Here is a 461,373-nt window from a genome sequence, read left to right on the forward strand (position 1 = left end):
CAATTCAATGCTGGCTCTATTAGAAATGTGATTTCTGGATCAGCTCATTTAAAAGGTACGATTCGAGGTCTGACACAGAAAATGATTGAACATATTGATGAACGTCTTCAATCAGTTGCCAAAGGAATTGAAACCAGTTATGACTGCCAAGTTGATTTGAAATTGAACCAAGGTGGTTACCTACCGGTGGAAAATAATGACAAATTAACAGCTGACTTTATTAATTATATGGAAGAAAATCCAAAAGTTGATTATGTAGAAACTGAACCAGCCATGACAGGAGAAGATTTTGGCTATCTATTAGCTAAATTTCCTGGAACCATGTTTTGGCTAGGGATTGGCGATCCCAAGAATCAGTTGCATTCTAGCAAGCTGGTGCCTGATACTAATGCGATTCAACCTGGAATTGACGCGATTACCGGATTCTTGCAACATCGGATGTTAGAAAAAAATTAGGAGAAAATATGTTTGAAAATACAGATATTATTACAGCCTTAGTCACCCCGTTTGATTGCCATAATCAGATTAACTACGATGCCTTACAAAAATTAGTTGATCGCTTGTTAAGTGAAGGCGGTAACGGATTTTTGATTGGTGGAACAACTGGTGAAACACCAACTTTAACTCATGATGAAAAGATTGATCTTTATCAACACTTTGTCAAGATTGTAGCTGGAAGAGCACCAATTATCGCTGGAACTGGTAGTAACAGTACAGCTGCTACCATTGAGTTTACCCAAGAAGTTAGCAAGATTGACGGGATTGATGCTGCTTTGGTCGTAGTTCCTTACTATAACAAGCCGGATCAAATTGGAATGAAGGCACACTTTAAAGCAGTTGCTGATGCGTCTGATTTACCAATCATTATGTATAATATTCCTGGACGAACTGGAGTAACGATGGATGTTAAAACAATTGTTGAATTGAGTCAATATCCTAATATTGTCGGAGTTAAACAATGTGGCACTTTACCAGAATTTGAAGAATTAGTGGAAAAAACTCCGACTGATTTTCTTGTTTACACAGGTGAAGATCCACAGGCATTATTTACGCGAACAATTGGCGGAAGTGGAGTTATTTCAGTTGCTTCTCACTTATATATGCCAGAAATGCGAGAAATGTTTGATGCAATGGATCATGATTTAACTCGTGCCGGACAATTACAACGTTATTTAACTCCAAAAATGCAGGCTTTGTTTATGTATCCATCTCCATCCCCAGTTAAGTTTATGCTGTCACGGAATGGTCTGAATGTAGGTGGGTGCCGTTTACCCATCACTAATTTAGAAGAAGCAGAACAACAAAAGTTATTGCAAGCACTTGGAGAAAAGGAGTCAACCAATGGTTAAAGTATTAGTTTCTGGGTTTCGCGGGGCAATGGGCACAAAAGCCGTCAAAATGATTACCGCTGATTCCGATTTAAAGTTAGTTGGTGTTTATAGTCCAAATGTTAATCCCAAGGATGCTGTTAAATATGATTTACCTAATGACTGTAAAATTTTCAATCATTTAGATGAAATTGAAACGGATGCACAAGTCTGGGTTGATTTTTCAACACCGGACGGGGCATTTGAAAATGCTAAATTTGCCTTAGAACACCACATGATTCCTATTATTGGAACCAGTGGTTTAGGCGATCAAGCGGTGAATGAATTACAAAAAATAGCCCAACAAAATCATGTTAATGGATTAATTGTCCCAAACTTTGGTTTGTCAGCAGTCTTGTTGATGCAATTTGCTAAACAAGCTGCCAAGTATTTCCCAGATGCAGAAATTATCGAAATGCATCATGCTGATAAAGCTGATTCACCTTCTGGGACAGCAATTAATACTGCTAAACTGATTGTTGAAGGACGTGAGGCAGATGGTCAAAAAAACGAAAAAGAAATTGAAACAATGCCGGGTACCCGTGGAGCTGATTATCAAGGGGTTCATATTCATGCCGTTCGACTGCCAGGATACGTTGCCCATGAGCAAGTATTGTTCGGTGGAACAGGCGAAGCGTTAACCATTCGTCAAGATTCGTTTGATCGAGAATCATTCATGCATGGATTAAACATTGCCATTAAAAATGTTGATAAATTAAATGGATTTGCAGTTGGTCTTGAAAATGTTTTATAAAAGAGGATAGTAATGAAAAAATATAATGTAGCAATTTTAGGTGCCACCGGTGCAGTTGGAACAAGAATGATTGAACAATTGGAACAATCGTCAATTCCAGTCAATCAAGTGAAATTATTGGCTTCAAAACGTTCAAGTGGTAAAGTTTTACAATATGATGGTAAAGATATTGTCGTTGAAGAAACCACTCCGGAATCTTTTGATGATGTTGATATCGTACTCGCATCTGCTGGTGGAGCTGTTTCGAAGAAATTTTTGCCCGAAGCAGTTAAACGTGGAGCTGTGGCAGTTGATAATACTAGTGCCTTTCGTATGGATCCTGAAGTTCCATTGGTTGTGCCTGAAGTTAACGAACAAGCAGTTTACGATCATAAAGGAATTATCGCTAATCCTAACTGTTCTACCATTCAGATGGTAGTTGCGTTGCAACCAATCAAGAAAGCAGCTGGTTTAAAACAAGTTATTGTATCTACATATCAAGCTGGTTCTGGTGCTGGTCAAACTGCTATTCAAGAATTAGATGATGAAGCACAACAACATCTAGACGGTGAAAAAATGACTGCAAATATTTTCCCTGTCAAAGGGGAAAAACATCATTATCCTTTAGCTTTTAATTTGTTACCCCAAATTGACGTGTTTGAAGAAGATGGTTCAACTCATGAAGAATGGAAAATGGTTCATGAAACCAAGAAGATTATGGCAGGCGATATGAACTCGGATGCTATCAAAGTTAATGCAACTTGTGTGCGAGTTCCAGTTGTGATTGGTCATGGTGAATCAGTTTTCTTTGAAGTGGAAGATAATAGCAAATTAGACACTGCTAAAGTACAAGAATTAATCAAGAATGGAGACGGATTAGTCTTACAAGATGATCCAGCCCAGCAATTATATCCACAACCAATTAATGCTGAAGGTCATACTGAGACTTTTGTGGGTCGAGTTCGTGAGGATCCAGAAAATCGTGGCAGTTATAACATGTGGGTTGTTGCAGATAACTTGCTAAAAGGTGCGGCTGCTAATACTGTGCAAATTGCAGAAAAATTAGTAGAACATGATTTAGTTCGTGTGCCTGAAAATTATTATGGCAAAGAATAAATATAATTAAAAACAGCTTCTGTCTGAAAAATTTCAGACGGGAGCTGTTTTTTAAAACTTATTTTTAGTAGCTAAAATTGTTGAAAACACAGATTCAGAAGATTTAATGAAAATACATTCAATAAAATTGATAGCGACAAGCAAGAGTTATTAATATAAAGAGTGTGTAGTTTAAAAATTATTGTTTCATAAAAGATTTATATCAAATTTTCTAACTCCTTAAGCATTAATTTACGTTGCTTAATCCCTAAATCTAATGTAAACAGTTGATATTTCGTGATTTCAGATAGATTTAAATTTTTTCGTAAAGTCTGTAATTCTTTAATTCCATTTAATTGTTCGTTGATTTCCGTTTTAATTAGATTTTCTCGTTCAGTTTTAGATAAATCACCACTGTAAAAAAGGTGCACCATGAAATCAGATTTAATTTTCCTTGGCTCTACTGGAGTGTGTAAATATTCAGCAAAATCTTTTCTCCCGCTATCAGTAATTGAATAAATTTTTTTGTCAGGCTTTCCATTTTGTTCAACAATTTTAAATACTACTTTCCCAGCGTTAGTTAGTTTATGCAAAATAGGGTAAATACTACCAAAAGAAGCGTTATAAAAATTACTAAAAATTGATGAAAATTTTTCTTTGATTTCATATCCAGTCGCTGGTTTTTCATTTAAAATTCCAAGAATAATATCGTCACTTTTCATGGTTCTTTCTCCTTAAATTAAGTGGTTTAATTGGTAAAAAGAATACTAAAATTGCAAGAATAAAAGCAAATGGGGCAACATATAAATATAGATGAGTAAATGCTTTAACATAATATTGCTTAATATTCTTTTGGAGGCTTTTAACGATTGTAACAATTATTAGTAAACGATTAATAACTAATTTAGAAATTTGTTGTTTTATTTTAGTTTGAATCGAAATTGGTAGATTAGTTGGTAAATGATTAGTAACTAAATAATGTTGATATTTTTGCTTAATTATTTTCGTTTTATTATTCATAATTATAGCAGATTGATCTTTTGCAGTTTGAGTTTTTGGTTGTTCATTAAGTCGATTTTGGTTTTTTTGGATGATATCATTTTTAATTGAATTTGAAGCATGAATTTTATTAATTTGATTATGCATATCTTTCATTGATTGCTTTTTGGCAGATTCTAAATTGAAGTTTAGGCAACTAATAAAAATTGCAACAGCTAGAACCGTCCCAAGTTGACGAAGAACCCCAATTACACTTTGCGAAGTCGTTAGTTGATTACCCTTGAATTCAGCAGTTGATAATACACTAATTGGTCCTACTAACAAACCATATCCAGCACCAACTAAACAACAGGAGCATAAATATAAAGGATAATTTATTGAATTATTCAGCATTGAGAATCCTAAATATCCTAATCCTAAGCTAATAAAGCCTAATGACAATAAATACTTTGAATTTATTTTGCTGATTAGAAGACCAGCCATTGGAGATAAAATAAAAATCATTATACTAGCTGGAGTGATTAATAATGCTGATTCAAAAGCTGTTTTGTTAAACAAATTTGTAAAAAAAGTTGGCATGATAACCATAAAACCAACTAATAAAAATTGTCCAACTAAGGTTGAAATAGCTGACAAATTAAAATTACTATTTCTAAATAATTTGAAATCAATCATAGGAACATTGGTATTCTTTTCCCATAGGTAGAAAAGAAATGCTGAGATCACAAAAATAATGGTTAACAACAAAATTCGATAATCAAATCCCCAAAAACGAATTTGAATTAACGCCATAGTTAAGGAAAACAGACCAATTATAGTTAATGAAGATCCAATCCAATCAATTTTATTATTTTCTTTTTCAATATGTTTAGGTAGATAAATCCAGCAAATCAAAAGAGAAACTAAGCCAATTGGAATGTTAATTAGAAAAATAGAGCGCCAACCAAGATATTCAGTAATAAAACCACCAATGGTTGGCCCTAATGCTGCAGCAGCACCTTGAGTAATTCCCATAAAAAGAGTTGCTTGATTTTTATTTTCATCTACCTGAGTTGAGATGCCTAAATCCATACTAAGTGGAAACAGAATGGCAGCTCCTAGACTTTGTAAAATTCTCCCAAATATTAAAATTTCGATATTTTGACTCATTCCACTAATAAGCGATCCGATTACAAAAATTAATAAAGCAGTAAGATAAAATATTTTTTTACCATAAATGTTAGCTAATCTACCTAATGGAATACAAGTTGCTGCAAAAATGATTGTATACGCGTTCAAAGCCCAGGAAATATTAGTCAGGTTAGTATGTAAACTAATCTGAATTTCAGGTAATGCAATATTCATAATAGTTGTATCTAACATTACGATGAAAATTCCAATACACATTGCAAATAATATAATACTTGATTTTTTGATTCTCATTTTAGCCTCCATTTTATATAAATAAGATTAATATAAATTATATTTATATAAAATGAAAAAGTCAATGTTATTTTTGGATTAAAAATCAAATAAAAAAGTATCATCATAAAAACTGAAAAAATAATAGTTTTTATGATGATACTTTTTAAATAGTAAATTGATTTAATATTCAATTATTTAGCTAAAATTGGGTCAACAAACTAACTTTAATTTGTTGTTTAAGATTATTTAATTCAGCAGCTTGATATTCAATAGCAGATACAAAATAAAATGAACGCTGAAAGCCGGCATCTAATTTAACGCTGGGAACATGATTCGGAAGTACTAACTTTGAGATAATCGACTGACCAATACCAGCTTGTAAAAACTGTAAAATCAATTCATTGTTGGCTAATGTCATTGAATGTTGTGGTTTTAAATTATTTTGCTTAAGGTATTGATCCGTAAAGTGACGAACTCCTGAACCTGATTCCCGAAGTAGCCATAAATCACTTTTGAGATTACCAGCACGAACTAGTTGGTCCTGAAAAAATGCCTGACGTTCTAAACCAGGAGTCACTAGCGGTTTTTCAATAAATCCAAATTGATATTCATGAGATTGAATTTTTTTGACAATTTGAGTCGAATTATCCATTTGCAGCGTAATTGACACATTCTTAGGAATTTTTAATTTTTTGAAAATATCGGCAATCAGACTTTCAGCAATTGTATTAGAGACTCCAATTTGGCACTTGATTTGCGCCTGATCATGATTTCTTAAATTATCAGCTAATTGTTGCTCTGCTTCAAAAAGCGGTAGACCTTGTTTATATAATTCTACTGCTGCCCGAGTGGGCTGAATCTCACGTTTACCTTTTCGTTCAAAGAGTTTCACACCTAAACTAGTTTCTAACTGTTTAATCTGTTGAGAAACAGTTGATTGTGATATAAATAATTGCTGGGATGATTTGGTAAAGTTGCCGGTTTCATATACACTTTTAAAAACTGAAAAATATTTGATCATTTTGACCACCTATCGATATATCCAATAATAACTATCTTTTTTATCTATTTCTCTAATCAAAAATATGTTGTTATCATTAATTATGTCATAAAGATATCACAAAAAGGAGAAAATCGATGACCAAAATTAAAGTTATTATTCCTGGATTGTTAGTTTCATTTGTAATTGCAATTGTTAGTCAGTTATTAACCAATATAATTCCTAACTTAGGTGGAGCGACAATTGCTATTATTTTAGGGATTATCCTTGGCAATACTTTTATTAAACAGCCTGTTTTACAAAAAGGGACTCATTATGCGGAAAAAGCTCTGTTGGAATATTCGGTTGTTTTGCTAGGTTTAACTATTAGTTTTCAAACGATTACTAAAGTCGGATGGCAAGGATTTGTACTGATTGTTATTCAAATGGCAATTACTATTATTGGAGCAATCATGATTGGGAAAGCCTTACATTTTAAAGAAGGAATTTATTTGTTAATGGCAGGTGGAAATGCTGTGTGTGGTTCATCAGCAATTGCTTCCATTTCACCAGTAATTGATGCCGACGACAAAGATAAAGAAATGGTAATTACATTGGTTAACCTGTTAGGAACAATTTTGATGTTGTCTCTTCCAATCATTGGTAGTTTAGTTTTTGGCACCAACAACGTTGAAAAAGGAGCATTAATTGGCGGAACCGTTCAATCAGTTGGACAAGTTATTGCAAGTGCTAGTATGGTTAATCAGTCCACGATTGATTTTGCTACCATCTTTAAAATTATGCGAATTATTTTGTTAGTGGTTGTAGTATTGATTTTTGGCTGGATGCACAAAAGGAAGATTGCAAATGAACTAGAAGCAGATGCCCAGATTAGTGGCAACGGTCATGGAAACATGGTTCCATGGTATGTAATTGGTTTCTTTGTTTTCTGTATTTTGAATAGTTGTTTACACTTACCCACTTTAATTGGAACTTCTGCTCATACACTTAGTAGCTGGTGTGAAATTACTGCGTTAGCTGCAATTGGACTCCGACTTGATTTAAAACAATTCTTCACTTCAGGAAAGAAGTTTATGGTTTATTGTTTAGGAGTGGGGACTATCCAGGTTGTGACTGTCATTATTTTGATTTTGATTTTCTTATAACTTTTGGATAAAGACGTATTATGTAAATTATGGATAGATTTATGTTCGTGAATAATTGCATTAAATATTTTTAATATTGGTCTTTATTCATCACGTTACGAACGATTTGTCAAAAAAATCAATTTAATGGTTGACAAAATTCTGATTTCAATTTAGTATACAAATCAAAGATATGAACGAAAGAGTAACCAAATGCTGAATGTACAGAAAGTCACAGGAGTTGAAAAGTGACCATTCACTGAGGCGAACCACACTCGTGATGATCCAGTATATTCTAGAAATTACTCGGTTTGCTCCGTTAAGAGCTGTGCCTTATTTACTAGTAAGGTGCCTGAGTAGATGGTAGTAATGCTATCTAAAATAGAGGTGGAATCACGAACAAATCGTCCTCAAGTTGTCATTTAATTGATAACTTGGGGACTTTTTTGTTTGATTCCAAAATTGAATTAAATGGAGCTAATTATGAATTATATTTATCAAGTTTTACCGAGTCTGTTAGATGGGCTCAAGATGACACTAGGTGTGTTTATTTTAACTTTGCTTTTTGCGTTGCCATTAGGAATAGTAGTTGCAATTTTACAAAAGTCTTCATTACGCATTATTCGGTGGATTGTTGATGTTTACATCACAATTATGCGAGGGACACCTTTGTTACTACAAATTGTGTTTGTGTACTATGGCTTGAGTTTGGCGAACATTGTGACCCTGCCCCGCTTTGAAGCAGCTGTATTTACTTTCGTGTTAAATTATGCGGCTTACTTTGCCGAAATCTTTCGTGGCGGGATGCAGTCGGTTGCACAAGGACAATATGCTGGTGCTAAAGTTTTAGGATTTAATCGGTTGCAGACCTTGCGTTATATTACCCTTCCCCAAGTAGTCAAAACAGTTATGCCATCCGTTGGAAACGAAGTAATTAATTTGGTAAAAGATACCTCTTTAGTTTATGTAATTGGACTTGGTGATATGATGCGTGCTGGAAACATTGCAGTGGCACGAGATGTTACTTTGATTCCATATCTGTTAGTTGGAGCAATGTATTTATTATTGACGATTATGTTAACCGTTGGAATGCGGTCCATCGAAAAACGACTCAATTATTATCGTTAGGAAGGAAAAATTATGCTAACAATTAAAAATTTAAAGAAAACATATAATCAGAAAACTATCTTTCAAAATTTGAATTTAACGGTTCCCAATGGGGGGATTTTAACTGTAGTCGGGCCTTCTGGAATTGGAAAAACGACTTTTTTAAATATTTTAGCTGGTTTGACAGCGGCCGATGCTGGAGAAATAATTTTAGATGGCAAGCAGTTAGAATTAGATCCGCGACGGAAAAGTACCGACGTGGGTGTTATTTTTCAGGATTTTAATCTTTTTCCCCAATATACAGTGACAGAAAATATCACTTTAGCTCCTAAAGTTGTTAAAAAAGAGCAACCAGCTCAATATCAAAAACAGAGTAATCAGTTACTTGCTGAATTGGACTTGAGTGATAAAAAAGATTCCTATCTATTTCAGCTTTCTGGGGGACAAAAACAACGAGTAGCCATTGCTAGAGCATTAGCTATGAATCCAGGTATATTAGCTTATGACGAACCTACTTCCGGATTAGATGAAAAGGCGACTGAACGAGTAACCGAAGTCATTCAAAAACTCCAACAGCGCGGCGTAACTCAGATTGTAGTTACTCATGATTTACCCTTTGCCAAAAGTTTGGCTGGAGAAGTTTTAGATTTTGGGAAAGACGTGGAGCGTTAGAAAGGAAACATTAATGACTTCGAAACGAAAAAAATTGCTTGGTAATCTTTTGGTTCTTGTTTTACTAATATTAGTGGCTGGAACAATTTGGTATCGTTTTAACCATCGTATTGATAGTTGGAGCAGTCTGAAACATGAAAAGACACTTAAGATTGGGATTGACGATACTTTTGTGCCAATGGGATTTCGAGATAAACACAACAAGTTGGTTGGCTATGATGTTGAAATGGCACAGGCAGCCTGTAAAAAGCTGGGATTAAAACCAGAATTTCAAGTCATTGATTGGTCAATGAAAGAAACTGAATTAAATACGCATCATATTGATGCGATTTGGAATGGCTACACCGTTACGCCCGAGAGAAAGCAACACGTTGCTTTTACAAATGGGTATCATCGTACAGGACAAGTTTTATTGACTCGAGCGGATTCTGGAGTAAATGAATCAAAAGATATGCGTGGCAAACAACTAGGAGTACAATCCGGATCATCTGGTTTCACTTTATTTCAACAAGATCCCAGGGCTTTGAAACAATATTTAACCAGTAAGCCAATTCAGTATGATACTTTTGACAAGGCAATTAATGATGTCAAAGTTAAACGATTGGATGCAGTTCTAATTGACGAAGATTATGCTCGGTATTATTTATCACACAATCAGCAAACCATTCCGTTAAGAATTGTGAAAACAACTTTCCCACCTGATGAAATGGCAGTAGGAGTTCGAAAAGAAGATAAGACTCTACGCCACAAATTAAATTGGGCAATCGCAGAACTTCGTCGGGATGGAACCGAACAACGATTGGCACGGAAATATTTTGGAAAAACTGATTAATTAACTATTAGAACATTTAAGTAAAGAAAATCCACCATTTTTAGGCTTATTTTATTTAAAGATGCTGCACTAGAAATTTAGAATGATTGGTTGGAATTTTACCTCAATAAAATAAATAATCCGTATTATATTTCAAAAATGAAATATTTTACTATGATAATTAAGCCTTATATGATATATTTAATTGTACGCAATAATGTTTTACAAAATACATGTATTTTGGTTATTATCTATTAATTTATGAAAGAGGTATCTTTATGTTTAAACACACAAGAAAACTACAATACAATGCCAAACCTGATCGTCCAGATCCAATTATGGCAAGACGTTTGCAAGAAGCTCTTGGTGGACAATGGGGCGAAACAACCGGTATGCTATCTTATCTTTCTCAAGGTTGGGCATCAACTGGTGACGAAAAGTATAAAGATTTATTGTTAGACACTGGAACTGAAGAACTTGCTCACATTGAAATGATATCAACTATGATTGGTTATCTATTAGAAGATGCTCCATTTTATAAAAATAAAGAAACATTGAAACAAGATCCTTCCCTAGCTGCAACGATGGCTGGAATGGATCCGGAACATGCATTAGTTCACGGACTAAATGCTAGTTTAAATAATCCTAATGGAGTTGCTTGGAATGCCGGTTATACTACTTCAAGTGGGAACTTGGTTGCTGATATGAGATTTAATGTAGTTCGAGAATCAGAAGCAAGATTACAAGTAAGCCGCCTTTACTCAATGACTGAAGACGAAGGCGTTCGTGATATGCTTAAATTTTTACTTGCTCGTGAAACCCAACATCAATTACAATTTATGAAAGCACAGGAAGAACTTGAAGAAAAATATGGTGTAGTTGTTCCTGGTGACATGAAAGATATCGAACATAGTGAGTTTAGCCACGTTCTAATGAATTTCTCTGATGGTGAAGGATCACGTGCCTTTGAAGGTCAAGTTGCTAAAGATGGAGAAAAGTTCACTTATCAAGAAAATCCAGAAGCTATGGGTGGAATTCCTAAAGTTAAACCTGCTGATCCACAATTACACAATGATCAAGGATAATTAAAAAAAAATTATTTATTGTGATTTTATTATAATAAAACACCTTCTTAGAAATTTTCTAAGAAGGTGTTTTGTATAGTAACGTCTTTTTTAAGGTAAATTATTTGTATGGATTTATTAGATGGTAAACTGGTGTAATTTTTATTTATTTTAAAGCAGCTTTTCGCTTATTTCTACGAATCTGAACAAAGTATAATGATCCAATCCAAATTAGCGAACCAATCAGGGCGATCAAGGAACTGGTTTTAAATAACAATACAATTGCTACAAAAACTAGAAATACTAATACTAAATAACTTGAGAAAGGATATAGTGGCATTTTGAAAATCAATTTATCAGCTGTGCCATCTTTATCAACTTGTTTGCGATATTTCATTTGCGCTAAAATAATGAGCGCCCACATAAACAAAAAGAGGGTAGTTGAGATACTAGCGATAAACACGAAGACACCTTTTGGAATAATCACATTTAATAATGTAGCAATTCCAACTACCAAGATAGAAAAAGTAATTGCGTTTTGTGGAATTCGACGTTTGGAAAGAGTTCCTAATTTGTTAGCGAATTTATTATCACTTCCGTTAGTTAAGGAAAACAACATTCGTCCTGTTGTATAAATTGATGAGTTACAAGCAGATGTAGCGGCGGTTAAAACTACGAAGTTAACTATACCGGCTGCACCAGTAATACCAATATTTTTAAAGACTGCTACGAAAGGACTAGCATCTGGAGAAATAGATTGCCAAGGAATTACACACATGATGGCAGCTAAAGCCCCAATATAGAATAAAATGATTCTGAAAGGAACTGCATCAATAGCCTTAGGAATGACATGAACGGGATCTTTGGTTTCTCCCGCAGTCATTCCAATCATTTCAACACCAGTCAGTGAGAAAACAACCATTTGGAATGAAAGAGCAAACCCTTGCCAACCATGTCCAAAGAACTTGTGGCTGTATAAATTGCTGACTGAGGCATGTCCAGTTGGAGTTTTATAGTTGATTAATACTAAAACTACCCCAATTGCAATAATAGCTACGATGGCCACCACTTTAATTAAAGCAAACCAGAATTCGGTTTCACCATACGCTGCCACGTTAATCGTATTTAGAGCATAAATCAAACATAAGATTACTAGACCGGTTAGCCAAGACGGAATGTTTGGAAACCAAAAATTAATATAGATTCCCGCTGCCGTAACCTCGGCAATTGCCCCAATAATCCAACACATCCAATACGTCCAACCAGCAACAAAACCAGTAGTGGTTCCTAAAAAGTGAGCAATTGGTTCAATAAACGAGTTAGCTTCTAAATCAGATAATAATAAAGTACCTAAGGCTCGCATGATTAAGAAACAAATTACTCCAGTGATGGTATATGCTAATAAAATAGAAGGTCCGGTTAAACTAATAGATTCACCAGATCCTAAGAACAATCCAGTTCCAATGGTTCCACCGAGAGCAATCAACTGAATATGTCGATTTTTTAATCCCCGTACCATTTTACGATCATTTTTTTGTGCCATACTTGTTCCCCTTTAAATATTCATAAATTATATTTGAATTTTTATTATACTTTTAATTTTATCATGCACCGATATTTTATGTTAGATATTCTAAAACTAAAGCAAAAAAAGTTGCTCTCAACCTTGATTGAGAACAACTTTAATAATTAATTTATTAACACATATCCATGCCCATTTTTTTGTATGATTCCATACTTTTAATGACAAGTTGGTCTGGAAGACAATGACGTTCTTCAGCAAGAGCATCCAATAAAGTCTTCATATCCATTAATTTATATTTTTTATGTGGATCATCTTTAGTCCAAACTTGCAGCTGAGCCATCATCCCGCCATCTTCGTGTTCAATGATATGACAATGATACATAAAGATTCCAGGATAGTTAAACCGCATTTTAACTCGAACCGTTTCACCGGCATTTACGCCGATGGTATCTTTGTAGCCATGTTCATTTGGATAAGGAGCTTTTCCATTACGAGAGACTACCTTAAATTGACCACCGTGAGTATGATAAGGGTGAATCATTCCTCCACAACAATCATTAGTATTGGTAATATCCCAATATTCTGTCTTGCCAAGTTCCTGTCGATCATCAATTCGCATCATACCGAATTTTTTACCATTAATTTCTACTTCTTCATCCGTTCCAGACATTACTACTTGGTGAACTGGAGCATCTGGATCAACTTCAGGATAATCAATCTTGGTAAGTTGATTTGGAATTTCGGTGTTGTCAGGAGCAAATTCATGAATTTTGAATTTTAAAATTGGGGTGTCATCTGAATAAAGAGTAACTTCGTCGCCAGGTTTATATTTACCAAAGTCTAAGACTACTTCAGCACGTTCAGCACAAGTAATCATGAGTTTAGTCATGTAAACTGGTTCTGGCAAAATACCACCATCAGATGCTACTTGAATCATTACCATGTCATCACTTAAATGTAAACGCCATTCACGACGATTAGAACCATCTAAGAAACGAAGCCGAACTTTTTGAGTTGTAACATCAAAATAAGGGTTAACTGTTCCGTTGATCAAGGCAGTTTTTCCTTCAGTTCCATCGGGATCGTAATCTTTGTCATAATTCCATTGATTATTTTCATCAAATGTTCGATCTTGTAAAATAACAGGAATATCATCTACCCCATAGTTACGTGGTAATGGTAATTTGGCTTCTTCCTGGTCTTTAACAATTACGGGAGCAGCTAAACCGTGCCAAACATCCCATCCAGTTAATGGACATGGATGAGCGTGTAGCCATAACGTGGCAGCGGGCTGGTCGACTTTAAAGTTGATTTCACTAGGTTTGCCAGGAAAGACTGGGGCATGACATCCACCATCAACATAAGGACCGGGAACATCAAGACCATGCCAGTGAAAAGTAGTTAATTCTGGCAAAGTGTTTTTTAAAGTAACGTGGTAGTTTTTACCACTTTCATAAATAATTGTTTTACCTAGGAGACTTTGATTATAGCCCCAAGTTTTAGTTTTTTTGCCAGGTAGAATTTGAGTTTCACCTGGTTGTGCTTCAACTGTGTACCAAGTATCAGTTTCAGTTTCCTTATCGGGTTTCAGCACTTCGGGAATATTTAATTTGCTTTCGGGCGCGTCGGATACTTCTAATGGAATATAGCCGCCATCGTGATAATCATAAGCGGATTCATTAAAGAAATAGTTATTGTAAACTTTATGTTCTTTGTCAGTCATTGGTTTGACTTCCCTTCTTATTTACTACTTTTAGTTTACTACAATTATAATGTACGCGGAAAAGTTTAGTTTGTAAATAGGGAATACTTAAAGTGGTAGAATTACTATGGTTATTAACCATTGCAACTTTGATTTTAATGATACGAGGTGTAAAAATGTTTACTGATTCTGATTTTTTAGTTTTTAATGATCCCACGTTAGCGGGACGGATGGATAAAATTAGAGCAATCATTGATCCAAAATTTGAAAAAATGGCAGTTCCAATGATAAAAATTTTGGAGACAGCAACGGGTGAAAAGTGGTTTGCCCACATTGCCAAACATCGGATGCGGACTACTAATGCTCCTGATACTACTTGGGTTGCTTTTTCGATTAATAAACGAGGATATAAAATGCTTCCTCATTTTGAGCTTGGATTTTGGCGTGACAATCTCTATTTATATTTAGCGGTTGAAAGTAACATGAAACCTAAGCAAACGGATGTAATTTATCCTAAATTGAAAGCTCTAAGAAGAATAGTTGATCAATTACCAAACTACTTTGTCCTTAGCCAGAATCATATGATTAACCAAACAATGCCTATAACTAAATATGCTGAAGTTGTGGAACAATTTAAAAAAGTTAAAGCATTAGATGTGTTAATCGGCATCAAAATCAAACGTGGTGATAAGCGTTTTGAGACAAGAGAACTTGATGTTGATTTGCAAGAAGCGTTGAAGATTTTACTTCCATTATATGAAAAATTAGTATGATAATTATCCCAAATAAAAAAGAATCGACATATGTCGATTCTTTTTTATATTCTTGATAGAATAATTTTTATTGTTCTTCGTACCATGGGTAATGGAAGTTACCTGGACGGTCAGTACGTTCATAAGTATGAGCACCGAAGTAATCACGTTGAGCTTGTAATAAGTTAGCGGGAAGAACTTCTGAACGGTATGAATCAAAGTATGAAACAGCAGCTGCCAATGAAGGAACTGGAATACCATATTCAGTAGCAAAAGCTACAACTCGACGAGCTGAGTCTTGGTACTTGTTAGCAATGTCACCAAAGAATGGGTCCATTAACAAGTTCTTAAGATCAGGGTTCTTTTCAAAGGCTTTAGTAATTTCGTCTAAGAATTGAGCACGGATGATACATCCTTCACGCCAGATTTGAGCTAATTCGCCATACTTAAGGTTCCAGTCATGGTTATCTGAAGCCATACGCATTTGTTCGAAACCTTGAGCGTAACTCATGATTTTACCGAAGTATAATGCTTGACGTACATCTTCAACAATATCATCGCTACCAAACTTAGGTTCTTTAGATGGGCCATGAAGTACTTTAGATGCAGCAACACGTTCGTCTTTTAACATTGAAACGAAACGTGCGTAAACTGATTCAGTAATAACTGATTGAGGAGCACCTTCATCAAGAGCATCTTCTGAAGACCATTTACCAGTACCTTTGTTAGCACCACGGTCAAGAATTGCATCAACGATAGGTTTGTTCTTGTCGTCGCCAAGATCATCTTTTCTAGTTAAGATGTCAGCAGTAATTTCGATTAAGTAACTGTTAAGTTCGCCTTTGTTCCAATCTTTGAAGATTTTAGCAAGGTCGTCAACTGAGTAGCCAGCAGCATTTCTAAGAATGTTGTAACTTTCGTCAATTAACTCTTCGTCACCATATTCGATACCATTATGAACCATTTTTACATAGTGACCAGCACCGTTAGGGCCGATGTAAACAACACATGGTTTGCCATCTTCAGCTTTTGCAGCAATCTTTTCTAAGATAGGTGCTACACGGTCATAAGCTTCTTTTTGACCACCAGGCATAAGTGAAGGACCTTGTAAGGCACCAAGTTCACCACCAGATACACCCATTCCGATGAAGTTAACACCAGACTTAGCAAGTTCTTCGTTTCTTGCCATTGTGTCATGGAAGTTAGTGTTACCACCATCAATAAGAGTATCACCCTTATCAAGAAGTGGAAGAATTTCATTAATAACTGCGTCAGTTGGTTTACCAGCTTTAACCATCATTAAGATAGTACGTGGTTTTTCAATTGATTCAACAAAATCTTTAAGATTATATGCAGGGATCAAATGTTTGTCAGCATGATCCTTCATTACTTGTTCGGTCTTTGATGCGCTACGGTTGTAGATAGCTACGGTGTAACCGCGGCTTTCAATGTTAAGGGCAAGGTTTTTACCCATAACAGCCATACCAACAACTCCGATGTTTGCTTTTTTGTCAGCCATAATATACCTTCCTTTTTGTATACATGTTTTGTATTTCTAATACATACATAGTTTATCATTACATTTTAAAATTGTGAAATAGATTCACCCATTTTTTGAAAACGCTTTATTATCTAACGTTAGGGTAATACCAAGAGTTTCCATCACGAGCCAAGAGTTCATCAGCCGCCTTAGGACCCATCGAACCTGGTTTGTAGTTAGGGAAATCTGGTTGAGTAGTATCCCAAAGATGTTGAATAGGATCAACGAATTTCCAAGCAGCAGCTACTTCTGGCCAGCTAGCAAAGTAAGTTCCATCACCATTTAAGATGTCATGGAAAAGACGTTCATATGGAAGAGGCACTTCAGCAGCTCGTTCTGGTGATTGAACGTAATCCAAATCAACAGTTTCAGTATGGAAACCTTGTTCAGAATTTTTGGTATTGATATTTAAGACAATTCCCACTTTGGGATCAATCAATAATGATAGGACATTTGATTGTAATTCTTGAGGTTGTTTAGTTCCCTTAGCAAAAATATCAACTAGTGGCTTCTTGAATTCAATGTCAATTCGACCTTGTTTAGCAGCTAATTTTTTACCAGAGCGAACATAGAAAGGTGTTTGTCCCCAACGTGGATTATTGAAAACAATCTTTCCAGCAGCATAAGTGTCATTATTAGAATCCTTTGGAACTCCTGGTTCGTCACGATAGGCTGGAGAGCCATCGCCTGCGCCGTATTGCCCACGAACGAAGTTTTGCTTTACACCTTCAGCATCGTAAATTTCCATACTTTCCAATGCTTTAACTTTTTCTTTTCGAATCTCTGTATCAACAAAAGTATTGGGTTCTTCCATTGCTAAATAGCTAACAATTTGGAGAGCATGGTTTTGTATCATGTCACGAAGAGCACCAGCTGTATCATAATATCCAGCTCGATCTTCAACACCTAAGCTTTCAGCAAGAGTTACCTGCACATTTTTAATGAAGTTTTGATTCCATACTGATTCGATGATTGGATTGCCAAAACGAATAACAGGAATTGCCTGAGTTGTTTCTTTACCTAAATAATGATCAATTCGGTAAATTTGATTTTCATTAAAAGCACTCGTTAATTCATCGTTTAATTTTTTAGCTGACTCGTAGTCGCGGCCAAATGGTTTTTCAATTACTAAACGGTTGAAACCACCATTTTCAGATAAAACACGTTGATCTTTTAAGTTTTGGGCAACAATGCCAAAAAATTGAGGGGCCATAGAAACGTAGAAAATACGGTTACCTTCTAGTTCGTATTTTTTATCAAGGTCATCAGCAATTTTACGTAATTCTGCATAATGATCAAGGTTATTTACATTATGTGACTTCCAGTAGAAGTGGCTTGCAAATTCTTCAGCTTGTGCCTGGTCATCTGTTTCTGATGCAATAGAATCAATAATTTTTGCTCTAAATTCGTCATCAGTTAGTTCTTTTCGAGAGAGACCTACTAAGGCAAAATGTTTACTCAAACTACCTTTTTTGTAAAGATTAAAGATAGCTGGGTACAACTTCCGCAATGCAAGGTCGCCAGTACCGCCGAAAAGCATAAATAATGCTCGTGTTGGTGTTTCAGTTGCCATAACGTTCACTCCTTTTATAAAATTCTATACATACTAAAGAGTATACCAAATTCTAACATAATAAAAGGGGTTTGTTCCCTTGAATCGTCTAAATGTAACCGCTATCTTATAACGTGTTAAGATGGGGGCAAAAAACAACTGTTTAATTTTAATTGATGGCTATTTTTCATTAAAATTGCAGTTGTTTTTTGTTAGAATGATAATCTAACTAAATTATCACAAATAAAGGAGGTCAACATGTCAAAGCAAAATGAGACAACGGTTCAAGCTATACCACAGGATAATAAGTATTGGTGGAAGGATGAAGTGATTTATCAAATTTATCCACGTTCATTTCAGGATTCAAATGGCGATGGAATTGGTGATATCCAAGGAATCATTTCGCGTTTGGATTATATCCAGGGATTAGGAATAACAGCGATTTGGATTTCACCAATCTATAAATCACCGATGGTTGACATGGGTTACGATATTACTGATTATCAACAAATCGACCCTGTTTTTGGGACTATGGATGATGTTGATGAATTAATTAGCAAGGCTCGTGACCGAGGAATTAAGATTATTATGGATTTGGTTGCCAACCATACTTCTGATCAAAATGCCTGGTTTCAAGCTGCTTTACATGATCCTCAAAGTAAATATCGTGATTATTACATTTTTAAACATACAAATGACGGAAAAGCTCCAAATAATTGGCGAGGGACATTTGGTGGGTCAACATGGACTCCAGTTCCAGGCGAACCAGGAACATATTATTTCCATACTTTTGCAGCTGAACAACCAGATTTAAATTGGGAAAATCCCGAATTGCGTCAGGCTATGTATAAAATTATCAACTGGTGGCTAGAAAAAGGTATCGCCGGATTCCGACTGGATGCCATTACACAATTGAAAAAAGATTTAGATTGGTCTAGTCTGCCTGCTGATGGACGTGATGGTTTGGTTAATGTAGAACGAAAAGGACTTAATCGTCCAGGTCTTGGTAAGTTTTTACGTGAATTACGTGACGAAACTTTTGCAAAGTATAATGCAGTTACAATTGGAGAAGCCTATGGAGTTAAACCCGAAAATTTGTCTGAATTTGTCGGACCAAATGGCTATTTCTCGATGATTTTTGATTTTAGTTATTTGAATATTGATGTGGCTGATCCGAATGAATGGTATCGGAAAAATGATTGGCAAGTAGCTGACCTAGCCCACACAATGTTTTCAAGTCAACAATCAATTCAAGAAGCAAATGGTAATTTTGCAAATGTGATTGAAAATCATGACCAAAATCGGGCATTGACGAAATTCATTCAAGATCCAAACAGTAGAACACCAACAGCTGCCAAAGCATTGGCGACAATGTATTTCTTTTTACCAGGTGTTCCAATCATTTATCAAGGTCAAGAACTAGGAATGAAGAACTTTGAACGGACTAGTATTGATCAATTTAATGATGTTTCTTCATTAAATAACTATCAACGTGCATTAAACAATGGGTACTCTGATAAAGAGGCACTAAAATTTGTTAATTGGCGCTCACGAGATAACGCCAGAGTTCCAATGCAATGGGATGACAGTGAGACTGCTGGCTTTTCAACCCATGCACCTTGGCTTGCTCCTGGAAATCATCGTGCTGGAATCAATGTATATAATGAAGAAACTGATCCAAATTCTATTTTGAATTTTTACAAGAGAATTTTGCAAATTAGACAAAATCCACAATATAAGTCTTTATTTGTAGAAGGAAATTTACAACCACTTTCGTTGGCGGATAAAGATATCATTGGTTATGAGCGTAATTATCAAGCACAAAAAATAACCATTTTAGTTAATTTAAACAATCAAGTAGTTGATTTAGGACAGCAATTCATGGGTAAAGTGATTGTTGATTCACTGTCAAATCCTGCTGATTATCCGACAAACGTTGAGAAATTAGCACCATTTCAAGCAATAGCATTAAAATCGGAATAATATGAATTGCGTGTTTAGGTTCTTAAATTGAACTTAAACACGTTTTTTGTTGCAAAATGCAGCTTAATTCTGAGTTAAGTTACAAAATGTGTACTCTGTATTACATAATTACAAAAACGCGTTTTTTTTTAAACTGTCTGTAATCTGTTTGTAATGTAGAGCCTTTAACATGGGTATTGTTGATTGATTGACGAAATCAACATCAAATTAAAAATTAAATAAATAAGAAGAATTCAAAAAGGAGAGTAATATATATATGAAGTCAAAAGGTCTTAAGTCTATCGTTGCATTAAGTGCTGTATCATTGGGTGTTTTATTTGCCGGAGCAAACAGTGCTAACGCTTCAACTAAAGTAACTGTTCAATCAGGTGATACACTTTCAAAGATTGCTAAAACTTACAATGTTTCAATCCAAAGCTTACAAGAAGCTAACAAAATTCAAGATATTAACAGAATTTATGCTGGTGAAACATTTATCATTGGTAATGATGGTGATGTTCAAGTAGCTGCATCAAGTGCTCAAACTGCACCTGCTACTGTTAAAGCTCCAGTACAACAAGCACAACCAGTTCAAACTCAACAAGCTGCAAAGCCAGCAACAACAACTCCTGCAGCACAACCAGCTGAACAAGCTAAGCCAGCCCAAGCTGCTGCTCCAGTACAACAAGCACAACCAGCTGCTCAACCAGTTCAAACTCAACAAGCTGCAAAACCAGCAACAACAACTCCTGCAGCACAACCAGCTCAAACTGTAAAACCAGCTGCTCAACCAGTACAAAAACAACAAACAACTCAGGCAGTTGCAAAACCAGCCCAAGCTGCTGCTCCTGCAAAAACAGCTACTACTAATAATTCAGCTGCTGCAAACAATGATGGTTCATTAGATTCAATTGCTGCTGTTGAATCAGGTAACAACTACAACGCTCGTAATGGTCAATACATTGGTAAATACCAATTATCTTCATCATACTTAAATGGTGATTACTCACCAGCTAACCAAGAAGCAGTTGCACGTCAATACGCAATTAGTCGTTATGGTTCAGTTGCTAATGCTGTAGCTTACCGTAACTCACATAACTACTGGTAGGATTAAGTTTTAAACAATAAATTTTAATATTAAAAGGCCGAGATGAATCTGATTCATCTCGGCCTTTTTGTATGTAATAATTTTTTAATCTTATTCTAATTATTTTTGCTGAAATTAACAATATAAATCTGATTTTTAGAAATAATGATACTGAATCTTTAATAGTGAAAATAAAATTCACTACAAAATGTATAAATTAGTCAAACGTTGGTTATTTGGTGTTATCGTCATATCCACATTTACAAATGGAATTATTGGATTCTTTGGTAGTAATTAATTCAGAAAAAGAAGATATAAAATATCTGAATGAATTATATTTACATTAAGAGACTTGAAAAAATAATCTATAAATAAAAAAGCAGTTAGTAATGTGAAATCTTAATGTTGGACACGTTATTAAATTTTCTAGGAAGCAAGTTTTCGATATTGAATCGGAGATTTGCCTCCTAGTTTTGTTTTTATTCGAAATTATATTTAATTTTGGACATAGTAAAAAACCTTTAAGTCAGATTTATCATCCAATACTTAAGGTTTTTTATACAAATTATAATTTTGAGAATATATGAATATCGTGATGATGCTAAATTAGACAATTAATTTCGTGCTTAATGCAAAAAAATAATTGTCTAATTAAAAGTGTTGAATACAATTTCAGTGGTTAAAGTAATTAATTACAAGTTCATTTTATTATTTTGTATAAAAAATATTTATAATTTTATTCTATAAAATTGATGATTATGACTGCTGTGACAGCAGTTTGGTGGGTCATAAGAGAGGAATAATATTTATTTACATCACAAATATTGATGATACAATAATATAAAGGGCTTGATTATAATTTTTTTAATCACTATTAATTGTTAATTATCGCGGGGAGGAGCATTATTCCAATTAAAATAATTGCAATTAAACCAATAGTAATTTTTAAAATTATATCTCTAATGTTTGTTTCTTCAGGTTTTGGATGTTGTTTATCTAATTTGTTGAAGCGTTTTTCTAAATCGTTATCAAGTAATTTTTTGTTTTTTTTCATAATAATTTTATTATATATCTTATAAAAATAATAATCAATTAATAGTATTGACTTAAAAAGGTGGTGATTTTTATCAGCTTATTGCAAAAACAAAAATATCGACGAACAGTTAAAAAGATTCAATCGTTGGCTCCCAAGTATCATCAAATGAATGACGAGGAATTACAACAACAAACTCAACAATTGCGTAAAGAAGTTCGTTGTAAGTCCAAAAAATTAAAAAGTATTATGCCTCAAGCATATGCAGTTGTATGTGAAGCTTGTGAGCGTGTTTTAGGGATGCGTCCCTTTCCGGTTCAGATACTAGGAGCTGTTGCCATGGAAGATGGTAATATTGTTGAAATGAAGACTGGTGAAGGGAAAACGTTGACTGCTACGATGCCAATGTATCTTCATGGATTATTAGGCTCTGGGAATTTTTTGATTACTGCCAATGAGTATTTAGCTTCTCGAGATGCTAAAGATATGGGGAAGGTATATCGTTGGCTGGGTCTAACGGTTGCCAGTGCAGTACCAGAACTTGGCAGCAAGCCAGAAGATCGTGATTTAGATGAAATTTATGGTTCTGATATTGTTTATACCACTAATAGTACTTTGGGATTTGACTATTTATTCGATAACCTTGCCAAGTCGATTAGCGATCAGCATTTACGTGATTTGAATTTTGCATTGATTGATGAAGCAGATTCTGTGCTGTTAGATACTGCCCAGACACCACTAATTATTTCTGGAGTGCCACGTGTTCAGTCAAATTATTACCAAACTGCTGATCAGGTGGTGAGATTATTAAAAAAAGACACTGATTATGAAACCAGTGACGACTTAAAAAATGCTTGGTTTACTCCAAGTGGAATTGTAAAGATGGAACAATATTTGGATGTTGATAATTTACTTTCTAAAGAGTGGAAAGATCTTTATCGACATTTGGTTTTAGCTTTAAGGGCTAATTATATTCAAAATCGAGACCAAAATTATATTGTGAAAGATGATGAAATAGTTTTAATTGACGCAGAAAACGGACGTGAGCTCCCAGGAATGAAAATGCAGGCGGGAATGCACCAAGCTTTAGAAGCTAAGGAACAACTGCCAACTTCAGTTGAGCAACGAACCATGGCAACTATTACTTATCAAAATTTATTTCGCATGTTTCACCAATTAGCTGGAATGACAGGAACGGCTGCTACTGATAAAAAGGAATTTTTGGAAGTTTATAATTTATCAGTTTTTAAAGTTCCAACTAACAAACCTAATATTCGAAAAGATTTACCCGATCACCTATTTATTGGGAATCGAGCCAAATTAATGGCAACTTTAGATGTTGTTAAAAAAGCTCATGAACAGGGACGTCCTGTTTTGGTTGAAACTGGATCATTAGAACTATCAGTTCTTTATTCTAATTTATTATTAAAAGAACGAATTCCTCATAGTTTGTTGAATGCCAGAAGCGAGGTTAAAGAAGCTGACATTATTAAACATGCTGGGGAACTTGGTGCTGTAACTGTAGCAACTTCAATGGCTGGTCGAGGAACAGATATTCAAATTGATAAGGAAGTCGAAAATTTGGGTGGACTTTTAGTTTTAGGAACCGAACGAATGCAGAACCGCAGAATTGATAATCAATTACGAGGAAGGGCTGGGCGACAAGGATCTCCTGGTGAGAGTGTTTTCTATGTTTCACTAGAAGATAAAGTCGTCACAGAAAATGCTTCTAAACACGTTCGTAAGTTTGCATATCGAAACGCTGACAATGAAAAGCAGGAATTAAATAATAAGGGACGTTTTCGTAATGCCATTGATGCTTCTCAAAAGAATCTGACTAACCAAGAACGTAACGCTAGATTTGATACGTTGCAATATGGAGAAATTTCTCGTTTACAGCGTGATAGTGTTTATCGAGAGCGAAACTTAATTATGCAATCTCAAAATTTAGCTCCAGTGGTTGAGCTTTGTTTTAAAAAGGTAGCACATCAGTTTGTTTATGAAAAAGAGGAATTGCCTAATCCTGATAGTTCTCTTTTAGAGTTTATTTATCAAAATATTGATTCTGAATTTCATGCAGATCAAGATTTAAACAGTTTGTCTGATAAAGAAAAAGAAAGATTATTACTTCAGGTAATGCATGATCGTTTAAAAATAATGCATAAAAAATTACCACATGCAGATCAATGGTTATATTTTGAAAGACTTGCAATTTTACGGTCTGTTGATCAGGGATGGGTTGATCAAGTTGATCAACTTGATATGTTAATGCGGGTTACTAAGAGTCGTTCAATTGCACAGGTTAATCCTATTTTTGAGTTTCAAAAAGAAGCACAAAAGTCGTATCAAAAAATGCGTGATGCAATTAATCTGCAAGTAGTGAAAAATATCACTAATTCTGATGTAATTCCCCAAGATGATGGAACTGTTGATATTGAATTTCCATAAAGAAAAGGAAGTTACTAATTAAAATGAAATTTTTGCGAACACATACATTACTATCACGAACACTTTGGATGTTATTTTTCTTAACCATTCTTTTGTTAGGACAAGCAGTTACATTGCCTGGAATTGATCCAACGGTTGCTCATGTAGCTTTAGAGAAACAAACCTATTTACAATTTTTAGGAGTAGCAGTAGGTGGACAATTAAGTGTTCCGACCCTTTTCTCTCTTGGATTGGGCCCATATATGACTGGGTTAATCGTTTGGCAGGCGTTGACATCATTAGATTTAGAGTCAATTAATCGTATGTCAATAAATCAGGCAGGGTATATTCAAAAATTCATTACTTTGATTATTGCGTTTTTGCAAGGATATCCAGTGTTGCAGTATGTTCAGCCAGCTCTCAAACCGATTTATATTGGGAACACTCAGGTACCAACTTCAATAATTAGTTTTGGTGCTGTTTTAATATTAGTCGCAGGATCCATGTTTACAGTCTTTTTAGGTAATCTAAACAATGACAAAGGGTTGGGCGGTATTTCGATGATGATCTTGCCAGGAGTACTAATGGGCTTGCCAAAAACTTTACAAGTTGGGTGGGGTTCATTTAATTACAAGCTAACCCCAATTAATTTAATAGTTGCTGGGATTGTGACACTTCTAGTTATTATAATTTTAGTTATGTTGTTGCAAATCGAACTTCGCATTCCATTACAGAAGCCATTAATGGAAGGAAGTGGTAGTAAATCTTATCTTCCGTTAAAACTATTGATTGCTGGGGCAATGCCATTTATGTTTTCATCTACTTTATTCATGTTACCTAGAAACTTAGTTCAAGGTAACTATGATTTTAGTCAAACAGGATTAGGAAAGTTTATTTTGCTTATGACAAATCAGCAAACAGGGTTAGGAATTGTTAATTATGGAATTATTATCATGTTGTTAACCTATGCATTCGGCTTTATTACCGTACAGCCATTACGACTGACTAAGCAAATGAAAGAAAACAATGAATACATTTTTGGGATTTTCTCAGGTTCAGATACTAGTAAATATCTGTTGGATCGTTTTTTCATAATGGCAACTTTTGGAGGATTATGTTTTGTAATTATGGCAGCGATTCCTTTAATAATTGGATTGAAATATCCAGGGATTGCTAATTACACTCTTTACATCGGGAGTATAGCTATTCTGGTTACTTTAATTCAAGTTTTGTGGGATCAGATTCGTGCTCTTTACAGTAAGAATCATTATCGTATTTTTTAAGGAGGGAAGTAATTGAGCTTAATCATTCCAAACTTTAAAGATTGCCAGAATAAAGCACTGGTTGATTTACCAGAAGTGGTTTTGGCACACATGTTACAAAGTGATAATGAACAAAATGTTCAATTAGTTTTTTTACAACAGTCTTATACCTTGAATCGGGATTTGCAGGCGACAGGATTACAAAATGTTCCTTATTGGAATGCGTTTGATGATATACAACAAGTAAAGGATCGAAACGGATTACCACTTACTATTTATGACTTTTCGCTTTCAAATGGTATGGAGCCGATTTTCAACAATAGTAATAATAAATTATGGTTATATCAAAATAACAAGTTAAAAATGGAAGTACAACTTCATAATCAAATTGAAATTGAACAAGTGATTCACTTTTTAGATGATGGTTATATACGAATTGATAACTATGATGATCGTGGTTTTCTTAGTACATCCAAATGGTGTACGCATGAAAAAAAACTTATCAAAATGAAATGGTTTACTCCATTTCATGAAGCAGTAGCAGAAATAAATGCTAAAAATAAGGTAACAATTAATCCTGATTTTCGAAAATTTTTCAAAAAAGACAGCTATGTTGACGTTAATCAATTAGTAGCAGAAATTTATAGCAGACGCTTCAAACGTCCCTCAGTGGCAATTGCGGCATTTCGTTCGGGAGCTGATCTGCAAAATCAATTTTACTTAAAGCTCCCTGCTGTTCGTAAAATTGCTTTATTAGATCAAGATGTTTCATTAGCTAAAGTTAGAGATAGAGTTTCATCTAATCAAAAAGTAAAATGGGTTTTTCCTAGTCAAATTTTGGAGAAACAATTTACAAAAAATGAAACTAATCAGCATAAAAAACTTGATACTACTGCAATCGAACCTTATCCGACTGATTTTAATTTGGGTGCTAGCAATGAATTTGAAGCTCAAATTGTTTATTGGCAGTTTAAGCAGCAGTCTAACGAAACGATTGAAAAAAGTTTGATGAATATCCTTCCTATGGTTTTAAAAAATGAAAAAACAATTTTATTGATGGATGCACCAACAGTGCAACAAGATTTAATTAAATCTTTAGCAAAACAGTGGATTAAAAGTATCACAACCGTTGATCCTGATGGTAGTGATTATCAAAGATATTTTGAGATTGGGAAGCCACAATTATTTAGTACAGAAGCTGAATGGATAGATTATCTAGATGAACATTTAGAAGATGAGCCAGAAGTGCTGGATAATGAACAAATTCATCAATTTTATCGTGTTGGTAATTTTCTTTCTAGGATTAAGTTTGTAACTGAGAAGGACGACATCAATGAAATTTTCAGTAAAATTCGACTTTTTATTGATCAGAGTGTTCAAGCAGATTTGCGTAAACAAATTTTAGCAATTTCAACAGGAGTTCCAATTATCAGTTTTGCTGTAACTGATTTAGTTAAACAAGGTGGTAATGGATTTCAAGAAACCACTAGTACTCAACTGCTTGAACAGGTTAATTATTTTTTACAGAATTTACATCATTGGAATCAAGGATTGGTTGATAGCGTTAGTTTAATAGAAGAATATGAACCAGATAAACTATTAAAGCGCTGGAAGGTGGTGATGATGGATGGCTAAACCAAAGATTATAACCCCAGTAATTCAGTTTGGTGATCGGGATTGGACGACTTATTCTGACTATTTAAGTGATGATTTTCAATACTATCAATCAGATCAGCCAGATCTTCATCAACAATTTGTGACGGATAAACCGTTATTTAAAACGAACGGAAAGTTAAATCCGGCATATCGAAATGCTGTGTTTATTCTAGACGAAGGATTTCCTTGGTTCGACGATTTAGATATTTTAAAAAAATTACCAGCTAATGAGTTATTAGTTAATTCAACTGTAAAGTTAAGCGATGAAAGTAAACATATTTTAGAGCTTAAAGGAGCATTTTTCTTTGATTCCAACATCAAACCACAACAATTGATGAGTGACATTCAACATTATTTTTACTATGACCCAGATGGTTATCGATTAGATGCACGTGGATGGCACATTAATAAAAAGTCAGTTAAATCAATATCGCAGCGTGGAGATATCTACCACGAATTAGAGCTAAATCCAAGTGATGATTGGGAACTATTGATGACTCCTAATGATTCTACTTATATTCCTGAAAAGATGGGCGATAAGATATCCCTTGATTATCAAGAAGGCTCACAAAGTAGAATTGGAATAAAAATCAATCAAATTGATGCTCAGACTCATGAATTAATTCAATCCGTTTTTTTACAAGGTAAACAACTCCAAAAAAGTTTTGCAATTTCTAGCGATGAAAAATCAACTTTTTTTCAAGTTTTAATTTATGGAAAAGGTCGCGGAACTGTTAAAGTTGGAAATCTTCACATTCGTCGTTCTCGTGGACCATATGGTGAAATGATGCCAAATGATCAAGTGATTTCAGATGAAAAGCTACAGGGTAATGTTGGTATTTATTTTGACGCTGGCGACTTAAAGCCACCACTTAATGTTTACTTTGCTGGATATAGAACTAAAGAGGGTTATGAAGGTCGACGGATGATGCAGAATTTTGGGGCACCATTTCTATTAATTTCTGATTGGCGTTTGGAAGGTGGAGCTTTTTATCTTGGCGATGAAGCATTTGAAAAGCAAATTGTTCAGGCTATCAAAGACACTTTAAAAAAATTACATTTTAAAGATAATGATTTAATCTTATCTGGGATGTCAATGGGAACATTTGGTGCTTTGTATTATGGTGCCAAACTAAATCCTAGTGGAATCGTAGTTGGAAAGCCATTAACAGAAGTAGGGACAATTGCTCAAAATGGACGAGTTAAACGTCCAAATGATTTTCGCACTAGTGAAGATATGCAGCTTTATTTTGAAAACGATTTGTCTGAAAATTCGAGTCAAAAATTAGATCAGCGATTTTGGAAGAATTTAGAAAATGGTTCATTAAGTCAGACTACGTTAGCAATCGCCTATATGTTTCAAGATGACTATAATCGTGATGCTTATCAAGGAATCCGTAAACGTTTTGAGATTTTAAATCCAACTGGAAAGCTGTTAGCAAAAGGATTTGAGGGTCGACATAATGATCAAACTGGCCAGGTTGTTGCGTGGTTTCAGCGTCACTATTGGCATCTGCTGGAACAATATGGTCGAAAACGCCCTCCCAAGAAAAAGAAGAGGAAGAAAAAATAAATGGAAACAATGTACATTTTGCATTGGGACTCAGATGATACCAATACTGATACTTATGGTGCACAGGTTAATTATCAAAATAATGGCACGGTTCAGTATCAAAATGAACTTCAGCCAGCTGGGAAAAAAATTCATTGGTGGGAAACACATTATTATGGTGATCCTGATCCACTTAATGAAACTCGTTATGGAAGCAAAAGACTACCACAGTTACCTAGGAATCAAGTGTTTTCGCTAGTTTTTAGTGGGTCAGCAGCGCCTGAAAATTCAGTTGGTCTAACTGTAATGAGTTTTGATGAAAGTGGACAGCTGTTAAACCAAAAGATGACTTTGGAATCGAAACTTGATTTTCGGTTGGATGATGAAGAAAAAGAATATGAAGTATCGCTGGTAAAATTCAATAACACTAAACTCCTTTTTCGAGGATTATTAATGATTCCCGAATCTATGTTGAAAAATTATCAGATTCAGTCCCATTTAGAGCAGGGGTTTATTGATTTTATTCCACGAGCCACATCTAAAGCAGGAACTGGTGAAATCATGGTGCGTAATTTTCATCGAGTAATAGATGCCATTGAACTCCCAGAGACAAATTTAGATGTTCCTGTTCGATTAGTTTTGATTAATGACAGTTGGGATTCAAAACAGCTGCAATATGTTGGTAATGATTTTCAAAAACAATTTCAACAGAAACGAGTTAATTGGAAGGCCAATGATTTAAAGGCTCAAAATCTAATTAATTCTGTAGATATGAAGTTGAAAGGAAAGTAGAGGTTTTTATGAATTTTTTCGTTAATCAGGCAATGGGCATCGGTAATTCCGGTGTGGAGCATGCCGAATTTTATCGAGCTCGACGTTTTAAACAAGAAAGTATCCCGTATAGATTTTTATTTTTAAATTTAGTTCCCGAATTACATCGGGCAATGGATCGCTGGGGATTGAAAGATAATGAGGTTTTAAATCTCTGGGAATATCTCGTTTTGGGCGGAGATTATTTAAAGACCGGACTTGCTAAACGGATTAAACCTAGCAGCGGGACCACAGTGGTTGATTCTACGAATACTAACCGGAAACGTGAATTTGTCACTGATTCCGGCATGAGAGTTGTCCAGCATTTTTATAAAGGACCAGACAAACAGCATCCTGATAATAAGGTTTTACAAGTTGGTATTTCTCGAGTTGAATTATTTAGGTCATCAACCGGAGAACGAAAAGTGATGTATGAAATTGAAAATGATGCTCATCGCGGTGCAAATGTCGTTAACATTCATCTTTTTGATGAAAATGGACAACATATGTTTTTCCGTAACTTGCATGGATTACATCGTTATTTCTTTGAACAAGTTGATAAAGCATACGGTGGTAACAGTAATTTTATTATTGATCGAGGCGAGTTTGCAGATGATGTTTTGATGCGGGATCGAATTCCTAACTCAAAGATTATTTACATAGTGCATGCTGATCAATTGTCCAATCGGGATGATAAAAAGTATCCATTATGGAACGACCATTATGAATTCTTATTGGAAGATTTACATAAGGCCGATAAAGTCATTACTGCAACTAAATTACAACGTCAGGATATGCTGGTTGATGATCCAACTGCCGATGATATTGTAACTGCTATCCCTGTTGGCGGTGTACGAGATGGTATTGCTAAGCAGAAGAATCGTAATCCACACAAACCATTCCGCTTTATTACGGCATCACGTCTAGCAGCTGAAAAACATATTGATATTGCAATTAAAGCCATTGCAAATCTTCATGATCAAGGTATTGAAGTTATGTTTGATATTTATGGTCAAGGAGAAGAACAAAACAAGTTGGAACAAACCATTAAAAATGTTCATGCAGGGAATTATATTCATCTCAAGGGACTTTCCAATGATTTAGAGCATGTTTACCCTGAATATGATGCATTTGTTTCAACTTCATTTTCAGAAGGATTTGGGCTGACTTATATTGAAGCTTTGAATTCTGGATTGCCAGTTATTACCTTTAATGCTCGTTTTGGAGCCCAAGAATTAGTTCATGATGGTGTAAATGGTTATCTTGCAGATTTACATCGTGGTGATGATAAATATAATGTAAAACAAATTGAATCTGCCATGAACAAATTGTTGTCTGGTAATTATCATAGGATACAGAGCTCTACTGCTAAATCAGTAGCTGATTTCCAGGATCATATTATCGCTAAGAAATGGAGGATGCTGTTGGATGGATTACGTACTAGTAAATAACGTTGTTTCCGATAATCAATGGAAAAAAATCAAGTCTGAGTTTAAAGACGATAAAACCCCAAATGTTATTTCATTGGTTTCCGCACCAAAAATTGGGGCATATTTTGGTGAAGCCAATATCAATGGTTATAACGTTTTGGATCATTTGACTCATCGGAAATATCATTTTGGAAAATATCGGTTTTTTAACGATGTCCCAGTTCCATCTTGGGCAAAGATTTTTGTAAATCGGGATGGTAGTATTTCAATCTTAGACCGTGGAGAAGAGATTGGGAAAGAATATTTGTATCCGAATACTAGACGAGCAGTCCAAGATGTTCGTTATACCAATGAAGATGGCAGTTTGGATTATATTGAAGAATATGCTTTCGATGGAACATTATTTAGTAATCTTTTCTATGCTGAAAACGAGATGTTGGAAATGGTTTTTTATGATCAAAAACAACGACCCGTTGTTCGCTATTACCTTTATGAGGGGGTGATTAATTACATTACGGTTGAGGATCCAAAAACACAAGAAGTTATCGAACATTACGATAATTTGCCAGACTTTTACAATGATCAGGTTAAGCGTATCGTAACTGATCAAGATACAGTGATTATTTATTATATGGGAGTTGAGCTTACTGCTTTGCGTGGAACAAAATCTCATAATATTTTACGTTTAAGTGAAAGCCCATTAGATGATAATCAAAAAGTAAGAGCTAATCTTGTAAATATATTGTATGACCGTATATCTACTATTCAAACGGTACAAGTTACACAGGCTTATTATGATATTTTGAAAAGGAAGCATATGCCCCTTGAAAAAGTAGAATTAATTAGTATTTAAGTTATTTTGCTTGTTGAGGGAGATAACTGACAGTAGATGATATATATAACAAAGGAGGGATTCCATGAGTAGATTTAATGAAAAAAGGCGTGAAACACTTTTTGAAAACAATAAAAAAGTTCGTTTTCGAATGTATAAAGCCGGTAAGCAATGGCTTGTTTCTGGAACAGCAACTGTAACAGGTATTGTAGCCAGTTTATTTTTAGGTGCTCCAACTACCTTAGCTGATGCCACGCAACAAATTGCAAAACAAGCAGAGAATCAAAATGACTTATTGGTGAACAAACAACAAGAAACGATTCCTGCCACCTCTGAATCAACTAGTTCCCAATCTACTAGTAATCAATCTAATAGCATTGATTCACATTCATCTTCTGATGAAGATAATGGTGCTACATCTAAGAGCACTTCAACCTCACAATCAGAAAATGATAATACACAAAGTACTAGTAAATCAGATAACGGTTCACAAAAAGATAATAACGCTAAAGTAAATAACTTTGCCAAAGCAAACCAGGACAGTCAGTCACTTAGCAACACTGACAAGAATGCATCAAACAGTAAATCAGTTACTGACAATGCAGCAAGTCAAAGCGACGATAAATCTACCAAGGTAAGCCAAGACAGTCAGTCACTTAGCAATTCCAAAGCTACTGACAAAGATAATGTAACTAGCAATAAGAATATTGAAAACTTTGCAGTTGCAAGTAATAGTCAATCAGACTCAGTAAGTGCAAACCGCTTCTTTGCTGCTGGCAACGAGTCAGGCACACAAAGTGGTTCTGATTCTGACAGTAATGCTTCAACTAGCGAAAGCAGTAGTCAATTAGCAGACAGCCAATTGCAAGCATCACAACAATCGTCAATGTCTGAACAAGTACAACAAAGTCTTTCAGCACAACAATCAACTTCAATTAGTGAAGATTCACAAAACCAATTGAGAAATGCTGTTACAAACTTTGCAGCACAACCTCAACAGTTTGCTGATTCTAATGTTGATCCTAAAACCGGAGAAGCAAAAGTTAATAAGGATAATTTTTTAGATTATTTTAATCTTAACGGTGATGCTAAATATGATCCTGCTACTGGTACAATTACTATTACTAATGATGATTTTCATCAAGTTGGAAGCTTTTCATTAAAAACCGCCATCAATGTTAATCAAAGTTTTACATTAGATGGTAAAGTTTATTTTGGTGAAGGAGCAGATGGAATGGGATTTACATTCCATCCTGGGAATGTTGATGAACTTGGAGATGGTGGTAGCTCACTTGGAATTGGTGGGCTTTTAGATGCTTTTGGGTTTAAGTTGGATGGATATTACAATGGTGCAGATAAACCTGATGAACCACCTCTTGGTCCGGATGGTCAGTCAATACCATATGGAAGTATTTATGATCCATATGGTGGATTTGTAAGTACTAATTCCAAAGGGGACCCTATTCTTGATCAAAGTAGTGTTCAGTTCTTAGATAATCCATGGACTACTTTGCCATTTCGTCTTGCTTACAATGTAACAAATCGAGAAATGACGATTAAGTATAATGGTCTTACATGGAGTAAAATAGTTGATACTTCTTATAAGTCTTTAGCATTTTCAGTAAGTGCTTCTACAGGAGGCGACCTTCCTGCTGCACATAAATTTATAATTAATAGTTTTGATTATTATGAATCTGCGACTGTAAATGTTAAATATGTTGATACTCAAGGTAACAAAATTGCTGATGGGGAAGTTAGTTATCCACAAGGTGCATATAAAGGCGATCCTTATTCAACCAGTCAATTAAATATTGATGGATATACTTATGTTGGTATGGGTCAAGGGAGTTTGCCTGCTTCAGGAACATTAACTAACTGGGGTGATAATGGTGATGTTACTTACGTTTATGTAACAAACAAACATGGATCAATTTCAAACAGTACTTCAATTAGTCAATCAAGTAGTACTAGTGATTCCGAATCCACAAGTACTTCTGTAAGTGACTCAAGTAGTACTAGTGATTCCGAATCAACGAGCACTTCAATTAGTGACTCAGGTAGTAAGAGTGATTCTGAATCAACGAGCACTTCTGTAAGTGACTCAAGTAGTAAGAGCGATTCTGAATCAACGAGTACTTCAATCAGTGACTCAAGCAGTACTAGTGATTCCGAATCAACGAGCACTTCAATCAGTGACTCAAGTAGCAAGAGCGACTCTGAATCAACGAGTACTTCAATTAGTGACTCAAGTAGTAAGAGTGATTCTGAATCAACGAGCACTTCAATTAGTGACTCAAGTAGTAGGAGCGATTCCGAATCCACAAGTGCTTCAATCAGTGACTCAAGTAGCAAGAGTGATTCTGAATCAGCAAGTATTTCAATCAGTGACTCAAGCAGTAGGAGCGATTCCGAATCCGCAAGTGTTTCAATTAGTGATTCAAGCAGTAGGAGCGATTCCGAATCTACAAGTACTTCAATCAGTGACTCAAGTAGCAAGAGCGATTCTGAATCAGCAAGTATTTCAATCAGTGATTCAAGCAGTAGGAGCGATTCAGATTCTGAAAGTATTTCAATCAGTGATTCAATCAGTAAGAGCGACTCTGAATCAACGAGTACTTCCGTAAGTGGCTCAAGTAGTAAGAGTGATTCAGATTCTGAAAGTGCATCAGTTTCTGATAGTATGAGTGCTTCAAAAGAAAGATCAGAAAGTACCTCAGTATCAACTGATAGTAACTCCGCAAGCAAGTCCACATCTGCTGAATCAGATAGTGCAAGCACAAGTATCTCAGACAGTGCTTCAACTAGCGGATCGAAGTCAACATCTTCATCAAATGCAAGTGATAGTGCTTCAGCAAGTGACAGTGACAGCACTTCAACTGCGCATAGTGAAAGTGACTCAGCATCTAAGAGTGGTTCAGGAACTGACTCAGAAAGTACAAGCAAGTCAGCTTCCACGAGTGCCAGTGATTCAGATTCTGCAGCAAAGAGTACTTCCGAATCCGCAAGTACTTCCACTTCAGACCAAAGCAATACTGGTTCAGCAAGTACTTCAGCAAGTGCTTCAAGCTCAGACAGTGCTTCAATTAGTACAAGTATCAGTACCTCAACTGAAAAGAGTACCAGTGATTCTGCAAGTAAATCAGCATCAGAATCAGACAGTGCTTCCATGAGTAAGTCAAGCTCAGACCCACGGTCTGAATCAGACTCTGATAGTGAAAGTGTTTCCACGAGTGCTTCCGAGAGTAGCTCAGATAGTGAAAGTACTTCGGAAAGCTTGAGTAAATCAGCTTCAACTAGTACCAGTGATTCAGCTTCCGTAAGTAAATCAGTAAGTGATAGTGCTTCATCAGTAAGTACTTCCACTTCAACGAGTACTAGCGACTCGGAATCAACGAGTACTTCGGTAAGTGACTCAAGTAGCAAGAGCGACTCGGAATCAACGAGTACTTCGGTAAGTGGCTCAAGTAGTAAGAGTGATTCAGATTCTGAAAGTTCATCAGTTTCTGATAGTATAAGCGCTTCAAAAGAAAGATCAGAAAGTACCTCAGTATCAACTGATAGTAACTCCGCAAGTAAGTCCACATCTGCTGAATCAAATAGTGCAAGCACAAGTATCTCAGACAGTGCTTCAACTAGCGGATCGAAGTCAACATCTTCATCAAATGCAAGTGATAGTGCTTCAGCAAGTGACAGTGACAGTACTTCAACTGTGCATAGTGAGAGTGACTCAGCATCTAAGAGTGGTTCAGGAACTGACTCAGAAAGTACAAGCAAGTCAGCTTCCACGAGTGCCAGTGATTCAGATTCTGCAGCAAAGAGTACTTCCGAATCCGCAAGTACTTCCACTTCAAACCAAAGCAATACCGGTTCAGAAAGTACTTCAGCAAGTGCTTCAAGCTCAGACAGTGCTTCAATTAGTACAAGTATCAGTACCTCAACTGAAAAGAGTACCAGTGATTCTGCAAGTAAATCAGCATCAGAATCAGACAGTGCTTCCATGAGTAAGTCAAGCTCAGACCCACGGTCTGAATCAGACTCTGATAGTGAAAGTGTTTCCACGAGTGCTTCCGAGAGTACTTCAGATAGTGCAAGTACTTCGGCAAGCTTGAGTAAGTCAGCTTCCACGAGTGCCAGTGATTCAGATTCTGCAGCAAAGAGTACTTCCGAATCTGCAAGTACTTCCACTTCAACGAGTACTAGCGACTCTGAATCAACGAGTACTTCCGTAAGTGGCTCAAGTAGTAAGAGTGATTCAGATTCTGAAAGTGCATCAGTTTCTGATAGTATGAGTGCTTCAAAAGAAAGATCAGAAAGTACCTCAGTATCAACTGATAGTAACTCCACAAGTAAGTCCACATCTGCTGAATCAGATAGTGCAAGCACAAGTATTTCAGACAGTGCTTCAACTAGTGGATCGAAGTCAACATCTTCATCAAATGCAAGTGATAGTGCTTCAGCAAGTGCCAGTGACAGTACTTCAACTGTGCATAGTGAAAGTGACTCAGCATCTAAGAGTGGTTCAGGAACTGACTCAGAAAGTACAAGCAAGTCAGCTTCCACGAGTGCCAGTGATTCAGATTCTGCAGCAAAGAGTACTTCCGAATCCGCAAGTACTTCCACTTCAAACCAAAGCAATACCGGTTCAGAAAGTACTTCAGCAAGTGCTTCAAGCTCAGACAGTGCTTCAATTAGTACAAGTATCAGTACCTCAACTGAAAAGAGTACCAGTGATTCTGCAAGTAAATCAGCATCAGAATCAGACAGTGCTTCCATGAGTAAGTCAAGCTCAGACCCACGGTCTGAATCAGGCTCTGATAGTGAAAGTGCTTCCGAGAGTACTTCAGATAGTGCAAGTACTTCGGCAAGCTTGAGTAAATCAGCTTCAACTAGTACCAGTGATTCGGCTTCCGTAAGTAAATCAGTAAGTGATAGTGCTTCATCAGTAAGTACTTCCACTTCAACGAGTACTAGCGACTCGGAATCAACGAGTACTTCGGTAAGTGACTCAAGTAGCAAGAGCAACTCGGAATCAACGAGTACTTCAAGTAGTAAGAGTTATTCAGATTCTGAAAGTGCATCAGTTTCTGATAGTATAAGTGCTTCAAAAGAAAGATCAGAAAGTACCTCAGTATCAACTGATAGTGACTCCGCAAGCAAGTCCACATCTGCTGAATCAAATAGTGCAAGCACAAGTATTTCAGACAGTGCTTCAACTAGTGAATCGAAGTCAACATCTTCATCAAATGCAAGTGATAGTGCTTCAGCAAGCGATAGTGACAGTACTTCAACTGTGCATAGTGAAAGTGACTCAGCATCTAAGAGTGGTTCAGGAACTGACTCAGAAAGTACAAGCAAGTCAGCTTCCACGAGTGCCAGTGATTCAGATTCTGCAGCAAATAGTACTTCCGAATCCGCAAGTACTTCCACTTCAAACCAAAGCAATACCGGTTCAGAAAGTACTTCAGCAAGTGCTTCAAGCTCAGACAGTGCTTCAATTAGTACAAGTATCAGTACCTCAACTGAAAAGAGTACCAGTGATTCTGCAAGTAAATCAGCATCAGAATCAGACAGTGCTTCCATGAGTAAGTCAAGCTCAGACCCACGGTCTGAATCAGACTCTGATAGTGAAAGTGTTTCCACGAGTGCTTCCGAGAGTAGCTCAGATAGTGAAAGTACTTCGGCAAGCTTGAGTAAATCAGCTTCAACTAGTACCAGTGATTCAGCTTCCGTAAGTAAATCAGTAAGTGATAGTGCTTCATCAGTAAGTACTTCCACTTCAACGAGTACTAGCGACTCGGAATCAACGAGTACTTCGGTAAGTGACTCAAGTAGCAAGAGCGACTCGGAATCAACGAGTACTTCCGTAAGTGGCTCAAGTAGTAAGAGTGATTCAGATTCTGAAAGTGCATCAGTTTCTGATAGTATAAGCGCTTCAAAAGAAAGATCAGAAAGTACCTCAGTATCAACTGATAGTAACTCCGCAAGCAAGTCCACATCTGCTGAATCAAATAGTGCAAGCACAAGTATTTCAGACAGTGCTTCAACTAGTGGATCGAAGTCAACATCTTCATCAAATGCAAGTGATAGTGCTTCAGCAAGCGATAGTGACAGTACTTCAACTGTGCATAGTGAAAGTGACTCAGCATCTAAGAGTGGTTCAGGAACTGACTCAGAAAGTACAAGCAAGTCAGCTTCCACGAGTGCCAGTGATTCAGATTCTGCAGCAAAGAGTACTTCCGAATCCGCAAGTACTTCCACTTCAAACCAAAGCAATACCGGTTCAGAAAGTACTTCAGCAAGTGCTTCAAGCTCAGACAGTGCTTCAATTAGCACAAGTATCAGTACCTCAACTGAAAAGAGTACCAGTGATTCTGCAAGTAAATCAGCATCAGAATCAGACAGTGCTTCCATGAGTAAGTCAAGCTCAGACCCACGGTCTGAATCAGACTCTGATAGTGAAAGTGTTTCCACGAGTGCTTCTGAGAGTACTTCAGATAGTGAAAGTACTTCGGCAAGCTTGAGTAAATCAGCTTCAACTAGTACCAGTAATTCAGCTTCCGTAAGTAAATCAGTAAGTGATAGTGCTTCATCAGTAAGTACTTCCACTTCAACGAGTACTAGCGACTCGGAATCAACGAGTACTTCGATAAGTGACTCAAGTAGCAAGAGTGATTCTGAATCAACGAGTACTTCGGTAAGTGGTTCAAGTAGTAAGAGTGATTCAGATTCTGAAAGTGCATCAGTTTCTGATAGTATAAGTGCTTCAAAAGCTAGATCTGAAAGTAATTCGGCAGCAAGTGATAGTGCCTCAACCAGTACTTCAAGTTCCAATGCCTCAACAAGTGCTAGTGATAGTACTTCCATGAGTGAATCAGTAAGTACTTCAGGTTCGAACGCTTCTACAAGTGCCAGTGACAGTGCTTCCATGAGTACATCTATCAGTGATTCCACAAGAAAGAGTGAAAGCGAATCAGCTTCCATGAGTGGATCAGGGACAGATTCAGAAAGTGCAAGCAAGTCAGCTTCCACGAGTGCCAGTGCTAGTGATTCTGCAGCAAAGAGTACCAGTGAATCAGTAAGTACTTCAGCATCTGGAAAAGACAGTAATGGTTCAAATAGTACTTCAGCTTCAGCCTCAACGAGTTCATCGGACGCAAAGAGTACCAGTGATAGTGAATCCACTGTAAATAGCGGATCAGAATCAGCAAGTACTTCAGCATCAAGCTCGGACAGTGCTTCAAGCAGTAAGTCAGCTTCAGACCATGGGTCTGAATCAACGACTGAATCAGCAAGTGCGTCAACCAGTATTTCAGATAGCGAAAGTACTTCGAAGAGTGAATCAGCAAGTGCCTCAACTAGTAGAGCATCACAGTCGGATAGTGAATCACAAGCTAGTGACAGCAATTCTAGTGCTAGTGAATCAAGCTCTGTTAGTGATAGTGCATCAGCTTCCACAAGTGTTTCTGATAGTGCATCAGCATCAGATAGCACTAGTAACTCAGCAGCAAAATCAGCAAGCAACTCGGCAGCAAGTGATAGTGCCTCAACCAGTACTTCAAGTTCCAATGCCTCAACAAGTGCTAGTGATAGTACTTCCATGAGTGAATCAGTAAGTACTTCAGGTTCGAATGCTTCCACAAGTGCCAGTGACAGTGCTTCCATGAGTACATCTATCAGTGATTCCACAAGAAAGAGTGAAAGCGAATCAGCTTCCATGAGTGGATCAGGGACAGATTCAGAAAGTGCAAGCAAGTCAGCTTCCACGAGTGCCAGTGCTAGTGATTCTGCAGCAAAGAGTACCAGTGAATCAGTAAGTACTTCAGCATCTGGAAAAGACAGTAATGGTTCAAATAGTACTTCAGCTTCAGCCTCAACGAGTTCATCGGACGCAAAGAGTACCAGTGATAGTGAATCCACTGTAAATAGCGGATCAGAATCAGCAAGTACTTCAGCATCAAGCTCGGACAGTGCTTCAAGCAGTAAGTCAGCTTCAGACCATGGGTCTGAATCAACGACTGAATCAGCAAGTGCGTCAACCAGTATTTCAGATAGCGAAAGTACTTCGAAGAGTGAATCAGCAAGTGCCTCAACTAGTAGAGCATCACAGTCGGATAGTGAATCACAAGCTAGTGACAGCAATTCCAGTGCCAGTGAATCAAGCTCTGTTAGTGATAGTGCATCAGCTTCCACGAGTTTCTCTGATAGTGTGTCAGCAAGTGCATCAACTTCAGATAGTGAGAGTGCTTCAAAAGCTAGATCTGAAAGTACTTCAACTGCTAGTGATAGTGCCTCAACCAGTACTTCAAGTTCTAATGCCTCAACAAGTGCTAGTGATAGTACTTCTATGAGTGAATCAGTAAGTACTTCAGGTTCGAACGCTTCCACAAGTGCCAGTGACAGTGCTTCCATGAGTACATCTATCAGTGATTCCACAAGAAAGAGTGAAAGCGAATCAGCTTCCATGAGTGGATCAGGGACAGATTCAGAAAGTGCAAGCAAGTCAGCTTCCACAAGTGCCAGTGCTAGTGATTCTGCAGCAAAGAGTACCAGTGAATCAGTAAGTACTTCAGCATCTGGAAAAGACAGTAATGGTTCAAATAGTACTTCAGCTTCAGCCTCAACGAGTTCATCGGACGCAAAGAGTACCAGTGATAGTGAATCCACTGTAAATAGCGGATCAGAATCAGCAAGTACTTCAGCATCAAGCTCGGACAGTGCTTCAAGCAGTAAGTCAGCTTCAGACCATGGGTCTGAATCAACGACTGAATCAACGACTGAATCAGCAAGTGCGTCAACCAGTATTTCAGATAGCGAAAGTACTTCGAAGAGTGAATCAGCAAGTGCCTCAACTAGTAGAGCATCACAGTCGGATAGTGAATCACAAGCTAGTGACAGCAATTCCAGTGCTAGTGAATCAAGCTCTGTTAGTGATAGTGCATCAGCTTCCACAAGTGTTTCTGATAGTGCATCAGCATCAGATAGCACTAGTAACTCAGCAGCAAAATCAGCAAGCAACTCGGCAGCAAGTGATAGTGCCTCAACCAGTACTTCAAGTTCAAACGACTCAACAAGTGCTAGTGATAGTACTTCCATGAGTGAATCAGTAAGTACTTCAGGTTCGAACGCTTCCACAAGTGCCAGTGACAGTGCTTCCATGAGTACATCTATCAGTGATTCCACAAGAAAGAGTGAAAGCGAATCAGCTTCCATGAGTGGATCAGGGACAGATTCAGAAAGTGCAAGCAAGTCAGCTTCCACGAGTGCCAGTGCTAGTGATTCTGCAGCAAAGAGTACCAGTGAATCAGTAAGTACTTCAGCATCTGGAAAAGACAGTAATGGTTCAAATAGTACTTCAGCTTCAGCCTCAACGAGTTCATCGGACGCAAAGAGTACCAGTGATAGTGAATCCACTGTAAATAGCGGATCAGAATCAGCAAGTACTTCAGCATCAAGCTCGGACAGTGCTTCAAGCAGTAAGTCAGCTTCAGACCATGGGTCTGAATCAACGACTGAATCAACGACTGAATCAGCAAGTGCGTCAACCAGTATTTCAGATAGCGAAAGTACTTCGAAGAGTGAATCAGCAAGTGCCTCAACTAGTAGAGCATCACAGTCGGATAGTGAATCACAAGCTAGTGACAGCAATTCCAGTGCTAGTGAATCAAGCTCTGTTAGTGATAGTGCATCAGCTTCCACAAGTGTTTCTGATAGTGCATCAGCATCAGATAGCACTAGTAACTCAGCAGCAAAATCAGCAAGCAACTCGGCAGCAAGTGATAGTGCCTCAACCAGTACTTCAAGTTCCAATGCCTCAACAAGTGCTAGTGATAGTACTTCCATGAGTGAATCAGTAAGTACTTCAGGTTCGAATGCTTCCACAAGTGCCAGTGACAGTGCTTCCATGAGTACATCTATCAGTGATTCCACAAGAAAGAGTGAAAGCGAATCAGCTTCCATGAGTGGATCAGGGACAGATTCAGAAAGTGCAAGCAAGTCAGCTTCCACGAGTGCCAGTGCTAGTGATTCTGCAGCAAAGAGTACCAGTGAATCAGTAAGTACTTCAGCATCTGGAAAAGACAGTAATGGTTCAAATAGTACTTCAGCTTCAGCCTCAACGAGTTCATCGGACGCAAAGAGTACCAGTGATAGTGAATCCACTGTAAATAGCGGATCAGAATCAGCAAGTACTTCAGCATCAAGCTCGGACAGTGCTTCAAGCAGTAAGTCAGCTTCAGACCATGGGTCTGAATCAACGACTGAATCAGCAAGTGCGTCAACCAGTATTTCAGATAGCGAAAGTACTTCGAAGAGTGAATCAGCAAGTGCCTCAACTAGTAGAGCATCACAGTCGGATAGTGAATCACAAGCTAGTGACAGCAATTCCAGTGCTAGTGAATCAAGCTCTGTTAGTGATAGTGCATCAGCTTCCACTAGTGTCTCTGATAGTGTGTCAGCAAGTGCATCAACTTCAGATAGTGAGAGTGCTTCAAAAGCTAGATCTGAAAGTACTTCAACTGCTAGTGATAGTGCCTCAACCAGTACTTCAAGTTCTAATGCCTCAACAAGTGCTAGTGATAGTACTTCTATGAGTGAATCAGTAAGTACTTCAGGTTCGAACGCTTCCACAAGTGCCAGTGACAGTGCTTCCATGAGTACATCTATCAGTGATTCCACAAGAAAGAGTGAAAGCGAATCAGCTTCCATGAGTGGATCAGGGACAGATTCAGAAAGTGCAAGCAAGTCAGCTTCCACAAGTGCCAGTGCTAGTGATTCTGCAGCAAAGAGTACCAGTGAATCAGTAAGTACTTCAGCATCTGGAAAAGACAGTAATGGTTCAAATAGTACTTCAGCTTCAGCCTCAACGAGTTCATCGGACGCAAAGAGTACCAGTGATAGTGAATCCACTGTAAATAGCGGATCAGAATCAGCAAGTACTTCAGCATCAAGCTCGGACAGTGCTTCAAGCAGTAAGTCAGCTTCAGACCATGGGTCTGAATCAACGACTGAATCAGCAAGTGCGTCAACCAGTATTTCAGATAGCGAAAGTACTTCGAAGAGTGAATCAGCGAGTGCCTCAACTAGTAGAGCATCACAGTCGGATAGTGAATCACAAGCTAGTGAAAGCAATTCCAGTGCTAGTGAATCAAGCTCTGTTAGTGATAGTGCATCAGCTTCCACAAGTGTTTCTGATAGTGCATCAGCATCAGATAGCACTAGTAACTCAGCAGCAAAATCAGCAAGCAACTCGGCAGCAAGTGATAGTGCCTCAACCAGTACTTCAAGTTCCAATGCCTCAACAAGTGCTAGTGATAGTACTTCCATGAGTGAATCAGTAAGTACTTCAGGTTCGAATGCTTCCACAAGTGCCAGTGACAGTGCTTCCATGAGTACATCTATCAGTGATTCCACAAGAAAGAGTGAAAGCGAATCAGCTTCCATGAGTGGATCAGGGACAGATTCAGAAAGTGCAAGCAAGTCAGCTTCCACGAGTGCCAGTGCTAGTGATTCTGCAGCAAAGAGTACCAGTGAATCAGTAAGTACTTCAGCATCTGGAAAAGACAGTAATGGTTCAAATAGTACTTCAGCTTCAGCCTCAACGAGTTCATCGGACGCAAAGAGTACCAGTGATAGTGAATCCACTGTAAATAGCGGATCAGAATCAGCAAGTACTTCAGCATCAAGCTCGGACAGTGCTTCAAGCAGTAAGTCAGCTTCAGACCATGGGTCTGAATCAACGACTGAATCAGCAAGTGCGTCAACCAGTATTTCAGATAGCGAAAGTACTTCGAAGAGTGAATCAGCAAGTGCCTCAACTAGTAGAGCATCACAGTCGGATAGTGAATCACAAGCTAGTGACAGCAATTCCAGTGCCAGTGAATCAAGCTCTGTTAGTGATAGTGCATCAGCTTCCACGAGTGTCTCTGATAGTGTGTCAGCAAGTGCATCAACTTCAGATAGTGAGAGTGCTTCAAAAGCTAGATCTGAAAGTACTTCAACTGCTAGTGATAGTGCCTCAACCAGTACTTCAAGTTCTAATGCCTCAACAAGTGCTAGTGATAGTACTTCTATGAGTGAATCAGTAAGTACTTCAGGTTCGAACGCTTCCACAAGTGCCAGTGACAGTGCTTCCATGAGTACATCTATCAGTGATTCCACAAGAAAGAGTGAAAGCGAATCAGCTTCCATGAGTGGATCAGGGACAGATTCAGAAAGTGCAAGCAAGTCAGCTTCCACAAGTGCCAGTGCTAGTGATTCTGCAGCAAAGAGTACCAGTGAATCAGTAAGTACTTCAGCATCTGGAAAAGACAGTAATGGTTCAAATAGTACTTCAGCTTCAGCCTCAACGAGTTCATCGGACGCAAAGAGTACCAGTGATAGTGAATCCACTGTAAATAGCGGATCAGAATCAGCAAGTACTTCAGCATCAAGCTCGGACAGTGCTTCAAGCAGTAAGTCAGCTTCAGACCATGGGTCTGAATCAACGACTGAATCAACGACTGAATCAGCAAGTGCGTCAACCAGTATTTCAGATAGCGAAAGTACTTCGAAGAGTGAATCAGCAAGTGCCTCAACTAGTAGAGCATCACAGTCGGATAGTGAATCACAAGCTAGTGACAGCAATTCCAGTGCTAGTGAATCAAGCTCTGTTAGTGATAGTGCATCAGCTTCCACAAGTGTTTCTGATAGTGCATCAGCATCAGATAGCACTAGTAACTCAGCAGCAAAATCAGCAAGCAACTCGGCAGCAAGTGATAGTGCCTCAACCAGTACTTCAAGTTCAAACGACTCAACAAGTGCTAGTGATAGTACTTCCATGAGTGAATCAGTAAGTACTTCAGGTTCGAACGCTTCCACAAGTGCCAGTGACAGTGCTTCCATGAGTACATCTATCAGTGATTCCACAAGAAAGAGTGAAAGCGAATCAGCTTCCATGAGTGGATCAGGGACAGATTCAGAAAGTGCAAGCAAGTCAGCTTCCACGAGTGCCAGTGCTAGTGATTCTGCAGCAAAGAGTACCAGTGAATCAGTAAGTACTTCAGCATCTGGAAAAGACAGTAATGGTTCAAATAGTACTTCAGCTTCAGCCTCAACGAGTTCATCGGACGCAAAGAGTACCAGTGATAGTGAATCCACTGTAAATAGCGGATCAGAATCAGCAAGTACTTCAGCATCAAGCTCGGACAGTGCTTCAAGCAGTAAGTCAGCTTCAGACCATGGGTCTGAATCAACGACTGAATCAACGACTGAATCAGCAAGTGCGTCAACCAGTATTTCAGATAGCGAAAGTACTTCGAAGAGTGAATCAGCAAGTGCCTCAACTAGTAGAGCATCACAGTCGGATAGTGAATCACAAGCTAGTGACAGCAATTCCAGTGCTAGTGAATCAAGCTCTGTTAGTGATAGTGCATCAGCTTCCACAAGTGTTTCTGATAGTGCATCAGCATCAGATAGCACTAGTAACTCAGCAGCAAAATCAGCAAGCAACTCGGCAGCAAGTGATAGTGCCTCAACCAGTACTTCAAGTTCCAATGCCTCAACAAGTGCTAGTGATAGTACTTCCATGAGTGAATCAGTAAGTACTTCAGGTTCGAATGCTTCCACAAGTGCCAGTGACAGTGCTTCCATGAGTACATCTATCAGTGATTCCACAAGAAAGAGTGAAAGCGAATCAGCTTCCATGAGTGGATCAGGGACAGATTCAGAAAGTGCAAGCAAGTCAGCTTCCACGAGTGCCAGTGCTAGTGATTCTGCAGCAAAGAGTACCAGTGAATCAGTAAGTACTTCAGCATCTGGAAAAGACAGTAATGGTTCAAATAGTACTTCAGCTTCAGCCTCAACGAGTTCATCGGACGCAAAGAGTACCAGTGATAGTGAATCCACTGTAAATAGCGGATCAGAATCAGCAAGTACTTCAGCATCAAGCTCGGACAGTGCTTCAAGCAGTAAGTCAGCTTCAGACCATGGGTCTGAATCAACGACTGAATCAGCAAGTGCGTCAACCAGTATTTCAGATAGCGAAAGTACTTCGAAGAGTGAATCAGCAAGTGCCTCAACTAGTAGAGCATCACAGTCGGATAGTGAATCACAAGCTAGTGACAGCAATTCCAGTGCCAGTGAATCAAGCTCTGTTAGTGATAGTGCATCAGCTTCCACGAGTGTCTCTGATAGTGTGTCAGCAAGTGCATCAACTTCAGATAGTGAGAGTGCTTCAAAAGCTAGATCTGAAAGTACTTCAACTGCTAGTGATAGTGCCTCAACCAGTACTTCAAGTTCTAATGCCTCAACAAGTGCTAGTGATAGTACTTCTATGAGTGAATCAGTAAGTACTTCAGGTTCGAACGCTTCCACAAGTGCCAGTGACAGTGCTTCCATGAGTACATCTATCAGTGATTCCACAAGAAAGAGTGAAAGCGAATCAGCTTCCATGAGTGGATCAGGGACAGATTCAGAAAGTGCAAGCAAGTCAGCTTCCACAAGTGCCAGTGCTAGTGATTCTGCAGCAAAGAGTACCAGTGAATCAGTAAGTACTTCAGCATCTGGAAAAGACAGTAATGGTTCAAATAGTACTTCAGCTTCAGCCTCAACGAGTTCATCGGACGCAAAGAGTACCAGTGATAGTGAATCCACTGTAAATAGCGGATCAGAATCAGCAAGTACTTCAGCATCAAGCTCGGACAGTGCTTCAAGCAGTAAGTCAGCTTCAGACCATGGGTCTGAATCAACGACTGAATCAGCAAGTGCGTCAACCAGTATTTCAGATAGCGAAAGTACTTCGAAGAGTGAATCAGCGAGTGCCTCAACTAGTAGAGCATCACAGTCGGATAGTGAATCACAAGCTAGTGAAAGCAATTCCAGTGCTAGTGAATCAAGCTCTGTTAGTGATAGTGCATCAGCTTCCACAAGTGTTTCTGATAGTGCATCAGCATCAGATAGCACTAGTAACTCAGCAGCAAAATCAGCAAGCAACTCGGCAGCAAGTGATAGTGCCTCAACCAGTACTTCAAGTTCCAATGCCTCAACAAGTGCTAGTGATAGTACTTCCATGAGTGAATCAGTAAGTACTTCAGGTTCGAATGCTTCCACAAGTGCCAGTGACAGTGCTTCCATGAGTACATCTATCAGTGATTCCACAAGAAAGAGTGAAAGCGAATCAGCTTCCATGAGTGGATCAGGGACAGATTCAGAAAGTGCAAGCAAGTCAGCTTCCACGAGTGCCAGTGCTAGTGATTCTGCAGCAAAGAGTACCAGTGAATCAGTAAGTACTTCAGCATCTGGAAAAGACAGTAATGGTTCAAATAGTACTTCAGCTTCAGCCTCAACGAGTTCATCGGACGCAAAGAGTACCAGTGATAGTGAATCCACTGTAAATAGCGGATCAGAATCAGCAAGTACTTCAGCATCAAGCTCGGACAGTGCTTCAAGCAGTAAGTCAGCTTCAGACCATGGGTCTGAATCAACGACTGAATCAGCAAGTGCGTCAACCAGTATTTCAGATAGCGAAAGTACTTCGAAGAGTGAATCAGCAAGTGCCTCAACTAGTAGAGCATCACAGTCGGATAGTGAATCACAAGCTAGTGACAGCAATTCCAGTGCTAGTGAATCAAGCTCTGTTAGTGATAGTGCATCAGCTTCCACAAGTGTTTCTGATAGTGCATCAGCATCAGATAGTACTAGTAACTCAGCAGCAAAATCAGCAAGCAACTCGGCAGCAAGTGATAGTGCCTCAACCAGTACTTCAAGTTCAAACGACTCAACAAGTGCTAGTGATAGTACTTCCATGAGTGAATCAGTAAGTACTTCAGGTTCGAACGCTTCCACAAGTGCCAGTGACAGTGCTTCCATGAGTACATCTATCAGTGATTCCACAAGAAAGAGTGAAAGCAAATCAGCTTCCATGAGTGGATCAGGGACAGATTCAGAAAGTGCAAGCAAGTCAGCTTCCACAAGTGCCAGTGCTAGTGATTCTGCAGCAAAGAGTACCAGTGAATCAGTAAGTACTTCAGCATCTGGAAAAGACAGTAATGGTTCAAATAGTACTTCAGCTTCAGCCTCAACGAGTTCATCGGACGCAAAGAGTACCAGTGATAGTGAATCCACTGTAAATAGCGGATCAGAATCAGCAAGTACTTCAGCATCAAGCTCAGACAGTGCTTCAAGCAGTAAGTCAGCTTCAGACCATGGGTCTGAATCAACGACTGAATCAGCAAGTGCGTCAACCAGTATTTCAGATAGCGAAAGTACTTCGAAGAGTGAATCAGCAAGTGCCTCAACTAGTAGAGCATCACAGTCGGATAGTGAATCACAAGCTAGTGACAGCAATTCCAGTGCTAGTGAATCAAGCTCTGTTAGTGATAGTGCATCAGCTTCCACAAGTGTTTCTGATAGTGCATCAGCATCAGATAGTACTAGTAACTCAGCAGCAAAATCAGCAAGCAACTCGGCAGCAAGTGATAGTGCCTCAACCAGTACTTCAAGTTCAAACGACTCAACAAGTGCTAGTGATAGTACTTCCATGAGTGAATCAGTAAGTACTTCAGGTTCGAACGCTTCCACAAGTGCCAGTGACAGTGCTTCCATGAGTACATCTATCAGTGATTCCACAAGAAAGAGTGAAAGCAAATCAGCTTCCATGAGTGGATCAGGGACAGATTCAGAAAGTGCAAGCAAGTCAGCTTCCACAAGTGCCAGTGCTAGTGATTCTGCAGCAAAGAGTACCAGTGAATCAGTAAGTACTTCAGCATCTGGAAAAGACAGTAATGGTTCAAATAGTACTTCAGCTTCAGCCTCAACGAGTTCATCGGACGCAAAGAGTACCAGTGATAGTGAATCCACTGTAAATAGCGGATCAGAATCAGCAAGTACTTCAGCATCAAGCTCAGACAGTGCTTCAAGCAGTAAGTCAGCTTCAGACCATGGGTCTGAATCAACGACTGAATCAGCAAGTGCGTCAACCAGTATTTCAGATAGCGAAAGTACTTCGAAGAGTGAATCAGCAAGTGCCTCAACTAGTAGAGCATCACAGTCGGATAGTGAATCACAAGCTAGTGACAGCAATTCCAGTGCTAGTGAATCAAGCTCTGTTAGTGATAGTGCATCAGCTTCCACAAGTGTTTCTGATAGTGCATCAGCATCAGATAGCACTAGTAACTCAGCAGCAAAATCAGCAAGCAACTCGGCAGCAAGTGATAGTACCTCAACCAGTACTTCAAGTTCAGAAAGTGCTAGTTCATCAGCTTCCATGAGTACATCTACTAGTGTCTCAGTAAGTACTTCAAGTTCAAAGGCATCTAAGAGTACAAGTACCAGTGCCTCAGCTTCAACGAGTACATCTACTAGTGTCTCAACAAGTACTTCAAGTTCAAAGGCATCTAAGAGCACAAGTGCCAGTGTCTCGATTTCAACAAGTGTCTCAGCAAGTGCTTCCCAAAGTACTTTAAGCTCAGAATCTTCTGCATCTACTGATAAGAGTGGAGTATCAAATGCTTCTGAAACTCAATCAGATCAAAATGCATCAGTAAATGGTAATGAATTGAATTCAGCAAGTGTTAACAAGTCTGCTAAGAATAAAAAGACTAACTTACCACAAACTGGACAAGACTCATCAACCGGATTCATGAGTTCTGTTGGTACTACGATTCTTGCTATCATGGCTCTCTTAGGCCTTGGTAAACGAAGAAAGAAAAAAGAAGACAAATAATAAAGCGTGAATTAATTAAGTTTGATTATTTGTTAAATACTATTAATAAATAAGTAACATTTTAATAGATTACAAAAGCGTCTGAATCCTTTATGAATTCAGGCGCTTTTTGTTTTATATTTTTACAATTACGTTGCTATAAATTTAAAATAGTAATAATTGAATTATGTTTTAATTGAAAGAGATCGAATTCAGAAATGAATTCGATCTCTTTATTTGTTATTAACTTATTAAACTAAAATACGAAAATAAAATTTAATTCTATTTTTATTCGTAAATGATTGCAAATCCGCCGGGACCTACGTGGGTCATAATAATTGGACTGGTTAGACGAACTAGAACTTGAATATCAGGACGTTCTTTATTAATTTTAGCAGCAATTTCTTTCACATCTTTATCTGAATCAACATATGACAAACCAACCCGTTTTACAGATTTGTCAGCAATTAATTGATCAGTAATCTCATCTCTAAACTTGGTTAGTTTTTTTGAACCACGACATTTAGCTGCGAAAACTAATTTATCATCTTTCATTTGTAGAACTGGTTTTAGTTTGATCAAAGATGAAATAAAGCCCACTGCACGATTGGCACGACCACCTTTTACTAAGTAATCTAAACTGTTAACAAAGACATAGAGGGTAATTTGTGGAATAAAGGCTTTTACACCTGCTTCGACTTCATCTAAGGTTTTTCCAGCTCTAATTAATTCCCCAGCTTTTAAAATTTCAAAACCCAATCCACGGTCAGTTGATTGACTATCAATAACTCGAATATCTCCATCGACTTGTTGGGCAGCAGTATTAGCAGTTTCAACGGTTCCGCTCAATACATGAGAAAGATGGATTGAAATGATTGAACCATCTGGATCGTCTTTTAAAATATCTTCATAGACTTTGATGAATTGACCTAATGACGGCTGGCTTGTTTGAGGAAATTCTGTTTCATCATCACTCAGCATTTCAGAAAATTGTTTTCTAGTGATATCAACGTTATCCTCATAAGTTTTTCCCTCAAAATTAATTTGAAGTGGAACAACGTGAACATCATTTTCTTTGATTTCTTCTGGAGTTAATTGAGCGGTTGAATCTGTAACAATATGAATCATAATTTGCTTCCTTTCAGTTAATGAAATTAGTCGATTATATATACATTGATTATAGTAGAAACCGATTGAGATTAATACTAATCATTGACACAATTATCTTTTTAAAAGTACTTAATTGTGCGAAAATGAAAGTATTGGAGTATTACTTAAGGAGATGATTGATTGAAACTAAAAAAACGTTCAGAAATCAGTTTAACTGCGGTTTTAGTATACTCACTACTACTAAATTCCGGGGCATCGCTGATGTGGCCGTTAACAACTGTCTACATGCATGATACTTTGCACGAATCACTAACAGTTGCAGGAATTGTACTGTTTATCATGTCGTGCTTTATGGTTTTGGGGAATTATCTCGGCGGGATTTTATTTGATCGCTGGTCTCCGTATAAAACAGCATTGATTAGTATTTTTATTTCGCTAATCGCCTTAGTAGTTCTAATATTTTCACATGGTTGGCCAATTTTTGCTATCATGCTCTTTGTTTATGGATTAGGAGAAGGATCTAGTCTGACTTTATTGAATTCATATGCTGCTAAAGTTCAATCTACCAGCACTCGTCATGTATTTAATTCTCTTTATATTGGTATTAATTTGGGAGTTGTGATTGGAACAGCAGCAGTTGGATATTTGTTAAAATTTGGAATTGCCACGGTTTTCACAGTAGCCACCTCATTTTACGTTATTCTATTAATCATGACTATTTTTGAGTTTAATGTAGATTTTCAAAAATCACAATCTACGATTAATCAAGATAGTGAGAGCGATGTAGATATGGGACCACAAAAGACTGCCAATCCAAAGCTAATCTGGTTAATTTGTACCATGGTATTTTTTATTTATATGAGTTACACATTGTGGGAAAGTGTAATGCCAGTTCACATGGGACAGCTTCATATTTCTTTTGAAAAATATAGTATGATTTGGCCTATCAACGGTTTGTTAATTGTCTTTGGACAGCCGATTATTAATCGAATCGGGACTAATTTTAAAATGGTGCGGCAAATTAGTTTTGGAGTTATTGTGTTTGCCCTGACATTTTTTATGTTGATTTGGGCGAAGCAATATGTATCATTTATTATTATTATGGTGATTTTAACTTTTGGCGAGATGAACGGTTTGCCAGCTATTCCTGCTTGGATTGATAGTTTGGCTGATGCCAAGCAAAAAGGTAAATATCAAGGAATGTTCAATATTTTTATGTCGTTTGGACGAGCAGTTGGGCCTTTATTTGGCGGTATTATGGTCGAATGGTTTAATTACCCGATTTTATTTGCAGTTTCCGGTTCTTTAATCATTATTTCTATGGCAGCAGTTATGATTGAGAACCGTAAGAAACTTTTAGCACAGGACTAGCAAGGAGTTTTTAAAATGGAAGATAATTATTATCGCAATCAAATTGAAGTTGCAGATGCACACCAGAATAACTTAAAACACGTTGACATCAAATTACCTAAGCATGAAATTACTGTCTTTTTGGGTGAATCAGGATCTGGTAAATCATCGCTGGTATTTGATACAATTGCGGCTATGTCGCGACGGGAACTAAATGAAACTTTTCCTAGTTTTAGTCAGCAATACTTGCCTAAATACGGTCAGCCGGATGTAGGTGATATCAAAAATCTCCCAGTTGCCATCGCGATTGAACAAAAGCAGCTGACGGGAAATTCCCGCTCAACGCTTGCTACGTATACGGGGGTTTATTCGCTATTACGATTGCTTTTTTCTCGAATTGGGGATCGTTTTGTTGGATATTCCGAAGTTTTTTCATTTAATTTACCTCAAGGAATGTGTCCGCATTGTCAAGGTCTAGGCTACGTAGATGACATTGATGAGAGTAAATTGATTGATCCCAATAAGTCATTGAATAATGGGGCCTTAACCTTTGTTAGTTTTAAACCTAAAAGCTGGCGTTGGCGAAGATATGGAGATTCTGGGTTATTTGATAATGACAAGTTAATTAAAGATTACACTCCAGAAGAATATGAATTATTGATGCATGCGCCTAAACAACCATTTCCACATTCTCCTAAAGAATTTAAGAGTTCGGATTATGAAGGAGTGGTTCCACGAATTGTCCGTTCAATTTTGCATAGTTCTGAAGGAAAGCATCATAAAGCAGCTATTGAAGAAGTTTTTTCACAGCGCGAATGTCCAGTTTGTCACGGTTCCCGTCTTAACCAACGTGCTTTAAGTGTCAAAATTAAGGATGTTAATATTGATCAAGCTTCGAAGATGAATCTAGTTCAATTCTTGGATTTCTTGGATTCTATTACTGACAAATTAGGTGATGAAATTGTTCGAAGCTTGGAAACTAAAATTCAGCCATTAGTTGATATTGGGTTAGGCTATTTGACTTTGGATCGAACGACTAGCACTTTATCCGGGGGAGAAGTACAACGAATTAAGATTGCTAAGCATTTAACGAATGCATTGTCAGATATCTTGTATGTCTTTGACGAACCCAGTGTGGGACTCCATCCACATGATATTCAATTAATCAAAAAAGCTTTAATTAGTTTGAAAGAAAAAGGAAATACTATTTTCGTGGTTGATCATAATCCTGAAATCTTTTCAATTGCCGATCATGTAGTAGAGGTTGGACCTAAATCTGGGTCTGATGGTGGTAAAATAACTTTTCAAGGTACTTTCCCAGAACTAAAGGATTCTGATACGTTAACTGGTGAATGGCTGCGTAAAAAGCATTTCTTTGCTAAACCTAAAAAGCCTAAGAAATTTATTTCGCTGGAACACGTTAAACTGCATAATATTCAAGATGTGAGTGTAAAAGTTCCAATGGGTATTATGACTGTCTTTTCTGGAGTCGCTGGGTCTGGTAAAAGTTCATTAGCTACAGCTTTGAAAAACAAGATGAATGGTAACTATGTTGATTTGACGCAGAAACAGGCAGGTATTAGTATTCGGTCCACTCCAGTCACATATTTGGGGATTTTAAATCCTATCCGTCGTTTATTTGCAAAACAAAACGATGTTTCAACGCAGCTATTTAGTTATAATGGAAAAGGTGCTTGTCCCCGTTGTAAAGGGAAGGGTGTCACGATCACTGATATGGCTTTCATGGATCCAGTTGAACAAGTTTGTGAGCTGTGTGGTGGTAAACGTTATAGTCAAGAAGCTTTGCAGTATAAATATAATGGCAAGGATATTGCTGATGTGTTGGCACTTTCAGTTGATGACGCTCAAAAATTCTTCTCAGACGAACCTGATATTGCACAACCATTAGAACGGATGCGCGAAGTTGGACTAGGTTATTTAGGCCTAGACCAAGCATTGACTACGGTTTCCGGTGGTGAATTACAACGATTGCGGTTAGCACAAACTTTAGGTGAAAAGTCACAGACTTACTTTTTAGATGAACCAACAGCCGGTTTGCATATGAAAGATACGCAGCGGTTGGTTGATTTGTTTCACCGAATGGTTAAGAACGGTGATAGTTTGATTTTAGTTGAGCATAATCTTGAGGTCATTAGTCAATCGGACTGGTTAATTGATATGGGACCTGGTGCCGGAATTTATGGTGGAAATGTTTTGTATAGCGGCGTTCCTGAGGGATCTGAAAAAGAACTTGATTCCTTTACTGGCCGTGCTTTAATTGATTACATGAAAGAAAATCGTTAAAAATAATTAATAAATGTCGTTTTCTACGGGAAACGGCATTTTTATTTTTTAAACAATTAATATTTACAAAATATGTGAATAATAGTATCATTCCTTATATACGAACACACGTTTGGTAATGGAGATGATATACATGGATTATTCAGATGAGCCGCACGGAGTTTATTTTTTTATTGATAATAAGTCGTTCTATGCTAGTTGTGAGAGTGTTGAACGCAAATTAAATCCACTGAAGTCGATTTTAGTGGTGATGTCGCAACAGGCTAATACAGGTGGAGGATTAGTTTTAGCATCTTCACCGCGTGCTAAAAAGTTATTTGGAATTAGTAATGTTACTCGTCAATATGATTTACCAAATGATAAACGGTTGCTGATTGTTCCACCTCGGATGAATTTATACATAAAACGCAATTTACAGATTAATCAAATTTTCGCTGAATTTGCAGCTGAAACAGATATTTTGCCATATTCGATTGATGAATCGCTAATTGATATGACCCATTCTTGGAAGTTATTTGGAAAATCGGTTCGAGAAGTTGCTCGCAAAATCCAGCTAGCAGTCCGCAACCGTCTTGGTTTATATACTACCGTTGGGATTGGCGATAATCCGATGCAGGCTAAGTTAGCATTAGATATTTATGCAAAACATGATCACGAGCTGATGGGTGAGATTCATTACGATTCGGTGCCGCAAAAAATTTGGTCGATTGAACACCTAACGGACATTTGTGGAATTGGCAAACATATGGAACAACGATTAAACTCGTTAGGAATTTATACAGTTAATGACCTAGCGCATGCTAATCCATATTTGCTTAAGGAAAAATTAGGTGTGATTGGCACCCAAATTTTTGCAACTGCTTGGGGAATTGATCGTAGTAACATGAAACAGCAGTTAAAGCCGCAAGAGCGCAGTTACAGTAATGGTCAGGTGCTACCACGCGATTATGTTAAGCAGGAAGAGATTGAAGTTGTGATTAAAGAGATGGCTGAACAAGTTGCATCACGGATTCGTTTCCATGGGTTGCAAATATCGCGGATTAGTTTGTCCATTGGGTTTTCTTTTGCCCAAAAAGAGAAAAGCGAAGCCCGTGGATTTGCTCATTCCATGAAGATTGAAGCCACGGATGATGGATTATTAATTGCTAAACAATTGGTGAAAATGTTTCGTGAATATTGGCATGGGGAAACGATTCGAAATGTGATGATTGACTATGGAAAGTTGCGACCCAAGTGTGGTAATCAGCTGAACTTATTTGTGGATAATCAGACTATTATCAAACGGAATCAACTGAATCAGGTTAAAGATCAGATTATCCAAAAGTTCGGGACAACATCGTTAGTTTATGCTGATAGTTTAGAAAGTGGTGCAACAGCTATCCAAAGAGCTGGCTTAGTAGGCGGTCATCAAGGCGGGAATAGTTATGAATAACGATTAATAAAGAAGGGTGTTTGTTGGAAGAGAAAGATGTAGCAGCATTTTTTAAACATGATTATCATGATCGAGGATTAAAGAAATGGCAGGGATATTTTTTATCGGATCATACGCAACACATCAATACAATTAAAAAAAGATATCACGAAAATAAAACTCGGCATTTGCATGAACAAATGAGTGCAGCAACAATTAGCGAGGTAATTAAAATCGCAATGATTAAAGAACGAAAAGTTTCCGTTCAAATTTGTGCATATCGCGATGGTGAGTTGAAAATTAATGATTTAGTGGGCAAAATTACTGGACTGGATGGTAATTTTTTGCGACTTGACGACCATTTACTATTAACTTCTATGGTTGTTAGTGTAGCATTGGTTGAATAAAAAAATCGTCACATTTGAACAGTTACTGTCCGAATGTGACGACTTAATTGATAGATTTAGAATCCTTGAAAGAAAGCTTGAATACGTGCAGCAATCATATTAAAACCATCTTGAATGGCAGTAGTGATTTGTTGCAGCATGTTGTTATTATTTTGGTCAATATGTTGTTCGATTTGTTGTTTAGCATTGTCAATGGCATGTTGTGCTTGTTGATTGTCCGAATTATTACTATTGTCATCGTTATTACCATTACTAGAATTACTATTGCCATTGTTATTACTAGGTTTAGTATTATAGTTTTTTACAACAACTGGATTTTGTTTAACTTGTTGTTGAGCATTTTTACCAGCATTATATAATCCCCAAACACTCAAGATGATGATGATTAAAAGAATGATGACAATCCAACGAAACCAGTGATGTTTTTGTTTACGAGGAGCAGCAGCCTGGGATTGAGTTTGTTGTTGGACGGGAGTGGGATTAACTGGCTGTGCTTGGACATAAGGAGCATAAACTAAATTATAGGTTAAAGTTCCTCTGCCAAAGGTCCCAGCTGCTGTACCATTAGGAGATACTGCAACTACATTTCCTAAATTGGCGGGATAACTGACATTTCTTTTAAAAGATGCATCAGTTAGATAACTAAGTGTGGTTGAATCACCACTTAATCCTTGAACTATGTATCCATTTAAATCAGGAATATCAATGTAAAAAGCAGTTCCTGGCATTCCTTGATATTCTTCTGGTGGAGTTAATATTTGACCGTTTTTATCAACTACGTTAACGATTACTTTACCGACATTATTTCCAGTTCGGCTTCCAACTGTTTCGTTGTTCATTTATTAGTGCTCCTTTAATTTAATTATGGGTTAGATATATATAGTAACATTATCTCCTACATGTTGAAAACTTTCAGTAAATGACGAACATAAATCGATAATCTTTCCATTATTATAACCTTAATTTGCTTTTTTGAGAGCAGTGAGAACTTTTCGAGTTATTTTTAAATCTTGATTAGTAAAATCAGCTAAACGTTTCATTTCACTAATAGTTTCAGTTTTATGCACTGAATCATGAACTCTGGCAACTACTCGTCCTAAGTTACTTACTTTTAGAAAAACTTCTTTATGATTGTTAGAATGGTAAGATTTTTTTAGTAATTCATTATCAGTGAGTTTTTTTACATGACGTGATAGCATTCCTTGTGAAAAATCTACTTGTTGTAATAATTTTTTATAAGCTAGAGTTCCATTGTTTCCTTGACTAACATAACTTAAAACTTGAATGGCAGAATGAGAGAGATGCAACTGCTTTAATTTTTCATATGCTGTTGGTGAACATTGCAACTGTAATTCTTTCCAAAAATTTTTTTTAAATTGGCTTTGATTACTGTGAAAATCACGGATTAAACTTTTAATTTGTTTTAATTCTGTTTCTCTCATAATTTCTCCAAAATTCATTACTTGTAATATATTTTTTGATAGTTATACTTAATTATATATTACAAGTAATGAATTAACCAAAAGAAGTGGAGATATTTTTTATGACAGATATTAAAGCAGCCGTTGTGACTGATTTTAATCATTATCCCAAATTAGCTAATTTTACAGCGCCAACAGCATCCGCCGATGAAAAACTAATTAATGTTGAGGCTGCAGCTGTTTATAATTTAGTGCGAGGACGAGCAAACGGATCACACTATTCTAGTACAACTAAGTTTCCTTTTGTACCAGGTGTCGATGGGGTTGGCCGTTTGACTAATGGAAAGCCAGTCTATTTTTTTGATTTTGATGGGAACCATGGATCGATTGCCGAACAAACTGTTGCACCTACTAAGCAAATTGTTGCGTTACCAAGTGATATTACCCAACAGCAAATGGGTCAAGTAGCTGCTGGGATGAATCCAGCAATGTCGTCATGGATGGCATTAGTTTTACGAGTTGGTGATTTAACTGGAAAAGATATTTTAATTATGGGTGTAACTGGTGAAGCAGGTAAAATGGCAGTACAGATTGCTAAATATTTAGGCGCTCGTCAGATTATTGGAGTAGGACGGAATCGTGAAAAATTAGCAGATGTTAAGAAACTTGGTGCTACTGAAGTTATCTCTCTATTGGACGACCCCGACATTTTAAAGAATGAATTATTAAAAACCGCTAACGTTGATGTAGTTTTAGATTATTTGTGGGGTGATGTTACCCAAAATTATTTGCAAAATATTTTGCCAGCTCGATCGGATCATAGTAAAGAGTTAAATTGGATTGAGATTGGAAACATGGCAGGACGCAGTTCAGAGTTGTTCGGATCAGTTTTACGTTCGATTAATCTTTCGTTAGTGGGAAGTGGTTTAGGCAGTTTTTCAAACGCGGCTTACGCAAATCAATTTAAAAAATTGGCTGAGTTGATTGCCACTGGTAAATTAACTATCAAGCCTCAAGAAATTCCATTAAGTGAATTGAACGATAAGAACTGGTTAGACAATTCGCAAAGAACCGTTTATATGATGAGAAAATAAGCCAATAAATTGCTTCCGACTTTCATAAAGAGCTATAATTATGTACTAACTTTAAATAAGTATATAGAAAGTGTGGAATTATGATTAAAATTGATATTTGGTCGGATGTGATTTGTCCTTTTTGTTACCTTGGGGCAGCTCGTTTAGAAAATGCGATTAAAAAGACGCATCATGAAAAGGATGTAGAGTTGCGTCTACATTCCTTTGAACTAGACCCTAATGCACCTAAGTATCAACCTGGAGATGATACCCTTGTACAGATGGTAGCGCATAAGTATCATGTTCCAGAAGAACAAGCAGCAGCCAGTCAAGAGAAGTTGGCAGCTAGTTTAAAACAAGTCGGTTTGGATTTTGACTGGAAACAGGCTAAGCCTACTAATACCTTTATGGCACATCGTTTGCTTCATTATGCTCAGAGATTTAATCTTGACTTGACATTGGATAAGAGTTTAAAGACTGCTTATTTAAGCGAAGGTGAAGATGTCTCCGACACTGATGTTTTAAAACGTCATGCTCAAGCGGTCGGTCTTACTAATACAGATGAGATTGATAAGGTATTGAGTTCTGATGAATTTGGTGATGCAGTTCGAGCAGACGAAGCCAGAGCCCACCAACTTGGTATTACTGGAGTCCCATTTTACTTAATTAATGATAAATACACGATTTCAGGTGCTCAGCCAGTTGAATTGTTTGAACAAGCCCTTAACCAAGTTTTTGCTGAACAGCAAAATATTAAGCCAAAACCTTTAGATCAAGCTGGTAAAGGTAAAAGTTGTGACGGTGATGGCTGCTCAATTTAATTAATAAATTGTTTTTGAGATTAAAATTTTTAATAAAGATGAATGTAACACAAAATCCTTAACTACTGGTGATAGTTAAGGATTTTTTTAGGTTCATTATTTATTACTTACTGTTACTTTCCCAATCATATGACCATCTTCGACTAATGCAGTAGCTTTCCGTAAGTTTTCAGCATTTATAGGTGTGAATGATTTGGTTAATGTATTTTTTAATTTTCCTTCATCAAGTAAATTGCTGATTTTATCAAGAATTTCGTGTTGTGTAATCATATTAGGTGTTTCAAAATATGATTTAGCAAACATCCATTCCCAAGCAAATGTGACTGCTTTTTGTTTCAAAGGAGCAAAATTCATATCCTTACCACTACCTGTGATAGATGCGATGTGGCCAAAAGGAGCAATTAATTTTGTGATAATTGACCAGTAAGCATCCAGATTTTTAAGATCTAAGATATAATCAACATATTCAAAACCAAGCTGATGAATTTGTTTGATTAAATCATGATGATAATCAACTACGTATTTGGCACCATGTTGTACTTCCCATTTCTTTGATTTTTCATTTCCAGCGGTAGCAATGACTTGTAAACCAGCTAAATTAGCCAGCTGAGTAGCAACTGAACCGACACCACCAGAGCCGTTAATAATTAAAATACTTTTAGCTTGATTATTTTTGTAAGCATTAAAATCAATCTCAAGTTGTTCAAAAAGGCATTCCCAGGCAGTTAAACTAGTGAGAGGCATGGCTGCACTTTCTTTAGGAGTGAGACTTTTTGGAGCATGTCCAACAATTCGTTCGTCGACCAATTGGTATTCACTATCGCTGCCAGGACGAATATACGATCCAGCATAAAAAACATGATCTCCCTTTTGAAATAGGCTAGTTTCTGTACCGACTGTTTCAACGGTTCCATAAGCATCATAACCGATTATCTTTGGCTCAGGTAAAGCTGTTTTTTGACCACGACGAGTAAAAATATCAACAGGATTTACTGAAACTGCCTCGACTTTTACAACTAAATCATGTGGTTGCGGAGTTTTTAATTCTGTTTCGAAACTAAATAAACTTTTTGCGTCTGAGATAGGTAAATATTTTGTGTAACCAATAGCATTCATTTTTTGTGACATAATCGATCTCCTTTGTTATTTGATTAACTAAACTATAAGCTGTTTTGACAATCATAAATGCGTCTATTATTCATTTTGATATTCTCTTACATAAAGTAATTAGATTAACTCTAGTATAGTAGAAGTTTACTTTGATGGATAGAAAACCGTTTATGTGATTGGTATAATGATGAAATGAATTAGGGGGATTGTGATGTTATATTTAACCGCTAGTATTTTCGGATTTATTATCGGTGTTTTTATCATGTGGTTTTTGTATCGAAAAAAAGCAACTGGAGTTTTTCCAGTCACATTTGTGATTACCTTTGCTATTTTTTTAGCTGTCATTTTATTAGTTACATTATTCTTATGGTTTGAGTTGCCTAATGAGTCGGATTGGATTGATTATGCGGGCGAAATTATTGGAGCAGTTACAGGATCTTTGATTGCCGCTTCAATTTCGTATTATGTAACGGTTGGCACGCAAACTAATCTGGATCGACAAAAGGCTATTAATCATTATATTTTGGATTGGCAATTGAACAATAAAAAAGATCTTTATAATGACTTTAAAAATTCGGCCACAACTGTGAGTGCGATTACGGATGCTGGTAATCAGTTAGAGATTTTATTTAGTGAAAAAAATAGTGATACGCGGATTGCAGCTGCAAAAATTAAAGCCATTAATTTAGATTTAAAAACTAATCTTACTAACTTTAAGGATCAGTTAAATTATATTGATGATAAGTACAAGCCAACTTTCGATTTTGTCACAAAGATGAGCTATAAAGGAACGTCAATGCAGGATTGTTTGAATGTTATTAATCAAGATTTAGATAATTTAGAGTCATTTGAAGCATTGATGACAAATTTATTACAGACTTATCAAAACGATGACCCAAGTCAAACAGCTAACTTGTACCATCAAGCACAAACTGATTTTTCAAACTTAAAGAATAGTTTTCAGCTAGAAAAACCATTTACTGAGATGCTGAATATCTTAATCGAATTTCCAAACTAAACAGGCCAGTTCTCAATGTTTGAGAGCTGACTTGTTTTTGTTTCATTTCAGTTTTTTCTAATCAAATTTTAGATTGTAACAATTTCCGACGTATCTTTCCGTTATGCGTTTTGGGTAATTCATCTATTAAAATAAACTGTTTTGGAACTTTATACTTAGCCATTTTAGAGATTAAATAATCGTAAAGTTGTTGCTGATTAATACCACCGTTTGTAATTATAAACGCCACTGGGACAGAACCCCACGTTGAATTTGTTTTTCCAACGACCGCTGACTCAACTATTCCTGGGAATTGGTTAATGACGGTTTCTACTTCACGGGGATAAATATTTTCTCCGCCAGAAATGATTAATTCAGATAAACGACTTTTAAGGTAAAGAAAGCCAGCTGAATCTAAGTAACCCAAATCACCAGTTTTAAACCAACCATCAGAAGTAAATTGATTGTTCTTAGTTTCATTGAGATAACCAGGTGAGATATTATCGGCTTTTAATAAGACTTGTCCAACTTGCTTTGGGACGGTACTATCATCAATTTTTAAACTAACTGGAAATAAGGGCTTTCCAACCGAACCAATTTTACGAATAGCGTCGGTTGGATTTAACGCTACCACTTGTGAGGCGGTTTCCGTCATCCCATATGATTGAATCACATTGATTTGTTCATCGCGACAAGTCTGTAAAGTTGCAAGGTCAATCTCACCACCACCAAGCAACATATAAGAAAAGTGAGAACTATATGGTTCGCTTTTTTGTGATAACAATTTTTTGAGCATATAAGGAACCACTGAGATAATGGTCCCAGTTCCTATAATTAGATCATGATTAATTGATTCTTCATCAAAATGATCATAAAGTCGAACACTCATACCATAAATTAAACTTCGCATCATAATTGAAAAACCACTAATGTGAAATAACGGAACGGTACAAATCCAAATATCTTTCTCAGTGACTGGTAAATTCAAATCAGCACCAATTGCACTAGACCAATGATTACGATAAGTTTGTAAAACTCCCTTAGGTTTTCCAGTTGTTCCAGACGTGTACATAATGCTAGTAACTTGGTTTAAATCAAATTCCGATTTAATAAAGTCAGCTGCATCACTGGGTTTTGCTGTCATTAAATTATTTAATGACATTAAAGTTACTGAGTCTAATTTTTGTAGTTTGTTTTGAAACTCATCTGCATAAATTAATAAACTAATTTGAGCGTCTTGAAGCTGATAATTAATTTCAGGCAGTGCCAAATTCTTATTAATAAAAACAATCTCGATGCTCAGTTGTTGCAGAGCTAGAATGGTGAAATAAAGTTGGGGAGTGTTGTTTCCTAAAATAGCTACCCGTTGTAATTTTTGGATGTTAGTTCCTACTAAATGATTACAAACTTCAATCACTTGTTGATTTAATTCTCTAAAAGTCCAGCTTTGTTGTTTAAAAGAAAGTGCCATTCGCTTTGGGGTTAATAAAGCTCGTTTTTTCAGCCAATTATCCATTGAACAAACCTTCTTTAAGGGAATTTAGGGAACTGGTCGAAGTTTGGATCGCGCTTTTCCATAAAAGCATCTCGACCTTCTTTGGCTTCGTCACTGGTATAGTAAAGCAAAGTAGAGTCACCAGCTAATTGTTGAATCCCAGCTAAACCATCGGTAGCGGCGTTCATGGAAGCTTTAATTAGACGAAGCGACATTGGCGAACGTTTCAACATCGTATCACACCATTCTAAAGTTTCTTTTTCAACATCAGCTAAGGGGACAACTTTATTAATCCAGCCCATATCATAAGCCTCTTTGGCAGTATAAGTTTTACACATAAACCAGACTTCTTTAGCTCGTTTCATTCCAATAGTATCCGCTAATAAACCAGCCCCGTAACCACCATCGAAACTACCAACTTTAGGACCTGACTGCGCAAATTTACCGTTGTCAGCTGAAATGGTGATGTCACAAACTAGTTGTAATACATTTCCGCCACCGACTGACCAACCCCGAACCATCGCAATTACTGGTTTAGGAATGATACGAATTAAGTGTTGTAAATCAAGCACGTTTAAGCGGGGAATGCGATCTTTACCAACGTAACCACCATTGCCACGGACACCTTGATCGCCACCGGAACAAAAGGCGAGATCTCCTTGTCCGGTTAAAATAATAGCACCAATGGTTGAATCATCTCGACAACGTGCAAATGCGTCAATCATTTCTTCTACTGTCACAGGTGTAAAAGCATTTCGAACTTCTGGACGATTGATGGTGATTTTGGCAATTTTTCCAGTTCTTTCAAATAAAATATCTTGGTAATCGTTTTCGATTGTTTCCCATTTTCTAGTCATAATGACCTCCAAATTGATTGTGATAATATGCTTAGTATAAGATTAATTAAAAAAGATTGTTAGCGGAAGGGATTAACTCGTGAATTTAATTGATTTATTTAACATAAAAACGGAATTATTAACTCCGGCAAAAGTGATTTTAACGATGGAAATCAAATCAGAACATCAACAACCATATGGTTTAATGCATGGCGGGATTAGTTGTGTTTTAGCTGAAACTGCAGCTAGCTTAGGTGCTAATCAGAATCTTGATTCTAGTAAGCAAGTAGCAGTTGGACTGGATATTCAGACCACACATTTAAGACCAATGAAACTTGGTCAACTTCAAGTTGCAGCTACTCCAGTAAAAATCGGTCGACAAATCCAAACGTGGCAAGTTAAAATCTTTCATCATGAGCAACAGATTAGTGAATCAAATGTAAATCTTTTTAATCAAACAATTTAAACTAAGGATGCATTAACCATTATAACGATATATTTAGTTGGAATATGCTAAAAAAGTCTTAACTTCTTTAATAAGTTAAGACTAAAAATTTAATAATTTTTGATGTGTCTCATTTAAAGTTAAAATCTTCTAATTTTTAAGAAAATTCAACCAATATTCTTCCAGTTTTTCCGTGATCAGTTAAATGTTTTTGTGCTGTTTTGGTATTTTTAAAATTATAAATAGAATCAATATATGAAACAAGTTGGCCTTTAGAAAGCATTTCAATAATTTTTTGGTAGCTATGCGGCGAGATGGGATTATTTTTAAAGATTGCATGAAGATCTTTTCTAATCGGGATAAAGTTAGGTAAAGCAGCAGAGAAAATTGTTCCATTAGTAATTAATGTGGGCTCTAACTGATTAATTAACGCTGAATTTCCAGTGGTATCTAGCAAATAGTCATAGCTATTTATCTTTAGTTTGTTAGGGTTAGTAATAATTTTATTATCAAAGTTTTCTGTCAAAAAAGATTGACTAGTATTTGATGAAAAGACAGTGGTAGAAACCCCTGCTAAGTTTAATAATTGCAACAAGTAACTACCAACTCCTCCAGCTGCTCCGATTAGTAAGACATTTGTTTTTGAAGTTGGTTTGATGGTTTTTAACATCATCATTGCCGTGTCAGCACCGCCAAAAATTGTAGTTCCTGTTTTTAAAGAAACGGTTTCTGGCAATGTGAAGGTATATAGTGGAATTTCTGGAGTTACGTATTCTGAAAAACTTCCTTTTTGCGAAATACCAATAACTTTTTGATTAATATGTTTTTTATTTCTCAAACGTCCAGTACTTTTAACAATTCCAGCGAAACCATATCCAATGATACTTGGAAGGTGTTGGGGACGAAATTTTCTAAGTTCGCCGTTTTCACTTTTAACATCCCAGGGCAAAACTGGAACATATTTTACTTCGATTAACTCCGAAAATGATGAAACACTTGGAATTTTCACATTTTCAATTTTTAAACCATTAATTCCTGAATAATCGGGTTGCACAATTGCTTTCATAACTAATCTCCTTTTATTCTAATGTTTCAATTAACACAACAAGCTGTTTTAAATTTTGATAAAAAGCATGTTTAGCAATTGGTGCCAAAAGTTTTAAAGGTAGTTTAGTTTTATTAGAGATTAAAAAGGATTCTTTAATCAGAGTCAGATTATTTTCGCTCTGGATTGTAAAAATTAGGTCATACGTTACTCTTCCTTGAGTACTGTGGTAGATGATTTGATCATGGTTAGTTTCAATCTGGATTAATTCATGAGGATTTAATGAACCTTTACCTCGCTCAATGGTAAAAGTATGTTGTGATTCAGTTACAGAATGAATTTCAGTTACCCATTTGAGTAAAAATTTAGGATTAGCCAAGATTTCTGTGACTGTTTCTGGACTTCCAGTGGTTGTAATAAGATTTGAAAATAAAGTTTGCATAAGCTGACACACCTTTCTGATTGATTGGTGTTAGCTTAACGAAAAGACTGATTTATAAAAAATCATAATCCTGATATTTTATAAATTTTTGAAGACTTTTTCAGAAAATAAGTTGCTGAAAATATTTTCTCGTTGTTGAGATTCGCTCTCTAGGAGTTCATTATTTGTTTTTTGACTAATTACAGCAAGCAAATGATAATCATTAGCCAGTAAATAATGAGAATCATGTGTGGTAGTAAATTCGATACCTTTATTGATTAAATTAGCGGCTTTTTCGTATTTATTTAGTAACAACATGCTAAAAGCGGCCAAATAAAAGATAATATTTTGATTTTCTGTATATGATAAGTCATTTAAGCCGTTAAAAGCTTCTTTAAGGTGTTTTTTTACTTGAGTTGGTAATTGTAGTTTGGCAGCCATTAAAGCTAGCGAAGCATGAGTTAAACAAGTTAGATTTTGTGACGCAAGTAATTTTGATTTGTTGGCAAGGGACATTTTTAATATTTTTTGTGTTTTGCTGAGATTATTTTTAAACTGAGCTTCAGCAATTCCTAGATAATAATAGTATGCCTGTGCTTGAAAATCAGTGTTAATTTTTTCAATTGTTGCTGATTGATTTAACAAAATATACATCTCTTGATATTGATGTTGATTGCATAATTTATCTAATCTTTGATTTAGTTTTTGATTATTACCAATTGCATAATTTTCAGATAGACTAATTTCTTCTAAATTAATTTTAAGTTTATGACACAATTTAATTAATAATTCAGCGTTTGGCGTATATTGATTGTGTTCAATAGCAGAAAGCATTGATTGGGAACAAATTCCAGCAGCAGTATCTTTTTGTGAAAGATGTTGTTTGATTCTAGCATTATGTAAAATGGTTCCTAAGGTTTCTTTCATATGTTAATCCTTCTTTTTATAAACAAATTATTTATTGTAATTATTATACAAATTGCCCCAAGTAAAAATCATTTTTACTTGGGGCACTACACTATTTCTTATTTACTTTCAAAATGATTAACCAAATAATCTGAATTATAAACGGAATAAAGAAGAATACAGCTAAAATACCCAAAGTAATCCACCTAATTTCCATTGTTTGTACAACGCCAGCACCATCAGTTTTACGGACTAAAATCAAAATAGCCATTAAAGCAAAGATAATAAATTCAAACAGAGTTATAATTGACCAAATTTTCATAATAGTTCTCCTTAATTATTTTTTTTATTATATCTTAATGATTATAATCTTGCAAAATGAATTTAAAGTAAATTGTGATTAAAAGTTATTGACTAATATTTTATAACATGGTTTAATATTCTTAACATTTAATTAAGAGAGGAGGAAGAATTAATGACTACTTTTACGAACGTTTACCAGTCAAACTGCTGCTGTACTTGTTGCATGATATAGGTAGTGTTCGTAAACCTGTTTGGATACGGATGTTACCACATCTGTATCTAAGTGGAGTAGTTGTCATATCCGGTTAGATACAACTTGATTGTTAGTCTAACTGGGATTGGATGTTAAAACTTTTTTAACATACTTTAATTCTTTTTCTGAATTACGTTTAGAAAATAAAAGCCGGTTAGACTAATGATGATTAGTTTAACCGGCTTTTATTTTCTTGAATTTTATAATTAGATTGGAGTAGAAAAAATGAAGAAAAAATTACCGTTAATTTTAATGTTGGGCTTAATAACATTGGTGTTGGCAGCTTGTGGCAATCAAAGTTCAGAGACGAAGGAAAAAGGAACTTTAACGATTGGATTGGAAGGAACGTATCCTCCATATGCTTACCGACAAAATGGAAAACTTACCGGTTTTGAAGTTGAATTAGCTAAAGATACTGCTAAAAAAATGGGGTTAAAACCCAAATTTGTAACGACAGGTTGGGATTCTTTAATTCAAGGAATTAATTCACAAAGTTATGATGTAGTTTTTAATAATTTAGCAGAAAATCCTAAACGGAAGAAGCAATTTAGATTTTCAAAACCATATGCTTATTCCAAAGCAATTATCATTACTAAAAAAGATTCACCAATTAAAAATTATAAAGATTTAAAAGGTAAAAAGGTAGCCGAAGGAACCGGAACCGATAATTGGAATAATGCTGTTAAACTAGGTGCTAAGCCAGTTGCATCTCCAGAATTTCAAACTTCAATGGACATGATTGACGATGGACGAGTTCAAGCAGCAGTTAATTCTAAAGAGGCTTTTGTTTATTGGCAAAAAAATCATCCTAAAACCGATTTAACTTATCAAGTAGTTCCTAGTAATGTGATTACTCCTGCTTCCATTGCTCCAATGATGAATAAAAATTCGAAAGAATTAAATCACAAAATGAATAAAGCATTAGACGAAGAACGACGCGACGGTACTATGAAGCGTTTGTCAATCAAGTACTTTGGAACTGATATTACGAACAAGTAGGATTTAAAGGAGATAAAAAATGAAAAAATTTTGGAAATGGACTGCTGGAATTGTAGTGGTTTTAGCAATTGGATTCGGATTTTATCATACATTTATTGGAAATCATCAAGAAAATAGTCCTAAAACCATTACGATTGGTTCTTATGGTCCAGATACTGAAGTTTGGGAACACATCGCTAAATTACCAGAAACGAAAAAAGCGGGTCTTAATTTAAAAGTGCAAGATTTTTCTGATGGTGTTTCATTAAATAAAGCTACATTGAATGGGGAAGTTGACGTAAATGCCTTTCAAATGTACGGATATTTGAAATACTTTAACAATGAGAGTAAAAATGGCAAGCTTGCTCCCTTAGGAACCACTTATCTAGAACCGATGGGAATTTATTCTAAACGTTACAAATCGGTAAAAGATCTACCTAAAGATGCCACGGTTGCGATTTCTAGTAATCCTGCCAATACTTCGCGAAGTTTGAAATTATTACAAAGTGCCGGTTTAATTAAATTAAAGGGTAACCCAAGCGGTGGTTTGTATAAACCAGAAAACGTTGCAGATAATCATAAAGATTTGAAATTCCAAGAAGTTGATGATCATACTGGACCACGTTTGTTAAATGATAAAAATGTAGCCGCTGTGGTGATTGGTAATACAATGGCTTTACAAAGTCATTTGAACGTTAAACACGACTCGATTTATCATGAAAAGATGGATCAATCTACTAAGAATAATATCAATGTCTTAGCAACCAACGAGAAAAACAAGAATAATCCACAATACAAGAAATTAGTTAAGCTCTACCATAGCAAACCCGCACAGGATTACATCAATAAGAAATTTAAGGGAACTAAGATTGATGTTGATAAACCAGTTAGTTATTTAGAAAATTAGACAATAAGGGATGATAAAAATGAAGATTGGGATTACTGCTAATGTGAATCTAAAAAATCCAGATGATATTAATCTGAACTTTTCTAATTACACTGCACGTGTTTTTTTACAACTATTAACAGCACATGAAATAATGCCGATTATTATTCCAGTTGTTCCGTCATCTTTAATAAAGAATTATGTTGATTTGGTTGATGGAATTTTAATTCCAGGCGGGCAAGATGTTGATCCAGAATTATTTCATGAAAAGCCAATTTCAGAATTAGGAAAAACTTATCAACCTCATGATCAACTTGAAATGCAGGTTTTACAAGAAGCAATCAGACAGCACAAACCAGTTTTAGGAATTTGTCGTGGTTATCAAGTGATTAATGTTGCTTTGGGAGGTACTTTATATCAGGATTTAGCCACCCAAATAACTAACAAAACTTTAAAACACAATCAGCCAGAAGAGATTGCGACAGCAACTCATACAGTTCAAGTCTCTGAAAATAGTCATTTATCCCAAGCGATTGGGATGCATCCCATTGTTAATTCTAAGCATCACCAAGGAATTAGGCAGGTTGCTTCAGGATTACGAGCAGTTGCACAAGCAGATGACGGAGTGATTGAAGCAATTGAAAATGAAGATGCCAGTATAACAGGAGTGCAATGGCATCCGGAATATTTATGGCAACAGGATAGTGTTCAAGAACAGTTATTTCTAGATTTCTTTCAACGAGTAAAAAATAGGTAAAATAAAATCAGTAGTGAATCTCTCAATTCACTACTGATTTTTTGTTTAATTATTTCTAGTTTGGACTTTATCTAAAATCATTCTTGCAATTGGTCCAACAATAATTAATTGCAGTGGTAATGCTAAAATAAAGTTTCTAATCCAGGTAATTCCAAAATTACCTAATGTTAGATTGGCAAATCCATTTTCAATTACGATTCCAAATACAGACATACAAGTTACCATACCTAATACCATTAACGTTGAAATCCCAAATGCAATCAAATAGGGTTTTTCTTCCATTTTAGGATTAAATATCAATTTAAAAAATATTCCTTTAGCAATTGGACCAACCAGTAGTAAATCAAACAAGGCTGCGACTAAGAGAGCTAATGGATATCCCATAATCACTTTTAGAAAAAGTGATCCATTGACCCCAGTATTGATTGCAATATTATATGTTTCCATTACTAGAACCATCATTCCAGCCATTAAACCAGTAAATAATAATTCTTCTTTAAAATTATTAGGCAAATTTACATCTCCTTTTCATAAGTATTGATTAATTTAACACAAAAAAATTTTTCTCGTAAGTTTTATTTTTAAACTTTTTACTAGTTTTTTAAAGAAAAAATACCAAGCTATTGTAATTGCAGATAGTTTGGTATTTTTGTATCTAATTATTTTCTAAGCTTGAATAGGATTATTTGTTTTCCATTTTTCATTAATATCCATTGTGATTAATTTATCTGATTGAGAGTTTAAGGTTGCTTTAGTTAACGTTAAACAAGTAGGGATTTGCAAATACAAAGTTCGATTTTTAACATCATAGCCAGACCAATATTGAGTATGGTCTGTTAGGTTAGGTTTATCGGGATATCTATTCATTCCCTTTGGAATCATAACTGGTTTAAAGATATTATATAAAGTTGGGATGGCTTCTTCATCTGAGAAATCATTAATATTATTGGAAATGTACATTGAGCGAACAAATCTAGATGGTGATGTATAATCGCCGGGCAATCCAAATAATCCATATCCAGTTCCCTTTTCAATTGGTTCTAAGGGAAATTTTCCACCAATGTTACCGTTCGTAATGTTCATATCATTTAAAGAAATATAATTACGAATGTTAGTCGTATGATATGAATATTCTGGACTATTTGTCATAACGCCAATACTGTCATAAATTTTAAAAGCACCATTGTCAGTTGGTTCTAAAACCACAGCTGCTCCAGACTCTTCCATAAAGGTATAATGGGGACTTAATGATAGTTCATGATTTTTTAAATGATATTTTTGATCTAAAAGGCCTAGTTTACTTGTTAGTGCTTTTACGTCAGCAATATCTTTGCACTGCGATAAAATATATGTGAAAAATTCTTCTCCTAAAACAGGCTTTAAATCACGAGATTCTAAAGAGTCCAGGGAAGCATGAGTTGCTTCCATTAGGATTTGAATATCGCCTACCAATCCCTTTTCGTTAATGCCATCGTATAAAATTTCAGAGTTTTTAAGACCCACTCCCATAATTGCATACTTGCTTTTCCAATTTTTTAATTCAGAGTGAATTTCATAATTAGCAGGAATGTTGATAATTTGCGATGGAATTATAGCAGGTTCATTAGGGGTATCAAAAAATTGTGGAACAAAATCCATTGTTCTTCCCCAATAGGGATTGCCTGATTTTGATTTAATAATAATTGAAGTACACATAAAAAGTCTCCTTAAATTAAGATAGCTGTTGTGGTATTTGTCAGTTATAATGGTTACGTAAAATTTACTATAATTATATACCTTGTTTATTGATCTTAAAAAAATTGATTAACTAACTTAATGTAAGCAACATATTAGACTTAATACAATTGTACCTGCTATGATTGTTACATCTTTGATAATGTAAATTAAAAAGATATTTAAAGGAGTGTTTTTAATGGATAAAATGAAAGCAGCAGAATTTATTAAACCTGGGAAAGTTCAAACGGTTGAGGTACCTAAACCAAAGATTGAACAACCAGGAGACGTAATTATTAAAATTGTACGTGCTAGTGTTTGTGGTTCTGATTTATGGTGGTTCAGAGGTTTATCAGAACGACCTGCACATTCACGAATTGGCCATGAAGCAATCGGGATTGTTGAAGAAGTAGGTTCGGATGTTACTGAAGTAAAACCAGGTGATTTTGTAATTGCTCCATTTACTCATGGTTGTGGCCATTGTGCTGCATGTCTAGCTGGGTTTGATGGTAATTGTTTTAACAAAGAAAAGGGTGGTAACACTGGTTATCAAGCTGAATATCTTCGTTTTTACAATGCTAACTGGGCTTTAGTAAAAATCCCCGGCAAGCCAGCAGATTATTCAGATGAAATGTTGAATTCTTTTGTTACTTTATCTGATGTTATGGCAACTGGGTATCATGCGGCTGCTAGTGCTGAAGTAAAACCAGGCGATACTGTTGTAGTAATGGGTGACGGTGCTGTAGGACTTAGTGGAGTAATTGCGGCAAAATTACGTGGTGCTAAACGAATTATTGCGATGAGTCGTCATGAAGATCGGCAAAAATTAGCAAAAGAGTTTGGTGCTACTGATATTGTGCCGGAACGTGGTGATGAAGCAGTTAAACACGTGATGGAATTAACTGATAATGCTGGAGCTGACGCTATTCTTGAATGCGTAGGAACGGAACAATCAGTTGATACAGCTACTAAAGTTGCTCGTCCTGGAGCTATTATTGGTCGAGTTGGGATTCCTCAAAAAGCAGAAATGAATACAAACCAGCTTTTCTTTAATAATACTGGTTTGCGTGGTGGAATTGCTTCAGTTACTACTTATGACAAAAAAGAATTACTTCAAGCTGTCTTAGATGGTAAGATTAATCCTGGTAAAGTATTTACAAAACAATTTGATCTTGATCATATTCAAAATGCATATGAAGCAATGGATAAACGTGAAGCAATTAAATCACTTTTGATTATGGACAAATAAAAATATAGCTAACAAAAAAGGAGACTGAATAACAGCCTCTTTTTTTCATAAATTATTTCATGAATTTTTCTAAATTGTCACTATCGGTGTTGGTCTTAATACCATTAACAACCAATTCAATAAATCCTAGAATCAGTCCACTTGGCGGGAAGAAAAAGATACTTACTGCCATTATGACGGTTACTGCAATGAACCACGGACTTTCAATAAAACGATAAATAAACATTTGTTCGATTTTTTTTGCAGTAGTTTCATTTTCTTTTTTTAATTGGTTGATAATTGATTTACTTAGGTATAAATAGGCAAAGCTCCATGATACGAAAATTATTAGATAAAACCATTCAGGACCAGTACTATTAATGTATTTTCCGACCCATCCGGCTGCTACGGGAATTAAAGACATCGTGAAAAGCCACAAATTATTAACCCAGTATATTTTTTTAGTGATTCTTTTTACCAATGCAAACATATAATGCTGGTTATACCATGCAACTCCGATGAATACTAAACTTACTATGTAAGCAAATAAGTAAGGCATTTCTGCAAGAATTGCAGACAATTTTGGGCTATCGGGAACCTTGAATTCTAATACCATGACAGTCATGATGATTGCTACAATGGCATCTGTTAATGCTTCTACACGAGATTTATTCATTAAATGATTTTTCTCCTTGTTTAAATTATTAATTAGGCAATTATATTCAAATAAATAATGATATTGATTTCTTGAATTTTATTATAAATCTAAATTATAGTTTAGGGAAATGATTTTTAATTATCAAAAAACAATGTTTATCTTAAAGTAAAAATAAATTTATAGAATGGTTTTTTAGTTATAAACATAAAATATGTTATATTATTAATCATTTGAAATTATCTAAATTAGAGATTATTGTTTGTGTTTTATGAATTTGATGATAAAATACCAAATCTAAACTAAAGCGTAACTAAGACGAATTAATAATAAGGCAGGATGGTCAAATGAAATTACAAAATTTACAGTACTTTGAAAAACTAATTGAACTTAAAAACTATAGTAATGTTGCTGATTACTTCAATGTTGGACAACCAACAGTTTCCATGGGAATCAAACGATTAGAAGAAGATATTGGTTATAACTTAATTGTTCATACGTCAAAGTATAACGAGTTGATATTGACACCGGCTGGAAAAGAATTTCATAAATATTCAAAAGAAATAGTTGAACAAGTTGCTTTGCTTGATAATGAAATTGAAAGACAGTTACATCAACCTAAAATTAATTTGGGAATGCCACCAATGATTAATCACACTTATTTTTCTAAATTAGCACCTAAATTAAATAAAAATACTTTGGTAAACTTAAGTATTATTGAAAATAATTCGACTGAATTAATTAAATTACTAAATCAAGGGATAATTGAAATGGCATTAGTTGCCTCAATCGAACCACTTGAAATTAAAGATATTCATTCCGAAGTTTTGAATAAAGATGAATTCAACGTAGTAGTGAGCAAAGAAAATCCGTTATCCCAAAAGGAAAAGGTTACTTTTTTTGATTTAGACAATGAAAAAGTGATTCAAATGAATGATGGTTATATCCAATCAAATCTTTTGGATAAGATTAAAAAGTATAGTCTTGCTTCTCCTGATGTGGTTTATCGAACTAGTGATTATAAAATGATTAAACAATTAATTAAAGAAAATGTGGGGATTTCTTTTTTACTTAAGAAATCTATTAATCCAGAAGATGGACTTGTAACGATTGAGCCCGATAGTGATAAGATTCCAGAGATTTATATTTCCTTGATTTGGCGTAAATCATACAAGTTAAACAAGTTAGAACAAAATTTAATTGATTCAATTCGAAAATTAGTAAAAAACAAATAAATAATGTCTAGCAAAATTTCCTAGAGTCGAATTTTTATTCGAATTTAGGAAATTTTTTGTTTATAGATAATAATAATCACGATAATTAAATTAATTATTTTGGACGATATTGTATTACATGAAACATATTATTTTTAAAATCCAAGACGAATATATAACAGATTTTATATCAACACTATTGATATAAAGTGTTCGGTTTGACGATACAGCTTGTTGCCAAGTATAGTTAAATCCGCGATGTTTGATTATGTACTATTAAATTATGCACATTCATTATCGCATAGTTGTTTTTAATGGAAATATGGAAAAGAAAGGTAGGTTTTTACATGTTTAATAGTGAAAATAAAACCCACTATAAAATGTACAAAGCAGGAAAGCGCTGGATGTTTGGTGCCATTACGGTTACCATGTTTACCGCTGGAATTGCTGGTGGGTCATTCCTATCAAATGGAAAGAGCGTACACGCTGATACAGCAGTAAGTACCACTCAAAATCAAAACAATACTAGTTCAACTACTACTGATGGGGATGGGTCAGATAAATCTCAAGATAATAATGAACAAACAAAAGATGCTCCTGTAAACTCACAATCAAGTGACGTTACTCAGCAATCAGCAAGTAATGATAATGATCAAAAATCAATTGCGCAAACTACTGATACGACTGATCAAAGTAAAACCAACATTGTTGCTAACCAATCAGAAAATACTACTTCAACTGATCAAAAAGCTGACAATAGTACAGAAAGTCAAAATACAACCGACAGTAATGAGCAAAATCATGATGCAAAAACTGCCGATCAAACTAAACAACAAGTGGATACATCATCACAAAAAGCTGACGGTAATGTTGTAGATCAAAATAAATCAACTGGTGTTGACCAGACTAAGGAAACTGACAGTGAGAAAAAAGATACTGTTAGTTCAACTAATCAAAACCAATCAGAAGATGTTAAACAAACAGATTCTACTTCATCTAACCAAAATGATGAAAATTCTGTAGAGCAAAACGAAAAGGTTGCCGATGATTCTACCGCCCAAAATGTTGATGGTAAAGCAACGGACCAAAGTAAGATTGATAATCATAATCAAGTAGATGAATCAGACAATCATGCTAAGATTGATCAAAATGCTGATACTGAACAAAGCATACAAGATAAGAACGATGCTAACTCGGAAAATCAATCATCCATTAATTTGAATGCTCAATCTGATAACTCAATACAAGCAGATACAATAAATGTAAACGGGATAAAAATTGATTTAAATGATCCTGACTATCAAGGACGATGGGTTGATCCAGATCAAAACCATTATACATTCGGATATAACAGTATTACTGCTGGATTTGATAGTACAAATGGCGTTGCTACAATAGTTTATTCTACTGATCGTAGTGGTGATGGAAATTATTACGTTCATGAATTAGATACAAATGGTAACGTAATTAATTCCTATGAAATCTCAAGTAAAGGCGCTACTGACCAAAATCCTAACGTTGTCGCTTCTAAAAGTATAAATGATTTTTCTTACTATAATTTTGGAAATTATTCAGGAGAATTTGCAGTTCCTTACGGCGATAGTTCCGATGTTAGATTTGATGTTCCATGGTTTATGGGAAATCCAACTGGTGGGATTACTGGCGTAGGTGGAGCATCATTCTTTATTCCTCAAGTTGTTACACAACATATTAAATATGTTGACAAACAGACCAAAAATGTAGTTGCTGAAAGTACTTTTGATGGATTAACAGGACAAAAATATGATGTTACTGGCGTTCCTGAGCAGGTTAAAGATGGATATTATTATATTAGTTTGGTTCCAGATAATGCTAAAGGAACTATTTCTCAGTTTGGTGAAGTTGGTCATGAATGGTCTCGATATTTTAATGATGGAACTCGTGTAGTTTATACTGAAACTGATAATCATGGTGGAATGGATGTTAGTCTTTACAGTCCTGACGGAACTAAATATGGTGACACATACCACATTGATGATAAGTACACGTATAATTCAGCAACTAAACAATATTCATGGGATATTCCAAGTCATAATAACGACGATAAATCCATACCTCGATCAGGTACAATCATTGTATCGCCAATTTACGTTAAACAATCACGAGAAATCACCTTTGAAATTAATAAATTAGGTAAGTTAGTTCCAGTTGATAAAGATGGGAACCCAATTGATAATGGGTCACATGATGAACCATATCAAATCAATCCTAATGATCCAACTAAAGCACAACAACCAACAATTCCAGATATTCCTGGTTATGTTCCAGTTGATCCTAATGATCCTTCTAAAGTGTTAACTCCTGGTGACCCTTCTCCTGTACCAGTGGATGATCCAGGAAAAGATACTACCATTCCATATGTAGTTGATAAACAAACAGCTACAATCACTTATGTAGATCAAGATGGAAACAAGGTTCTTCATACAGATGATGTAGATGGCAAGATTGGTGAACATAAAGACTACTCCACTAAAGATGAGTTAGCTGCTTTGGAAAAAGATGGTTATTCATTAGTAAGTAGTGATGTTCCTGATAATGGAATCACTTTAGATTACAATAGTGGGAAACCATTAGCTTATACAGTGGTTGTTAAACGAGTTTCTGAACCAGTTAGTGAACAAGGAACCGGTTCTTTAACCATTCATTATCAATATGCTGACGGACAACCAGTATTAAAAGATGCTAATGGTAATGCAGTTACTGATGTAACTAAACAAGTTACGTTCCATCGTGATGGAACCAAGAATGATGAAACTGGTGAAACCACTTGGGGAGACTGGATTCCTGACGATGGTCAAGATGTTAATGTTAGTGCAAATTCTCCAGTAGTAACTGGATATTATGCAAATCAGAAAACAGCTAGTGGACAAGTCACTGAAGGTAAAAATCAAACTAAGTTAGTTATTTATAACAAGTTAGGTAATTTGATTCCAGAAGTTCCTGGTGGAACACCAGTACCATATCCAAATGATCCAGATGATCCTACCAAGGCTGGAGAACCAATTACTCCTAATTATCCTGGTTATACACCATTAGATCCAAACGGTAATCCAATTAAACCCGGAACTCCTTACCCAATTGATCCAAATAATCCAGGAAAAGATACTCCAGTTCCTTATGTGGCTGACAATGAAAAAGCAACAGTTAACTACGTTGATCAAGATGATAACAATGCTGTATTACACAGTGATGCTTTAAATGGTAAGTTTGGTGATAAGGCAGACTACAGTACTAAAGATGAAATTGCTGCTTTGGAAGCTCAAGGTTACGAATTAGTAACCGACGGTTACCCAGTTGATGGTTACACTTACACTACTGAAGATCCAACCTTTACAGTTGTCTTGAAACACAAACACAAAACAGTTAACCCTGATAATCCTGGTACACCAGGACAACCAGTAGATCCTAACAATCCAGATGGACCTAAATATCCAGATGGAACTGGCAAACAAGACTTGACTAAGAACATTACTAGAACAATTCATTATCAATATGCTGATGGAACTCAAGCTTCTAAAGATGTTACTGAACAAGTTAAGTACACTAGAGAAATTACTTTTGATGAAGTAACTGGTAAGATCATTGAAACTGGTAAGTGGACGTCAACTGATCCAGATTACGCTGCAGTTGATTCACCAGCTATTGCTGGCTTTACTCCTGATCAAGCAGTTGTTGGCCAAGCTGCCACAACTGCTGATGATAGTGATAGCGATGTAACGGTTATTTACAACGCCAATGCTGAACAAGCCCACGTTAACTATGTTGACCAAGATAATAACGACAGTGTTATCAAGAGTGATACTTTAGATGGTAAGTTTGGAACTAAGTCAGATTACAGTACTAAAGATGAAATTGCTGCTTTGGAAGCTCAAGGTTACGAATTAGTAACCGACGGTTACCCAGGTGACTACACCTTTACTACTGACGATCCAACCTTTACAGTTGTCTTGAAACACAAACACAAGACAGTAGATCCAGATAACCCAGGAACTCCAGGACAACCAGTAGATCCAGATAATCCAGATGGACCTAAATATCCAGATGGAACTGGCAAACAAGACTTGACTAAGAACATTACTAGAACAATTCATTATCAATATGCTGATGGAACTCAAGCTTCTAAAGATGTTACTGAACAAGTTAAGTACACTAGAGAAATTACTTTTGATGAAGTAACTGGTAAGATCATTGAAACTGGTAAGTGGACGTCAACTGATCCAGATTACGCTGCAGTTGATTCACCAGCTATTGCTGGCTTTACTCCTGATCAAGCAGTTGTTGGCCAAGCTGCCACAACTGCTGATGATAGTGATAGCGATGTAACGGTTATTTACAACGCCAATGCTGAACAAGCCCACGTTAACTATGTTGACCAAGATAATAACGACAGTGTTATCAAGAGTGATACTTTAGATGGTAAGTTTGGAACTAAGTCAGATTACAGTACTAAAGATGAAATTGCTGCTTTGGAAGCTCAAGGTTACGAATTAGTAACCGACGGTTACCCAGGTGACTACACCTTTACTACTGACGATCCAACCTTTACAGTTGTCTTGAAACACAAACACAAGACAGTAGATCCAGATAACCCAGGAACTCCAGGACAACCAGTAGATCCAGATAATCCAACTGGACCTAAGTACCCAGATGGAACTGGCGAACAAGACTTGACTAAGAACATTACTAGAACAATTCATTATCAATATGCTGATGGAACTCAAGCTTCTAAAGATGTTACTGAACAAGTTAAGTACACTAGAGAAATTACTTTTGATGAAGTAACCGGTAAGATCATTGAAACTGGTAAGTGGACATCAACTAATCCAGATTACGCTGCAGTTGATTCACCAGCTATTGCTGGCTTTACTCCTGATCAAGCAGTTGTTGGCCAAGCTGCCACAACTGCTGATGATAGTGATAGCGATGTAACGGTTATTTACAACGCCAATGCTGAACAAGCCCACGTTAACTATGTTGACCAAGATAATAACGACAGTGTTATCAAGAGTGATACTTTAGATGGTAAGTTTGGAACTAAGTCAGATTACAGTACTAAAGATGAAATTGCTGCTTTGGAAGCTCAAGGTTACGAATTAGTAACCGACGGTTACCCAGGTGACTACACCTTTACTACTGACGATCCAACCTTTACAGTTGTCTTGAAACACAAACACAAGACAGTAGATCCAGATAACCCAGGAACTCCAGGACAACCAGTAGATCCAGATAATCCAACTGGACCTAAGTACCCAGATGGAACTGGCGAACAAGACTTGACTAAGAACATTACTAGAACAATTCATTATCAATATGCTGATGGAACTCAAGCTTCTAAAGATGTTACTGAACAAGTTAAGTACACTAGAGAAATTACTTTTGATGAAGTAACCGGTAAGATCATTGAAACTGGTAAGTGGACATCAACTAATCCAGATTACGCTGCAGTTGATTCACCAGCTATTGCTGGCTTTACTCCTGATCAAGCAGTTGTTGGCCAAGCTGCCACAACTGCTGATGATAGTGATAGCGATGTAACGGTTATTTACAACGCCAATGCTGAACAAGCCCACGTTAACTATGTTGACCAAGATAATAACGACAGTGTTATCAAGAGTGATACTTTAGATGGTAAGTTTGGAACTAAGTCAGATTACAGTACTAAAGATGAAATTGCTGCCTTGGAAGCTCAAGGTTATGAATTAGTAACCGACGGTTACCCAGGTGACTACACCTTTACTACTGACGATCCAACCTTTACAGTTGTCTTGAAACACAAACACAAGACAGTAGATCCAGATAACCCAGGAACTCCAGGACAACCAGTAGATCCAGATAATCCAACTGGACCTAAGTACCCAGATGGAACTGGCGAACAAGACTTGACTAAGAACATTACTAGAACAATTCATTATCAATATGCTGATGGAACTCAAGCTTCTAAAGATGTTACTGAACAAGTTAAGTACACTAGAGAAATTACTTTTGATGAAGTAACCGGTAAGATCATTGAAACTGGTAAGTGGACATCAACTAATCCAGATTACGCTGCAGTTGATTCACCAGCTATTGCTGGCTTTACTCCTGATCAAGCAGTTGTTGGCCAAGCTGCCACAACTGCTGATGATAGTGATAGCGATGTAACGGTTATTTACAACGCCAATGCTGAACAAGCCCACGTTAACTATGTTGACCAAGATAATAACGACAGTGTTATCAAGAGTGATACTTTAGATGGTAAGTTTGGAACTAAGTCAGATTACAGTACTAAAGATGAAATTGCTGCCTTGGAAGCTCAAGGTTATGAATTAGTAACCGACGGTTACCCAGGTGACTACACCTTTACTACTGACGATCCAACCTTTACAGTTGTCTTGAAACACAAACACAAGACAGTAGATCCAGATAACCCAGGAACTCCAGGACAACCAGTAGATCCAGATAATCCAACTGGACCTAAGTACCCAGATGGAACTGGCGAACAAGACTTGACTAAGAACATTACTAGAACAATTCATTATCAATATGCTGATGGAACTCAAGCTTCTAAAGATGTTACTGAACAAGTTAAGTACACTAGAGAAATTACTTTTGATGAAGTAACCGGTAAGATCATTGAAACTGGTAAGTGGACATCAACTAATCCAGATTACGCTGCAGTTGATTCACCAGCTATTGCTGGCTTTACTCCTGATCAAGCAGTTGTTGGCCAAGCTGCCACAACTGCTGATGATAGTGATAGTAATGTAACGGTTATTTACAACGCCAATGCTGAACAAGCCCACGTTAACTATGTTGACCAAGATAATAACGACAGTGTTATCAAGAGTGATACTTTAAATGGTAAGTTTGGAACTAAGTCAGATTACAGTACTAAAGATGAAATTGCTGCTTTGGAAGCTCAAGGTTACGAATTAGTAACCGACGGTTACCCAGGTGACTACACCTTTACTACTGACGATCCAACCTTTACAGTTGTCTTGAAACACAAACACAAGACAGTAGATCCAGATAACCCAGGAACTCCAGGACAACCAGTAGATCCAGATAATCCAACTGGACCTAAGTACCCAGATGGAACTGGCGAACAAGACTTGACTAAGAACATTACTAGAACAATTCATTATCAATATGCTGATGGAACTCAAGCTTCTAAAGATGTTATTGAACAAGTTAAGTACACTAGAGAAATTACTTTTGATGAAGTAACCGGTAAGATCATTGAAACTGGTAAGTGGACATCAACTAATCCAGATTACGCTGCAGTTGATTCACCAGCTATTGCTGGCTTTACTCCTGATCAAGCAGTTGTTGGCCAAGCTGCCACAACTGCTGATGATAGTGATATCGATGTAACGGTTATTTACAACGCCAATGCTGAACAAGCCCACGTTAACTATGTTGACCAAGATAATAACGACAGTGTTATCAAGAGTGATACTTTAGATGGTAAGTTTGGAACTAAGTCAGATTACAGTACTAAAGATGAAATTGCTGCCTTAGAAGCTCAAGGTTATGAATTAGTAACCGACGGTTACCCAGGTGACTACACTTTCACTACTGATGATCCAACCTTTACAGTTGTCTTGAAACACAAGACTGGTTCAGTAACTCCTGATAACCCAGGAACTCCAGGACAACCAGTTGATCCAAATAATCCAGATGGACCTAAGTATCCTGATGGAATTGGTGAAAAAGACCTAGTTAAAGACGTTACTAGAACAATCCACTACAAAGATGATCAAGGTAATACGGTTGCTAAAGATGTAGTTGAATCAACTAAGTTTGGTCGTAATGCTACTTTTGATGAAGTAACTGGCAAGATTATTTCATATGGTAACTGGACTCCAGTTAACGATACCTTCGGTGCCGTTAACTCTCCAGTAATCAATGGTTACTATACTGACACTCCTGAAGTTAGTGCTGAAACAGTTAATGCTGATGCATCTAACTCTGAAGTAACAGTTCTCTACCATGCATTAGGTCATTTGGTACCAGATGTTCCTGGATCAACTCCAATCATCTATCCAAATAACCCAGATAACCCTAGTGAAGCTGGTAATCCACTTATTCCTGATATCCCTGGTTACACACCAGTTGATAAGAACGGTAATAAGTTGACTCCAGGAACTCCTTACCCAATTGATCATGATCATTTAGGTGAAGATACTCCAATTCACTACGTGAAAAATGAAGAACCAGCAACTCCTGTAACTCCAAGTACACCTGAAACTCCTGCACAGCCTGCAGAACAACCAAGTGCACCAGTTACTCCAGCTACACCTGTTCAACCTGAAACCCCAGCACAACCAGCAGCACCTGCTCCAGAAGCACCTAAGGCTGAAGCACCAGCTCAAGCAGAAACTCCAGCCCCAGCTGCTAAGCCAGCTGAAGCACCTAAAAAGGCTGCTTTACCACAAACTGGACAAGATGCTACTGGTAGTTTGATGAGTATCATTGGTGCAATCTTACTTTCAATTCTTGGATTCTTCGGACTAGACGGATTCAGAAAGAGAAAAGAAGAAAAATAATAAATTATAGTAATATAATTTATGAAATAGAAAAGAGGACTTACAAATATGTAAGTCCTCTTTTTGCATATAATCTTAAATTTTGTTAATAATTATTTCTGAATTCAATTATTTAATGAATTTAAGATATAAACAGACAGTTATTTATTATTGAAAATCATTTTTTGTAATTCATTAATATAATTAATAGCATTTTCAACTTGTTTTTGGTTATTATTGTTAATACTTTCTTCTATTAATGAAAAAGCGACTGATACAAACAAGTTACTGGAAAACTCTTTAGAAATATTCAACTCTTGTATCATTTGATGACTAACTTTATTTTTAAGAAAACTTTTTTTCATAATATCTTTTAAGGTTTGAGTTAAAGTAAAATGGTCATCTTTAATTTTAAGAAGAATGATTAATTCAGGATCATTAAAATCTGCTAAAAATTCATTTAAAAATTTTTTTATATCTTTCAAGCGAAACCTCTGATCCATACGTTTTTCCATAATTTTTTCCCATTTGTAGTTCATTTTTTCAATTACTTCATATTTATCAAAAAAATGATTATAAAACGTTGATCTCCCGACTTTGGCTTTATTACAAATATTTTCAATAGTAATGTTTGCAAAGTCTTTTTCTTTTAATAATTCAATTATTGCATGATTAATCTGTACTTCTGAATTAGTCATTAATGATCTCCTTTTTAGTATATTTGGACAATTTAAGCTTAATTGTTTCTATGATTTGATTTTAAGTCAAGATAAGATGATTTATGTAAGATAAATTGATCACGGAGAAATTTTATAATGTATAAAAAATATATTGATAATGAACAAATGAATTTTCAAATGAATCGTTTCTTAGAACCATATTATGATGATGAAAATGTTCAAAAGGAAGCTTTTGCAGCTGGGAATAAGATTAATTCACTTAGTGAATGGTATAGTGTTTGGCTGAAATTGGGAGATGAGAAAAACGAGGAGAAGCAATATGGAGTAGCATCTGCCTACTATCAATTAGCCAACTTTTTTGTTTCAGAAGATGATCCCCAAAACCTAAAAACATATAAATTATTTAAAGAAACTTTTTATAAAAGTATAGATAATCATAACTTAAAACATTATCAAGTGCCTTATGAAGATAATTATTTGCCTGTTGTTACCATTGAAAAACCTAATGCTAGTAATTGGCTCGTTTTTCATGGAGGATTTGATTCTTACTTAGAAGAGTTAATTAGAGTTTCCCAAACTTATTTAAAAGATTTAAATAACTATAATATTTTATTGTTTGAAGGTCCAGGTCAAGGACAACCAATGGCAAATGGGATTTATTTAACTTATCAATGGGAAAAACCAGTTGGAGTCATCTTGGATTTCTTCAGTTTGAAAGATGTTAGTTTAATGGGCATGTCTTTAGGAGGTTATTTAGCTGTTAGAGCGGCTGCTTTTGAGCCCAGAATTAAGAACGTAATTGCATTTGATACCTTTTATAGTATGCTTGACGCTTTAATTGGGAAGCAAAACCAAGCAACTATTCCTGAAGAAATCAAAGATTTTTTTGAGCATGTATTAGATGGAGATAGTTCAGAAAGTGATAAAAAGTTTGATCAGTTACTTGAAAATATGAGTAAAAATAACATTGATCTTAGTTTCAAGCTAACTAAGGCTCAAGGAGTTTATGGTGTAAAGAGTTATAGTGAAATTGTTCGAAAAATGTCACAATTTACTTTGAAAGGTATTGAAGATAAAGTGCAACAAAATACATTATTATTGGCAGGTAATGAAGATATGTATGTTCCTACTTATCGCACTGGTTATTTACAAGAAAGATTGATTAATGCAGCTCAAATTGAAACTCACATTTTCACTAAAGAACAAGGTGGACAATATCATTGTCAGGTAGGGAATAAGTTAGTTGCTTTTCAACAAATTGTTCCATTTTTGCAATCAAATGATTAATTAGATATTTTATACCAAAACATCCGAAATATCAGATTACTTATTCGGTGAAATAACGTTAATAAGTCGTTTGCAATATACTATTATTTATAGTAAATAAACCTTTTTTAGATAATAATAAAAAATCCCATCATATGATGGGATTTTTTGTTCATTTTATTATTACTAGTGATAAAAATGTATCAGCATTTCTATTGATGTAAATTAACTAAAATTTATTACTAATAGCCTTGTATTCTGTATTAGTTCATAGTCCAAAAGTAGTAGTAACTACTTTTGATTTTCCAATTTTTACTTGTTCCATAATAAAGCTCCTTTAGTATTTTTTCTTTTGAAGTAACTCAATCATAGTTCTGCCACCTTATTCCAACAATAGTGAAATTTTTGTTACTTTAGTTTTATAGATAAAGTAACAAAAATTTCACTATTGTTGAAAGATAAATTAGGACTTACGATAGTTTCAAGTTAAAAAATATAACTTGATGAATTGTTCTTTAAGAATAGATGGAGGAAATATTTATGAAAGCAATTGGATACAATAAACCAGTTTCAGATACTGGTGAAAACTTTTTTGAATTTGAAACTAGCACTCCTAAACCCAGTAATCATGACTTATTGGTAAAAGTGAACGCTACTTCAGTTAACCCAGTAGATGTTGGAGTTAGAAATGGTTTGAATCATGCATTAAAGGAACCTAAAGTAATTGGTTGGGACGCAGTTGGAACGGTAGAGTCTGTTGGTGCTAGTGTTACTATGTTCAAACCTGGTGATCGAGTATTCTATGCAGGTTCATTTATTCGTCCCGGAAGTGATAGCGAATATCAGTTAGTAGATGAAAGAATTGTTGGTAATGCTCCACAAAAACTAACAGATGCAGAAGCAGCAGCAATGCCTTTAACCTCTTTAGCAGCCTGGGAAGCTATGTTTGAACAGTTAGAAATAAATCCAAAAAGAAATTGGTAGTTGTTCCAGAAGAATGCTAGCACTTCAATTAAGTGAACTAGAAACAGATGGAATTATTAATAAAAAAAGTTTATTCTGTAAAACCTGCAATTACGGAGTATAGTTTAACTGATTTTGGGAAAAGTTTAGAACCCGTCATTATGGCTATGAATAGTTGGGGTTCTGCATTCAATCAAGCTAGTGCTTAGTTTTAATTTGTTTAAATTTTTTAATTGATAAACTTATAAAAAACAAATAGGCCTTAATCAATAGAGACATTAAGTTCATCTATGATTAAGGCCTATTTGTTCTAAAAAATGCATGCAAGCACTTGCATTCGTAAAATGAATCATGTTTTTTCATGTTACTCAACCCCAGAAGCACAAGATTCATTGAAAAAAATTACAGACTTAATCTCATGATTTAATATTTTTGGATGCTGAGCATTTTTTGATGGTCTGAATAATTTCTTTTTCTCTATTGCTAAGATTGTGTTCTTTAGGATAAGCAACTGAAAGTACAAAATTAGGTAATTCATTGTCTTTAAGTTTTAAAGCAACTAATTCATCTTGATGATCTTGTGGCAACCATTGATTTAATGAAAATGAAAAACCAATATCTTTTTTAACTAATTGGTTAATAAGTGTGGGATCTCGAACACAAGAAACTACCGGGATAGAAGTATCATATTTTCTTTCAAAATACTTGAATAATTGTGCTTGTAAAAATTTGTTGGGCATCGTGATAAAGGGAATATTTTTTAGTTCTCGAAAATCAATAAAACGTTTATTTGCCAGCTGATTATTTTTACTTACGATAATGTTAATTTGGTCAGTTTCAATAATTTCAGCTGTAATACCTTTTTTATTTATTGAATTGATTGATTCAACTAACACTAAATCTAAGTCGCCAAATTCTAAATCTTTCAAGAGGTTATTGGTATCATTTTCTATTATATTAATTTTATGATTCTTATCATCAGTCAATTGATTTAATAGATTAGGAAAATATCCATCACTAATTAGTGGGGAAATTCCTAAATTGATATCCTTTAAATTTTTCTCTTTAATTTCAGCTTCAATATCTTCCCACTGATGCAAAATTTTCTTGGCATGTTGGTGAAGATTCTTTCCAGATTTAGTTAAATTTATAGATCCGGTAGATTGGTTGAAGATAATTAAATTATCGTTTAATTCTGTTCTTAATTGTTTAATATTCATTGAAACTGCAGGCTGAGTGACTTTATAATACTCAGCAACTTTGCTATAGCTTTTTGTCTCTATTAGTTTTTCAAAATATTTTAGACTGCTCAATTTCAATGTTATTACCTACCTAGTTCTAGAATATTGTTTAAATATTAATCATTGAATTTATTCTAATTGTTACAGATTTTATTATTAGTAACGGTTATAACAGAAATAAGTAAAACTTATAAAATTTCAATAATAATTGTAATTTATAAGGAGATGATGTTAATACTTTATGTGATTCTGTCCAATTAATATTAGCTAATATACCTTTAAAATAGCCGTTATCTTGGTATTTATCGTTATGAGTCTGTGTGCGATTATACTATCTTTATTATAAACTTTTTTCATTAACTTATTCAATATATTCTAAGCATACTAGTTATTAATTTAACAATATTAATGATACCTATAACAAAAAATTATATTGTGTATAAGAAAATATGATATAGTCATTTTATAATATATTTTTATTTTTTTACCCCAAGGAGGTATAAACTTTGAAAAATAATTCAAAAGTACATTATAAAATGTATAAAGCTGGTAAACATTGGTTGTTTGCAGCAATTGCAACTACCATTGTTACCACCGGTGGTTTTGCTTTAAATGAAGCTCATGCAGATACAGTTAGTGCATCTAATGACGCAACAACAGCTGTAAAATCGCAGACAGACACAGAAGCAAAAGCCAATGATGAACCACAATCTCAAAATACAGCTGTGACAACTGATAGTACTAAAACAAGTACAGATGTTGACACACAGAACACTAATAAAGAAACAGCAGCCCCACAACAAGAAACGGTTTCAACTTCAGCAAATAATCAAAAAGACGTTGTTACTGATAATTCTGACAGCGTGAAAGCAGATACTACTAAGCAAAGTGATAGTAAAACAGATGTAATACCACAACAGGAGACCACTTCAACACCTGTTGTTGACCAAAAAGATGTTACAACTAACCCACAAAATAATAGTAGTAATGAAGAAACAAAAATTGTAAGTCCACAACAAAATACAGATGCAACACCTGTTGACACAGCAAGTGAAGCAAAAACGCCTGTACAGGCTAGTACCACAGATGACGTAACTGCAGATAAAACTGTTACAGCTACTAATAATCAAAACATGCAGCTTAATACTGCAAATGTTAACTTGGCTGCAGATCAACCTGCACCAGCCAGTGATGTTTCGGTTGATATTACAGCTAATTCTCCTTCATCACTGACAGATCCATATAAGCCTAGTCAAAATGTTTCATACAATGTAGGTATTCATAATACATCCAATGGCGATGTTGTCCCAGTTGACACAAGTATAACGTTTAAGATTGGTACACCAACTAACAATGACATGAACAAGTTTTTGAAACCCTCTTTATTTACTAATGATGAAGATAATGACTTTAATTTTACAGATAATGGAGATTATACTTATAAAGTTACAGTGCTAAAGCCATTGCCAAAGGGTGATTTTTATTTCACAGTAAACTTTACTACCATGGATCCGGGAAATAATTGGGATAATTCAGGTAATGTTACTGATCCTGCAGTAGTTAGTGCGCCAGTATCTGCAACATTTACGTATAACGGTAATACACAAAATTTGCCAATTACTGATGGTAATACTATTTATGTTAAACCAATCGCATTTACCCCTAATAATGATCCACTTCCTGGTTATTCAACTGGATATTACAATGGAATGAGTTATCAAACCAGTGACCCAGAATATCCGGAAGGTGATAAAGGATATTTAGGGGGAACTAAAGATGGTACAAACCTATATTCTCCAGCAGTAAAAGATTCTAATGGTAATTCTTATGTAATTGGTCAAGTTAACTTTAATCCCGGGGCCTCACCATCTGATGGTAAGTCTATTGCTGCGATTGTTACAGGAGCTCAATTAGATCAGAACAGTGTTAAGTTATATGCAACTGTTGACCAAAAATGGGTTGACGTTACTGATGTCCCTAATTTAGTTTGGACAAGAACTTCTAATGGTGTGACTGTTGACTTTTCAGATCCCAATGCTAAATATGATGGGACGGCAATCAAACAATATAATATAAATTTGGTATTTGCTATGAAAGTGGCTAATACTACCACAGACAATCCCTGGTTTGGTGGGACAATTACTTGGTATAAGTGGACCGATGGAGTTTTAAATGATAAGCCTAATAGTTTTATGTTCGGTAATAGTTATACATTCCAACCAATTGGAGTTAGTTCATTAACCCCATGGTTTGTTGGTGGAGACCAGACGATTTATCAAAACAAGCAGGGCGATGTAACTTATGCTCCTATGACAGGAATTTCTGCTTATGATGGAACTACTGGTAATTTAACGGATAAAGTTACTATTACTGATTTAGGTGGTTATCCAGCTGGCGGAGTTAATCCGGCAGTTGGCTCTTATACGATTGCTTATAGTGTAACTAATGATGAAAATGTAACTTCAACTTTTAGTCGGGTTATTACAGTTAAGGCTAGTGAAGCTAGTGTAAGTGGTCATGATGTTACTATTTATGCCGGTGATCCAATGCCAGCTGCTTCAGCTTTTGGTGCTACTGCAACAGCTGATGATGGTTCTGCTGTTCCAGCTGATCAAATCTCAATTGATACTTCTAAGGTAAATCCTAATGTTGCAGGAGATTATCCAGTAACAATTTCAGCTGATAATGGTGAAGTTACTAGGGAAGTTAATGTTCATGTCTTAGCCAATCAAGCAAAGGTAACGGCACATGATGTCACGATTCATACTGGCGATGCAGTTCCAACCGATGCCAGCGCCTACGGTGCAACCGCAGTTGGCAAAGATGGAACTACTCCAGTAGCTATTAGTTCAGTAGATACAAGTAAAGTTGACAACCAGAAGGTTGGTACTTACCCAGTTGTAATTACCGATGCTGATGGTGTATCAACAACTGTCAATGTTAACGTAGTAGCTAACCAAGCAAGTATTAGTGGACAAGACGTAACCATTTATGCCGGAGATCAAATGCCAGCAGATAGTGCGTTTAAAGCTTCAGCAACTGATGAAGATGGTAAAACAATCGATGTTACTATTGATACTAGTAAAGTAAACAACCAGGTAGCTGGTACTTATCCAGTAACAATTACTGCCGCTGATGGTCAAACTAAAGAAGTTAGTGTAATCGTGTTAGCTAATCAAGCAAAGGTAACGGCACATGATGTCACGATTCATACTGGCGATGCAGTTCCAACCGATGCCAGCGCCTACGGTGCAACCGCAGTTGGCAAAGATGGAACTACTCCAGTAGCTATTAGTTCAGTAGATACTAGTAAAGTTGACAACCAAAAGGTTGGTACTTACCCAGTTGTAATTACCGATGCTGATGGTGTATCAACAACTGTCAATGTTAACGTAGTAGCTAACCAAGCAAGCATTAGCGGACAAGACGTAACCATTTATGCTGGAGATCCAATGCCGGCAGATAGTGCGTTTAAAGCTTCAGCAACTGATGAAGATGGTAAAACAATCGATGTTACTATTGATACTAGTAAAGTAAACAACCAGGTAGCTGGTACTTATCCAGTAACAATTACTGCCGCTGATGGTCAAACTAAAGAAGTTAGTGTAATCGTGTTAGCTAATCAAGCAAAGGTAACGGCACATGATGTCACGATTCATACTGGCGATGCAGTTCCAACCGATGCCAGCGCCTACGGTGCAACCGCAGTTGGCAAAGATGGAACTACTCCAGTAGCTATTAGTTCAGTAGATACTAGTAAAGTTGACAATCAAAAGGTTGGTACTTACCCAGTTGTAATTACCGATACTGATGGTGTATCAACAACTGTCAATGTTAACGTAGTAGCTAACCAAGCAAGCATTAGCGGACAAGACGTAACCATTTATGCTGGAGATCCAATGCCGGCAGATAGTGCGTTTAAAGCTTCAGCAACTGATGAAGATGGTAAAACAATCGATGTTACTATTGATACTAGTAAAGTAAACAACCAGGTAGCTGGTACTTATCCAGTAACAATTACTGCCGCTGATGGTCAAACTAAAGAAGTTAGTGTAATCGTGTTAGCTAATCAAGCAAAGGTAACGGCACATGATGTCACGATTCATACTGGCGATGCAGTTCCAACCGATGCCAGCGCCTACGGTGCAACCGCAGTTGGCAAAGATGGAACTACTCCAGTAGCTATTAGTTCAGTAGATACTAGTAAAGTTGACAACCAAAAGGTTGGTACTTACCCAGTTGTAATTACCGATGCTGATGGTGTATCAACAACTGTCAATGTTAACGTAGTAGCTAACCAAGCAAGCATTAGCGGACAAGACGTAACCATTTATGCTGGAGATCCAATGCCGGCAGATAGTGCGTTTAAAGCTTCAGCAACTGATGAAGATGGTAAAACAATCGATGTTACTATTGATACTAGTAAAGTAAACAACCAGGTAGCTGGTACTTATCCAGTAACAATTACTGCCGCTGATGGTCAAACTAAAGAAGTTAGTGTAATCGTGTTAGCTGATCAAGCCAAAGTAACGGCACATGATGTCACGATTCATACTGGTGATGCAGTACCAACTGATGCCAGCGCCTACGGTGCAACCGCAGTTGGCAAAGATGGAACAACTCCGGTAGCCATTAGTTCAGTAGATATTAGTAAAGTTGACAACCAAAAGGTTGGTACTTACCCAGTTGTAATTACCGATGCTGATGGTGTATCAACTACTGTCAATGTTAATGTAGTAGCTAACGAAGCAAGTATTAGTGGACAAGACGTAACCATTTATGCCGGAGATCCAATGCCGGCAGATAGTGCGTTTAAAGCTTCAGCAACTGATGAAGATGGTAAAACAATCGATGTTACTATTGATACTAGTAAAGTAAACAACCAGGTAGCTGGTACTTATCCAGTAACAATTACTGCCGCTGATGGTCAAACTAAAGAAGTTAGTGTAATTGTGTTAGCTAATCAAGCCAAAGTAACGGCACATGATGTTACGATTCACACTGGTGATGTAGTACCAACTGACCCAAGCGCCTACGATGCAACTGCAGTTGGTAAAGATGGAACAACTCCAGTAGCTATTAGTTCAGTAGATACTAGTAAAGTTGACAACCAAAAGGTTGGTACTTACCCAGTTGTAATTACCGATGCCGATGGAGTTACCACAACTGTAAGTGTTGATGTAAAAGCAGCATCTGTTGTTCCTTCAACTCCAGATAAAACTGTACCATCCGTTGAGCCAACACAGCCAACTCCAAGCACAACGGAGACGACTCCGATTCAAACAAAAAAGGTTTTAACTCATTCAGTTGAAACTACTCCTGTAGCAAACGTTGTTAAAGAAGGACAACCAGTTACTGGCTCTGTATCATCTGTAACAACTAAAGCTGATAATCAAACTCCAGTTTCAAAGACTAAGAAAAATACTTTACCACAAACTGGTCAAGATGCTTCAACTAGTTTGCTTAGTATCATTGGAATCATTTTACTTTCAATTCTAGGATTCTTTGGATTGGACAGATTTAGAAAGAAAAAGGAAGATAAATAGTAAATGATAATCAACTATTATTTTTAGTGCAAAAAAGGACTTGCAGATTAGATTGTAAGCCCTTTTTTGTGTAATTATTATTTTTATAAATATATAGTAATATGATAATAATAGTTTATATATTGATGATATACGAACAAGTTAAAATAGGAGATTTAGAATGAACCTACAAAGTTTGCAATATTTTGAAAAGTTAATTGAGTTAAAAAATTATAGTAGTGTGGCAGATTATTTTAATGTTTATCAATCTACCATTTCAATGGGGATTAAACGATTAGAAAAAGACACTGGATGTCGTTTGCTTGTGCATAATTATAAACATAATGAAATAATACTAACACCTGCAGGGAAGACATTGCACAAATATTCCAAAGTAATTGTGGATCAGTTACCATTATTTAATGATGAAATTAGAAAATACCAGCAACAATTAAATCTTGAATTAGGAATGCCACCAATGGTTAATAATACTTATTTCCCTAAAGTAGCCATGAACTTAAGTGATAACATGTTGTTAAACTTAAATATTATTGATAGAACTTCAAAAGAATTAATTAAAATGTTGAAAAAGGATGAAACTGACATTGCAATTGTTGCTTCAGTAGAACCAATTAAATTAAAAAATTTCCATTCTGAAATTTTAGCTAAAGATAAATTTAAGTTGATTGTAAGCAAACAAAATTCTTTGGCAAATAAAAAGAAGATTGAGTTAAAAGATTTGGATTCAGAAAAAATAATTCAAATGGGCGATGGCTTTATTCAAGCAACTGTAATTAATGAGATTAAGAAAAAATATCCCAATTCACTTAATGTGATTTATCGAACTAAAGATCCTGAATTAATTAAGGAATTAGTGAAAGCAAATGTTGGTATATCTATGTTACTTAGTGAAGAGATTGATAAAAAAGATGACTTAGTATCCATTAACCTTGATTGCAACAATATTCCTGATGTTTATATTTCGTTGGTTTGGCGTAAAACTTATGATACAAACGAGCGAGGGAAAATGTTAGTAAATACGATTGTGAAATCAATTAAAGGAAGTTAATTAATAATTAGCATCTTTTTTAAGAAAGAGACCGATTAGATTAATTAATCTAGTCAGTCTCTTTTTGTTACTATTCTTTTGGATCATGTTCCTGATGCCAAGCATTAATTTGATCTAAACGTTTAGCAAAAACACTTTCTTTTCCTTGATTAGAAGGGTAATAGTACCGATGTCCCTTTAAATTTTCAGGCATTGTGGTCATCGTGGTAAGTTTATCCTTTTCCCTTTGTGCAAATTTATAGCCTTTTCCATAATGCAAATCTTTCATTAGTTTAGTTGGGGCATTTCGAATCTGCATGGGAACTGGTTCATTGCGAGAATGTTTAACATCATGACTAGCCATTTGTTCTGCCTTATCAATCGCGTTGGATTTAGGTGCAAGAGCAAGATAAGCAGTAGCTTCAATCACTGCATCAGCACAGTCAGGCATTCCAACAAATTTACATGCTTCAGTAGCATTGATAGTTACGTTTAAAGCGTTTGGATCTGCCAATCCCACATCTTCACTGGCAAACCGTACTAAACGCCGCATGATATATAAAGGATCTTCCCCGCTATCAAGCATTCTTGATACCCAATAAATTGCAGCATCAACGTCACTATTTCGCATTGATTTATGGACAGCTGAGATTAAATTGTAATGTTCTTCACCATTTTTATCATATAAAAGTGATTTACGTGTTACGAGTTGTTTTAAATCATTTAAAGGAATTTCAACCGTATCGTCTTTCTTTTTTCCGTTAGCTACAGCACTTTCTAAAATATTAAGTGCTACTCTTGCGTCGCCGTTAGCAAATTCAGCAATAGAATGTAAATTTTCAGTGGTTATTTTTACTTTTAACTTACCAAAACCATTGGGATTTTTGATTGCATTTTCTAGTAATTTAACAATATCATCCGTTCCTAAAGCTTTTAAAACAAAGACTTTACTTCTAGACAATAATGCTGAATTGATTTCAAATGAGGGATTTTCTGTGGTTGCTCCAATCAAAATAATGCTACCATCTTCGACATAGGGTAAAAAAGCATCTTGTTGAGCTTTATTAAATCGATGAATTTCATCGACAAAGACAATGGTTTTTAAACCCATTTTATGATTAGCAGAAGCATTTTCCATAATTTTTCGTACTTTAGTGATACTGGTATTAACGGCACTAACCGTGATGAATTCTGCTTGGGTCATTTGAGCAATGATTCTTGCTAAAGTGGTTTTGCCAGTGCCAGGTGGTCCCCAAAGAATCAAAGATGAAATTTGATCATTTTCAATTAAGCCACGCAAGATTTTTCCTTGGCCGATTAATTGTTTTTGTCCCACAAATTCTTCTAAAGTTTGGAGACGGACACGTTCTGCTAAAGGAGTGTTAGTGTCACTGCTCTTTGCATTAAATAACGATTCTTGTTTCATAGTTAACCTCCTTGTTAAATATTTAGCTAAATTTTTTTATAAAATCGTGCGTTTCTATACGTTAGTGATTTTACCACAATTAGTTATTTTACTGATATTTAGCGTTTTTAAAAGAAAATGGAACAAACTCATTTTTGAGTTTGTTCCATAAAAGTATTTAATTATTTAATTTTTTTCTTTTTGAAACCATTTAAACCAAAGATTCCTAAAACTGAAAGTAAGAGTGCACCAAGCATCTCTAACAAACCATTATCCTTGCCTTGACCAGTTTGTGGCAAAGCAGTTGCTTTATTAAATGTAGAAGTGGTTGGAGCTGTTTCAGTCGTAGTAGTTTGAGCATCATCGCTTGCTGAATTAACCTGATGTGTATTTTCATTGTTTTCTGAAATTTCAGGTGTTACTTCATTAGATTGATTGTTAGTTTTAGTTGCAGGAAGATTGCTTCCATCATTAGGCGAAGTCGTTGGTTCAGCAGGAACTTGAGAACCATTATCACTCTTATTGGTAGGAATGTTAGGCTCAACCGGCGTCTGTGAACCATTGTTATCATTATCATCAATAGGTGTAGTTGGTTCAGCTGGATTTTGAGAACCATTTCCGTTGTTATCAGTTGGAGGGACTACCGGGTTATCCAGTTGATGGTAAACGACTTGAATATTCTGGTTAACTGGCATAAATTCACCACTGACCATAATCTGTTTGGTAGCATAACCTGCAATTATTGGGCTAGCAACGTTATATTTACTAGCAACTTTACCTTGAATCGTTTTTTCAGGAGCTACTTGGTTCCCATTTTGATCGACATAAGTGATGGTAACAGTTGAAACTACATCTTTTTTGTAAATCAAAGTTATTATTTGTTCATCTTTAGTATATTGACCAGTAAGGTTTCCAGTAGTTTTTTCATAGGTGTAACCAGTAATCTCAACTGGATTAAGATGGTAATAACTGCCAATTTTACCAGTTAAGGTTTGCATCGTCTTAATTTCATTACCTTGTTCATCAACATATTTAACCGTTACAGTTCCATCGGTCACTGGGGTAGTTTTTGCTTGATAAACCAAGGTAATATTTTGCGCTGTATCAGTATATTGGCCTGTTAAATTACCTTCTGCTTTTACATAAGTATATCCGTCAAGCTGTTTGGGAGTGACTTGATAAGCAGTACCGATGGTTCCAGTTAGACTGGTGGAGTTGGCAATCAGATTTCCGTTCTCATCAACATAATTAATGTTAACGATCCCATTAGTTACCGGAGTATTTTTTTGATAAACAAACGTTACTGTTTGAGCATCTTGTCCATAAATCCCGGTCGCACTCCCTTCTGTTTTTACGTAAGTATAACCAGTAATGTTAATGGGACTTTCTTTAAATTTACTACCAAAAGAGCCACTGTTAGTTATCGGTTCGGCAATTTGATTGCCATTTTCATCAACGTAGTTTACGTTTACTACGCCAGTACCAACCGGTGCGTCTTTCTTGTAAACCAAAGTGACGTTTTGAGCCACTGGGGTAAATTGGCCAGTTAAATTACCTTCATTTTTCTCAAAGGTATATCCAGGAATATCAGGAGGGGTAATTTCATAACTAGAGCCAATCTTTCCACTCATGGAAGTGTTACTTTGAATCGGATTACCATTTTCATCTACATAATGAACATTAACTACTCCTTTAGTATAAGGATTTACATATTGATAGAATAATGTCGCCCACTGTGGATTGTATCCATAAATTCCGGTTAGATTATTAGATGCTCTGAGATAGTTATAGTTCTTCACTTGTTGAACCAAAATATCATAGTTAGCACCAATATAGCCGCTCATGGTTGCTGGAGGTAATATAAAAATCCCCATTGGATTTCCCTGATTGTCTACTTGTTCATACTGTACATTGACCACTCCAGTTGGAGTTTGATAGTAAGGCAAGTTGATGATTCCATTTTGCGTAAAAGTTCCAGAAACGGGTGATTCTCCACCATAGGTGTATTTGTGATTTTCAATTTGATATTCAGGATTTAAACTATAATCTGAACCATAAACACCAGTAATTGTGGTTGTTTTCAGGATTTGATTATCATGATGTTCATCAACGTAATTAATAGTCATAGTAACTTCGTCGGGAGCATATACATATGTTACATCAGGAGTTTCGGTAGTATATCTACCAGCGACATTACCTTCTGTTTTAATAACGTGATAACCAGTAATTACTTTAGGGTTAGTTTGATAAGCATCGCCATATTTTCCCGTTAAATTATCGCTAGCAGCTAATTGATGACCTTGTTCATCTACGTAATTAACCTGTACTGATTCGCTATCAGCAGTATAAATGATAGTCAAATTATCATTAGTATTAGGGACAAGGGTGCTGATTACCTGATTTTGATTAGGAGTATAACCTGTGATTGTAGGAACAGTAAAGTCAATTTTAGTATTATCAGTTGACGTCCAGTCGTTCCAGTTAATTTCATTGGTTACATCATCTTTAGTTCCAGTTCGAGTAAACTTAGCTGTTATAACTTGGTTATCATGGGCCTGGGTTTTATCAGCATATTGATAATGGACAGTTAGTGACCCAGTTGTTGAATCAGTTACTTGTCCAGTAGCATGATTAAAGTGAACTGAATAAGTTGGCACTTCGCCATCAAAGTCAAAGGTAGCAGGGATATTTGCATTTACATAATGATAACCTTGATTTTCTAATTTTTGGATTTCAGCATCAACTGCTGATTTATCAATTGCTTGGCCATAGTTACCAGTTAGAAGAGTATCAGTTACACCATCAATCGTTTTTCCAGTTGTATCATCGATATATTGAACTTTGGCTGTTTCTTTATTAGCAGTGTAGGTTACGATAATGGTTTGCTTTTGATTCGCTGTTAAAGAAGCGGAAATAGTTTGTTGATTAGGTTTATACCCTTTAATGGTAGGTGAATTAACACTGACGCTTGTTGTTGCTGGAGACCATTCACCATAACTAATTACAGCTCCAGTTGTATCATCAACAATATTAGTGCGTTGGAAAGTTGCATCTTTGGTTGCAGTAGGTGCTGCAGTTTTACCATCGGCATATTGATATTTAACATTAACTGAACCAGTGCCAATTTCGGTAACAGTTTTAGTTCCTTTGACGGTTATTACACATGTAAAAGTTTTATAGTACCATCTCTTACCTTGATAGGAAAAATTGGGACTACCATACCAGTTATAAATAACATTGTATTTACCTGGAGTAGTTCTTAAGCTGTCTTCAGTAACTTGTTTGCCATCATCAGTTTCATATTGTACGGTTAATATTCCATCTGAAATGGCTTGTTTGATTTGTTCTTTATTTATCGTCTTAGAACCATCTGGATTGGTTAATGAGTTAATTTCATCCTCAGGAGTCCAATTCTTAGATTTTTCAGAATTGGCATACCAAGTATTAGTAGATTCACCATCAATCTTACTTAAATCAACTGCCCAAACCCAAGTTCCTGCATGGGAATTCCCGTCCATTAAAGTATAAGCGGTTAAACGTTGACCATTAGGAGAATAATTATTGCTATAAGTGTTATAAGGAGCATCAGGCAAATCACCTGTCCCAAGTTCTTGCCATAAACCAGAGGCAGGTAAATCAATTGTTGGTGGGATAAGTGTGCCAGTCACCATGTTAGTTAAACCAACAGTATTATTTAATACTGTATCTTTACCTAAAATTAGTTGCCATAATCCAAAGCTAACAAAAGTTTGGTTGTCATCATCATAAGTTAATACAACTGTATTCTCTAACATATTGGTCATATCAGTTACATTACGAGTATTAAAACTACTTAAATCGAGAGAATTTAACAAATTATCGGTAGAAAACATCTCTTTCATATTAGTAACTTTATCAGTATTAAAATTGTTCAGATTTAAGGCACTAACATACACAAATTTAAACATAGCTTCCATATTAGTAACATTTTCTGTATTGAAATTACTTACATTTAAATTATTTAATAGTTGGTCTCCATTGAACATAAATGACATATCAGTAACATTATGAGTATCAAGTTGTTCAATTCCTGTAATTTCTGTAAGTCCTATACGTGGGATAGTAGGACCATCAAATGGACTTCCAGATGTAAATAAACCACAGAACATGTAACTCATATTAGTAACATTACCAGTATTTTGAGCAAACTTTCCACCCACATTTAAATATTTCAAACTACCACAACCCTGAAAAATGCTCCTCATACTTGTGACATTACTCGTATCCCAATTGCTAACGTCTAAATCCGTAAGTTTATTATCATTAAAGAACATAAAATCCATGTTTTTTACATTGCTTGAATCGATTTTATTTAAACCGTTAATGGTAGTTAAGTTCTGTAACATCGTAAATAAATTAGAACTATCGACAGGAAGTTTTATTGGTGCATTAATGGTAATTTCTTTAACATTTTGCGTAATTTGTTGATCATTAAAAGGACTACCAGTTTCATTTCTTGTTCCAAGAGTACCAGAATTATCAAGACTTAGGATTTTATTATTTTGATCATATGCCCAATTGACTGTTCCCCAAGTTCCAGTTAAATCATCGGTATTATTTGTGTTTTCAGCTGCCAAATTTACATTTTTATTTCTTTGGTCATCGGCACTTAGATTTGTATTAGCAATGTTAATGTTTGTTGGAGTAGTAATCTTTAAAGCATCTTTAGGGAGATTATTGTTATTTTCAGCCGCAATTGAATCAATTTCTGGTTGATCATTAGTTGTATTTTGAGCACTCTGATCATTGTTGTCATTTTGTTTGATCTCAGTCGTTGTAGTAATTGGAGTATTGGGAATGATACTTTCTTGTGCATTATTAGTTACAACTGGATTTGAATTATCAGAGACTTGCTTATCGGTCTCACTTTTTTTGTCAGGAATAGTTATATCAGCTTCTGCTTTGGCAGATTGGCTGCTTGCTGTTTGAACTTTGTCTTTTTGATTTTCATTTATGACAGAAGTATTTAAATCATCTGTTTGTTTTGGATTATTTTGATTCGACTCATTATCTTTAACTTGTTGATTATTTGAAAGTTTATTATTTTCGGTAACATTTTTATTTTCAGTATCAGACTTCTTAGTAGTAATATCTATGTCTGTATTGGTTACCTTATTATTTTTAGAATTATCAGGTGTAGTTGTAGAAGTATCTAGTTGATTTGATTCAGTTGTCTTATTATTGTTTGAATTTTGTGTTTGTTGTTTTTCATTATTTTCAACGTTATTAGTTTTGTCTTGTTGCTCATTACTATTAGTAGAAGTGTTGGCTGCGGGAGTATTATTCACATCTGGCTTATTATCAGCAGTTTGACTATTGGCATTTACTTTATCAATATCATTAGTTTTGATATTATTGGTGTCTTGATTTTCAGATTCTTGTTCACTATTTTTTTCATTAGTAGTAATTGTATCGCTAGCATGAATATTGATATCGTTTCCGACAAGTAACCCAGTTCCAAGCGAAAAGGTTGCAATGGCGGAAAAAAGCCAAATCTTACCAGATTTGTACATTTTGTAATGTAATCTAATTTCATCATTCTTTTGTTTTTTTAACATAATTCCTCCTTTTTAAATATTACATTGTTATATCAACTTTGAAATCTAATTATAGATGGTATTTTGTGATAGTCAAGATTAATAGCCCAAAAAAAGAAACTGGAGATTTACTCAACAGTTTCCTTTTTATTATTCATTTTCATTCTTATAATCATTCAGAAGAATCGTTTCTTCATAGTTTACATTTTGGCGTAAACGTAATCCCATACTTTTAGGAATATGATGATTATCGATTAAAGTATCAATTGCTTTTCGTTCTGCTTCAAGTGCCTGAGTTTTTAATTCCAAGACTTGAGCTTCATATTGCTGTTCTTCAATTTCTGAGTCACCGAATGATTTAGCTTCTTGGATTTGATTTTGATAATAAACAATCAAGAAGTGGACAGTTTGAGCAGAAAAGTCTTTTTTATTGATGTCATCACGGTTAAGGAATTTTTTGATAGCATCAATTGCAGCTTGTGATCCAACTTTTTGAACCAAACGTAAATCAGATTTAGTCTTTTTACTTTCAGATTCATTCCACTGCCAGACTTTGATTAAGCGAACCAAACGATCGAGTAAATTCAAATGAGGCATGTTTCTTTGGGTTTGCTTATCGCCATTAATCTGCGAAATTTTGTATTCAGTATGATTTAAACGGCGACTGGCAATCCAAAAGGCATCCTTATTGATCAATTTTTGTTTGTACAAGTTGTTGATAGCATCACGTTTACCGTTTAAAGCAACTCGTTGTAAGGCTAGTGTTTCATTCATTTTTTTATTGAAAGCAGCTTTATCATGAAACCGACGCTGATATTTACGAATCGCCACTTCATAATCCATAATAATATCAAAAACCGCTCGTTGATTAGCTTCTGTCCGATTGGATTCAAGATAAGCAATAGCAGAATTCATCATATAAAGTCTGGCAACGTCAAAACTAACATAATGATGTTCTTCGTCAGGCTCGTCATCGTCATCATCAGATTCTTCGTCCTGAATTAAAGTAGCTCGGGTTTGCACAGTCCCTTGACCAGGGGCAATCAGCGGTAGTGTAATTGAAGCTGCTAATAAACTGATGATAATAACACAAGCAGCAATAAACAGCATCAATGAACGATCAGGGAAGGGTGATCCATTGCCCACAAATGCTGGAACTGATAGGACTCCAGCCATTGTAATGGCACCACGAACTCCAGATAATCCGGCTAGCAAAGCCACACTAAATTTTGGCTTTTTAGTTTCCTTCTTACTAATATAGTAGGAAAAAGATTGATAACCTAAAATCCAGATAATCCGAATCATTAGAATCATGAACCAAATCACGAATGCGTACCAGATGGATTTAATGGTTCCGTAGCGCGTACTCTTAAAGACAGCAGTCATCGCCACTGGTAGTTCGATTCCTAAAATCAAGAAAACAACTCCATTTAGACAGTAGACGATGACATCCCAAGTTCGGTTAGTTAACAGAGTAATCTCGGGAGTTTGTCCGGCAACTCGTTTAGTTTGCACATGATCTAAAATTCCAGCCGTTACCACAGCAATTACACCCGAGGCATGCAGGAAGTCTTCAGCGACAACGTACACTAAAAATGGTGTCAAAATTTGGAGTACCACGTTGAAAATTGCGTCGTGAAAATGCACGTTATACAACTGATTTCGGACCCAAATTAAGAGATACATAATTGCAGCCCCAACTAAGAAACCAACAATCGACATGTATACAAAATCACCAGCTGCTTTTGAAATTGAAAAGTAACCAGTCACAACCGCGGCAATCGCATATTTAAAGGCAATCAATCCACTGGCATCGTTAATCAAACTTTCACCACTAACCAAGTGCAGGATGCTTTTTGGCAGGTTAACTCGTTTAGAAATTGACTGTACGGCCACAGGATCAGTAGGCGACAGAATGGCAATTAAGGCGAAACTAACAGCCAACGGCATCGTAGGAACTAGCCAGTTAACAAAGAATCCGCCAATAATAGTGGTAATAAAGACCAACAGAATCGCATTTTCAAAAATTGGTCCACGTAACTCCCACAATTCTTTTTTCGGGAAATCTCGTCCGTCATTGAATAACAGCGGGGCAATGAATAGTAATAAGAACCATGTTGTATCTAGTTCGATTTTAAACTTAAAAAAGACGGCAATTAAGACACCCAGGGCGACCTGAATTAAACTTACCGGCACAATCTTAATATAATGACTTGCCACATTTGAAACTAAAACCAGGCCAAGCAAGACTAATACAGCTTCTAAAATGGTCATCGATGAGTTCCTCCTAATTATTGTTTACCTTAATTATACCGAAAAAAACTGGTTTTATAAAATTTTGTTTGAAATAAAAAAGAGAGACCTAAAAGTCTCTCTTAATTTTTATTATTTTAAAGGTTTTCTTCAATTTCATCATCACTAGGAGAAGGAATATCAGAGTTAGCATGTTTCATTCCGTAAGCAAAGTAGATGATAACACCAATCAAGAACCAAACTGCCGAGTAAATCTTAGCTTGAACGTCAAGTCCCATGAAGATGGTAAAGGAACCGATGAAACCAAGAGCAGGCAAGATTGGATAAAATGGCTCTTTGTAAGCAGCCTTAGGCAATGATTTACCTTCACGTTTTCGCAATGGGTACATTGCTAGTGAAACTGCCATAAAAGCAATCAAAGTTCCGGCAGAGATTAGTTGTGCCAAGAAAGTGAAAGGGAAAACAGCTCCCAAAATAACTCCAACAATGGTGATCATCCAGAGTGCATTGCTAGGAATTTTCTTTTTGTTCAATTTACCAACAGCTTTTGGCAACATTTTGTCACGTCCAAACGAATAAATCAAACGAGAACCGGCCATCATCATTCCAATCAAGGCAACCAACATCCCGGCAACGGCAACTGCTTGAACTACACTGGCAATGATAACGTGACCACCTTGACGCAATGCCCAGCCAACTGGTTCAGCGTTGTTAGCGTACATCGTGTATTTGAACATTCCAACCATTACAAGAGAAACACAAATGAAGAAGATGGTTGCGATAACTAGCGAGCCAATGATTCCACGAGGCATAGTTTTTTGTGGATTTTTAGCTTCGGCAGAGTTAGAAGCGATTGAATCAAATCCGATATATGAAAGGAAAATCGTTGAGATACCGGCATAGATTCCTTGCCAGCCACCGAAAGTTGTTCCATCGGCATTAGGATGACTCTTAGGGAAAAATGGTACATAGTTTTGCATTTTGATGGCTGTTGCACCAACCACAATAAAGGTAATGATAGCAAGTAGTTTCAAAACAACCAAAATATTTGAAATTTTAGTGGTCTGACGATCACCGCGCAAGAGAATGTATGTAACTAAGGCAACCACAATCACAGCGATAATATCAATCACCCCACCGTTAGTTCCTAATGGGGAAGCAATTGCTTTTGGTAATGCAATTCCTAATGGTGAGATCAGTCCCTGCACATTCGAGGAAAGACCAGCTGCCACGAATGCTACGGCAATCAGATACTCAGCTAAGAGGGCCCAACCGACAATCCAGCCCCAGAACTTACCGAAAAGAACGGAAATCCAAGAATAAGCTGATCCGGCAAAGGGAAGTACGGATGCCATTTCAGCATAGTTCATGGCAACTAGTCCAGCCACCACTGCCGCCAAAATAAATGAAATAACAACAGCAGGACCAGTGTAGTTTGCAGCTACAATCCCAGGTAGGGTAAAAATGGATGTTGATAAAATTGTTCCAAGGCCAAGAGCCAAGAAATCTTTAACAGTCATGGTTTTTTCCAAGCTTTTATCCTTAGACATGTAAAAATGAAAATCGACTTTTTCATTCATTTTTTTGAAAATATTTTTCATTGTTTTAAAACTCCTTTAAGTTACCAACCCATGTTGGTAGGGGATTTAGTTAATTTTCCTTCATTTAATTCTTGCATTGCTTGTTCAATTATTGCAAATGCTTTTTTTAAATCAGATTCATTGATAACGAGCGGGGGTTGAAATCGTAGAATGTTGCCACGAACTGTAATCATTAGAGCACCAAGTTCAAAGATGCGACAAATCAGTTTGGTAGCAGCTTCACTATCCGGTTTGCCAGTTACTGGATCCACGATGTCAATTCCCCCGTTTAAACCATAAATACGGACGTCACCAACAAAAGAAAACTTATTTTTCATTTTATCAAAAAATTGGTGTGCCTGCTTGCCTAATTTTGCACTTCGCTGGACTAAATGTTCATTTTCAATGACATCAAGAGTTGCGTTGGCAGCAGCAGTTGTTACTGGATTACCAGCTGTGGTGTATACATTTCCAGGTGCATCAAGAGCATCCATGACTTCTTTGCGACCTAAAACGGAACTAAGCGGCAAACCAGAAGCAATCGATTTGCCAACAGCAACCAGGTCGGGATGGACATCTGGAAAATAATCAATTGACCACATTTTTCCACATCGGCCCAAACCTTGGTTAACTTCATCAACCGCAAACAAAATCCCATGTTCTTGGGCAAATTGATAAACTTGGTTTAAAAATCTTTCAGGTGCTTTGACAAATCCACCATCACCTTGGATGGCTTCAATCTCAATCACTGCCGTTTCGTCGGCAGGGAGATAAGTTTCAAATGGTAATTTAAATGCAGCAAACATCCGATCACTAAAATCGTCATCGCTTTCATTGGGAAGTTTGTACCAAGGACTAGGGAAAGGAACTTTAACTACTCCAGGCAGTAAAGGTCCAATCTTGCGAGTCATATTGAGACTGACGCCCGAAGTACTAATGGATCCATAAGTCGAACCGTGGTAGGCTCCGGTAAAACTCACAATGTACTGACGACCAGTGTAAGCTCTAGCAAACTTGATGATTGCGTCGTTAGCATCAGAACCAGAGTTGCCAAATGCCACTTTGACTGGTCCATCAATCGGAGCTAATTTTGCTAAACGCGGTGTTAACTTTGCTTCAGGACTCGTGGCAAAGTAGGCGGGAGTATATTGAATCAGCTGACTTGCTTGATCTTGAATCGCTTTAACCACGTGGGGATGAGAATGACCAGTATTAGTTGAGGAAGCACTTGATAATAAATCAATGTACTTGTTATCATCTTCATCTGTTAAGATGGCATCTTTTCCTGATTTGATAACGATATCAAAATATTTAATTCGATCGGCTTTGGCATAATGCTGCTGTTCTTTATCCAGGACTTCTTGATTAGACATTTGAAACACTCCTTTAATTTATTAAAACTAATTGCTGGCAATCACTCCTTTAGGTAATAAAAAAGTCCTCCAGTTTATTTAAACTGCAGGACTGATATTTTCCCCACAGCTTAAGTTGAGAAAACTGCGAGGATTCTAAGAAGAAATTAGCTTTGACGAAAAAGCATCTTATTATCCACACAATTTTTAATAATTAATGCGACTAACACGACTAATAAAATGCTAATAATGTAAAATACTACATTTGTCATTGCTAAAAACTTCCTTTCTTTAATATTTTTTTAAATTATAAATTGAAAAAAGTGGTTTGTCAACGCTTTTTTTAACAAAATCTTAATGAAATGTAAAATAAAAGCTGTAATCGTGGTTTAATAACGAAGTTACAGCTTTTATTTTTAGTTTATTTGAATGATTTACGAACTATTGGTAAGTTGATGTAATATAAACCGTATAATTATCTAATTTTAATTTAATTATGCTTTGTAACGGTGGGTTAGACACCACAAGACAACTAGAAGTAATGCGGTATAAATTGCTCCGCCAATTCCAAGAAAAGGAAGTCCCACGGAATTAACAATGATTCCACCCGTAGCTGACCCTAACGCAATCCCAACATTACTAAAAATGGGATTAAATGAGGATGCTAAAACTAGTGATTGTGGATACTTCTTTTCCGCAATTTGCATATAAAATAGCTGACAAGTTGCCCCGGCTAAATAAATAGTGAAGCCTAGTAAAATGATCAAGCATAAATCAATAACAGGAACTTTAAAGAATATCGATACCCCTAGTAAAGCGATGGTTTGAATCACATAATATTTAAAAACACGTTGAAAACCATTTTTAGAAGCTAGACGTCCCCCGGTTTGGTTACTAAATAAGCAGGCGATTCCATAAATTACTAAATAAATAGTTACAAAGTTGATACTATAACCAAAAGAATCAGTTAGAATGGGCGTTACGTAGGTATAAAGGACATAAACCGCTCCTAATGAAAGGACTGGAACTAAAAGACCCAGTAAAATTCTTTTGTCAGTTAAAATTTTAAATTGATCGGTAAAGTGTTCAACCTTTTTCTGTTTCAAGTTATGAGGAAGAGAGATTTGAAAAGCGATTAAAACTAATGTTGACAGAATGGCAATTAGCCAAAAAGTTAGTCGCCAGCCGACTTGACTACTTAACCATGTTCCAGTTGGAACACCAAATACAGAAGCAATACTAAAACCTGAGAAAACCCAAGAAACAATCCATGCTCTTTTTTCAACCGGTGCAATATATGTTGCAAAAGTAATTGCAATTGAGATGGTGATTCCAGCAACCAACGCAGTGATAATTCTTGATACTGTAAGAATCAAAAAGGTTGGGGAAACTGCAGACAATACATTGCCGAAAATAAAGATTGCCATAGTTAAGCCAATTACTTTATTGAGCCGATGTTCACCAACTAATAAAGATAAGATTGGAGTCGAAATAGCATAAACGACCGCAAAAATGGTTGTTAATAAACCAACACTGGCAATGCTGACGTGAAATGAACCTGCAATATCACCTAAAATTCCTACAATAATAAATTCACTCAGTCCCAACATAAAGGCAATTGAAATTAAGATGAGGGTTTGCATTTTAAAACTTTTCATAAATAAAACTCCTTAAACACACAAAAAAAGATTCTAGGGCAGGGGACGCCCTGGAATCATTAAGTACAGTAGTTGTATTATATCATCAAACATTGGGTTGTAGACCTAATTTATGGATTGAAATTTGGTTACTTTCATGTGTAATTTATATTTATCTCGTAATTTAGCAATTTCTGACATCATTGGAGATTTATGGTGGGTATCAAGTGCAGCTTGATCATTCCAAACATCAATTAATAAGATACTTTCGTGATCTTCAAAAGGAGTGAAGTATTCATAATGTTGATTTCCGGTTTGTGCTCTAATACGTTCAACGATACCAGTTTTGATCATTTCTTCCGCAAATTTGTGAGCATTATTTCCAGTTCCTGAATAAAGTATGTTAATTGTAATTTTCATATTAATGACCTCATTTAATTAATTTCAACTGCTTTAATTTATTATTATCTTGGTTAGTAATAGCTGTAATTGCAATCTTAAACTTTTCCATATCAAAATGTTTTCTTTTGATTTTCTTTAAGTCTCTTTCAAATTATTTTGTAACTTATTACATACAAAGTATAATACGATTTCATGATATTAACATAAATATTTATAGTACAAAAAAACAGTTGAAATATAAAAAGTTTCAACTGTTTTTGGGCCTTATAAAGGGACACTTAATCCTAATTTACCTGATTTAATGGAGTTTAATGCCTGCGTAAATGCTTTGAAAACGCTGTAATTTAGGTAATGTGTTTATTAGTTACTATTCGTATTCAATCGTTGCCGGTGGCTTACCAGTAATATCGTATAATACTCGGTTAACTCCAGCGACTTCGTCAACAATTCGTTTGGAAACTTTACCTAATACTTCCCAAGGAACTTCTGCATATTCAGCAGTCATTCCATCGACAGAGGTTACGGCACGAATCGTGATAGCCTCGTCATAAGTTCGTTCGTCACCCATGACACCAACGCTGCGAATCCCGGGAAGGGCAGTGAAGTATTGCCAAATTGTCTTATTTAGGCCAGCTTTGGCAAATTCATCACGTAAGATAGCATCCGAATCACGTACCATGCGTAATCTTTCAGGAGTTACTTCTCCAATAATTCTAATCGCTAATCCAGGACCAGGGAAGGGCTGACGCCAAACGAGTTCTTTAGGCATGCCTAATTTTTCGCCCAGTTCTCTAACTTCGTCTTTAAAGAGTTTGTTTAAAGGTTCGATTAGTTTAAATTGTAAGTCGTCGGGCAAACCACCCACGTTATGATGTGATTTGATTGTTTGGGCAGTGTCGGTTCCAGATTCAATTACATCAGTATAGAGCGTTCCTTGCGCAAGAAAATCAACGTCATCAAATTTACGAGCTTCTTCTGAGAAAGTATCAATAAATTCTTTACCAATGATTTTTCGTTTCTTTTCAGGATCGGTTACCCCTTTTAACTTTCCTAAGAACAACTTGCTGGCATCGACAAAATCGATATTTAAGCCAAAGTCATCTCCTAGCGAATGTAAGACTTGTTGTGCTTCATTTTTTCGCAACAAACCATGGTCTACAAAGACTGAGACTAATTGGTCGCCAATCGCACGATGGAGTAAAACAGCAACAACTGATGAATCAACTCCACCAGATAATCCTAATAAGACACGTTTGTCGCCTACTTCTTCACGAATAGTTTCAATCGCATCATTAATAAAGTCTTCCATGGACCAGTTGGCTTCAGCACCCGCAATGTCAAAGACAAAATGGCGAAGCATTTCGCGACCTTCGTCAGTTAAGTTAACTTCGGGATGGAATTGAACGGCATAAAAACCGCGTTTCGGATCAGCCATTGCTGAAATTGGGCATGAACCACTGGTTGCAGTGATTTCAAAGCCATCTGGAACTTTGGTAACAAAATCACCATGACTCATTAAAACAGTTTGATCGGGTTTCAAATCCTGAAAAATTTTAGAGTTTTTATCGGTAATTTCAATTTTAGCTTGACCATATTCACTATTGTCGGCAGTAGTGGTTTCTCCACCTGGCAAATCATGAGCCATTAATTGCATTCCATAACAAATTCCCAAAATAGGAATTCCAAGTTTGAAAATTTCTGGATCAATATCTAATGCATTTTTTCCATTAACACTATTGGGACCGCCAGAAAAGATAATGGCTTTTGGTTTCATTTCTTTAATTTGAGCTGCCGTTATAGTATGTGGTTTTAATTCTGAATAAACACCCATTTCACGAATACGGCGGGTGATTAGTTGATTATATTGACTTCCAAAGTCTAAAACGACTACGGAATCATAATCACGAATGGTTTTTGCCATCGGTATTCCTCCTATTTTTGGTAATTAGGTGCGCTCTTGGTGATAAGAACATCATGAGGATGAGATTCGCGTAATCCAGCATTGGAAATGCGGGCAAATTGAGCTTTGTGCAAGTCATCAATGGTACGTGAACCAGTGTATCCCATTCCAGCTCGCAAACCACCCATCATCTGATAGATAATATCGGCAACGTCGCCTTTGTAAGCTGTTTTTCCTTCGATACCTTCAGGAACGAGTTTCTTTTCAGCTTTTACTTTTCCTTGGAAGTAACGATCGGATGATCCATTTTCCATGGCAGGAATTGAACCCATCCCACGATATACTTTAAATTGTTTTCCGTCGGCACTTTCTAAAATCTTACCAGGAGCTTCAGTAGTTCCAGCAAGCATACTACCAAGCATTACGGCGTTTCCACCAGCAGCGAGGGCTTTGGCGATATCACCTGAATATTGCAAACCACCATCAACGATAATCTGTTTGCCGTATTGTTCGGCAACTGCTGCACAGTCAAAAGCAGCCGTGATTTGTGGAACTCCAACACCGGCAACTACTCGAGTGGTACAAATTGAACCAGGACCAATTCCGACTTTTACAACGTCGGCACCAGCTTCAAAAAGAGCTTTGGTAGCAGCTGCAGTAGCAACATTTCCAGCAATTAAAGTCTTATCTGGAAATTGTGCTCTAATTTCGGTGATTTTATCAAGTACGCCTTTAGAATGACCGTGAGCTGAATCAAGCACGATGGCATCTGCACCAGCGTCGAATAGACTCTTAGCACGGATGAAAGTTTCTTCATTGATTCCCACTGCAGCAGCCACAAGGTAGCGACCATTTTCGTCAACAGCTGCTAAGTCACCTTCAACGGCGGCATTTTTAACGGTTTCTACTTCTGCGGCTTGTTTTTCCGGCGACATGTTTTTATGTATCACGCCGAGTCCACCACCTTTAGCCATTTCGATAGCCATTGGTGCTTCTGTAACAGTATCCATTGCAGCACTTAAGACCGGAATGTTTAAGAGAAGATTATTGCCTAATTTTGTTTTTAAGCTGACTTGGTAGGGGAGCACGTCACTTGCTGCTGGAACCAAAAGTACATCATCATAGGTTAATGCCTGATGTTTGCCAAACTTGTTTTCCCAATTATCCATTATAATTCTCCTATTATTAAGTTGTAGTTGTTAATATAATAGATTAGCAGATATTTTTGTTAAAATCAACGCTAATAACGAACACTAACGAAAGAAAAAGAAAATAACGTACGTAACCGAATTATTGCTGAATAAATTAAATTAATGGTCGGAAATCAGTGATAATTTCAAAAAAATTTAACTTAATTTAAGTGAATTTACTAACTTAATTTAAGTGAATTTACTAACTTGATTTAATTGGTACAATGTCTGCTAATAATGGTAAAATTTAAGTAAATTGAGTAATAAGAAAGTTGGGTTTAAAAAATGGACGAAAAATTTAAAAGTGTACGAGGAATGGAAGATATTCTTCCTGGAACAACTAGCGTTTGGCAACGCATTGAAGGAACTGCTCGCGAAGTGTTTGCTCGTTATAACTATGCTGAAATGAGAACGCCAATGGTTGAAAAAACGGACGTTTTTAGTCGGACTTCGGGAGATTCCTCAGATATTGTGACGAAACAAATGTATACCTTCGAAGATAAAGGCGAGCGCAGTATTACGCTGCGCCCAGAAGGAACAGCTGGAATTGTACGTTCTTTTGTAGAAAATAAATTATTTGGACCAGAACATCCAAAGCCAGTCAAAGTTTACTACATGGGACCCATGTTCCGGTATGAACGTCCTGGTGCTACACATAATCGTCAATTTTATCAAATTGGTTGTGAATCAATTGGGGCAGTTAGTCCGCAAATTGATGCCGAAGTTATCAAATTAGCTCTCGATATTTTCCATGGCTTAGATATTAACGATTTACGCGTTGAATTAAATACTCTTGGTGATGACGAGAGTCGAAATGCATATCGAGAAACATTAGTAGAATACTTTGCACAATTTAAAGATGAGTTAAGCTCTGATTCTCAACGTCGGTTGGAACAAAATCCTTTACGAATTTTAGATAGTAAAGATCGCAATGATCAAAAAATTGTGGCTAATGCACCTAAATTGGAAGATAGTCTCAATGATCGTTCGAAAAAGTATTTCCATGATTTGTTACAAGCCCTTGATATTTTAGGCGTTGATTATGTAATTGATGATCGTTTAGTTCGTGGACTAGATTATTACACCGACACTGTTTTTGAAATTCAAGCCAAAGCGCCTGAATTTGGCGATGACTATACCACTATTTGTGCCGGTGGTCGTTACAATAACATGGTACAAGAATTTGGTGGCCCTGAAATGGGTGGAGTTGGATTTGCCTTTGGGGAAGACCGATTAGCAACGGTGGTTAAATCCGAAGCAACTGAAGATGGACTTGATTACTTCATTTGTACTGATACCAAAGGAAAGTCAGAAGACGAAATCAACACTATCTTTGACCAGGCTCTGAAGAAAGCGGAGGAACTCCGTAATCAAGGTAATTCAGTGGAAGTTAATTTCCAACCACGCAGTATGAAGAGTCAAAAGAAAGAAGCCTTTAAACTTAACAGTCAAAATACAATCGTAATTGAATAATAATTTCTAGATAAAAACCGTTCATCGAGATGATGAACGGTTTTTTATTCATGAGTAGTTAAATCTTTTAACTGTTGATAAATATAACCAAAATTATTTTTATGAACCAGCACAATCAGAGTATCGCCAGGATGAATTTTAGTTGTTGGTTGCGGAATGATAGTTAAATTTCCGCGTTTAATCGTAATTAAAAGGGAATGTCCCGGCCAATCAACGTCTTTGACAAATTCATGTGCAATCGGACTGAATTCAAACACAGGGACTTTAACTAAATCGGTGGCCTCTCTTGAATCAAGATAACGTTTGACCTTCGTTAAGCGTTCGGCAAGGGCTTGGTAAATCGGCTGACTGCCTAATGAATCAGCCACTAGGTATGAAACTAGTACGACAATCGCTAACGACATAAAATTATGCGTATTTCCCACTAATTCAGTAATTAAAATCATTGAAGTAAATGGTGCTTTGCTGACTGCTGTAAAGTATCCAGCCATTCCAAAAATCAGGAAATTATTTAGTAGTCCGTTATTAACCAAACCTAATTTAGTTGAGACATCGCCATAGACCGCTCCAATCAACGCTCCAACTGCCAAAATTGGCATGAAAAATCCACCGGGAATTCCAGCACCATACGAGATTAGTCCAAATACCATTCTCAATACTAAAAAGAGTATCAACAATTGCAACGGAAAACTTTTCGTAGAAACCAACATGATGATTTTACTTCCGCCGCCAATGGTATCGGGAAAGAAAATCCCAATTGGAATTACGAGCATGATGGGAATGATACACATAAAATACCAAGGAATGAATTTGATTTTAGCAAACCAAAGCGGCAAATCCAGTAATCCAGCATTATAAACGTATCCGAGCACCCCTAAAATGATACCAAAGGGAATTAATTGCCAATAACTAGACGGCTGTAAATCATGACTGTAAAAAATTGGTAAAACGGGCTGGAGTCCAAAGACATTGACAGAAACAAAATTTGCGGTAATTGCTCCCGTTAAAGATGAAAGCCAGATTAATGGCTGAAAGTTACGATAAATTCCTTCCATTACAAAGAAAGTTCCAGCTAATGGGGCACTAAAAGTAGCGGATAAACCAGCAGCGGCACCCGTTGCAATCAAGAGTCGGCGTTTTGAGCCATACATGTTTAATCCATAAGCAACTCCTTGACCAACGGCACCACCAAGCTGAATCGATGGCCCTTCACGTCCCATGTAAACTCCTGTACCATCGGTTAAGACGCCGGCAATAAACTTCCGCCATAGTACAGAAAACCAGTTCATTTCCAAGTTTCCAGCTAATTGAGCTTCGACTTGAGGAATTCCCGAGCCGCGGATGCTGGGATTACCTTTCATTAACAATCCTACAATGATTGCAATCAAAATAAATACCGGAATAATGAGCCACAAAACGTTGATATTATGCCAAACTGCTTGATAGGCAGTTAAGCTGTAATGAATCCCATTTTCAATCAGAATTCGAAACGCTGAAATGACAATTCCTGTTAGAGTTCCAATAATAGCGCTGATTCCCACAAATTTTAAATTAGTAAAATCAAATGGAAGTTTTTTACTCACAATCTTCATCTCCAAATTAATGATTTAATTATATCATTTTCCAAAAAAATGCACATTTTATGTTAGAATGGTACAAATATAACAACGAAAAAGGAGTAATGTATGAATTCAAACGCTTTATTATCGAAGGTTAACACGTTATACTTAATTACGTTGATTGCAGCTATTATTGAATCAGTATTGATTATTCCGGTTATTGGCGGAGTGATTGTAGTATCAACGTTATGGTTTCCCTTAATTGCTTTGATTGGGTTGTATATTGCCGGTTTGGTGATAGTTAGTCAGGCAGAAACCACTGGTGGATCTGATCGTTATGCAGCAGAATTATCAACTGCAAAAACCAAGTATATCGTTGGGATTGCCTGTGCTGCGCTTGCTTTTATTCCATTTATAGGATGGATTTTGCACATTGTGATGGCTGTGATGATGTGGTTACAGTTTGTAACCTGGACCAATATCAAAGAAAAATTAAGCAAAGACAACATCATTGCCGATGTAAAAGCAGAAGACATAAACTCCAATGATGACAATGAAGCTAAATAATTTATAATTTCTGAGATGTCCATAGCAATTGGGCATCTTTTTATTCGATTTGAGATGATGATAATGAAAAAAAAGCGAACGGAACAACAAACAAAACAGAAAAAGCAAAAAGAAAAACGAGTCTGGACGAGAGTGATTCTGAGCCTGCTGGTGATTTTGATTATCGTCGGTGGCTTTGTCATGTATTTATTGTTTAACTATGCCTTTGAACGTGGCGGCTTCAGTACGCAGCTGGGAACGAATGTTAATACAGAATGGTATGATAATACTCCATCACAGACTTGGACGCAGAAAACTAAGGATGGGTTGACGCTAAAAGCTCATTATATTCCGGCTAAAGAGCCAACCAACAAAACGGTTTTGGTAGTGCATGGCTATGGAGGATCGGCGCAACGGATGAGTACCTATATTCATATGTTCCATAAAGATGGATATAACGTGCTGGCTCCAGATAATCGGGCCTTTGGTCAAAGTGGCGGTAAATACATTGGATATGGCTGGAAAGATCGAACTGATCTGACTAACTGGATGCATCAGATTAATGAATACAATCCGCATTCTGAAATTGGAATGTATGGGATTAGTATGGGCGCTTCTGCCGTCATGTTTACACTGCCGAAAGCACCACATAATGTAAAGTGGGCAATTGCTGATTGTGGTTATTCAAGTATTTATGAGGAATTAAAATACGAATTGAAAAACTTATTCCATCTGCCTGCTAATCCAATCTTGCCAATTGCGACGGTTTATTCCAAAGTGTTAGCTGGGTATAATTTTGAAGATGGTGATACAAAACATACTTTGAAACATAATGAGATTCCACTGTTTATTATTCATGGTGATAATGATACCTTCGTTCCAACGAAATTTGCTTATGAAAACTATCGAAATGATCATGGAAAAGAAAAACAGTTATGGATTGTCAAAGGGGCTTCGCATGCCCATTCTAAACATGTTGAACCTGAACAATACCAAGAAAAAACGGCTGCTTTTGCTAGTAAATATTTCAATTAAAGTAAAATCCATCACTTTACGTGATGGATTTTTTAGTTTACATTAAAAATAATATTGTAAAAATTAGTCAAAAATGGCTTAATAGAATAAGCATTATTTTACAAAAGGTTTAATCTAAGATTGGAGCAATTGCTATGAAGCACAATGACGCAACATTTCTGAATAAATGGTTTAATAAGACGATTGTCGTAATTTTCACTTGTTGGATGGCATTAATACTATTGGGTGCTTTAAATGATCAAAATTTGAATCCATGGGGTTTGACTCCACTGGTTTTGAAGCTGGTTATCGCAGGAGTTATTACATATTTAGTGATTTTTAAGACACTTTTGAAACACTGGATGGGACGTTATCGCTTCTGGTTAGTAGGTTTATTAACCATTACAGCCATTATTTGGCAACTTATGTTGGTATTTAACATATCCGCGCCGATTGGTTTTGATGTTGGAACAATCCACCAGTCATTGGTGAATCATAAAGTTGCCAACGAATATTTGTCGCTTAATCCTAATAATTTTTTCTTATTCTATTTTCAACATACGATTTTAAATTTATTTAATTTAAGTCCGAGTTGGATTAACGTTAATTTGATTAACCTAGTGTGTTTAGATTTGTCTTTGGGGTTAAATGCAGTGAGTGTTTATGTGCTTAATCATCGAGCTTTACTGCCATTGTTAGTTTTACAAGATATTTTGATGTTGTTACTAGTTCAAGTAATTGTGCCATATTCGGATGTAATGGTACTGCCGTTTGTTTCACTGATGATTTTGGGATTTGTGATTGCTGAAAAAGGTAAAAACACTTTTTTGAAATATTACGGAGTGGTAGTTTGCGCAATTGGAGCATTATCAACGTATCTCATGAAGCCGTCTTCCATCATTTTTATGCTAGCCGTGCTGATATGGATGGTGTTTAACTTTTCTCCTGCTACAATGACACGAAAAAGATTAATAAAATACATCATAGCGGTGGGATTGTTTGGAATAATTTTATTCGGTGGTATTAATAGTTTTAAGCATTTTGAGTATCATGACAAATTAGTTCATGTGAATAAAGGTCGAGGTGAACCTGCAACACATTTTATGGCGATGGGGGTTTCTGATCGAGGCGGCTGGAATGCTGAACAAGTTGCTAAAACACAGGCTATGAAAACTGATAAAGAACGGTCCGACTATTCGCAAAAAATTATTCAGCAACGGTTTAAAGAATATGGAATAATAGGTTTTATACAGTTTTTTATTAATAAAAATTATGCTAATACTTCCGATGGAACGTTTGGTTGGTATCATGGTGATGGTCCGTACATTGTTAATCCTGTTAAAAATAAAATTCAAAGTATTTTTTATGAGCAAGGAACTCATTTTCACGATTATCAATTTTTAGCACAGATTTTTTGGATTATGAACATTTTACTGTTAGCACTCGGTTTTGCATCGGTCAATAAATATACGCAAATTTTTCGGTTAGCAATCATGGGTGGATTATTATTTTTGTTATTATTTGAAGGTGGAAGAAGTCGATATTTGATTCAATTCTTACCCTTAATCTTAATGTTGAATGCTTTAACCTTTAATTCGGCTAAGGTAAAATTAAAGAAGCTGAAGATGGCGTTTAGTTCGAAATAAAAACAAAAAAGACTTCAACCAGCTAATTAAACTGATTGAAGTCTTTTTTATTATAATTTTTAAGTTTAACCATTACCATTTTGGAATGAAGGGTAAAGAGTCATACCACCATCAATGTAAAGTGAGATTCCAGTAACATAACTTGCTTGGTCAGATGCTAACCAAGCAGCTCCGGCAGCTACTTCAGAAGGTTTACCAATCCGACCCATTGGAACCATTGAAACAGTTTCTTCATAGGTTTTTGGATCAGAAAATTTCTTAGCATTGATAGGAGTGTTAATGGCACCAGGACAAATTTGGTTAATCCGGATGTTCTGCTTAGCGTATTCCATTGCAGTAGTTTCAGAGAATAACTTAACACCACCCTTACTTGATGCGTAACTTGCGAAAGTAGGCCATGGAATTTGTTGATGCACGGAAGATGTATTAATAATTGCACCTTTTTTCTTGTTTGCAAGCCAGTAATCTAAGGCAGCTTTAGTACCTAAGAAAGTTCCAGTTAAGTTAACTGAAATAACGGCATTCCATTGATCTAAAGTAACTTGATCAGTAGGACATTTCTTTTCTAAACCAGCATTGTTGTAGAAAACATCTAATCCACCAAAAGCATCAACAGCAGTTTGAACTAATTTATTAGCACTTTCTTCATCACTAATATCACCTTGTTCAATAACAGCTTTTCCACCATTTTTTTCAACAATAGCTTTTGTTTCATTAGCAGAATCGACATTTTTGTGATAATTAATAACAACGTTCATGTGTTCTTCACCTAAACGTGCTGCGATAGCAGCTCCAATACCAGAATCACCACCAGTGATTACGGCAGTTTTTCCCTCAAGATCTTTGTACATAACCATAAATATTACCTCTTTCTTATCATTTACATTGCACTATAAGAATAACATAACTGTAAATTATACAATAGGATAATGTCTGTTTAAGTTGTGTACAATATTATTGCATTATAAAAAAGGGCATGTTATGATAAGTTTGTAAGTTATATATGAGGAGGAATAAATCATGGAACTAACAATTACAGACCCAGCAATGGACTATATTAAAAAGAGATTACCAAACGCTAAATATTATTTATTAGCTACTGATGATGGTTCAAACCAATACTCTAAAGGTGGCGGATCATGTACCGTTGGCGATACTTTCCAAGTAGTAGGGGTTAACAAATTAGCTGCACCTTACGACATTAAAATGGAAAATAATCAGGATGTTCCTTTCTATACGAGTAAAAATGATGAATCATTCTTTGATAAGGGAATGAAGATTGATTTTAAGAATAACTGGTTACAATTGAAAAATGATGGTGAACTAATGGATGGTCAAATGACTACCAACGATGCTACTAAAGGCGTTGAAGATAATGGTATGGATGGCGTTATTGGTTGCTAATTAGATATTAATGAAAAGAGTACGTAAACATTTCGTTTACGTACTCTTTTTGAGTTAAATTTTTATTTATTTTACAAAAAAAGAACCCACCATAGTGAGTTCTTTTTTAAATTACCATCTTAAGATAGCAGCAACTTTTTTATCAGTTGGCATGTCAGAAGCAGGGAGCATAGTAACGTCGCCATCAAGACCTAATACAGTAAGAGCTAAAGTATTAAGTTCGTTAGCAGGACGTGAACCTTCGGTGTTAACTTCAACAGTTTCACCGTTGTCTTTGCTTTCAACATAAGCGTCGTCTTGAATAATCAAGTTAGCAATCCGATCTTCTTCGGCAGCTTTCATGATAGTATCGAAGTCGTCAGTAGCTTTCTTAGCACCATCGGCTTTATCATATTCACCTTTGATAGCTTTTTTACCATCAGCAACGAATTGATCGTGAATGGTTTGAGCGATATCTTGGGCATTTTCACCAGCGTTTTTAACAGCACCGTCAATTTCAACAGATTTGTCAGTAACGAGGTAAGGGTTATGTGAAGCCTTTTTGAAACGACCTTCATCTTCAGCGTTAGCAACAAGTACTAATGGGTTATGGTCTTTGTCTGAGTAACGTTTTTGTACGTACTTATCAACCATTTCGAAGTACTTGTGGGTATCCCATTCGGCATCGTTAGTCTTAGGGTTTTTGATAGTTTCAGTTTCAGTCTTGTCGCTATCAAATGGATCTGGAGTATCGTTGTCAGGTTGAGTAACGTCAAGATCTTTAACGTTATCCAACTTGTATGAATCACGTTGCAAGAACAACATGTCAAAGTCGGGAACAAACTCTAATTGTTTTACGATTGGGAAAATTTGGAGTTTGTCGCTGAATGAGAATGCTGGTTCTGGAGCGTAATTTAATTTAACGGCTTTTAATGAGTCGTTAGTTACATAAAGAACTACCCCTTTAGCGATTGAAGCGTTAGGTTTTAAAGTCTTCAAGTAGTTCTTAATGTGAAATTCGTAAGCGTTCCAAAGATCTGGTTTGTAGATTTTTTGGAATGCATCCTTAGCTGAATCAATTAAACTGTCAGTTTGGATTTTATCTAATCTAGTATCATCTAGTTTAGGATTCAATGGAATAGTAATAGTTACGACTGGGCCGTTTTCGGCTTCCAAGTCAAGTAAGTCTTTAATTTGACCTTTTTGATCATGTTTAGACATGTAAAAAAACCTCCGTTTTATTGAGTACTACTTATATTTTAACATTTTACGAGTAAATTAACACGTTATATTTTATCCGTAACCAGCATTTTTAGCAACCAATTTGCGGCGAATAAAAATAAAACGATGATGATTAACAAAATCATCACTTGTAATAAACTACCTTTCAAAATGGTATTTCCACCTAAGGCATAGATTAAAGCCACTGGGAAAGTACCTAAGACGGCAGTTAGCATTACAATTTTGGGACTGTACTTCTTTTCTTCAGCAGCAGCTTCTAGACTGACTAAGTAAGAAGGAATCATTGGGATTGAATAACCAATGAGTAACTGGGTCAGGGGATTCTTAATTCTTTTAAGATGTCTGCTGTATTTATTGTTTTTATATTTCTTTTCAGCATCTTTTTTAAAGAAAGAGATGAGTTTAATTGAAGCAATGTTTCCTGTTCCGATGGAGATCATGTTAATTAAAGTTCCCCAGAAAACGCCAAAACAAAGTCCTGACAGTACAGCAATCGGCATAACTGGGATTCCAGGAACTGATGTACCAATGTACAGTAATAACATCAAAAGCACAACATCGACTAAGCCATGGCTTCTAATGGCGTGGATAGCAGCAGGACGTTCTTTAGGATTAAACAACATTTCAATTTGTGGCTGGTAATCCTTAAAAAGAATGTAAAGCAATAAAATACCGATTAAGGCAGCTGCGATTTTGAAAATAGTAATGCGATGAGTTTTAATAAAATTCATGAATACAATCCTTAATTATTTATTAGCGTTCTTTAAAACATTTTGCGCAATAAATGAAGCATATTTTGGTGCGCCCTCAGTATTAGGGTGGGCTTGATCAGAGTAAAGCCATTCAGGATGCTTTTCAATATAGTTATTCCAGTCAATTATGTGGAGATTTTTGTATTTACCGGCAGCTTTATTGAGAGTTTCGTTAACCTGATTTTGCCATGGCTGAGTAGGTACATGGGCATTAATCCAAAACACCTGACGTTTGGAGCCAATGGTACTCATAATCTGCTTAACTGTTTCAGGAGAAACATTTCCGTTGGTACCTAATCCAATAATGACATTTTTGCCAAGGAGTCCTTTTTTATTAAGACTTTGGATTTCTGGGATAGCTGATGTTGGTTGACGAGAAACTTGGGCATCAATGTAAAGACGAGGGAAAATCTTTTGTAAATCATCACGTCCAGCTAGCATGACCGAATCACCCACTGCGCTTCCAGAAAGGTTTTGCGCTTCTTTTAGTTGGGTAGCTGACAAACCATCTTTTTTAATTTGGGCTTCATCTTTGGCGGACCGTTTGACTTTTTTGCCACTTTTGATGTTTTTAGCTAAGTTTTTGTTATAACTTTTAGCTTCTTTGGCATTTTCCTGAATATGATTAGCTAATTTAGTATGGTTAGCCTGTTTGGGGTTAATAATAGTGGATTGAAAAATTCCTAAAGTTCCAAGTAACATAATCAAGCCAAAGATGATACCGCGAAGTCGAATCTTTGAAAGAAGAGATAATATCTTTGAAAAAATTGCTTTGTAATTGTACTTGGCAAAAGGATTACCGACAAAGCGATAAGAAAGTTCTGAAATAACTACAATCAAAACAATTTCAATAATCCCGTATAAAAGCTGATGGTCAGCAACATCTTTGAATTTATCACCGAAAAAGACGAACACAGGTAATTGATAAACATAGATTTCATAACTACGCGAACCAATCCAATCAAATACTGGATTGGTCATAAGTTTATTCCAATGACTAGCATTAGAAACGATGGCCCACATGGCTAAGACTGTAAAACAGGAAAATAAGAACATGCCGCCATGGTAAAGAAAGGTTGATTGGGCGCCAACAGTGAAAACAATCACCAGCATTCCTAACATTCCTAATAAACCAGTGATATCAAAAAAGCGTGTCTGGTTTTGGTTGGGACGTTTGATAACTCGACTGCTGGGCCAAAAAACCGCTAAAGCAGCTCCAAGTAAAATTGAAAACATCCGAGTATCTGTTCCATAGTAAACTCGACTAGGATCGACACCTGGTTTAAAAAGAACTGCCATCAAAATCACTGAAAGAAGTGAAAGACCAATAGCAACGTAAAAAATACTGCTTTTGTTCAAGGAACCATGTTTTCGTTTGTTAAAGATACTCAGTAACAATACTGTAAGTAATGGCCAAATGAGGTAAAACTGACCTTCAATTGCCAATGTCCATAAATGTGTAAAGGGTGACATTGAACCAGCAAAGTTTTGAAAATATGATTGACCGTTGGCAATTTCATACCAGTTATAAACATATGTAAGGTTGGTAATGACACTTTGCCATAAATTAGCCAATAAATTGCGTTGAAATAACGTGATATAGGCTGCAGTTACAAATAACATCACAATCAGTGTTGGGTAAAGACGTTTTAAACGTTTATACCAAAAATGACCATAGGAAAAATTCCCCGTAGCACTATATTCACTAATTAAATGATCGGTAACTAAATATCCTGAAAGAGTCAGGAAAACTGGAACCCCTAAATATCCTCCACTAAAAAGATTGGGGTTAAAGTGATAGAGAATTACACAAATAACTGCTAAGGCTCTAAGACCAGTAAAACCGGTAATGAAACGATGCTTTGTTGGCTGACTAACCATGTTATTTCCTTCTTAATTTTTAAATTTTATACCAGTCTTAATAGTACAACTGAAACGGGTTTTGACACAACCAAAAACAATAAAAGAATTGCAAAATTAATTTTAATCCTAAAAATAAAAAAATTAATAAACAAAAAATAGAACCCATCCAATCTGGATGAGTTCTATTAATTTAAATCAAATTATTTAGCAGCTTTTTTATCGGCACCCTTATCTTTGTTTTCTTCGATTACAGTTGTACCGTCCTTAAGAATAGCCTTAAGATTTTTAACATCTTGGTGATCTAAGTAGTACATAGCAATCTTGTCACGTAATTGTTGTTCAATTACACGACGGAGTGGACGAGCACCCATTGCTTCATCATAACCTTGTTCCATTAACCAGTCTTTAACATCCTGGGAAATAGTAATAGTCATGTCTTTTCTAGCTAAGGTATCGTTCAAGTTTTGAATCATCAAATCAACAATCTTGCTTAAGTCTTCCTTAGTCAAGTGAGTAAATTCAACAATTGCATTAAAACGGTTCAAAAATTCAGGTCTGAAGAATGGTGCCAAACGGTCCATAATCTTCATATCTTCTTTTTGGTTCTTAGTCATTTGGTTGTCACCAAATCCGGCATTTGAAGTTGCAATGATAACAGTGTTCTTAAAGTTAACCACGTTACCTTGACCATCAGTCAAACGACCGTCATCCATAACTTGAAGTAATAAAGTAATTACTTGTGGGTTAGCTTTTTCAATTTCATCAAGTAACACGATTGAGTAAGGATTTCTTCTTACACGTTCAGTTAAGGTGTTACCGTTATCGTTGTAACCAACGTATCCGGCAGTAGCACCAATCATTTTAGAAACAGCAGTTTCATCTTGGTATTCTGACATATCAAGTCTAATGATTGAGTCTTCATCGTTAAACATGTCTTTAGCTAATTGTTTAACTAATTCGGTTTTACCAACACCAGTAGGTCCAACGAATAAGAATGAACCAATAGGACGGTTACCTTCGTCAAATCCGGCACGGTTACGACGAATAGCATCAACAACAGAGTCAACAGCTTCGTCTTGGCCAATGATATGTGATTTAAGACGTGAATCCATGCCTTTCAATCTTTCCATATCGTTAGTGCTCATCTTAGCAACTGGAATACCAGTTAAACGTTCAACTGATTCTGCGATGTCTTCAGGCTTAGCAACTGGTTCTTCAGAGTTGTCTGATTGGTTGTTAAGTTTCTTTTCGATTTCAGCAATTTTTGCTTTATCTTTAGCAGCATCTTCGAATTTTTCAGCTTTAGCATTTGCTTCTTTTTGAGCTTTAGCAGCTTTAAGGTCTTTTTCAAGACTAACCTTGTCAGTAACAGGGTGTTTAGCAGCTAAATGAGCAGCAGTCATATCTACAAGGTCAATGGCCTTATCAGGTAATGATCTCTGTGGAATATATTGATCTGAATATTCAACAGCAGCTTTTAAAACATCGTCAGGTAATTTAACTTGGTGATGTTTTTCGTAAGCGCCACGAATACCTTGTAAAATCTTCAAAGTAGTTTCTTTACTTGGAGCATTTACAGTAACATCATTGAAACGACGTGCTAAAGCAGCGTCTTTCATAATAGTGTTACGGTATTCGTCTTGAGTAGTAGCACCAATGATTGAGATTTCACCACGTGAAAGAGCAGGCTTCAAGATATCTGATAAACCTTTTCCACCAGTTTCGTCACCAGAAGCACCGGCACCAACGATTTGATGAATTTCATCAAAGAAGATAATAACGTTCTTACGTTCTTCAACTTCTTTAACTAATTTTTGAATATTCTTTTCATATGAACCACGGTATTGTGTACCGGCTTCAAGAGAAGATAAATCAATTGAAATAATTTGTTTGTCTTTAATAGTTGCAGGAACATCACCATTAACAATCTTTTGTGCTAAGCCTTCAACGATGGCAGTTTTACCAACACCAGCGTCACCAACTAAGATAGGATTGTTTTTGATACGGCGACTTAAGATTTCTGCTGTTTCTTGGATTTCTTTATCACGACCGATAACTGGATCAAGCAAACCTTGCTTAGCTTCATCAGTTAAGTTACGACCGACTTTATCTAAGTAACTTTCAGCCTGTTGCTGTTGTTGACCATTTTGTGCGCCGCCAGCAGCATTATGACTGCCTTGTTGGCCAGGAATTTGTCCTGTTCTTCTCATTTCAGCAACTTGTTCAGGAGTTAACTCATGTCCGTTAACCATGTAACGAGCATTTGCGTCTCCGTTTCCCATGTTGCCAAATAAACTACCGAAAATGTCATCCATTCCGCTTCCGCCGAATGGGTCGTTTCCAAAACCATTGTCTGCCATAAAATAATCCTTCTTTCTATAAAATAGAGGCAAAGTTGTTCCCAACTTTTGCTTATATTATAAACATTTATTGAGAAATATTACAGTAGTTTGCTCAAAAAATATAAAAAAGGTTAAAAATAGTCAAAATTAATTTTTTTGATTTAATTTTGACTATTTTTTATTACATTTATTATGTCTTTCTTAAAAAAAGTTTAAAAATGACTTTTCTTTTGATAAACTGGTATTATTGTGGTTGATTGAATTATAAACAAAATAAAAAGGGGAATAAAAATGGACGAAAGTCGTATGCAAAAAGACGAACCTGAAAAAAAGTCACATAAAACCCGTAATAGTATTATTGTGGTAATTTTACTTATTTTGCTGGCTGCTGTTGGTTTTGGGGCATATAAATATATGTCTGTAAAAAATGCTGTTAACAAATCATACAAAAGTGCCGGTATACATAAAGAAAGAAACACTTCGAATTTGCTTAAAAACAATAAGCCAATTTCAATTTTACTCATGGGGACTGACACTGGAGAGTTAGGACGTGATTTTAAAGGAAGAACTGACACAATGATGGTTGCTACCATTAATCCAAGAACTAAAAAAACATTAGTTACTAGTATTCCCCGAGATACAGCGGTTAATATTCCCGGATATGCTAATGAATCTCCAGCAAAAATTAATGCTGCATACTCATATGGTAGTGCTAAAACATCAATAGAAACGGTTCAACAAATGTTGAATATTCCAATTGATTATTATGCCATGATTAATATGCATGGATTAGAACAAATTGTTAATCAAGTTGGTGGAGTTACAATTTCGCCTGAGTTAAGTTTTAATTATGAGGGATATCATTTCAAAAAAGGCCAATCAACGGAAATGAATGGCAAGAAAGCTTTAGCATATTCACGAATGAGATATGATGATCCTCGTGGTGACTTTGGTCGTGAACAGCGCCAACGTCAGCTGTTAGAAGCAGTTGTGCAAAAGAGTGGATCAGTTTCTTCATTATTGAATGAAGGCTTTATTAATTCAATTTCAAAATCAACTCAAACAGACATGACTTTTTCTGATTTAACATCAATTGCTGAACATTACCTAGGTGCTCGTAAAAACATGGAAAATACTTACTTGCAAGGTCAACAAGGTGAAATGATTGATGGACAAAGCATGGAAGTTACCCCAAGATCAGAATTACAAAAGACAACTAATAATATTAGAACTAGTCTAGATCTTCCTTATAAGGAAACAGGAAATATTGCATTACATTGATGTTCATGAGTTTTGAGATATCTTAATCTTATTGAGAAAGAGGTTTTAAGAAGTTGGAATATACTAAATTACAGTATCTTTTATTTAAATTAGGCGGATTCACTAATAGCAAGTTATATATGATTTTAATTGCCTTAGTGATTATTATTGGAGTTACTTTATTTTTTGTTTATGATTATAAGACTGACGGTCCAGTATTATCTAGGCCTAATGAAGTAAAAAAAGATGAAGGGAAACATTCTAAAAAAACAAATAATAAAAAAACAGAATTTTGGTTCGCTGTGGTTCCAGTTGTTATTGTCTTATTACTTTTTACAGGCAAGAAAGTTCTTTCTAGCGTTTCAGCTCCAGATGAAATTATCCCTAGTAAGCAAAGTAAGACTGTAACGACAGGTAAGGTAATCTGGATACACAATAATACTGGAAAAGTTGGAATTGTAACTAAGGATCGTAAAGATGATAATCCAATTGTTGCAAGGGTTAATAATATTGAGTTAGACCCTAAATCCCCATTAATTCCATCGTATGGTGGTACATCACTCAGTAACAAAGAATTTTTAAGTTTGTCAGTTGGAAATGAAGTTAAGATCAAAGTTAATCCATATACATGGAAGTACAAAAATCACAGTGACTTTGGCAATGATGAAAAGATGTCTAGGACAATGGATTTAATGAATAAGGGTTATGTAAACGGTAAGGTCTTTAAAATAGAATCAAAACCTAAAAAGGATACTAAGAAAAAAGTTAATAATAAATTAAAAAATACAAACTATTTAAATAATTCACAATATCAATATTAATAGTTTGTTTTAATACTTAATAATTGAATTTTAATCAATATCGAAAAAGGAAGTTAGTTAATGTTTAATAATTATATAAAAATGTATAAAGATAATAGCTTGCTTAAGATAAGAAGTAAATTAGTCTGTACATTTTTTGGGATTTATACATTTTTAATGTTTTTCAGTATTGTATATGCTGGGTCTTTAGGGGATATTTTTAGTATGCTTCCTAAAATTGCTTCTTTAGTTCTGATAGTTGGTGTAATTGAAAGTGTAGCATTAAGGAAACCCGATTCTTCTTATTTTATATATGGATTATTGATTTTATTAGGATTTATAATAAAACATATCTCTGGCCTTTCTTTCCCACTTTGGTTTTTTTTGATTTTGCTTATGGTAAGTAAAGTTGATTTTTATAAAATTGTAAAAGTTTTTTTTATAGTTACTGGGATATTGACATTCCTTACAGTTTTTTTATCAGTTTTAAAGTTATTTCCAACATTTGCTTCACTTCGTATGTCTTCAAGTGGTGTTATTATAAGAAGACAGGCATTAGGGTTTGACTGGGTTACAGATGGATCTCAAATCTTTTTATATTTGGTGCTTTGTTTTGTTTTTCTAAAAAAAGGTAATCTTAATTTTAAAGAGCTAATCGTTATCTTATTAACTAGTATGTTTTTTTATTTTGAAACAAATACTAGAAATCCATTTATTCTAGAAATTATTTTGATTTTTATTTTAGCGCTTATGAATACAGGAATAGGTATGAGATTATCAAAAATAATTAAAGGAAGATTTTTGGGTATTTTAGCGATAATTATTTTTCCAATATGTTTCTTCTTGTCATTGATAACTGCTGTAATAGGGATTAGTGGACCGATTACGGCTAACCTTAACATTCTTCTTTCAAACAGAGTTTGGTTATCTTATATGGGGTTGCAAAGATACGGAATTCATTTACTCGGGTCGCATGTTAAATACAATAATTCATTACATGGTGTCACGAAGGGGATTTATTTTTATCTCGATAGTTCATATATTCAATATTTGATTAATTTTGGATTGTTATTTTCTCTAATCATAATTGTTTTACTTACTTTAACCATGATTCTTGAATATAAGAAAAAAAATTGGTATGTTTCTTTAATTTTTATAATTATTGCTATTCATAGTTTGCAAGATCCCCAATTAATATATTTACAGTTTTCTCCTTTTGCTTTAATTATAATCGAGGTTATCGATAGGTTTAAATTTAAAATTAGGTAGTGTTGGTCCCTAGATTACGAGAAAGAGGTTTTAAGAAGTTGGAATATACTAAATTACAGTATCTTTTATTTAAATTAGGCGGATTCACTAATAGCAAGTTATATATGATTTTAATTGCCTTAGTGATTATTATTGGAGTTACTTTATTTTTTGTTTATGATTATAAGACTGACGGTCCAGTATTATCTAGGCCTAATGAAGTAAAAAAAGATGAAGGGAAACATTCTAAAAAAACAAATAATAAAAAAACAGAATTTTGGTTCGCTGTGGTTCCAGTTGTTATTGTCTTATTACTTTTTACAGGCAAGAAAGTTCTTTCTAGCGTTTCAGCTCCAGATGAAATTATCCCTAGTAAGCAAAGTAAGACTGTAACGACAGGTAAGGTAATCTGGATACACAATAATACTGGAAAAGTTGGAATTGTAACTAAGGATCGTAAAGATGATAATCCAATTGTTGCAAGGGTTAATAATATTGAGTTAGACCCTAAATCCCCATTAATTCCATCGTATGGTGGTACATCACTCAGTAACAAAGAATTTTTAAGTTTGTCAGTTGGAAATGAAGTTAAGATCAAAGTTAATCCATATACATGGAAGTACAAAAATCACAGTGACTTTGGCAATGATGAAAAGATGTCTAGGACAATGGATTTAATGAATAAGGGTTATGTAAACGGTAAGGTCTTTAAAATAGAATCAAAACCTAAAAAGGATACTAAGAAAAAAGTTAATAATAAATTAAAAAATACAAACTATTTAAATAATTCACAATATCAATATTAATAGTTTGTTTTAATATTTAATAATTGAGGAGTATTTTGTCTTGAAAAACGAAAAAATTGGCGTAGTTTTGGTTACTTATAACCGTCTTGATTTGTTAAAAGGATCAATACAAAGTATTCTTAACCAATCTTTGGCTGTCGATAAAGTATTTGTAATAAATAATAATAGTACTGACGGCACTAAGAAATATTTGGAAGATCTATCTAAAGATAGAGAAAATATTATTGTAGAAAATCTTTCCGAAAATGTTGGTGGAGCGGGTGGCTTTAATGCTGGACTGAAATTAGCACATAAATTGGGTACATTTGATTATTATTGGTTGATGGATGACGATACATTTCCTACTTCCGATGCATTAGAAAAATTAATGGAAAAATCAAATGAGATAAATGATTCAATTGGTTTTTTATCTAGTAATGTTGTGTGGAAAGATGATACACCATCTGTTATGAATGTTCCGACAGTTAGTGATGTATGGAATGATAGAATTAGTGAAAATATTGTAAGACTACAATCTGGATCATTCGTTTCTATGCTTATTAGCAATGAAGCAGTTGAAAAATGTGGGTTGCCAATTAGTCAGTTTTTCATATGGGGTGATGATGTTGAATATTCGAGTAGAATTTCAAAATATTTCCCTTCTTATTTTGTTATTGATAGTAAAGTTATTCACAAAACTAAAAGCAATAATGGAATTAATATCTTTAATGAAAGTAAAGATAGAGTTGGACGATACTTTTATGATACTAGAAATAACATGTACAGATTTCGAAAACAAAGTAAAAAAAAGGCATTAAAATTTGCATTTGGTCGTTTATTTTTAATTGCAAAAATAATGTCAAATTCTGAATGTAAATATAAAATTAAGAAATCAAGTGTTATTGCAAAAGGGATTTTTAGCGGTATGTTTTTCAATCCGACTATTGAGTACGTATAATTAAAATATTAAAAGCGTTCTTGCAATATTATGAAATTTTAATATTGCAAGAACGCTTTTAATATAAACTTAGTGAATCTTTTAAAATAGGACCTATTTTGGTATTATTAAGATTAGATGGTGTGTCTATTCGGAGAAATAATAGTGAATTTTTTTATTTATTAAATTTTGAAATGGAGAAAAGTAATGATTGAAAAGAATGTTTTTATTATTGGTTCTAAAGGAATTCCTGCTAAATATGGTGGATTTGAAACATTTGTTGATGAATTGACTTCTCGTTCCTCCAACAGTCAAATTAATTATTTTGTTGCGTGTAGAAAAGATCTTTCAGACAATAAAAATAATACATATAGTTATAATGATGCTACTTGTTTTAATGTGGATGTTCCTAATGTCGGACCAGCTACTGCAATTTTATATGATGTAATGGCATTTAAATGGGTTTTAAATTATATAAAAAAAAATAATATTAAGAATCCTATTGTATATGTTCTTGCTTGTCGTATGGGACCTTTTATCGGTCACTATAAAAAAGAGTTAAAGAAATATAATGGTAAATTATTAGTGAACCCAGATGGTCACGAATGGAAAAGAGCTAAATGGAGTTATCCTGTAAAAAAATATTGGAAGTATTCTGAAAAATTAATGATAAAGCATGCTGATCTAGTAGTTTGTGACAGTAAAAGTATCGAAAACTATATTAAAAATGATTATTCTAAGTATCATCCCAATACTACTTATATTTCTTATGGTTCCGATATTTCCAAATCTGATTTAACTAATGACGATGATAAAGTTGTTAATTGGTATAAAAAACATAAGGTTCGTCCTAATGATTATTATTTAATTGTAGGAAGATTTGTTCCTGAAAATAATTATGAAACAATGATTAAAGAATTCATGAGTTCTGACACACAAAAAGATTTGGTTATCATCACAAATGTTAAGAAAAACGATTTTTATAAGAAATTGTTAAAGGAAACATCTTTTGATAAAGATAAAAGGATTAAATTTGTTGGGACAGTTTATGATAAAAAACTTCTTAAATATATTAGAGAACACGCATATGGTTATATTCATGGTCATGAAGTAGGCGGAACTAATCCTTCTTTATTAGAAGCATTGAGTAGCACAAAATTGAATTTACTTTTAAACGTTGGTTTTAATAAAGAAGTTGGTCAAAAAAGTTCTTTATATTGGGGAAAATCAAAAGGATCTCTTGCTAAACTTATAGGAAAAAGTGACAAAATGAGTCCTACTGATATAAAAGAATATGACAAGGCATCAACTAATAGAATTTCTGAAAATTTTTCTTGGGAAAAAATAGTTCAAGAATATACAAATTTATTTAAGGAGTATTAATTAATTGGAAAAATCAAAGAAAAATATTTTGTATCTTCATGCGGGTGCAGAAATGTATGGCGCTGATAAGATTCTTTTAGAAGTAGTTGACGGCATAGATAAAGACGAATTTAATCCAATAGTAGTTTTGCCAACCAATGGAATTCTAGTAGACAAACTTAAAGATAAGGGAATTGAAACTCATGTTGTTAATTATCCAATTTTAAGACGTAAATATTTTAATCCTATTGGAATATTTAATTATTTGTCTAGTTATAAAAGCGCTTGCAATGAAATAGTTAATAAAATAATAGGAGATAGAAATATCTCACTTATACATGTCAATACATCTGCGGTTTTAGAAGGAGTATTTTTAAAGAAAAAACTCAAAACAAAACTTTTATGGCATGTACATGAAATTATTACTCATCCTAAAGCTGTTAACTTGTTTTTAGCATTTATTATGGAGCGATATAGTGATGAGATTATTTGTGTTTCTGGGCCTGTAAAGCAACATTTGTTGAATACTCATTTAATTAATCCTAATAAATTATCTGTTATGCATAATGGAATCACTCCTGAAAATGCAACAAGTGAAGATGTTGATAAATTAAATAAAGAATTCAATACTAATTCTAAAAATATTAAAATTGGAATGATTGGAAGAATAAATGCTTGGAAAGGTCAAGAAGATTTTTTAAAATCTATTATTCCAGTACTTGAGAAAAATAAGAATGTCGAAGCATTTATAGTTGGAGATGTTTTTAAAGGTGAAGAATGGAGAAAACAAGATTTAGAAAGAAAAGTTTCTAAATTAATTAATAAAAATAGAATTCATATTACTGGATATAGAACAGATACAAATGCATTTTATAGATATTTTGATATTTTTGTTTTACCAAGTACTAATCCTGATCCACTACCAACAGTTGTATTGGAATCTATGTCTGCAGGAGATCCAATAATTGCTTATAACCATGGCGGAGTAACTGAGATGGTAAAAAATAACGTTAATGGTTATTTAGTTCCTGTAAGAGATGAAAATGCACTTAGTAAATCTATTTTTGATTTGGTTAATAATAAGCCATTGAGATTGAAAATGGGACAGGCTTCAAAAAAAATTTTTGAAAATAATTTTGAATTAACTGTTTTTAATGAGAAAATAAATAAATTATATGGAGATTTGATAGATGCCTAATATTAATAGTGATATTTCTACTTCTGACAAATTTAGAATTGCCTCAAGTGCCTTTGTCAAACTTTTAAGGGGTTACTTTAGTATATTCAAATTAGGTTTTCATACCAACCCAGTTTTTCTTGGCAATCATGTTTCAGTCATGATGCATAATTCCATTGATATTGGGGAAAATGTTAAGTTTGAACCTTATTCTGAAATTCAAGGTCTTTCGAAAAAAGGATTGAAATTTGCTAATAATACTACTATTGGACGGTATACGATGATTCGTCCTTCAAGTTATTATGGAACCGGTAATTTAGGACAAGGAATGAGTATTGGGGAAAATTCATCAATTGGTCCTTTAGGTTATATTGGATGTGCCGGTTTTATAAACATTGGTAAGAATGTCATGATTGGCCCTAAAGTAAGCATGTTTGCAGAAAATCATAATTTTGATGACTTAAAAAGTAGTATAAAAGAACAAGGAGTTACTAATAAAGGAATTATTATTGAAGACAATTGTTGGATAGGCAGTAATGTTACGATTTTAGATGGAGTTAAAATTGGGAATGGTTCAGTTATTGGTGCCAATACATTGATTACTAAAGATGTTCCTAAAAACTCAGTTGTTTATGATATTAGAAATGAAAAAATAAATGAACGATGATTCTTAATCATAGAGGTGCTTATTTGAAAAAAAATGTTGCTATTGTTGCTTATCCATCAGGGCATGGTGGAATTGAAACAGTTTTAGAATACGTTTTAAAAAACAAACAAATTAATGATGCTTTTGATTTATCATTATTTTGTTTTAGTAAATTGGAATTTCCAGAATGGAAGGATAAACTTTCTGATTTAAATGTTAATTTCACTAATTTCAAATCTATGATTTTTAATATGACTAGATATATAAAATTTTTGATTGGTTTTTCTGGTTCTGCGTTAATAATTCTTAATCCAGTTCAAATATATATTGCTGCTATGATAAAAAAAATATTTAAAAAAAAATATATAATAATATCATGGGTGCATTCTTCAATTGCTGAACCAGGGGTTGGGGAAAAAGTTGGAATGATAAAAAAAGCTGATTATTATTTGGCAATTTCAACAGGAATTAAAAAAGAATATGAAAATAATGGTTTTGAAAAGAGTAAAATAAAAACTATTTTTAATCCAATTCATCGTGAGAAACAAACTATTTTACCGAATAAAAATCATTGTGTGTTTATATATGTAGGTAGAATAGTACTGGATGGGCAAAAAAATTTCAGAGGAATTTTGAATGCATTAAAAGACAATAATGGTGATTGGGAATTGCATGTTTATGGAAGTGGCAACGACGAATATGAAGCAAAAAAAATAGTTGAATCAAATTCAAACTTAAAATCTAAAATTAAGTTTATGGGATGGTCAACTAGTCCATGGGATAAAATAGTAAATGCTGATGCCTTATTAATGAATTCAAATTATGAAGGATTTCCAATGGTATTAGCTGAAGCAATTAGTAGGGGATTGCCATGTATTTCCACTAATTGTCCAACTGGGCCTGACGATTTAATTAAACCAAAAGTAAATGGATTTTTATATGATGTAGGGAATTATTCTGATTTAAAGAAATATTTGAATTTATTAGTTACTAATTCTATTAATTTTGATGAAAATAAAGTAAAAAAAACTTTGGACACATATTATGATCCTATGTATACAAAGCGATTTATAAAATCTATTGGATTATTTATTAATTAAGGAGAAACAATGAAAGGAATTATTTTGGCTGGAGGATCTGGAACCCGATTATATCCAATTACTCTAGCAACTTCAAAGCAATTGATACCAGTATATGATAAACCAATGATTTATTACCCATTGTCAACTTTGATGTTGGCAGGAATTAAAGACATTTTGATTATATCAACACCTGAGAATACTCCACAATTTAAACAGCTCTTGGGTGATGGTTCTGATTTAGGAATTAATATTTCATATGCAGTTCAAGACAAACCAAATGGACTAGCTGAAGCATTCATAGTAGGAGAAGAATTTATTGGTAATGATTCTGTTTGTTTGATTTTAGGAGATAATATTTTTTATGGGAGTGGAATCTCTGAAACACTACAGAATGTTGTAAAAGATAACGACGGAGCAACTGTATTTGGATATCATGTTAAAGATCCAGAACGTTTTGGAGTTGTGGATTTTGATGAAAATATGCATGCTTTATCGATTGAAGAAAAGCCTCAAAAACCCAAGAGTGAGTTTGCAATTACAGGTTTATATTTTTATGATAATGATGTTGTTGATATTGCAAAAAACATTGAACCTTCAGATCGTGGAGAACTTGAAATAACAGATGTTAATAAAGAATATCTAAAACGTCATAAGCTTGATGTTAAATTATTAGACCGCGGGTATGCATGGCTTGATACAGGGACTCATGATTCATTACTTCAAGCAGCAAACTTTATAGCTAATGTTGAAGATAATCAAAATTTAAAAGTAGCTTGTTTAGAAGAAATTGCATATCGTATGGGATATATTGATGAAAACAAAGTATATGAATTAGCCCAATCTTTAAAGAAAAATGATTATGGGAAATACTTATTAAGACTTATTAAAAAAGATAAATAGGAGAAAACATGTCACAAATTAAAGTTTTAGATACTACATTAACAGACGCAAAAATTATTGAAACAGCAATCCATGGTGATAACCGTGGCTTCTTTACTGAAACCTACTCACAAAAAGATTTTAATGATGCGGGAATTAATATTGATTTTATTCAAGATAACCAATCACTTTCTTCACAAGCTGGTGTCTTGCGTGGATTGCATTTTCAAAGAGGAAAATATGCTCAAACAAAATTAATTCGAGTTGTTACTGGTGCAGTACTTGATGTAATCGTGGATGTTAGAAAAGATTCACCAACCTTTGGAAAACATGAAGGATTTATTATCTCTGAGAGTAATCATCGTCAATTACTTGTACCAAAAGGTTTTGCACATGGGTTTGTAACTTTAACTAATGATGTTAATTTTTGTTATAAGTGTGATAACTATTACGCACCAGATGCTGATGATGGAATTACATTTAAAGATTCGACTTTAAACATTAACTGGCCAATTGATTTTGATCAGGCTATTACTTCTGAAAAGGATGCTAAACAACAAACATTTAAAGAATTTGAAAAGAACAATCCATTTGTTTACGGAGAAATTTAATTATGACTAAAAATGAAAAAGAGTTAAAAGAAATTGTTGTTACTGGTGGGGCAGGATTTATTGGTTCTAACTTCGTTCATTATGTTGTTAATAACCATCCTGAAGTTCACGTGACAGTTTTAGATAAATTAACATATGCTGGTAACAAAGAAAACTTAGCTGATCTTCCCTCAGATAGGGTTGATTTTGTTTTAGGTGACATTTGTGACGCTTGGATTGATGAAAAAGTTGTGAAAAATGCCGATGCTGTTGTAAACTATGCTGCTGAAAGCCATAATGACAACTCATTAATTAATTCTGATCCATTTATTCAATCAAATATTATTGGAACTTATCATTTAATTCAAGCTTGTAAAAAATATGATGTTAGATTCCATCAAATTTCAACAGATGAAGTTTATGGTGATTTGCCACTTCGAGAAGACTTGCCTGGTCATGGTGAAGGAAAGGGTGAGAAATTCACACCTGATTCAAGATACAACCCTAGTAGTCCATATTCATCCTCAAAAGCTAGTGCTGATCTGATTGTAAGAGCATGGGTTAGATCATTTGGATTAAGAGCTACTATTTCAAATTGTTCTAATAATTATGGACCATATCAATACATTGAAAAGTTCATTCCTCGTCAGATTACTAATATTTTAAGCGGAATTAAGCCTAAATTATACGGTAATGGTAAGAATGTTAGAGACTGGATTTACACCGGAGATCACTCACGTGCTGTTTGGGATATTTTAACCAAAGGTAAAATTGGTGAAACATACTTAATTGGTGCAGATGGTGAAATGAATAACAAAGATGTACTAGAAATGATTCTAGAAATGATGGATCAACCTAGTGACGCTTATGATATAGTTAAGGATCGTCCGGGACATGATTTAAGATATGCAATTGATTCATCTAAACTGCGTAAAGATTTAGGCTGGGAGCCTAAATACACTGATTTCCGTGAAGGGCTTCAAGAAACCATTGATTGGTATAAAAATCATGAATCATGGTGGAAATCTAATAAAGAAAAAGTTGAAAATAAATATGCAAAAAATGGACAATAGTATTGTTAATACTTAATTAGGAATAATAAACATGAAAAATTTAATTATAGGGCGTAATGGGCAACTAGGACAGGAACTTTGTGAAGAACTTAAAATAAAAAACATTGATTTTGAAAGTTTATCATCTAAAGATTTGAATATCACTGATAAGGAAACAGTTAACAATTATTTTGAAACTAATACACCAAAAGTTATATTTGATTGTGCTGCTTATACTAATGTTGAAGGTGCAGAAGATGAGCCTGGTAAAACATTAAATCATCAAGTTAATTATTTAGGTACCAAAAATGTAGCAGAAGCTGCAGAAAAGGTTAATGCTACTTTAGTATATGTAAGTACTGATTATGTATTTGATGGTAAAGGTAAGCAAGAATATTCTGATTCTAGTACAACTCACCCAATGAATGAATATGGTAAAGAAAAATTAAAAGGTGAGAAAGCTATTGAAGAAATTTGTTCCAAATATTACATAATTAGAACCTCATGGCTTTATGGGAAGTATGGTAATAACTTTGTTTATACGATGTTGAAATTGTCAGATACCCATGATGAATTAAGCGTAGTTAATGATCAAGTTGGTAGACCAACTTGGAGTAAGACACTAGCTGAGTTTATGCTTTTTGCAGTTTCTAAAAAGATTCCTTATGGGATTTACCAATTGTCAAATGATGGTAAAGCAACTTGGTATGATTTTGCTAAGTATATTTTAAAAAATAAAAATGTTAAAATAAATCCTGTTGATTCTAATGCTTTTCCACAAAAGGCATATCGACCAAAATATAGTGTTATGAGTTTGGATAGGGTTAAACAGTCTGGTTTTAAAGTTCCAGATTGGAAAACTGCATTAGATGATTTTTTGAATAGTTTATAAAATTTTAGGAGTGTATGTTAATGACTGATTATTTAGTGGTTGGTTCAGGTTTATTTGGATCAACATTTGCGCACGAAGCAGCAAAGAGAGGTAACCACGTAGAAGTTATTGAAAAACGTGACCACGTTGCTGGTAACATATACACCAAAGAAGTTGAAGGAATTCAAGTTCATGAGTTTGGTGCTCACATTTTTCATACAAAAATGAAAAATATTTGGGATTATGTTCAACAATTTGCTGAATTTAATAATTACATAAATAGCCCAATTGCTAATTATAATGGTGAGATTTATAATTTACCATTTAATATGAACACATTTAACAAACTTTGGGGTGTTGTAACTCCTGAAGAAGCTAAGGCAAAGATTGAGGAACAGAAGGAAACTGCTGACGTTCTTGAAAATCCAACTAATCTTGAGGAACAGGCTATTTCATTAGTTGGTCCAGATATTTATCAAAAATTAATTAAAGGTTATACCGAAAAACAATGGGGAAGAAAAGCAACTGATCTTCCTGCATTTATTATTAGAAGAATCCCAGTTCGTTTTATTTACGATAATAATTACTTTAGTGATCCATACCAAGGTATTCCAATTGGTGGATATACTCAAATTATTGAAAAAATGTTAGACAGTGATTTAATTGATGTCAAACTTAATACAGATTTCTTTGACCACAAAGATGAGTATTTGAATTCCGGGAAAAGAATTATCTTTACTGGCATGATTGATCAGTTCTTTGATTACAAACTTGGAGAATTAGAATATCGTAGTCTTCGTTTTGAAAACGAAATTAAAGATGTGGATAACTATCAAGGTAATGCGGTCGTTAACTATACAGATGACAAAACACCTTATACTCGTGTAATTGAGCATAAACATTTTGAATTTGGTAAAGGTAATAAAAACAAAACTGTTATTACACATGAATATCCTAAAAATTGGAGTCGTGGTGATGAACCTTACTATCCAATTGATGACAAGAAGAACCGTTCATTATACAAAGAATATACAGAATTAGCCGATAAGGATGCTAAAAACGTAGTGTTTGGTGGTCGTTTAGGACAATATCGTTATTACAATATGGATCAAACAATCATGTCAGCATTACGTTTGGTAAAAAGCGAATTCGGTGAATAATAAATGAAAGTTGTTAAAAATTATTTATATAATGCGTCATATCAGATTTTTATACTTTTAGTTCCTCTTATTACTACTCCTTACTTATCGAGAGTACTTGGACCAAAAGGAATAGGTATTAATGGTTTTACTAATGCCAATATGCAGTATTTCATTATTTTTGGAAGTATCGGTGTGGCATTATATGGAAATAGGCAAATTGCTTATGTAAGAAATAATAGAGAAAAATTAACTGATACTTTTTATGAAATATTTTTTATGCGTATTATAACGATTGGTATTGCATATATAGCCTTTTTTATTTTTTTGGCTATGATACATCGCTATCAAACATATTATCTGGCACAATCATTTTCCTTATTGGCTGCTGCTTTTGATATTTCGTGGTTTTTTCAAGGCGTTGAGAATTTTGGAGTAACAGTTCTTAGAAATTTTGTCGTCAAGATTATTACTTTAGTTAGTATTTTTACACTTGTTAAGTCTTATGATGATTTAGGTCTTTATATTTTGATTCTTTCTCTATCACTTTTGTTTGGAAACTTGACTCTTTTTCCTAGTCTAAAAAGATATATTGGTAAACCAAATTGGAAAGACTTCCATTTGTTTCAGCACTTTTTGCCGTCCATGGTTTTATTTATTCCTGAAATTGCAACTCAAATATATCTTTATGTAAATAAAACCATGTTAGGTTTAATGACAAATATGAATCAATCAGGTTATTTTGATCAATCTGATAAAATAATTAAAATGTCATTAGCTGTAGTTACAGCTACAGGGATGGTAATGCTACCCCACGTTGCTAACGCTTTTAAAAATGGCGAAAATGAAAAAGTTAAAAAGTATTTATATACTACTTTTGAATTTGTTACAGCAATTGCAATACCATTAATGTTTGGAATTGCTGGAGTTGCTCATACTTTTGTTCCATTATTTTTCTCTCCAAAATTTACTCCAGTAATACCGTTGATGATGCTTGAATCAGTCGTGGTTCTTCTAATTGCTTGGAGTAATGCAATTGGAGTTCAATACTTGGTTCCAACTGGACAAAATAAATCTTATAATTATTCAGTAATTATTGGAGCTATAGTTAATATTCTTGCAAATATACCTTTAATTTTACTTTGGGGAGCTGTCGGTACTGCACTTGCAACTGTTTTATCAGAAGTATTTGTAACGATATATCAAATTTATTCGATTAGAAAACAAATTAGTTTAAAACAAATGTTTTCAGGGTACTATAAGTATTTGTTTGCTGGTTTAGTAATGTTTTGTGTAGTATTTGGATTAAATTTATATCTTCATATTTCATGGTCAATGTTAATCATTGAAGTTTTTGCTGGAATGATTTCTTATGCATTTATGTTATTAATTTTACGTCCAAATTTAATTAAAGAAGTATTTAAAAGAATAAAAGCAAGCCATTAAAAATAAATTAATCATCTAATACAAAAAATCATTTTGAGTTGTACTCAATAGACTAAAGTTTGAACTTTATACTATTGGGTATTTTTATTTAGATTATTAAATTGTTTTTAAAAATAATATATTCAATCAATTTTTGAAATTGATGTTTTCTTTGGTATAATACATATAGTTTGTTTTCTAAGTCCTATAAAAAATAATTATTTTATAAAGAATAGGTGATTAAAATTGACAAGTACTACTTCTGAAAAAGAGGTGTGGCTTAACCCTAAAAGTGTTCAAAATAGACCAGTTTATTTTAAAGTGAAAAGATTTACTGATATTCTTTTCAGTTCTTTAGGTTTAATTGTGCTTAGTCCACTTTTTTTAACATTAAGTTTATTAGTAAAATTTGATGGTTCACATGGCAATATATTTTATGTACAGGAACGCGTTGGTAAAAATGGGAAACATTTTAATATGTTTAAGTTTAGATCAATGATTCCTGATGCGGATTTAGAACTTGAAAAATTAAAAAGTTATAATGAAGTTGATGGAGCTATGTTTAAAATGAAAGATGATCCACGAATTACTAAGATTGGTAAATTCATTAGGAAATACAGTCTTGATGAATTACCACAATTAATTAATGTAATTTCGGGGCAAATGTCTTTAGTTGGGCCTCGTCCTCCGCTTCCAAGTGAAGTTGCTGAATATACCAAATATGATATGCAAAGATTATTAGTGGTTCCTGGCTGTACCGGTTTATGGCAAGTTACAGATCGTAATAATACTGATTTTAATGGGGCTGTTAAATTAGATATTGAATATATTCAAAATAGTTGTTTTACTTATGATATGAAAATAATGTTTGAAACAGTGTTAGTAATGATAAAGCCCAATGCTGCATATTAATAATTCAATTCTCTTTTTTAAAAAGTAAGTTATGATTATTATTTTAGTTGGATATTAGTAAATTATGGATAAGTATTAGTTACATTTTATTTTTCATCCATTTTTCTTGAAAATATTTATGAAGATGACTGGAACTGAATTTTCAAGTTGGCTTGATATTTTAGTAATGCCAATTTTTGTTTATATTACTTGTGGGTTAACTGTCTATATCCTGAAAAGAATTCCATTTGTAAAAAAAATATTGCCATAAAACCTTCCGAAGACCACGCAGCCTATAAACTGTGTGGTCTTTTCTAATTTCTTGCCAATTTCTCGGAAAATCATTTATAATTAAAGTATCGAGCTAAATAGGAGAATGAATATGTTTAAAATAACGATTTACAATGTACGCGAAGTGGAACGTCCGCTTTTTGAAAAATTAAATAAATATGATTTTGATTTAAACTTAGTTTCAGAACGACTTACGATTGATAATGTTGACAAAGCTGATGGATCAGATGCAGTTTTAATTAGTGGTTTTGATGATTGTGATAGTGAAATTATCAAAAAACTACATGAATTTGGGATTAAATACGTTTATACCAGAGTTGTGGGAGTTGATAATATCGACTTTACTGCGATTGATGGTTACGGTATGCAGGTTGCCAATGCTCCAGGTTATTCACCACGAGCAGTTGCTGAATTAGCTTTCATTTTAGGTATGACGCTATTCCGTCACGTTTCTCCAGCTACTTACAACACTCACATGGCTAACTTCTCATTATTACCATCTTACTTTGCTAATGAGATTCACAATGCCACTATTGGGATTGTGGGAGCAGGAACATTGGGAACTGCGGAAGCCAAGTTATATGGCGCTCTTGGTGCCAAAGTTCTAGCTTATCAGCGTCATCCTGATCCAGAAAATAAAGCGGTTGAATTTACTGATATGGATACTTTATTAAAGGAATCGGACATTGTTTCCATGCACATTCCTTACATTCCTGGTAAGACCGGCAACTTCATCGGTAAAGAAGAAATCGATAAGATGAAAGACGGGGCTATTTTAGTTAATACTGCTCGGGGACCAGTTGTTGATAATCAAGCTGTTTCTTATGCCGTTCGTAACTTTAAACTTGGCGGTTACGGAACTGATGTGTTGCTTGACGAAGACAAAATCATGGGAAAACAATTTGATTCGCTCGATGACTTGCCAAACGATATTGATAAAGATTTGATGTTAAATTATCCCAATGTGATTGTGACACCGCACATGGGATTTTACACTGAAAAAGCTGTCGAAGACATGATTAGTATCAGTTTTGAAAACTTTGATAGCATGTTAAAAACTGGCAAACCAACACACTTAGTAAATAAATAAGAGGTATTATTGTGGCTAAAATTACAATTTATGATGTAAAAGATTATGAGAAACCTTTTTACGAAGATTTAAATAAATATAACTTTGATTTGAATTTTGTAACCGGACCTTTAACATCTGAAAACACTAAAATGGCTGAAGGTTCAGTTGGAGTTTTGATTGATGGATCTACCAATGCAGACGCTGATATTTTTGCTGCTATGAAGAATTTAGGGGTTAAATATGTTTTCACGCGTTTTGTTGGTTATAACAACATCGATTTAAAGGCTGCTAGTGCTCGTGATATTATGGTTGCTCGCGTTCCTAGTTATTCACCTTATTCAGTTGCTGAACTAGCATTGACGATGGGGGTAGATTTAACCCGTCATGTTGCTCAAGCAACCACTAACACTCATTTAGGTAACTTCATGATTTTGCCAAGTTACTTTGCAAAGGAAATTGACCAGTTAACTGTCGGTATCATTGGAGTTGGCCGAATGGGATCAGCTGAAGCAAAACTTTATCATAATCTGGGAGCAAAAGTTCTTGGATACCAACGTCATCCAAATGATAATCCTGATGTTTCTTTTGTTGATGAAACCGAGTTGTTAGCTAGTTCCGACATTGTTTCCATTCATGTGCCTTATTTCCCTGGTGAAAACGACATGATGATTGGAGCAACTGAGATTGGTTCTATGAAAGATGACGCTATTCTGGTTAATACTGCCCGTGGTGAACTAGTTGATACTAGTGCGGTTACGGCTGCTTTAGATGATGGAGCTTTGGGTGGTTATGCTGCGGATGTAGTTCCTGATGAAAATCAAATTTTTGGCAAACAATTCGATAGCTTGGATGATTTACCTGACCAGGAACTTTTAGATTTGATGAAGAAATATCCCAATGTTATTATTACACCACATATGGGTTATGATACTGAACCAGCTCTCGAGGATATGATTAAGGTTAGTTACGAAAACTTCCATGATGTCTTGACCAATGGTGAAACAAAAAATCAGATTAAGTAAGAGGTTGTTATGGATACACAATTATTAGATTTAATGAAAAAACGTCGCACAATTTATGGATTGGGTAAGAATGTTTCCATTCCCCAAGACGAATTATACAAATACATTAAAGAAGTCGTTAAATACACGCCATCGGCTTTTAACAGCCAGCCTGTTCGTGCAGTCGTTTTGTTTAACGAGCAACACGACAAGTTATGGGACATGGTTTCAGACGCCTTACAAGACAATATTGCACCTGATGCTTTCTTAAGAACAAAAGCCAAAATTAGTACTTTTAAAAATGGTTTTGGTTCAGTTCTATTCTATACTGATATGGATGTAGTTAAGGCTTATGCTGACAATCCTAAGCTGGCTACTTACCAGTATCAAGAATACAATTGGTCTGAAGAAGCTCAGGGAAATGCTCAATTTGCTGTGTGGACTGGATTAGAAGAAAATGGATTAGGAGTTAATATCCAACATTATGATCCGTTGATTGATCCTTTGGTAAATTCTGAATTTAAGATTCCCGCTAGCTGGCAGTTACGAGCTGAAATGAACTTTGGTTCAATCGAAAACCCGGCTGGGGATAAAGACTTTATGGATGATGAAAAACGATTTAAGCTATATAAATAAGCTGTTGAAGGGGAGGTTGCTTAATGAATGAAAAAGAAATGATTGATAAGAAATTGCTAAAACTACGACGTTTCGCTAATTTCATTATTACACCGTTGTGTGTGGCATTGATTTGTGCTTATTTTATTCAGAAAAGTGTAACCCCATTGGTTATTATCTTAGCTTTGTTAGTAGTTTTTACTTATCTTCCTTACGGTTGCGTCGTACTGTATTACGCAGTTAAGCGACGTAAATTAACCAAAAATAATCAATAAAAAATCTTAGCGCTTACTCTAAATTGATGGAGTTAAGCGCTATTTTATTGTACAATGGTTAATGTTGCTTAATAATGAACAAAGGGGAAGTTTGAATTGAAACAGGCTTTAAAAGACAAACGTAATCTAGTATCTTTAGCGGTGATTTTTGCTGCTATTTTAACGATGCTATCGCTCCAGTTTTTTTCTAAAAATGTGATTATTGGATACGATACCTTTTTTCATTTTAATCGGATTTATGATGCAGCAATGCAAATTCAGCATCATAAGTTTAGTTATTTTATGTCTAACTATGGGTATCATCAGTCAGGTCAGATTGTTAGTGCGGTTTACGGCCCATATATGGCTTATGCATTAGGCTTTATTTTATTTCTGACTCATAGCTGGTTCTGGTTTGAAATGATTGTTGATTTTATCATTTTAACGGTATCCGCTCTTGGTGCCTATATGTTATTTCGGCGACTTAAAATTAATCACACTTTAGCAGTTTCTGGTGCGATTATTTATATGTCGCAAAATTTCATTACATATTGGATTACCAGTTCCGCCTTTTTGGACTGGGGAGCCATGATTCTGCCATACTCTGTAATGGTAGCGCTTGATTTGTTATATGGTTCACCCAAAAAAGTTCATTACACATTAGCGATTGTAGTTGCTTTACTGCTAGAAATGCATGTTTTAAGTGCTGTGATTACGATTGTAATGTTTTTACCATTCTTCTTGATTGGATTTTTCCGTTCGCACGAAAAACTGAAATATTTTATTAAGGTGTTTTTAAATGCATTATTAGCTACGATTCTAAGTGCAAATTATTTTGCTGCATTTTACGATGTCTTTTTACATAATAAATTAATCCCGCCATTTAGTATTGAAAACTTGAGTCGGGGAGCAATGAAATTTATTAGACCTAACCTGACTCAAAGTGAAGTTGGGGTTGTCTTTATGATTATTATCGTTGCTCAAGTGGCGTTTATCATCTTTAACTTTAAACGATCCCGTTTAAATCTTGGGATTACAATAATCGGATTATTGTTCTTTATTTTATCTTCCCAGTATTTCCCTTGGGATCAAGCTGGTCATGTTTTTCCTTTCTTTCAAGATTTCTTGCAGTTTCCATCACGGTTCTTCTCGTTTGCGGCCATGCTAATGCTGACTGGTTTCTTAATGTCTCTAAATCAGTTTGTTAACTCTACTAATTATCAACCGTTAAAATATTCATATTATGCATTTGTCGTTCTTTTAGCGATTATGGCTTTGATGCTCGGGATGAAAAACATTAAGATTCAGATGGTTAACGATTGGGAATTAAATAATCAGCCGCCCCAAGTTGGAGTATATGCCGGACATCTGCGTCCTTATGGTTATTATCCAGAAGGAGTAACTCAGACGAAACTGAAGGATGATTTCAAGAGTCGTGATTTATCGAAGCCGTTGAATGATGTCATTCGTTCTGTTACAGATTATTTACCAAATGAAAGCGGCGGACCAACTCCAGGTCATTTACAACATAAATATCGTCACCAGATTACTTATAATAATCATCGTTATCATAAACAAGTCTTGGATAACGGTAGTGTTGATATTACTTGGAACAGTCGTCAGGCTTTGACAGCTCGGATTCCCATGTTTGCTTATAATGACACTGTTTTAAAATTAAATGGTAAAAATTTACAAAAATCAGATGACTCCACGATCAAAAAACATGATCTTCATCATGGAAAATATCAAGTGTCAGATATTGGTGGAATTTACGTTCCCGCTAAGCAGGGGGCAAATAAATTAAATGTCAGTTATCAAGCACCATGGTACTTCACGCTATCACTACTTTGCTCTGTGATTGCATGGATTGCAGTACTTGGCTACGAACTGGTTCGAAAAGTCAGAAAAACATTTTTTTCATAGGATTTAACCAAAAACGAACGTAGGTGTTAATTTACGTTCGTTTTAGTTTTTAAGCTAAATTATATGGTAAAATACTGACAATGGTTTAACGAAACGAGGATAATTGTATGGAACGACTATATTGGGATGCGATCAATGTAGATGATCGTAAAATATTTTATACCGTAACAGAAAAAGGATTAAATTTTGTGGGATCGCCTGAACATGGAGTCTCACAGGTTTTGAATTTTTATGATGATCATCAGTTTGAATATGTACATGCCCACAGTGAAACCGATCACTATCGGAAATCACTAAAACGTTATCTCAAAGGCAAAAGAGATCATTTGGAGTTTAATGTTGATTATTTAGTTGATGGAACCCCACAACAAGAAACGGTCTGGCAAAAAATTACAACGATTCCTTATGGAGAAACTCGAAGTTTAAATGATTTAGCAGCTGAATTGGATTTAGATTCTGACGTGGTCCGTGATGCTATGAAAAAATGTCCAGTTTGGATTGCAATTCCATTGCATCGAGTAGTTGATCGCGGTGAAACTAAAGGATTTCGGACGGATGCTAGTATGCAGCAATATTTACGCGAGATTGAACAAAATCCTAAATCTGATTTAAAAGAATTATTGTAATTTTAATTAAGAAATACTTGAAGGGAACCTTAATCTATGAAAAAACGTCAACTAACGCTATTATCATTGGTGCTGATGGTTTTTACCTCCATCTTTAACTTTGTTAATATTCCACGTGCTTTTTATTTAATGGGATATGCAGCGATTCCCTGGTATATTTTAGCAGCGGTTTGTTTCTTTTTACCGTTTGCTTTTATGGTTGCGGAATTCGGTTCGGCTTATCCGGATGCTCAGGGTGGTATTTATACGTGGATGGCTGAGTCAGTCAGTCCACGCTTTGCTTTTATTGGAATTATCATGTGGTATTCATCTTTTATCACTTGGATGTTAAATACGAGTTCGATTATTTGGATTCCCATTTCAACGGCAATTTTTGGAGTTGATAAAACTCAATCATGGCATTTGTTTGGGTTAAGTGATGTGCAAACCCTTGGGATTTTGGCAGCTATTTTAGTAATTGTGATTACCTTCGTAGCCAGTCGAGGATTGGGTCGGTTTAAACTGATTACTTCGATTGGTGGGTCTGCCATGTTATTGGCTAGCTTTATTTTGATTGTTGGCGGATCAATTATTTTGCTGTTAAATGGACATCCATTGCAACCACTCAGTTTTTTAAGTTTAGTTAAATCACCTAATCCGCAATATGCCACTGGGATTTCAGTTTTGAGTTTCTCGGTTTATGCAATCTTTGCCTTTGGCGGGATTGAGATTATTAGTGGATTAGTGGATCAAACGAAGAATCCGAAGAAAACTTTTCCGCGTGGAGTAGCGATTAGTGCCATCTTGATTACGCTGGTTTATGCATTAGGAATCTTCGTAACCGGGATGTTTACAAACTGGGATAAAGTCTTTAATGTGGCTGATGGTTCTAAAGTTAACTTGGGAAATGAAGCATTTATTGCCATGAATAACTTTGGTTATCAACTAGGTTTGGCATTGCATTTTTCTCACGGGGTTGCGACTCAGATGGGACTTTGGACGGGACGCTACATTGGAATTTCAATGTTTTTAGCTTTGATCGGTGCTTTTACAACTGTGGTCTTTTCACCAGTAAAACAATTGGTAGAAGGAACCCCCAAAGAAATTTGGCCTAAATACCTGCGTAAGATTAAAAATGACTTACCTGTCAATGCGATGAAAATACAAGCCTTGCTAGTAATTTTGTTTATTTTATTAGTTGCGTTTGGTGGTCAAAATGCCAAGATTTTCTTTCAAGTTGTGATTTCAATGACCAATGTGGCAATGTCATTACCATACTTGTTTATTGCCTATGCATTCTGGCAATTCCGCAAAAAAGGTAAGATTAAACAATCATTTACGTTCTATAAAAGTTATAATTCAGCTCGCTTATCTGCCATAGTGGTGTTATTGACAGTTGGTCTAGCCAATATCTTTACTTTAATTGCACCTGTTTTGCAGGGGCAATGGATGACAACGGTTTGGATGATTGTTGGTCCAATTGTATTTGCTGTGATTGGTTTAATATTATATAGAAGATATGAGAAAAAAGCTTAAAACAAAAGTAGGCAGCAATTTAATTGCTACCTACTTTTTTAATATTTAATTTTAAAACTTAATTACTTCTGGCTCTCCTTGAAATGATTCAATTAAAGCCGATTTCAAAGTAATAGTTAAGACACATTGACCTTCCAAAGTAGGATTATATTGTGTCATTGCTGGATAAGGTTTGGTAATTTCCTGCATGGTTTTTAAATCAGTTGTGATGGTTGCAAAAGCTTCATTGGAAGTTAAGCGGTCACCATTTTTATGATCATACCAAGTTGCGATTGCGACTTGAGGATGATTGGCAATATCCAAAGCTCGCTTGGAATCAGGATCAGTCACCACGTAAAATACATTTGGCTGATCTTTATCTTGATTAGCTGTGATGATTGAACCAGCGATTTCTCGTTCTTCATTACAAGTAGCTAAGAAAATATTATTCTCGTTTTCATTTAACACTGTCTGATATCTTTTTAAACTTGCTTCATCTACCATAATAGTCTCTCCTTTGTTATCTATACCGTTATCTTACACCATATATATGATAGTTTCTTGTACTTGGTACTTAAAAAGATTTTTGTGGTTCAATTTTGGTTGCTTCAAATAAATGGTTAGTTGTCATTTTATCCTAAAAATTAATTAACAAAAAGACGTTAACCAAGCAGAAATTGTAAAGATATTCTGACTGATAGCGTCTTTTTATTTATATTTTAAAATCTTGGCAGACTTAGTAAATTGTCATCTAAAGTTCCGTCATGCATGGTACGGATGTAAGGCATTTTTCCTTCTGGACGAACGACTTCAACATCAGCAATTGCCTTTGAAGCAGTTGTGTAGAAAAATTTGGTACCAGAATCAATGTAAGAAATGATTAACTCAATCGAAACAACTCCGCCATTAAGCAATTGAACCGATGTGATATCACTTTCCTTGTCTGAATCCGGATTGTCTAAATGAACTTTAATAATTTCATCATTCATGGTAATCACCACCTTTACGGTCAGTATAACAACATGTGGTTAATAAAAGTATGATTTAGTAGTAATCATGGTGTTAATTAAATTATATATTATCATATACTTTGTTATTTATATTAAACATTTAAAGAATAATATCAATTGAAGTACTTAGTCAAGTACGTTATACTAACGTTAATGAATATTAAATTAGTCGATTAATGGCGAAGGAGAATGTACTATGGAAGCATTTACACCAACTCGTGCTAGAAAAAATTTTTATCAAATTATTAAATCAGTGAATGTTGATAGTAAACCAGTAGAAATAATTCCTACTAATGGTGAAAAAGATAAATCAGCTGTCATGATTTCTAAAAAAGATTGGGATGCTATAGAAGAAACTTTAGGTTTAGTTCAAGGGGGAATTTTAAAAACAATTCAAGAACGTAAAGATGATGATGAAATTGATATTACTGACGGAATTGATTGGGATAAAATTTAATGTATCAAATCACGTTAAAAAAACAAGCCAGAAAAGATTTAAAAAAAATAAAATCATCAAATTTAATTAACAGATTTGATGATATTTTGAATTCTTTGAAAGAGAATCCATATCAACCCAATCAGAGTATGGAAAAACTAACCCCTCCAGTTAAGGGGTTTTATTCACGTCGTTTAAACATTCAGCATCGTTTGGTTTATCAAGTTGATCAAGAACATAAAAAAGTTATAATCTGGTCAGCTTGGGCTCATTAAGGGTAATTATTTTACGTAAAAATTAATATTTAACCAATAAAATGGGCAATCGTACCATTTTGCACTAAATCAGAAATTCCTAAATAAAGATAAATCACTGCAGCTAAATAATGCCCGTAGCGGTTAAGTAATAGTTCCACTTTTTTATTATGGCCAATTGCAATTGAACCTGCAAAAAAGCTGAGTGCCATCAACATCATTACTAGATAGCTAACTATCAGTTCAGGATTCGTTTTATGAATGAAAATGGGGATATAAACGGCAATATTATCAGCACCACAGCCTGTGATAGTCAGAAGAGTGGTACTGAAAATGATTTTTAGATTTGAATTTGAGTTAGTTTTGGTTTCACTCACAGCAGGTGTTTTATTGGGAAATAAAGCTTTAATTCCAAAGAAAATCGGGAAGATTCCTAGTAATCCAATCAGCCACATTTGTGGCACTTCACCTAGGAGCTGGGCAATTATCATAGGTAAAATGATTAAAACAGAGGTACCGATTAAATCTCCAATTAAAATTAGCGAGGGACGACGATAAGTTCCTAATAATAAAACTAGTAGGAGAATATAATCTAAATTAGTTGAAAAGTAGGCGATGATTGAAGTGATTACAATTTCAATCATTGAGTTGCTCCTCCTTACGGTTTTATTTAAAAAATAAGTTTCAAAAAAGCGCCTGAATTAGATAAAATTTCTAATTCAAGCGTTTTTATAATTGATTAAATCAGGTATTCAGGTTTCTTAGTCAGTAAGTCTTTAACTTGATCTGACAAACTTGGTAACGGCTGACCTAACACATTTTCTAAAGCATTTTCATTTTCGGTATTATTTTTTAGAATTTCTTCATGAGACATTCCAAATTTAACTGCACTTTTTCCAATTCGTTCGTTTAAAGCACCAGAACGAATCAATTTTTGAATTGCAACTTTAAAAGCAATTACATCAGCAGGGAGCTTTTCCTGGTTTAAAGCAGTTTGATATTCAGCTAAGTCAACTGATTTAACTGGGAAATCTTTACCTGTTACTTCATGGATTGCTTTAGCAAGTTCGTGGTAAGTATGTTGTGCACCGTGAAATTCATAAACTTCTAAGGGAGTGGTTTCAATCATTGAAAGAACACGGGCAGCACCTTCAGCATAATAAATTTCTTCTGCCCAACCGACCGTTTCGTCTCCGGAAGCATCAATCAGGGGATTACCATTAACAACTTGCTTGATTAAATCCAGTTCATTTTCCAAATACCAGTTATTGCGTAAAAAAGCATGAGGCAAGCGTGCATCAATAATCATTTTTTCAGTTTTTCGATGATCTTGAGCAAGTGGTGCCTCGCTAACATTGGCATGTGGGAAGCTTGTATAAGCTATGAACTTAACACCAGCTTTAGCCGCAGCTGTAACAACCTTTTGGTGTTGATCAAGTCGCGGATGGTTAGGATCTGGTTGGGAAGAAACGAATAAAACTCGATCAATATCTTTAAAGGCCTTTTCCATTGATTTTTCGTCATTATAATCTCCTTGACGAATCTCCAAACCAGCAGGAAACATTTTTTTGGCTTTTTCAGTGTCGCGAGCAATCACGACAATATCATAAAATGGAACTAAGGTCACTAATTTCAAAATGGCTCGTTCGCCAAAGCGACCTGTTCCAGCAGTAACTGCATATTTCATAATTTTAGGACTCCTTTGCTAATATTTTAGCATAAAAAAAGAACATGGAAAGATTCCATGTTCTGAATTGTATTACTTAGAATGAACGAACGATTAATAAAATACCGAAGAACATGAAGTAGAAGGCTACTAAGAATAGGCCAACACTAACTGCCATGCCAGGACTGAATAAAAGAATGAATCCTAAGATAACTCCTAAGACACCAAGAATTACGTCAAACCAGAAGTAACCTTTGTGTTGTTTACTAATGAAACGACTTGCCCAGAGTTCAAAGAATGAATCAAAGATGAACCAAAGTGCAAGAACAATCCAAATGTAAACTGTTCCAAGTTCGGGTTTGATGAAAATCATCACACCTAAAATCAAATCGATTACGGCACTGAAAATTAACCAGCCAGAACTCATTCCTAAAGTTTTATCAATCATTGAAGTATCAGCAAGTTTGATAATTCCTTCAACAACTAATGCAATTGCAATTACATAAATCAATACTTTTAATGAACCAAGCGGATTTCTTAAGATTACCAGTGACATAATTGCAAATAAGACTCCAAGTACTAATGTAAATGGATCAAATTTTCTTTCTGAACTAAACATAAAATTATCCTCCCTCGTTTTCTTTATACAATCTTAATTATATCACAGATTCGGTTTTTATTATCGCTTGCTAGTGAAATCAAGCATTTTATAGTAAACTTAAAAAGAAAATGTCGGGTGTTAACTTACGAAAAGAGTTGTTGATTCAACATGAAAAAATTTTTACATGGAGCTAAATATTATTTAGCGGCTTTTATCATTCCAATAGTTGTGATTTTGGTGGCGTTTGCTTTTCGCGGCATTGAGCCATTTGGGAGTCATAATTTATTGGTGAGTGATTTGGCGACGCAATATCTGCCTTTTTTTGATTTTTTGCGCAGTCAGTTAGTGCATCATACTTTTAGTACATACTCATTTATGTTATCGCTTGGGGATAACGCCATTCCTATCTATACCTATTATTTGATGAGTCCATTGAATCTGTTAGTAGTATTTGTAAAGGCTGCTAATGTGCCTTTATTAATGGAAGCCATTATTGTGATTAAGATTGGTTTGATTAGCCTATCGATGGAATTTTTCTTGAATGTTAAGTATCATCGGCAAGATATCCAACAAGTGTTAGCTGCCATTGCCTATGGATTATGTGGTTTTGTGGCAATGTATTTTTATGATTTTATGTGGCTGGAAGCTTTAATGCTGCTTCCTTTGTTAACCTTGAGTCTAGAACGTTTATTTACTAAAGGTAAATGGGGCTGTTACGTTGCTGCTTTGACGATTGCTATCATTTTGAATTATTACATGGGTTACATGATGTGTATTTATTCTGTCATTTACTTCGTTTACCTAGTATTACTTCATCGACCTGCTGGAACTAAGTTTTGGTATTATTTGCGTGAACATGGAGCAATGACCTGTAAATATGTAATTAGTTCGATTTTAGCGGCGATGCTATCATGTTTCATGTTGATTCCCACGATTGTTGGAATGCTATCAACAGGAAAGGGAAGTCTTAGTTTAGTTAGTTTCTTACCTACCTTGCGGTTTTTACCTTCAGCATTTGTGAGTTTAGGCGTTGGGGCAACTAACTTTGTGGGAAGATTAAATCACGAACCGTCTTTCTTTATTGGATCGTTATTTGAAATTGGCCTTTTTGTTTTCTGGTTATCAAAACGAGTTAGTAAAAAAGAAAAACATGCTTCTTACTGGCTAGTAGGAGCAATCTTTTTTGGAATGCTGATTTCAACCTTTGATACAATTTGGCATATGTTCCAAATGCCAGCTGGATTTCCTTTCCGAGAAGTTTATATGCTGAGTTTTGTTGTAATTATGCTTGGGTATGAAGCTTATCTAAAGGGAGCGTTTCAAAATAATCAAATAGTTGTTAAAGCTGGAGCAATTATAGCTGGACTTGTAACGTTGGGTTATGTTTCAGCTGCCATCGAATATTTCATAGCGGGCAAGTTTGGCTGGTCAACTCCATTTTACGTTGCGAGTTACTGGCATTTGCCTTGGGCTTTATTGTTTATTTTGGCAACGGTCTTATTCCTACTCGCCATTAATCATTATGGTAATAGAGTCTGGTGGTTAATGTTGGTATTAGTAGCTTTAGAAATGGGTACAAATGCTTGGATGTCATTAGGCGGAACGCATGAGTATGGTAGCCAGAAACGGTTTGCTCATGCCTTTGATCAATCTGCCAAAATTATTAAGACAGAACAAACCGGCAAACACCAATTTGGGCGTTCTAATATAAATAACCAGCTTTATGGCAAAAGTTTTAACATTAACTACAATCAATATAATGATTCGCTTTTGTATAATTTCTTTGGCGTTAATAGTTATACATCTTCCCTAAATGTTCATACGCACGATTCGTTGTCTAAACTAGGATTATACAGTCGTAATGAACGACGAATTAGTGTTAATGGCTCGATGCCGGTGACTAATCAGTTATTAAATATTGATAATCACGTTCAGATTAACCGTAATGGGCAATATTATACTCGTCGTGATAATCGCTTTAACGGGCTTGGTTATGCTGTTTCCGATAAGATTAACGGATTGCACTTTGAACAGAATAATGTATTTAAAAACTTGAACTCATTAGTCCAAAAAGAAGCGGGAAGTCAGAAAAATTATTTTGTGGCGAACCAAATCAACCACGTTCAAGTTGAAAAACAGCGTCATGGATATCAATATACGGTTAAAACTACCCCGCAAATGAATGGTATTCAATACTTTGATTCACCAACAACCAGTCCTAATCAATTTTTACGGATTAAGGTTGATGGAAAACCCTTAAAAACTGCTTATCATCAGCTTGGAGCAGAGATTATCAGAGTGGGACGTTATCAAAAAGGTCAGTCATACACGATTACCTTTAATTCAAATCAGAAGGTTAAGCATTTAGATCGTGATTTAGCAGGGTTTGATGAAAATAAATTCAATCAATTTGTAAAAGATACTCAGCCATACAAACTCCAAGTTAAAGATCCACAAAAATTGAAATTTAAGGGTCATCATTTTGTTGGATTTGTCCGAACCACTAAACAACGTCTACAATTATTGATTAGTATTCCTTATGATAAGGGATGGCAGGTTACTGATAACGGAAAACCTGTTAGACTTAAGAAAGTAGTTAACGGTTTAACTGGAATTAAGTTAAAACCTGGAAAACACAAATTAGAATTCACATACCATACTCCTGGATTGTTAGTAGGCATTATTTTAACAGTGCTTGGTATTCTTGGAGTTGTTGGGGAATTAATCTACTTTAGAAGAAAAAACAAAAATAAGGAGAAATAAAATGGGAGTTACAGCTTATTTAGTTCGTCACGGACAAACATATTTAAACCTTTATAACAAAGTTCAAGGTTGGATTGATTCACCTTTGACTGAAAAAGGAATAAATGATGCCAAAGAAGCTGGTCGTCGTTTATCTGTTCTGCCTTTTGACGCCGCTTTTACCAGTGATTCTGGTCGAGCAGTTGAAACTGGACGTCAAATTTTAAAAGAAAATCCGAATGGGATTAATATTATTACCTATCAATACCCAGAATTACGAGAACAATTCCACGGTTATTTTGAAGGCGACAACTTGGAACAAATGTGGCAGTTTGTTGGAGAACAAGTTAAAATCACCAATGAAAAGGGTGTTTTGGAACACTTTGGACTAGAACGAGCTCGTGATCTAATTGCCAAAGCTGATTTATACCATAATGCCGAAGACAATCAACAGTTTTGGACGCGAATCGATCGGGGATTTGACCGTATCCGCGAAAATACTAAAGATGGTGAAATAATTTTGATTGTATCTCATGGAATGACGATTCGTTCGATTGTGGATCGTTATGCTCCTGAACTTGATCAAGGTCAGCCGGCCCAAAATGGAAGTATTACAAAATTAAATATTCTTCCTGATACGATTAAGGTCGAATATTATAATAAATTGGATGATAACATCTAATTTAAACCTAAATTAATGAATCTATGCTAAAATGAAAGCAATCAAATAAGAAGTTGGGGTGCCTTGAGCTGAGATTATACCCATTGAACCTGATATAGTTCGGACTATCGCAGGAAACTTATCTTAATTTATGCATGACAATTTGTCTTTTAAATTAAACAACTTTTTCGAGTTCTCAGCTCAATGCTGAGGACTTTTTATTTTGAATTAAATTAGGAAACAAGGAGTGTGATTGACATGAAAAAACAATTTCCAGAAGCATTAACGATTGCTGGAACTGATTCTGGCGGTGGAGCAGGGATTGAAGCTGACATAAAAACCATGCAGGCTTGTCAAACTTTTAGTACCAATGTAGTGGTAGGAGTAACAGCTCAAAATACATTAGGAGTGCAAGGACAATACCCGTTACCACGAGGAATTGTGAATGAACAGTTTAAATCAATTTTGGCTGATTTTTCGATTAAGGCGGCTAAAACAGGAGCGTTGTTTGATGCAGAACACGTTGCCATGGTGGCAGATAACTTAGCGCAGTATCATTTACAAAATGTAGTAGTTGACCCGGTAATGGTAGCCAAAGGCGGGGCTCATTTATTAACCGAGCAGGGGATCAAAACGCTCAAAGAAAAATTGTTACCACAAGCTGATGTAGTAACGCCTAATTTGCCGGAAGCAGAGATTTTAGCTGATCAAAAAATTAATAACGAGACAGATGTAAAACAGGCTGCTACAAAGATTCAGCAGCTTGGAGTTTTGAATGTGATTATTAAAGGCGGGCATGCACAGGATGCAACCGTTTCTGATTACGTTAAATTAGCAGATGGAACTGATTATTGGCTGACGAGTCCTCGAATTAACACAGAAAGAACTCATGGAACCGGCGATACTTTATCAGCAGCTATGGTAGCTTATTTAGCTCAAGGCGATGATCTTAAAACGGCCATTAATAAAGCACATCATTATTTAGCTGGTATCATTCAACAACCTTTGTATATTGGTCATGGACATGGTCCGTTGAATCATGGTAATTGGAAGGATGAGAATGATGAAATTTAAATCACAGATGCTGCAAGTTTATTTAGTGATTGGAACGCAAAATACTAATAATGATCCCCAACAATTGTTAAAAATTGTCAAAGAAGCACTTGCTGCAGGAGTGACAGCTGTACAGTATCGCGAAAAAGATGGAACAACTTTAACGAAAGCGGAAAAAATTGCTCTAGGACAGCAGTTGCATCACATTACGCAAACAAAGCAAGTTCCGTTATTTGTCGATGATGATTATGAATTAGCTCGTGCAATTGGTGCTGAAGGAATTCATGTTGGTCAAAGTGATAAACGTGCCGACGTGATTCACCAGTTAGCCCCTGATTTGATGATGGGGTTGTCAGTTCATAACTTAGAAGAATTAGAACACAGTCGGTCGTTCTTACCAGTTGTTGATTATCTTGGAGTTGGACCGATTTTTGCAACTTCTAGCAAAATTAATGTGAAAGCGCCAATTGGAATTCAGGGTTTAAACGAAGTAGTGGCACAAACTAACAAACCAGTCGTTGCGATTGGTGGAATTCATGAAAATAATGCAACTGATTTTAAAACTGAAAAAGTTGCAGGGGTTGCTGTGATATCAGCGATTACTAAAAGTTCAGATATTAAAAAGACCGTCCAAATTTTAAAACAGCGAGGAAATTAACATGAAGCAAGATTTTATTCAGCAAATTAGAGCTACAAGTCCGATTGTCTTAAATATTGCTAACTTTATTACTCCTCAACATGTTGCTGATGGAATTAACTATGTGGGAGGTTCTCCGATGATGGTAGCCGATCCGCTTGAAGTTAAAGACTTGGTAAAGCTAGCTAACGCCGTAACTATTAACATTGGATCAACTAATCCAGCTGCACAGCTCTGTGCTTTAAGAGCAGGAGAACAGGCTAATGCTATGCAGATTCCTGTGATCTTAGATCCGGTAGCGGTTGGTGCAACAGCTTTGCGAGAAGAACGAGTGAAACAAATTTTGCAAAATGTACAGATTGATACTATTCGCGGAAATGTTGGTGAGATTGCAGCATTAGCAGGTATAAATTGGCAAAGTCATGGGATTGATGCTGGAAGTGGAGCTGGTGATCCAATTCAAATTTCTAAAACGGCTGCGAAAATATTGCAGACTAAGATTGTGATTTCTGGACCTACTGATATTGTGACAGATGGTATGACTGTTTATCTGATAAAAAACGATGCTCCCATGTTAAAAACAAACGTGGGAATGGGTGATGTTTTAGATGGTATTTTAGGAACCGGTTTGAGCCTTGATAACTCATTAGAAACACTTGCTTATACCACCGGAATTTTACCAGTGGTAGCAGAATTGGCTACTTCGGAGCATAAAAAGCCTGCTACATTTTTGCAACACACATATGATAATTTAGCTAGTTTAGATGATAAAACCTTTTTTAAGCAACTAAAAATTGAAAAAAGATAAAAAAATCCATCTCATTGAGATGGATTTTTTGTAACTTTAAAGTTATTTTTAACTGTTGAATTTAGGCTTAAAAGGGTTAACATATATTTTAGTTGTTTTAAATTTTAAAGAGTTAGAATGATTTTAAAGATGAGGTGAACTATGATGGATCATAAAATGACAGATGATGATTACGCCCAGCTCCCAGTTGCCGAACTAGTGAAGGATTTAGGATCATCAGTTACTGATGGACTAACCAACACCGAAGTTCAGCAAAAGCTGAAAACCGTGGGAAAGAATGTCATTGAAAAGGGACAAAAAGAAAATGGATTCTTGAATTTTATTAAGAATTTCACTTCGTTGATGGCTTGTCTCTTGTGGGTTTCAGGTGTGATTGCGATTTTAGCAGGGACTCCAGAACTTGGGATTGCGATTTGGGCGGTTAACATTATCAACGGGTTGTTTTCTTATTGGGAAGAACATGCCGCCAAAAAAGCCACGGATGCTTTAAGTAAAATGTTACCTACATATGTAAGTGTGATTCGGGATGGGAAAAAGATTCAGGTTGTAGCTGAAGATTTAGTTCCTGGAGATTTAGTCGTTTTGCAAGCAGGAGATGCAATACCAGCTGATGCGCGAGTTTTAAATTCATCATCGTTGCAAGTTGATGAATCAGCTTTAACCGGTGAATCTGTCCCTGTCGATAAATTTGCCAATTATAAACATGGCGATGGCAAATTTGCAATTGATAATATTGTTTTTGCTGGAACGGTGGTTACTAGCGGAACAGCTACGGTTATGGTAGTTGAAACGGGTATGAATACTGAATTTGGTCAAATTGCCAAGTTGACACAAAATCAAAAAGGGACGGTATCTCCTTTAACTAAAGAATTAAATCGACTTACACGTCAGCTTTCTGTACTTGCTTTAGTAATTGGACTTGGATTCTTTGTTTTAGCTATTTTCTTTGTGCATTATCCAATTGCCAAATCATTTATTTTTGCATTAGGAATGATTGTGGCATTTATTCCTGAAGGTCTATTGCCAACAGTAACCTTGTCATTGGCACACGGAACCCAAGTTATGGCTAAAAAACATGCGCTATTGAAAAACTTGGATAGTGTGGAAACTTTGGGTGAAACCAATGTGATTTGTTCTGATAAAACTGGAACATTAACGCAAAATCAGATGACTGTTAATCACATTTGGCTTCCTGATAAGGAATACACGGTTACCGGAATAGGTTATTTTAACAACGGAAAAATTCAATTTAATCAGCAAAATGTTAATTTAAAAGATGAAAAAGATTTGTCACTGTTATTAGACATTGCCCTTTTAAATAATGATACGAAAGTGCAAGGCGGCGAAGAAGGGAAAACCGCACCTAAAATTTTAGGAACACCAACTGAAGCCGGATTAAACATTTTAACGGCAAAAGGCGGGTTGGATTTAGATCAACGCATGCAAGCCACTCCTCGTTTGAAAGAATTACCTTTTGACTCAACCAGAAGACGGATGACTACTTTGCAACAGGAACCTGATGGCAAAGTTGCTGTGTATGTCAAAGGGGCTCTATCGAACATGATGCAGGTCTGTGACCGAATTTTAATTAATGGCGAAGTCCGCCCCATGACCAATGCTGATAAAACTAAAATCGATCAAGCTAATCAAGATTATGCAGCCCAAGGATTACGATCATTGGCTTTTGCTTATAATACAATTACTGCTGATGATGTTTCTGGTGCTACGATTGAAAATACAGAACAGCATCTAATCTTTGTCGGATTAGCTGTTATGCAGGATCCGCCTCGAGAAGAAATTTATGATGCTGTGAAGAAATGTCACACCGCTGATATTAAAATCATTATGGTAACCGGGGATAGTTCTTTAACTGCTAAAAGTATTGCAGTTAAAATCGGAATTGTTTCTGACAAGGCTCGCGTAATTACTGGTGCTGAATTAAATCAGATGAGTGATGATGAACTACGTCAAGCAGTCAAAGGCGAAGTGATTTTTGCACGAGTTGCTCCTGAAGATAAATATCGAATCGTGTCAATGTGTCAGGCTAATGGTGAGATTGTCGCAGCCACTGGTGACGGTGTGAATGATGCACCGGCTTTGAAAAAAGCTAACATTGGAATTGCCATGGGAGTAACTGGTACCGATGTTGCTAAAGAAGCTGCCGATATGATTTTAACTGATGATAATTTTGCTTCAATCGTATCCGCAATTGAAGAAGGGCGAACGGTTTACAGTAATATCCAGAAATTTTTGGTATATATTTTTAATAGTAATTTGTCGGAAGCGTTTCCATCCTTACTGTTTATTATTTCAGGCGGTTTAATTCCTTTGGCATTAACGGTAATGCAGATTTTAACCGTTGATTTAGGAACTGATATGTTGCCAGCTCTAGGTTTAGGAGCTGAAAAAAGCGAGCCGGGAATCATGGAGCGACCACCGCGAAAACGGGATGCTCATTTGTTAAATAAAGGGATTCTATTAAAGAGTTTTTGTTATTATGGTTTGATTGGGTCTCTGGTTTCAGCTGCTGCATACTTCTTTGTCAATTGGCAGTATGGCTGGCCAAGTGTACCTCTAGCTCATGGAGGTTATGTATATGCAGCAGCAACTACGATGACTCTGGCAGCGATTGTCTTTTGTCAAGTAGCAACTGTGTTGAACTGTCGAACGGAAACCACATCATTGTTTAAGATTGGGATTTTTTCTAACCACCGAATTATGTGGGGAATCGTCTTTGAAATTTGTTTGTTGGCATTTTTGATCTACATGCCTTTTGTTCATGGACTCTTTGGAACTGCACCAATTAATTTGCTAGATTGGATTTATTTATTATGTATCCCAGTTCCGCTAATTTTAATTGATGAAGCACGTAAATGGTTTATTAGAAAATATCTGAATAAGAAGAAAACAGCATAATAATACAAAAAAGTCCAAGTAATTAAATTTTTTAATTACTTGGACTTTTTGCATGTAATATTTTAATTATTATGAACCATTGGCTTTATTAACTGCTTGGTTAACAGCATTTCTAAAACCGTTTTGATCTAAAGCAACTACACCTTTAATCGTTGAACCACCTGGAGAAGTTACCTGATCTTTTAAGATAGCTGGATTGGTTTTGGTATCAAGAGCTAATTTAGCACTTCCAAAAACCATGCTAGAAGCTACTTCATATGAAGTTTCACGATCTAAACCATTTTGCACGGCTGCATCTGAGAGAGCGCTTAAAAAGACATCCACAAAGGCGGGACCACAACCTGCTACGGTTCCTACAATACCAAGATCTTTTTCAGCGACTGGAACTAATGTACCAAGTGATTTTAAGATAGTGTCAGCAGTTTTTTTATCTTTTTCAGTTGCAGTGTCAGATTTAGCCATGGCAATACATCCAGCATTAACTGCAACCGGAATATTAGGAACGATAGCAACTACTGAATTGTCTGGAAAGACTTCTTTAAGTGAATCAGGAGAAACACCTTGTGCAGCTGAAATAATGATTGTAGAAGGTTTTAATTTTACACCATCTAAGATGTTGATGGTAATAGCAGCTGGAGTGGTAATGAATAACACATCCAAATTACTTAAGTCATCGTTTTTTGAAATTTGAAAACCAATTTCTTTTTGGAAATTTAAGAGACGTTCGTTAACATGATGACCTTTTACAAAAATATTATTCACATCATATTTGTTGGCTAAGCCGCGGATGATGGCACTACCCATGTGTCCAGCACCTAAAATACCGATATTCATAAATAAAACTCCTTTTGATTAATATTATTTTCCCAAGTATAACATGCACAATGTAAATTTTTGAAGGATTTGCGAATTGAATAAATTGGATTAGTTAGTAGGGGTGGTTTCTAAAGCCTGATCAAGGTCGGCATTAGTAATCTTAGTTAAATCTTCAGTACTGGGTTCATCTTTTTGAAAGGCAACTCGACGAGCTTGCGCTTGCAACATCGCTTGATAGACATTTCTTGCCCAGCGCGCATTTCCAGTTGGCTGATGTTTTTCAATGAAATTAGTAATCGTTTCTTGAAAGTATTTTTCGTCGCTTAGTTTGACAATTTCGTCATGAGTAATCATTTTAAATAGAATTTGGACTAATTCATCAGTAGAGTAATCGGCAAAGAAAATACGGTTAGGGATTCGGGATCTTAATCCTGGATTATCGTTTAGAAACTCTTCCATTTCGTTGGTATAACCAGCGAGAATCACAATCAAATCTTTGCGATGATTTTCCATCCCAATGATTAGTTGATCGATAGCTTCATGACCAAAATCAGTAGGACTGTCGGGATGGGAAAGCTGATAGGCTTCATCGATGAAAAGAACACCGCCAAGTGAGCTTTGGATAACCTTTTTGGTCCGATCAGCAGTAGTCCCTGTATAGTGACCGACTAGATCAGAACGATCGGTATTAACAAATTTGCTATCTTTGATGATGCCATTTTGATAGAGAATGGTTGCAAACAGTTTTGCAACAGTTGTTTTTCCCGTTCCAGGATCTCCTACAAAAACCATATGTTTACTAATTCCAGCTGGAATTTTAAGACCATGTTTTTCTCGAAGGTTATTCATTTTAGCAATGGCAATCATATCTGTGATTTGTTTTTTAGCACTGTCTAAGCCGGTTAAATTCTCTAATTCCTTTAAGGCATCGATGGAAGTATCTAGTTTTTCGATGTTAAGGTTTAAGTCATCACTGGATTGTTCTTTATTATTATCATCAGAATCAGTGGTTTTGTTTTTAATATCAGTTAAGTTGGATAAATCTAAATCAGCTAGTGGCTGGTTGTCATAAAGTCCAGCAGCATATTCGTAGCGATCGTTAAATTTTGAGATATCGATTGTGGCAATGTTTGAACTATCGTCTTGTTCTAAATTGATTAAATTAACGAGTGGTAAAGCTTGATTTAGTTCTTCAGCAGTAGTTTTCTGTTTTAAAGGAAAGTACAAATACATTTCGCGTTTTTTAAAGTTGAAATTGTAACCGAAAGTATCCCCAATCACTGGACTAAGTAAGTTGTATAAAGTGACCATATTGTCAGTCCAGTCGGTAAAACCGCCTTCATCATTTTGCACGTGCTGATTGGACTTGATGTTTTTTATTTTAAAGGTTTTGGTTTCTAAATTACTGTCTAACTTATAGTTAGAGCGATAAAATAACTGACCATATTCTTTTAATTCTTCAAAAGTCATAAATACACTCCCTTACTTATATGTCTAACCTATTTATTTTATAAGTAAGCTGGCAAAAAGTAAACAAAAATAAAAGACGATTGCTCGTCTTTTTTGGAAACTTATTTATTTTTGTAATAATTCGTCGTCAATTGCTTTGACATAACTTTGTAAACGTTGTTTGGCAGCTTCAGCCGTATCAGCCTTTACTCCGACATAAAACTTAATTTTAGGTTCGGTTCCAGAAGGTCTGATTGCCAACCAAGTTCCATCTGCTAACCAATATTTCAAAACGTTGGATTGAGGTAAATTAATTTTGGTTTGGTGACCGTCTGCATCCGTTTTTTCAGAAGTTTGGAAATCTTCTAAGGCGGTTACTTTCACCCCATTAAATGAATCTAATGGATGATTTCTGAAGTTTTTCATCAAATCAGCCATCTTTTTCTGACCGTCAACCCCATCAAACTCTTCTGAGATGGTTTTTTCTTCAAAGTAACCATATTCTTTATATAATTCTTGTAAACCGTCATACAGAGTCATACCACGCTTTTTGTAATAAGCAGCAACTTCTGCCAATAACATAGTAGATTGAACGGCATCTTTATCACGAACGAATGGTTTAATTAAATACCCAAAACTTTCTTCAAAACCAAAGAGGAAAGTATGATCATGATTTTCTTCGAAGTTTTTAATTTGTTCGGCAATAAATTTAAAACCAGTCAGCACGTTTCGCATTTCAATCCCATAACTTTTAGCAATGTCAGTCGCTAATTCGGTCGAAACAATTGATTTAACTACCATTCCATCGGCAGGAAGTGTACCAGCATCTTTTTTAGCTTGTAAAATGTAATGTAATAATACACTGGCGATTTGGTTACCGCTCATTAAGGTATATTCACCATCAGGCTGACGCACAGCAGCACCAAGACGATCAGCATCCGGGTCAGTGGCGATTAAAACATCCGCATTTTCTTTTTTCCCTAATTTGATGGCTAAATCAAATGTTTGCGGAAACTCTGGATTAGGGAAGGGAGTAGTTGGAAATTCAGGGTCAGCAATAGTTTGTTCAATTACGGCATCGTAATTTTTGAAACCAGCATCTGATAATGCTCGTCTAGCAATAATCTTTCCCGTTCCGTGGAGGGGCGTGTAAATGAATTTTAAGTCTTTTCCAACTTCTTTGATTAAATCATGATTGACATTGACAGTTCGAGCCTCTTTTAAGTAATCAACATCCACATTTTCACCGATAATACTCATTAATTTTTCGTGACGCAATTCTTTTTCATCTGCGACCGGGATGGCAAAAAGATCATCAACTTTACGAACATATGAAGTCATCAGGTCTGATTCCTTAGGTGGCATTTGACCACCATCAGCTCCATAGATTTTGTAACCATTGTATTGTTTAGGGTTATGGCTGGCGGTAATCATAATACCAGCATAGGTATGTAAATTGCGGACAGCAAACGAAAGCTCAGGGGTGGGACGGATGTCATCAAAAACAAAAGTTTTGATACCATGAGCACCTAATACTCGAGCTGCTTCATGTGCAAATAATTGTGAATTATAACGGGGATCAAAACTAATGGCAACGCCGCGATCTCTTTCGGCTGGATCAAGTGTTTCCATTAATTTAGCCAGACCCTCAGTTGCTTGACGAACCGTATAAATGTTCATCCGATTGGTCCCAGCGCCTAACAGACCACGCATTCCGGCTGTTCCAAATGACAATGAAGTACTGAAAGCATCTTCCTTAGCAGCATCGTCGTCTTTAATTTTTTCTAAATCTTGTTTTAGTTCAGCAGGCATGTCTGGTGCGTTAATCCACGAGTTATATTTTTGATCAATTTCTGTTTTATTCATTAAATAGTCTCCTATAAAATTGTTTCATAAGTATTAATGCTATGCCAAATTATAGTTATTAATCTTAGTTACGTCAATTAAACTCGGATTTATTGTGACGATTTGGTACCTAATCTAGTTATGTTACAATATACATAAATTGAGTGGGGTGTTTAAAGATGAAATTTGATTTTGAACCCGGACGTTTTTATGCAAATGACGAACAAGGGAATTTGGTTGCAGAAGTTAGTTTTACGGTTGAGGATGAGACTATTTTCATTAATCATACTTTTGTAAATCCTGATTACCGTGGTCGAGGACTTGCTGGTAAATTAATGTTGGTGATGATTGATTATGCTGAAAAGCAACATCAGCAGATTGTGCCGGTTTGTTCTTTTGCACAGACGTTTTTTGCACGCAATACCAAATATAATCATTTATTAAGGAGAAATTAAAATGGCAGTTTTAGTTGCTGGAGGGGCTGGATATATCGGCTCACATATGGTCGATCGATTAGTTAATGAAGGTTATGACGTTGTTGTAGCTGACAATCTTTCGACCGGACATAAAAAAGCTATCAATCCCAAAGCTAAGTTTTATGAAGGCGATACCAGAGATGGTGAATTTTTAGATAATTTATTTACAAATGAAGATATTGATACAGTGATTCATATGGATGCTTTTTCATTAGTATCCGAATCAATGAAAAATCCATTAAAATACTTTGATAATAACGTAGTTGGTATGATTGTACTTTTGGAAGCAATGAAAAAAGCAGGGGTTAAAAACATTGTCTTTTCTTCAACAGCTGCTACTTACGGTAATCCGGAACGGATCCCCATTCACGAAAAAGATCATAAAGAGCCAATCAACCCCTATGGCGAAAGTAAATTAATCATGGAACACATCATGAAATGGGTTGATAAAGCTGATGGAATTCATTCTGTTGCTTTACGTTACTTTAATGCTGCTGGTGCTAAACAAGATGGATCAATTGGAGAAGATCATCATCCAGAAACCCATTTGATTCCAATTGTGTTAAAAGTGGCTGCTGGTCAGCAGGACAAACTGAAAATTTTTGGTGATGATTATGACACTCCAGATGGGACCAATGTTCGTGATTACGTTCATATCTTAGACTTGGCAGATGCCCATATTTTAGCAATGGAATACCTTAAAAAAGGTAATCCTAGCAATGTCTTTAACCTAGGGTCATCAACTGGATTCTCAAACAAGGAAATTGTGGAAGCTGCTAGAAAAGTTACTGGTAAAAAAATTCCGGCTGAAGTTGCTCCTCGTCGTGGCGGTGATCCAGATACCCTAGTTGCTGATAGTGCTAAGGCACGTGAGGTCTTAGGCTGGAAGCCAAAATTTGATAATATTGAAGATATCATTAGTACCGCTTGGACTTGGAAACAAAAACATCCAAATGGTTACGAAGATCAACAAGGATAGTCAATGAAGAAAAATAAAACTTATCTAGGAGTTGTTTTAGCAATCTCTGGAGCACTCATGTGGGGAATTCAAGGACCAGTTTCTCAATTTCTGTTTCAAGATAAGAGTTTTTCAACTGAATGGTTAATGGGAATTAAGATGTCGATAGCCGGCATCTTAATTTTGCTTTTTACCAAGTTTGTACAAAAAAACTCTTTAACCACGATTTGGAAACAGAAAGCTGCCTGGCCACGATTGCTTTGTTATGCTGTTTTTGGTTTATCAGGCGTCCAGTATTTTTTCCTGCTAACGGTTCGTGCTAGTAATTCGGCAACTGCCACGATTATGCAAAGTCTTGGAACGGTGATGATTGTGATTCTAACTGCGATTATTTATCATCAATTACCTTCTAAACCACAAGGAATAGCGGTGTTGGTTGCTTTAGTTGGAACGTGGTTGTTAGTTACCAAAGGTGATTTAACCACGATTGCCATTGGCCCTAAGGCGTTTGGATTGGGTTTGACAGTTGCTCTTGCTGGAGCTTTGCAAACAATGCTTCCTGTAAAACTGATTGAAAAGTTTAGTACGTTTGTTGTTGTTGGCTGGGCAATGGTCATTGGCGGATTAATATTTACTTGTATTCATCCTTTTTGGGTAAATGCTCCCGATTTATCACTGGCTGGAATATTGGGAGTGGCTTTTATTGTGATTTTTGGAACAATGTTGTCATTTCTTTGTTTTACTTCCAGTTTGCATTACATTTCTCCCACTACCGCTGGCTTATTAGATACTTTTGAGCCTCTATCGGCAACCATCGGAACAGTTGTCTTTTTTAATACCAGCTTTAATATATATGAAATAATTGGTGGGATCTTAGTTCTCAGTACAGTTTTCATCTTAGCAATTAAGCCGAAAAAACAATCTTAAAAGATTGTTTTTTTTATTAAACTAATTGAACACCGTGTTGACTTAATAACAAAAAAGATTAAAATAAAATTAAGAAAAAGAGGTGGGGAGATTGGTAAAGCAGTTTCGAAAAACAAATACAGTTGCAGAGATAAAAAATGCCTTTGTGGATTTGATTTATGACAAAGGCTTTCGGTCTATGAATGTAATCGACATTACGCGTGCCGCTGGGATTGGCAGAGGAACTTTTTACACTCATTACACTGACAAGTATGATCTTTTAGAAAAAATTGAAAATGAATTGCTTGACCAATTACAATCCGATTTGAAAAATGTGATGCCAAATGCGATGCAATGGCTGATTGTGGATAAAAATGCTGAAACACCAGCACCTTTCATCCTTGAAACACTAAATAATTTTTATCAAAATCGTCGTTTAATTGCAGCATTATTGAGTGAAAAGGGTGATCCCCATTTTATTAGCAAAGTAAAAAAAGTTATTTTTGCTGATTTGGATAGTTCATTAACGAAGCTTGATAAGCAAATTACCGTTGCCAATCAAATTCCCGAAGATTATGCCCGTGAGTTCACGATTGATGAAGTTATGGGGGTAATTGTATATTGGATTTCTAAAGATCGACCGGAAGCACCAGCTAAAGTCGCTCAAATTATTACTAAGTTACAAAATGAAGCACCAATGCAATTATTTGCCATGAAAAAGGATGGAGAGAGGAAGGCCGAGAATGAATAAATTTGTGAAGAAATATACAGTGGTGGCTGTTTTATGGATAGTAGCAGTGATAGCCGCTGTTTTGTTCCTACCAAATATTAATAATTTAGAAGCACAAAAGGGTCAAACTAAAATCCCTAGTAATATGCAGAGTCAAGTGGCAGAAAACATGCAAAAACACTGGGGTCATCATATTAGCAACACTCGTCAGGTAGTGTTGGTTTATCATAATGACAAAAAGATTAATGATAACGACCAAGCCAAAATTAATCATCAGTTGAAACAATTGACTAAAAAATCTGATTATTATGGCATTAAAGGAGTTACTTCTGTTCAAAATACTCCAGTTGCTAAAAAACAATTGATTTCAAAAGACAAGACGACTGAATTAGTGCAGTTAAATGTTTCTAAGCAGGATTCAGTTGAAACGGTTAATAATAAATTACAAAAAGGTGCGCGGATTAACGGACTTCAATCGTATGTCACTGGTTCAGACATTTTAAATGATGATATGCGGGTATCAATGGTAAATGGGATTAAAAAGACAGAAATTATTGCGACTGTCTTTATCCTGATTGTTTTGATCATTGTTTTCAAATCGCCAATTGTGCCGTTGATTTCCATACTGACGGTCGGAGTTTCCTTTATTACCTCGCTGAGTTTAGTTATGAATTTGGTAAAATACTTTAATTTTCCACTTTCAAACTTTACCCAGGTTTTTATGGTAGTAGTTCTTTTTGGAATTGGGACCGATTACAACATTCTACTGTATGATCAGTTTAAGGATGATTTGGCGGATGGAATGGATAAAGTAGCAGCCACTATGCATGCTCGTAAGTTAGCTGGGAAAACCATTCTTGATAGTGGAATTTCAGTTTTAATCGGGTTTGCTGCTTTAGGGTTAGCTAATTTCTCGATTTATCGTTCTGGGGTTGCAGTAGCTATCGGGGTAATTTTATTACTACTGGTATTGTTAACGTTAAATCCATTTTTTATGTTGACTTTAGGTGGAAAGATGTTTTGGCCGGTTAAACGGTTGGAAACGCAAAAGCAACGTAGCAGATTATGGGGCTTTCTTTCATCAAAAGCAGTTCAATTCTCAGTGCCAGCTATTTTACTAGTTCTAGTAGTTGTGCTGCCATTAGTAGTGATGGGTCATGGAAAATTGAATTATGATGATGCTGTTGAATTAAATAATAAAATCCCGTCTAAACAAGGTTTAAATATTGTACAAAAACACTTTTCTAAAGGAACTGCTGAGCCGGCTACCATTTACATTAAAGCAAATCATAGCTTAAATAATGAAAAGAGTTTGATGACAATTGATCGGATTACGCGACAGTTAGCTAAACGAAACGATGTGAAAACTGTTGCATCAGTTACGGAACCAAGCGGACAGCCAATCAAACAATTATATTTAAATGATCAGTTAAAAACACTGACTGGTAAAATGAGTCAAGCTAATAGCGGATTGAATAAAATTCAAGCTGGGGCTGCTAACCAGTCGTTTAATGGCAGCCAGTTAAAGGCAATTGGTGAATCTGCTCAATCAATCGGGCAACATTTGCAAAGTATTCAGAATACTGCTGGCGGTAATAATGCAACCGCTGGACAACAAGTAGTAGCTTTGATTCAACAAAAGGCCACCGCGATGGGTTCGCCGTTGAATCAAGCTCAATTACAAGTTGTAACTGGTGCATTACAACAAGCCGGTGCTCAAGCTCAGGCTAAACAAAGTGGTATGAGTAATGATTTAAACGGGATAGCTAGTGATACGCAAAATATTGGAAGTAATACACAGTCCATGGCTAATCAATTACAAGCCTTGCAAGGCCAACTAACTGCTGCTAACGAAGGATTGGGAAAAATTTCCCAAGGAAGTGCTGCAGCTAATGATTATCTCAGCACCCTGCAAAATTCTGCTGTTTCCAACGATACTTTCTATATTCCTAATCAAGTGTTGCAAAGCAAGGAATTTAAACAAGCATTAAATAATTATCTTTCAGAAAACCAAAAAATTACTAAGCTTACAGTAGTATTGAAAGATAATCCTTCAAGTTCTCAAGCAATGAAGTCGATTAATAACATTCAATCTCAAGTAAAACAAAACATTGGCGGAACCAGCTTAAATGGAGCCACTGTTGCCATAAGTGGTCAAACGGCTACCATGTCTGATACACATGAGATTGCTACTAAAGATTTCTTACGAACGGCTATCATTATGTTAATTGGGATTTTGCTGGCTTTGATGTTTGTGACAAAATCAATTTTACAACCACTTTATATCGAAGGAACCTTACTGTTGGCTTATCTTTCTTCATTAACGATTACTAAATTAATTAGTACCGTTGTTTTGGGGCAAAAAATGTTGACTTGGAATACGCCGTTCTTTGCTTTTATTATGATTATCGCTTTGGGAGTCGATTACAGCATTTTCTTGATGCGTAAATATCAGACGATTGATCCGGAAGCGGAACCAGCCGAGCGAATTGTAGCGGCATCGAAGTTCATAGGGGTGGTTGTTTTATCAGCTGCCTTGATTTTAGGTGGAACTTTTGCTGCCTTGATTCCATCTGGTGTCTTAACGCTGATTCAAGTTGCAATTGCGGTGGTAGTTGGATTATTGATTTTGATTATCATCCTGCCAATTTTACTTTCAGCTGCTATTAATTTAACGTATAGTAATCAGCAAAGTTTAGAACACAAACGAAGAATTAAATAAATGAGTAAAAAGTCTAGAATTTTTCTAGGCTTTTTTGATTAGTTAAAATATTTTAAGTTTAAGATTATTTACGCTATCGTTTGTATAAGAGTATTATTAAACTGTTGAGAAAAATTTAAAATTATTTTTGAGGTGAATGGTATGGGTGCCACGAAAAAGGGAATACACGGAAATATTATGAAAGGAATTTTGTGGGCAGCATTGGCTTCTGCCTTTTGGGGTGTTTCTGGGACAATTCTCCAATTTGTTTCCCAGAACGCTAAAATTCCAGCTGGCTGGTTTTTATCAGTTCGGACTTTATTTTCTGGGATTATTTTGTTAGTGATTAGTGCGATTATCTATAAAGGGAACATTTTTAATGTTTTCAAAACTTGGAAATCAATTTTGTTAATTTTTGGGTATGCAATTTTAGGATTAGGGGCTAATTTACTATCATTTTTCTTAAGTGTACAGACTGGTAATGCAGCTTCTGCAACTATTTTGCAATATTTGGCTCCTTTATTTATTTTATTGGGTAGTTTTATCTTTATGCATAAGAAACCAAATAAAATCGACCTGATTGTTTTTTTGATTGCCCTTGTCGGAGTTGTTCTCTCTATTACAAAAGGTGATATTAGTCAGCTTTCAATTCCACCAGTTTCGTTATTTTGGGGGATTATTTCCGGGATTACGGCTGCATTTTATGTAGTCATTCCGAGACCTTTAATGCAGGATAATTCTCCGCTTACAGTCTTAGGCTGGGGAACTTTGATTGCTGGATTCTTCTTTAATTTGCATCAACCAGTCTGGGTTGGAGTACCACAACTGACATCTGGTGGAACAATTGGAATTGGCGCCATTATTATTTTTGGGACAGTACTTCCCTTTGCTTGTTTATTACATAGTATGCATTTTGCGAGTTCAGAGGATGTTAGTTTGGTAGATGCAGTGCAGCCAGTAATGACATTTATTTTAAGTGTGATATTTTTACACACGCAAATTAGTTTTATGGAGATTGTGGGTTCAGCTCTAGTAATTTTAGCAATTTATATTTTGCAAAATTACAAACGAAAAGTGGTTGAAACTGAAATTGACAAAATGAAACTTTGATGGTGAACTATGACAGAAAAATATGAAGTATTGCGGTTTATTGGTGTGCCAGTTGACCAAGATGATTCTGGCAACTATCAAATCAAGTTGGATGCCAACGGTGATTTCAAATTGCATGAATGGAGAATCGGTAAACATACCAAAGGTAAATTTCGAAATATTGGACAAGTTTTTTTAACCGAGAATCAGATGCGGGTTGCAATTATTGCTTCTTTTAAGGTATCCTTTAAAAAACGCCATCACTTTACCCCAATGGCACGATTCTTGAGCGATGATGTCGACTCAGAGATTGTGAAACGAGCTAGGGTTAAGCTAACAGGCGATAAATAAGGGGTTAAAAGAATGTTTGAAAGAATCAAAAATATGAGTAATACCGCTAAAGGAATTATTCTTGCGGGATCAGCTTCTGTTTCTTGGGGAATTGCTGGGGTTATTACTCAATTTGTTTCACAAAATGAGTCAATTCCAGCTTCCTGGTTTTTATCTGCTAGAACTTCTGGAGCAGGATTAATCTTGTTAGCAGTTAGTGCTTTAGTTTATCGTGGTCGAATTTTTAATATTTTCAAAAGTTGGAAATCAATTATGATTTTGATTGCTTATGGATTATTTGGATTAGCTGCAAATATGGGTAGTTTCTATGTAAGTATTCAGAATGGTAATGCAGCTGCGACTACGATTTTGCAATATTTAGCACCGCTATTCATTGTGTTAGGAAGTTTTATTTTTCAACATAAAAAGCCAGTTAAAATGGATTTGGTAGTTTTCGTAATTGCCATTGTGGGAGTTTTCTTATCGATTACGAAGGGCGATATTAGTCAGTTGTCAATTCCAATGGACTCATTTATTTGGGGGTTGATTTCAGGGGTAACCGCTGCTTTGTACGTTGTTCTCCCTCGTTCTTTAGGAAAAGATAATCCACCAATTGTGGTTATGGGTTGGGGAACTTTGATTGCAAGTATTGCCTTTAACCTTAATCATCCAGTTTGGACCAATGTTCCTCATCTTACTAGCGGAGCAATTTTAGGTGTTTTAGGAATTATTTTCTTTGGAACATTATTAACTTTCTCAACTTTAATTTACGCTTCCCGCTTTACTTCTTCAGAAGTTATTAGTCTGATGGATGCATTGCAGCCAGTTTCAACCTTTATCTTAAGTGTCATTTTCTTCCATGCAGCTTTGAGTCTTGCAGAAGTAGTTGGAGCAATCTTAGTTATTCTGGCGATTTATCTCTTACAGTATTCACAACGAAATGATCCAACTGAATTAAATTTATAAAAACAAACTAAAGTAAAGACCTTCACGACTTAGTGAAGGTCTTTATTATCGTTTTTAAATAGTAGTTTAAAACTAACGATGGAAAGGATGAATTGAAAATAATGAATAATAACAAAGGAGTATCGTTGTTAGGGCTGACGATGCTGGTGATTAGTGCATCAATCGGAGCTGGAATTTATAATGCTAGCGAACAATTAGCGGCGGTCTCGACTCCTGGTCCCGCCCTTTTATCGTGGTTAATTACAGGGATTGGAATTTTTGGACTAGCACTGAGTTTAAAATCACTGAGTGAAACCAACCCAGATTTAAATGGAATGGCTGAATATGCCCAAGCAGGTTTTGGAAATTTTGTTGGTTTTATATCAGGATGGGGTTATTGGTTATCATCATGGGTTGGCAGTGTAGCATTTGCAACGATGATGATGTCAGCCGTTGGTTATTTTTTGCCAGCCTTTCGATCTGGAAACTCAATTCCCGCGATTATAGTGGCATCAGTTATTTCATGGTTATTAACGTTTTTGGTAATTAATGGAGTCGAAAATGCAGCGTTTATCAATGTTTTTATTACTGTAATTAAATTAATCCCTTTGGCAGCCTTTGTATTACTAGGGATTGTGATGTTTAAAGCTCACGTTTTTACAGCTCATTTTTGGCAAAATTTTACAACTAACTTTACATATACCAAAGCAACTCCAAAAGGAATTTTTGATCAAATTAAGGGATGTTTAATCACCATGATGTGGGTTTTTGTTGGGATTGAAGGAGCCACGATGATGGCTGGCAGAGCACGTAAAAGATCAGATGCGAGTCGCGCTACCATCATTAGTTTTATTTCATTGTTGATTATTAATGTTGTCATTTCAATGTTGCCATATGGATATTTGAATCAAGCACAACTAGCGCATGTTAGCAATCCTGCTTTGACTTATGTAGTTGAGGATATGATTGGACCACTAGGTGGAATATTAGTCAGTCTTTCATTAATTATTACTATTTTTGGATCATGGTTATCATGGACGATGCCGCCTGTAATTGCGACGTCACAAATGGCAGAAAAAGGGATGTTGCCGCATTGGTTCGGTCATTTAAACCACAAAAATTCACCTTCACATTCACTTTTTTTAACTCAAATCTTGTTGCAGTTGTTTTTAATTTCGTTAGCATTTTCCGATCAGGCGTATAATTTTGCAATTTCATTGTGTACAGCCGCCATGGTAATCTGTTATTCGCTAGTAGCGGCTTATCAAATCAAGGTTGGTCACCAACATCGTTCTTTTAAAATGATGTTACCAGGAATAATTGCCCTTGTCTTTGAGGTAGTAGGAATTACATTTGCGGGACTTCAATATCTCTGGTTGTGCTCAATTGCTTACGTTTTAGGGTTTGTTTTTTACATTAAGGCAGCCAAAGAAAATCAGCGTCCCATTAACAAAAAAGAATGGCTATTGATGATTTTAGTAACCGTGATTGCAATTCTGGCAGTGGTTGAGTTAGCACTAGGAAAAATTAGTTTATCTTAATAAGTTTTTAGCTCTAAATGAAAAAAGTGCTGTATACTGGATAACAATAAATTGTTAAGGATGTTTTTACCATGCAAACAAACAAGAAATATTTGAAATGGATTATTGCTGTACTTATAAATTTGTTGTTGATAGGTTTATTAATCTTACTTGGTTTTAATTTGTATAATTTAAATAAAAATCAGCAAAAATTGAGTAATGCACAAACTAAATATAGTATGTTAAAAGATTCGTACGATGGGATGAACACTAATGATGTGACTTACCAAGAAAACTTAACTTATCAAAATATGAAAACAATTGCTAAAACCAACAATGATTCATTGACTGATAGTATGAAAATTATTTTTGGTAATTATCCGACGGTTCCTAAAAATGAAGCGGCCGTTACTAAACTAACCAAAAATTATATGACAAAAGCTGATGCTCAAGCCTTGCTCGGTTCAGTAAATCACTATACACGGTTAAATGATATTAAAATTTATAATTATAGTGATGAAATGTCAAAAAAAGAACACTATTATTATTCCAATGTCACAGTTACTTATTATGGAAGACGAGGAAATCATCTTCATACTAACCACTACTTGTTTAAGGTTACTTTGAACCATCAAGATTTGAATTCTGATAAGATTCGGTTCCACTTAATCAGAAGTTTTAGAGGTGATCGACGTGCTAGATAAAATTAAAAACATATTTAAAAAAGCTAATTTAATTATTACTATACCAATTATTTTGGTTGTTCTTTTAGCAATTGGAAATGGTTATTTAATTTACCAAAACCATCAGGTTACCCAAAAAATTGCGATACAAAACAAGGCGATTGCTAAAACAAGTAAAGATTTTACTAAAAAGTATAAAAAAGTTGCTAAAAATGCAAAACAAGAATTTAAAGCAAAGCACACTAACCCGTTAAATCAATAAAATTTGAACAAGTTATAAATTTATATTATAATCATAACAATTAATTGGTTCAGAGAAGCCAAATTGAATTAAATATGAATTTAATTGAAATGGATCATTCTCTATACCAGGGATGGTCCATTTTTTAATAAGTAATTAATAATTATGGAGGTAATAATGGAAAAGCCGCTGATGATTGCATTAGATTTTTCTGATTTAGATCAAGTACGCCAATTTTTAGCTCAATTCGAGCGGACAGACCAATTAACCGTAAAAATTGGAATGGAATTATTTTATCATTATGGACCAGCCGTGGTAACTACCATTAAACAAGCTGGGTGTGATATTTTTTTGGATTTAAAGTTATTTGACATCCCTCATACCGTTGAAAAATCAATGGAACAATTAGGCGCATTAGGAGTTGATTATGTAACTGTACATACTTTAGGTGGTTTGCAAATGTTGCAGGCAGCCCAAAAAGGGTTATCTAATGGAGCTGCACATGCTGGTTTAACTAAACCACATTTGTTAGGCGTCACTGAATTAACTTCAATTTCAGAACAAGTTTTAAAAGAACAGCAAAATTGTCGTTTAGATATGGACGATCAGGTTGTTTCCTTAGCCAATTTGGCAAAAGAAGCTGGCTGCGATGGAGTAATTACTTCAGCTTTAGAGTTATCAGCTTTAGTGCAAAAAGTAGGTACTAATTTTGAATATGTGGTTCCAGGAATTAGAATGCACCAAGATGCAACTGGAGACCAAAGTAGGGTGGCTACCCCAGAAACTGCTCGAAAAGATGGCGCTTCAGCCATTGTAGTAGGGCGTCCAATCACTCAGAGTAATAATCCTGAGCAAACTTATCAACGCTACTTAAATAATTGGACATTAAAATAAAATCAAGGAGAAAAAATGACTAATTTAGAAAATCAAATTTTGAACCAACTAGTTGAGAATCAAATTGTGCAGTTAAATTCTGAACAAAACTTTCAATTTGCTAGTGGAATTAAATCACCTATTTATACTGATTTACGTTTGACGGTTTCATATCCAAAATTACGCACCATGATTGCTAAAGCACTTACAGAATTAATTAAGCAAAAGTATCCTGATGCAACAGTGATTGGGGGAGTTGCTACTGCCGGGATACCCCACGCAGCGTTAGTTGCTAATAATTTGAATCTTCCAATGATCTATGTGAGATCAAAACCAAAGGACCATGGAACTGGAAAGCAGATTGAAGGAATTATCAAATCGACTGACAAAATCGTTTTAATTGATGATTTAATTTCAACTGGAGGAAGCGTGATTCAAGCAGCTCAAGCAGTTCAAAAAGAGGGATTTAAGGTTTCTGGCATTGTTTCAATTTTTTCTTACGGATTTAAAGATGCAGATGACAATTTTAAACAAGCCGGCTTGAATTTTGCACCGTTATTAACTTATGTTAAATTAATCAAAGAATTATTAGATTCAAACGTAATTAATCAAGAAAAGTATGATTATTTAAGTAAATGGCATCAAGACCCATGGGCTTGGAAATAAATTGTTACAACAAAAAGAAAAATTATCAAGATGTTGCTATTTTGTAAACTAGATGTAACAATCTTGTGCTATCATGAAGGTGTTTAAAACTTAAAAAATGATTAAATTTTTAATTTCTATAAAGAGGGGATTTTAATATATGAACAAGTTTACTAAAGCACATAATAAAATGGCTCTAGCAACTGGCGAGACTAAAACCAGAACCAAATTGACAAAGTCAAAACATGGCTGGCTTAAAATCGCAATGGGTATTACCTTTGCTTCAACTTCATTATTTGCAGTTGGACATACTACTCATGCCGAGACACAACCAAGTGTTCAAGCTAATGTTGTTAGTGCAACCACTAATAATGATAATAATAAAACTTTAGATGCAACAAAGACTGATGCAACCCAAAATACAGCAGACCAGACAACTGATGCTACAGCTACCAAAGGGGATGTAGCAAAAACTACTGACACTACTAAAGTTGATGATAGCCAAGCAACTCCTGCTAAGACTGATAATGATCAAGTAAATTCAGATACAGCAAAATCTGCTGCTAATGAAAGCACAGCAGATAAAACTACTGAAGCAACTAAATCATCAGATAGCAACCAGTCAGCTGCTTCAGTTCAAACTAACCAACCAAGCCAAGCAGTTGACACTCCTGCTAAAGCAGATACGCCAGTTAAAACTACTGACGATAATCAAAATGCTGCCCCAGCATCACAAACAACTGCTCCGGTTTCTAAAGCAGCCGTTCAAACTACAGATGCAAAGGCTGACGATAGTAACAAAGTTTCATCAGACAAACAAACAGATGAAACTAAAGCAGCCAAAACTGACGATGTAGCAACTGATAAGACTGCAGACGCTACTAAAGCAGATGACAGTCAAAAATCAGATGTTAAAACTACAGATGCAAAGGCTGACGATAGTAACAAAGTTTCATCAGACAAACAAACAGATGAAACTAAAGCAGCCAAAGCAGATGATGTAGCAACTGATAAGACTGCAGACGCTACTAAAGCAGATGACAGTCAAAAATCAGATGTTAAAACTACGGATGCAAAGACTGACGGTAGCAACCAAGTTTCATCAGACAAACAAACAGATGAAACTAAAGCAGCCAAAACTGACGATGTAGCAACTGATAAGACTACTGATACTGCTAAAGCAGACGACAGTCAAGAATCAGATGCTAAAAATAATGACGATGTAAATGATAATGATGAATATCAAATTACTGATCGTCTTGGTGATGAGTCGGACGAAGATAATTCTGCTGCAATGGCATCAGCTCAAGCTGCACTTGCAAGCTTAAAGAGCCAAAGTCCATTTATGGTATTGGCTGCAAACAATAGTAATACTGCTGGCATGACTCCTGCTTCCGGTACATATACGCTTTCAGGAACTCAAAATGTTCGTGACGGTGCAGGAACTAACTACAATATTACTGGACAATTAAATGCTGGGGATTCTGTCAATTATGATGGAACAAAAAATGCTGATGGTTATACATGGGTTCATTACCAAAACTACGAAGGATTAGATCGTTGGGTAGCTCAAATTGCTAGTGCAAATACTAGTCACCAAGCATTTATTAGTTCACTTTCTGCTGGAGCAATTGAAACTTGGAAAAAGTATGGTGTACTTCCAAGTGTTTCAATTGCACAAGCTATCGTTGAAAGTGCGTGGGGTCAATCTGCTCCTGGTAATAACTTGTTCGGTATCAAAGGAAGTTATCAAGGACAATCAACTACACAAAAAACACAAGAGTATCTTAATGGACATTATGTAACTATTTATGATCAATTTAGAGCATATCCTAGCTATACAGAAAGTATTCTTGATCATGGTAGTTTCTTAGCTGTCAATTCACGTTATGCTAACTTACTTGGTAACCGTGATTATGCACAAGTATGTTCAATGCTTCAAAGTGATGGATACGCAACTTCACCAACTTATGCTAGTACGTTAATTAGTGTTATTAGATCAAACAATTTGAGTCAATATGACCAAAATCTTGATAATCCAACTCAGGGTGCAAACAATCCTGATAACGGAAGTACTAACGTTGTTCCTGCTAATGGAACCTGGACATTTAGTACTGATACTAACGTAAGAACTGCTCCAAGTCTTTCTGGATCCGTCGTTGGTATGGAAAATACTGGTACACAAATTACTTATGATGGTTTAGCAGATAATAGTGGCTATACTTGGATGCGCTTTAAAGATGCTTCTGGTGCAGAACGTTATGCAGCTCAAATTGGTGCAAATGCTGATGTTCCTGCAACCCCAGCTCCAGAAACACCAACTGCACCTACAGCAAACAACAATGGTGGCGCAACAACTAACAATAGCGGTTCATATACCCTTTCAGGTACTCAAAATGTTCGTGATGATGCTAGTTTAAATGCAGCAATCACTGGTCAATTAGAACCAGGCTACACAGTTAACTACGATGGTACTAAGGATGCTGATGGTTACACATGGTTACACTATACTAACTATGCTGGTGCAACTCGCTGGGTAGCTAATATGGGTTCTACTACTCCTGCACCAACTGCACCTGCAGCAAATAATAATGGTGGCGCAACAACTAACAATAGCGGTTCGTACACTCTTGCAGGTACTCAAAACGTTCGTGACGGTGCAAGTTTAAATGCTGGTGTTACTGGTCAATTAGAACCAGGTTACACTGTTAACTATGATGGCACCAAAGATGCTGATGGCTACACATGGTTACACTACACCAACTACGCTGGTGCAACACGTTGGGTAGCTCAAATTGGAGCTTCAACTGCAACACCCGCAGCACCTGTAGCCACAACTAATAATAGTGGTTCATATACTCTTGCAGGTACCCAAAACGTTCGGGATGGTGCAAGTTTAAATGCTGGTGTTACTGGTCAATTAGAACCAGGTTACACAGTAAATTATGATGGCACTAAAGAAGCTGACGGCTATACATGGTTACATTACACAAACTACGCTGGTGCAACTCGCTGGGTAGCACAAATTAATGCTGCTACGCCTGCTACAGCTCCTGCATCATCTGCAACCATGACTAACAACAGTGGTTCATATACTCTTAGTGGCGACCAAAATGTTCGCGATGGTGCTAATTTAAACGCTGGTGTTACCGGCCAATTACATGCTGGTGACACAATTAACTACGATGGTACTAAAGAAGCTGATGGTTACACATGGTTACACTACACTAACTATGCTGGTGCAACTCGCTGGGTAGCTCAAATTAATGCTGCTCCTGTTGCAGCTCAGACTTCCACATCTACAGTTAATACTCAAGGTGGAAATTATACCCTTAGTGGTAATCAAAATGTTCGTAGTAGTGCCAACGTTGGTAATAATGTAACCGGCCAATTACATGCTGGTGACACAATTGCTTACGATAAGACACAACAATCCGATGGTTATACATGGTTACATTACAATAATTATGCTGGACAAGATCGTTGGATTGCTCAAATGGACAGTATTCCTGCCACAACTGAATTAGCAGTTTCAAATAGTTCTGTTTCACAACAAGCTCTTAAGATTGCTACTTCATTGGCTGGTACTAAGTATGTTTACGGTGGAAGTAATCCACAAACTGGTTTTGACTGTTCTGGATTGATTTACTATGCTTATCAACAAGCTGGTAAAACTTTGCCTAGACATGCTGCTGGTCAATATGGTGCCACTACTCGTATTAGCAAAGCCCAAGCTCAACCTGGTGATTTAGTATTTTTCCAAGATGGTTCAGGAATCTATCATGATGGATTCTACCTTGGAAATGATAAAATGTTAGACGCTCAAAACAGGGGTGTTGTCTATAACGACTTACTTTCGTACTTCAGTGGTAGTGTTTACTTCGGTCGTGTAAACTAAAATTAAATTTTAATTGAAAATTGAAAAAGGGAGAACCCACTTAAATTGGAAACAATTTGAGTGGGTTCTTTTTTTGAAAATAATTTTAACAAGCAATAAAACATCGGTATAATGGAAATATAAACTTTTTCGATGGAAGGATCTAGAATGAAAGAATCCGATTATCATATTGATATACCAACTAAAGTAGTTGAATATTTGAACTTAAAACCCAATGAGCCAATGAATTTAATTGTAGAAAAAGATGGAATATCCTTGGAAAAAGCGGATACTGCTCAATCAATGAGTTGGGACTTTTCCAGTTTATGGAGTATTATTCCAACAATTTTAACTAGTATCATCTTTTTTATTTATTTTTCATTGGAAAAAAGAAGTTCAATAAAACTAACGGGAAATTATTCAATTGCTACTGCTACAATTGTCTTAGGTCTCATTTCCGGAACTATTTTATTTACAATCTTTTTAATTAAAGCTCGCAAAAGTTCTGTAAATCTTACCTATCGAAATATCTATTGGCGTAATTTTCCAACAATTATTATTTCTTTTGCAGCGATTCTGCTAATTTTCCTACTAGGTATTTTTTGGGTCTTTGCAAGAGTATTTATGGGAGTTACTTTTGGAATTTATACTTCTACAATGATTTTTTTGATTTTTGATTTAATTATTAATACTTTCATGATTAATATTGCGGATAATATTACACCAACAGTATTGGTAGATTTGTTGGCAGTAACAATTATTGGCGGCTTGATTATCTCAATGCTTGCTAATAGTAATCGACATTGGTGGCGTCACAATATTAGCTTTTTGGGAACTGCTAAGGCAACTGATAGTTGGCAGTTTAACTTAACCTTTATTTTTGCAGCGTTGTTAATGGTAGCGTTGGTTGATTATCTTTTTGTATCAATTAAACCTCTCCATCGCCCTAAAATACCAACTTTTATTTTAAGAGTTCTATTAACCCTAATGGCGCTTGATGCACTTGGAGTGGGATTAATTTCCAATAATCGTAAAATTCCCTGGATGCATGTATGGCATGATCGTTTTGCTTGGGCAATGGCCTTTGATATTATTATTTTAATCGTTAGTATTAAATGGCTTTGGCCTGGAATTTCTCATCGATTTTTACGGGCTTCCAATTTAATGGGAGTAATGATTATTATAGCGAGCGTGTTATTTAAAAACATTCATTACTTCTCTTTGACTGCTTACGAAATTTTTGCTTCGGCTTTAGCTTTTTCATGGATTATGATGTTATTTCAGTATATTTTAAAAGCGATTAATCAAGGAACACATCAATTTATTGTAAAAGTAAAAATTAATAAACCAATCAAATGAAATTAAATGGTACAAGATTTATAATACAATTGGAGGTGTTAATATGAGTCTTAATGTAAAATCAACTGTAAAATTAAATAATGGTGTAGATATGCCACGTTTTGGACTTGGCGTTTGGAAGAGTGATAACGCTACTGCTACTCAATCTGTTCGCTGGGCTTTAGCACATGGATATAAAGCAATTGATACAGCTAAACAGTATGGGAATGAAGCAGGTGTTGGCGAAGGACTTACCAAAGGTTTAGCTGAAAATGGACTAAAACGTGAGGATGTCTTTTTAACTACTAAAATTTTTAATGGTGATGAGGGTTATCAATCAACGCTGGATGCTTTTGAAGGACAACTAAAACGACTCCAAACAGACTATGTTGACTTAGTGTTAATTCACTGGCCTGTTACTGATAAATATAATGAAACTTGGCATGCATTAGAAAAAATTTATCGTGAAGGTAAAGCTCGTGCTATTGGGGTTTCAAACTTTGATATTAACCGTTTACGTGATTTGATGAAACATGCTTCAATTAAGCCGGTATTAAATCAAATGGAATTTAATCCATTAGAACAAGAAACTGATATTCGGGCCTTTTGTTCTAAGCATAATATTGAATTAGAGGCTTGGTCTCCACTTGGTCATGGTGAAGCTTTAACTAATCCTCAAATTGAAAATTTAGCCAAGAAATATAACAAATCAACTGCTCAAGTTATTATTCGTTGGGAATTACAAAGTGGTATTATTACGATTCCTAAATCAACGCATGAACAATATATTATTGAAAATGCCGATGTTTATGATTTTGAATTATCTGATGATGATATTGCCTTAATTAATGGATTGAATCTTGATAAACGTTCAATCTGGTATGGGGACTTTCAATGGAATGGTAATCCTGATGGTAATGTTGATGCTGTTGACCAATGGGATAACTAATTTTTATGAAATGAAGAGTGCTTCAATTATGAAGTGCTTTTTCTTTTAGTTTAATAGTGATTAAATTTTTGTTAAAATTGAAAAGAATGGTTTATATCACAGATGGAGGAATGTTTTATGATAATAAAAGCTTTAAAAGACGGTTACGAAACCGTTAAAAAGCATTTTGGTGTAATTTTAGGAATGTGGTTACCAGTTTTAATTGTTTCGTTGTTTGGTGAAGGGTTATTAAATTCGGCTGGTAGTGGATTTCTCTCTATGACTAATCCTGGTTTTTATCTCTTTTTAACTTGTGTTACTTTGATTTTGGGCACTTTGTTCACCGTTTCATTTCAATATGGATTGCTTAAGAGTGATCAAGACGGAAAGTTTGAATTTAAGCGTGCTTTTGTAGCATTTGACGGTTTAACTTGGATTGGAATTATTGTGATTTCATTCTTAGTGGGTCTGATTGGCTTTTTATTTATCTTTTTCTTTGGATTACTGGCTGGGGGATTTCTTTTCTCGGCAGTTACTGAAATGAATTATGCAATGATTGCTGTTGCAGCTGTAATTGCAATCATTGGAGGTTTAGCATATCTTTTCATTGCTTTAAGTTTATACTTCGTTTTCTTTACGTATTTTACTGATACTAAAGGAACTGACGATGGGATTTTCAAAGCTTTTCCAAAGACTTGGAAGCTAATGAAAGGACACAGATGGCAATTACTTGGTTTATTAGTAATTGAATGGTTAATTGAACTAGTAGTTGCGATTGTTTTAGGTATGTTATCAGCAATTGTCATTTGGCTTGTATTAATGATTACTTCCTTTGGAGTGAAAGTAGCAGTTGGAACGATTTTAGGATTATTAGTAGCTATAATCGGAATTGCTGCTTTTGTTTCTTTGACTTTATGGTTTAGTATGACAAGTGTTAAATTTTTCGAATCATTGAATAAATAAAACAAAAACTTACCTAATGGGTAAGTTTTTGTTTTTAGTAGTAAGATTATAATGTTAAGATTATTGATAATGTGATAAAATTGACTGGTATTGTATTGATAATTAAATTATGGAGTGATAAAAATGGCTGAAAAAGCAAATAAAGAACAAATTTTAGCAGAAATCAAAGAAATTGTTGAAGATCAAACAGATATTGATCCTAACAAAATAACTTTAGATGCTAGTTTTAAGGATAACTTAGAATTAGATAGTTTAGATATTTTTGAAATTGTAGATGCTCTTGAAGACAAATACGATATCGAAATTGATGGCGACGAAAATATGCAAACTGTTCAAGATTTAGTTGATTTTGTTGCTCAAAAAATTGATGAAAACTAGTTTTATTTGATTGGGGGAGTCGCACTTGCTTAAATTTAAAAGTGGAAGACTCACTGATTTACAGTATCAACCATACTACAGAACACGCGGAATTGAAAAGCAGCCTAAAAAGCAGCAGACAGTTGTTGGAAAGTTATTACTTGCTAAGTTATTAGGTTTACCAGCTGAACAAGTGCTTGAAAATGACGGGATTGATTTTGGTCAGCATGGGAAACCATATTTTAAAGATCAGAATGTTTATTTTAATATTTCTCATTCTGATAACTTAGTCCTTGTTGCTATTTCCAATCAACCTTTAGGGATTGATTTGGAAAAGATTAAGCCATGTTCTTTAGAACGATTGGGTAACGCATTTACAGTTGGTGAACTTGCTTATCTTAATAAATTCAAAGAACCACGAAAATCAGAACAAATTTTGCGACTTTGGACGATAAAGGAAGCAGTTTTAAAAGATTTAGGAATTGGTTTGTCTGGTAAACCTAAATCAGTTAATGTTGCTGTTCCGCGAATGGATATAGCAGATCGTGATGGACAACAGTTTAGAATTGATTTCTTAGGTGTTGATCCACAATATATTGGTACGATGGCTAGTAAAATTTAATCAAATTAAAAGAAACTTCTAAAATGAGAATTTAGAAGTTTCTTTTTGTATAATTATCTTTTGTGGGTCTGTTCACGATCAGGTCCCACAGAATACCAGTCGATTGGAACATTAACTAATTTTTCGACCGTTTTAATATAGTTTTGAGCATTCTGAGGAAGTTGTTCAAAAGTTGTACAGTCTGTGGTATTTACTTTCCAACCAGGTAATTCTTGGTAAACTGGCTGACATTGATCTAAGACATCTAGATTGGCAGGATAATAATCAATAATTTTGCCGTTTAATTCATAACCGGTACAAACTTTGATGGTCTCAAGTTCATCTAACACATCAACACAATTCATAGCTAAACTGGTTAATCCTGAAACACGTGCAGCATGACGTAAAGCTACGGTATCAAGCCATCCGATTCGACGAGGACGTTTAGTAACAGTTCCGTATTCATGAGCAGTATCACGGATATGATTTCCAATTTCATTTAATAATTCTGTAGGAAAAGGACCTTCCCCAACACGAGAAGTATAGGCTTTGCAGACCCCAATTACATCTGTGATTTTAGTCGGACCGATTCCAGCCCCAACTGCAGCACCACCAGCAACGGGATTTGAAGAGGTAACGTATGGATAAGTTCCGTGATCAATGTCCAACATAATGCCTTGGGCACCTTCAAATAAGACATTTTTGTCATTGGCCATTTCATTAATAATCATTGAAGTGTCAGTGACATATTTCTTCATTTGCTGACCGTATTCTTTATATTCTTCGTACATTGTTTCAAAATCAAGTGGGGCAACTCCATATAATTTGGTTAATAGTTGGTTTTTTTGTCTTAAGGTTTCTGATAAGATTTTTTTCAAACTTTCAGGATGAATTAAATCTGCGACTCGAATACCAACTCGAGCAATTTTATCCATATAGGCAGGACCGATACCTTTTTTAGTAGTTCCAATTTTATTAGCTCGATCTTTTTCACTCAATTCATCTAATAAAATATGATATGGCATAATTACTTGAGCTCGAGAAGAAATCCGAAGATTATCAGTTGTGACCCCGTTGTCGTTTAAATATTTCATTTCTTTAAATAAAGACTTGGGATTTAAAACGACTCCATTTCCAATTATTGCTAATTTATCAGAGTAGAAAATACCAGAAGGTAAAAGCTGCAGACTAAATTTGTGGTCATTGAAAACAATGGTATGACCAGCATTGTCACCACCTTGGTATCTTGCAATTACATCTGAATCTTTACTGAGGTAATCAACAATCTTGCCTTTGCCTTCATCACCCCATTGACTACCAACTACAACTGTTACTGACATATATGCACCTCGTTAATTTTTTTTACCACATGCAAGTTTAACAATCTTATGCACTTAAATCAAGAACTTAAGTAATTTTATTTTAAACAAAGTTCGTGTTTTGAGATTAGGTATTTTAAGTCGTTTTCAATGTTAGTTTTATTGACAAAAAAACCGAACGGTCGGTAAAATAAGAGTTAATTGATTAGTAAAATCAAAAAATAGGTGGATAAAATGTTGTTAATTAAACAAGTATATATCGAAAATGATGCAACCAAAAAGGATATTTTAGTTGCAGACGGTAAAATCAAAGCAATTTCTGAACATATTGATGAAAAACAAGCTAATGATGTCTTGGATTTAGATGGGAAACTGGTTATTCCGCCATTTGTTGATTCACATGTACATTTAGATTCTACATTGACGGCTGGAGAACCAGAATGGAATGAAACTGGTACTTTATTTGATGGGATTAACATTTGGTCTAAACGAAAACAAATGCTGACACAAGCAGATGTGAAGAAACGTGCTATTAAAACTTTGAAAAATCAAGCGAGTCATGGAATTCAGTTTGTGAGAAGCCATGTAGATGTGACTGATCTGTCTTTTACAGCCCTAAAAGCTTTACTGGAAGTACGAGCAGAAGTTGCTGATTTTATTGATTTACAGTTAGTTGCTTTTCCTCAAGAAGGAATTTTATCGTTTCCAAATGGAAAAGAGTTAATGGAAGAAGCAGCTAAAATGGGTGTAGATGCAATTGGTGGAATTCCTCATTATGAATTTAACCAATATTATGGTCGTGATTCGTTAATATTTTTAATGAAATTGGCGGAAAAATATAATAAATTAGTTGATGTTCATTGTGATGAAATTGATGATCCAAATTCACGTAATCTAGAAGTTTTAGCCACCTTGGCATACGAATCAGGAATGAAAGATAAAGTAACTGCTAGTCATACTGTTTCGTTAGCTAGTGTGAATGATGCTTATGCATACAAATTAATGCGACTGTTAGAGATGTCGCAAATTAACATGGTGGCTAATCCGTTAGTTAACATGCACTTGGGTGGTCGCTTTGATACCTATCCGAAACGACGTGGTTTAACTCGAGTAAAGGAATTACTAGAAAATCACATTAATGTTTCGTTTGGTGAAGATGATGTGAAAGATCCCTGGTATCCGATGGGAAACGGCAATATGTTAGATGTGTTATACGTTGGTATTCTAGCAAGCGGATTAATGGGATATCATCAAATTTTAGACTCTTATCGATTGATTGGAGCAAATGGGGCTAAAACGTTGCATGTGAATGATAGGTATGGAATTGAAGTAGGGAAGCCAGCCAGTTTTTTGGTGTTTGATACTGACAATTTCTATAATGAATTAAATGAACGTAAGACAATGTTATATTCCATAAAAAATGGGAAAGTACTAGTGAAAAATCATCCAGCAACAACTGAAACTCATTTAAAATTAAAATAATAATTTAAGTTTCTTATTTAAAAGGAGACAGACTGTGACAAAAGATTATCGAATTGAAAGTGACACGCTTGGAAAAGTGAAAGTTCCTAAAAATGCTTTGTGGGGTCCACAAACGGAGCGTAGCCGTCATAATTTTCCGACTGGCCCATTAATTCCAGAACTGTTAATCAGAGCGCTTATTAGTATTAAAAGCTGTGCAGCACGTGTAAATGCTAAAGAGGGAATACTTGATCCAGCAAAAGCAAAATTGATTGAAACAGCAGCTCAACATTTATTAGATTTACCGACTAAAAAACTAATGCAAGATTTTCCTTTGCATGTTTATCAAACTGGATCTGGTACTCAAACGAATATGAACGTCAATGAAGTAATTTCTCATGTTGCTTATCAAATAAATGATGAGATTACGGTTGTGCCGAATGATGATGTCAATGAATCGCAAAGCTCAAACGATACGTTTCCAACGGCGATGAACATTGCTGGAATTGAAGCCATTAAACAGTTAATTCCAGAGTTAGAATATTTGATTCAGGTATTGGAAAAATTAGAAAAGCAGTATTGGGATGTGGTTAAAATTGGAAGAACACACCTTCAAGATGCCACTCCAATTACTTTTGGACAAGAAATTTCGGGATGGATTAGTACTATTAAACATGATTTAGAATTTATTCAGTTAAATGCTAAAGGACTTTTAGAACTTCCAATTGGTGGTACAGCAGTTGGAACAGGTTTGAATACTCATCCTGGGTTTGATCAAGCAATGGTAACTGCTTTAAGTGAAAAATATGATTGCAATTTTAAAGTAGAAAATAAGTTTTATGGATTAGCATCACATTCAGCCCTAGTAGTCACGCACGGAGCGATTCGGACGTTAGCAACCGATTTAATGAAGATTTCAAATGATATTCGCTTTTTAGCTAGTGGTCCGCGAGCAGGTTACGGTGAAATTACGATTCCGGCTAATGAACCTGGATCTTCAATTATGCCCGGAAAAGTTAATCCAACACAAACCGAGGCAATGACAATGGCAGCTGCTAAAATTATGGGAAATGACACAATCATTGAGATTGCGAATAGTCAAGGTAATTTTGAGATGAATGTTTATAAGCCACTGATTATTAGTACCTTTTTAGAATCAGTTGAATTATTGACAGGATTATTGCCGAATTATACTGACAAGATGATCAGTGGAATCAAAGTAAACCAGCAGAAAATGAAGCAACTAGTTGATGAATCATTGATGACAGTGACTGCTTTATCGCCCCACATTGGTTATCATAATTCAGCTAAAATAGCACAACAGGCTTTGAAAAATGACACTGATTTACGAACTGCAGCAATCAAATCTGGGTACTTAAATGGGAATCAATTTGATGAGTGGGTAAATCCGTTGAAAATGACTAATAATAAAAGAAAATAAAAAAATAAACTGCCGAATTAATTAATTCGGCAGTTTATTTTTTGGTTACTATTTAGTTGTCGTTTTTATTAATATCATCTGATGATTGGTCGAGTTGTCCACGTTTATCACGTTTAACCATTTCGGCAACCAACATTCGGTAACGAGTACGATACATGTTATATTCTTTTTGTGATCTTTGCATGTTATGTTCAGTATCTTGAATTTGTTTAATTAATTCTTTGTTAGTATAACCAGCCAAATGCATTTGGAAATCCAAAGTTGAATTATAAGCATTGGATAGCGATTGGTAACCGTGCCTAGTAGCTTTGGTAACTCCACTAGCAAGATTTTTGAATGATGGGTGGTCACTAAGATCACTAATATAATCCATTAATGGATTACTAATGGTACGATTCCAGTAAGAGATTAGTGGGCCGGCAAAGAAAGCTACCACAATAGAGGCAATTCCAACAGGACCGTGAACAATTACAGCTAGAATTAAGAAGCACATATCCTGAGCAACCCGGGCTGTTTTATACTTACAGTGTAAACGAGTGGAAGCAATTGGAGCAATTGCATCATAAGGTGCAACTCCTAAATCTGGTGCCATGTATAGCGAGCTCCCAGCTGTAAATAAAAGTAATCCAATAATTAAGTTGGCAATTAAAACAATCACAGTTGCTTTTCCAGGGAAAAGTTGATGGTAGATTGCAGAAAACCATTGAATTTCAAATCCGACCAGTACCATGTTCATGATAGTTCCAATACCAATCTTTTTTCGATCTAAAAAGAAAATAAAAACAAAAATTACAAAGTTAGCCGCTAATTGGTAAAGACCAAGAGAAGTATGTAAAATGGCAGCCATTCCTACGTTAACGGCAGTAAAGGGATCAAGTCCCAAAATAGGAGAAGTTTTTAAAGCAGCTGCTCCCATTGACAAAATAGCAATCCCCAAGAACGACATCAGAGTTCGTAACGAAATGTTAACCGTCTTACCTAAGAATGAGAGGTTTTTGGGCTGTTGCGGTCCTTGGTTATCAGTATTGGTTTGTTGTTTATCCATAATTAATAATTCCTTTCGATAAAGTTACATCAATACTTTATATTATATCATAATGTAAGCAAAAATTAATTTTAGTCCAATGACAGTTTTTAATTATTTTATGCATAATAAAAGCATCTCCGAGTTTAATTTATTTCTTTAGGAAAAATTATCGAAGATGCTTTTGCATTGTAATTAAATTTTAAAAGTAAATTATTTCCAATCTTTTTTTGTAGAAGTCATTCCAATTCCAGGATTAAAAGTATTGGTAGGATCGTTTTCTTTGTAATGATTAACGAGACTAGCAGGAGCATGATATAAATGTCCAACATTATGTTCTGCTGGATAAAGAGCTCCTCTCTCATCAAAAATTTCAAGCATTTCTGTTTTTAATTTATGGGCATCAACGCCTTTTTTTAAAATATAGTCTTGATGCATTACATGGTCTAAAAAGTGTCCATAATATAATTTATATTGAATTTGATCATCAATTGATTTAGGGAGTTTTTCAAACCAGTTGGTTTCATTTCTTGGTAGGGCAATGTCCAATGGTAGAATCTGAATATTATCTTTAGGATGTGTTTTTTGATAACGGATTGGAACGGCAGCTGCAACATAACGATGAGTGGCTGCAACTTTAGCTTCTTTAGGGGTACATTCAAAATAATCACCCTCATTTTTGGGGTCTTGGAAAAACTTTTTGAGATATTGGCGTGTTTCTGCAATCCCTTGATCTGCAACTTTTAGCTGTAAATAATGATCATATCGATTACGAAATTCTTCCATTCGCTTTGGTAGTTGATCTGGGAAAATTTTGCTGATGTCTTGTAGCATTCGATCAGTAAAATTAGGTTTGAAAGTAGGAATATGATGTAAAATGCGTTCGGTAACAGCTTGAGTATGAAATAAAAATGGTAATGGTTTAGTCCCAAGTGTATCAATTACCATGAGCGAATCTTTACCATATTTTTTAGCTAAATCATAAGCTTCCCGGTGCATGTATTCACCAGAAATTGGTAAATATTTAAAGTCAGTTAAAATATGTCTTCTTAAACGTTCTAATACAGCAGGATCGTTAGTTCCAATGTAAAAGACTTTTTCATCTTTTGGTTTTGGATAGGTATCTAAACGGACCGCAAAAGCTACTAATTTGCCCGCTGAGCCTGAAACTTCGTAAAGTTCTTGAGGGTCAGCATTATATCGAGTTGGTGAAGCAGCTTCTACGTCTCTAACTCGTTTTTCATAATCACGGTTATGGCCAACACGATTGTTATCATATTTAATATCTTTATCTGAGTAATTATGGTTTTCCAAATTGGTCAGTATTTCTTCGGGGGTTGTACCTAAATCAATGCCTAAATGATTAACTAGATGTAACTCATTATTTTTATCGATTTGGGCATAGAGTGACAATTCTGTATAAGCTGGTCCTCTTTGAATTAGAGCACCACCTGAATTATTGTTAATGCCTCCAATAACAGTTGCCCCAATATTAGAAGATCCAATTACGGAATGTGGATCACGATCAACTTTGTCTAACCGACCTTCTAATTCATGAAGGGTAGTTCCCGGAAATGCAATAACCTGTTGATTATTATCAATTAATTGGATTCCTTTAATTCGCATGGTATTAATTACAATTACGTCACGGTCATAACCGCTGTCAGTTGGAACTGATCCCTCAGTTAAACCAGTATTAGCTGCTTGCATAATTACAATTAAATTATTTTTATGAATAATTTTTAATGTCTGCCATAGTTCCAACAATGTTTTAGGTCTAACAACTGCTAAAGCATTTCCATGTCCAGATCGATAACCTTCACGATATGGCTCAGATCTTTCTTTTGAGGTAATGACATTGTTGGAGCCAACGATAGTTTTTAAATCTCTTACAACTGACATAAAGTTAACCTTCTTTTCCGATATTATTAGAAGTTTTAGATTAATAATCATGGTCATTATAACACTATTGAAAACGTTTTCAATGAGAAAGGTAGCATCTATTTATTCAAAAAAATATAATGAAAAATCAAGAAATTAAGTAGTGAATAATTTTAGCTTTTATATTATAATTTTAATTAGCTGAGTAGTTGCTATTAAAATGTTAGTTAAATGGAGGCTCTTTGTGGAATTAAATAAATTAACTCAAAAAGATATTTTAGCTCTTAAAAAGTGGCGTTCTCATGAAAAGAAAATGAGTTATGTTCACGAGTTGATTCGTCTTGGCAAAATCAGTACTTTAAAATTAACCGAAAAACAAATTTTTGCCTTTATGCAGACCAAATTGAAATATTAATTTGAAGAAGCGAAGCGGTTCTTTAACCGACTTCGTTTTTTCTATTTATATATAATGGTGTTACTCATTATCTTATTTGTAACTACTAGATTAATTACTGCTAAAAGTTGTCAACTAGGCATTTGAACTACATAATTAGTGCTTTGTTTCATACCACAAATTGAAAATAATCATTTTTTTTATGAGAATGAAATGGTGAAGAAAAATAAACTAATATTTGTTTATAGGAGTGAATACTATGGCTGTAATGAATGCAAAAGAAATTATGGAGTTAATTCCAAATCGTTACCCAATTTTGTTTATTGACCGAGTTGACGAAATGGAACCAGGCAAGTCAATTGTGGCCACTAAGAATGTCACAATCAATGAAGAATATTTTCAAGGACATTTTCCTGGGAATCCAGTTATGCCTGGTGTTTTGATTATTGAGTCAATGGCACAAGTAGCATCTATTTTAATTTTAAGTTCACCAGAATTTGAAAACAAAACAGCTTACTTAGGCAGTATTAAAAATGCCAAGTTTAGAAAAATGGTTGAACCAGGCGATGTTTTAACATTTAAGGTTACCATGGATAAAATTAGAGATCACGCTGGCTTGGTTTCGTGTGTGGCTTATGTTGGCGATGAAAAAGCTTGTGAAACTAAATTAACGTTTATCGTTGATGAAAAAGAAAGAAAATAGAAAATGAGTAGCTTTGCGATTAAAGCGGTTGCTAAATCCGTTCCGCAAAAAGTTGTTACAAATGATGATTTAACTAAAGTACTTGACACTTCTGACGAGTGGATTAAAAGGCGAACGGGAATTTCACAGCGACATATTGCTGTAAATGAAAGTAATACCGAAATGGGAGCCAAAGTTGCCAATCAATTGCTAAAAAAAGCTGGAGTGGCTGCTGATGAATTAGATTTTATTATTGTGGCCACCATGTCTTCTGATTATCAAACACCGTCCACGGCTGCTAGTATTCAAGGAATAGTTGGCGCACAAAATGCGATGGCGTTTGATATTAATGCTGCTTGTTCTGGGTTTGTTTATGGATCAACGGTGTTAAATGCTTTGCTAACTGGGAAACCCGGTAGCAAAGGAATTATTATTGGTGAGGAAAAGCTGAGCAAGTTAGTTGATTGGCATGATCGTTCAACGGCGGTTCTTTTTGGCGATGGAGCTGCAGGAATGTTGGTTGAAAATGACGGGAGTTCCTCACAGATTTTGGCAGAAGATTTAAAAACTTATGGTCAATTAGGTTCATCATTAACAGCGGGACATTTCCCAGAAGAAACGCCCTTTGGTAGCAACGAAAAACAAGTGTCTCCATACTTTAAGATGGATGGACATTTAGTTTATAATTTTGCGACGACTAAAGCACCAGATTCAATTCAACGGGCGCTTGATCAAGCAGGATTACAAGCCGATCAGATCAAATTTTTTGTAATGCATCAAGCTAACGAAAGAATTGTGAAACGAGTAGCAAAAAAGTTATCATTATCAATGGATAAGTTTCCATTGAATATTAGCGAGTATGGAAACACTGCTGCGGCTAGTGAGCCTTTATTATTAAGCGACCTAGTGGACAAAGGAAAAATTAAACGCGGGGATTATCTTGCTTTAACTGGTTTTGGCGGAGGATTAACCGTTGGAACTCTGATTATTAGATATTAAATTACACTACATTTATAGGAGATATTATTATGACTGAAAATAACCAAACTGAAATTTTAAACAAAATTAAAGAAATTGTTGCTGATCAAACTGACGATGTTAATGTTGATGATATTAAGATGGATACTAACCTTAAAGATGGATTGGATCTTGATAGTTTAGACATCTTTGAAATTGTTGATGCACTTGAAGATGAATATGATATTGAGGTTGATAGTGACGAAGGTATCGAAACTGTTCAACAATTAGTTGACTATGTTCAAAACAAAGTTAACGAAAAATAATCTGGTTAGAGGTGGATAAGTGGCAAAAATAGGTTATTTATTTAGCGGCCAGGGAAGTCAGTTTCCAGGAATGGGATCTGACTTATATCAAGCAGAGCCTAAATATCAGCAAGTAATTGACACTGCTTCAGAAGTTTTAAATATTGATTTAAGTGATTTATCTGTATTAGATAATCCGGCTAACGTACAAGTTGCCATTTTAGCGATGAGTTATGGAATTTATCAAACAGTTATCGATGATTTACCTAGCGCACAGGGAATGATTGGGCTTAGCCTAGGCGAGTATAGTGCTTTAGCTGCTAGTCAATCCTTAGATTTTGCTCAAGGACTTTCGTTAGTACGAGATCGCTCGCATTATATGGATGAAGCAGGACAACAAAATCCAGGTGCGATGGCTGCAGTATTAAAAATTAATCCAAAGACAGTGATTGAGGTTTGCAATGAGGTAGAAGGAGCTTATCCAGCCAATTTTAATACAAATGCTCAAACTGTTATTGGCGGTACCAAAGCAGGTGTAAAAGCCGCTAGCGAACAATTAAAAGCTGCTGGTGCTAAACGAGTTGTTCCATTAAAAGTGGCAGTTGCTTCACATACACCCTTGATGCAGTCGGCTAGTAATCAGCTTGCTAAAAGATTACAAACAGTTGAGTTTAGTGATCCGATTGTTCCAGTGATTAGTAATACTACAACTAAACAATTTACGGCTGCCAATGTTAAAGCAACTTTACGTGACCAATTAATTAAACCAACTCATTTTAGTGCTGACTTAGAAGAATTAAGAAAATTAAAAGATTTTGACACTTTGATTGAGATTGGGCCGGGTGAAACATTGAGTCGGTTTGCTAAAAAGACACTCAAAGGAATTAAAACTTATCATATTGATAGCGTTACGTCTTTACAGCAGGTTCGTGAAGAGTTGAAAGCGGAGGATTAATGAATGACAGAAGACAAAAAAATTGTATTAGTAACCGGTGGGACCAAAGGAATTGGACTAGCAACTGCACAACGACTTTCCAAAGATCCTACTAATCAAATTGTAATTAATTCACATCGTGAGCTAGCGGATGACGAAAAGGAAGCTTTATTAACGTCATTTTCAAATCCAGTCCAAGTTGTAACTGGTGATGTTTCAAAAGAAGAAGATGCCAAACGTATGATTGATGATTTGGTATCTGAATATGGTCATATCGATGTATTGGTTAACAATGCTGGTATGACACAAGACAAGTTAATGACAAGGATGACTGAAACATCCTTCAAAGACGTTTTAAATACTAATTTAGTAGGAACGTTTAACATGTCTAAATATGCGTTGAAAGCAATGCAAAAAAAACGGGCCGGAGTCATTATTAATATGTCAAGTATTGCTGGAATTCATGGAAATATGGGACAGGCAAATTATTCTGCTAGTAAAGCCGGGATTATTGGTTTGACTAAAACAACAGCTCAAGAAGGATCATTACGTGGAGTTCGTTGTAATGCTGTTGCTCCTGGAATGATTAAAACCGCAATGACTGACAAATTGAGTGATAAAATTATCAAACAATGGACGGAACAAATTCCGTTACATCGGTTTGGTAATCCCGACAATATTGCTGAAACAGTTGAATTTTTGATTAAAAATGATTACATCACAGGACAAGTAATTACAGTAGATGGCGGTCTTACAATGTAAGACTCCGTTTTCTGAAGGAGGAAGCAATAATTGAGTAATAGAGTTGTAGTAACAGGTATGGGAGCAGTATCTCCAGTTGGAAATGACGCTGATGAATTTGTAAGAAACATTTTAGATTCTAAGGTAGGGGTTGCTCCTATCACCGATTTTGATGCTTCAGATACAGGGATTACAGTTGCAGCTGAAGTTAAAGATTTTGATCCAGGTAAACGTTTAACTAAACGTGATTATAAACGGTTAGATAAATACGCACAGTATGCTTTGTATACGGCTAAAGAAGCTATGGAACAAGCTGGCTTAAAAGATGGTGAAAATTATCAGCCAGAAGATTTAGGTGTGATCTACGGTACAGGAATTGGTGGTATTCAAACTATTCAGGAACAAACTGAAAAAGCTTATACCAAAGGTCCTAAGCGAGTTTCACCTTTATTTGTACCTAAATCAATTTCTAATATGGCAGCTGGGAATGTTTCGATGTATTTTGATGCAAGAAATACCTCACAAACAATTGTTAATGCTTGTGCTTCTGGTACCAATGCAATTGGAAATGCTTATGAGTATATCAAAGCTGGCAAAGCCAAAGTGATGATTACCGGGGGTACAGAAGCTGCTGTAACCAAAATGGGAATTGCTGGATTTGCTTCATTGACAGCTCTTTCAACTGCTACAGATCCTAAAGATGCTTCATTGCCATTTGATAAAGATCGTAATGGTTTTGTAATGGGTGACGGTGCTGGAACCTTAATCCTTGAAGATTACGATCATGCTAAAGCTCGTGGAGCTAAAATCTTAGCAGAAGTAGTAGGTTATGGAACTACCAGTGATGCTTATCATTTAACTGCCCCAGATCCAGAAGGAAAAGGTGCTATTGCAGCGATGAAGCAGGCGATTGATGAAGGCGGAATCAAGCCGGAAGAATTAGATTATGTAAATGCTCACGGAACTGCTACTCATGCCAATGATGTGTCAGAAGCAGGAGCAATTGGAAAATTATTTAAAGATAATGACCACCTTAAAACGAGTTCAATTAAAGGAATGATTGGTCATTCACTTGGAGCTGCTGGTGGATTAGAAGCAGTTGCTGTAGTTGGAGCACTTGAAAATGATCAAATGCCTGTTAACGTTGGGATGAAAAATAAAGATCCAGAAATCAAAATTGATTTAGTTAATGATCAAAATAAAAATGCTCCAATTAAGACGGCCATTAGTAATTCATTTGGATTTGGTGGTCATAATGCAGTAATTGCATTGAGAAAGTGGGAAGAAAACTAATGAATGAAGCAGACATTGAACGTTTACTGAGTAAATTCGATAATTCTGGTTTACAGGAATTAAAAATTAATGGTAATGGCGTTGACGTCTATTTCAGTAAATTAGAAAAAAACCAGACTACCACTGTCACACAAAATAATAATGAATCGACTACCAATAATGAAGCTCAGCTAGCTGCTAAAACCGGCAATTATAAATTAAAGGCCCCAATGGTAGGTCTGATTTATTTTGCCCCCAGTCCTGACAAACCAGCTTATAAAGAAGTTGGAAGTCACGTTAAAAAGGGTGAAGTAATTTGTGCAGTTGAAGCAATGAAATTAATTAATGAAGTCAAAAGTCCTGTTAGTGGCACCATTGAAAAACGATTAGTTGATGATGGTGACATGATTGAATATGATCAGCCATTATTTGAAATCAAGGAGGATTAAGATGAGCTTTGATGTTAGCAAATATATTCCTCAGCGTTATCCTTTTGAAATGATTGATAAGATTGTAGCGGTCAAACCAGCTGAATCAGCCGAATCCATCAAAAACATTTCTATTAACGAATGGTTTTTTGCAAATGGAAATCAATTAACATTACCGCACCCAATCATTATTGAATCATTGGCACAAACAGGAGTGGTAGCGATTTTGTCAATGCCTGAAAATGCTAATAAAAATGTTTTTTTTGGTGGGATTAAGCGGGCTGAATTTCAAGATGAGATGCGTCCGGGAGACGTATTGCATTTAAAAGTTGAACTTACTAAATTAAAAAAGAATATCGGTGTTGGACATGGTGAAGTCGTTCGTGATGGTAAAGTGATTGTAGATGCCGATTTGATGTTTGCAATTGAATCATAAGGTGGGGAAAAGATGAAAAAAGTATTGATTGCGAATCGTGGTGAAATTGCGGTTCAGACAATCAGGGCTCTTCATGAATTAAACATGGAGGCAGTGGCTGTTTATTCTACTGCCGATGCAGATGGTTTATTTGTCAAAATGGCGGATGAAGCAATTTGTATTGGAAGCGGGCTGCCAACTGACTCATATTTGAATATGGGTGCGGTACTTGATGCGGCAGTTCTGACTGGTTCAGATGCTATTTTTCCAGGTTATGGATTTCTTTCGGAAAATAGTGATTTTGCTGAATTATGTAAAGAATATGGTCTTAAATTTATTGGTCCAAGTGCTGAAGTAATTGATTTAATGGGAAACAAATCTAATGCTAAAGCTGCTATGAAAAAACTTGGGGTTCCCACAATTCCTGGTTCTGATGGTTTTGTTTCAGACGTTGCTAGTGCAGTAAAAATAGCTGAAAAAATCGGATATCCAGTAATGTTAAAAGCAGCTGCTGGCGGCGGTGGTAAAGGAATTCGAAAAGTTAGTAACCAGTCCGAATTAAAAAAGGCTTTTGTTGACACGAAAAGGGAAAGTAAACTTTCATATGGTGATGATCGTCTTTATCTTGAAAAAGATCTTTCAGATGCTAAACACATTGAAATGCAAGCAATCGCAGATCAGCAGGGGAATGTAGTTTATTTCCCAGAACGGGATTGTTCTTTGCAAAGGAACCATCAAAAAATCATTGAAGAATCGCCCTGTTCTGTGATTTCTCCAGTTGAGCGTGCTCACATGGGCGAAGTGGTAGTGAAAGCCATGAAAGGGATTCATTATGAAAATACTGGAACGTTTGAATTTTTAATGGATACCAAACATCAGTTTTATTTCATGGAAATGAATACTAGACTTCAGGTTGAGCATACGATTACTGAAGAAGTTGCTGGAGTAGAATTAATTAAAACTATGATTACGGTAGCTGCCGGCAAAAAATTACCTTTTACACAAACAGATTGTGGTGTAAAAGGTTATGCATTAGAATGCCGAATTAATGCTGAAGACCCCGCAAATAATTTTCAGCCAACTCCAGGAACGATTCAAGCAGTTCATTTTCCCTTTGGCACTAAAGGAGTTCGAATTGATTCAGGTGTTGAAACTGGTAGCAAGATTTCACCATTTTATGATTCAATGATTGCTAAAATCATTGTTCACATGCCAACTAAAAAAACAGCAGTACAAAAGATGCTGCGTGCTTTAAAAGAATTTGAGATTAGTGGAGTAAAAACTAATCGTGAATTTTTAGTTGATCTTTTACAAGATAAACATTTTTTGGCAGGAGATTTTAATAATCGATATATCGAAGATGTTTTTTTAAAAGATTGGATGAGTCAGCATGGAGAAAAATAAAAAACAAAAATTAAGTTCACAAGAGTTACATAAACGGATGGATAAAGTTCCGGATGTGTGGGTTAAGTGTCCTTTCTGTGGGAAAACAATTTATAAAAAGCAATTAGGTAAGTATCTTGAATGTCCAGATTGTCACTATGCATTCCGAATTGGAGCAAAACAGCGAGTTGAATTACTATGTGATGATTTTGAACCATTTAATTTAGATTTGAAAGCCGATTCTAAATATCAAGATCCTAAATACCTTGCTAAATTAGAAAAAGCTCGAAAAATTACCGGATTAAATGAAGGAGTTTTGACTGGAATTGGTACTATTAACGGTCATCGAACTGCGATTGGCGTAATGGACTGGCGCTTCATTATGGGTAGTTTAGGAACGGCAACTGGAGAATTGTTAGCAAAACTCTTTGAGCGAGCAACCCAAGAAAAATTACCAGTGATTGTGTTTACTGCTTCAGGTGGAGCACGAATGCAGGAGGGGATTGAGTCTCTAATGCAAATGGCCAAAGTTTCAGAAGCAGTTTCTGAGCATAGTAGGGCTGGATTAGTTTATATTAGTTATCTGTGTGATCCAACGACTGGCGGTGTCACTGCTAGTTTTGCGATGCAAGGAGATTTATTGTTATCTGAACCGCATGCTTTGATTGGATTTGCTGGAAGACGGGTTATTGAACGAACCATTCAACAAATTCCCCCTAAAGATTTTCAACGTGCTGAGACATTGCTACATAATGGATTTTTGGATGCAATTGTTAGACGAAACGAAATGAAAACGACTTTAAGTCATATTTTAGCGATTCATGAAGGCGGTGATAAAAGTGAGTAAAGATACTGCCTTTGATCGTGTCTTAAAGGCTCGCTCAAAAGATAAGATTAGTGTTAAAGATTTGATAGCTGGTATTACTGATGATTTTATTGAATTACATGGTGATCGGGCTTATGGCGACGATCCAGCGGTGTATGCTGGGATTGGTTCAATGAATGAGAAACCAGTTACGATTGTAGGAATTCGAAAGGGAGACGACGATCAGACAGATGCTGAAGTACACTTTGGTTCTGCTGAGCCTGACGGTTATCGCAAAGCTTTGCGTTTAATGAAACAGGCAGAAAAATTCAATCGTCCAATTATTACTTTAATTAATACCCCTGGGGCCTATCCAGATGTGGAAGCAGAATATCATGGACAAGGTTATATGATTTCACAGTTAATTATGCAGGGGATGCAGTTAAAAGTTCCATATATTGCTGTGATTGTAGGAGAAGGCGGCAGTGGTGGTGCTTTAGCTTTGGCAGTCGGAGATTGTGTCTGGGCATTTGAAGAAAGCATCTATTCAATTTTATCTCCTGAAGGTTATGCTACAATTCTTTGGAAAGATTCAAGTCGAGTTCGTGAAGCGGCTGAAGTAATGAAATTGACTCCGGAAGATTTAATTAAACAAGGAATTATTGATCGAATCATTCCTGAAATTAGAAATAATAATGAAATGAAGCAGTTTAAAGCCGATTTATTTGGTAAAATAGAAGAGTTAAGTGCGATACCGACTGCAGAAATGTTAAAGAAACGTTTTGCACGTTATCGTAATTTTTAATTATAAGCTAACTAATGAATGTTCTATTTGTTGGTTAGTTTTGTGTTACTTAGACATTTTAAATTGAGAGGATGAGTAGTATGACTACTAATTTATTAAATGGGAAAAAGATTGTTGTCATGGGAGTTGCCAATAAAAAAAGTATTGCTTGGGGAGTTACCCGTGCGATTAATGAGCTTGGCGGTGAAGTGATTTTAACTTATCAAAACGAACGAATGAAAAAGAGTATTGAACGGTTCGTACCAGAAGATACCCCGATGTTCGAATGTGATGTTGCAGAAGATAGTAATGTTGAAAAAACTTTTACAGAAATCCATGATAAATTTGGTAATATTGATGGAGTAGTTCATGCAATTGCTTATGCTGATCCCAAGACTTTAAAAGGTGGAGTAATCAACACCACTAAAGCAGGTTATAATTTAGCCGAAGATGTTAGTGCCTATTCATTAATTTCAGTAACTCGTTATGCTAGTAAAATTATGAATCAACCAGGAAGTATCGTGACTCTCACATATATGGGATCTACATATGCAATTCCAAATTACAACATGATGGGAATTGCTAAAGCTTCGCTTGAATCAGCAATGCGCTATTTGGCAGTTGAATTAGGTGATATGGGGATTCGGATGAATGCTGTATCAGCAGGAGCCGTTAGAACACTTGCTGTTACTGGAGTTAAAGGACATGGTAATTTGTTAAAGACTTCAGAATCTCTTACTACCGATGGTAAAAGTGTAACTAAATTAGAAATTGGAAACGCAGTAAGCTTCTTATTGAGTGATTTAGCAAGCGGAATTACTGGCGATGTAGTTTATGTTGATAAAGGAGTTCATTTATTCTAGGAAAATTACTAGTTTGGATGAGGTTTTGTAGTGAAATTAGATCAGCAAAAAATATTAGAATTAACTAATTTAACTGATAATCACATTTTTATTTTTAAACAAATTGATTCAACTATGATATATGCCCAACGACATTCCTTTGATGGAATTAATTTGGTACTAGCTGGTCAACAAACAGCTGGCAAAGGACAACGTGGACATTCTTTTAATTCACCGACTACTGGGATTTATGCGACTATTATCGTTCCAGCCAAAACTGAATTTTTAAAAAATCCAGGGATGTTGACAGTTGGTGTTGGAGTAGCAGTGCAACAAGCAATTAAGCAAGTCCTTGGTATTGAAACTCAGTTAAAATGGGTAAATGATATCTATATTCGACGACAAAAATGCGGCGGTGTTTTAGTTGAAATAAAAAGTAATGATCAAAATACTGCTGAAAGCTTTATTATTGGCATTGGAATCAATTTAACGTATCATGAATCATTGAAGCAGGTAAATGCGACCGGTTTAACTGACACGGATTTAAAAAAGAATGAATTGATTGCTACCATCTATAATTTGGTGGTTGAAATGTATCAGCATCCGCAACCAAATCAAATTGTGAAAGATTATCAGAATCATTTAATCTGGAAACATCAATTAGTATCAGTTAATTATCGTGGCTTAAAAATGATTGGAAAAATTGACGGGATAACATCTGATTTTAAATTAAGGTTGGTAGATAAGTTTGGTAAGCACCATTTGTTAACTGCTGTTGAATCAGAACATATTCGAGAAATTTAAGCGGTTGGTTGGAGTTAAATTGTATGCAGAAAAAGTTTGATGATAAAAAAATTACAACTAAACAACAAATTATCTTTGGACTCTTTGAAATGATGATGGAAAAACCATATGCAGATATTACAGTTAAAAGTATTTGTGAAAAAGCCGAAGTATCGCGGATGACTTTCTATCGTAATTTTCATACTAAAGAAGATGTGATTTCTGGTCAGATTGAGATGGTTTATTCAACTTTTATTCAACGGTTGATTATTCAAAATCGTTTTACTTTTTATGATGTGGCAACAACTTTTTTTACTATCATTAAAGAAAATCAATTGATGATGGAAGCAATTGTCAAAAATGATTTATCTAATATTTTATTGAGTGTCTTGAGTGAATATATCAAGCAGTTAATTGATGATGAAATTTTAAAAACAAGGGAAAATTCTTCAGAGATGTTAGTAGCCTTGATTTCTGGGGGATTAACCGAAGTGATTATTACATGGACTAAAAACGGAATGAAACAGCCTGTTGATGAATTAGTTATTTTTGCTTCAAAATATATGCATTTTAAAATTAATTAAAAAAAGACTGGAAAATAAAATTCCAGTCTCTTTTTGAATATATATGTATAAAAAAAGATCCCAACCGAAGTTGAGATCTTTTTTAAAAGTTGATTATTCTTCAACTGGAGTAACGTTAGCAGCTTGTGGGCCACGATCGCCATCTTCAACATCCAAAGTAACTTTTTCGCCTTCATCAAGAGTCTTGAATCCGTCTTTGTTAATAGCTGAGAAGTGAACGAATACGTCACCATCGTCAGTTGTAATAAAACCGTAACCCTTGTCAGCGTTAAACCATTTAACAGTACCTTGCTTCATAATATGAAACCTCCATAAAAAAATTTTATTAATGTTGCTTTAGTTTGAATCTAATAAGGAAGTCATTCTATAATAAAACAAAACAAGAAACCTTAAAAACTCGAAACCTATCACACATCTACTTAACTATAACATGGTTTCATAATATGTCAATACAAAACACTAATAAATGTTAAAATATATTAATTAACTAGGAAAGAATGGGGAAAGTTCAGTGAAAACACTAATTATAGTGTCACATCCAGAGTACCAGGAATCAGGAACTCAAGCATTTTTAAAAAAGGCATTAACATCATTTTCAGATATTACTTGGCATTGCTTAGATGAAGAATACGTTAATCAAAATATTGATGTAGAAAGGGAAAAAAAACTCCTTCAAACACATGATCGAATTATTTTTCAGTTTCCTATGTATTGGTACAGTGCTCCCGCATCTTTAAAAAAATGGGAGGATGAAGTTTTAACGCGCTCTTTTACTTATGCTAAAGAGATAGGTGTATTAAAAGGGAAACAATTAGGAATTGTAACGTCGCTTGGGTACCCAGCAAAAGAGTTTCAAGCTGGGAGAACAGAAGGCTTTAGTATTTCTGAAATCGTGATTCCATATCGTGCATTGGCACATCGCGCAGGAATGGAATTTATGAGTCCTTTTGTGATTGATCAGTTTGCTTATATGACCGAAACCCAAAAAGCAGAACTTTTAATTGCTTATCAAGAATATATTACGGCTGCATATCCATTTGACTTTACTGTGCAGCAAAAATGGATTACAACTCAATTAAGCAAATTAGGAACAAATACTTCTACAAAACAAAAAGCAACTTTACAATTAATTATTGAACAGTTAGAACAAAATCAAGATGATTTAGATAGTTTGAAGTGGCAAGTAAAATTGATGCGACAAGAGGAGGAAAAGTAATTTGGAAAATGAGCAATGGTTATTAAAGCAAATTACCGATTTAGCAAAAGACCAGACTTCATTTGATGTTAAGGCGCTTTTAGAAGCTACAAAGCGAACTGTTACAGAACAAGCTAACCGAATTGAACAAACGCAAGCTGAATTAGACGGACGGGCATGGAGTCCTAATAATTGGTAAGAAAAAAAGACCTAAACGGCCTTTCTTACTTATATAATAATTATGCCCAATGATTAATTGGACCAAATTGATGTCCAACATTAATACCGTCTTTGATACATTTATCAACGTATTCTTTAGCGGTACGGATAGCATTTTCTACGGATGCTCCCTTAGCTAATTCAGCAGTAATGGCAGCAGATAAGGTATCGCCTGTTCCGTTTTTATGGGTAGTATCAAAGTATGGTCCAGACATTTCAAATGAGCTTCCGTCTTCTAACAATACGTAATCAGTTACCTCTTTTTGGTCGGCACTATCATGACGTCCTTTTACCATGATATTTTTAGCACCTAATTTTTGCAACTTATGGGCAGCTTTGGATTGGAATTCAGGATCATTTTCATTAATTCCGCTTAATTTAACCGCTTCAAAGAAGTTAGGAGTTAAAACATCAGCTAGTGGGATTAATTTTTTTACAAAAGTGGAATAAGCTTCATTTTCTAGCAACATATCACCATGTTTAGTAATAATTACTGGATCAATAACTAAAGGTCCAAAATCATATTTTTTGAGATTTGCAGCCACCGTATTGATAATTTCAACATCTGCCAACATCCCAGTCTTAGCAGCTTTAATTTTGAAATCATCAGCTAAATCTTTAAATTCTTGATCAATAAAAGAAGCCGGCATATTTACGGCATCATGAATCCCAAATGAATTACCAGCTACACATGCTGTTACAATTGATGCACCATAAACTTTTTTTGCAAAAAACGTCAATAAATCAGCTTGCATTCCTGCGCTACCATCACTATCGCTACCTGCAATTGTTACTACTTGAGGATAATCATTAATCATTTTAGCCACCGCGCTTTCTTTTTCACATGAATTTAATTTGATTTTTACTTGTTTGGTGTATTATAATACAAGAAGCTGTTATTTTGAAGTTAAAAAAGTAAAGGAGTTCTTAATCATGAGAATTTGTCATCCAAATGGCGTTCAAGGTCGTCGTCCGATTGACCAAAAGAAACGTAAAAAAGAACAAAAAAGAGTAGCAGATTTACAAAAGTTAATGAAAGAAAAACCTGCTAAATAATCTAAAAGTTGCATTAGCAACATTTTGTTTTAAAAAAGAGTTGTAAGTTCATTAGAACTTACAACTCTTTTTTATTTAATGCTTTTGTTTTTTTACTTTAGTAGCTTTATTGATATCTTTCTTCTTAGGTTTTGACAATGCACGTAATTGATCTTTAAGAGCATTGATTTCATCTATATGGCTTTCTTTCCATTTTGCAAATGAATTCTTAGAATCAGAATCAGCCGGTTTTAAACCGGTATTGAGCCAAAACATAGCTTCAGACAAGCTTGTGAAGTTATGTAGCCACAGTGTCTGACCGTTTTCTGAATCAAAAGCGACATAGGATCTTGGTTTTTTCTTTAAGAAAGTATGACGTCTGATTTTAAATGCTTCTCTTTTTCTAGTTAAAAAGTAGTCTGGTAAAATATAACTACCCGGAGAGATAAGCTCAGGGAAACGTTCATTACGTTTGGCATGACGATCTCGTAACATTGTCATTGCTTGGTCTGCTGTAATTAATTTAATATTCATATCGGCCATTATTTTTGTCTCCTCCTACTACTATTATTTTTACATAAAAAAGCTAACATGCAAAGGATTTAAGGGAAATCCTTATAAATTATTAATATTTTTTGAAAATGGAGAGATTAGATTGACTAAACCCAAAAAAATTTATGCAGTACGTAAAGGAAAACAACCAGGTATTTATCAAACCTGGGATGAAACTAAACAACAAGTAGATGGTTTTTCAGGTGCTGAATACAAGAGCTTTTTGACTCATCAGGAAGCCAGTGATTATTTGACAGCAACATCTATAAAAAAAACTGGGAAAGTAACTAAAAAAGACACTTTAGATAACTCAGCAAAAACATCTCCTGAAATAATTGTGTTTACTGACGGTGGTTCGCGGAATCACGGAAATGTTGCCGGAGGACATGTTCATAAAGACGATAAAGCAGCCTGGGCATATTTGATTGATTATCATGGCAAGCAGCATTCTGATTCAGCTGGAGAATTTGGTGTTACCAACAATAAAATGGAAATCACTGCTTTAGTAAAAGCGTTACAATGGATGAGTGAAAATCACTTAAATAAAAAGAACATTGGCGTTGTTTCTGATTCTCGTTATGTATTGAATGCCATTCAAAAAGGTTGGTTGCAGGGTTGGAAACGTCGAGGTTGGAAACGAAGTGCTGGACCGTTGAAAAATAGCGAACTGTGGCAGGATTTAGATCAACAACTGCAACAATTTCCTAAGATTCAATTTGCCTGGACGAAAGGACATGCCTCAAATAATGGTAATATATTTGTCGATGAATTATTAAATAAAACAATGGACAACATGTAAGGAGAAAAAATGACAACTGAAAGAGAAAAAATGACCGCTGGCAAACCGTTTGAACAATTTGATCACGAATTGATTAAACGCCGAATCTTAGTACGCGAGATGTTGCAAAAAATTAACAATACTCCTAATAATGAAGAACGAAATACAATGATTAAAGGTTTATTTGCAGAAACTGGTGATGAATTTTTTATCGAAACGGATTTACAATTTGATTATGGATTTAATATTCACATTGGGAATAACTTTTTTGGTAATTATCGTTTAACTTTGATGGATTCTTGTCCAATCACCTTTGGCAAAAATTGTTATATTGGTCCTAATTGCGGTTTGTATACTAATATTCATCCATTGAATGCCAAAGATCGAATTAATGATGTTGAATTAGGAGCCCCAATTACCATTGGTGATAATGCCTGGTTTGGTGGAGATGTAACTATTCTCCCCGGTGTAACTCTTGGAGACAACGTTGTAGTGGGTGCAGGAGCAGTTGTAACGAAATCTTTTGGAGATAATGTCGTAATTGCTGGAAATCCTGCAAAAGTGCTTAAAACCATCGATAATGGACAAAATGATAATTAGACCAATTTCTAGTAAGTGTTATAATAATGGCATAAACTAATCATTTGGTATTGGTTATGCGTACCTAATGGTTCGATATTCGATCCATTAGGTATTTTTTTGTGCAATAACTTATTAATCTAATAGCTTATATTAATCTGAGGAGGATTATTATTTTTAAACGTTTTAATATTGATAAATATGTCTTTATTCCGACAATCCTAATTTTTGCTGTAGCATCGATTATTTTAATTGCTGGCGGATCCGGATTACAGGGCGTGCTTACAGATGCTTTGACTTGGATTACAAAACAAATGGGTTGGGCATATATGATGGTATATATTATCAACTTCATCTTTTTTATGTGGCTGATTTTTAGTAAGTATGGATCGATTCGATTAGGAGACCCGCATTCTAAACCTGAATATAGTAGTTTGCAATGGGGAAGCATGGTGTTTGCTACTGCCATCGATGCTAGTATTTTAATGCTTAGTATGGTAGATCCGATTCGATATGTTTCACAACCGCCATTTGGACTTAAACCTTTTTCTCAAGATGCTTATAATACTGCCCATATGCTTGGTCAGTTTGACTGGGGACCAATGGCATGGATGATGTTTGCCCCTGCCGCAATTGCAATTGGTTATCTTTTATTTGTAAAGAAGGCCAAGGTTCAGCGACTTAGTAAAGCGATTGGATTCATTCAAGGTGATGAAAAGTGGAAATATGCTTGTCGTCAACTGGTTGATTTTATGGTCGTTTTTGGAATTATGGGTGGAGTTGGATCATCAGTTGGAATGGAAATTCCGATTATTTCCAATGTTTTGAGTAGTTTAACTGGGATTCCCGATAATTTAGAATTAAAAATTGCTTTGTTTGCTATTTTGTTTGTGATTTTTGCTTGGACAGTATGGCATGGACTAAATGGTGGAATTGATAAGCTTAGTGATATGCATATTTGGACTGCTATTTTATTTTTAGCTTTTGTGTTGTTGGTTGGTCCCACTATTTATATCTTAAGTTCTGAAACCAACAGTTTAGGTTTGTTGGCAAGTAAGTTTGTTACATTAAGTACTAATACTGTTCCAAATGGAACACCAGATATAGCTAATTCAGAAACTATCTTTTATTGGGGTTGGTGGTTATCATATATGCCAGTCATGGGATTGTTTATTGCTAGAATTTCGAAAGGTAGAACGATTCGCCAGGTCCTACTTGGAATGCTAGCTTACGGTTCAGTTGGCTGTTTGAGTTTTTATGCAATTTTAGGTGGATATTCACTTTGGTTACAAAAAAATGGGGTTATCAATCTAGTACATATCTTGAATACCAAAGGACAAGCCGCTGTAATTACGGCTGTCTTATCAACTTTGCCATTTAAAGTTGTTGTATTTGCAGTTTATTGTATTTCATGTTTTATTTTCCTAGCCACTACGATTTCTTCATCGGCTTATATTGTTTCTTCGTTCACTAGTTTGAAGCTGAAAGATGATCAGGATCCTAGTCAGGTTAATCGAATGACTTGGGTTGTTATCTTTGTTTTATTCGCTTTTGGAATTGTTGTAGTAGGAGGGTTTAATACAATTCAAACTTTCTGTGCTATCGCCGGCTTCCCACTGATGTTCGTCTGTATTATGGTTCTTGTTTCTATTTATCATATGGTTAAAAATGATGAAGGAATTCTTTTGAAAGCACAAGGAATGGATGATATGAGAATCGAAAAGAAAAAAGAAAAAATGCTGCGGTTACGTGCTAAGCACATGACAGAAAAATTAAACCAGCAAAATGATTCTGATGACTAATTAAAATTTAAATTAAAAGCATTATGACAGAATAATATCTGAAATAATGCTTTTTTAATTAGATAAAAACTAATTTATTAAAAATAAACAGGCAAAAAATTAATTATTCGTGCTATGATAATGGTATTAGGAGGTGATAATATGACAAAGTTAGTAGAACCAATGGTTTTTAAAAGAATCTTGTTGACAATTGACGCAGATGATCCGGAGGCTAATGAAAGAGCCTTGCGTTATGCTGTAACCCAAGCCAAAGAATTTGATGCGGAACTTGGAATCTGTTCGGTATTAGAGGGTAGTGATATTAATATTTACGATTCTTTAACACCGAAGAAATTGGACAAGAAACGTGAAGCACTTAACGAAGTGATTAATAAATACGTTGAGATGGCTGAAGATTTTGGTGTAAAACACGTTACAGCGATGACCAGTGAAGGTGGAGATATCGATGATGAAATCTTAGATACCATCATTCCTGATTTTAATCCTGATTTATTGGTCTGTGGGGCCGATAAAGATGGTGAGCACCGCTTTTATAGTATTAGTATTAAATTAGCTAAAAAGGCTAAAATTTCAGTAATCGTGATTCGTTAAAGGTAGGTAAGAAAAAGTGTCGGATAAATTAAGAAAATTTTTTAGTGAAGGATCGACTGATGAAATCACTAAAAAGTTATTGGGGAAATTATTAGTTTATCATTCCCCACAAGGCTTGATGAGCGGGTATATTACTGAAGCAGAAGCTTATTTAGGAGCTAAAGACTCTGCTGCTCATGCTTATCAAGGTAAACGTACTCCGTCAAATGAGGCTCTTTATGGATATCCCGGCACAGTTTATATCTACTCGATTCATTCACGATTATGTCTTGATATTGCAACTCAGGCCAAGGATACTCCGGAAGGGATTCTAATTCGTGGAATCGAACCTTACCAGGGTATTGAATTAATGGAAAAGAATCGAGCCAAGCATGGTTATGATCTTACTAATGGTCCGGGAAAGTTAATGCAGGCACTTGGGATTGAAGATAAAAAAATGAATTTGTTAGAGTTCGGCGAAACTGACTTAGATATTAAATTAGATGATGGGAAAAATCCTGAAAAGATTGAAGCTAGTGGACGTATCGGAGTTAGTGATCGGGGTAAATGGACGGAAAAACCATATCGTTTTTATGTTGCTGGCAATCCCTATGTGTCTAAAATGGCAAAACGTGATATGAATTTAGAAACTTACGGTTGGAAATAAAAGAAGACTCATGATCGGAATAAACCAATCATGAGTCTTTTTTTATTTTATTTTGTTAAAAGATATTTGGCATCAGTCTCAGCATCCTGAGAGGTTAAAATCTTAGGACCATCATTGGTAATTACCAAAGTATGTTCGTATTGAGCAGATAACGAACCATCTTGGGTTACATAATAAGTCCAATCATCCTTTTCATCATAGCGATCCTTAATTTTCCAAGTACCAAGAGTTACCATTGGTTCAATGGTAATTGTCATCCCAGGACGAAGTCGCAAACCGCGTCCTTTTTCACCATAGGCTGGAACGGCAGGATCTTCATGAATTGAAGGCTGGATTCCATGTCCGATTAATTCACGAACATCTCCCATATGATTTTCGTCTTCGACATATTCTTGAATGGCGGCACCAATATCACCAATTCGGTTTCCAACTTGGGCTTGATCAATTCCTTTATAAAGTGCTTCTTTAGTAACATCCATCAATTTTTTGGCTTTTGGATCAATGTCACCAACGGCGTATGTCCAACAAGAATCGCTTTCGAAGCCATCTTTGTTAACACACATATCAACTTTGACGATGTCGCCTTTTTTTAGTTTGAGACCCTTACGTGGAATACCATGTGCGACCTCATCATTAATGGAAATGCAAGTTCCAAATTTGTAACCATCAAATCCTTTTTCAGAAGGGGTAGCACCATGTTCAGTAATATATTTATCTGCAAATTCTTCAATTTCCCAAGTATCTAAACCTGGTTTAATAAGTTTCTGTAATCCTTTGTGAACACCAGCTAAAACAGCACCGGATTCAGCCATTTTTTCAATTTCACGGTCTGATTTTAAAGTAATCAAGTGAATTTCTCCTTTGTAACTAATTAATTAAACTCTGGTTGGTAAAGCTTCACTTCTAATATAGCACTATTTTACCGTGAGAATCTAATGGAAAGTTCGTATTAAGAGGATAATTAGTTTAATATTTATCGTTATAAGTAATGGCGAATCCTTCAGGACCAGCATGAGGCATTAAAGAAGGGCTAGTATAATTAAGGACAATGTTAATGTCGGGACGTTTTGCTAAAATAGCATCGCGAATTTGTTTGGATTCAAGATCATCATCTACAAATGGTAACCCAACATCTTTAATGTTAGGATTGCCAATAATTTCTTGAATTACTTTTTGAACAATTTTTTCCATTTGCTTTTTTCCCCGACATTTGTAGGCAAAATTTAATTGGTTATTTTGAACGGTTACCACAGGCTTTAGTCTAATTAAAGATGAAATAAAACCAGTTGCTTTACTGGCTCGTCCACCTTTTACTAAATAGTCCATATTGTTAATAAATAGATAAAATTTTGTATTAGGAATCATTGCAGTTACTTCTTTTTCAATTTCATCCAAGGTGAATCCATTCTGAAGCATTTGTCCGGCTTTTAAAATTAGATAACTAGTTCCGCGATCAGCAGTACCACCGTCGATAATTCTGATATCATTGTCAAATTGTTGTGCTGCCATTTTAGCGGTGTTTGCAGTACCGCTAAGAACAGTACCAATGTGGATTGAAATAATTTGTGCATCTGGGTCTTCATCAATGATTTTTTGATAAGTTTCCACAAAATCACCTAATGATGGCTGACTGGTAGTAGGGAACTCTTGATCACTTGCTAAAATATCAGAAAATTCTTTGGAGGTAATATCAATCTGATCTTTGTAAGTTTTGCCATTGGCAATCGCACGTAATGAAACTAGGTTAATATGATATTTTTCTATTTCTGCAGGAGTTAGTTGAGAAGTGGTATCAGTTACAATATGAATCATTTTTTCTCCTTTTGTGGTTTTAATTTTATTAACCAAGTATAAAGAATGTTTACGAAATCTGCTAATTAAAATGAAATAATTAAGTGAAAAGCAAAGATTAAGGTTGATGTCATACTATTTTGATTTTGTTACAAAATTGGTTGATTGTAAATTAATTAAGTTTCAATGTTAACTTAAATCATTAAAGAAATTATTAATTAAAATATGGAGAAAGCAGACTGACGTATGATAGTATATAAGTTGATGGATTCCATTTAATTATGAAGTATATTTTATGAACGGTTAAATTAATAAAAATTAAAAAGGTGATTACTTGAATAAAATATTTAACAAAAGAGATTTGTTTGTATTGATTGTTGGAGTAGCCACAATTATTTTTGGGTTCTTTTATATTCAATTTGGAGCTGGTGGAGATAAAGATAATGTGGAACCAACGCAACAACCAATTATTTTTGTTTCGGATCAAAATCGGACTTCTGCTGCGGCTAAACATTTAGTAACGACTACTAGTCGTTCTGGCGGTGATGTTGCGATGCATATTGATGTTTATGGTAATGGTAAAATTAATTATCATGCTAATAAAAATGTAAGGTCGAAGCAGCCAATTATCGAAGTTAATTTTGGTGATCGAGCTAAAACTACTAAAGTTCAATCAGAAAAATTAAACGAAATTTTTAAGCATCTTAATCAAAAGTATAACTATAAACAATATGATGCAATTGGTTATGGAGCTGGATGTTTAGCAGTTTATGATAATGCAGTTACCTATGGTACCAAACAAAACAGAATGGGATTGAGTCATTTTATTTCAATCGCTGGTCCATATCAAGGAGTGATGCCAATTCGAGTTCCAGCTGGTAATCCAAGAAATATTCCACGTCAGGGACCACACCGTGATTTTGTACATCATCAGGATATAATTCGCCAACAATCAATTACCCAACAACAAAATATTAATCAACGTTTTCCTAGCTATAAAGAATTAAAAGCAAAATCTAAAAATTTAGATAGTAATACCAGGGTTCTTAATATTTATGGAGTGTTAGGAGAGCACGATCTTTCTGATGGCAGGGTTTCAGAAGTATCCGCTAGTTCATTGAAGGGATTAGTAAAATCTGATAATTATCAGGCACTTCGTTTAACAGGCCCTGATGCTGAACATTCTCGAATTTTGGAAAATCAGATTGCCGAGCGATTAGTAAACCGTTTCTTATTTAGTGAATAGCAAAAAAGCAGCCAACTTTTAAAGTTAGCTGCTTTTTTGTTGTGCATTTTTAGAGATTTGAAATCAGACCGCTTTCAACAGCCTTGTTAATTCTATGCAATTCGTCAATTTTAGCATCGAACAAAAATTTTGTCTTTTCATCCGAATTTTCAGTTGCTTGATTAGCTTCTGATTCTAAAAATTTAATTTGTTTTGCTAAATATTCTTTTAAGTTCATTGTTGTTCTCCTTTTTTACCAAATTTGTACTCGATCAGCTGGAGCTAAGTACATCTTGTCTTTGTTAGTTACATCGAATGTTGAATAAAAATCATCCAAGTTTTTAACTTGTACGGATGCCCGAAGTGCAGCGGGGGCATGTACATCGATTGACAATAAAAGTTGTTGATATTCCATGCGGGCTTTCATACGCCAAATACGAGTCCAATTAATGAAAAACTCATTTAAATCAGCATCAGATTCTTGTTTGGCAGCTGCTTCAGCACAACTAAGACCACCTGCATCAGCAATATTTTCTGACACCGTTAGTTTACCATTAACTTTTCCTCCAGCAAAAGGAATTCCATCGAATTCTTTAATCATTTTTTGAGCTAATTCAGTAAAATGCTGATGGTCTTCTTTACTCCACCAGTTATTTAAATTACCAAATTCATCAAACAAGGATCCGTTATTATCAAAAGCGTGTGAAATTTCATGAGCGATTACTGCACCAATCCCACCATAGTTAGCACTTGATGATTGGTTAAGACTGTAAAATGGCGCTTGTAAAATAGCTGCAGGGAAAACAATAATATTTTTAAATGGATGATAGTAAGCGTTGACAGTATTCGCACTCATTTCCCAACGTTCCCGTTCCACAGGTTTATTCCATTTAGAAAACATATCTTGGTTAGCAATCTTACTAAAGTTGAGCAAGTTCGCTAAAATTGATTCATTTTCATTAGTTTTAAATTTACTGTAAATGGGAGTGATTTTTTCTGGATATCCGACTTGAATCCCAAGAGTGCTTAATTTTTTGATTGCCATTTTTTTAGTATCAGGACTAAGCCATTCATTTTGGGAAAGTCGATCTTTGTAAACATCAATCATTTTTTCAACCATGTGATGCACGTCAGCTTTGGCTTTTGCTCCAAAGTATTTTTTGCCGTAATAATCACCAACGACCTGGTCAAAAGTTCCAGATGCTAGATAAAAGGCTGCCTTTTCAGGTTTTGTTGCTTCCTCTTTACCGGATAAAGCACGACTATAAGTACCACCGACTTGTCTAAAGTCTTCTGATAATGTTCCGCTGAAGTGGTTAACAGTTTTAACTAGCATCCAATCTTTCATTAATTGGAAGTTTTTAGTTGATAATAATTCAGCTAAATGTTGGAAGTATTGTGGTTCAGTTACAATTATTTTGTCAGGAACTGCACCAACCAACTGATTAATAGCAGCTTTTAAATTAAGGGCAGTCGTTGAACTAGCAAGTTCATCAGTTGTTTCTGGATTATACATTTTACTGTAATCAGCAGATTCTTCAGCTGATTTAACGTTGGGAGCAATTAATTGATCGAATTTTTTAGCATTTTCAATAATTTCATTGGCTGTTTTTTCATTATAGCCAACCATTTGGAGTAATTTGCTGCTCATTTTAGTAAAAATTGGCATTAACTGCTGGAAAGCTTGATTCCCTTTTTCATAATAGGTTTTATCCGGCATGAAAAGGGCAGGGCCACTAGCAAAAAGTGCATTTACTTTAGCATTTTTCATATCTGGATCAAGATCTAATGAAAATGGAGTTGGTAATCCAGAGAGAATCCAATCTGGTAACTGATCATTAAGATCATTAAAATCGTTTAAATTGATAATTCGTTCAATGATGGATTGTAAAGGAACAGCACCCTCTGAATTGCGTTTTTTGAAGTTGTTAGCCATTTTATAAAATTTGATGTATTCCTTCAACTCTGGAGTATTTGCTGTTAACGTGCCATTTTTAAGCTCTTCAGAGTCTTTCATAAGAGTCTTTTCAATGTCGTCAACTAAATCCATAAAACCACCAACCGAAGAATGGTCAGCAGGGATAGTTGCTTGTTTGGTCCAAGCACCATTGACAGCATCATAGATATTATCTTTAATCTCAGCTTGATTAATTGGGAATTGTTTATTTGTCATGTGATTTTCCTTTCTAAATTAAGTTCATAGTTAGATGGTATCAAAAAAGCCCCGTAAAAGTAACTTTTACGAAGCCTAATTGTTATTTATTTCTAAGATCTTCAATTGAGTTAACATTCTTCATGTATTTTGGAACGGCTAATCCAACTTTAGCGCCAGGACAATTGGTAGTTACAATCTCAACTTTATTTTTGAATTTCTGATAAAGTGGACCGGAAGTTACAGGTAGCCATGCAGCAGTAGTAATATCTGCGGAACCTCTAGCAATTGAGGCCCAGGCTGGTTGTGCTTCCATTGCACTAGTAGTGACGTTATATCCTTTATCTTTTAAGATTTGGGCAGTCACATTAGTGGATGCAATTGCATCATCCCAAGTTACATAAGTCATCCGAACTTTTTTGCCATGACCATCAGGAACACCTTTGGTCCATTCTTTAACTTGTTTAGGATGTTCTTTGATAAATTCTTTTGCCGTCTTTTGTGGATTTTCACCTTTAAAGTTCTTATACATAATGTCGCCCATCATGTCAGAATTCCAGTGGAACTGCTTAAAGAATTTGTAAGCCCCGGGGTTTTCTTTTGCAAAACCTTTACGGGCTACAGTATCAATTTTTTCTGATTTACCATAAACATTTTTAGGATCTTTTAAAAATTTGATTGGATACTTTTTAAACATCCAATGAGGCTGCCAAGCAGTTACCACAATTGGTTGTTTATACTTGATTGATTTTTCTAATTGGCTACACATCGCAGCAGTAGAACTAGTTTGGAGCTGCCAATTTTCCTGTTTTAATCCATAAGCAGGGAGAACTTTTTGTGTTGAAGCCATGATTCCGGCTCCCGCATCAATTCCCGTAATCGTGTAATGAACTTGTGGCCCAACACTTTTATGGGGATTATACTTTTGGGGAGTAACACTACAAGCCGACAAGGTAATTGCCAAGACGCCTAGAGTTAAGATTCCTACAATATATTTAGTAAATTTATTTTTCATAAATGTAGAACCTCCTTAGTTGTCTTTTTTATTTTGGTTGTTGCCGCTTAATCCTTCAGAGAGACGATCAAGAATGATTGCTAAGATAACGATAGCAATTCCGGCCGCAAAACCAGCACCTGCATCATTTCTACCAACGGCAAAGTAAACAAGTGAGCCAAGTCCCATTGTTCCAATCATTGAAGCAATAACAACCATTGAAAGTGCAAGCATCATTCCTTGATTAATTCCAGAAATAATAGTTGCTTTTGCAAGTGGTAACTCAACTTTAAATAATTTTTGCCAAGTAGTACAACCAAAAGAAACGGCAGCTTCATTTAAGTCAGCAGGAACTTGTTGAATTCCTAAGCAAGTCATACTTACAATTGGTGGAAGCGAGAAGATTACAGAAGCAACCACTCCGGGTACCATTCCAATTCCAAATAAAGCAACTGCCGGAATCAAGTAAACAAAGGCAGGCATAGTCTGCATGAAAGAAAGAATTGGCCGCACAATTACATTGACTGTATGGCTTTTAGCCATCCAAATTCCAAGTGGAACTCCAATTACAATAATAATTAAACTGGTAGCTAATACTAAAGTAAGGGTTTGAGTCATGTCGTGCCAATAACCTTGATTCCAAATTAAAGCTAAACCAAGAAGTTCAAATAACATGAATCCCCAGTGTTTAGTTTTACGTAGGATAAACCAGGTTAAGATCAAGATTAAAATAATAAATAACCAGGCAGGGAATAAATCCATTACCCATTGGATGGCATCCAAAATTGCACCAATTCCAGCAGTTAAAGCATTAAAAAATCCAGCAAATCCGGTTAGCCACGTAACAAATGAATTAATCCACTTTGCAAGTGGAATAGCGGGAATCCCGCTTAACATCGCAAATAAATTAGTCATTATCATTGCCTCCTTCACTAGTATTAGAAGAAATTGCTTCTAATAAAGTACTTCTCAGGATAATTCCCTGCAAGTGTTTTTCATCGTCAACTACTGCGAATGGAACCGGAGATTTTGAGATTTGAGCAAATAATTCAGCGATGGCAGTATTAGAACTAGTGGTAGGGACATTAGTTTTTAGAATTTTGTGTAAATCTTTTTCATTGTTTTTAATTAAATTGCTGACATCATCAGCATCAATTAATCCCAAGAAATGTTTGTCATTATCAACGACAAAAATACTTGATATTTGATCTTGATTCATGCGACGTAATGCCAACTTAGGTCCATCTTTTTCAATATTAATTGTGTTGGGCTTAACCATTACATTACCAGCAGTAAGAATCTTAGAACGATCAACGTTTTCAATGAATTTTTTAACGTAATCATTTTTAGGATGGGTAAGCAAATCTTCTGGAGTGGCAATTTGAACTACATCTCCATCATGCATCATTAAAATTCGGTCACCGATTCTCAATGCTTCATTTAAATCATGACTAATAAAAATGATGGTTTTATGTAATTGATGTTGTAATTCAAGAAGTTCATTTTGCATTTCCCGTCGATTTAGCGGATCAAGGGCTGAAAAAGCTTCATCCATCAATAAAATATCTGGATTATTGGTAATAGCACGTGCTAGACCAACTCGTTGTTGCATTCCTCCAGATAATTCATTTGGATAACTATTGTCATAACCTTTTAAGCCAACCATTTCGAGTGACTCGTGCGCTTTTTTATCACGCTCTTCTTTAGCAACGCCTTGAACTTCGAGTCCGAAAGCAGCATTTTCAATAATTGTACGATTAGGTAAAAGGGCAAAGTCTTGAAAGACCATGCTCATCTTTTTTCTTCGTAACTCAAGCAATCCTTTTTTATCAAGCTGCATAATGTTCTCACCATCTACAAAAATCGTTCCTGAAGTTGGTTCGATTAAACGGTTAAACATTCTTAAAAGGGTTGATTTACCAGAGCCTGAGAGACCCATGATAACGAAAATTTCATTATCATTAATGGTAAAATTAGCATTATCTACTCCAACACTGCTTCCTGTCTTGGCAAGAATTTCAGCTTTACTTTTTCCTTCAGATAAGAGCTCTTGTGCTTTGTTGATGTGTGAACCAAATATTTTAGTTAAATGATCCACTTTGATCTTTTCATTCTTTTCAGTCACAGAACTTCTCCTTTCATTTTCGGGTAAATTGTAAAAAATAAAAAACCCACTATAACAACATAACAAGATATGGTTACTTTTGTCAAACAACTTATACCTTATAAAACGCGTCATACGGGCTTTTATGGTTGCAAACACCTATTGTATATAGGTTTTTCACAATTAATAGTTATTAAATTTTAGTTAATTAATTTAGAAATAATGACCAAAAATAATTCCGACAAAGTAGTGAATAAACATTGTTAAAATTCCGACGATCACGTTTCGGATAATTGCAACTTTGACCATTCCGTTTCCAAGTTTGGCACTTAAAAATCCGGTTAATGCAACAGCAATGATAACCGCTACAATTGTACCACTCCATTTTAAGTCATTAGGCAACAATGTCATAGCTAGTAAAGGAAGGGTTCCACCAGCGGCAGCAGATACTAACGAAGAAAAAGCTGCACTCCAAGGACTCATGTATTTTCCAATTTCTAAATCGTATTTGACTGATACCATGGTTTGTAGTGGATTTTTGGATAATAGATCATCCGCAATTTCGGTTGAAGTTTCCTGAGAGATTCCACGGTCCATATAGTAATCAATGACATCTTGACGTTCGCCGGCAAAATCAGTTTTTAAAAGTTGTGCCTCTCTAGCCACTGCAGATTCTTCAGTATCACGTTGCGAGCTAACAGAGGCATATTCACCTCCAGCCATTGAGAAGGCACAGGCTAGCAGGTCTGATAAACCAGCAATGAAAATGGTAAAAGGATTGGTAGTAGCAACTCCAACAGAAAACAATACTCCAACCACAGTTAAAATTCCATCGTTAGAGCCAAGCACACCGGCTCTTAAATTATTTAATTTTTCATCTAAAGTTTGTTTTTTATGTTTTTTAAAAATCATTTTTTATCTCCTAAGCGACCATTCCAATTAGAAATCCAATTAGGTACGTTACTGACATGGTAACGATTCCTGAAATTACATTACGTAATACCGCACGAACACGATTAGCTTGACTAAGAATGGCAGCCAGGTAACCGGTGATTGCTAAAGCAATAATCACAGCAACGAAAGTAGTAATGATATGCAGACTTTGGGGCCCAACAAAGATTGAAATGAGTGGTAATAATGATCCAAGTGGAAATGAGATCATTGAGGCTGTGGCCGCTGCATAAGGACTGGTGAATTTACTAGGATCAAATGAATAACGTTCTCGAACGGTGGTTGTTAAAGCATTTTCATTCATCATTTCAGTAGTAGCCTTATGGGCTAATTCAGGATTCATCCCAGTTGCCACGTATTTATTCTGGACGAAATCAAATTCTTTTTGATAATTTGTTTTCAATTGGTCCTTAACAGTTTCAATGGCTTGATTTTCAGAGTCTTTTTGACTACTAACTGAGACGTATTCTCCCATAGCCATTGAAACTGTTCCAGCCAGCATTCCAGCTAATCCAGAAACCAGGATTGCCCAGTGGCTAGTTGAAGCTCCGGCAACCCCCAATACAATTCCTGCAATTGAGAGAATGCCATCATTAGCACCCATTACACTTGCACGTAGAACATTGATTTTTTGAGCTAACGAAAATTTATGTTTTTTCTCCATAATAATGATCGAGCCTCTCTTATCTATAATTATTATAAAATCATAACAGTTATATTTTACCTAAAAATATGACGAAAGTAAATAGTTAATTAAATTTAATTTTATAGCATAAAAAAATACCCCATAAAAATTAGATTTTTTGTCTAAACTTTATGGGGTATTTTAGAATATGAACAGTTTTTATTTTTTGAATTTTCGAAGAATTCTCGATTTCATGGGATACTTAACTACATTCAATTCTCCGTTGTTTAGTTGAGCTAAATAAACATCAGGAATGATAGTATGCTGTTTTTTGAGCATTTCAACTAGTTGTGGTTCAGTGATTCCGGCACGTTCCATTACTAATTTATTAATTTGACCATCAGCAATAATTGGATAATTAATTGCCTGATCTTTAAAAGTAGTAACAGTCAGCTGACCATTTTGTTCTAGCGTTGCATTCTTGACATCGCGAAAATTACTAACTCCATCAGTTCTAAGCTTAAAGGCTAGCTCATTAGCGTTAACGCCGGTATTTAAAGCACGAGTTACATTTACTTTTCCATCCAAAATTAAAACTTGCGGTGTTCCGTTAATTAATTTATTAATCGAATTACTCTGACCGGTTAAAAATTTGATTGTAAAGACAATTACAGACCAAATCAAAAGAATGACAACGAATTGTAAAACGGTAATTTGTGAGTTATAGATAATTCCTCCGATTATTCCACCAAGAATATAATTTTGAAGTTGATCAAGTGCATTGGAAGGAGCCAGATTACCTTTACCGGATAGATTAATTTGTAATACTACCATAATTAATCCGACAATAAATTTCAGAGCAATCGACCCATAATCGACGCCATTACTGTCTGTCCCGCCAAACCCAAAGTTAAATTGAGCCTTAGTAATATGTTTAGGAGGATTTACTAACTGAGTTTCCTTTAGATTGTAATTTGATTGATCATTATTGAAATTAACTACATAATATTTTTTGCCAATCTGAACCGTCATTCCGTCGTTTAGAGCGTTACTGCTGGCATATACATCATCTACTGAGACATGTTTTTGATCAGCAATCTTTTTTAGTACCTGCACAGTCTGCCCAGTTTTGCTATCAGAATTCTGTTGTTCAAGAATCTGCCCAGTTTGAATTGCAATCACTAACGCCCCGGAAAGTGATACTAGAATAAACAGATTTCTAAAGCGGGGATTATTACGATTTCGATAGTAAAATAAACCAACCACGACGATAATAAAGAAAATCAAAGCCATTAAACCGATAAAAAGCTGGTTAGTAATGTTGTAATTATGTTTTAAATAATCGTATGAATATAAATTCAAGATATACACCTCAATATTAAGACTGAATTTTGTATGTAATCAAAAAATACCCACAACTAAAACTTTGGTTGCGAGTATTTTAAATTATTTGGCTTCTTTTTCTTGACACTCTTTACAAATTCCATGGACTTCCACACTAGTAACAGTTGGTTTAAAACCATCTTTACTAGCAGCTTCTTTTAAATGTTTATCAATTTCTGGGAATTCGGGATCATCAACATCGATAATTTTATTACAATTATCGCAGGTAGCATGAAAGTGAGGATGATCGTAAAAATCATAACGATAACCACCATCAACGCTAGGCATTTCGATGATAAGATTTAACTTTTTGAATAATCTCAAATTGTTATAAACAGTTGCCATGCTTAAGTTAGGAAATGTTTTTTCCAAAATATGAAAGATAGTTTCAACGGAAGGATGTTCATCAGTTTCAATCATGTATTTTAAGATAATTTGACGTTGTGGTGTAATCCGAACATTGTTTTCTTTCAAACGGTTCATTGCATTTTCATAACGTTTGTCTGTCATAATGACACCTCTATTCTAAACGTATTTTTTAAATCACAATTCACTATAGTACAACCTATTAGTACATTACAGTATATTCCTATTTAGGCATAAATTTCAAATAATAAACACTATGAATCTGATTTCCAAAAATTTTTAATTTCATTTTTGAGTTCGGTAGGATTGTGAGCAATCTGATAATTGCGCCAAGTTGGAGGAAACAACTCAGTGTAGCGTCGTTGTGTAAATCGGCGATCCATCAGTAAAATGATTCCTTGATCCTGATATCCACGAATTAAACGTCCTGCTGCCTGAAAAACATTATTTAATCCAGGTAACTTATAAGCATATTCAAAACCATGACCATTGTCTGCATCAAAATAATCTCTGATTAAATTTGTTTCTGAATTTAAGCCAGGCAATCCAACACCAACAATTCCAACGCCGATTAATTTGTCTCCAACCAAATCAATTCCTTCAGAAAAAAGACCTCCAAGCAGTGCAAATCCAACCACTGGATGTTTTTCAGGGGAATTAAATGCTTGTAAAAACTGAGTTCGCTGTTTGTCATCCATGTTGGTTTGTTGACGGATGGTATTTATTTCGGGAAACTTGGTTTTAAAAGCATCATAAACCATTTCTAAGTATACATTTGATGGTGCAAAAATTAAATAATTACCTTTTTTTTCTTTAATGAGGTCATAAATTGAGTCAATGATTTTATCAAGACTTTGTTCGCGTCTATGATAAGTTGTATCAATATAAGAAGTAATGATGATTTTTTGGTGCTTAGCGTCAAATGGTGATGGTAATTGATATTTTAAACTTTCGGGCTCGTCACCTAATACTTTTGTGTAATATTTCATGGGTGATAGGGTAGCAGAAAATAAAACGGCGCCACCACCTAAATCAAGAGTATCGGCAATAAAAGGACTGGGATCCATACAGAATAAACGAACAGTAATTTGATTCTCGTTAAGGAGTATTCTAAATTTAAAGTTAGGGCCAAAATACTCATCAATTTTTAAATAAGTTGTACATTGAAAGAAAAAATCGAGTATTTTGTCGGTAACATCACCTGGGGTTTGTTTTGCGAGCCATTTACGCAAAACCTGAACTAAATTTGTGATTGACTTAGTGAATTTTTCGTCCGTTTCCAAATAGTCATGCTCAGTTTGTTGTTCCTCGTGAAGTGGTTTTGCGATTCTTTTGAAATTTCTTTGGAGACTGCGTAGTTTAGTAATTACTGGCTGATCGTTTTCATTGTCTTTATGTAGCAACGATAGCAAGTCAGTAATTGCAGAATTAGATAAATTAGCAGAATACATTTCTCGTGAGCGATCTACTAAGTTGTGTGCTTCATCAACTAAATAAAAATTTTCCTTATTTTCAATTTCAAAAAAACGTTGTAAATGGACCTTAGGATCAAATAAATGATTATAATCGCCAATGATGATATCGCAAAATAAACTAGCATCTAATGAAAATTCAAACGGATCAAGGGTATATTGGCGTGCATACTTTTCAATTACAGCACGATCGATTTGATGATTATTTAACAAAAGTTCTTTTAAGGCCGGCTTTAGTCGATCATAGTAACCAATCATATAAGGATTTTCTTCTGGAGCAACTTCTTGTTCTTCTGGGAATTTGATTTTATCTTTGGCAGTTAACGTGATACTTCGAACTTTTAAACCATTATCGCTCATAAGACTAATTGCTTCTTCAGCTACTCGCCGCGTACTTTGTTTAGCAGTCAGATAGAAGATTCGTTTAATTTTTTCAGTTGCTAATATTTTGACAGCAGGAAAGAGAGTAGAAATGGTTTTCCCAGTTCCAGTAGGAGCTTCTGCAAAGAGATGTTTATTAAGTAAAGCTGATTTGTAAACAGCAGCAGCCAATTCATGTTGTCCAGCACGATATTTTCCAAAAGGGAAGGTTAAATTAGTAGTTGAAGAAATTTTTTCCGCATTTAACTGATCTTGTAACTGTAACCACTCTTCATAATCGTTAACCAACTGATCAAAAAATTTTGTAGCTTCAGTTTTACTGATGTTTTTTTCGGTTTTAGTAATAATTTCATCAGGAGTTTGCACATAGGTTAGTTGTAATGTGATTTTATTTAACTCTGGATGGGTATTCATTAGTAAATAAGCATAGGTTTGTGCTTGACCCCAGTAGAGCTTTAATTTATTTTCAGGAATATCCTTGAATTCAATGTCAGATGTTTTGATTTCTTCAATTGTAGCGGTCTGTTCTTCAAGAATTACCCCATCAGCACGACCGTGAATTAAAAATTCATGACCATTAATTTGGACAATTTTTTCTAAATAATATTCTGCTTGATAGTCACTTGATCGTTTCTTTTGCAGCTTGCGATGAATGCGAGAGCCAGTCTGTGCCGTGTTCATACTACTAAGACTGGTAGTTAAATCACCACTTCGTAAAATAAAGCCGACTAGATCTCTGACTCCTATCTTATTCACTAATTACACCTCCCTTGATTAATGACAAAGAAAAAAAGCAACTCGGAAAGTTGCTTTACTCTTCTGCCCATTGATTGAATTTGTTAGCATTTTTACCTAGATAATTGATTGCTTCTTTAGCTAACTTTGTTTTTTCTTGCTGACCGTCTTCGGGTTCAATATGATAGAAATCGCAAATGAAACCTTGAGCTAGGTTTTCATATTGATTTTTACGCCCATAACCATCATCTTCTAATAATTTATCAAGACCAGTTAAATCATTTTTCCCGGCTTCATAAAGTTGTTGGGCTAAATCAGGTTTGGGACCTAAGATTGATTCAGCATACTTAATTAAGAAATCATTCATATCAATCGCAATTTTTTCACGTTCTTGACGTTCAAGCTTCTTTTTAGACATTCGTTTCACCTCATGATTATTTTAAAATAGTTTGGAATTAAATGATAGCTTTAATGATGACTGCTGCGAAGATTATGACTACCTTTGACTTTGATACTATGCCGTTTATATCTTAATTTTTCATTATTACCGACAAAGTGAAAATGTTTCATTTTACCATTATATGGTTTGCCAGCTAATCTAATTTTAAACCATTCTTCCATGGTAGTAATAATACTTCGTGCAGCTGTTACTCGGCTAGGAATTTTCTCTTGTTCAGCAGCAGGCAAAATGTTAGTTTTGACTTGATTTTGTAGTTTTAAATGGTATTGAACTAATTCATTATTAAGTGGTTCATTACAATACAAATTAAACAATTTTTGAATTTCCCGCATGGCATCTTTTGAGTCTGTGGGATGATAGTATCTCTCTTCATTATTATTAGACATGATTTAAATACCTCGTATTAGTAGTATAGGCGAGATAGTTAATAAATGAAACCAATTTAGCGTAAAAGCATTATGTTAATGTCGGATGTGATACTATAGAATATGACTATTTTACGAGTTTAGGAGCAACAAGATACTATGAAAAATATTTTAGCAATTCATACTGGCGGGACTATTTCGATGTCACAAGATAAAGGTGGTGCTGTCGTTCCCAACACACAAAATCCGATTAGTAATGAAATTTCAGGATTAACAAATATTAATGTAATTAATGAAGAATTATTTAATTTACCATCACCACACATGACACCGCAAATTATGCTACAAGTAAAAAATCGCATTCAAAAGGCAATTGAAGAAGGTATTGATGGGGTAGTGGTAACTCACGGAACTGATTCTTTGGAGGAAACTGCTTATTTTCTTGACTTAACGCTTCCTAATGACATTCCAGTGGTAATAACTGGTGCAATGCGGTCTTCAAACGAAGTCGGGTCAGATGGTTTTTTTAATTTTAAATCTGCTATTCAAGTCGCAGCTTCAGATAAATCGAAACATAAAGGGGTATTAGTAGTTTTTAATTCTGCAATTTATGCAGCTCGTTATGTTACTAAAACCCATACTACTAGTGTAGACACTTTTAAAGCACCTATTTATGGGGCTTTAGGAACCATTGAGCATGGGCGTGTGATTTTTGCTCAAGAACTCATTGGCACTGAAACAACCGATATTGACCATGTGATTGAACCAGTTTATCTTTTAAAAACTTATACTGGAATGACTGATACGCTTTTTAAAGCGATTGATAAGGTTGATACTAAAGGAGTTGTGATTGAAGCGATGGGCGCCGGTAATCTGCCACCAAAGACAGTTTCAGCTGTTGAAAAGATGTTGCAACACAAGATTCCTGTGATTTTGGTATCGCGCTGTTTTATGGGATATGCACAACCAGTCTATGCTTACGAAGGTGGCGGAGTTAGACTGCAACAAATGGGGATTACTTTTAGTGAAAATTTAAATGGTCCTAAAGCACGAATTAAATTAATTGTTGGACTTAGTGCCGGTAAGACTGGCGACCAATTAAAGGAATATATGTCCAACGTAATTTCCTAATAGAATTGGGGGAAATAAATAATGAATAATTATCAAAGTAGTGAACTAATTAAAAATTTACATGATTCTCTCCAGAATCATACGTTAGTTAATGTGATTCAGGGCAGCTCGTCAATTTTTTACACCGGAATGGTGATTGCACTTGATAATCATGGTGTGATTTTAACTACGTATACTGAGGACGGATTAGCCAATGGTTTGGCATATTTAACTTTTGAAGACATTTCTGATGTTGATTTTTATAGTGAAGATATTACTAAAATGGAAGCTCGAATTGGTGCTGCTCAAAAGTTGGATTTAATTGGGATTAAACCAGCTGAAATCAAATTAAATCAAAAAGTAGACTTGCTAACACAGGTGTTAGGAAATTCATTTGTTTATCAGCAACCTATTTTATTAATTAAAAATAACGGAGCAATGATGGAAGGATTCGTAACTTCTTTAGGCAAGCGACAAGTACAGCTGTCAACTTTTGATAAATTTGATAGCAGTAATGGAGGACACGCGGATGTTTTAAAATCTGAAGTTCGTTCTATTGAATTTTTAGGTTTGGAATTAAATCTGCTGAGCAAGTCTAAAAAGCTTTTGCTTACTAATCACATTAAAACGGTTGAGGTTAACGAACAGTTGCAGATTTATGCTAGCTTGCAAAGAGCGATGGAAAGCGGACGTCGTATTATAATGATTCCTAAAATTAATCCGGAACTTTTTTTCATTGGTCAAGTTAAAGCGGTAAATGCAGAGGCTGTTATTTTTTCTGTCGTTGATATGAACGGTCAGTTTGGCGGTTATGAGTTAATCCGACTTGATGAAATTGGCGAGTTGGTGCTTAAAAGCGATTATCTACGACTTATTAATCATTTTGTCTCGCTTAATTTAGCCAACAATACTTATAAACAACCGATTTTAAATGATGAGCGCAGTTTTGATGATTCTGTTAATATGTTTGAAGCTTTGTTAAACCAAGCAATGGTTTTTAAACGTTTTTTACGGATTAAAACCAAAGATGGAGAAAGTTATTTTGGCGTTCCATTTAAGATTGGATCAGATCGTATTTCACTTCGTTATATTGATAAAAATAATCCATATGCTACAAAACGAAAGCGCATGAATATTAGCGAGATTGATGAAATTGCGTTTGATTATTTAGAAGCAGTTTTAGCTAGAAAACGGATTATGGGAATTAATTAGCATTTACTTTATGGGATGAAAGAATTTAAATCTACTTGTTCTAATTCTAATAATTTGACCTTTCGTTCAATTCCTCCAGCATAGCCAGTTAATTTGTTGTTTTTACCTACAATCCGATGACATGGAATTATAATTGAAATGGGATTGTGACCGATTGCACTACCTACAGCTCGGACGGCGTGGGGTTGATGTAAACTGTTAGCAACATCTTGGTAGGTCACAACTTTTCCTGTTGGGACGGACTTAATGATATTTAAAACTCTTTGACGAAATTTAGTAGTTTGGAGATGGATGGTAATATCTGTAGGGTTAGGATTGTTGCCAGCGAAATAATCATCTAACCAGTGGGTGGTTTTTTTAATTATTAACGTTTGACCATCTATTATTTTCGATAAGTCAAACTGTGCACCATAGGATTTTTGCCCTATAAACCATAATCCTAGCAGATTAGCTTGGTCACTTAGTAAAGTGATTGGACCAAGCGGTGATTGGTAGTTAGCTTTAATTAGCATTTAAATGAACCTTTCTAGCGAAGATAAAAAATGGAAAATTCTGATTATATTCAGAATTTTCCATTTTTTATTTGTTATGAATTAAAAACTCTTTGATAAACTTAACTTCATCAGGAGTTGGTTTATCCCACATACTTTTAATTGCGTGATAACGTTCAACTGTCATGTGTAAATTAACTGCCATTTGATTGTCATCGATATCATGTTTTTCTTCATACTTGATTAAATCAGTAGCAATTTTACTGAAATCTTCATCAATATAGGCCATTGTTTTCCTCCTAAAAATGCTGTGACTTCATTATAACGTAAATCAAGTTGATTTTTAAAAACTTATTTTAGAATTTGGTTGGTAATGATATCAGCGACGGCAAAATTATGATCGTCAGACAATGGATGTGGTAAAGTTGTGGTCATCCATTCTAAGCCTTGCAATGGAACTCCCCAGATGAATAATTGATTTTCTGTTTTACCATTATAGTTAATTGCCTGATAAGTCATTAAATCAACATCAACTGCTGGACTAGCTGTTTGTTGTCCATCAGCTAAGTGAAACAAGTGAGCGGTTATTAATCCTTGGTTTCGTAAGTTGATTAATAATGGGTTATTAGTTTTTTCAAGATTAGGTTTTGGAACTCGTGCCTCAATTAAAGCATTAACTTGGAAAACTTCTTTTGGATATAATTTAGACCGTGCAATAAACTTTTGATTGGCTCCAATAACTTGTAATTGTGGTCCTAAGATAGTGACAATATGTGCTTTCATCAAGGCTTGTAATTGCCGATAGCGTAGTAATGGTGGACCAGAGGTTAGAAAACCAGAAAATGAATTAAACAGCTGTAAGAATTTAGTGACATAATCATCATCGGACAATAAATGTTGAGAAACTATTTTTTGAATGGTAGTTCGCAAGTCAACTATTTTTGATAATGCACCAGTTACTGGAGCTGCTTTTGTACCTAATTTGGCATCATTAATAATTAATTCCATCCATTGTAAAATGATTTTTTGATAGCTTTCAATTGTTGAAATCGAGACGCCAGCAACGGGGTTTAAAATGAGATCCCAATCTAAAATATCTGCACTTTTAAAGTGATAACTACCAATGAAAGCGGACCGATCATCTGATTTTAAAAAGCCATCTGCAAAATCTTTAGCCTCATATTGAGGATACTTTTCGTTAATCAATAAAGGATAGTATAAATATTCAATTTCAGCTTTTAATAATTCAATAAATTTATTGAATGGTAATTTTCCATTCACCAGATTTTTTTGAATCGTAGTTTGATTTAAAAAGACAATAGGACGATTTTCACCAGCTTTTTGCTGATTAAGTGCCTTAGGGTAATAAGGAGCACCACGACGTGAACCAGCATAAATTTGCGGTTCACGACCAGATTGATGGTATGTTAAGGAACCATCAGTATTTTTAGTATAACTTCCACCTCGTTCGATGGTTAATTCAGTTAAATAATCAAAAAACGATAATCCCATTCCGCGAATAATCACTTTTTCATGCGGTTGAATCTTTGTAAAGTTAGCTTCAGCCGGATAAGTTGGCAAAAAATATTGTAAATTGTTTTTTTGTGCATATTTTTTTAATGAAATTTCATCTTCTGAAAGTTGATTAGTAGAATTACCAGTGCTTAACACTAATGAATCAGTTGTAACTATATTTTTTTCGGTAGCAAGCTTAAATTTATCGTCAATTTTTTGCGCACCATTTACTTTTTCCTGATGAAAATTAAGCTTAATATTTTGTGGAAGATTATCTTTTAATAGAGTGTAAAACCATTGGGCATAAACGCCAAAAAGAGCTCGAGGAGCATAATCATTTGGATTTAATTTTTTAATGACTGATAGAAAATTCTGTTCATAATCTCGATCTTTTATAAATTCAACAGCAGATTTGCTTTGCGTCCATTCATAAAAAGTCGGACCAGTTACTTTGTTTTTGCCAAAGTCATTAAATAAAGTAACTAATTGCGCAGATGAATTCATAATTAAATCTAATGACTGAGTTGTTTGCCAAACTCGACCGCCGATTGGACACGGATCATAAAGATCGAGTTGAAGTTTGTCATTTGAATTAGCTTTGTTAATAAGATTAGCAGCAATAATTAAGCCGCGAGGACCAGCTCCAATAATACTAATATTCATGTTTAAGACTTCCTTTCTAATTAACTTTAGCATAGTGGCAAACGAATCTCACTTATGTTTATAATGGAGATGAAAATTTTATGTTGCGGGAGGGATTTAGATGGGAACGGGAATTCCTGAAACAATGGAACAAGTTCATGCTTTGTTGAACGAAATGCAGCAAAAGGGCCATCAAATAACTGAGGATGAGTTAATTTATCAAACTGTTCAAGACTTATTACAAACTTATCTTGATGCTGCTGAAGAAGGACACTATGATTCAGTCAAAGCCGTTGATCAGCAAACACTTGAAATTGTTAGTATTACTGGCAAACATTTGGGAATATATCAAACTAAGTCAGCTAGCTTGGTAGATGAATTTAAGAATAATGCTTTCAAAATGACGCTTGACTTAGAAGAAGCTGCTAATAAAGTGGTTGCTGGTAGATAGTAGTTGTAATTTTGTATAATATTTATTAAAGTTAATAGTAACAGGCGCCCTTAGTGTAATGGATAGCACATGAGATTTCGGTCCTCATGATCTCGGTTCGATTCCGAGGGGGCGCATTAAATATTGAGTTGATTTAACGAAAGGAAAAAGTTGTGAATTATACATTTAATGAAGACGATAAAAAACAACTTATTTCTGTTTTCAAAGCATTATCTGATTCTTTGCGGATAGAGATCATTAAATATTTAAAGGAAACTGATTCAGAAATAACTTGTGGAGAAATTGGGAAAGTAATGAAAATTAGTAAAACCTCGGGATCTTATCATTTCAAAATTTTGGAAAAAGCTGATTTGATTACGACTCGCAAAGATGCGAGAGAAAAATATATCAAGTTAAATCAAGCTACTTTTGAAAAATATGTTACTAATTTTTGGAATAACTTATAGAAACTATGAAGTTAGAAAATAAATCTTAGTTGTATTTTTATAATTATTGTCTCTTTTGTATTTAAAAAGTTAAGTTTAATAATGTTATGTAACCGTCAAAGGAGCTAACGTATGAAAAAAGCACTATTCATTATTTTAAATGATTATGCTGATTGGGAAGGTGCTTATCTCTCTAGCCAACTAAATCAAGATAGTAATTGGCAAGTTAAAAATGCATCTGTTAATAAAAAGGTGAAGTCTATTGGTGGTTTTACAACATTAGTGGATATGTCAATTGACCAAATTGTTCCTAATTTTGATTTATTAATTTTAATTGGGGGAAATTCATGGAATCTAAAAAATGATGAATTAGTAGATATCATCAAAAAGTCATTATCTGATAATGTTACCGTTGGTGCAATTTGTGGTGCTGTTGATTTTTTAGCCCAAAATGGTCTTCTAACAAATTATAAACATACTGGAAATGCTCAGTTTCTTTGGAGCAATTATAAAAATTATATTAATTCTAACGATTTTTATGAAAAACAAGCTATAAAAGATCGTAATTTAGTAACTGCCAATGGTACTGCACCATTAGATTTTACTGAATTGGTTTTACAAGCTGTTAAATTTAACATTCCAGAAAAAATTCATGAAAGTGTAGAATTATATCGATTAGGATTTTATGAATATTGTAAAAAATATGGTAATCCATATAAATAATTAATTAGGTTGTTAATAAAAATCATATCAGAGCACATTAAACATTAATGTGTTCTGATATGATTTTTGTTTTATTTCAAATATTTATTCTAAATTTGAAGTTAAAGTGTGTTCTAAGATAGTGTTGATTGATGTAACTACCAAGTAAATAATACCTAATGTTTTTGAAATATATAAATACGGTAATATTCCAGTGCTACCAAAAAATAACCGTTTCACTACAAATTCTTCCAATGCTCTTTAATCTATGATCTGATTTTGGGGCCATTAACATACCCCAGTAAATTAAAATCAGTGCTGGTAAAATCAAACCAATAGTTAAAGAATGTATATTTATTCCAGCTTTTACAATCAAACAAATTGTAAATATTTTACAAAACAAGAATCTAACAACATCATTTAAATTTTTTATCATTATTGTTTACCTCGCCTTAAAAATAATATGAGCAAATTGGGAACATGCAATAATTAATATAATAACAATTATTTTTATCCATAACTCCCTTGTTCCGTACATAATCCATAAACAAATACAGACTAATTCGCATAAAAAAATAAATATTTCATGTATAACAACTCCACTTTTATAATAAAATCACAGATAAATATTAAAATTACAAAATATATTAACTTATAATATATCTATATTGTAATTACATCAAACAATTATTTGCTCTTGTTGATTTTAAAATACGTGTTAATCTAAAATAGTACAAAAACATTTGAACTATTTTATTACTAAAAATTTTAAAAAGGAGAAATAATGATAAAAAGAAAATATAATCCAAAATGGATTTTAATTTTAACTTCACTGGGCTTCTTTATGTCCATGATGGATTCCATGATTGTTACTACTGCATCAACCGCAATTAGAAATGATTTCCATATTTCAGTTGATATGTTGCAGTGGGCGCTAAATGCTTACAACATTACAATTGCTGCGGTGTTGCTAGTAGGAGTTGCTCTTGGAGAGAAATACGGTAGAAGAAAGATATATAATTTAGGGATTTTGGTGTTTACCATTGGATCGGTGTTATGTGCGTTATCACCCAATATTGTTATGTTAATTACTGCTAGAATTATTCAAGGTGTAGGTGCTTCTGTAATGACTCCAATGTCAATGGCAATTTTAACTAATTCAATTCCTGATGCAGAAAGAGGAAAAGCTTTAGGGATTTGGAGTGGAATTGGTGGATTGGCATTAATTATTGGCCCATCATTAGGTGGACTGATTGTCTCTCAATTATCTTGGCAATGGATTTTTTGGATTAATGTTCCTATTGGAATTGTAACAATCTTTTTATCAAATAAATTTCTACCTGAGAGCAAGGGTTCAAGTAGTCCAATCAAGCCTTTAGATGCTTTGTTAGTAATTATTAGTTTTGCTACAATGATTTTAGCTTTAACTGAAGTCACGACTTCTAAAAATATCATGCTTCCTTTAGCCATTGGTGTGTTCAGTATTTTAATTGGGATTTGTTTCATCATCAGACAACATCATGAAAAATATCCTATGATTCCTTTGAGTTTGTTCAAATCTAGCATTTTTTCAGGAGGTAATATTGCAACCTTTATGTTGTATGCTTCAATGTATGGAGTTGTATTTTTCTTACCTCAGTTTTTACAGGCAGTTGCTCATAACAATGCTTTAGGGGCAGGATTGAAGATGTTACCCTGGACAGGAACCCTAGTAGTAATAGCTCCCTTTGCTGGTAAAGCAGTTGATAAATTTGGTGAGAAAATTATCGCCATTTTGGGTTTGTTATTACAGGGATTAGGATATCTTTTATTGGCAATTTTTGTTACAGCGCAAACATCTTACGCGGTAATGGTAATTCCATTGATAATTTCTGGAGCAGGTTTATCAATGGCTGGTCCTGCTTTACAAAAGGCAGTTCTTGATGCTGTTAATAAACAAGAAATCGGGAAAGCATCTGGAATTTATAATGTGTTTCGTCTTTTAGGTGGAGCCGTTGGTACTGCAATTGCGGTAATTGTGTTCTATAAATTTGGAGGCATCATTTCAGATTTATTGTTTGCTAACGGATTTAAAGCAGCTATGTTAAGTTCAGCAGTTGTTTCGTTTATTGGAATGTTTTTCTGTATTCGTTTTAAAAGATGATATTTTCTAGATATGGATTGATTTATTAAATTATTCATTGAGAGAACGACAGAATTGTTGCTCTCTTTTTGTTTTTTCATTATACTTAATCACACTATTAAATTCGATAATAATTAAGAGCCCCTAGGTTAATTCTAGGGGCTCTTAATTGCCTGAAAGGAATGATAAGATGACTATTTTAAAAAATGCCAGTAAGAAATTTCACATTTCAATTATATTTGCAGTGCTGGCAGCAGCTTTGATGGTGTTAGCTACTCTCTGGCAACCAAAGTTATTGCAAAGTATTATTAATGCGATTATGAAGCAACAATCTAATAAAATTATGAGCATTGGCTTCTGGTTAATTACGATTGCTGTGATTGGTTTAATTGCAGGAGTTATTAATACCATTATGTCGGCTAAGGTTGCGCAGGGAATGGCAGCTGAGATTCGTGAGGCAGCATTTCGTAAAATTCAAACATTTTCTTTTGGTAATATCGAACAATTTTCTAGTGGAAATTTAGTTGTGCGGTTGACTAATGATATTAATCAAATTCAAAATTTGATTATGATTTTATTACAATCACTGGTTCGAATTCCGTTATTGTTTATTGGTAGTTTTATTTTAGCGATGATTACGATTCCCCAACTGTGGTGGGTTATTGTCTTGTTGGTAATCATTATTGGCTGTATTACGTTCTTTTCTTTTGGAGTGATGGGAAAACATTTTAAAAAGATCCAGCATCTAATTGATAAAGTGAATGAATTAGCTAAAGAAAATTTGATGGGAATTCGAGTAGTAAAATCATTTGTACAGGAAAAAAGACAAACTCAAGGATTTGCGAATACTAGTGATCAATTAATGCATGAAAACATTTTAGTAGGCAATGTTTTTTCAATGTTAATGCCATTATTTATGTTAGTTGCTAATATGGCGATTGTTGTATCCATTTATTTTGCGGGTGATTTAGTACGTGCTAATCCGTATGTAGTTGGCGCTATTACATCGTTTACTAACTATTTAATGCAGATCATGATGGCATTAATTATTGGAGGTATGATGTCAATGATGGCCAGCCGTGCTTTTGTTTCTTTAGGTAGAATTAAAGAAATTATGGATACTAATCCAATGTTAAAATATCCTGATAAACCAATTCAAAAACTTGATGGATCAGTAGAGTTTGACAATGTTTCGTTTGTATATCCTGATGAAACAAAGTCAACCCTTAAAAATATTTCTTTTCATGTGAATCCTGGGGAACGAATCGGAATAGTTGGAGCAACCGGTTCTGGGAAAACGACATTGGCCCAGTTAATTCCGAGAATTTTTGATGCGACTAAGGGAGTTGTCAAAGTTGGTGGTATTAATGTCCAAGACGTTAATGAAACTAGTTTACGCAATGCAGTAGCTTATGTTTTACAACGTCCGATTTTATTTTCAGGTACGATTGCGGATAATTTGCGACAGGGAAAACGAGATGCTAATGAAGCCGAAATGAAGCGAGCTAGTAATATTGCTCAAGCTAGCGAATTTATTGATACTCGTGAACAAGGTTTTGCAGCTCCAGTGGAAGAACGGAGTAGTAACTTTTCTGGAGGACAAAAGCAAAGGTTATCGATTACACGAGGAGTGATTGGAGATCCGAGTGTGTTAATTTTGGATGATTCAACTAGTGCCTTGGATGCCAAATCAGAAAAATTAGTTAAAGAAGCCTTAGATAAAAAAATGAATCATACGACCACGTTTATTATTTCAGAAAAAATTTCCTCTGTGATTAACGCAGATCGAATTCTGGTATTGGATAAAGGAAAGTTAGTTGGATTTGGCACTCATCAGGAATTATTAGCTAATAATCGAATTTATCAAGAAATTTATCAAACGCAAAAAGGGAAACGACAGGAAGGAGATCAGTAATGCAGGATTTTAAAACAGTAGTTAAATTTTTCTATCATTATTTAAAACCATACAAACTTTTCTTCTTTTTGAGTGTCATCTTAGTGCTTTTTGCAACTGCGATGCAGGTAATTGCTCCTTTATATATGGGAAAAGCGATTTCTGAATTAGCTAATTATGCCATTGAACTTAATAAAGGAATTAATGATAAAAGTAAATTTGTTCAGGTTGTAACCTTGTTAGGAATTTTCTTTTTTCTTTCAACTTGTGCAACTTTTTCATATAATTGGCTGTTAAACCGGGTAACGGGTTATGCTACCAACAAAATGAGAATTAGTTTATTTGCTAAACTACAAACTTTACCAATCAGATTTTTTGATACTCATTCTGATGGTGATATTTTAAGTCGTTTCACTTCTGATATTGACAATATTACAAATGCCATGAATGAAGCCATGGGGTCAATTATGGCCAATATTATTTTGTTTGCGGCAATCATTTTTATGATGTTTAAAGAAAGCATCCCAATGGCACTAGTAACGATGTCAACTGTCCCAATTTCATTATTGTTAATTGCCTATTTTATTAAAAAAGCACGCTACTATGTTAATTTACAGCAAGCTGAAGTTGGTAAATTAAATGGGTACATTAATGAAAAAATAAATGGTTAAAAAATAATTATCACGAATGGACTCCAGGATGAAACAATTGCTGGTTTTGTAACTGAAAATAATAAAGTTAAAGCAGCGACGTATAAAGGACAAGTCTTTTCCGGAATTTTATTTCCATTGTTACAGGGAATGTCACTGATTAATACAGCCGTTGTAATCTTTTTTGGTGGTTGGTTAGCATTGCATTCAGGTGGAAATCGAGTGGTTGCCTTAGGTTTGATAGTGGTGTTCGTTCAATATTCATCCCAATTTTATCAACCAATCACTCAAATTTCTTCACAGTATAATATGTTACAGCTTGCGATGACAGGTGCTAAACGGATTAGCTCATTATTAGATCAGCAATCTGAAATTAGTCCAAAGGATGGTAAGAAGATAACCGGTATCAAGCATGATGTTGCATTTAATGATGTTCACTTTGGTTATGATCAAAATCATGAAATTTTACATGGGATTTCAATGAAAGCTCCAAAAGGTAAAATGGTAGCATTGGTAGGTCCAACTGGTTCTGGGAAAACAACCACCATTAATTTATTAAATCGTTTTTATGATGTAGATTCCGGATCAGTTACGTTTGACGGAACAGATGTTCGTCAGCTGAATTTAGCTAGTCTGCGTAAACAAGTCGGAGTAGTCTTACAAGAAGCAGTTTTATTTTCTGGGACAATTCGTGATAACATAAAATTTGGCAGACCAGAAGCTTCTGATGAAGATATGATTGATGCTGCTAAGCAGGCCAATATTCATGATTACATTATGAGTTTACCTGACGGTTATGACACTAAAATTGATAATGATAATTCTATTTTTAGTACTGGTCAGAAACAGTTGGTTAGTATTGCCCGAACGATCCTAACCAATCCGTCATTATTAGTTTTAGATGAAGCAACCTCAAACGTTGATACGGTGACAGAACAAAAACTACAAAAAGCCATGGATAACGTAATTGATGGACGGACTAGTTTTGTGATTGCCCATCGTTTAAAAACAATTTTAAATGCCGATGAGATTGTAGTACTTAAGGATGGAAAGATTATTGAACGTGGAAACCACGCAGAATTATTAAAACAAAATGGATTTTATGCTCAGTTATATCGAGATCAATTTTCAATTTAATAGATAAAAAAAGAGGATTCTGTATGTCAGAATCCTCTTTTAAATTATTAAATTATTTAGCTTCCATTTCGTCTTGGCTTACCCATTTATGGTTAACGTATTCTTTACCACCATTAGTTGGGGTGAAGGTAACAGCATAAGCGGGTCCTTTGCAAACCTGGACAATTGTTCCCTTAGCACCTTTCATACCCTTCATATGGTTTGCTTCCACAGTTACTTTATCGCCTTTTTTAAAGTTCTTTTTGTCACCTTTAAGTTCGGTTTTAACAACATATTTGTGATTTTTAACTTCTTGGCCGCCATTTGTAGGAGTGTAATCAATTACATAAAGTGGACTATCGTATGCCCCAGTCACTTTAGCAGTTGCACCTTTCATACCAGTCATATGATCAGCAGTTAATTTTACACTTGATCCAACTTTATATTTGGGATCATTAGCTTTCTTTAAATCAGTTGGCAATGAATTTTTATGTTTCATTTTCATATCCATATTCATATTATCCATTGAACCGTTTTTGGACATTTCACTATTCATGTTATTATTGGATTGATTAGTTGCAGCATGTGCGCTGATTCCAACACCAGTTAACGCAATCGATAATCCAGCAACAGTTGTTAAAGCAGTTAAAGTTTTTTTCATTGATAGAGCTTCCTTTCAATTAAAGCATCATTATATTTTGCACAACCAAGTTTATTGTAACTCAATTTAGATAGATGTATTAACAAATAGCTTAAATTAATTAAATATAAGTTGACAACTAAATTCAAATAATTTAACATAAAAACATCTTGAAAGTAGTAATTCTTTTTATTACGTATAGCGAGTATTCGAATTAGTGAAATGGAATACCGTGATGGGGAATGAAGGCAGTCAAGCTTGATTAAATAAATTAAATGTTCTTAATTAAAATTAAGACACTAAGGTATTAAGTGTAAGCTTAATATAAAATAAGGTGGAACAGTGTTATAAACGCCCTTGTACGAAAGTACGAGAGCGTTTTTTGTTTTTATATTTTTTGAGGAGGAAAGCAATATGTATGATTTTTCAAAGCAAGACCCGACCATTTGGAACGCGGTACAAAAAGAGGAAAAAAGGCAAGAAGATGTTATTGAATTAATTGCATCCGAAAATTTGGCATCCAAGGCCGTTCGAGCGGTTCAAGGATCAGTTTTGACAAATAAATATGCAGTTGGTTACCCAGAAAGTCGAGTTTATACTGGCAATGAAGCAATTGATGTGATTGATAATGTTGCTCGCGACCGAGCTAAAAAACTTTTCAATGCTGAATACGCTAATGTTTTCCCTCATTCAGGTACTCAAGCTAATCAAGCGGTTTATTCTGCCTTTTTAAAACCAGGGGATAAAATTTTGTCAATGAGCGAACACGCTGGTGGACATTTTACTCATGGACAAAAGCATAATTTCTCAGGTAAGCTATATGATTCATATTTTTATGGAGTGGACCCTCAAACTGAGCGATTAGACTATGATGAAATTGCTCGAATTGCCCATGAAGTACAACCAAAATTAATTATTGCTGGAGCGTCAGCATATAGTTACGTGATTGACTGGTGGAAATTTAGAGATATTGCAGATGAAGTGGGTGCTTATTTAATGGTTGATATGGCACACATTGCTGGCTTAGTGGCTGGTGGAGTTCATCCTAATCCAGTTGACGTGGCGGATGTGGTAACTTCCACTACGCATAAAACATTGCGCGGACCACGGGGAGGAATGATTTTAGCGAAACGACAGTATGCTGAAAAATTAAATCATGCTGTTTTCCCGGTTTCGCAAAGTGGAACTTTAGAACAGGTGGTAGCAGCCAAAGCAATTGCTTATCAAGAAGATCTGCAACCAGAATTTAGAGAATATACCAAGCAAATTATTAAAAACGCTCAGGCAATGGCAGCTGTTTTTAAACAATCAGATCAGATTCGTTTGGTCTCAGGCGGGACTGAAAATCATGAAATGACTTTAGACTTGAATGCAACTAGTCTAACTGGCGCAGAAGCAGCCGACTTATTATACTCAGTTGGGATTGCAACAAATAAAGAATTATTACCTCTCGAAGTTGGTGATACGATGGAAGGAATTCGCGTTGGGACTCCCACAATTACTAGTCGTGGTTTTAATGAAACTGATGCTGCTACAGTGGCTGAATTAATTGTAAAAGTTTTGAATCATCCAACTGATAAGGATCAATTAGATGAGGCTAAAAAGAAAGTTGCTGAATTAACGAAGCGTCATCCAGCTACTCGATAAAAATAAAACTCATTCCCGATTGCGGGAATGAGTTTTTTTAATGTTTTATTTGTTAACAGGGACATCTTGAACAATTTGAACGATTAATTCTACTGCTTTTTGCATTGTTTGTAATGAAACGTATTCAAAACGACCATGCATGTTTTCTGGTCCAGCAAAAATATTTGGCGTTGGGGTGCCTAAAAACGAGATTTTTGAGCCATCAGTTCCACCACGCACTGGGAAAATATGAGGTGTAATTCCAACTTGTTTCATGGCTGTTTCCACTAAGTTAACTGGGGTTAAGTCCTTCTTTAAGACATCTGCCATATTGTAATATTGGTCATAAATATTGATTTCAACCCGATTTTTACCATATTTTTGATTGAACTTGTCAGCTAAATCTTTAATAACAGCTTTTCGTTTTTCAAATTGATCATGGTCAAAGTCTCTAATAATATAATTTAAGGTAGCATTGTCGATGGTTCCTTTCATATCAGTTAATAAATAAAAACCTTCGCGTCCTTCGGTATTTTCTGGACGTTCATTGTCAGGTAACTGTTCGTGAAAATCCATCGCTAATTGTGATGCATTTACCATTACATCTTTTGCTTCTGCGGGGTGAACATTAGTACCGTTGAATTTGACGTCAGCAGCAGCGGCATTAAATGTTTCATATTCTAGGTCTCCTAGGGGACCACCATCGACTGTGTATGCATATTTAGCGCCAAAGTCTTTAACATCAAAATGATCAGCCCCAGTGCCGATTTCTTCATCAGGACCAAAAGCAATCACAATATCGCCATGTTTAAGTTCTGGATGGTTAATTAAATACTGCATAGCATCCATGATTTCGGCAACCCCAGATTTGTCATCAGCACCTAAAAGAGTCGAGCCATCAGTCGTGATGAGTGTCTGATTGGCATAATTTTTTAAGCTGGGGAAAACACTAGGATCAAGCTGATATTGACCATTTTGGTCTAAGTCAATTACAGAATGACCATCATAGGATTCGATAACTTGTGGCTGAATATTTTCTGAATTAAAATCAGCACTATCCACATGGGCAATGAAGCCAATTTTGTCACGTTTTTGGGTGTCATTTGCTGGTAATTCTGCAAAAACATAGCCATCTTTAGGATTAGTTCGAACCCTTTGTAGTCCCATTTTGCTAGCTTCCTGTTTTAATTGATTCAAGAAAGCAATTTCTTTAGGATCAGATGGGATGGTTTGAGAATCTGGATTAGAGCGGGTATTGGTTTTAACGTAACGTAAAAAACGATCTAATAAATTTTCTGTTGTCATAACTCTATCTCCTCTATTAATTTAACTAATATCATAGTATAAATTTAACACGGATTGTTATTATTTTGCTTTTTTTGCTGAATTAATTTTAAAATTGGCTATAATTAAAGTGAAACATAAGAGGGAGAGATTACGATGGATGTTGATATTGAAGTAAGCGAGGGTCATATTAATGTAGTTGGTCCGTTTGATTTGAATTCAGAAGCTGGCAACGAAGAGTTTGTGCGCTTTTGGAACCAATTTATTACCCAGCAGGTTCGAGTAATTATGGATGAATTAGGGGATAAAAAATTTGCAGCGATTGTCCAGAAATCAAATGAAATTGGGATTAATGCTATTCCAGATCCATTAAAGATCCAAATTAAGTTAACAGCAGAGCCAGATAAAGATGATAAAACTCAAACCCGTTTGTCAGTGGTTGGAGTATCATTTAGTCCTGATTTAAGTGATGAAAAGGTGTTATTTATTTTAGGTTATATTAATGCTGCTATTACGGGCGCATAAAAAAACGATTAGGAATCGGAAGAGTGGTAAATTCAGATTCCTAATCGTTTTTTATTTTCATAGTTAAGATTAAAAATCCTGAACTCCAATTGGAATTCAGGATTTTTGTTTAACGATCTGTTGGTGTTAGCACTACTTCATCAGCATAATTCATATTGGTATTTTCAGGGAAGTAAACACCATACCAGAGAATAAAAGTATAAATAGTGAAAATCTTTTGCATACTTGATTTACCTTCAGCATGTTGTTTAAGGATATAGTCCAAATTGTCCACGTTGAAGAATTTTTGGGCAATATCAGAATGAAAGGCTTTTACAATTCGTTCATGATATTTTGGATCATTAATCCATTGTGCAATTGGAGATGGAAATCCAAGTTTTTCTTTGTCGGCTACGACTTTTGGAACTTGGGAAGCAGCGGCTTTTCTAAATGAAACTTTGGTAACCGGCTTGCCATCCTCAAATGTGATTCGAGTTTTAGTTGGCATAGTAGCAGCGAAGTTAGCAACCACTTTGTCAACTAAAGGAGTTCGTACTTCTAAACTGTTGGCCATGCTCATTCGATCAGCCTTATGCAGGATATCAAATGGCAACCAGGTATTAATATCGAAGTATTGTTCTTGTGTTACTTCGTCTTGGTTAGCGACATCATCGAAAATGTGTTTGGTATATTCAGCAGTATCACGATTCAACGCTGGATTCTTTAAGACTTTAGCACGATCAACTTCATCAAAGACGTAGTTAACTCGGTAGTAACGACGCCACAATGGTTCAGCACCACGGATTAAGAAACGACGTCCATGGAAGCGAGGGAACTTAGCGGCAATTTTACCCAAAGCACTACGAATAAATCCAGGAACTAATTTTTGATAACGTTCAAAAGTAAATGCTTCTAGGTAAGTGTTATAACCGCCGAAGAATTCATCTGCACCTTCACCGGAAAGACTAACAGGAACGTCTTTTCTAGCTCCTTGGGAAAGATAAAAGAGTTGTGGTGCAGATGGATTAGAAAGTGGTTCATCCATGTAATACATCATTGTTGGTAAGAAATCAAAGTAATCATCACCAGTCATGGTTAAAGCAGTATTAGGTTGGTCAAGTTCTTTGGCAAACTTGGTTGACCAGGATAATTCACTAAATTTAGAGTCATTGAATCCGATTGAGAAAGAATGAATTGGTTGTAGTTTAGCGGCTTCAGTAAAGACATAACTAGAATCAACTCCACTAGATAAGAAACTACCAACGGGAACATCTGCAATCATATGTGCTTTTACAGAATCAGCTACTAAGCCTTCAATTTTTTTAGCATCTTCATCAATTGTTTGATTATGATCAATGTGGTCGTAATTATATTTGTAGTAAGTATCGGTGGTTACATTACCATCTTTGTAAACGAAATATTGACCAGGCATTACTTTATAAACATTTTTAAACATTGTTTCCTTAGAAGGAATAAATTCAAAACTAAGTTGAATTGCCAATAAATCTTCGTTTAATTGTTTATTAAAGTTGGGATTAGGCAAAAATGATTTGATTTCTGATCCCCACATAAAGTTTTTGCCATCATCATAATAGTAAAGCGGCTTGATACCGAAGTGGTCACGAGCACCAAAAACTTGATGTTTCTTTTGATCATAGATTACAAAGGCAAACATACCTCGAAGTTTGCTAAGCAACTTTTTAGGACCCCAAGCTTCATAACCGCGAATCAATACCTCTGAATCACAATCAGTTTTAAAAGTTTGTCCAGCTTCAATTAATTCTTTTTGTAAATCTTTGTAATTATAAATTTCACCATTAAAGGTTAAAACATCGGTTTTGTCATCACCATACATTGGTTGAGCTCCGTGAGCTAAATCAATGATTGATAAACGACGAAATCCCATTGAAACATCTTCATTTTGAAAATATCCGCTATCATCAGGACCACGATGTTTAATCTTATCAGCCATATTTTTGATGGTCTCTTTATTGGCGATGCCATCTTGATTAATATATCCAGTAAATCCACACATATTATTTACTCCTTTGTTTAATTAAATCAGAATTTAAAATTTCTATACTTTCTATTTTACGTGAAATCCCATTTTTTTCCAGCTAAAACAGGTTAACATTTGTCTAAGAAAAGGTTACATTACTGATTAGAATGGGCTTAGACAAATGTTACATGGTCATTTTACTGTGAGTCGTTTAAGCGGGAAAATAATGGCTATTAAGATACTAGCAGTCATAGTTAAAGTTAGAATCAATATGCCAATTAAATTTGCTGGATTATGAAATAAAGCAAAATTGTGATAAATATAAACATTTAAAATATATCCAGTTGCAAAAACCGCAAGAAAGATTAGGGGAACGACAATCATTAATTTCCGCATCAGCGGCTGATTATCAGTAATTGTTTTCCAATGACTTTCATAGAGAAAAATAATTGATAAATCAATAATTAAAAGTGGTGTAATCCAGAGATTTTTAAGTGAAAATGGAGTTAATAAAATCACTAAACTAGCCAAAATTAAAACTAGGTCAAAGTAATACGCATATTTACTAATATAACCCCAACGTTTATAACGAATTAATTTGGTACGATAACTTATTTTCGCATCATGATTTGATTGTTTGCCATCGCTAATTAATTGACTAGTAGGAATATGATATAAATCCGCTAGTTGATTAACGAGATCAAAGTTTGGAAGGCTGCGACCAGTTTCCCAACTAGAGATGGTTTTTCTTGATACATTTAATCGATTAGCAACTTCTGATTGGGTTAAATTCTGCTGCTGGCGAGTCTGTTTTAATTTTTCCGCAAGATTCAATGATTTTCCCCTTTCATTAATAATTTTAGGCAATAAAAAAGCTTACTGAATTCCTCCAGTAGGCATTCTGATCCTAAAAGCTTATTTTTTAGGTAATAATTTATTATCTAATCCAGTTCTCACAATTAAGACGTCACAAGGGGCATGACTATTAACGAAGCTGGCAACTGAACCCTCAAAGATTCTTTCAGCAGCATTTTTACCAGTTGCTCCCATCATAATTAAGTCGGTATCGTAGTCATGAGTAAAATCATAAGTAATAATATTTTTAGGACTACCAAAACGAACATGCATATGAATATCAGTAATTCCAGTTTTTTCTTTGGTGATTTTAACTAAATTTTTTAGGTAAGAGATTTGATCATCAACCATTTGTGTAATGGCATCGCTATCAATCACTCCATAACTAAATCCAAAACTTGTGGTATTTAGTACATTTAAAACATCGACACGGGCTTGATTACGCATGGCAACTTCTGCAGCCTTGAGTAAAGTATCTTCAGAAAGTTTCGAACCATCGACAGGAACTAAGATACGTTTGTATTCATTTAACATAATGATCCTCCAATTAATTTTTTACTGGCAACACTTGTTCAGCAGTAGTTAAAAGATGATGATTTATTTTTTGTTGTAATTCGTTTAACCAAAATCCATCATGTAGGTCTAATACCTGATCTAAAGCATAAACATATAAATGATAATTATGCGGTTGGTCAGGAGGTGTAGGTCCAGTATAATGTTCGTTTAAAACTGGATTTTGTTCATTAATTAAACCACCTGCAAGACTGTTTTTCCCAAGAGTCATTTTTATAGAACCGTCTTGACTACTATTTTCGGGAATTTGAGTTGTTTTTGGATTGATATTAGCTGCAACCCAATGAATGAAAGTAAAACCACAAACTGGGATAGCATCGTCATCTAATAAAACAAGAGCTAAATAAGCAGCTTGTTCTGGTACTGATTCAATTTTGATTGGGAAAGAAATAATTGGATTGGAACCAATTTTATCTTTAGCAGGTGCATGTTTAGTATATTTATCTGGTAAATATCCATTTATTAGTGGAACATTAATTTTCATAATCAATTCCTCCTAAATTTATTATAACTTAAAAATAAATGAATATAAAAAATAAGGAGTCCGAAAACTCCTTATTTAACGAAAGTTAGAACATAAAATCCTTGTCCATTTTGAGTAATTGTGTAGTTATTATAACCAGCATCAAGCCATTGACTTTGGGTTGTTTTAGCCCAATTTTTAGCATCTTCTACAGAATTGAAGGTGCGTGGTTGAGCAAAGGTCGAATTTATAGGTTGGGGGCTGGTTTTTACTGCTGGTTTTTGAGTAGTAGCATCGTTGGTCACATTATTCTGATTATTGTTAGAAGAAGATGCAGGTTCAGGGTCTGTAGCTTTAGAATCATTTTGCTTAGATTTTGTCTTATTAAGAGCCTTAGGCTTAGATTTTTTAGTGTCAGACTTTCGATTTGTAGTTGATTTTTGGTTGGATGCGACTTTTGCAGTTGTAGGCTTGGTTTGTGAATTCGTGTGTTTATTGATTTCATATCTAATACCAAATGCCAATGCCAAAACGATGATAGCCATACCTAAAATCCAAGGCCAAATTAATGCCTTTTTATGAGTTCTTCGTTTTTGACCATCAACATTAAAATCGTAACGTTGGTATCTTGAGTCTGGATCTTGATTTTTCATAATTTCCTCCATCCATTCCAAGAGACTAATAATGACATGGTCTAAAAAGACTCATGTCATTATTAATGTTATCTATTAATTTTTAATCTTGTCATTAACAGTCTTAGCATTATCCATTTCTTTGGTGTTTTGGTAACTGTTAACACCCCAATAGAAGAAGAATAATGAAGCAACAATAATAACGATAAAGTCATAAGGATAGTGAATCCAGTTTTGTCCACCAAATGGTGCAGAGCCAATATATGAAAAGGCAGACATGAAGGCTAGATAAATTAACATCCATAAACTTCCGTTGAATTTTTTACGCCAGTTTTTCCAATTCATTTTTCCTTCGTAGAAGAAATAGAATGGTAAACCTAAAACGATTACTAAAATAACTTCAACCGTAGTAGGCCACATTGCCCAGTAAATTGCTAAACTGGCTAACACAAACGAGAAAGGTGCTACAATATTTGGAATATTAATAGTAACCGGACGTTTAAATTGAGGAGCATGTTTACGTAAAGCAATCAAAGTAACTGGACCAGTTACGTAAGCAATCAAAGTAGAAGTTGAAATAACACTGGCTAAAATTGCCCAGTTTTTAAAGACAGAAACTAAAATACAACTAATAATCCAGTTGGCAATCATGGCAACTCGTGGAGTTCCCCATTTTTTGTCAATTTTTCCAAGAATTTTTGGCATATGACCATTTTGAGTCATAGCAGCTAAAGTACGACTGGTTGATGCTACGAAAGAAACACCAGTACCAAATGGTGATACGAAGGCATCTAAGTATAACAGAATAACCAACCAGTTAATGTTTAACATAATTGCTAAGTCGGCAAAGGGGGATTCAAAGTTGATACCATGCCAACCATATTTGGCAATCATTGATGGCTTTAAAGCACCAATGAAAGTGAATTGGAGCATTACATAAATCACAATACTAATTAATAATGCAATCACAATTCCACGCCAGATGTTTTTCTTAGGATTAGTGATTTCATCCCCAACATTAATAACAGTTTGAAAGGCATTGTAAGAGAAAATAATACCAGAAACAGTTGTAGCAGCAAAGATTGGGGCAGTTCCATATGGTAAGAAACCACCAAAATGAGGATTATTAAAGTTACCAGTATGGAAACCAGAAATAATTAACATAATAATAGTAATAGTTGGAACTACTAATTTGAAAATAGAGGTTAAACTCGTGAAACGAGTTAATAAGTTAACTGACCAATAATTTAATAGCGTGAAAACTAAAATAAAAATGAAGACTACCATTAAACCAACTGTAGTAACGGTTCCATTGGCAACAAATCCGTGAGTCCAACTTGCCCAAGACCAAGGCCATGAGCTCATGTATTGAACCGCAGCAACTGCTTCAATTGGAAGCAGTGTTACTAATGAAACCCAGTTAGCCCAAGAAGCAATGAAACCAAGTAGCGGGCCGTGCGTATAGCCAGCGTACTTACTCATACCTCCGCTTTCTGGAAACATAGTACCTAGTTCGATATAAATATAAGCAATGGCACCAATTACGATGGCACCGATAATCCAGGAAATGATAGCAGCCGGACCAGAGATTTTTGCAGCTTCCCATGATCCAAATAACCAACCTGAACCAATAATTGAACTTAAAGCTAACATTACGACACTAAACAAAGACATTTTTGGCTTTGCTACACCGTTGTTGTTATTTTTAGTCATATATAAAATTAAATTCCTTTCTTAAAATCTATAAGTTTTATTTTTCGTATTCTCTAATCTCAATCAAATTTCCAGCAGGGTCATTGATATAAAGTGAAATAGCAGTTTTATTTTTTAAAGTACTTTTTACCGGCCCTTTTATAATTTCAATAAAATAATTTGCTAAATGTTGTTGGATTGTATGAAGAGAATCTTTTGCAAGAATACTGAATGTCGTCGAACCAACTGTTGGATGATCAGCAGTGAGATCTTTATCATCAGGAGTTCGACAAACTAATTTTTGTTTACCTAATTGAAAAATCATCTTAGTATTTTCTTCATAGATAATTGAAAGGTCGAGGACCTCATGGTAAAAACGGGCTGCTTGTTCTAAGTCGTCAACCGTTAATTCAATATAATCTATGTCTTGTACCCTCAAATATCTCAGCTCCTTTTCAAAAAGATACATACTAGTATAACATTAATCCTAAATTGACTCCAATTTAATTCGCATGTTACTGTTATAGTTAGGTATTGAAAGGAATTCGGGTGAATAAATGGCACTATTAGATGTAACAGATTTAAGTATGAGTTTTGCAGATAAAAAATTATATTCCAATGCAAGCTTTCAATTAAATAAAGGCGAACATATGGGAGTGGTCGGTCAAAATGGAGTAGGGAAATCTACTTTAATTAAGATTTTAACTGGGAAGGAATTACCAGAATCAGGTTCGATTAAATGGCAAAAAGGAACCAAAGTTGGATATTTGGATCAGTATGTTGATATTCCAGATGGAATGACACTAATTGAATTTTTGCATACGGCTTTTGCTGATTTATATGAAAAAAACGAGCGAATGACGCAGTTATATAATGAATATGCAGAAACAATGGACGATGATTTACTGGAAAAAGCCGGACGAATTTCAGAACAATTGGAAGCGGACGATTTTTATGACATTGAAACTAAAGTTGAACAAGTGATTACAGGTTTAGGGCTTGATGATATTGGCAGAGATCATGAGATTTCCAACATGAGTGGAGGACAACGTTCTAAGATTATTTTGGCCAAGCTGATTTTAGAAAATCCGGACGTGCTTTTGCTGGATGAACCAACTAACTATTTAGATACGGCACATATTGAATGGTTAAAAGATTACTTGAATAGTTTTGCAGGGGCAGCCATCATCATTTCCCATGATTATGATTTTTTAGAACCCGTTACAAACTGTATTGTAAACGTAGCATTTGGCAAGATTACCAAATATCGAGGTGATTTTAAGTCTGCAATGCGGCAAAAGGATGAAAAAATTAAAACCCAACAACGTGAATATGAAAAACAACAGGTTGAGATTGGCAAAGCTAAAAAGTTCATTCAGAAGTTTAAAGCTGGTAGTCGTTCAACCTTGGCTAAATCACGAGAAAAGATGCTTGATCGGATGGATGTGGTTGAGCCGCCTAAGAGTAATATTAAAGCCGAATTTAATTTTCCTTATGAAGAAACTGGGTCTCAAAACGCTTTGGTGGTTAATGAATTGTCCGTTGGCTATGACAAACCGTTGTTAAGTCCAGTAACTTTTTCGGTTGATACTGATCAAAAAGTTGGTTTGCAAGGATTTAATGGAGTTGGTAAATCAACTTTAATTAAAAGTATCTTAGGAATTATTAAACCATTAGGTGGAACTGCTACTTTTTCCCCTTCAGTCAAAATTAATTATTTTAGCCAGGACTTGGTATGGGATAATCCGGATGCAACACCAATGCAGATTATTCAGGATAAATATCCGAAACTCACACAAAAAGAGATTCGAAGTAAACTAGCACGAGCTGGTTTAGATGCTTCTAATGCATTTAAAAAAATTAGTACTTTATCCGGGGGAGAGCAAGTGAAGATTAAGTTGGCGCTGATGGAATTTGTGCCTAGCAACTTCTTAATTCTTGATGAACCTTCTAATCATTTGGATGATGAAACGAAAGAATCATTGAAAAAAGCAATAAAGAATTTCCCTGGAAATGCGATTGTGGTTAGTCATGAGGCAAGTTTTTATGAAGGCTTAGCTGATAAAAAAATTGATGTTGAAAAATTAAGTTTAAGATAAACCGAATAAGCTAAAAGGCGAACCTTTAAAAGGTTCGCCTTTGTTTTATTTAATAGGTTGTAAAGATTGCAAAAAAGAGTAGTTTTCGGTAGGATAGTGACAATTTAATCGAAAATGAAATAAGGAGGAATCGCAATGTTATCACGAGCTGAGATTCAAAGATTTCCGAAAGCCGAACTTCACTGTCACTTAGATGGATCCATTAAGCCGCATACTTTACGAAAAATTGCGAGAAGACAAGGAAAATTAGTTGATGCTAGCATGCTGGAAGTGACGGATGCCATGGTAAGTTCCAAAGATGTCCAAAATTTAAATGACTATTTAAAAACATTTGATTTTGTTGTCCAGTTTTTACAAACTGCACCAGCATTAGAAATGGCTGCTTACGATGTGATGGAGCAAGCACATGCTGATGGTGTTTGTTACATTGAAATTCGTTTTGCTCCAAGTTTATCAACTAAGCAAGGACTAACAGTTGCAGAAACAATTGAATCAGTTGCTAAAGGAATTGCTAAAGCCGAGCATGATTTTAAAATGTTTGGTAATATTTTAGTTTGTGGTATGCGTACAGATGATGAACAAGCAGTAATGCAGGTTTTTCAACAATCTATGTCAGAAAAAATAGTCGGGATGGATTTAGCTGGTCCAGAAGTAGACGGATTTGTAAAAACTTATCAAGATGCTTTAAAGCTGGTAGTTGATGATCAAGATGTCCAGTTAACTTTACATGCTGGTGAATGTGGTTGTCCTCAAAATGTACAGGCAGCCGTGGAGGTTGGAAGTAAACGTATTGGTCACGGAATTGCTGTTAAGGGTGATGAAAAAGTTGAAAAATTATTAAAAGAACGTGATATTTGTATTGAGGGTTGTCCGACTAGCAATGTTCAAACTAAAGCAATCGCTAGTTTAGCTGATTACCCATTTCAGCATTGGATGCAACAAGGACAACAATTATGTATCAATACTGATAATCGGACTGTTTCTGACACTAATTTAACTGAAGAATATTACCATATGGCTAAATATAATGGCATGACGAAAGATCAATTACGACAGTGTAATGAGAATGCCATGCGTCACTCATTTGCAGATGAAACAGTTAAAGCTAAAATATTAAAAGAAATTTCCGAGTTTGAAACTACAAAATAATAAAAATGCTTTCGAAATACATTATCGATTGATAATGATTCGGAAGCATTTTTTAATTATTTAGTTTGATTAAAGGTACCATTTTCAACTTGTTTGATAAAAGTTGCTAAATGGTCGTAGTAAACAGGAGCATTATCAATCATGTGATGATGACCACCTTCAGGAGTTGAAACGAATTGAGCATTTGGAATCATCTTTGCCATTCGTTTTCCAGTTTCCATTGGCATAGTTTCGTGTTCACCAAAGGTAACTAAAGTTGGTACTTTGATATCTTTAAGATGATCAGTAAAATTCCAATCTTTTAGTTTTCCAGTAATAACGAACTCGTTATCGCCTTGGAAAGCATTGTAAAGTGGAACACTCATAGTATCGATTAAATGAGCAATTGCAGCTGGTTTTTTTCGATCAACATATTGATCGTTTAATTTTTGAACTAACTTTTGGTAACGATCGTTATCGTAGTTATTTTCAGCTTCACATTTTTGCATGTAAGCTAGTTCATCAGGAGTCAAAGCTTCTTTTCTAATTTGATTTAAATGCTTAGTGTAATCGTCGATGCGATCAACCATTGATGAAATAATGGCACCTTTCAAGTGATCACCGTATTTAGCAGCGTACATTTGGACTAATGCTCCGCCCCATGATTGGCCAATTAAATAGAATTTGTCGATGCCTAATTTTTGTCGAACTTCTTCAACTTCATCAACAAAATATTCGTAAGTTTCAATATTGTTAGCAACTTTAGGATCATCCCAATCAGGAGTATCTGAATACCAAGAACCTAATTGATCGTACATATGAACTTGGACATTTAAGCCTTGTTTTTTAAGTTGTTTAGCAGTATCTTCCCAATATTCGTGAGTTCCACCAGGTCCACCATGTAAAGCTAGTAAATGAATATCGCCTTCGCCTTGTGTGTTAGTCCATAAGTGATAGCCATTGTCTAATGTAATTATTTTTGTTCCCTGTTTCATATTTACACCTACTTTTTAAATTTATTACCATGATACCACTATCGACAAAATGTAAGTGGTTGGAATGTTTCAATTATGATTAAAATTAGTGAATGATTTTTGTAAAAGTTTCGGCATTTTCACGACTATGGTGATGACCATCATTATTTGCTTTTCCTACAGGTAAAAGTAAGATTGGTGACCAATTATTGGGTAAATCTAAATATTTCATAACTTTATCAAATTCAATTCCACGCATTGGTACTGAATCATAGCCATAAGCTCTTAATACATGCATGAGATTCATACTAAACAAACCGATATCTAATCTTAAGCCTTCTTCTTCTCGATCTTCTGGATGAACAGAAAAGTATTTTTTAATTCGTTGCTGTTTTTCTGTTACTTGTGATTTCGTAATGAGATGATATTTTAAACTCGCATTAATCAAATTTTCAATTTTATAATTTTGTTTGTCTCCTAAGATTAAAAAGAGTGCTGATGCTTCGGAAACATGTTCTTGATTATACGAAAATATTTTTAGCTTATCTTTGATATGCTGATTTTTAATAACAATTACTTTCCAAGGTTGAGAATTATTGTTAGAAGGAGCATTGGCTGCATGATTTAATATATCGATAATTTCATTATCTTTTATTTCAACATTGGGTTGAAAATGTCGTACAGATTTGCGTTGGTCTAATTTATCTAAAAAATTCATAATTATTTGTCCTTTTCCATTAGTTATAGTAATTTCACTATAAATAGAAAAAACAAATATGAATAGTACGCACAATTTTGTAACTTGAACTTATAATTAAAAAAGGAGAATAACAATGCAATCAACATCTAATTGGGATTGTGGTATATCAAAAATAATGGATATCTTTGCTGGGAAATGGAAATTGAATATTTTATGGTTGATTTATAAAAATGATGGGATTGGATTTAACCAGATAAAAAGAAAAGCACCCGGGATTACCAATATTATGCTTGTTAGGTCTCTAGAAACACTTGCTACTGAAAAATTAATTTCAAAAAGAGTTTTTGGCAGCCAAGCGCCGTTTCGTTCTGAATATCGCTTAACTGATAAAGCTCAAGGGTTAATTCCAATTATGAAAGAATTAAATGAGTGGGGCAAAAATAATTTAATTTGAATATAAATCTACTGACCGTTGGTTTAACGACTGAATGTTGCGATTATTAGGTTGAAAGTGAGTTTCAAACCATTTTAACTGATCCATGCTAATTGTTAGTTTAGGATTATCGATAACAATCCATTCGATACCTTCAATTAATGGAGGCGTTGTGAGAGAGCCGAGATAATGATATCCAGTTGGATTATCCGGAAACCAATCTAGTTGATTAATTTGAATAGATTTAGCTGACTTTGTAGCAAAATTATCTATCACTGATTGAATATTTGAGTTGGGATCTCCTAAAGAAACCATTAGGGCCACTACCGCAGTTTGCCCAATTTCGTTTTGATGTACTAAATGAATTTCAAAAGGGAAGTTTTTTCCATTAATTAAATGTTCGCTAGGAAAATGAAAATGGGTTTGAACGAATTGGAAAGGACGGTTGAAAATTATTGCTGAACCGTTTCCTAGAAGTTTAATAGTTGTCTGATCGTCTTTTTCGGTCATAAAATTATAAGGCTTTGTTATTTTGAAAGGAATATTCATTTGATGAAAATTAGCATTATCACTGATTAAATTGATGGGAGATTGTTGTTGGCCAAAATTGTTAGGCCAATTAGGCTGATTGTTATAGTTAAGCATCGATTATCTTTCCTTTTTTAAGTATTTTTTTATGTAAATGAAATTTGATTTAATCATTGTAGGAACATATTTTTTTGAAGATTGTTCATTGTTTTTGGTTATTTTCCATAAAATAGCTGCCACTTTTAGTGGTTGTGTAAAGTTATTCGATTGTGGGTCACTACGGAAGTATTTAACAAAATTATTCCATTGATATGTTTTTTCTTCAGCTGTAATTAATGATGACATGGAATTTGGGTTATTAACTAAGTTAATTAAATCTTGAACAGTTGCCATTGGATCTTGATTTTTTTGAACTTCTCTCATTTTGATTGCCATAATTTTTTTAAAATTAAACTTATCTACAGCAAAATAGTCAGCAAAGAACTTTCGTGCTTCATTATTTAGACTAAAACCTGAATTTAATAATTTAGTGGTTGTTGTAATCTGACTAGAATTTAAACGGTTAATATTTTTAGGAGCGGTTCTAACTGGTTTGATTTGATTAGCAGGAGTTCCTTTTAAATATAAAGTTATGTAATTTTCTAACTCTGCTTTGGTACCATATGTGGGTAAATGATATTTACGGCACAATTGTTGTAAATCTGTTTTGTACCAATACTGTTTTTTAAAATCTTTAAAATCCATATATTTTCTCCTTATATATTAAATCTTAGTGTATTATTCTAATAATAACTAGAAGGAATTATTAAAAATATTCAACGAAAGGAATAATAATGGATGCTTTAGTAATAATTGATATGCAAAACGGTTTAGAAAGTATTGCTAACAAAGAAAAAGTTGTATACAACATTAATAGTAGAATTGATGCTTATCATCATCAACATAAACCAGTTGTATTTATTCAGCATATTGATGATGAGATGGCCATTTTCAGTAATGATTGGAAATTATTTTCAGAATTACATAATTTGAATGGTGATACGTATTTTAATAAATATTATCCAGATGCTTTTTTTAATACTGGCTTAGAAATGTTTTTGAAAATCAATCACCTACAAAAGATTGAAATTTGCGGGGCACAAACTGAGTACTGCATTGATACTACTGTTAAGGTTGCTTTTCATCTTGGATTTAACATTCAAGTTAGAATGAATTCTGTTTCAACTTTTGATAATGATAAATTAACTGCACAACAAATTAATCATTGGTATGAAAAAATTTGGAGCGGAAAATTTGCTAATGTAATTGACGCTTAATATTTCAAAAGACTTATAATAAGTAAGAAAGGAAGTAATTACATGAAAGTTTTAATTATTAATGGCCATGAAAAAGCACCTAGTAACAAAGGTGAGTTAAATCAATCACTTATAGGTGTCATGGTAAAAAAATTACGTGATGCAAACGAAGAAGTGCAATTATCTTCAGTAGAAGATTATGATACGTTAGCAGAAATCAATAAATTTTTATGGGCTGATTTAATCATATTTCAGTTTCCGGTTTATTGGTTCAATGTTCCTGGTAAACTAAAATTATATTTAGATAGAGTTTTACAACATGGAATTTTTTACGCAGGTTCGTCTGAATATGGACGTGGAGGATTATTACAAGGAAAGAAATTTTTATTCTCGACAACTTGGAATGCGCCCATTACGGCATTTAATGATCCAACCAAATTTTTTGCTGGAGCTAGTGTCGATGATGTCTTGCAATCATTGTATTACGCAATGAAGTATTGTGGTTTGCAGCCCTTGACGGAAAAAAGTATTTCGTTTCATAATGTTATTAGTCATCCTGAATATCAGACATATAAAAAACAGTTGGAACAATTTATGGATGATTACGTACTTAACTAATAAATTGATTTTTAAAAGACTATCGGTTTCGATTTGGAGCTGATAGTCTTTATTTTGGGTTTAAAGCAGTGAATTAGAATGTAATATAATAAAGATAATAACATTTTAAAAGGAGTATTATGGAATATTTAAGTGGTATGTGTCTAATTTTGATTAGCGCATTGTTAATGGGATATCTTGCAAGTCGGATTGGTTTGCCAACGGTAGTTGGACAAATTGTAGCGGGAATCATTTTAGGGCCAGCAATTTTAGGTATTTTGCAACTCAATCATTTAATTTCAGTTGGTTCGAATTTGGGAATTGTTTTACTAATGTTTTTAGCTGGTTTGGAATGTGATTTTGAACAGGTAAAAAAATATTTAAAATCAGCAACTGGGATTGCAGCTTGTGGAGTGATTTTGCCTATGCTGGTTTTCCTTGCACTTGGGTTATTAATGAATCAAGGACTAAAGGATGCACTTTTTTGGGGAGTGATTTTTTCTGCAACCTCGGTTTCAATCAGTGTTGCGGTCTTACAGGAATTTGATAAATTGCAGACGGTTGCCGGAGCAGTGATTTTAGGCGCTGCCGTAGTTGACGATGTGATTTCAATTATTCTTTTAAGTTTATTTTCTAGTATTTTTGAATCTCAAGCAGCTAGTCCACTGGTAATCATTGGTATGCAGCTGTTATATTTGATTTTTATCATTGTGATGATCAAATGGATAGTACCGGAAGTTATTAAATTGACGTCTCATTTTAATGATGATATTGCAATTTCGATTGTGGGTATTTGTTTATGTTTTTTAATGGCTTATTTAGCGGAAGAAGCCCACTTAAGTTCAGTATTAGGTGCCTTTTTTGCAGGAATTGCGGTAGCTATGACGTCTGCGAAGAAAACAGTAATTCATAGTACTAATTTAATCGGATATTCGTTTTTTATTCCCATCTTTTTTGTCTCGGTGGGATTAGAATTAAAAATGGTTAGTTCATGGCAAGGCTGGTTGCTAGTATTGGTTATGACAATTTTAGCAATTCTAACTAAATGGCTTGGTTGTGGTGTCGGAGCCAAATTATTCGGCTTTGATTGGCATGATAGTAATATTGTTGGTTCGGGAATGGTTTCACGGGGCGAAATGGCTTTAATTATTGCTCAAATTGGTTTGTCGAGTCACTTGGTATCTGCAAGTCTATATTCTGAAATTATTTTAGTAGTAATTTTGACAACTATTTTGTCACCAATTATGTTGAAATGGAGTATTAAGAGCGTGTGAACAAAGTGAAAGTAAGTTACAATTATTGTAAAGATAAAGCGAGGCGATTAATATGACAAACGAAATTGACGGCGGTGCATTTGTTTTTATGATGAAAGATAAACAACCGTTGTATTTGTTATTAAAAAGTGCGACTAGTGATTTTTGGGGTTATCCTAAAGGACACGTTGAAGGAAATGAAACATTAGTGGAAGCAGCTCAGCGAGAAATTAAAGAGGAAACTGGATTAGTTGCCACAATTAATCCGAATTTCACTACTAAGGTTGAGTATGATATGAAAAATGGCAATCATAAAATTATTACCTTCTTTGTAGCGGAAGTTCCAACTGATGTAAGTGTTAAGCGCCAAGTGGAGGAAATCAGTGAATATCGTTGGTGTACTTACCAAGAAGCATTAACATTAGTAACTTATGATAATTTAAAACCACCTTTAACTGCTGCTAATCAGTACATTAGGAGTCATTATGAATAACAATCAATATGTAATTGTTTTAACGGGAGCGGCAGGAACCGGTAAGACATCAGCTCAGGATTATCTGCAACAAAAATATGGAATTCCACGAGTTATCACACATACCACTAGGCCGCCACGTCCAGGCGAAAAAAACGGAGTTGAATATTATTTTGAAACCGATGCTAGTTTTGCTAAATTACACTTACTAGAAAAAGTGGAATATGCTGGTCATCAATATGGTTCTTCATGGGAAGCAATCCATCGAGCATTAGAGCAGAATAATATCGTTTCAATAGTACTGGATACCAAAGGTGCTATTACCTACAAAAAAGAATTAGGAAAACATGCAGTTATTTTGTTTATGCAGGTTAATAATCAAAATGAATTACGACAACGAATGCTAAAGCGGGGTGATAAGCCTGCTGCAGTCGAACACCGTATTAAGAGTAAAGAAGATATTCGTGATTTAGTTTTGCCAAAACAACTAGTTGGAAAAGCAGAAATTATTATTAATGAAAATTGGCAGCAAACCGAAATACAACTTGATAATATTATTAAAAAATTAACGGATAATTAACTTCTTTTTAATTAAAAAGGTTAATAATAAAAGCTACTAAACTGAAGGAGATGAGTACATGAATAAAGTTCCTCCATTTTTAACGCCTTTTGCAATTTTTGCGATTTGTTTAGCATTGGGTGCTACTAACGTGGTAACAAATAAGGTAACTCACACACAAGAAGGTGCCAAAGTTACTAAGACGACAAATTCGAATAGCGACACCAATAATAAAACGGATCAGAATAATAACGATAATAAAACCACATCTAATCCAGATAAAAAAACGGATGATAATAAAGATACAACTGATAACAACCAAAATAATACTGATAAAAACGATAACAATAACTCGACTAAAAATAACAACGAAACAGATACCAACAAAACTGATAATAATGATAACGATGGCAATAAATCTAACACTAATTCAGGTACAACGTCTAACTCAGATAATGCTGATAATAGTAATAAAAACACAGAAAGTAATAAGACAGATACAACGAGCAACAATGATTCCAATAATAATGGTGGTAGTTCTGCGAATACCAATGAAACTACTAAACCAGCTGCCAGTACCACTACTAGCCAAGGAGGTAATCAATAATGTTTAGTTTCTTAGATGGGATTAACTCCTGGCTTTCATATATCAATATTGAAGCTAAAACCAAAGCACGACTTTATGTTATTTTAGGTTTTTTAGGTGAATTATATATGGCTTACATTTCTTATCGGTTTATTGCTAATGGCAATATATGGTGGGGATTGATGCTTTTATCTGTGACGATTATTTTAGCTTATTTTTTATACTTGAATTTTGTGTATTATTTTTTAAATAAAACATCCAAGTTTGATATCACACCTTGGATTTATAAAGTTTTACACATCAAACCCAAAGAAACACAACAAAAATCAGGAATGCAGTATCGTGATATTCCTGCTAATGGATTATTTGATGCTCGTAAAACCATGCCAGCAACGATGATATCTTCGCCTAATGAACAGCAATTTATTAATACTCTGGCACAGGAAATGATTCAGAATAAGTTATTGACTACTGATTATGGCGGACTTGGGGAACGTGGATTAAATAGTTTGTTAAAAAAGAATAAAAAACCAATTTATGCAATTGGAAAAGGGGCACTTATCCCTTACTTTTCTATGAAACATCTCAATAACGATTACGTTATTTATGCTGGAATCAATGAAGCTGAAGCTCGATCAGTTGGTAAAATTAAAACGGTGGGTTTACAATCCATTAGTCAAATTAATCAACAGGAATTCGTTTTATATTTAGCTGCTGCTTATTTAACTGGTGGAACTTATAAAATGATGGGTCGTACTGGAATTATGACAGATTCCAAAAATTATCAAATCGAGTTACGAATTGCTTATCAGAAAAAATAGATGTATTTCAAAATAGCCTCAACTCTAAGCAGAGTTGAGGCTATTTTTATTTATATGTTTCCGACCATTTTTTCATTGAAACTAAAATAGGCGCCAAATCCAGCCCTTTCTTAGTTAGCTTATAAGCAACGGTCGGTGGATTAGTATTAAAAACGATTCTAGTTACAATCCCTGTTTGTTCCAACATCTTTAATCTAGTAGAGAGAGTGCGAGTACTGATCCCAGGGAGGGCTTTGATGATTCCACCATAATGATTGCATCAACTAAAGGAGTTGAATAAATTTTTCCAAAAAAAGAGACCCCCAACATAATTGGAAGTCTCTTTTTGAATTTAATAATTTAGTTTTGCAAGTGCTTCTCGAATCTTATTACTATCATTCGAGTTGGTTGAAAAAATAATTTTATCATTTAATTGAAGAATAGTATCACCAGTTGGATGAATCATTTGCTTATTTCTAAAGATTCGATTAATAGTGATTTCAGAATGGAAAGGCAAGTCTTTGATTTTAACTCCCGCAAAGTTACGGTTACGGAGGGTAACTTCATGAAGTTCCACACTGTTGGATTTAATCATGTTAAAGGTTGAAGGAACTTCAATTAATTCCCGCAGCATGGCAATATTAACGGCAAAAGTATTGTAAACTTCTACGCCAATTTGAGTTAATTCTTTTTCATGACTATTAAGAATATTTCGATCTTCAAAACGAGCAATCACTCGCTTGACTCCATACTTTTCAGCAGCCTTTGCAAGTTGATAATTTGTTTCAGAGTCAAAGTAAGAAAAGACAGCAATGTCACAATCAAAATATCCTTGTTGAATGAGATATTTAGGATCTAAAGATTTTAAGAAAGTAACATTTGTTTCAGAATTAAATGCTTCGTAATTCTTTGAGTTATCGGTGTAGATATTGACGTCGTACCAACTCTTTTGTAACTGTTGAGCAACTGGGACTGTCATAATATTAACACCAAAAATATGAACTTTAATGTTTTGATAAATATCGGCATCCGGAGTGAAAAGTTGATTAAAGATAAGCGGACCAACAATACAAGTAATGATGGCAGCTAGTAGGAAGGCACCTGATTGCTGTGACGTAATTACTTTCATATTATTAGCGACACTTAAAATTGCCAATACCATAGTTATAGTAGCCATCGGAAGGGCAGTTCCAGCTAGCGAGTTTCTTTTGTTAAAACGTAATCTAAAGATGGGATATAACAGAGATTTAGCAAGTAAATAACTTGCTAGAATAACTGGAATTAAAATTAAAGCTTTTGGATCTGCCAAGATTTTTTTCAAATCCAACCCAACACCACTCATAATAAAGAAAATAGGAATGAAGAAGCCATATCCGATAGAATCTAATTTGTCCTTAGTTGATTCAGAAGGTTGGAGTAATTTATAAACCATTCCTCCGACGAATGCTCCTAAGACTGCTTCAGAACCAACACTTACGGCGATGATTGAAAGTAAAGCGATAATGAAAAAAGCCAGTCTGATATCGATTTGGGTGGTAGATTTATTTACTTCTTCTAAATTATGGAAGAAATTGCGAAAATTAATCAATAAGAGAGCTGCCACTGCAAAGATAATCAAAGTTAGCCACAGTGATTTTGAATCGGTACCAAAAATAGAAGCATAAATGGTCAAACCTAAAATTGGAACGATTTCACCTAAGGCAGAGATTAAAAGAATGGTCTGACCAAAGGCAGTTCCAAGGGTATTACGTTCCTTTAACGCCGCAATAACAACCCCAAGCGAAACGGTCATAAATAAAATTGAAGCTAACCAGATATCGCTAAACAAACCAGTTATAACGGTTAAACCTCCCAGTAAAAATGAAAGGACAATAATAGAGAGATAACCGTAAATGGCTAAGCGTACTGGTGAGTACTTTGAAGCATTAGCATTTGTCTTTTGCTGTAATTCGGTTGGATTTTTAGATTTTGGCTTAAATAAGCTAAAATCAATTTCCATTCCACTTAAGAACAACAGAACAATCACACCAATACTAGAAAGGGATTGTAAAATTGGAACATTATTGGAAATTAGTCCGAAACAACTAGGACCTAATACGATTCCCACCAAAATTTCGACTACCGAAGTAGGGAGAGCCGAAATGTGAAAACGATTAAGTACCAATGGGGTTAGCAATGCTGCTAACAATATTACTACTAAAGAAATTTGATTCATGGGGTCCTCCAAGTTATTAATGTTGATTACTAAATGAGTTCAGCACAGATTATCATTATAAAAGTTTTTGGTTGGTTTGGCTAAAAATATGTAAAAAAGACGCTCAAAAATTTTGGGCGTCTTTTGATAATGACGATTAAAGTTTTACTTCTTTATCTGAAGTACCAGTTTTAATTAATGATACATTAGCATCTAAAGCATATTGTACCATGTTTTTAACTGCTACTTTGGTGTAAAAAGCAATGTGGGGAGTAATTAAAACATTGTCGCGTTCCATGAGATTTTTAAGTCTAGCATCTGGAATTTTGTCAAAACTACCAAAATCAACGTTAAATATGCCAACTTCATCTTCATAAACATCTAAGGCAGCTCCTTGAATTTTTCCACTATCCAAACCGCGAATTAAAGCATCTGTATCAATTAAAGAACCACGAGCACAATTAATAATTCTAATTCCATCTTTCATTTGACTAATGGTTTCATCGTTAATCATATGTTCATTTTCTTTTAATGCGGGAGCATGCAATGTTAAAATGTCTGAATTTTTGTAAAGTTCTTCGGGGGTATCAACATAAATACCATCTTTTTTTAATTCAGGATTAGGGTATGGATCATATGCAATTACCTTAGCACCAAATCCACGTACGATATCAATTACTTGACGACCAATTCGTCCAGTCGCAAAAACTCCCACTGTTTGTTGATTCATTTCTTCAGCAATATCAGGAGCCCAAGTTAAGTTACCATGACGTTCTTTGTCTTCGAACTTCTTAGTTTTCCGTAATAAACGCATCATTTCAGTTACAGCTAGTTCAGCAATCGCAGCAGGTGAGTAAGCTGGTACGTTGGAAACTTTAATGCCATTCTTTTTAGCAGCTTCTGCATCAATATTGTCAACACCAACATTACGCAATGATAATGATTTAATTCCAAAGCTGCCTAATCTATCTAAAACTGTTGCTGTATAAGGTTTTTGCTGGTATGCTACCACTCCATCAAAACCTTTTGCTTCATCAACGGTATCTTCATCTAATAATTTTGGTTCGCTTTTAACTTCAACATCAGGATGTTTAGCGACCCATTCGTCTAAATAAGGTTTTTCATCATTTCTAATTCCATATGCAATAATTTTCATCAGATAATCCCCCTTTACAAGTAGATTTTAACACGGTCTGAGGGTAAAAGGTTGAATTTAACTTTTGATTTTTTGAAATAAAATAACAATGTTATTAAAATGCAATTAAATTTCTAGCCAGGTTGCCCAACCAGGATAAAAAAAGGTATAAAGATTATTACACAACATAATAGTTTCTGATTCACTGTATTGGTGTTTGAGAATGTCAACAAACGTCGCATAAAAAGCAAATACGTGAAAGTGTAATTCTTGGTAATTAAATTTAAAATTAATGGGGATGATACTGCGTTCCTGCATCGTATCAATAGCAATAATTATTTTTTGGGTAAAGTATTTGGTTAAAAGTTCTGACAATCGGTCGTATTTGGATCCATCAGCTTTAAATAAGATTAGTTCTTTATACTTAGGATTGGCATTCAGGGTTTGAATAATTCCATTCATGTTCAAAATATTTTGTTGCCACACTTGTTGGACGTTTTGTTGTTTGATTTTGTGCATTCCAATTTTAAATTGTTCGTTATATTCAGCATCAAGCTGGTGTAAAAATGGATCTAAAATTTCATCTAATATCTTAGCTTTTGATTTAAAATGCTGATAAAAAGAACCAGTAGTTCGATTAGCATCACGACAGATTTCCCGAATTTTGGTATTATCGAAACCATTTTTTAAAAAGGCTTGAAATCCGGCATCAAGCAGTTGTTTGTGAGTTTGATCCTGATTACGAATGTTAGCCATGAAAATTCCTCCATTTAAGAGTTGCATATTTTTAAATAACAGTGTTATATTAATTAAGCGATATTGTTAAATAATTTTGATAAAAAAGATATATGTCAATTATAGGAGGAAAAATTGGAGATGACAAAGGTAAGCCGAAGAATCATGGTATTCTTAGTTTTATGTTGTGGTGTTATATTAGTAGGATGTGGGAAACAAGCTACTACTGAAAAGAAAGATCATAAGATATCAGTTGTAACGTCTACTAATTTTTATGGACAAATTGCCAAATCGGTTTTAGGAGATAAAGGAACCGTAAAACCAATTATTAAAGGTAGTGGTGATCCGCATGACTTTGAGCCTTCTATTGGTGACGCTAATCAAGTATCAGGGGCGGATGTCGTAGTTGAAAATGGGATTGGTTATGATAATTGGATGAATAAGTTACTTAAAAATGGCAATGATGACACTACAGTAGTGGATGTTGGTAAAATTATGCACAAAAAAGATGGTGATAATGAACATCTTTGGTATGATCCTGAAACTGCCGAAAAATTAGTTCATGAATTAGAAAATGTGTACAGTGCTCGTCAGCCTCATAATAAAAAGTATTTCCATGAAAATGGGGCTAAATACTTACAAAAATATAACAAAGTGAAAAAACAGGCTGATACTGCTAAAAATAATTTAGCCCAAAACAATTTAAATAAGAAGGTAGATGTAAGTGAACCGGTTTTTGACGATGCTCTGAACTATATGGGATATCAGGTGAATAACCCCGAATTTGCGAATGCAACTGAAAAAGAAGTTGATCCGTCGCCAAAAAGTATCAAAAAAATTAAAGATGATATTACTAAGCATCGGATTGCTTTCTTTGTTGATAATACCCAGGCAGATAGCAAAATGGTAAAACAATTAGTGGATCTAGCTAACCAACATGATGTTCCAGTTGTAAAAGTTACTGAAACAATCCCAGCTGATAAAAATTATTTAGAGTGGATGGACAATGCTTATTCTCAAGTCCTTAAAATTCAGCAACAGGAAATGAATAAATAAATTAAACTCAAACAAAAAGACAGTCTACAAGTGATATAAAAATCACCTTAGACTGTCTTTTTAAGATTTATTCAAAAATATTTAAGTTTAAATCACGCACTAAATCGGTCAATAAGTGAATCCCAGCGACACTATTACCATCTTTGTCTAAAGCAGGACTGAAGGTACCAATTCCATATTTTTGGGGACTAGCAACCATTAAACCACCACCAACACCAGATTTAGATGGAACTCCCACATGGAATGAGTAATCTCCAGATTGGTTATAAAGACCAGCAGTCGTCATGATGGATTTTGTAATAGTAGCAGCTTCTTGACTGATTAAACGCTTACCACTCCAAGGAGCTACACCATTGTTAGCGAGCAGTGCCCCTAAACGAGATAGATCTTCAGCAGTTACCAAGATTGAACATTGTTTACAATAAACATCAATGATTTCTTCAACATCTTTATCAAATGGGAACATGTTATTGCCAAGTTCGTAGTAAGCAAGGGAACGATTGATACTACAAGTAGCGTGTTCTGATTCGTAAATTTCATCATCTAAAGTAATATCGTCATCATTCATTAATTCCTGCATGAAACTTAAAATCCGACTAAAACGTTCTTCGTCAGTATCACCTTTAACTAATGATGATGTCATTAAAGCCCCAGCATTTACAAAGGGGTTCATCGGATGTTTTAAATGATTGATTTCCATATTCAAAATCGAGTTAAAAGCAAATCCAGTTGGTTCGGCTCCCACTGCTTCAAAAACAGCTTTCATACCACGATCTTTAATTGCTAAAAGTAAAACAGGAACTTTTGAAATGCTTTCAATGGCAAAACGAACATTGGACTGTCCGGCAGACATTTGAGCGTTATTTTTAATATCATAAAGTGCTACACCCAATTGTTTAGGATTTACACGTCCTAAAGCGGGAATATAATCAGCTACATGACCATCTTTATAATATTTAAAGTTTTTTTCAACTAATTGATCTAATTCTGTTTGATTCATGTTAATTTACTCCTTAATTAAAATGTTTTCTAAATGCGTAAATCGTAAATGGAATTGATAAAACAATCAAGAATGAAATTATTAAACTAACTTCATAGATTCCGTGTTGATTGGCAGCAATACTTGCTGGTGGTACGAATGAGATTACAAAGGCAAAAATTGAAGTTAATAGTCCAACTCCAGAAACAAGAACTTTTCCAACAATTCCGCCTGGGACCTCATAACTGCGCTCCTTCTTGCTGTGATCATTTTTGTGAAGAGCATCGTTAATAACCATTTTAAGATAACCAATAAAAAATAGGAAATATAACATTAGGTAAATTACAACAGTTAATGAAAGAGCGATTAAAAAGGCTAAGTTCGAGCCGCCTCCCGAAAGAGTAAAAACTACTGCCCAAATAGTTGCCACAATTCCGTTAGCAACGACTAAATGAACTGGAACTTGTTCTTTGTTTTCGTAACGGAAATATTTAGGTAATAAACCATCAACAGCAGCAACATGTAAAGCTTTAGAAGGTGAAGTTACCCATGAAGCAATTTCGCCAATCACTCCTAAACAAATCAAAAGTGCAATAATGCGGGCAATCCAAACTAATCCGGGATTAATGTTACTTAATAAAATATCAAAAGATTGTAAAACTCCGGTATTTAAAGAGAGTCCTTTTTGTGGAATGGTTACAGCAACTGTCAATCCACCTAAGGTATCTAAAATAATGGCTAAGATAACTAAGACGAACATTGCAGTTGGATATTCTTTTCGCGGATTTTTCAAAGCATTCGCGTGACTAGCAGATGTTTCAACACCCATGTAGGCTAAGATGAAGGAAACGAAAACTACTAAAGTTGAGAGCTTAGAAAAATCAGGAATAAGCGCATGAAGCGAAATTGGAGTATGAATTTGACCACCAGCTAAGACATAGTGGAAACCTAATCCGAAAAGCACAATAGCAGGAAGCAAGATTCCAACTGCAAAACCGATTTTGGCAATCGTAGCAGTATATTTTGATCCTCGTAATTGAGTTAACAACACTCCCCAAAAGATAACCAATAAAGTAATTAATTTAACGTATTTGTTATCTTGAATTGCTGAAATACCAGTTACGTATGATAAAGCTCCGGTTAAAAAGTACAGCATGGTCAAATAACCAACTGTAATTTCAAACCACTGGAAGAAAATAGCGGCAAAGCCCCAGCGGCGTCCTAATGTCCCGCTGACCCACGTGTAGACACCACCGGTTTCCCAACCAGGAATGGTAGCAAATTCCGCAGCACAAAGAGCTACTGGAATGAACCATAAAAATCCTCCTAATAATAGGAAGAACACTAAACTTAATCCAGCAGTGGCAAAAGTCGGATATTCATAAAGTGCTACAACCATCGAAATGGTCATTGACAAAAATCCAAAAAAAGAAAGGTAATGAACGGGCGTTCGATTCCTTAATTCATCGGAAGATTTTGGCAAGTGTGAATTACTTTGAGAAGTATTCATTAAAAACGTCCTCCTAAATATGTAGCAATAAATAATAGGGCTAAAAATATTATTAATTTTCCCAACTTTAGAATAATACAAATTGAAGAAAAATTAAATATCAGCAATTATGAAAATGGATTTATGGAGTCTGTTTTATTCTAAAATAGCAAGCTGCAATTAAATTTTGCAATCGCTTTCTTTCGCGAACCATCAGCCAAAACAAGTCTCTTTATAATTGACATGTGAAAGAATGAACGTTAATATAACAATGAAGATAAATATTTGAGTAAAACAATTATGGGGGTTACTTGTTATGGTTAAAGCTGCAGTTGTAAGACCTGATTCAGATGGGTATGTTGATGTTAAGGATGTTAAATTAAGACCCATCAAAGATAATGAAGCATTGGTTAAAGTTGAATATTGTGGACTTTGTCATACTGACTTGCACGTTGCTTCAGGTGATTTTGGTAAAGTTCCTGGTAGAATTATCGGACATGAAGGTGTCGGACGTGTTACTCAACTAGGTAAAGATGTTGATAATTTAAAAATTGGCGATCGTGTTTCTATCGCTTGGTTCTACTCAGCAGATGGGACTTGTAAGTACTGTGTAACTGGAAATGAAACTTTATGCCGAAACGTTAAAAATGCTGGTTTCACTGTTGATGGTGCTATGGCAGAAGAATGTATCGTTGATGCTAAATATGCCGTTAAGGTTCCTGAAGAATTAGATCCAGTTCAAGCAACTTCATTAACTTGTGCTGGTGTTACCACTTATAAAGCATTAAAAGAAGGTGACACCAAACCGGGTGAATGGGTTGAAGTAGTTGGTGCTGGTGGTTTAGGAAATCTTGCCGTTCAATTAGCTAAAAATGTTTTTGGTGCTAAAGTAGTAGTAACCGACGGAGATCCCAAAAAATTACAAGCTGCTAAAGATAATGGAGCTGATTTAGTGGTTAACCGTCACGATGACGATGCTACGGAACAAATTATTAAAGGTACAAATGGCGGAGTTCACGATGCTATCGTAACTGCTGTTAGTGCTCCAGCATTTACTAATGCTGTTAATTCATTGGAACCAAATGGTACGTTAGTTGCGGTTGCACTTCCAAAAGGTGATATGGCACTTAACATTGATAAAACAGTTTTAGATGGAATTAAAGTTGCTGGTTCATTAGTTGGAACTAGACAAGATCTTCGTGAAACATTTGATTTTGGTGCTGCTGGTGACCTTAAACCAATCGTTAGAACTGATAAACTAGAAAATATTAATAAAGTAATTGATGAAATGAAAGCAGGTAAAATTGTAGGACGAGTAGTTTTTGATTTTACTGGTGATGAAAAATAAAGTTAATTTTTGAACCTTTTCAATCGGATTATTTCGGTTTGAAAGGGTTCTTTTTTAACATCATAATATAGAATATGTGTAATTGGTAACAATTATCTTTTTGATAATTTTAATTGATTTATATAGTTATAAAAGCCGTTAAAACGGCAAAAACAAAATTTAAATAAAAACTAAACAAAATGATTGCGTTCTCAAACTGATATGTTATTATAAGTATGTGAATAAGATAACAAATGCCTAATGACCGGAGGGTTAAATTATGACAGAAAAGAAACAAGCAAGTGCAGCAAAGCAACAACCAAATGTAGAAGAAATAAAAAACAATATTAATACAATGGTTGAAAAGGCTCATGTCGCCTTAGACGAAATGAGTAACTTTGACCAAGAAAAAGTTGATAATATTACTCACGCAATGGTAATTGCAGGGGTTAATGCTCATCAAATGCTTGGTAAGATGGCCTACGAAGAAACCGGACGTGGGGTTGCCGAAGATAAAGCAATTAAAAACCTTTTTGCAACCGAAGAAATCTGGCATGATATCCGCAACGATAAAACTGTTGGTGTGATTGAAGAAAACTCAGAAGATGATTTAATCAAAGTGGCTGAACCACTTGGTGTTTTAGCCGGAATCACTCCCGTTACCAATCCAACTTCAACGACTTTATTTAAGTCAATTATTTCAATGAAGACAAGAAACGCAATTATTTTTAGTTTGCATCCACAAGCTTTAAAATCATCAATCAAGGCAGCTGAAATTATGCGTGATGCTGCGGTTGCCGCTGGTGCTCCTAAAGATGCTATTCAATGGATTACTGAACCAAGTCGTGAAGCAACCAACGCCTTGATTCAAAACCCAGGAGTTGCATGTACTTTAGCTACTGGTGGTCCTGGTTTAGTTAAAGCTGCTTATTCCAGTGGTAAACCTGCTTTAGGTGTTGGTCCTGGTAATGGTCCTGTTTACATCGAAGAAACAGCTAATATTCCTCGTGCCGTAAATGATTTGGTGCTTTCAAAGACCTTTGATAACGGAATGATCTGTGCTACTGAAAATAGTGCGGTTATTGATGAATCAATCTACAAGGACGTTAAAGAACAATTAGAGTTAAATCGAGTTTACTTCGTTCCTGATGATGAAAAACAAAAATTAACTGATGCAATGTTTGATAGTACTCGTTTGAGTGTTAAAGGTCCGATTGCTGGAGCCACTGCACAACAAATTGCTGATATGGCTGGCATTAAAATTCCTAAGGATACTCAGGTGTTAGCTGTTGAAATGACAGGAATTGGTCCTAAATACCCAATGTCTGGTGAAAAACTTTCTCCTGTAATTTCAGTTTACAAATCAAAAGATCATAAAGATGCTTTTGAGATTGTATCCAAATTATTGAACTATGGTGGTTTAGGTCATACTGCTGCTATTCAAACTAGTAATGATCAGTTAGCTATCGACTTTGGGGTAGCTGTTAAAGCTTCTCGAGTTCTGGTTAACTCACCAGCTGGGTTAGGTGGAGTTGGAAATCTTTATAACAACATGACACCTTCCTTAACACTTGGGACTGGATCATGGGGTCGAAACTCAATTTCACATAACGTTACTGATTATGACTTGTTAAATATCAAAACTATCGCAAAGAGAAGAAATAATATGCAATGGATTAAATTACCTAAGATTTACTTCGAAAAGAACTCTGTTCGTTACCTTAAAGATATGCCAGATATCAAGAAGGCTTTCATTGTTACTAGTCCTTCAATGGTTAAATATCACTACGTTGACAAAGTTTTAGATGAATTAAATGCTAGACCAGATGGTGTTCAATACTACATCTTTGATGATATCCATGGGGAACCAACTACGGACACAGTTAATGCCGGAGTTGCTCAAATGAAAGCATTTAAGCCTGATACCATTATTGCACTTGGAGGGGGATCTCCACTTGATGCTGCTAAGATGATGTGGTTAATTTATGAAAACCCAGAAACTGATTTCTTTGGAGCAAAACAAAAATTCTTGGATATCAGAAAACGAGCTTACCGCTTTGATAAGGCTAATAAATCACAAATGGTTGCTATTCCAAGTACTTCAGGTACTGGTTCAGAAGTAACACCATTCTCAGTTATTACAGATTCAAAACTTCACGTTAAATATCCATTAGCTGATTATGCTTTAACTCCTGATGTAGCTATCATTGATCCTCAATTTGTACAAACAGTTCCAAAGGGAACCATTGCGGCTTCTGGATTAGATGCTTTGACACATGCAATTGAATCATATGTTTCAGTAATGGCATCTGATTACACTCGTCCATTGTCATTACAAGCAATCAAAATGATTTTTGACAACTTGACTGATTCTTATAACGGCAATATGGAAGCACGTGACAAGATGCATACTGCTTCAACCATTGCCGGAATGGCATTTGCTAATGCTTTCTTAGGAATTACTCACTCAATTGCTCATAAAATTGGTGGACAATTCGGAATTACTCATGGTCTTGCAATTGCAATTACCTTGCCTCATGTTATTCGTTATAACTTCAAGCAGCCTAAGAAGATTGCTACTTGGCCTAAATATGAATCATTTAGAGCTGATCAAGATTATGCAGATATTGCTCGTTACCTAGGATTACCTGGTAACACTAATGAGGAATTGAAAGAAGCATTAGTTAAGAAATTTATCGACTTGGCACATTCAGTTGGAGTAACGCTCAGCTTGAAGAGTCAAGGAGTTGACAAACAAGATCTTGAAGCAGCTGCGCAACACTTGGCAGAACTTGCTTACGCTGATCAATGTACAACTGCTAACCCTAAAGAACCTCTCATTGCTGATTTAAAGAAGATGATTCTTGATGAGTATGAAGGTGTTGGAGTTGAAACAGAGAAAGATAAGGAAGTTTAATTAAATAATTTTAAAAGACATCGCCATCTCATTGCTTAATGAAGTTGGCGGTGTCTTTTATCTTTTAATAATTTTTAGAAATGGGGTACGATATATGATTTCAATTGCTTCTACTACTGATAATAATATGGCAATTCCATTGGCCGTTGAATATGCGTCAATCTTGGAAAACAATCAAAAATCGGAATTTGATTTTTATATTGTCAAAGAAAAACTTTCTCAGCAAAGTATTAATTTATTACAATCAATTCAGATTATTTATCCAAATTGTCATCAGATTAAGTTTCTTGAGCCGTTATCAGCTCGATACCAAAATGCTAATATTAATTCTCCTGATAGTGATATTAAAATTAACGCTTACTATCGAATCGAAATACCTCTTGAAGTAGACGTTCCTCGGATTTTGTATTTAGATGCAGATATGATTTGTTGCGGCAATCTTGAAAAACTTTGGCAAACTGATTTGCACGGACACGCCTTTGGGGCAGCAGAGGATTCAGGATATGTTAATCGTTTGAAAGAAATGGGAGTTAGTGAAGAATCGGGACGTTATTTTAATTCTGGTTTATTATTGATTGATGTTAAAAAATGGAATCAAGAACAAATTTCACAGCGTTCTCGAAAAATTGCTAACGATGAACCTGAGTTATTAAAGTATCAAGATCAAGATGCTTTAAATGCAGTCGTTGATGGTGACTGGGAACGTCTTGACCCCAAGTATAATTTACAAACCCATTTAGTACGGCGGGAAAACGGCTTTAATCCAATTGTTGAAAGAAGAGCTAGTGAAGCTGAGGCCATCAATCATCCAGTTATTATCCACTATAATTGTTTTGATAAACCTTGGATTAGCCGTAACAATCATTTACATCCACTTCGCAAGTATTATTTTGCTGCTAAAAATCAATTAATTTATCGTTTTGCTAATTTTATGATTGAAGCAAACAATAAATAATAAAAATTATTGGGTTAGTATTTTCATTTTTGTGTTGACAACTTAAATAAGTTGGAGTAACTTAATAACAATCATTAATTCATTTAAAAACGATGACGAGCACATCAAATATCATGATGATTCAGAGAGCTACTGGCTAGTGAGAAGTAGTTGATTCAGATAGAAGATTATCAGCTCCGAGTTATGCGTCGAAATTATTAGAGTAGATTACATTGGGTACACCCATTATCGTGTCAGCATATCGCAATAAGTGCCGTATGTATGAGGTGGTTTCATATTGAAATCATAAAAAAGGTGGTACCGCGTTTTAGACGCCCTTAATAATCCAATTGGATTATTAGGGGCGTCTTTTTGTATTAATGATAAATAAAAAAGGAGGTGGGAAAATGGAAGCAATTAGTGATCAAGGAGATATTAGTCCCATTCAGATTATAAGATACGCTTTTAACCCGCCTTACTTTAAAAAGCGGGTTTACTACTAACAATATTGGAGGAACCCACAATGACAGAAAAAAGATTAAATCAAAATGAAGAACAACTAGCAGAATTACTTTTTAAGGCATACCAAACCAAGGAGCCTTTAAACATGCAGGACGTACAGAAATTAGTAAAAGATGATGAAGCTGCTTATCGAGTCCAACGCCGCGTGATGGAATTGAAAAATAAAAATGTCGGTGGCTATAAAGTCTCATTAACAAGTAAAGAAACTCAGGATATGTTTGATTCAGATTCTCCTTTATATGGAGCACAGGTAGAAGAACATTTTGTCCCCTCTGGTGTTGAACTATCCAAAGAACAACTAATGGATCCGTTAGCAGAAGTTGAATTAATGTTTACCGCCAAAGAACCTTTAACGAGTGATGATTCTTTAGTAGATTTGTTGCATAAAACAAAGGTAGCACCAGCAATTGAAGTGCCAGATGCTAGATTTAAAGAATGGTTTCCAAAATTACCCAAAAACCTGGTGATGGCAGATGGAGCAGTTGGTGGTTATGTGGTTCATGGTGATGAAGTTGATACTGATGAGGTCTTTAAAAAAGTCGAGGATTTAGAAAACGTAAATGCAGACTTAGTTCATGATGAAAAGCTTTTGAAAAAAGGACAATCATCAGAAGTACTAGGTAATCCTTTGAAATCACTACAATGGCTGGTTAAAAAATTAGATGAACAAGGAACACCATTAGAATCTGGACAACGGGTTTCTAGCGGGACCTTTCTATTGCCTGAATCATTAACATCGGGAACTTGGAAGGCTAATTTTGATAATGGTTTAGGTGTGGTAACGGTTCAGGTAAATCGTTAAAATACTTAATTATAAGAAAACTATCAAACTAAAAAGTCTGATAGTTTTTTTATAGTTTAAAGATAGTTTGAGTTGCATCCCAAATTGATTTGGCAGCTTCGACATCATTCATGGTAAATAAATGAATCCCGGTAACGTGATGATTACCTAAATCAATTATCTGCTGTACAGCAAATTCAATTCCAGCTTGACGCATTGAGCTTGGATTAGATTGATAACGGTTCATTAGATTTATTAGTTTGTTAGGCAGTGGTTTTCCAGTTAAGTGAGTGATTTTTTGTAATTGATTTTGACTAGTACAAGGCATAATTCCTACTTCGATTGGGATTTGGATTTGATTTTCTGCTAATTGTTTTCGAAAGTGATAAAAATTTTCGTTATCAAATACCATTTGACTAATCAAACAACTTAATCCGGCATTAATTTTCTGTTTTAAATAGTACATTTCTGTTTCTGTGTCTTTTGCTTCTGGATGACTTTGTGGATAACAAGCCCCAGCAATCTCAAAATCGCCGTGATTCTTAATAAAAGCAACTAGTTCATCTGCATGTTTGAAATCGCCTAGTTGTTGGTATCCGGGTCGATAGTCTCCACGTAGAGCAAGAACTTTTGTAATATGATGTTGCTTTAATTGTAATAGTTGTTTTAATAATTGTGATTGCGATTGATATAAGCCGGTAATGTGAGCCATAGCCGGAACGTGTAGTTTTTGTTGAATTAAGTCCGCAATTTTGAGTGGGTTTTGATTATTGATTTGTCCGCCAGCGTCAAAGGTTACTGAAATGAAATCAGGATTGATGTCTTTAATAATCGCTAATTTCTCATTAAATTCTTCATTATTTAATTGTACTTGTGGTGGAAAAACTTCTAAGGAAAAAACTGGTTTTGATTGAAAAAGATTTTGGCTATTCATAATAACTCCTAATGATTTAGTGACTTCTATAAAAATATTATACTTGATAAAATGTTAAATTAGGTTGTTAGCAGAACAGTTGACGTTATACTATAAAATTGATAGTATTGTATTTGCTTAAGTTAAGGAAACTTTAATAATTAATCATAGAAATGTCTTGACGCCAAATTGATTTGATTTGAAACGCAGACATTTTCTTTTTAGAAAGGTGTGATATTAGTGACAGAAAAAGATCAAACAAAGCAGGATGATAAAGATTTATCAAGAGGTTTAACTTCGCGACATGTTCAAATGATAGCGATTGGGGGAGCAATTGGAACCGGATTGTTTTTGGGTTCTGGGACGGCCATCAAATCTGCTGGGCCTGCATTAATTCTTGCATATTTAATTACTGGACTTTTTTCATATTTAATGATGCGTGCCGTTGGTGAATTATTATTATCAAACACCAAATTACATTCTTTCATTGATTTTGTACGAGAATATTTAGGTGATCGATGGGAATTTGCGATTGGGTGGGCTTATTGGCTAAGTTGGGCCAGTTTGGCCATGGCAGATTTAACTGCTTCTGGGATTTATTTGCGATTTTGGTTCCCACAACTGCCGCAATGGGTTACTCCGTTAATTGTAGTTGCAATTCTAGTGGCATTTAACTTAATTAATGTTGCCTGGTTTGGTGAACTAGAATCAGCATTTTCTAGTATTAAGATTTTTGCTATTTTAGCTTTGATTGTTGCTGGTGTCGGAATGATTGCAGTTGGTTTCCATACGCAGGGGAACACTGCTTCATTAGCAAACTTGGTTGATCATGGTGGTTTCTTTGCGACTGGTGCAGTTGGATTTATTCTTGCTTTCCCAATGGTAATCTTTGCCTTTACAGGAATTGAAATGGTTGGCTTGACTGCTGGAGAAACTAAGAATCCACAAAAAGATATTCCTAAAGCAATTAATTCGGTTCCAGTAAGAATTCTATTGTTTTATATTGGATCAATGATTGTGATTATGTCAGTTTACCCTTGGAATCAAATTAATCCTAATCAATCACCCTTTGTACAAGTTTTCTCTGGATTAGGGATTAGCTATGCTGCTAATATCATTAACTTTGTTGTTTTGACGTCGGCATTATCAGCTGCGAACTCAGCAATTTTCTCTACTTCAAGAACGCTCTTCATCTTGGGTAAAAACGGACAAGCTCCTAAATCATTTGCTAAGTTATCACGTAATAACGTTCCATACGTGGGTATCTTAGTTTCCTCAATGGTTTTCTTAGGAATTGTATTGTTGAACTACTTCTACCCAAGTAAAATTTTCGTTTTGATTACAGGAGTTGCTACTATTAGCTTCATCTTTGTTTGGATTATTATTATGATTACTCATATTCAATATAAGAAAACGGCTGGCAATCCGTTAGACACATTTAAAATGCCATTCTTCCCATATTCTAGTTATGCAACCATTATTTTTTACCTCGCTGTCTTGGTGACTTTAATGTTTAACTTTGAAACTAGGATTTCAGTAATTGCAACAGTGATTTTCTTTGCTGCTTTGATTGTTGGATATGTAATTTGGGATAAAAAGAAGAAACAAAAATTAAATTAATTAAACAAAAGGATCGTTAGCTGATTAAGCTAGCGATCCTTTTTGATTGAAGATTATTTCAAATTATCTAAAGCAGTTTTAATTGGAGTAGTTCCACTGTGCATTAAAATAACTTTTTTATAGGTATTTTTATTATTCAATATTTGAAAGAGAACTTCAGCTACATCTGGGATTGGATTTTCAGTACTTTTTTCATCTTCGTTTAAAGCTACTTTTCCAATTCCGGATTCTTCTGTTAGTGAACTAGGCTGCAAAATAGTGTAGTTTAAGTCAGTATCATGAACTAAATAATGATCAGCCATGAATTTCGCTGCCTGATAGGCTTGTAAACTACCATATTTAGGGTTACCAATCCATTGATCTGGTTGTAAAGCGCCAAAAGAACTTAACATGATGTAACGACTCACGCCAGCTTTTTGTGCTGCAATCATCGTTTTGATGGCACCAAAGCTATCTACTTGTACGGGACTCTTACCACGTGAACCAGCTACGAAGTAGATTGCATCATACCCCTTTAACATATCTGTGATTTGTGCAATTTTAAGGTTAGCGAAGTCAAATTTAATCACATTTACGTTAGGAAAATCATTAAACTGAGTTACTTTTTCAGGATGTGCGACTGCCACCATGATTTCATCATCAGTATTTTTAGCAAAGTCTTCTGTTAAGGCAGTTCCAACTCGTCCGGATCCACCAATAATCATTATTTTCATTATTATTCCTTCTTTCATTCGTTTTGTTTCATTATAAAGGTGACTGAAAATGAATTCTAGTGAAACGGGTTATCAGTCTTAGAATTACGAGTACTATTAAAAATAAGTGCGATTAAAAAAAGTTATCGTTATTAACGATAACTTTTTTTATACTTTATTTTTTACGCATTACTTCGAAATAATAAACGGGAATTCCTAGAGCTACAATTCCTAATGAACAAACAACTCCGATTGGATCAGACATAATTTCTGAAATGATTACAAAGAGTGATCCGCCAATGGCAACAAGAGGTACAAATGGGAACAATGGGACAGAGAAAACTCGTTGTTGCTTAGGATTACGTTTTCGTAAGATGAAGACCCCAACAAATGCCATTACATAGAAACAGTAGATTGTAAAAATACATAATTCTGAAAGTCGATCAGCATCAAAAAAGGAAATCATAATTCCAGCAATTACCAATGTAACCATGATAGAAAAAATTGGAGTTCTAGTTTTTTCATTAAGATATGAAAGCTGTTTAGCAAAGGGAAGTTGTTTTTCTTTGGCCATTGCATACATAATTCTTGGAAATGTCATGATTTTTCCATTCATACAACCAACGATGGAAATAATAATTCCAATACTTAAGATTTTCCCGCCAAGTACTCCAAAATCCTTTTGTGCGATATATGGAATAGCAGCAGTTCCAAGTTCGTGGACTTTTTCGCCCCCAATACTCTTCAAAACTCCATATGAAACTAATAAGTAGGCGATCATAACAATAATAATTCCCAATGAAATTGCCCGTGGTAGCATTTTTTTAGGATTTTTAATTTCGCCCCCTAGATTAGCAACTAAAATCCAACCATCAAAGGCAAATAAAGTTGCTAACATAGCAATTCCAAAACCACCTGCAGTGGTGTGGACATGATTGATACTTTGAGAAAGGGCATCGGCATGACCAAAGAAAAGTCCAAAAATAATTAATGCAGCAACAGGAACTAATTTACAGATGGTGGTTATAATTGCAAATGCTGCTCCGTAACGATTAGGGAAAACATTTAATAAACCAATTAAACAGACGGCACTGATTGCAATTGGAATGTTCCAAAAGGGATTAATATGGAAAAAATCACCTAATAAAATTGCAAGATAAGAACCTAAAGCAGCAATCATGGCAGGACCATAAACAATAATCTGCATCCAGCCAGATAAGAAGCCCCAAAATTTGTTATAAATTTCTTCCATGTAAGCATATAGTCCACCGGTGCTAGGAATTTGTGAAGCTAGTTCAGCGATTGTGAGACCAGCAGCTAGAGTAAGTAATCCTCCTGCTAACCATGCTAATAATGCAGCAGTTGGTGATCCAGCATCATCAATTACGGCAGCTTGACGAACAAAGATTCCAACTCCGATGATGGTTCCTACTACTAATGAAAGTGCCGACCAAAGACCAAGTGATCGATTTAGTTCAACTTCTTTATGTGGTTTTTCCATGATAGTTCCTCCTTTAAATAAAAAACGCCCTGACAAATAAACTTGCCAGGGACGTTAAAACGCGGTTCCACCCAAATTCTTCTACAAATGTAGAAGCACTTTAAAATCTAACTATTCAATTAATCAATTGAAGTTTTCCATTAAACTAGGATAGCATAATCGCAACAAACTAATTCTTTAAGAATCCTAACTTAAATTTTCTTCAAAAATGTTACTAAATATACAGTTAAAAACATACAACTTAAAAATATAAAAACGCCCCCGACAAATAATTGTCAGGGACGCTAAAGCGCGGTTCCACCCAGATTCTTTTACAAACTGTAAAAGCACTTTTAATTAATTTTTAAGTTGAAAAACTTAAAGCGGCTAATTAAGATGCAACATCTGAATTACAGAAAGAATCAGACTCTCTTAGAAGCATTACTTAAATTTTTTCTTTAAGTTATTAACAATATTCTAAATGCCTAATGTTTAATTGTCAACGATTAATTTTATTTTTTTATTTCGTACTTAGAATAACGTTTAGCACTAGCTTGGGGAAGATTCACAGTTAATTCAGTTCCGTTTTCAGTATATTTTGTTTCTTGGACAGCAAACTTTTCATTAAAAGTTGAAGTTAAATCTCCCTGATCAAAAGGAATTAAAAAAGTCGTGGTTACGTAATCGTTGAAAAGTTTTTCAAGAATCACACTAATTAATAGATCAATTGAATGTGAGTCCAAGGCAGAGAGAATCAAGTTATCACCCTCATGACTAGGAAATGAAGCTCCAGCCAAATCAGCTTTATTGAAGACTTTAATCATTGGCAGATTAGGAACCCCAATTTCCTTTAAAGTTTTTTCTGTGGTCTGCATCATTAATTCCTGGTTTTCATCCGAGTAATCAACAACTTGAATTAACAAATCAGCATTGGCAGCCTCAGCTAGCGTTGACTTGAAAGCCTGTACTAGCTGATGAGGAAGATCACTAACGAATCCGACTGTATCGCTAAGAAGAAAGTGTTTATTGTCAGCCATTTTAATGTCACGGACACTAGTGTCCAAGGTGGCAAACAGCATGTTTTTTACCATCACTTGTTTGTCTTCGTTTTCACCAAATTTTTTTACCAGTTGATTCATGATAGTTGATTTACCAGCATTAGTATATCCGACTAAGGCAACTGTTTTTAGATCGGATTCTTTCCGTCGCTTACTTTGAGTTTGATGCGATTTGTCAATTTCTTTTAGTTCACGGCGGACGTGATCAATCTGATGTTCGATATTTCGGCGACTTAATTCAATTTTGGTTTCTCCAGAACCACGGTTTGCCAATCCACTTCCAGCAGATTGCTGATCAAGTCGTTGACTAGTACTAGTTCGTAAACGGGGAAGCTGATATTTTAACTTTGCCATTTGTACCTGGAGTTTAGCTTCCCGAGTTTGAGCACGATTAGCAAAAATTTCCAAGATTAAACCGGTTCGATCTATAACAGTCGCATTAGTTTCTTTTTCAATGTTTCTAATCTGACTAGGACTCAGTTCGTCGTTTGCAATAATTGTATCAGCATCTGTGGTTTGGATTAATTGGGCAAGAAATTCAATTTTTCCTTTACCAAAATAAGTTCCGGAATCTGGATGATCTAATTTTTGTACCACAGTTTCAATTGATTCCATATGATTAGCGGATGCTAAATTTTGTAATTCTTCCATTGAGTAATCAAAATGAGAATTATTGACATTTAAGCCAATTGTAATTACTGGAGTGGTTTTATTTTCCATTAGGTCTCCTTAGGAGTTAATATCTGAAACTTTGTTGTAAAATTCAACATTATATTTACCATCTTTGTAAACTACTTTGGTAACACTACCATTTAAAATTGGTTCTGTAATATCAAGATCACTAAATTTACTAATAATACTACGAATCAAAGTACCATGAACAGCGACTAAAATATTTTGTCCATTAAGTGCAGTTGCAACAATTTCATCTAAACCAGGTTGCAACCGTCCCCAAAATTTTTGATCATTTTCGGCATCTCCATATGGATCAGCATCCGCAATCCTATCACGTGTTTTTTCCATTCCAAACATTTTAATCATTTCAGCATAGTTAAAAGCACCATGTGGTCCGCCAATCATATTCCAAGCTTGGGCAGCATCATTTCCTTCAAAATAACCAAAGTTTTCTTCTCGCAATGAAGGTCGTTGAATTGCATCTTCAATTTCTGACGGATTTGCTTTTAAAATAATGTGAGCAGTGTGACTGGCCCGTTTTGTATCACTGCTGTAAGCCTGATCAAATTTGATTTTTGAAAGTGCTTTTCCAGCGTTAATGGCTTCGTTTATCCCTTTCAAGGTTAATCCTGAATCAGCCCATCCTTGAATTCTTTGATAACGGTTTAAAAAAGTTTGACCGTGACGTACGAAATATAAATTAATTCCATCCATCTTAATTCCTCCTCGTGTGCTTTTTCCTAAATTTTATCACATTCCTTTTGTTATCGTCGTCTTTGTGCAGTAAGTATGTTAGAATGATTAATCGAGTTTAACGAGTTGGAGGTGCGTGATGAGCGAGTCGAATGAAGCAATGAAACAATATGAACAAAAACATTTGAATTTTGTTCGAGATCAAATTGGGATAGCCGAACGGCAAACTGAAAAGATAATTAAGCGAGCAAAGACCGGCCAAAAAGATTTAGAAAAAAACTTTTATAATGATGTTCGCATTAAAACCAGCACTTATGCTGGTCAGATGGACACAGGGGTCTCAGTGCGACAACAGCAACAAATGTTGTCGCAAAAACAGAATCGCTGGCAAACTGCAACTCGCGATTTGGAAACATTACAAAAGCTAGATCAAAATGCTTATTTTGCTAGAGTTGATTTGAAAGAAGATGGAGAGCAAAATCCAGAAAAAATCTATATTGGGTTAGCTTCGTTCACAGATCCAGAGCATCCAGATAATTATTTGATTTACGACTGGAGAGCGCCAATTTGTAGCGTTTACTATGACAGCGGTATGGGGAAAATGACTTATAACGCGCCAATGGGTAAGCAGACAGTTGATGTAACTTTAAAACGTGAAATTCAAATTAAAGACGGAGTGGTTGAAACTGTCTTTGACACGGATGAAGCAGTTGGTGACCGGGTGTTGCTAGAAAATTTGGGGCATCAATCCAATACCAAAATGAAGAGTATTGTAGCTACGATTCAGCAGGAACAAAATGCGATTATTCGAGATACTAGTTCTGATCTTTTGTTTGTTCAAGGAGTAGCAGGTTCTGGAAAAACAGCAGCGGTTCTACAACGAGTAGCTTATTTACTTTATCGCTATCGCGGTAATTTAAATCCAGGACAGCTGATTTTGTTTTCACCGAACCAATTATTTAATGACTATATTAACCAGGTTTTGCCCGAACTTGGCGAACAAAATATGGTGCAGATGACTTATTATCAGTTTATTAATCGTAGAGTACCCCATTTAGAAGTGGAAACTGTTCAGCAGCGATTCGATGAAAATTTAGATATTAAGCAACGAAATATTGCAGATTTTAAAAATAGTTTGGACTTTTTCAAATTAGTGACAGATTACGCTAATCACTTGAATCAATCAGATATTCAGTTTAAAAATATTATGTTTCAAGGTAAGGTATTCATTTCGAAACAAGAAATTGAACAAATTTATTATAGTTTTAATGAAAATTATAACTTGCGTAATCGACTTACTGGAACGAAAGAAAAATTATTAAAGATCTTAAATCGACATATTAGTAGTGAAATGAAGAAACGTTGGGTTGAAGAAACAATTGAAAGTCTATCAAAACAACAGTTACAAATGTTATATGCGAAGTATGGAGAAAAAATTGAAGATAGCGATAAAGAATATAACTTTTTAGCAAAACAAATTGTGACGGATGCTTTTAAAAAAGTTAGAGTTCAGATTATGAAAAATCGCTTTTTTAGTATTAATCGTCAATTTGTAAACTTATTGCGCAGTGTGCCTAAGATGACTGATTTAAGTAAATGGGGAATTAGCGAAACTGAATGGCAACAAAGTGTAGAGCAAACCATTGAGCGGTTTAAAGCTGGTCACATTAGTATGACTAATGTTTCAATTTATCTATATCTTTTTGACTTAGTGACTGGAAAGCGTCCAGATACAGAGATGCGTTATCTTTTTGTTGATGAAGTTCAAGATTACACTCCATTTCAGTTAGCATATTTGAAATGGAATTTTCCACGCGCTAAGTTTACTTTGTTAGGAGATTTAAATCAGGCAATCTTTACCCATCAAAATCACCATACAATAATGGAAGATTTGAAGCAGATGTTTGATCCTGAAAAAATTAAAGTGATTAACCTTATGAAGTCATATCGTTCTACCAAGCAGATTACAGATTTTACTAAGTATCTGATTCCTGATGGTGGAGATATTGAAGCATATGCACGTACTGGAGAAAAACCAGTTATCACAGTGGTTCACGATGAAAAACAAGGAATTACGGTGTTAGCTAAACAACTCCAATTAAATAATGAAGTTAAAGATACTACAGCCATCATTGGTAAAACTCTGGGAGAATGTCAGGATGTTTATCAAAAATTACAAGATCGTGGGATTCAAGCAACCCTGATACAAACCGAGAATCAAAGACTAGTAAATGGTGTGATTGTAGTACCAGCATACTTAGCTAAAGGACTTGAATTTGATGCTGTAATAATGTGGGATGGATCTGCCACCAACTATCCAGATCAAAATGATGATAAATTGGTTTATACAATTTGTACAAGAGCAATGCATCGTTTAGACATTATTTCAATAGGGAAGCCATCGCCATTATTTGCTAAAGTTCCTAAGGATGACTACCGCCTAATAAAGGAGTGAAAATTGGATAATTTTTATGCATATGACAAAAATAAATGGGAACAGTTTTATCCCACTAATTTAAATCCGATTACTCGAGCTGATTTAGAAAATTTAAAAGCCTTTAATGATCAAGTTTCTTTAGAAGATGTAACTAAAATTTATATGCCGTTGGTACATTATATTAGTTTGGCATTGGATAGTTATCGGCAATGGCAAACTAAAAAGAGCGATTTTTTACAACGAAAGCCCTTTCGAGTGCCATTTATTATTGGTATCTCTGGCAGTGTAGCGGTTGGGAAATCAACTACGGCTCGATTATTGAAATATCTTTTTGACTACTTGCTACCGAATCGCAAGACTCAATTAATTACAACTGATGGATTCTTGTATCCAACTGCAACTTTGCAAAAAAAAGGAATTCTAGAGCGAAAAGGTTTTCCAGAAAGTTATGATATGAAAGCATTGATTGATTTTTTGATAAAAATCAAGTCTGGGGAATCAGAAGTCAAAGCACCAGTTTATTCTCACCAAGTTTATGATATTATTCCGAATCAATTTGATATTATTACTAATCCAGATGTTTTGATTATTGAAGGCATTAATACCTTGCAGATTCCTGCGGGACAAAATATTTATGTAAGTGATTTTACCGACTTTTCCATTTATATTGATGCTGATTCCACTTTGATTGAAGAATGGTATTTGAATCGATTTAAGAAACTGATGGAAACCGCTTTTACAGATCCCAAAAATTATTTTTATAAATATGCTAAATCCGAACCAGATGAAGCAATTGCAATGGCTAAGCAAGCTTGGGAGACGATTAATCTTCCTAACTTGAATGAATATATTTTACCAACAAGAGATCGAGCTAATGTCATAATTCATAAGGGTCAAAGTCATGCGATTGATAAAATATATTTACGCAAATATTAATTTTTTAGAATGAACTTTTCAGTTCATTCTTTTTTACTTGCATCGTTTACAACTGTAAACTATAATATGATTTGTATTTACAATTGTAAACGATGGTGGTGAACAATGATGACAAATAAGAATGAAAGTGTGACTGGCGCAGAGTGGAATGTGATGCGGATTGTTTGGTCGCTTGGTTCTTGTACAACACGCGAGATTATCGACAACTTACAGTGTGAATCTGACTGGAAAGATTCCACCATTAAGACTTTGTTAACTCGATTAACCAAAAAAGGTTTTTTACGAAGTAAAAAAGTTGAACGTCATTTTGTATATGTTCCGATAGTGGCAGAACAAGCAGCTATGAATCAAAGTGCAGAAGAATTATTTTCTAGACTTTGTGCTATGAAAAAAGGACAGTCAATTATTGATCTAGTTAAAAAGACAAAGATGACACAAAGTGATTTGGATGAACTAGAACGTCTTTTAATCCAAAAGAAGAAGACGTCACCCACTAAAATCGATTGTAATTGTTTACCTAATGGAGAATGTAGTTAAGAGGAGTGATATTTTTGAAAAAGATGAATATGTCTCATTCAAATCATGGTGATATGAATGGAATGCAGATGCACCACAGTGGATCAATGGACATGGGTGGTGGACAAATGATGAATATGGGAAATTTCAAACGTCGCTTTTGGATTTCTTTAATTTTAGCAATTCCCATTATGTTGTTGTCTCCCTTAATGGGAATTACCTTTGCATATCAGCGTGATATTCCCGGTTCACAATGGATTGTATTAATTTTGGCTACAATTTTATTTTTCTATGGTGGCGAACCTTTTTTTAAAGGTGCAAAACAAGAATTAAAAAATCATGCCCCAGCAATGATGACATTGATTACGATGGGAATTAGTGTTTCATATGTTTACAGTGTTTATTCATTTATTATCAATACTTTTGTTAATCATGATGCTCATGTTATGAATTTCTTTTGGGAACTAGCAAGTTTGATTGTAATCATGCTTCTAGGTCATTGGATTGAAATGAGTGCTGTCATGAATGCCGGAAGTGCTGTTAAGAAGATGGCTGAATTACTTCCCGATACCGCTCATTTATTGTTACCAGACGGATCAACAAAAGCAGTTCCGCTGGATAAATTACAAGTGGGTCAAGAAGTCTTGATTCAAGCTGGAGAAAAAATTCCAACTGATGGTGTGATTGTGAAAGGTACTAGTGCAGTCAACGAAGCATTAGTAACTGGGGAATCAAAAGCAGTAACAAAAAAGCCTGGTAGTAAATTGATTGGTGGATCCATTAATGGTAACGGCAGCTTAGTCGAAAAAGTTACAGCAACTGGATCCAATGGATATTTGGCACAGGTAATTAAGTTAGTTGAATCAGCTCAAAAAGAGAAATCTAAAGCACAAACAATGGCTGATTACGTTTCAAGATGGTTATTTTATGGAGCTTTAAGTATTGGGATTTTAGCATTAGTTGTTTGGACAATTGTTAGTGGGTTAAGTTATGGCTTGGAACGGATGGTTACAGTACTGGTAATTGCATGTCCCCATGCTCTTGGCTTAGCAATCCCGCTAGTGGTTGCTCGTAGTACATCAATTGCTGCTCAAAATGGATTATTGATTAGACATCGTCAAGCAATTGAAAGAGTTAAAAAACTTTCTTATGTCTTCATGGATAAAACTGGTACTTTGACTGAAGGAGTGTTTAACGTTAATGCCCTTGAAACGACTTCTGATTTAAGTAAGACAGAAGTTTTAACGATCTTAGCTGATTTGGAATTAAATTCGAGTCATCCATTAGCATTAGGAATCTTAAATCAGGCTAAAAAGGATGGTATTCAACCTACATCAGCAACTAACGTTCAAATTATTCAAGGAGTTGGGTTACAAGGTACAATTTCCGGTAAAGATTATTTGATTGTGACAGCTGACTACCTAAAATCACATCAAATTAGTTATGATATTGATCAATTTAATCAATTAGCGAGTGCTGGAAATTCAGTTAGTTATTTAATTAGTGATAATCAGGTTCTAGGAGTGGTAGCTCAAGGAGATGTGATTCGACCACAGTCATTTGAATTAATTAAAAATCTTCGCAAGATGCACTTGATTCCGGTAATGTTAACTGGTGATAATGATTTGTCTGCTAAACGGGTTGCTCATGAACTTGGAGACATTGCTTATCAAGCACAGCTACTTCCAAGTGACAAAGAAAAAATTATCAAACAATATCAAGCTAAAGGATACGATGTCATGATGGTTGGAGATGGAGTTAACGATGCTCCTAGTTTATCTCGGGCTAACATTGGAGTAGCAATTGGTGCTGGAACTGACGTTGCCATCGATTCAGCTGATGTTGTTTTGGTAAAAAGTGATCCAGAAGATATTGTTGATTTCATTAACCTTGCCAAAGCCACTAATCGTAAAATGGTTGAAAACTTGTGGTGGGGAGCTGGATATAACATTATTGCCATGCCTTTAGCTGCTGGGATTTTAGCACCTTGGGGGATCATTCTTTCACCAGCAGTTGGTGCAATTATTATGTCATTATCGACTGTCATTGTAGCCGTAAACGCCTTAACTCTGCATATGAAAAAAGAGTGATTAAGGTTATAATAGAAAATAAACTATTATTAGAGAGAGAGTTAATAACATGGAAAATAAAACCTATTCACAACTACTAAAAGATGCTGAACAAATTGGATTAACGGTTAATAAAAATACTACTGATGCTGATATTTTAGGAACCGTAACTGATGGTTTGCAACAGGCTGTCAAAGCTACACCCAAAGCTGATGATGTAGTTGCTGTCCGTGCTTTTACGAACTATATTTCAGATACCGGGATGGTAATTTCTAAAGATTGGAATGGTTCGAAGGAACATGAATATAAAAAAGCAGCTGATGCTTATAACTATTTGATTACTTCAGGATTAGTTGATGATCAATCTTAATTTATATTAAGGAAATCCGATGACATTTTTGTTATCGGATTTTTTTATACCCTAATTAGAAATCTTGTTGCAGTCGCATTTGTCTGATAAAATTAAAAAGAATTATCATGCTTAAACCGTAAAAAGGTGGTGTCTTGATGCAAGTTAAATGGAAAAATGAAACGCAAAGCGAGATGTCATTAAAAAAATTTTTGAGTAGGCATGGTGTTAGTCATCGAATGTATTCTGCTTTAAAAAATTGTGATGATAGTTTTAAAATTAATGATCAAAAGATTACCCCGCAAAGAAAGATAAGTAGTGGTGAAACGTTAACGGTTGTGTTTCCCCCAGAAACTGCTGATCCAAATGTCTTAATCAGTCATCAGCCGATAGAGATTATTTACGAAGATGATAACTGGATGATAGTTAATAAGCCAGCCGGATTAACGACCGTTCCGGGACCTTCTAATCGAACTGATACGTTAGTAAATCGAATTAAAGGGCATTTAGTTTCTGAACACGCTAGTGATTTACGCCCACATATAATTACACGTTTGGATCGGTTTACGAGTGGATTAGTATTGGTAGCTAAAAATCGACTTGCGAATAGTTATGCTAACCAACAATTAGCAGACCATCAGATTGATAAACGTTATCTAACCGTAGTTGCAGGACGGGTAAAATCCGATCACGGGATGATTAATTTGCCGATTGGACGAGTTGGTAATAATTTTGCTCGTGAAGTAACTTTAGATGGGCAGGACGCTAAAACAGAATACTGGGTAAAAAATAGACTTGCAACTGCTACTGTACTCGAAGTTAAGTTACATACCGGTCGTACTCATCAAATTAGAGTTCATTTTACTGATGCGGGGCATCCGTTGTTAGGCGATGAACTGTATCACGGGCCTATGAATCAAGGAATTGAACGGCAGGCTTTACATGCGATTTCGTTACAATTTTATGATCCATTTCAAAAACGAGAATTAAGTTTTAAAGCTGCGGTGCCTGCTGATATGCTAAAATATGTATAAATAACGAAAGGGGAAAATCCTTGGAAGATAATATACAACTTGGTAACTCGGCTTTTGATAAGATGATGTTTACTTTAAAGACGCCAGTTACTAAGGAAAATCATAAAGATTATAAATTCATGGAATACCAAATGGATGAGATTGCCGATGGGATTTGGGCAATGCCGGTTTATATGACGGAAGATGACGATTTTACGTTGTTTTTTGTAGTTACTAAAATTAAAACAGGTGAAACAGTAATGGCTTTTTCAGAAGGAATCTTAGGAACAAAAGGCGATTTTAATCTGAGTCAGCCGATGAATACCGGAACTGGTTTAAACTTGTTAGCTAAACATGATAAGAGTCGAGCAGAGAACGTTTTACACTTTTTAAATCAAATTGCCAAAGCTGGCGAAGGCAACTGGCGGATTGTTGAAGATTAATAAGGAGAATTGAAATGGCACAAATTTATTTAGCGAGTCCGTTTTTTAGTGAAGAACAAATTCAACGGATTGAAGTAGTGGAAAAAGCACTTACTAATAACCCCACGGTAGCTGATTTTTATTCACCCCGTAAACACCAAGAGGCAAAAAATAAAGAGTTTACTAAACCCTGGGCTAAAGAAATTTATCAACGCGACATTGAAAATATTGAAGCAGCTGATGCAGTAGTTGCTGTGATTGATTTTGTAGGTGATAATGTTGATAGTGGAACAGCCTATGAAATTGGTGCGGCTGTTCAAATGGGAAAGCCAGTTGTGGTTTTTCAACAAAAGGACAATACTGTTAATTTAATGATCTCTGAAAGCCTGCATGCTTATTTAAAAACTGGTGAAGATGTAGAAAAATATGATTTTAGTAAAATGCCAGCTAATGAATATGATGGTGAGTTTATTTAGAGAAGTCGATTGTAAAAAGGAGACTTTGAAATGGATCAGGAACAATTATCTGGGCGACGCTTTTTAGAAGTAACGGTGTTAAATGCTTTGATTACTGTTTTTGAATTTGTCGGTGGGATTCTTTCTGGGAGTTTATCGTTATTGTCGGATGCAGTCCATAACTTAGGTGATTCGTTATCAATTATATTTAGTTATGTTGCGCATGTGATTAGTAAACGGAAACAAACGAAGACTAATACTTATGGATTTAAGCGAGCTGAAATTCTTTCAGCACTTTTTAACGCAATTTTTTTAATAATTCTTTCAATTTTCTTAATTTTTGGCGCCATTGATCGGATTCAGCATCCAGAAAAAATTAATGGCTTAGTCATGTTAGTGGTTGCAGTAGTTGGAACGGTTGCTAATTTGCTTTCAACATTGCTACTAAGTAGTGGTGCAAAGCATAATCTAAATATGAAAGCCACCTATCTTCATTTATTAAGTGATACGCTTTCTTCAATGGGAATCATTGTTGGAGGAATTTTGATTGAACTTTTTAATTGGACCATTATTGATCCCCTTATTACTATTTTAGTGGCTTGCTATATTTTGTGGGAAAGTTGGCCAGTACTGCATCAAACAATTGCTATCTTGATGGAATGTGCACCAAAACTTGATTACGCAGGAATTAATCATGATTTATTGAAGATAGATGGTATTACTAGCGTCCATCACGTGCATGCATTGATGGTGGATGAAAATAGTATCGTATTTTCGGCTCATGTAAATATGAAAAATATGCAACTTAATCAAGTACAACATATCTATGATCAGATTAATCAGTTATTAAAAGGAAAATATGGCATTGACCATGTTACGATTCAGCCGGAAACTACCCATGGCGAAGATGAAGACTTTTTCTATGATAAAGATAAAGATATTTAGAAATTTATAGATTATTTTGGAAAAAAGATTCCAGTTAAAAATTATGTCTTTAATTTTTAACTGGAATCTTTTTTGATATTTCAATAAAAAAAGAACTTATTCAATTTTTCAATCGAATAGGTTCTTAAAAATAAGCTGAATTTATTATTTTATTAAAGAGTAGCATTTGGATCTAATTTATTAGTTTCAGCAACGTACCACTCACTCCAGTTAGTAGTTGGATTACCATTATCAAAGTAAGTTTGTGGTAATTCACTCATTAAAGTGTGATAGTCATCGTTGTTAAAGTTAATAACATATTCGTATAAATCTTCGGGGATTTTGTTGCTAGCAGTATAAATCGTACGATTGATGTCTGCCATCACATGATTCATATCAAAGGTAGTCATAACGTCTAACTCTTTGTTACGAAGTAGACCAATATAAAATGGAACGAATTCATTGATTGCTTTTTCCTGTGCTTGTGAACTTAAATCTTTAAATGATAAATTATCACTCATACAATTTCCTCCTGTGTTTCAAACGCAACTTGTATGTTAATTATAGCGGTATCTGCTTAATACGTAAAATGATTTTTTAAAGATGTTTAAAAATCCGATTATTTATAGTAAGGTTTTATATGGAAGAATAATTCAAAAGAGAGCTGGTGAGTCAAATGGCGGAAAAACATGAACCCAAAAATTCACGAGAATATAAAAATAAAGTAGTGCAGACTTGTCTATTGGCTGGGAAAATTTTAATTGAAAATGGATCCGAATTAAATCGAGTGTCAGATACTATTAAGCGAATCGCTAAAAATGCAGGCTTAGATGATTTACATGCTTATGTAACGATTACCGGGTTGATGATTTCCGCCAACGATGAAGCTGGCGCACAAATCAGTGAAATTGAAAAGCGTAATTTTGATTTACGCCGAATAGCAGCAGTTAACCGTCTTTCGCGGCAATTTGCTGCGCATAAAATATCCTTGGATCGTTTTTATAGCTTATTAAAAAAGGTCGAGCACATTGGATTTTATTATCCATTCTGGATGATGCTTTTGTCAGCAGCTTTATTATCCGGCTGTATTACGGTGGTATTTAATAATGATATTCATGATTTTCTTATCACTTGCTTAGTTGGAATGTTAGGCTGGTGGATTTTTCATGCGATTGTTTCGCGAGTTAACGCAAGTTTTATTAGTGAATTTGTGGCTGCAGCTGCTATTGGAGCCATGGGAATCTTAGCAGTCCGCTTTGGTTTAGGGCAGAGTACCGATAATATTATTATTGGTTCGGTCATGCCATTGGTTCCTGGAGTTCAAATTACCAATGCGGTACGAGATTTGATTACTGGAAACTTGATTAGCGGACCAGCGCGTGGAATTGAAGCGTTAATTTGTGCGTGTGCTCTTGGATTTGGAGTATCTTTGTCATTAGTTTGGTTAGGGTAGGGTGAATTAAATGCATTTATTAATTGTAATATTAGGGGTTTACGTTGCTACCTTAGGTTTTGCAATCCTAATCAATGTTTCACCCAAAGCTTTAAATCTTGGTGGATTGGTAGGAGTAGCTGGATACCTGATTTATTTAGCCTATTTCACCTTTATCGGGGGATATGTTGGTGCAAACGTGTTTGGAGCTTTTACCATTGGTATTTGTGGTATGTTAGCAGCTAAATATAAAAAAATGCCAGTCATTATTTTTAATATCCCAGCTTTAGTACCGTTAGTTCCTGGAGGCCAAGCTTATCAAGTTATGAAATATGTAGCTATGAATCGTCCGCATTTGGCGTTCTTTTATTTGATGCAGGTCTTGATGATTGCGGGAGCCCTAGCAATGGGATTCTTGCTATCAGAATTAGTGATTCAGTTATATAATTATCTAAAACGAAATCTAAAAAAAAGAAGAAAAAGCGCATAAGCGTTTTTTCTTCTTTTTTGATTAAAGGTGTAAAAATAGTCCCAAACCAAAACTAAAAATTAAAATTAACAAAACAACCGAAGTAATAATAACGTATAGACGGTCATGTTCTTTATAAAAGGAATAAATTGAAACAATTACTCGTAAGACTGGTGTTAATATTAAAGCAAAAATTCCGAGCATCATGATGGAATAAGGTTTCAGTTCGATAATTCCAGTAATAATCTGGGAAAATGATTTAGCATAGTATCCCTTTGGGTAACCCAAACTATCTTTGATAATGTATAAAAACAGACCGAGTATCATAATGATTGCCGAAATTATTACACCCCAGCGTAAAATACTGCCAATCGTATATTCAATCCGATTTATTGAAGATTGTGCATGATTTTGTTTGAATGCTTGTTTTTCTGAATTTTGTTTCATTAAATGCTCACCCCAAATCCTTTGAGAATCATTTGTAATCCTAGATAAATTAAGATAGGAATAAAAATGATTCTAATTAATTTGGAGGGCATAATTTGCATGACTCTTGAACCCACTGCAGCTCCGACAATAATACCAAGAGCCATTGGAACTGCAATTTGTGGAAGAATTGAGCCATTAAAAAAATAAATAGTAGCACTTGCAGCCGCTGTGACACCCATCATAAGATTACTAGTAGAACTAGATGGTTTTAATGGCATTTTCATGAATGTATCCATTGCAATTACTTTAAAAGCTCCAGAACCAATTCCTAACAAACCACTGGCAATTCCAGCTCCAAACATAATTCCTAATCCGGTTGGAACATTAGTAACCTTATAGTCAACGTTTTTTTTCAAGTTTTTATCATAGTATGAGCCATTTAATTTCAGTTTGCGAGCCAGTTTGTCATCAGAGTTGGCATTGGTTTCAATCTGTTTTCCACGTAATTTACGAATCATATTTGCACCAGAAAAGAAGAGAAGCAATCCAAACATAATATATAAAAAGATAGGATTAACAACTCCTGTTAGTAATGCTCCAACGATTGCTCCAATTGAGGTTGCAATTTCTAAAAACATGGCTACCCGAAGATTTAAAACATTATCTTTTAAATAGGCAATTGTAGCACCAGAACTGGTTGCAATGACAGCAATGATACTGGCACCAATGGCATATTTAATATCAAGACCAAAACCAAGTGTTAAAACGGGGGTAATAATCATACCGCCGCCAATACCGAGAATTGATCCTAAAATACCAACAAAGACTCCTACAAATAGCATGATTAAAATACTATTAAGCATATTGGAACTCCCTTTTAATTTAATTTTATACTACTAATTTTATTAAATTTTTATTGTGATTACTAGCGCTTATATTTAAAAATAACTATTTATGGTACACTTTAATTATATATTTCGCGGAGGTAAGCGATATGATAATTAAACAGGACCCTAGTCGTCCTTATAAGTTAAGCATCTCATTAGTTATAACTGTTTTGCTAGCAGTAGCTGTAAAAATGAGATTTGGATTTATTGATTTTTTGGATACTGTCATTGTAGGTAGTGTTCAACATGGTCAATCAGGTTTTGAAACGAAGATTTTCACGTTTATTAGCTTTTTGGCCAGTCCGAAGATGGATATTCTTTGGATGTTAGTCATTGCGTTCATATTGTGGGGATTTCGTTACAAAGTTCCAGCGTTTTTCGCACTATTTTTGATTGTTAGTGGGAATGTAGTTGCATTTTTAATAAAACACATTGTATCGAGACCTAGGCCAAGCATGCATTTAGCCAAAGATACTGGTTTTAGTTTCCCTAGTGGACACGTTGTTGGAACTTTTTTTGTTATTAGTGTGTTATGGATTATAGTGGCACCAATGCTAAAAAAGGAATCAAGTGTTTGGATTATGCGAACTGCTTTAGGAATTTGGCTTATTTTGGTAATGGTTTCTAGAATTTACTTAAATGCTCATTTTCCTTCTGATGTAATTGGTGGAGCATTCTTTGCTTATACCTGGTTACAAATTTGTGAGTATCTATATGTACGTTATGCACCAGAATTAAGTGAGCGACGAATTTTTATTCGTTCTTTGTATTAAATAATAAAAGTGATAAATTCATTTGAATTTATCACTTTTTGTTTACGATAATTTATTATTATACTCTTATCTAAATGAGAATTAGGAAGTAGTAATGTTTTTACATCGATATAAAAAAGACCAAATTCATTTGAATTTGATCTTTTTAGCAACTGACGTGGCTGGGCTCGAACCAGCGACATCCTGATTAACAGTCAGGTGTTTCTACCAACTGAACTACACGTCAATATTTAGTTTTTAAATCATAAGTCATTCAAAACAACTAAAAAAGAATCATTTTGAAACTGACGTGGCTGGGCTCGAACCAGCGACATCCTGATTAACAGTCAGGTGTTTCTACCAACTGAACTACACGTCAATATTTAAGTTTTTACAATCATAGCATGGCTTCCTATGGTCGTCAATAAAAACTTTAAAATTATTTAATAACTTTTGCTCCTAATGCATTTTTAAAATGATTTAAAGCAAATTGTTGGTTTTTAGACTCGAAACTAGCAATTGCATTTTCGTGAATTACTAGATGATAGTTTAAATTATAGGCACTAATTGCCGTATGCAGTACACAAATATCTGATGAAACTCCAACTAAATGAAGCGTGTCAACATGACGTTCACGTAATCTTAAATCTAGATCAGTTCCCACAAATGAACTATAACGAGTTTTATCCATGAACCAAATGTTTTCAAGGTGTTTATGATTTTCATACCACGATTTTAAATCACCATAAAGCTCTCGTCCCCAGGAATTACGTACGTTATGGGGTGGGAATAATTTGGTTTCAGGATGATAAGAATCTCCCTTGCGATGTACATCAGTTGGTAAAATAACCAAATCGCCATTAGTTTTAAACTCTTCAGCTAATTTAATGATTTCTGGTTCGCAGTCTTGTCCGGCTTTGCCTAATGTTAAAGCACCATTGTCTGCTACAAAGTCATTTGTATAATCAATAATTAACAATGCTTTTTTACTCATAATGAGCCTCCTATGTTATTTTTGATGTCCCTTTAATATAAAACGAATACCTTAAATTTAAGGTATTCGTTTTATATTTTTATCCTTGAGTAAAATTATGGTTGTGATTTGGTGCCACATCTTTAAGTGAACTTAATTTTTTCATATCTTCGTCAGAAATTTCAAAATCAAGCTCTGTGTTTTGCTTAATATGTTTTGGATTAATGCCTTTTGGTAAAGGAAGAACATGCTGTTGAATAATAAACTTTAATGCTATTTGAGAAGTTGAAACACCATATTTTTCAGAGATACCTTTTATAATTTTATTATCTAACAAATCTCCGGTTGCCAATGGTGAATATGCCTCAACCAAAATATTATTTTCCTTAGAAAATTTAGTTATATTTGGTTCGGTGTAACCAATATAATATTGGATTTGATTTACCATTGGTTCAATAGAAGCAACATCAAAAATATTCTTTAGATCTGAAATATTGAAGTTAGATACTCCAATTGCTTTTGCTCTTCCAGATTTGTAAATTTCTTCCATGGCTTGCCACACTTTTTGGTTTTCCATAGAATGATCAGAACCAATATCATTCCATGGCCAAGGTGCATGAATCAAATAAAGATCGACGTAATCAGTTCCTAGTTTCTTTAAACTTTTTTCAAATTCTATTTCTACCTGATCGTATGTTTTAACTGAAGCAGGCAACTTAGTAGTTAAAAATAATTTTGAACGATCAATTTTAGAATTTCTAATTCCTTCACCGACGCCAGCTTCGTTTTTATAAACAGTTGCAGTATCAATTAATCGGTATCCATTATTAATTGCAGTTTCAACCGCTTTAGCTGCAATATTATTAGGAGTTTGCCAAGTCCCAAATCCTATTTTGGGAATTTTAACATTATTTTGAAGAGTGTATGTTTCATTTAATATATTCATTTTAACTCGACCTTTCCTGAATGGGTTACTTGGATTTTACTGGCACAAGTATATACCAGATTTGGAATAATAGTATAAAGTAACATCTTGATGATTTTTTATTTTGTTTTTATATTTACTTTATTGAAGTATCTAAGGTTTATTTAACTTTTCATGCATTAAAATGTTACCTAGTATTTTTTTGTTCCCTTGTTTGTAATTTTTTGATTGAATATGTAAATTATTATGATACGAAAGTAACAACTTAATTATAATAAATTTATCTTTGATGATTATGTATAAATAATTAATGACAAGTATGTACACATGAAATATAAAAGAGTATTGCATTCGTTTTAATAAGAACTTATACTAAAGATAATTGAATAATAAATTTAAGAAGAGGCGCAGCTTTTATTAGTAACAATTTTGAGACTTCCTAGGTTGATGACAGATTGTAAAAGGGAAGGCTGCCGAAACAAAATAAATGGTAACTATTTTGTTGGGGTTTGATTTAATAAATCAAACACTGTCGTATTGCAAAATACGGAGCGCTTTTAAAACTAGAAATTAAATGTATTTTAGTGGGCTCTTCTGGATTAATTCAGAAGAGTTTTTTTAGTTTAGTGCTTACTTAAAAATAGGAGGATACGTTGATGGCTGAAAAAAAAGAACATGTAAAGCGTGGATTAAAATCACGTCATGTTTCGATGATTGCCTTAGGTGGTTGTATTGGAACGGGATTATTTGTTGCTAGTGGAGCAGCAGTACACAATGCTGGACCTGGAGGAGCTTTAGTTGCTTATATTTTAATGGGAATTATGGTTTATTTCCTAATGACTAGTTTAGGGGAAATGGCAACTAATCTTCCGGTTTCTGGATCATTTTCTACTTATGCTACGAAGTATGTTGATCCAGCAATGGGATTTGCGATGGGATGGAATTACTGGTTTAACTGGGCAATTACAGTTGCGGTGGACATTTCTACTGTTGCGTTGGTAATGGCCTTTTGGTTCCCTCATCTGCCTGCATGGATTTGGAGTGCAGGAGCGTTAGCAATTATTTTTGCAATTAATATTTTAGCGGTTTCAGCTTTTGGTGAAACAGAATTTTGGATGTCGTTAATTAAGGTAATTACGATTTTTATCTTTTTAGGAGTTGGCTTTTTAACTATTTTAGGGATTATGGGCGGACATGCCACTGGGTTAAGTAATTTCACCTATAAACAAGCTCCATTTGTGAATGGGATTCCTGGAATTATTAGTGTCTTTGTTGTTGCAGGATTTTCATTTCAAGGAACTGAGTTAGTTGGAATCACAGCAGGTGAAGCCGATGATCCTCATAAAAGTGTTCCTAAAGCAATTCATGAAGTATTTTGGCGCATTATTTTATTTTACTTTTTAGCCATCTTTGTGATTGCTGCTATCATTCCATATACCAGTCCTGATTTGTTAGGTTCTTCGGCGTCTGATGTTGCAATTAGTCCATTTACGATTGTATTTAAACGTGCAGGATTAGCGGCAGCTGCTAGTGTGATGAACGCAGTCATTTTAACTTCTGTGATTTCTTCTGCTAATTCAGGGATGTATGCTTCGACAAGAATGTTGTATTCTATGGCAGAAGAAGGATATGCACCAAAACTGTTTGGTAAAGTAAATAAACGTGGCATCCCAGCAGCTGCATTATTAGCTACTACGGTAATTGCATTGTTAACATTTTTAACTAGTTTTGTAGGACCCAAAATTTATCTTTGGTTAGTTGCTGCTTCTGGTTTAACTGGTTTTATTGCCTGGTTTGGGATTGCACTTTCGCATTATCGTTTCAGACGAGCTTTTATTAAGCAGGGTCATACTTTAGATGAATTAGAATATCATGCTACTTTATTCCCAGTTGGACCAATTATGTGTTTGATACTATGTATTGTAGTAATCTTTGGTCAAGATATTGGTGCTTTTGCTAATGGAAATTGGTTTGAAATTGCTATCACGTATATTAGTGTTCCATTAGTAATTATCTTATTCTTTGCTTATAAGTTTACTCACCATACTCATTTGATACCGTTAGACGAAATTGATGTGTCTCCAGCTAATCTTGAAAATGAAAACAAAAAGTAAAAAAGATAAACTAGCTTTTGATTTTTAATGCTACAATTAAAAATGCGAGTTAAACGAATGTCGTTAAAAGGAGATAATCAAATGATAGTTTTATCAGGAACGATTGGTGCTGGAAAGACGTCGCTAACTACTTTGTTAGCAGAACATCTAAATGCACCAGCGTTTTATGAATCAGTAGATGATAATCAGATTCTACCTTTGTTTTATAAGGATCCAAAAAAATATGCATTTTTATTACAAATTTACTTTTTGAATAAACGACTTGATAGTATTAAAGAGGCTAGTAATAATAAATATAGCGTGATGGACCGCTCAATTTTTGAAGATTCGTTACTGTTTCATCTTAATGCTGATTTAGGACGGTCAACTGACATTGAAGTACAAACTTATGACTCTTTGTTAGAAAATATGTTACAGAAGATTCCAAACAGTACGTTTCAAAAGACACCTGATTTATTAATTTATATTTCGGTTTCGTTTGATACGATGCTAAAAAGAATCAAAAAACGAGGTCGCTCATATGAACAGTTGGATAATGATGCTAGTTTATATGATTATTATCACGAATTAAATCAGCGTTATCGTTCTTGGTATGAGAAATATGATTTATCGCCTAAAATAGAGATTGATGGGGATAAATATGATTTCGTTGCAAATGAAAAAGCGCAAAAAGCGGTTATAAAAATGTTAGATGAAAAGATTAAAGAAGTATTAGTTTAAAATAAATAATTATTGTATAATTAAGAAAAGGCATATTTATAAGTAGAAATACAGAGAGATGGCGTTGCTGAGAGTCATCATTCGAAAATTCCGGTATGCAAAATGGCAGTTAATCCTGCACGGCGATTCCGTTATTAATCAAAATTAAGGGCCTGTGATAATTACAGGAACTTGGGTGGTACCGCGAAAAGACCTTCGTCCCAATTGACGAGGGTCTTTTTGTTTATTTTTGAGGAGGAAATAAAAATGTTAGATATGAAAATGATTCGACAAAACGTAGATTGGTATAAAAATAAGATGGCTGAACGTGGGGTCGAAGCAGAAACCATCAATAAATTGATGGAATTAGATAATCAGCGTCGTGATTTAATTGTAAAAAGTGAATCATTGAAAGCCGAAAGAAATGAAGTGTCAGATCAGATTTCACAATTAAAACGGAATAAAGAAAATGCTGATGATACTATCAAACGAATGCGTGAAGTTGGATCAGAGATTAAACAACTTGATGAGCAATTAGAGCAAGTTAAGGCTGAACAAGATGATCTTGAAGCTCATTTGCCAAACATTCCACATGATGGAGTTCCAGTTAGTTTAACTGAAGAAGGGGCAGTTGAATTGCGTAAAGTTGGAACACCGCGTAAATTTGATTTCAAACCTAAGCCACATTGGGAAATTGGAGAAAATCTTGATATTTTAGATTTTAAACGTAGTGCTAAAGTTGCTGGTAGCCGGTTTGTTTATTATTTAGGTGCTGGATCGATGTTAGAACGAGCTGTTTATAATTTTTATTTAGATGAAAATGATAAAGCCGGTTACACAGAAATCATTCCACCTTATATGGTTAATTCAGCTTCGATGTTTGGAACTGGACAGTTTCCTAAGTTCAAAGAAAATAAAGCTGGTTTTGAAATTAAAGACAGTGATTTGACGATGATTCCCACCGCTGAAGTACCTTTGGTTAACTTTTATCGTGATGAAGTAATTCCAAGTGAAAAATTACCAGTTAAGTTCACTGCTTTGAGTCCTGCTTTTAGATCAGAGGCGGGAAGTGCAGGTAGAGATACAAAAGGACTAATCCGGTTACACCAATTTAATAAAGTAGAAATGGTGCAATTTACGAAACCTGAAGATTCATGGGATGCATTAGAGAACATTACCCACCAAGCTGAAAGCTCTCTTAAAAAATTAGGGATTCCTTATCATGTTATTACTCTTACTAGTAGCGACATGAGTTTTACTGCTGCGATGACTCATGATATTGAAGTTTGGATGCCATCACAAGATTGTTATCGTGAAATTTCAAGTTGTTCAAATACGACTGATTTTCAAGCTCGGCGTGCTCATATTCAATATCGCGATGAAAATGGAAAACTACAATATATTCATACTCTAAATGGGTCTGGATTAGCAGTGGGAAGAACAGTAGCTGCTATTTTGGAAAATTTCCAAAACGAAGATGGATCAGTAAATATTCCTGAAGTATTACAACCATATATGCATGGAATGAAAAAAATAACTAAACAAGAATTATTTTAATAATTCATTATTAAAATTTAAACTTTATAATGAACCAAATTGTATTATTTAAAAAACAAATCCAAAAAATTAAATTAATTTTTAGAATGCTCATTGCCAAAATAATATCGGCAATGAGCATTCTATTTTTATACTATAAATTGCTTCCAAAGTCACTCTGCTTATTAATTATGATTATTTCTATATTAATAAAGAAAATAAAGGTGTATTAATTAAAACTATGTTGTAATAATTACTTTGTTAGACAATCAAAATAATTTATGTTATCTTAAAAATGATTTATAGAAGTGATAGTATCATCACTTTTTATAATATTTGTTGAATATTTTTTAGGGGGGATTTTATATGTGGAATAGTGAAGACAAGATGCATTATAAAATGTATAAAGCAGGCAAGCACTGGATGTATAGTGCGATTACTGTAACAATGTTTTCAATTGCTGCATTAGGTGGCACATTATTATTAAATAATAATAATGTGCATGCCGATGTTGATAGTTTGACTCAAGCACAAAAAATAAGCACAGGTCAAAGTAATAGCAATACACAAGAAAGCACCGCTTCTGATTCAAATGATGATAAAGCAGCTAACGACAGTGTAGCTGCTAAACCAGAAGAACAGAAACAAGCAGCAACAACGGAAGCGGCTACTGAAGAAAGTACCGCTTCTGATTCAAATGATGACCAAGCAACTAATGACAATACAGCTGCTAAGCCAGACGAACAAAAACAAACAACAACAGAAGAATCGGCTACTAAAGAAAGCACCGCTTTTGATTCAAATGATGATCAAGCAGCTAGTGATAATACAGCTGCTAAACCAGAAGAACAGAAACAAGCAGCAACAACGGAAGCGGCTACTAAAGAAAGTACCGCTTCTGATTCAAATGATGACCAAGCAACTAATGACAATACAGCTGCAAAACCAGACGAACAAAAACAAGCAGCAACAACGAATACAGCGGCTACAGAGGAAAAAACAGCCACAGATTCAAATCGTGATCAAGCAGAAAATGATAACACAGCTGCAAAATCAGACGAACAAAATCAAGTAGCAACAACAGAAACAGCGGCTACTAAAGAAAGTACCGCTTCTGATTCAAATAATGACCAAGCAGCAAATGAAAACACATTTGCAAAACTGGAAGAACAAAAACAAACAGCAACAACAGAATCATCTGTTAATAAGGAAAACACTGATGCTGATTCTAAAAACGAAAACGGTTCAACAGATGAACAACAAGATGTTAATGATGCACCAGAAAATGATGATAGTGTAATAGATAAGTCTAAAAATCTTGAAGTAGCTAATTCAATTACTGATGATCCAAATAATAGTAATGTTACAAAAAATCAAAATGTTGATGATCGTGATGACTTATATAATAAAGCTCAATTACGATTAGCAGCGACTGATGCTGATTCTGTAACTGTGACTACTGCACAAGAATTTTATGATGCTTTAAGAACAGGTACTGCCCCTACAATCAATGTTGGAGCTAATATTGATCTTAGCACTTTGGCTCCTAGTGCAGGCCCTACTGAAGTAACAATGCAAAATTTGCGAGATAATGTAGTTCTTCAATCCGCTCCTGGTGAGATTTATACTGTAGATTTAGGTCCCTATGCTTTTAGAATACGAAACAGTAACGCTAATGTTACAATTCAAAATTTAAAGGCTTTTGGTCGTAGCTATTATGGAATTATTTCTAGAGCAGGTAGATACGATCTTAGTAATTTGGATTATACTGGATCTCAATTAATTTATTCACCAAGTGCTGATATTTATATTCATAATAATGTTAAGTCTGCAAGTGTTACAACATATAACAATGGATTTTCAGGTGGTGAAAAGTATACTCAAGATTGTACTCCAACTAGTGTTCCTAATAGACAACAAGTAATTCAAGGGGAATCAATTACTTTTACTTCCGGAAGTACTTTTGATGCTTCCACAGTTAATGGAAACGTTATTGAATTAAGTTCTGGTGGAAAAGGTGCTGTTTTGGAAGACAATTCTACTGTTACTTTGCATCCACATGGCGCCAATACTAGTGGTGAAAACATAAGCAATGGTTCTGCTTATGCTATTAAAGCTACTAGTGCTAATGTATCAATTGGAAAAAATGCAGCTTTGAATATTATTGCTGATGACAGTCAGCCTGCAGATAAAGGGATGACGGCTGGAGCTATTCAACTCAGGGGTACATCAGAAATCAATATCGCAGATAATGGAAAATTAAATGTTGAGACTGATGGACAAGCAAAGTCTGAGCCAATTTATTTGACTAATAGTTCAACAATGAATGTTTCAGACAGTTCATCGTTTATATACAATGGAAAGAATCTTGGTAATTATACTGGTGATATTATCCATGTAGATGGAACTGGGGTTTTCTCGATTAGTCAAAATGGTAATTTCCAAGTTAATGTTGATGGTAATGGAAAAATTCAAGTTTTTGGAATTAAAAATTCAGGAAACTTTACTGTTGACCACCCAGGTATATTTATTGTTGATACTACGCAAAACACTAATTCTGGAACTACGATGTTGACGAATGGATCATTAAAAGTAACTAATGCGGAGCTGAAATTATCAGATGGTACTTATTCGATTCCAATTAAATCAGTTACATTGTACTTCCAAAATGGAATAGTAACAGATGTTCAAGATTTACAAACTATCTCTAGATCCGAAATTGATAACTTTATAGGTAAAACTGATAGTTTGACGAATCTAGATGACAGTTCACAAGATGCAGACAATCAGGCAATTATTTCTACTTTAAAAAATAATGGTAATGCACTTCGGGTAGTTGAATTTCTTGCTGATACCCCATCAAAAGAGGATAAAGATGCAGCTATCAACAAACTTAAAAATTATGGACAGGCTGCTAAAGATAAGATTGCCAATATGCCTGGGTTGACCTCTCAAGAGATTAGCAATGGCCAAAAAGCAGTTGATGATGCAGTGAATGATGGAGTTAATAATATTGAAAGTTCCCAAACTCCAGAAGCAATGATGGGTTCATTGAAAGATGGTGAAACCAACATTGATAAGATTGTTAATGGATTACAAGGAACCAGTGATACCAATATTAAAAATGCTAAACAAACGGCCAGTGATAATGTCGATAAGGCTGCCAAAGATGCGATTGATCATATCAATAATAACGATTCCAGCTTGACGCAAGATGAAAAAGATAGTGCGATTAATAAGATAACTGATGATGCTAATCAAGCTAAAGACCAGATTAATAACGCTGGTAGTCTAGATGACATTAAGAATGCCGCCGATGACGGAATTACTAACATTAAAAATGATCAGAGTGCAGCTGATTTGCAAAATGCTAAAAACGAAGCCAAAGATGAATTAGCAAAATACGGTCAAGCCGCAAAAGATAAGATTGCTGAGATACCAGGTTTAACTAGTGACCAGATTAAATCAAATGATGCAGCGATTGATAAAGAAGTAGCTAACGGTTCTGCAAATATTGATAATGCTAGTGACACCGCCGGTGTTGATAGTGCCTTAAGTACCAGTGAAGGCAATATTGATAAAATTGTTGACTTGCAAAATGCCAAAGACACTGCTAAAGGCAAACTAGCAGACTACGGTCAAGCCGCAAAAGATAAGATTGCTAAAATGCCAGGTTTAAGCAGCGACCAGATCAGTTCAGCTGATGCAGCGATTGATAAAGAAGTAGCTAATGGTTCTGCAAATATTGATAGTGCCAGTGACACCGCAGGTGTTGACAGTGCCTTAACTACTAGTGAAGGCAATATTGATAAAATTGTTGATAGTCAACAAGCTGCCAGCGATAGTAAGATTAGTAGTGACAAAACAGCTGCTATTAATAATGTAGATCAAGCTGCAAAAGATGCGATTGATCATATCAATAATAACGATTCCAGCTTGACGCAAGATGAAAAAGATAATGCGATTAATAAGATAACTGATGATGCTAATCAAGCTAAAGATCAGATTAATAACGCTACTACTCCAGATGCGATTACGAATGCTGAAAATGACGGAATCACTAACATTAAAAATGATCAAAATGCAGCCGATTTGCAAAACTTGCAAAATGCTAAAGACACTGCTAAAGGCAAACTATCAGATTACGGTCAAGCCGCAAAAGATAAGATTGCTAAGATGCCAGGTTTGAGCAGCGACCAAATCAGTTCAGCTGATGCAGCGATTGATAAAGAAGTAGCTAGCGGTTCTGCAAATATTGATAATGCTAGTGACACCGCCGGTGTTGATAGTGCTTTAACTACCAGTGAAAGTAATATTGATAAAATTGTTGATAGTCAACAAGCTTCCAGCGATAGTAAGATTAGTAATGATAAGCAAACAGCTAGTGATAATGTCAATAAGGCTGCTAAAGATGCGATTGATCATATCAATAATAACGATTCCAGCTTAACGCAAGATGAAAAAAATAGTGCGATTAATAAGATAACTGATGATGCTAATCAAGCTAAAGATCAGATTAATAACGCTACTACTCCAGATGCGATTACGAATGCAGAAAATGACGGAATCACTAACATTAAAAATGATCAAAATGCAGCCGACTTACAAAATGCTAAAAACAAGGCTAAAGGCGAACTAGTAAATTACGGTCAAGCCGCAAAAGACAAGATTGCTAAGATGCCAGGCTTAAGCAGCGACCAAATCAGTTCAGCTGATGCAGCAATTGATAAAGAAGTAGCTAGCGGTTCTGCAAATATTGATAGTGCCAGTGACACCGCCGGTGTTGATAGTGCCTTAACTACCAGTGAAGGTAATATTGATAAAATTGTTGATAGTCAACAAGCTTCCAGCGATAGTAAGATTAGTAGTGATAAAACAGCTGCTATTAATAATGTAGATCAAGCCGCAAAAGATGCGATTGATCACATTAATAACGAACCTAACTTAACGCCAGCTGAAAAGACAGATGCCGTTAATAAGATAACTGATGATGCTAATCAAGCTAAAGATCAGATTAATAACGCTACTACTCCAGATGCGATTACAAATGCTGAAAATGACGGAATCACTAACATTAAAAATAATCAAAATGCAGCCGACTTACAAAATGCTAAAAACAAGGCTAAAGGCGAACTAGTAAATTACGGTCAAGCCGCAAAAGACAAGATTGCTAAGATGCCAGGCTTAAGCAGCGACCAAATTAGTTCAGCTGATGCAGCAATTGATAAAGAAGTAGCTAACGGTTCTGCAAATATTGATAATGCTAGTGACACCGCCGGTGTTGATAGTGCCTTAACTACTAGTGAAGGTAATATTGATAAGATTGTTGATAGTCAACAAGCTGCCAGCGATAGTAAGATTAGTAGTGACAAAACAGCTGCTATTAATAATGTAGATCAAGCTGCAAAAGATGCGATTGATCATATCAATAATAACGATTCCAGCTTGACGCAAGATGAAAAAGATAGTGCAATTAATAAGATAACTGATGATGCTAATCAAGCTAAAGATCAGATTAATAACGCTACTACTTCAGATGACATTACGAGTGCAGAAAATGACGGAATCACTAACATTAAAAATGATCAAAATGCAGCTGATTTGCAAAACTTGCAAAATGCTAAAGATATTGCTAGAGGCAAACTAGCAGATTACGGTCAAGCTGCAAAAGATAAGATTGCTAAGATGCCAGGTTTAACCATCGACCAGATCAGTTCAGCTGATGCAGCAATTGATAAAGAAGTAGCTAGCGGTTCTGCAAATATTGATAATGCCAGTGACACCGCAGGTGTTGACAGTGCCTTAAGTACCAGTGAAGGCAATATTGATAAAATTGTTGATAGTCAACAAGCTTCCAGCGATAGTAAGATTAGTAGTGATAAAACAGCTGCTATTAATAATGTAGATCAAGCCGCAAAAGATGCGATTGATCACATTAATAACGAACCTAACTTAACGCCAGCTGAAAAGACAGATGCCGTTAATAAGATAACTGATGATGCTAATCAAGCTAAAGATCAGATTAATAACGCTACTACTCCAGATGCGATTACAAATGCTGAAAATGACGGAATCACTAACATTAAAAATAATCAAAATGCAGCCGACTTACAAAATGCTAAAAACAAGGCTAAAGGCGAACTAGTAAATTACGGTCAAGCCGCAAAAGACAAGATTGCTAAGATGCCAGGCTTAAGCAGCGACCAAATTAGTTCAGCTGATGCAGCAATTGATAAAGAAGTAGCTAACGGTTCTGCAAATATTGATAATGCTAGTGACACCGCCGGTGTTGATAGTGCCTTAACTACTAGTGAAGGTAATATTGATAAGATTGTTGATAGTCAACAAGCTGCCAGCGATAGTAAGATTAGTAGTGACAAAACAGCTGCTATTAATAATGTAGATCAAGCTGCAAAAGATGCGATTGATCATATCAATAATAACGATTCCAGCTTGACGCAAGATGAAAAAGATAGTGCAATTAATAAGATAACTGATGATGCTAATCAAGCTAAAGATCAGATTAATAACGCTACTACTTCAGATGACATTACGAGTGCAGAAAATGACGGAATCACTAACATTAAAAATGATCAAAATGCAGCTGATTTGCAAAACTTGCAAAATGCTAAAGATATTGCTAGAGGCAAACTAGCAGATTACGGTCAAGCTGCAAAAGATAAGATTGCTAAGATGCCAGGTTTAACCATCGACCAGATCAGTTCAGCTGATGCAGCAATTGATAAAGAAGTAGCTAGCGGTTCTGCAAATATTGATAATGCCAGTGACACCGCAGGTGTTGACAGTGCCTTAAGTACCAGTGAAGGCAATATTGATAAAATTGTTGATAGTCAACAAGCTTCCAGTGATAGTAAGATTAGTAGTGATAAAACAGCTGCTATTAATAATGTAGATCAAGCCGAAAAAGATGCGATTGATCACATTAATAACGAACCTAACTTAACTCCAGCTGAAAAGAAAGATGCCGTTAAGAAGGTAACTGATGATGCCGATCAAGCTAAAAATCAGATTAATAACGCTACTACTCCAGATGCGATTACGAGTGCTGAAAATGACGGAATCACTAACATTACTAACGATCAAAATGCCGCCGACTTGCAAAATGCTAAAAACAAGGCTAAAGGCGAACTAGTAAATTACGGTCAAGCCGCAAAAGATAAGATTGCTAAGATGCCAGGTTTGAGCAGTGACCAAATCAGTTCAGCTGATGCAGCAATTGATAAAGAAGTAGCTAACGGTTCTGCAAATATTGATAATGCTAGTGACACCGCCGGTGTTGATAGTGCTTTAACTACTAGTGAAGGTAATATTGATAAAATTGTTGATAGTCAACAAGCTTCCAGTGATAGCAAGATTAGTAATGATAAGCAGTCAGCTAGTGATGATGTAGATCATGCCGCTAAAGATGCAATTGATCACATTAATAACGAACCTAACTTAACTCCAGATGAAAAGAAAGATGCCGTTAAGAAGGTAACTGATGATGCTAATCAAGCTAAAGATCAGATTAATAACGCTGGTAATCCAGATGACATTAAGAAGGCCGCTGATAACGGAACTACTAACATTATTAATAATCAAAATGCCGCCGACTTGCAAAATGCTAAAAACAAGGCTAAAGGCGAACTAGTAAATTACGGTCAAGCCGCAAAAGATAAGATTGCTAAGATGCCAGGTTTGAGCAGTGACCAAATCAGTTCAGCTGATGCAGCCATTGATAAAGAAGTAGCTAACGGTTCTGCAAATATTGATAATGCTAGTGACACCGCCGGTGTTGATAGTGCTTTAACTACTAGTGAAGGTAATATTGATAAAATTGTTGATAGTCAACAAGCTTCCAGTGATAGCAAGATTAGTAATGATAAGCAGTCAGCTAGTGATGATGTAGATCATGCCGCTAAAGATGCAATTGATCACATTAATAACGAACCTAACTTAACTCCAGATGAAAAGAAAGATGCCGTTAAGAAGGTAACTGATGATGCTAATCAAGCTAAAGATCAGATTAATAACGCTGGTAATCCAGATGACATTAAGAAGGCCGCTGATAACGGAACTACTAACATTATTAATGATCAAAATGCCGCCGACTTGCAAAATGCTAAAAACAAGGCTAAAGGCGAACTAGTAAATTACGGTCAAGCCGCAAAAGACAAAATTGCTAAGATGCCAGGTTTGAGCAGTGACCAAATCAGTTCAGCTGATGCAGCCATTGATAAAGAAGTAGCTAACGGTTCTGCAAATATTGATAATGCTAGTGACACCGCCGGTGTTGATAGTGCTTTAACTACTAGTGAAGGTAATATTGATAAAATTGTTGATAGTCAACAAGCTTCCAGTGATAGCAAGATTAGTAATGATAAGCAGTCAGCTAGTGATGATGTAGATCATGCCGCTAAAGATGCAATTGATCACATTAATAACGAACCTAACTTAACTCCAGATGAAAAGAAAGATGCCGTTAAGAAGGTAACTGATGATGCTAATCAAGCTAAAGATCAGATTAATAACGCTGGTAATCCAGATGATATTAAGAAGGCCGCTGATAACGGAATTACTAACATTACTAACGATCAAAATGCCGCCGACTTGCAAAATGCTAAAAACAAGGCTAAAGGCGAACTAGTAAATTACGGTCAAGCCGCAAAAGACAAGATTGCTAAGATGCCAGGTTTAACCAGCGACCAGATCAGTTCAGCTGATGCAGCCATTGATAAAGAAGTAGCTAACGGTTCTGCAAATATTGATAATGCTAGTGACACCGCCGGTGTTGATAGTGCTTTAACTACCAGTGAAGGCAATATTGATAAGATTGTTGATAGTCAACAAGCCGCCAGTGATAGTAAGATTAGTAATGATAAGCAGTCAGCTAGTGATGATGTAGACCATGCCGCCAAAGATGCGATTGATCACATTAATAACGAACCAAACTTAACTCCAGATGAAAAGAAAGATGCCGTTAAGAAGGTAACTGATGATGCTAATCAGGCTAAGGACCAAATTAATAACGCTGGTAATCCAGATGACATTAAGAAGGCCGCTGATAACGGAACTACTAACATTACTAACGATCAAAATGCCGCTGACTTGCAAAATGCTAAAAACAAGGCTAAAGGCGAATTAGTAGATTACGGTAATACTGCAAAAGATAATATTGCTAAGATGCCAGGTTTAAGCAGCGACCAAATCAGTTCAGCTGATGCAGCCATTGATAAAGAAGTAGCTAACGGTTCATCAAATATTGATAATGCTAGTGACACCGCCGGTGTTGATAGTGCTTTAACTACCAGTGAAGGCAATATTGATAAGATTGTTGATAGTCAACAAGCTTCCAGTGATAGCAAGATTAGTAATGATAAGCAGTCAGCTAGTGATGATGTAGACCATGCCGCCAAAGATGCGATTGATCACATTAATAACGAACCAAACTTAACTCCAGATGAAAAGAAAGATGCCGTTAAGAAGGTAACTGATGATGCTAATCAGGCTAAGGACCAAATTAATAACGCTGGTAATCCAGATGACATTAAGAAGGCCGCTGATAACGGAACTACTAACATTACTAACGATCAAAATGCCGCTGACTTGCAAAATGCTAAAAACAAGGCTAAAGGCGAATTAGTAGATTACGGTAATACTGCAAAAGATAAGATTGCTAAGATGCCAGGTTTAAGCAGCGACCAAATCAGTTCAGCTGATGCAGCCATTGATAAAGAAGTAGCTAACGGTTCATCAAATATTGATAATGCTAGTGACACCGCCGGTGTTGATAGTGCTTTAACTACTAGTGAAGGTAATATTGATAAGATTGTTGATAGTCAACAAGCTGCCAGTGATAGTAAGATTAGTAATGATAAGCAGTCAGCTAGTGATGATGTAGATCATGCCGCTAAAGATGCAATTGATCACATTAATAACGAACCTAACTTAACTCCAGCTGAAAAGAAAGATGCCGTTAAGAAGGTAACTGATGATGCTAATCAAGCTAAAGATCAGATTAATAACGCTGGTAATCCAGATGATATTAAGAAGGCCGCTGATAACGGAATTACTAACATTACTAACGATCAAAATGCAGCCGACTTGCAAAATGCTAAAAACAAGGCTAAAGGCGAACTAGTAAATTACGGTCAAGCCGCAAAAGACAAGATTGCTAAGATGCCAGGTTTGAGCAGCGACCAAATCAGTTCAGCTGATGCAGCAATTGATAAAGAAGTAGCTAATGGTTCTGCAAATATTGATAATGCCAGTGACACCGCCGGTGTTGATAGTGCCTTAACTACCAGTGAAGGTAATATTGATAAGATTGTTGATAGTCAACAAGCTGCCAGTGATAGTAAGATTAGTAATGATAAGCAGTCAGCTAGTGATGATGTAGATCATGCCGCTAAAGATGCAATTGATCACATTAATAACGAACCTAACTTAACTCCAGCTGAAAAGAAAGATGCCGTTAAGAAGGTAACTGATGATGCTAATCAGGCTAAGGACCAAATTAATAAGGCCGTTACTCCAGTCGAGATTAGGAAAGCCGCTGATGACGGAATTATTAATATTATTAACGATCAAGATAATTTTAAACATTATAGTAATAAATCAGTCAGTGAAAATAAAAAATCTCTTCCACAAACTGGTCAAAGTGATAGTGTTCTAGAGTTATTGGGTATAATGGAATTAACTCTTCTTGGAATTTTTGGTTTGGCAAAAACTAAAAAAAGAAAAGATAAATAATTTTATTTATAATTTAGATTCTCTGTTAATCTTATTAATAAATAAAATGTTTGAATAAAGTGTTTTCGCATTAAGCGATTGAATTCTTAGTGAATTCAATCGCTTTTTGTTTAAGCAATTTTAAGAATTATATATTTGAAAGTAAAAACAATATTTAAATATGCTAAGATTCTGTTTTTTAATTATCAAAAACCGAACGTTAAAATTAAAAACACGTCAAAAAGTTAACATCAATTGACAGATATGAGAACTTTGTGGTTTAATTTGTATGAAAGATAGTTTAAAAGACGAATTACAAGGAGAATATCAATGGCAAAAGTTATGATTGTGATGGGTTCTATTTCAGATTGGCCAACGATGAAAGAAACAGCTCGAGTTTTGGATGATTTAGGAGTTGCTTATGACAAGAAAATCATTTCAGCTCATCGAACTCCCGATTTATTAACTGAATTTGCAAAGGGTGCTTTAGATGAAGACATTTCAGTCATCATTGCTGGTGCAGGAGGGGCAGCTCACTTACCCGGTATGATTGCTGCTAATACAATTGTTCCAGTAATTGGAGTTCCCATTAAAAGTAAAGCCCTTAACGGACTAGATTCACTCCTAAGTATTGTACAAATGCCATCAGGTGTGCCGGTTGCGACTGTAGCAATTGGAACTCCCGGTGCCAAAAATGCTGGATATTTAGCTGCCCAGCAACTAGCTATGTCTGATAAATCAATTCGAGAAAATGTCATTAATTTTAGAAAAAATGCGGCTCAGTCAGTACTTGAAAGTGAGGGAAAGTTAGATGAAGAATAATCAAATTATTCCTCCAGCTACAATTGGAATTATTGGCGGCGGACAGTTAGGTCGCATGATGGCAGAAGCAGCTAAACCCCTGGGATATAACGTGGTTATTTTAGATCCTCAACCTAATTCTCCTGCTGGACAAGTCTCAGATGATCAAATTGTGGCGGAATATGATGATGTTGCTGCTTTAACTGATTTAGCTAAACGTTGTGATGTTTTAACTTATGAATTTGAAAATGTTGATACAAATGCTTTGAAACAAGTCTCCGGTTTAGTTAGTGTGCCACAAGGTACTAAATTATTGGAAATTACTTCTGATCGATTATTGGAAAAAGAATTTATCCAGAAAACTGGGCTTCCAGTAACGGATTTTGTAGATGTTGCAACAATTGAAAAACTTCCACAGGAAACTGCTAAATTGGGATATCCGGCCATTTTGAAAACACGCAGTGGTGGATATGATGGGCATGGTCAATGGAACATTGAAAATGAAACCGAAATGCAGGATGTTTTACATAAATTAGCTGGAAAAATTAATGTGCCATTGATTTTGGAAAAGAAACTAACATTTGATCAAGAAATCAGTATCATGGTAACGCGTGATGGAAATCAGGAAATTAGAACTTGGCCCATTGCTCAAAATACGCATCAAGATCATATTTTAAAAATTACTGATGTAAATGATAAATTATCTGAAAAATTAGTTCAGAAAGCTCATGAATATGCGGGAAAAATCGCAAAAAATTTGAATTTAAGCGGAGTTCTAGGAATCGAGATGTTTGTGGTTGGCGATGAAGTTTATGTTAATGAATTAGCACCGCGTCCTCATAATTCTGGTCATTATTCAATTGAAGGCTGTAACGTTTCTCAATTTGAAGGACATATTCGTAGCATTACTGGATTGCCAATTGCCAAGATTGAACAATTGAGTGATTCAATTTGCATGATTAATCTATTAGGTAATCAAATGACTCAGGCACGCGATGATTTAGTTAATCATCCAGACTGGCATTTTCATGATTATCAAAAAGATCAAATTAAACCGAAACGAAAAATGGGTCATATTACCGTCTTAGGGCAAAATAATAGTAATGATTTAAAAACATGGGAGAAGGCACATCATGAAAGCAATTAAAAAAGGGGAACAAATCACCGAAGGAAAAGCAAAAGTGATTTTTGCAACTGATGATCCGGAAGTTTTATGGGTTCACAGTAAAGATCAAGCCACTGCTTTGAATGGTAAAAAGAAGGTAGCCATTAATCAAAAAGGATACTACACCAACCATATTAGCTCCTTGTTATTTCAATATTTAAATGATCAAGCTGTACCAACTCATTTTCTTAGTTTGGAAAGTGATACTGATGTTTTAGTAAAACGTTTGAAAATGATGCCTTTGGAAGTAGTTGTGCGAAACTTTGCTTCTGGTCATTTTGTCACTCGATTTGCAGTTCCTAATATGTTGAAATTAAATCCCCCAGTACAGGAATTTTATTATAAATCTGATGAATTAGACGATCCGATGATTAATGATTCTCAAATTATTGCTTTGAAAATTGCCGATGAACAACAAATAAAAACATTAAAAACTAAAGCTTTGAAAATTAATGAAACATTAAAAACGCTCTTTGATCAAATTAAGATTGATTTAGTCGACATTAAATTTGAGTTTGGAACTACTAAAACTGGTGATTTAGTTTTAGGCGATGAACTTTCACCTGATAACATGCGGTTAGTTGATCAAGAAACCGGTAAATCGCTTGATAAAGATGTCTTTAGAAAAGAAACTGGTAATTTACTTGATGGTTATGCAGTGGTATTAGACCGTTTGCAACAAAAATTAGGAGAATAATTATGTATTTTGGAAGAGTCTACGTTTCATATAAACAATCAGTGTTAGATCCGCAAGGTGAAGTCATTAAGTCTGGATTAACACATATGGGCTTTGACAAGATTGAATCTGTTAAACAAGGTAAATATTTTGAAATTAAATTTGCAGCCACAGATATGAAACAGGCTAAACAAGAATTAGTGAAAATGATTGAAGCGCTTTTGATTAATGCCAACACTGAAACATATCGTTATGACTTAAAAGAATTGGAGGACTAGGCATGAAAGCTGCTGTGATTCAATTTCCAGGTTCTAATTGTGATATGGACATGATGCATGCTTTACAAGATTTTGGAGTTGATGCCGCATTAGTATCACATAATGCAACTGATTTATCCGACTACGATGCAATTTTTTTGCCAGGCGGTTTTTCTTTTGGTGATTATTTACGTTCAGGAGCAATTGCTCGTTTTTCGCCGATTATGAATGCCGTAAAAAAAGCTGATGAAGCTGGGAAAACAATTGTAGGAATCTGTAATGGCTTTCAGATATTGACAGAAGCCGGGTTGTTACCAGGACAATTAATGCAAAATGAACACCCAGGTTTTATCTGTGATGAGGTTAAATTAAAAATCACAAATGCGGACACTGAATTTAGTCAGGCATACCAAACAGATGAGCTAACTTTACCAGTTGCACATGGCGAAGGTCGTTATTATGCAGACCAGGCGACAATTACTAAACTGGAAAAAAATCAGCAAATTGTATTTAAATATCAAACAAATCTCAATGGTTCTAGTGATGATATTGCTGGAATCACAAATCAAAAGGGAAATGTTTTAGGAATGATGCCTCATCCGGAACGTGCGATTGAAGCAATTCTTGGAAATACTGATGGCAGAAAATTATTTGAAAGTATTTTAGATAATTAGTTGGAAGACAAGGAGTGCGTTATGGGAAAAGTTCCAGAACCAATGAGAAATGAACCTTCTCCAGAAGAAATTAAAGAAAATAAAATTTACCGCGATTGGGCGTTGACGACTGAGGAATACGATTTAATTTGTGAACATTTGCATCGATTACCAAATTACACAGAAACAGGATTGTTTGCTGCCATGTGGTCGGAACATTGTTCATATAAAAAATCTAAGCCAGTTTTAAAAGAGTTCTGGTCTAAAAATGAACGTGTTTTGCAAGGTCCTGGTGAAGGAGCTGGAGTTTTAGATATTGGCGACCAACAAGCAGTAGTTTTCAAGGCAGAATCACATAATCATCCTTCAGCGGTTGAGCCATACGAAGGAGCTGCTACTGGTGTTGGTGGAATTTTACGTGATATTTTTTCAATGGGAGCTCAACCAATCGCTGTTTTAGACAGCTTACGCTTTGGGGAATTGAACAATAACGATACTAAACATTTAGTCAATGGGATCATCGCAGGAATTGCTGGTTATGGAAATGCAATTGGAATTCCAACGGTTGGTGGTGAAATCGGATTTGATGCTACTTATCAAGGAAATCCATTAGTTAATGTAATGGCAGTCGGATTGTTAAATCAAGCCGATATGCAAGTTGGTAAAGCTGAAGGAATTGGTAACCGAGTTTTATACGTGGGAGCTAAAACCGGACGAGACGGAATTCACGGGGCTACTTTTGCTTCTAGCGACTTTGATAGCGGGGTTGAAAAAAATCGTTCTGCTGTTCAAGTCGGCGACCCTTTTTTAGAAAAATTAGTCATGGATGCTACTATTAAAGCAATCCGAGAACATGGCGACGAAATTGTAGGTGTGCAAGATATGGGGGCTGCCGGATTAGTTTCATCATCTGCTGAAATGGCTGACGAAGCTGGTACTGGTATTCATCTTGATTTAGATAAAGTTCCACAACGAGAAACTAATATGACTCCTTATGAATTAATGCTATCCGAATCACAAGAACGGATGCTGTTAGTTGTAAAAGCGGATTGCGTTGCTCAAGTTTCTCAAGTGTTTGCTGATGCTGGACTTTCAGCAGTTGATATTGGTGAAGTTACTGATGATGGAAAATATGTGTTGTCATTTAAAGGCCAACAAGTAGCGGATGTGGATGTTAATTATCTAACTAATCCACCTAAACAAGTAATGGAACAGACCAAACCACAGCATCTTAGTTATGAATCTGATAATCAATACCAGCCCCCAATAACTGATGCTAGTGAGACTTTAATGTCCTTATTAAAGCAAAGTACGATTGCCTCTAAAGCCGATTTATTTAAACATTTCGATAGTATGGTGAAAACCAACACTGTTATCAAGCCTGGTGGCGATGCTGCCTTAGTTCGAATTAAAGGAACATCTAAAGCACTTGCAATGACAACCGACATTAGTGGACGTTATACCTATCTTGATCCAAAAATTGGAGGAGAATTAGCGGTCGCAGAAGCCGCTCGCAACATTGTGGCAACTGGTGCTACCCCGATTGGAATTACCGATTGTTTGAATTTTGGTGACCCTGATGATCCAGAAATTTATTATGAACTTGCACAGTCGTGTGAAGGAATTAACGATATGGCAAAAATGCTGAATACTCCGATTATTTCTGGAAATGTTTCCTTGTATAACGAAACTGATGTACAGGCAATTTATCCGACACCAATGGTTGGAATGGTTGGTTTGCTTGATGACGTTCAAAAAGCAACTACGATTAACTTTAAAAACGCTGACGATTTAATTTACTTAGTTGGTGAAGTTAGACCAGACTTTAATGGTACTGAATTACAAAAAATGCAAACTGGTAAAATCGCTGGTAAATTAAGTGATTTTGATAAGGAAAAAGAGAAGCAACATCAACAACTAGTTTTAGCTGGCATCAATCAAAGACTGATTAACAGTGCTCATGATGTAGCTGAAGGTGGGTTAGGAGTTGCGATTGCTGAAATGACCTTTAATACGAACCTAGGTGCAAATGTTAAACAAGATATGCCGGTTAGCTGGTATTTTGCTGAAACCCCCTCGTTGTTTGTAGTAACAGTTAAACCTGAAAACCAGATACAATTTGAAAAATTGGCTGGAAAACAAGCCAACTTAATTGGCAAGGTAACGAAAAATAATGAATTAAATCTTGAAGCTCGCGATCAGAATATTTCAGTACCTAAAAATAAAATTGAAAAAGGTTATCAGGAGGCGATAACATGGCAATTGAACCATTAAAATCTGCTAATTCTTTAAATGAAGAATGTGGAATCTTTGGAGTGTGGGGGATGCCTAACGCCGCAGAATTAACTTTTTACGGGTTACATGCTTTACAACATCGGGGACAAGAAGGAGCAGGGATTGTTTCTAATAATCACGGTCATTTATGGCAGGAACGTGGTTTGGGATTACTTAGTACAGTGTTTGAAGATCCACAAAAATTAAAAAATTTAAAAGGTGATGCAGCATTAGGACATGTTCGATATGCAACAGCTGGATCTGGTGGAGTAGAAAACATTCAGCCGTTTATGGTGAACTTTAACGATATGCAGGTTGCTTTAGCTCATAACGGAAATATTACGAATGCTAAAACTTTGCGTAAAGAGTTAGAAGATAAAGGTGCCATTTTTCAATCCTCATCAGATACTGAAATTTTGTTGCACTTAATTCGTCGTTCGAAAAAAACAACTTTTGTTGGACAACTAAAAGAAGCACTGAACCAGATTCATGGTGGTTTTGCAGTTTTGTTAATGACTCCAGATGGCATTTATGCTGCTTTAGATCCACATGGTTATCGTCCGTTTGTGATTGGTCGGTTGCCTAATGGAGCTTATGTAGCTACTAGTGAAACAGCTGCATTAAATGCTGTTGGAGCTAAATTTGTTCGTGATGTTCAACCGGGTGAATTAATTACAATTAATGATCAAGGAATGAAAATTGATCACTATACTACTGATACCACGTTAAACATTGACTCAATGGAATACATTTATTTTGCACGTCCTGATTCTGACATTTATGGAGTAAACGTTCACCAAGCTCGGAAACGAATGGGAGAACAATTAGCTAAAGAGGCTCCTGCTGACGCTGATATTGTGGTAGCCGTTCCTAATTCTTCATTATCAGCTACCATGGGATATGCTGAAGCTTCTGGACTTCCTAATGAAATGGGATTGATTAAGAACCAGTATATTGCTAGAACTTTTATTGAACCAACTCAGGAGAGACGAGAACGAGCTGTACGGATGAAATTAAGTGCAATTCCTTCTGTTTTAAAAGGGAAACGAGTGGTTTTGGTTGATGATTCAATTGTTCGAGGGACGACCTCAAAGTACATTATTCGGATGCTTCGTGAAGCAGGTGCGAAAGAAGTACATGTTCGGATTGCTTCTCCAGCTTTTAAATATCCCTCTTTTTATGGGATTGATATGCAAACTAGTAAGGAATTAATGGCAGCAAATAATTCAACTGAAGCAATGCGAAAGAAAATCGGGGCTGATTCGCTTCAATTTTTATCAACTGAAGGTTTGGTTGATTCAATTGGATTACAGCATGCTGATAAGGGAACCGGATTAACGACCGCTTATTTTGATGGTCATTATCCTTCTCCCATTTATGACTATGAACCTGAATTAGCTGCGAAAGAAAAAACAGGAGAAGTTACTTTCGATCCCGAAGTGGGACAGAAATAGTTAAGGAGGATTGGAATGGGAAAAGATGCTTATGCCAAAGCTGGAGTTGATATTCATGCTGGTGACGAAGCAGTCCAAAAAATGCGTTCTGCAGTTGAAGCAACTTATACTCCTCAAGTACTAGCTGGATTAGGTGGTTTTGGATCAGTTTTTGAATTGCCGGTTGGGTACCAGCATCCAGTTTTAGTTAGTGGAACCGACGGAGTGGGGACTAAATTATTATTAGCAATCGGTGCTGATAAACATGATACTATCGGACAAGATTTAGTGGCAATGGTAATGAACGATATTATTGCTGAAGGAGCCAAGCCCCTTTTTTTACAAGATTATTTAGCGGTTGATAAAATGCGTCCTGAAACAGCAGCTGAAATTATTGGTGGAATTGCTCAGGCTACTAAAGCAGTTGGAGCATCGCTAATCGGCGGTGAGTCAGCTGAACTTCCGGGTCTTTATGCAGAAAAACATTATGATTTAGCAGCTTTTGGGGTTGGAATTGCCGAAAAAGATGAAATTCTTGATTCTCCCCAAAATGCTGAAGTAGGAGATATTTTGCTAGGATTGCCATCTTCTGGAATTCATTCCAATGGCTATTCGCTAGTTCGCTCAGTTTTTGGAATTAAGAATTCTCAGGACTTTCAAAAATTGTCCAAAGATTTGCAATCCCAATTATTAACTCCAACTACGCTATATTATCCTTTGATTAGTAAATTACTTGATAATCATCAAATTACTGGAATTAGTAATATTACTGGCGGTGGAATTGTTGGCAATCTGCCTCGAGCATTTAGTAAAAATTTACAGGCAAAGTTAACATGGGGGAGTTGGCCAGTATTAGATATTTTCAATTTGTTACAACAAACTGGCGATTTAAGCACAAAAGACATGTTAAAAACGTTTAACAATGGCTTGGGAATGATTTTAATTGTAAAACCAGACAATTTAAATGCTGTGATGACTCATTTTAAAGATATTAATCAAGCAGTTTATGAAATTGGCAAATTACAACCTAAAACTGACCCAACTGATTCTGGAGTTATTTTTGAAGGAGAGTCTCCATGGAAAAAATAACTCGACTAGCGGTTATGGCATCTGGAAATGGTACTAATTTTGCTGCTTTACTAAAATATATTCAATCACAAAAGTTACCTGCACAAATTGTTCGTTTGGTCGTTGATCATGATGATGTCAAAGTAATCCAAATTGCTAAGCAGGAAAACGTCCCAATCTTCGTTATTAACTACAAAGATTATCCTAATCGTAAAGTCGCTGAAGCAAAGATTTTGCAACAATTAGCAGTTGATCAAGTCGATGGGATTTTGTTAGCGGGGTATATGCGGATTTTAACGCCACAATTTGTTCAAGCTTATCCTCAAAAAATTATTAATATTCACCCAGCTTTATTACCCAGCTTTCCCGGACGACAGGGAATTGATGATGCATATAATTATGGAGTGAAAGTCACAGGAGTCACCATTCATTATGTCAATGATGGCGTTGATAGTGGAAAAATTATTGCTCAAGAACCAGTAAGAATTGCAGCGGATGACTCGTTAGCTTCTTTAGAAGCGAAGATTCATGCTGTTGAACATCAGTTATATCCAAAAACATTACAGAAGTTGATTACAGAGGGAGTATTTAAATCATGAAAAGAGCATTAATTAGTGTTTCAGACAAAACCGATGTGGTTTCATTTGCAAAAGGATTGGAAAAGCTTGATTTTGAAATTGTTTCAACCGGAGGAACTTATCAAACGTTACATGATGCTGGGGTTAAAGTTATTCCAATTGAAGATGTAACTAATTTTCCCGAAATGTTAGATGGACGTGTTAAGACACTTCATCCTAATGTTCATGGAGGGCTATTAGCTCGGCGCGATGTTTCAGATCATATGCAACAATTAAAGGAAGAAAAAATTAAACCGATTGATTTAGTAGCAGTTAACTTATATCCCTTTAAAGAAACGATTGAGAAACCAGACATTACTGAAGCAGATGCTATTGAACAAATTGATATTGGTGGTCCCTCAATGCTTCGCTCTGGTGCTAAAAATTATCATGATGTATTGGCAGTTGTTGATCCAGCTGACTATTCAAAAGTGTTACAAGCAATTCAAGACAAAACTGATACCCCCACATTTCGAAAAGGACTAGCTGCAAAAGTATTTAGACACACTGCTGCTTATGATGCTTTAATTTCTCAATATTTAACTGGTCCAGAATTTACGCAAAAGGTAACTAATACTTATGATTTATTTGAACCATTACGTTATGGTGAAAATTCACAACAAAAAGCGGCTGCCTATCGGGATGCAATTTCTGAACCTTATTCGGTTTTAAACGCTAATATCCTCCATGGTAAACAACTTTCTTATAACAATATTCGTGATGCAGATGCGGCTTTACGAATCATTGCAGAATTTTCTGATCCAGCAGTTGTGACTGTCAAGCATATGAATCCTGCTGGAATTGGAATTGGAAAAAATATTGAAGAAGCCTGGGATAAAGCTTATGAAGGTGATGATATTTCTATCTTTGGTGGAATTGTTGCCTTAAATCGTCCTGTTGATTTAGCGACTGCTAAAAAATTACACAGTATTTTTCTTGAAATCGTAATTGCTCCTAGTTTTGATGATGACGCTTATGAAGAGTTAGCTCGAAAAAAGAATCTTCGTTTGTTAACACTCCCCTTTACCAACCAAATTCCACAAAAAATTGAAACAACTTCTGTTCTAGGTGGAGCGGTAATGCAAGATCGTGATTTAGAAACAGAATCAATGGATGATTTAAAAGTAGTTTCTAAAAAGCAGCCGACTGAAGCGCAAATGAAAGCAATGTTGTTTGCACAAACTGCAGTTAAATATGTAAAGTCAAATGCAATTGTGGTTGCTAGTGAAGGTCAAACACTTGGAATCGGAGCAGGTCAGCCTAATCGAATTGATTCAGTTAAAATTGCGATTGACCATGCTCAAACAAAACCAAGCTTTAAAGATGCAGTACTGGCTTCTGACGCCTTCTTCCCAATGGACGATTCGGTTGAATATGCTGCTAAACATGGAATTGATGCTATTATTGAACCAGGTGGATCAATCAAAGATCAGGATTCTATTGATAAAGCTAATGAATTAGGGGTTGCTCTAGTATTTTCTGGTAATCGTCACTTTAAACACTAAGGAGTTATCAATGGCAAATGTATTAGTTATTGGATCGGGAGCACGTGAACATACGCTTGCACAAACCTTTAAACGTAGTCCACAAGTTGATCAAATATTTGTAGCTCCAGGAAACGACGGGATGGAAACTGCTGGTATTTCACCAGTCGCCATTGACACTTCTGACTTCCCAGCGCTCATTAAATTTGCAAAGGAACATCATGTTGATTTAACGTTTGTTGGAAATGAAGCACCATTAGTTGCCGGAATCGTTGATGCCTTTGAAGCAGCCGGCTTAGTTATCTTTGGTCCTAATCAGCAAGCGGCAAAGCTAGAAGGATCAAAGGCATTCATGAAGAAACTGTTAGCTGATGCTGATATTCCAACTGCTAAATCTAAAACTGTTACTTCATTGAGCGCTGCTCTTCAAGTTGCCGATGAATTAGGTTATCCAATTGTGATAAAAACAGATGCTTTAGCAGCTGGTAAAGGCGTTTCTATTCACAAAAATCAACTTGCTGCCAATGAATTTTTAACCAAGCTATATCAAAAACAGCCTAAAGCTAAATTGGTAATTGAAGAATACTTAGAAGGTTTTGAATTTTCTGTTTTTTCTCTAGTTGGAAAATACCAAGTTGTTCATACGCCAATTGCTCATGATTATAAACGTCGTTTTGAAGATGACCGTGGTCCAAATACTGGTGGAATGGGATCTTATAGTCCAGTTGTTAACGTTTCAAAAGAGAATGTTAAATTAGCAATTGAGCAATTAGTAATGCCAACACTGGCTGCGATGCAACAACAAAACACACCGTTTTACGGTGTTTTATATACTGGGGTGATGCTGACGAAGTCGGGTCCTAAAGTAATTGAATTTAACGTTCGATTTGGTGATCCGGAAACACAAGTGGTATTGCCACAATTGCAAAGTGATTTTTATACTTTGATCACTGATTTATTGGCTGGAAGACATGTTCAGCCTAAATGGCAGCAGACAGATATTTATCTAGGAGTTGTTTTAGTAAATCCTAATTATCCAGCTGCTAATCAGCAACTATATAAAATTCCTAATTTGAAAGATGATCTTTTAATTAATTATGCGAGTGCTAAGTTACAAAGAGGTCAACTAGTTAGTGATGGCGGGCGAATTTTAACCACGGTTGTTCATGCTCCAACTTTAGAATTAGCAAGAGAAAAGATTTACTCCATTTTAAATAATACAAAAATGAATTTGGAATATCGGCAAGATATTGGTAAATTAAATAATAACTAACTACAACATAACTTTTGGGGTGGAAAAATGAAGAGTGATATTGAAATTGCACAAGCCGCAACTATGTGGCCAATTGAAAAGGTAGCTAAACAAGCTGGATTTGTTTCAGATGAAGTAATTCCTTATGGGAAAAATACCGCTAAGATTGAAATCAATGAAAAATTTCATAAAAATGAAAATGGTAAGTTGATATTGGTAACTTCAATTAATCCCACTCCTGCTGGAGAGGGAAAATCAACTGTTGCTGTCGGTTTGGCAGATGCCTTGAACTTAACTCATCATAAAACCATGTTGGCACTAAGAGAACCCTCACTTGGACCTGTCATGGGGATGAAAGGTGGAGCAACTGGTGGAGGCATGTCACAAGTGTTGCCCATGGATGATATTAACTTACATTTCACTGGTGATTTTCATGCTTTGACGATTGCGCAAAATACCTTAATGGCATTGGTTGATAATAGTATTTATCAAGGAAACAAATTAAATTTGGATCCTCGCCAAGTATTACTAAAACGAGTTTTAGATGTTAATGATCGTGAATTGCGTCATATTGTAATTGGCTTAGGAGGAAGAACGAGTGGAGTTCCTCGTGAAAGTGGTTTTGATATTACGGCTGCTTCAGAATTAATGGCAATTTTAACTTTGTCAACTGATTTAAATGATATGAAACGCAGAATTAATAAAATCGTGGTGGGTTATACATATGATAAAAGACCTGTTACAGTTGCTGAATTAGGCGTTGCTGGTGCTATTACTACCTTATTAAAAGATGCAATTAAGCCCAACTTGGTACAAACGATGGGACATACACCGACTTTGATTCATGGGGGACCATTTGCAAACATTGCTCAGGGAACTAATTCAATTCAAGCTACTAAAATTGCCTTGAAAATGGGCGATTATTCTGTAACTGAAGCAGGATTTGGGGCTGACTTAGGTGGAGAAAAATTCTTAGATGTCAAAACTCCGCTTTTGCAAAAGCATCCGGATACAATTGTGATTGTTGCTACTGTTCGAGCTTTGAAAATGCATGGTGGGATGGATAAAAAAGAGCTTAACCATGAAGATACTGCCGCATTGCAAAAAGGCTTGGCAAACTTAGGTCAACATATTAGCAGCATGAAACGTTATGGTGTCCCAGTTGTAGTAGCTATTAACAAATTTACTAATGATACTGATGCCGAGTTAAAAATGATTGAGGATTATGCGAACCAACAAGGTGTAAAGTCATATCCTGCTGATGTTTGGGGTCAAGGTGGACAAGGTGCTACTGATTTAGCAGCTGGAGTCGTTGCAGCTACTGAACAACCAGCTGACTTTAAGCCTTTATATCAACCAGCTGACAGTATTACGACTAAATTAAATAAAATCGTTCAAGTGATTTATGGTGGCAAAGGAATTGAATTGTCACCCAAAGCCCAAAAACAAGTTGCTAACTTTGAGAAATTAGGTTGGGATAAGTTGCCAATTATTGTTGCCAAGACCCAATATTCATTAACAGATGATGCAAAACAAATTGGGAAACCAGAAGATTTTGTGATTCACATTCGTGAATTTGTGCCTAAGCTAGGTGCCGGCTTCTTGGTTGCAATGGCTGGTAATATTTTGACAATGCCTGGATTGCCTAAAGATCCTGCTGCTAATCATATTGAAATCGATAACGACGAAAAAATTACCGGTTTGTTTTAAACTGGTAGCGTATAATTATTTTGTAGCTTATTGCAAAACTATATTTTGAAATAAAAGAGGAAATTGCAGATGATTGATAGATATTCACGAGCACCAATGAAGAAAATTTGGAGTATGCAAAATCAGTATCAGACTTGGTTGGATGTTGAAATTGCAATTGATGAAGCCTGGAATCAACAAGGAATGATTTCCGATGCTGAAATTAAAAAAATCCAAGATAATGCCACTTTTGATGTTGATAAAATTGCAGAAATTGAAAAAGAAACTCATCATGATATTGTCGCTTTTACTCGCAATGTTTCTGAATCATTAGGACCTGAAAAACGCTGGATTCATTATGGAATTACTAGTACTGACGTAGTCGATACCGCACAAGGATTACGTTTGAAGCAGGCTAATCAGATTTTACGCAGTGATATCGAAATGTTAATGGAAACCATTAAAAAAATGGCATTGAAGTACAAAAATACAGTTGAAATCGGTCGAACCCATGGTGTTCAAGCCGAACCAACTACCTTTGGTTTGAAAATGGCACGTTGGTATTCAGAAATGAAACGAAATCTAAAACGTTTTGACGAGGCTGCTGCAGGGGTTGAAGCTGGTAATATTTCTGGTGCTGTTGGAACTTATGCATATATGCCGCTTGAAATTGAACAATATGTTTGTAAAAAATTTGGGTTGCGTCCTCAAGAAATCACTAGCCAAGTTTTACCTCGTGACTTACATGCTGAATACATTGCCACTCTTGCATTGATTGGTACAAGTTTAGAAAACTTTGCAACTGAAATTCGTGGGTTACAAAGATCTGAAATTCATGAAGTTGAAGAACTATTTAATAAGGGTCAAAAGGGTTCTTCAGCTATGCCGCATAAACGGAATCCAATTGGCTCAGAAAATATTACTGGTTTAGCACGGACCTTACGAGGATTAATCACTACTGCTTATGAAAATGTTTCTTTATGGCATGAACGGGATATTTCGCACTCTTCTGCAGAACGGATTATTCTTCCAGAAGCTACTACTTTATTAGATTACATGTTAAATCGCTTTAACGGGATTTTAAGTAACTTAGTAGTTTTCCCAGACCGAATGAAAGAAAACATGAAAATCACTTATGGATTAATTTTTAGTCAACGTGTAATGCTTGAATTGATTGAAAAGGGTATGAGTCGTGAAGCGGCTTATGATTTAGTTCAGCCTTTGACTGCCAAGGCTTGGGACGAACATCAACAATTTAAACCATTGGTTGAAAATAATGAAGAAATCAGTAAAAAATTGTCTCAAGAAGAAATTGATGAAATTTTTGATTATCATTATCAGATTCGCCATGCAGATGAAATTTTTAAACGTGTAGGCTTAGAATAAAAATTAAAATAATTTTGTATAACAGTAGAGTTCAAGTTGAATTCTACTGTTTTTTGTCTGGATTTTTAATAATAAAAAAGCCTTAATCTCATTGAGATTAAGGCTTGAAAATGGTTATTGAAAGGGAATGTCGAGTGAACAATGTTCTTGATTAATTGTATAATGAATTGCCTGATTTCCTCTAGTAGTCATTTGAAAATCAGTTGCATATAAAATTAAAGTTAATTTTCTGCCGGCAGGCAAATGATAATAAGCTGGCTGTAAATCGAAACTAATATCATAAAATTTATCTGGTTCGACAACTTCGTTTTGAGACGAATCATGACGGTTTTGGAGATTTAGATGGGCTCGAGAAATTATTTTAAAGGACGTCGCCTGTTTATTTTGCATTAATTCACGTAAATCATCTGTATACCAACGATAACCAAGTTGCACTCCATTCTTTTTTAAGATAGTTGGTGATTCCTGCAAGCGGTATGCATTTCCTGAATCTAACAAGAGAGCACTAATCATTCCAATATCCTGGTTGCTTTTAATTCTGAGGTTAACTTTTACACTCCCGTTGATATTAGTTTCGTGATTGATATCAATCTGAGCACTAATTTGGTTATCATGAAGTTTGTTATTAGTTAGATTTAGTAGATCAGTTTGCCATGTATTAGGATTTTGGCAATATTCAGTAAATTGTTGTAGTTCTATTTCATTTTTAAACTGTGTTTTTGAGAAATTAAGCGGGAAATTAGTAGTGACTTGCGATAACCAATTCGGTTTAGATTTCCAAGTGTCAGCAGTCACATTGTCTTGAACAATCACATTGGGAATGATTTTTTCAGCGTGGTTATCAATATCATATAATTCATGAGTTAACCACAGATTAACTATGTCAGAAAAATCAAACGAAGGGAAAGCATTAATATAGACGTGTTGTCCTTGATGTAAGATTAGTTTTTTATTAATAGGTAATTGTTGAATTCCTTGCCATAGCTTAGCTGGATTTTTAAGTTTAACGTTCCAATCATTCAAGCCATGAACTAGCATAATATCAGCATTAATATTTTTTAAATTATTCCGATAGTTACGTTCATGCCAAAATTGATTATAACTACCAGTTTTTCGATCTTGATCGGTTGTTAAACGAGTTAATTCTTTTTCAAAAGCTGGCTTGATTTTATGATAATCGCCAAGTCGTAGACTTCTAGAGAAAGTTTCTCCTGCCAATACATCGGCATCTTCTCCTTGAAAACCCCCAGGAGCAATTACTAAGCCATTTTCTCGATAATAGTCGTACCACGAAGAAATCGCAGCTTCAGCAATAATGGTCTTTAAACCTTTAACTCCGGTAGTTGCCGCGGCAACTGCTAAGGTTCCAAGATATGAACGTCCAGTCATTGCTACGTTACCATTGCTCCAATCAGCTTTGACCGGCACATGATCCGTGCGGTTGGTGTATGCAATCCGATCATCATGTAACCATTCAATTACAGCGGTGGTACTAGCAGTCTGTTGTTGGTCGCCACAAGTTTGCAAACCGTCAGAATCAATGGTACCAATTCCAGCTGCATAAACACTGGCAAAACCGCGAACTAACAAATAATCATTGAGTGTATAGCCGGGTTTAGGAGTGTGTGTATGAGTGGCTTTAGCAGCTTGTTTTTGAGCTAGAGGACTTTTCCCACTTACCAAAGCTGATGTTTGTGTTAGTTTATTCTTTCCAGCAGCCTTCTTAGTAATGGGAACATTAACGTTATGAGTTAGTTTTTCGCCTAATAAATCATTAGTCCCTTGATCATATGGAGAAGCAGTATAAGCTACTGCAACTTTCATATTTGTTTTGGGCCGAGTAATTTCAACTTTGATTAAATCGTTTTTTCCATCAAAATCAGAATCAAAGTCAGTTTGAACATAAACAGTTTCATAAATGAAATTTTGGGTTAAAAAAGTAGCCTGAGCTTTTCCGTTAAAAATTAATTGTTGATTTTGGTTGAAACGAGATTGGGCATAATAACCTTGAGCTGCTAGTTTATCAATTAAAGTTAAACCATTTTTAGTATGAGTATTTAGTAAGTCATAGCAAGCGGTCACGAGATTATTTGTGGTTTTAATATTTTTTAGGTGTAATAAACCCAATTTTTTCATGCTAGTAATGGGTGACTCGATAACAAAATCATTGCCAGCTTCAAAATCAAGTAGCTGTAAAGCAACGAGATAAAAGACTTCGTTTGTAATTGGCTTTTTTTCTTTGATAAAATGCCCCAAGGTGGTGTTGGGTGTCGCTAAATATTGATCTAGTTCCGCATGAAAACTACTTTCAGCAGGAAATTGCCAAAAGATTGTATGTAAAAACTTTTTAAATAAGGCGGTTATGGTAGTTGCTGAAGTAGGAAAACCAATTGTATTTAATTCTTTTTTGACAGTGGTTATCCCTGGATGTAATTGTGCAAATTGATTAATTTTCATTGAGCACCTCTTTTATTTTTTCTACATTGTACCTTATTTAATTTCTTTAGGATGTAATAGTGTAGAATTAGTAGTGAAAAAGATAACGAATTAAAAATTGGAGAATAATATCATGACAGAGAAACTGACATCAGAAGTCAAAAAGAACGTTTTAAATACAAAATTATCAAATATTTATGGGTTTAGTGAAAAATTAGCTGAAATTCCAGATTTAATCAAATTAACTTTGGGGGAACCTGATTTTGCGACGCCAGAACATGTGAAAAAAGCTGCTATTGCAGCAATTGAAAGCAATGATAGTCATTACACAGCTACTTGGGGTCGGATTGAAACGCGAAGAGCAGCAGCTGATTTTTTAAAGCAAAAATATGGGTTAGATTATAATCCTGACACCGAATTAGTGATTACTAACGGTGTTACGGAAGCAATGTATGACACAATGGAAACGTTGATTTCTGATGGAGATGAAGTGCTAATTCCTACTCCTGCTTTTCCTGTTTATTATTCTTTAATTGATTTAAATGGCGGCAAACGAGTTGCAATTGATACCCAAGATGACGATTTCTTATTAACGCCGCAAAAACTTCAAAATGTAATTGCAAAACATCCGAATGCTAAGGCATTAATTTTAAACTTTCCGTCTAATCCAACTGGGAGAACATATTCAGAGAGTCAGGTTAAAGCATTAGCTGATGTAATTGCTAATACCAATTTATTAGTAATAAGCGACGAGATTTATAGTGAACTTACTTATGGGAAAAAACATACTTCAATTGCAAAATATTTACCAGATCAAACTATTTTGTTTAATGGTCTGTCAAAATCGCATGCCATGACTGGCTGGCGGATTGGTTTATTTGCTGGTCCAGCTGAGTTAGTGACAGAAATCGCTAAAGTCCACGAATTAGTGACTACTTCTGTTATGACTGCAGCTCAGGATGCTGCTGAAGAAGCATTTGGAAATGGAAAAGATGATGCACTGCCCATGGTTGCAGAGTACGTTAAACGTCGTGATTACTTAAGCAATGCTTTAGCTGACTTAGGTTTTGAAAATCACTTACCTGAAGGCGCATTTTATATTTTTGCTAAAATTCCAGCAGAATATAATCAAGATAGTTATGATTTTTGTTTAGATGTTGCCCAAAATGCTAGAGTTGGAATGATTCCTGGATCTAGTTTTGGACCTGGCGGAGAAGGATATGTACGGGCTAGTTATGCAACTAGTATGGATAACTTGCATGAGGCCATTAAACGGCTACAATCTTATTTAAATTAATTTTTTAGATACAAAAAAACGGACAATCTTTTAATTGTCCGTTTTTATTTAATTTAAAAAAGCTTATTCGATACCAGTTGCTTTCATACCGTTATGAGCAGTTTCTTGTAAAGTTTTAGCAGAAGCAGCCATTTTAGCTTTTTCATCATCGCTAAGAGGAACTTCAATTACATCGGCAATTCCTTGAGCATTAATAACTGCAGGGGAACCAATATAAATATCATTTAACCCATATTGGCCATTCATTGGTGCACCAATAGGTAAGACAGCATTTTCGTTACGTAAAATGGCACGAGAAATCCGCATTAATGCAGTTCCGACACCATAGAAAGTAGCGCCTTTCAAGTTAATGATTTGGTATGCTTTGTTTCTAGTCTCGTCTTCAATTTTAAGTAAATCATCTTTTGAAACACCGCGATCAGCAGCAAATTTAACTAAAGGAACGTTCCCAATTGAAGCTTCATCGATATCAGCAAACTCTGAATCACCATGTTCACCTAAAATGTAAGCATCAACACTAGCAGGATCGATACCAAGTTTTTTAGCAACGCCAACTCTGAAACGACCAGTATCAAGTGAGGTACCTGAACCGATAACTTTTTCTTTAGGGAAACCTGATAATTTTTGTGTAGCATAAGTTAAGATATCAACTGGGTTAGCAGCAACTAAGAAAATACCATTAAAACCAGAGTCAACTACTGGTTTAACGATTGAAGATAAAATTTTCAAGTTACGGTTAACTAAGTCTAATCTAGTTTCACCAGGTTTTTGAGGGGTACCAGCAGTGATTACAACTAAGTCGGCATCTTTACAATCAGGGTAGTCACCTGAATAAATGTTCTTAGGGAATGTGTATGGAGTTGCATCTTCTAAATCAAGTGCGTCTCCTTCAGTACGTTCTTTATTAATATCAACGATTACGAATTCTTCGCCGATACCTTGTTGTGTCATGGCAAATGCATATGAAGAACCAACAGCACCGTCACCAACTAAAACAACTTTTTGATGTTTTTCAGCCAAAATAATCATCCTTTCAAGATAGTTTCAATAAATGATACACTTACATTATATCATTTATTGAGACTTTTTCATGTTATATAGTAGTCAAAAACAAAACTAGTTGGTCAATCTAATTTATTTAAAATTTTGCTTGACGAAATAATTTTATGATGGTACTATTTAATAGTTGTCAAAACGAGGTTGTTAATTTTTGCCTCATCCCATTCAATGGAAGATTAGCTCAGCTGGGAGAGCATCTGCCTTACAAGCAGGAGGTCACAGGTTCGATCCCTGTATCTTCCATTGAGCCGTTAGCTCAGCCGGGAGAGCATCTGACTTTTAATCAGAGGGTCGGCAGTTCGAACCTGCCACGGCTCATTTGTACAATTTAATAATAAGCATATATGCGGACGTGGCGGAATTGGCAGACGCGCTAGATTTAGGTTCTAGTGTCTTCGTGACGTGGGGGTTCGAGTCCCTTCGTCCGCATTATCTATTATGCCGACTTAGCTCAGATGGCTAGAGCGCGTCACTAGTAATGATGAGGTCGGAGGTTCGAGTCCTCTAGTCGGCATTATGCGGAAGTAGTTCAGTGGTAGAACGCCACCTTGCCATGGTGGAGGTCGCGGGTTCGAATCCCGTCTTCCGCTTTTAACATCTAGTAATTTTGCCGCGGTGGCGGAATTGGCAGACGCACAGGACTTAAAATCCTGCGGTCAGTAATGACCATACCGGTTCGATCCCGGTCCGCGGCATTTTTATTTATAATAATATGCACCTATAGCGCAATTGGATAGAGTGTCTGACTACGAATCAGAAGGTTGTAGGTTCGACTCCTACTAGGTGCATTTTCATCGGGAAGTAGCTCAGCTTGGTAGAGCACCTGGTTTGGGACCAGGGGGTCGCAGGTTCGAATCCTGTCTTCCCGATTATTTTAATAGTTCAACTAAAATACCGCTAAATAATAAATTTGGCGGTATTTTTATATACTTAAATAAAGTATTTCAAGTTACTTTACTTGTCATTTAATTGAGTTGTTTATATAATTAAAGTCAAGATTAGTCAGAAATGAGATGAGATTATGGCAAGCCATAGTATGTCAGATACTATTGAAGAATATTTGAAACAAATGCTGGTTAGTTCAGATGAAGAAGAGGTCGAAATTAGACGTTCCGATATTGCGGAACATTTTGATGTGGTACCTTCTCAAATCAACTACGTCATAAAAACTCGTTTTGCGCTTCAAGACGGTTATATCGTCCAAAGCAAACGAGGCGGCGGCGGTTATATTAGAATTGAAAAGATTAACTTAATGGAAGATTCAGATGTTTTTGATCGTTTGATTAATTCGATTAGTGACCGTATCAGTCAAAAAGATGAAGAAGATATCTTGCATACTCTCTTTAATAATGATTTACTCTCGGATCGAGAGGTAAATATGGTTGCATCAATTCTTACTCACGATGCGATCAACGTTTCTGATCCTGAAACTGAAGAAAAAGTTCGTGCAAACGTATTGTCGGCTTTATTATGCCGACTTAAATATGAATGTTAGCCGAAAGGAGATTCTAATATGGAAGATTCATTGACGCCTAGCGCTAAAAAAGTACTTGAAATTGCTCAAGAACAGGCACGTAATTTCCGTCATCAAGCTGTGGGGACTGAGCATTTATTGTTAGCTCTTGCAATTGAAAAAAGTGGAATTGCATATCAAACCTTAAATCAACTATCAATTACAGAGCAAGATGTCAAAGAAGAAATTGAACAATTAGCTGGATATGGCAACTTACAGGTTGACGAAAACACTTATTTGTCATATTCACCAAAAATGCGAGATGTGATTGCTTTAGCTGGGAAAATTGCTAAACAATATGGTAGTGCAAAAGTTGGTCCAGAACATTTATTGCTAGCTTTGACGAATGATAATGCAATTTTATCGTCTCGGATTTTAATTAGTTTAGGTGTAGGTCCTGAAGAAGTTCGTAAAATTACAATTCGAAAAATGGGGGTTCCTGATCAGGGATTTCCTAAAGAAGGAGAATCTGGCAATAAAAAGGGGCTTACGCCAACGCTTGATTCCCTGGCTAAAGATTTAACTAAGGTTGCCAAAGATGGTAATTTAGATCCAATCATTGGTCGCGATACAGAAATCAAACGTGCAATTCAGATTCTAAGTCGAAGAACAAAAAATAATCCGGTTTTAATTGGTGAACCTGGTGTTGGTAAAACTGCGATTGCTGAAGGATTAGCTCAAAAAATTGTCCAAAAAAAGGTTCCAGAAGATATGCTTAATAAACGAATTATGATGCTTGATATGGGATCATTGGTAGCTGGAACTAAATATCGTGGTGAATTTGAAAACCGTTTAAAGAAAGTTATTAACGAAGTTCAAGCAAGCGGCAATGTAATTTTGTTTGTTGATGAATTGCATACCCTGATTGGTGCAGGTGGTGCTGAAGGGGCAATCGATGCTTCAAATATTTTAAAGCCTTCCCTTGCTCGAGGAGAAATCCAATTGATTGGGGCTACTACTTTAGATGAATATCAAAAACACATTGAATCCGATGCTGCTTTAGAGCGTCGGTTTGCTACCATTCAAGTTGAAGAACCTAGTGTTGACGAATCAAAGAAAATTTTAAAAGGTTTACGACCAAAATATGAAGAACATCACCATGTAAAAATTACTAATGATGCGATTGATTCGGCTGTAGATCTTGCTAGCCGGTATATTAGCGATCGCTTTTTACCCGATAAAGCAATTGATTTAATGGATGAAGCAGCTGCTAAAGTTCGAATTGATAAGATGGGTAAACCATCTGCTTTAGCGAAAAAGCAACGTGAATTGGATTCGACTCGTCAAGCAAAAGATCAGGCAATTGAAGAACAACGTTTTGATGAAGCAGTTGCAATTCGTTCTAAAGAGCAAAAATTAGAACAAGAAGTTTCAAATTTAACTAAAAGCGAAGAAGCTAAACGAGCAGCTGAGAATCAACAGCATCAGTATACGTTAGCTGAAAATTCTGAAGATGTAGCTGCAATTGTGGCAGAATGGACGGGAATCCCAGTTACTCATTTGAAAAAGTCTGAAGCTGATCGACTAGTAAATCTTGAAGACATTCTGCACCAGCGAGTAGTTGGTCAAGATGAAGCCGTTTCTTCTGTTGCTAGAGCGGTTCGTCGAGCTCAAAGTGGTTTGAAAGATCCTAACCGTCCCATTGGTTCGTTCTTGTTTTTAGGACCTACTGGGGTTGGAAAAACAGAATTGGCTAAAGATTTAGCTGAAACCATGTTTGGTTCTGAAGATTCGGTTATTCGTGTTGACATGAGTGAGTATATGGAAAAGTATTCAACTAGTCGTTTAGTGGGATCAGCTCCTGGATACGTCGGATATGATGAAGGCGGTCAGTTAACTGAAAAAGTACGTAAACATCCCTATTCAGTGGTGTTGTTAGATGAAGTTGAAAAAGCCCATCCAGATGTTTTCAATTTATTGCTTCAAGTTTTAGATGATGGTTTCTTAACCGATTCTAAAGGTCGAAAAGTCGATTTTAGGAATACAGTTATCATTATGACTTCAAACTTAGGAGCTTCAGCACTTCGTGATAAAAAAACAGTTGGGTTTGACGCTGATCGTACGCAATCTGATGAAACTGCCATGAAGAAAGTAATTGATGAACAAGTTAAACATTTTTTCCGGCCCGAGTTTTTAAATCGAATTGATGAGACAGTTACTTTCCATTCATTAACTGAATCCGAGCTGCATCGAATTGTGAAGTTGATGTTACAGGATTTGATTTCTCGAGTTTCAAAACAAGGTTATGAATTAAAAATTACTCCTGCAGCGATTGATGTGGTTGCAAAGAGTGGTTATAATCCTGAATATGGTGCTCGTCCGTTGCGTCGAGCTATTCAAACTAAAATTGAGGATCCTTTGAGTGAAGACTTGTTAGCTGGAAAATTCCAGCAAGGCGATAAGATCTCAATTGGCGCTCGTAAAAATGAAATTACGATTACTAGTAAACATCGAAATTTAGTTAAAGAATAATGAAAAGGTCACTGTAAATGCAGTGGCTTTTTTGTTGACGAAATTGTTTGACAGTTGTATTATTAAGTAGTATATAAAAATGAATTGAAATGAGTCATTGCGATCTATTGTCCGTGATGGCGTTTATAGAAAACCAAAAGTAAGAAAAAGATCTTATTTTTGGATTTTTTTTGCTCAAAAATTGGAATTTACCCAATTTGTAACACAAATGTAACATTTCTTTTCGAAGGATTTTTTAAGGAGGGTGAACAGTTTGGCAGGAAACGTTCAAGAAAAAAAACAAGAAGACGCAATGGCTGGAAACGTGGTTAAGTATGGTAAACACCGTACGCGAAGAAGTTACGCACGAATCAAAAAAGTTTTGGATCTTCCAAACTTGATTGAGGTGCAAACTAACTCATATAACTGGTTCTTAGACGAAGGTCTTCGTGAAATGTTTAAAGACATTATGCCAATTGATGATTTCCAAGGAAAACTTTCGTTGGACTTTGTAGATTATCAGTTATTAGAACCTAAATACACTGTTGCTGAAGCACGAGCTCACGAAGTTAATTATTCAGCTCCACTACACGTTACGCTCAAATTAACTAACCATGAAACTGGTGAAATTAAGACACAAGACGTATTTTTTGGTGATTTGCCTTTAATGACTGATCAAGGAACTTTCATTATTAATGGTGCCGAACGAGTTATTGTTTCTCAATTAGTTCGTTCTCCAGGTGCTTATTACCACAAAGAATTAGATAAAAATGGTCGTGAAATTTATAGCGCAACTGTTATTCCTAATCGTGGTGCTTGGATGGAATTTGCGACGGATGCCAAAAATGTTTCTTATATCCGAATCGATCGGACTAGAAAACTCCCAATCACCGAACTAGTTCGAGCTTTAGGTTTTGGGTCTGATGATGATATTACCCAAATCTTTGGTAGTACAAATGATAGCTTGAACCTTACTTTGGAAAAGGATGTTCATAAAGATTCTAGCGATTCTAGAACTGAAGAAGCCTTAAAAGATATCTATGAAAGATTGCGTCCTGGCGAACCTAAGACAGCAGAATCTTCTAGAAACCTTTTGACGACTCGCTTCTTTGATCCTAAGCGTTATGATATGGCTCCTGTTGGTCGTTACAAGACTAATAAAAAATTGAGTTTGAAAAATCGTTTAATGGGGCTAGCACTTGCGGAAACTTTGGCTGATCCTGAAACTGGGGAGATCATTGCCAATAAAGGTGATATTGTCGACAAAGAGTTGATGAAAAAACTTGCTCCTCATTTAGATAATAAAGACTTTAAAGCTTATACCTTTAATCCATCTGCAGAAGCAGTTGTGACAGATCCAGTTACAGTACAAATTATTAAAGTATATTCAAATAAAGACCCTGAAAAGGTCGTTCCTGTAGTTGGTAACGATAATATCAGTCTTGATTATAAACACATTACTCCTGCTGATATGTTGGCTGAAGTTAATTATTTCTTTGATTTACAAGAAGGAATCGGATCAGTTGATGATATTGATCATTTGAGTAATCGTCGAGTTCGTTCGGTTGGTGAATTATTACAAAACCAATTTAGAATTGGGCTTTCCAGAATGGAACGTGTTGTTCGCGAAAGAATGTCAATTCAAGATACGGCAACAGTTACGCCTCAACAATTGATTAATATTCGTCCAGTAGTTGCTTCTGTAAAAGAATTCTTCGGTTCATCACAACTTTCACAGTTCATGGATCAAACTAATCCTTTAGGAGAGTTAACTCACAAACGTCGTCTTTCTGCACTTGGACCTGGTGGTATTACCAGAGATCGAGCCGGATATGAAGTTCGAGATGTTAACTACACTCACTATGGTCGAATTTGTCCGATTGAAACTCCTGAAGGTCCTAACATTGGATTGATTAACTCATTTTCAGGATATGCACGAGTAAATAAATATGGATTTATTGAATCTCCATATCGTCGAGTTGATTGGAAGACACATAAAGTTACTGAAAAAATTGATTATTTGACTGCTGGTGATGAAGATAAATATGTGATTGCCCAGGCTAACTCGCCATTAAATAATGATGGTTCCTTTAAAGAAGAACACGTTATGGCTCGGGATAAATCAGAATATGTTGAAGCTAATACTAACAATGTTGATTATATGGATGTTTCTCCTAAGCAAGTTGTTTCAGTAGCCACAGCATGTATTCCTTTCTTGGAAAATGATGATTCTAACCGTGCTTTGATGGGTTCTAACATGCAGCGTCAGGCCGTTCCATTGATTAATCCTCATGCTCCTTTAGTAGGAACTGGAATGGAATACAAAACTGCTCATGATTCTGGAGTTGCAAAAATTGCTAAATATGCCGGAATTGTTGAATATGTTGATGCCAGTGTGATTAAGATTCGTCGTGATAACGGTACTTTAGATACTTATGAATTAACGAAATTCATGCGTTCTAATAATGGTATGAACTACAACCAATCACCAATTGTTAAAACTGGCGATCATGTTGACGTTGATGAAATTATTGCCGATGGCCCAGCAATGGAAAATGGTGAACTTGCTCTTGGTCAAAATCCAACGGTTGCCTTTATGACATGGCAGGGATATAACTTCGAAGATGCCATCGCTATTAGCGAACGATTAGTAAAAGAAGATGCATATACTTCAATTCATATTGAAGAATATGAATCAGAAACTCGTGATACTAAACTTGGACCTGAAGAGATGACTAGAGAAATTCCTAATGTTGGTGAAGATGCTTTGAAAGATCTTGACGAAGAAGGAATTGTACGAGTTGGGGCTGAAGTTCATGATGGTGATATTTTAGTTGGTAAAGTTACTCCCAAGGGTGTGACAGAATTATCTTCTGAGGAACGGTTGCTTCACGCCATTTTTGGGGAAAAATCACGTGAAGTTCGAGACACTTCATTACGAGTTCCTCATGGTGCTGATGGTGTTGTTCAAGATGTTAAAGTTTTCTCAAGAGAAAATGGAGACGAACTTCAACCTGGCGTTAATAAAATGGTTCGAGTATATATTGCTCAAAAACGTAAATTACAAGTCGGAGATAAAATGGCTGGTAAACACGGTAATAAGGGTACGGTTTCAATCGTGATTCCAGAAGAAGATATGCCATACATGCCAGATGGCACCCCAGTTGACATCTTATTGAGTCCCATGGGTGTTCCATCACGTATGAACATTGGACAAGTTTTGGAAATGCATCTGGGAATGGCAGCTAAGAAACTTGGGATTCATGTAGCTACTCCAGTCTTTGATGGTGCTACTTCTGATGATGTTTGGTCTGCGGTTAGAGAAGCAGGAATGTCTCATGATGGTAAAACAATTCTTTATGATGGAAGAACTGGCGAACCATTTGATAAACCAATTGCTGTTGGTGTTATGGGTTACCTTAAATTGAATCATATGTCAGAAGATAAGATTCATGCCCGTTCAATTGGACCTTACTCATTAGTTACCCAACAACCACTTGGTGGTAAAGCTCAATTTGGTGGACAGCGTTTTGGTGAAATGGAAGTTTGGGCCTTGGAAGCATACGGTGCTGCTCATACATTGCAAGAAATTTTAACTTATAAGTCAGATGATGTTGTAGGTCGAGTAAAGACTTATGAAGCAATTGTTAAAGGTGAACCAATTCCAAAACCAGGAGTTCCAGAATCATTCCGAGTACTTGTAAAAGAATTACAAGCTCTTGGACTTGATATGAAAGTCCTTGGATCTAACCATCAACCAATTGATCTTCGTGATATGGATGATGATGACGATGTTGTAAACGTTAACGCGCTTAACAAGATTGCCCATGAACAAGATGAAAAAAAGGAAGAGAAAAAGAAAGAAGAAGCTGCTAAGGCAGCCAATTTAGATGCTTCCAATGAAAATAAAGACGAAAACAATAATTAAAAAAGGAGGTAATGCCAATGGTTGATGTTAATAAATTTAAAAGTATGCAGGTTGGCTTAGCTTCACCTGAAACCATTCGTAGTTGGTCTTTTGGAGAAGTTAAAAAACCTGAAACGATTAATTATCGAACTTTAAAACCAGAAAAAGATGGGTTATTTGACGAAAGAATTTTTGGTCCTACTAAGGATTGGAAATGTGCCTGTGGTAAATACAAAGGAATTCGTTATAAAGGAATTGTGTGTGATCGTTGTGGAGTTGAAGTTACTCGTTCAAAAGTTCGTCGTGAACGAATGGGACACATCGAATTAGCCGCACCAGTTACTCATATTTGGTACTACAAAGGAATCCCAAGTCGAATGGGACTTGTTTTGGATATGAGTCCACGAGCTTTGGAAGAAATTATTTACTTTGCAGCATATGTTGTAACTGATCCAGGAAATACCCCAATGGAAAAGAAACAATTGTTAACAGAACAAGAATACCGTGATAAGAAACGGGAATATAGTAATCGTTTTCACGCTGAAATCGGTGCTGAGGCAATTCGAACTTTGTTAGACGATGTTGACTTAGATAAAGAAGTTAAAGAATTAAAAGAAGAGTTAAAAAAAGCTACTGGTCAAAAGAGAACGAGAGCAATTCGTCGTTTGGATATTTTGGAAGCCTTTTTAACTTCTGGAAACAAGCTTTCATGGATGGTAATGGACGCAATTCCAGTTATGCCACCTGATCTTCGTCCGATGGTACAACTTGAAGGTGGGCGTTTTGCCACTTCCGATTTAAATGATTTATATCGACGAGTAATTAATCGTAATAATCGTTTGAAACGTTTATTAGATTTACATGCTCCCGGCATCATTGTGCAAAATGAAAAACGGATGTTACAAGAAGCAGTTGATGCTTTGATTGATAATGGTCGTCGAGGTCGTCCAGTTGCAGGACCTGGTAACCGTCCATTGAAATCACTTTCTCACTTGCTAAAAGGTAAGCAAGGTCGTTTCAGACAAAACCTGCTTGGTAAACGAGTTGATTATTCAGGCCGTTCAGTTATTGATGTTGGTCCATGGTTGAAATTAAGCCAAATGGGACTACCAGTTTCAATGGCACTAGAATTATTTAAACCATTTATCATGCATGAATTAGTTAAACGCGGATTAGCATCAAATGTTAAAAATGCTAAACGAGAAATCGAACGTAAAGATGATGTTGTCTTTGATGTTCTTCCTGATGTTATTAAAGAACATCCGGTTCTTTTAAACCGTGCACCTACTTTGCATAGATTGGGAATTCAAGCTTTTGAACCCGTCTTAGTTAGTGGTAAGTCAATGCGTTTGCATCCATTGGTTTGTGCCGCATACAATGCCGATTTTGATGGAGATCAGATGGCTATCCACGTTCCACTTTCTGACGAAGCGCAAGCAGAATCACGTTTATTGATGGCTGCTGCCGGACATATTTTGGCACCTAAAGACGGAAAACCAGTTGTGGCTCCTTCTCAGGATATGGTTATTGGTAACTATTATTTGACGATGGAAGAACCTGGTCGTGAAGGTGAAGGGATGATTTTCAATAATCCTGCTGAAGTTGAATTAGCTTACCGTGATGGTTTAGTTCATTGGCACAGTCGAATTGGAATTCCTGCCTCAGCCTTTCCAGACAAACCATTTACTGATGACCAAAAAGACAAAATTATGGTTACGTCAGTTGGTAAAGTAATTTTTAATGGAATTTTGCCAAATGAATTTACTTATTTAAACGAGCCCACTGCCACTAATCTTCATGGTTATGTACCTGATAAGTATTTCTTAAAGCCTGGGGAAGATATTCATGAGCACATTAAGGATGCTGAATTAGTTAAACCATTTAAGAAGAGCTTTTTATCAGATATTATTGCCGAAGTTTACAATCAATATAAGGTTACTGAAACATCAGAACTATTAGATCGAATTAAAGATCTTGGGAATGATGAATCAACTAAATCTGGTTTAACAGTTGGTATGTCTGATATTACCGACTTACACGAAAAACCAGAAATTGTAGCCGATGCTCATAAAAAAGTTGAAACAGTTACAAAACAATTCCGTCGTGGATTAATCACTGATCAAGAACGTTACGAACGTGTTGTAAACGTTTGGAACGATGCCAGAGATGAAATTCAAGATAAGTTAATGAAGACTTTTGATCCTGAAAACCCAATTTTCATGATGAGTAATTCTGGAGCTCGTGGTAATATTTCTAACTTTACTCAGCTTGCCGGAATGCGGGGATTGATGGCTTCTCCTGATGGTAAGATTATGGAACTTCCAATTACTTCTAATTTCCGTGAAGGAATGTCAGTTTTGGAAATGTTCATTTCAACCCATGGTGCTCGTAAAGGTATGACTGATACAGCCTTGAAGACTGCCAACTCAGGTTACTTGACTCGTCGTTTAGTTGATGTTGCGCAAGACGTTATTGTTCGTGAAAAAGACTGTGAAACTGATCGTGGATTGACTGTTCGTGCCATTAAAGAAGGTAACGAAATGATTGAACCTCTTTACGATCGAATTCTAGGTAGAAATGCAATGAAGACCGTTAAGAATCCTCAAACTGGTGATGTAATCGTTAAGCGAAATCAAATGATTGACGATAAAAAGGCACAACAAATTGTTGATGCTGGAATTGACAGTGTTGAAATTCGTTCTGCCTTCACTTGTAATACTGCTCATGGTGTTTGCGAAATGTGTTATGGTCAAAACTTAGCAACTGGTGATGAAGTGGGTGTTGGTGAAGCAGTTGGAACTGTTGCTGCTCAATCAATTGGTGAACCAGGTACTCAGTTGACATTGCGGACTTTCCATACTGGAGGGGTTGCAAGTAATACTGATATTACTCAGGGACTTCCCCGAGTACAAGAAATTTTCGAAGCTCGTAATCCTAAAGGTAAATCAACTATTAGTGAAGTTACTGGTGTTGTGGAATTGATTGAAGAAGACCCTGCTGAAGGCGTTAAAGAAGTTACTATTCAAGGAAAAGCTGATACAAGAAAGTATAAGGTTCCTTTGAATGCTCGAATGAGAGTCGCTGAAGGTGATGAAGTTCGACGTGGTGATGCTTTGAATGAAGGTTCAATTGATCCTAAAGAGTTACTTAAAATTAGAGATACACTTTCTACTGAAACTTACTTGTTAACGGCGGTTCAAGAAGTTTATCGTCGTCAAGGTGTAGAAGTTAATGATAAGCATGCTGAAATCATGGTTAGACAAATGCTTCGTAAAGTTCGGGTAATGGATCCTGGTGATACTGATATCTTGCCTGGTACTTTGATTGATATTGATGATTTCAAGGAACGTAATAAAGATGCTGTTATGACTGGTAAAACACCAGCAACAGCACGTCCAGTGTTACTTGGAATTACCAAAGCTGCTCTTGAAACGAATAGTTTCTTATCAGCTGCATCTTTCCAAGAAACAACTAGAGTTCTTACTGACGCTGCTATTCGTGGTAAGGTAGATCCATTAATTGGTTTGAAGGAAAATGTTATCATTGGTAAATTATTACCTGCTGGTACTGGTGTTCATGAATATGAAGATATTGAACCAGAAGAAATCGGCAAACCTGCTGGAGAAAGTGCAATAGCTGACTCTGAGGTTGTTGAAGAATCAGATAACGAGAAATCAAGTAAATAGAGTGTAAATTAAAAGAACGTTTGCGAATTAATTCGCAAACGTTCTTTTTGTATATAAAATTTTTAAAACTAATCATTCATAAAAGTAACTTTGTTATTAGCTAGTGATTTGATTCGAGCAAGAGAATGTACGATAATTCCTTGATCTTGTAAATACTGGGCCCCAGGCTGAAATGATTTTTCAATTACAATTCCAACTCCTGCTAAATTAGCATTAGCTTTTTTAATAATTTGTAATAAGCCTTTAACTGCTTCACCATTAGCCAAGAAATCATCAATAATTAGTATATGATCGTCTGAATTAATAAATTTCTTTTCAATGTAAATTTGATTATTAGTTTTCTTGGTATATGAGATAACATCAGCCGTATAAACGTCATCGCGAACAGTTAGTGATTTGCTTTTTCTAGCAAACACAACTGGGACTTTTAAGGCTAATCCGGTCATCACAGCTGGAGCAATTCCAGAGGATTCAACCGTAATAACTTTAGTAATTTTTTCCATTTGAAATAATCGAGCAAATTCTTTTCCTACTTGATACATTAAATCAGGATCAACTTGATGATTTAAAAATGAGTTAACTTTCAAAATGTTTCCTGGTAAAACTGTTCCATGTTCTTCAATGGCCGTTTTTAGTGCTTTCATGAAATCCTCCTAATAATTGGCGATATTATTCAATTTTAATTATAATATTACGCTGTTTTAAATTCCTAGGCAATTAAGGAAATTACTATTCATTATTAAAATACCAAAGTATAAAAAAGGAAGAAAAGGAATTAATTTTTGTTTCTTAATAATGGCAAAAAACAAGGCTAGTAATGAAGCAATCAATGTGATGTGAACAATAGAAGTGTATCCAAACACTATTAATATTAAAATCATTAAATCTATATCGCCATTACCTAACATAATGTAGCGATGATTTATCATCAATAAAATAAAATATACTATAAAAATAGTTAATAATATTAACGGTGATAAATTAGTTAAAATAAGAGCAATGATTAATAATGGCAATAACCAATAACTGCTAAACTGAAATGTGAGCCAATCAAAAGTACTGATGATTTGTACGATTATAATAAATATTAATAATAAAAGGTTATTAATATTACAGGGATGAAATTCTAAAAAAGCGATGCCCATGGTTAATTCAAAAATAAAAACATGCTTAGGAATTTTAGTCTGACAGCTACGACATTTTCCAAACTGAATGATGTAGCTAATCATCGGAATTAGTTCGTACCAGTTCAATTTTTTTTGACAATTATCGCAATGGGAACGACCATTAATAAAATTAGTTTTATTCAATGATCTACTAACAAATACATTTAAAAATGAACCAATAACGCACCCAAAAATAAACCAATATAAATTCATTTTGTCACCTCTATTTTAAAATACGTAAAGATGTTATTGACACTTAATTTTAGACGTGTTAATCTATTCATTGTGCTTATTCAAGTTAAGCGATTTTTTTATCTCTAAAAATGGTCCGCCTGGATGTGTGGACTTAAAACAATTTTATGAAAGGAGGACTTTTTAGATGCCTACAATTAACCAATTAGTAAGAAAAGGTCGTAAATCTAGAAGTTCTAAATCAAAGTCCCCAGCTCTTGGCTTCGGATATAACAGTTACAAAAAGAAACATACACAAAATGCTTCACCACAAAAACGTGGAGTTGCAACCCGTGTTGGTACTATGACTCCTAAAAAGCCTAACTCAGCATTACGTAAGTATGCTCGTGTTCGTCTTTCAAACTTGTATGAAGTTACTGCATACATTCCAGGAATTGGACATAACTTGCAAGAACATAGTGTTGTTTTAATTCGTGGTGGTCGTGTTAAGGATTTACCTGGAGTTAGATATCATGTTATCCGTGGTGCCTTAGATACTGCCGGTGTTCAAGATCGTCGTCAAGGACGTTCAAAATACGGTACTAAGAGACCAAAAGACAAGAAATAATATAATATTTAATTAGGAGGTCCTTTAAATGCCTAGAAAAGGTAAAGTTCAACAACGTGAAATCCTTCCTGATCCAATCTACAACTCAAAATTGGTTTCAAAATTAATCAATCACTTGATGTTAGATGGTAAGAGAGGTACTGCATCAGAAATTTTGTATGGTGCATTTGATGAAATCAAAGAACAAACTGGTAATGATCCAGTTGAAGTATTTGAAGAAGCTATGAAAAATGTAATGCCAGTACTTGAAGTTAAGGCACGTCGTGTTGGTGGTTCTAACTACCAAGTTCCTATTGAAGTTCGTCCAGCAAGAAGAACTACTTTAGGTTTACGTTGGATGGTTAACTATGCTCGTCTTCGTGGTGAACATACAATGACTGAACGTCTTGCAAAAGAAATTATCGATGCTTCAAATAATACTGGTGCCGCAGTTAAGAAACGTGAAGACACTCATAAAATGGCTGAAGCTAACCGTGCCTTTGCACATTATCGTTGGTAATCAGTTGTTCGTTTAAATGTAAATCAAGGGTGGCTAAATTTTTAGCCACTTTTTTAGAATTATTGAATCATAAAAGGAGTTAAAAATGGCTAACAAACGTGCATTTCCCTTAGAAAAAACACGTAATATTGGTATCGTAGCTCATATTGATGCTGGTAAAACTACTACTACTGAACGTGTCCTTTACTATACTGGACGAATTCACAAAATTGGTGAAACCCATGATGGTGCTTCACAAATGGATTTCATGGATGAAGAAAAAGAACGTGGGATTACTATTCAATCAGCTGCTACTACTGCTGAATGGAAAGGATACCGAGTTAACATTATTGATACCCCTGGACACGTGGACTTTACTGCTGAAGTAGAACGTTCTCTTCGTGTGCTTGATGGTGGTATTGTGGTAATGGATGGTGAAGCAGGGGTTGAACCTCAGACTGAAACAGTTTGGCGTCAATGTTCTGACTTTAGTGTTCCTCGGATTGTTTTCATTAATAAAATGGATAAAATGGGTGCAAACTTTGATTGGTCAGTTCAAACAATCAAAGACCGTTTGCATGCTAATGCTGTTCCTGTTCAAGTACCAGTTGGTGCTGAATCTGATTTTGAAGGGGTAATTGACTTAGTTACCATGAAAGCCTACCTTTACGATGAAGATAAAGAAGGGGAAAACTGGGATGTTGTAGATATTCCGGCCGACTACCAAGAAAAGGCTCAACAAGCTCATGATGATATGGTTGAAGCAGTTGCTGACGTTGATGATGAAGTAATGGCTAAATTCCTTGATGGTGAAGAAATCAGTGAAGAGGATATCAAAGCCGGTATCCGTCGTGCTACTTTGAACTTACAGATGTTCCCAGTTTATGCTGGATCAGCTTACAAGAACAAAGGGGTACAAATGATGATGGATGGTGTGATTGATTACTTGCCATCACCATTGGAAGTTCGTCCATACATGGCTACTGATCCTGAAGATGAAGACAAACAAGTTGAAATTCGTGCTGACGACAAAGGTCCATTTGCTGCCTTAGCCTTTAAGATTATGACTGACCCTTATGTTGGTCGTTTAACTTTTATCCGAGTTTATCGTGGTACTTTAGGTGCTGGTTCATATATTTTGAATGCAACTAAAGACAAACGTGAACGTGTTGGACGTTTAGTGCAAATGCACTCTGATCAACGTCAAGAAATCCCAGAAGTATTTTCTGGTGATATTGCTGCTACAATTGGTTTGAAGAACACTACTACTGGTGATTCTTTAACTGATCCCGATCACCCACTAATCTTAGAATCAATGGAATTCCCTGAACCAGTTATTCAAGTTTCAATTGAACCTAAGACTAAAGCTGATCAAAATAAAATGAATACCGCTTTACAGAAACTTTCTGAAGAAGATCCTACGTTCCAAGCAAATACAGACCCTGAAACTGGTCAAACTATTATTGCCGGAATGGGTGAGTTACAATTGAACATCATTATTGAACGAATGAGACGTGAGTTCAATGTTGATGCTACAATTGGTGCTCCACAGGTAGCTTATCGTGAAGCTTTCTCAAAACCTGTTAAAGCAGAAGGTAAGTTCGTTCGTCAATCTGGTGGTAAAGGTCAATATGGTGATGTTTACATCGAATTTACACCTAGTGCTGAAGGCGATGGATTTACTTTTGAAGATGCCATTGTTGGTGGGGTTGTTCCTCGTGAATTTATTCCTTCTGTTGAACAAGGTTTGAAAGAAGCTATGGAAAATGGTGTAATTGCCGGATATCCATTGATTGATATTAAGGCCAAGTTATACGATGGTAGTTATCATGATGTCGATTCTAGTGAAGCTGCCTTTAAAATTGCTGCTTCATTAGCATTGCGTGAAGCTGCTAAAAAAGCTGATCCTAAAATTTTGGAACCAATTATGAAAGTTGATATTCGAGTTCCAGAAGAATACATGGGTGATGTTATGGGTCAAGTTACTGCTCGTCGTGGTAATATTGAAGGTATGGAAGCACGTGATGGTGCTGAAGATATTCACGCTATGGTTCCATTGGCAGAAATGTTTGGATATGTTACTGATTTGCGTTCTGCAACTCAAGGACGTGGAACATTTGTAATGTCATTCGATCATTACACTGCTGTTCCTAAGAATATTCAAGAAGATATTATTAAGAAAAATGGTGGAAACGCTGAATAATTAAAAATTATAAAAAGTCTGTTAATTTCTGAAATAGAAATTAACAGACTTTTTTATTTATTTAGACTAAACCCCTTGAAACAATGGCAATTATTCGGTATTATATAATAGTGTCTTACTTTGAGGGACTAGTGTGCTCAAAAAAGGCATAAAAATTAGCATTGATGTAGAAGGTTGCGGCACACCCGGCCGCTTTGCCATGGCAAGGTACGTCGGTAATTTCTACGGAGTTAGTCTTATTTTGGAAAATAGACGAAGGAGGGATAACTATGGCAAAAGAAAAAATTCGTATCCGTTTAAAGGCTTACGAACATCGTAGTTTGGATCAAGCTGCTGACAAAATTGTAGCAACTGCACAAAGAACTGGAGCTAACATTTCTGGCCCAATTCCATTGCCAACTGAAAGAACTTTATACACAGTTTTGGCATCACCATTCAAATACAGTAAAGCTCAAGAACAATTCGAAATGTTAACACACAAACGTTTGATTGATATTTTGAACCCAACCCCTAAAACGGTTGATTCATTAATGAAATTAGACTTGCCAAGTGGTGTAGACATCGAGATTAAATTATAATCATTACAAAACATTGGAGGTGTACTCATGACCAAAAAAGGAATCTTAGGTAAAAAGGTCGGAATGACACAAGTTTTTACTGAAAACGGTGAATTAGTTCCAGTTACTGTTGTTGACGTAACCCCAAATGTTGTTTTGCAAGTTAAAAACAACGAAACTGACGGTTACGAAGCAATTCAACTTGGATTTGATGACAAACGCTCAGTATTAAGCAACAAACCTGAAGAGGGTCATGTTAAAAAGGCAAATACAACTCCTAAGCGCTTCATTCGTGAAATCAACGATGTTGACTTAGGTGAATACAAAGTTGGAGACGAAGTTAAGGCTGATACATTTACAGCAGGCGATTTCGTTGATGTAACGGGTACTACTAAAGGTCATGGTTACCAAGGTAACATTAAAAAAGATGGTCAACGTAGAGGACCTACTACTCATGGTTCAAGATATCACCGTCGTCCTGGTTCACTTGGTGTTATTATCAACCGTGTTGTTAAAGGCATGAAATTACCTGGAAGAATGGGTAACAATACTGTTACTATTCAAAACCTTGAAGTTGTTAAAGCTGATACAGAAAACAATGTATTATTAATCAAAGGTAATGTTCCAGGAGCTAACAAAACACTAGTTACAGTTCGCACTGCAGTTAGTGAATCAAGAAAATAGAAAGGAGGAACCGTAAATGACAAGCGTATCATTATACAAACAAGATGGAAGTAAGAACGGTACAGTTGATCTTAATGAAACTATTTTCAACATTGAACCAAATGAAGATGTAGTATTTGACACTGTAGTGATGCAAAGAGCTTCACAACGCCAAGGTACCAATGGAAGTAAGTCCAGAGGACAAGTTCGTGGTGGTGGTAAAAAGCCATGGAGACAAAAAGGTACTGGTCGTGCCCGTCAAGGTTCCATTCGTTCACCTCAATGGGTTGGTGGAGGAGTAGTATTTGGACCAACTTCTCGTTCATACAGCTACCATCTTCCTAAAAAAGTTACTAGATTAGCTGTTAAATCAGTTCTTTCAGAAAAAGTTGCCAATGGTGACTTGATTGTTGTTGATTCAATTGAATTTGACAAGCCAAAAACTAAAGAATTTGCTGAATTATTGAAAAATATTGACGCAGCTACTAAGACATTAGTAGTTTTGGAAGACGACAATGAAAATGCTATTCGCTCTGCAAGAAACATTGATAATGTTCAAGTAATCAATGGTAAGAGTGTTAATACACTTGATGTATTAAATAACAAAAAAGTTGTCATCACCAAGGCTGCTCTTTCTCAAGTAGAGGAGGTGCTCGCATAATGGAAGCACGAGACATTATTTTACGTCCGGTTATTACAGAAGCTTCAACTGACCGCATGGACGACAAAAAGTATACATTTGATGTTGATTTACGAGCAAACAAAAACCAAGTTAAGGATGCTGTTGAAGAAATCTTTGGCGTTAAGGTTGTTAAAGTAAACATCATGAATGTTAGAGGAAAAGAAAAAAGACAAGGTAGATATGTTGGAATGACTAAAAAACGTCGTAAAGCTATCGTTACTTTGTCAGATGATTCAGATGAAATTAAGTTATTCTCTGAAGAATAATATTTGAATAGGAGGGAAATAACGTGGCTTTAAAGAAATATAAACCAACGACTAATGGTCGTCGTAATATGACTAGTATTGATTACAGTGAAATCACTACTAACAAGCCTGAAAAGAGTTTACTTGCAGTTAATGCACATACTGCTGGACGTAATAATGCTGGTCGTATGACTGTTCGTCATCGTGGTGGCGGTAACAAACATAAGTATCGTGTTATTGATTTCAAACGTAATCATGATGGTGTTCCAGCAACTGTAAAGACGCTTGAATATGATCCAAATAGAAGTGCAAACATCGCATTGATTGTATATGCTGATGGATTAAAATCATACATCATTGCTCCTAAAGGATTAAAAGTTGGTGATGTAGTTGAATCAGGGAAAGATGCTGATATCAAGCCTGGTAATGCACTTCAACTAAAAGATATTCCAGTTGGATCAATTATTCATAATATTGAATTAAAACCTGGTAAAGGTGGCCAATTGACTCGTTCTGCTGGAAACTCAGCTCAATTAATTAGTAATGAAGGAAATAGCAAGTATTCACTTGTGAAATTACCTTCTGGCGAAGTTAGAATGGTTCTCTCAGTTTGCCGTGCTACCATCGGTGCTGTTGGAAATGGTGAACATTCACTTATTAACTGGGGTAAAGCTGGTAGAACTCGTTACCGTGGTCAAAGACCTCATGTTCGTGGTTCTGTAATGAACCCTAACGATCACCCACATGGTGGTGGTGAAGGTAAAGCTCCAGTTGGTTATCCATCTCCATTGTCTCCATGGCATAAGAAGACTGTTGGTAAGAAAACTCGTTCTAAGAAAGCACGTTCAAGTAAGTTTATTGTTCGTCGTCGTAAAGGTTCAAAGATGTAATATAACTTACATTTAGATTAACAAGTACTTTGAAGAGGAGGTTTTATTAATGAGCCGTAGTTTAAAAAAAGGACCATTTGCTGACAAATCTTTATTAAAGAAAATTGATGCTCAAAAAGATCAAGAAAAAAAGACTGTAATTAAAACATGGTCACGTCGCTCAACTATTTTCCCAAGTTTCATTGGTTACACTATTTCTGTATATAATGGAAGAACTCATGTCCCAGTTTATATTCAAGAAGATATGGTAGGTCATAAACTTGGAGAATTTGCACCAACTCGTACATTCCATGGTCATGGTAATGTAGGTGGCAAAGGTGCCGACAAGCAAACTGTTTAAACAAGGAGGATATCTAATGGCTGAACAAGTTACATCAGCAAAAGCTATTGCCAAAACTGTTCGTATTGCCCCTCGTAAGGTCCGCCTTGTTTTAGATCTTATTAGAGGAAAGAACGTAGCAGAAGCTACTTCTATTTTAGAGTTCACCCCTCGTGGTGCTTCTCCAGTAGTAGAAAAAGTTTTGAAATCAGCTGTAGCAAATGCAGAAAACAATTTTGATCTTGATGGTCAAGACTTAGTTATTAGTGAAGCATACGCAGACGAAGGTCCAACCTTAAAGCGTTTCCGTCCCCGTGCCAAGGGTTCAGCTTCACCAATTAATAAAAGAACAAGTCACATTACAATCGTAGTATCAGAAAAGAAGGAGGGATAGAACATGGGTCAAAAAATTAATCCTAATGGTTTGCGAATTGGCGTTAATCGTGGTTGGCAAGCACAATGGTATGCCAATGATGATAAATTCGCTTCATACTTAAATGAAGATTTGAAGATTCGTGACTACCTCGAAAAACGTTTGGCTGATGCATCAGTATCAGAAATTGACATTGAACGAGCTGCAAAACGTATTAACATTTCTATTCATACTGCCAAACCAGGAATGGTAATTGGTAAAGGTGGGTCAGAAGTTGAAAGTCTTCGTCAAGAACTAAACAAATTAACTGGACGTCGTGTTCACATCAATATTGTTGAAGTTAAAAAGCCAGATCTTGAAGCTGACCTTGTTGGTGACAACATTGCTAAACAACTTGAAGGTCGTGTTGCATTCCGTCGCGCTATGCGTCAAAGTATGAAAGGTGTTATGCGTTCAGGAGCAAAAGGTGTTAAAACTCAATCTTCAGGTCGTTTGAACGGTGCTGATATGGCTCGTGTTGAAAGTTATTCAGAAGGAAGAGTTCCTCTTCATACTTTAAGAGCTGACATTAATTATTCATGGAATGAAGCACACACCACTTATGGAGCAATCGGTGTAAAAACTTGGATTAACCGTGGTGAAGTTTTACCTGATAAACCTGAGGAAAAACGTAAGGGAGGTAAATAAATATGCTTGTACCAAAACGTGTTAAGCATCGTCGTGAGCATCGAGGCAAATTACGTGGCCACTCAAAAGGTGGAAACAGTGTAGCCTTTGGTGAATATGGCTTACAAGCCATTGATTCACATTGGATTTCTAACAGACAAATTGAAGCTTGTCGTATTGCTATTACTCGTTGTATGAAACGTGGTGGAAAAGTTTGGATTAAAATTTTCCCACACAAATCATATACTGAAAAGGGTATTGGTGTTCGTATGGGTAAAGGTAAAGGTAGTCCAGCTGGATGGGTTTCACCTGTCAAACGTGGCAAAGTCCTTTTTGAAGTTGGTGGTGTTGATAAAGCAACAGCCATTAAAGCTTTAACTTTGGCTTCAAGCAAGTTGCCTGTTCGTACTAAGATTATTAAACGTGAGGAAGTAGGTGGCGATTCAGATGAAGGCTAAAGAAATTAGTAAGTTGACCACTGACGAGATGCGTGCTAAAGAACAAGATTACAAAAAAGAATTGTTCAATCTTCGTTTTCAATTAGCCACTGGACAATTAGAGAATACTGCTCGTCTAAGAACTGTTCGCAAAACAATTGCTCGTCTAAAGACTGCATTAAGACAAAAAGAATTAAATAAATAAAATACGATAAAAGGGAGGGTTTATTATATGAGCGAAAAACGTAATGAACGTAAGACATATAGAGGCCGTGTTGTTTCTGACAAAATGGATAAAACTATTACTGTTGCAGTAGAAACCACTAAAACGCATCCAACTTACGGGAAACGCATTAAGTATACTAAAAAGTACATGACTCGCGATGAAAATAACGAAGCAAAAGTGAACGATATTGTTGAAATTATGGAAACTAGACCATTATCAAAAAATGTTCATTTTCGTTTAGTTAAAGTTGTTGAAAAGGCCGTAATTATTTAGTCTTGTTTCATTTTTATCGTATATTTATTTAGTTTAAGAAGGGAGGACACTTACTTATGATCCAACAAGAAAGTCGATTAAAGGTTGCTGACAACTCTGGTGCACGTGAACTTTTAACAATTAAAGTTTTAGGTGGTTCAAGAGTTAGATATGCAGGTATTGGTGATACAATTGTTGCTACTGTTAAACAAGCAACACCAGGTGGCGTTGTCAAAAAAGGTGACGTAGTTAAAGCTGTTATTGTAAGAACTAAATCAGCTGCACATAGAACTGATGGTTCATATATTCGTTTCGACGAAAATGCTGCAGTTTTAGTTAATGATGATAAGAGTCCTAAGGGGACCCGTATTTTCGGACCGGTTGCTCGTGAATTACGTAATAATAATTTCATGAAGATCGTTTCATTAGCGCCTGAAGTACTTTAATACTATTGCAAATCAAGGAGGTGCCAGATTAATGTTCTTGAAAACTGGTGACAAAGTTCGTGTTATTGCTGGTAAAGACAAAGGTAAAGATGGAAAGATCATCAAAACCATTGCTGCTGACAATCGCGTAGTTGTTGAGGGAATCAACAAAGTTAAAAAACATCAAAAGGCTTCACAAGCAAATCCACAAGGTAACGTGTCTGATGTTGAAGCACCAATTAACGCATCAAACGTTATGTTGATTGATCCATCGACTAATGAACCTACTAGAATTAGTATGGAAGTTAAAGATGGCAAAAAAATTCGTATTTCAAAAAAATCACATAAAGCAATCGATTAAGATTGTTAGTGAAAGGAGGAAACTATTTTCATGTCTACTCGTTTAGAAGAAAGATATAAGAAAGAAATTCTCCCAGCACTAGTAGAGAAATTTGACTATTCATCAATTATGCAAGGACCAAAACTTGATAAAATTGTTTTGAATATGGGTGTTGGTGATGCAGTAACAAACTCTAAAAACTTAGACGAAGCTGTTAATGAATTGACTTTAATTGCAGGTCAAAAGCCTCTTGTAACTAAGGCTAAAAAATCAATTGCCACTTTCCGTTTGCGTGAAGGTATGCCAATTGGTGCAAAAGTTACTCTTAGAGGGGACAAAATGTATGACTTTTTGGACAAATTAATTAATGTTTCATTGCCACGAGTTCGTGATTTCCATGGTGTTCCAAATCGTTCATTTGACGGTCGTGGAAACTACACTCTTGGTATTAAAGAACAATTGATTTTTCCAGAAATTAGTTACGATGATGTGAACCGTGTTAGAGGGTTGGATATCGTATTGGTAACAACTGCTAAAACGGATGAAGAAGGACACGAATTATTAAAACAATTCGGTATGCCATTCGCTAAATAGGAGGTTTTATATTGGCTAAGAAATCAATGATTGAAAAAAGCAAACGTCCAGCTAAGTTTTCTACACAAGCATATACTCGCTGCGAACGTTGTGGTCGACCTCGTGCGGTTTACCAAAAGTTCCACTTATGCCGAATTTGCTTGAGACAACTTGCTCATAAAGGTCAGATTCCAGGCATGAAAAAAGCTAGTTGGTAGAATAAACAAACTTAAAGGGAGGTTTCACGTTTATGGCAATGACAGATCCGATTGCAGACTTTTTAACTAGAATTCGTAACGCCAACATGGCTCGTCACAATTCAGTTGATGTTCCTGCATCAAAAATGAAACGAAATATTGCTGAAATTTTAAAACGCGAAGGTTTTGTAAGTCGTGTTGAATACATTGAAGATGACAAACAAGGCGTTATTCGTGTTTATCTTAAATATGGTAAAAATGATCAACGTGTAATTTCAGGATTGAAACGAATTTCAAAACCTGGATTACGTTCATATGTTAAATCAGATGATGTTCCTAAGGTACTTAATGGATTAGGAATTGCAATCATCTCAACATCAAATGGAGTTATTACTGATAAAGAAGCGCGTGACAAACAAGTCGGCGGAGAAGTATTAGCATACGTTTGGTAAAATTTATAATGAAATGGAGGTGTCTAATAAATGAGTAGAATTGGTTATAAAACGGTAGTTATTCCTGAAGGCGTAACAATTGAACGCAAAGATGATCAAGTTACAGTTAAGGGTCCTAAAGGTGAATTAACTGAAGCTTTTGCTCCAAATGTAGAAATGAAAGTTGATGGCAATGAAGTTAACTTTGAACCAACTGGTAAGTATGATAACAAAATGCGTGCAATGCATGGAACTCAACGCGCTAACTTTGCTAACATGGTTGAAGGTGTTACCAATGGTTTTGCCAAAACTTTGAAATTAGTGGGTGTTGGATACCGTACTCAATTAAAGGGGAAGACATTAACCTTAAATGTTGGTTATTCTAATCCAGTTGAAGTTCCAGTTCCTGAAGATATTGAAGTTAAAGTTCCAGATAATACTACAATTGAAATTAGTGGGATTAACAAGCAAAATGTTGGTGATTTTGCTGCTAAAGTTCGTGCAATTCGTTCACCAGAACCTTACAAAGGTAAAGGTATTCGTTATGCTGAAGAACGTATTACTCTTAAAGAAGGTAAAACTGGTAAGTAGTAATAATTAAAGAATAATATAGAGGTGACTATTTTGATTACAAAACCAAGCAAAAACAAAACACGTCAAGTAAGACATACACGTGTTCGTACTAAAATTGCTGGTACTGCTGAGTGCCCACGTTTAGACGTATTTCGTTCTAACAAAAACATCTACGCTCAAGTTATTGATGACGTAGCGGGTGTAACGCTAGCTAGTGCCTCAACTCTTGATAAAGAAGTAACTGGTAATAATAAATCTGAAAAAGCTGCTAGTGTTGGTAAACTAGTTGCAAAACGCGCTAATGACAACAAAATTAAAAAAGTTGTATTTGATCGTGGAGGATACTTATACCATGGACGTGTTAAAGCACTTGCAGACGCTGCACGTGAAAATGGATTAGAATTTTAATAAAAGGAGGAATTTACTTACATGGCTAAATATATTGATCCTGACAAATTGGATTTAGATGATAACGTTGTTGCCATTAACCGAATTACTAAAGTTGTTAAAGGTGGACGTAGATTACGTTTTGCCGCTTTAGCAGTTGTTGGTGATAAAAACGGTCACGTTGGCTTTGGTACTGGTAAAGCTCAAGAAGTTCCAGAAGCAATTCGTAAAGCAGTTGAAGCTGCTAAAAAGAACTTGATTGAGGTTCCAATCGTTGGAACAACTATTCCTCATGAAATAGTTGGTGTTTACGGCGGTGGTAAGATTATGTTAAAACCTGCTGAAGAAGGTTCTGGAGTTGCAGCTGGTGGTGCTGTTCGTTCTGTCATGGAATTAGCTGGTATCAGTGATGTTACTAGTAAACGTCTTGGTTCAGATACAGCAATCAACGTAATTCGTGCAACTTTCGAAGGTCTTAAAGGCCTCAAAAATGCTAATGAAGTTTCAGAACTTCGTGGTGTTTCTGTTGATCATTTAGCTGAATAAGGAGGATTATCAGATGGCTCAATTAAAGATTACTTTAGTTCATAGCGCTGCTCATCGTCTTCCTAAACAACGCAAGATTGTGGAAGCTTTAGGGTTAGGTCGTATTAATAGTAGTGTTATTCGACCTGATAATGCAGCAACTCGTGGTGCAATTTTTAAAGTTGCTCATTTAGTTGATGTTGAACAAATTAAAGATTAATTATTTTAAAGTAAGAGGAGGTGCAATTTTATGAAGTTACACGAATTAAAGTTTGCTGAAGGCTCACGTGGTGATAGAACTAGAAAAGGCCGTGGACGTTCAAGTAAGGGTAAGACTTCTGGACGTGGACAAAAGGGTCAAAAGGCACGTGGAAAGACACGTTTAGGGTTTGAAGGTGGCCAAATGCCATTATACCGTCGAATTCCAAAACGTGGATTTACTAACATTCACCGTAAAGATATCGTGATTGTTAATGTTAATGAACTTAATAGTTTTGACAATGGTGCTGAAGTTACTCCAGATGTATTAATTGAAACTGGAATTATTAAAAATGCCAAAGATGGCGTTAAAATTCTTGGTGAAGGTAAACTTGAAAAGAATTTGAATGTAAAAGCAAACAAATTTTCTGAAAGTGCAAAAAAAGCTATTGAAGATGCCGGCGGTAAAGCTGAGGTGATTTAATGTTATCAACCTTAAAAAGTGCCTTTGAAGACAAAAATATTCGCAAAAAGATTTTGTTTACTCTTTTTGTATTAGCGATATTTCGATTAGGAGCTTATATTACAGTTCCTGGAGTAAATGCTAAGGCTCTTCAAGAAGTAGCTTCTTCTGGGTTAGTTAATGTTTTAAATATGTTTAGTGGTGGAGGATTGACTAATTACTCCATTTTTGCCATGGGTGTTTCTCCTTATATTACTGCTCAAATTGTTGTTCAGCTTTTACAAATGGATATTGTTCCAAAATTTGTTGAATGGGGTAAGCAAGGTGAAGTCGGGAGATTAAAGTTAGATAAAGTTACTCGAAGACTTACAATTGTTTTAGCTTTTTGTCAGTCAATTGGGATTACAGCCGGATTTAATGCATTAAGTAGTTTGCATTTGGTTGAAAATCCAAGTATTGGAACTTATATAAGTATTGGTTTGATTTTAACTGCTGGTACCATGTTAACCACTTGGATGGGTGACATGATCACTGATAAAGGAATCGGACAAGGGATTTCAATGATTATTTTTGCCGGAATTGTAGCTAACATTCCGACAGGATTTGAAAGTGTTTACCGTGAATATGTTCAAGGTACACCAATGAATGATATGTGGAGACCCGCTTTATTTATTGCAGTTTTAATCATTGCCATCCTAGTAGTTGTTACTTTTGTTACATGGGTTCAGCAAGCTGAAAGAAGAATTCCAATTCAATATACTAGAAGAGCTGCTGGGTCTGCTAAATCAAGTTATCTTCCATTGAAGGTTAATGTTGCTGGTGTTATTCCAGTTATTTTTGCTAGTGCTTTTATTTCTACTCCTCAGACTATTTTGATGTTCTTTACTAGAAATCATGGTGGAGCTGGATGGTTTAAGTTCTTAACGGAATTATTTAATATGCAGACTCCAATGGGTGCTACGTTTTATACTGTTTTAATTATTATCTTTACTTTCTTTTATGCATTTGTTCAAGTTAATCCTGAAAAATTAGCTGAAAATTTGCAGAAGCAAGGTAGTTATATTCCTGGTGTATGGCCTGGACATGAAACTCAGCTTTATATTTCTCGTCTTTTGATGAGATTGAGTACAGTTGGTGCATTGTTTTTAGGTATTGTTTCTTTGATTCCGTTAATCGCACAAAATGTTTGGAATCTAAATAGTTCTATTGGACTAGGCGGAACTAACTTATTGATTATAGTTGGAGTTGCCATTGAAACCATGCAACAAATTAAAGGGCTAACTATGAGACAAGAATATACTGGGTTTATTCAAAATGAACCTAAAGGCAATTAGTAATGGAGGACAGATAAATGTCAATGAATTTATTATTAATGGGTCTTCCAGGTGCCGGTAAAGGAACTCAAGCTGAATTTATAGTTGAAAAATATCAAATTCCACATATTTCTACTGGTGATATTTTTAGAGCTGCTATAAAAGGAAAGACTCCATTAGGTATTGAAGCACAAAAGTATATTGATAAAGGTGAATTAGTTCCAGACGAGGTCACCTGTAAAATTGTTGCAGAACGACTAAAACAAGATGATACTAAAAATGGTTATTTACTTGACGGATTTCCACGAGATTTAGATCAAGCAAAGAGTCTTGAAGAAATCACCGATAAACTTGATAAAAAACTAGATGCTGTAATTAACATTGATGTTAATCCAGATACTTTGGTACAACGTTTATCTGGCCGTTTCATTTGCAAGAATTGTGGTGCCACTTATCATAAATTGTACAAAAAACCTAAAGTCGAAGGTACGTGTGATGTTTGTGGTGGACATGTGTTTTATCAACGAAGCGATGATAAACCTGAAACTGTAGAAAATCGATTGAAAGTAAATATTAAAATGAATACTCCATTAATTGATTTTTATAAAAAACTCAATTTATTGCATACAGTAAATGGTAATCAAGACATTGCAAATGTTACTGAAAATATTAATAAAATTCTTACTAATTTAAACTAACTTTTTAGTTAGTTGATTGTAGAATTTAAAAGTATGTGCTATATTTAAGTTTGCTATAATAATTAACGAATATTGAATTAATCATTAATTTTGGAGGACTATTTTGTCTAAAGATAATGTAATTGAAATCGAAGGAAAGATTACTGAAACCTTACCTAATGCAATGTTTAAAGTTGAATTGGAAAATGGTCATGTTATTTTGGCTCATGTTTCTGGTAAGATTAGAATGCATTACATTAAGATACTTCCAGGAGATCGTGTAACTGTTGAAATGTCACCATATGATTTAACTAAAGGCAGAATTACTTATAGATTTAAGTGATGTCTTTTATTTAGGAGGTTTATAATATGAAAGTGCGACCATCAGTAAAAAAGATGTGTGAACATTGTAAGATTATCAAAAGAAAAGGCCGTGTGATGGTAATTTGTTCAGCAAATCCAAAACACAAACAAAGACAAGGAAAATAATTAATATAATAGGAGGTGGACATTAATGGCTCGTATCGCCGGAGTGGATTTACCACGTAACAAACGAATCGTAATTGCATTAACATATATCTATGGTGTTGGTGAAACAACTGCCCAAGAAGTATTAAAAGAAGCTGGTGTTTCTGAAGACGTTCGTACTCAAAACTTAACTCCTGATCAAGAAGATAAGATTAGAGCTGCTCTTGACTCATTCACCATTGAAGGTGACTTGCGTCGTGAAGTTAGTATGAATATTAAGAGACTTTCAGAAATTGGTTCTTACCGTGGCATGCGTCATCGCCGTGGCTTACCTTCTAGAGGTCAACACACTAAAAATAACGCTCGTACCAGAAAAGGTAAGAGAACCAAGAAATAATAATTAAGAAGGAGGTTATCAGTTCATATGGTAAAGACTAAAAATACTCGTAAACGTAAAGCAAGAAAACATGTTGAATCTGGTGTTGCTCACATTCATTCAACTTTTAATAATACATTGGTTATGATTACCGATATTCAAGGAAATGCAATTGCATGGTCATCTGCTGGTGCTTTAGGTTTCCGTGGAAGTCGTAAGTCAACTCCATTTGCTGCACAAATGGCTGCTGAAGCAGCTGCTAAATCAGCAATGGAACATGGTATGAAATCAGTTGAAGTTGCTGTTAAAGGACCAGGTTCTGGACGTGAATCAGCAATCCGTGCTTTACAAACCACTGGTTTGGAAGTTGCAGCAATTCGTGATGTTACTCCAGTCCCTCATAATGGTTGTCGTCCTCCAAAACGTCGTAGAGTTTAATTTTTAATGAAAGTTAATTTTGTAAAAGACTCAACGCGGTTTGAAAGGGGTAGAAATTAGAATGATTGAATTTGAAAAGCCTAACATTCATAAAATTGAAGAAACAAATAACTATGGTGAAGTAGTTGTAGAACCATTAGAGCGTGGATATGGGACAACCCTTGGTAATTCGTTAAGACGTATCTTGTTAGCTTCATTACCTGGTGCTGCCATAACCAGTGTTCAAATTGATGGTGTTTTGCATGAATTTTCAACTGTTAAAGGTGTTACAGAAGATGTTACTAAGATTATTTTAAACTTGAAAAAAATCAAGTTAAAGATTGAATCTGATGATAATGATCTCCATACTATGAGTATTAATGTAACCGGCCCTGCAGATGTAACAGCTGGGGACATCGTTACTGATAGCGATACAACCATTTTGAATCCTGAATTGCATATTGCAACTGTTGCTGAAGGTGCTACTTTACACATGACTATGACTGCTAACAAGGGTCGTGGATATGTATCAGCTGAAGAAAACAAAGCTAGAAACGATGATATGCCAATTGGTGTATTACCAGTCGATTCTATTTATACCCCAATCGAACGTGTTAACTACCAAGTGGAAGATACACGTGTTGGACAACGTGATGATTTTGATAAATTGACTTTGGATGTTTGGACTGATGGTTCAATTACTCCTTCAGATTCTATTAGTTTAGCTGCTAAGATTTTAAGTCAACATCTTGATATGTTTGTTGATTTAACTGATCGTGCTCAAAAAGCTAACGTAATGGTTGAAAAAGAAGAAAGCCATAAAGAAAAAATGCTTGAAATGTCAATTGAAGAATTAGATCTTTCAGTTCGTTCATATAATTGTTTGAAACGTGCTGGAATTAACACTGTTCAAGAATTAACAGATAAATCCATGGCTGATATGATGAAGGTGAGAAATCTTGGTCGTAAGTCCCTTGAAGAAATTGAACAAAAACTTGAAGCTCTTGGATTATCTTTTCGTAAAGAAGATTAAATAAAAAGGAGGATACCAACTTATGAGTTATCGTAAATTTGGTCGTGAAAAAGGACCACGTCGTGCCATGCTTCGTAATTTAACTACTGACTTAATTGTTAATGGAAGAATTAAAACTACGGAAGCAAAAGCTAAAGATGTAAGATCTTCTGCTGAAAAAATGGTTACTTTAGGTAAACGTGGAGACTTAAATGCCCGTCGTCAAGCAGCTGCATACTTACAAAATATGATTGCTGATGTTAAAGAAGATGGCGATGACATTAAAGTAACATCTGCTTTACAAAAATTATTTGATGAAATTGCTCCTAAATATAAGGATCGTAATGGTGGATACACTCGGATTCTTAAAACCATGCCTCGTCGTGGAGACGGTGCACAAATGGTAATCTTAGAATTTGTTTAATTAGCAAATAATAGGATAATTTAATATTTCACTGAATCACTAAGATTAAGGTATAAAGCGTTACGATGATGGATTTCCAAGTCTAGCTTGAATGTGGTTAAAACCATGCGCCTTAATCTTTTAGTGATTTTTTTATACATAATATTAGAAGTAGGTGGATTTAATGCCGTCAAAAGTTAAATTTGAAAATGTATCTTTTAAATATGATAATCAAGTTGAGGTACTTAAAGATGTTTCGTTTAAAATTAAAGCGGGAACAACTAATGCTTTAGTTGGAAAAAATGGAAGCGGAAAAAGTACGATTGCTAAATTAATTGACGGATTACTGGTGCCTAATTCTGGGACAATTAAAATTGATGAGGAAAAGATTGGTACAAAAAATATAGCTCAGATACGAACTAAAATTGGGCTTGTTTTTCAAAACCCTGATGACCAAATTATTGGTGCTACAGTTGCTGAAGATGTTGCTTTTGGATTAGAAAATCGAAATATTGATTATAAAAACATGCATAAGATGGTTAGAGAAGCATTATTTAAAGTTGGAATGAATGAATTTGAAAATCAGGATCCTAATTTACTTTCTGGCGGACAAAAACAAAAAGTAGCCATAGCAGCTGCATTAGCAATTAATCCATCAATTCTAATATTGGATGAAGCAACTAGCATGCTTGATCCAGTTTCAAAACAAGAAATAAAAAATATTATAGAAAAGTTACAAACAACAACTGATTTAACGATTATAATCATTACACATGACATAGAAATGTTGGATCAAGTTGATAATGTGATTGCAATTCAACAGCAACAAATTATTTTTTCAGGTGATCCACAACAATTATTTCAATATACAGATTTGATGAAAAGAATGGACATGGAACCGCCGTTTAGTGAACAAGTAAAAAAAGAACTCACTAGTCGAGGGATTAAGTTACCGAACCAATATCTAAATGATGAGGAATTAGCACAATGGATTACCAAATTAATTTAAATAATGTTGATTATTTGTATGCTCTTAACACCCCATTTGTACACTTAGCATTACATGGGATTAATTTAAAAGTTAAAAAAGGAGATTTTTTAACAATTATCGGGTCAACTGGTAGTGGGAAATCAACTTTAATTAAATTATTAAATGGATTACAAACAGCTACAAAAGGAATAGTTGAGATAAATGGAGTCAAGCTTAATTCCAAGACTAAAAAGAAAAAATTACAAAAAATCAGATCTCAAGTTGGGATGATTTTTCAATCGCCAGAAAAACAGTTATTTGCCGATACAGTCTTAGATGATGTTAGTTTTGGGCCGATTAATTTTGGATATTCAAAAGAAGAGTCAGAAACTTTAGCAAAAAAGACTTTGCTTTCAGTGGGGATTAAATCTGATTTATTTAATCGCTCTCCTTTTGAGTTGTCAGGGGGACAAATGCGGCGGGTAGCAATTGCAGGAGTATTAGCAATGCAGCCTCAGGTTTTGGTTTTAGACGAGCCTACCGTTGGATTAGATGTTAACGGAAAAAAAAGCATTTTAGAATTAATTAAAAATTTAAATGTTAAAAATAATACAACCATCATTATGGTCACACATGATATGAATGTTGTGAGTGAATATTCTAATCGAGTTGTTTACTTGAAAAAGGGACAAATTGAAGCTGACGTTACTCCAAAAAATTTTTTTGCAGATTATCAGGATACACTTATTCTTCCGGATGCTGTTAAAATGTATAAGTTATTAAAACAAGATGGACTTGTATTAGATGAACTGCCAATGACTAAAAATGAACTGGTAAAATTGATTATGCAGAAATTAAAAATGGTGAGGTGAAGTTGAATGAATCAAGTTGTATTTGGAAGTTATCTTCCGGGAAATTCATTTGTTCATCGGCTCAATCCTGCTCTGAAAATTTTAGCAGTTTTATTGTTAATTACTTGGACGTTGTTTGCTAATAATTGGTTAAATTATGGTTTATTAGCGATATTTATTTTACTTCAGCTTATTTTGTCGGCTACATCAGTTAGGACCGTCTTTAAAGCCATTCGACCGTTTCTTTGGTTAATTATGTTTACAGTTTTGATTCAGATTTTATTCGGTAATCAAGGAATGATTTATTGGCAATGGGGACCAATTAAGATTACATCAGTAGGATTAGAAACGGCTGTCTTAATTTTTGTTCGCTTTACTTTGATTATTATTGAAGCTACAATTTTAACATTGACGACTTCTCCAAATGCGATTGCTACTGGAGTAGAGTATTTGATTAGTCCTTTAAAATATCTTGGAGTTCCAGTTGCAACCATTAGTATTATGATATCCATTGCATTAAGATTCATCCCAACTTTGGTCGATGAACTGCATACGATTATGAATGCGCAAAAATCAAGAGGAGTTTCTTTTGATAGCGGTGGAATTATTAAACGGGTTAAAAGTATTTGTTCGCTGATTATTCCTATTTTGGTATCATCATTTCGACATGCTGATAATCTAGCAGATGCTTTAAGTGCTAGTGGATATGAGTCAAATGCATCTCGTAGTAGTTATCAGCAGTTTCATTGGACCATATCTGATACTCTTTGTTTATTAGTAGTTTTGCTATTAGGGATTTTAGTAATATTCTTGAGGAAGATTTAATTGACAAATAGATATAAAATTACATTTGCATATGACGGTACAAAGTTTGCTGGGTTTCAAAAACAACCTCGGCAAAGAACTATTGAAGGTGTTTTAACTAGAATTGTAAATAAGATGGCTAAGCGAGCAGATGGAGAGATTGCAGTATATGGTTCGGGAAGAACTGATGCAGGAGTACACGCGTTAGCTCAAGTCGCTCATTTTGATTTCCCGTTTGATATTCCAGCTGATAATATGCTAAAAGGGTTAAATAGTATGTGTCCGTTGGATATTGAAATTAAAGATGTTGAAATAGTATCCAATGATTTTCATGCTCGTTATGATGTAACCGGAAAGAAGTATTTATACCGAATATCTCGAAGCAGATTTACTGATCCTTTCAAACGAAATTATACGGCACATTGGCGGTTGCCCATTGATTTTTCGCTTATTGATACGGCAATTCATGATTTTGTGGGAAAACATGATTTTTCTTCATTTGTTGCTTCTGGTGCTAAACCTGGAAGTCGAGTTCGAACAATTTTTGCGGTTAATGCAATTGACGATCAGGTTAATGATGAGATTCAGCTTGAGTTTTATGGAGATGGATTTATGTATAATCAGATCAGAATTATGGTTGCCGTTTTGGTTGAAATTGGGATGGGCAAACGCCCAGTTCATGATATTCAGCGTTTATTGAAAGTCAAAGATCGACAACAAGCCCGCTTAACGATGCCAGCTAATGGATTATATTTGAAAAAAGTTTATTATCCAGGTGATGATTCTAAACATTCAATGAAAAAACATTAACAATGGGATTAATCTCGAAAGAATATTGACTTTTTAGTTGATAATTTGTATCATGGTAGTTGGTATTGTTTGCCCCACATAAGCCCCGGAAACTTATAAGGTGTCGAACAAACACAGAAACATGGAGGAAGAAATATTGCGTACAACATACATGGCTAAACCCGATGAAATTGAACATAAATGGTATATTATTGACGCAGCAGGCGTTCCACTAGGTCGTCTTGCAAGTGTTACTGCTTCAATTTTACGTGGTAAAAATAAACCAACATTTACACCCAACGTTGATACTGGTGACAATGTGATTGTTATCAATGCTTCAGAAGTTGCCTTAACTGGTCGTAAAGCAAAAGATAAAATGCACTATCATCACACTCAATTCATTGGTGGAATTAAACAAGAATCATTTGGCAAGTTACGCGACGAAAAGCCAGATAAGTTAATTGAGCAAACTGTAAAAGGTATGCTTCCTCATGGTACATTAGGACGTAAGATTGCTAAGAAACTTCACGTTTATGCAGGTGAAGATCACAAACATGATGCACAAAAACCAGAAGTTTTAGATATTAACAACCTAATTTAAGGAGGAAACACAATTGGCTAAAGTACAATATACTGGCACAGGTCGCCGTAAAGATTCAGTTGCTCGTGTACGTTTAGTACCCGGCACAGGAAAAATTATTATCAACGGTAAAGACGTTGAAGAATACATTCCTTTCCCAAACTTAAGAGAAGTTATTTTACAACCATACAATGTTACTGAAACTCTTGGTAACTATGACACATTAGCTAACGTTAATGGTGGTGGATTCTCTGGTCAAGCTGGTGCAGTTCGTTTAGGAATTGCTCGTGCTTTACTTGATGTAGATCCAGATTTCAGAGAAGCACTCAAACGAGCTGGTTTATTAACTCGTGATGCTCGTATGAAAGAACGTAAGAAACCAGGTCTTAAGAAAGCTCGTAAGGCTGGTCAATTCTCAAAACGTTAAGATATATTTCGAATATGCTTATTTCGGACACTCATGCTTTGGCATGGGTGTTTTTTTGTTATTAAAAATAGTCTTTATTACTTCATTTTCTTGTATAAAAGAATACAAGAAAGGTCTAAATTGGATTATGATATAAAAAGGATTGAAAAATGAAAATTGTTGATGAACTTGCAGATGTGTTCGGAAAAAGGCATGTAATTACTTCAAAAGAACGCTCTGAACAATACCGTGAAGGTTATCGTTCCGGGCATGGAGATGCTTTAGCTGAAGTTCGCCCTAAAACTTTATTGGAATTAAGGAATGTATTGGAGATTGTACATCAGCATGATTTGATTGTAATTATGCAAGCTTCTAATACTGGTTTGACAGAAGGGTCTGTGCCCTAACCAAAATGGTTATGATCGTGATGTTGTAGTGATTAATACATTACCAATGAAGGGAATTCAATTAATTGATGATAATCAACAAGTCATTGTTTTCCAGGAGCGACTTTACATGCCTTAGAAGCAATGTTTGATAAAGTTAATCGTAATCCACATTCTGTCATTAGTTCATCAACAATTGGTGCTATCATGGTCGGCGGGATTAACAATAATTCAGGTTGTGCTTTAATTCAACATGGACCTGCTTATACAGAACTAGCTTTGTATGCTCAAATTGATAAAAATAATCAGTTAAGTTTAGTAAATCATTTGGGGATTGATTTAGGAACAACTCCTAAAGAAATTTTAACGAACATGAAAGAGCATAATTATAATAATCAGTCTATTCATTATAGCTAAGATTGCGTGGGACATAATCGTAACTACGAAAGTCGGGGTTGTGATGTCGATGTAAGCACTCCAACTCGTTATAATGCTGATTCCAAGGAACTTTATGAAGTTTCTGGTTTTGCCGGTAAATTAGTTACTTTGCCGTTCGATTAGATACTTATCCAAAACCCAAAGCAGAAAAAGTCTTTTACATTGGGACTAAGCCACTTCCATTCTTGTTTAATGCTCGAGCAGCTAGTGAACGAATCTTGCATCATATCCCTACATTTAAACTATATTTTGTAGATCGCACACTCCAAAAAATTAGTGGAATTTTTCCTGACCAATTACCAAAATGGATGGAAGATTTTCATGACAAATATCAACATTACCTCCAATTAAAGGTTGCAGATCAAGGAATCGATGAAGCTCGTGATTATTTGCAGGAATTTTTCAAAGATCATGAGGGTGGGTACTTTGAATGTACGCCTAAAGAAGCCAAAGTTGCTGCAACCATCGTTATGTAACAGCAGCTGTTCCCATTCGTTACGCAGAAACTCATCAAAAAGATGATATTCAAATATTACTTTTGGATATTTCTTTGCCACGAAACGAAGAAGACTGGTTTGAAACCTTACCAAAAGAAATTGATGATAAGATTAAATACAAACTTTACTATGGACACTTCTTGGATCACATTATGCATCAAGATTACATCTTGGAAAAAGGTGTTGATCCTCATGAACTAAATCAAGAAATGTTGAAGATTTTAGACAAACGAGGTGCTAAATATCCAGCTGAACATAATGTTGGACATTTGTACCATGCTCCCGACTCTCGAAAATCTAGTGGAATATTACAAAGAATGTGATCCAACCAATACGTTTAATCTGGGAATTGGAATTACTTCGACGAAGCGGGATTGGAAATAGGAAAATCGTAAAGTTAGTGTTTTATTGAAACACTAACTCATAGGGTGAGTGTTTTTGTTATAATTAAAATAAAAAATGGAGAGTTTAATTGACATTAAAACAAATTTTAGATAATAAAAGTATAAACTACTGGGATTTTAAAAATTCAAAATTAGAAGGAATACACAAAATTAGTCCTTATCCAGCTACAATGGTTCCTGATATGCAGGCTGAATTAATAAAATCTGTTATAGAGAATGATAAATATGTTAAAAATATTTTAGATCCATTTCATGGCTCAGGAGTTACCTTAGTTGAAGGTATGAGACAAGGATTATTTCCAATAGGATTTGATATCAATCCTTTGGCTAATCTTATTACTAAAGTGAAATTACAAGGAGTTGATAAGTATAAAATAAAAAATTCTATTTTTACTATAAGTAAGTTACTAAGTGATGATGAGTTTAAATTTGAACTTCATTCCTTTAATAATATTGATAAGTGGTTTAGAAATGATGTAATTTTAAGTTTGAGTAAAATTAGAGAAGCAATTAAACTAGAAAAAAGTTCTAATATACGTCAATATTTTTGGGTATGTTTAATATCTAGTGTAAAAAAATATTCAAATACAAGAACTTCTACGTTTAAACTACATATAAAAAAAGAAATCGATATTAAGTTAATGGAAAATAATGTTATTGAAGATTTTTTAAAAAACATAAAAAATTATTATCAATTTCTTCCTGATTTTTCAAACAATAAAAAAATAAATTTATTTATAGGTGATTCAATAAATTTAACACGAGAAATTGAAAATGAAAGTATTGATTTAATATGTACGTCACCTCCTTACGGAGATAATGGAACGACCGTAACGTACGGACAATATTCAATGTTACCAATTTATTGGATAGATAGGAAAGATTTAGGTGTTTTTGATGATAAATTAATTAAAAATTATTCTAGTATTGATTCTGCTAGTTTAGGTGGTAAAAATTTAAATGACAAATTTCACTATGAGTCAAGTACTGTAGATAATTATATTCAATCGATTGCTGAAAGAAAGAGAAAAAAGGTTATAAAATTTATAGATGATTACTTAGAAGTTATATCAGAGCTTAAAATAAAACTAAAAAAAAATAAATTTATAATTTTAACCCTTGGTAATAGAAGGGTTGACAATAAAATTGTACCATTAACGGAAATAACACAAGAATTTTTAGAAGAAAACGGATTTATTTTTGAAACTAAGTTAACTAGAAACATACCATCTAAAAGAATGCCAAGAAAATTGTCTAGAGTTAGAAATCATTCGGTTAGTTCTATGAATACGGAATATGTCCTGATTATGAAAAAAGGAGAATAAAATATGAATGACGAAGTTGGAATTACTTTTAGTGGAAATATTATAAGTGAATTATCAGAAAAAATACCAAATAATATTATAGCTATAAACGAATTAATAAAAAATTCGTATGATGCTGGAGCAACATACGTTAACATATCTTTAGATTCAAAAAATAAAGCCCTTAGCGTTGAAGACGATGGAAAAGGAATGGATTTAAAAGATATAAGAAAATTATTTCATATATCTTTTAGCGATAAAGAGTATGGAAAAGAATTTAGAGTTAATAATTCGGATAATAATAGATTTGTTCAAGGTTCTAAAGGACTTGGATTTTTATCTGTTTTTAAATTTGGTAAAGAAGTTAATTGGGAAACAAATAAAAATGAAATATTAAAGTTTAGTGCAAATTTTGATGAATTAGTTAATTTAGATGACACATCTAATTATCACTTATTAGTGGATAAAATGGGTAAAGATAAAAATAATCATGGAACAAAAATAAGAATTGCAATAGATGATTATAATTTCAAAATATTAAAAGAATATTTTGAAAATGAAATAAATTCAAAAAAAATAGTGAATTCATTTTTGATTGATAATATTAATTGGGTAGGGAATAATGAAAATCCTAGTTTAAAAATAGATAATGATTTCATCATTAGCTTATTGATAGATGGTGATATTGTTCAAACTACAAATGAAATTGATATCCAGAATGAAAGTAAAAATAGTCAATTATTACGAGTTAAATATGATAGTCTGAATAAAAAAATATGTTTTTATAATAACAATATTTTTATCTATGAATTGGATTTCCAATTAAGTAGCGATAAATATAATTTGAATACTGATATACAAATTTTTTCCTTTAAAAAAGGTGGTAAACAAAAGATAAATAGACTTTTCTTTAATCCAGAATCTTTCGCAATCACACCTTTAGTATATGTTAATGATAATTTGTTCAATAACTATTCTATTTTTAATGCGTCTGCTATGAGAGAAGTGAAAAGTGGATTAAGCTTACCTCAAATGATAGGATTTATAAGTATAACAAGTGATAGTAGCAATATAAGATTTAATTCTGATAGAACTAAATTTTCACAAAACTATTTAACAGATGATATTATAAAAGATATAACTAATTTAAATAAAAAAATACAAATTACTGGATCAGAATTGAAAAATGAATTGAAATTTAGTGGATTTTCAAAAATATTAAAAAATATTGACGAAATAAAGAATGGTAAAATTAAAGATGAAAAAAGTGCGCTTGATTTAATAAATGATAATTTCAAGTTAAAAAAATATGTTAGTTGCGAAGTAACTGAAAATTATTTAGATTATAAATTATTTAATAATTCTAAGAGAATTTTAAAAAATAATAAAATTAGTCATATAGATAATTCTATTAAACAAGAAAATAGTCCTAGCATAAATACATCATCTTTAAGTTCTAACAATCATTCTACTAATTTAGATGATATAAATAATGAGCCAAATATTAAACAAATACAATTTAGTGTTGAAATAAATAAAGAAAATAAAATTGACGATTTAGCTGAAATTTATAATAGTAAAAATGAAAAAGATGTTGGGTTAGAACCATCTATAAACTTAAATAATGATAATTCAATAAACTTAAATAAAGTTAAAGGTACTTTAACCTTCTTTGTTACTGGAAAACACTCAATAATTTATACCGTAAAAGATAAAAAAAACCAAAAAACAATCAAAAAAGAGCTGTTTTTTAAAGTTAATAATTCTTCATTCAATAAAATTAAAAATCCAAGTAAATCAAAAGAAGAGTTTATAAGATTGCCGGTTTCTAAAGGTAATAATTTACCAAACGAGATAAGACAATTTATTAAAGAGCTAAATGAATTGTTTTTAAATTATAATTATCAGTATACATTTGTATCATCAGTTAGAACGCTAGTTGAATTGGTAGTAGATGATATTCTTGATAAAAGAGATCTTCCTAAAGAAGCAATGCTTAAAAGAAATTATGATAAAGTCATTTCAGACTTATCTTATTTTAATGAATTAGTTGAATCTAAATATGATGCATCAGATAAACAAACACTTGAAAGTTATGGAAAATCTATTGCAACAGATAAAGAAAAAAAGGCTTTTATGGCTTCTTTGAATTTAAGCACTCATGGTAGTAAAAAACTAATTAGCAAAACTTCATTAAAAGATAAAACTTATATACAAATTCAAATTTTATTGGAATATTTGGAACTATTAAATGAAAAATAAAATCACCATCACTCTCAATTCCCAAAACGCCCACACTCTTGAACTGCTAGCCAACGCCAAAGGAATTACTGTGGCTGCCGAAATTGAGTCAATCATAGCCCAACATTTTGCTAATCCAGAACTAATTGGGATGCCGGATTTAGTTGGCACCGAAATTAGCGGTAAGCAATTGCAAGCGGATGGAATTGTAAAACTTAACGGTGTGTTATACTTTTACCAACTCGTCGGCAGTACATTAAAGCCAAAAGCGACTTATGTAGTGGCTGATGTGACCGACCAAAAAGTTTATTTAGTCGATAAAGGAGAGTACCATGCTCGGAATTAAGATTGTGCAACAAAACAATGTTGGATTAGTGACTTTTTTAGGAAAGTATTCTCACCAACTTGAAAGTGGACTTCACTTTTATATTCCAATTGTAGAACGCGTTAGAATTGTTAGCTTACAATCACAACCACTAGCTTTGCCAGTTCAAACTGGGATTACCAAGGACAATGCTAGTATCAGCATTCAAGTAACTTTGAACTACCGGATTACGAATGCTGAACGTTATACGTTTGGCAACAGTAATTCGATTCAATCGATGGCCTACCAAGTTAGCGGAACGCTTCGTGATATTATTGGTAGTTTGGATTTAGATGAAGTTTTAAATTCCACTGATAAAATCAATACGAAGCTAATGCAGAATATCGGTGACCTTACTAACACTTATGGTGTGATGATTGAACGGGTTCAAATTGGTGACCTAACTCCATCTAAAGGAGTTAGTGAAGCAATGGAAAATCAAATTACAGCTTCCAAAAATAAACAAGCAACAATTTCAGAAGCACAAGGGAATGCCGAACAGATTCGCCTGAACACCGAAGCAAAAAACGCTGCAAAAATTGCAACTTCTAAAGCTGACAAACAACAGACCGAGATTGAAGCTGATGCAGCTGCTTATGCCACTAAGATTGGGGCAGATGCTGAAAAATATCGAATTAACGAATTACAACAAGCATATGCTGCTTCTGATTCTAAGTTTTTCAATGCGCAATCAATTGATGCATTGCGAAAAGCGGGTGAGGATGGAAACTTAATTATTGTGCCAAATGAAAGCAATAGTTTATACGGTCAGTTAGCTGCTTTTAGTAAAATGCAAAAAACAAACGAAACTAAATAATCATGAAAAAAGTAAATTTTAACCAAATTCATCATATTGCCATTATTGGATCAGATTACGATAAATCTCTCCATTTCTATCGTGATATCTTAGGCTTTTCTGTGATTCAAGAACATCACCGTCCAGATAAAGCGGATATGAAAATTGATTTAAAAATCAATGATGCTACCGAATTAGAATTATTTATTAAGCCTGATGCACCTCAACGAGTTAATTATCCAGAAGCACAAGGCTTACGGCATCTGGCATTTTCTACTACTCAGATTGAATCTGATATTGAGATGCTTAAAACACAAGGTGTCAAAGTCGAAACGTTGCGAACAGATGATTATACTGGTGAAAAGATGGTATTTTTTTACGATCCTGATGGTTTACCCATTGAATTACATGAATAAAGACCTTGACACTTTATAAGTCATAAGGTATATTGATAAAAATAAAAAATGATTAATAAAACAAAACGGAAGAGCAGAGTAAAAATTTAATTTGTCTCAGAGAGTTCCTGGTTGGTGAAAGGGAATGATAAGTTGATTTTGAAAATGGGCTTGGAGTTATTATCAGTGATAATTAACTGATGACGGTTTTGCATCCGATACCAGCGCAAGGTTATTCCCAGGTGGAGCAACCTATTTTGAGATAGTTGAACGTGAGTCGACTATGAACAAAGGTGGTATCACGAAAGCATTCGTCCTTTTACTAGGGCGGATGCTTTTTTATTTATCAAAAATTAAAGGAGAAATGATGATGACAAGAGTATTTGATTTAGCAATTATTGGAACTGGTTCGGTTGGTTCAGCAGCTGGATATTATGCGAGTCAAGCTGGATTAAATGTTTTAGAATTAGATTTAGCGCGACCACCACATGACCAAGGCTCCCATCATGGGCAAACAAGAATTATTCGCCATGCATATGGGGAAGGAGAAAAATATTTACCATTAGTTTTAAAAGCCCAAGCATTATGGCAAAATATACAAACGCAAAGTGGACAGGATATTTTTCATCAAACTGGAGTATTAAATATTGGACCTAAAAAGGCTAAATTTATCACTAACGTGGCTGAAACGGCTGAAGCATATCATTTACCCGTTGACTATTTAACGGCAACTGAAATTCAGCAACGTTGGCCGAACTGGCATTTTGATGCTGATTACCGCGGCGTTTTTGAAAAAGATAGTGGTTATTTATTATCGGAAAATGCTATTAAAGCCTATCTGGCGGGTGCTGAAAATCAGGGAGTAACGCAAAATTTTTCTGCTAAAGTGTTGTCGATTAAACAAATTGAACCAAACTTAGTTGAAATTAAAACGGAGCAACAGACTTATTTAGCCCATCAAGTTGCCGTGACTGCGGGAACTTGGGCCAAAGAGTTATTACCTAATTTACCAATTCAACCATTGCGGAAGGTTTTTGGTTGGTTCAAAATTAATGATCAGCAGCTTAACGAAGACAAAGGCTTTAGTTGTTTTACCGCTGAGACAAAGAAGGGTGAAACTTATTATGGATTTCCTGGCAAAGATGGAAAGATTAAAATTGGTCATCATGATGGAGGTCAACCAATTGAGCAACGAGCCGGCCGGTTACCTTTTGGGGAATATGATAGTGATCAACATGAAGTTGATGAACTTTTAAACGAACATTTAACCGGAACAGCAGGGCTTGATCACGGAGCGTCATGTAGTTATGATTTATCCCCCGATGAAGATTTCGTGATTGATCGCGTCCCAGGTCAACCCAACGTGCAAGTAATTACAGGATTGAGTGGTCATGGCTTTAAGTTTGCCAGTGTTCTCGGTAAAATTGTCGCTGATCGAGCCCAAAATAAACCAGATGAATTTGATTTAACTCCGTTTAAGCTTACTCGATTTTGAAATAACAAAAAGCTGACCGGAATTAAATCCCAGTCAGCTTTTTGCAAAAAAATTATTCTTTATTTTCATCAGAATCTTCTTTGTCTTCTTCAGGCTCTTTTTCAACTCTTGGAGCCTGTTTAATCATAGTTAAGTCTTTCCAGTTAACTACCGTTTTACTATGATAGCTATCAATAATCTCTGGATCATCACTCTCAAAGGTTACTAAAAAGGCATTTTTGTAAGCCTTATCAATAAAACCAGTGAATTTTTGTTTTTTAATTTCAAAACTAACCTCATCACCAATGTCAAACGGTGATAGTTCTGTTTCAGTTGCTTCGTCATTCTTTTTTGGCAAACTAATCACCTCCTAATGTACTTAACTAATGAAATATAAACGAATATTCAACATTTGTCAATTTTAAACCATTTTGTAGTACAATTTAAGTACATAGTTTATATAGAGGTTGGCTTTTGGCAAAAAAAAGAAGACGTAAGCGTCCGCAACGGCGTACTAAAAAAGCAAAACAGAGTAAAATTACGGGATATGGATTAATCATTTTGATTGTAGTATTGATGGCAACAGCAATTGGTGCTATTAAATTTGTTAATTCACCATCTTTTACGCGTTATACTCAAAATGGAGTTAGCAAGCAACATCAAGAATTTATTAACAAAGTTCTTCCTTCGGCAATTGATGTGCAGAAAAAATATAAAATTTTAGCCAGTATTACGCTTGGACAAGCTATTTTAGAATCAAACTGGGGGCAAAGTCAGTTAGCTTCAAAATACAATAATTTATTTGGCGTGAAAGCTGATTCTAATCAAAAGGGCGTGGAATTAAGTACGACTGAGTATACTAACGGAAAACCACAAACAGTTACTGGTCGTTTTCGGGTTTATGACGATTGGAATCAATCAATTGAAGCTCACGCTCAACTATTAGCTCACGGAACCGACTGGAATAATATGCAATACAAGGAAGTTGTGCAGGCTAATAATTACAAACAGTCGGCTGCTGGGCTTAGTTCTGACGGTTACGCAACAGATCCAGCTTATGCTCAAAAAATTATTCAGATTATTGAAAAGTACCATCTAAATAAATATGATAAAAATCAAAAATAGGGAGAATTTAATATGAATTCAACTTTATTACAACCAGGTAATACAATCGGAATTATCGGGAATTATTTTAGCACTACACAATTGATTAATGCGGCTCGCGATGCTGGGCTTAGAATTGCTACATATAGTACTCGCGATAACAGTCAAGTACAGCGACAAGCAGATATTGCGTTTGTTGGAGAATTGAATGATAAAGGACAACTCCAACGTTTTGCCGAACAATGTGATGTAGTTACATATGTTTCTAATCTTATTGATCCCGAAATTCTAGCATTTATTCAACAATTTACTCAAGTTCCGCAAGGAATTAGTTTATTAGAAATGGTTCAGGATCGTGCGATTGAGCATGCATTTTTTGAACAGTTAAATGTTAATAGTGCTCCATATGCAACGGTAGTTAATTTAAGTGACGTTTATCAAGCAATTGAAGCAATTGGTTATCCAGCAACTTTAAAACCTATTTTAAAGAATTCTAAAAATTGTCAACAGTTTGAAATCAAGACTAAGGAAGATATTCAATTGATTGGAAGTTTATTTGATCATGGAGCTTATATTCTAGAGTCTGGCGTTCCTTACCAACAACTTTTTTCAGTGATTGCAGCTAAAGATGTTAAAAATCAAATTAAACAATTTCCGCCAGTGATAACGGAATTTGTTAATACTCAACCACAAACAATAAACACGGTATTAGATAAAGTTGACGATGAAGTCATTGACGAAATGACTCGAATTACCGATGTGATTGGGAATAATATTCAATACATAGGAGCGTATGAAGTTTCATTTGGTCTTACCAAAGATGGTGCGTTATACGTTTGTGGCATTACTCCAACGGTTAGCAAAAATGGTTATTTATTTAATTTAGCAATGAATATAAACGAATACCGTCAGCATTTACGTGCTATTTCTGGAATTCCGTTAGCTGATGTTACTAAATATAGTGATGTAATTATGCAAACTTTTACTAAACGACAAGTTTCAGCCATTATTCAGGAACGGTTAAAACAACCTAACTGGCATTTTATATTTGATTATCAATCTGATGCGATTGATGATGATTATTCCGGCTGTATCTTGATACCTACTAAATCAGTTACAAAGTCTTTAGAGGCACTCGCTGCGACTAAAATCTGGGAGAATAATTAAATAAATTGAGAGTTAGCAATTATGCTAGCTCTCTTTTTTGATATAATTAAATTAACAATGAATTTTGAGAGGACGAATAATAATGGCTAAAGCAAACCTGTTAAAAAATATGAATAATAAACAAAAAGAAGCCGTTGAATGTGTTGATGGACCTCTTTTGATTATGGCAGGTGCTGGTAGTGGGAAAACTCGTGTGTTAACTCATCGCATTGCTTATTTAATTGAAGAACGAGATGTTAAGCCTTGGAATATTTTAGCAATTACCTTTACTAATAAGGCTGCCCGTGAAATGAAAGAACGAGTTAGTAATTTATTGGATGTCGGCGGAGATGATGTGTGGGTTTCAACATTTCATGCTTTAGGAGTTAGAATTTTACGCAGAAACATTGAAAAATTGGGATATAATCAGGCATTTTCCATTGCTGGAACTAGTGAACAAAAGACTTTGATTAAGAGAATTTTGAGTGATTTGAATCTTGATCCAAAGAAAAATGATCCACGAGCAATTTTAGGAGCAATTTCGAATGCTAAAAATGATTTGGAAACCCCGTTTGATTATCAAAATAATCATAATGATGGAAATCCTTTTCATCAGGTGGTTGCGGATGTTTATGCTGAGTATCAAAAACGGTTAAGACAAAATGACTCAGTTGATTTTGATGATTTGATAATGCTGACAATTCAATTATTTGAAGAATTTCCAGATGTGCTTAGCTATTATCAAAATAAATTTCATTATATTCATGTAGATGAATATCAAGATACAAATGAAGCTCAGTATCGCTTAGTTCAATTATTAGCTGGAAAATATCATAATCTGTGTGTTGTGGGAGATGCTGATCAGAGTATTTATGGCTGGCGAGGCGCCAACATGAATAATATTTTGGATTTTCAAAATGATTACCCAACTGCTCATGTTACGATGTTGGAACAAAATTATCGTTCTACCAAAACGATTTTGAGTGCTGCTAACGCAGTTATTAAAAATAATGAAGAGCGTAAAGATAAGAATTTGTGGACTGAAAATGGACAAGGTGACAAGATCACGTACTACCGATCCCAAAGCGAACGAGATGAAGCACAATATGTAGTTTCTAAGATTAAAGAAGAGATGCAGCAAAAAAAGTTTTCTTATAATGATTTTGCAGTTTTATATCGAACCAATGCACAATCGCGAGTAATTGAAGAAACTTTTTTAAAGGCTAATATTCCCTATACTATGGTTGGTGGTCATAAGTTTTATGAACGAAAAGAAATTATGGATTTGCTTTCATATCTAACGTTAGTTGCTAATCCCAATGATTCTTTGAGTTTTGAACGAGTTATCAACGTTCCTAAACGCGGAATTGGGGCTAGTAGTTTTGAAAAATTAAGAACTTACGCAAATGATAATCAGTGGGGCTTGTCTGAAGCAGCCAATAACGTGGTAATGGCTAATGAGATTCCCGCTCGATCACGCAATGCAATTGCTAATTTTGGACAAATAATGACTTCGTTGCAAGCTAATGCCAATGATAAAACGGTGACCGAGATTACAGAAGAAATTCTTGATAAAACTGGTTATATGGCATCTTTAAAAGCAGCCGATAATTTAGAATCACAGGCTCGAATTGAAAATATCGAGGAATTTATTTCTGTTACACAAAATTTTGATGATAAATACGATGCATCGGATAGTGAAACCGGAAATCGACTAGTTGATTTCTTAGCAGATTTAGCATTAGTATCTGCTCAAGATGATGTTGATGAAAATGCTAAACAAGTCACTTTAATGACACTCCACGCTGCTAAAGGTTTGGAATTTCCAGTGGTTTTCATGGTTGGAATGGAAGAAAAGATTTTCCCGCTTGCTAGAGCTGCTGAGAAACCGGATGAGCTCGAAGAAGAACGTCGTTTGGCATATGTTGGAATTACTAGAGCGAAGCAAAAATTGTATCTTACCAATGCTTTTTCTCGCATGTTATATGGACGGATGCAAAATAATCCAGCGTCAAGATTTATGACGGAAATCAATCCAGAGCTGCTTAATAATGAAAATGCAATGAGATCTCAAGGACCTAAAACTCCATTTGATAATAATGCTTATCAACGTAATAGTGACAGAGCCTTTAGTACACCGTATCAACAGCCGCAACATCGAGTTGCTAAGCCAGCAGGAACTGGGGCAGAACAAAAGGCTTGGAAGGTTAATGATAAAGTTAGTCATAAAGCGTGGGGTGAAGGAACGGTTGTTAAAATAAATGGCACGGGTGAAGATATGGAATTGGATATTGCCTTTAAGGACAAGGGCGTGAAGCGATTGCTAGCTGCATTTGCTCCAATCAAAAAGATTGAAAAATAAAGGCGGTGAGTGATTTGCACAAGCTTTCATCGGAAAAGTTAACTGAACAAGAAGCTCGCCAGACTGCTGACGAACTGCGACCTCAATTAATCAAATGGGGTAAAGAATATTACGAAAATGATCATCCCTCCGTTCCAGATTCCGAATATGATCGAACTTATAACCAATTGTTGAATTTAGAGGAGCAGTTTCCAAACATTGTAACTTCTGATTCCCCAACTCAACACGTCGGCGGAAACGTTGATTCTGATTTCACTAAGGTAAAACATCCGATTCCGATGCTTTCTTTAGGGGATGTCTTTTCGAAAGAAGAACTAAATAATTTTATTGAACGTTTGCAAAAGGAATATCCGGAAGATCAGGAATTTAATTGTGAATTAAAGATTGATGGTTTATCGATTGCTCTACGTTATGAAAATGGGATTTTAGTACAAGGATCCACTCGTGGGAATGGTCAAATTGGGGAAGATATTACTAAAAACGTTAAAATGATTCCTTCAATTCCGCAAAAGTTAACGCGGCCAATCAATATTGAAGTTCGTGGCGAATGTTATATGAGTAAAACGGAATTTCTTAAGTTAAATGAACGTCGCCAAATTGATGGCAAAACTACTTTTGCCAATCCTCGCAACGCTGCAGCCGGTAGTTTGCGACAACTAGATCCCAAAGTAACTGCTGAGCGTCACCTAAGTACATTTATGTATAATGTGGCAGATTATAGCGACTTACAAGCCACAACTCAAAGTGGAATGTTAAAGGAATTAAAAGAACTTGGGTTTACAGTTGACGAAGATTTTCAAGTTGCTCATAACATGGATGAAATCAATCAGTATGTTGATAAGTATCAGCAACAGCGCAATGATTTAAGTTATGGAATTGATGGAATTGTGATTAAAACTAATTCACTTCCATTACAAATGAAGATTGGGCATACGGTTAAGGTCCCTAAATGGGCAATTGCCTACAAGTTCCCTCCAGAAGAAGTTAAAGTTAAAATTAATGCGATTGAATGGACAGTTGGGAGAACTGGAGTGGTTACTCCTACTGCTATTATGAATAAGGTTAAATTAGCTGGAACGACTGTTTCGCGTGCTTCGCTTCACAATGCTGACTATATTGAAAAGAAGGATATACGAATTGGAGATACCGTCATTCTTTATAAGGCGGGTGATATTATTCCTGAAGTGGAAAGATATTTGCCAGAACTTCGGCCTGCTGATTCAAAACCGTATCTTGTTCCCAATACTTGTCCATCTTGTGGGGCAAAATTAGTTCATTTAGATGATGAGGTTGCCTTACGCTGTATCAACCCAAAATGTCCAACCCAGTTAGCTGAGCAGGTTACTCATTTTGCTTCTAGAAATGCAATGGATATTGATGGTTTAGGTCCTAAAATTGTAAAGCAACTCTTTAAAAAGAATTTGATTTCAGATGTAGCTAGTTTATACAAACTAAGACAAACAGATTTAATTGATTTAGATAAATTTGGGGAAAAATCATCTCAAAATTTGTTAACAGCACTGAATCAAAGTCGTAGTAATTCAATGGAGAGATTATTGTTTGGCTTAGGGATTCGTCATGTTGGTAATAAGGCTGCTAGACTGATTTCACAACATTTTGGTTCTATAGATGCTTTAATGAAAGCAACTCGCGATCAAATTGCTGCAATTGATTCAATCGGTGATATTATTGCTGATAGTGTGGTAACTTACTTTTCTGATCCTAATAGTCAGGATTTGATTGCAGAACTCCAAACAGTTGGAGTTAATATGAAATACACTGGGCCTAACCCAACTGCTCAACCAGATACATTTTTCACCAATAAAAGAGTAGTATTAACAGGTAAGTTAACTAGTATGACTAGAGAAGCAGCTTCCGAGTGGCTTCAAAATCAGGGAGCTGAAGTAACCAGCAGTGTTTCTAAAAAAACTGATTTATTAGTAGCAGGAGAAGCTGCTGGCAGCAAGTTAACTAAAGCTCAGAAGTTGGAAATTCCAGTCTGGGATGAAACAAAGTTTAAAAAGGAAATGGCTAAAAAACAATAAGTTGTGGAAGGTGAAACAGTGAAACGATTAAGTATGATTTTGATGGTAGCAGCTAGCTCAGTGGTCTTAGTTGCCTGTGGAAGCAATAATAAATTAGGGACTAATAGCGGTTCTAATAAAACACAGCTAACTGGTAGCGATTCTAGTACTAATTACCAAAGTTTAATTAAAGACGGTCATTACCAAGTCAGTAAATCATCCGGGGTAGATGATCAACAAACTAGCAACCAATTCAATCTTCAAGGTTTTCAACATGGATTACTAGATATTTCTAAAAAAGAATTTTCTCCTGATAAGTATGTTTTTCAAGAGGGACAAGAAATTTCAACTGAAACTACGCAAAATTGGTTAGGAAGAAAAAGTAAAGATAATCCTGATGGGTTGAATCCAGAACAACCTAAGAAAAAGGTAGTTCCAGAATATCTGCAACAGATTGATGAACAAGATTATCTTCAACCTGAAGGCGGCAAGATGAAGCTGAAAGGTATGACCGTTGGATTAGGACTTAATTCAATCTATTACTATACCAAAGAAAAATATGGTGCTCAGTATTCAAAGAAACTTGACAGTGCTGAGATTGAAAAGCAAGGTAAGGAATTGGCTAACATTGTATTAGCAAGATTACGAAAACAAAATAATCTGAAAAACATTCCAATTGTAATTGCCTTATACAAGGCAGCTCCAGATGATAGTTTGGTTGGGGGTAATTTCTTTGCTTATTCTGTTAATAATCCTGGGTCTGATTCAGTTAATTCATGGAATAAGATTGATCAAAAGAATTATGTTTTCCCAACTGCTAATGGAGAAAAGGCACCAAACGCAAATGATGAAACTGCCTTTAATCAATTTAAGGAAAAAGCACAAAGCTATTTCCCTAATTTAAGTGGGATTACTGCTCAAGCTCAATATACAAACGGTTCCTTAACTGGAATGCATATCGATGTTACTACCCAATTTTATAGTTATACTGAAATCAATAGTTTTACTCAGTATTTGCAAACTTCGGCAGAAAAATACTTACCTCAAAATACGCCAATTGAAATCAACGTTGGATCAACAAACGGAGTACAAAGTTATCTAAGTCGAAGCAAAAATGCTAAGAAATTTAGTTCACACGTTTTTAATAATTATTAATTACAAAAATTGGATTGGAGGAACAAAATGACTGAAAAAGTAAATGAAGAAAAAACACAGCATATTGCTGGTTTAGCAAAGTTAAGTATTGATAAAGAAGAGTTACCAAAGTTCACAGAACAACTTAACGATATGTTGGAAATGTTAGATGCAATTGATGCTATAGATACCGAAGGGGTTGAACCAACTTATACTGTAACTGACCAAATTGATGTAATGCGTGAAGATGTTGCGGATAATTGGGGACAAAGAGATGCGTTATTGCATAATGCTCCCGAAGCAGTCGATGGATTAATCCGAGTACCAACCATCATTGATGAAAGTGAGGATAAATAATGAATTATTTTGATAATGATTTAGAATCAGTTCACCAACAATTGGTTAATGGTGATATTACTTCCGAAGAATTAACGAAGCAGACAATTGATAAAATTAATTCTGAAGCTGATGACATTCAGGCCTATTTATCAATGAATGATCAAGCAGTTGAAAAAGCTAAAGCAATTGATGCCGCTGGAATTGATCCAGATAACATTTTTTCTGGGATGCCAATTGCTATTAAAGATAACATTGTCACAAAAAACATGAAGACAACGGCTGCTTCTAAAATGTTAGAAAATTTCACATCAATTTATGATGCAACGGTTGTGGAAAAGTTAGAAAAAGCTGGAGTTATAATTGTTGGTAAAACTAATCTTGATGAATTTGCGATGGGTAGTTCTACAGAGAAATCAGCTTTTAAGACGACACGTAACCCCTGGAATCTTGATACAGTTCCTGGTGGTTCTTCTGGTGGATCTGCTGCAACTGTTTCAGCAGGTGAGGTTCCAGTTAGTTTAGGTTCTGATACTGGTGGATCAATTCGTCAACCTGCTTCATTTACAGGAGTAGTTGGATTGAAACCAACTTATGGACGAGTTTCTCGTTGGGGATTAATTGCATTTGGTTCAAGTTTTGACCAAATTGGTCCTTTGACTAATAATGTTAAAGATAATGCTCATATGTTAAATGCAATTGCGGGCCATGATGAACATGATGCTACTTCTTCTAAAAAAGAAGTACCTGATTTTACCGAACATATTGATGCTGGTGTAAAAGGACTACGAATTGCTTTACCTAAAGAATATTTAGGTAAAGGAGTTGATCCAGAAATTAAAGCTGCTATTAAACAAGCCGCTGAAACATACAAAAAATTGGGTGCAACAGTGGATGAAGTTTCATTACCTAATTCTAAGTATGGTGTGATGGCATATTATGTATTAGCTTCTTCTGAAGCTTCATCTAACTTGGAACGTTTTGATGGGATTCGTTACGGATACAGAGCTGATGGAGTTAAAAACCTTGATGATTTGTATGTTAAAACTCGCTCTACTGGTTTTGGTAACGAAGTTAAACGTCGGATAATGCTAGGAACATTTTCACTTTCAGCTGGATCATTTGATAGATACTTTAAACAGGCCGCAAAAATCAGAACGATTATTTTAAATGATTTTCAAAAGGTCTTTAAAGATCATGATTTAATCATGGGACCAACGACACCTACGACTGCTTTTAAAGTTGGTGCTGAATCAACTGATCCAACTGAAATGTATATGAATGATACTCTGACAATTCCAGTTAACTTAGCAGGACTACCAGGGATGTCATTACCAGCTGGATTTAGCAATGGATTACCAATTGGAATGCAACTAATTGGACGTCCATTTGATGAAAGTACAATTTATCAAGCTGGATATGCATTTGAACAAAATACTGATTTTCATAAAGAAAAACCACAGTTGGGAGGTAAATAATTATGAATTTTGAAACTACTATTGGTCTAGAAGTCCATGTTGAATTAAAAACTAATTCGAAAATTTTCAGTCCTTCCCCAGTCAAATATGGTGCCGAAGCCAATGCAAACACAAATGTAATCGATTGGGGTTATCCAGGAACTCTTCCAACTGTTAATAAACAGGTAATTGCAAATGGTATTACAGCTGCACTTGCACTTCATGCTGACATTCAAAAACATCCTCATTTTGACCGAAAAAATTATTTTTATCCTGATAACCCTAAAGGATACCAAGTAACTGAAAATGATACTCCAGCTGCTACTAATGGCTGGATTGAAGTTAAAAGCGGAGATGGTAAGAAAAAAATTGGAATTGAAGAAATGCATGTAGAAGAAGATGCCGGTAAAAATACGCACGGTAAAAACTATTCATACGTTGATTTAAATCGTCAAGGCACTCCTTTGATTGAAATTGTTTCTAAACCAGAAATGTCATCACCACAAGAGGCTTATGATTATTTAGAAGGTCTGCGTGAACGAATTCAATTTACTGGCGTTTCTGACGTTAAAATGGAAGAAGGTTCAATGCGAGTTGATTGTAATATCTCGCTGCGACCAATTGGAAGCGACCAACTAGGCCAAAAAATTGAATTAAAAAATTTGAACTCTTTTAATTACGTTCGTAAAGCTTTAGCCTACGAAGAAGAACGTCAGGCTCAAGTTTTAATGTCTGGTGGTACTATCGGAGCTGAAACACGACGTTTTGATGAATTAACTGGCAAAACTTATTTAATGCGGGTTAAAGAAGGAAAAGATGATTATCGTTACTTCCCAGAACCTGACCTTCCCAGTCTTGATATTTCTGATGAATGGATTAACGAATTACGAGAAGCATTACCAGAAATGCCTGCTAGTCGTCGCAAACGTTATGTAAATGATTTAGGGTTAACAGAATACGATGCCATGGTTTTGACACAAACTAAAGAAATGTCTGATTTCTTTAATAAATTAGTAGAACTTGGTAGTGATCCTAAAATGGCCTCTAACTATCTTCAAGGTGATGTGAATGCTTATTTGAATGACAACCAAGTGGTTTTAGAAGATACTAAAATCACTCCAGAAGCATTGGCTGCTATGATTAAGATGATTATGGACAAAACAATTTCAACTAAGATGGCTAAAAAGGTTTTTAAAGCCATTACTGAAGGAAAAGATCCTAAAAAATTTGTTGAAGAAAAAGGATTGGTACAGTTATCAGATCCAGCTAAGCTTCAACCAATTATTGATGAAGTATTAGAAAATAATCAACAATCCATTGAAGATTTTCACAATGGAAAAGATCGAGCAGTTGGATTTTTAATCGGACAAATCATGAAACAAACGCACGGAAAAGCAAATCCTCAAGTTGTTAATCAACTTTTGATGAAATCATTAAATAACTAGAAAGTGGTGTAAGAATGCAAAAGCGAGCACGGATAATTTATAATCCAACCTCTGGAAGAGAGACTTTAAAGACCAAGTTGGTTGATATTTTAGATGTTCTTGAGCAGGGAGGTTATGAAACTAGTACGTTTGCGACTACTTCCAAGCCTAATTCTGCCCAAGATGAAGCAGCTCGCGTTGCAAAGGATGGATTTGATTTAGTTGTAGCCGCTGGCGGAGACGGAACGATTAATGAAGTTATTAACGGGATTGCACCGTTGGAAAATCGTCCCAAATTAGGTATCATTCCGGCTGGTACAACTAATGATTTTGCAAGAGCTTTAGGAATTCCCCGCGATGATTTTGTAGAAGCTGCCAAAGTAATCACTAATGGTAAATTAACTTCCATGGATGTTGGTAAGGCTTATAATGATAAAACTACCAAATATTTCATTAATATTGCTGCTGGAGGTCGTTTTACTGAACTAACTTATGATGTTCCATCTGATCTGAAGACTATTTTAGGTTATATGGCTTATTTGTTAAAAGCAGTAGAATTAATTCCGCAGGCAAAACCAATGAATATAAAAGCCACATATGATGGTGGTGAATATGAAGGAATGGCATCCATGTTTTTTCTAGCCATGACTAATTCAGTTGGAGGCTTGGAACAAGCAGTTCCTAATGCAGCTTTAAACGATGGTAATTTTACTATGATTATTGTTAAAACTGGTAATATGGTTGAAATTCTTCAGTTAATTACTAAAGCTTTAAACGGGGGACGACACGTTAATGACTCACGAATTATTTATAAGAAGACGCGTAATTTTTCTGTGGTTCCTCAAGATGGTCGGATGCCAATTAACCTTGATGGCGAGTTTGGTGGGAATGCACCGATGAAGTTTGTGAATTTAAAGGAAAGAATCTCAATTTTTGCTAATTTAAAAAAAGATAAAGTTACTAGAATTGATGATTAAGTAAGTTTTGTCGATATTTTCGACAAAACTTTTTATTAGGGAGAAAAAATGAGCAAAAAAATTATAGCACCAGTGACTAAAAATGAAGAATTAACCGTTTCAATTTCTGATTTAACTTATCAAGGATTAGGAGTTGCTAAAGTTGATAATTTTCCAATCTTTATTGAAGATGCGTTACCAACTGAAGAAGTAAAAATCAAAATTATTAAAGTTAAAAAGAATTTTGCATTTGGTAAGTTGATTAAAGTTTTGAAAAAAAGTGCTGATCGAGTAGAAATTCAAGATAAACGTTATACTCAATCAGGGATTGCGCCGTTACAACATTTAAGTTATCCAAAACAATTAGAATTTAAACAACATCAAATTGCAGAGCTATTCAAAAAGGCCCATCTTGATGTGCAGGTTGATCCTACAATTGGGATGGAAAATCCTTCAAAATATCGGAATAAAGCACAAATTCCAGTTCGAGAAATTAAGGGACAACTAGAAACCGGCTTTTATCGTCGTCATAGTCATGATTTGATTCCAATTGAAGATTTTTATATTCAAGATCCACAAATTGATAAAGCAATTTTAGTTGTTCGGGATATTTTAAGAAAATATCAAATTCCTGCTTATAATGAAGTAACTCATCAAGGTTTAATTCGAAACGTTATGGTTCGTTATGGTAAGTTTAGTCATGAAATGATGATTGTTTTAGTCATGAATGGGAAACAATTACCTCATGCAGCGGAGATTGTGGCTGACATTGAAAAAGCATTACCAAACCTTGATAGTTTAGTGCTCAACATTAATATGAGTAAGGGGAATCGTTTATTAGGCGAAAAAAATCTCATGTTAGCTGGTAAAGAATACATTATGGATGAATTGTTAAATACAAAATTTATGATTTCTCCATTGTCGTTTTATCAGGTTAATCCCGAGCAGACTGAAAAATTATATTCACTTGCCATTGAAAAAGCTAATTTAACTAAAAACGATATTGTGATTGACGCATACTGTGGGATTGGAACTATTTCGCTTGCAATGGCACCCGAGGTTAAACATGTCTATGGGGTTGATGTTGTTAAAGAAGCAATTGAAGATGCTCGTACAAACGCTAAGTTAAACCACATTGAAAATGCTACTTTTGTCGTTGGTAAAGCCGAAGATCAAATGAAAAAATGGGAAGCAGATGGAATTAAAGCTAATGTAATCGTAGTTGATCCGCCTCGTAAGGGATTGGATGCTAGTTTTATTGAAAGTGCAATTCAAATGAGTCCTGAACGATTAGTTTATGTATCATGCAATCCGGCTACCTTGGTTCGTGATGCCGAACTATTGATTGCTGGAGGATATCAAATTAAGCAGCCAATTCAACCTGTTGATCAGTTTCCTCAAACGCCGCACGTTGAAAGTGTCACGGTATTTTCTCGGGAATAAATTTAAATAAACATGACAAAAGACTACCAAATCCTGTTTGATTTGGTAGTCTTTTTGCATATTTTAAAATTAAACTATTTTCCCACATGTATTTGTTGAAAACTAGGAAGAAAAAAGCTAGAAATTTTCCTACAATGATAATGTGGAATGTTGATTCCATAGTCTTTTTTAATAGCTTATTAGGTGGAATATATTAATAAGAATATTTCAAAAAATATAATCTGACTTAGTAGTACAAGTTTCAGAAACATAATTAATCAATTAAAGTTACGGAAGAGTCATTTGATTTTAGTATAAACCGAACATTGATCTTTTTGTTGACAATCAAAGCCTTTAATAAGTGATTGACATTGATTGTTTTTGGGGTATATATTAGTAAAAATCGAACTTTAGTCGTATTACTGAAAGGTCATAAACTTAATGGATACTGAAATTAAAAAGATTACTAATACATCCGAAAATGTTCAAAAATTGCATAAAATGATTGTCGATACTTTTTGGGATACCTATCGTGGCTCTAGTGCTGATCAAAATATTGCTGATTATCTCCAAGATTCATATTCATTAACACAAATTGCAATTCAATTAGAGCAGTCAAATTGTGCTTTTTACTTTATAATGAAAGATGAGAAAGCAGCAGGATATATGAAACTAAATTTTGACGATGCCCAAACAGAAGTTTATGATGGAAAATCAGTTGAAATTGAAAAATTATATGTCTTGCCAGCTTTTAAACGGCAAGGACTTGGCCGGCAATTATTAGAATTTGCGGAAAAAACGGCTAATCAAGATCATGCTGAGTATCTCTGGCTCGGAGTGTGGAGTGATAATGATAAAGCTTTAGCCTTTTATCATGAGATTGGGTTTAAACAGACTACTACTCACACCTTTGATTTAGGCAATGATCCTCAAACTGATTTAGTCATGGTCAAAAAGTTATAAAATAATCATTAGTTAGGTGAGATGAATGAATAAAGAAGAAAAATTAGCTGTTTTAGAAAAATTAGTTAGTTTTAATACTTCAGAAGGTAATGAATTAGCCGAGGCGCAATATCTTCAAGATTTATTATTAGAACACGGAATTGAAAGTGAAATTGAAAATTTAGGTAATCACGAAGCTAATTTAATTGCTGAAATTGGAAATGGACAAAAACCAGCTTTTACCATTAGTGGGCATCTAGATACAGTGGCAGTCGATGTGAAAAAATGGGATACTAATCCATTTACTTTGGTGCGTAAAGACGGACAAATGTATGGGAGTGGTGTAACTGATATGAAGGGTGGCGTTGCTGCCTTAGTGCTTGCCATGATTCATTTAAAGGATGCCGAAGTTCCTTTGAATGGAACGTTATGTTTAGTTTTAACTTCTGGGGAAGAATCCAATATGCACGGTTCGCGTCAATTACATGCTGATGGAGCAATGCATGATTCAGATACGCTTTTAATTGCGGAACCAACTGGGTATCGGACGGTCTATGCCAATAAGGGTGAAGTTGACTTTAAAATTACTGCACAAGGAAAAGCTGCACATAGTTCACGCCCTAACTTTGGAATTAATGCTATTCAAAACTTGATGGATGTCTTGGAATTAATTAAAACTAAGGTCGAAGTTCGCGCCAATCAAAATCAAGATGATATTTTAGGTAAAACAACCTTTACAATTGATATTTTCAAAGGCGGAATTCAAATTAATGCAATTCCAGCAAACGCAGAAGCTCAAATTAATACGCGAATTGTTCCCGAATATCATAATGATCAAGTAATAGCGGATGTTAAAACAATTGTTGATGAGTTTAATCAAACCCATGATGGTGAAATTAAATTTGAAATTCTAATGAACATTCCGCCAGTTGTAGGAAATCCAGAATCAAACTTAATAAAAGATATTATTAAGTTTGCGACTCCATACATGAAAAATATGGAATATACTCCCTTAGAAAAACAACAAGGGAAAGAAATGCAAGCTAAGCAAGGATTTAATCCTTTTTCAAATGATAAATTTGATGTGTTGAGTGGAGCTGGTGGGACAGATGCCTCAGAACTTCTTAAAGATAAATTGACAGGATCCAATTATGCAGTATTTGGACCAGGCAACCCATTGAAAATGCACCAAACCAATGAATATGCGTCTGAACAGATGTGGTTTGATTTCATTGAAATTTATCAAAAACTATTTAAGGATTACTTGGCTTAACAATCACATTAAATTATAGATATAATGAGATATGCGTTTAAGTTTTTAGGATGCAAATAAATAATTTATATAAAAATAGATTGATTTATAGAAAATCAAAAAGACACTCAAAAACTGAGTGTCTTTTTAAATATTCAAAATTCTAATTTTCTTCTTCATTCCATTCAGAAGCATGTTCACGTTGATAAGTAGCAATACTTTTATACTCTGGTTTCAAGTCTCGACTTAAATTAATATAAATTGGAACTAATTCACGGTAAGCTTCGTAATTAACAGGGTTAGGTTTATGGGTATTAGTAACTCCCACAAAGTTTTTAACATCGTAAAGGCTGTTAATCATACCAAGACTGTACATTCCTAAGACAGCAGCTCCAAGTGCTGTTCCTTCAAAACTTTCGGGGATATTTACATCTTGTTCAAAAACATCAGCTAGCATTTGACGCCATAATTCTGAACGAGCAAAACCTCCAGTAGCTTGAATACTCTTTGGATCACCAACAACTTCTTCAAGCGCTAACATAACGGTATATAAGTTATATACAATTCCTTCTAAAGCGGCACGAATCATATGACCTCTAGTATGTTTTCTTGTAAGACCAAAGTAAGTTCCACGAGCATCAGCATCCCAAATAGGGGCACGTTCACCACCTAAGAATGGTAAAAAGATTAATCCGTCAGAACCTGCTGGAATCTTAGCAGCAATTTCAGTTAATAAGTCATAAGCATCAATATGCATTTGTTCTGCAGTTACTTTTTCAGGAAGACAGAGTTGATCACGAACCCAACGGAAGACAATTCCACCATTATTAACTGGTCCGCCGACAACCCACATATCTTTAGCTAAGTAGTAACAAAAGACACGTCCCTTAGGATCAATAGTTGGTTTGTCAGTTACAACTCGAACAGCTCCAGATGTTCCGATTGTAACAGCTACCACACCAGGTTGAATGGCATCCACTCCAAGATTTGCTAAAGGACCATCAGAGGCACCGATTACAAATGGAGTATCTGGGTTAATCCCAATCATTTGGGCATAATGTTCTTTCATACCTTTAAGTTGGTAAGTAGTATCAACTAGATCAGGTAGTTGGTCACGTTTAATTCCAGCTACTTCAAGGGCTTGAGGATCCCAATCCATTGTAAAAATGTCAAATAAACCAGTAGCATTAGCAATGGAATAATCTTCTTTTAAGACCCCAAATAATTTGTAGTTAATATATTCTTTAATGCCGACAAACCATCTAGTTTTATTGAAAATATCTGGCTTTTCATTTCTTAGCCACATGATTTTTGTTAACGGTGACATTGGATGAGTTGGAACTCCAGTTTTTTTGTAAAGTTCCATTCCCACGCCATTTTCTTTCAACTCATCAGCATATTTTACGGCTCGATTATCAGCCCATGTGATAGCACGAGTTAACGGTTTATAATTTTCATCTAAACAAATTACACTGTGCATTGCACAAGAATATGAAATTCCTTTTAAAGTTCCGTTTTTTAAATCAGCTTTTTCAAGAACATGATTTAAACCTTCAAGCATAGCACTAAAAATTTCTTCTGGATCTTCTTCAGCCATATCAGCTGTATCTTGATAAAGTGTGTAAAGATCGTTTGAATAACCTTTAACTTGGCCTTTATCATCATACAAAACTGTTTTGACACTGGTGGTACCAATATCAACACCAATTACGTATTCCATAATATTTCCCCTAACTACATATTTAAAACAGTTAAATTCAATTATTTAAAATTTTTGTAACGCTTTCATTATATTGAAATAAGGAATGAACTTCAAGCAAGACACTGTTAATAATGATAATATTAGATTAACTTATATAAGCTTCGTGAGGATTAAAATGCATAAATTAACTCGACAGTTATATCAGCAACAACAACGAAAAAGTCGTTTGCAAAAATGGTTTATACTTATTTTAATAGTAATATTTATTTTTGCGACTGGGTTTGGAATTTTTATTTTTTTGGAAAAACAAGAGCAACAGCGCCAAAAATTAATTGCACAATATCCTGTCCGTGGATTAATAATTGATCAAAATGATTCATATGTAGATTTTACAGAAGCTAATCAACGAGGGGTAAAATACGCTTATATCCGTGCTACTCAGGGAGCTAACTTTACGGATGATGATTTTAGTGATAATTATTCTCGTAGCATTGGGTCTGGCTTGAAAATTGGAGTTTATCACCAGTTTGGTTTTGGTAGTTCAGTTAAAACTCAAGAACAAAACTTTGTAAAATCAGTCGGTAGTAATATAGGAGATTTACCAATCGGCATAGATATTAGCTATTACGGTGATTATACTTCTGAAAATGTTAATCCCCAAAAACTACATAATAAGGTTAGTGAGATGACATCATTTTTATATCACAAATATCATCGTCCAATTTTGCTTAAAACTAGTTCTAATAATTACCAGATTTTAAAAAATATTAACCATGTTCAATTTTCCTTAGATAGTAATCATAATTTGAAAAAAGTGGAATTTATTAATTTAAGCAAACCAAATCAAATTTACGATAATGGTAAATCTAGTGATTATCAAATGTCTGCTTTTGATGGAAATAAGGTAAAATGGGAACAGTATTTAAAAAAACTTAAAAGCGATGATTTAGAAAAGAGTGGATTGCATGATTAGATTAGGAACGATTGGAACTAACTGGATTACACAACGAATGATAGATGCAGCAATTACTACTGAACAATATAAATTAACTGCTGTTTATTCGCGTCATTTGAAAACAGCAAAACAGTTTGCAACCAATAATCATTGTCAAAAAACATATACTGATTTAAATGATTTTTTTGCTTCCAGCATTTTTGACACGGTCTATATTGCATCGCCAAATGTTTTTCATTATGAACAGATTATGCAGGCCCTACGTCATGAAAAAAATGTGATTGTTGAAAAGCCGATGGTTTTAAGTACTTATCAATATCAGAGTGTGATGGATGAATTAGAACGCCATTCACAATTACATCTTTTTGAAGCGGCACGTAATATCCACATGCCTGCTTTTAAAGCAGTTGTACAAGCGATTGATAATTTAGACCATATTGATGGAGGTAACTTTACTTTTAGTCAATATTCATCTCGATATGATAAAGTATTAGCTGGAATGAAACCAAATGTATTTAATCCGCAATTTGGCGGCGGTGCTTTGGCTGATTTGGGAGTTTATCCATTGTATGCAGCAGTCTCCTTGTTTGGATTACCACAGCAGCAACAATATTTTCCAACGTTTATTCAAACTGGAGTGGATGGCAAGGGAACTGCTGTGTTAAATTATGATCAGTTTGATGTTATTTTAAACTTTAGTAAGATTTCATCATCTACCCATAATTCAGAAGTATATAGTGGTAAAAAGACAATCACAATTGATAACGCTGGAGAATTTACTGCAGCTTCAGTAGTATCTGGTGATGCAGTTGATAAGTTAAGTCCGCTCTATCATAATAATCCCATGATTCCTGAACTAACTGATTTTGCAGAAGTACTTAATCATCCAGCAGATGAACAAAGTAAAAAAAGATATTTTCAGTGGATGAAGCAAATGCGACAAGTTAACTTAGTGATGTCACGGTTAGCTGCTTCGGCAGGAATTGAATATCCTAGTAAAATGAAGGAGTAAAGATTGTGTTAGAAGAATTTGCAAAAAGATTTGAAAAATTGGGATATCAAGAACAAACAGAGATTCAAAAAGCCGTTTACGAGCCAATGATTGATGGTGGTGAAGATATAGTTGGTTTATCACCAACTGGATCAGGAAAAACGGTTGCATTTTTAATGCCACTATTGGCAAATATGATGCCAGGAGAAGGAGTTCAAGCAATTATAATTGAACCTTCACAAGAGTTAGCTATGCAAGTGACAAATGTCATTCGTGATTGGGCTAAACCGTTTAATATTAAAATCTTACCCTTAATTGGAGGAGCCAATGTTAAACGTCAACATGAACAATTAAAAAAACGACCTGAGATTGTAATTGGAACTCCTGGTCGTATTTTAAGTTTGCTTGCTGAACATAAATTAAAAGTCAATGGTGTGGATGAAGTAGTAGTTGATGAAGCCGATGATTTACTACAAGATGATTCATTAGATAAGGTGAAACAAATTGTAGCAGCTGTCCCTCGCGATGCACAAGTGGCTTATTTTTCAGCAACTGATAGCGAAGTTTTACATCATTTAAATGAATATATGGGGAAACCAGCTCGTATTATTGATGTTCGAAACACAGATAAAAGTCGTGGAGTTGTAAAACATGGTTTGTTTGAAGTTTCTAGAGGGAAACGAAATGACGTTTTAAATCGATTAGCAAAATTAACTAATTTTAAAGCATTAGTCTTTTTTAATCAAAGCGAAAATCTGAATCGGGCTTACAATTATTTTAAGCATCAAGGGCATGCTCCAGTTGAAAAACTAAGTGGTGGGGAAAACAAACTTCAACGTGAGCGAGCTTTAAAAAACTTTAGAAGGGGTCAAACCAAGTTATTGTTGACTACTGATGTTGCCGCACGAGGATTAGATATTCCCAAACTCCCTGCTGTTATTAATTATGATTTACCGACGGATGCGACTACTTATATTCATCGTGTTGGGAGAACGGGACGAATGGGAGAACCAGGGTTAGTAATTAATTTTGGTGATGATCATGATTTACGTGATTTAAAGAAATTACTTAGAGACGAAGAATATGAACTTAAACCTATTTATTATTATGATGGAAAATTAGTTGATCATATTGATCAGGAACCGACTAAAAAAATTAAAAAGGTTGAGATTCAAAATAACAATAAACCGACTGGACAGATTCAGCCTGAGATTCCAAAAAAGCATAAAAAAAAGAATCGGAAAAGGAATCAAAAAAATAAAGGAAAACATAAAAAGTAAGTTATATTTCAACCGTTTCTTTACGAATGTAAGATTTCGTGAGAAAATTAAATAGTTGGAATATGGCCCCATAGCACAACTGGATAGGGCAGCCGCCTCCTAAGCGGTCGATCTCAGTTCGAGTCTGAGTGGGGTCATCAATAAAGAAGCTAATCACTTTAGTGATTGGCTTCTTTTTAATAAAAATAAATTAAAAGTTTTCTATTATAAATTGTTAGTCATGTATTGTAATAATTAATGAAAACGCATACAATTAAGAATGTCGTTAAAACTTATATGTGGAAAAGAGGAATCACAAATGATGCCGTTTGTTGTTTTATTTTTAGGAATTGCTTTATTACTATTTCTAATTATCAAATTGAAATTAAATACATTCGTTTCATTGATTGTTGTTGCCATTTTAGTTGCTTTGGGACTGGGAATGAATCCAGCTTCAATTGCTACTTCGATTAAAATGGGAATTGGAAGTACACTGGGAGAATTAGCCATCGTCTTTGGTTTTGGTGCTATGATTGGACGTTTGGTTTCAGATTCTGGTGGGTCATATCGAATTGCTAAGACGTTAATTGATAAATTTGGTAAAAAGCGTTTGCAGTTAGCAATCGTTATTGCTTCATTTATTATTGGAATGTCATTGTTCTTCGAAGTTGGTTTAGTTTTATTAACTCCTATTGTTTTTGCAGTTGCATTAGAAGCAGATGTTCCGTTTCTTTATTTAGGAATTCCAATGGCTGCTGCTTTATCAGCAACTCAGGGATTTTTACCTCCTCAACCTGCTCCTACAGCTGTTGCTACTGCACTTGGTGCTAATATTGGTGAAGTATTACTCTTTGGTATTATTGTAGCTATTCCAGCAGTAATTGTTGCAGGTCCACTTTGGACAAAAGTGATTCAAAGATTTTTCCCGAATGCTTTTGTGGTAAAGAAAAGTTTACCAGCATTTGGTGAAGTTAAACAATATGATCTAAAAGATACTCCTGGATTTGGACTATCTGCTCTAACTTCATTATTGCCAGCTATTTTTATGGCAGTTAATACCATTTACCAAATGATAGCGCACGGTGGGAAAGCGGTTGCTAAACCTACTGGATTTGATGCCGTCATTTCAATGTTAGGTAATCCAATGATTGCCATGGTAATTGCACTTTTGTTTGCAATTTGGTCTATGGGCTTCCATCGTGGTAAAGATATGAAACAAATCTCAACTAGTATTGCTGATGCTATTAAGTCAATTGCTATGTTATTGATGGTAATTGCTGGTGGTGGTGCTTTCAAACAAGTTTTGATTGATGGTGGAGTTGGAAATGCTGTTAAAGGCATGATGATGCATTCATCATTATCACCAATTATTTTAGGCTGGTTAGTTGCCGTTATTCTTCGTGTCTCACTTGGATCAGCAACGGTTGCCGGTATGACAGCTGCTGGATTGGTAATGCCATTAATGGCTTCTCTAAACGTTAACCCAGTTATGATGGCACTTGCAATTGGTGCTGGATCATTAGCTGCTTCACATGTTAATGACGCTGGATTTTGGATGTTTAAAGAATACTTTGATTTAGATGTTAAACAAACTCTAGGAATTTGGACCACGCTTGAGACTGTGATTTCAGTTGTGGGTCTGATAATGGTATTAATTTTAAATATGTTTGTCGGTGCATAAGTAAAAAGACTCTGAAAACAATCAGAGTCTTTTTATTTTGTCTTTATTTAGTTTTATCTTTAAATGAAATTAAAATTGCCCAGAAATAATTTAAAATAATTACAACAATATTTTGTAAAATATTGATAACATTTTGTTCTAAACTAGAATTAAATTTTAATAAACTAATACCCAAAAACATAATTCCAGCACCGATAATACAAGTAACAAATCGTCCGGCAAAGAACGTTGCCATTTGATACCAAAATTCTTTGTGGGTGTGATGTTCAGCATGGAAAACAAAATATTTATTGGTAAAGAATGCAAATAAAACTGTAAAGAACCAATCAATTAAGTAATTTAATAAATAACCAAGCGGGGTAAATTTTTGTAACAAGAAAAAGACAATGATATTAAAGGCGGTAGCAGCAACTCCCCAAAATAAATAGGGAATTACATCCTTATGTTTATGATATAGGTTCAAGATTGCTTGCATTATTCCTGCTCCTCAATAATATATTGTGGTCGATGCTTGGTTTCCAAGTAAATCTTACCAATGTATTTACCAACAATTCCTAAGCAGAATAATTGAATTCCACCAATTAGTAGAATAATTGAAACTAGAGAAGGCCATCCGGCTACTGATCCTCCAAAGAAAATTGCTCTGACAATTACAAAAAGAATTCCAATTACAGCTAAGAAACAAGAACATCCACCAATGAAAGTGGCAATTCTTAAAGGAGCATCAGAAAAGTCAATAATACCTTCAATTGAGTATTCAAATAACTGAAAGATTGACCAATGTGAGTTTCCTGCGGCCCGAGGCTGTCCTGGATATTTAATGTATTTAGTTTTAAAACCAACCCAGCTAAAAATTCCTTTTGAAAAACGATTATATTCAGTTAGTTCATTAACAGCATCAACGTAACGACGTGACATTAAACGATAGTCTCGCACATTAGGCTGAATTTTTACATCAGATAATGCATCAATGATTTTATAAAATGATGATGATAAAAATGCTCGGATTGGATTTTGTTTTCGACTGGTTTGAATGCATCCGACACAGTCATAATCTTCTGTATTAATAATTTTAAGCATTTTTGGTAATAATTCTGGCGGATCTTGCAAATCGACATCCATTAGTGCGACATAATCACCATGAGCGTTACGTAATCCGGCCGTCATTGCTGATTCTTTACCAAAGTTTCTAGAAAAAGAAATAAAGTGAACAGTTTCTGGGTGTTGACTATGAAGTTCCTTTAATATTTCCCCAGTGTTATCTGAAGAACCATCATTGATAAATAAATAGTCAGGAATATATTTTTTGCCATTTTTATTCATTTCATTAAAGACTTTTTCTACGGTATCATAAAATAAATTAATTGATTCTTGTTCGTTATAACATGGAACAATTAAACTGATTGTTTCCAAATCATTTCCTCCTCATAAAAAAACAAACAAATTAATTTGTTTGCTTAAGCTAATCTTAATTTTAGCATTAATTAAACTTAAATTGTAACGGATTTAGATTAAGATTCTGATATAATTCAACTTAGTGTGTAATTTTTAATAATTAAATTTTCCAGGAGATTAAGTCGTGAAAAAGGTTAGATTAATTTTAAAGAACAAAGTAAGTCCCATTTTGAAAATATTTTTACACCATTTTAAAATGGGAAATGTTTCTGATTCTGCCATTGTTTTTGCTTATTATGCTTTATTATCTTTGTTTCCAGTATTGATTATTATTGGTGGGGTTATTAAGATCTTAAATGCTAATCCTGATACTGTTTTTGCTTACATCAGACCATTAATGCCAAATTCAATTTACTTATCATTAAAACCGATTTTTGAATCAGCATTTGCTGGTGGGCATGGCGGTAGTAACTTATCTGTTGGTCTTGTATTAGTGATTTGGTCTGCTAGTAGTGCAATGGCAGCATTTCAAAGAGCTGTTAATCGTACTTATGGAGTAGATAATCAAAGTGCATTGATGAATCGAATTATTTCATTTTTATGGATGTTACTGTTAGTGCTGTTTCTTTTCGTTTTAATGTTGTTATTAGGTTTTGGACAAGCACTCCTAAACTTCATTCAACATACTTTTAATGTTTCTAGTGTGATTATTACAGCTTTAGAAAATGCTAGATTACCATTAATTTTAAGTTTGTCATTTTTAGTTTTATTGATGTTATATTATTTTGTTCCAAGTTTGAAAACCAGATTTAAATATACTTTATTTGGTTCCATTTTTTCATTAGTGGGTTTAGCAATTTTGGCTCAGATTTTTTCTTTAATTATTGCTAATTTTTTCAGAAATATTTCAGCTTATAAAACATTGGGGACCTTTATTGTGGTAATGCTGTGGCTTTATTTTATGGGAATGGTGCTTTTATTTGGTGCTGTTATTAATGCTAGTGTACATGACTACTGTTTAGGTGGAATTGATGAATCGCATAGCAAATTAAAATCTTTAGAAAAAAAAGCCCTTAAAAAAAGGCTTTAACGATAGTTATTTATTAGCACTTTGAACAAGTTGTTTTGAAAAATTATCCAGTACTTTGATATCATTTTCATCTGGGTCTAGATTGATTTTAACATTGGGTGCCCCGGGAATTGCTCCGGCTTTTTGGAGAGCTTTTGCAAATGCATCAACAGCCACGTTGTAAAACTCTTCATAAAAAACATCACCAGAGCCTGCAACACCAAAGATTTTACCAGTTAAATCAAGATTAGCTAAGTCGTCATAAAAATCCATTCCTTCTTCAGGAAGATTTCCCTCATCGTACGTATACGGACATATAACTATGATGTCTGTGTCTAATAATTCCTCTGCATCTGTTTGAGAAATTTCAGTTTCGGTTACATCAATCCCTAAATCTTCTAGACCTTCAGTTACTATATCTGCTACATCTTCGTTATTTCCGGTAATAGTTGCATAAACTACATGTGCTTTTGTCATCACGAAACTTCCTTTACTATTTATCTGGTTAGTATAGCAGAAGAGAATTAAATTGTGAATTTAGAAAGGATAATCAGTTATGAAAAAGGGTTCACAAAAATTAAAAATTAGTCGAGTAGAAGCACAAAAGCGTCCTGGTCGCTATAACATTTATATCAATAATGAATACGCATTTCCAATCAGTGAAGAAGTTTTAATAAAATATATGATATTTAAAGGTAGTGAATTCACGCCTAAAGATATCGAACAGATTAAAACAGCTGATAATCTTGCAAAACTCTATGGAAAAGCAGTTGATTTTATTTCATATCGGCAACGTACCCAGTTTGAAGTAGAAAAGAAATTGAGAGACTTAACTGATGATGAAACGATGATTGCTAAAGTAATTGAACGACTAATTAAAATTGATTTAATTAATGATAAAAGCTATGCCAAAAATTATATTAGACAAGTAGCAGATGGAAAAAACAAAGGACCTGGAGCAGCAGCCCATTATTTGCAGCAAAAGGGAGTTAGTGAAAATACGATTAATGATGCTATAAATCAATATTATTCAAAAACGAAAATAATTCAAAATGCTCAACAAATTGCTCAAAAGTTATTTGACCATTATAATCGTTACCCATATAATAAAAGAATTGAAAAAGTTAAATTAACAATGGTACGAAAAGGTTTTGGTTTTGATGATATTGATCAAGTGTTAGCTTTAATTAACAAAACAATTGATAAAGAACATCAAAATTCAATCTTAAAAAAATCCGGTACTAAACTATGGGAAAAATATCATGCTGCTGATTCCTATCAGCGACGACAAAAAGTTAAACAAGCCTTGTACAGAAAAGGCTTTGATTTAGATGATATTGATCAATTTTTAGATGATTTGGAAGGTTAATGAATGAAAAATATTAAAGATTCAAGACTACTTTTTTGGACAGTTGAAGTATTATTAGTAATTGGAATTATTTTTTTAAGTACTAAAATTAATTTTGTTTTTTATCCTATTGGCGTTTTTATTTCAACTATTTTTGCACCATTATTAATTGCAGGTTTTCTTTATTACATGTTGAACCCAGTTTTAAACCTATTAATGAAGATTAAAATTACTAAGACTAAAACAATTAATCGAACCTGGGGAACAACGATTATCTTCTTAGCTGTTATCGGGGTAATCGGATTTATTTTGGTTTCATTTATTCCTCGATTAGTTTCTCAGATTACTAATTTAGCAAGTACAATGCCACAGTTCACTGCTCATCAAGAACGTTCTTTAGCTAAAATGACTAAATATGGTTTTTTAAAAAATGTTGATTGGGATCCAATTGTATCTAAGATTCAATCATCATATTCGGCATATCTAAAATCGATGTTAAATCATTTGTCTAATAGTGCTGGTGATATTATTTCAACTGCTGCAGGAGTAGTAGTTACGATTATTACAGCTCCAATCATTCTTTTTTATATGTTAAAAGATGGTGATCGTTTATTACCAAGTATTGAACGTTTGTTGCCAACTTTATCAGATAAGCATCGTCATCAATCTGAGGTCTTATTAAAAAAGATGAACAAAACGCTTTCTCATTATATTGGAGGCCAGGTGATTGAATGTTTATTTGTCGGTACATTTACTTCAATTGGATATTTGATGATTGGTCAAAAATATGCTTTGCTATTAGGTGTTTTTGCTGGATTTTGTAATTTAATTCCTTACGTTGGGCCTTATATTGGAATTATTCCAGCGTTATTTGCAGCGATTGTGGTGAGTCCAATGCAGGTAGTATGGACAATTATAGTTGTATTGATAGTTCAACAGGTAGATGGCAATTTTGTTTATCCAAACGTGATTGGTAAAAGTTTAAACATTCATCCATTAACAATTATCTTAATTTTGTTGGCTGCTGGTAATATTGCAGGACTATTAGGAATGATTTTAGCAATTCCAATTTATGCGATTGTAAAAGTAGTTGTTGAGTACTTTTACAGTATTTGGCAGGTTCAACACGACCAAAAATCTGATATTGATTCAGATAATTAAATAGTAAATTAAAATCCGGGGAATCCGGATTTTTTTATCATTATAAGATGTTATATAATTTTGCTAGGAGGACTCTAATGAATGAAAAAGAATTAACAAAAGAAGTTGATAAACGAAGAACATTTGCGATTATTTCTCATCCTGATGCTGGGAAAACAACGATTACTGAACAGTTACTATTGTTTGGTGGAATTGTTAGAGAAGCGGGAACCGTGAAAGCTCGTAAAAGCGGTAATTTTGCAAAATCAGATTGGATGGAAATTGAACAAAAACGTGGAATTTCTGTTACTAGTTCCGTAATGCAATTTGATTATCAAGGAAAACGAATTAACATCTTGGATACCCCTGGACACGAAGATTTTTCTGAAGATACCTATCGAACTTTAATGGCAGTTGATTCTGCAGTGATGGTAATTGATGCTGCCAAAGGCATTGAACCACAGACTAAGAAACTTTTTCAAATATGTAAAATGCGGGGAATTCCAATCTTTACTTTTATGAATAAGCTTGATCGTGATAGTCGTCCCCCAATGGAATTAGTCGATCAATTAGAAAATGTTTTGGGAATTGAAGCCTATCCGATGAACTGGCCGATTGGTTCTGGAAGAATTTTCAAAGGACTTTATGACCGTTATAATCACCGAGTTGAATTATTTCAGCCTGAAAGTGATGAACAAAAATTCTTAAAATTAGATAAAAATGGTAATATTGAAGGCGATAATCAGCTAGAAGACGATGATATCTATGGAGATGCAAAGGACGAAATGGATTTAATCTCTGAAGCTGGAAACGAATTTAGTGCAGAAAAAATCAAAAAGGGAGATCAAACTCCAGTTTTCTTTGGTTCTGCATTAGCTAATTTTGGCGTTCAGACATTTTTAGATGCATATTTAAAGATGGCGCCTGCTCCTGGTCCGCATAAAACTTTGTCTGGTAGTGAAGTTGAGCCAACTGATGAAAACTTTACCGGCTTTGTTTTTAAAATCCAAGCTAACATGAACCCACATCATCGTGATCGAATTGCGTTTGTGAGAATTTGTTCTGGGGAATTTAAAAAGGGAATGGATGTTACCCTTGATCGGACCCAAAAATCTATTCGTTTGTCTAATGTTACTGAGTTTATGGCAAACACACGTGAAAACGTAAAAACAGCAGTTGCTGGAGATATTATTGGGCTTTATGATACTGGTAATTTTCAAATTGGTGATACAATTTATACGGGTAAACATCCAATTGAATTTGAAAAGTTACCGCAATTTACGCCAGAATTATTTATGCGGGTTTCTGCTAAAAATGTAATGAAACAAAAATCATTTCACAAAGGAATTAAACAACTTGTTCAAGAAGGTGCTATCCAAATTTATACTACTTATTCAACTGGCCAATATATTTTAGGGGCTGTGGGTCAGTTACAATTTGAAGTATTTAAGTTTAGAATGAAGAATGAATATAATTCAGATGTTTTGATGGAACCGATGGGAAATAAAATTGCTCGTTGGATTGATCCTGAACAATTAGATGAAAAGATGTCGTCTTCACGAAATATTTTGGTAAAAGATATTAATGGAGACCCACTCTTCTTATTTGAAAATCAGTTCGCTGAACGTTGGTTTAAAGATAAATATCCGGATGTTAAATTAACAGCCAAGTTATAAAAAGGAGAAAATATGAAACATTTATCAGCTTGTACGAGTGTTTTGGTAGGTAAAGACGCTAGTGTTGATGGTTCAACTATGATTGCTAGAAATGATGACACTTTTTTGCCACTAACACCACAACGTTTTTGTGTTGAACCAGCATATCAAAATGAGAATAAGGTTTGGAAATCCAATCAAAATGGATTTACCATGACAATGCCAACTTCTGGATATCGTTATTTATTAACACCTAATGCGGATGTTGCTAAAGAAGGCGTTTATGCAGAAAGTGGTTTTAATCAAAAAAACGTTGCGATGAGTGCAACTGAGAGTGTTTATGGAAACTTACACACTTTAGCATATGATCCATGGGTTACAAATGGATTAGCTGAAGATTCGCTACAATCAATGGTACTTCCTTATATTAATTCAGCCCGTGAAGGAGTTTCATATTTAGGCAGCTTAATTAAAAAGTATGGTTCTCCAGAGGGAAATGGGGTTCTTTTTAGTGATAATAACGAAGTTTGGTACATGGAAATTGTTACTGGACATCAGTGGGTTGCTCAAAGAATTCCTGATGATAGCTATGCTGTTGTTGCTAATCAAGTTGCAATTCAACAAGTTGATTTTGATGATCCTGATAATTTTATGTTTTCAGATGGGATTCAAGAATTTGTTGCACAACACCGATTAAATCCGGATGCTGAAGGATTTAATTTTAGACATATTTTTGGAACCAGTAATGAAAAAGATCGTCATTACAATACTCCTCGAGTCTGGTATGGACAGCGTTATTTGAACCCAGAAATTGAACAATCACCAACTTCTTCTGACTTGCCATTTATTAGAAAAGCTAATCGCAAAATTGCGGTAACGGATGTCGAATTTATTTTGAGTTCTCATTATAATGAAACTGAGTATGATCCGTTATGTAATGGTCCTGAAGATTTAAAAACTAAGTTTAGACCAATTTCAATGAATCGAACGCAGAATTCTCATGTTTTGCAGATTAGAAACGATGTTGACGCTGCTTGGTCAGCAATTATGTGGCTAAATTTTGGAGTTCCAGCATTTAGTCCTTATGTTCCCTTTTTTGCAAATGTAAACGCTACTGATCCTACGTATGAAAATACACCATTGAAAATGGATAATACTAGTGCATATTGGATGTATCGTAAGTTATCAATGTTAGTCGAATCACATTACAGTCATTTTATTCAAATGGATCGAGATTTTAAAACGGATGTTAACCAAATGTTTTTAACTCATGTTGATAATACAATTGATCAAGTTAAGCATCGTGATCCCAAAAATATATCTGCATTTTTACAAAAACAAAATCAAAGTTTGGTAGCTGAGATGAGAACTCGAGTTGAAAATTTGATGCATGAATTAATGTCAAAAGGGTTAACTCTATCTAAACTTACCTATAACATGGATAAAAATTTATAGAATAAACAAAAATACTTGAGAATTTAATTCTCAAGTATTTTTTAGTTAGTTAATTTAGGCTTAGTTTTTGTAATTAGCTTAGTATCATCAGCACTAATCCATTCTGCGCCACCTAATGATAACCAAACAGTCTGACTTGTTTTTACTTCTTTAAATACTTTCCAAGTTGATCCAATAGGTAGTTGAATGTCGTAAGGTATTTTTCCATTTGGTTTTTGATATACTTTGGTTTTTGCCACAATTTTAACTTGATAGTTAACTGGTTGAACAGTTTTCCAACTATCATGGCGATAATAACAAATTATATTTTGTGATTTATTGGTAAATTGACCTTTTAAATCACCAACTAAAAGATTAATTTTGTAATTTTTTAACTGAGGTAATTGAAGGTTGAAATATTCTTCTAATTTTCCAGTTATGAATTTAGGGGTTTTTAATAATTCGCCAGTATCAAAATCAAAACAATATATCATAACTGGTTTCCCCATCTTTTTTACATAATGTAACGTAACAATCTGGTTTGGAATGATAACAGTTGAACTGATTCCAGAAATATTTTTAAAAGTGTAATTGTGAATAGAAAGAATATCAATGTTCATGGGATTACCTAAATAGGTTTTAATAATTAAAGGGGATTTAAGTAGTTTTTTATTTTCATCAACAATGTTTACAAAAACTGTAGTGGGCATTTTAGTATTTGAAATGGGTAACTCTGATTTATTAGTCTTCGTCGTTGTTATTGTTTGTTGAGAAGGGTGTTTTTTGGGGACAGTCTTGATATTTAATTCCGTCTCCTTGTTATTATAGTGAGAATGTTTAGCAACTGAATTCTTTTTATGATTATGGTTCAACAATTTTTTGATAAAATTTAACAAGATAAATTCCTCCGTTAGATATTAAACTAATTCTAACATTTTCGTAAACAAAAGCCCGAATCATTTTGCATTCGGGCTTTTGTTTATTTTGCTGTAATTTGAATGTTACCTTTTTTATCAGTGTTAGCAAGTAATTCCTTGGTTTCTGGATGTTCAAGTAAATAAGTTGCAGTTTGATCCTCAACTTGTTCCTGAATTACCCGGCGGAGAGGGCGGGCTCCCATCGCAGGATTAAATCCTAATTCTACTAATTTCTGTTTAGCAGCATCAGAGACGTTAACTTTAATTCCGTTTTCAGCCAACGTATTATTCATTTCGTTCAACATAATTTCAACAATTTTAGTTAAATTATTTTTATCAAGAGAGTTGAATTCCACAATTCCATCAAATCTGTTTAAAAATTCTGGTTTGAAATAAAAGCCAAGTTTATCAAGTACGGAATGAGTATTTCCACTTGATTCAGCTCCAAATCCAACATTGGCACCAGTATTTGCACCGGCATTACTAGTCATAATAATAACAGTATCTTTAAATGAAACGGTTCTTCCTTGTGAATCAGTTAGGCGACCATCGTCTAACACTTGTAAAAAGGTATGCAAAACATCTGCATGAGCCTTTTCTACTTCATCTAACAAAATCAAACTGTAAGGGTTTCTGCGAACCTTTTCAGTTAATTGACCAGCTTCATCATAACCAACGTATCCAGGAGCAGCGCCAATTAATTTGGCAACTGATTGTGGTTCTCGATATTCTGACATGTCAAATCTAATCAAAGAATCTTTGGAACCGAAGAGTTGTTTTGCTAATTGTTTTGCTAGTTCAGTTTTACCAACTCCAGTAGGTCCAACAAATAAAAACGATCCAATTGGGCGACCAGTTTTGTTGAATCCCATACGATTTCTTTGAATCGCTTTAGCGACTTTTTGAATCGCTTCATTTTGACCAATTACATGAGCTTCAAGATTCTTATCAAGATCTTTGAGTTGTTGTTTTTCTTGATCTTCTAAATTACCTACTGGAATATTAGTAATTTCTTCTACAACTTGTTGCATATTTTTCTCAGTAACCGTGTTATTTTTATTTTTAGCTTGAGCATTGTGATCTCGTTGTTTTTCTAATTGTTTTTCACGATCTCTAAAGTATGCTGCAGTTTCATAATCTTCTTTATTAAGAGCACTTTCCTTTTCTTTTTCAGCGTTAGCAATTTCTTTGTCGATTGTTTTAGGATCAATAATATTAAGAGTTAAGTTTTTTCGTGATCCGGTTTCATCCATTAAATCAATAGCTTTATCAGGTAGAAAACGGTCGTTAATATATCTTTGTGATAAGTTAACTGCTGCTTTGATTGCGTCATCAGTATAATGCACTAAATGATAATCTTCGTAACGTTTTTGTAATCCCTTTAAAATTTTAATAGCTTGTTCTTCATTTGGTTCATCAACCTTGATTGGTTGAAAGCGACGAGCTAAAGCTGAATCTTTTTCAATATCACGATATTCCTTCATGGTAGTTGATCCGATTAGTTGAAAATCACCACGGGCAAGAGAAGGTTTTAAAACGTTTCCAGCATCTAATCCGCCTTCAGAATTACCAGCACCCATAATTTCATGAATTTCATCAATAAATAGAATAATATTTTTATCTGCTTTAACTTCTTTAATTAGTTGTTGCATCTTTTTTTCAAATTGACCACGGATACCTGTACCTTGAATAATTGAAACCATATCGATTTGAATTATCTTTTTATTTTGTAATTTTTGTGGTACCGTTCCGTCGGCAATCTTTTGGGCTAATCCTTCAACGATAGCAGTTTTCCCAACTCCGGCTTCACCAATTAAAACTGGATTATTTTTAGAGCGACGGTTTAAGACCTCGATGGCACGAGCAGTTTGTTTATCTCTGCCAACTACTGGATCTAATTTTCCAGTCCGTGCTAATTTTGTTAAATCAGTTCCATAGGTTTTTAAAATGTTATTAGTTCCTTGTGGTGGCATTTGAAAACTACCTGATCCGGAATTACCACCTTGCATTGATTTTAATAAGTCATCTAGACTACCAAAACCGTATGCTCCTTGTTGTCCTTCCATAATTAAACCTCCTCATAAATTATAAATGATTACTTGACCTTATTTGACTTTTACAAATATTATACACTCCAGTTAGCGTGTTTCAAGTAATTGGACTGTTGCTATAATTTTTTAATTCGAGTTACTATAATATGATAAAATTAAACAAATGACAGGGGGAAGTGCGTTGGTTAAAACAAAAGAAGAATATACTACTTTATTAAATAAACTCCGTGACGGTGAAATTGAAACTTTAACCATTACTCCTAGTGAATTTTTTATATTTCAACAAGCATTTATGGATTATAAAACTAGAAAACGAATTGTAGGAGAAGCTGGTAATAAAGGGGTCGTGATTTATCATTATGCCCAAAATAGTTAATGATTCAAGTAATTTAACTTGTAGTTTTAAAAACTTGTATTTTTGGTTAGATATTGGTACGCTTAAAGTATAAATAAGGTCAATAAAGGGGTGCGTTTATTATGGAAAAACGTCAATTTAAAATTACAGCAGAAACCGGTATTCACGCTCGTCCTGCTACATTCTTAGTTCAAACAGCAAGCAAGTTTGATTCAAATATTAGTTTAGAATATGATGATAAAACGGTTAACTTGAAATCAATCATGGGTGTAATGTCACTTGGTGTTGGTCAAAACGCTGTTGTAACTATTTCAGCCGAAGGTGACGATGCTAAAGAAGCACTTGATGCAATCGCCAAGACTATGAAAGAAGAAGGTTTAATCGAGTAATCTTCATTGTTTAAAAAGAGTTGCTGATGCAGCTCTTTTTCTTTATGAAGATGTTTGCAAACTGAGTATTAAAAACATATAATTACATTTGTTTAGCTCAAATTGGAAGGGTGAAGATTTGCTTGAATATTGGATTATTTACAGATACATATTTTCCACAAGTTAGTGGAGTTGCGACATCTATCAAAACCTTAAAAGATGAGCTAGAGCGTCGTGGAAATAATGTTTATATCTTTACTACCACAGATCCCAATGCCAAAGATGACGAACAGGGAATTTATCGTTTTTCGAGTATTCCTTTCGTTTCATTTACGGAAAGGCGAATTGCAGTTCGCGGTTTATTTCAGGCAACTCAGATTGCCAAAAGTCTTAAACTTGATATCGTTCATACTCAAACAGAATTTTCGATGGGGATGATTGGTAAGTTTGTAGCTAAGAATATGAGTATCCCTTGTATTCATACTTACCATACAATGTATGAAGATTATCTTCATTATGTTGCCAATGGCAAACTGTTAAAACCAATTCATGTAAAAGAAGGAACTTTAGCATTCTGTCATCATTTGAATGGAATAATTGCACCTAGTAAACGTGTATTGGATAAATTGACCAATTATGGTGTAAAGAGTCCGATTCGTATTATTCCAACTGGGGTTGATATCAATCACTATGAGAAACAAAATAATGAAAACATTAGAAAAAAGTGGAATATTCCTGCTGATGCTCCTGTGATGCTTTCCCTAAGTCGATTGTCTTATGAAAAAAATTTAACAGGATTAATTGATGATTTTCCTGCAATTCTAAAAAAAGTACCCAACGCTAAATTAGTAATTGTTGGTGCTGGACCTGCTGGAGAAAACTTACAAAAACAAGTTAAGAAGCAAGGACTTGTTAATAACGTTATTTTTACTGGAGAAGTTAAAAATAAGGACGTTAGTTCATACTATAAGATGGCTGACGTTTTTGTATCAACTTCAAATTCAGAATCACAAGGACTAACTTATATTGAAGCGATGGCGGCTGATACTAAAGTTGTGGTTTCTGCTAGTCCTTATACGGATGACTTAATTAATGATAAGTCATTAGGAAGAACATTTAAAACTGATGCTGATTTTGTTGATGATGTTGTTTTATATCTAAAACATCCTAATGACTATCCAGATAATGCATCTTTGCGTAAACAAAAACTGCATGATATTTCTGCTAGTTATTTTGTAGATCAAGTTTTTGACTTTTATGTTGATGCGATTAACAGCTATCAAGTTGATGATAAGGAGTAACTAATGCTCAAAATTGATATGTTTTCTACGGCTACAAAGGTAAAAGGTCAGGGAGTTGGTAGTGCATATACAGAATTAATTGGAATGTTAAAAAAACATTTTCCCAATGATTTTGACATCGAAATAAATAAATATAATCAAGCTGACATTAGTCATTATCACACCATTAATCCCACTTTTTATTTGTCTACTTTTTCAAGTAAAAGAGGTCGCAAAATTGGTTATGTTCATTTTTTGCCTGAAACTTTAGAAGGAAGCTTAAAAATTCCAATGCCATTCCGTCAGTTGTTTTATAAGTATGTAATTGCTTTTTACAAACGAATGGATCATATTGTTGTGGTTAATCCAACTTTCATTCCTAAGTTAGTAGCATATGGAATTCCCGAAAATAAAATTACTTACATTCCTAATTTTGTCAGCAAAAAAGAATTTTATCCGGTTTCAAGAACAACTAAAGAAGCATTAAAACATAAATATGGATATGATCCTAATAAATTTACGATATTGTGTACTGGACAGGTACAGACGCGTAAAGGGGTACTTGATTTTGTTAGATTGGCACGTGAAAATCCTAAATATCAATTTATATGGGTTGGTGGTTTTTCATTTGGGAGTATGACAGCTGGCTATGCAGAATTAAAAAAGTTAGTTGAAAATCCACCTGCAAATCTTAGTTTTCCTGGAATTGTTAGTCGGGATAGGTTAGTAGATTATTATAATTTAGCTGATCTTTTTCTTTTGCCATCTTATAATGAATTATTTCCTATGTCTGTTTTAGAAGCATTTTCTTGTGGCGTGCCAGTAGTTTTAAGGAATTTGGAGTTATATCGAAAAATCATTGATGGTTATTATTTAGCTGCAGATGATGAAACACAAATGAACCAAATCATAAATAACATCGAAAGTGATAATCAATTGTGGAATGAATACCATGGTAAAGCATTAAAGGCTTCAGAGTTTTATTCAGAAGACCATTTGGCCGAAATTTGGCATAATTTTTATTTCGAACAGGCAAAACTGAGTAAATCGAAAGGGGATTTGAATGTCAAAAAGAAATAAAATCTCGTTTGTTGTGATGATAGCTTTGGGATTTTTAATTTCATGGTATGCAATTCGTGATATTAAATTTAGTGTATTAATTAATGATATTACGGAAATTAACCTTTGGTGGATGATTGTGGCGCTTGGCTGTATTCTTTTGTATTTCTTTTTAGAAGCAGTTGTAACTTATATTTTGGTTAAAAGTAGTACACCAAATTTTAGCTTTCGTGATGCAATCCGAGTCCCGCTTGTTGAACAGTTATTTAATGGAATCACTCCTTTTTCTTCTGGTGGTCAGCCAGCGCAATTAGTTGTTTTAATGCAGTCAGGAGTTGATGCTGGGAAAGCCACCTCTGCTTTATTAATGAAGTTTGTAGTCTATCAAGCAATGATAGTAATAAACTTTATTTTTAGTTTAATTATTGGTTTTGATTATTTGATTGATAAAGTTCATGCTTTGGCTATTTTTGTTTTATTTGGCTTTTTAATTCATTTGTTTGTAATTGTGGCTTTGTTAATGGTTATGTATTGGTACTCTTTTACTAAAAAATTGGTTAATCTTTGTTTTAAACCGATTCATCTGTTTGTTAACGAAGAAAAATATTTTCGTTGGCAACACAGCTTAAATAATAAAATTGATATCTTTTATACTGAGAGTGTTAGAATTGGTCATCAATGGAAATTGATATTAAAAATTTTTGTTTTGACTTTTTTTCAGTTGTTATTTTATTATTTGATTCCTTATTTCATTATGCTGGCATTAGGTTACTATAATGCGAATATAATGATGATTACTAGTTTAAATGTGTTGATATTTTTAGTTATTTCAATCTTTCCAATTCCTGGTGGAGCTGGTGGAGCAGAATATAGCTTTGAAATGTTGTTTAAGAGTTACATTTCTAGTGGTAGTAAACTAGTGTTAGCAATGATATTGTGGAGAATTCTCACTTATTATTTAGGATTAATATTGGGATCATTCGCATTGGTTGCTAAACCAAGCAAAATGTTGAATAAAAATAAAAATTAATTAACATAAATAATTTGGGGGAAGTTAGAATGTCAGGTTTTTTTAAACGCATTCGTAATTTATTAAATACGACGATTGGTTTTTATATTCTAGTTGTATTTTTGTTTTGGCTAAAAACATATATTTGTTATAAAACTGATTTCACTTTAGGTGTTTCAGGAGGAATGCAACAGTTTCTGTTAGCTGTCAACCCAATTCCATCGGCGATGTTATTGTTTGGAATTGCTTTGTATTTTAGAGGTAAGTTAGCTTATTGGTTAATGTTGATTATTGATTTTTTACAATCAACTTGGATTTTCGCTAATATTCTTTATTATCGTGAATTTTCTGATTTTCTTTCATTGGGAATTATTAAAGGCACAGGAAATGTCCAAAATAATTTAGGGAAAAGTTTTCTAGAGATTCTTCGACCTGGTGATTTTATTGTATATGTTGATATTGTAGTATTAATTATATTACTGCTTTTTAAAGTAATTAAAATTGATCGTCATCCACTTAAGTTTAGATATGCATTTAGTATTACAATTCTTTCGCTTGTGTTAATGTTTGGAGAATATAGTGCTGCTAATGCCAACCGATCAGGATTATTAACTAGGACGTTTGATAATAACTACATAGTTAAATATTTAGGTTTGAATGAATATGCAGTTTTTAATATTTATCAAACCCAAAAGGAAAGTTCAACTCGTGCCAATGCTAAAGCAAAAGATTTAAAGGGTGTTGAAAAATTTATAAATAAAAATCAGGTTTCCCCTAATGTTAGCTATTATGGCAAAGAAAAGGGTAAAAATGTTTTTATTATTCATTTAGAAAGTTTCCAACAATTTTTGATTAACTACAAAGTTGATGGCAAAGAAGTTACGCCAAACCTTAATAAATTTTACAGAAACCAGCATACTATTGCCTTTGATAATTTTTATCATCAGGTAGCACAGGGGAAAACTTCTGATGCAGAAATGATGTTGGAAAATTCACTTTACGGTTTACCTCAAGGATCAGCAATGGTTAGTTATGGGGCACAAAATACTTATCAAGCAGCTCCATCAATTCTTGATCAAAAAGGATATACTACTGCTGCTTTTCATGGTGATGTTCCTACTTTTTGGAATCGAAATAATACTTACAAGTCATGGGGATATGACTATTTCTTTAGTGATGCTTACTATAAGAATAAATCCAATTATAATGTTGGATATGGGATGAAAGATAAAATATTCTTTAAGCAAATGATTCCCTACTTGCAACAGCTACCACAGCCGTTTTATGCAAAGATGATTACTTTAACGAACCATTATCCTTATGAATTAGATAAGGCTAATACTTCATTTCCAGCAACTAATACTGGGGATAGTACCGTTGATCCATATGTTCAAACTGCTCATTATCTTGATCAAGCTTTTGGTGAATTTGAAAATTATCTTCATAAAACAGGACTTGATAAGAATAGTGTTGTAGTGCTTTATGGTGATCATTATGGTATTTCTAATAATCATAGACCAGCTATTGCTAAATTGTTACACAAAAAGAGTGTTAATAATTATGATTTAGCGCAATTCCAAAAGGTTCCATTTATGATTAATGGAAGTAACCTTGATGGTCATGTTGATCATACGTATGGCGGAGAGATTGATGTCTTACCAACTCTTGAGCATTTATTGGGAATTAAAAATAATGATATGGTTCAATTTGGACATGATTTATTGAGTCCTGAGAATCAACAAATCGTTCCATTTAGAAATGGTGATTTTGTAAGTAAGCAATATACTAAAATTGGTGGAACAATTTTTGATACCAAAACTGGTAAAGAATTGAAATTAAATAAGACACAAAAGAAACAAGTGAATGACATTCAAAAATATGTAAATGATTCATTATCAAATTCTGATAAGGTTGTTTATGGTGATTTGTTACGTTTCCATCATATAAAAGGTTACAAAGATGTTGACAAGAAAACATTTGATTACAATAAGAAGACAGCACTTAAAAGACTTAAAGAAGAAGATAAAAAGAAAAAGACTGATTTAATTAATGAAAATGGTGGTAAGTCAACTGTTTCCGATTTTAAGACTGATGCACCAGAATTGAAATAATCTATTAAAAAATAAAAACCATCATAACGTTAGCTTTCAATAACGTTATGATGGTTTTTTATTGTTCAAATTAAATGATGATAGTCATTTTTATATTTTTTTGAAAAAACTATTGATTAATTTATTTAAACTTGATATTATAGTTTATGTCGCTGATATCTATATAAATTAAATCAAATTTTTAATTTTAAAAATATCTTGACAAAAAAAATGAAACATTATATACTAATGAAGTTGTCAAAAAAGGAAAATATTGATGACTTGAGTAGATCTTTGAAAACTGAACAAGATTTTGATTACAAAAGTGTAAGGTAATCTTTAAACTTAGTTTAAAGATTAAAACATTATGCAAAGTCAATTTGCTTTAAGAAATAAAATAAATAAGAGCTAGTAAAGTTCTCATTTTTAAAATGAGAGTTTGATCCTGGCTCAGGACGAACGTTGGCGGCGTGCCTAATACATGCAAGTCGAACGAGGTCTCCTAACTGATAGCTGGTGCTTGCATCAGCTTGACGATAGATCTGACCGAGTGGCGAACTGGTGAGTAACACGTGGGTAACCTGCCCAGAAGAAGGGGATAACACCTGGAAACAGATGCTAATACCGTATAACAACGAGAACCACATGGTTCTCGTTTGAAAGATGGCTTTTATGCTATCGCTTCTGGATGGACCCGCGGCGTATTAGCTAGTTGGTGAGATAATAGCTCACCAAGGCAATGATACGTAGCAGACCTGAGAGGGTAATCTGCCACAATGGGACTGAGACACGGCCCATACTCCTACGGGAGGCAGCAGTAGGGAATCTTCCACAATGGACGAAAGTCTGATGGAGCAACGCCGCGTGAGTGAAGAAGGGTTTCGGCTCGTAAAACTCTGTTGTTAGAGAAGAACGGCCGTGAGAGCAACTGCTCACGGTGTGACGGTATCTAACCAGAAAGTCACGGCTAACTACGTGCCAGCAGCCGCGGTAATACGTAGGTGGCAAACGTTGTCCGGATTTATTGGGCGTAAAGCGAGCGCAGGCGGTTTTCTAAGTCTGATGTGAAAGCCTTCGGCTTAACCGGAGAAGTGCATCGGAAACTGGATAACTTGAGTGCAGAAAAGGACAGTGGAACTTCATGTGTAGCGGTGAAATGCGTAGATATATGAAGGAACACCAGTGGCGAAGGCGGCTGTCTGGTCTGCATCTGACGCTGAGGCTCGAAAGCATGGGTAGCAAACAGGATTAGATACCCTGGTAGTCCATGCCGTAAACGATGAATGCTAGGTGTTGGGAGGTTTCCGCCTCTCAGTGCCGCAGCTAACGCATTAAGCATTCCGCCTGGGGAGTACGACCGCAAGGTTGAAACTCAAAGGAATTGACGGGGACCCGCACAAGCGGTGGAGCATGTGGTTTAATTCGATGCTACGCGAAGAACCTTACCAGGACTTGACATCTTCTGTTAACCTAAGAGATTAGGTGTCCCCTTCGGGGGCAGAATGACAGGTGGTGCATGGTTGTCGTCAGCTCGTGTCGTGAGATGTTGGGTTAAGTCCCGCAACGAGCGCAACCCTTGTCTTTAGTTGCCAGCATTAAGTTGGGCACTCTAGAGAGACTGCCGGTGATAAACCGGAGGAAGGTGGGGATGACGTCAAATCATCATGCCCCTTATGTCCTGGGCTACACACGTGCTACAATGGACGGTACAACGAGTTGCGAAACCGCAAGGTCAAGCTAATCTCTTAAAGCCGTTCTCAGTTCGGATTGCAGGCTGCAACTCGCCTGCATGAAGTTGGAATCGCTAGTAATCGTGGATCAGCATGCCACGGTGAATACGTTCCCGGGTCTTGTACACACCGCCCGTCACACCATGAGAGTTTGTAACACCCAAAGTCGGTTGGATAACCTTTACGGAGTCCGCCGCCTAAGGTGGGACAGATGATTAGGGTGAAGTCGTAACAAGGTAGCCGTAGGAGAACCTGCGGCTGGATCACCTCCTTTCTAAGGAAAAATTCGGAACTTACACCGATCAAAATCTTGCTCAGTTTTGAGAGTATCTACTCTTATATACATATATTCATAGTATTCGCTTTTTGGGCCTATAGCTCAGCTGGTTTAGAGCGCACGCCTGATAAGCGTGAGGTCGGTGGTTCGAGTCCACTTAGGCCCATCACCGATCTTATCGGTTAGTTGAATATTATGGGGAATTAGCTCAGCTGGGAGAGCACCTGCTTTGCAAGCAGGAGGTCAGCGGTTCGATCCCGCTATTCTCCATTGACACGTAAGTGTCTACTTTGTTCTTTGAAAACTAGATAATATTATTTTCTGTAAAAATTATATTTTTAATATAATTTCAACCGAGAAATAACCATTGTGTTATTTGAGTTTTTTAAATTAATAGTTTAATCGCTAAACTCAATAATTTATAATCCGAAGGATTATAGGTTAAGTTAAAAAGGGCGCATGGTGAATGCCTTGGTACTAGGAGCCGATGAAGGACGGAACTAACACCGATATGCTTCGGGGAGCTGTACGTAAGCTTTGATCCGGAGATTTCCGAATGAGGAAACTCGACCAGTGTCATGACTGGTCACTGCGTAGTGAATACATAGCTGCGCAGAGGCAGACGTGGGGAACTGAAACATCTAAGTACCCACAGGAATATAAAGAAATTTCGATTCCCAAAGTAGCGGCGAGCGAACTGGGAATAGCCCAAACCGGACCTTTATGGTCCGGGGTTGTAGGACTGAACATTTGAGTTACAAAAGTATTTGATAATTGAAGCAGCTGGGAAGCTGCACCAAAGAGAGTGATAGTCTCGTAAATGAAATCGAATACCCTCAGTTCAGGATCCTGAGTACGGCGCCACACGTGTAACGGCGTCGGAATCCGGGAGGACCATCTCCCAAGGCTAAATACTCCCTAGTGACCGATAGTGAACCAGTACCGTGAGGGAAAGGTGAAAAGCACCCCGGAAGGGGAGTGAAATAGTTCCTGCAACCATGTGCCTACAAGCAGTTAGAGCCCGTTAACGGGTGATAGCGTGCCTTTTGTAGAATGAACCGGCGAGTTACAGTTGCATGCAAGGTTAAGCCGAAAAAGCGGAGCCGTAGCGAAAGCAAGTCTTAAGAGGGCGTTTTAGTATGTTGCCGTAGACCCGAAACCAGGTGATCTATCCATGTCCAGGATGAAAGTGCGGTAATACGCACCGGAGGTCCGAACCCGTGTACGTTGAAAAGTGCTGGGATGAGGTGTGGATAGCGGTGAAATTCCAAACGAACTTGGAGATAGCTGGTTCTCTCCGAAATAGCTTTAGGGCTAGCCTCGGAATTAGAATCGTGGAGGTAGAGCCACTGTTTGAGCAAGGGGTCCATCTAGGATTACTGAGTTCAGATAAACTCCGAATACCACTGATTTATGTCCGGGAGTCAGACGATGAGTGATAAGATCCATCGTCGAAAGGGGAACAGCCCAGACCGCCAGTTAAGGTCCCTAAATATATGCTAAGTGGAAAAGGTAGTGAAGTTGCATAGACAACTAGGATGTTGGCTCAGAAGCAGCCATCATTTAAAGAGTGCGTAATAGCTCACTAGTCGAGTGATTCTGCGCCGAAAATTTACCGGGGCTAAGCATATTACCGAGACTGCGGACGCAACTACGTTGCGTGATAGGAGAGCGTTCTAAGGGCAATGAAGGCAGACCGCAAGGACTGCTGGAGCGCTTAGAAGTGAGAATGCCGGTATGAGTAGCGAAAGATCAGTGAGAATCTGGTCCACCGAATGACTAAGGTTTCCTGGGGAAGGCTCGTCCTCCCAGGGTTAGTCGGGACCTAAGCCGAGGCTGAGAAGCGTAGGCGATGGATAACAGGTTGAGATTCCTGTACTAGTTAATTATGTTTGAACAATGGAGGGACGCAGAAGGCTAAGTTATGCATACTGATGGATATGTATGTTCAAATCGTAAGTCAGGTTATGAGTTAAATGCTTGTAGCCGGGTTGACAAGCGATGATGAGGATCGAAATTTAAGTAGAGAAGTAACCCATGTCACGCTGCCGAGAAAAGCTTCTAGTTAGTAATTAATTACCCGTACCGCAAACCGACACAGGTAGTCGAGGAGAGTATCCTCAGGTGAGCGAGAGAACTCTCGTTAAGGAACTCGGCAAAATGACCCCGTAACTTCGGAAGAAGGGGTGCTGGCCTCACGGCCAGCCGCAGTGAAAAGACTCAAACGACTGTTTATCAAAAACACAGGTTTATGCAAAATCGTAAGATGAAGTATATGGGCTGACGCCTGCCCGGTGCTGGAAGGTTAAGTGGAAAGGTTAGCTTCGGCAAAGCCTCGAAATGAAGCCCCAGTAAACGGCGGCCGTAACTATAACGGTCCTAAGGTAGCGAAATTCCTTGTCGGGTAAGTTCCGACCCGCACGAAAGGCGTAACGATTTGAGTACTGTCTCAACGAGAGACTCGGTGAAATTAAGATACCTGTGAAGAAGCAGGTTACCCGCGACAGGACGGAAAGACCCCATGGAGCTTTACTGTAGCTTGATATTGGGTGTTTACATAGCTTGTACAGGATAGGTAGGAGCCATAGAAGCCGGAACGCTAGTTTCGGTGGAGGCGTCAGTGGGATACTACCCTTGCTATGTGAACACTCTAACCCTGAGCACTTAACGTGCTCGGAGACAGTGTCTGGTTGGCAGTTTGACTGGGGCGGTCGCCTCCTAAATAGTAACGGAGGCGCTCAAAGGTTTGCTTAGAATGGTTGGAAATCATTTGTAAAGTGTAAAGGCAAAAGCAAGCTTGACTGTGAGACAAACAGGTCGAGCAGGGACGAAAGTCGGACTTAGTGATCCGGTGGTACCATATGGAAGGGCCATCGCTCAACGGATAAAAGCTACCCTGGGGATAACAGGCTTATCTCCCCCAAGAGTTCACATCGACGGGGAGGTTTGGCACCTCGATGTCGGCTCATCGCATCCTGGGGCTGTAGTTGGTCCCAAGGGTTGGGCTGTTCGCCCATTAAAGCGGTACGCGAGCTGGGTTCAGAACGTCGTGAGACAGTTCGGTCCCTATCCGTCGCGGGCGCAGGAAATTTGAGAGGAGCTGTCCCTAGTACGAGAGGACCGGGATGGACATACCGCTGGTGTATCAGTTGCGCCGCCAGGCGCATTGCTGAGTAGCTATGTATGGATGAGATAAACGCTGAAAGCATCTAAGTGTGAAACTCGCCTCAAGATGAGATTTCCCATTCCTATATGGAAGTAAGACTCCTGAAAGATGATCAGGTCGATAGGTTAGAAGTGGAAGCATAGTGATATGTGAAGCGGACTAATACTAATCAGTCGAGGACTTAACCAAGGAAGACACAGGGTTAAATCAAAGTTGAACAGAGAAGATATTATCTAGTTTTGAGAGAACGAAGTTCGCTCAGGCTTATGGAAGCATAAGTAAAGTGTGGTGGCGATAGCCTGAAGGATACACCTGTTCCCATGCCGAACACAGAAGTTAAGCTTCAGCACGCCAAAAGTAGTTGGGGGATCGCTCCCTGCGAGGATAGGACGTTGCCACGCAATTGATGGAAGATTAGCTCAGCTGGGAGAGCATCTGCCTTACAAGCAGGAGGTCACAGGTTCGATCCCTGTATCTTCCATTGAGCCGTTAGCTCAGCCGGTAGAGCATCTGACTTTTAATCAGAGGGTCGGCAGTTCGAACCTGCCACGGCTCATTAGTTTTATAAATATTCAAATGCCGACTTAGCTCAGTTGGCTAGAGCGCCTGTCTTGTAAACAGGAGGTCGGAGGTTCGACTCCTCTAGTCGGCATTATGCGGAAGTAGTTCAGTGGTAGAACGCCACCTTGCCATGGTGGAGGTCGCGGGTTCGAATCCCGTCTTCCGCTTTGCGTCAATTCTATGCCGGGGTGGCGGAATTGGCAGACGCACAGGACTTAAAATCCTGCGGTCAGTAATGACCGTACCGGTTCGATCCCGGTCCTCGGCATTTATGCACCTATAGCGCAATTGGATAGAGTGTCTGACTACGAATCAGAAGGTTGTAGGTTCGACTCCTACTAGGTGCATTTTCATCGGGAAGTAGCTCAGCTTGGTAGAGCACCTGGTTTGGGACCAGGGGGTCGCAGGTTCGAATCCTGTCTTCCCGATTAGATATTATTATCTATAAATCGCGGTGTAGCTCAGCTGGCTAGAGCGTCCGGTTCATACCCGGGAGGTCGGGGGTTCGATCCCCTCTGCCGCGATTAGGTCTTGGATCTTTAGCTCAGTTGGTTTAGAGCAGACGGCTCATAACCGTCCGGTCGTAGGTTCGAGTCCTACAAGATCCATAGGCTAAATTTTTTATTTAGCGGCCATTGTTTTTTATTTATATATATGTTACAATATTATTTGTCTATTGGAGGATTACCCAAGTCTGGCTGAAGGGAACGGTCTTGAAAACCGTCAGGCGAGTCAAATCGCGCGAGAGTTCGAATCTCTCATCCTCCTTTATTATCGCGGGGTAGAGCAGTCTGGCAGCTCGTCGGGCCCATAACCCGGAGGTCGTTGGTTCAAATCCAGCCCCCGCAATTTTGGTCCGTTGGTCCAGTCGGTTAAGACGCCTCCCTGTCACGGAGGAGATCACGAGTTCGAGTCTCGTACGGACCGCTTTAAAATGGCTCGGTAGCTCAGTTGGTAGAGCAACGGATTGAAGCTCCGTGTGTCGGCAGTTCGATTCTGTCCCGCGCCACTTGTTTTATTTTTAATATGTTATGCGGGTGTAGTTTAGTGGTAAAACCATAGCCTTCCAAGCTATTGTCGCGAGTTCGATTCTCGTCACCCGCTTTTATATGGGCCTATAGCTCAGCTGGTTTAGAGCGCACGCCTGATAAGCGTGAGGTCGGTGGTTCGAGTCCACTTAGGCCCATTTTGGAGAAGTACTCAAGTTGGCTGAAGAGGCGCCCCTGCTAAGGGTGTAGGTCGCGTAAGCGGCGCGAGAGTTCGAATCTCTCCTTCTCCGTTTTTTCATGACCCGTTGGTCAAGTGGTTTAAGACACTGCCCTTTCACGGCAGTAACATGGGTTCGAATCCCGTACGGGTCATCTATGATATTATAATTATCGCGGGGTAGAGCAGTCTGGCAGCTCGTCGGGCTCATAACCCGGAGGTCGTTGGTTCAAATCCAGCCCCCGCAATTTTGGTCTGTTGGTCCAGTTGGTTAAGACGCCTCCCTGTCACGGAGGAGATCACGAGTTCGAGTCTCGTACAGACCGTAAAAATATAATAGAAATATTGAATTTAATTCACTAAATTAATAATTTAGTGTTTTTTTATTTTAATATAAAATAATAAAAAACATAATTTTGATTTTATAAATAACCAAAATTATGTTTTTTAAATATTATTGAGTTAATGTTAGAAATTAATTATCTGGTGTTATTCTTTCATAACCGGCGCTGTGATAATTTACTGTAAAATCATCTTTGAATTTATCATAAGTAATAAAATTATCTTTTTCATTCTTTTTCCATTGCATACAGTCGTATTGTTCTTTCCATAAAGTTAATAAGACCTTTTTGTCTGGATTTTCTGCTGATGTCATATAATATGCACTATACATTCCATTTGGATGATTAACATCAGTCATAAAATTACTTACTTTAGCATCAAGAATTTTACGTTGTTGAGCGTCTGGTACTACTTCTACATAATCAATATAGTGATTCCAATTATCTTTACCTGTATGGGATACTACATTAAAAACTATTGGGTTACTAAAAATTGAATCTTTACCTGAGTAATCCACTAGCTCTAATCCACTAGCGTTGTTACTTGCAGAAAATAAGGCTAAATGCCGTTCTGGATATTTTTTGATAATTTTATCAAGTACTGCTTTGGAACCAAATGTAACAGAAATTTTTGTTATCATAGTTAATACTCCAATCTTATTATTTACTTTAAGTTTAGAATAAAGTACGTTAAGTTAAAAGGGAAAAGGTTTATTTATAATAAATGGGGTGTAAACATGGAATTAACAATCTTAGGTTTTTATGGAGGTTATCCTTATAATAATATTGGCACAAGCGGCTATTTATTGAAAACTAAAGATTTTAACTTACTGATTGATTGTGGAAGTGGGGTATTAATGTCTTTAGAAAATGAGTTAAACCCGTTAAAATTAAATGCCGTTATTTTATCTCATTATCATGCTGATCATATAGCTGATGTTGGAGTTTTACAATATTACTGGCAACTCCATGAAAAGCGTTATCAGACTGATATTTTGCCAATTTACGGGCATAAGTTAGATAAGATACAGTTTGATGCACTAACATGGGCCAATGCTACTCAAAAGGTCGCTTTTAACCCAGATATGGTTAATCATATTGGGCCATTTGATATTAGTTTTTTAAAAACCGTGCATCCTGTTTCTGCATTTGCAATTAGAATCAAAAATCGAGACAACGGAAAAGTATTAGTTTATACTTCAGATTCACGATTCTTTGAAGAACTTATTCCTTTTTCACAAAATGCAGATTTAATGATTGCGGACACAAATTTTTTTGCTAATAAAACTGGTAAAATTTGGCATATGACTACTGCGCAAGTAGGTGCATTGGCAAAAAAGGCAAAAGTAAAGAAACTTTTGATTAGTCATTTGCCGCAAGTAAATGACTTTCACCAATTGTTTTCAGAAACTAAAGAAGCTGTAGATGGTAAAGTTGATGTCGTTCTTCCAAAGGTTGGGATGAAGATTAAGTTATAAATAGTAAAGAGGTATCTCAATTGAAATTTGAAAAAACTAATAAAAATACTATTAAGGTTTGGGTTACGAAAAATGATTTAAAGGAACGAAATGTTAATCTTTTAGATTTAGTTGATGATCAAAACAAAATTGAACACTTTTTTTATAAAATATTGGAAGAGGTGGATGTTAACCATGAATTTCAAAATAATGATTTAGTCTCGTTTCAAGTAATGCCAATTGAAAGTGGATTTGAAATGATTATTAGTAAAGATAGTGATATGGTTTCTAAATTAACTGAAGCAAATGTTAATTTTACTTCTGATAAAACTCGGAAACGATTCGAAACTCTGAAAGAAAAAAATAAACCAGTTGATGAATTTGATAGAAATAAAATGATTAGAACTGTTCCAGTCCATTTTGATAATTTTGAAAATTTACTTTTTGCTGTCGAACAAATAAATAATTTTCAGAATTTAATAGGTATTCATCTTGTTTCTGATATGTATAAAAAAGGAAACGAATATTACTTAATTATGAAATATATAATTTTGGCAGGTAATACTAATATTTCTAGTTCATTGTCGTTAATTGATGATCAATTAGCATTAATTTATGAATATGGAAAGTTAAGTAAGATAAGATCCAGTAAAGTTTCACAAGAAGCTAAATTAATAATTAAGGATGTTGCAATTCCTACTTTGCTTAGTTATTTTGATTAAAAGATCAACTTTTGTTGATCTTTTTTCGTATTATGCTAGGGGATCATAATGCTCATGGCATATCATAATCATAAACTTGTAATGGCTTCTAAAGCATCTAATAAAAACAAATATTTTTGCCCTGATTGTGGAGAAAAGTTAATTTTTAAACATGGATTACAAAATATGGCACATTTTGCTCATCAGAATTATTCCGAGTGTGTAAATAATGAACCAGAAACAGAACAACATTTGCAGGGGAAATTATATTTATTTAATGATTTAATTAGGTTTGAAAAAGATGTTCAAATTGAAAAGTATTTAAAAACAATTAAACAGCGACCTGATATTTTAATTAAAAACTTGGCAATCGAATTTCAATGTAGTCCTATTACGAACCAACGATTGCAAGAGCGAATTGAAGGATATCATCACTTAGGGATTGTTTCATTTTGGATTTTAGGATCGGGTTATTCAAAAAAACGTGCTAATAGTATTTCTGTATTACGATTTATGCGTTATAAAAAAACAGTTGGTTTTTATTTGGTATTTTTAAAAGTTACTCAAAAAAAATATTTACTTCGATATCAAATTCACCAAATTGATAATCAAATTTATTATTCAGAAAAGTTATTTTCAAATTGGCGATCATTACTTAATTTTTTGCAAAACTCTACAACTTTAAGAAGAAACGCAACCGATTTGTTAAGAATTACAAATTTAATTGAAATGAATTTAAGAAGTTCTAATCATAACTTTATAAAATTACAAAATCATTGTTATTCAAAAGGTGTTTCTGTCAGCGGATGCCCTTTAGTTTGTCATTATCCGCGGATTATTCCACCAATTTGTGGTAATAATTGGCTAAATTGGCGTATTGAAATTGTCTTGAAATTAAATGAAGTGACCAATATTACAATTGAAAAATTATATAAAACAATATTTTTAAAGGATAATTTTGAATATAATTTTCCCTTTATTAAAAATATTAAGTGTTTTCGTCATAAGATATTTATTGATTTTATAGATATGTTATGTGAAAAACGGTTTATTCAAATTAAAGCTGGGGTAGTGCTAAAAATTAATAACTTTATATGGTATCAAGATACTTATGCTAAAATTAAAGCAATCAAAATGATTACAAAGGAAGTCAAAAAATGAGCATTGAAAATATTCCCAATCGTAAAGATGTTCCTCAGGAATTAACCTGGGATCTTACTACGATCTTTAGGAATCATACCGAATTTGAAAATTTGTTTAAACAGGTTAGTGAAATGGTTCCCCAAGTTGATGATTTAAACGGGAAACTAAAATTGAACGGTAAATCTTTATTATATGTTGTTCAAACAGTTCTTAGATTAAATCGAATGTTTGAAAAATTATATGTGTATGCACAATTAAGTAATGATGTTGATACTTCTAATGGAAGTACACAAGCTGATATGGATAAAGTTGAAACTTTAGGAACTAAAGTTAATAAAGCTCAAGCTTGGTTTGATTTTGAAATAATTGAATTGGGCAGTAAAAAGATTAAACAATTCATCAAAGAAGAACCACAGTTAGAACAATATCATCGATTTTTTGCGGTTATTTTAAAAGATGAAGAACATGTGTTGAAACCAAATGAAGAAAAGTTATTATCGGGTGCAGCCACTATTTTTGATTCTCCAGAAAAAATTTTTGGGATTTTGGATAGTTCTGATTTTTCTTTTCCAACAGTTCCAAATGAAGCTGGCAAAATGGTTAAACTTTCTAATGGAATTTATAGTTTATTACTACAATCTTCTGATAGAAGAGTTCGTAAAAATGCTTTTCAAAAATTTTATACAGTCTTTGATCAATTTCAACATACGCTTGCATCAACTTTATCGACTGAAGTTTCAGTTAATAACTATCAAGCAGAAGTTCATCATTTTGCGTCTGCTCGTGAAATGGCAATGCATGAAAATGAAATTCCAACTACCGTTTATGAAACTTTAATAAAAAGTGTTAATCAGCATTTGCCATTATTACATCGTTACGTTGCTTTGCGAAAGAAAATTTTGGATTTATCGGAAATGCATATGTATGATATGTATGTTCCACTAGCTAAAGTTCCAAAAACTAATTTTACCTTTAGTAGAGGTAAACAAATTGTTTTAAATGCTTTAGAAGTAATGGGGGATGATTATCTTAAGCACGTTCGTGAAGAATTTGATAATCGATGGATTGATGTGATAGAAAACCGGGGAAAGCGAACTGGTGCATATTCTTCCGGGATGTATGATACTAATCCATATGTATTGTTAAATTGGCAAAATAACTTGGATAACATTTATACTTTGATTCACGAAACTGGGCATAGTATGCACAGTTATTATTCTAATCATTATCAGCCATATCAATATGGAGATTATTCAATTTTTGTAGCGGAGATTGCGTCAACTACTAATGAAAATATATTAACCGATTATTTATTGAAAAATACAACGAATCCAGAAACAAAAAAATATATTTTGAGTTCATATCTTGAAGGGTTTAAAGGGACTATTTTTAGACAAACACAGTTTGCCGAATTTGAAAATGAAATTCATCAAGCGGCAAAAGATGGGAGTTCATTAACTGCCGATTTTATGAATGAAAAATATTTAAAATTAAATCAAAAATATTATGGTGATCAAATCATTTCTGATCCTGAAATTAAATTAGAATGGTCCAGAATTCCACATTTTTACTATGATTTTTATGTTTATCAATATGCTACGGGATTTGCGGCTGCTTCAAATTTAGCAACTAAGCTTACTAATGGAAATGGGAAAGATTTACAAAATTATCTTGATTATTTAAAATCTGGCAGTTCAAAAACACCCATTGAAATCATGAAGTCAGCTGGAGTTGACATGTTGAATGGTGATTATTTGGACAATGCATTTGCAAAATTTGCCAAGCGGCTTGACCAATTAGAAAATTTATTGTAAAAAAATAAGCTTAAACGATTATTTATTAATCGCTTAGGCTTTTTATAATACACGTAAATTATGAGTTGCTTTTAAATTTTTCAAAGAATCTTTGTTAATTATTTTTTGACAAATATTATGTAGTTGTGAATAATCGACTTTTTTAATCAATAAGCCATTATTAGCGGATGTACAATCAAAAACGACTAGATTACCATGATCTGCTATATTCATTTCAGCCATTAATTTTTGATCAGCTTTAAACGTATTAATAACTAATTGTGAATCACGATCTTCTTTAAACATTTCCAAGTCTAAATTAATTTGTTTTGCAATGTTATACACCAGATTTTTATTATATGAAGCTCCGTCTATAAATACTTTTTGTTGTAATGACGTTAAAAACTGACGTCCCTTTTTACATCCTTGAAATAAAGCAGCTTTGTAATCAAGAATAATCTCATAGGAGTTCGATTTTGATTGATCTGTTGGATTTAAAACACCTAAGTTCATGAATGGTATAAATTTCAAACTAATATTACTTGAAATATTTTTAGCTATCTTAGTAACTGTTTTTTCAGCATGCAAACATTCTGAACACGATGGTTCAACGAATAAATACATTTCAATCATAACTAGCTCCTTTCAGTAAATTAAATAATAATGCATTATTTACAATACCTAAATTTTCATTAAATTTCAATAATTTTGTTTTAAAACCTGTAAAATAATCTACAAATAAATATGATATGATAAAATCAAACTTATAAATCAGAATGGAGTGGTTTTATGATTGAAAATTGGGAATTATTTTTGTTTCCCTATAATCAAGCCGCAAAAGAGTGGAAAGTGAAACTTCGTGGAATTCGAGAAGAATTTCAACAATTAGACGAACATTCTCCAATCGAATTCGTAACCAGTCGTATTAAATCAATTGACAGTATTAAAGAAAAAATAAAACGTAGAAATATTGCACCGGAACGTCTGACAGAGGATATGGAAGATATTTGTGGGCTACGCATTATGTGCCCTTTTTTGGATGATATTTATGAAGTTGTTAATATTTTGCGCAGACGAAATGACATTGACATTATTTCTGAGCGAGATTATGTGAATAATGAAAAGGAAAGCGGGTATCGTTCTTATCATATTATTTTTCGTTATCCTTTACAGTTGGTAGATGGGCAACGTAATATTTTGGTAGAAATTCAAATTAGAACTTTGGCAATGAATTTTTGGGCTACATTGGAACATTCACTGAATTATAAACATCCTAATGCGTTTCCTGCAGAAGTTCATCAACGATTGCAGGCTGCTTCTGAAACGGCATTTAAACTGGATGAAGAGATGTCGCAAATTAGAAACGAGTTAGTTAAGGATGCTGAAAAAGATCAATCTAAAGGGGAAGAAAAGTAATGCGAATTGCTATTTATGGTAATGATAATAAAATGTCGAGTCAAGTCGCATCGGAATTATCAGAACTGATTAATAAATCCGATGTGCTGGAACTCGATGAGTTAAACCCAGAAGTAGTTATTTCGGTTGGTGGAGATGGAACGTTGCTATCAGCTTTCCATCATTATGATGATTTAATGGAAAAAGTTAGGTATGTAGGGATTCATACCGGACACTTGGGATTTTATACTGATTGGCGAGATAACGAAGTTAAACAGTTGGTTGCTAGTTTAGAACACGATAATGGGCAAAGTGTGAGTTATCCACTGTTGAGTATTGAAATTAGATATTCAGATGGCGGTCGTCCTGACTATATGGTGGCTTTAAATGAATCAACCGTAAAAAAGTTATTTGGAACGATGGTTGCTAAAGTTTATATTAAAGATCAGTTATTTGAAAGTTTTAGAGGGGACGGTTTATGTATTTCCACTCCCACCGGATCTACTGCTTATAATAAATCAGTAGGAGGAGCAATTATTTCACCTGAGTTTAATGCTGTTCAAGTTGCGGAAATGGCGTCGATTAATAATCGCGTATTTCGAACGATTGGATCACCTATTATTATTCCGCCAACGGAAACCATCACGATTGTTCCCAAGGTTTCTTTACACAATGTTTTAACTTGTGATCAATTGTTAGTAATGGATCGACCAATCAAGTCGATTACATATCAAATTTCCAAACGGCGAATTTATTTTGCTAAATATCGTCATACTAATTTCTGGAAACGAGTTAGTAATTCATTTATCGGCGAATCAATCGATGACTGAATTTACTTGGGAAAATAATAATCACACTCCACTTAAATTAAGAACTTTTTTACTAAATAAAGGTGTAACCCGCTCTTTATTAAAGCGGATTAAATATCATGGTGGATGTACATTAGTTAATAATGTAGAACAATATACTAACTACATGTTAAACTTCGGTGATGTAATCAGAATAAAACTACCGCCAGAGACTCAAAACGAGTTTCTGAATGTTTCTAATTTGCCTTTTGATATTTTGTTTGAAAATGATAATTATCTAATCATTAATAAGGATGTCAAAGTAGCCACTGTGCCTTCTCGAATATATCCAAATGACACATTGGCAAATCGAGTTTTAGGATATTTTCTGCGTAATGATTTTTCTAATAAAACCATTCATGTTGTAAATCGATTAGATCGAGGAACAAGCGGACCGGTAATATTTGCTAAAAATAGTTTGGCACATTCTGTGATGGATAAAGAATTAAAACAACATGAAGTTAAAAAATATTATCTCGCTGCGGTTCAAGGTAAATTAAATATTAACCATGCAAATATTATTTTACCCTTGGGACGTAAGCCTGATTCTTTTATTGAGCGATGTGTTACTACTTTGGGAAAATATTCCCGAACTGAGTTTTGGACTCAGCAAGTTAATAATGACTATTCAATTGTTAAAGTTCGACTTCATACTGGGAGAACTCATCAGATTAGAGTTCATTTTGCAGCTATTGGACATCCTTTAATAGGGGATTGGTTGTACAATCCAACTAACAAACTATTAGATCATCAAGCATTGCATTGTTACGAGTTAGAGTTTTATGATCCATTGGATGAAAAAACAATTAAAGTTACTACTCCTATTCCTACTTATTTTAATGAATTGCAAAAAAAATAATCTGACATTTTGTCAGGTTATTTTTTATTGATAATATTTAGTGGTTGATATTTATCTTCTATCTCAACTAATTCATCTTGATTAAATGTAATCGGAATTACTCGTAAAGTGGGTTCTTTAGCTAATTTATTTTGGAGTTTTTCAAAATTTTTATAAGTTATAATTCCAGCAAAATGGTTATCGATTAACCATTTAATACTTTTATCCCAATCTATTTCATTAATTACATCAAAAGATGGTGAAAAGAACATTTCCATTCCATCGGAAGCACCGATTAAGATTTGCATTGCTTCTTGATCAATCTGATTGTTCCTAGTAGTGGCTCCAATTAAAACTCCATCTACACCTAATTCTTGACATTGAAATAAATCATCTTCCATAATTTTGATTTCAGAATCATTAAAAATGCTGGTTTCTTGATTGGCATTGACCCAGACATCTAGACTTTTTTGATTTTCATGTACATACTTGGTTGCTTCAGCAATTAGTCCACGACTTGGTGTCATTTCATTATTTGCAATTGCAATTCGCATTTTGGATATTTCAGTTGCTGCAGGAATTGCACTAAAACAATCAATTAATGGTTCAATAAACGTCATTTAGTTCATCTCCTTGTTTTTTAATTATACCTTGATTTTATGTAAAAAACATTAATTCAAGAAATGAAAAATTTAATGGCGTGGTATAATAAAGTGTTGGAAACTAAAATTGAAAGCTTTGGAGCGATTTCATGACTAATCATATTGTTTTGTTTGAACCATTAATGCCTGCTAATACTGGCAATATTGCTAGAACTTGTGCTGGTACGGATACGGTCTTAGATTTAATTAAACCACTTGGATTCTCTGTTGACGATAAACACTTGAAACGAGCAGGATTAGACTATTGGGATAAAGTCCAAATAAATTATCATGACAATTTGCCTGCTTTTTTAAAAACGGTTCCAAATCAACAACAAATGTTTTTAGTTTCTAAGTTCGGAAAGTATACCTATACGGATCATGATTACAGTGATCCTAACCAAGAATATTATTTTATTTTTGGGAAAGAAACCACTGGATTACCAGAAAAATTTGAGCAAAAATATGCTGAACAGGTAATTAGAATACCGCAAGATGATTCACATATTCGTGCTTTAAATTTATCAAATACTTGTGCCATCGTAATATATGAAGCATTACGACAACAACAATTTAATGGGCTAGCTAAGGTTCATAACTATCAACATGATAAATTAAAAGATTTTAAAAAATAAGAGTGAGGTGTTTTTTTGACCACAAGAAGGACAACTAGAAAAAAAAGTACCAAAAAGCGACCAACTAAACGTAAGAAAAATGTAAGAAATACATTTAGTAAACGATTTTTACAATTCTGTTTGGAAAGAAAAAGTAACATTTTGGGGTTATTAGTAATAATAATTTCTTTGTTAAGTTTTTTTAGTTTAGGGATTATTGGCACGTTTTTTGCTAATTTATTTCGAATCTTAGTTGGAAATTCATATCAAGTTTTATTAGCTTTATTTGGAATTTGGGGCATCTTTTTATTAATAGAACATCCACTTCCCAAAATTAAAGATCGTTTTTTAGTTGGGACTGGGGTTAGTTTTACTGGATATTTGATTTTTGCTTCGCTTTCGATGTTTAATGCTTTAGATCAGCATTTTCAATATTGGGGGACTACTTGGCAAACTTTGATGAATGATTTTGTAAAAGGATCAACTACTGCCAATGTTGGTGGTGGAATGATTGGAGCTGGTTTGCTAACCATTTTTGCAAAATTAATTTCTTTAATTGGAACTAACATATTAGCAGTTTTGTTAATGTTTAGTGGTTTATTAATTTTCTTTAATGTTCCCGTAATGAAAATTATTAGAAATGGGTTTAACTGGATACACAAATGGTTTGGAACCATTAAAGCAGCCCACCATCGTCGTATTTTACAACGAAAATCGATTAAAAAGCCAACTGTTATTGAATCTGAAGTGACCAAGCATCCAGAAACAATTCAACCAGATGAAACAGAGCATCCTTCTAAATCTGTCGTCCAATCCAAAGATGTTAAAGTTAATGAAAAACCCAATATTAGAATGGCTAGTAATAATCAAACAACTGATCAGCAAATTTTTAATACTTCACCAGTTAAAACTTCTAATGGTGATTATCAGTTACCATCTACTAATTTATTAGCTAAAATTCCACCGACTGATCAAACAACTGAATATCATGCGATTGATAAAAACACTCAAATTTTACAAAAGACTTTAAAAAGTTTTGGAGTAGACGCCGAGGTAAAAAATGTAAGTCTTGGTCCTTCGGTAACTGAATATGAATTACATCCAGCCATAGGAGTTAAAGTTAGTAAAATTGTAAATTTAAGTGATGATTTAGCGTTGGCATTAGCTGCAAAGGATATTCGAATTGAAGCTCCTATTCCTGGGAAATCATTAATTGGGATTGAAGTACCTAATAAAGAGGTTTCGATGGTATCTTTTCGGGATGTTTTTGAGACTCAATCCCAAAAAACGCGTGATGATGTGCTTAGTGTTCCACTTGGAAAAGATGTAAATGGAAATGTAATTTCTTGTGATTTAACGAAAATGCCCCATTTACTAATTGCTGGATCAACCGGAAGTGGTAAATCAGTTGCAATTAACGGAATTTTGACTAGTATTTTGTTAAAGGCGACTCCAGATCAAGTGAAAATGATGTTGATTGATCCTAAAAAAGTTGAATTAGGAGTTTATAATGGAATTCCACATCTTTTGTCTCCAGTTGTCTCAGAACCCAAAAAAGCAACTCGAGCTTTAGGAAAAGTAGTTGCTGAAATGGAAAAAAGATATGAGCTATTTGCAAAAGCCGGTCAACGAAAAATCAGTACCTATAATGAATTTATTAAACATAAAAATGCAGAAGAGGGAACGGATCTACCAACCTTGCCATATATTGTAGTAGTTGTTGATGAACTGGCTGATTTAATGATGACAGTTTCAAATGAAGTTGAGAGTGCTATCATTCGTTTGGCACAAATGGGAAGAGCAGCTGGAGTTCATATGATTTTAGCTACTCAGCGACCTTCCGTTGATGTTATTACAGGATTGATTAAAGCTAATGTGCCATCTAGAATTGCATTTGCAGTTTCAAGTGGAACGGATTCAAGAACTATTTTGGATGCTAATGGAGCTGAAAAATTGCTCGGTCGTGGTGACATGTTGTATGAACCGATTGATCGTAATAAACCACTTCGAATTCAAGGATCATTTATTTCTGATCAGGATGTCGAGAGCGTTGTTGATTTTGTTAAACAAGAAGGCGATCCAGATTATGATGAAAATATGATAATTAGTGATGAAGAAATAACTCAAGATGAAAAAGAAGAAGAGAAAGATGAGTTATTTGATGAAGCATTGGATTTTGTAGTTAAGGAACATAAGGCAAGTACATCAATGTTGCAACGACGGTTTCGAATTGGGTATAATCGAGCTGCTAGAATTATTGACGATATGGAACAAAGGGGGTATGTTGGTCCCCAACGTGGGAGCACACCTAGGACTGTTTATAAGCAAGAAGATTCTTCAGCTGATTCATAAAATAACGACTTGAAGAAATTTTCTTCAAGTCGTTATTTTTATTATTCCATTAAAGCTGCGGCAGAACCTAAAATAACTCCGCCGATTGTTACAATAATCATAATCCATACAAAAACGTATAAGATTTTTTGAAAAGTTGATTTATCTTTCCATTTTGTCAATTTAAACACCACTTTCAATATAATAATAATAATTTTAACCGTGTGACTAAAACAATGCAAATCACATCACATAAGGAAGGAAGAAATTAAAATATGCAGTTAGTTTCATATCCACAAACAATTGAGGCGTTATTTAGAGTTCAATTAGTCCCTTTTATTACTTTAATAATTGTAATGTTTTTATTTAGTTTGTTTAATAGAATTACTAAATTTAAATTTTTTAAAAAAATAAAAGTAATCGATTTTTTTCCTATTTTTGCAGTTGTGGCTATTCATCAAATTACCATGAATAGCCACGGGACAACTTTTTTGCCAATTTTTATTTGTGGCTGGATGCTGATTGGAATCATTTGGATTATTTATTTATTAATGCGTAATGGTGAGGTTATAATTAAACGATTTATGATTGCATTTTGGCGTTTGGCCGATTTATATTGGTTGTTTATTTATTTAGTTTGCTTTGTTTATGAAATTTTTATAAAGCTATCATAAAGCTATTTGAGATTACATTCTCGAATGGCTTTATTTTTTTGTGGGTAATTTTGGTGTTTAAGTGGTTGGAAGTGGGAGATTGTGGTAGACTAAAGTATGTTTAGGGAAAGGGATGATTAGCTATGTTCATGGGTGAATACCGTCATAATATTGACTCAAAAGGCAGGCTTATCATTCCTGTGAAGTTCAGAGAACAACTAGGTAATAAGTTTATCGTGACGAGAGGTCTTGATGGTTGTTTGTTTGGATACAACGAATCTGAATGGCAAAAGGTTCAAGATGAAGTAGATAAACTTCCTTTCAATAAACGTGATGCTCGAACATTTGCCCGATTATTTTTTTCTGCTGCTACTGAGTGTGAAATTGATAAGCAAGGAAGAATCAATCTCCCTGAGCCTTTACTTAAGTATGCAAAATTAACTAAAAATTGTGTATTAACTGGTGTTTCAACGCGATTTGAAATTTGGGATGCAAAAAAATGGGATGATTATAATGATCAAGCTCAAGATGATTTTAATGATATTGCAGAAAATTTATTAGACTTTTGATTGAAAGGGAAAGGTATAGATGAGTGAATTTAAGCATGAAACTGTTTTATTAAAAGAAGCAGTAGCTGGTTTGAATGTAAAACCCAATGGTACTTATGTTGATTGTACCCTAGGCGGTGGAGGGCATAGTGCCTTGGTTCTTTCCGAATTAAACGATGGTCATCTATATGCTTTTGATCAGGATAAAACTGCTATTGATTACAATCAGCAACATTTACGAAAATATCTTGCTAATAATGAACTAACTTTTATTCATGATAATTTTCGTAATTTGAAAACTAATTTAAATGATTATGGGGTTCATGGAGTTGACGGAATTGTTTATGATTTGGGAGTTTCGTCACCACAATTTGATGTTGCTGATCGTGGCTTTAGTTATCAAAAAGATGCTCGTCTTGATATGCGGATGGATCAAAGACAATCATTAGATGCTTGGGAAGTTGTAAATCATTGGTCCTACGAACAGTTAATTAGGATTTTTTTTCGCTACGGCGAAGAAAAATTTGCAAAGCCAATTGCTAGAAGGATTGAGAAAGTTCGTGGTAAACAATCAATTGATACAACTACACAGTTGGCTGACATAATTAAAGAAGCTATCCCGGCAGCAGCCCGTCGTCATGGCGGTAATCCTGCAAAAAAGGTTTTTCAAGCCATTCGAATTGCGGTCAATGATGAACTAGGGGCATTGGAAGAGTCGTTAGAGCAAGCGCTGGAATTATTAAATGTTAACGGGCGTATTAGTGTGATTACTTTTCAATCTTTGGAAGATCGATTAGTAAAGCGAATGTTTAAAGAAAAAACAACCATTGAAAATTTACCGCCTAATATTCCTATAATTCCCGCTGAAATGCAGCCTCACTTTAAAATGATTCAAAAGAAGCCAATTTTACCAAGTTCGGAAGAACAACTTAAAAATCGTCGATCACATAGTGCAAAATTAAGAATTATCGAAAAAATCAAATAAGAGGTGGAAGTTTTGGCACAAGACGGATTAGCAAGAAAACAATCTTCAACAAATACATATTCTAGAAAAAATTATCAACATTCGATTAGGCAGAATGAACAAATTGAAGCACAAAAATCATTACATTTATCCGGTTTTGAGAAGATGTTAATGATAGTTGGTGTTGTTTTAGTAGTGGCAACGATGATTTCAATTATAACTATTAAGAATTCTTTAAACGCTTCTGAACGTTCTCTCCAAACTTTATCAACTCAAAGTAGTAAAGTTAGAAATCAAAATCAGAGTTTGAATCAAGAACTCGATGGAATTGAAAATAATGCCATTAATCGGATAGTTAAGAAAGATAAACTTTCTCTTTCAGATACTAACGTAAGGGACGTTACACGATGAAAAATAAAAAAAATCAGCTGGATGATCAAAGGGAAGCTACAAGGACTAGAAGAAATTTTGGTAGAATTTTATTAATCCTTGTTAGTTTGGTATTTCTTGCGATTATCAGCTCTTTTTCGTTTAAAGCAATTTTTAAAAAGGCTAATAATGTTAATTTAGTAGCACGGACTCAAAAATTATATAGCCATAATAGTATTTTAAAAGCTCATCGAGGATCTATTTTTGATTCCAAAGGACACCCATTAGCTGAAGATACCAATACATATTCCATATATGCAGTTCTTGATAAAAGTCAAAAAAATGAAAAAGGAAAGCCGGAATACGTACAAAATACACAAAAAACAGCACAAGTACTTTCTGATAATCTTTCAATTTCCAAAGAAAAAGCAGAAAAAATCTTGACTCCAAAGCGAAAAACTTTCCAAGTTGAATTTGGGAATGCTGGAAACAATATTTCTCTTTCTACCAAACAAAAAATACAGGCTCAACATTTAACTGGGATTAAATTTATTCCACAACAAGCTCGTTTATATCCCAATGGAGTTTTTGCTTCACATGTTGTAGGTTTAGCAGTTTCAGAAATGAATCAAAAAACCAAGCAGACTAGTTTAGTCGGAGAAATGGGTATTGAAAAATCTTTTAACAAGTTTTTAACTGGGAAAAATGGATTTAAAAATACGCAGCACGATAATTTTGGTTATCAATTACCTTCTGAAGAAAAACGAGTTAAAAAGGCAGTTGACGGTAATAATGTACACACCACAATTGATCCAGGATTGGAATTATTACTTGAGAATCAAATGAATAAAGTTGATGCTAAGGTTCATCCCAAAGTTTTAAATGCAATGATGATGGATGTTAAGACTGGGAAAGTGGTTGCCGCTGCCCAACGTCCTACCTTTAATCCTGAGACCGGAGAAGGTTTAGGTGGAGTATGGCGGGATACTTTAACTCAAGATACTTATGAACCTGGGTCAACAATGAAAATATTTACGATGGCTGCCTCCATTGACAGTGGTCATTACAATGGTTCAGATAAATATCATTCAGGTATTTATAAAATTGGAAATCAAACAGTTCCTGATTGGGATCGTAATGGTTGGGGGGATATTACTTTTAATAAGGGATTTGCTCTTTCTAGTAATGTTGCGATGGCTCATTTGGAACAAAATATGGGACCTAAAACGTGGCATGATTATATCAATCGGTTTCAATTATTAAAGAACAATACTTCAATAATCGACAGACAAACTCCGGGAAGCATGCAATTCCAGCGTCCAATTGAACAGGCTGACACAGCTTTTGGTCAAGGAATTCAAGTGACCGGATTACAAATGTTACAAGGATTTTCGGCAATTGCTAATCATGGACAAATGATTCAGCCTAGATTTATTTCTAATGTAACTGATTCAAAAAATAAAAAAGTTGTTAAAAATTATCCTAAAAAAGTCGTCGGACAACCAATTAAGGCTTCTACTGCCGATACGGTAAGAAAACATATGGAAGATGTTGTTTATAAAAGCTACGGGATTGGGCAAGACTTTAAAATTAAAGGTTATCGTGTAGCTGCTAAAACTGGTACAGCTCAAGTTACCGGGGATAACGGGCAATATGAAAATGGGGCTGATAGTTATCTCTATTCTGTAGCGGGAATGGTTCCTGCCAAGAATCCAAGATATATTATGTATGTAACGATGAAGCAGCCACATTTAGGATCTGACTCACCAACTAAGGTTTTGGCTCAAATTTTTAATGTAGTAATGAAAAAAGCATTATCTAAAACAACTAGTAAAGCAAACCAGGTTAAAATACCGAATGTAGTTGGTAAAAATTTGAAAGATTCACAGGATGAGTTAAATCAAAAAAAGATTCAAAATGTAACGGTTGGAAATGGACAAACTGTAATAAAACAAACTCCTGGAGAGGATGCTCCTAAAGATTTGGCTAGTCGAGTAATCTTGGTAACTGACGGAAAAATGACTATGCCAGATATGAATGGTTGGAGTAAAGAAGATGTGCAGGATCTTAGTTCTTTATTAAATGTGAAAGTTAATTTTAGTGGCAGTGGTAAAGTGACTGATCAAAGTATCAAGCCAGCACAAGAATTTGATGAACATAGTACTTTAAATATTGAATTAAACAAATAAATTTTAGATTGAAAGGATTGAAAAAAATGAACTGGATGTTTCCGTTAATTGGTGGATTTGTGATTACGTTGTTATTCACCCCGGAATTAATTAAGTATTTTAGAGCAAAAAAAGAGGGGCAAATGATTCGCGATGAAGGTCCAAGTTGGCATGAAAGTAAGAGTGGAACCCCAACAATGGGGGGATTAACTTTTATCGTCGCAATTATTGTGACCTGCTTAATATATGGAATACTGATTAATCAATTAAAATCAACACTTTTAATCTTATTATTTGTTTTATTATTCTATGGTTTGATTGGCATGTGGGACGATAGTATTAAACTTTTCAAACGTCAAAATGAAGGGTTTAAAGCTTGGCAAAAATTTGCTTTGCAGGTTTTTGGAGCATTGGTTTTTGCTTGGGTTTATGAAGCAAATGGTTTTCCAATGGCTATTCGCTTCTTTAACTTTGGCGATGTTCATCTCGGTATTTTTTATGTTATTTTTATTGTTTTTTGGCTGACTGGTTTTTCCAATGCAGTTAACTTAACGGATGGGCTAGATGGATTGGTCAGTGGTTTAAGTATTATTGCATTTGCAGCATATGCGGTAGTCGCTTTTTATCAACATCAATATGAGATTCAGATTTTTTGTATGTCAGTTGTAGGAGCACTGTTAGCATTTTTATTGTTTAATCATAAACCTGCAAAAATTTTCATGGGTGACATGGGATCTCTTGCACTTGGAGGATCATTGGCTGCAGTTTCAATTCTATTGCATCATGAATTTTCATTGTTGTGGATTGGATTAATTTTTGTTATTGAAACTTTAAGCGTGATGTTACAGGTTGGTTCTTTTAAACTGACAGGAAAAAGAATTTTCAAAATGACACCAATTCATCACTCATTTGAAATGAGTGGTTGGAGTGAATGGAAAATTGATATTGTATTTTGGATAGTTGGTTTAATCACTGCAATAACTGGCGTAATGGTGATGATTTAATGATTTGGGAGATTCTTTCATGAAAAGTATTGATACTTATAAAAATAAAAATGTTTTAGTTTTCGGTGCAGGAATGAGTGGCACAAATGCCGCTAGTTTGTTAGTAAAACTTGGAGCAAATGTAACATTAACTGACGCAAAAAAAGCATCTGAAATTGATGATTACAATGAATTAATTAACGAAGGAATTAAGGTGGTTGCGGGAGAATCGCCACTTTCTTTATTGGACAACGTTGATTTGATGGTTAAAAATCCTGGAATTGCTTATGACGTTCCATTGGTAAAAGCAGCGGAACAAAAGGACCTACCAATTATTTGCGAAGTTGAACTTGCAGCTGAAATATCTGAAGCCCCAATCGTTGGTGTAACGGGAAGTAATGGTAAGACTACGACTACGACTATGATTGCTGAAATGCTTGCAGCTGGTAATAATCATGGAACAGCTTATCGTGCTGGGAATATTGGGATTCCTGCTACAAAGATTGCAGAAAAAGCTACTAAAAATGATGAAATTGTACTGGAATTATCAAGCTTTATGTTGCTTGGAACGACCAAATTACATCCTCATATTGCAGTTATTACTAATATTTATTCTAATCATCTTGATTACCACAAATCGAGAGAAAATTATGTAAATGCTAAAATGCAAATCACCAAAAATCAAACCAGTGATGACTTTTTAGTAATGAACTTTGATAAAAAAGAATGGCGAACGTTAAGTCAAAAAAGTCGGGCTCGTGTTGTTCCATTTTCTGTCCAAGGGAATTATGAAGATGGTGCGTATCAAAAAGATGGGAAACTATATTTTCGTGATGATTATATTATGGATGCAAAAGATATCCGCATTCCTGGAGAACAAAATGTTGAAAATGCTTTAGCAGCAATTGCTGTAGCTAAACTATCTGGCGTGTCTGACAAAAAAATTGTTACAATTTTAAAAGATTTTGGTGGGGTTAGACATCGGAATCAATTTGTACTAACTGCTAATGGGCGCGAATTTTATAATGATTCAAAAGCAACAGATATAGAAGCTACTCAAATGGCACTTGCCGGATTTAAAAAGCCTGTAATCTTGTTGGCAGGGGGGTTAGATCGAGGCTATACCTTTGAAAAATTAGAGTCAGAATTTAAAAAACATGTGTCCGGAATTGTATTATTTGGAGAAACTGCTCCAATTTTAAAGAAAAGTGCTGAACAGGCTGGTATAAAAAAAATTAAAGTAGTAGAAAATATTGATGAAGCTGTTCCAGCAGGCTATGAGATGAGTGAACCTGGTGACATTATTTTACTTTCTCCAGCCAACGCCAGCTGGGATCAATTCCCCAGTTATCGTGATCGCGGTGAACGATTTATTAAAAATGTAGAGAAATTAACTGGGAAACAGGAGGAAAAATAATATGAAAATGATTGTTTCTGGAGGAGGGACTGGTGGCCATATTTATCCAGCCCTTTCATTAGTTGAAGCATTAAAAATACAAGATCCTGCTTCAGAGATACTATATGTTGGCTCTGAACGTGGCTTGGAAAAAAATATTGTTCCTGAAAAAGGTATTGAGTTTGACGCACTAAAAATACAAGGATTTAAGCGTAAATTATTTTCTTTGTACAATTTTGAAACGGTTTATTTATTTCTGAAAAGTGTTAAACATGCTAAAAAAATTGTTAAACGTTTTAATCCAGATGTAGTGGTAGGTACAGGCGGCTACGTTTCTGGTGCCGTTCTTTATGCCGCTGCTAAAATGGGAATACCAACTGTAATACATGAACAAAATAGTGTAGTTGGATGGACTAATAAATTTTTAAGTCGCTATGTAGATAAAATTGGAATTGCATTTGAAGATGCTAAAACTCAATTTCCAGAAAATAAAGTTGTTTTTACTGGAAATCCTCGAGCACAACAGGTAGCTAAAATTAAAAGTAGCTTTAATTGGGATCAAATTGGTTTGAAAAATGATGAACCAACGGTGTTGATCTTTGGTGGAAGTCAAGGAGCTTTAAAAATCAATAGTGTCACTGCAAAGGCAATTCCAATGTTTAATCAAAAAAAATATCAAGTTGTGTTTGTGACCGGCAAAAACAGATATGATGATGTAATGAAAGATTTAAAAGATGTAAAAATTAACGATAATGTTAAAATTCTGCCATACATAGCAAATATGCCCGAAGTTTTACCACGTGTTTCATTGATTGTTGGACGTGCTGGTGCGACTAGTTTGGCTGAAATTACGGCTTTGGGAATTCCATCGATTTTAATTCCTAGCCCTTATGTAACTGCCGATCATCAAACTAAAAATGCTATGAGTTTAGTTAAAAATCAAGCAGCAATCATTGTGACGGAAGCTGATTTAAATGCACAAAAACTAACACAAAATGTTGATATGTTAATGAAAGATAAACAACGACGTCAAGAGATGGCTGAAAATGCTAAGAAAATGGGTGTTGTTGATGCAGCTGATAAATTATTAAGTGTTTGTAAAACTGCGATTAATGAACACAAAAACTAACTGTTTGGGTGATTAAATGAAATCAAAAAAACAGACTAACGCTAGATTAGATATTCATGATCATGGAGATGATTATGAATATAAGAAGCAGAAAACGTATAGTCGTTTGCGAGTGGGACGAAAAAACAAAGCCATTCAACGTAATCGACATAAGCGAACTTTAAAAACAGTCGTTCCTTTATTGCTGCTAATGTTAATAATTGCTGGAATTTCTGGTTTTTTAGTATCTCCATACAGTAAGATTCGATCAATTAAAGTTGACGCTAGTGAAGATCAAAATAAAGTTCAACAACAATTACCATTTAGAGTTGGTGATTCATTATTGGTGGTTAAAAAAAATAAAGCAAATGCTGAGCAATTAATTAAAGCTTCAGATCCCAAAATTGAAAGTGTTAAAATTGATTTAAAAAATATTAATCATTTAATAGTGAAAGTTATTTTTTATCAAACTAAGGCATATGTTAATAGGGGCAAAAATGATTATCCGGTTTATCGATCGGGAGTAATTGATAATCATGCCATTAAAATAAAAAATAAAAATAAGACCCTTCTTTTAAAAGGATTTAATAATCAGAAACAAATCAAAACTGTGTTACAGCAATACGATAGGTTACCTAAAACAATTCAAACGAATATTGTTAGTATTGAAAATGAACCGATTGCTGGAGACCCACAAAGGGTTAAATTAAAATTGAAAGATGGTAATCAAGTAACAGTTAAAGATAAAGATATTGCAAAAAAAATGGCATATTATTCTAATATTAAAACTACTTTAAAACGAAAAAGTTTAATTAATATGGAATTTGGTGCTTATTCCACACCAATTAAGTGATTGATGTCTTTTTAAATGCATAAAATCTATGGTAGACTTTAGGTATTAAAGTAGCATAATAAAACCATTTTCAAAATGGTAATCGGGAGGTTCCAAAACGATGGATGATTCAGATATTTATATTGGTTTGGATATTGGGACTGCTTCAATAAAAGTAATTGTTGCTCAAAAAATAGATGGACAAATAAATGTTATCGGAGTCGGTAATGAGAAGTCTGAGGGCGTTAGTCGCGGTATCATTGTTGATATTGATAAAGCTGCTAAAACAATTAAAAAAACAATTACTCAGGCTGAAACAAAATCTGGCGTAAAAATTTCAAGCGTTGTTGTTGGCTTGCCAGCGGATATGATTAGTATTGATCGGTGTTCTGGAATGACTAATATTGATGATAATTCTCGTGAAATTGACGATCAAGACATTGTGGCAGTTGCTGATTCTGCAATTTCAAATAATATTCCGCAAGAGCGAGAAGTAATCGATTTAGTTCCGGAAGAGTTTAAAATCGATGGATTTGATGGTATTCCTGATCCTAGAGGAATGGTAGGTTCACGTCTTGAAATGAAAGGTCGTATTATTACCGGACCTAAAACCATTATTCATAATGTAAGAAAAGCAGTTTCCAAGGCTGGTTTGGATATTGATATGATGGTTGTAAATGCCGAAGCTGAAGGTAAAACAGTTTTAAATGATCCAGAACAAGATTTTGGAACAATTATTTTGGATTTGGGTGGCGGACAGTCCACAGTGGCAGTTATTCATAATTATGAATTAAAGTATGTTGATGTTGATCATGAAGGTGGAAAATATATTACAAAAGATATTTCTTCGGTTTTAAATACATCACTTAAAGAAGCTGAAAATATCAAGCGTGAATATGGATTTGCTGATGTAAATCAGGCTTCTAATGAAAATGAATTTTCTGTAAATGTTGTTGGACAAAGCCAGCCTGTAAAAATTAACGAAAAATTGTTGGCTGAGATTATTGAAGCTCGTTTGGATCAAATATTCGGCAGATTAAAAGACAAACTCACTGAAGCTAATGCTTTAAACATGCCTGGAGGAATAGTATTGACTGGCGGGGTTGCTTCAATGCAGGGTATCGCAGAACTGGCCGCAAACACGTTTGGGGTTAATGTTCGATTTTTCATTCCTGACCAGATGGGATTACGCCATCCTTCCTTTTCATTGGCCCTTTCGTTAGTTAATTATGAAAGTGAGTTGAGTGATATTAAACGAGTGGTACGCTCTTCATTTAGTGAAGATCGATTACCAGATGATAACTCAATTAGTTACAATGATTACGATGAAAACACAAATGAAAATATTTCTGATGAACATGATAATAATGAAGATGATGGTGCTTTCTTGTTCCCTCGAAGAAAAGCTAAGGAAGAAAAGAAGAAACATAAGAAAAAGTCCTCAGGATTTTCTCTAAAAAATTTCTTTGAATAAACACGGAGGCTAAAAATTATGGATTATTCAATTGATCAAAACGCCAGTCAAGGAGCTAATATCAAAGTAATAGGTGTTGGTGGTGGTGGTGGAAACGCCGTTAACCGGATGATAGAAGATGGAGTTGAAGGGGTTGAATTTATCGCAGCTAATACTGATGTTCAAGCCCTAAATGCTTCAAAAGCTGAAACTAAAATTAACTTAGGGCCCAAATTAACTAAGGGTCTTGGAGCTGGTTCAAATCCAGAGGTGGGAGCAAAAGCCGCCGAAGAAAGTCAAGAAGATCTTACCAATGCTCTTAAAGGTGCCGACATGGTATTTGTAACTGCTGGTATGGGTGGTGGAACTGGAAATGGTGCTGCACCTATTATTGCAAAGATTGCTAAACAATCCGGAGCTTTAACAGTTGCTGTTGTTACTCGTCCCTTTACTTTTGAAGGACCTGCACGTTCTCATAATGCTATTGAAGGCCTTTCTGCTTTAAAACAGAACGTTGATACAATGGTAGTTATTTCAAATAACCAAGTGTTAGAAATGGCAGACAAAAAGACAACCTTTTTAGGTGCTTTACATGATGCCGACAATGTTTTACGTCAAGGTGTTCAAGGAATTTCAGATTTAATTACACGTCCAGGATACGTCAACCTTGATTTTGCAGATGTGACTACCATTATGAAAGATAAAGGTACTGCTTTAATGGGAGTAGGATCTGCAAATGGTGAAAATCGAGCTGCTGAAGCAACTAAAAAAGCAATTAATTCACCATTGCTTGAAGTTTCAATTGATGGAGCTAAACAAGTCTTATTGAATATTACTGGTGGAACGGACTTAGGAATTTTTGAAGCTCAAGATGCCGCTAATATTATTCGAGATGCAACTTCTGATGATACTAATATTATTTTTGGTACTTCAATTGATGAAAATATGGGTGACGAAATCCGAGTATCTGTAATAGCAACCGGAATTGAAGATGATCTTGATCCTATCAGTGATGTTAAAAATTTAAGAACGGCAACTAATAAGCCAAATGACCAAGTAGTTAAACCTACACATTCTGTTAGTCCTCAGCCTAATAATAATTTTGGTGAGGATTCAAAAACAAACACCAATAAGCAAACATTTAATACTGATAAAGATGATCGTAGATTTGAAAACGTTGAAAAAAAGGAATTTGAACCATTTAGTTCTGGCAATGATGATAGTAACAGTGACGAACATGATGATGACATCCCTCCTTTCAACTTCAAATACCGTAATGATAATTAGATAAGAGGTGTATTATGGCTAAAGGTATTTTAAATAATCTTTTTGGATTTAATGAAGATGCCGATAATAATGTTTTTGACCAACAAAATGATGTCAAAAATGCTAATCCACGAAAGGTCCTTGCGATGAGTGATAAAAGGATTCCAGATAGTAAAATTAATATTGTTGAACCTCGTATTTTTGCTGATGCAAAAAATATTGGCAATAAATTAATGAGTGGGAATGCAGTTTTAATGAAAATGGAAAACGTTAATGCAACTACGATTAGAAGAATTGTAGATTTTATTAGTGGAACCGTGTTTGCAATTGACGGAAACATTCAACAAATTGATGATAAAGTTTATCTATGTACTCCTAAAAGTTATGCGATTGATGGCGATATCAAGCAACAGCTCTATGATCGTCCGGAAAGTAAAGATTAATGGTTACAATTATTAGTGGAATTTCAACAATTTTATATTATGCAATTGATATATATATGTTTTTAATTGTTATCTATGCGCTATTAAGTTGGCTACCTGGTGCATCTAGTTCAAAATTGGGACAGTTATTAACTAGAATTGTTGAACCATTTTTAGCCTATTTTAACTTTGCTCATATTGGCATGTTGGGATTTGGACCAATGTTAGCAATTTTAGTATTATGGTTTATTCAATATGGGGTAGTTGGTATTTCTAATTTTTTAATTAATTTGGTTCAATAATGGCATTAGATAAGAATATTCAGCAACATTTTCGTAAAGATGAGTTGCCTTTTATGCATCAAGCTAGTGATTTGATTAATCAAGCTCTTTCTGAGTATCGTCCAATTTTGACCGATTTTGTCAATGATCGAGAACTATATTTATTAGAAATTTTAGTTAATCGTTATAATGATTTAAAAATTTCGAGTTGGGGTGGGTACGAAAATGCAGAAATGCAACGTGCAGTTATTTATCCACTTTATTTTGAACCTCAACTAAAAGATTTTGAAGTTTCAGTTATTTCGATTAACTATCCAATTAAGTTTGCAACCTTAAAACATAGTCAAATACTTGGAACTTTAATGGGAAGCGGGATTGAAAGAAACGTAATTGGTGATATTATTACTGATAAGGAACGATGGCAGTTTTTTGTAGAAACAAAAATGATTGATTTCTTAGTTAATAATGTTGACCGTATTGGAAAAACCAAAGTTACGCTAACTGAGGATTTACCTAACAACGTTGTGCAAGTAAATAATGATGCAAAAACTGTTAATGTTACGCTTCCTTCTTTGAGACTTGACGTTGTGGTTGCAAGTATATTTAATATTTCGCGAGGGATTGCTAAAGAATTAATTATACACGGCAAAGTTCGTCTTAATTGGTTTACATATGATAAACCTGACTATGTTTTGGCTGTTCATGATTTAATTTCAATTCGTGGATTTGGTAGGGTCAGATTTAATAAAAACAATGGATTTTCAAAAAAAGGAAAATTAAAAGTAGAGTTTGATGTTATAAAAAACAAATGATGGAGGATTACCATGGTACTTTCTGCAGAAGATATTCATAATAAAAAGTTCTCGACAAAAATGAGAGGATATAATATTGATGAAGTAAATGATTTTCTTGATCAAATTACTAAAGACTACCAAATTCTAAAAGATAATAATCAGGAATTAAAAAGTTCTTTAAAAAAGACCAAAGAAGAATTAGCTTACTATGACGATTTAAAAAGTTCTCTTAATCAGTCAATATTAGTTGCTCAAGAAGCTGCTGACCGAGTTAAAAAACAGGCTGACGAAGATGCCAAGCAAACATTTGCCGCTGCGCAAAATAAAGCTAATCAATTAGTAAATAATGCCACTCGTGAGGCCAATCGAGTAATTGTTGATGGTTCTAAAAAAGCAGCTGCTTTAGCGATATCGACGAATGATTTTCGTGCAAATATTAAAACTTTTAGAGAAAAAATGATTGGAATGTTACAAAGTCAATTAGATTTTGCTCAAAATTCTGAATGGTCTCAATTGTTGGATGGTGCCGATTTTGAAAATTTTGATGATATTAAAGAAATCGTATCAGGTCTTGACAAACAAGATAATGACAGTGTAGACTTTGATGATAATGAGATTCCAGCTAACAATGCTCATGTTAAGTTTGAGAATCCAACTGTATTAATTTTTCCAAATGGTGAAATTCGATCACTTTGATGAAGACAGCAAATCAATTATAAAAACTTTAGCGAATTGAGGATAGTGTGAGCTCAGTTGTCACTTATGATTGGTAGATCACTTTATCATTTTTTGAATAATTTTAAATGAGAGAATCAATTTGGTTCTGAATTTGGGTGGTACCACGAAGACTTCGTCCCTTGCTGACGGAGTCTTTTTGTATTTTAAAGGGGGAAAAGTAAGATGCGGATTAAAGATACTTTAAATTTAGGTAAAACTAAATTTAAAATGAGAGGAAATCTTCCAGTTAAAGAATTAGAACGTGAAAAACTTTGGGAAGATAATCAGCTTTATCAACAACGACAAAAATTAAACGAAGGAAAACCATCATTCGTACTTCATGATGGTCCTCCTTATGCAAATGGTGATATTCATATGGGTCATGCCATGAATAAAATCACAAAAGATTTTATCGTTCGTTATAAATCAATGAATGGTTTTCGAGCACCATTTGTTCCGGGGTGGGATACACATGGTCTTCCAATTGAACAACAACTTAAAAAAGCCGGTTATGATCGAAAAAAGATGTCAACTAATGAATTCAGAAAGCTATGTCATGATTATGCTTTGAAACAAGTTGATCGGCAAAGAACAGAATTTAAACGTTTAGGGTTGCAAGGTGATTGGGATAATCCATATCTTACTTTAATGCCTGAATATGAAGCTGCCGAAGCACGAGTTTTTGGGAGAATGGCCGAAAAAGGTCTTATTTATAAAGGTTTGAAGCCGGTCATTTGGTCATGGTCATCTGAATCTGCTTTAGCAGAAGCAGAAATTGAATACCATGATGTAGAATCACCATCAGCATTTTTTGCCGAAAAAGTTATCGATGGAAAAGGCGTTCTTGATGATGAAAATACTTACATGTTAGTTTGGACTACTACACCATGGACGATTCCAGCATCTGAAGGAATTACTGTTGCTCCTGATTTTGATTATGCTGTCGTGCAGCATGATGATGATCCCAAAAAGTATGTTATTGGTACAGAGTTATTAGATAAAGATGCTGAAATGTTTGGCTGGAAAGATGTTCGCGTTTTAAAAACTGTTAAAGGTAAAGATTTAGATAACGTTTTAGCAGAACATCCTTTTGATAAAAACAAAAAATTAGTTACCATGGAAGGCGACTTTGTTACTAATGATGCAGGTACTGGATTAGTTCATACTGCCCCTGGATATGGGGAAGATGATTATAATATCGGTAAACAATATGGATTGCCAATTTTTGCACCAGTTGATAATAAAGGATATTTAAGTAAAGAAGCTGGTCCTGATTTTGAAGGAGTCTTTTACGAAGATGCTAATCAAGTTGCGCTTGATAAGTTAAAAGAACAAGGTCAATTAATATATTACATGCCATATGAACATAGTTATCCATTTGATTGGAGAACCAAAAAACCAGTTATTTATCGTGCAACGCCACAATGGTTTGCTTCGGTTGATAAAATCAGAGATCAAATTTTAGATGCGATTAAAACAGTTGATTTCAAGCCTGATTGGGGTCAACAACGGTTGTATAATATGATTAGAGATCGTGGCGACTGGGTTATTTCTCGACAACGAGTTTGGGGAGTTCCACTTCCAATATTTTATGGTGAAGACGGGGAACCAATTATCACTAAAGAGACTGTCAATCATGTTGCTGATTTGTTTGGTAAATATGGATCAGATATCTGGTTCGAAAGAGATGCTAAAGATTTATTACCAGATGGATTTACTAGTGAACATTCACCAAATGGTAAATTTACTAAAGAAACTGATATCATGGATGTTTGGTTTGATTCAGGTTCATCTCATCAAGGTGTATTAGCTGAACGTCCTGAACTAACATATCCAGCAGACTTATATTTAGAAGGTTCTGACCAATATCGGGGATGGTTTAACTCTAGTTTAATCACCAGTGTTGCATATGATGGAATCTCACCATACAAAACATTATTGTCACAAGGTTTTACTTTAGATGGTAAGGGACATAAAATGAGTAAATCACTTGGTAACACAATTGCTCCAGCTGATGTAATTAAACAAATGGGTGCAGATATTATTCGTTTGTGGGTTACAAGTGTTGATACTTCAGCTGATGTTCGAGTTTCAATGGGGAACTTTAAGACCATTGGGGATTCATACAAAAAGATTCGTAATACAATTCGTTATATGTTAGCTAATACAAGTGATTTTAATCCAGAACAAGATTCAGTTAGTTATAGTGAGATGAATTCTGTCGATCAATTTATGTTAGTCCAATTGAACAAGTTGATTGCAGACGTAAAAAGTGATTATGATAATTATGACTTTATGTCAATTAATAAAAAACTAATGCAGTTTATTACGGTAAATCTTTCTGCTTTTTATTTAGATTTTGCCAAGGATATTTTGTATATTGATCCTAAAAATAGTAAACGTCGTCGCTCAATGCAAACAGTTTTATACCAAGCTTTAGTTGCCTTAACTAAATTAATGACACCAATTATTCCTCATACCACTGAAGAAATTTGGGGATTTTTAAAAGAACCAGAAGAGTTTGTTCAATTAGCAGAAATGCCATCTGCTGAACATTTTGATAATGAAGCAGAAATCGAATCAGAATGGAATAGTTTCTTGAAACTTAGAAAAGATATCTTGAAGGCGATGGAAGACGCTCGAGATGACAAAGTAATTGGAAAACCTTCTGAAGCAAAATTAATTTTGTATGTGGACAATGACTTGAAAGGTTTATTAAATAATTTGGATGTTGATGTGGCACAGATTTTGATGGTTTCTCAATTAGAAATTAAGCCAATTGAAGATGCTGAGGATAATGTTTCAACCTTTGGTGATCAATTAGCAATTGAAGTTGAACATGCTGATGGTATGACATGTGAACGTTGTCGTATGATTAAAACAGATGTAGGTAGTAATTCTAATTATCCAGAATTTTGTGCTCGTTGTGCTCAAATTGTACAAGCTGATTTCCCAGAAACTGCAACTGAAGGATTTGAAGAAAAATAAACTAAAAAATCGAGATTTTAATCTCGATTTTTTATTAGGAGGATATTATGGAAGGCATCATTAAGAGTTACGATACGGATCATGGATACGGATATATTAAAGATCCTGAAGGCAATGACATTTTTATGCATATTACAGGAATAATTTCTGGAACACCAAAAGAAATTAAGCCAGGAGATAAAGTTAAATTTGTTAAAGCCAAAGGACCCCATAATTTTCAAGCTGCTAAAATTGAATTAGCAAGATAGTTTTAGTATATTCATTAATGGATAAGGAGATGCAGTTAATGGACTTAAAAGAAATAGAAATTTCTAATCAATTAAAATATGATGGAGAAATTATTAAAGTTGATCAAGAAACGGTAAGGTTACCAAATGGTAAAACTGCAAATCGTGATGTTGTCCATCATGCACAAGCGGTTGCTATGTTAGCAATCACTCAAGATCATAAAATGATTTTGGAAAAACAATGGCGTGAACCAGCTAAAAAGGCGATGATTGAAATTCCAGCTGGAAAGTTAGACGCTCGTGATCAGGGAAATAAAGTTCATGCGGTTCAACGAGAATTAAATGAAGAAATTAGGTATCGGGCAGAAAATATCAAAGAACTGTATTCTTTTTACACATCTTGTGGATTTACAGATGAGTATATGTATCTTTATTTAGTAACAGGATTAAAAAGAGTCTCTGAAGAACTGCCTAGAGATCAAGGCGAATTTTTAGAAATTGATGAATATACGCTTGAACAAGCTAAAAAAATGATTGCTAATGGAAATATTGAGGATGCTAAAACGATTATGGCAATTCAATATTGGGAATTAATGACAAAGTAGGTTATGAAAGTGGAGTATGACGATAATAATAACCAAAATAAGATGACACGTGGACAATTCAAACGTCAAACTCGTAAAAATAGATTTGGTTTGCTAGATAAGGAAAAGAAAGAAAATCAATCAGAAACTGATGAATATGTTAAACCATCACAAACCCCCGATTCTGAAATGACCCAAAGTAGGTCGGAACGTGACACTGTTGAATATAAACAAAAACGATTAGGGCGAAGATTAAATCTGATCATCTTGGTTTTAGCACTTTTATTAGTACTGGTTCTTTGTATTATGAGATTTATTGACTAAAAAAATGGAGATTACAACATGGAAACTTATGGAATTATTTGCGCGATGGATGAAGAAATTAAAGAGTTAAAAAATGCTCTTGAAAATGAAGAACAGATTGAGGTTGGAAAAGTAACTTTTTATAAAGGGCAAATTAATCATAAATCTGTTATTTTAGTTAAATCTGGAATTGGTAAAGTTGAAGCAGGAATTACGGCTGCTTTACTATTAACTAATTTTAAGATTGATATTTTGATTCATTCAGGATCAGCTGCTGGGATTGGTAAGAATTTAAAAGTTGGGGATATTGTTATTTCAACTGAAACAGCTTATCATGACGTTGACTGTACGGCAGATGGAGAAGTTTATGGTCAACTTCCTGGACAACCAGCCCGTTTTAAAGCTTCAAAAATGTGGGGTAAGAAAATTGGTGAAGCTTCAAAAGAAAATGATATGAATGTTCACTATGGCTTGATTGTTACTGGCGATCAATTTATTGCTGGAAAAGCCATGATTGATAAAATTTTACAACATTTCCCCGATGCTCTAGCTGGTGAAATGGAAGGTGCTGCTGTCGGACAAGTTGCTCATCAATTTGATGTTCCTTACGTAGTTGTACGAGCTATGTCAGATGTAGGTGATGAAAATGCTAATCAAAGTTTTAGTGAATTTATTGTGGAAGCTGGTAAACAATCTGCAACGATGTTATTAAATTTATTAGCTGAATAATTTAATGAAAAAGGATGTAGTCAATGAGTGAAATATATTTAGATAATGCAGCAACTACTCCTATTTCAGACGAAGTGCTTGCTGAATTAAATGACAAATATAAAAATATCTATGGGAATGCTTCAACTTTATATGGACTAGGCAGACAAGCAAAGCAGATTTTAGAAGATAGTCGCCATACAATTGCCAATAGTATCAATTCTGAAGATAACGAAATTGTTTTTACTAGTGGCGGGAGCGAGAGTGATAATACAGCAGTAATTAAAACTGCTGAAGCCAGAAAAAATTTAGGCAACCACATTATTACAACTACTATTGAACATGAAGCCATTTTAAAACCCATGCATTACTTAGAAAAAAAAGGTTTTAGAGTTACTTATTTACCTGTTGATGAAGAAGGTAATATATCTTTGGATGATTTTAAAGCAGCTTTGGATGATGATACTATTTTAGTATCCATCATGACAGTTAATAATGAGGTTGGTAGTGTCATGCCAATTCATGAAATCGGAGCAATTTTAAAGGATCATCAAGCATGGTTCCATACTGATGCAGTTCAAGCATATGGCCTAGCAGATATTGATGTTAAACGCGATCATATTGATTTATTGTCTACTTCAGCACATAAAATCAATGGTCCTAAGATGATGGGATTCTTGTATCGTTCAAATGAAATTAAAATTTCAAGTTATATTATGGGTGGAGATCAAGAAGATAAGCGACGTGCCGGAACAGAAAATGTTCCTGGAATTGCTGGTTTTGCTGCAGCAGTTACCAGTTTGACTGAATCAGAAAAATTGGCTAGGAAAAAAAGATTCCAAGGATTCAAGGATTTAATTATTAATGGATTAAAGTCTAATCAAATTGATTTTGAAGTAAACGGATCAAATGATAAAACTAGTTCTCCTCATGTTTTAAATCTTTGGATTAAAGGTATTTCAACTTACATTATGCAAAATAATCTTGATTTAGCAGGTATTGCAGTTTCTGGTGGTTCTGCCTGTACAGCTGGAAGTTTGGAACCTTCTCATGTGTTAATTGCGATGTTTGGAAAAGATAATCCAAAAATTGAAGAGTCAATTAGGGTTAGCTTTGGTCGCTATACAACAGAAGCTGACATTAATCAATTTATTGATGAAACTACTAAAATTGTAAATCGGATTAAAGCGAGGAAGGCTAAATAATGGCTTTTGCAACTAAAATTAAATTAAAGGGCGATGTACATCAATATCGGTTAAATCCTGAAATTAAATTATTTACCCTCAGAGATTTAAATTTTGAAACAACGAGAAATGGTAATTTTGAATATCAGCATTCTTTGAATTCAACTTCTCCATACTTGAAAAATGCAATAAAAATTAAAATAACCATTAATCAAGATTTGAAAAATTTTAAAATGGCGATTATTGATGGTAGTGGATTAAAAATAGTTGACATTTTTTCAAGTGATAAATTTGTTAACGAAAAAGAACAATTTGATTTTTTAATGCATACTTTGATGTTGCGTAAAGTTTTACTTAGAGATTAAAAAATACCGGGTGTTTCTTTTGCTTGCCAACTATTGATAGAATAGCGTATTATTATTACTACTGGAATTACGACCTTCAAATCGTGGATTTCTGAATCTATAAGAATGATGGTGATCAAATGAAAGATAACAGTAAAACTCGTGTGGTAGTTGGCATGAGTGGTGGTGTTGATTCGTCGGTTGCAGCTTATCTTTTAAAAAAACAAGGATATGATGTTATTGGTGTTTTCATGAAAAACTGGGATGATACTGATGATAATGGTGTTTGTACTGCAACTGAAGACTATAAAGATGTAGCACATGTTGCTAATCAAATTGGTATTCCTTATTATTCGGTTAATTTTGAAAAGGAATATTGGGATCGAGTATTTACTTACTTTTTAGATGAATATCGTCGTGGAAGAACACCTAATCCCGATGTAATTTGTAATACGGAGATTAAATATAAAGCGTTTTTAGATTATGCAATGGATTTAGGCGCAGATTATATTGCTATGGGTCATTATGCGCAGTTAAAGCGTGATGATACTGGTAAAAATCATTTGCTGCGTTCAACTGATTTAAATAAAGATCAAACGTATTTTTTGAGTCAGCTTTCATCAGAACAAATAGATCGAGTGATGTTCCCAGTTGGTGGGATGACAAAACCAGAGGTTAGACAGATTGCTCATGATGCTGATTTATATGTAGCTGATAAAAAGGACTCAATGGGCGTCTGTTTTATTGGACCTGGTAATTTTGATAAATTTTTGAGTCAGTATTTACCTGCTAAACCTGGTAAAATGATGACACTTGATGGAGAAGTTAAAGGTAATCATAATGGACTAATGTATTATACAATTGGCCAACGGAGAGGTTTGGGGATTGGGGGAGATGGAAAAGATAATCGACCTTGGTTCGTAATTGGTAAAGATCTTTCTAAAAATATTCTTTATGTTGGAAAGGGTTATGAAAATTCTTATCTATATGCAGATTACTTAACGGCTTCTGATTTATCTTGGATTGATGGTAATTCGCGTGGAAATGATTTTCATTGCACTGCCAAATTTAGATATCGTCAAAAGGATGTTGGTGTAAAAATTCATATTTCTGATGATAATAGTCATGTGCGAGTGGAATTTGACGAACCAGCGCGAGCTGTTACACCCGGTCAAGCAGTTGTATTTTATGATGGCCAGGAATGTCTTGGTGTAGCAACGATTGATGCAGCATACAAGAATGAGAAAAAATTACAATATGTATAGAAAAAGCTCGACTTTTTAGTCGAGCTTTTTTGATTAAAGACTAGGAAACTGGCATAATAACAATAGATTAAAAAATAGGTGAATAAAATGAAACTATACTTTGTGAGACATGGTAAAACACAATGGAATCTTGAAAGTCGCTATCAAGGTGCAGGCGGAGACTCTCCATTATTGCCAGAGAGTTATGCTGAAATGAATTTAGTGGCTAAAAGTTTACAGCATGTTGATTTTTCACATCTGTATGCCAGCCCAATTAAAAGAGCACGTGAAACAGCTTTTACTATTCAAAAAAATTTAAATCAAGATGTTCCGATTTCGTTAGATAACCGATTAGAAGAATTTCATCTGGGTAAGATGGAAGGAATGCTTTTTGATGATGTAAAAAAGAAATATCCACGAGAATTTGATAATTTTAGAAATCATCCTGATCAATATAATCCAACTGAAATTGATGGGGAAACCTTTCAACAATTGATTAAAAGGATGAGTAGTAAAATTAACGAAGTAACTAGTAATTTTTCTAATGATGACAATATTTTATTTGTAAGTCACGGAGCAGCTTTAAATGCATTGATTAACTCGCTACTAGGCATTCCATTAAAGGATTTACGAAAACGAGGTGGGCTTGCAAATACTGGAACTACGGTATTAGAAACAAATAATCATGGACATACTTTTAAATTAGTAAAATGGAATGATACTAGTTATTTAAATCATAAGACTGAAAAATCAGATATAATTTAGGAGGAAAAATGACAGAAAATAAAAAAGAAATTGATCAAGAAAAAAAACAAAAACAAGCTGAAGAAACCCTTCATAAGCTTGTTAAAGATATTGATGATCATCCTAATGACTATCGGACATACTATGATTTAAGTGTGTTTTTAGTTGAGTTACATAGTTATACTCAAGCTGAGGAATTGTTGATGAAAGCAATGGGATTATTTGCGAATCGAAGTGTTAAGGCAAAAAATATGCTTACTTATGGGTTAGGAAACGTATATTATTCTGCTGGTAAATATGAACAAGCTATTCAAGAGTTTCAACAGGTAACTGATGAAAATTTAAAATCAGATGCTTATGTTATGATGGCTCAAAGTTATATGGCTCAAAAGAATTATAAAAAAGCACTGGCATTTTTGTTAACAGCTCAGGAAGTAGCTAAACAAGATGTAAAGATTAATATGATGATTGGACAATGTTTAATTGCATTGGGTAATTTTGAACAAGCGGCTGAATTTTATGATAAAGTTTTAGCAGCAAATCCAACTGATGGACAAGCTAATTTTGATCGTGGATTAATTGCAATGGTCTTAGGAGAAAATTTTAAATCATATTTTGATAAAGCGGAAAAATATGACAAGAAGAATTTTGATCAAAAACAGGGGCAGATTACTGATATTGAAAAAGTTATTCAACTGAGAAACAAAAAAAAGTAGGAGATTATTTTGTCTAATTCGATTAGTCTTTTTGATGATGAACAAGTGAATAATAGTCAAACTAAGCCGTCGTTAACTGGAAAGGTAATTACGACTTTTTTTGAGGGTACTGATAGTTTTTATAAAGTTTTACTTGTAAAGGTTGAAAAAACAAATTTTAACTGGGACGAAGAAGAAATTGTGGTAACTGGTAATTTTGCAGATATTGCAGATGATACTAGTTATCGTTTTGTAGGAAAATTAGTTGATCACCCGAAGTACGGGAAACAGTTTCAAGCAGAAAATTATGAGCGAACTAATCAAAGTTCAAAAGAAGGATTGGTTAAATATCTTTCTGGAGCTGATTTTCCGGGGATTGGGCAAAAAACTGCCCAAAAAGTAGCTGATGAATTAGGAACGAATCTAATTGAAAAAATTATTGGCGATCCCAAAATTCTTAATAAAGTAGGGTTAAAACCAAAACAACGTGATACAATTATCAATTCATTGAAAAAGAACAATGGAGCTGAACAAGTGATTGTTGGTTTAAACAGTTATGGGTTTGGAAGTTCTTTATCAGCAGCAATTTTCAAAAAATATCGAGAAAAATCATTAGAAGTAATTCAAAATAATCCTTATCAATTAGTTGAAGATATCAAAAATATTAGTTTTAAACGTGCTGATCAAATTGCTGCAAAAATTGGGATTGAGTATAACTCTCCAGCAAGACTTCGAGCTGGATTATTGACAACCCTTACTAACTTATCAATTAGAAATGGTAATACCTATTCTAATTCTAAAGAGTTAATTAATGATAGTTTTAATGTTTTAGATACAGATCACCAGCAACAAATTGATAATGAAAAATTAGCTCAAGAACTCAAAGAGTTAGTTAAAGATAAAAAAGTTGAAGTGGATGACGGTAAAATTTATCTTAGAAGTCTTTACGATGATGAATGGAAAATTTCTGAAAATGCGCATAGAATTTTTGCTGCAAAAAGTAAAGAGCAACCAGATGATTATTTTAAAATCATTCATAAGGTTGAGAAAAAAATTGGTATTAAATACGATGATTCCCAAATTAAAGCAATTAATAACGCATTGAAAAATCAAATTTTTATTTTAACTGGTGGACCTGGAACGGGGAAAACTACCATTATTAATGGAATTGTTCAAACCTATGCTAAAACCAATAATCTTTCTTTAGATATTAATAAATATAAAGAAGATACCTATCCTGTATTATTAGCTGCGCCAACTGGACGTGCTGCCAAAAAGATGAGTGAATCAACAGATATTCCTGCTAGTACTATTCACAGGTTGTTAGGTTTAAATGGAACAGATGATGAAGACGGAAATGCAATTGATGGTGATTTGTTAATTATTGATGAAATGTCAATGGTAGATACTGAATTATTTACAAAGTTGATGAAAGCAATTCCAAGCGGTATGAAAGTTATTTTAGTTGGCGATAAAGATCAACTTCCATCTGTTGGTCCTGGACAAGTTTTTTTTGACCTGATTAGATCAAAAACTATTCCTAAAATGGAATTAAATCAAATTCATCGTCAAGGTGATGGTTCAACCATTATTGAACTTGCTCATGACGTAAAAAATGGAATAATACCAGCAAATTTACTTCAAAAAGAGCAGGATCGAAGTTTTATTCAATGTAATACTCACCAAGTTGTTGGTTTAATTGACCAAATTGTCTCTAAGGCAAAAAATAAAGGATTTTCAGCTACTGATATTCAGGTGCTTGCGCCAATGTATCGTGGGGAAGCAGGAATCGACAAGTTAAATTTTGATGTACAAAATATTTTGAATCCTAAACAAAATGCTAGTCAAAAAGAAGTTGAATTTCGAGACACTAAATATCGAATTGGCGATAAAGTACTTCAGTTGGTTAATGATCCTGACAGTAATGTGTTTAATGGTGATGTAGGTAAGATTGTTGGAATTGAAATTAATCGTGATAATAAACATTATTTGGATAAATTAATAATTGCATTTGATCAAACTGAGGTAACTTATAGTCGAAATGATTGGAATCAAATTACACTAGCTTACTGCACGTCAATTCATAAAGCGCAGGGAAGTGAATTTAAAATGGTAATTTTACCCATTGTTCCACAATATCGACGAATGTTAGAAAGAAATTTATTGTATACGGCAGTTACTAGAGCTTCCCAAAAGTTAGTAATGGTGGGTGACGTTAATTCTTTTCAAGAATGTGTTGACCATGAATCAAGTAATCGTAAAACTACCTTAAACGAAAGATTACAACAGGTATTTAAGATTGATGGAAATACTATTGACGAAAAAGAAAGTTTAAAATCAATCACTTCTACACCAAAAGATTATATTTTAACAGAAGCAGCTATTGCTAATCATTTAATAGATCCGATGATTGGAATGGATGGAATCACGCCAACAGATTTTGTTGATGAAAAATTGGGTTAAATTGATTATAATTAATAATATAAATAAAGCAGTCATAAGGGGAAACTAATGCCTAGTAAAACAGCACACAAACCAATAATATTTGCGTTAAATTCTAATAAACCGTTAGCTAAAAAAATTTCAGAGGTTAGCGGAATGCCTTTAGGGGATGCCACAATTAACCATTTTAGTGATGGTGAAATCAAGATTTCGATTAATGAAAGTATCCGCGGTGATGATGTCTATATTATTCAGTCATTATCAGATCCAGTTAACGATAATTTAATGGAGCTATTGATTATGATTGATGCAGTTCGAAGAACGAGTTCACATACCATAAATGTAGTTATTCCTTATTATGGATATTCTCGTTCTGATCGTAAGGCAAAATCACGTGAGCCAATCACTGCAAAGTTAATTGCCTCTTTTTTACAAAATAGTTCGGTTGATCGAGTGATTGCTTTTGATTTGCATGCTGCCCAAATTCAAGGATTTTTTGATATTCCAGTTGATCATCTTCAGCCTGATAAATTAGTTAGTGATTATCTCCATGAACATCATTTGGATCAAAATGCAGTGGTTGTTGCACCCGACCATAATGGAGTCGGGAGGGCAAGGAATGTCGCGGATCGATTGGATTTGCCAATTGCAATTGTTGATAATCGTCAGCCTGATGATAGTGATCATGTTCCAGATTCAGTAATTGGTGATGTGAAAGGTAAAAATGCTATAATTGTTGACGATATGATTGTGACAGGACGTAAGATGAAAGTTTCTGCTGCTGCGTTAAAAAAAGCTGGTGCAAATAAAATATATGTTGCTGCTACTCATCCAGTTTTTTCAAATGCTGTAAAAAATAATTTAGCAGATGATAATATTGAACAGGTTATTGTAACCGATTCAATTGTGATTCCAAAAAAGGATCAAATGGAAAAGATTTCAGTTATTTCAGTCGGTAATTTAATTGGAGAAGCGTTAAAATTAATACAGGAAAATAAATCAACTCACGTTTTATTCTAATTTGGAGGGATAATAATGGTTTTTAAAGCTAATGATAATCGTTATGATAATATGAAGGTTAGAAGGGCTGGAAATACTGGTTTGCAATTACCAGCTCTTTCATTTGGAACATGGCATAATTTTGGAGACACTGCTAATTTTGAAGATAGTGAAAAAATTATGTTAGCAGCTTTTGATCGTGGAATTTTTAGTTTTGATTTAGCTAATAATTATGGCCCAGGTTCTGGTGCTGCTGAGAGAATGTTTGGTCAAGTTTATCAACGAGATTTAAAGCCTTATCGTGATGAATTAATTATTACAACCAAAGCTGGATTTCATATGTGGCCAGGCGTATATGGCAACTTTTCATCTAAAAAAACTTTAGTCGCTGCTTTAGATCAAAGTCTACAAAGAATGGGTCTAGATTATGTCGATATTTATTATACTCATCGTTTCGATCCAAATACTCGTTTGGAAGAAACAGCAGAGGCTTTAGATGGTCTTGTTCGGGCTGGAAAAGCTTTGTATATTGGTATTTCTAATTACAATGGGGAACAAACCGCTCGAATGATTGAATTATTTAAAGAATTGCATACTCCTTTTGTTGTAAATCAAAGCTCATATAATATGTTAAATCGTGAACCACAAAACGACGGTACTTTAAAAACTTTGGCTGAAAATGACGATGGCTTCATCGCGTATGGTCCATTAGCTGAAGGGTTATTAACTAGCAAGTATTTAAATGGTATTCCAAGTGATATTCACTTACATTGGACGAATAATTTTATTTTAGAAAATGGGGAAGCAAAGGCCATTTCTAAATTAAATAAATTAAATGATTTAGCTAAAAATCGTAATCAGACTTTGGCACAAATGTCATTAGCATGGTTATTACATGATCCGACTGTTGTTAGTGTGGTAACTGGTGCTTCAAAAGTAGCTCATTTAGACGATAATTTAAAGGCTCTTGATAATTTAGAATTTACACCAGATGAATTAGAAGAAATTGATAAAATTGTGAAAGAAAAATAGTAAAAAAGTCACTTAAATTAAAAAATTTAAGTGACTTTTTTGTTAATAATTTATTATAAAAACAGGAGAATTAAAAAAATTCTCCTGTTTTTATATTTTACTTTTCAGTATCATTCATAATTAACATCGGTAAAATCAAAGGATTACGTTCTGTTTTTTCATAAAGGAAATTTGAAAGTTCATCAACGATTGCTTTTTTGATAGTTTTTTCAGAAGCATCTTTATTGTTCATAGTGCGACGAATAGTTTTGAAAACTAATTTTCTTCCTTGATCAAGTAGTTCTCCTGATTCTCTCATATAAACAAAGCCACGTGACAACAAATCAGGACCAGATTGAATTTCTTTATCCTTTAAATTAATTGTTGCAACAACAACTACTAAACCTTCTTCAGAAAGCATCTGGCGATCTTTGATCACATTTTCATTAACACTATCAATTCCATTACCATCAATAAAAACATCTCCAGCAGCAAAATTACCTGCAATTCTAGCAGTATCTTTTGTAAGAGCTAATACTTCACCATTTTTAAGAATAAAACAATGATCAGCAGGAATTCCACATTCTTCGGCTAAACCAATATGAATTTTTTGCATTCGATATTCACCATGAATAGGAACAAAAAATTTAGGTTTCATTAATCGAATCATTAATTTTTCTTCTTCTTGACCACCATGTCCAGAGGTATGAATATGATTTTCATAACCTTTAATTACCGTAGCACCAGCTTC

General features: G+C 35.0%; 404 protein-coding genes, 33 tRNA genes, 3 rRNA genes, 4 pseudogenes, 2 riboswitches and 2 other annotated features (2 of these 448 running past the window's edge). Of the genes and pseudogenes, 326 read left to right on the plus strand and 118 right to left on the minus strand.

The window, feature by feature from the left end; translation table 11 throughout:
* The 4 genes in view from AC0GLR_RS00270 to AC0GLR_RS00285 are tightly spaced (at most 12 nt apart) and all read left to right on the plus strand, a layout consistent with a single transcriptional unit that may run on beyond the window.
* Nucleotides 1-456 carry the 3' portion of an N-acetyldiaminopimelate deacetylase gene (locus tag AC0GLR_RS00270; protein ID WP_495604836.1) on the plus strand. It extends 708 nt beyond the left edge of the window, so only the last 456 of its 1,164 coding nucleotides appear in the window; its start codon lies off the left edge, out of view; the stop codon is at nt 454-456.
* An 8-nt stretch (nt 457-464) separates the two neighbouring features.
* Nucleotides 465-1,349, plus strand: a complete 885-nt coding sequence (gene dapA, locus AC0GLR_RS00275) for a 4-hydroxy-tetrahydrodipicolinate synthase (protein WP_495604837.1) — start codon at nt 465-467, stop codon at nt 1,347-1,349.
* Nucleotides 1,342-2,121: a 4-hydroxy-tetrahydrodipicolinate reductase gene (gene dapB / locus AC0GLR_RS00280; protein ID WP_495604838.1), complete on the plus strand. Its 780-nt coding sequence runs from the start codon at nt 1,342-1,344 to the stop codon at nt 2,119-2,121. The genes dapA and dapB overlap by 8 nt, the downstream gene beginning before the upstream one ends.
* Before the next feature lie 12 nt (nt 2,122-2,133).
* Nucleotides 2,134-3,216 (plus strand): aspartate-semialdehyde dehydrogenase, encoded by a 1,083-nt coding sequence (locus AC0GLR_RS00285; protein ID WP_495604839.1) that lies wholly within the window; start codon nt 2,134-2,136, stop codon nt 3,214-3,216.
* 197 nt (nt 3,217-3,413) lie between these two features.
* On the opposite strand, the gene AC0GLR_RS00290 is transcribed toward AC0GLR_RS00285, so the two are convergent.
* The 3 genes from AC0GLR_RS00290 to AC0GLR_RS00300 all read right to left on the minus strand — a co-directional run bounded on the left by AC0GLR_RS00290 (nt 3,414) and on the right by AC0GLR_RS00300 (nt 6,619).
* Nucleotides 3,414-3,917, minus strand: a complete 504-nt coding sequence (locus AC0GLR_RS00290) for a PadR family transcriptional regulator (RefSeq protein WP_495604840.1) — start codon at nt 3,915-3,917, stop codon at nt 3,414-3,416.
* Complete coding sequence (locus AC0GLR_RS00295) at nt 3,907-5,616, minus strand: MFS transporter (RefSeq protein ID WP_495604841.1); 1,710 nt, start codon at nt 5,614-5,616, stop codon at nt 3,907-3,909. The genes AC0GLR_RS00290 and AC0GLR_RS00295 overlap by 11 nt, the downstream gene beginning before the upstream one ends.
* 181 nt (nt 5,617-5,797) lie before the next feature.
* On the minus strand, nt 5,798-6,619 hold the full coding sequence (locus AC0GLR_RS00300) for a LysR family transcriptional regulator (RefSeq protein ID WP_495604842.1): 822 nt from the start codon (nt 6,617-6,619) through the stop codon (nt 5,798-5,800).
* A 116-nt stretch (nt 6,620-6,735) separates the two neighbouring features.
* Between AC0GLR_RS00300 and AC0GLR_RS00305 the strand changes: the two genes are divergently transcribed.
* The 5 genes from AC0GLR_RS00305 (at nt 6,736) to AC0GLR_RS00325 (ending at nt 11,397) form a co-directional block, all read left to right on the plus strand.
* Nucleotides 6,736-7,743: a YeiH family protein gene (locus tag AC0GLR_RS00305; RefSeq protein ID WP_495604843.1), complete on the plus strand. Its 1,008-nt coding sequence runs from the start codon at nt 6,736-6,738 to the stop codon at nt 7,741-7,743.
* Between the two features lie 462 nt (nt 7,744-8,205).
* Nucleotides 8,206-8,850, plus strand: coding sequence for an amino acid ABC transporter permease (locus AC0GLR_RS00310; protein ID WP_495604844.1), 645 nt, complete (start codon nt 8,206-8,208; stop codon nt 8,848-8,850).
* 12 nt (nt 8,851-8,862) lie between these two features.
* A complete protein-coding gene (locus AC0GLR_RS00315) occupies nt 8,863-9,501 on the plus strand; it encodes an amino acid ABC transporter ATP-binding protein (RefSeq protein ID WP_495604845.1) in 639 nt (212 codons plus the stop codon).
* 13 nt (nt 9,502-9,514) lie between these two features.
* The gene (locus AC0GLR_RS00320) at nt 9,515-10,333 is read left to right on the plus strand and encodes an amino acid ABC transporter substrate-binding protein (protein WP_495604846.1); all 819 of its coding nucleotides are present in this window, start codon (nt 9,515-9,517) and stop codon (nt 10,331-10,333) included.
* A 257-nt stretch (nt 10,334-10,590) separates the two neighbouring features.
* A complete protein-coding gene (locus AC0GLR_RS00325; protein ID WP_495604847.1) occupies nt 10,591-11,397 on the plus strand; it encodes a manganese catalase in 807 nt (268 codons plus the stop codon).
* Between the two features lie 145 nt (nt 11,398-11,542).
* On the opposite strand, the gene AC0GLR_RS00330 is transcribed toward AC0GLR_RS00325, so the two are convergent.
* Together AC0GLR_RS00330 and AC0GLR_RS00335 are read right to left on the minus strand one after the other, a co-directional pair.
* A complete protein-coding gene (locus tag AC0GLR_RS00330) occupies nt 11,543-12,919 on the minus strand; it encodes an amino acid permease (protein WP_495604848.1) in 1,377 nt (458 codons plus the stop codon).
* A gap of 154 nt (nt 12,920-13,073) precedes the next feature.
* Nucleotides 13,074-14,624: a multicopper oxidase family protein gene (locus tag AC0GLR_RS00335; RefSeq protein WP_495604849.1), complete on the minus strand. Its 1,551-nt coding sequence runs from the start codon at nt 14,622-14,624 to the stop codon at nt 13,074-13,076.
* Nucleotides 14,625-14,779: 155 nt separating this feature from the next.
* Between AC0GLR_RS00335 and AC0GLR_RS00340 the strand changes: the two genes are divergently transcribed.
* Nucleotides 14,780-15,376: a DUF1054 family protein gene (locus AC0GLR_RS00340; RefSeq protein WP_495605388.1), complete on the plus strand. Its 597-nt coding sequence runs from the start codon at nt 14,780-14,782 to the stop codon at nt 15,374-15,376.
* A gap of 67 nt (nt 15,377-15,443) precedes the next feature.
* Here AC0GLR_RS00340 and gnd read toward each other — a convergent pair whose 3' ends face one another.
* Both gnd and zwf read right to left on the minus strand, forming a co-directional pair.
* On the minus strand, nt 15,444-16,874 hold the full coding sequence (gene gnd / locus AC0GLR_RS00345; protein WP_495604850.1) for an NADP-dependent phosphogluconate dehydrogenase: 1,431 nt from the start codon (nt 16,872-16,874) through the stop codon (nt 15,444-15,446).
* A 109-nt stretch (nt 16,875-16,983) separates the two neighbouring features.
* Nucleotides 16,984-18,468, minus strand: coding sequence for a glucose-6-phosphate dehydrogenase (gene zwf, locus AC0GLR_RS00350; RefSeq protein WP_495604851.1), 1,485 nt, complete (start codon nt 18,466-18,468; stop codon nt 16,984-16,986).
* Between the two features lie 237 nt (nt 18,469-18,705).
* Between zwf and AC0GLR_RS00355 the strand changes: the two genes are divergently transcribed.
* The 11 genes and pseudogenes from AC0GLR_RS00355 to AC0GLR_RS00405 all read left to right on the plus strand — a co-directional run.
* Nucleotides 18,706-20,430, plus strand: a complete 1,725-nt coding sequence (locus tag AC0GLR_RS00355) for an alpha-glucosidase (RefSeq protein WP_495604852.1) — start codon at nt 18,706-18,708, stop codon at nt 20,428-20,430.
* Between the two features lie 256 nt (nt 20,431-20,686).
* Nucleotides 20,687-21,517: a LysM peptidoglycan-binding domain-containing protein gene (locus AC0GLR_RS00360; protein WP_495604853.1), complete on the plus strand. Its 831-nt coding sequence runs from the start codon at nt 20,687-20,689 to the stop codon at nt 21,515-21,517.
* Nucleotides 21,518-21,704: 187 nt separating this feature from the next.
* Entirely contained in the window at nt 21,705-21,794 is a 90-nt protein-coding gene (locus AC0GLR_RS00365) for a hypothetical protein (RefSeq protein ID WP_495604854.1), read from the plus strand.
* Between the two features lie 837 nt (nt 21,795-22,631).
* A complete protein-coding gene (gene secA2, locus AC0GLR_RS00370) occupies nt 22,632-24,977 on the plus strand; it encodes an accessory Sec system translocase SecA2 (protein WP_495604855.1) in 2,346 nt (781 codons plus the stop codon).
* 23 nt (nt 24,978-25,000) lie between these two features.
* Nucleotides 25,001-26,239, plus strand: a complete 1,239-nt coding sequence (locus tag AC0GLR_RS00375; RefSeq protein WP_495604856.1) for a preprotein translocase subunit SecY — start codon at nt 25,001-25,003, stop codon at nt 26,237-26,239.
* A 12-nt stretch (nt 26,240-26,251) separates the two neighbouring features.
* Nucleotides 26,252-27,853 carry an accessory Sec system protein Asp1 gene (gene asp1 / locus AC0GLR_RS00380; protein WP_495604857.1) on the plus strand — a complete coding sequence of 534 codons (1,602 nt, stop codon included), beginning with the start codon at nt 26,252-26,254 and terminating at the stop codon, nt 27,851-27,853.
* The gene (asp2, locus tag AC0GLR_RS00385; RefSeq protein ID WP_495604858.1) at nt 27,846-29,447 is read left to right on the plus strand and encodes an accessory Sec system protein Asp2; all 1,602 of its coding nucleotides are present in this window, start codon (nt 27,846-27,848) and stop codon (nt 29,445-29,447) included. Before asp1 ends, asp2 begins: the two co-directional genes overlap by 8 nt.
* Nucleotides 29,448-30,218 carry an accessory Sec system protein Asp3 gene (locus tag AC0GLR_RS00390; RefSeq protein ID WP_495604859.1) on the plus strand — a complete coding sequence of 257 codons (771 nt, stop codon included), beginning with the start codon at nt 29,448-29,450 and terminating at the stop codon, nt 30,216-30,218.
* Nucleotides 30,219-30,226: 8 nt separating this feature from the next.
* Nucleotides 30,227-31,687, plus strand: a complete 1,461-nt coding sequence (locus tag AC0GLR_RS00395; RefSeq protein WP_495604860.1) for a glycosyltransferase — start codon at nt 30,227-30,229, stop codon at nt 31,685-31,687.
* Nucleotides 31,665-32,519 (plus strand): hypothetical protein, encoded by an 855-nt coding sequence (locus AC0GLR_RS00400; protein WP_495604861.1) that lies wholly within the window; start codon nt 31,665-31,667, stop codon nt 32,517-32,519. Before AC0GLR_RS00395 ends, AC0GLR_RS00400 begins: the two co-directional genes overlap by 23 nt.
* A 130-nt stretch (nt 32,520-32,649) precedes the next feature.
* A pseudogene (locus AC0GLR_RS00405) lies at nt 32,650-34,347 on the plus strand (lectin-like domain-containing protein); the annotation flags it as partial.
* 104 nt (nt 34,348-34,451) lie between these two features.
* Here the strand turns inward: AC0GLR_RS00405 and AC0GLR_RS00410 are convergent.
* Entirely contained in the window at nt 34,452-37,520 is a 3,069-nt protein-coding gene (locus tag AC0GLR_RS00410) for a hypothetical protein (RefSeq protein ID WP_495604862.1), read from the minus strand.
* Between the two features lie 33 nt (nt 37,521-37,553).
* Nucleotides 37,554-49,877, minus strand: a complete 12,324-nt coding sequence (locus AC0GLR_RS00415; protein ID WP_495604863.1) for a hypothetical protein — start codon at nt 49,875-49,877, stop codon at nt 37,554-37,556.
* A 151-nt stretch (nt 49,878-50,028) separates the two neighbouring features.
* Between AC0GLR_RS00415 and AC0GLR_RS00420 the strand changes: the two genes are divergently transcribed.
* Entirely contained in the window at nt 50,029-50,196 is a 168-nt protein-coding gene (locus AC0GLR_RS00420; RefSeq protein WP_495605389.1) for an LPXTG cell wall anchor domain-containing protein, read from the plus strand.
* 267 nt (nt 50,197-50,463) lie between these two features.
* Here AC0GLR_RS00420 and AC0GLR_RS00425 read toward each other — a convergent pair whose 3' ends face one another.
* Complete coding sequence (locus AC0GLR_RS00425; protein WP_495604864.1) at nt 50,464-51,303, minus strand: DegV family protein; 840 nt, start codon at nt 51,301-51,303, stop codon at nt 50,464-50,466.
* A gap of 162 nt (nt 51,304-51,465) precedes the next feature.
* On the opposite strand from AC0GLR_RS00425, the gene AC0GLR_RS00430 reads away from it, so the two are divergent.
* The 4 genes from AC0GLR_RS00430 (at nt 51,466) to AC0GLR_RS00445 (ending at nt 56,757) form a co-directional block, all read left to right on the plus strand.
* A complete protein-coding gene (locus tag AC0GLR_RS00430; RefSeq protein ID WP_495604865.1) occupies nt 51,466-52,656 on the plus strand; it encodes an MDR family MFS transporter in 1,191 nt (396 codons plus the stop codon).
* Between the two features lie 15 nt (nt 52,657-52,671).
* Nucleotides 52,672-54,939 carry an ATP-binding cassette domain-containing protein gene (locus tag AC0GLR_RS00435; RefSeq protein WP_495604866.1) on the plus strand — a complete coding sequence of 756 codons (2,268 nt, stop codon included), beginning with the start codon at nt 52,672-52,674 and terminating at the stop codon, nt 54,937-54,939.
* Between the two features lie 133 nt (nt 54,940-55,072).
* On the plus strand, nt 55,073-56,371 hold the full coding sequence (locus AC0GLR_RS00440; RefSeq protein ID WP_495604867.1) for a Y-family DNA polymerase: 1,299 nt from the start codon (nt 55,073-55,075) through the stop codon (nt 56,369-56,371).
* Nucleotides 56,372-56,394: 23 nt separating this feature from the next.
* On the plus strand, nt 56,395-56,757 hold the full coding sequence (locus tag AC0GLR_RS00445) for a hypothetical protein (protein ID WP_495604868.1): 363 nt from the start codon (nt 56,395-56,397) through the stop codon (nt 56,755-56,757).
* A gap of 56 nt (nt 56,758-56,813) precedes the next feature.
* Here the strand turns inward: AC0GLR_RS00445 and AC0GLR_RS00450 are convergent, their stop codons facing one another.
* Together AC0GLR_RS00450 and AC0GLR_RS00455 are read right to left on the minus strand one after the other, a co-directional pair.
* Complete coding sequence (locus AC0GLR_RS00450; protein WP_495604869.1) at nt 56,814-57,596, minus strand: hypothetical protein; 783 nt, start codon at nt 57,594-57,596, stop codon at nt 56,814-56,816.
* 120 nt (nt 57,597-57,716) lie between these two features.
* The gene (locus AC0GLR_RS00455; protein ID WP_495604870.1) at nt 57,717-58,199 is read right to left on the minus strand and encodes a winged helix DNA-binding protein; all 483 of its coding nucleotides are present in this window, start codon (nt 58,197-58,199) and stop codon (nt 57,717-57,719) included.
* 101 nt (nt 58,200-58,300) lie between these two features.
* Between AC0GLR_RS00455 and AC0GLR_RS00460 the strand changes: the two genes are divergently transcribed.
* Both AC0GLR_RS00460 and AC0GLR_RS00465 read left to right on the plus strand, forming a co-directional pair.
* On the plus strand, nt 58,301-59,272 hold the full coding sequence (locus AC0GLR_RS00460) for a quinone oxidoreductase family protein (protein WP_495604871.1): 972 nt from the start codon (nt 58,301-58,303) through the stop codon (nt 59,270-59,272).
* 80 nt (nt 59,273-59,352) lie between these two features.
* Nucleotides 59,353-60,072, plus strand: coding sequence for a DsbA family oxidoreductase (locus AC0GLR_RS00465; RefSeq protein WP_495604872.1), 720 nt, complete (start codon nt 59,353-59,355; stop codon nt 60,070-60,072).
* Nucleotides 60,073-60,168: 96 nt separating this feature from the next.
* Here the strand turns inward: AC0GLR_RS00465 and AC0GLR_RS00470 are convergent, their stop codons facing one another.
* The gene (locus tag AC0GLR_RS00470) at nt 60,169-61,200 is read right to left on the minus strand and encodes a zinc-binding alcohol dehydrogenase family protein (RefSeq protein WP_495604873.1); all 1,032 of its coding nucleotides are present in this window, start codon (nt 61,198-61,200) and stop codon (nt 60,169-60,171) included.
* A 193-nt stretch (nt 61,201-61,393) separates the two neighbouring features.
* Between AC0GLR_RS00470 and AC0GLR_RS00475 the strand changes: the two genes are divergently transcribed.
* Entirely contained in the window at nt 61,394-62,200 is an 807-nt protein-coding gene (locus AC0GLR_RS00475) for a hypothetical protein (RefSeq protein WP_495604874.1), read from the plus strand.
* Between the two features lie 61 nt (nt 62,201-62,261).
* On the opposite strand, the gene AC0GLR_RS00480 is transcribed toward AC0GLR_RS00475, so the two are convergent.
* A complete protein-coding gene (locus AC0GLR_RS00480) occupies nt 62,262-63,695 on the minus strand; it encodes an o-succinylbenzoate--CoA ligase (RefSeq protein WP_495604875.1) in 1,434 nt (477 codons plus the stop codon).
* 14 nt (nt 63,696-63,709) lie between these two features.
* Nucleotides 63,710-64,531 (minus strand): 1,4-dihydroxy-2-naphthoyl-CoA synthase, encoded by an 822-nt coding sequence (menB, locus tag AC0GLR_RS00485; protein WP_495604876.1) that lies wholly within the window; start codon nt 64,529-64,531, stop codon nt 63,710-63,712.
* Nucleotides 64,532-64,610: 79 nt separating this feature from the next.
* Here menB and AC0GLR_RS00490 point away from each other — a divergent pair, with 79 nt between their 5' ends.
* The gene (locus AC0GLR_RS00490; protein WP_495604877.1) at nt 64,611-64,976 is read left to right on the plus strand and encodes a PaaI family thioesterase; all 366 of its coding nucleotides are present in this window, start codon (nt 64,611-64,613) and stop codon (nt 64,974-64,976) included.
* A gap of 136 nt (nt 64,977-65,112) precedes the next feature.
* Here the strand turns inward: AC0GLR_RS00490 and AC0GLR_RS00495 are convergent, their stop codons facing one another.
* From AC0GLR_RS00495 to AC0GLR_RS00510, 4 genes are all read right to left on the minus strand, one after another.
* Nucleotides 65,113-66,021: an MDR/zinc-dependent alcohol dehydrogenase-like family protein gene (locus AC0GLR_RS00495; RefSeq protein ID WP_495604878.1), complete on the minus strand. Its 909-nt coding sequence runs from the start codon at nt 66,019-66,021 to the stop codon at nt 65,113-65,115.
* Nucleotides 66,022-66,034: 13 nt separating this feature from the next.
* Nucleotides 66,035-66,442: a hypothetical protein gene (locus AC0GLR_RS00500; protein ID WP_495604879.1), complete on the minus strand. Its 408-nt coding sequence runs from the start codon at nt 66,440-66,442 to the stop codon at nt 66,035-66,037.
* Nucleotides 66,443-66,520: 78 nt separating this feature from the next.
* Complete coding sequence (locus tag AC0GLR_RS00505; protein WP_495604880.1) at nt 66,521-67,348, minus strand: helix-turn-helix domain-containing protein; 828 nt, start codon at nt 67,346-67,348, stop codon at nt 66,521-66,523.
* Between the two features lie 91 nt (nt 67,349-67,439).
* Nucleotides 67,440-67,649, minus strand: coding sequence for a DUF3923 family protein (locus tag AC0GLR_RS00510; RefSeq protein WP_495604881.1), 210 nt, complete (start codon nt 67,647-67,649; stop codon nt 67,440-67,442).
* 459 nt (nt 67,650-68,108) lie between these two features.
* Here AC0GLR_RS00510 and AC0GLR_RS00515 point away from each other — a divergent pair, with 459 nt between their 5' ends.
* Genes AC0GLR_RS00515 through AC0GLR_RS00525 form a run of 3 tightly spaced genes read left to right on the plus strand, consistent with a single transcriptional unit; the run spans nt 68,109 to nt 70,504 of the window.
* Nucleotides 68,109-68,882, plus strand: coding sequence for a transporter substrate-binding domain-containing protein (locus AC0GLR_RS00515; RefSeq protein WP_495604882.1), 774 nt, complete (start codon nt 68,109-68,111; stop codon nt 68,880-68,882).
* 19 nt (nt 68,883-68,901) lie between these two features.
* A complete protein-coding gene (locus tag AC0GLR_RS00520; RefSeq protein ID WP_495604883.1) occupies nt 68,902-69,768 on the plus strand; it encodes a MetQ/NlpA family ABC transporter substrate-binding protein in 867 nt (288 codons plus the stop codon).
* Nucleotides 69,769-69,787: 19 nt separating this feature from the next.
* Complete coding sequence (locus tag AC0GLR_RS00525) at nt 69,788-70,504, plus strand: gamma-glutamyl-gamma-aminobutyrate hydrolase family protein (protein WP_495604884.1); 717 nt, start codon at nt 69,788-69,790, stop codon at nt 70,502-70,504.
* A gap of 45 nt (nt 70,505-70,549) precedes the next feature.
* Here the strand turns inward: AC0GLR_RS00525 and AC0GLR_RS00530 are convergent, their stop codons facing one another.
* The gene (locus tag AC0GLR_RS00530) at nt 70,550-71,017 is read right to left on the minus strand and encodes a DUF2798 domain-containing protein (protein WP_495604885.1); all 468 of its coding nucleotides are present in this window, start codon (nt 71,015-71,017) and stop codon (nt 70,550-70,552) included.
* A 153-nt stretch (nt 71,018-71,170) separates the two neighbouring features.
* Nucleotides 71,171-72,199: a linear amide C-N hydrolase gene (locus tag AC0GLR_RS00535; RefSeq protein ID WP_495604886.1), complete on the minus strand. Its 1,029-nt coding sequence runs from the start codon at nt 72,197-72,199 to the stop codon at nt 71,171-71,173.
* Nucleotides 72,200-72,425: 226 nt separating this feature from the next.
* Between AC0GLR_RS00535 and AC0GLR_RS00540 the strand changes: the two genes are divergently transcribed.
* Complete coding sequence (locus AC0GLR_RS00540) at nt 72,426-73,466, plus strand: zinc-dependent alcohol dehydrogenase family protein (protein ID WP_495605390.1); 1,041 nt, start codon at nt 72,426-72,428, stop codon at nt 73,464-73,466.
* A 52-nt stretch (nt 73,467-73,518) separates the two neighbouring features.
* Here AC0GLR_RS00540 and AC0GLR_RS00545 read toward each other — a convergent pair whose 3' ends face one another.
* On the minus strand, nt 73,519-74,121 hold the full coding sequence (locus AC0GLR_RS00545) for a TMEM175 family protein (protein WP_495604887.1): 603 nt from the start codon (nt 74,119-74,121) through the stop codon (nt 73,519-73,521).
* 326 nt (nt 74,122-74,447) lie between these two features.
* Here AC0GLR_RS00545 and AC0GLR_RS00550 point away from each other — a divergent pair, with 326 nt between their 5' ends.
* Nucleotides 74,448-75,335: a LysR family transcriptional regulator gene (locus tag AC0GLR_RS00550; protein WP_495604888.1), complete on the plus strand. Its 888-nt coding sequence runs from the start codon at nt 74,448-74,450 to the stop codon at nt 75,333-75,335.
* A gap of 326 nt (nt 75,336-75,661) precedes the next feature.
* A complete protein-coding gene (locus AC0GLR_RS00555; RefSeq protein WP_495604889.1) occupies nt 75,662-83,881 on the plus strand; it encodes a mucin-binding protein in 8,220 nt (2,739 codons plus the stop codon).
* A 140-nt stretch (nt 83,882-84,021) separates the two neighbouring features.
* Here AC0GLR_RS00555 and AC0GLR_RS00560 read toward each other — a convergent pair whose 3' ends face one another.
* A complete protein-coding gene (locus tag AC0GLR_RS00560) occupies nt 84,022-84,558 on the minus strand; it encodes a TetR/AcrR family transcriptional regulator (protein ID WP_495604890.1) in 537 nt (178 codons plus the stop codon).
* A gap of 117 nt (nt 84,559-84,675) precedes the next feature.
* Between AC0GLR_RS00560 and AC0GLR_RS00565 the strand changes: the two genes are divergently transcribed.
* The 4 genes and pseudogenes from AC0GLR_RS00565 to AC0GLR_RS00580 all read left to right on the plus strand — a co-directional run bounded on the left by AC0GLR_RS00565 (nt 84,676) and on the right by AC0GLR_RS00580 (nt 86,978).
* Complete coding sequence (locus AC0GLR_RS00565; RefSeq protein ID WP_495604891.1) at nt 84,676-85,827, plus strand: alpha/beta hydrolase family protein; 1,152 nt, start codon at nt 84,676-84,678, stop codon at nt 85,825-85,827.
* Between the two features lie 519 nt (nt 85,828-86,346).
* Nucleotides 86,347-86,772, plus strand: a pseudogene (locus AC0GLR_RS00570) (alcohol dehydrogenase catalytic domain-containing protein); the annotation flags it as partial.
* Nucleotides 86,771-86,893, plus strand: a complete 123-nt coding sequence (locus AC0GLR_RS00575) for a winged helix-turn-helix transcriptional regulator (RefSeq protein WP_495605391.1) — start codon at nt 86,771-86,773, stop codon at nt 86,891-86,893. The pseudogene AC0GLR_RS00570 and the gene AC0GLR_RS00575, both read left to right, overlap by 2 nt.
* Nucleotides 86,838-86,978 carry a winged helix-turn-helix transcriptional regulator gene (locus AC0GLR_RS00580; protein WP_495604892.1) on the plus strand — a complete coding sequence of 47 codons (141 nt, stop codon included), beginning with the start codon at nt 86,838-86,840 and terminating at the stop codon, nt 86,976-86,978. Before AC0GLR_RS00575 ends, AC0GLR_RS00580 begins: the two co-directional genes overlap by 56 nt.
* A 207-nt stretch (nt 86,979-87,185) precedes the next feature.
* Here AC0GLR_RS00580 and AC0GLR_RS00585 read toward each other — a convergent pair whose 3' ends face one another.
* A complete protein-coding gene (locus AC0GLR_RS00585; RefSeq protein ID WP_495604893.1) occupies nt 87,186-88,088 on the minus strand; it encodes a LysR family transcriptional regulator in 903 nt (300 codons plus the stop codon).
* A gap of 428 nt (nt 88,089-88,516) precedes the next feature.
* Between AC0GLR_RS00585 and AC0GLR_RS00590 the strand changes: the two genes are divergently transcribed.
* Complete coding sequence (locus AC0GLR_RS00590) at nt 88,517-93,556, plus strand: bacterial Ig-like domain-containing protein (protein ID WP_495604894.1); 5,040 nt, start codon at nt 88,517-88,519, stop codon at nt 93,554-93,556.
* Between the two features lie 160 nt (nt 93,557-93,716).
* Nucleotides 93,717-94,604 carry a LysR family transcriptional regulator gene (locus AC0GLR_RS00595; RefSeq protein WP_495604895.1) on the plus strand — a complete coding sequence of 296 codons (888 nt, stop codon included), beginning with the start codon at nt 93,717-93,719 and terminating at the stop codon, nt 94,602-94,604.
* A gap of 70 nt (nt 94,605-94,674) precedes the next feature.
* Here the strand turns inward: AC0GLR_RS00595 and AC0GLR_RS00600 are convergent, their stop codons facing one another.
* The 9 genes from AC0GLR_RS00600 to guaB form a co-directional block, all read right to left on the minus strand.
* Nucleotides 94,675-96,009, minus strand: coding sequence for a replication-associated recombination protein A (locus AC0GLR_RS00600; protein WP_495604896.1), 1,335 nt, complete (start codon nt 96,007-96,009; stop codon nt 94,675-94,677).
* A gap of 161 nt (nt 96,010-96,170) precedes the next feature.
* Nucleotides 96,171-101,585 carry a MucBP domain-containing protein gene (locus tag AC0GLR_RS00605; RefSeq protein WP_495604897.1) on the minus strand — a complete coding sequence of 1,805 codons (5,415 nt, stop codon included), beginning with the start codon at nt 101,583-101,585 and terminating at the stop codon, nt 96,171-96,173.
* A gap of 129 nt (nt 101,586-101,714) precedes the next feature.
* Nucleotides 101,715-103,838: a cation:proton antiporter gene (locus tag AC0GLR_RS00610; RefSeq protein WP_495604898.1), complete on the minus strand. Its 2,124-nt coding sequence runs from the start codon at nt 103,836-103,838 to the stop codon at nt 101,715-101,717.
* A 116-nt stretch (nt 103,839-103,954) separates the two neighbouring features.
* A complete protein-coding gene (locus tag AC0GLR_RS00615; RefSeq protein ID WP_495604899.1) occupies nt 103,955-105,418 on the minus strand; it encodes an APC family permease in 1,464 nt (487 codons plus the stop codon).
* A gap of 20 nt (nt 105,419-105,438) precedes the next feature.
* The gene (locus AC0GLR_RS00620; RefSeq protein WP_495604900.1) at nt 105,439-106,770 is read right to left on the minus strand and encodes an aspartate aminotransferase family protein; all 1,332 of its coding nucleotides are present in this window, start codon (nt 106,768-106,770) and stop codon (nt 105,439-105,441) included.
* 473 nt (nt 106,771-107,243) lie between these two features.
* Complete coding sequence (locus AC0GLR_RS00625; RefSeq protein ID WP_495604901.1) at nt 107,244-108,407, minus strand: MFS transporter; 1,164 nt, start codon at nt 108,405-108,407, stop codon at nt 107,244-107,246.
* Between the two features lie 105 nt (nt 108,408-108,512).
* Entirely contained in the window at nt 108,513-108,806 is a 294-nt protein-coding gene (locus tag AC0GLR_RS00630) for an antibiotic biosynthesis monooxygenase family protein (protein ID WP_495604902.1), read from the minus strand.
* Between the two features lie 349 nt (nt 108,807-109,155).
* Nucleotides 109,156-110,709: a glutamine-hydrolyzing GMP synthase gene (guaA, locus tag AC0GLR_RS00635; protein WP_495604903.1), complete on the minus strand. Its 1,554-nt coding sequence runs from the start codon at nt 110,707-110,709 to the stop codon at nt 109,156-109,158.
* A gap of 11 nt (nt 110,710-110,720) precedes the next feature.
* Nucleotides 110,721-111,857 carry an IMP dehydrogenase gene (gene guaB / locus AC0GLR_RS00640; RefSeq protein WP_495604904.1) on the minus strand — a complete coding sequence of 379 codons (1,137 nt, stop codon included), beginning with the start codon at nt 111,855-111,857 and terminating at the stop codon, nt 110,721-110,723.
* A gap of 306 nt (nt 111,858-112,163) precedes the next feature.
* On the opposite strand from guaB, the gene hisS reads away from it, so the two are divergent.
* Nucleotides 112,164-113,351, plus strand: a complete 1,188-nt coding sequence (gene hisS, locus AC0GLR_RS00645) for a histidine--tRNA ligase (RefSeq protein ID WP_495604905.1) — start codon at nt 112,164-112,166, stop codon at nt 113,349-113,351.
* A gap of 44 nt (nt 113,352-113,395) precedes the next feature.
* On the opposite strand, the gene AC0GLR_RS00650 is transcribed toward hisS, so the two are convergent.
* Nucleotides 113,396-114,943: a ClC family H(+)/Cl(-) exchange transporter gene (locus AC0GLR_RS00650; RefSeq protein WP_495604906.1), complete on the minus strand. Its 1,548-nt coding sequence runs from the start codon at nt 114,941-114,943 to the stop codon at nt 113,396-113,398.
* A 93-nt stretch (nt 114,944-115,036) separates the two neighbouring features.
* Between AC0GLR_RS00650 and AC0GLR_RS00655 the strand changes: the two genes are divergently transcribed.
* The 3 genes from AC0GLR_RS00655 (at nt 115,037) to AC0GLR_RS00665 (ending at nt 118,116) form a co-directional block, all read left to right on the plus strand.
* On the plus strand, nt 115,037-115,477 hold the full coding sequence (locus tag AC0GLR_RS00655; protein WP_495604907.1) for a hypothetical protein: 441 nt from the start codon (nt 115,037-115,039) through the stop codon (nt 115,475-115,477).
* Between the two features lie 63 nt (nt 115,478-115,540).
* A complete protein-coding gene (locus tag AC0GLR_RS00660) occupies nt 115,541-116,491 on the plus strand; it encodes an alpha/beta hydrolase (RefSeq protein WP_495604908.1) in 951 nt (316 codons plus the stop codon).
* A gap of 134 nt (nt 116,492-116,625) precedes the next feature.
* A complete protein-coding gene (locus tag AC0GLR_RS00665; RefSeq protein ID WP_495604909.1) occupies nt 116,626-118,116 on the plus strand; it encodes a glycosyltransferase-like membrane protein in 1,491 nt (496 codons plus the stop codon).
* 65 nt (nt 118,117-118,181) lie between these two features.
* On the opposite strand, the gene AC0GLR_RS00670 is transcribed toward AC0GLR_RS00665, so the two are convergent.
* A complete protein-coding gene (locus tag AC0GLR_RS00670; protein WP_495605392.1) occupies nt 118,182-118,967 on the minus strand; it encodes a glucose 1-dehydrogenase in 786 nt (261 codons plus the stop codon).
* 169 nt (nt 118,968-119,136) lie between these two features.
* Between AC0GLR_RS00670 and AC0GLR_RS00675 the strand changes: the two genes are divergently transcribed.
* Nucleotides 119,137-119,520, plus strand: coding sequence for an iron-sulfur cluster biosynthesis family protein (locus AC0GLR_RS00675; RefSeq protein WP_054646034.1), 384 nt, complete (start codon nt 119,137-119,139; stop codon nt 119,518-119,520).
* A gap of 111 nt (nt 119,521-119,631) precedes the next feature.
* On the opposite strand, the gene AC0GLR_RS00680 is transcribed toward AC0GLR_RS00675, so the two are convergent.
* The 4 genes from AC0GLR_RS00680 to AC0GLR_RS00695 all read right to left on the minus strand — a co-directional run bounded on the left by AC0GLR_RS00680 (nt 119,632) and on the right by AC0GLR_RS00695 (nt 125,716).
* Nucleotides 119,632-120,720 carry a baeRF3 domain-containing protein gene (locus AC0GLR_RS00680; protein ID WP_065866165.1) on the minus strand — a complete coding sequence of 363 codons (1,089 nt, stop codon included), beginning with the start codon at nt 120,718-120,720 and terminating at the stop codon, nt 119,632-119,634.
* 65 nt (nt 120,721-120,785) lie between these two features.
* Entirely contained in the window at nt 120,786-121,472 is a 687-nt protein-coding gene (locus AC0GLR_RS00685; RefSeq protein WP_495604910.1) for a VTT domain-containing protein, read from the minus strand.
* 15 nt (nt 121,473-121,487) lie between these two features.
* A complete protein-coding gene (locus tag AC0GLR_RS00690) occupies nt 121,488-123,374 on the minus strand; it encodes an acyltransferase family protein (RefSeq protein ID WP_495604911.1) in 1,887 nt (628 codons plus the stop codon).
* Nucleotides 123,375-123,556: 182 nt separating this feature from the next.
* The gene (locus AC0GLR_RS00695; protein ID WP_495604912.1) at nt 123,557-125,716 is read right to left on the minus strand and encodes an ATP-dependent Clp protease ATP-binding subunit; all 2,160 of its coding nucleotides are present in this window, start codon (nt 125,714-125,716) and stop codon (nt 123,557-123,559) included.
* Nucleotides 125,717-125,989: 273 nt separating this feature from the next.
* Here AC0GLR_RS00695 and AC0GLR_RS00700 point away from each other — a divergent pair, with 273 nt between their 5' ends.
* The 23 genes from AC0GLR_RS00700 (at nt 125,990) to yjeM (ending at nt 149,139) form a co-directional block, all read left to right on the plus strand.
* A complete protein-coding gene (locus AC0GLR_RS00700) occupies nt 125,990-126,979 on the plus strand; it encodes an LCP family protein (protein ID WP_495604913.1) in 990 nt (329 codons plus the stop codon).
* Nucleotides 126,980-127,032: 53 nt separating this feature from the next.
* Nucleotides 127,033-127,779 carry a hypothetical protein gene (locus tag AC0GLR_RS00705; RefSeq protein ID WP_495604914.1) on the plus strand — a complete coding sequence of 249 codons (747 nt, stop codon included), beginning with the start codon at nt 127,033-127,035 and terminating at the stop codon, nt 127,777-127,779.
* A 60-nt stretch (nt 127,780-127,839) separates the two neighbouring features.
* Nucleotides 127,840-129,027 (plus strand): hypothetical protein, encoded by a 1,188-nt coding sequence (locus tag AC0GLR_RS00710; RefSeq protein WP_495604915.1) that lies wholly within the window; start codon nt 127,840-127,842, stop codon nt 129,025-129,027.
* 38 nt (nt 129,028-129,065) lie between these two features.
* Nucleotides 129,066-129,812, plus strand: coding sequence for a hypothetical protein (locus AC0GLR_RS00715; protein WP_495604914.1), 747 nt, complete (start codon nt 129,066-129,068; stop codon nt 129,810-129,812).
* Nucleotides 129,813-129,852: 40 nt separating this feature from the next.
* Nucleotides 129,853-130,749, plus strand: coding sequence for a glycosyltransferase family 2 protein (locus AC0GLR_RS00720; RefSeq protein ID WP_495604916.1), 897 nt, complete (start codon nt 129,853-129,855; stop codon nt 130,747-130,749).
* A gap of 186 nt (nt 130,750-130,935) precedes the next feature.
* Nucleotides 130,936-132,111: a beta 1-4 rhamnosyltransferase Cps2T gene (gene cps2T / locus AC0GLR_RS00725; protein WP_495604917.1), complete on the plus strand. Its 1,176-nt coding sequence runs from the start codon at nt 130,936-130,938 to the stop codon at nt 132,109-132,111.
* 4 nt (nt 132,112-132,115) lie between these two features.
* Nucleotides 132,116-133,288: a glycosyltransferase family 4 protein gene (locus tag AC0GLR_RS00730; RefSeq protein WP_495604918.1), complete on the plus strand. Its 1,173-nt coding sequence runs from the start codon at nt 132,116-132,118 to the stop codon at nt 133,286-133,288.
* The gene (locus AC0GLR_RS00735; protein WP_495604919.1) at nt 133,281-133,934 is read left to right on the plus strand and encodes an acyltransferase; all 654 of its coding nucleotides are present in this window, start codon (nt 133,281-133,283) and stop codon (nt 133,932-133,934) included. The genes AC0GLR_RS00730 and AC0GLR_RS00735 overlap by 8 nt, the downstream gene beginning before the upstream one ends.
* A gap of 23 nt (nt 133,935-133,957) precedes the next feature.
* On the plus strand, nt 133,958-135,013 hold the full coding sequence (locus tag AC0GLR_RS00740) for a glycosyltransferase (RefSeq protein WP_495604920.1): 1,056 nt from the start codon (nt 133,958-133,960) through the stop codon (nt 135,011-135,013).
* Nucleotides 135,014-135,022: 9 nt separating this feature from the next.
* A complete protein-coding gene (rfbA, locus tag AC0GLR_RS00745) occupies nt 135,023-135,895 on the plus strand; it encodes a glucose-1-phosphate thymidylyltransferase RfbA (RefSeq protein ID WP_495604921.1) in 873 nt (290 codons plus the stop codon).
* A 17-nt stretch (nt 135,896-135,912) separates the two neighbouring features.
* Nucleotides 135,913-136,485 carry a dTDP-4-dehydrorhamnose 3,5-epimerase gene (gene rfbC / locus AC0GLR_RS00750; RefSeq protein ID WP_495605393.1) on the plus strand — a complete coding sequence of 191 codons (573 nt, stop codon included), beginning with the start codon at nt 135,913-135,915 and terminating at the stop codon, nt 136,483-136,485.
* 2 nt (nt 136,486-136,487) lie between these two features.
* Nucleotides 136,488-137,537, plus strand: a complete 1,050-nt coding sequence (rfbB, locus tag AC0GLR_RS00755; protein ID WP_495604922.1) for a dTDP-glucose 4,6-dehydratase — start codon at nt 136,488-136,490, stop codon at nt 137,535-137,537.
* Between the two features lie 31 nt (nt 137,538-137,568).
* Entirely contained in the window at nt 137,569-138,408 is an 840-nt protein-coding gene (gene rfbD, locus AC0GLR_RS00760) for a dTDP-4-dehydrorhamnose reductase (protein ID WP_495604923.1), read from the plus strand.
* 20 nt (nt 138,409-138,428) lie between these two features.
* Nucleotides 138,429-139,547 carry a UDP-galactopyranose mutase gene (gene glf / locus AC0GLR_RS00765; protein ID WP_495604924.1) on the plus strand — a complete coding sequence of 373 codons (1,119 nt, stop codon included), beginning with the start codon at nt 138,429-138,431 and terminating at the stop codon, nt 139,545-139,547.
* 3 nt (nt 139,548-139,550) lie between these two features.
* Complete coding sequence (locus tag AC0GLR_RS00770; protein WP_495604925.1) at nt 139,551-140,972, plus strand: oligosaccharide flippase family protein; 1,422 nt, start codon at nt 139,551-139,553, stop codon at nt 140,970-140,972.
* Nucleotides 140,973-141,197: 225 nt separating this feature from the next.
* Entirely contained in the window at nt 141,198-141,863 is a 666-nt protein-coding gene (locus AC0GLR_RS00775) for a sugar transferase (protein WP_495604926.1), read from the plus strand.
* Nucleotides 141,864-142,224: 361 nt separating this feature from the next.
* Complete coding sequence (locus tag AC0GLR_RS00780; RefSeq protein WP_495604927.1) at nt 142,225-143,223, plus strand: NAD(P)-dependent oxidoreductase; 999 nt, start codon at nt 142,225-142,227, stop codon at nt 143,221-143,223.
* 11 nt (nt 143,224-143,234) lie between these two features.
* Nucleotides 143,235-144,227: an NAD(P)-dependent oxidoreductase gene (locus tag AC0GLR_RS00785; RefSeq protein WP_495604928.1), complete on the plus strand. Its 993-nt coding sequence runs from the start codon at nt 143,235-143,237 to the stop codon at nt 144,225-144,227.
* Between the two features lie 9 nt (nt 144,228-144,236).
* Nucleotides 144,237-144,842, plus strand: a complete 606-nt coding sequence (locus AC0GLR_RS00790; RefSeq protein ID WP_495604929.1) for a nitroreductase family protein — start codon at nt 144,237-144,239, stop codon at nt 144,840-144,842.
* A gap of 23 nt (nt 144,843-144,865) precedes the next feature.
* Complete coding sequence (locus AC0GLR_RS00795) at nt 144,866-145,096, plus strand: hypothetical protein (RefSeq protein WP_495604930.1); 231 nt, start codon at nt 144,866-144,868, stop codon at nt 145,094-145,096.
* 96 nt (nt 145,097-145,192) lie between these two features.
* On the plus strand, nt 145,193-146,998 hold the full coding sequence (locus tag AC0GLR_RS00800; protein WP_495604931.1) for a putative glycosyltransferase family protein: 1,806 nt from the start codon (nt 145,193-145,195) through the stop codon (nt 146,996-146,998).
* Nucleotides 146,999-147,105: 107 nt separating this feature from the next.
* Complete coding sequence (locus AC0GLR_RS00805; RefSeq protein WP_495604932.1) at nt 147,106-147,624, plus strand: methylated-DNA--[protein]-cysteine S-methyltransferase; 519 nt, start codon at nt 147,106-147,108, stop codon at nt 147,622-147,624.
* A 36-nt stretch (nt 147,625-147,660) separates the two neighbouring features.
* Nucleotides 147,661-149,139, plus strand: coding sequence for a glutamate/gamma-aminobutyrate family transporter YjeM (yjeM, locus tag AC0GLR_RS00810; protein WP_495604933.1), 1,479 nt, complete (start codon nt 147,661-147,663; stop codon nt 149,137-149,139).
* A gap of 51 nt (nt 149,140-149,190) precedes the next feature.
* Here yjeM and AC0GLR_RS00815 read toward each other — a convergent pair whose 3' ends face one another.
* Together AC0GLR_RS00815 and AC0GLR_RS00820 are read right to left on the minus strand one after the other, a co-directional pair.
* Nucleotides 149,191-149,622 carry a pyridoxamine 5'-phosphate oxidase family protein gene (locus AC0GLR_RS00815; RefSeq protein ID WP_495604934.1) on the minus strand — a complete coding sequence of 144 codons (432 nt, stop codon included), beginning with the start codon at nt 149,620-149,622 and terminating at the stop codon, nt 149,191-149,193.
* Nucleotides 149,623-149,837: 215 nt separating this feature from the next.
* A complete protein-coding gene (locus AC0GLR_RS00820; protein WP_054646004.1) occupies nt 149,838-150,107 on the minus strand; it encodes a DUF3892 domain-containing protein in 270 nt (89 codons plus the stop codon).
* A gap of 217 nt (nt 150,108-150,324) precedes the next feature.
* Between AC0GLR_RS00820 and AC0GLR_RS00825 the strand changes: the two genes are divergently transcribed.
* Both AC0GLR_RS00825 and AC0GLR_RS00830 read left to right on the plus strand, forming a co-directional pair.
* A complete protein-coding gene (locus AC0GLR_RS00825) occupies nt 150,325-150,585 on the plus strand; it encodes a type II toxin-antitoxin system Phd/YefM family antitoxin (protein ID WP_495604935.1) in 261 nt (86 codons plus the stop codon).
* A complete protein-coding gene (locus AC0GLR_RS00830) occupies nt 150,585-150,839 on the plus strand; it encodes a Txe/YoeB family addiction module toxin (RefSeq protein ID WP_495604936.1) in 255 nt (84 codons plus the stop codon). Before AC0GLR_RS00825 ends, AC0GLR_RS00830 begins: the two co-directional genes overlap by 1 nt.
* A gap of 29 nt (nt 150,840-150,868) precedes the next feature.
* Here the strand turns inward: AC0GLR_RS00830 and AC0GLR_RS00835 are convergent, their stop codons facing one another.
* The 3 genes from AC0GLR_RS00835 to AC0GLR_RS00845 form a co-directional block, all read right to left on the minus strand.
* Nucleotides 150,869-151,462, minus strand: coding sequence for a cadmium resistance transporter (locus AC0GLR_RS00835; protein WP_495604937.1), 594 nt, complete (start codon nt 151,460-151,462; stop codon nt 150,869-150,871).
* Nucleotides 151,463-151,557: 95 nt separating this feature from the next.
* Entirely contained in the window at nt 151,558-152,505 is a 948-nt protein-coding gene (locus AC0GLR_RS00840) for an NAD(P)H-binding protein (protein WP_495604938.1), read from the minus strand.
* 76 nt (nt 152,506-152,581) lie between these two features.
* Nucleotides 152,582-153,103 carry an HdeD family acid-resistance protein gene (locus tag AC0GLR_RS00845; RefSeq protein ID WP_495604939.1) on the minus strand — a complete coding sequence of 174 codons (522 nt, stop codon included), beginning with the start codon at nt 153,101-153,103 and terminating at the stop codon, nt 152,582-152,584.
* Between the two features lie 150 nt (nt 153,104-153,253).
* Here AC0GLR_RS00845 and AC0GLR_RS00850 point away from each other — a divergent pair, with 150 nt between their 5' ends.
* The 6 genes from AC0GLR_RS00850 to AC0GLR_RS00875 all read left to right on the plus strand — a co-directional run bounded on the left by AC0GLR_RS00850 (nt 153,254) and on the right by AC0GLR_RS00875 (nt 161,902).
* Complete coding sequence (locus tag AC0GLR_RS00850; RefSeq protein ID WP_495604940.1) at nt 153,254-155,848, plus strand: YfhO family protein; 2,595 nt, start codon at nt 153,254-153,256, stop codon at nt 155,846-155,848.
* Nucleotide 155,849: 1 nt separating this feature from the next.
* The gene (locus AC0GLR_RS00855) at nt 155,850-156,509 is read left to right on the plus strand and encodes a histidine phosphatase family protein (RefSeq protein WP_495604941.1); all 660 of its coding nucleotides are present in this window, start codon (nt 155,850-155,852) and stop codon (nt 156,507-156,509) included.
* A gap of 44 nt (nt 156,510-156,553) precedes the next feature.
* Nucleotides 156,554-156,642: riboswitch (TPP riboswitch) on the plus strand.
* 104 nt (nt 156,643-156,746) lie between these two features.
* Nucleotides 156,747-157,562 carry a bifunctional hydroxymethylpyrimidine kinase/phosphomethylpyrimidine kinase gene (gene thiD, locus AC0GLR_RS00860; protein WP_495604942.1) on the plus strand — a complete coding sequence of 272 codons (816 nt, stop codon included), beginning with the start codon at nt 156,747-156,749 and terminating at the stop codon, nt 157,560-157,562.
* Nucleotides 157,549-158,199 carry a thiamine phosphate synthase gene (thiE, locus tag AC0GLR_RS00865; protein WP_495604943.1) on the plus strand — a complete coding sequence of 217 codons (651 nt, stop codon included), beginning with the start codon at nt 157,549-157,551 and terminating at the stop codon, nt 158,197-158,199. Before thiD (AC0GLR_RS00860) ends, thiE begins: the two co-directional genes overlap by 14 nt.
* A gap of 1 nt (nt 158,200) precedes the next feature.
* Entirely contained in the window at nt 158,201-158,986 is a 786-nt protein-coding gene (thiM, locus tag AC0GLR_RS00870; RefSeq protein ID WP_495604944.1) for a hydroxyethylthiazole kinase, read from the plus strand.
* A 141-nt stretch (nt 158,987-159,127) separates the two neighbouring features.
* Entirely contained in the window at nt 159,128-161,902 is a 2,775-nt protein-coding gene (locus tag AC0GLR_RS00875; RefSeq protein ID WP_495604945.1) for a cation-translocating P-type ATPase, read from the plus strand.
* A 69-nt stretch (nt 161,903-161,971) separates the two neighbouring features.
* On the opposite strand, the gene proC is transcribed toward AC0GLR_RS00875, so the two are convergent.
* The 3 genes from proC to AC0GLR_RS00890 form a co-directional block, all read right to left on the minus strand.
* On the minus strand, nt 161,972-162,736 hold the full coding sequence (proC, locus tag AC0GLR_RS00880; RefSeq protein ID WP_495604946.1) for a pyrroline-5-carboxylate reductase: 765 nt from the start codon (nt 162,734-162,736) through the stop codon (nt 161,972-161,974).
* 90 nt (nt 162,737-162,826) lie between these two features.
* The gene (locus AC0GLR_RS00885; RefSeq protein ID WP_495604947.1) at nt 162,827-164,188 is read right to left on the minus strand and encodes an AAA family ATPase; all 1,362 of its coding nucleotides are present in this window, start codon (nt 164,186-164,188) and stop codon (nt 162,827-162,829) included.
* 105 nt (nt 164,189-164,293) lie between these two features.
* Nucleotides 164,294-166,033 (minus strand): phospho-sugar mutase, encoded by a 1,740-nt coding sequence (locus AC0GLR_RS00890; protein WP_495604948.1) that lies wholly within the window; start codon nt 166,031-166,033, stop codon nt 164,294-164,296.
* A 158-nt stretch (nt 166,034-166,191) separates the two neighbouring features.
* Between AC0GLR_RS00890 and AC0GLR_RS00895 the strand changes: the two genes are divergently transcribed.
* From AC0GLR_RS00895 to AC0GLR_RS00985, 19 genes are all read left to right on the plus strand, one after another.
* Nucleotides 166,192-166,467 carry a GNAT family N-acetyltransferase gene (locus AC0GLR_RS00895; RefSeq protein WP_054645993.1) on the plus strand — a complete coding sequence of 92 codons (276 nt, stop codon included), beginning with the start codon at nt 166,192-166,194 and terminating at the stop codon, nt 166,465-166,467.
* A gap of 1 nt (nt 166,468) precedes the next feature.
* Nucleotides 166,469-167,467: a UDP-glucose 4-epimerase GalE gene (gene galE / locus AC0GLR_RS00900; protein ID WP_495604949.1), complete on the plus strand. Its 999-nt coding sequence runs from the start codon at nt 166,469-166,471 to the stop codon at nt 167,465-167,467.
* A 3-nt stretch (nt 167,468-167,470) separates the two neighbouring features.
* Entirely contained in the window at nt 167,471-168,373 is a 903-nt protein-coding gene (locus AC0GLR_RS00905; RefSeq protein ID WP_495604950.1) for a DMT family transporter, read from the plus strand.
* A 91-nt stretch (nt 168,374-168,464) separates the two neighbouring features.
* The gene (locus AC0GLR_RS00910; RefSeq protein WP_495604951.1) at nt 168,465-169,103 is read left to right on the plus strand and encodes a TetR/AcrR family transcriptional regulator; all 639 of its coding nucleotides are present in this window, start codon (nt 168,465-168,467) and stop codon (nt 169,101-169,103) included.
* Nucleotides 169,096-171,804 carry an MMPL family transporter gene (locus AC0GLR_RS00915; RefSeq protein ID WP_495604952.1) on the plus strand — a complete coding sequence of 903 codons (2,709 nt, stop codon included), beginning with the start codon at nt 169,096-169,098 and terminating at the stop codon, nt 171,802-171,804. Before AC0GLR_RS00910 ends, AC0GLR_RS00915 begins: the two co-directional genes overlap by 8 nt.
* A gap of 177 nt (nt 171,805-171,981) precedes the next feature.
* The gene (locus AC0GLR_RS00920; protein WP_495604953.1) at nt 171,982-172,893 is read left to right on the plus strand and encodes a DMT family transporter; all 912 of its coding nucleotides are present in this window, start codon (nt 171,982-171,984) and stop codon (nt 172,891-172,893) included.
* Between the two features lie 9 nt (nt 172,894-172,902).
* Nucleotides 172,903-173,223, plus strand: coding sequence for a DUF7671 family protein (locus AC0GLR_RS00925; protein ID WP_495604954.1), 321 nt, complete (start codon nt 172,903-172,905; stop codon nt 173,221-173,223).
* Nucleotides 173,224-173,235: 12 nt separating this feature from the next.
* The gene (locus tag AC0GLR_RS00930) at nt 173,236-174,168 is read left to right on the plus strand and encodes a DMT family transporter (RefSeq protein WP_495604955.1); all 933 of its coding nucleotides are present in this window, start codon (nt 173,236-173,238) and stop codon (nt 174,166-174,168) included.
* Between the two features lie 101 nt (nt 174,169-174,269).
* Nucleotides 174,270-175,688 carry a basic amino acid/polyamine antiporter gene (locus tag AC0GLR_RS00935; RefSeq protein ID WP_495604956.1) on the plus strand — a complete coding sequence of 473 codons (1,419 nt, stop codon included), beginning with the start codon at nt 174,270-174,272 and terminating at the stop codon, nt 175,686-175,688.
* 71 nt (nt 175,689-175,759) lie between these two features.
* Entirely contained in the window at nt 175,760-176,371 is a 612-nt protein-coding gene (locus AC0GLR_RS00940; protein WP_495604957.1) for a hypothetical protein, read from the plus strand.
* The gene (locus AC0GLR_RS00945) at nt 176,361-176,612 is read left to right on the plus strand and encodes a hypothetical protein (RefSeq protein ID WP_495604958.1); all 252 of its coding nucleotides are present in this window, start codon (nt 176,361-176,363) and stop codon (nt 176,610-176,612) included. Before AC0GLR_RS00940 ends, AC0GLR_RS00945 begins: the two co-directional genes overlap by 11 nt.
* A 156-nt stretch (nt 176,613-176,768) precedes the next feature.
* Nucleotides 176,769-177,485 (plus strand): orotidine-5'-phosphate decarboxylase, encoded by a 717-nt coding sequence (gene pyrF, locus AC0GLR_RS00950; RefSeq protein ID WP_495604959.1) that lies wholly within the window; start codon nt 176,769-176,771, stop codon nt 177,483-177,485.
* 15 nt (nt 177,486-177,500) lie between these two features.
* A complete protein-coding gene (pyrE, locus tag AC0GLR_RS00955; RefSeq protein ID WP_495604960.1) occupies nt 177,501-178,130 on the plus strand; it encodes an orotate phosphoribosyltransferase in 630 nt (209 codons plus the stop codon).
* 139 nt (nt 178,131-178,269) lie between these two features.
* Complete coding sequence (locus AC0GLR_RS00960) at nt 178,270-182,007, plus strand: SH3 domain-containing protein (RefSeq protein WP_495604961.1); 3,738 nt, start codon at nt 178,270-178,272, stop codon at nt 182,005-182,007.
* Nucleotides 182,008-182,154: 147 nt separating this feature from the next.
* Nucleotides 182,155-183,345, plus strand: coding sequence for an AbrB/MazE/SpoVT family DNA-binding domain-containing protein (locus AC0GLR_RS00965; protein ID WP_495604962.1), 1,191 nt, complete (start codon nt 182,155-182,157; stop codon nt 183,343-183,345).
* A 43-nt stretch (nt 183,346-183,388) separates the two neighbouring features.
* On the plus strand, nt 183,389-184,273 hold the full coding sequence (locus AC0GLR_RS00970) for an aldo/keto reductase (RefSeq protein ID WP_495604963.1): 885 nt from the start codon (nt 183,389-183,391) through the stop codon (nt 184,271-184,273).
* 117 nt (nt 184,274-184,390) lie between these two features.
* Nucleotides 184,391-185,215 (plus strand): DUF975 family protein, encoded by an 825-nt coding sequence (locus AC0GLR_RS00975; protein ID WP_495604964.1) that lies wholly within the window; start codon nt 184,391-184,393, stop codon nt 185,213-185,215.
* Between the two features lie 123 nt (nt 185,216-185,338).
* Nucleotides 185,339-185,593 (plus strand): acyl carrier protein, encoded by a 255-nt coding sequence (locus AC0GLR_RS00980; RefSeq protein WP_495604965.1) that lies wholly within the window; start codon nt 185,339-185,341, stop codon nt 185,591-185,593.
* A 25-nt stretch (nt 185,594-185,618) separates the two neighbouring features.
* Nucleotides 185,619-186,194 (plus strand): 4'-phosphopantetheinyl transferase family protein, encoded by a 576-nt coding sequence (locus AC0GLR_RS00985; protein ID WP_495604966.1) that lies wholly within the window; start codon nt 185,619-185,621, stop codon nt 186,192-186,194.
* A gap of 53 nt (nt 186,195-186,247) precedes the next feature.
* On the opposite strand, the gene AC0GLR_RS00990 is transcribed toward AC0GLR_RS00985, so the two are convergent.
* Complete coding sequence (locus AC0GLR_RS00990) at nt 186,248-187,513, minus strand: adenylosuccinate synthase (protein WP_495604967.1); 1,266 nt, start codon at nt 187,511-187,513, stop codon at nt 186,248-186,250.
* 216 nt (nt 187,514-187,729) lie between these two features.
* On the opposite strand from AC0GLR_RS00990, the gene codA reads away from it, so the two are divergent.
* Together codA and AC0GLR_RS01000 are read left to right on the plus strand one after the other, a co-directional pair.
* Nucleotides 187,730-188,974, plus strand: a complete 1,245-nt coding sequence (gene codA / locus AC0GLR_RS00995; protein WP_495605394.1) for a cytosine deaminase — start codon at nt 187,730-187,732, stop codon at nt 188,972-188,974.
* A 34-nt stretch (nt 188,975-189,008) separates the two neighbouring features.
* Nucleotides 189,009-190,394 (plus strand): class II fumarate hydratase, encoded by a 1,386-nt coding sequence (locus AC0GLR_RS01000; protein ID WP_495604968.1) that lies wholly within the window; start codon nt 189,009-189,011, stop codon nt 190,392-190,394.
* Between the two features lie 52 nt (nt 190,395-190,446).
* On the opposite strand, the gene AC0GLR_RS01005 is transcribed toward AC0GLR_RS01000, so the two are convergent.
* Nucleotides 190,447-191,439, minus strand: a complete 993-nt coding sequence (locus AC0GLR_RS01005; protein WP_495604969.1) for a YczE/YyaS/YitT family protein — start codon at nt 191,437-191,439, stop codon at nt 190,447-190,449.
* 192 nt (nt 191,440-191,631) lie between these two features.
* Nucleotides 191,632-193,320, minus strand: a complete 1,689-nt coding sequence (gene dld, locus AC0GLR_RS01010; RefSeq protein ID WP_495604970.1) for a D-lactate dehydrogenase — start codon at nt 193,318-193,320, stop codon at nt 191,632-191,634.
* A gap of 223 nt (nt 193,321-193,543) precedes the next feature.
* Here dld and AC0GLR_RS01015 point away from each other — a divergent pair, with 223 nt between their 5' ends.
* From AC0GLR_RS01015 to AC0GLR_RS01085, 15 genes are all read left to right on the plus strand, one after another.
* Nucleotides 193,544-193,714, plus strand: coding sequence for a hypothetical protein (locus AC0GLR_RS01015; protein WP_495604971.1), 171 nt, complete (start codon nt 193,544-193,546; stop codon nt 193,712-193,714).
* Between the two features lie 238 nt (nt 193,715-193,952).
* The gene (gene fabZ / locus AC0GLR_RS01020) at nt 193,953-194,396 is read left to right on the plus strand and encodes a 3-hydroxyacyl-ACP dehydratase FabZ (RefSeq protein WP_495604972.1); all 444 of its coding nucleotides are present in this window, start codon (nt 193,953-193,955) and stop codon (nt 194,394-194,396) included.
* A 3-nt stretch (nt 194,397-194,399) separates the two neighbouring features.
* Nucleotides 194,400-195,374: a beta-ketoacyl-ACP synthase III gene (locus AC0GLR_RS01025; RefSeq protein WP_495604973.1), complete on the plus strand. Its 975-nt coding sequence runs from the start codon at nt 194,400-194,402 to the stop codon at nt 195,372-195,374.
* A 29-nt stretch (nt 195,375-195,403) separates the two neighbouring features.
* Nucleotides 195,404-195,658: an acyl carrier protein gene (locus AC0GLR_RS01030; RefSeq protein WP_495604974.1), complete on the plus strand. Its 255-nt coding sequence runs from the start codon at nt 195,404-195,406 to the stop codon at nt 195,656-195,658.
* A gap of 70 nt (nt 195,659-195,728) precedes the next feature.
* Complete coding sequence (locus AC0GLR_RS01035) at nt 195,729-196,592, plus strand: ACP S-malonyltransferase (RefSeq protein WP_495605395.1); 864 nt, start codon at nt 195,729-195,731, stop codon at nt 196,590-196,592.
* A 3-nt stretch (nt 196,593-196,595) separates the two neighbouring features.
* Nucleotides 196,596-197,333, plus strand: a complete 738-nt coding sequence (gene fabG / locus AC0GLR_RS01040) for a 3-oxoacyl-ACP reductase FabG (protein ID WP_495604975.1) — start codon at nt 196,596-196,598, stop codon at nt 197,331-197,333.
* A 30-nt stretch (nt 197,334-197,363) separates the two neighbouring features.
* The gene (gene fabF / locus AC0GLR_RS01045) at nt 197,364-198,605 is read left to right on the plus strand and encodes a beta-ketoacyl-ACP synthase II (RefSeq protein ID WP_495604976.1); all 1,242 of its coding nucleotides are present in this window, start codon (nt 197,364-197,366) and stop codon (nt 198,603-198,605) included.
* Nucleotides 198,605-199,033: an acetyl-CoA carboxylase biotin carboxyl carrier protein gene (locus AC0GLR_RS01050; protein ID WP_495604977.1), complete on the plus strand. Its 429-nt coding sequence runs from the start codon at nt 198,605-198,607 to the stop codon at nt 199,031-199,033. The genes fabF and AC0GLR_RS01050 overlap by 1 nt, the downstream gene beginning before the upstream one ends.
* 1 nt (nt 199,034) lies before the next feature.
* Nucleotides 199,035-199,448 carry a 3-hydroxyacyl-ACP dehydratase FabZ family protein gene (locus AC0GLR_RS01055; protein WP_495604978.1) on the plus strand — a complete coding sequence of 138 codons (414 nt, stop codon included), beginning with the start codon at nt 199,035-199,037 and terminating at the stop codon, nt 199,446-199,448.
* 12 nt (nt 199,449-199,460) lie between these two features.
* Complete coding sequence (locus AC0GLR_RS01060) at nt 199,461-200,831, plus strand: acetyl-CoA carboxylase biotin carboxylase subunit (protein ID WP_495604979.1); 1,371 nt, start codon at nt 199,461-199,463, stop codon at nt 200,829-200,831.
* A complete protein-coding gene (locus AC0GLR_RS01065) occupies nt 200,818-201,657 on the plus strand; it encodes an acetyl-CoA carboxylase carboxyltransferase subunit beta (RefSeq protein ID WP_495604980.1) in 840 nt (279 codons plus the stop codon). The genes AC0GLR_RS01060 and AC0GLR_RS01065 overlap by 14 nt, the downstream gene beginning before the upstream one ends.
* On the plus strand, nt 201,650-202,420 hold the full coding sequence (gene accA, locus AC0GLR_RS01070) for a carboxyltransferase subunit alpha (protein WP_495604981.1): 771 nt from the start codon (nt 201,650-201,652) through the stop codon (nt 202,418-202,420). Before AC0GLR_RS01065 ends, accA begins: the two co-directional genes overlap by 8 nt.
* An 80-nt stretch (nt 202,421-202,500) precedes the next feature.
* On the plus strand, nt 202,501-203,262 hold the full coding sequence (gene fabI, locus AC0GLR_RS01075; protein WP_495604982.1) for an enoyl-ACP reductase FabI: 762 nt from the start codon (nt 202,501-202,503) through the stop codon (nt 203,260-203,262).
* Between the two features lie 30 nt (nt 203,263-203,292).
* A complete protein-coding gene (locus tag AC0GLR_RS01080; protein WP_495604983.1) occupies nt 203,293-204,045 on the plus strand; it encodes a biotin--[acetyl-CoA-carboxylase] ligase in 753 nt (250 codons plus the stop codon).
* A 23-nt stretch (nt 204,046-204,068) separates the two neighbouring features.
* Entirely contained in the window at nt 204,069-204,608 is a 540-nt protein-coding gene (locus tag AC0GLR_RS01085; protein WP_495604984.1) for a TetR/AcrR family transcriptional regulator, read from the plus strand.
* Between the two features lie 93 nt (nt 204,609-204,701).
* Here AC0GLR_RS01085 and AC0GLR_RS01090 read toward each other — a convergent pair whose 3' ends face one another.
* Nucleotides 204,702-204,905 carry a cold-shock protein gene (locus AC0GLR_RS01090; RefSeq protein ID WP_054645962.1) on the minus strand — a complete coding sequence of 68 codons (204 nt, stop codon included), beginning with the start codon at nt 204,903-204,905 and terminating at the stop codon, nt 204,702-204,704.
* A 214-nt stretch (nt 204,906-205,119) separates the two neighbouring features.
* On the opposite strand from AC0GLR_RS01090, the gene AC0GLR_RS01095 reads away from it, so the two are divergent.
* Together AC0GLR_RS01095 and AC0GLR_RS01100 are read left to right on the plus strand one after the other, a co-directional pair.
* Nucleotides 205,120-205,824 carry an NAD(P)H-dependent oxidoreductase gene (locus AC0GLR_RS01095; protein ID WP_495604985.1) on the plus strand — a complete coding sequence of 235 codons (705 nt, stop codon included), beginning with the start codon at nt 205,120-205,122 and terminating at the stop codon, nt 205,822-205,824.
* A 1-nt stretch (nt 205,825) separates the two neighbouring features.
* Nucleotides 205,826-206,002: a hypothetical protein gene (locus AC0GLR_RS01100; RefSeq protein WP_495604986.1), complete on the plus strand. Its 177-nt coding sequence runs from the start codon at nt 205,826-205,828 to the stop codon at nt 206,000-206,002.
* Nucleotides 206,003-206,042: 40 nt separating this feature from the next.
* Here the strand turns inward: AC0GLR_RS01100 and thiD (AC0GLR_RS01105) are convergent, their stop codons facing one another.
* Nucleotides 206,043-206,840, minus strand: a complete 798-nt coding sequence (gene thiD / locus AC0GLR_RS01105) for a bifunctional hydroxymethylpyrimidine kinase/phosphomethylpyrimidine kinase (protein ID WP_495604987.1) — start codon at nt 206,838-206,840, stop codon at nt 206,043-206,045.
* 115 nt (nt 206,841-206,955) lie between these two features.
* Between thiD (AC0GLR_RS01105) and AC0GLR_RS01110 the strand changes: the two genes are divergently transcribed.
* Complete coding sequence (locus AC0GLR_RS01110; protein ID WP_263850448.1) at nt 206,956-207,078, plus strand: hypothetical protein; 123 nt, start codon at nt 206,956-206,958, stop codon at nt 207,076-207,078.
* Nucleotides 207,079-207,153: 75 nt separating this feature from the next.
* Here AC0GLR_RS01110 and AC0GLR_RS01115 read toward each other — a convergent pair whose 3' ends face one another.
* On the minus strand, nt 207,154-207,600 hold the full coding sequence (locus AC0GLR_RS01115; protein ID WP_495604988.1) for a hypothetical protein: 447 nt from the start codon (nt 207,598-207,600) through the stop codon (nt 207,154-207,156).
* A 112-nt stretch (nt 207,601-207,712) separates the two neighbouring features.
* On the opposite strand from AC0GLR_RS01115, the gene AC0GLR_RS01120 reads away from it, so the two are divergent.
* The 5 genes from AC0GLR_RS01120 (at nt 207,713) to AC0GLR_RS01140 (ending at nt 212,005) form a co-directional block, all read left to right on the plus strand.
* A complete protein-coding gene (locus AC0GLR_RS01120) occupies nt 207,713-208,408 on the plus strand; it encodes a ribonuclease H family protein (RefSeq protein ID WP_495604989.1) in 696 nt (231 codons plus the stop codon).
* A gap of 9 nt (nt 208,409-208,417) precedes the next feature.
* Nucleotides 208,418-208,987, plus strand: coding sequence for a sugar O-acetyltransferase (locus AC0GLR_RS01125; protein ID WP_495604990.1), 570 nt, complete (start codon nt 208,418-208,420; stop codon nt 208,985-208,987).
* Between the two features lie 188 nt (nt 208,988-209,175).
* Complete coding sequence (locus AC0GLR_RS01130) at nt 209,176-210,768, plus strand: BCCT family transporter (RefSeq protein ID WP_495605396.1); 1,593 nt, start codon at nt 209,176-209,178, stop codon at nt 210,766-210,768.
* Nucleotides 210,769-210,909: 141 nt separating this feature from the next.
* Complete coding sequence (locus AC0GLR_RS01135; RefSeq protein ID WP_495604991.1) at nt 210,910-211,359, plus strand: universal stress protein; 450 nt, start codon at nt 210,910-210,912, stop codon at nt 211,357-211,359.
* Nucleotides 211,360-211,375: 16 nt separating this feature from the next.
* Nucleotides 211,376-212,005, plus strand: a complete 630-nt coding sequence (locus tag AC0GLR_RS01140; protein WP_495604992.1) for a DNA-3-methyladenine glycosylase — start codon at nt 211,376-211,378, stop codon at nt 212,003-212,005.
* A 47-nt stretch (nt 212,006-212,052) separates the two neighbouring features.
* On the opposite strand, the gene map is transcribed toward AC0GLR_RS01140, so the two are convergent.
* Both map and AC0GLR_RS01150 read right to left on the minus strand, forming a co-directional pair.
* Nucleotides 212,053-212,853, minus strand: a complete 801-nt coding sequence (gene map / locus AC0GLR_RS01145) for a type I methionyl aminopeptidase (protein WP_495604993.1) — start codon at nt 212,851-212,853, stop codon at nt 212,053-212,055.
* A gap of 118 nt (nt 212,854-212,971) precedes the next feature.
* Nucleotides 212,972-213,817 (minus strand): DegV family protein, encoded by an 846-nt coding sequence (locus AC0GLR_RS01150; protein ID WP_495604994.1) that lies wholly within the window; start codon nt 213,815-213,817, stop codon nt 212,972-212,974.
* Nucleotides 213,818-214,130: 313 nt separating this feature from the next.
* On the opposite strand from AC0GLR_RS01150, the gene AC0GLR_RS01155 reads away from it, so the two are divergent.
* Complete coding sequence (locus tag AC0GLR_RS01155) at nt 214,131-215,042, plus strand: alpha/beta hydrolase (protein ID WP_495604995.1); 912 nt, start codon at nt 214,131-214,133, stop codon at nt 215,040-215,042.
* Between the two features lie 49 nt (nt 215,043-215,091).
* Here AC0GLR_RS01155 and AC0GLR_RS01160 read toward each other — a convergent pair whose 3' ends face one another.
* The 12 genes from AC0GLR_RS01160 to AC0GLR_RS01215 all read right to left on the minus strand — a co-directional run bounded on the left by AC0GLR_RS01160 (nt 215,092) and on the right by AC0GLR_RS01215 (nt 227,030).
* Nucleotides 215,092-215,259, minus strand: a complete 168-nt coding sequence (locus AC0GLR_RS01160) for a hypothetical protein (protein ID WP_495604996.1) — start codon at nt 215,257-215,259, stop codon at nt 215,092-215,094.
* A gap of 15 nt (nt 215,260-215,274) precedes the next feature.
* Nucleotides 215,275-217,194, minus strand: coding sequence for a M13 family metallopeptidase (locus tag AC0GLR_RS01165; RefSeq protein WP_495604997.1), 1,920 nt, complete (start codon nt 217,192-217,194; stop codon nt 215,275-215,277).
* An 82-nt stretch (nt 217,195-217,276) separates the two neighbouring features.
* Nucleotides 217,277-218,188 carry a glycine betaine ABC transporter substrate-binding protein gene (locus AC0GLR_RS01170; RefSeq protein ID WP_495604998.1) on the minus strand — a complete coding sequence of 304 codons (912 nt, stop codon included), beginning with the start codon at nt 218,186-218,188 and terminating at the stop codon, nt 217,277-217,279.
* 15 nt (nt 218,189-218,203) lie between these two features.
* A complete protein-coding gene (locus AC0GLR_RS01175; protein WP_495604999.1) occupies nt 218,204-219,082 on the minus strand; it encodes an ABC transporter permease in 879 nt (292 codons plus the stop codon).
* Nucleotides 219,075-220,292, minus strand: coding sequence for a quaternary amine ABC transporter ATP-binding protein (locus tag AC0GLR_RS01180; RefSeq protein WP_495605000.1), 1,218 nt, complete (start codon nt 220,290-220,292; stop codon nt 219,075-219,077). Before AC0GLR_RS01180 ends, AC0GLR_RS01175 begins: the two co-directional genes overlap by 8 nt.
* Before the next feature lie 192 nt (nt 220,293-220,484).
* The gene (locus tag AC0GLR_RS01185; protein WP_495605001.1) at nt 220,485-221,183 is read right to left on the minus strand and encodes a VIT1/CCC1 transporter family protein; all 699 of its coding nucleotides are present in this window, start codon (nt 221,181-221,183) and stop codon (nt 220,485-220,487) included.
* Between the two features lie 10 nt (nt 221,184-221,193).
* Nucleotides 221,194-221,886: a VIT1/CCC1 transporter family protein gene (locus tag AC0GLR_RS01190; protein ID WP_495605002.1), complete on the minus strand. Its 693-nt coding sequence runs from the start codon at nt 221,884-221,886 to the stop codon at nt 221,194-221,196.
* Between the two features lie 180 nt (nt 221,887-222,066).
* The gene (locus tag AC0GLR_RS01195; RefSeq protein ID WP_495605003.1) at nt 222,067-223,209 is read right to left on the minus strand and encodes a DUF3290 family protein; all 1,143 of its coding nucleotides are present in this window, start codon (nt 223,207-223,209) and stop codon (nt 222,067-222,069) included.
* A gap of 84 nt (nt 223,210-223,293) precedes the next feature.
* The gene (locus AC0GLR_RS01200) at nt 223,294-223,740 is read right to left on the minus strand and encodes a Fur family transcriptional regulator (RefSeq protein ID WP_495605004.1); all 447 of its coding nucleotides are present in this window, start codon (nt 223,738-223,740) and stop codon (nt 223,294-223,296) included.
* 110 nt (nt 223,741-223,850) lie between these two features.
* Nucleotides 223,851-226,205, minus strand: coding sequence for an ATP-dependent DNA helicase (locus tag AC0GLR_RS01205; RefSeq protein ID WP_495605005.1), 2,355 nt, complete (start codon nt 226,203-226,205; stop codon nt 223,851-223,853).
* 55 nt (nt 226,206-226,260) lie between these two features.
* Nucleotides 226,261-226,602, minus strand: a complete 342-nt coding sequence (locus AC0GLR_RS01210; protein WP_495605006.1) for a hypothetical protein — start codon at nt 226,600-226,602, stop codon at nt 226,261-226,263.
* A 50-nt stretch (nt 226,603-226,652) separates the two neighbouring features.
* Nucleotides 226,653-227,030 carry a hypothetical protein gene (locus AC0GLR_RS01215; RefSeq protein WP_495605007.1) on the minus strand — a complete coding sequence of 126 codons (378 nt, stop codon included), beginning with the start codon at nt 227,028-227,030 and terminating at the stop codon, nt 226,653-226,655.
* 138 nt (nt 227,031-227,168) lie between these two features.
* On the opposite strand from AC0GLR_RS01215, the gene AC0GLR_RS01220 reads away from it, so the two are divergent.
* Nucleotides 227,169-228,140, plus strand: a complete 972-nt coding sequence (locus tag AC0GLR_RS01220) for an asparaginase (protein WP_495605008.1) — start codon at nt 227,169-227,171, stop codon at nt 228,138-228,140.
* Nucleotides 228,141-228,161: 21 nt separating this feature from the next.
* A complete protein-coding gene (locus tag AC0GLR_RS01225) occupies nt 228,162-229,331 on the plus strand; it encodes a hypothetical protein (protein ID WP_495605009.1) in 1,170 nt (389 codons plus the stop codon).
* Between the two features lie 8 nt (nt 229,332-229,339).
* Here the strand turns inward: AC0GLR_RS01225 and AC0GLR_RS01230 are convergent, their stop codons facing one another.
* The 3 genes from AC0GLR_RS01230 to AC0GLR_RS01240 form a co-directional block, all read right to left on the minus strand.
* Nucleotides 229,340-229,843: a methylated-DNA--[protein]-cysteine S-methyltransferase gene (locus AC0GLR_RS01230; protein ID WP_495605010.1), complete on the minus strand. Its 504-nt coding sequence runs from the start codon at nt 229,841-229,843 to the stop codon at nt 229,340-229,342.
* 67 nt (nt 229,844-229,910) lie between these two features.
* Nucleotides 229,911-230,111 (minus strand): LBP_cg2779 family protein, encoded by a 201-nt coding sequence (locus tag AC0GLR_RS01235; protein WP_495605011.1) that lies wholly within the window; start codon nt 230,109-230,111, stop codon nt 229,911-229,913.
* Between the two features lie 62 nt (nt 230,112-230,173).
* Nucleotides 230,174-232,000, minus strand: a complete 1,827-nt coding sequence (locus AC0GLR_RS01240; RefSeq protein ID WP_495605012.1) for an FAD/NAD(P)-binding protein — start codon at nt 231,998-232,000, stop codon at nt 230,174-230,176.
* Between the two features lie 100 nt (nt 232,001-232,100).
* Here AC0GLR_RS01240 and AC0GLR_RS01245 point away from each other — a divergent pair, with 100 nt between their 5' ends.
* The 4 genes from AC0GLR_RS01245 (at nt 232,101) to AC0GLR_RS01260 (ending at nt 233,578) form a co-directional block, all read left to right on the plus strand.
* Nucleotides 232,101-232,430 (plus strand): hypothetical protein, encoded by a 330-nt coding sequence (locus AC0GLR_RS01245; RefSeq protein ID WP_495605013.1) that lies wholly within the window; start codon nt 232,101-232,103, stop codon nt 232,428-232,430.
* Between the two features lie 44 nt (nt 232,431-232,474).
* Nucleotides 232,475-232,546: transfer RNA gene (locus tag AC0GLR_RS01250), tRNA-Arg, on the plus strand.
* Nucleotides 232,547-232,582: 36 nt separating this feature from the next.
* Nucleotides 232,583-232,876 (plus strand): ArsR/SmtB family transcription factor, encoded by a 294-nt coding sequence (locus AC0GLR_RS01255; RefSeq protein ID WP_495605014.1) that lies wholly within the window; start codon nt 232,583-232,585, stop codon nt 232,874-232,876.
* 111 nt (nt 232,877-232,987) lie between these two features.
* A complete protein-coding gene (locus AC0GLR_RS01260) occupies nt 232,988-233,578 on the plus strand; it encodes a type 1 glutamine amidotransferase family protein (protein WP_495605015.1) in 591 nt (196 codons plus the stop codon).
* Between the two features lie 196 nt (nt 233,579-233,774).
* On the opposite strand, the gene AC0GLR_RS01265 is transcribed toward AC0GLR_RS01260, so the two are convergent.
* Nucleotides 233,775-233,993, minus strand: coding sequence for a DUF2568 domain-containing protein (locus AC0GLR_RS01265; protein WP_495605016.1), 219 nt, complete (start codon nt 233,991-233,993; stop codon nt 233,775-233,777).
* Nucleotides 233,994-234,341: 348 nt separating this feature from the next.
* Between AC0GLR_RS01265 and AC0GLR_RS01270 the strand changes: the two genes are divergently transcribed.
* The 3 genes and pseudogenes from AC0GLR_RS01270 to AC0GLR_RS01280 all read left to right on the plus strand — a co-directional run bounded on the left by AC0GLR_RS01270 (nt 234,342) and on the right by AC0GLR_RS01280 (nt 239,360).
* Nucleotides 234,342-235,700, plus strand: a complete 1,359-nt coding sequence (locus tag AC0GLR_RS01270; protein WP_495605017.1) for an MFS transporter — start codon at nt 234,342-234,344, stop codon at nt 235,698-235,700.
* 169 nt (nt 235,701-235,869) lie between these two features.
* Nucleotides 235,870-237,594 carry an ABC transporter ATP-binding protein gene (locus AC0GLR_RS01275; protein WP_495605018.1) on the plus strand — a complete coding sequence of 575 codons (1,725 nt, stop codon included), beginning with the start codon at nt 235,870-235,872 and terminating at the stop codon, nt 237,592-237,594.
* Nucleotides 237,594-239,360, plus strand: a pseudogene (locus tag AC0GLR_RS01280) (ABC transporter ATP-binding protein). The gene AC0GLR_RS01275 and the pseudogene AC0GLR_RS01280 overlap by 1 nt, the downstream one beginning before the upstream one ends.
* Before the next feature lie 52 nt (nt 239,361-239,412).
* On the opposite strand, the gene AC0GLR_RS01285 reads toward AC0GLR_RS01280, so the two are convergent.
* Entirely contained in the window at nt 239,413-240,000 is a 588-nt protein-coding gene (locus AC0GLR_RS01285) for a YdhK family protein (RefSeq protein WP_495605019.1), read from the minus strand.
* 393 nt (nt 240,001-240,393) lie between these two features.
* Between AC0GLR_RS01285 and glyA the strand changes: the two genes are divergently transcribed.
* Nucleotides 240,394-241,626, plus strand: a complete 1,233-nt coding sequence (gene glyA / locus AC0GLR_RS01290) for a serine hydroxymethyltransferase (protein WP_495605020.1) — start codon at nt 240,394-240,396, stop codon at nt 241,624-241,626.
* Nucleotides 241,627-241,671: 45 nt separating this feature from the next.
* Here glyA and pepT read toward each other — a convergent pair whose 3' ends face one another.
* Entirely contained in the window at nt 241,672-242,910 is a 1,239-nt protein-coding gene (gene pepT, locus AC0GLR_RS01295) for a peptidase T (protein WP_495605021.1), read from the minus strand.
* Between the two features lie 135 nt (nt 242,911-243,045).
* On the opposite strand from pepT, the gene AC0GLR_RS01300 reads away from it, so the two are divergent.
* The gene (locus AC0GLR_RS01300) at nt 243,046-243,414 is read left to right on the plus strand and encodes a hypothetical protein (RefSeq protein WP_495605022.1); all 369 of its coding nucleotides are present in this window, start codon (nt 243,046-243,048) and stop codon (nt 243,412-243,414) included.
* Nucleotides 243,415-243,523: 109 nt separating this feature from the next.
* Here AC0GLR_RS01300 and asnB read toward each other — a convergent pair whose 3' ends face one another.
* The 7 genes from asnB to AC0GLR_RS01335 all read right to left on the minus strand — a co-directional run bounded on the left by asnB (nt 243,524) and on the right by AC0GLR_RS01335 (nt 250,046).
* Nucleotides 243,524-245,428, minus strand: a complete 1,905-nt coding sequence (gene asnB, locus AC0GLR_RS01305; protein WP_495605023.1) for an asparagine synthase (glutamine-hydrolyzing) — start codon at nt 245,426-245,428, stop codon at nt 243,524-243,526.
* A 156-nt stretch (nt 245,429-245,584) separates the two neighbouring features.
* Nucleotides 245,585-246,226, minus strand: coding sequence for a helix-turn-helix domain-containing protein (locus AC0GLR_RS01310; RefSeq protein WP_495605024.1), 642 nt, complete (start codon nt 246,224-246,226; stop codon nt 245,585-245,587).
* A gap of 81 nt (nt 246,227-246,307) precedes the next feature.
* Entirely contained in the window at nt 246,308-246,781 is a 474-nt protein-coding gene (locus tag AC0GLR_RS01315; RefSeq protein ID WP_495605025.1) for a universal stress protein, read from the minus strand.
* Nucleotides 246,782-246,794: 13 nt separating this feature from the next.
* Entirely contained in the window at nt 246,795-247,304 is a 510-nt protein-coding gene (locus tag AC0GLR_RS01320; protein WP_495605026.1) for a YbhB/YbcL family Raf kinase inhibitor-like protein, read from the minus strand.
* Between the two features lie 71 nt (nt 247,305-247,375).
* A complete protein-coding gene (locus AC0GLR_RS01325) occupies nt 247,376-247,936 on the minus strand; it encodes a hypothetical protein (RefSeq protein ID WP_495605027.1) in 561 nt (186 codons plus the stop codon).
* A 75-nt stretch (nt 247,937-248,011) separates the two neighbouring features.
* Nucleotides 248,012-249,628, minus strand: a complete 1,617-nt coding sequence (locus tag AC0GLR_RS01330; protein WP_495605028.1) for an APC family permease — start codon at nt 249,626-249,628, stop codon at nt 248,012-248,014.
* Nucleotides 249,629-249,665: 37 nt separating this feature from the next.
* Nucleotides 249,666-250,046, minus strand: a complete 381-nt coding sequence (locus AC0GLR_RS01335; protein WP_495605029.1) for a VOC family protein — start codon at nt 250,044-250,046, stop codon at nt 249,666-249,668.
* Between the two features lie 118 nt (nt 250,047-250,164).
* Between AC0GLR_RS01335 and AC0GLR_RS01340 the strand changes: the two genes are divergently transcribed.
* Both AC0GLR_RS01340 and add read left to right on the plus strand, forming a co-directional pair.
* The gene (locus AC0GLR_RS01340) at nt 250,165-251,706 is read left to right on the plus strand and encodes an ABC-F family ATP-binding cassette domain-containing protein (RefSeq protein WP_495605030.1); all 1,542 of its coding nucleotides are present in this window, start codon (nt 250,165-250,167) and stop codon (nt 251,704-251,706) included.
* A 135-nt stretch (nt 251,707-251,841) separates the two neighbouring features.
* Entirely contained in the window at nt 251,842-252,855 is a 1,014-nt protein-coding gene (gene add / locus AC0GLR_RS01345) for an adenosine deaminase (RefSeq protein ID WP_495605031.1), read from the plus strand.
* Nucleotides 252,856-252,911: 56 nt separating this feature from the next.
* Here the strand turns inward: add and AC0GLR_RS01350 are convergent, their stop codons facing one another.
* Nucleotides 252,912-253,829 (minus strand): proline iminopeptidase-family hydrolase, encoded by a 918-nt coding sequence (locus AC0GLR_RS01350; RefSeq protein WP_495605032.1) that lies wholly within the window; start codon nt 253,827-253,829, stop codon nt 252,912-252,914.
* A gap of 85 nt (nt 253,830-253,914) precedes the next feature.
* Complete coding sequence (locus AC0GLR_RS01355) at nt 253,915-254,526, minus strand: nitroreductase family protein (protein ID WP_495605033.1); 612 nt, start codon at nt 254,524-254,526, stop codon at nt 253,915-253,917.
* Nucleotides 254,527-254,641: 115 nt separating this feature from the next.
* On the opposite strand from AC0GLR_RS01355, the gene AC0GLR_RS01360 reads away from it, so the two are divergent.
* Nucleotides 254,642-254,962 carry a winged helix-turn-helix transcriptional regulator gene (locus AC0GLR_RS01360; RefSeq protein ID WP_495605034.1) on the plus strand — a complete coding sequence of 107 codons (321 nt, stop codon included), beginning with the start codon at nt 254,642-254,644 and terminating at the stop codon, nt 254,960-254,962.
* On the opposite strand, the gene AC0GLR_RS01365 is transcribed toward AC0GLR_RS01360, so the two are convergent.
* Together AC0GLR_RS01365 and AC0GLR_RS01370 are read right to left on the minus strand one after the other, a co-directional pair.
* A complete protein-coding gene (locus AC0GLR_RS01365) occupies nt 254,954-255,586 on the minus strand; it encodes a carbonic anhydrase family protein (protein ID WP_495605035.1) in 633 nt (210 codons plus the stop codon). The two genes, AC0GLR_RS01360 and AC0GLR_RS01365, sit on opposite strands and share 9 nt — an antisense overlap.
* A 3-nt stretch (nt 255,587-255,589) precedes the next feature.
* Complete coding sequence (locus AC0GLR_RS01370) at nt 255,590-256,213, minus strand: SAP domain-containing protein (protein WP_495605036.1); 624 nt, start codon at nt 256,211-256,213, stop codon at nt 255,590-255,592.
* A gap of 89 nt (nt 256,214-256,302) precedes the next feature.
* Here AC0GLR_RS01370 and AC0GLR_RS01375 point away from each other — a divergent pair, with 89 nt between their 5' ends.
* The 7 genes from AC0GLR_RS01375 (at nt 256,303) to AC0GLR_RS01405 (ending at nt 261,052) form a co-directional block, all read left to right on the plus strand.
* Nucleotides 256,303-256,785 (plus strand): cysteine hydrolase family protein, encoded by a 483-nt coding sequence (locus tag AC0GLR_RS01375; protein WP_495605037.1) that lies wholly within the window; start codon nt 256,303-256,305, stop codon nt 256,783-256,785.
* Nucleotides 256,786-256,827: 42 nt separating this feature from the next.
* Nucleotides 256,828-257,382: an NAD(P)H-dependent oxidoreductase gene (locus AC0GLR_RS01380; protein WP_495605038.1), complete on the plus strand. Its 555-nt coding sequence runs from the start codon at nt 256,828-256,830 to the stop codon at nt 257,380-257,382.
* Nucleotides 257,383-257,501: 119 nt separating this feature from the next.
* Nucleotides 257,502-258,635, plus strand: coding sequence for a cation:proton antiporter (locus AC0GLR_RS01385; protein WP_495605039.1), 1,134 nt, complete (start codon nt 257,502-257,504; stop codon nt 258,633-258,635).
* Between the two features lie 52 nt (nt 258,636-258,687).
* Nucleotides 258,688-259,107 carry a bis(5'-nucleosyl)-tetraphosphatase gene (locus AC0GLR_RS01390; RefSeq protein ID WP_495605040.1) on the plus strand — a complete coding sequence of 140 codons (420 nt, stop codon included), beginning with the start codon at nt 258,688-258,690 and terminating at the stop codon, nt 259,105-259,107.
* On the plus strand, nt 259,100-259,666 hold the full coding sequence (locus AC0GLR_RS01395; RefSeq protein ID WP_495605041.1) for a guanylate kinase: 567 nt from the start codon (nt 259,100-259,102) through the stop codon (nt 259,664-259,666). The genes AC0GLR_RS01390 and AC0GLR_RS01395 overlap by 8 nt, the downstream gene beginning before the upstream one ends.
* 58 nt (nt 259,667-259,724) lie before the next feature.
* Nucleotides 259,725-260,252: a hypothetical protein gene (locus AC0GLR_RS01400; RefSeq protein ID WP_495605042.1), complete on the plus strand. Its 528-nt coding sequence runs from the start codon at nt 259,725-259,727 to the stop codon at nt 260,250-260,252.
* A complete protein-coding gene (locus AC0GLR_RS01405) occupies nt 260,252-261,052 on the plus strand; it encodes a DUF6681 family protein (protein ID WP_495605043.1) in 801 nt (266 codons plus the stop codon). Before AC0GLR_RS01400 ends, AC0GLR_RS01405 begins: the two co-directional genes overlap by 1 nt.
* 46 nt (nt 261,053-261,098) lie before the next feature.
* On the opposite strand, the gene AC0GLR_RS01410 is transcribed toward AC0GLR_RS01405, so the two are convergent.
* The 4 genes from AC0GLR_RS01410 to AC0GLR_RS01425 all read right to left on the minus strand — a co-directional run bounded on the left by AC0GLR_RS01410 (nt 261,099) and on the right by AC0GLR_RS01425 (nt 265,116).
* Entirely contained in the window at nt 261,099-261,293 is a 195-nt protein-coding gene (locus AC0GLR_RS01410) for a winged helix-turn-helix transcriptional regulator (protein WP_495605397.1), read from the minus strand.
* A gap of 90 nt (nt 261,294-261,383) precedes the next feature.
* A complete protein-coding gene (locus AC0GLR_RS01415) occupies nt 261,384-263,246 on the minus strand; it encodes a cation:proton antiporter domain-containing protein (protein ID WP_495605044.1) in 1,863 nt (620 codons plus the stop codon).
* A 136-nt stretch (nt 263,247-263,382) separates the two neighbouring features.
* Nucleotides 263,383-264,381, minus strand: a complete 999-nt coding sequence (locus tag AC0GLR_RS01420; protein WP_495605045.1) for a D-2-hydroxyacid dehydrogenase — start codon at nt 264,379-264,381, stop codon at nt 263,383-263,385.
* Between the two features lie 105 nt (nt 264,382-264,486).
* On the minus strand, nt 264,487-265,116 hold the full coding sequence (locus AC0GLR_RS01425; protein ID WP_495605046.1) for a TetR/AcrR family transcriptional regulator: 630 nt from the start codon (nt 265,114-265,116) through the stop codon (nt 264,487-264,489).
* A gap of 120 nt (nt 265,117-265,236) precedes the next feature.
* On the opposite strand from AC0GLR_RS01425, the gene AC0GLR_RS01430 reads away from it, so the two are divergent.
* Nucleotides 265,237-266,151 (plus strand): metal ABC transporter solute-binding protein, Zn/Mn family, encoded by a 915-nt coding sequence (locus AC0GLR_RS01430; RefSeq protein ID WP_495605047.1) that lies wholly within the window; start codon nt 265,237-265,239, stop codon nt 266,149-266,151.
* 67 nt (nt 266,152-266,218) lie between these two features.
* Here the strand turns inward: AC0GLR_RS01430 and glsA are convergent, their stop codons facing one another.
* The gene (gene glsA / locus AC0GLR_RS01435; protein ID WP_495605048.1) at nt 266,219-267,151 is read right to left on the minus strand and encodes a glutaminase A; all 933 of its coding nucleotides are present in this window, start codon (nt 267,149-267,151) and stop codon (nt 266,219-266,221) included.
* A 13-nt stretch (nt 267,152-267,164) separates the two neighbouring features.
* Nucleotides 267,165-268,541: an amino acid permease gene (locus AC0GLR_RS01440; protein ID WP_495605398.1), complete on the minus strand. Its 1,377-nt coding sequence runs from the start codon at nt 268,539-268,541 to the stop codon at nt 267,165-267,167.
* A 394-nt stretch (nt 268,542-268,935) separates the two neighbouring features.
* Here AC0GLR_RS01440 and adhP point away from each other — a divergent pair, with 394 nt between their 5' ends.
* The 4 genes from adhP to AC0GLR_RS01460 all read left to right on the plus strand — a co-directional run bounded on the left by adhP (nt 268,936) and on the right by AC0GLR_RS01460 (nt 275,121).
* Nucleotides 268,936-269,967, plus strand: coding sequence for an alcohol dehydrogenase AdhP (adhP, locus tag AC0GLR_RS01445; protein WP_495605049.1), 1,032 nt, complete (start codon nt 268,936-268,938; stop codon nt 269,965-269,967).
* Nucleotides 269,968-270,226: 259 nt separating this feature from the next.
* Nucleotides 270,227-272,863, plus strand: a complete 2,637-nt coding sequence (adhE, locus tag AC0GLR_RS01450) for a bifunctional acetaldehyde-CoA/alcohol dehydrogenase (protein WP_495605050.1) — start codon at nt 270,227-270,229, stop codon at nt 272,861-272,863.
* Between the two features lie 94 nt (nt 272,864-272,957).
* Nucleotides 272,958-273,818 (plus strand): glycosyltransferase family 8 protein, encoded by an 861-nt coding sequence (locus tag AC0GLR_RS01455; protein WP_495605051.1) that lies wholly within the window; start codon nt 272,958-272,960, stop codon nt 273,816-273,818.
* A gap of 83 nt (nt 273,819-273,901) precedes the next feature.
* Nucleotides 273,902-274,140 (plus strand) — a binding site (T-box leader).
* A gap of 180 nt (nt 274,141-274,320) precedes the next feature.
* Nucleotides 274,321-275,121 carry a 2-keto-4-pentenoate hydratase gene (locus AC0GLR_RS01460; protein WP_495605052.1) on the plus strand — a complete coding sequence of 267 codons (801 nt, stop codon included), beginning with the start codon at nt 274,321-274,323 and terminating at the stop codon, nt 275,119-275,121.
* Nucleotides 275,122-275,170: 49 nt separating this feature from the next.
* Here AC0GLR_RS01460 and AC0GLR_RS01465 read toward each other — a convergent pair whose 3' ends face one another.
* Entirely contained in the window at nt 275,171-276,034 is an 864-nt protein-coding gene (locus tag AC0GLR_RS01465) for a methylenetetrahydrofolate reductase (RefSeq protein ID WP_495605053.1), read from the minus strand.
* 291 nt (nt 276,035-276,325) lie between these two features.
* Here AC0GLR_RS01465 and AC0GLR_RS01470 point away from each other — a divergent pair, with 291 nt between their 5' ends.
* The gene (locus AC0GLR_RS01470) at nt 276,326-277,633 is read left to right on the plus strand and encodes an amino acid permease (protein WP_495605399.1); all 1,308 of its coding nucleotides are present in this window, start codon (nt 276,326-276,328) and stop codon (nt 277,631-277,633) included.
* A gap of 53 nt (nt 277,634-277,686) precedes the next feature.
* On the opposite strand, the gene AC0GLR_RS01475 is transcribed toward AC0GLR_RS01470, so the two are convergent.
* The 4 genes from AC0GLR_RS01475 to AC0GLR_RS01490 all read right to left on the minus strand — a co-directional run bounded on the left by AC0GLR_RS01475 (nt 277,687) and on the right by AC0GLR_RS01490 (nt 282,252).
* Entirely contained in the window at nt 277,687-278,346 is a 660-nt protein-coding gene (locus AC0GLR_RS01475) for an SDR family oxidoreductase (protein ID WP_495605054.1), read from the minus strand.
* Nucleotides 278,347-278,500: 154 nt separating this feature from the next.
* The gene (locus AC0GLR_RS01480; protein WP_495605055.1) at nt 278,501-279,826 is read right to left on the minus strand and encodes an APC family permease; all 1,326 of its coding nucleotides are present in this window, start codon (nt 279,824-279,826) and stop codon (nt 278,501-278,503) included.
* Between the two features lie 491 nt (nt 279,827-280,317).
* Nucleotides 280,318-281,583 carry a GTPase HflX gene (gene hflX, locus AC0GLR_RS01485; protein ID WP_495605056.1) on the minus strand — a complete coding sequence of 422 codons (1,266 nt, stop codon included), beginning with the start codon at nt 281,581-281,583 and terminating at the stop codon, nt 280,318-280,320.
* A gap of 9 nt (nt 281,584-281,592) precedes the next feature.
* On the minus strand, nt 281,593-282,252 hold the full coding sequence (locus AC0GLR_RS01490) for a histidine phosphatase family protein (protein ID WP_495605057.1): 660 nt from the start codon (nt 282,250-282,252) through the stop codon (nt 281,593-281,595).
* Between the two features lie 118 nt (nt 282,253-282,370).
* Here AC0GLR_RS01490 and helD point away from each other — a divergent pair, with 118 nt between their 5' ends.
* The 9 genes from helD to AC0GLR_RS01535 all read left to right on the plus strand — a co-directional run bounded on the left by helD (nt 282,371) and on the right by AC0GLR_RS01535 (nt 291,373).
* Nucleotides 282,371-284,686: an RNA polymerase recycling motor HelD gene (helD, locus tag AC0GLR_RS01495; protein ID WP_495605058.1), complete on the plus strand. Its 2,316-nt coding sequence runs from the start codon at nt 282,371-282,373 to the stop codon at nt 284,684-284,686.
* A 3-nt stretch (nt 284,687-284,689) separates the two neighbouring features.
* Nucleotides 284,690-285,604, plus strand: coding sequence for a type I pantothenate kinase (coaA, locus tag AC0GLR_RS01500; protein WP_495605059.1), 915 nt, complete (start codon nt 284,690-284,692; stop codon nt 285,602-285,604).
* A 105-nt stretch (nt 285,605-285,709) separates the two neighbouring features.
* Entirely contained in the window at nt 285,710-286,141 is a 432-nt protein-coding gene (locus AC0GLR_RS01505) for a CopY/TcrY family copper transport repressor (RefSeq protein WP_495605060.1), read from the plus strand.
* 23 nt (nt 286,142-286,164) lie between these two features.
* Nucleotides 286,165-288,210: a heavy metal translocating P-type ATPase gene (locus AC0GLR_RS01510; protein ID WP_495605400.1), complete on the plus strand. Its 2,046-nt coding sequence runs from the start codon at nt 286,165-286,167 to the stop codon at nt 288,208-288,210.
* A gap of 49 nt (nt 288,211-288,259) precedes the next feature.
* A complete protein-coding gene (locus AC0GLR_RS01515; RefSeq protein WP_495605061.1) occupies nt 288,260-288,559 on the plus strand; it encodes a hypothetical protein in 300 nt (99 codons plus the stop codon).
* Between the two features lie 137 nt (nt 288,560-288,696).
* Complete coding sequence (locus tag AC0GLR_RS01520) at nt 288,697-289,572, plus strand: RluA family pseudouridine synthase (RefSeq protein WP_495605062.1); 876 nt, start codon at nt 288,697-288,699, stop codon at nt 289,570-289,572.
* A gap of 20 nt (nt 289,573-289,592) precedes the next feature.
* The gene (locus AC0GLR_RS01525) at nt 289,593-289,994 is read left to right on the plus strand and encodes a hypothetical protein (protein WP_495605063.1); all 402 of its coding nucleotides are present in this window, start codon (nt 289,593-289,595) and stop codon (nt 289,992-289,994) included.
* 14 nt (nt 289,995-290,008) lie between these two features.
* Complete coding sequence (locus AC0GLR_RS01530; RefSeq protein ID WP_495605064.1) at nt 290,009-290,449, plus strand: nucleoside 2-deoxyribosyltransferase; 441 nt, start codon at nt 290,009-290,011, stop codon at nt 290,447-290,449.
* Nucleotides 290,450-290,479: 30 nt separating this feature from the next.
* Nucleotides 290,480-291,373: a cation diffusion facilitator family transporter gene (locus AC0GLR_RS01535; protein ID WP_495605065.1), complete on the plus strand. Its 894-nt coding sequence runs from the start codon at nt 290,480-290,482 to the stop codon at nt 291,371-291,373.
* Between the two features lie 152 nt (nt 291,374-291,525).
* On the opposite strand, the gene AC0GLR_RS01540 is transcribed toward AC0GLR_RS01535, so the two are convergent.
* Nucleotides 291,526-291,873, minus strand: a complete 348-nt coding sequence (locus tag AC0GLR_RS01540) for a hypothetical protein (RefSeq protein WP_495605066.1) — start codon at nt 291,871-291,873, stop codon at nt 291,526-291,528.
* A gap of 155 nt (nt 291,874-292,028) precedes the next feature.
* On the opposite strand from AC0GLR_RS01540, the gene AC0GLR_RS01545 reads away from it, so the two are divergent.
* Together AC0GLR_RS01545 and AC0GLR_RS01550 are read left to right on the plus strand one after the other, a co-directional pair.
* Nucleotides 292,029-292,805, plus strand: a complete 777-nt coding sequence (locus AC0GLR_RS01545) for a threonine/serine exporter family protein (protein WP_495605067.1) — start codon at nt 292,029-292,031, stop codon at nt 292,803-292,805.
* Nucleotides 292,806-292,815: 10 nt separating this feature from the next.
* A complete protein-coding gene (locus AC0GLR_RS01550) occupies nt 292,816-293,274 on the plus strand; it encodes a threonine/serine exporter family protein (protein ID WP_495605068.1) in 459 nt (152 codons plus the stop codon).
* A 21-nt stretch (nt 293,275-293,295) separates the two neighbouring features.
* On the opposite strand, the gene AC0GLR_RS01555 is transcribed toward AC0GLR_RS01550, so the two are convergent.
* Together AC0GLR_RS01555 and AC0GLR_RS01560 are read right to left on the minus strand one after the other, a co-directional pair.
* Nucleotides 293,296-293,700 carry a DUF1634 domain-containing protein gene (locus tag AC0GLR_RS01555; protein ID WP_495605069.1) on the minus strand — a complete coding sequence of 135 codons (405 nt, stop codon included), beginning with the start codon at nt 293,698-293,700 and terminating at the stop codon, nt 293,296-293,298.
* A complete protein-coding gene (locus tag AC0GLR_RS01560) occupies nt 293,700-294,545 on the minus strand; it encodes a sulfite exporter TauE/SafE family protein (protein ID WP_495605070.1) in 846 nt (281 codons plus the stop codon). Before AC0GLR_RS01560 ends, AC0GLR_RS01555 begins: the two co-directional genes overlap by 1 nt.
* Nucleotides 294,546-294,676: 131 nt before the next feature.
* On the opposite strand from AC0GLR_RS01560, the gene AC0GLR_RS01565 reads away from it, so the two are divergent.
* Nucleotides 294,677-295,342, plus strand: coding sequence for a phosphatase PAP2 family protein (locus AC0GLR_RS01565; protein WP_495605071.1), 666 nt, complete (start codon nt 294,677-294,679; stop codon nt 295,340-295,342).
* A gap of 152 nt (nt 295,343-295,494) precedes the next feature.
* Here AC0GLR_RS01565 and AC0GLR_RS01570 read toward each other — a convergent pair.
* The 4 genes from AC0GLR_RS01570 to AC0GLR_RS01585 form a co-directional block, all read right to left on the minus strand.
* Nucleotides 295,495-295,568: transfer RNA gene (locus AC0GLR_RS01570), tRNA-Asn, on the minus strand.
* 58 nt (nt 295,569-295,626) lie between these two features.
* A tRNA-Asn gene (locus AC0GLR_RS01575) sits at nt 295,627-295,700 on the minus strand.
* 60 nt (nt 295,701-295,760) lie between these two features.
* Entirely contained in the window at nt 295,761-296,318 is a 558-nt protein-coding gene (locus AC0GLR_RS01580; RefSeq protein ID WP_495605401.1) for a cysteine hydrolase family protein, read from the minus strand.
* A 76-nt stretch (nt 296,319-296,394) separates the two neighbouring features.
* On the minus strand, nt 296,395-297,240 hold the full coding sequence (locus tag AC0GLR_RS01585; protein ID WP_495605072.1) for an aldo/keto reductase: 846 nt from the start codon (nt 297,238-297,240) through the stop codon (nt 296,395-296,397).
* Nucleotides 297,241-297,611: 371 nt separating this feature from the next.
* Nucleotides 297,612-297,784, plus strand: a riboswitch (Lysine riboswitch).
* 91 nt (nt 297,785-297,875) lie between these two features.
* Here AC0GLR_RS01585 and AC0GLR_RS01590 point away from each other — a divergent pair.
* From AC0GLR_RS01590 to purB, 17 genes are all read left to right on the plus strand, one after another.
* Nucleotides 297,876-299,333 (plus strand): amino acid permease, encoded by a 1,458-nt coding sequence (locus tag AC0GLR_RS01590; protein ID WP_495605073.1) that lies wholly within the window; start codon nt 297,876-297,878, stop codon nt 299,331-299,333.
* Nucleotides 299,334-299,414: 81 nt separating this feature from the next.
* Nucleotides 299,415-300,053: a deoxynucleoside kinase gene (locus AC0GLR_RS01595; protein WP_495605074.1), complete on the plus strand. Its 639-nt coding sequence runs from the start codon at nt 299,415-299,417 to the stop codon at nt 300,051-300,053.
* 246 nt (nt 300,054-300,299) lie between these two features.
* Nucleotides 300,300-301,589 carry a serine--tRNA ligase gene (serS, locus tag AC0GLR_RS01600; protein ID WP_495605075.1) on the plus strand — a complete coding sequence of 430 codons (1,290 nt, stop codon included), beginning with the start codon at nt 300,300-300,302 and terminating at the stop codon, nt 301,587-301,589.
* Nucleotides 301,590-301,934: 345 nt separating this feature from the next.
* Complete coding sequence (locus AC0GLR_RS01605; protein WP_495605076.1) at nt 301,935-312,320, plus strand: DUF1542 domain-containing protein; 10,386 nt, start codon at nt 301,935-301,937, stop codon at nt 312,318-312,320.
* A gap of 309 nt (nt 312,321-312,629) precedes the next feature.
* Nucleotides 312,630-313,121, plus strand: coding sequence for a 5-(carboxyamino)imidazole ribonucleotide mutase (purE, locus tag AC0GLR_RS01610; protein ID WP_495605077.1), 492 nt, complete (start codon nt 312,630-312,632; stop codon nt 313,119-313,121).
* Nucleotides 313,111-314,247, plus strand: coding sequence for a 5-(carboxyamino)imidazole ribonucleotide synthase (gene purK, locus AC0GLR_RS01615; RefSeq protein ID WP_495605078.1), 1,137 nt, complete (start codon nt 313,111-313,113; stop codon nt 314,245-314,247). The genes purE and purK overlap by 11 nt, the downstream gene beginning before the upstream one ends.
* On the plus strand, nt 314,234-314,962 hold the full coding sequence (purC, locus tag AC0GLR_RS01620; protein ID WP_495605079.1) for a phosphoribosylaminoimidazolesuccinocarboxamide synthase: 729 nt from the start codon (nt 314,234-314,236) through the stop codon (nt 314,960-314,962). Before purK ends, purC begins: the two co-directional genes overlap by 14 nt.
* A 2-nt stretch (nt 314,963-314,964) precedes the next feature.
* Nucleotides 314,965-315,219, plus strand: a complete 255-nt coding sequence (purS, locus tag AC0GLR_RS01625) for a phosphoribosylformylglycinamidine synthase subunit PurS (protein WP_495605080.1) — start codon at nt 314,965-314,967, stop codon at nt 315,217-315,219.
* 2 nt (nt 315,220-315,221) lie between these two features.
* Nucleotides 315,222-315,872, plus strand: a complete 651-nt coding sequence (gene purQ / locus AC0GLR_RS01630; RefSeq protein WP_495605081.1) for a phosphoribosylformylglycinamidine synthase subunit PurQ — start codon at nt 315,222-315,224, stop codon at nt 315,870-315,872.
* A gap of 21 nt (nt 315,873-315,893) precedes the next feature.
* Nucleotides 315,894-318,125 carry a phosphoribosylformylglycinamidine synthase subunit PurL gene (gene purL / locus AC0GLR_RS01635; RefSeq protein ID WP_495605082.1) on the plus strand — a complete coding sequence of 744 codons (2,232 nt, stop codon included), beginning with the start codon at nt 315,894-315,896 and terminating at the stop codon, nt 318,123-318,125.
* Nucleotides 318,107-319,579 carry an amidophosphoribosyltransferase gene (gene purF / locus AC0GLR_RS01640; protein WP_495605083.1) on the plus strand — a complete coding sequence of 491 codons (1,473 nt, stop codon included), beginning with the start codon at nt 318,107-318,109 and terminating at the stop codon, nt 319,577-319,579. The genes purL and purF overlap by 19 nt, the downstream gene beginning before the upstream one ends.
* Before the next feature lie 15 nt (nt 319,580-319,594).
* Nucleotides 319,595-320,647 (plus strand): phosphoribosylformylglycinamidine cyclo-ligase, encoded by a 1,053-nt coding sequence (gene purM, locus AC0GLR_RS01645; RefSeq protein WP_495605084.1) that lies wholly within the window; start codon nt 319,595-319,597, stop codon nt 320,645-320,647.
* Complete coding sequence (gene purN, locus AC0GLR_RS01650) at nt 320,635-321,225, plus strand: phosphoribosylglycinamide formyltransferase (RefSeq protein ID WP_495605085.1); 591 nt, start codon at nt 320,635-320,637, stop codon at nt 321,223-321,225. Before purM ends, purN begins: the two co-directional genes overlap by 13 nt.
* Entirely contained in the window at nt 321,222-322,748 is a 1,527-nt protein-coding gene (gene purH, locus AC0GLR_RS01655; RefSeq protein WP_495605086.1) for a bifunctional phosphoribosylaminoimidazolecarboxamide formyltransferase/IMP cyclohydrolase, read from the plus strand. The genes purN and purH overlap by 4 nt, the downstream gene beginning before the upstream one ends.
* 10 nt (nt 322,749-322,758) lie before the next feature.
* Nucleotides 322,759-324,000 (plus strand): phosphoribosylamine--glycine ligase, encoded by a 1,242-nt coding sequence (gene purD / locus AC0GLR_RS01660; RefSeq protein WP_495605087.1) that lies wholly within the window; start codon nt 322,759-322,761, stop codon nt 323,998-324,000.
* A 27-nt stretch (nt 324,001-324,027) separates the two neighbouring features.
* Entirely contained in the window at nt 324,028-325,689 is a 1,662-nt protein-coding gene (locus tag AC0GLR_RS01665; protein WP_495605088.1) for a formate--tetrahydrofolate ligase, read from the plus strand.
* Between the two features lie 69 nt (nt 325,690-325,758).
* Nucleotides 325,759-327,054, plus strand: coding sequence for an adenylosuccinate lyase (gene purB, locus AC0GLR_RS01670; protein ID WP_495605089.1), 1,296 nt, complete (start codon nt 325,759-325,761; stop codon nt 327,052-327,054).
* A 114-nt stretch (nt 327,055-327,168) separates the two neighbouring features.
* Here purB and AC0GLR_RS01675 read toward each other — a convergent pair whose 3' ends face one another.
* Nucleotides 327,169-329,511 (minus strand): Xaa-Pro dipeptidyl-peptidase, encoded by a 2,343-nt coding sequence (locus AC0GLR_RS01675; RefSeq protein ID WP_495605090.1) that lies wholly within the window; start codon nt 329,509-329,511, stop codon nt 327,169-327,171.
* A gap of 112 nt (nt 329,512-329,623) precedes the next feature.
* Between AC0GLR_RS01675 and AC0GLR_RS01680 the strand changes: the two genes are divergently transcribed.
* Nucleotides 329,624-330,787 (plus strand): aminotransferase class I/II-fold pyridoxal phosphate-dependent enzyme, encoded by a 1,164-nt coding sequence (locus tag AC0GLR_RS01680; RefSeq protein WP_495605091.1) that lies wholly within the window; start codon nt 329,624-329,626, stop codon nt 330,785-330,787.
* A gap of 63 nt (nt 330,788-330,850) precedes the next feature.
* Here the strand turns inward: AC0GLR_RS01680 and AC0GLR_RS01685 are convergent, their stop codons facing one another.
* Nucleotides 330,851-331,816: an L-lactate dehydrogenase gene (locus AC0GLR_RS01685; RefSeq protein ID WP_495605092.1), complete on the minus strand. Its 966-nt coding sequence runs from the start codon at nt 331,814-331,816 to the stop codon at nt 330,851-330,853.
* 200 nt (nt 331,817-332,016) lie between these two features.
* On the opposite strand from AC0GLR_RS01685, the gene AC0GLR_RS01690 reads away from it, so the two are divergent.
* The 12 genes from AC0GLR_RS01690 to rpoC all read left to right on the plus strand — a co-directional run bounded on the left by AC0GLR_RS01690 (nt 332,017) and on the right by rpoC (nt 343,403).
* Nucleotides 332,017-332,089 (plus strand) — tRNA-Val (locus AC0GLR_RS01690).
* 2 nt (nt 332,090-332,091) lie between these two features.
* A tRNA-Lys gene (locus tag AC0GLR_RS01695) sits at nt 332,092-332,164 on the plus strand.
* 28 nt (nt 332,165-332,192) lie between these two features.
* Nucleotides 332,193-332,275, plus strand: a tRNA-Leu gene (locus tag AC0GLR_RS01700).
* Nucleotides 332,276-332,286: 11 nt separating this feature from the next.
* A tRNA-Thr gene (locus tag AC0GLR_RS01705) sits at nt 332,287-332,360 on the plus strand.
* A 4-nt stretch (nt 332,361-332,364) separates the two neighbouring features.
* Nucleotides 332,365-332,436 (plus strand) — tRNA-Gly (locus tag AC0GLR_RS01710).
* A gap of 19 nt (nt 332,437-332,455) precedes the next feature.
* Nucleotides 332,456-332,541, plus strand: a tRNA-Leu gene (locus tag AC0GLR_RS01715).
* Between the two features lie 19 nt (nt 332,542-332,560).
* Nucleotides 332,561-332,634 (plus strand) — tRNA-Arg (locus tag AC0GLR_RS01720).
* A 7-nt stretch (nt 332,635-332,641) separates the two neighbouring features.
* Nucleotides 332,642-332,715 (plus strand) — tRNA-Pro (locus AC0GLR_RS01725).
* Between the two features lie 152 nt (nt 332,716-332,867).
* Nucleotides 332,868-333,341, plus strand: coding sequence for a CtsR family transcriptional regulator (locus AC0GLR_RS01730; RefSeq protein ID WP_495605093.1), 474 nt, complete (start codon nt 332,868-332,870; stop codon nt 333,339-333,341).
* A gap of 18 nt (nt 333,342-333,359) precedes the next feature.
* Complete coding sequence (locus AC0GLR_RS01735) at nt 333,360-335,831, plus strand: ATP-dependent Clp protease ATP-binding subunit (protein ID WP_495605094.1); 2,472 nt, start codon at nt 333,360-333,362, stop codon at nt 335,829-335,831.
* A 292-nt stretch (nt 335,832-336,123) separates the two neighbouring features.
* Nucleotides 336,124-339,738, plus strand: a complete 3,615-nt coding sequence (gene rpoB / locus AC0GLR_RS01740) for a DNA-directed RNA polymerase subunit beta (protein ID WP_495605402.1) — start codon at nt 336,124-336,126, stop codon at nt 339,736-339,738.
* A gap of 17 nt (nt 339,739-339,755) precedes the next feature.
* On the plus strand, nt 339,756-343,403 hold the full coding sequence (gene rpoC, locus AC0GLR_RS01745; protein WP_495605095.1) for a DNA-directed RNA polymerase subunit beta': 3,648 nt from the start codon (nt 339,756-339,758) through the stop codon (nt 343,401-343,403).
* Nucleotides 343,404-343,471: 68 nt separating this feature from the next.
* Here rpoC and AC0GLR_RS01750 read toward each other — a convergent pair whose 3' ends face one another.
* Entirely contained in the window at nt 343,472-344,047 is a 576-nt protein-coding gene (locus AC0GLR_RS01750) for a xanthine phosphoribosyltransferase (protein WP_495605096.1), read from the minus strand.
* A 57-nt stretch (nt 344,048-344,104) separates the two neighbouring features.
* Nucleotides 344,105-344,782 carry a prepilin peptidase gene (locus AC0GLR_RS01755; RefSeq protein ID WP_495605097.1) on the minus strand — a complete coding sequence of 226 codons (678 nt, stop codon included), beginning with the start codon at nt 344,780-344,782 and terminating at the stop codon, nt 344,105-344,107.
* Nucleotides 344,783-344,948: 166 nt separating this feature from the next.
* Here AC0GLR_RS01755 and rpsL point away from each other — a divergent pair, with 166 nt between their 5' ends.
* The 45 genes and pseudogenes from rpsL to solA all read left to right on the plus strand — a co-directional run bounded on the left by rpsL (nt 344,949) and on the right by solA (nt 374,857).
* Complete coding sequence (rpsL, locus tag AC0GLR_RS01760) at nt 344,949-345,368, plus strand: 30S ribosomal protein S12 (RefSeq protein ID WP_054645869.1); 420 nt, start codon at nt 344,949-344,951, stop codon at nt 345,366-345,368.
* Between the two features lie 28 nt (nt 345,369-345,396).
* A complete protein-coding gene (gene rpsG / locus AC0GLR_RS01765; protein WP_054645868.1) occupies nt 345,397-345,867 on the plus strand; it encodes a 30S ribosomal protein S7 in 471 nt (156 codons plus the stop codon).
* An 85-nt stretch (nt 345,868-345,952) separates the two neighbouring features.
* Nucleotides 345,953-348,049 (plus strand): elongation factor G, encoded by a 2,097-nt coding sequence (gene fusA / locus AC0GLR_RS01770; RefSeq protein ID WP_495605098.1) that lies wholly within the window; start codon nt 345,953-345,955, stop codon nt 348,047-348,049.
* 269 nt (nt 348,050-348,318) lie between these two features.
* Nucleotides 348,319-348,627 carry a 30S ribosomal protein S10 gene (rpsJ, locus tag AC0GLR_RS01775; protein ID WP_495605099.1) on the plus strand — a complete coding sequence of 103 codons (309 nt, stop codon included), beginning with the start codon at nt 348,319-348,321 and terminating at the stop codon, nt 348,625-348,627.
* A 27-nt stretch (nt 348,628-348,654) separates the two neighbouring features.
* The gene (gene rplC, locus AC0GLR_RS01780; protein ID WP_495605100.1) at nt 348,655-349,290 is read left to right on the plus strand and encodes a 50S ribosomal protein L3; all 636 of its coding nucleotides are present in this window, start codon (nt 348,655-348,657) and stop codon (nt 349,288-349,290) included.
* A 16-nt stretch (nt 349,291-349,306) separates the two neighbouring features.
* Nucleotides 349,307-349,930 carry a 50S ribosomal protein L4 gene (gene rplD, locus AC0GLR_RS01785; protein WP_495605101.1) on the plus strand — a complete coding sequence of 208 codons (624 nt, stop codon included), beginning with the start codon at nt 349,307-349,309 and terminating at the stop codon, nt 349,928-349,930.
* Entirely contained in the window at nt 349,930-350,217 is a 288-nt protein-coding gene (gene rplW, locus AC0GLR_RS01790; RefSeq protein ID WP_054645863.1) for a 50S ribosomal protein L23, read from the plus strand. The genes rplD and rplW overlap by 1 nt, the downstream gene beginning before the upstream one ends.
* 23 nt (nt 350,218-350,240) lie before the next feature.
* Entirely contained in the window at nt 350,241-351,086 is an 846-nt protein-coding gene (gene rplB, locus AC0GLR_RS01795; RefSeq protein WP_495605102.1) for a 50S ribosomal protein L2, read from the plus strand.
* A gap of 49 nt (nt 351,087-351,135) precedes the next feature.
* Entirely contained in the window at nt 351,136-351,426 is a 291-nt protein-coding gene (gene rpsS, locus AC0GLR_RS01800; protein ID WP_054645861.1) for a 30S ribosomal protein S19, read from the plus strand.
* Nucleotides 351,427-351,442: 16 nt separating this feature from the next.
* Complete coding sequence (gene rplV / locus AC0GLR_RS01805; RefSeq protein ID WP_054645860.1) at nt 351,443-351,799, plus strand: 50S ribosomal protein L22; 357 nt, start codon at nt 351,443-351,445, stop codon at nt 351,797-351,799.
* Nucleotides 351,800-351,802: 3 nt separating this feature from the next.
* A complete protein-coding gene (gene rpsC, locus AC0GLR_RS01810; RefSeq protein WP_495605103.1) occupies nt 351,803-352,465 on the plus strand; it encodes a 30S ribosomal protein S3 in 663 nt (220 codons plus the stop codon).
* Between the two features lie 2 nt (nt 352,466-352,467).
* Nucleotides 352,468-352,902: a 50S ribosomal protein L16 gene (gene rplP, locus AC0GLR_RS01815; protein WP_495605104.1), complete on the plus strand. Its 435-nt coding sequence runs from the start codon at nt 352,468-352,470 to the stop codon at nt 352,900-352,902.
* A complete protein-coding gene (rpmC, locus tag AC0GLR_RS01820) occupies nt 352,892-353,086 on the plus strand; it encodes a 50S ribosomal protein L29 (RefSeq protein WP_054645857.1) in 195 nt (64 codons plus the stop codon). Before rplP ends, rpmC begins: the two co-directional genes overlap by 11 nt.
* 27 nt (nt 353,087-353,113) lie before the next feature.
* The gene (gene rpsQ / locus AC0GLR_RS01825; RefSeq protein WP_495605105.1) at nt 353,114-353,380 is read left to right on the plus strand and encodes a 30S ribosomal protein S17; all 267 of its coding nucleotides are present in this window, start codon (nt 353,114-353,116) and stop codon (nt 353,378-353,380) included.
* A gap of 56 nt (nt 353,381-353,436) precedes the next feature.
* Entirely contained in the window at nt 353,437-353,805 is a 369-nt protein-coding gene (gene rplN / locus AC0GLR_RS01830) for a 50S ribosomal protein L14 (RefSeq protein WP_054645855.1), read from the plus strand.
* A 31-nt stretch (nt 353,806-353,836) separates the two neighbouring features.
* Complete coding sequence (rplX, locus tag AC0GLR_RS01835) at nt 353,837-354,145, plus strand: 50S ribosomal protein L24 (protein ID WP_495605106.1); 309 nt, start codon at nt 353,837-353,839, stop codon at nt 354,143-354,145.
* A gap of 30 nt (nt 354,146-354,175) precedes the next feature.
* Nucleotides 354,176-354,718, plus strand: a complete 543-nt coding sequence (rplE, locus tag AC0GLR_RS01840; RefSeq protein ID WP_054645853.1) for a 50S ribosomal protein L5 — start codon at nt 354,176-354,178, stop codon at nt 354,716-354,718.
* A gap of 11 nt (nt 354,719-354,729) precedes the next feature.
* Nucleotides 354,730-354,915, plus strand: coding sequence for a type Z 30S ribosomal protein S14 (locus AC0GLR_RS01845; RefSeq protein WP_054645852.1), 186 nt, complete (start codon nt 354,730-354,732; stop codon nt 354,913-354,915).
* Nucleotides 354,916-354,947: 32 nt separating this feature from the next.
* Nucleotides 354,948-355,346, plus strand: a complete 399-nt coding sequence (rpsH, locus tag AC0GLR_RS01850) for a 30S ribosomal protein S8 (RefSeq protein ID WP_054645851.1) — start codon at nt 354,948-354,950, stop codon at nt 355,344-355,346.
* Nucleotides 355,347-355,376: 30 nt separating this feature from the next.
* Nucleotides 355,377-355,916 carry a 50S ribosomal protein L6 gene (rplF, locus tag AC0GLR_RS01855; RefSeq protein WP_495605107.1) on the plus strand — a complete coding sequence of 180 codons (540 nt, stop codon included), beginning with the start codon at nt 355,377-355,379 and terminating at the stop codon, nt 355,914-355,916.
* Nucleotides 355,917-355,949: 33 nt separating this feature from the next.
* Nucleotides 355,950-356,306, plus strand: coding sequence for a 50S ribosomal protein L18 (gene rplR, locus AC0GLR_RS01860; RefSeq protein ID WP_495605108.1), 357 nt, complete (start codon nt 355,950-355,952; stop codon nt 356,304-356,306).
* A 21-nt stretch (nt 356,307-356,327) separates the two neighbouring features.
* A complete protein-coding gene (gene rpsE, locus AC0GLR_RS01865; RefSeq protein ID WP_054645848.1) occupies nt 356,328-356,831 on the plus strand; it encodes a 30S ribosomal protein S5 in 504 nt (167 codons plus the stop codon).
* Between the two features lie 13 nt (nt 356,832-356,844).
* Nucleotides 356,845-357,030 (plus strand): 50S ribosomal protein L30, encoded by a 186-nt coding sequence (rpmD, locus tag AC0GLR_RS01870; protein ID WP_054645847.1) that lies wholly within the window; start codon nt 356,845-356,847, stop codon nt 357,028-357,030.
* A 30-nt stretch (nt 357,031-357,060) separates the two neighbouring features.
* Nucleotides 357,061-357,492 carry a 50S ribosomal protein L15 gene (gene rplO, locus AC0GLR_RS01875; RefSeq protein ID WP_495605109.1) on the plus strand — a complete coding sequence of 144 codons (432 nt, stop codon included), beginning with the start codon at nt 357,061-357,063 and terminating at the stop codon, nt 357,490-357,492.
* The gene (secY, locus tag AC0GLR_RS01880) at nt 357,492-358,805 is read left to right on the plus strand and encodes a preprotein translocase subunit SecY (RefSeq protein ID WP_495605110.1); all 1,314 of its coding nucleotides are present in this window, start codon (nt 357,492-357,494) and stop codon (nt 358,803-358,805) included. Before rplO ends, secY begins: the two co-directional genes overlap by 1 nt.
* A 23-nt stretch (nt 358,806-358,828) precedes the next feature.
* A complete protein-coding gene (locus tag AC0GLR_RS01885) occupies nt 358,829-359,482 on the plus strand; it encodes an adenylate kinase (RefSeq protein WP_495605403.1) in 654 nt (217 codons plus the stop codon).
* A 103-nt stretch (nt 359,483-359,585) separates the two neighbouring features.
* Nucleotides 359,586-359,804, plus strand: coding sequence for a translation initiation factor IF-1 (gene infA, locus AC0GLR_RS01890; protein ID WP_054645843.1), 219 nt, complete (start codon nt 359,586-359,588; stop codon nt 359,802-359,804).
* Nucleotides 359,805-359,830: 26 nt separating this feature from the next.
* Complete coding sequence (gene rpmJ, locus AC0GLR_RS01895; protein WP_054645842.1) at nt 359,831-359,950, plus strand: 50S ribosomal protein L36; 120 nt, start codon at nt 359,831-359,833, stop codon at nt 359,948-359,950.
* A 25-nt stretch (nt 359,951-359,975) separates the two neighbouring features.
* Nucleotides 359,976-360,326, plus strand: a complete 351-nt coding sequence (rpsM, locus tag AC0GLR_RS01900) for a 30S ribosomal protein S13 (RefSeq protein ID WP_054645841.1) — start codon at nt 359,976-359,978, stop codon at nt 360,324-360,326.
* A 27-nt stretch (nt 360,327-360,353) separates the two neighbouring features.
* Nucleotides 360,354-360,743: a 30S ribosomal protein S11 gene (rpsK, locus tag AC0GLR_RS01905; RefSeq protein WP_054645840.1), complete on the plus strand. Its 390-nt coding sequence runs from the start codon at nt 360,354-360,356 to the stop codon at nt 360,741-360,743.
* A 61-nt stretch (nt 360,744-360,804) separates the two neighbouring features.
* Nucleotides 360,805-361,755: a DNA-directed RNA polymerase subunit alpha gene (locus AC0GLR_RS01910; protein WP_495605111.1), complete on the plus strand. Its 951-nt coding sequence runs from the start codon at nt 360,805-360,807 to the stop codon at nt 361,753-361,755.
* 22 nt (nt 361,756-361,777) lie between these two features.
* The gene (gene rplQ / locus AC0GLR_RS01915; protein WP_065866195.1) at nt 361,778-362,158 is read left to right on the plus strand and encodes a 50S ribosomal protein L17; all 381 of its coding nucleotides are present in this window, start codon (nt 361,778-361,780) and stop codon (nt 362,156-362,158) included.
* 163 nt (nt 362,159-362,321) lie between these two features.
* The gene (locus tag AC0GLR_RS01920; RefSeq protein ID WP_495605112.1) at nt 362,322-363,146 is read left to right on the plus strand and encodes an energy-coupling factor transporter ATPase; all 825 of its coding nucleotides are present in this window, start codon (nt 362,322-362,324) and stop codon (nt 363,144-363,146) included.
* Complete coding sequence (locus AC0GLR_RS01925) at nt 363,125-363,979, plus strand: energy-coupling factor transporter ATPase (protein ID WP_495605113.1); 855 nt, start codon at nt 363,125-363,127, stop codon at nt 363,977-363,979. The genes AC0GLR_RS01920 and AC0GLR_RS01925 overlap by 22 nt, the downstream gene beginning before the upstream one ends.
* 6 nt (nt 363,980-363,985) lie before the next feature.
* On the plus strand, nt 363,986-364,783 hold the full coding sequence (locus tag AC0GLR_RS01930; protein WP_495605114.1) for an energy-coupling factor transporter transmembrane component T family protein: 798 nt from the start codon (nt 363,986-363,988) through the stop codon (nt 364,781-364,783).
* Nucleotides 364,784-365,572 (plus strand): tRNA pseudouridine(38-40) synthase TruA, encoded by a 789-nt coding sequence (truA, locus tag AC0GLR_RS01935; RefSeq protein WP_495605115.1) that lies wholly within the window; start codon nt 364,784-364,786, stop codon nt 365,570-365,572. It begins immediately after the preceding gene.
* Between the two features lie 136 nt (nt 365,573-365,708).
* On the plus strand, nt 365,709-366,152 hold the full coding sequence (rplM, locus tag AC0GLR_RS01940; RefSeq protein WP_054645835.1) for a 50S ribosomal protein L13: 444 nt from the start codon (nt 365,709-365,711) through the stop codon (nt 366,150-366,152).
* 13 nt (nt 366,153-366,165) lie between these two features.
* Entirely contained in the window at nt 366,166-366,558 is a 393-nt protein-coding gene (rpsI, locus tag AC0GLR_RS01945) for a 30S ribosomal protein S9 (RefSeq protein ID WP_495605116.1), read from the plus strand.
* A 149-nt stretch (nt 366,559-366,707) separates the two neighbouring features.
* Nucleotides 366,708-368,242: pseudogene (locus tag AC0GLR_RS01950) on the plus strand (FAD-binding protein).
* Nucleotides 368,243-368,330: 88 nt separating this feature from the next.
* Nucleotides 368,331-369,587 carry a modification methylase gene (locus tag AC0GLR_RS01955; RefSeq protein WP_495605117.1) on the plus strand — a complete coding sequence of 419 codons (1,257 nt, stop codon included), beginning with the start codon at nt 368,331-368,333 and terminating at the stop codon, nt 369,585-369,587.
* Between the two features lie 3 nt (nt 369,588-369,590).
* The gene (locus tag AC0GLR_RS01960; RefSeq protein WP_495605118.1) at nt 369,591-371,828 is read left to right on the plus strand and encodes an ATP-binding protein; all 2,238 of its coding nucleotides are present in this window, start codon (nt 369,591-369,593) and stop codon (nt 371,826-371,828) included.
* Complete coding sequence (locus AC0GLR_RS01965) at nt 371,818-372,153, plus strand: hypothetical protein (protein ID WP_495605119.1); 336 nt, start codon at nt 371,818-371,820, stop codon at nt 372,151-372,153. The genes AC0GLR_RS01960 and AC0GLR_RS01965 overlap by 11 nt, the downstream gene beginning before the upstream one ends.
* Complete coding sequence (locus tag AC0GLR_RS01970; RefSeq protein WP_495605120.1) at nt 372,140-372,988, plus strand: SPFH domain-containing protein; 849 nt, start codon at nt 372,140-372,142, stop codon at nt 372,986-372,988. The genes AC0GLR_RS01965 and AC0GLR_RS01970 overlap by 14 nt, the downstream gene beginning before the upstream one ends.
* A 2-nt stretch (nt 372,989-372,990) precedes the next feature.
* Nucleotides 372,991-373,383 (plus strand): SMU1112c/YaeR family gloxylase I-like metalloprotein, encoded by a 393-nt coding sequence (gene gloA2 / locus AC0GLR_RS01975; RefSeq protein WP_495605121.1) that lies wholly within the window; start codon nt 372,991-372,993, stop codon nt 373,381-373,383.
* Between the two features lie 59 nt (nt 373,384-373,442).
* Nucleotides 373,443-373,684, plus strand: a binding site (T-box leader).
* Between the two features lie 48 nt (nt 373,685-373,732).
* Nucleotides 373,733-374,857 carry an N-methyl-L-tryptophan oxidase gene (gene solA, locus AC0GLR_RS01980; RefSeq protein ID WP_495605122.1) on the plus strand — a complete coding sequence of 375 codons (1,125 nt, stop codon included), beginning with the start codon at nt 373,733-373,735 and terminating at the stop codon, nt 374,855-374,857.
* 52 nt (nt 374,858-374,909) lie between these two features.
* On the opposite strand, the gene AC0GLR_RS01985 is transcribed toward solA, so the two are convergent.
* Nucleotides 374,910-375,194 (minus strand): DUF2187 domain-containing protein, encoded by a 285-nt coding sequence (locus tag AC0GLR_RS01985; protein WP_495605123.1) that lies wholly within the window; start codon nt 375,192-375,194, stop codon nt 374,910-374,912.
* Between the two features lie 116 nt (nt 375,195-375,310).
* Between AC0GLR_RS01985 and AC0GLR_RS01990 the strand changes: the two genes are divergently transcribed.
* The 12 genes from AC0GLR_RS01990 to AC0GLR_RS02045 all read left to right on the plus strand — a co-directional run bounded on the left by AC0GLR_RS01990 (nt 375,311) and on the right by AC0GLR_RS02045 (nt 390,416).
* Nucleotides 375,311-375,961, plus strand: coding sequence for a glycoside hydrolase family 73 protein (locus AC0GLR_RS01990; protein ID WP_495605124.1), 651 nt, complete (start codon nt 375,311-375,313; stop codon nt 375,959-375,961).
* A 12-nt stretch (nt 375,962-375,973) separates the two neighbouring features.
* Nucleotides 375,974-377,107, plus strand: a complete 1,134-nt coding sequence (locus AC0GLR_RS01995) for an ATP-grasp domain-containing protein (RefSeq protein ID WP_495605125.1) — start codon at nt 375,974-375,976, stop codon at nt 377,105-377,107.
* 82 nt (nt 377,108-377,189) lie between these two features.
* Complete coding sequence (pcrA, locus tag AC0GLR_RS02000) at nt 377,190-379,448, plus strand: DNA helicase PcrA (RefSeq protein ID WP_495605126.1); 2,259 nt, start codon at nt 377,190-377,192, stop codon at nt 379,446-379,448.
* A gap of 14 nt (nt 379,449-379,462) precedes the next feature.
* Nucleotides 379,463-381,493 carry an NAD-dependent DNA ligase LigA gene (gene ligA, locus AC0GLR_RS02005; RefSeq protein ID WP_495605127.1) on the plus strand — a complete coding sequence of 677 codons (2,031 nt, stop codon included), beginning with the start codon at nt 379,463-379,465 and terminating at the stop codon, nt 381,491-381,493.
* Between the two features lie 18 nt (nt 381,494-381,511).
* Entirely contained in the window at nt 381,512-382,627 is a 1,116-nt protein-coding gene (locus AC0GLR_RS02010; RefSeq protein ID WP_495605128.1) for a CamS family sex pheromone protein, read from the plus strand.
* Between the two features lie 27 nt (nt 382,628-382,654).
* On the plus strand, nt 382,655-382,963 hold the full coding sequence (gatC, locus tag AC0GLR_RS02015; RefSeq protein ID WP_495605129.1) for an Asp-tRNA(Asn)/Glu-tRNA(Gln) amidotransferase subunit GatC: 309 nt from the start codon (nt 382,655-382,657) through the stop codon (nt 382,961-382,963).
* Nucleotides 382,963-384,420: an Asp-tRNA(Asn)/Glu-tRNA(Gln) amidotransferase subunit GatA gene (gene gatA / locus AC0GLR_RS02020; protein WP_495605130.1), complete on the plus strand. Its 1,458-nt coding sequence runs from the start codon at nt 382,963-382,965 to the stop codon at nt 384,418-384,420. Before gatC ends, gatA begins: the two co-directional genes overlap by 1 nt.
* Before the next feature lie 2 nt (nt 384,421-384,422).
* Nucleotides 384,423-385,844 carry an Asp-tRNA(Asn)/Glu-tRNA(Gln) amidotransferase subunit GatB gene (gene gatB / locus AC0GLR_RS02025; RefSeq protein WP_495605131.1) on the plus strand — a complete coding sequence of 474 codons (1,422 nt, stop codon included), beginning with the start codon at nt 384,423-384,425 and terminating at the stop codon, nt 385,842-385,844.
* Between the two features lie 14 nt (nt 385,845-385,858).
* Nucleotides 385,859-386,800 (plus strand): diacylglycerol kinase, encoded by a 942-nt coding sequence (locus AC0GLR_RS02030; protein WP_495605132.1) that lies wholly within the window; start codon nt 385,859-385,861, stop codon nt 386,798-386,800.
* A gap of 48 nt (nt 386,801-386,848) precedes the next feature.
* Entirely contained in the window at nt 386,849-388,222 is a 1,374-nt protein-coding gene (rlmD, locus tag AC0GLR_RS02035) for a 23S rRNA (uracil(1939)-C(5))-methyltransferase RlmD (RefSeq protein ID WP_495605133.1), read from the plus strand.
* 420 nt (nt 388,223-388,642) lie between these two features.
* Nucleotides 388,643-389,164, plus strand: coding sequence for a GNAT family N-acetyltransferase (locus tag AC0GLR_RS02040; protein ID WP_495605134.1), 522 nt, complete (start codon nt 388,643-388,645; stop codon nt 389,162-389,164).
* 25 nt (nt 389,165-389,189) lie between these two features.
* On the plus strand, nt 389,190-390,416 hold the full coding sequence (locus tag AC0GLR_RS02045) for an ArgE/DapE family deacylase (RefSeq protein WP_495605135.1): 1,227 nt from the start codon (nt 389,190-389,192) through the stop codon (nt 390,414-390,416).
* A 142-nt stretch (nt 390,417-390,558) separates the two neighbouring features.
* On the opposite strand, the gene gntK is transcribed toward AC0GLR_RS02045, so the two are convergent.
* Nucleotides 390,559-392,115: a gluconokinase gene (gene gntK / locus AC0GLR_RS02050; protein WP_495605136.1), complete on the minus strand. Its 1,557-nt coding sequence runs from the start codon at nt 392,113-392,115 to the stop codon at nt 390,559-390,561.
* 157 nt (nt 392,116-392,272) lie between these two features.
* Here gntK and AC0GLR_RS02055 point away from each other — a divergent pair, with 157 nt between their 5' ends.
* The 5 genes from AC0GLR_RS02055 (at nt 392,273) to AC0GLR_RS02075 (ending at nt 396,983) form a co-directional block, all read left to right on the plus strand.
* Nucleotides 392,273-393,070, plus strand: coding sequence for a GH25 family lysozyme (locus AC0GLR_RS02055; protein WP_495605137.1), 798 nt, complete (start codon nt 392,273-392,275; stop codon nt 393,068-393,070).
* Nucleotides 393,063-394,064 carry a Gfo/Idh/MocA family protein gene (locus AC0GLR_RS02060; RefSeq protein ID WP_495605138.1) on the plus strand — a complete coding sequence of 334 codons (1,002 nt, stop codon included), beginning with the start codon at nt 393,063-393,065 and terminating at the stop codon, nt 394,062-394,064. The genes AC0GLR_RS02055 and AC0GLR_RS02060 overlap by 8 nt, the downstream gene beginning before the upstream one ends.
* 5 nt (nt 394,065-394,069) lie before the next feature.
* Nucleotides 394,070-395,323, plus strand: a complete 1,254-nt coding sequence (locus AC0GLR_RS02065; protein ID WP_495605139.1) for a DEAD/DEAH box helicase — start codon at nt 394,070-394,072, stop codon at nt 395,321-395,323.
* Between the two features lie 64 nt (nt 395,324-395,387).
* A tRNA-Arg gene (locus AC0GLR_RS02070) sits at nt 395,388-395,460 on the plus strand.
* Between the two features lie 161 nt (nt 395,461-395,621).
* Nucleotides 395,622-396,983 carry a gluconate:H+ symporter gene (locus tag AC0GLR_RS02075; RefSeq protein ID WP_495605140.1) on the plus strand — a complete coding sequence of 454 codons (1,362 nt, stop codon included), beginning with the start codon at nt 395,622-395,624 and terminating at the stop codon, nt 396,981-396,983.
* Between the two features lie 43 nt (nt 396,984-397,026).
* Here AC0GLR_RS02075 and AC0GLR_RS02080 read toward each other — a convergent pair whose 3' ends face one another.
* A complete protein-coding gene (locus tag AC0GLR_RS02080; protein WP_495605141.1) occupies nt 397,027-397,458 on the minus strand; it encodes a GtrA family protein in 432 nt (143 codons plus the stop codon).
* Nucleotides 397,458-398,396: a glycosyltransferase family 2 protein gene (locus tag AC0GLR_RS02085; protein WP_495605142.1), complete on the minus strand. Its 939-nt coding sequence runs from the start codon at nt 398,394-398,396 to the stop codon at nt 397,458-397,460. Before AC0GLR_RS02085 ends, AC0GLR_RS02080 begins: the two co-directional genes overlap by 1 nt.
* 166 nt (nt 398,397-398,562) lie before the next feature.
* Here AC0GLR_RS02085 and AC0GLR_RS02090 point away from each other — a divergent pair, with 166 nt between their 5' ends.
* Nucleotides 398,563-399,468: a YihY/virulence factor BrkB family protein gene (locus AC0GLR_RS02090; RefSeq protein WP_495605143.1), complete on the plus strand. Its 906-nt coding sequence runs from the start codon at nt 398,563-398,565 to the stop codon at nt 399,466-399,468.
* Nucleotides 399,469-399,474: 6 nt separating this feature from the next.
* Here AC0GLR_RS02090 and AC0GLR_RS02095 read toward each other — a convergent pair whose 3' ends face one another.
* The gene (locus AC0GLR_RS02095) at nt 399,475-399,924 is read right to left on the minus strand and encodes a flavodoxin (protein ID WP_495605144.1); all 450 of its coding nucleotides are present in this window, start codon (nt 399,922-399,924) and stop codon (nt 399,475-399,477) included.
* 79 nt (nt 399,925-400,003) lie between these two features.
* Between AC0GLR_RS02095 and recX the strand changes: the two genes are divergently transcribed.
* From recX to AC0GLR_RS02115, 4 genes are all read left to right on the plus strand, one after another.
* A complete protein-coding gene (gene recX / locus AC0GLR_RS02100) occupies nt 400,004-400,816 on the plus strand; it encodes a recombination regulator RecX (RefSeq protein ID WP_495605145.1) in 813 nt (270 codons plus the stop codon).
* A gap of 3 nt (nt 400,817-400,819) precedes the next feature.
* Nucleotides 400,820-401,956, plus strand: a complete 1,137-nt coding sequence (locus AC0GLR_RS02105; RefSeq protein WP_495605146.1) for an AI-2E family transporter — start codon at nt 400,820-400,822, stop codon at nt 401,954-401,956.
* Between the two features lie 77 nt (nt 401,957-402,033).
* Nucleotides 402,034-403,611 (plus strand): peptide chain release factor 3, encoded by a 1,578-nt coding sequence (locus tag AC0GLR_RS02110; RefSeq protein ID WP_495605147.1) that lies wholly within the window; start codon nt 402,034-402,036, stop codon nt 403,609-403,611.
* A gap of 12 nt (nt 403,612-403,623) precedes the next feature.
* Nucleotides 403,624-405,045: a C69 family dipeptidase gene (locus tag AC0GLR_RS02115; RefSeq protein WP_495605148.1), complete on the plus strand. Its 1,422-nt coding sequence runs from the start codon at nt 403,624-403,626 to the stop codon at nt 405,043-405,045.
* A 41-nt stretch (nt 405,046-405,086) separates the two neighbouring features.
* Here the strand turns inward: AC0GLR_RS02115 and AC0GLR_RS02120 are convergent, their stop codons facing one another.
* Together AC0GLR_RS02120 and AC0GLR_RS02125 are read right to left on the minus strand one after the other, a co-directional pair.
* Complete coding sequence (locus AC0GLR_RS02120) at nt 405,087-405,920, minus strand: MucBP domain-containing protein (protein WP_495605149.1); 834 nt, start codon at nt 405,918-405,920, stop codon at nt 405,087-405,089.
* Nucleotides 405,921-406,003: 83 nt separating this feature from the next.
* Entirely contained in the window at nt 406,004-408,007 is a 2,004-nt protein-coding gene (locus AC0GLR_RS02125; protein WP_495605150.1) for an ATP-dependent Clp protease ATP-binding subunit, read from the minus strand.
* A gap of 166 nt (nt 408,008-408,173) precedes the next feature.
* On the opposite strand from AC0GLR_RS02125, the gene ykzS reads away from it, so the two are divergent.
* The 30 genes from ykzS to AC0GLR_RS02275 all read left to right on the plus strand — a co-directional run bounded on the left by ykzS (nt 408,174) and on the right by AC0GLR_RS02275 (nt 421,419).
* The gene (gene ykzS, locus AC0GLR_RS02130; RefSeq protein WP_495605151.1) at nt 408,174-408,368 is read left to right on the plus strand and encodes a protein YkzS; all 195 of its coding nucleotides are present in this window, start codon (nt 408,174-408,176) and stop codon (nt 408,366-408,368) included.
* A 101-nt stretch (nt 408,369-408,469) separates the two neighbouring features.
* Complete coding sequence (locus tag AC0GLR_RS02135) at nt 408,470-408,736, plus strand: phosphocarrier protein HPr (RefSeq protein WP_054645810.1); 267 nt, start codon at nt 408,470-408,472, stop codon at nt 408,734-408,736.
* A gap of 122 nt (nt 408,737-408,858) precedes the next feature.
* A complete protein-coding gene (locus tag AC0GLR_RS02140; RefSeq protein ID WP_495605152.1) occupies nt 408,859-410,016 on the plus strand; it encodes a glycosyltransferase family 4 protein in 1,158 nt (385 codons plus the stop codon).
* A gap of 3 nt (nt 410,017-410,019) precedes the next feature.
* Nucleotides 410,020-411,075 (plus strand): glycosyltransferase family 4 protein, encoded by a 1,056-nt coding sequence (locus AC0GLR_RS02145; RefSeq protein WP_495605153.1) that lies wholly within the window; start codon nt 410,020-410,022, stop codon nt 411,073-411,075.
* On the plus strand, nt 411,059-412,084 hold the full coding sequence (locus AC0GLR_RS02150; protein WP_495605154.1) for a lysylphosphatidylglycerol synthase transmembrane domain-containing protein: 1,026 nt from the start codon (nt 411,059-411,061) through the stop codon (nt 412,082-412,084). Before AC0GLR_RS02145 ends, AC0GLR_RS02150 begins: the two co-directional genes overlap by 17 nt.
* A 29-nt stretch (nt 412,085-412,113) precedes the next feature.
* Nucleotides 412,114-414,174 carry an LTA synthase family protein gene (locus AC0GLR_RS02155; protein WP_495605155.1) on the plus strand — a complete coding sequence of 687 codons (2,061 nt, stop codon included), beginning with the start codon at nt 412,114-412,116 and terminating at the stop codon, nt 414,172-414,174.
* Nucleotides 414,175-414,580: 406 nt separating this feature from the next.
* Nucleotides 414,581-416,157, plus strand: a 16S ribosomal RNA gene (locus AC0GLR_RS02160).
* Between the two features lie 94 nt (nt 416,158-416,251).
* Nucleotides 416,252-416,326, plus strand: a tRNA-Ile gene (locus AC0GLR_RS02165).
* A 31-nt stretch (nt 416,327-416,357) separates the two neighbouring features.
* Nucleotides 416,358-416,430: transfer RNA gene (locus AC0GLR_RS02170), tRNA-Ala, on the plus strand.
* Nucleotides 416,431-416,599: 169 nt separating this feature from the next.
* Nucleotides 416,600-419,515, plus strand: a 23S ribosomal RNA gene (locus AC0GLR_RS02175).
* Between the two features lie 95 nt (nt 419,516-419,610).
* A 5S ribosomal RNA gene (rrf, locus tag AC0GLR_RS02180) occupies nt 419,611-419,727 on the plus strand.
* Together the 16S, 23S and 5S rRNA genes with 21 tRNA genes alongside form the textbook arrangement of a ribosomal RNA operon.
* Nucleotides 419,728-419,734: 7 nt before the next feature.
* Nucleotides 419,735-419,807, plus strand: a tRNA-Val gene (locus AC0GLR_RS02185).
* 2 nt (nt 419,808-419,809) lie between these two features.
* Nucleotides 419,810-419,882: transfer RNA gene (locus AC0GLR_RS02190), tRNA-Lys, on the plus strand.
* A gap of 22 nt (nt 419,883-419,904) precedes the next feature.
* Nucleotides 419,905-419,978 (plus strand) — tRNA-Thr (locus AC0GLR_RS02195).
* A gap of 4 nt (nt 419,979-419,982) precedes the next feature.
* Nucleotides 419,983-420,054 (plus strand) — tRNA-Gly (locus AC0GLR_RS02200).
* A 15-nt stretch (nt 420,055-420,069) separates the two neighbouring features.
* Nucleotides 420,070-420,155: transfer RNA gene (locus AC0GLR_RS02205), tRNA-Leu, on the plus strand.
* A gap of 5 nt (nt 420,156-420,160) precedes the next feature.
* A tRNA-Arg gene (locus AC0GLR_RS02210) sits at nt 420,161-420,234 on the plus strand.
* A 7-nt stretch (nt 420,235-420,241) separates the two neighbouring features.
* Nucleotides 420,242-420,315 (plus strand) — tRNA-Pro (locus AC0GLR_RS02215).
* Nucleotides 420,316-420,337: 22 nt separating this feature from the next.
* Nucleotides 420,338-420,411: transfer RNA gene (locus AC0GLR_RS02220), tRNA-Met, on the plus strand.
* Between the two features lie 9 nt (nt 420,412-420,420).
* Nucleotides 420,421-420,495, plus strand: a tRNA-Ile gene (locus AC0GLR_RS02225).
* Nucleotides 420,496-420,565: 70 nt separating this feature from the next.
* Nucleotides 420,566-420,655 (plus strand) — tRNA-Ser (locus AC0GLR_RS02230).
* Nucleotides 420,656-420,662: 7 nt separating this feature from the next.
* A tRNA-Met gene (locus AC0GLR_RS02235) sits at nt 420,663-420,736 on the plus strand.
* 4 nt (nt 420,737-420,740) lie between these two features.
* Nucleotides 420,741-420,814 (plus strand) — tRNA-Asp (locus AC0GLR_RS02240).
* A 9-nt stretch (nt 420,815-420,823) separates the two neighbouring features.
* Nucleotides 420,824-420,896, plus strand: a tRNA-Phe gene (locus AC0GLR_RS02245).
* Between the two features lie 24 nt (nt 420,897-420,920).
* Nucleotides 420,921-420,991 (plus strand) — tRNA-Gly (locus tag AC0GLR_RS02250).
* A 7-nt stretch (nt 420,992-420,998) separates the two neighbouring features.
* A tRNA-Ile gene (locus AC0GLR_RS02255) sits at nt 420,999-421,073 on the plus strand.
* 4 nt (nt 421,074-421,077) lie between these two features.
* Nucleotides 421,078-421,166, plus strand: a tRNA-Ser gene (locus tag AC0GLR_RS02260).
* Nucleotides 421,167-421,175: 9 nt separating this feature from the next.
* Nucleotides 421,176-421,248 (plus strand) — tRNA-Glu (locus tag AC0GLR_RS02265).
* Between the two features lie 19 nt (nt 421,249-421,267).
* Nucleotides 421,268-421,341: transfer RNA gene (locus AC0GLR_RS02270), tRNA-Met, on the plus strand.
* 4 nt (nt 421,342-421,345) lie between these two features.
* Nucleotides 421,346-421,419 (plus strand) — tRNA-Asp (locus tag AC0GLR_RS02275).
* 149 nt (nt 421,420-421,568) lie between these two features.
* Here AC0GLR_RS02275 and AC0GLR_RS02280 read toward each other — a convergent pair.
* Complete coding sequence (locus AC0GLR_RS02280; protein ID WP_495605156.1) at nt 421,569-422,075, minus strand: hypothetical protein; 507 nt, start codon at nt 422,073-422,075, stop codon at nt 421,569-421,571.
* Nucleotides 422,076-422,171: 96 nt separating this feature from the next.
* Here AC0GLR_RS02280 and AC0GLR_RS02285 point away from each other — a divergent pair, with 96 nt between their 5' ends.
* Genes AC0GLR_RS02285 through pepF form a run of 4 tightly spaced genes read left to right on the plus strand, consistent with a single transcriptional unit; the run spans nt 422,172 to nt 426,549 of the window.
* On the plus strand, nt 422,172-422,912 hold the full coding sequence (locus AC0GLR_RS02285; RefSeq protein WP_495605157.1) for an MBL fold metallo-hydrolase: 741 nt from the start codon (nt 422,172-422,174) through the stop codon (nt 422,910-422,912).
* A 20-nt stretch (nt 422,913-422,932) separates the two neighbouring features.
* Nucleotides 422,933-423,613 (plus strand): adaptor protein MecA, encoded by a 681-nt coding sequence (locus AC0GLR_RS02290; protein WP_495605158.1) that lies wholly within the window; start codon nt 422,933-422,935, stop codon nt 423,611-423,613.
* 54 nt (nt 423,614-423,667) lie between these two features.
* Nucleotides 423,668-424,753: a competence protein CoiA gene (locus AC0GLR_RS02295; protein WP_495605159.1), complete on the plus strand. Its 1,086-nt coding sequence runs from the start codon at nt 423,668-423,670 to the stop codon at nt 424,751-424,753.
* Complete coding sequence (gene pepF, locus AC0GLR_RS02300; RefSeq protein WP_495605160.1) at nt 424,750-426,549, plus strand: oligoendopeptidase F; 1,800 nt, start codon at nt 424,750-424,752, stop codon at nt 426,547-426,549. Before AC0GLR_RS02295 ends, pepF begins: the two co-directional genes overlap by 4 nt.
* A gap of 42 nt (nt 426,550-426,591) precedes the next feature.
* Here pepF and AC0GLR_RS02305 read toward each other — a convergent pair whose 3' ends face one another.
* Entirely contained in the window at nt 426,592-427,161 is a 570-nt protein-coding gene (locus tag AC0GLR_RS02305; protein ID WP_495605161.1) for a DsbA family protein, read from the minus strand.
* Nucleotides 427,162-427,317: 156 nt separating this feature from the next.
* Here AC0GLR_RS02305 and AC0GLR_RS02310 point away from each other — a divergent pair, with 156 nt between their 5' ends.
* The 3 genes from AC0GLR_RS02310 to AC0GLR_RS02320 are packed head-to-tail and all read left to right on the plus strand — an operon-like array spanning nt 427,318 to nt 429,630.
* Nucleotides 427,318-427,944, plus strand: a complete 627-nt coding sequence (locus AC0GLR_RS02310) for a GTP pyrophosphokinase (RefSeq protein WP_495605162.1) — start codon at nt 427,318-427,320, stop codon at nt 427,942-427,944.
* On the plus strand, nt 427,944-428,753 hold the full coding sequence (locus tag AC0GLR_RS02315) for an NAD kinase (protein ID WP_495605163.1): 810 nt from the start codon (nt 427,944-427,946) through the stop codon (nt 428,751-428,753). Before AC0GLR_RS02310 ends, AC0GLR_RS02315 begins: the two co-directional genes overlap by 1 nt.
* Nucleotides 428,746-429,630, plus strand: coding sequence for an RluA family pseudouridine synthase (locus AC0GLR_RS02320; protein ID WP_495605164.1), 885 nt, complete (start codon nt 428,746-428,748; stop codon nt 429,628-429,630). Before AC0GLR_RS02315 ends, AC0GLR_RS02320 begins: the two co-directional genes overlap by 8 nt.
* A 17-nt stretch (nt 429,631-429,647) precedes the next feature.
* Here AC0GLR_RS02320 and AC0GLR_RS02325 read toward each other — a convergent pair whose 3' ends face one another.
* Nucleotides 429,648-430,229 carry a copper homeostasis protein CutC gene (locus tag AC0GLR_RS02325; protein ID WP_495605165.1) on the minus strand — a complete coding sequence of 194 codons (582 nt, stop codon included), beginning with the start codon at nt 430,227-430,229 and terminating at the stop codon, nt 429,648-429,650.
* A 131-nt stretch (nt 430,230-430,360) separates the two neighbouring features.
* Between AC0GLR_RS02325 and AC0GLR_RS02330 the strand changes: the two genes are divergently transcribed.
* Together AC0GLR_RS02330 and AC0GLR_RS02335 are read left to right on the plus strand one after the other, a co-directional pair.
* On the plus strand, nt 430,361-430,885 hold the full coding sequence (locus AC0GLR_RS02330; protein ID WP_495605166.1) for a tRNA (cytidine(34)-2'-O)-methyltransferase: 525 nt from the start codon (nt 430,361-430,363) through the stop codon (nt 430,883-430,885).
* Nucleotides 430,886-430,900: 15 nt separating this feature from the next.
* A complete protein-coding gene (locus AC0GLR_RS02335) occupies nt 430,901-433,216 on the plus strand; it encodes an FtsK/SpoIIIE family DNA translocase (RefSeq protein WP_495605167.1) in 2,316 nt (771 codons plus the stop codon).
* Nucleotides 433,217-433,257: 41 nt separating this feature from the next.
* Here AC0GLR_RS02335 and AC0GLR_RS02340 read toward each other — a convergent pair whose 3' ends face one another.
* Nucleotides 433,258-433,377 (minus strand): DUF4044 domain-containing protein, encoded by a 120-nt coding sequence (locus tag AC0GLR_RS02340; RefSeq protein WP_495605168.1) that lies wholly within the window; start codon nt 433,375-433,377, stop codon nt 433,258-433,260.
* A gap of 93 nt (nt 433,378-433,470) precedes the next feature.
* Between AC0GLR_RS02340 and AC0GLR_RS02345 the strand changes: the two genes are divergently transcribed.
* From AC0GLR_RS02345 to AC0GLR_RS02480, 28 genes are all read left to right on the plus strand, one after another.
* Nucleotides 433,471-433,869: a DUF3397 family protein gene (locus AC0GLR_RS02345; protein WP_495605169.1), complete on the plus strand. Its 399-nt coding sequence runs from the start codon at nt 433,471-433,473 to the stop codon at nt 433,867-433,869.
* A gap of 122 nt (nt 433,870-433,991) precedes the next feature.
* Nucleotides 433,992-434,417 carry a division/cell wall cluster transcriptional repressor MraZ gene (gene mraZ / locus AC0GLR_RS02350; RefSeq protein ID WP_495605170.1) on the plus strand — a complete coding sequence of 142 codons (426 nt, stop codon included), beginning with the start codon at nt 433,992-433,994 and terminating at the stop codon, nt 434,415-434,417.
* A gap of 19 nt (nt 434,418-434,436) precedes the next feature.
* Nucleotides 434,437-435,381 (plus strand): 16S rRNA (cytosine(1402)-N(4))-methyltransferase RsmH, encoded by a 945-nt coding sequence (gene rsmH, locus AC0GLR_RS02355; protein ID WP_495605171.1) that lies wholly within the window; start codon nt 434,437-434,439, stop codon nt 435,379-435,381.
* Nucleotides 435,382-435,393: 12 nt separating this feature from the next.
* Complete coding sequence (locus AC0GLR_RS02360; protein WP_495605172.1) at nt 435,394-435,771, plus strand: hypothetical protein; 378 nt, start codon at nt 435,394-435,396, stop codon at nt 435,769-435,771.
* On the plus strand, nt 435,768-437,918 hold the full coding sequence (locus AC0GLR_RS02365) for a penicillin-binding transpeptidase domain-containing protein (protein WP_495605173.1): 2,151 nt from the start codon (nt 435,768-435,770) through the stop codon (nt 437,916-437,918). The genes AC0GLR_RS02360 and AC0GLR_RS02365 overlap by 4 nt, the downstream gene beginning before the upstream one ends.
* Nucleotides 437,919-437,944: 26 nt before the next feature.
* Complete coding sequence (mraY, locus tag AC0GLR_RS02370) at nt 437,945-438,901, plus strand: phospho-N-acetylmuramoyl-pentapeptide-transferase (RefSeq protein WP_495605174.1); 957 nt, start codon at nt 437,945-437,947, stop codon at nt 438,899-438,901.
* Nucleotides 438,902-438,920: 19 nt separating this feature from the next.
* On the plus strand, nt 438,921-440,297 hold the full coding sequence (gene murD, locus AC0GLR_RS02375) for a UDP-N-acetylmuramoyl-L-alanine--D-glutamate ligase (protein WP_495605175.1): 1,377 nt from the start codon (nt 438,921-438,923) through the stop codon (nt 440,295-440,297).
* A gap of 1 nt (nt 440,298) precedes the next feature.
* Nucleotides 440,299-441,405 (plus strand): undecaprenyldiphospho-muramoylpentapeptide beta-N-acetylglucosaminyltransferase, encoded by a 1,107-nt coding sequence (gene murG, locus AC0GLR_RS02380; protein ID WP_495605176.1) that lies wholly within the window; start codon nt 440,299-440,301, stop codon nt 441,403-441,405.
* Nucleotides 441,406-441,421: 16 nt separating this feature from the next.
* On the plus strand, nt 441,422-442,237 hold the full coding sequence (locus tag AC0GLR_RS02385) for a cell division protein FtsQ/DivIB (RefSeq protein WP_495605177.1): 816 nt from the start codon (nt 441,422-441,424) through the stop codon (nt 442,235-442,237).
* A gap of 100 nt (nt 442,238-442,337) precedes the next feature.
* Complete coding sequence (gene ftsA / locus AC0GLR_RS02390) at nt 442,338-443,690, plus strand: cell division protein FtsA (protein ID WP_495605178.1); 1,353 nt, start codon at nt 442,338-442,340, stop codon at nt 443,688-443,690.
* A gap of 18 nt (nt 443,691-443,708) precedes the next feature.
* Nucleotides 443,709-444,956, plus strand: a complete 1,248-nt coding sequence (ftsZ, locus tag AC0GLR_RS02395) for a cell division protein FtsZ (protein WP_495605179.1) — start codon at nt 443,709-443,711, stop codon at nt 444,954-444,956.
* A gap of 14 nt (nt 444,957-444,970) precedes the next feature.
* Entirely contained in the window at nt 444,971-445,378 is a 408-nt protein-coding gene (locus tag AC0GLR_RS02400) for a cell division protein SepF (RefSeq protein WP_495605180.1), read from the plus strand.
* On the plus strand, nt 445,378-445,659 hold the full coding sequence (locus AC0GLR_RS02405; protein ID WP_495605181.1) for a YggT family protein: 282 nt from the start codon (nt 445,378-445,380) through the stop codon (nt 445,657-445,659). The genes AC0GLR_RS02400 and AC0GLR_RS02405 overlap by 1 nt, the downstream gene beginning before the upstream one ends.
* On the plus strand, nt 445,659-446,450 hold the full coding sequence (locus tag AC0GLR_RS02410; protein ID WP_495605182.1) for a YlmH family RNA-binding protein: 792 nt from the start codon (nt 445,659-445,661) through the stop codon (nt 446,448-446,450). Before AC0GLR_RS02405 ends, AC0GLR_RS02410 begins: the two co-directional genes overlap by 1 nt.
* 12 nt (nt 446,451-446,462) lie before the next feature.
* Entirely contained in the window at nt 446,463-447,128 is a 666-nt protein-coding gene (locus AC0GLR_RS02415) for a DivIVA domain-containing protein (protein ID WP_495605183.1), read from the plus strand.
* 204 nt (nt 447,129-447,332) lie between these two features.
* A complete protein-coding gene (gene ileS, locus AC0GLR_RS02420; protein ID WP_495605184.1) occupies nt 447,333-450,137 on the plus strand; it encodes an isoleucine--tRNA ligase in 2,805 nt (934 codons plus the stop codon).
* Between the two features lie 47 nt (nt 450,138-450,184).
* A complete protein-coding gene (locus AC0GLR_RS02425; protein WP_495605185.1) occupies nt 450,185-450,385 on the plus strand; it encodes a cold-shock protein in 201 nt (66 codons plus the stop codon).
* 38 nt (nt 450,386-450,423) lie between these two features.
* Nucleotides 450,424-450,969, plus strand: a complete 546-nt coding sequence (locus AC0GLR_RS02430) for an NUDIX hydrolase (protein WP_495605186.1) — start codon at nt 450,424-450,426, stop codon at nt 450,967-450,969.
* Between the two features lie 9 nt (nt 450,970-450,978).
* Nucleotides 450,979-451,272: a hypothetical protein gene (locus tag AC0GLR_RS02435; protein WP_495605187.1), complete on the plus strand. Its 294-nt coding sequence runs from the start codon at nt 450,979-450,981 to the stop codon at nt 451,270-451,272.
* 18 nt (nt 451,273-451,290) lie between these two features.
* The gene (locus AC0GLR_RS02440) at nt 451,291-451,980 is read left to right on the plus strand and encodes a 5'-methylthioadenosine/adenosylhomocysteine nucleosidase (RefSeq protein WP_495605188.1); all 690 of its coding nucleotides are present in this window, start codon (nt 451,291-451,293) and stop codon (nt 451,978-451,980) included.
* A 23-nt stretch (nt 451,981-452,003) separates the two neighbouring features.
* Nucleotides 452,004-453,164 (plus strand): cysteine desulfurase family protein, encoded by a 1,161-nt coding sequence (locus AC0GLR_RS02445; protein ID WP_495605189.1) that lies wholly within the window; start codon nt 452,004-452,006, stop codon nt 453,162-453,164.
* Nucleotides 453,164-453,508, plus strand: a complete 345-nt coding sequence (locus tag AC0GLR_RS02450) for a hypothetical protein (RefSeq protein WP_495605190.1) — start codon at nt 453,164-453,166, stop codon at nt 453,506-453,508. The genes AC0GLR_RS02445 and AC0GLR_RS02450 overlap by 1 nt, the downstream gene beginning before the upstream one ends.
* 119 nt (nt 453,509-453,627) lie before the next feature.
* Nucleotides 453,628-454,752, plus strand: coding sequence for a tRNA 2-thiouridine(34) synthase MnmA (gene mnmA / locus AC0GLR_RS02455; RefSeq protein WP_495605191.1), 1,125 nt, complete (start codon nt 453,628-453,630; stop codon nt 454,750-454,752).
* Nucleotides 454,753-454,839: 87 nt separating this feature from the next.
* Complete coding sequence (locus tag AC0GLR_RS02460) at nt 454,840-455,496, plus strand: histidine phosphatase family protein (protein ID WP_495605192.1); 657 nt, start codon at nt 454,840-454,842, stop codon at nt 455,494-455,496.
* Nucleotides 455,497-455,504: 8 nt separating this feature from the next.
* Nucleotides 455,505-456,191 (plus strand): tetratricopeptide repeat protein, encoded by a 687-nt coding sequence (locus tag AC0GLR_RS02465; protein ID WP_495605193.1) that lies wholly within the window; start codon nt 455,505-455,507, stop codon nt 456,189-456,191.
* A 6-nt stretch (nt 456,192-456,197) separates the two neighbouring features.
* Nucleotides 456,198-458,633, plus strand: a complete 2,436-nt coding sequence (recD2, locus tag AC0GLR_RS02470) for an SF1B family DNA helicase RecD2 (protein WP_495605404.1) — start codon at nt 456,198-456,200, stop codon at nt 458,631-458,633.
* A 48-nt stretch (nt 458,634-458,681) separates the two neighbouring features.
* Nucleotides 458,682-459,632: a ribose-phosphate diphosphokinase gene (locus tag AC0GLR_RS02475; protein ID WP_495605194.1), complete on the plus strand. Its 951-nt coding sequence runs from the start codon at nt 458,682-458,684 to the stop codon at nt 459,630-459,632.
* A 15-nt stretch (nt 459,633-459,647) separates the two neighbouring features.
* Entirely contained in the window at nt 459,648-460,643 is a 996-nt protein-coding gene (locus AC0GLR_RS02480; protein WP_495605195.1) for an aldo/keto reductase, read from the plus strand.
* A gap of 97 nt (nt 460,644-460,740) precedes the next feature.
* On the opposite strand, the gene rnjA is transcribed toward AC0GLR_RS02480, so the two are convergent.
* Nucleotides 460,741-461,373, minus strand: partial view of a ribonuclease J1 gene (gene rnjA, locus AC0GLR_RS02485; RefSeq protein WP_495605196.1) — the 3' end only. The gene runs 1,056 nt beyond the window's last position; only the last 633 of its 1,689 coding nucleotides appear in the window; the start codon falls outside the window, past its right edge — the gene reads right to left on this strand; its stop codon occupies nt 460,741-460,743.

It is taken from the genome of Fructilactobacillus sp. YLN 2412 (genome assembly GCF_059488745.1).

Bases quoted from the DNA above. Each gene is read 5' to 3' on its own strand.
- dapA (WP_495604837.1), top strand. From the start codon at position 465: ATGTTTGAAAATACAGATATTATTACAGCCTTAGTCACCCCGTTTGAT.
- dapB (WP_495604838.1), top strand. From the start codon at position 1,342: ATGGTTAAAGTATTAGTTTCTGGGTTTCGCGGGGCAATGGGCACAAAA.
- AC0GLR_RS00285 (WP_495604839.1), top strand. From the start codon at position 2,134: ATGAAAAAATATAATGTAGCAATTTTAGGTGCCACCGGTGCAGTTGGA.
- AC0GLR_RS00290 (WP_495604840.1), bottom strand. From the start codon at position 3,917: ATGAAAAGTGACGATATTATTCTTGGAATTTTAAATGAAAAACCAGCG.
- AC0GLR_RS00295 (WP_495604841.1), bottom strand. From the start codon at position 5,616: ATGAGAATCAAAAAATCAAGTATTATATTATTTGCAATGTGTATTGGA.
- AC0GLR_RS00300 (WP_495604842.1), bottom strand. From the start codon at position 6,619: ATGATCAAATATTTTTCAGTTTTTAAAAGTGTATATGAAACCGGCAAC.
- AC0GLR_RS00305 (WP_495604843.1), top strand. From the start codon at position 6,736: ATGACCAAAATTAAAGTTATTATTCCTGGATTGTTAGTTTCATTTGTA.
- AC0GLR_RS00310 (WP_495604844.1), top strand. From the start codon at position 8,206: ATGAATTATATTTATCAAGTTTTACCGAGTCTGTTAGATGGGCTCAAG.
- AC0GLR_RS00315 (WP_495604845.1), top strand. From the start codon at position 8,863: ATGCTAACAATTAAAAATTTAAAGAAAACATATAATCAGAAAACTATC.
- AC0GLR_RS00320 (WP_495604846.1), top strand. From the start codon at position 9,515: ATGACTTCGAAACGAAAAAAATTGCTTGGTAATCTTTTGGTTCTTGTT.
- AC0GLR_RS00325 (WP_495604847.1), top strand. From the start codon at position 10,591: ATGTTTAAACACACAAGAAAACTACAATACAATGCCAAACCTGATCGT.
- AC0GLR_RS00330 (WP_495604848.1), bottom strand. From the start codon at position 12,919: ATGGCACAAAAAAATGATCGTAAAATGGTACGGGGATTAAAAAATCGA.
- AC0GLR_RS00335 (WP_495604849.1), bottom strand. From the start codon at position 14,624: ATGACTGACAAAGAACATAAAGTTTACAATAACTATTTCTTTAATGAA.
- AC0GLR_RS00340 (WP_495605388.1), top strand. From the start codon at position 14,780: ATGTTTACTGATTCTGATTTTTTAGTTTTTAATGATCCCACGTTAGCG.
- gnd (WP_495604850.1), bottom strand. From the start codon at position 16,874: ATGGCTGACAAAAAAGCAAACATCGGAGTTGTTGGTATGGCTGTTATG.
- zwf (WP_495604851.1), bottom strand. From the start codon at position 18,468: ATGGCAACTGAAACACCAACACGAGCATTATTTATGCTTTTCGGCGGT.
- AC0GLR_RS00355 (WP_495604852.1), top strand. From the start codon at position 18,706: ATGTCAAAGCAAAATGAGACAACGGTTCAAGCTATACCACAGGATAAT.
- AC0GLR_RS00360 (WP_495604853.1), top strand. From the start codon at position 20,687: ATGAAGTCAAAAGGTCTTAAGTCTATCGTTGCATTAAGTGCTGTATCA.
- AC0GLR_RS00365 (WP_495604854.1), top strand. From the start codon at position 21,705: ATGTATAAATTAGTCAAACGTTGGTTATTTGGTGTTATCGTCATATCC.
- AC0GLR_RS00375 (WP_495604856.1), top strand. From the start codon at position 25,001: ATGAAATTTTTGCGAACACATACATTACTATCACGAACACTTTGGATG.
- asp2 (WP_495604858.1), top strand. From the start codon at position 27,846: ATGGCTAAACCAAAGATTATAACCCCAGTAATTCAGTTTGGTGATCGG.
- AC0GLR_RS00390 (WP_495604859.1), top strand. From the start codon at position 29,448: ATGGAAACAATGTACATTTTGCATTGGGACTCAGATGATACCAATACT.
- AC0GLR_RS00395 (WP_495604860.1), top strand. From the start codon at position 30,227: ATGAATTTTTTCGTTAATCAGGCAATGGGCATCGGTAATTCCGGTGTG.
- AC0GLR_RS00400 (WP_495604861.1), top strand. From the start codon at position 31,665: ATGGATTACGTACTAGTAAATAACGTTGTTTCCGATAATCAATGGAAA.
- AC0GLR_RS00425 (WP_495604864.1), bottom strand. From the start codon at position 51,303: ATGATTCATATTGTTACAGATTCAACCGCTCAATTAACTCCAGAAGAA.
- AC0GLR_RS00435 (WP_495604866.1), top strand. From the start codon at position 52,672: ATGGAAGATAATTATTATCGCAATCAAATTGAAGTTGCAGATGCACAC.
- AC0GLR_RS00440 (WP_495604867.1), top strand. From the start codon at position 55,073: ATGGATTATTCAGATGAGCCGCACGGAGTTTATTTTTTTATTGATAAT.
- AC0GLR_RS00450 (WP_495604869.1), bottom strand. From the start codon at position 57,596: ATGAACAACGAAACAGTTGGAAGCCGAACTGGAAATAATGTCGGTAAA.
- AC0GLR_RS00455 (WP_495604870.1), bottom strand. From the start codon at position 58,199: ATGAGAGAAACAGAATTAAAACAAATTAAAAGTTTAATCCGTGATTTT.
- AC0GLR_RS00460 (WP_495604871.1), top strand. From the start codon at position 58,301: ATGACAGATATTAAAGCAGCCGTTGTGACTGATTTTAATCATTATCCC.
- AC0GLR_RS00465 (WP_495604872.1), top strand. From the start codon at position 59,353: ATGATTAAAATTGATATTTGGTCGGATGTGATTTGTCCTTTTTGTTAC.
- AC0GLR_RS00470 (WP_495604873.1), bottom strand. From the start codon at position 61,200: ATGTCACAAAAAATGAATGCTATTGGTTACACAAAATATTTACCTATC.
- AC0GLR_RS00475 (WP_495604874.1), top strand. From the start codon at position 61,394: ATGTTATATTTAACCGCTAGTATTTTCGGATTTATTATCGGTGTTTTT.
- AC0GLR_RS00480 (WP_495604875.1), bottom strand. From the start codon at position 63,695: ATGGATAATTGGCTGAAAAAACGAGCTTTATTAACCCCAAAGCGAATG.
- menB (WP_495604876.1), bottom strand. From the start codon at position 64,531: ATGACTAGAAAATGGGAAACAATCGAAAACGATTACCAAGATATTTTA.
- AC0GLR_RS00495 (WP_495604878.1), bottom strand. From the start codon at position 66,021: ATGAAAGCAATTGTGCAACCCGATTATTCAGGAATTAATGGTTTAAAA.
- AC0GLR_RS00500 (WP_495604879.1), bottom strand. From the start codon at position 66,442: ATGCAAACTTTATTTTCAAATCTTATTACAACCACTGGAAGTCCAGAA.
- AC0GLR_RS00505 (WP_495604880.1), bottom strand. From the start codon at position 67,348: ATGAAAGAAACCTTAGGAACCATTTTACATAATGCTAGAATCAAACAA.
- AC0GLR_RS00510 (WP_495604881.1), bottom strand. From the start codon at position 67,649: ATGAAAATTTGGTCAATTATAACTCTGTTTGAATTTATTATCTTTGCT.
- AC0GLR_RS00515 (WP_495604882.1), top strand. From the start codon at position 68,109: ATGAAGAAAAAATTACCGTTAATTTTAATGTTGGGCTTAATAACATTG.
- AC0GLR_RS00520 (WP_495604883.1), top strand. From the start codon at position 68,902: ATGAAAAAATTTTGGAAATGGACTGCTGGAATTGTAGTGGTTTTAGCA.
- AC0GLR_RS00525 (WP_495604884.1), top strand. From the start codon at position 69,788: ATGAAGATTGGGATTACTGCTAATGTGAATCTAAAAAATCCAGATGAT.
- AC0GLR_RS00535 (WP_495604886.1), bottom strand. From the start codon at position 72,199: ATGTGTACTTCAATTATTATTAAATCAAAATCAGGCAATCCCTATTGG.
- AC0GLR_RS00540 (WP_495605390.1), top strand. From the start codon at position 72,426: ATGAAAGCAGCAGAATTTATTAAACCTGGGAAAGTTCAAACGGTTGAG.
- AC0GLR_RS00545 (WP_495604887.1), bottom strand. From the start codon at position 74,121: ATGAATAAATCTCGTGTAGAAGCATTAACAGATGCCATTGTAGCAATC.
- AC0GLR_RS00550 (WP_495604888.1), top strand. From the start codon at position 74,448: ATGAAATTACAAAATTTACAGTACTTTGAAAAACTAATTGAACTTAAA.
- AC0GLR_RS00555 (WP_495604889.1), top strand. From the start codon at position 75,662: ATGTTTAATAGTGAAAATAAAACCCACTATAAAATGTACAAAGCAGGA.
- AC0GLR_RS00560 (WP_495604890.1), bottom strand. From the start codon at position 84,558: ATGACTAATTCAGAAGTACAGATTAATCATGCAATAATTGAATTATTA.
- AC0GLR_RS00565 (WP_495604891.1), top strand. From the start codon at position 84,676: ATGTATAAAAAATATATTGATAATGAACAAATGAATTTTCAAATGAAT.
- AC0GLR_RS00580 (WP_495604892.1), top strand. From the start codon at position 86,838: ATGGAATTATTAATAAAAAAAGTTTATTCTGTAAAACCTGCAATTACG.
- AC0GLR_RS00595 (WP_495604895.1), top strand. From the start codon at position 93,717: ATGAACCTACAAAGTTTGCAATATTTTGAAAAGTTAATTGAGTTAAAA.
- AC0GLR_RS00600 (WP_495604896.1), bottom strand. From the start codon at position 96,009: ATGAAACAAGAATCGTTATTTAATGCAAAGAGCAGTGACACTAACACT.
- AC0GLR_RS00605 (WP_495604897.1), bottom strand. From the start codon at position 101,585: ATGTTAAAAAAACAAAAGAATGATGAAATTAGATTACATTACAAAATG.
- AC0GLR_RS00610 (WP_495604898.1), bottom strand. From the start codon at position 103,838: ATGACCATTTTAGAAGCTGTATTAGTCTTGCTTGGCCTGGTTTTAGTT.
- AC0GLR_RS00615 (WP_495604899.1), bottom strand. From the start codon at position 105,418: ATGAAAAATATTTTCAAAAAAATGAATGAAAAAGTCGATTTTCATTTT.
- AC0GLR_RS00620 (WP_495604900.1), bottom strand. From the start codon at position 106,770: ATGTCTAATCAAGAAGTCCTGGATAAAGAACAGCAGCATTATGCCAAA.
- AC0GLR_RS00625 (WP_495604901.1), bottom strand. From the start codon at position 108,407: ATGAAAAGTTTTAAAATGCAAACCCTCATCTTAATTTCAATTGCCTTT.
- AC0GLR_RS00630 (WP_495604902.1), bottom strand. From the start codon at position 108,806: ATGAAAATTACAATTAACATACTTTATTCAGGAACTGGAAATAATGCT.
- guaA (WP_495604903.1), bottom strand. From the start codon at position 110,709: ATGGCAAAAACCATTCGTGATTATGATTCCGTAGTCGTTTTAGACTTT.
- guaB (WP_495604904.1), bottom strand. From the start codon at position 111,857: ATGGATAATTGGGAAAACAAGTTTGGCAAACATCAGGCATTAACCTAT.
- hisS (WP_495604905.1), top strand. From the start codon at position 112,164: ATGGACGAAAAATTTAAAAGTGTACGAGGAATGGAAGATATTCTTCCT.
- AC0GLR_RS00650 (WP_495604906.1), bottom strand. From the start codon at position 114,943: ATGAAGATTGTGAGTAAAAAACTTCCATTTGATTTTACTAATTTAAAA.
- AC0GLR_RS00655 (WP_495604907.1), top strand. From the start codon at position 115,037: ATGAATTCAAACGCTTTATTATCGAAGGTTAACACGTTATACTTAATT.
- AC0GLR_RS00660 (WP_495604908.1), top strand. From the start codon at position 115,541: ATGAAAAAAAAGCGAACGGAACAACAAACAAAACAGAAAAAGCAAAAA.
- AC0GLR_RS00665 (WP_495604909.1), top strand. From the start codon at position 116,626: ATGAAGCACAATGACGCAACATTTCTGAATAAATGGTTTAATAAGACG.
- AC0GLR_RS00670 (WP_495605392.1), bottom strand. From the start codon at position 118,967: ATGTACAAAGATCTTGAGGGAAAAACTGCCGTAATCACTGGTGGTGAT.
- AC0GLR_RS00675 (WP_054646034.1), top strand. From the start codon at position 119,137: ATGGAACTAACAATTACAGACCCAGCAATGGACTATATTAAAAAGAGA.
- AC0GLR_RS00680 (WP_065866165.1), bottom strand. From the start codon at position 120,720: ATGTCTAAACATGATCAAAAAGGTCAAATTAAAGACTTACTTGACTTG.
- AC0GLR_RS00685 (WP_495604910.1), bottom strand. From the start codon at position 121,472: ATGAATTTTATTAAAACTCATCGCATTACTATTTTCAAAATCGCAGCT.
- AC0GLR_RS00690 (WP_495604911.1), bottom strand. From the start codon at position 123,374: ATGGTTAGTCAGCCAACAAAGCATCGTTTCATTACCGGTTTTACTGGT.
- AC0GLR_RS00695 (WP_495604912.1), bottom strand. From the start codon at position 125,716: ATGGCAGACAATGGTTTTGGAAACGACCCATTCGGCGGAAGCGGAATG.
- AC0GLR_RS00700 (WP_495604913.1), top strand. From the start codon at position 125,990: ATGGACGAAAGTCGTATGCAAAAAGACGAACCTGAAAAAAAGTCACAT.
- AC0GLR_RS00710 (WP_495604915.1), top strand. From the start codon at position 127,840: ATGTTTAATAATTATATAAAAATGTATAAAGATAATAGCTTGCTTAAG.
- cps2T (WP_495604917.1), top strand. From the start codon at position 130,936: ATGATTGAAAAGAATGTTTTTATTATTGGTTCTAAAGGAATTCCTGCT.
- AC0GLR_RS00735 (WP_495604919.1), top strand. From the start codon at position 133,281: ATGCCTAATATTAATAGTGATATTTCTACTTCTGACAAATTTAGAATT.
- rfbA (WP_495604921.1), top strand. From the start codon at position 135,023: ATGAAAGGAATTATTTTGGCTGGAGGATCTGGAACCCGATTATATCCA.
- rfbB (WP_495604922.1), top strand. From the start codon at position 136,488: ATGACTAAAAATGAAAAAGAGTTAAAAGAAATTGTTGTTACTGGTGGG.
- rfbD (WP_495604923.1), top strand. From the start codon at position 137,569: ATGAAAAATTTAATTATAGGGCGTAATGGGCAACTAGGACAGGAACTT.
- glf (WP_495604924.1), top strand. From the start codon at position 138,429: ATGACTGATTATTTAGTGGTTGGTTCAGGTTTATTTGGATCAACATTT.
- AC0GLR_RS00770 (WP_495604925.1), top strand. From the start codon at position 139,551: ATGAAAGTTGTTAAAAATTATTTATATAATGCGTCATATCAGATTTTT.
- AC0GLR_RS00780 (WP_495604927.1), top strand. From the start codon at position 142,225: ATGTTTAAAATAACGATTTACAATGTACGCGAAGTGGAACGTCCGCTT.
- AC0GLR_RS00790 (WP_495604929.1), top strand. From the start codon at position 144,237: ATGGATACACAATTATTAGATTTAATGAAAAAACGTCGCACAATTTAT.
- AC0GLR_RS00795 (WP_495604930.1), top strand. From the start codon at position 144,866: ATGAATGAAAAAGAAATGATTGATAAGAAATTGCTAAAACTACGACGT.
- AC0GLR_RS00805 (WP_495604932.1), top strand. From the start codon at position 147,106: ATGGAACGACTATATTGGGATGCGATCAATGTAGATGATCGTAAAATA.
- yjeM (WP_495604933.1), top strand. From the start codon at position 147,661: ATGAAAAAACGTCAACTAACGCTATTATCATTGGTGCTGATGGTTTTT.
- AC0GLR_RS00815 (WP_495604934.1), bottom strand. From the start codon at position 149,622: ATGGTAGATGAAGCAAGTTTAAAAAGATATCAGACAGTGTTAAATGAA.
- AC0GLR_RS00820 (WP_054646004.1), bottom strand. From the start codon at position 150,107: ATGAATGATGAAATTATTAAAGTTCATTTAGACAATCCGGATTCAGAC.
- AC0GLR_RS00825 (WP_495604935.1), top strand. From the start codon at position 150,325: ATGGAAGCATTTACACCAACTCGTGCTAGAAAAAATTTTTATCAAATT.
- AC0GLR_RS00830 (WP_495604936.1), top strand. From the start codon at position 150,585: ATGTATCAAATCACGTTAAAAAAACAAGCCAGAAAAGATTTAAAAAAA.
- AC0GLR_RS00835 (WP_495604937.1), bottom strand. From the start codon at position 151,462: ATGATTGAAATTGTAATCACTTCAATCATCGCCTACTTTTCAACTAAT.
- AC0GLR_RS00840 (WP_495604938.1), bottom strand. From the start codon at position 152,505: ATGAAATATGCAGTTACTGCTGGAACAGGTCGCTTTGGCGAACGAGCC.
- AC0GLR_RS00845 (WP_495604939.1), bottom strand. From the start codon at position 153,103: ATGTTTAGTTCAGAAAGAAAATTTGATCCATTTACATTAGTACTTGGA.
- AC0GLR_RS00850 (WP_495604940.1), top strand. From the start codon at position 153,254: ATGAAAAAATTTTTACATGGAGCTAAATATTATTTAGCGGCTTTTATC.
- AC0GLR_RS00855 (WP_495604941.1), top strand. From the start codon at position 155,850: ATGGGAGTTACAGCTTATTTAGTTCGTCACGGACAAACATATTTAAAC.
- thiD (WP_495604942.1), top strand. From the start codon at position 156,747: ATGAAAAAACAATTTCCAGAAGCATTAACGATTGCTGGAACTGATTCT.
- thiE (WP_495604943.1), top strand. From the start codon at position 157,549: ATGATGAAATTTAAATCACAGATGCTGCAAGTTTATTTAGTGATTGGA.
- thiM (WP_495604944.1), top strand. From the start codon at position 158,201: ATGAAGCAAGATTTTATTCAGCAAATTAGAGCTACAAGTCCGATTGTC.
- AC0GLR_RS00875 (WP_495604945.1), top strand. From the start codon at position 159,128: ATGATGGATCATAAAATGACAGATGATGATTACGCCCAGCTCCCAGTT.
- proC (WP_495604946.1), bottom strand. From the start codon at position 162,736: ATGAATATCGGTATTTTAGGTGCTGGACACATGGGTAGTGCCATCATC.
- AC0GLR_RS00885 (WP_495604947.1), bottom strand. From the start codon at position 164,188: ATGACTTTTGAAGAATTAAAAGAATATGGTCAGTTATTTTATCGCTCT.
- AC0GLR_RS00890 (WP_495604948.1), bottom strand. From the start codon at position 166,033: ATGAATAAAACAGAAATTGATCAAAAATATAACTCGTGGATTAACGCA.
- AC0GLR_RS00895 (WP_054645993.1), top strand. From the start codon at position 166,192: ATGAAATTTGATTTTGAACCCGGACGTTTTTATGCAAATGACGAACAA.
- galE (WP_495604949.1), top strand. From the start codon at position 166,469: ATGGCAGTTTTAGTTGCTGGAGGGGCTGGATATATCGGCTCACATATG.
- AC0GLR_RS00905 (WP_495604950.1), top strand. From the start codon at position 167,471: ATGAAGAAAAATAAAACTTATCTAGGAGTTGTTTTAGCAATCTCTGGA.
- AC0GLR_RS00915 (WP_495604952.1), top strand. From the start codon at position 169,096: ATGAATAAATTTGTGAAGAAATATACAGTGGTGGCTGTTTTATGGATA.
- AC0GLR_RS00920 (WP_495604953.1), top strand. From the start codon at position 171,982: ATGAAAGGAATTTTGTGGGCAGCATTGGCTTCTGCCTTTTGGGGTGTT.
- AC0GLR_RS00925 (WP_495604954.1), top strand. From the start codon at position 172,903: ATGACAGAAAAATATGAAGTATTGCGGTTTATTGGTGTGCCAGTTGAC.
- AC0GLR_RS00930 (WP_495604955.1), top strand. From the start codon at position 173,236: ATGTTTGAAAGAATCAAAAATATGAGTAATACCGCTAAAGGAATTATT.
- AC0GLR_RS00935 (WP_495604956.1), top strand. From the start codon at position 174,270: ATGAATAATAACAAAGGAGTATCGTTGTTAGGGCTGACGATGCTGGTG.
- AC0GLR_RS00940 (WP_495604957.1), top strand. From the start codon at position 175,760: ATGCAAACAAACAAGAAATATTTGAAATGGATTATTGCTGTACTTATA.
- pyrF (WP_495604959.1), top strand. From the start codon at position 176,769: ATGGAAAAGCCGCTGATGATTGCATTAGATTTTTCTGATTTAGATCAA.
- pyrE (WP_495604960.1), top strand. From the start codon at position 177,501: ATGACTAATTTAGAAAATCAAATTTTGAACCAACTAGTTGAGAATCAA.
- AC0GLR_RS00960 (WP_495604961.1), top strand. From the start codon at position 178,270: ATGAACAAGTTTACTAAAGCACATAATAAAATGGCTCTAGCAACTGGC.
- AC0GLR_RS00965 (WP_495604962.1), top strand. From the start codon at position 182,155: ATGAAAGAATCCGATTATCATATTGATATACCAACTAAAGTAGTTGAA.
- AC0GLR_RS00970 (WP_495604963.1), top strand. From the start codon at position 183,389: ATGAGTCTTAATGTAAAATCAACTGTAAAATTAAATAATGGTGTAGAT.
- AC0GLR_RS00975 (WP_495604964.1), top strand. From the start codon at position 184,391: ATGATAATAAAAGCTTTAAAAGACGGTTACGAAACCGTTAAAAAGCAT.
- AC0GLR_RS00980 (WP_495604965.1), top strand. From the start codon at position 185,339: ATGGCTGAAAAAGCAAATAAAGAACAAATTTTAGCAGAAATCAAAGAA.
- AC0GLR_RS00990 (WP_495604967.1), bottom strand. From the start codon at position 187,513: ATGTCAGTAACAGTTGTAGTTGGTAGTCAATGGGGTGATGAAGGCAAA.
- AC0GLR_RS01005 (WP_495604969.1), bottom strand. From the start codon at position 191,439: ATGGATAAACAACAAACCAATACTGATAACCAAGGACCGCAACAGCCC.
- dld (WP_495604970.1), bottom strand. From the start codon at position 193,320: ATGTCAGTTGTAAGAGATTTAAAAACTATCGTTGGCTCCAACAATGTC.
- fabZ (WP_495604972.1), top strand. From the start codon at position 193,953: ATGGCTGTAATGAATGCAAAAGAAATTATGGAGTTAATTCCAAATCGT.
- AC0GLR_RS01025 (WP_495604973.1), top strand. From the start codon at position 194,400: ATGAGTAGCTTTGCGATTAAAGCGGTTGCTAAATCCGTTCCGCAAAAA.
- AC0GLR_RS01030 (WP_495604974.1), top strand. From the start codon at position 195,404: ATGACTGAAAATAACCAAACTGAAATTTTAAACAAAATTAAAGAAATT.
- AC0GLR_RS01035 (WP_495605395.1), top strand. From the start codon at position 195,729: ATGGGATCTGACTTATATCAAGCAGAGCCTAAATATCAGCAAGTAATT.
- fabG (WP_495604975.1), top strand. From the start codon at position 196,596: ATGACAGAAGACAAAAAAATTGTATTAGTAACCGGTGGGACCAAAGGA.
- AC0GLR_RS01050 (WP_495604977.1), top strand. From the start codon at position 198,605: ATGAATGAAGCAGACATTGAACGTTTACTGAGTAAATTCGATAATTCT.
- AC0GLR_RS01055 (WP_495604978.1), top strand. From the start codon at position 199,035: ATGAGCTTTGATGTTAGCAAATATATTCCTCAGCGTTATCCTTTTGAA.
- AC0GLR_RS01060 (WP_495604979.1), top strand. From the start codon at position 199,461: ATGAAAAAAGTATTGATTGCGAATCGTGGTGAAATTGCGGTTCAGACA.
- AC0GLR_RS01065 (WP_495604980.1), top strand. From the start codon at position 200,818: ATGGAGAAAAATAAAAAACAAAAATTAAGTTCACAAGAGTTACATAAA.
- fabI (WP_495604982.1), top strand. From the start codon at position 202,501: ATGACTACTAATTTATTAAATGGGAAAAAGATTGTTGTCATGGGAGTT.
- AC0GLR_RS01085 (WP_495604984.1), top strand. From the start codon at position 204,069: ATGCAGAAAAAGTTTGATGATAAAAAAATTACAACTAAACAACAAATT.
- AC0GLR_RS01090 (WP_054645962.1), bottom strand. From the start codon at position 204,905: ATGAAGCAAGGTACTGTTAAATGGTTTAACGCTGACAAGGGTTACGGT.
- thiD (WP_495604987.1), bottom strand. From the start codon at position 206,840: ATGATTAATGATTATCCTCAAGTAGTAACAATTGCAGGTAGCGATAGT.
- AC0GLR_RS01110 (WP_263850448.1), top strand. From the start codon at position 206,956: ATGAGAATTTGTCATCCAAATGGCGTTCAAGGTCGTCGTCCGATTGAC.
- AC0GLR_RS01115 (WP_495604988.1), bottom strand. From the start codon at position 207,600: ATGGCCGATATGAATATTAAATTAATTACAGCAGACCAAGCAATGACA.
- AC0GLR_RS01125 (WP_495604990.1), top strand. From the start codon at position 208,418: ATGACAACTGAAAGAGAAAAAATGACCGCTGGCAAACCGTTTGAACAA.
- AC0GLR_RS01135 (WP_495604991.1), top strand. From the start codon at position 210,910: ATGACAAAGTTAGTAGAACCAATGGTTTTTAAAAGAATCTTGTTGACA.
- AC0GLR_RS01150 (WP_495604994.1), bottom strand. From the start codon at position 213,817: ATGATTCATATTGTAACTGATACCACTTCTCAACTAACTCCTGCAGAA.
- AC0GLR_RS01160 (WP_495604996.1), bottom strand. From the start codon at position 215,259: ATGAACTTAAAAGAATATTTAGCAAAACAAATTAAATTTTTAGAATCA.
- AC0GLR_RS01165 (WP_495604997.1), bottom strand. From the start codon at position 217,194: ATGACAAATAAACAATTCCCAATTAATCAAGCTGAGATTAAAGATAAT.
- AC0GLR_RS01170 (WP_495604998.1), bottom strand. From the start codon at position 218,188: ATGAAAAATAAATTTACTAAATATATTGTAGGAATCTTAACTCTAGGC.
- AC0GLR_RS01175 (WP_495604999.1), bottom strand. From the start codon at position 219,082: ATGACTAATTTATTTGCGATGTTAAGCGGGATTCCCGCTATTCCACTT.
- AC0GLR_RS01185 (WP_495605001.1), bottom strand. From the start codon at position 221,183: ATGATTTTTAAAAAACATAAAAAACAAACTTTAGATGAAAAATTAAAT.
- AC0GLR_RS01190 (WP_495605002.1), bottom strand. From the start codon at position 221,886: ATGGAGAAAAAACATAAATTTTCGTTAGCTCAAAAAATCAATGTTCTA.
- AC0GLR_RS01200 (WP_495605004.1), bottom strand. From the start codon at position 223,740: ATGACAGACAAACGTTATGAAAATGCAATGAACCGTTTGAAAGAAAAC.
- AC0GLR_RS01210 (WP_495605006.1), bottom strand. From the start codon at position 226,602: ATGTCTAAAAAGAAGCTTGAACGTCAAGAACGTGAAAAAATTGCGATT.
- AC0GLR_RS01215 (WP_495605007.1), bottom strand. From the start codon at position 227,030: ATGTCTAATAATAATGAAGAGAGATACTATCATCCCACAGACTCAAAA.
- AC0GLR_RS01220 (WP_495605008.1), top strand. From the start codon at position 227,169: ATGAAAAATATTTTAGCAATTCATACTGGCGGGACTATTTCGATGTCA.
- AC0GLR_RS01225 (WP_495605009.1), top strand. From the start codon at position 228,162: ATGAATAATTATCAAAGTAGTGAACTAATTAAAAATTTACATGATTCT.
- AC0GLR_RS01230 (WP_495605010.1), bottom strand. From the start codon at position 229,843: ATGCTAATTAAAGCTAACTACCAATCACCGCTTGGTCCAATCACTTTA.
- AC0GLR_RS01235 (WP_495605011.1), bottom strand. From the start codon at position 230,111: ATGGCCTATATTGATGAAGATTTCAGTAAAATTGCTACTGATTTAATC.
- AC0GLR_RS01240 (WP_495605012.1), bottom strand. From the start codon at position 232,000: ATGAATATTAGTATTATTGGAGCTGGTCCTCGCGGCTTAATTATTGCT.
- AC0GLR_RS01245 (WP_495605013.1), top strand. From the start codon at position 232,101: ATGGGAACGGGAATTCCTGAAACAATGGAACAAGTTCATGCTTTGTTG.
- AC0GLR_RS01260 (WP_495605015.1), top strand. From the start codon at position 232,988: ATGAAAAAAGCACTATTCATTATTTTAAATGATTATGCTGATTGGGAA.
- AC0GLR_RS01265 (WP_495605016.1), bottom strand. From the start codon at position 233,993: ATGATAAAAAATTTAAATGATGTTGTTAGATTCTTGTTTTGTAAAATA.
- AC0GLR_RS01270 (WP_495605017.1), top strand. From the start codon at position 234,342: ATGATAAAAAGAAAATATAATCCAAAATGGATTTTAATTTTAACTTCA.
- AC0GLR_RS01275 (WP_495605018.1), top strand. From the start codon at position 235,870: ATGACTATTTTAAAAAATGCCAGTAAGAAATTTCACATTTCAATTATA.
- AC0GLR_RS01285 (WP_495605019.1), bottom strand. From the start codon at position 240,000: ATGAAAAAAACTTTAACTGCTTTAACAACTGTTGCTGGATTATCGATT.
- glyA (WP_495605020.1), top strand. From the start codon at position 240,394: ATGTATGATTTTTCAAAGCAAGACCCGACCATTTGGAACGCGGTACAA.
- pepT (WP_495605021.1), bottom strand. From the start codon at position 242,910: ATGACAACAGAAAATTTATTAGATCGTTTTTTACGTTACGTTAAAACC.
- AC0GLR_RS01300 (WP_495605022.1), top strand. From the start codon at position 243,046: ATGGATGTTGATATTGAAGTAAGCGAGGGTCATATTAATGTAGTTGGT.
- asnB (WP_495605023.1), bottom strand. From the start codon at position 245,428: ATGTGTGGATTTACTGGATATATTAATCAAGATGGCATCGCCAATAAA.
- AC0GLR_RS01315 (WP_495605025.1), bottom strand. From the start codon at position 246,781: ATGTTAAATGAATACAAACGTATCTTAGTTCCTGTCGATGGTTCGAAA.
- AC0GLR_RS01320 (WP_495605026.1), bottom strand. From the start codon at position 247,304: ATGAAAATTAATGTTCCACTAATAAATGGATATTTACCAGATAAATAT.
- AC0GLR_RS01325 (WP_495605027.1), bottom strand. From the start codon at position 247,936: ATGAAAAATCAAGATCCAGACTCAAGATACCAACGTTACGATTTTAAT.
- AC0GLR_RS01330 (WP_495605028.1), bottom strand. From the start codon at position 249,628: ATGACTAAAAATAACAACAACGGTGTAGCAAAGCCAAAAATGTCTTTG.
- AC0GLR_RS01340 (WP_495605030.1), top strand. From the start codon at position 250,165: ATGGCACTATTAGATGTAACAGATTTAAGTATGAGTTTTGCAGATAAA.
- add (WP_495605031.1), top strand. From the start codon at position 251,842: ATGTTATCACGAGCTGAGATTCAAAGATTTCCGAAAGCCGAACTTCAC.
- AC0GLR_RS01350 (WP_495605032.1), bottom strand. From the start codon at position 253,829: ATGAAACAGGGAACAAAAATAATTACATTAGACAATGGCTATCACTTA.
- AC0GLR_RS01355 (WP_495605033.1), bottom strand. From the start codon at position 254,526: ATGAATTTTTTAGATAAATTAGACCAACGCAAATCTGTACGACATTTT.
- AC0GLR_RS01360 (WP_495605034.1), top strand. From the start codon at position 254,642: ATGCAATCAACATCTAATTGGGATTGTGGTATATCAAAAATAATGGAT.
- AC0GLR_RS01365 (WP_495605035.1), bottom strand. From the start codon at position 255,586: ATGCTTAACTATAACAATCAGCCTAATTGGCCTAACAATTTTGGCCAA.
- AC0GLR_RS01370 (WP_495605036.1), bottom strand. From the start codon at position 256,213: ATGGATTTTAAAGATTTTAAAAAACAGTATTGGTACAAAACAGATTTA.
- AC0GLR_RS01375 (WP_495605037.1), top strand. From the start codon at position 256,303: ATGGATGCTTTAGTAATAATTGATATGCAAAACGGTTTAGAAAGTATT.
- AC0GLR_RS01380 (WP_495605038.1), top strand. From the start codon at position 256,828: ATGAAAGTTTTAATTATTAATGGCCATGAAAAAGCACCTAGTAACAAA.
- AC0GLR_RS01385 (WP_495605039.1), top strand. From the start codon at position 257,502: ATGGAATATTTAAGTGGTATGTGTCTAATTTTGATTAGCGCATTGTTA.
- AC0GLR_RS01390 (WP_495605040.1), top strand. From the start codon at position 258,688: ATGACAAACGAAATTGACGGCGGTGCATTTGTTTTTATGATGAAAGAT.
- AC0GLR_RS01395 (WP_495605041.1), top strand. From the start codon at position 259,100: ATGAATAACAATCAATATGTAATTGTTTTAACGGGAGCGGCAGGAACC.
- AC0GLR_RS01400 (WP_495605042.1), top strand. From the start codon at position 259,725: ATGAATAAAGTTCCTCCATTTTTAACGCCTTTTGCAATTTTTGCGATT.
- AC0GLR_RS01405 (WP_495605043.1), top strand. From the start codon at position 260,252: ATGTTTAGTTTCTTAGATGGGATTAACTCCTGGCTTTCATATATCAAT.
- AC0GLR_RS01415 (WP_495605044.1), bottom strand. From the start codon at position 263,246: ATGAATCAAATTTCTTTAGTAGTAATATTGTTAGCAGCATTGCTAACC.
- AC0GLR_RS01420 (WP_495605045.1), bottom strand. From the start codon at position 264,381: ATGAAAATTATTGCATATGGAATTAGAAATGATGAAAAACCTTATTTA.
- AC0GLR_RS01425 (WP_495605046.1), bottom strand. From the start codon at position 265,116: ATGGCTAACATTCGTAATCAGGATCAAACTCACAAACAACTGCTTGAT.
- AC0GLR_RS01430 (WP_495605047.1), top strand. From the start codon at position 265,237: ATGACAAAGGTAAGCCGAAGAATCATGGTATTCTTAGTTTTATGTTGT.
- glsA (WP_495605048.1), bottom strand. From the start codon at position 267,151: ATGAATCAAACAGAATTAGATCAATTAGTTGAAAAAAACTTTAAATAT.
- AC0GLR_RS01440 (WP_495605398.1), bottom strand. From the start codon at position 268,541: ATGACCATTTCGATGGTTGTAGCACTTTATGAATATCCGACTTTTGCC.
- adhP (WP_495605049.1), top strand. From the start codon at position 268,936: ATGGTTAAAGCTGCAGTTGTAAGACCTGATTCAGATGGGTATGTTGAT.
- adhE (WP_495605050.1), top strand. From the start codon at position 270,227: ATGACAGAAAAGAAACAAGCAAGTGCAGCAAAGCAACAACCAAATGTA.
- AC0GLR_RS01455 (WP_495605051.1), top strand. From the start codon at position 272,958: ATGATTTCAATTGCTTCTACTACTGATAATAATATGGCAATTCCATTG.
- AC0GLR_RS01460 (WP_495605052.1), top strand. From the start codon at position 274,321: ATGACAGAAAAAAGATTAAATCAAAATGAAGAACAACTAGCAGAATTA.
- AC0GLR_RS01465 (WP_495605053.1), bottom strand. From the start codon at position 276,034: ATGAATAGCCAAAATCTTTTTCAATCAAAACCAGTTTTTTCCTTAGAA.
- AC0GLR_RS01470 (WP_495605399.1), top strand. From the start codon at position 276,326: ATGATAGCGATTGGGGGAGCAATTGGAACCGGATTGTTTTTGGGTTCT.
- AC0GLR_RS01475 (WP_495605054.1), bottom strand. From the start codon at position 278,346: ATGAAAATAATGATTATTGGTGGATCCGGACGAGTTGGAACTGCCTTA.
- AC0GLR_RS01480 (WP_495605055.1), bottom strand. From the start codon at position 279,826: ATGGAAAAACCACATAAAGAAGTTGAACTAAATCGATCACTTGGTCTT.
- hflX (WP_495605056.1), bottom strand. From the start codon at position 281,583: ATGGAAAATAAAACCACTCCAGTAATTACAATTGGCTTAAATGTCAAT.
- AC0GLR_RS01490 (WP_495605057.1), bottom strand. From the start codon at position 282,252: ATGGATGGAATTAATTTATATTTCGTACGTCACGGTCAAACTTTTTTA.
- helD (WP_495605058.1), top strand. From the start codon at position 282,371: ATGAGCGAGTCGAATGAAGCAATGAAACAATATGAACAAAAACATTTG.
- AC0GLR_RS01505 (WP_495605060.1), top strand. From the start codon at position 285,710: ATGATGACAAATAAGAATGAAAGTGTGACTGGCGCAGAGTGGAATGTG.
- AC0GLR_RS01510 (WP_495605400.1), top strand. From the start codon at position 286,165: ATGAATATGTCTCATTCAAATCATGGTGATATGAATGGAATGCAGATG.
- AC0GLR_RS01515 (WP_495605061.1), top strand. From the start codon at position 288,260: ATGGAAAATAAAACCTATTCACAACTACTAAAAGATGCTGAACAAATT.
- AC0GLR_RS01520 (WP_495605062.1), top strand. From the start codon at position 288,697: ATGCAAGTTAAATGGAAAAATGAAACGCAAAGCGAGATGTCATTAAAA.
- AC0GLR_RS01530 (WP_495605064.1), top strand. From the start codon at position 290,009: ATGGCACAAATTTATTTAGCGAGTCCGTTTTTTAGTGAAGAACAAATT.
- AC0GLR_RS01535 (WP_495605065.1), top strand. From the start codon at position 290,480: ATGGATCAGGAACAATTATCTGGGCGACGCTTTTTAGAAGTAACGGTG.
- AC0GLR_RS01540 (WP_495605066.1), bottom strand. From the start codon at position 291,873: ATGAGTGATAATTTATCATTTAAAGATTTAAGTTCACAAGCACAGGAA.
- AC0GLR_RS01545 (WP_495605067.1), top strand. From the start codon at position 292,029: ATGGCGGAAAAACATGAACCCAAAAATTCACGAGAATATAAAAATAAA.
- AC0GLR_RS01550 (WP_495605068.1), top strand. From the start codon at position 292,816: ATGCATTTATTAATTGTAATATTAGGGGTTTACGTTGCTACCTTAGGT.
- AC0GLR_RS01555 (WP_495605069.1), bottom strand. From the start codon at position 293,700: ATGAAACAAAATTCAGAAAAACAAGCATTCAAACAAAATCATGCACAA.
- AC0GLR_RS01560 (WP_495605070.1), bottom strand. From the start codon at position 294,545: ATGCTTAATAGTATTTTAATCATGCTATTTGTAGGAGTCTTTGTTGGT.
- AC0GLR_RS01565 (WP_495605071.1), top strand. From the start codon at position 294,677: ATGATAATTAAACAGGACCCTAGTCGTCCTTATAAGTTAAGCATCTCA.
- AC0GLR_RS01585 (WP_495605072.1), bottom strand. From the start codon at position 297,240: ATGAATATATTAAATGAAACATACACTCTTCAAAATAATGTTAAAATT.
- AC0GLR_RS01590 (WP_495605073.1), top strand. From the start codon at position 297,876: ATGGCTGAAAAAAAAGAACATGTAAAGCGTGGATTAAAATCACGTCAT.
- AC0GLR_RS01595 (WP_495605074.1), top strand. From the start codon at position 299,415: ATGATAGTTTTATCAGGAACGATTGGTGCTGGAAAGACGTCGCTAACT.
- serS (WP_495605075.1), top strand. From the start codon at position 300,300: ATGTTAGATATGAAAATGATTCGACAAAACGTAGATTGGTATAAAAAT.
- AC0GLR_RS01605 (WP_495605076.1), top strand. From the start codon at position 301,935: ATGTGGAATAGTGAAGACAAGATGCATTATAAAATGTATAAAGCAGGC.
- purE (WP_495605077.1), top strand. From the start codon at position 312,630: ATGGCAAAAGTTATGATTGTGATGGGTTCTATTTCAGATTGGCCAACG.
- purK (WP_495605078.1), top strand. From the start codon at position 313,111: ATGAAGAATAATCAAATTATTCCTCCAGCTACAATTGGAATTATTGGC.
- purC (WP_495605079.1), top strand. From the start codon at position 314,234: ATGAAAGCAATTAAAAAAGGGGAACAAATCACCGAAGGAAAAGCAAAA.
- purS (WP_495605080.1), top strand. From the start codon at position 314,965: ATGTATTTTGGAAGAGTCTACGTTTCATATAAACAATCAGTGTTAGAT.
- purQ (WP_495605081.1), top strand. From the start codon at position 315,222: ATGAAAGCTGCTGTGATTCAATTTCCAGGTTCTAATTGTGATATGGAC.
- purL (WP_495605082.1), top strand. From the start codon at position 315,894: ATGGGAAAAGTTCCAGAACCAATGAGAAATGAACCTTCTCCAGAAGAA.
- purF (WP_495605083.1), top strand. From the start codon at position 318,107: ATGGCAATTGAACCATTAAAATCTGCTAATTCTTTAAATGAAGAATGT.
- purM (WP_495605084.1), top strand. From the start codon at position 319,595: ATGGGAAAAGATGCTTATGCCAAAGCTGGAGTTGATATTCATGCTGGT.
- purN (WP_495605085.1), top strand. From the start codon at position 320,635: ATGGAAAAAATAACTCGACTAGCGGTTATGGCATCTGGAAATGGTACT.
- purH (WP_495605086.1), top strand. From the start codon at position 321,222: ATGAAAAGAGCATTAATTAGTGTTTCAGACAAAACCGATGTGGTTTCA.
- purD (WP_495605087.1), top strand. From the start codon at position 322,759: ATGGCAAATGTATTAGTTATTGGATCGGGAGCACGTGAACATACGCTT.
- AC0GLR_RS01665 (WP_495605088.1), top strand. From the start codon at position 324,028: ATGAAGAGTGATATTGAAATTGCACAAGCCGCAACTATGTGGCCAATT.
- purB (WP_495605089.1), top strand. From the start codon at position 325,759: ATGATTGATAGATATTCACGAGCACCAATGAAGAAAATTTGGAGTATG.
- AC0GLR_RS01675 (WP_495605090.1), bottom strand. From the start codon at position 329,511: ATGAAAATTAATCAATTTGCACAATTACATCCAGGGATAACCACTGTC.
- AC0GLR_RS01680 (WP_495605091.1), top strand. From the start codon at position 329,624: ATGACAGAGAAACTGACATCAGAAGTCAAAAAGAACGTTTTAAATACA.
- AC0GLR_RS01685 (WP_495605092.1), bottom strand. From the start codon at position 331,816: ATGATTATTTTGGCTGAAAAACATCAAAAAGTTGTTTTAGTTGGTGAC.
- AC0GLR_RS01730 (WP_495605093.1), top strand. From the start codon at position 332,868: ATGGCAAGCCATAGTATGTCAGATACTATTGAAGAATATTTGAAACAA.
- AC0GLR_RS01735 (WP_495605094.1), top strand. From the start codon at position 333,360: ATGGAAGATTCATTGACGCCTAGCGCTAAAAAAGTACTTGAAATTGCT.
- rpoB (WP_495605402.1), top strand. From the start codon at position 336,124: ATGGCTGGAAACGTGGTTAAGTATGGTAAACACCGTACGCGAAGAAGT.
- rpoC (WP_495605095.1), top strand. From the start codon at position 339,756: ATGGTTGATGTTAATAAATTTAAAAGTATGCAGGTTGGCTTAGCTTCA.
- AC0GLR_RS01750 (WP_495605096.1), bottom strand. From the start codon at position 344,047: ATGAAAGCACTAAAAACGGCCATTGAAGAACATGGAACAGTTTTACCA.
- AC0GLR_RS01755 (WP_495605097.1), bottom strand. From the start codon at position 344,782: ATGAATTTATATTGGTTTATTTTTGGGTGCGTTATTGGTTCATTTTTA.
- rpsL (WP_054645869.1), top strand. From the start codon at position 344,949: ATGCCTACAATTAACCAATTAGTAAGAAAAGGTCGTAAATCTAGAAGT.
- rpsG (WP_054645868.1), top strand. From the start codon at position 345,397: ATGCCTAGAAAAGGTAAAGTTCAACAACGTGAAATCCTTCCTGATCCA.
- fusA (WP_495605098.1), top strand. From the start codon at position 345,953: ATGGCTAACAAACGTGCATTTCCCTTAGAAAAAACACGTAATATTGGT.
- rpsJ (WP_495605099.1), top strand. From the start codon at position 348,319: ATGGCAAAAGAAAAAATTCGTATCCGTTTAAAGGCTTACGAACATCGT.
- rplC (WP_495605100.1), top strand. From the start codon at position 348,655: ATGACCAAAAAAGGAATCTTAGGTAAAAAGGTCGGAATGACACAAGTT.
- rplD (WP_495605101.1), top strand. From the start codon at position 349,307: ATGACAAGCGTATCATTATACAAACAAGATGGAAGTAAGAACGGTACA.
- rplW (WP_054645863.1), top strand. From the start codon at position 349,930: ATGGAAGCACGAGACATTATTTTACGTCCGGTTATTACAGAAGCTTCA.
- rpsS (WP_054645861.1), top strand. From the start codon at position 351,136: ATGAGCCGTAGTTTAAAAAAAGGACCATTTGCTGACAAATCTTTATTA.
- rplV (WP_054645860.1), top strand. From the start codon at position 351,443: ATGGCTGAACAAGTTACATCAGCAAAAGCTATTGCCAAAACTGTTCGT.
- rpsC (WP_495605103.1), top strand. From the start codon at position 351,803: ATGGGTCAAAAAATTAATCCTAATGGTTTGCGAATTGGCGTTAATCGT.
- rplP (WP_495605104.1), top strand. From the start codon at position 352,468: ATGCTTGTACCAAAACGTGTTAAGCATCGTCGTGAGCATCGAGGCAAA.
- rpmC (WP_054645857.1), top strand. From the start codon at position 352,892: ATGAAGGCTAAAGAAATTAGTAAGTTGACCACTGACGAGATGCGTGCT.
- rpsQ (WP_495605105.1), top strand. From the start codon at position 353,114: ATGAGCGAAAAACGTAATGAACGTAAGACATATAGAGGCCGTGTTGTT.
- rplN (WP_054645855.1), top strand. From the start codon at position 353,437: ATGATCCAACAAGAAAGTCGATTAAAGGTTGCTGACAACTCTGGTGCA.
- rplX (WP_495605106.1), top strand. From the start codon at position 353,837: ATGTTCTTGAAAACTGGTGACAAAGTTCGTGTTATTGCTGGTAAAGAC.
- rplE (WP_054645853.1), top strand. From the start codon at position 354,176: ATGTCTACTCGTTTAGAAGAAAGATATAAGAAAGAAATTCTCCCAGCA.
- rpsH (WP_054645851.1), top strand. From the start codon at position 354,948: ATGGCAATGACAGATCCGATTGCAGACTTTTTAACTAGAATTCGTAAC.
- rplF (WP_495605107.1), top strand. From the start codon at position 355,377: ATGAGTAGAATTGGTTATAAAACGGTAGTTATTCCTGAAGGCGTAACA.
- rpsE (WP_054645848.1), top strand. From the start codon at position 356,328: ATGGCTAAATATATTGATCCTGACAAATTGGATTTAGATGATAACGTT.
- rpmD (WP_054645847.1), top strand. From the start codon at position 356,845: ATGGCTCAATTAAAGATTACTTTAGTTCATAGCGCTGCTCATCGTCTT.
- rplO (WP_495605109.1), top strand. From the start codon at position 357,061: ATGAAGTTACACGAATTAAAGTTTGCTGAAGGCTCACGTGGTGATAGA.
- secY (WP_495605110.1), top strand. From the start codon at position 357,492: ATGTTATCAACCTTAAAAAGTGCCTTTGAAGACAAAAATATTCGCAAA.
- AC0GLR_RS01885 (WP_495605403.1), top strand. From the start codon at position 358,829: ATGAATTTATTATTAATGGGTCTTCCAGGTGCCGGTAAAGGAACTCAA.
- rpmJ (WP_054645842.1), top strand. From the start codon at position 359,831: ATGAAAGTGCGACCATCAGTAAAAAAGATGTGTGAACATTGTAAGATT.
- rpsM (WP_054645841.1), top strand. From the start codon at position 359,976: ATGGCTCGTATCGCCGGAGTGGATTTACCACGTAACAAACGAATCGTA.
- rpsK (WP_054645840.1), top strand. From the start codon at position 360,354: ATGGTAAAGACTAAAAATACTCGTAAACGTAAAGCAAGAAAACATGTT.
- AC0GLR_RS01910 (WP_495605111.1), top strand. From the start codon at position 360,805: ATGATTGAATTTGAAAAGCCTAACATTCATAAAATTGAAGAAACAAAT.
- rplQ (WP_065866195.1), top strand. From the start codon at position 361,778: ATGAGTTATCGTAAATTTGGTCGTGAAAAAGGACCACGTCGTGCCATG.
- AC0GLR_RS01920 (WP_495605112.1), top strand. From the start codon at position 362,322: ATGCCGTCAAAAGTTAAATTTGAAAATGTATCTTTTAAATATGATAAT.
- AC0GLR_RS01925 (WP_495605113.1), top strand. From the start codon at position 363,125: ATGGATTACCAAATTAATTTAAATAATGTTGATTATTTGTATGCTCTT.
- AC0GLR_RS01930 (WP_495605114.1), top strand. From the start codon at position 363,986: ATGAATCAAGTTGTATTTGGAAGTTATCTTCCGGGAAATTCATTTGTT.
- AC0GLR_RS01960 (WP_495605118.1), top strand. From the start codon at position 369,591: ATGAATGACGAAGTTGGAATTACTTTTAGTGGAAATATTATAAGTGAA.
- AC0GLR_RS01965 (WP_495605119.1), top strand. From the start codon at position 371,818: ATGAAAAATAAAATCACCATCACTCTCAATTCCCAAAACGCCCACACT.
- AC0GLR_RS01970 (WP_495605120.1), top strand. From the start codon at position 372,140: ATGCTCGGAATTAAGATTGTGCAACAAAACAATGTTGGATTAGTGACT.
- gloA2 (WP_495605121.1), top strand. From the start codon at position 372,991: ATGAAAAAAGTAAATTTTAACCAAATTCATCATATTGCCATTATTGGA.
- solA (WP_495605122.1), top strand. From the start codon at position 373,733: ATGACAAGAGTATTTGATTTAGCAATTATTGGAACTGGTTCGGTTGGT.
- AC0GLR_RS01995 (WP_495605125.1), top strand. From the start codon at position 375,974: ATGAATTCAACTTTATTACAACCAGGTAATACAATCGGAATTATCGGG.
- pcrA (WP_495605126.1), top strand. From the start codon at position 377,190: ATGGCTAAAGCAAACCTGTTAAAAAATATGAATAATAAACAAAAAGAA.
- gatC (WP_495605129.1), top strand. From the start codon at position 382,655: ATGACTGAAAAAGTAAATGAAGAAAAAACACAGCATATTGCTGGTTTA.
- gatA (WP_495605130.1), top strand. From the start codon at position 382,963: ATGAATTATTTTGATAATGATTTAGAATCAGTTCACCAACAATTGGTT.
- gatB (WP_495605131.1), top strand. From the start codon at position 384,423: ATGAATTTTGAAACTACTATTGGTCTAGAAGTCCATGTTGAATTAAAA.
- AC0GLR_RS02030 (WP_495605132.1), top strand. From the start codon at position 385,859: ATGCAAAAGCGAGCACGGATAATTTATAATCCAACCTCTGGAAGAGAG.
- rlmD (WP_495605133.1), top strand. From the start codon at position 386,849: ATGAGCAAAAAAATTATAGCACCAGTGACTAAAAATGAAGAATTAACC.
- AC0GLR_RS02040 (WP_495605134.1), top strand. From the start codon at position 388,643: ATGGATACTGAAATTAAAAAGATTACTAATACATCCGAAAATGTTCAA.
- AC0GLR_RS02045 (WP_495605135.1), top strand. From the start codon at position 389,190: ATGAATAAAGAAGAAAAATTAGCTGTTTTAGAAAAATTAGTTAGTTTT.
- gntK (WP_495605136.1), bottom strand. From the start codon at position 392,115: ATGGAATACGTAATTGGTGTTGATATTGGTACCACCAGTGTCAAAACA.
- AC0GLR_RS02055 (WP_495605137.1), top strand. From the start codon at position 392,273: ATGCATAAATTAACTCGACAGTTATATCAGCAACAACAACGAAAAAGT.
- AC0GLR_RS02060 (WP_495605138.1), top strand. From the start codon at position 393,063: ATGATTAGATTAGGAACGATTGGAACTAACTGGATTACACAACGAATG.
- AC0GLR_RS02075 (WP_495605140.1), top strand. From the start codon at position 395,622: ATGATGCCGTTTGTTGTTTTATTTTTAGGAATTGCTTTATTACTATTT.
- AC0GLR_RS02080 (WP_495605141.1), bottom strand. From the start codon at position 397,458: ATGCAAGCAATCTTGAACCTATATCATAAACATAAGGATGTAATTCCC.
- AC0GLR_RS02095 (WP_495605144.1), bottom strand. From the start codon at position 399,924: ATGACAAAAGCACATGTAGTTTATGCAACTATTACCGGAAATAACGAA.
- recX (WP_495605145.1), top strand. From the start codon at position 400,004: ATGAAAAAGGGTTCACAAAAATTAAAAATTAGTCGAGTAGAAGCACAA.
- AC0GLR_RS02105 (WP_495605146.1), top strand. From the start codon at position 400,820: ATGAAAAATATTAAAGATTCAAGACTACTTTTTTGGACAGTTGAAGTA.
- AC0GLR_RS02110 (WP_495605147.1), top strand. From the start codon at position 402,034: ATGAATGAAAAAGAATTAACAAAAGAAGTTGATAAACGAAGAACATTT.
- AC0GLR_RS02115 (WP_495605148.1), top strand. From the start codon at position 403,624: ATGAAACATTTATCAGCTTGTACGAGTGTTTTGGTAGGTAAAGACGCT.
- AC0GLR_RS02125 (WP_495605150.1), bottom strand. From the start codon at position 408,007: ATGGAAGGACAACAAGGAGCATACGGTTTTGGTAGTCTAGATGACTTA.
- AC0GLR_RS02135 (WP_054645810.1), top strand. From the start codon at position 408,470: ATGGAAAAACGTCAATTTAAAATTACAGCAGAAACCGGTATTCACGCT.
- AC0GLR_RS02145 (WP_495605153.1), top strand. From the start codon at position 410,020: ATGCTCAAAATTGATATGTTTTCTACGGCTACAAAGGTAAAAGGTCAG.
- AC0GLR_RS02150 (WP_495605154.1), top strand. From the start codon at position 411,059: ATGTCAAAAAGAAATAAAATCTCGTTTGTTGTGATGATAGCTTTGGGA.
- AC0GLR_RS02155 (WP_495605155.1), top strand. From the start codon at position 412,114: ATGTCAGGTTTTTTTAAACGCATTCGTAATTTATTAAATACGACGATT.
- AC0GLR_RS02280 (WP_495605156.1), bottom strand. From the start codon at position 422,075: ATGATAACAAAAATTTCTGTTACATTTGGTTCCAAAGCAGTACTTGAT.
- AC0GLR_RS02285 (WP_495605157.1), top strand. From the start codon at position 422,172: ATGGAATTAACAATCTTAGGTTTTTATGGAGGTTATCCTTATAATAAT.
- AC0GLR_RS02295 (WP_495605159.1), top strand. From the start codon at position 423,668: ATGGCATATCATAATCATAAACTTGTAATGGCTTCTAAAGCATCTAAT.
- pepF (WP_495605160.1), top strand. From the start codon at position 424,750: ATGAGCATTGAAAATATTCCCAATCGTAAAGATGTTCCTCAGGAATTA.
- AC0GLR_RS02305 (WP_495605161.1), bottom strand. From the start codon at position 427,161: ATGATTGAAATGTATTTATTCGTTGAACCATCGTGTTCAGAATGTTTG.
- AC0GLR_RS02310 (WP_495605162.1), top strand. From the start codon at position 427,318: ATGATTGAAAATTGGGAATTATTTTTGTTTCCCTATAATCAAGCCGCA.
- AC0GLR_RS02315 (WP_495605163.1), top strand. From the start codon at position 427,944: ATGCGAATTGCTATTTATGGTAATGATAATAAAATGTCGAGTCAAGTC.
- AC0GLR_RS02320 (WP_495605164.1), top strand. From the start codon at position 428,746: ATGACTGAATTTACTTGGGAAAATAATAATCACACTCCACTTAAATTA.
- AC0GLR_RS02325 (WP_495605165.1), bottom strand. From the start codon at position 430,229: ATGACGTTTATTGAACCATTAATTGATTGTTTTAGTGCAATTCCTGCA.
- AC0GLR_RS02330 (WP_495605166.1), top strand. From the start codon at position 430,361: ATGACTAATCATATTGTTTTGTTTGAACCATTAATGCCTGCTAATACT.
- AC0GLR_RS02345 (WP_495605169.1), top strand. From the start codon at position 433,471: ATGCAGTTAGTTTCATATCCACAAACAATTGAGGCGTTATTTAGAGTT.
- mraZ (WP_495605170.1), top strand. From the start codon at position 433,992: ATGTTCATGGGTGAATACCGTCATAATATTGACTCAAAAGGCAGGCTT.
- rsmH (WP_495605171.1), top strand. From the start codon at position 434,437: ATGAGTGAATTTAAGCATGAAACTGTTTTATTAAAAGAAGCAGTAGCT.
- AC0GLR_RS02365 (WP_495605173.1), top strand. From the start codon at position 435,768: ATGAAAAATAAAAAAAATCAGCTGGATGATCAAAGGGAAGCTACAAGG.
- mraY (WP_495605174.1), top strand. From the start codon at position 437,945: ATGAACTGGATGTTTCCGTTAATTGGTGGATTTGTGATTACGTTGTTA.
- murD (WP_495605175.1), top strand. From the start codon at position 438,921: ATGAAAAGTATTGATACTTATAAAAATAAAAATGTTTTAGTTTTCGGT.
- murG (WP_495605176.1), top strand. From the start codon at position 440,299: ATGAAAATGATTGTTTCTGGAGGAGGGACTGGTGGCCATATTTATCCA.
- AC0GLR_RS02385 (WP_495605177.1), top strand. From the start codon at position 441,422: ATGAAATCAAAAAAACAGACTAACGCTAGATTAGATATTCATGATCAT.
- ftsA (WP_495605178.1), top strand. From the start codon at position 442,338: ATGGATGATTCAGATATTTATATTGGTTTGGATATTGGGACTGCTTCA.
- ftsZ (WP_495605179.1), top strand. From the start codon at position 443,709: ATGGATTATTCAATTGATCAAAACGCCAGTCAAGGAGCTAATATCAAA.
- AC0GLR_RS02400 (WP_495605180.1), top strand. From the start codon at position 444,971: ATGGCTAAAGGTATTTTAAATAATCTTTTTGGATTTAATGAAGATGCC.
- AC0GLR_RS02405 (WP_495605181.1), top strand. From the start codon at position 445,378: ATGGTTACAATTATTAGTGGAATTTCAACAATTTTATATTATGCAATT.
- AC0GLR_RS02410 (WP_495605182.1), top strand. From the start codon at position 445,659: ATGGCATTAGATAAGAATATTCAGCAACATTTTCGTAAAGATGAGTTG.
- AC0GLR_RS02415 (WP_495605183.1), top strand. From the start codon at position 446,463: ATGGTACTTTCTGCAGAAGATATTCATAATAAAAAGTTCTCGACAAAA.
- ileS (WP_495605184.1), top strand. From the start codon at position 447,333: ATGCGGATTAAAGATACTTTAAATTTAGGTAAAACTAAATTTAAAATG.
- AC0GLR_RS02425 (WP_495605185.1), top strand. From the start codon at position 450,185: ATGGAAGGCATCATTAAGAGTTACGATACGGATCATGGATACGGATAT.
- AC0GLR_RS02430 (WP_495605186.1), top strand. From the start codon at position 450,424: ATGGACTTAAAAGAAATAGAAATTTCTAATCAATTAAAATATGATGGA.
- AC0GLR_RS02440 (WP_495605188.1), top strand. From the start codon at position 451,291: ATGGAAACTTATGGAATTATTTGCGCGATGGATGAAGAAATTAAAGAG.
- AC0GLR_RS02445 (WP_495605189.1), top strand. From the start codon at position 452,004: ATGAGTGAAATATATTTAGATAATGCAGCAACTACTCCTATTTCAGAC.
- AC0GLR_RS02450 (WP_495605190.1), top strand. From the start codon at position 453,164: ATGGCTTTTGCAACTAAAATTAAATTAAAGGGCGATGTACATCAATAT.
- mnmA (WP_495605191.1), top strand. From the start codon at position 453,628: ATGAAAGATAACAGTAAAACTCGTGTGGTAGTTGGCATGAGTGGTGGT.
- AC0GLR_RS02460 (WP_495605192.1), top strand. From the start codon at position 454,840: ATGAAACTATACTTTGTGAGACATGGTAAAACACAATGGAATCTTGAA.
- AC0GLR_RS02465 (WP_495605193.1), top strand. From the start codon at position 455,505: ATGACAGAAAATAAAAAAGAAATTGATCAAGAAAAAAAACAAAAACAA.
- AC0GLR_RS02475 (WP_495605194.1), top strand. From the start codon at position 458,682: ATGCCTAGTAAAACAGCACACAAACCAATAATATTTGCGTTAAATTCT.
- AC0GLR_RS02480 (WP_495605195.1), top strand. From the start codon at position 459,648: ATGGTTTTTAAAGCTAATGATAATCGTTATGATAATATGAAGGTTAGA.